The 453,624-nt window shown below is 64.0% G+C and carries 401 protein-coding genes, 3 tRNA genes and 1 other RNA gene (2 of these 405 cut by a window edge); 201 read left to right on the top strand and 204 right to left on the bottom strand.

Annotated features, from left to right (window positions below):
• The 9 genes from ACZ92H_RS03565 to ACZ92H_RS03525 all read right to left on the bottom strand — a co-directional run.
• Positions 1-791: the 5' portion of an efflux transporter outer membrane subunit gene (locus ACZ92H_RS03565; protein WP_465048018.1), read on the bottom strand. Its footprint begins 649 nt before the window's first position; only the first 791 of its 1,440 coding nucleotides appear in the window; it begins with the start codon at positions 789-791; the stop codon falls past the left edge of the window.
• Positions 781-1,518 (bottom strand): CerR family C-terminal domain-containing protein, encoded by a 738-nt coding sequence (locus ACZ92H_RS03560; RefSeq protein WP_465048019.1) that lies wholly within the window; start codon positions 1,516-1,518, stop codon positions 781-783. Before ACZ92H_RS03560 ends, ACZ92H_RS03565 begins: the two co-directional genes overlap by 11 nt.
• 261 nt (positions 1,519-1,779) lie before the next feature.
• Complete coding sequence (locus ACZ92H_RS03555; protein ID WP_131371877.1) at positions 1,780-3,141, bottom strand: hybrid sensor histidine kinase/response regulator; 1,362 nt, start codon at positions 3,139-3,141, stop codon at positions 1,780-1,782.
• Positions 3,142-3,283: 142 nt separating this feature from the next.
• Positions 3,284-4,018 carry a 2OG-Fe dioxygenase family protein gene (locus ACZ92H_RS03550; RefSeq protein WP_465048020.1) on the bottom strand — a complete coding sequence of 245 codons (735 nt, stop codon included), beginning with the start codon at positions 4,016-4,018 and terminating at the stop codon, positions 3,284-3,286.
• Between the two features lie 119 nt (positions 4,019-4,137).
• Entirely contained in the window at positions 4,138-4,626 is a 489-nt protein-coding gene (locus ACZ92H_RS03545) for a DUF6702 family protein (RefSeq protein ID WP_465048021.1), read from the bottom strand.
• Positions 4,623-6,998, bottom strand: a complete 2,376-nt coding sequence (locus tag ACZ92H_RS03540) for a M1 family metallopeptidase (RefSeq protein ID WP_465048022.1) — start codon at positions 6,996-6,998, stop codon at positions 4,623-4,625. The genes ACZ92H_RS03545 and ACZ92H_RS03540 overlap by 4 nt, the downstream gene beginning before the upstream one ends.
• A 165-nt stretch (positions 6,999-7,163) precedes the next feature.
• Positions 7,164-7,625 carry a MarR family winged helix-turn-helix transcriptional regulator gene (locus ACZ92H_RS03535; RefSeq protein ID WP_131371866.1) on the bottom strand — a complete coding sequence of 154 codons (462 nt, stop codon included), beginning with the start codon at positions 7,623-7,625 and terminating at the stop codon, positions 7,164-7,166.
• A gap of 106 nt (positions 7,626-7,731) precedes the next feature.
• A complete protein-coding gene (locus ACZ92H_RS03530) occupies positions 7,732-8,550 on the bottom strand; it encodes a sugar phosphate isomerase/epimerase family protein (RefSeq protein ID WP_465048023.1) in 819 nt (272 codons plus the stop codon).
• The gene (locus tag ACZ92H_RS03525; protein WP_465048024.1) at positions 8,550-9,389 is read right to left on the bottom strand and encodes a phytanoyl-CoA dioxygenase family protein; all 840 of its coding nucleotides are present in this window, start codon (positions 9,387-9,389) and stop codon (positions 8,550-8,552) included. The genes ACZ92H_RS03530 and ACZ92H_RS03525 overlap by 1 nt, the downstream gene beginning before the upstream one ends.
• A gap of 109 nt (positions 9,390-9,498) precedes the next feature.
• On the opposite strand from ACZ92H_RS03525, the gene ACZ92H_RS03520 reads away from it, so the two are divergent.
• Positions 9,499-10,449, top strand: coding sequence for a LysR family transcriptional regulator (locus ACZ92H_RS03520; protein ID WP_465048025.1), 951 nt, complete (start codon positions 9,499-9,501; stop codon positions 10,447-10,449).
• Here ACZ92H_RS03520 and ACZ92H_RS03515 read toward each other — a convergent pair whose 3' ends face one another.
• Positions 10,450-11,520: a M29 family metallopeptidase gene (locus ACZ92H_RS03515; protein WP_465048026.1), complete on the bottom strand. Its 1,071-nt coding sequence runs from the start codon at positions 11,518-11,520 to the stop codon at positions 10,450-10,452.
• Positions 11,521-11,781: 261 nt separating this feature from the next.
• Between ACZ92H_RS03515 and ACZ92H_RS03510 the strand changes: the two genes are divergently transcribed.
• Positions 11,782-12,228 carry a hypothetical protein gene (locus tag ACZ92H_RS03510; RefSeq protein WP_465048027.1) on the top strand — a complete coding sequence of 149 codons (447 nt, stop codon included), beginning with the start codon at positions 11,782-11,784 and terminating at the stop codon, positions 12,226-12,228.
• 205 nt (positions 12,229-12,433) lie between these two features.
• Here the strand turns inward: ACZ92H_RS03510 and ACZ92H_RS03505 are convergent, their stop codons facing one another.
• The gene (locus tag ACZ92H_RS03505; RefSeq protein ID WP_465048028.1) at positions 12,434-13,936 is read right to left on the bottom strand and encodes a choice-of-anchor X domain-containing protein; all 1,503 of its coding nucleotides are present in this window, start codon (positions 13,934-13,936) and stop codon (positions 12,434-12,436) included.
• Positions 13,933-14,826 carry a hypothetical protein gene (locus ACZ92H_RS03500; RefSeq protein WP_465048029.1) on the bottom strand — a complete coding sequence of 298 codons (894 nt, stop codon included), beginning with the start codon at positions 14,824-14,826 and terminating at the stop codon, positions 13,933-13,935. The genes ACZ92H_RS03505 and ACZ92H_RS03500 overlap by 4 nt, the downstream gene beginning before the upstream one ends.
• Before the next feature lie 180 nt (positions 14,827-15,006).
• On the opposite strand from ACZ92H_RS03500, the gene ACZ92H_RS03495 reads away from it, so the two are divergent.
• Positions 15,007-15,945, top strand: coding sequence for a hypothetical protein (locus ACZ92H_RS03495; protein WP_465048030.1), 939 nt, complete (start codon positions 15,007-15,009; stop codon positions 15,943-15,945).
• Between the two features lie 77 nt (positions 15,946-16,022).
• On the opposite strand, the gene acpA is transcribed toward ACZ92H_RS03495, so the two are convergent.
• Positions 16,023-18,155 (bottom strand): acid phosphatase, encoded by a 2,133-nt coding sequence (gene acpA / locus ACZ92H_RS03490; protein ID WP_465048031.1) that lies wholly within the window; start codon positions 18,153-18,155, stop codon positions 16,023-16,025.
• 192 nt (positions 18,156-18,347) lie between these two features.
• Between acpA and ACZ92H_RS03485 the strand changes: the two genes are divergently transcribed.
• A complete protein-coding gene (locus ACZ92H_RS03485) occupies positions 18,348-19,649 on the top strand; it encodes a cytochrome-c peroxidase (RefSeq protein WP_465048444.1) in 1,302 nt (433 codons plus the stop codon).
• A 139-nt stretch (positions 19,650-19,788) separates the two neighbouring features.
• Positions 19,789-20,118: a hypothetical protein gene (locus ACZ92H_RS03480; RefSeq protein WP_131371840.1), complete on the top strand. Its 330-nt coding sequence runs from the start codon at positions 19,789-19,791 to the stop codon at positions 20,116-20,118.
• Between the two features lie 48 nt (positions 20,119-20,166).
• On the opposite strand, the gene ACZ92H_RS03475 is transcribed toward ACZ92H_RS03480, so the two are convergent.
• The 4 genes from ACZ92H_RS03475 to ACZ92H_RS03460 all read right to left on the bottom strand — a co-directional run bounded on the left by ACZ92H_RS03475 (position 20,167) and on the right by ACZ92H_RS03460 (position 27,133).
• Entirely contained in the window at positions 20,167-22,257 is a 2,091-nt protein-coding gene (locus ACZ92H_RS03475) for a tetratricopeptide repeat-containing diguanylate cyclase (RefSeq protein WP_465048032.1), read from the bottom strand.
• A 168-nt stretch (positions 22,258-22,425) separates the two neighbouring features.
• Positions 22,426-24,234, bottom strand: coding sequence for an ABC transporter ATP-binding protein (locus ACZ92H_RS03470; protein WP_465048033.1), 1,809 nt, complete (start codon positions 24,232-24,234; stop codon positions 22,426-22,428).
• Entirely contained in the window at positions 24,224-25,975 is a 1,752-nt protein-coding gene (locus tag ACZ92H_RS03465; RefSeq protein WP_131371834.1) for an ABC transporter ATP-binding protein, read from the bottom strand. The genes ACZ92H_RS03470 and ACZ92H_RS03465 overlap by 11 nt, the downstream gene beginning before the upstream one ends.
• 261 nt (positions 25,976-26,236) lie before the next feature.
• Complete coding sequence (locus tag ACZ92H_RS03460) at positions 26,237-27,133, bottom strand: phasin family protein (RefSeq protein WP_465048034.1); 897 nt, start codon at positions 27,131-27,133, stop codon at positions 26,237-26,239.
• 379 nt (positions 27,134-27,512) lie between these two features.
• Between ACZ92H_RS03460 and ACZ92H_RS03455 the strand changes: the two genes are divergently transcribed.
• From ACZ92H_RS03455 to ACZ92H_RS03400, 12 genes are all read left to right on the top strand, one after another.
• The gene (locus tag ACZ92H_RS03455; protein ID WP_465048035.1) at positions 27,513-28,787 is read left to right on the top strand and encodes an amidohydrolase family protein; all 1,275 of its coding nucleotides are present in this window, start codon (positions 27,513-27,515) and stop codon (positions 28,785-28,787) included.
• Between the two features lie 85 nt (positions 28,788-28,872).
• Positions 28,873-29,391: a GNAT family N-acetyltransferase gene (locus tag ACZ92H_RS03450; protein WP_131371826.1), complete on the top strand. Its 519-nt coding sequence runs from the start codon at positions 28,873-28,875 to the stop codon at positions 29,389-29,391.
• Entirely contained in the window at positions 29,388-29,918 is a 531-nt protein-coding gene (locus tag ACZ92H_RS03445; protein ID WP_465048036.1) for a GNAT family N-acetyltransferase, read from the top strand. Before ACZ92H_RS03450 ends, ACZ92H_RS03445 begins: the two co-directional genes overlap by 4 nt.
• A 136-nt stretch (positions 29,919-30,054) precedes the next feature.
• Positions 30,055-31,326, top strand: a complete 1,272-nt coding sequence (locus ACZ92H_RS03440; RefSeq protein WP_465048037.1) for an ABC transporter substrate-binding protein — start codon at positions 30,055-30,057, stop codon at positions 31,324-31,326.
• Positions 31,327-31,485: 159 nt separating this feature from the next.
• The gene (locus tag ACZ92H_RS03435) at positions 31,486-32,376 is read left to right on the top strand and encodes a carbohydrate ABC transporter permease (RefSeq protein WP_465048038.1); all 891 of its coding nucleotides are present in this window, start codon (positions 31,486-31,488) and stop codon (positions 32,374-32,376) included.
• Positions 32,364-33,191, top strand: coding sequence for a carbohydrate ABC transporter permease (locus tag ACZ92H_RS03430; RefSeq protein ID WP_465048039.1), 828 nt, complete (start codon positions 32,364-32,366; stop codon positions 33,189-33,191). Before ACZ92H_RS03435 ends, ACZ92H_RS03430 begins: the two co-directional genes overlap by 13 nt.
• 11 nt (positions 33,192-33,202) lie before the next feature.
• Entirely contained in the window at positions 33,203-34,243 is a 1,041-nt protein-coding gene (locus ACZ92H_RS03425; protein ID WP_465048040.1) for an NAD(P)-dependent alcohol dehydrogenase, read from the top strand.
• 2 nt (positions 34,244-34,245) lie between these two features.
• On the top strand, positions 34,246-35,370 hold the full coding sequence (locus ACZ92H_RS03420) for an ABC transporter ATP-binding protein (protein WP_131371813.1): 1,125 nt from the start codon (positions 34,246-34,248) through the stop codon (positions 35,368-35,370).
• 34 nt (positions 35,371-35,404) lie between these two features.
• Entirely contained in the window at positions 35,405-36,283 is an 879-nt protein-coding gene (locus ACZ92H_RS03415; RefSeq protein WP_131371811.1) for an AraC family transcriptional regulator, read from the top strand.
• A 32-nt stretch (positions 36,284-36,315) separates the two neighbouring features.
• On the top strand, positions 36,316-37,797 hold the full coding sequence (gene xylB / locus ACZ92H_RS03410) for a xylulokinase (RefSeq protein ID WP_465048041.1): 1,482 nt from the start codon (positions 36,316-36,318) through the stop codon (positions 37,795-37,797).
• Between the two features lie 178 nt (positions 37,798-37,975).
• Positions 37,976-39,613 (top strand): methyl-accepting chemotaxis protein, encoded by a 1,638-nt coding sequence (locus ACZ92H_RS03405; protein ID WP_131371806.1) that lies wholly within the window; start codon positions 37,976-37,978, stop codon positions 39,611-39,613.
• 166 nt (positions 39,614-39,779) lie between these two features.
• Positions 39,780-41,588 (top strand): putative bifunctional diguanylate cyclase/phosphodiesterase, encoded by a 1,809-nt coding sequence (locus tag ACZ92H_RS03400; protein ID WP_465048043.1) that lies wholly within the window; start codon positions 39,780-39,782, stop codon positions 41,586-41,588.
• A gap of 12 nt (positions 41,589-41,600) precedes the next feature.
• Here the strand turns inward: ACZ92H_RS03400 and ACZ92H_RS03395 are convergent, their stop codons facing one another.
• The 11 genes from ACZ92H_RS03395 to ACZ92H_RS03345 all read right to left on the bottom strand — a co-directional run bounded on the left by ACZ92H_RS03395 (position 41,601) and on the right by ACZ92H_RS03345 (position 55,568).
• Complete coding sequence (locus ACZ92H_RS03395) at positions 41,601-44,060, bottom strand: TonB-dependent siderophore receptor (RefSeq protein ID WP_465048044.1); 2,460 nt, start codon at positions 44,058-44,060, stop codon at positions 41,601-41,603.
• A 79-nt stretch (positions 44,061-44,139) separates the two neighbouring features.
• On the bottom strand, positions 44,140-45,093 hold the full coding sequence (locus ACZ92H_RS03390) for a FecR domain-containing protein (RefSeq protein WP_131371801.1): 954 nt from the start codon (positions 45,091-45,093) through the stop codon (positions 44,140-44,142).
• Positions 45,090-45,632, bottom strand: coding sequence for a sigma-70 family RNA polymerase sigma factor (locus ACZ92H_RS03385; RefSeq protein ID WP_465048046.1), 543 nt, complete (start codon positions 45,630-45,632; stop codon positions 45,090-45,092). The genes ACZ92H_RS03390 and ACZ92H_RS03385 overlap by 4 nt, the downstream gene beginning before the upstream one ends.
• A 121-nt stretch (positions 45,633-45,753) precedes the next feature.
• A complete protein-coding gene (locus ACZ92H_RS03380) occupies positions 45,754-46,119 on the bottom strand; it encodes a DUF3325 domain-containing protein (RefSeq protein ID WP_465048446.1) in 366 nt (121 codons plus the stop codon).
• Positions 46,119-47,747 (bottom strand): PepSY-associated TM helix domain-containing protein, encoded by a 1,629-nt coding sequence (locus tag ACZ92H_RS03375; protein ID WP_465048047.1) that lies wholly within the window; start codon positions 47,745-47,747, stop codon positions 46,119-46,121. The genes ACZ92H_RS03380 and ACZ92H_RS03375 overlap by 1 nt, the downstream gene beginning before the upstream one ends.
• Positions 47,744-48,091, bottom strand: a complete 348-nt coding sequence (locus ACZ92H_RS03370) for a DUF3649 domain-containing protein (protein ID WP_465048048.1) — start codon at positions 48,089-48,091, stop codon at positions 47,744-47,746. Before ACZ92H_RS03370 ends, ACZ92H_RS03375 begins: the two co-directional genes overlap by 4 nt.
• 2 nt (positions 48,092-48,093) lie before the next feature.
• Complete coding sequence (locus tag ACZ92H_RS03365; RefSeq protein WP_465048049.1) at positions 48,094-48,840, bottom strand: DUF4198 domain-containing protein; 747 nt, start codon at positions 48,838-48,840, stop codon at positions 48,094-48,096.
• A gap of 75 nt (positions 48,841-48,915) precedes the next feature.
• A complete protein-coding gene (locus ACZ92H_RS03360) occupies positions 48,916-51,177 on the bottom strand; it encodes a TonB-dependent siderophore receptor (protein ID WP_465048050.1) in 2,262 nt (753 codons plus the stop codon).
• Positions 51,178-51,476: 299 nt separating this feature from the next.
• Positions 51,477-53,870, bottom strand: a complete 2,394-nt coding sequence (locus ACZ92H_RS03355; RefSeq protein ID WP_465048051.1) for a TonB-dependent siderophore receptor — start codon at positions 53,868-53,870, stop codon at positions 51,477-51,479.
• A 91-nt stretch (positions 53,871-53,961) separates the two neighbouring features.
• Positions 53,962-55,059, bottom strand: a complete 1,098-nt coding sequence (locus tag ACZ92H_RS03350) for a FecR family protein (protein ID WP_465048052.1) — start codon at positions 55,057-55,059, stop codon at positions 53,962-53,964.
• Entirely contained in the window at positions 55,059-55,568 is a 510-nt protein-coding gene (locus tag ACZ92H_RS03345) for a sigma-70 family RNA polymerase sigma factor (RefSeq protein WP_465048053.1), read from the bottom strand. Before ACZ92H_RS03345 ends, ACZ92H_RS03350 begins: the two co-directional genes overlap by 1 nt.
• Positions 55,569-55,750: 182 nt before the next feature.
• Between ACZ92H_RS03345 and ACZ92H_RS03340 the strand changes: the two genes are divergently transcribed.
• The gene (locus ACZ92H_RS03340; protein ID WP_465048054.1) at positions 55,751-57,382 is read left to right on the top strand and encodes an alpha-D-glucose phosphate-specific phosphoglucomutase; all 1,632 of its coding nucleotides are present in this window, start codon (positions 55,751-55,753) and stop codon (positions 57,380-57,382) included.
• 112 nt (positions 57,383-57,494) lie between these two features.
• On the opposite strand, the gene ACZ92H_RS03335 is transcribed toward ACZ92H_RS03340, so the two are convergent.
• Both ACZ92H_RS03335 and ACZ92H_RS03330 read right to left on the bottom strand, forming a co-directional pair.
• The gene (locus tag ACZ92H_RS03335) at positions 57,495-59,033 is read right to left on the bottom strand and encodes a POT-type proton-dependent oligopeptide transporter (protein WP_465048055.1); all 1,539 of its coding nucleotides are present in this window, start codon (positions 59,031-59,033) and stop codon (positions 57,495-57,497) included.
• 117 nt (positions 59,034-59,150) lie between these two features.
• The gene (locus ACZ92H_RS03330; RefSeq protein WP_131371770.1) at positions 59,151-59,708 is read right to left on the bottom strand and encodes a GNAT family N-acetyltransferase; all 558 of its coding nucleotides are present in this window, start codon (positions 59,706-59,708) and stop codon (positions 59,151-59,153) included.
• Positions 59,709-59,783: 75 nt separating this feature from the next.
• Here ACZ92H_RS03330 and ACZ92H_RS03325 point away from each other — a divergent pair, with 75 nt between their 5' ends.
• Positions 59,784-61,031 carry an MFS transporter gene (locus ACZ92H_RS03325; protein ID WP_465048056.1) on the top strand — a complete coding sequence of 416 codons (1,248 nt, stop codon included), beginning with the start codon at positions 59,784-59,786 and terminating at the stop codon, positions 61,029-61,031.
• Between the two features lie 17 nt (positions 61,032-61,048).
• On the opposite strand, the gene ACZ92H_RS03320 is transcribed toward ACZ92H_RS03325, so the two are convergent.
• The 3 genes from ACZ92H_RS03320 to groES form a co-directional block, all read right to left on the bottom strand.
• A complete protein-coding gene (locus tag ACZ92H_RS03320) occupies positions 61,049-61,519 on the bottom strand; it encodes a hypothetical protein (RefSeq protein WP_465048057.1) in 471 nt (156 codons plus the stop codon).
• Positions 61,520-61,744: 225 nt separating this feature from the next.
• Positions 61,745-63,394 carry a chaperonin GroEL gene (groL, locus tag ACZ92H_RS03315; RefSeq protein ID WP_092795918.1) on the bottom strand — a complete coding sequence of 550 codons (1,650 nt, stop codon included), beginning with the start codon at positions 63,392-63,394 and terminating at the stop codon, positions 61,745-61,747.
• 50 nt (positions 63,395-63,444) lie between these two features.
• Entirely contained in the window at positions 63,445-63,735 is a 291-nt protein-coding gene (gene groES / locus ACZ92H_RS03310; RefSeq protein ID WP_010400979.1) for a co-chaperone GroES, read from the bottom strand.
• 521 nt (positions 63,736-64,256) lie between these two features.
• On the opposite strand from groES, the gene ACZ92H_RS03305 reads away from it, so the two are divergent.
• The 5 genes from ACZ92H_RS03305 to ACZ92H_RS03285 all read left to right on the top strand — a co-directional run bounded on the left by ACZ92H_RS03305 (position 64,257) and on the right by ACZ92H_RS03285 (position 66,684).
• Positions 64,257-65,003: a hypothetical protein gene (locus ACZ92H_RS03305; RefSeq protein WP_465048058.1), complete on the top strand. Its 747-nt coding sequence runs from the start codon at positions 64,257-64,259 to the stop codon at positions 65,001-65,003.
• A 156-nt stretch (positions 65,004-65,159) separates the two neighbouring features.
• Entirely contained in the window at positions 65,160-65,423 is a 264-nt protein-coding gene (locus tag ACZ92H_RS03300; RefSeq protein ID WP_131372368.1) for a DUF904 domain-containing protein, read from the top strand.
• Complete coding sequence (locus ACZ92H_RS03295; protein ID WP_034747344.1) at positions 65,423-65,734, top strand: cell division protein ZapA; 312 nt, start codon at positions 65,423-65,425, stop codon at positions 65,732-65,734. The genes ACZ92H_RS03300 and ACZ92H_RS03295 overlap by 1 nt, the downstream gene beginning before the upstream one ends.
• A 215-nt stretch (positions 65,735-65,949) precedes the next feature.
• A non-coding RNA gene (gene ssrS / locus ACZ92H_RS03290) (6S RNA) lies at positions 65,950-66,127 on the top strand.
• 92 nt (positions 66,128-66,219) lie between these two features.
• Positions 66,220-66,684 (top strand): EVE domain-containing protein, encoded by a 465-nt coding sequence (locus ACZ92H_RS03285; RefSeq protein ID WP_131371758.1) that lies wholly within the window; start codon positions 66,220-66,222, stop codon positions 66,682-66,684.
• A gap of 9 nt (positions 66,685-66,693) precedes the next feature.
• Here the strand turns inward: ACZ92H_RS03285 and lgt are convergent, their stop codons facing one another.
• Both lgt and ACZ92H_RS03275 read right to left on the bottom strand, forming a co-directional pair.
• Positions 66,694-67,524 (bottom strand): prolipoprotein diacylglyceryl transferase, encoded by an 831-nt coding sequence (gene lgt / locus ACZ92H_RS03280; protein ID WP_131371755.1) that lies wholly within the window; start codon positions 67,522-67,524, stop codon positions 66,694-66,696.
• Between the two features lie 79 nt (positions 67,525-67,603).
• Entirely contained in the window at positions 67,604-68,515 is a 912-nt protein-coding gene (locus ACZ92H_RS03275; RefSeq protein WP_465048059.1) for a LysR family transcriptional regulator, read from the bottom strand.
• A 178-nt stretch (positions 68,516-68,693) separates the two neighbouring features.
• Between ACZ92H_RS03275 and ilvD the strand changes: the two genes are divergently transcribed.
• Together ilvD and ACZ92H_RS03265 are read left to right on the top strand one after the other, a co-directional pair.
• Positions 68,694-70,559, top strand: coding sequence for a dihydroxy-acid dehydratase (gene ilvD / locus ACZ92H_RS03270; protein WP_131371749.1), 1,866 nt, complete (start codon positions 68,694-68,696; stop codon positions 70,557-70,559).
• Positions 70,560-70,786: 227 nt separating this feature from the next.
• The gene (locus ACZ92H_RS03265) at positions 70,787-71,086 is read left to right on the top strand and encodes a c-type cytochrome (protein ID WP_102292700.1); all 300 of its coding nucleotides are present in this window, start codon (positions 70,787-70,789) and stop codon (positions 71,084-71,086) included.
• Between the two features lie 90 nt (positions 71,087-71,176).
• On the opposite strand, the gene ACZ92H_RS03260 is transcribed toward ACZ92H_RS03265, so the two are convergent.
• Positions 71,177-72,202, bottom strand: a complete 1,026-nt coding sequence (locus ACZ92H_RS03260; protein WP_465048060.1) for an NAD(P)H-binding protein — start codon at positions 72,200-72,202, stop codon at positions 71,177-71,179.
• Between the two features lie 108 nt (positions 72,203-72,310).
• On the opposite strand from ACZ92H_RS03260, the gene ACZ92H_RS03255 reads away from it, so the two are divergent.
• On the top strand, positions 72,311-73,213 hold the full coding sequence (locus tag ACZ92H_RS03255; RefSeq protein WP_465048061.1) for a LysR family transcriptional regulator: 903 nt from the start codon (positions 72,311-72,313) through the stop codon (positions 73,211-73,213).
• Here the strand turns inward: ACZ92H_RS03255 and ACZ92H_RS03250 are convergent.
• The 5 genes from ACZ92H_RS03250 to folD all read right to left on the bottom strand — a co-directional run bounded on the left by ACZ92H_RS03250 (position 73,206) and on the right by folD (position 78,623).
• Positions 73,206-74,348, bottom strand: coding sequence for a branched-chain amino acid ABC transporter substrate-binding protein (locus tag ACZ92H_RS03250; RefSeq protein ID WP_131371740.1), 1,143 nt, complete (start codon positions 74,346-74,348; stop codon positions 73,206-73,208). The genes ACZ92H_RS03255 and ACZ92H_RS03250 overlap by 8 nt on opposite strands.
• Positions 74,349-74,717: 369 nt before the next feature.
• The gene (locus ACZ92H_RS03245; RefSeq protein WP_465048062.1) at positions 74,718-75,107 is read right to left on the bottom strand and encodes a DUF2486 family protein; all 390 of its coding nucleotides are present in this window, start codon (positions 75,105-75,107) and stop codon (positions 74,718-74,720) included.
• Complete coding sequence (locus ACZ92H_RS03240) at positions 75,104-75,541, bottom strand: DNA polymerase III subunit chi (RefSeq protein ID WP_465048063.1); 438 nt, start codon at positions 75,539-75,541, stop codon at positions 75,104-75,106. Before ACZ92H_RS03240 ends, ACZ92H_RS03245 begins: the two co-directional genes overlap by 4 nt.
• Before the next feature lie 8 nt (positions 75,542-75,549).
• Entirely contained in the window at positions 75,550-77,628 is a 2,079-nt protein-coding gene (locus ACZ92H_RS03235; RefSeq protein WP_465048064.1) for a M3 family metallopeptidase, read from the bottom strand.
• A gap of 149 nt (positions 77,629-77,777) precedes the next feature.
• Positions 77,778-78,623, bottom strand: coding sequence for a bifunctional methylenetetrahydrofolate dehydrogenase/methenyltetrahydrofolate cyclohydrolase FolD (gene folD, locus ACZ92H_RS03230; RefSeq protein WP_131371728.1), 846 nt, complete (start codon positions 78,621-78,623; stop codon positions 77,778-77,780).
• Between the two features lie 794 nt (positions 78,624-79,417).
• On the opposite strand from folD, the gene aceE reads away from it, so the two are divergent.
• From aceE to ACZ92H_RS03210, 4 genes are all read left to right on the top strand, one after another.
• The gene (gene aceE, locus ACZ92H_RS03225; RefSeq protein ID WP_131371725.1) at positions 79,418-82,114 is read left to right on the top strand and encodes a pyruvate dehydrogenase (acetyl-transferring), homodimeric type; all 2,697 of its coding nucleotides are present in this window, start codon (positions 79,418-79,420) and stop codon (positions 82,112-82,114) included.
• A gap of 94 nt (positions 82,115-82,208) precedes the next feature.
• Positions 82,209-83,846, top strand: coding sequence for a dihydrolipoyllysine-residue acetyltransferase (aceF, locus tag ACZ92H_RS03220; protein WP_465048065.1), 1,638 nt, complete (start codon positions 82,209-82,211; stop codon positions 83,844-83,846).
• Between the two features lie 10 nt (positions 83,847-83,856).
• Positions 83,857-85,641, top strand: coding sequence for a dihydrolipoyl dehydrogenase (lpdA, locus tag ACZ92H_RS03215; protein ID WP_465048066.1), 1,785 nt, complete (start codon positions 83,857-83,859; stop codon positions 85,639-85,641).
• A gap of 1,087 nt (positions 85,642-86,728) precedes the next feature.
• Entirely contained in the window at positions 86,729-87,913 is a 1,185-nt protein-coding gene (locus tag ACZ92H_RS03210; RefSeq protein WP_465048067.1) for a hypothetical protein, read from the top strand.
• Between the two features lie 15 nt (positions 87,914-87,928).
• Here the strand turns inward: ACZ92H_RS03210 and ACZ92H_RS03205 are convergent, their stop codons facing one another.
• Entirely contained in the window at positions 87,929-88,657 is a 729-nt protein-coding gene (locus tag ACZ92H_RS03205; RefSeq protein ID WP_465048068.1) for a TetR/AcrR family transcriptional regulator, read from the bottom strand.
• A 145-nt stretch (positions 88,658-88,802) separates the two neighbouring features.
• Between ACZ92H_RS03205 and ACZ92H_RS03200 the strand changes: the two genes are divergently transcribed.
• Genes ACZ92H_RS03200 through ACZ92H_RS03190 form a run of 3 tightly spaced genes read left to right on the top strand, consistent with a single transcriptional unit; the run spans position 88,803 to position 93,081 of the window.
• Entirely contained in the window at positions 88,803-90,005 is a 1,203-nt protein-coding gene (locus ACZ92H_RS03200; protein WP_131371712.1) for an HlyD family secretion protein, read from the top strand.
• Positions 90,006-90,011: 6 nt separating this feature from the next.
• Positions 90,012-91,610, top strand: a complete 1,599-nt coding sequence (locus ACZ92H_RS03195; protein WP_131371709.1) for a DHA2 family efflux MFS transporter permease subunit — start codon at positions 90,012-90,014, stop codon at positions 91,608-91,610.
• 40 nt (positions 91,611-91,650) lie between these two features.
• On the top strand, positions 91,651-93,081 hold the full coding sequence (locus ACZ92H_RS03190) for an efflux transporter outer membrane subunit (protein ID WP_465048069.1): 1,431 nt from the start codon (positions 91,651-91,653) through the stop codon (positions 93,079-93,081).
• A gap of 179 nt (positions 93,082-93,260) precedes the next feature.
• Here the strand turns inward: ACZ92H_RS03190 and ACZ92H_RS03185 are convergent, their stop codons facing one another.
• Positions 93,261-94,178, bottom strand: coding sequence for a LysR family transcriptional regulator (locus tag ACZ92H_RS03185; protein ID WP_131371706.1), 918 nt, complete (start codon positions 94,176-94,178; stop codon positions 93,261-93,263).
• A gap of 113 nt (positions 94,179-94,291) precedes the next feature.
• Between ACZ92H_RS03185 and ACZ92H_RS03180 the strand changes: the two genes are divergently transcribed.
• From ACZ92H_RS03180 to ACZ92H_RS03160, 5 genes are all read left to right on the top strand, one after another.
• Complete coding sequence (locus ACZ92H_RS03180; RefSeq protein ID WP_465048070.1) at positions 94,292-94,891, top strand: short chain dehydrogenase; 600 nt, start codon at positions 94,292-94,294, stop codon at positions 94,889-94,891.
• Positions 94,892-95,009: 118 nt separating this feature from the next.
• Positions 95,010-96,740 (top strand): dipeptidyl-peptidase 3 family protein, encoded by a 1,731-nt coding sequence (locus tag ACZ92H_RS03175; protein WP_465048071.1) that lies wholly within the window; start codon positions 95,010-95,012, stop codon positions 96,738-96,740.
• A gap of 202 nt (positions 96,741-96,942) precedes the next feature.
• Entirely contained in the window at positions 96,943-97,596 is a 654-nt protein-coding gene (locus ACZ92H_RS03170) for a hypothetical protein (RefSeq protein ID WP_465048072.1), read from the top strand.
• A gap of 105 nt (positions 97,597-97,701) precedes the next feature.
• Positions 97,702-98,433, top strand: coding sequence for a BON domain-containing protein (locus ACZ92H_RS03165; RefSeq protein ID WP_131371694.1), 732 nt, complete (start codon positions 97,702-97,704; stop codon positions 98,431-98,433).
• Between the two features lie 222 nt (positions 98,434-98,655).
• Positions 98,656-99,948 (top strand): MFS transporter, encoded by a 1,293-nt coding sequence (locus ACZ92H_RS03160; protein WP_465048073.1) that lies wholly within the window; start codon positions 98,656-98,658, stop codon positions 99,946-99,948.
• A 146-nt stretch (positions 99,949-100,094) separates the two neighbouring features.
• Here ACZ92H_RS03160 and ACZ92H_RS03155 read toward each other — a convergent pair whose 3' ends face one another.
• The gene (locus ACZ92H_RS03155; RefSeq protein ID WP_465048074.1) at positions 100,095-102,263 is read right to left on the bottom strand and encodes a dipeptidyl-peptidase 5; all 2,169 of its coding nucleotides are present in this window, start codon (positions 102,261-102,263) and stop codon (positions 100,095-100,097) included.
• 175 nt (positions 102,264-102,438) lie between these two features.
• Here ACZ92H_RS03155 and ACZ92H_RS03150 point away from each other — a divergent pair, with 175 nt between their 5' ends.
• Together ACZ92H_RS03150 and ACZ92H_RS03145 are read left to right on the top strand one after the other, a co-directional pair.
• Positions 102,439-103,485, top strand: a complete 1,047-nt coding sequence (locus ACZ92H_RS03150) for a lysozyme inhibitor LprI family protein (protein ID WP_465048075.1) — start codon at positions 102,439-102,441, stop codon at positions 103,483-103,485.
• 3 nt (positions 103,486-103,488) lie between these two features.
• Complete coding sequence (locus ACZ92H_RS03145; RefSeq protein ID WP_131371681.1) at positions 103,489-103,992, top strand: hypothetical protein; 504 nt, start codon at positions 103,489-103,491, stop codon at positions 103,990-103,992.
• Between the two features lie 3 nt (positions 103,993-103,995).
• Here the strand turns inward: ACZ92H_RS03145 and ACZ92H_RS03140 are convergent, their stop codons facing one another.
• The 5 genes from ACZ92H_RS03140 to ACZ92H_RS03120 all read right to left on the bottom strand — a co-directional run bounded on the left by ACZ92H_RS03140 (position 103,996) and on the right by ACZ92H_RS03120 (position 107,993).
• Positions 103,996-104,394, bottom strand: coding sequence for a hypothetical protein (locus tag ACZ92H_RS03140; RefSeq protein WP_465048076.1), 399 nt, complete (start codon positions 104,392-104,394; stop codon positions 103,996-103,998).
• Positions 104,395-104,496: 102 nt separating this feature from the next.
• Positions 104,497-104,572 (bottom strand) — tRNA-Lys (locus ACZ92H_RS03135).
• A gap of 116 nt (positions 104,573-104,688) precedes the next feature.
• On the bottom strand, positions 104,689-106,440 hold the full coding sequence (locus ACZ92H_RS03130) for a GspE/PulE family protein (RefSeq protein ID WP_465048077.1): 1,752 nt from the start codon (positions 106,438-106,440) through the stop codon (positions 104,689-104,691).
• Positions 106,441-106,487: 47 nt separating this feature from the next.
• Entirely contained in the window at positions 106,488-107,276 is a 789-nt protein-coding gene (locus tag ACZ92H_RS03125) for a spermine/spermidine synthase domain-containing protein (protein WP_131371664.1), read from the bottom strand.
• A gap of 204 nt (positions 107,277-107,480) precedes the next feature.
• Positions 107,481-107,993, bottom strand: a complete 513-nt coding sequence (locus ACZ92H_RS03120; RefSeq protein WP_131371661.1) for a glycine zipper 2TM domain-containing protein — start codon at positions 107,991-107,993, stop codon at positions 107,481-107,483.
• 561 nt (positions 107,994-108,554) lie between these two features.
• Here ACZ92H_RS03120 and ACZ92H_RS03115 point away from each other — a divergent pair.
• From ACZ92H_RS03115 to ACZ92H_RS03095, 5 genes are all read left to right on the top strand, one after another.
• Positions 108,555-108,953: a barstar family protein gene (locus ACZ92H_RS03115; protein ID WP_131371658.1), complete on the top strand. Its 399-nt coding sequence runs from the start codon at positions 108,555-108,557 to the stop codon at positions 108,951-108,953.
• A 156-nt stretch (positions 108,954-109,109) separates the two neighbouring features.
• Positions 109,110-109,718: a phosphoribosylglycinamide formyltransferase gene (gene purN / locus ACZ92H_RS03110; protein ID WP_465048078.1), complete on the top strand. Its 609-nt coding sequence runs from the start codon at positions 109,110-109,112 to the stop codon at positions 109,716-109,718.
• A 21-nt stretch (positions 109,719-109,739) separates the two neighbouring features.
• The gene (locus ACZ92H_RS03105) at positions 109,740-111,059 is read left to right on the top strand and encodes an RsmB/NOP family class I SAM-dependent RNA methyltransferase (RefSeq protein ID WP_465048079.1); all 1,320 of its coding nucleotides are present in this window, start codon (positions 109,740-109,742) and stop codon (positions 111,057-111,059) included.
• A gap of 131 nt (positions 111,060-111,190) precedes the next feature.
• Complete coding sequence (locus tag ACZ92H_RS03100) at positions 111,191-112,549, top strand: mechanosensitive ion channel family protein (protein ID WP_131371649.1); 1,359 nt, start codon at positions 111,191-111,193, stop codon at positions 112,547-112,549.
• Positions 112,550-112,721: 172 nt separating this feature from the next.
• Positions 112,722-113,891 carry a DesA family fatty acid desaturase gene (locus ACZ92H_RS03095; protein WP_465048080.1) on the top strand — a complete coding sequence of 390 codons (1,170 nt, stop codon included), beginning with the start codon at positions 112,722-112,724 and terminating at the stop codon, positions 113,889-113,891.
• A gap of 212 nt (positions 113,892-114,103) precedes the next feature.
• Here ACZ92H_RS03095 and rpmG read toward each other — a convergent pair whose 3' ends face one another.
• The 3 genes from rpmG to radC all read right to left on the bottom strand — a co-directional run bounded on the left by rpmG (position 114,104) and on the right by radC (position 115,462).
• Positions 114,104-114,271 carry a 50S ribosomal protein L33 gene (gene rpmG, locus ACZ92H_RS03090; protein ID WP_010400929.1) on the bottom strand — a complete coding sequence of 56 codons (168 nt, stop codon included), beginning with the start codon at positions 114,269-114,271 and terminating at the stop codon, positions 114,104-114,106.
• A 22-nt stretch (positions 114,272-114,293) separates the two neighbouring features.
• Positions 114,294-114,530 (bottom strand): 50S ribosomal protein L28, encoded by a 237-nt coding sequence (rpmB, locus tag ACZ92H_RS03085; protein ID WP_010400928.1) that lies wholly within the window; start codon positions 114,528-114,530, stop codon positions 114,294-114,296.
• Positions 114,531-114,787: 257 nt separating this feature from the next.
• Positions 114,788-115,462: a RadC family protein gene (gene radC, locus ACZ92H_RS03080; protein ID WP_092795849.1), complete on the bottom strand. Its 675-nt coding sequence runs from the start codon at positions 115,460-115,462 to the stop codon at positions 114,788-114,790.
• A gap of 246 nt (positions 115,463-115,708) precedes the next feature.
• Here radC and ACZ92H_RS03075 point away from each other — a divergent pair, with 246 nt between their 5' ends.
• From ACZ92H_RS03075 to ACZ92H_RS03045, 7 genes are all read left to right on the top strand, one after another.
• The gene (locus ACZ92H_RS03075; protein ID WP_465048081.1) at positions 115,709-117,559 is read left to right on the top strand and encodes a LamG-like jellyroll fold domain-containing protein; all 1,851 of its coding nucleotides are present in this window, start codon (positions 115,709-115,711) and stop codon (positions 117,557-117,559) included.
• 151 nt (positions 117,560-117,710) lie between these two features.
• Positions 117,711-118,166: an FKBP-type peptidyl-prolyl cis-trans isomerase gene (locus ACZ92H_RS03070; RefSeq protein ID WP_131371640.1), complete on the top strand. Its 456-nt coding sequence runs from the start codon at positions 117,711-117,713 to the stop codon at positions 118,164-118,166.
• A 9-nt stretch (positions 118,167-118,175) separates the two neighbouring features.
• Complete coding sequence (ispH, locus tag ACZ92H_RS03065) at positions 118,176-119,123, top strand: 4-hydroxy-3-methylbut-2-enyl diphosphate reductase (RefSeq protein ID WP_131371637.1); 948 nt, start codon at positions 118,176-118,178, stop codon at positions 119,121-119,123.
• Between the two features lie 301 nt (positions 119,124-119,424).
• Positions 119,425-120,354, top strand: coding sequence for a branched-chain amino acid ABC transporter permease (locus ACZ92H_RS03060; RefSeq protein WP_465048082.1), 930 nt, complete (start codon positions 119,425-119,427; stop codon positions 120,352-120,354).
• A gap of 22 nt (positions 120,355-120,376) precedes the next feature.
• Positions 120,377-121,594 carry an ABC transporter permease subunit gene (locus ACZ92H_RS03055; protein WP_131371632.1) on the top strand — a complete coding sequence of 406 codons (1,218 nt, stop codon included), beginning with the start codon at positions 120,377-120,379 and terminating at the stop codon, positions 121,592-121,594.
• A 12-nt stretch (positions 121,595-121,606) separates the two neighbouring features.
• Complete coding sequence (locus ACZ92H_RS03050) at positions 121,607-122,380, top strand: ABC transporter ATP-binding protein (protein WP_465048083.1); 774 nt, start codon at positions 121,607-121,609, stop codon at positions 122,378-122,380.
• 11 nt (positions 122,381-122,391) lie between these two features.
• A complete protein-coding gene (locus ACZ92H_RS03045; RefSeq protein ID WP_131372364.1) occupies positions 122,392-123,114 on the top strand; it encodes an ABC transporter ATP-binding protein in 723 nt (240 codons plus the stop codon).
• Between the two features lie 268 nt (positions 123,115-123,382).
• Here ACZ92H_RS03045 and ACZ92H_RS03040 read toward each other — a convergent pair whose 3' ends face one another.
• Positions 123,383-123,949 (bottom strand): phasin family protein, encoded by a 567-nt coding sequence (locus tag ACZ92H_RS03040; RefSeq protein WP_131371628.1) that lies wholly within the window; start codon positions 123,947-123,949, stop codon positions 123,383-123,385.
• A 351-nt stretch (positions 123,950-124,300) separates the two neighbouring features.
• On the opposite strand from ACZ92H_RS03040, the gene ACZ92H_RS03035 reads away from it, so the two are divergent.
• The 3 genes from ACZ92H_RS03035 (at position 124,301) to pbpG (ending at position 127,222) form a co-directional block, all read left to right on the top strand.
• Positions 124,301-125,218 carry a DMT family transporter gene (locus tag ACZ92H_RS03035; protein ID WP_465048084.1) on the top strand — a complete coding sequence of 306 codons (918 nt, stop codon included), beginning with the start codon at positions 124,301-124,303 and terminating at the stop codon, positions 125,216-125,218.
• 24 nt (positions 125,219-125,242) lie between these two features.
• Positions 125,243-125,971: a nitroreductase gene (locus ACZ92H_RS03030; protein ID WP_465048085.1), complete on the top strand. Its 729-nt coding sequence runs from the start codon at positions 125,243-125,245 to the stop codon at positions 125,969-125,971.
• 177 nt (positions 125,972-126,148) lie between these two features.
• Positions 126,149-127,222: a D-alanyl-D-alanine endopeptidase gene (pbpG, locus tag ACZ92H_RS03025; RefSeq protein ID WP_131371619.1), complete on the top strand. Its 1,074-nt coding sequence runs from the start codon at positions 126,149-126,151 to the stop codon at positions 127,220-127,222.
• Between the two features lie 153 nt (positions 127,223-127,375).
• On the opposite strand, the gene ACZ92H_RS03020 is transcribed toward pbpG, so the two are convergent.
• On the bottom strand, positions 127,376-128,155 hold the full coding sequence (locus ACZ92H_RS03020) for an IclR family transcriptional regulator (RefSeq protein WP_465048086.1): 780 nt from the start codon (positions 128,153-128,155) through the stop codon (positions 127,376-127,378).
• A 154-nt stretch (positions 128,156-128,309) separates the two neighbouring features.
• Here ACZ92H_RS03020 and ACZ92H_RS03015 point away from each other — a divergent pair, with 154 nt between their 5' ends.
• From ACZ92H_RS03015 to ACZ92H_RS02980, 8 genes are all read left to right on the top strand, one after another.
• Positions 128,310-128,693: a diacylglycerol kinase gene (locus ACZ92H_RS03015; RefSeq protein WP_465048087.1), complete on the top strand. Its 384-nt coding sequence runs from the start codon at positions 128,310-128,312 to the stop codon at positions 128,691-128,693.
• Between the two features lie 264 nt (positions 128,694-128,957).
• Positions 128,958-129,962, top strand: a complete 1,005-nt coding sequence (locus ACZ92H_RS03010) for a sulfate ABC transporter substrate-binding protein (protein WP_131371614.1) — start codon at positions 128,958-128,960, stop codon at positions 129,960-129,962.
• 53 nt (positions 129,963-130,015) lie between these two features.
• Positions 130,016-130,582 (top strand): RBBP9/YdeN family alpha/beta hydrolase, encoded by a 567-nt coding sequence (locus ACZ92H_RS03005; RefSeq protein WP_131371611.1) that lies wholly within the window; start codon positions 130,016-130,018, stop codon positions 130,580-130,582.
• A gap of 171 nt (positions 130,583-130,753) precedes the next feature.
• The gene (locus ACZ92H_RS03000) at positions 130,754-131,392 is read left to right on the top strand and encodes a peroxiredoxin (RefSeq protein ID WP_131371609.1); all 639 of its coding nucleotides are present in this window, start codon (positions 130,754-130,756) and stop codon (positions 131,390-131,392) included.
• Between the two features lie 331 nt (positions 131,393-131,723).
• Positions 131,724-132,533 (top strand): sulfate ABC transporter permease subunit CysT, encoded by an 810-nt coding sequence (gene cysT / locus ACZ92H_RS02995; RefSeq protein ID WP_465048088.1) that lies wholly within the window; start codon positions 131,724-131,726, stop codon positions 132,531-132,533.
• Positions 132,530-133,456, top strand: coding sequence for a sulfate ABC transporter permease subunit CysW (gene cysW / locus ACZ92H_RS02990; protein WP_465048089.1), 927 nt, complete (start codon positions 132,530-132,532; stop codon positions 133,454-133,456). The genes cysT and cysW overlap by 4 nt, the downstream gene beginning before the upstream one ends.
• Positions 133,457-133,458: 2 nt before the next feature.
• Entirely contained in the window at positions 133,459-134,529 is a 1,071-nt protein-coding gene (locus ACZ92H_RS02985) for a sulfate/molybdate ABC transporter ATP-binding protein (protein WP_071075790.1), read from the top strand.
• 15 nt (positions 134,530-134,544) lie between these two features.
• On the top strand, positions 134,545-135,477 hold the full coding sequence (locus tag ACZ92H_RS02980; RefSeq protein ID WP_465048091.1) for a CysB family HTH-type transcriptional regulator: 933 nt from the start codon (positions 134,545-134,547) through the stop codon (positions 135,475-135,477).
• Here the strand turns inward: ACZ92H_RS02980 and ACZ92H_RS02975 are convergent.
• Both ACZ92H_RS02975 and ACZ92H_RS02970 read right to left on the bottom strand, forming a co-directional pair.
• Positions 135,474-135,833 carry an MmcQ/YjbR family DNA-binding protein gene (locus ACZ92H_RS02975; RefSeq protein ID WP_131371603.1) on the bottom strand — a complete coding sequence of 120 codons (360 nt, stop codon included), beginning with the start codon at positions 135,831-135,833 and terminating at the stop codon, positions 135,474-135,476. The genes ACZ92H_RS02980 and ACZ92H_RS02975 overlap by 4 nt on opposite strands.
• Positions 135,830-136,441, bottom strand: a complete 612-nt coding sequence (locus tag ACZ92H_RS02970; protein ID WP_465048092.1) for an immunity protein Imm33 domain-containing protein — start codon at positions 136,439-136,441, stop codon at positions 135,830-135,832. The genes ACZ92H_RS02975 and ACZ92H_RS02970 overlap by 4 nt, the downstream gene beginning before the upstream one ends.
• 112 nt (positions 136,442-136,553) lie before the next feature.
• Between ACZ92H_RS02970 and ACZ92H_RS02965 the strand changes: the two genes are divergently transcribed.
• Positions 136,554-137,390 carry an aldo/keto reductase gene (locus tag ACZ92H_RS02965; RefSeq protein WP_465048093.1) on the top strand — a complete coding sequence of 279 codons (837 nt, stop codon included), beginning with the start codon at positions 136,554-136,556 and terminating at the stop codon, positions 137,388-137,390.
• 49 nt (positions 137,391-137,439) lie between these two features.
• Here ACZ92H_RS02965 and ACZ92H_RS02960 read toward each other — a convergent pair whose 3' ends face one another.
• From ACZ92H_RS02960 to ACZ92H_RS02950, 3 genes are all read right to left on the bottom strand, one after another.
• A complete protein-coding gene (locus ACZ92H_RS02960; protein WP_131371593.1) occupies positions 137,440-139,851 on the bottom strand; it encodes a TonB-dependent receptor plug domain-containing protein in 2,412 nt (803 codons plus the stop codon).
• Between the two features lie 314 nt (positions 139,852-140,165).
• Positions 140,166-141,215, bottom strand: a complete 1,050-nt coding sequence (locus ACZ92H_RS02955; protein WP_465048094.1) for an aldo/keto reductase — start codon at positions 141,213-141,215, stop codon at positions 140,166-140,168.
• The gene (locus ACZ92H_RS02950; protein ID WP_465048095.1) at positions 141,212-142,261 is read right to left on the bottom strand and encodes a quinone-dependent dihydroorotate dehydrogenase; all 1,050 of its coding nucleotides are present in this window, start codon (positions 142,259-142,261) and stop codon (positions 141,212-141,214) included. Before ACZ92H_RS02950 ends, ACZ92H_RS02955 begins: the two co-directional genes overlap by 4 nt.
• Before the next feature lie 207 nt (positions 142,262-142,468).
• Between ACZ92H_RS02950 and ACZ92H_RS02945 the strand changes: the two genes are divergently transcribed.
• Positions 142,469-145,780, top strand: coding sequence for a S41 family peptidase (locus tag ACZ92H_RS02945; RefSeq protein WP_465048096.1), 3,312 nt, complete (start codon positions 142,469-142,471; stop codon positions 145,778-145,780).
• A gap of 126 nt (positions 145,781-145,906) precedes the next feature.
• On the opposite strand, the gene ACZ92H_RS02940 is transcribed toward ACZ92H_RS02945, so the two are convergent.
• From ACZ92H_RS02940 to ACZ92H_RS02930, 3 genes are read right to left on the bottom strand one after another with little or no spacing between them, the layout of a single operon-like run.
• Positions 145,907-146,629 carry an arginyltransferase gene (locus ACZ92H_RS02940; protein WP_131371585.1) on the bottom strand — a complete coding sequence of 241 codons (723 nt, stop codon included), beginning with the start codon at positions 146,627-146,629 and terminating at the stop codon, positions 145,907-145,909.
• A gap of 60 nt (positions 146,630-146,689) precedes the next feature.
• Positions 146,690-147,406: a leucyl/phenylalanyl-tRNA--protein transferase gene (gene aat / locus ACZ92H_RS02935; RefSeq protein ID WP_131371582.1), complete on the bottom strand. Its 717-nt coding sequence runs from the start codon at positions 147,404-147,406 to the stop codon at positions 146,690-146,692.
• Between the two features lie 12 nt (positions 147,407-147,418).
• Positions 147,419-148,018, bottom strand: coding sequence for an NUDIX hydrolase (locus ACZ92H_RS02930; protein ID WP_465048097.1), 600 nt, complete (start codon positions 148,016-148,018; stop codon positions 147,419-147,421).
• Between the two features lie 198 nt (positions 148,019-148,216).
• Between ACZ92H_RS02930 and ACZ92H_RS02925 the strand changes: the two genes are divergently transcribed.
• Positions 148,217-148,293, top strand: a tRNA-Met gene (locus ACZ92H_RS02925).
• 288 nt (positions 148,294-148,581) lie between these two features.
• Positions 148,582-148,658 (top strand) — tRNA-Met (locus ACZ92H_RS02920).
• A 65-nt stretch (positions 148,659-148,723) separates the two neighbouring features.
• Here ACZ92H_RS02920 and ACZ92H_RS02915 read toward each other — a convergent pair.
• A complete protein-coding gene (locus ACZ92H_RS02915) occupies positions 148,724-149,506 on the bottom strand; it encodes a helix-turn-helix transcriptional regulator (RefSeq protein WP_465048098.1) in 783 nt (260 codons plus the stop codon).
• 109 nt (positions 149,507-149,615) lie between these two features.
• On the opposite strand from ACZ92H_RS02915, the gene ACZ92H_RS02910 reads away from it, so the two are divergent.
• Together ACZ92H_RS02910 and mug are read left to right on the top strand one after the other, a co-directional pair.
• On the top strand, positions 149,616-150,812 hold the full coding sequence (locus ACZ92H_RS02910; protein WP_465048099.1) for an MFS transporter: 1,197 nt from the start codon (positions 149,616-149,618) through the stop codon (positions 150,810-150,812).
• 49 nt (positions 150,813-150,861) lie between these two features.
• Positions 150,862-151,383 carry a G/U mismatch-specific DNA glycosylase gene (gene mug, locus ACZ92H_RS02905; RefSeq protein WP_465048100.1) on the top strand — a complete coding sequence of 174 codons (522 nt, stop codon included), beginning with the start codon at positions 150,862-150,864 and terminating at the stop codon, positions 151,381-151,383.
• A gap of 43 nt (positions 151,384-151,426) precedes the next feature.
• Here mug and ACZ92H_RS02900 read toward each other — a convergent pair whose 3' ends face one another.
• From ACZ92H_RS02900 to ACZ92H_RS02880, 5 genes are all read right to left on the bottom strand, one after another.
• The gene (locus tag ACZ92H_RS02900; RefSeq protein WP_465048101.1) at positions 151,427-152,212 is read right to left on the bottom strand and encodes an anti-sigma factor family protein; all 786 of its coding nucleotides are present in this window, start codon (positions 152,210-152,212) and stop codon (positions 151,427-151,429) included.
• Positions 152,209-152,730: an RNA polymerase sigma factor gene (locus ACZ92H_RS02895; protein WP_465048102.1), complete on the bottom strand. Its 522-nt coding sequence runs from the start codon at positions 152,728-152,730 to the stop codon at positions 152,209-152,211. The genes ACZ92H_RS02900 and ACZ92H_RS02895 overlap by 4 nt, the downstream gene beginning before the upstream one ends.
• Positions 152,731-152,745: 15 nt before the next feature.
• Positions 152,746-153,120 carry a COG4315 family predicted lipoprotein gene (locus tag ACZ92H_RS02890; protein WP_131371562.1) on the bottom strand — a complete coding sequence of 125 codons (375 nt, stop codon included), beginning with the start codon at positions 153,118-153,120 and terminating at the stop codon, positions 152,746-152,748.
• Between the two features lie 56 nt (positions 153,121-153,176).
• Positions 153,177-154,100 carry a DNA-3-methyladenine glycosylase family protein gene (locus tag ACZ92H_RS02885; RefSeq protein ID WP_465048103.1) on the bottom strand — a complete coding sequence of 308 codons (924 nt, stop codon included), beginning with the start codon at positions 154,098-154,100 and terminating at the stop codon, positions 153,177-153,179.
• Between the two features lie 69 nt (positions 154,101-154,169).
• Complete coding sequence (locus tag ACZ92H_RS02880; RefSeq protein WP_465048104.1) at positions 154,170-155,177, bottom strand: XdhC family protein; 1,008 nt, start codon at positions 155,175-155,177, stop codon at positions 154,170-154,172.
• Positions 155,178-155,277: 100 nt separating this feature from the next.
• Here ACZ92H_RS02880 and ACZ92H_RS02875 point away from each other — a divergent pair, with 100 nt between their 5' ends.
• Positions 155,278-155,418, top strand: a complete 141-nt coding sequence (locus ACZ92H_RS02875) for a hypothetical protein (protein ID WP_465048105.1) — start codon at positions 155,278-155,280, stop codon at positions 155,416-155,418.
• A 31-nt stretch (positions 155,419-155,449) separates the two neighbouring features.
• On the opposite strand, the gene ACZ92H_RS02870 is transcribed toward ACZ92H_RS02875, so the two are convergent.
• The 15 genes from ACZ92H_RS02870 to ACZ92H_RS02800 form a co-directional block, all read right to left on the bottom strand.
• Entirely contained in the window at positions 155,450-156,505 is a 1,056-nt protein-coding gene (locus ACZ92H_RS02870) for a M48 family metalloprotease (protein ID WP_465048106.1), read from the bottom strand.
• Between the two features lie 199 nt (positions 156,506-156,704).
• Positions 156,705-157,154: a dUTP diphosphatase gene (dut, locus tag ACZ92H_RS02865; RefSeq protein WP_131371551.1), complete on the bottom strand. Its 450-nt coding sequence runs from the start codon at positions 157,152-157,154 to the stop codon at positions 156,705-156,707.
• A 24-nt stretch (positions 157,155-157,178) separates the two neighbouring features.
• Positions 157,179-158,399: a bifunctional phosphopantothenoylcysteine decarboxylase/phosphopantothenate--cysteine ligase CoaBC gene (gene coaBC / locus ACZ92H_RS02860; RefSeq protein ID WP_465048107.1), complete on the bottom strand. Its 1,221-nt coding sequence runs from the start codon at positions 158,397-158,399 to the stop codon at positions 157,179-157,181.
• A 21-nt stretch (positions 158,400-158,420) separates the two neighbouring features.
• The gene (gene lspA / locus ACZ92H_RS02855) at positions 158,421-158,927 is read right to left on the bottom strand and encodes a signal peptidase II (RefSeq protein ID WP_131371545.1); all 507 of its coding nucleotides are present in this window, start codon (positions 158,925-158,927) and stop codon (positions 158,421-158,423) included.
• A gap of 89 nt (positions 158,928-159,016) precedes the next feature.
• Positions 159,017-161,917: an isoleucine--tRNA ligase gene (gene ileS / locus ACZ92H_RS02850; RefSeq protein ID WP_131371541.1), complete on the bottom strand. Its 2,901-nt coding sequence runs from the start codon at positions 161,915-161,917 to the stop codon at positions 159,017-159,019.
• Positions 161,918-161,986: 69 nt separating this feature from the next.
• On the bottom strand, positions 161,987-162,958 hold the full coding sequence (locus ACZ92H_RS02845; RefSeq protein WP_465048108.1) for a bifunctional riboflavin kinase/FAD synthetase: 972 nt from the start codon (positions 162,956-162,958) through the stop codon (positions 161,987-161,989).
• A 181-nt stretch (positions 162,959-163,139) separates the two neighbouring features.
• A complete protein-coding gene (locus ACZ92H_RS02840) occupies positions 163,140-164,351 on the bottom strand; it encodes a tetratricopeptide repeat protein (RefSeq protein ID WP_131371535.1) in 1,212 nt (403 codons plus the stop codon).
• Positions 164,352-164,429: 78 nt separating this feature from the next.
• Positions 164,430-164,861, bottom strand: a complete 432-nt coding sequence (locus ACZ92H_RS02835) for an ExbD/TolR family protein (protein ID WP_436569735.1) — start codon at positions 164,859-164,861, stop codon at positions 164,430-164,432.
• Positions 164,862-164,966: 105 nt separating this feature from the next.
• A complete protein-coding gene (locus ACZ92H_RS02830; protein WP_131371532.1) occupies positions 164,967-165,395 on the bottom strand; it encodes an ExbD/TolR family protein in 429 nt (142 codons plus the stop codon).
• 5 nt (positions 165,396-165,400) lie between these two features.
• Positions 165,401-166,330 (bottom strand): MotA/TolQ/ExbB proton channel family protein, encoded by a 930-nt coding sequence (locus tag ACZ92H_RS02825; protein ID WP_436520394.1) that lies wholly within the window; start codon positions 166,328-166,330, stop codon positions 165,401-165,403.
• 86 nt (positions 166,331-166,416) lie between these two features.
• A complete protein-coding gene (locus ACZ92H_RS02820) occupies positions 166,417-167,073 on the bottom strand; it encodes an energy transducer TonB (RefSeq protein ID WP_131371529.1) in 657 nt (218 codons plus the stop codon).
• 539 nt (positions 167,074-167,612) lie between these two features.
• Positions 167,613-169,217, bottom strand: coding sequence for a SpoVR family protein (locus ACZ92H_RS02815; RefSeq protein WP_465048109.1), 1,605 nt, complete (start codon positions 169,215-169,217; stop codon positions 167,613-167,615).
• Positions 169,214-170,482, bottom strand: coding sequence for a YeaH/YhbH family protein (locus ACZ92H_RS02810; protein ID WP_131371526.1), 1,269 nt, complete (start codon positions 170,480-170,482; stop codon positions 169,214-169,216). Before ACZ92H_RS02810 ends, ACZ92H_RS02815 begins: the two co-directional genes overlap by 4 nt.
• A gap of 70 nt (positions 170,483-170,552) precedes the next feature.
• A complete protein-coding gene (locus ACZ92H_RS02805) occupies positions 170,553-172,475 on the bottom strand; it encodes a PrkA family serine protein kinase (RefSeq protein WP_099402965.1) in 1,923 nt (640 codons plus the stop codon).
• 272 nt (positions 172,476-172,747) lie between these two features.
• Positions 172,748-173,062, bottom strand: coding sequence for a hypothetical protein (locus tag ACZ92H_RS02800; RefSeq protein WP_465048110.1), 315 nt, complete (start codon positions 173,060-173,062; stop codon positions 172,748-172,750).
• Between ACZ92H_RS02800 and ACZ92H_RS02795 the strand changes: the two genes are divergently transcribed.
• Positions 173,061-174,092 (top strand): adenosine deaminase, encoded by a 1,032-nt coding sequence (locus ACZ92H_RS02795; protein WP_465048111.1) that lies wholly within the window; start codon positions 173,061-173,063, stop codon positions 174,090-174,092. The two genes, ACZ92H_RS02800 and ACZ92H_RS02795, sit on opposite strands and share 2 nt — an antisense overlap.
• Positions 174,093-174,116: 24 nt before the next feature.
• Positions 174,117-176,648: an ABC transporter permease gene (locus ACZ92H_RS02790; protein ID WP_465048112.1), complete on the top strand. Its 2,532-nt coding sequence runs from the start codon at positions 174,117-174,119 to the stop codon at positions 176,646-176,648.
• Positions 176,649-176,792: 144 nt separating this feature from the next.
• On the opposite strand, the gene ACZ92H_RS02785 is transcribed toward ACZ92H_RS02790, so the two are convergent.
• Together ACZ92H_RS02785 and ACZ92H_RS02780 are read right to left on the bottom strand one after the other, a co-directional pair.
• On the bottom strand, positions 176,793-177,794 hold the full coding sequence (locus ACZ92H_RS02785; RefSeq protein WP_465048113.1) for a response regulator: 1,002 nt from the start codon (positions 177,792-177,794) through the stop codon (positions 176,793-176,795).
• A gap of 3 nt (positions 177,795-177,797) precedes the next feature.
• Complete coding sequence (locus ACZ92H_RS02780) at positions 177,798-179,099, bottom strand: sensor histidine kinase (RefSeq protein ID WP_465048448.1); 1,302 nt, start codon at positions 179,097-179,099, stop codon at positions 177,798-177,800.
• A gap of 168 nt (positions 179,100-179,267) precedes the next feature.
• Between ACZ92H_RS02780 and cqsA the strand changes: the two genes are divergently transcribed.
• The gene (cqsA, locus tag ACZ92H_RS02775) at positions 179,268-180,512 is read left to right on the top strand and encodes an alpha-hydroxyketone-type quorum-sensing autoinducer synthase (protein ID WP_465048114.1); all 1,245 of its coding nucleotides are present in this window, start codon (positions 179,268-179,270) and stop codon (positions 180,510-180,512) included.
• Positions 180,513-180,527: 15 nt separating this feature from the next.
• On the opposite strand, the gene ACZ92H_RS02770 is transcribed toward cqsA, so the two are convergent.
• From ACZ92H_RS02770 to ACZ92H_RS02760, 3 genes are read right to left on the bottom strand one after another with little or no spacing between them, the layout of a single operon-like run.
• On the bottom strand, positions 180,528-180,995 hold the full coding sequence (locus tag ACZ92H_RS02770) for a MarR family winged helix-turn-helix transcriptional regulator (RefSeq protein ID WP_465048115.1): 468 nt from the start codon (positions 180,993-180,995) through the stop codon (positions 180,528-180,530).
• 58 nt (positions 180,996-181,053) lie between these two features.
• On the bottom strand, positions 181,054-181,401 hold the full coding sequence (locus ACZ92H_RS02765) for a GIY-YIG nuclease family protein (RefSeq protein ID WP_465048116.1): 348 nt from the start codon (positions 181,399-181,401) through the stop codon (positions 181,054-181,056).
• 21 nt (positions 181,402-181,422) lie between these two features.
• Positions 181,423-182,688 (bottom strand): MFS transporter, encoded by a 1,266-nt coding sequence (locus ACZ92H_RS02760; RefSeq protein WP_465048117.1) that lies wholly within the window; start codon positions 182,686-182,688, stop codon positions 181,423-181,425.
• Positions 182,689-182,843: 155 nt separating this feature from the next.
• On the opposite strand from ACZ92H_RS02760, the gene ACZ92H_RS02755 reads away from it, so the two are divergent.
• Entirely contained in the window at positions 182,844-183,239 is a 396-nt protein-coding gene (locus ACZ92H_RS02755; protein ID WP_131371499.1) for a group II truncated hemoglobin, read from the top strand.
• Between the two features lie 4 nt (positions 183,240-183,243).
• On the top strand, positions 183,244-184,617 hold the full coding sequence (locus ACZ92H_RS02750; protein ID WP_465048118.1) for a DNA recombination protein RmuC: 1,374 nt from the start codon (positions 183,244-183,246) through the stop codon (positions 184,615-184,617).
• Positions 184,618-184,638: 21 nt separating this feature from the next.
• Here ACZ92H_RS02750 and ACZ92H_RS02745 read toward each other — a convergent pair whose 3' ends face one another.
• The 7 genes from ACZ92H_RS02745 to ACZ92H_RS02715 form a co-directional block, all read right to left on the bottom strand.
• On the bottom strand, positions 184,639-185,499 hold the full coding sequence (locus ACZ92H_RS02745) for an MHFG family PEP-CTERM protein (RefSeq protein ID WP_465052348.1): 861 nt from the start codon (positions 185,497-185,499) through the stop codon (positions 184,639-184,641).
• Between the two features lie 349 nt (positions 185,500-185,848).
• Entirely contained in the window at positions 185,849-186,310 is a 462-nt protein-coding gene (locus ACZ92H_RS02740; RefSeq protein ID WP_465048120.1) for a hypothetical protein, read from the bottom strand.
• 20 nt (positions 186,311-186,330) lie between these two features.
• A complete protein-coding gene (locus ACZ92H_RS02735) occupies positions 186,331-186,627 on the bottom strand; it encodes a hypothetical protein (protein ID WP_131371488.1) in 297 nt (98 codons plus the stop codon).
• Positions 186,624-188,471 carry a molybdopterin molybdotransferase MoeA gene (gene moeA, locus ACZ92H_RS02730; protein WP_465048121.1) on the bottom strand — a complete coding sequence of 616 codons (1,848 nt, stop codon included), beginning with the start codon at positions 188,469-188,471 and terminating at the stop codon, positions 186,624-186,626. Before moeA ends, ACZ92H_RS02735 begins: the two co-directional genes overlap by 4 nt.
• A 62-nt stretch (positions 188,472-188,533) precedes the next feature.
• On the bottom strand, positions 188,534-189,655 hold the full coding sequence (gene moaA, locus ACZ92H_RS02725; RefSeq protein ID WP_465048122.1) for a GTP 3',8-cyclase MoaA: 1,122 nt from the start codon (positions 189,653-189,655) through the stop codon (positions 188,534-188,536).
• Between the two features lie 42 nt (positions 189,656-189,697).
• Entirely contained in the window at positions 189,698-191,035 is a 1,338-nt protein-coding gene (chrA, locus tag ACZ92H_RS02720) for a chromate efflux transporter (protein WP_465048123.1), read from the bottom strand.
• Positions 191,036-191,128: 93 nt separating this feature from the next.
• Complete coding sequence (locus ACZ92H_RS02715; RefSeq protein WP_465048124.1) at positions 191,129-194,359, bottom strand: Rne/Rng family ribonuclease; 3,231 nt, start codon at positions 194,357-194,359, stop codon at positions 191,129-191,131.
• 686 nt (positions 194,360-195,045) lie between these two features.
• On the opposite strand from ACZ92H_RS02715, the gene ACZ92H_RS02710 reads away from it, so the two are divergent.
• The 4 genes from ACZ92H_RS02710 (at position 195,046) to ACZ92H_RS02695 (ending at position 198,202) form a co-directional block, all read left to right on the top strand.
• Positions 195,046-196,041: an RluA family pseudouridine synthase gene (locus tag ACZ92H_RS02710; RefSeq protein ID WP_077407877.1), complete on the top strand. Its 996-nt coding sequence runs from the start codon at positions 195,046-195,048 to the stop codon at positions 196,039-196,041.
• An 88-nt stretch (positions 196,042-196,129) separates the two neighbouring features.
• Entirely contained in the window at positions 196,130-196,789 is a 660-nt protein-coding gene (locus ACZ92H_RS02705; RefSeq protein ID WP_131371471.1) for an HAD-IIIA family hydrolase, read from the top strand.
• The gene (locus tag ACZ92H_RS02700) at positions 196,786-197,163 is read left to right on the top strand and encodes a Rieske (2Fe-2S) protein (protein WP_131371468.1); all 378 of its coding nucleotides are present in this window, start codon (positions 196,786-196,788) and stop codon (positions 197,161-197,163) included. The genes ACZ92H_RS02705 and ACZ92H_RS02700 overlap by 4 nt, the downstream gene beginning before the upstream one ends.
• A gap of 40 nt (positions 197,164-197,203) precedes the next feature.
• Positions 197,204-198,202 carry a S49 family peptidase gene (locus ACZ92H_RS02695; RefSeq protein WP_131371465.1) on the top strand — a complete coding sequence of 333 codons (999 nt, stop codon included), beginning with the start codon at positions 197,204-197,206 and terminating at the stop codon, positions 198,200-198,202.
• A gap of 408 nt (positions 198,203-198,610) precedes the next feature.
• Here ACZ92H_RS02695 and ACZ92H_RS02690 read toward each other — a convergent pair whose 3' ends face one another.
• Positions 198,611-199,003 (bottom strand): hypothetical protein, encoded by a 393-nt coding sequence (locus ACZ92H_RS02690; protein WP_465048125.1) that lies wholly within the window; start codon positions 199,001-199,003, stop codon positions 198,611-198,613.
• A 256-nt stretch (positions 199,004-199,259) separates the two neighbouring features.
• Here ACZ92H_RS02690 and ACZ92H_RS02685 point away from each other — a divergent pair, with 256 nt between their 5' ends.
• The 11 genes from ACZ92H_RS02685 (at position 199,260) to ACZ92H_RS02635 (ending at position 210,973) form a co-directional block, all read left to right on the top strand.
• Positions 199,260-199,970, top strand: coding sequence for a pseudouridine synthase (locus ACZ92H_RS02685; protein WP_465048126.1), 711 nt, complete (start codon positions 199,260-199,262; stop codon positions 199,968-199,970).
• Between the two features lie 89 nt (positions 199,971-200,059).
• Complete coding sequence (locus tag ACZ92H_RS02680; protein ID WP_465048127.1) at positions 200,060-201,058, top strand: fumarylacetoacetate hydrolase family protein; 999 nt, start codon at positions 200,060-200,062, stop codon at positions 201,056-201,058.
• A 423-nt stretch (positions 201,059-201,481) separates the two neighbouring features.
• The gene (flhB, locus tag ACZ92H_RS02675) at positions 201,482-202,675 is read left to right on the top strand and encodes a flagellar biosynthesis protein FlhB (RefSeq protein ID WP_131371453.1); all 1,194 of its coding nucleotides are present in this window, start codon (positions 201,482-201,484) and stop codon (positions 202,673-202,675) included.
• On the top strand, positions 202,672-204,768 hold the full coding sequence (gene flhA / locus ACZ92H_RS02670) for a flagellar biosynthesis protein FlhA (protein WP_131371450.1): 2,097 nt from the start codon (positions 202,672-202,674) through the stop codon (positions 204,766-204,768). Before flhB ends, flhA begins: the two co-directional genes overlap by 4 nt.
• A 341-nt stretch (positions 204,769-205,109) precedes the next feature.
• On the top strand, positions 205,110-206,438 hold the full coding sequence (flhF, locus tag ACZ92H_RS02665; RefSeq protein WP_131371447.1) for a flagellar biosynthesis GTPase FlhF: 1,329 nt from the start codon (positions 205,110-205,112) through the stop codon (positions 206,436-206,438).
• Positions 206,431-207,294: a MinD/ParA family ATP-binding protein gene (locus ACZ92H_RS02660; RefSeq protein ID WP_465048128.1), complete on the top strand. Its 864-nt coding sequence runs from the start codon at positions 206,431-206,433 to the stop codon at positions 207,292-207,294. Before flhF ends, ACZ92H_RS02660 begins: the two co-directional genes overlap by 8 nt.
• Before the next feature lie 45 nt (positions 207,295-207,339).
• Complete coding sequence (locus tag ACZ92H_RS02655; RefSeq protein WP_071322371.1) at positions 207,340-208,071, top strand: RNA polymerase sigma factor FliA; 732 nt, start codon at positions 207,340-207,342, stop codon at positions 208,069-208,071.
• Positions 208,053-208,799 (top strand): flagellar motor protein, encoded by a 747-nt coding sequence (locus tag ACZ92H_RS02650; protein ID WP_131371441.1) that lies wholly within the window; start codon positions 208,053-208,055, stop codon positions 208,797-208,799. Before ACZ92H_RS02655 ends, ACZ92H_RS02650 begins: the two co-directional genes overlap by 19 nt.
• A gap of 5 nt (positions 208,800-208,804) precedes the next feature.
• Complete coding sequence (gene motD, locus ACZ92H_RS02645; RefSeq protein WP_465048450.1) at positions 208,805-209,590, top strand: flagellar motor protein MotD; 786 nt, start codon at positions 208,805-208,807, stop codon at positions 209,588-209,590.
• A gap of 50 nt (positions 209,591-209,640) precedes the next feature.
• Positions 209,641-210,003 (top strand): translation initiation factor Sui1, encoded by a 363-nt coding sequence (locus tag ACZ92H_RS02640; protein WP_465048129.1) that lies wholly within the window; start codon positions 209,641-209,643, stop codon positions 210,001-210,003.
• A 103-nt stretch (positions 210,004-210,106) separates the two neighbouring features.
• Positions 210,107-210,973 carry a hypothetical protein gene (locus ACZ92H_RS02635; protein WP_465048130.1) on the top strand — a complete coding sequence of 289 codons (867 nt, stop codon included), beginning with the start codon at positions 210,107-210,109 and terminating at the stop codon, positions 210,971-210,973.
• A 62-nt stretch (positions 210,974-211,035) separates the two neighbouring features.
• Here ACZ92H_RS02635 and ACZ92H_RS02630 read toward each other — a convergent pair whose 3' ends face one another.
• Positions 211,036-211,599 (bottom strand): PEP-CTERM sorting domain-containing protein, encoded by a 564-nt coding sequence (locus tag ACZ92H_RS02630; RefSeq protein WP_465048131.1) that lies wholly within the window; start codon positions 211,597-211,599, stop codon positions 211,036-211,038.
• A gap of 314 nt (positions 211,600-211,913) precedes the next feature.
• Here ACZ92H_RS02630 and ACZ92H_RS02625 point away from each other — a divergent pair, with 314 nt between their 5' ends.
• On the top strand, positions 211,914-213,065 hold the full coding sequence (locus tag ACZ92H_RS02625) for an acyltransferase family protein (protein ID WP_465048132.1): 1,152 nt from the start codon (positions 211,914-211,916) through the stop codon (positions 213,063-213,065).
• A 72-nt stretch (positions 213,066-213,137) separates the two neighbouring features.
• Here the strand turns inward: ACZ92H_RS02625 and ACZ92H_RS02620 are convergent, their stop codons facing one another.
• The 3 genes from ACZ92H_RS02620 to flgA form a co-directional block, all read right to left on the bottom strand.
• Positions 213,138-213,605 carry a flagella synthesis protein FlgN gene (locus ACZ92H_RS02620; protein ID WP_131371427.1) on the bottom strand — a complete coding sequence of 156 codons (468 nt, stop codon included), beginning with the start codon at positions 213,603-213,605 and terminating at the stop codon, positions 213,138-213,140.
• Positions 213,606-213,613: 8 nt separating this feature from the next.
• Positions 213,614-213,922, bottom strand: a complete 309-nt coding sequence (gene flgM, locus ACZ92H_RS02615) for a flagellar biosynthesis anti-sigma factor FlgM (protein WP_034754089.1) — start codon at positions 213,920-213,922, stop codon at positions 213,614-213,616.
• 111 nt (positions 213,923-214,033) lie between these two features.
• Positions 214,034-214,729: a flagellar basal body P-ring formation chaperone FlgA gene (gene flgA / locus ACZ92H_RS02610; RefSeq protein WP_465048133.1), complete on the bottom strand. Its 696-nt coding sequence runs from the start codon at positions 214,727-214,729 to the stop codon at positions 214,034-214,036.
• A gap of 191 nt (positions 214,730-214,920) precedes the next feature.
• On the opposite strand from flgA, the gene flgB reads away from it, so the two are divergent.
• The 13 genes from flgB (at position 214,921) to ACZ92H_RS02545 (ending at position 228,013) form a co-directional block, all read left to right on the top strand.
• Positions 214,921-215,361, top strand: coding sequence for a flagellar basal body rod protein FlgB (gene flgB / locus ACZ92H_RS02605; protein WP_131371421.1), 441 nt, complete (start codon positions 214,921-214,923; stop codon positions 215,359-215,361).
• Positions 215,362-215,363: 2 nt separating this feature from the next.
• The gene (gene flgC / locus ACZ92H_RS02600; protein WP_131371419.1) at positions 215,364-215,765 is read left to right on the top strand and encodes a flagellar basal body rod protein FlgC; all 402 of its coding nucleotides are present in this window, start codon (positions 215,364-215,366) and stop codon (positions 215,763-215,765) included.
• 15 nt (positions 215,766-215,780) lie between these two features.
• Positions 215,781-216,476, top strand: a complete 696-nt coding sequence (locus ACZ92H_RS02595) for a flagellar hook assembly protein FlgD (RefSeq protein ID WP_465048134.1) — start codon at positions 215,781-215,783, stop codon at positions 216,474-216,476.
• Between the two features lie 52 nt (positions 216,477-216,528).
• Positions 216,529-218,076, top strand: a complete 1,548-nt coding sequence (locus ACZ92H_RS02590; protein WP_131371413.1) for a flagellar hook protein FlgE — start codon at positions 216,529-216,531, stop codon at positions 218,074-218,076.
• A gap of 59 nt (positions 218,077-218,135) precedes the next feature.
• A complete protein-coding gene (locus tag ACZ92H_RS02585) occupies positions 218,136-218,879 on the top strand; it encodes a flagellar basal body rod protein FlgF (RefSeq protein WP_131371410.1) in 744 nt (247 codons plus the stop codon).
• Positions 218,880-219,077: 198 nt separating this feature from the next.
• Positions 219,078-219,860, top strand: a complete 783-nt coding sequence (gene flgG / locus ACZ92H_RS02580; protein ID WP_092795697.1) for a flagellar basal-body rod protein FlgG — start codon at positions 219,078-219,080, stop codon at positions 219,858-219,860.
• 51 nt (positions 219,861-219,911) lie between these two features.
• The gene (locus tag ACZ92H_RS02575; RefSeq protein WP_131371407.1) at positions 219,912-220,562 is read left to right on the top strand and encodes a flagellar basal body L-ring protein FlgH; all 651 of its coding nucleotides are present in this window, start codon (positions 219,912-219,914) and stop codon (positions 220,560-220,562) included.
• A gap of 2 nt (positions 220,563-220,564) precedes the next feature.
• Positions 220,565-221,680 (top strand): flagellar basal body P-ring protein FlgI, encoded by a 1,116-nt coding sequence (locus ACZ92H_RS02570; RefSeq protein WP_465048135.1) that lies wholly within the window; start codon positions 220,565-220,567, stop codon positions 221,678-221,680.
• 10 nt (positions 221,681-221,690) lie between these two features.
• Positions 221,691-222,608 carry a flagellar assembly peptidoglycan hydrolase FlgJ gene (gene flgJ, locus ACZ92H_RS02565; protein ID WP_465048136.1) on the top strand — a complete coding sequence of 306 codons (918 nt, stop codon included), beginning with the start codon at positions 221,691-221,693 and terminating at the stop codon, positions 222,606-222,608.
• Between the two features lie 226 nt (positions 222,609-222,834).
• Positions 222,835-224,802: a flagellar hook-associated protein FlgK gene (flgK, locus tag ACZ92H_RS02560; protein ID WP_465048137.1), complete on the top strand. Its 1,968-nt coding sequence runs from the start codon at positions 222,835-222,837 to the stop codon at positions 224,800-224,802.
• Between the two features lie 47 nt (positions 224,803-224,849).
• Positions 224,850-226,091 (top strand): flagellar hook-associated protein FlgL, encoded by a 1,242-nt coding sequence (gene flgL, locus ACZ92H_RS02555; RefSeq protein ID WP_465048138.1) that lies wholly within the window; start codon positions 224,850-224,852, stop codon positions 226,089-226,091.
• Positions 226,092-226,249: 158 nt separating this feature from the next.
• The gene (locus ACZ92H_RS02550; RefSeq protein ID WP_131371394.1) at positions 226,250-226,702 is read left to right on the top strand and encodes a MarR family winged helix-turn-helix transcriptional regulator; all 453 of its coding nucleotides are present in this window, start codon (positions 226,250-226,252) and stop codon (positions 226,700-226,702) included.
• Positions 226,703-226,753: 51 nt separating this feature from the next.
• On the top strand, positions 226,754-228,013 hold the full coding sequence (locus ACZ92H_RS02545) for an MFS transporter (protein ID WP_465048139.1): 1,260 nt from the start codon (positions 226,754-226,756) through the stop codon (positions 228,011-228,013).
• A gap of 9 nt (positions 228,014-228,022) precedes the next feature.
• Here the strand turns inward: ACZ92H_RS02545 and fliR are convergent, their stop codons facing one another.
• The 13 genes from fliR to fliF form a co-directional block, all read right to left on the bottom strand.
• Complete coding sequence (fliR, locus tag ACZ92H_RS02540) at positions 228,023-228,883, bottom strand: flagellar biosynthetic protein FliR (protein ID WP_465048140.1); 861 nt, start codon at positions 228,881-228,883, stop codon at positions 228,023-228,025.
• A 22-nt stretch (positions 228,884-228,905) separates the two neighbouring features.
• A complete protein-coding gene (gene fliQ / locus ACZ92H_RS02535; protein WP_092795678.1) occupies positions 228,906-229,175 on the bottom strand; it encodes a flagellar biosynthesis protein FliQ in 270 nt (89 codons plus the stop codon).
• A 12-nt stretch (positions 229,176-229,187) separates the two neighbouring features.
• A complete protein-coding gene (gene fliP / locus ACZ92H_RS02530; RefSeq protein WP_131371385.1) occupies positions 229,188-229,946 on the bottom strand; it encodes a flagellar type III secretion system pore protein FliP in 759 nt (252 codons plus the stop codon).
• A 22-nt stretch (positions 229,947-229,968) separates the two neighbouring features.
• A complete protein-coding gene (fliO, locus tag ACZ92H_RS02525; protein ID WP_131371381.1) occupies positions 229,969-230,580 on the bottom strand; it encodes a flagellar biosynthetic protein FliO in 612 nt (203 codons plus the stop codon).
• The gene (gene fliN, locus ACZ92H_RS02520) at positions 230,577-231,011 is read right to left on the bottom strand and encodes a flagellar motor switch protein FliN (RefSeq protein ID WP_034754038.1); all 435 of its coding nucleotides are present in this window, start codon (positions 231,009-231,011) and stop codon (positions 230,577-230,579) included. The genes fliO and fliN overlap by 4 nt, the downstream gene beginning before the upstream one ends.
• 58 nt (positions 231,012-231,069) lie before the next feature.
• Positions 231,070-232,056, bottom strand: coding sequence for a flagellar motor switch protein FliM (gene fliM, locus ACZ92H_RS02515; RefSeq protein ID WP_034754035.1), 987 nt, complete (start codon positions 232,054-232,056; stop codon positions 231,070-231,072).
• A 6-nt stretch (positions 232,057-232,062) separates the two neighbouring features.
• A complete protein-coding gene (fliL, locus tag ACZ92H_RS02510; RefSeq protein WP_131371378.1) occupies positions 232,063-232,575 on the bottom strand; it encodes a flagellar basal body-associated protein FliL in 513 nt (170 codons plus the stop codon).
• A 186-nt stretch (positions 232,576-232,761) separates the two neighbouring features.
• Entirely contained in the window at positions 232,762-234,054 is a 1,293-nt protein-coding gene (locus ACZ92H_RS02505) for a flagellar hook-length control protein FliK (RefSeq protein ID WP_465048141.1), read from the bottom strand.
• Positions 234,055-234,081: 27 nt separating this feature from the next.
• A complete protein-coding gene (fliJ, locus tag ACZ92H_RS02500) occupies positions 234,082-234,522 on the bottom strand; it encodes a flagellar export protein FliJ (RefSeq protein ID WP_131371375.1) in 441 nt (146 codons plus the stop codon).
• Positions 234,523-234,554: 32 nt separating this feature from the next.
• A complete protein-coding gene (fliI, locus tag ACZ92H_RS02495) occupies positions 234,555-235,871 on the bottom strand; it encodes a flagellar protein export ATPase FliI (RefSeq protein ID WP_465048452.1) in 1,317 nt (438 codons plus the stop codon).
• A gap of 89 nt (positions 235,872-235,960) precedes the next feature.
• Complete coding sequence (locus ACZ92H_RS02490; protein WP_465048454.1) at positions 235,961-236,662, bottom strand: flagellar assembly protein FliH; 702 nt, start codon at positions 236,660-236,662, stop codon at positions 235,961-235,963.
• A 43-nt stretch (positions 236,663-236,705) separates the two neighbouring features.
• Positions 236,706-237,704: a flagellar motor switch protein FliG gene (fliG, locus tag ACZ92H_RS02485; RefSeq protein WP_131371369.1), complete on the bottom strand. Its 999-nt coding sequence runs from the start codon at positions 237,702-237,704 to the stop codon at positions 236,706-236,708.
• Positions 237,697-239,412, bottom strand: a complete 1,716-nt coding sequence (fliF, locus tag ACZ92H_RS02480) for a flagellar basal-body MS-ring/collar protein FliF (RefSeq protein ID WP_465048143.1) — start codon at positions 239,410-239,412, stop codon at positions 237,697-237,699. The genes fliG and fliF overlap by 8 nt, the downstream gene beginning before the upstream one ends.
• Positions 239,413-239,727: 315 nt before the next feature.
• On the opposite strand from fliF, the gene fliE reads away from it, so the two are divergent.
• A complete protein-coding gene (fliE, locus tag ACZ92H_RS02475) occupies positions 239,728-240,030 on the top strand; it encodes a flagellar hook-basal body complex protein FliE (RefSeq protein ID WP_465048144.1) in 303 nt (100 codons plus the stop codon).
• A 143-nt stretch (positions 240,031-240,173) separates the two neighbouring features.
• On the opposite strand, the gene ACZ92H_RS02470 is transcribed toward fliE, so the two are convergent.
• The 8 genes from ACZ92H_RS02470 to ACZ92H_RS02435 all read right to left on the bottom strand — a co-directional run bounded on the left by ACZ92H_RS02470 (position 240,174) and on the right by ACZ92H_RS02435 (position 248,134).
• Complete coding sequence (locus ACZ92H_RS02470) at positions 240,174-240,920, bottom strand: flagellar brake protein (RefSeq protein WP_465048145.1); 747 nt, start codon at positions 240,918-240,920, stop codon at positions 240,174-240,176.
• 25 nt (positions 240,921-240,945) lie between these two features.
• A complete protein-coding gene (locus ACZ92H_RS02465; RefSeq protein ID WP_131371356.1) occupies positions 240,946-241,272 on the bottom strand; it encodes an EscU/YscU/HrcU family type III secretion system export apparatus switch protein in 327 nt (108 codons plus the stop codon).
• Positions 241,265-242,476: a flagellar hook-length control protein FliK gene (fliK, locus tag ACZ92H_RS02460; protein ID WP_465048146.1), complete on the bottom strand. Its 1,212-nt coding sequence runs from the start codon at positions 242,474-242,476 to the stop codon at positions 241,265-241,267. The genes ACZ92H_RS02465 and fliK overlap by 8 nt, the downstream gene beginning before the upstream one ends.
• A gap of 24 nt (positions 242,477-242,500) precedes the next feature.
• The gene (locus tag ACZ92H_RS02455; protein WP_131371351.1) at positions 242,501-242,827 is read right to left on the bottom strand and encodes a flagellar protein FliT; all 327 of its coding nucleotides are present in this window, start codon (positions 242,825-242,827) and stop codon (positions 242,501-242,503) included.
• Positions 242,828-242,830: 3 nt separating this feature from the next.
• On the bottom strand, positions 242,831-243,277 hold the full coding sequence (fliS, locus tag ACZ92H_RS02450) for a flagellar export chaperone FliS (RefSeq protein ID WP_465048148.1): 447 nt from the start codon (positions 243,275-243,277) through the stop codon (positions 242,831-242,833).
• Between the two features lie 22 nt (positions 243,278-243,299).
• Complete coding sequence (gene fliD, locus ACZ92H_RS02445; protein ID WP_465048149.1) at positions 243,300-245,978, bottom strand: flagellar filament capping protein FliD; 2,679 nt, start codon at positions 245,976-245,978, stop codon at positions 243,300-243,302.
• Positions 245,979-246,209: 231 nt separating this feature from the next.
• A complete protein-coding gene (locus ACZ92H_RS02440; protein ID WP_465048150.1) occupies positions 246,210-246,569 on the bottom strand; it encodes a flagellar protein FlaG in 360 nt (119 codons plus the stop codon).
• An 83-nt stretch (positions 246,570-246,652) separates the two neighbouring features.
• Entirely contained in the window at positions 246,653-248,134 is a 1,482-nt protein-coding gene (locus tag ACZ92H_RS02435; RefSeq protein WP_465048151.1) for a flagellin N-terminal helical domain-containing protein, read from the bottom strand.
• Between the two features lie 442 nt (positions 248,135-248,576).
• On the opposite strand from ACZ92H_RS02435, the gene ACZ92H_RS02430 reads away from it, so the two are divergent.
• From ACZ92H_RS02430 to ACZ92H_RS02415, 4 genes are all read left to right on the top strand, one after another.
• Complete coding sequence (locus ACZ92H_RS02430; RefSeq protein ID WP_465048152.1) at positions 248,577-250,607, top strand: tetratricopeptide repeat protein; 2,031 nt, start codon at positions 248,577-248,579, stop codon at positions 250,605-250,607.
• Positions 250,607-251,545 carry a UDP-glucuronic acid decarboxylase family protein gene (locus ACZ92H_RS02425; RefSeq protein WP_071322410.1) on the top strand — a complete coding sequence of 313 codons (939 nt, stop codon included), beginning with the start codon at positions 250,607-250,609 and terminating at the stop codon, positions 251,543-251,545. The genes ACZ92H_RS02430 and ACZ92H_RS02425 overlap by 1 nt, the downstream gene beginning before the upstream one ends.
• Positions 251,542-252,753: a class I SAM-dependent methyltransferase gene (locus ACZ92H_RS02420; protein WP_465048153.1), complete on the top strand. Its 1,212-nt coding sequence runs from the start codon at positions 251,542-251,544 to the stop codon at positions 252,751-252,753. The genes ACZ92H_RS02425 and ACZ92H_RS02420 overlap by 4 nt, the downstream gene beginning before the upstream one ends.
• 336 nt (positions 252,754-253,089) lie before the next feature.
• Positions 253,090-253,761, top strand: a complete 672-nt coding sequence (locus tag ACZ92H_RS02415; RefSeq protein ID WP_465048154.1) for a DNRLRE domain-containing protein — start codon at positions 253,090-253,092, stop codon at positions 253,759-253,761.
• Between the two features lie 80 nt (positions 253,762-253,841).
• Here ACZ92H_RS02415 and ACZ92H_RS02410 read toward each other — a convergent pair whose 3' ends face one another.
• The 4 genes from ACZ92H_RS02410 to ACZ92H_RS02395 form a co-directional block, all read right to left on the bottom strand.
• Positions 253,842-255,425 carry a diguanylate cyclase gene (locus ACZ92H_RS02410; protein WP_465048456.1) on the bottom strand — a complete coding sequence of 528 codons (1,584 nt, stop codon included), beginning with the start codon at positions 255,423-255,425 and terminating at the stop codon, positions 253,842-253,844.
• 202 nt (positions 255,426-255,627) lie between these two features.
• Positions 255,628-256,275 carry a response regulator gene (locus ACZ92H_RS02405; protein WP_131371334.1) on the bottom strand — a complete coding sequence of 216 codons (648 nt, stop codon included), beginning with the start codon at positions 256,273-256,275 and terminating at the stop codon, positions 255,628-255,630.
• A 23-nt stretch (positions 256,276-256,298) separates the two neighbouring features.
• Positions 256,299-257,810, bottom strand: a complete 1,512-nt coding sequence (locus ACZ92H_RS02400; RefSeq protein WP_465048155.1) for a sensor histidine kinase — start codon at positions 257,808-257,810, stop codon at positions 256,299-256,301.
• Positions 257,811-257,827: 17 nt separating this feature from the next.
• Entirely contained in the window at positions 257,828-258,415 is a 588-nt protein-coding gene (locus ACZ92H_RS02395) for a hypothetical protein (RefSeq protein ID WP_131371331.1), read from the bottom strand.
• A 115-nt stretch (positions 258,416-258,530) separates the two neighbouring features.
• Here ACZ92H_RS02395 and greB point away from each other — a divergent pair, with 115 nt between their 5' ends.
• Together greB and ACZ92H_RS02385 are read left to right on the top strand one after the other, a co-directional pair.
• Complete coding sequence (gene greB / locus ACZ92H_RS02390) at positions 258,531-259,097, top strand: transcription elongation factor GreB (protein ID WP_131371328.1); 567 nt, start codon at positions 258,531-258,533, stop codon at positions 259,095-259,097.
• A gap of 73 nt (positions 259,098-259,170) precedes the next feature.
• Complete coding sequence (locus ACZ92H_RS02385; RefSeq protein WP_465048156.1) at positions 259,171-259,815, top strand: transposase; 645 nt, start codon at positions 259,171-259,173, stop codon at positions 259,813-259,815.
• A 100-nt stretch (positions 259,816-259,915) separates the two neighbouring features.
• Here the strand turns inward: ACZ92H_RS02385 and ACZ92H_RS02380 are convergent, their stop codons facing one another.
• The 5 genes from ACZ92H_RS02380 to ACZ92H_RS02360 all read right to left on the bottom strand — a co-directional run bounded on the left by ACZ92H_RS02380 (position 259,916) and on the right by ACZ92H_RS02360 (position 264,541).
• On the bottom strand, positions 259,916-262,198 hold the full coding sequence (locus ACZ92H_RS02380; protein ID WP_131371322.1) for a RelA/SpoT family protein: 2,283 nt from the start codon (positions 262,196-262,198) through the stop codon (positions 259,916-259,918).
• A gap of 82 nt (positions 262,199-262,280) precedes the next feature.
• A complete protein-coding gene (rpoZ, locus tag ACZ92H_RS02375) occupies positions 262,281-262,484 on the bottom strand; it encodes a DNA-directed RNA polymerase subunit omega (protein ID WP_010400723.1) in 204 nt (67 codons plus the stop codon).
• Between the two features lie 60 nt (positions 262,485-262,544).
• Complete coding sequence (gmk, locus tag ACZ92H_RS02370; RefSeq protein WP_099666877.1) at positions 262,545-263,183, bottom strand: guanylate kinase; 639 nt, start codon at positions 263,181-263,183, stop codon at positions 262,545-262,547.
• A 137-nt stretch (positions 263,184-263,320) separates the two neighbouring features.
• Positions 263,321-263,647 carry a hypothetical protein gene (locus ACZ92H_RS02365; protein WP_131371319.1) on the bottom strand — a complete coding sequence of 109 codons (327 nt, stop codon included), beginning with the start codon at positions 263,645-263,647 and terminating at the stop codon, positions 263,321-263,323.
• 3 nt (positions 263,648-263,650) lie between these two features.
• The gene (locus ACZ92H_RS02360; RefSeq protein WP_131371317.1) at positions 263,651-264,541 is read right to left on the bottom strand and encodes a YicC/YloC family endoribonuclease; all 891 of its coding nucleotides are present in this window, start codon (positions 264,539-264,541) and stop codon (positions 263,651-263,653) included.
• Positions 264,542-264,855: 314 nt separating this feature from the next.
• Here ACZ92H_RS02360 and rph point away from each other — a divergent pair, with 314 nt between their 5' ends.
• The 3 genes from rph (at position 264,856) to hemW (ending at position 267,614) form a co-directional block, all read left to right on the top strand.
• Positions 264,856-265,584, top strand: a complete 729-nt coding sequence (gene rph / locus ACZ92H_RS02355) for a ribonuclease PH (protein WP_035821321.1) — start codon at positions 264,856-264,858, stop codon at positions 265,582-265,584.
• 174 nt (positions 265,585-265,758) lie between these two features.
• Positions 265,759-266,343 carry an RdgB/HAM1 family non-canonical purine NTP pyrophosphatase gene (gene rdgB, locus ACZ92H_RS02350; RefSeq protein WP_465048157.1) on the top strand — a complete coding sequence of 195 codons (585 nt, stop codon included), beginning with the start codon at positions 265,759-265,761 and terminating at the stop codon, positions 266,341-266,343.
• A complete protein-coding gene (gene hemW / locus ACZ92H_RS02345; RefSeq protein WP_465048158.1) occupies positions 266,340-267,614 on the top strand; it encodes a radical SAM family heme chaperone HemW in 1,275 nt (424 codons plus the stop codon). The genes rdgB and hemW overlap by 4 nt, the downstream gene beginning before the upstream one ends.
• Before the next feature lie 6 nt (positions 267,615-267,620).
• Here hemW and ACZ92H_RS02340 read toward each other — a convergent pair whose 3' ends face one another.
• The 3 genes from ACZ92H_RS02340 to ACZ92H_RS02330 all read right to left on the bottom strand — a co-directional run bounded on the left by ACZ92H_RS02340 (position 267,621) and on the right by ACZ92H_RS02330 (position 271,851).
• Complete coding sequence (locus tag ACZ92H_RS02340; protein ID WP_131371311.1) at positions 267,621-268,790, bottom strand: tetratricopeptide repeat protein; 1,170 nt, start codon at positions 268,788-268,790, stop codon at positions 267,621-267,623.
• A gap of 122 nt (positions 268,791-268,912) precedes the next feature.
• A complete protein-coding gene (locus ACZ92H_RS02335) occupies positions 268,913-270,658 on the bottom strand; it encodes a methyl-accepting chemotaxis protein (protein WP_465048159.1) in 1,746 nt (581 codons plus the stop codon).
• 119 nt (positions 270,659-270,777) lie between these two features.
• Complete coding sequence (locus ACZ92H_RS02330) at positions 270,778-271,851, bottom strand: patatin-like phospholipase family protein (RefSeq protein WP_465048160.1); 1,074 nt, start codon at positions 271,849-271,851, stop codon at positions 270,778-270,780.
• 205 nt (positions 271,852-272,056) lie between these two features.
• Here ACZ92H_RS02330 and ACZ92H_RS02325 point away from each other — a divergent pair, with 205 nt between their 5' ends.
• Positions 272,057-272,896 (top strand): hypothetical protein, encoded by an 840-nt coding sequence (locus tag ACZ92H_RS02325; RefSeq protein WP_465048161.1) that lies wholly within the window; start codon positions 272,057-272,059, stop codon positions 272,894-272,896.
• Between the two features lie 200 nt (positions 272,897-273,096).
• On the opposite strand, the gene tal is transcribed toward ACZ92H_RS02325, so the two are convergent.
• Positions 273,097-274,032, bottom strand: a complete 936-nt coding sequence (gene tal, locus ACZ92H_RS02320; RefSeq protein WP_131371298.1) for a transaldolase — start codon at positions 274,030-274,032, stop codon at positions 273,097-273,099.
• A gap of 207 nt (positions 274,033-274,239) precedes the next feature.
• Between tal and ACZ92H_RS02315 the strand changes: the two genes are divergently transcribed.
• Genes ACZ92H_RS02315 through ACZ92H_RS02300 form a run of 4 tightly spaced genes read left to right on the top strand, consistent with a single transcriptional unit; the run spans position 274,240 to position 280,764 of the window.
• On the top strand, positions 274,240-277,101 hold the full coding sequence (locus ACZ92H_RS02315) for a type VI secretion system Vgr family protein (protein WP_465048162.1): 2,862 nt from the start codon (positions 274,240-274,242) through the stop codon (positions 277,099-277,101).
• A gap of 41 nt (positions 277,102-277,142) precedes the next feature.
• Positions 277,143-278,048 carry a DUF4123 domain-containing protein gene (locus tag ACZ92H_RS02310; protein WP_465048163.1) on the top strand — a complete coding sequence of 302 codons (906 nt, stop codon included), beginning with the start codon at positions 277,143-277,145 and terminating at the stop codon, positions 278,046-278,048.
• Entirely contained in the window at positions 278,045-278,665 is a 621-nt protein-coding gene (locus ACZ92H_RS02305) for a DUF3304 domain-containing protein (RefSeq protein WP_465048164.1), read from the top strand. Before ACZ92H_RS02310 ends, ACZ92H_RS02305 begins: the two co-directional genes overlap by 4 nt.
• Positions 278,662-280,764, top strand: a complete 2,103-nt coding sequence (locus tag ACZ92H_RS02300; protein WP_465048165.1) for a T6SS phospholipase effector Tle1-like catalytic domain-containing protein — start codon at positions 278,662-278,664, stop codon at positions 280,762-280,764. The genes ACZ92H_RS02305 and ACZ92H_RS02300 overlap by 4 nt, the downstream gene beginning before the upstream one ends.
• Positions 280,765-280,813: 49 nt before the next feature.
• On the opposite strand, the gene ACZ92H_RS02295 is transcribed toward ACZ92H_RS02300, so the two are convergent.
• Both ACZ92H_RS02295 and zwf read right to left on the bottom strand, forming a co-directional pair.
• Complete coding sequence (locus ACZ92H_RS02295) at positions 280,814-281,668, bottom strand: SIS domain-containing protein (RefSeq protein WP_034750862.1); 855 nt, start codon at positions 281,666-281,668, stop codon at positions 280,814-280,816.
• 384 nt (positions 281,669-282,052) lie between these two features.
• Entirely contained in the window at positions 282,053-283,525 is a 1,473-nt protein-coding gene (zwf, locus tag ACZ92H_RS02290; protein WP_131371286.1) for a glucose-6-phosphate dehydrogenase, read from the bottom strand.
• A 565-nt stretch (positions 283,526-284,090) separates the two neighbouring features.
• Between zwf and ACZ92H_RS02285 the strand changes: the two genes are divergently transcribed.
• A complete protein-coding gene (locus tag ACZ92H_RS02285; protein WP_131371283.1) occupies positions 284,091-285,044 on the top strand; it encodes a chemotaxis protein in 954 nt (317 codons plus the stop codon).
• Positions 285,045-285,215: 171 nt separating this feature from the next.
• On the opposite strand, the gene ACZ92H_RS02280 is transcribed toward ACZ92H_RS02285, so the two are convergent.
• Both ACZ92H_RS02280 and pgi read right to left on the bottom strand, forming a co-directional pair.
• Positions 285,216-286,112 (bottom strand): SMP-30/gluconolactonase/LRE family protein, encoded by an 897-nt coding sequence (locus ACZ92H_RS02280; protein WP_465048166.1) that lies wholly within the window; start codon positions 286,110-286,112, stop codon positions 285,216-285,218.
• Positions 286,113-286,120: 8 nt separating this feature from the next.
• On the bottom strand, positions 286,121-287,785 hold the full coding sequence (gene pgi / locus ACZ92H_RS02275; protein ID WP_465048167.1) for a glucose-6-phosphate isomerase: 1,665 nt from the start codon (positions 287,783-287,785) through the stop codon (positions 286,121-286,123).
• Positions 287,786-288,121: 336 nt separating this feature from the next.
• Between pgi and edd the strand changes: the two genes are divergently transcribed.
• The 6 genes from edd (at position 288,122) to ACZ92H_RS02245 (ending at position 294,088) form a co-directional block, all read left to right on the top strand.
• Entirely contained in the window at positions 288,122-290,035 is a 1,914-nt protein-coding gene (edd, locus tag ACZ92H_RS02270; protein ID WP_465048168.1) for a phosphogluconate dehydratase, read from the top strand.
• A gap of 3 nt (positions 290,036-290,038) precedes the next feature.
• The gene (eda, locus tag ACZ92H_RS02265; RefSeq protein ID WP_290607573.1) at positions 290,039-290,668 is read left to right on the top strand and encodes a bifunctional 4-hydroxy-2-oxoglutarate aldolase/2-dehydro-3-deoxy-phosphogluconate aldolase; all 630 of its coding nucleotides are present in this window, start codon (positions 290,039-290,041) and stop codon (positions 290,666-290,668) included.
• 194 nt (positions 290,669-290,862) lie between these two features.
• Positions 290,863-291,384: a type IV secretion protein Rhs gene (locus tag ACZ92H_RS02260; RefSeq protein WP_131371269.1), complete on the top strand. Its 522-nt coding sequence runs from the start codon at positions 290,863-290,865 to the stop codon at positions 291,382-291,384.
• A gap of 193 nt (positions 291,385-291,577) precedes the next feature.
• On the top strand, positions 291,578-292,066 hold the full coding sequence (locus ACZ92H_RS02255) for a TadE/TadG family type IV pilus assembly protein (RefSeq protein WP_465048169.1): 489 nt from the start codon (positions 291,578-291,580) through the stop codon (positions 292,064-292,066).
• A complete protein-coding gene (locus ACZ92H_RS02250) occupies positions 292,066-292,653 on the top strand; it encodes a TadE/TadG family type IV pilus assembly protein (RefSeq protein WP_465048170.1) in 588 nt (195 codons plus the stop codon). Before ACZ92H_RS02255 ends, ACZ92H_RS02250 begins: the two co-directional genes overlap by 1 nt.
• A gap of 52 nt (positions 292,654-292,705) precedes the next feature.
• Entirely contained in the window at positions 292,706-294,088 is a 1,383-nt protein-coding gene (locus ACZ92H_RS02245) for a vWA domain-containing protein (RefSeq protein WP_131371260.1), read from the top strand.
• A gap of 33 nt (positions 294,089-294,121) precedes the next feature.
• Here ACZ92H_RS02245 and ACZ92H_RS02240 read toward each other — a convergent pair whose 3' ends face one another.
• The 21 genes from ACZ92H_RS02240 to ACZ92H_RS02140 form a co-directional block, all read right to left on the bottom strand.
• Positions 294,122-294,403, bottom strand: coding sequence for a hypothetical protein (locus tag ACZ92H_RS02240; RefSeq protein ID WP_465048172.1), 282 nt, complete (start codon positions 294,401-294,403; stop codon positions 294,122-294,124).
• A gap of 18 nt (positions 294,404-294,421) precedes the next feature.
• The gene (locus ACZ92H_RS02235; RefSeq protein WP_465048173.1) at positions 294,422-295,267 is read right to left on the bottom strand and encodes a transposase; all 846 of its coding nucleotides are present in this window, start codon (positions 295,265-295,267) and stop codon (positions 294,422-294,424) included.
• A 300-nt stretch (positions 295,268-295,567) separates the two neighbouring features.
• Positions 295,568-296,500: a type II secretion system F family protein gene (locus ACZ92H_RS02230; RefSeq protein ID WP_465048174.1), complete on the bottom strand. Its 933-nt coding sequence runs from the start codon at positions 296,498-296,500 to the stop codon at positions 295,568-295,570.
• 20 nt (positions 296,501-296,520) lie between these two features.
• Positions 296,521-297,498, bottom strand: a complete 978-nt coding sequence (locus ACZ92H_RS02225; RefSeq protein WP_465048175.1) for a type II secretion system F family protein — start codon at positions 297,496-297,498, stop codon at positions 296,521-296,523.
• A gap of 11 nt (positions 297,499-297,509) precedes the next feature.
• Positions 297,510-298,895 (bottom strand): TadA family conjugal transfer-associated ATPase, encoded by a 1,386-nt coding sequence (locus ACZ92H_RS02220; protein ID WP_465048176.1) that lies wholly within the window; start codon positions 298,893-298,895, stop codon positions 297,510-297,512.
• The gene (locus tag ACZ92H_RS02215) at positions 298,892-300,082 is read right to left on the bottom strand and encodes a CpaE/TadZ family protein (protein ID WP_131371245.1); all 1,191 of its coding nucleotides are present in this window, start codon (positions 300,080-300,082) and stop codon (positions 298,892-298,894) included. The genes ACZ92H_RS02220 and ACZ92H_RS02215 overlap by 4 nt, the downstream gene beginning before the upstream one ends.
• 39 nt (positions 300,083-300,121) lie before the next feature.
• Positions 300,122-300,412, bottom strand: a complete 291-nt coding sequence (locus tag ACZ92H_RS02210) for a pilus assembly protein (RefSeq protein ID WP_131371242.1) — start codon at positions 300,410-300,412, stop codon at positions 300,122-300,124.
• 9 nt (positions 300,413-300,421) lie between these two features.
• On the bottom strand, positions 300,422-302,224 hold the full coding sequence (locus ACZ92H_RS02205; protein ID WP_465048177.1) for a type II and III secretion system protein family protein: 1,803 nt from the start codon (positions 302,222-302,224) through the stop codon (positions 300,422-300,424).
• Between the two features lie 49 nt (positions 302,225-302,273).
• Positions 302,274-303,107, bottom strand: a complete 834-nt coding sequence (cpaB, locus tag ACZ92H_RS02200; RefSeq protein ID WP_131371240.1) for a Flp pilus assembly protein CpaB — start codon at positions 303,105-303,107, stop codon at positions 302,274-302,276.
• The gene (locus ACZ92H_RS02195) at positions 303,104-304,450 is read right to left on the bottom strand and encodes an ATP-binding protein (protein WP_465048178.1); all 1,347 of its coding nucleotides are present in this window, start codon (positions 304,448-304,450) and stop codon (positions 303,104-303,106) included. Before ACZ92H_RS02195 ends, cpaB begins: the two co-directional genes overlap by 4 nt.
• 30 nt (positions 304,451-304,480) lie before the next feature.
• Complete coding sequence (locus ACZ92H_RS02190; RefSeq protein ID WP_131371234.1) at positions 304,481-305,101, bottom strand: isoprenylcysteine carboxylmethyltransferase family protein; 621 nt, start codon at positions 305,099-305,101, stop codon at positions 304,481-304,483.
• 30 nt (positions 305,102-305,131) lie between these two features.
• Positions 305,132-305,719: a prepilin peptidase gene (locus ACZ92H_RS02185; protein WP_465048179.1), complete on the bottom strand. Its 588-nt coding sequence runs from the start codon at positions 305,717-305,719 to the stop codon at positions 305,132-305,134.
• Positions 305,716-306,795, bottom strand: coding sequence for a phosphatase PAP2 family protein (locus ACZ92H_RS02180; RefSeq protein ID WP_465048180.1), 1,080 nt, complete (start codon positions 306,793-306,795; stop codon positions 305,716-305,718). The genes ACZ92H_RS02185 and ACZ92H_RS02180 overlap by 4 nt, the downstream gene beginning before the upstream one ends.
• Positions 306,792-306,965: a Flp family type IVb pilin gene (locus ACZ92H_RS02175; protein WP_465048181.1), complete on the bottom strand. Its 174-nt coding sequence runs from the start codon at positions 306,963-306,965 to the stop codon at positions 306,792-306,794. The genes ACZ92H_RS02180 and ACZ92H_RS02175 overlap by 4 nt, the downstream gene beginning before the upstream one ends.
• A gap of 110 nt (positions 306,966-307,075) precedes the next feature.
• A complete protein-coding gene (locus tag ACZ92H_RS02170) occupies positions 307,076-307,249 on the bottom strand; it encodes a Flp family type IVb pilin (RefSeq protein WP_131371225.1) in 174 nt (57 codons plus the stop codon).
• A 74-nt stretch (positions 307,250-307,323) separates the two neighbouring features.
• Positions 307,324-307,470, bottom strand: a complete 147-nt coding sequence (locus ACZ92H_RS02165; RefSeq protein ID WP_314632888.1) for a hypothetical protein — start codon at positions 307,468-307,470, stop codon at positions 307,324-307,326.
• 253 nt (positions 307,471-307,723) lie between these two features.
• On the bottom strand, positions 307,724-308,416 hold the full coding sequence (locus ACZ92H_RS02160) for a response regulator (protein WP_465048182.1): 693 nt from the start codon (positions 308,414-308,416) through the stop codon (positions 307,724-307,726).
• Positions 308,413-310,080, bottom strand: a complete 1,668-nt coding sequence (locus ACZ92H_RS02155; RefSeq protein WP_465048183.1) for a sensor histidine kinase — start codon at positions 310,078-310,080, stop codon at positions 308,413-308,415. Before ACZ92H_RS02155 ends, ACZ92H_RS02160 begins: the two co-directional genes overlap by 4 nt.
• Before the next feature lie 150 nt (positions 310,081-310,230).
• A complete protein-coding gene (locus ACZ92H_RS02150) occupies positions 310,231-311,196 on the bottom strand; it encodes a diguanylate cyclase (RefSeq protein WP_465048458.1) in 966 nt (321 codons plus the stop codon).
• Between the two features lie 5 nt (positions 311,197-311,201).
• On the bottom strand, positions 311,202-311,828 hold the full coding sequence (locus ACZ92H_RS02145) for a chemotaxis protein CheC (protein ID WP_131371220.1): 627 nt from the start codon (positions 311,826-311,828) through the stop codon (positions 311,202-311,204).
• 2 nt (positions 311,829-311,830) lie between these two features.
• The gene (locus ACZ92H_RS02140; protein WP_131371217.1) at positions 311,831-312,199 is read right to left on the bottom strand and encodes a response regulator; all 369 of its coding nucleotides are present in this window, start codon (positions 312,197-312,199) and stop codon (positions 311,831-311,833) included.
• A gap of 204 nt (positions 312,200-312,403) precedes the next feature.
• Between ACZ92H_RS02140 and rpiA the strand changes: the two genes are divergently transcribed.
• On the top strand, positions 312,404-313,081 hold the full coding sequence (gene rpiA / locus ACZ92H_RS02135) for a ribose-5-phosphate isomerase RpiA (RefSeq protein ID WP_465048184.1): 678 nt from the start codon (positions 312,404-312,406) through the stop codon (positions 313,079-313,081).
• 36 nt (positions 313,082-313,117) lie between these two features.
• On the opposite strand, the gene ACZ92H_RS02130 is transcribed toward rpiA, so the two are convergent.
• Both ACZ92H_RS02130 and ACZ92H_RS02125 read right to left on the bottom strand, forming a co-directional pair.
• Positions 313,118-313,642, bottom strand: coding sequence for a DUF6622 family protein (locus ACZ92H_RS02130; protein WP_465048185.1), 525 nt, complete (start codon positions 313,640-313,642; stop codon positions 313,118-313,120).
• Between the two features lie 186 nt (positions 313,643-313,828).
• Positions 313,829-314,101, bottom strand: coding sequence for an oxidative damage protection protein (locus tag ACZ92H_RS02125; protein ID WP_034750797.1), 273 nt, complete (start codon positions 314,099-314,101; stop codon positions 313,829-313,831).
• A gap of 219 nt (positions 314,102-314,320) precedes the next feature.
• Between ACZ92H_RS02125 and kdsA the strand changes: the two genes are divergently transcribed.
• Positions 314,321-315,166 carry a 3-deoxy-8-phosphooctulonate synthase gene (kdsA, locus tag ACZ92H_RS02120; RefSeq protein WP_131371208.1) on the top strand — a complete coding sequence of 282 codons (846 nt, stop codon included), beginning with the start codon at positions 314,321-314,323 and terminating at the stop codon, positions 315,164-315,166.
• A gap of 105 nt (positions 315,167-315,271) precedes the next feature.
• Here kdsA and argA read toward each other — a convergent pair whose 3' ends face one another.
• Positions 315,272-316,582: an amino-acid N-acetyltransferase gene (argA, locus tag ACZ92H_RS02115; RefSeq protein WP_046685875.1), complete on the bottom strand. Its 1,311-nt coding sequence runs from the start codon at positions 316,580-316,582 to the stop codon at positions 315,272-315,274.
• A gap of 56 nt (positions 316,583-316,638) precedes the next feature.
• On the opposite strand from argA, the gene hrpA reads away from it, so the two are divergent.
• On the top strand, positions 316,639-320,925 hold the full coding sequence (hrpA, locus tag ACZ92H_RS02110; RefSeq protein ID WP_465048186.1) for an ATP-dependent RNA helicase HrpA: 4,287 nt from the start codon (positions 316,639-316,641) through the stop codon (positions 320,923-320,925).
• A 241-nt stretch (positions 320,926-321,166) separates the two neighbouring features.
• Here hrpA and ACZ92H_RS02105 read toward each other — a convergent pair whose 3' ends face one another.
• Positions 321,167-321,754 (bottom strand): PRC-barrel domain-containing protein, encoded by a 588-nt coding sequence (locus ACZ92H_RS02105; RefSeq protein ID WP_131371202.1) that lies wholly within the window; start codon positions 321,752-321,754, stop codon positions 321,167-321,169.
• A 185-nt stretch (positions 321,755-321,939) separates the two neighbouring features.
• Here ACZ92H_RS02105 and ACZ92H_RS02100 point away from each other — a divergent pair, with 185 nt between their 5' ends.
• The 3 genes from ACZ92H_RS02100 to ACZ92H_RS02090 all read left to right on the top strand — a co-directional run bounded on the left by ACZ92H_RS02100 (position 321,940) and on the right by ACZ92H_RS02090 (position 326,915).
• Positions 321,940-323,253 carry an extracellular catalytic domain type 1 short-chain-length polyhydroxyalkanoate depolymerase gene (locus tag ACZ92H_RS02100; RefSeq protein WP_465048187.1) on the top strand — a complete coding sequence of 438 codons (1,314 nt, stop codon included), beginning with the start codon at positions 321,940-321,942 and terminating at the stop codon, positions 323,251-323,253.
• Positions 323,254-323,583: 330 nt separating this feature from the next.
• The gene (locus ACZ92H_RS02095) at positions 323,584-324,798 is read left to right on the top strand and encodes an MFS transporter (RefSeq protein ID WP_465048188.1); all 1,215 of its coding nucleotides are present in this window, start codon (positions 323,584-323,586) and stop codon (positions 324,796-324,798) included.
• Positions 324,799-324,881: 83 nt separating this feature from the next.
• On the top strand, positions 324,882-326,915 hold the full coding sequence (locus ACZ92H_RS02090) for a GNAT family N-acetyltransferase (protein ID WP_465048189.1): 2,034 nt from the start codon (positions 324,882-324,884) through the stop codon (positions 326,913-326,915).
• Between the two features lie 35 nt (positions 326,916-326,950).
• Here the strand turns inward: ACZ92H_RS02090 and ACZ92H_RS02085 are convergent, their stop codons facing one another.
• Positions 326,951-328,216 (bottom strand): putative Na+/H+ antiporter, encoded by a 1,266-nt coding sequence (locus tag ACZ92H_RS02085; RefSeq protein ID WP_131371193.1) that lies wholly within the window; start codon positions 328,214-328,216, stop codon positions 326,951-326,953.
• 217 nt (positions 328,217-328,433) lie between these two features.
• Here ACZ92H_RS02085 and imuA point away from each other — a divergent pair, with 217 nt between their 5' ends.
• The 4 genes from imuA to ACZ92H_RS02065 all read left to right on the top strand — a co-directional run bounded on the left by imuA (position 328,434) and on the right by ACZ92H_RS02065 (position 332,215).
• Positions 328,434-329,144 carry a translesion DNA synthesis-associated protein ImuA gene (gene imuA / locus ACZ92H_RS02080; RefSeq protein WP_131371190.1) on the top strand — a complete coding sequence of 237 codons (711 nt, stop codon included), beginning with the start codon at positions 328,434-328,436 and terminating at the stop codon, positions 329,142-329,144.
• Positions 329,074-330,561 (top strand): Y-family DNA polymerase, encoded by a 1,488-nt coding sequence (locus tag ACZ92H_RS02075; RefSeq protein WP_465048190.1) that lies wholly within the window; start codon positions 329,074-329,076, stop codon positions 330,559-330,561. The genes imuA and ACZ92H_RS02075 overlap by 71 nt, the downstream gene beginning before the upstream one ends.
• Positions 330,562-330,675: 114 nt before the next feature.
• Positions 330,676-331,380, top strand: coding sequence for a glutathione binding-like protein (locus ACZ92H_RS02070; RefSeq protein ID WP_131371184.1), 705 nt, complete (start codon positions 330,676-330,678; stop codon positions 331,378-331,380).
• Positions 331,381-331,450: 70 nt separating this feature from the next.
• Positions 331,451-332,215 carry an alpha/beta hydrolase family protein gene (locus ACZ92H_RS02065; RefSeq protein ID WP_131371182.1) on the top strand — a complete coding sequence of 255 codons (765 nt, stop codon included), beginning with the start codon at positions 331,451-331,453 and terminating at the stop codon, positions 332,213-332,215.
• On the opposite strand, the gene ACZ92H_RS02060 is transcribed toward ACZ92H_RS02065, so the two are convergent.
• From ACZ92H_RS02060 to ACZ92H_RS02050, 3 genes are all read right to left on the bottom strand, one after another.
• Positions 332,216-332,482 (bottom strand): hypothetical protein, encoded by a 267-nt coding sequence (locus ACZ92H_RS02060; protein ID WP_465048191.1) that lies wholly within the window; start codon positions 332,480-332,482, stop codon positions 332,216-332,218.
• Positions 332,483-332,582: 100 nt separating this feature from the next.
• On the bottom strand, positions 332,583-332,933 hold the full coding sequence (locus tag ACZ92H_RS02055; RefSeq protein ID WP_086136420.1) for a hypothetical protein: 351 nt from the start codon (positions 332,931-332,933) through the stop codon (positions 332,583-332,585).
• A gap of 71 nt (positions 332,934-333,004) precedes the next feature.
• On the bottom strand, positions 333,005-334,882 hold the full coding sequence (locus tag ACZ92H_RS02050) for a M61 family metallopeptidase (RefSeq protein WP_465048192.1): 1,878 nt from the start codon (positions 334,880-334,882) through the stop codon (positions 333,005-333,007).
• Between the two features lie 194 nt (positions 334,883-335,076).
• On the opposite strand from ACZ92H_RS02050, the gene ACZ92H_RS02045 reads away from it, so the two are divergent.
• The 5 genes from ACZ92H_RS02045 (at position 335,077) to coaD (ending at position 340,713) form a co-directional block, all read left to right on the top strand.
• A complete protein-coding gene (locus tag ACZ92H_RS02045; protein WP_131371173.1) occupies positions 335,077-335,538 on the top strand; it encodes an Hsp20 family protein in 462 nt (153 codons plus the stop codon).
• 292 nt (positions 335,539-335,830) lie between these two features.
• Entirely contained in the window at positions 335,831-337,342 is a 1,512-nt protein-coding gene (locus ACZ92H_RS02040) for a Do family serine endopeptidase (protein WP_131371171.1), read from the top strand.
• A gap of 131 nt (positions 337,343-337,473) precedes the next feature.
• Complete coding sequence (locus ACZ92H_RS02035) at positions 337,474-338,133, top strand: response regulator (protein ID WP_076568048.1); 660 nt, start codon at positions 337,474-337,476, stop codon at positions 338,131-338,133.
• Positions 338,134-338,135: 2 nt separating this feature from the next.
• Entirely contained in the window at positions 338,136-339,470 is a 1,335-nt protein-coding gene (locus ACZ92H_RS02030; RefSeq protein WP_099379071.1) for an ATP-binding protein, read from the top strand.
• A gap of 94 nt (positions 339,471-339,564) precedes the next feature.
• Positions 339,565-340,713 carry a pantetheine-phosphate adenylyltransferase gene (gene coaD / locus ACZ92H_RS02025; RefSeq protein ID WP_465048193.1) on the top strand — a complete coding sequence of 383 codons (1,149 nt, stop codon included), beginning with the start codon at positions 339,565-339,567 and terminating at the stop codon, positions 340,711-340,713.
• Between the two features lie 2 nt (positions 340,714-340,715).
• Here coaD and ACZ92H_RS02020 read toward each other — a convergent pair whose 3' ends face one another.
• The gene (locus ACZ92H_RS02020; RefSeq protein WP_465048194.1) at positions 340,716-341,315 is read right to left on the bottom strand and encodes a 2-hydroxychromene-2-carboxylate isomerase; all 600 of its coding nucleotides are present in this window, start codon (positions 341,313-341,315) and stop codon (positions 340,716-340,718) included.
• A 133-nt stretch (positions 341,316-341,448) separates the two neighbouring features.
• Here ACZ92H_RS02020 and ACZ92H_RS02015 point away from each other — a divergent pair, with 133 nt between their 5' ends.
• Both ACZ92H_RS02015 and ACZ92H_RS02010 read left to right on the top strand, forming a co-directional pair.
• Positions 341,449-341,880, top strand: a complete 432-nt coding sequence (locus ACZ92H_RS02015; protein ID WP_465048195.1) for a DUF5071 domain-containing protein — start codon at positions 341,449-341,451, stop codon at positions 341,878-341,880.
• 22 nt (positions 341,881-341,902) lie between these two features.
• Positions 341,903-342,403, top strand: coding sequence for a HEAT repeat domain-containing protein (locus ACZ92H_RS02010; protein WP_465048196.1), 501 nt, complete (start codon positions 341,903-341,905; stop codon positions 342,401-342,403).
• 79 nt (positions 342,404-342,482) lie between these two features.
• On the opposite strand, the gene ACZ92H_RS02005 is transcribed toward ACZ92H_RS02010, so the two are convergent.
• Positions 342,483-344,885, bottom strand: coding sequence for a TonB-dependent receptor plug domain-containing protein (locus ACZ92H_RS02005; protein WP_131371158.1), 2,403 nt, complete (start codon positions 344,883-344,885; stop codon positions 342,483-342,485).
• Positions 344,886-345,062: 177 nt separating this feature from the next.
• Complete coding sequence (locus ACZ92H_RS02000; RefSeq protein WP_465048197.1) at positions 345,063-345,848, bottom strand: PhzF family phenazine biosynthesis protein; 786 nt, start codon at positions 345,846-345,848, stop codon at positions 345,063-345,065.
• Between the two features lie 97 nt (positions 345,849-345,945).
• Here ACZ92H_RS02000 and ACZ92H_RS01995 point away from each other — a divergent pair, with 97 nt between their 5' ends.
• Both ACZ92H_RS01995 and ACZ92H_RS01990 read left to right on the top strand, forming a co-directional pair.
• A complete protein-coding gene (locus ACZ92H_RS01995) occupies positions 345,946-349,101 on the top strand; it encodes an error-prone DNA polymerase (RefSeq protein ID WP_465048198.1) in 3,156 nt (1,051 codons plus the stop codon).
• 39 nt (positions 349,102-349,140) lie between these two features.
• On the top strand, positions 349,141-349,620 hold the full coding sequence (locus ACZ92H_RS01990; protein WP_465048199.1) for a GNAT family N-acetyltransferase: 480 nt from the start codon (positions 349,141-349,143) through the stop codon (positions 349,618-349,620).
• An 80-nt stretch (positions 349,621-349,700) separates the two neighbouring features.
• On the opposite strand, the gene ACZ92H_RS01985 is transcribed toward ACZ92H_RS01990, so the two are convergent.
• Positions 349,701-351,110: an FAD-binding oxidoreductase gene (locus tag ACZ92H_RS01985; RefSeq protein ID WP_465048200.1), complete on the bottom strand. Its 1,410-nt coding sequence runs from the start codon at positions 351,108-351,110 to the stop codon at positions 349,701-349,703.
• A 194-nt stretch (positions 351,111-351,304) separates the two neighbouring features.
• Between ACZ92H_RS01985 and ACZ92H_RS01980 the strand changes: the two genes are divergently transcribed.
• From ACZ92H_RS01980 to ACZ92H_RS01960, 5 genes are all read left to right on the top strand, one after another.
• Positions 351,305-352,234, top strand: coding sequence for a ChaN family lipoprotein (locus ACZ92H_RS01980; protein ID WP_465048201.1), 930 nt, complete (start codon positions 351,305-351,307; stop codon positions 352,232-352,234).
• Positions 352,235-352,375: 141 nt separating this feature from the next.
• Positions 352,376-353,143, top strand: a complete 768-nt coding sequence (exbB, locus tag ACZ92H_RS01975; protein WP_465048202.1) for a tonB-system energizer ExbB — start codon at positions 352,376-352,378, stop codon at positions 353,141-353,143.
• Positions 353,144-353,146: 3 nt separating this feature from the next.
• Positions 353,147-353,572: a TonB system transport protein ExbD gene (gene exbD, locus ACZ92H_RS01970; RefSeq protein ID WP_465048203.1), complete on the top strand. Its 426-nt coding sequence runs from the start codon at positions 353,147-353,149 to the stop codon at positions 353,570-353,572.
• The gene (locus ACZ92H_RS01965) at positions 353,569-354,411 is read left to right on the top strand and encodes an energy transducer TonB family protein (RefSeq protein ID WP_465048204.1); all 843 of its coding nucleotides are present in this window, start codon (positions 353,569-353,571) and stop codon (positions 354,409-354,411) included. Before exbD ends, ACZ92H_RS01965 begins: the two co-directional genes overlap by 4 nt.
• A 53-nt stretch (positions 354,412-354,464) precedes the next feature.
• Positions 354,465-356,723, top strand: a complete 2,259-nt coding sequence (locus ACZ92H_RS01960; protein WP_465048205.1) for a TonB-dependent receptor domain-containing protein — start codon at positions 354,465-354,467, stop codon at positions 356,721-356,723.
• 138 nt (positions 356,724-356,861) lie between these two features.
• On the opposite strand, the gene ACZ92H_RS01955 is transcribed toward ACZ92H_RS01960, so the two are convergent.
• The gene (locus tag ACZ92H_RS01955; RefSeq protein ID WP_070260375.1) at positions 356,862-357,263 is read right to left on the bottom strand and encodes a PRC-barrel domain-containing protein; all 402 of its coding nucleotides are present in this window, start codon (positions 357,261-357,263) and stop codon (positions 356,862-356,864) included.
• Positions 357,264-357,510: 247 nt separating this feature from the next.
• Here ACZ92H_RS01955 and ACZ92H_RS01950 point away from each other — a divergent pair, with 247 nt between their 5' ends.
• The 3 genes from ACZ92H_RS01950 (at position 357,511) to ftsB (ending at position 360,974) form a co-directional block, all read left to right on the top strand.
• Positions 357,511-359,163: a CTP synthase gene (locus ACZ92H_RS01950; protein WP_131371135.1), complete on the top strand. Its 1,653-nt coding sequence runs from the start codon at positions 357,511-357,513 to the stop codon at positions 359,161-359,163.
• A 141-nt stretch (positions 359,164-359,304) separates the two neighbouring features.
• On the top strand, positions 359,305-360,588 hold the full coding sequence (gene eno, locus ACZ92H_RS01945) for a phosphopyruvate hydratase (protein ID WP_131371132.1): 1,284 nt from the start codon (positions 359,305-359,307) through the stop codon (positions 360,586-360,588).
• A 62-nt stretch (positions 360,589-360,650) separates the two neighbouring features.
• Entirely contained in the window at positions 360,651-360,974 is a 324-nt protein-coding gene (gene ftsB / locus ACZ92H_RS01940) for a cell division protein FtsB (RefSeq protein ID WP_010400534.1), read from the top strand.
• A 710-nt stretch (positions 360,975-361,684) separates the two neighbouring features.
• Here ftsB and ACZ92H_RS01935 read toward each other — a convergent pair.
• From ACZ92H_RS01935 to ACZ92H_RS01915, 5 genes are all read right to left on the bottom strand, one after another.
• Positions 361,685-361,960 (bottom strand): hypothetical protein, encoded by a 276-nt coding sequence (locus ACZ92H_RS01935; RefSeq protein WP_131371130.1) that lies wholly within the window; start codon positions 361,958-361,960, stop codon positions 361,685-361,687.
• A 152-nt stretch (positions 361,961-362,112) separates the two neighbouring features.
• Positions 362,113-363,231, bottom strand: a complete 1,119-nt coding sequence (locus ACZ92H_RS01930; protein WP_465048460.1) for a glycerophosphodiester phosphodiesterase — start codon at positions 363,229-363,231, stop codon at positions 362,113-362,115.
• 23 nt (positions 363,232-363,254) lie between these two features.
• A complete protein-coding gene (locus ACZ92H_RS01925) occupies positions 363,255-365,660 on the bottom strand; it encodes a TonB-dependent receptor (protein WP_465048206.1) in 2,406 nt (801 codons plus the stop codon).
• A 173-nt stretch (positions 365,661-365,833) separates the two neighbouring features.
• Positions 365,834-366,814 carry an Hsp33 family molecular chaperone HslO gene (gene hslO / locus ACZ92H_RS01920; RefSeq protein WP_131371124.1) on the bottom strand — a complete coding sequence of 327 codons (981 nt, stop codon included), beginning with the start codon at positions 366,812-366,814 and terminating at the stop codon, positions 365,834-365,836.
• Between the two features lie 4 nt (positions 366,815-366,818).
• Positions 366,819-367,343, bottom strand: coding sequence for a gamma carbonic anhydrase family protein (locus ACZ92H_RS01915; protein WP_131371121.1), 525 nt, complete (start codon positions 367,341-367,343; stop codon positions 366,819-366,821).
• A 207-nt stretch (positions 367,344-367,550) separates the two neighbouring features.
• Between ACZ92H_RS01915 and ACZ92H_RS01910 the strand changes: the two genes are divergently transcribed.
• The 8 genes from ACZ92H_RS01910 (at position 367,551) to bamC (ending at position 374,884) form a co-directional block, all read left to right on the top strand.
• Positions 367,551-368,441 (top strand): alpha/beta fold hydrolase, encoded by an 891-nt coding sequence (locus ACZ92H_RS01910; RefSeq protein WP_465048207.1) that lies wholly within the window; start codon positions 367,551-367,553, stop codon positions 368,439-368,441.
• 100 nt (positions 368,442-368,541) lie between these two features.
• Positions 368,542-369,375: a 3',5'-nucleoside bisphosphate phosphatase gene (locus ACZ92H_RS01905; RefSeq protein WP_131371115.1), complete on the top strand. Its 834-nt coding sequence runs from the start codon at positions 368,542-368,544 to the stop codon at positions 369,373-369,375.
• A 228-nt stretch (positions 369,376-369,603) separates the two neighbouring features.
• Positions 369,604-370,488: a protease HtpX gene (gene htpX, locus ACZ92H_RS01900; protein WP_070303511.1), complete on the top strand. Its 885-nt coding sequence runs from the start codon at positions 369,604-369,606 to the stop codon at positions 370,486-370,488.
• A 34-nt stretch (positions 370,489-370,522) separates the two neighbouring features.
• Positions 370,523-371,146, top strand: a complete 624-nt coding sequence (locus tag ACZ92H_RS01895) for an L-threonylcarbamoyladenylate synthase (RefSeq protein WP_046685844.1) — start codon at positions 370,523-370,525, stop codon at positions 371,144-371,146.
• 207 nt (positions 371,147-371,353) lie between these two features.
• Complete coding sequence (locus tag ACZ92H_RS01890) at positions 371,354-372,031, top strand: site-2 protease family protein (RefSeq protein ID WP_131371112.1); 678 nt, start codon at positions 371,354-371,356, stop codon at positions 372,029-372,031.
• A 42-nt stretch (positions 372,032-372,073) separates the two neighbouring features.
• On the top strand, positions 372,074-372,646 hold the full coding sequence (locus tag ACZ92H_RS01885; RefSeq protein ID WP_465048208.1) for a class I SAM-dependent methyltransferase: 573 nt from the start codon (positions 372,074-372,076) through the stop codon (positions 372,644-372,646).
• 84 nt (positions 372,647-372,730) lie between these two features.
• Entirely contained in the window at positions 372,731-373,609 is an 879-nt protein-coding gene (dapA, locus tag ACZ92H_RS01880; RefSeq protein WP_131371106.1) for a 4-hydroxy-tetrahydrodipicolinate synthase, read from the top strand.
• Between the two features lie 81 nt (positions 373,610-373,690).
• Complete coding sequence (gene bamC / locus ACZ92H_RS01875) at positions 373,691-374,884, top strand: NlpB/DapX family lipoprotein (protein WP_131371103.1); 1,194 nt, start codon at positions 373,691-373,693, stop codon at positions 374,882-374,884.
• Between the two features lie 291 nt (positions 374,885-375,175).
• On the opposite strand, the gene ACZ92H_RS01870 is transcribed toward bamC, so the two are convergent.
• Both ACZ92H_RS01870 and ACZ92H_RS01865 read right to left on the bottom strand, forming a co-directional pair.
• Complete coding sequence (locus ACZ92H_RS01870; RefSeq protein WP_034783358.1) at positions 375,176-375,430, bottom strand: hypothetical protein; 255 nt, start codon at positions 375,428-375,430, stop codon at positions 375,176-375,178.
• A gap of 355 nt (positions 375,431-375,785) precedes the next feature.
• Positions 375,786-376,907, bottom strand: a complete 1,122-nt coding sequence (locus ACZ92H_RS01865; protein WP_092795510.1) for a cupin domain-containing protein — start codon at positions 376,905-376,907, stop codon at positions 375,786-375,788.
• A 93-nt stretch (positions 376,908-377,000) separates the two neighbouring features.
• Here ACZ92H_RS01865 and ACZ92H_RS01860 point away from each other — a divergent pair, with 93 nt between their 5' ends.
• On the top strand, positions 377,001-377,546 hold the full coding sequence (locus ACZ92H_RS01860; protein WP_131371097.1) for an FKBP-type peptidyl-prolyl cis-trans isomerase: 546 nt from the start codon (positions 377,001-377,003) through the stop codon (positions 377,544-377,546).
• Positions 377,547-377,728: 182 nt separating this feature from the next.
• Here ACZ92H_RS01860 and ACZ92H_RS01855 read toward each other — a convergent pair whose 3' ends face one another.
• The 8 genes from ACZ92H_RS01855 to ACZ92H_RS01820 form a co-directional block, all read right to left on the bottom strand.
• The gene (locus ACZ92H_RS01855) at positions 377,729-378,757 is read right to left on the bottom strand and encodes a hypothetical protein (RefSeq protein ID WP_465048209.1); all 1,029 of its coding nucleotides are present in this window, start codon (positions 378,755-378,757) and stop codon (positions 377,729-377,731) included.
• Positions 378,754-381,447, bottom strand: coding sequence for a DNA mismatch repair protein MutS (gene mutS / locus ACZ92H_RS01850; protein ID WP_465048210.1), 2,694 nt, complete (start codon positions 381,445-381,447; stop codon positions 378,754-378,756). The genes ACZ92H_RS01855 and mutS overlap by 4 nt, the downstream gene beginning before the upstream one ends.
• 453 nt (positions 381,448-381,900) lie before the next feature.
• Positions 381,901-382,425, bottom strand: a complete 525-nt coding sequence (locus tag ACZ92H_RS01845) for a hypothetical protein (protein WP_131371088.1) — start codon at positions 382,423-382,425, stop codon at positions 381,901-381,903.
• 29 nt (positions 382,426-382,454) lie between these two features.
• On the bottom strand, positions 382,455-384,674 hold the full coding sequence (locus tag ACZ92H_RS01840) for a protein kinase domain-containing protein (protein WP_465048211.1): 2,220 nt from the start codon (positions 384,672-384,674) through the stop codon (positions 382,455-382,457).
• Between the two features lie 330 nt (positions 384,675-385,004).
• On the bottom strand, positions 385,005-386,327 hold the full coding sequence (locus ACZ92H_RS01835; RefSeq protein ID WP_465048212.1) for an aspartate aminotransferase family protein: 1,323 nt from the start codon (positions 386,325-386,327) through the stop codon (positions 385,005-385,007).
• 81 nt (positions 386,328-386,408) lie between these two features.
• Positions 386,409-387,296 carry a MurR/RpiR family transcriptional regulator gene (locus tag ACZ92H_RS01830; protein WP_465048213.1) on the bottom strand — a complete coding sequence of 296 codons (888 nt, stop codon included), beginning with the start codon at positions 387,294-387,296 and terminating at the stop codon, positions 386,409-386,411.
• A gap of 44 nt (positions 387,297-387,340) precedes the next feature.
• The gene (locus ACZ92H_RS01825; protein ID WP_131371075.1) at positions 387,341-387,625 is read right to left on the bottom strand and encodes a hypothetical protein; all 285 of its coding nucleotides are present in this window, start codon (positions 387,623-387,625) and stop codon (positions 387,341-387,343) included.
• 268 nt (positions 387,626-387,893) lie between these two features.
• The gene (locus ACZ92H_RS01820) at positions 387,894-390,578 is read right to left on the bottom strand and encodes a TonB-dependent receptor (RefSeq protein WP_465048215.1); all 2,685 of its coding nucleotides are present in this window, start codon (positions 390,576-390,578) and stop codon (positions 387,894-387,896) included.
• 326 nt (positions 390,579-390,904) lie between these two features.
• Between ACZ92H_RS01820 and ACZ92H_RS01815 the strand changes: the two genes are divergently transcribed.
• Positions 390,905-391,342 (top strand): hypothetical protein, encoded by a 438-nt coding sequence (locus tag ACZ92H_RS01815; RefSeq protein ID WP_465048216.1) that lies wholly within the window; start codon positions 390,905-390,907, stop codon positions 391,340-391,342.
• Positions 391,343-391,346: 4 nt separating this feature from the next.
• On the opposite strand, the gene ACZ92H_RS01810 is transcribed toward ACZ92H_RS01815, so the two are convergent.
• The 3 genes from ACZ92H_RS01810 to ACZ92H_RS01800 all read right to left on the bottom strand — a co-directional run bounded on the left by ACZ92H_RS01810 (position 391,347) and on the right by ACZ92H_RS01800 (position 399,616).
• Positions 391,347-394,481: an EAL domain-containing protein gene (locus tag ACZ92H_RS01810; protein ID WP_465048217.1), complete on the bottom strand. Its 3,135-nt coding sequence runs from the start codon at positions 394,479-394,481 to the stop codon at positions 391,347-391,349.
• A 204-nt stretch (positions 394,482-394,685) separates the two neighbouring features.
• Positions 394,686-397,256, bottom strand: a complete 2,571-nt coding sequence (cphA, locus tag ACZ92H_RS01805) for a cyanophycin synthetase (RefSeq protein WP_465048218.1) — start codon at positions 397,254-397,256, stop codon at positions 394,686-394,688.
• A 182-nt stretch (positions 397,257-397,438) separates the two neighbouring features.
• A complete protein-coding gene (locus ACZ92H_RS01800) occupies positions 397,439-399,616 on the bottom strand; it encodes a cyanophycin synthetase (RefSeq protein WP_465048219.1) in 2,178 nt (725 codons plus the stop codon).
• Between the two features lie 511 nt (positions 399,617-400,127).
• Here ACZ92H_RS01800 and ACZ92H_RS01795 point away from each other — a divergent pair.
• Positions 400,128-402,410 carry a cyanophycin metabolism-associated ABC transporter gene (locus ACZ92H_RS01795; RefSeq protein ID WP_465048220.1) on the top strand — a complete coding sequence of 761 codons (2,283 nt, stop codon included), beginning with the start codon at positions 400,128-400,130 and terminating at the stop codon, positions 402,408-402,410.
• 2 nt (positions 402,411-402,412) lie between these two features.
• Complete coding sequence (locus ACZ92H_RS01790; RefSeq protein WP_465048221.1) at positions 402,413-402,883, top strand: cyanophycin metabolism-associated DUF1854 family protein; 471 nt, start codon at positions 402,413-402,415, stop codon at positions 402,881-402,883.
• 41 nt (positions 402,884-402,924) lie between these two features.
• Here ACZ92H_RS01790 and ACZ92H_RS01785 read toward each other — a convergent pair whose 3' ends face one another.
• Both ACZ92H_RS01785 and ACZ92H_RS01780 read right to left on the bottom strand, forming a co-directional pair.
• Complete coding sequence (locus ACZ92H_RS01785) at positions 402,925-403,536, bottom strand: hypothetical protein (protein WP_465048222.1); 612 nt, start codon at positions 403,534-403,536, stop codon at positions 402,925-402,927.
• Positions 403,537-403,598: 62 nt separating this feature from the next.
• Complete coding sequence (locus tag ACZ92H_RS01780; protein ID WP_465048223.1) at positions 403,599-405,146, bottom strand: AMP nucleosidase; 1,548 nt, start codon at positions 405,144-405,146, stop codon at positions 403,599-403,601.
• An 84-nt stretch (positions 405,147-405,230) separates the two neighbouring features.
• On the opposite strand from ACZ92H_RS01780, the gene ACZ92H_RS01775 reads away from it, so the two are divergent.
• From ACZ92H_RS01775 to ACZ92H_RS01760, 4 genes are all read left to right on the top strand, one after another.
• Positions 405,231-405,830, top strand: a complete 600-nt coding sequence (locus tag ACZ92H_RS01775) for a TetR/AcrR family transcriptional regulator (RefSeq protein ID WP_131371045.1) — start codon at positions 405,231-405,233, stop codon at positions 405,828-405,830.
• Between the two features lie 17 nt (positions 405,831-405,847).
• Positions 405,848-406,651 (top strand): type I methionyl aminopeptidase, encoded by an 804-nt coding sequence (gene map, locus ACZ92H_RS01770; protein ID WP_131371041.1) that lies wholly within the window; start codon positions 405,848-405,850, stop codon positions 406,649-406,651.
• 1 nt (position 406,652) lies between these two features.
• Positions 406,653-407,177: a hypothetical protein gene (locus tag ACZ92H_RS01765; RefSeq protein ID WP_465048224.1), complete on the top strand. Its 525-nt coding sequence runs from the start codon at positions 406,653-406,655 to the stop codon at positions 407,175-407,177.
• Positions 407,178-407,254: 77 nt separating this feature from the next.
• Positions 407,255-407,908, top strand: a complete 654-nt coding sequence (locus tag ACZ92H_RS01760; protein WP_465048225.1) for an FABP family protein — start codon at positions 407,255-407,257, stop codon at positions 407,906-407,908.
• An 86-nt stretch (positions 407,909-407,994) separates the two neighbouring features.
• Here the strand turns inward: ACZ92H_RS01760 and ACZ92H_RS01755 are convergent, their stop codons facing one another.
• Both ACZ92H_RS01755 and ACZ92H_RS01750 read right to left on the bottom strand, forming a co-directional pair.
• The gene (locus ACZ92H_RS01755) at positions 407,995-410,451 is read right to left on the bottom strand and encodes a tetratricopeptide repeat protein (protein ID WP_465048226.1); all 2,457 of its coding nucleotides are present in this window, start codon (positions 410,449-410,451) and stop codon (positions 407,995-407,997) included.
• A gap of 80 nt (positions 410,452-410,531) precedes the next feature.
• Complete coding sequence (locus ACZ92H_RS01750) at positions 410,532-411,311, bottom strand: AraC family transcriptional regulator (RefSeq protein ID WP_465048227.1); 780 nt, start codon at positions 411,309-411,311, stop codon at positions 410,532-410,534.
• Between the two features lie 107 nt (positions 411,312-411,418).
• Here ACZ92H_RS01750 and ACZ92H_RS01745 point away from each other — a divergent pair, with 107 nt between their 5' ends.
• Both ACZ92H_RS01745 and ACZ92H_RS01740 read left to right on the top strand, forming a co-directional pair.
• On the top strand, positions 411,419-412,309 hold the full coding sequence (locus ACZ92H_RS01745; protein WP_465048228.1) for a DMT family transporter: 891 nt from the start codon (positions 411,419-411,421) through the stop codon (positions 412,307-412,309).
• Positions 412,310-412,346: 37 nt separating this feature from the next.
• Complete coding sequence (locus ACZ92H_RS01740) at positions 412,347-412,934, top strand: O-methyltransferase (protein WP_465048229.1); 588 nt, start codon at positions 412,347-412,349, stop codon at positions 412,932-412,934.
• Here the strand turns inward: ACZ92H_RS01740 and ACZ92H_RS01735 are convergent, their stop codons facing one another.
• The gene (locus ACZ92H_RS01735; protein ID WP_131371021.1) at positions 412,935-413,444 is read right to left on the bottom strand and encodes a GAF domain-containing protein; all 510 of its coding nucleotides are present in this window, start codon (positions 413,442-413,444) and stop codon (positions 412,935-412,937) included.
• 77 nt (positions 413,445-413,521) lie between these two features.
• Entirely contained in the window at positions 413,522-414,412 is an 891-nt protein-coding gene (locus tag ACZ92H_RS01730) for a LysR family transcriptional regulator (RefSeq protein ID WP_465048230.1), read from the bottom strand.
• Positions 414,413-414,502: 90 nt separating this feature from the next.
• Between ACZ92H_RS01730 and ACZ92H_RS01725 the strand changes: the two genes are divergently transcribed.
• The 13 genes from ACZ92H_RS01725 to ACZ92H_RS01665 all read left to right on the top strand — a co-directional run bounded on the left by ACZ92H_RS01725 (position 414,503) and on the right by ACZ92H_RS01665 (position 430,932).
• Positions 414,503-415,489, top strand: coding sequence for an aldo/keto reductase (locus tag ACZ92H_RS01725; RefSeq protein WP_465048231.1), 987 nt, complete (start codon positions 414,503-414,505; stop codon positions 415,487-415,489).
• A 125-nt stretch (positions 415,490-415,614) separates the two neighbouring features.
• Entirely contained in the window at positions 415,615-416,439 is an 825-nt protein-coding gene (locus tag ACZ92H_RS01720) for a CheR family methyltransferase (RefSeq protein WP_465048232.1), read from the top strand.
• Positions 416,440-416,443: 4 nt separating this feature from the next.
• A complete protein-coding gene (locus tag ACZ92H_RS01715) occupies positions 416,444-417,085 on the top strand; it encodes a chemotaxis protein CheB (RefSeq protein WP_465048461.1) in 642 nt (213 codons plus the stop codon).
• 106 nt (positions 417,086-417,191) lie between these two features.
• Positions 417,192-418,319, top strand: coding sequence for a hybrid sensor histidine kinase/response regulator (locus ACZ92H_RS01710; RefSeq protein WP_465048233.1), 1,128 nt, complete (start codon positions 417,192-417,194; stop codon positions 418,317-418,319).
• Positions 418,316-421,699, top strand: coding sequence for a hybrid sensor histidine kinase/response regulator (locus ACZ92H_RS01705; protein WP_465048234.1), 3,384 nt, complete (start codon positions 418,316-418,318; stop codon positions 421,697-421,699). The genes ACZ92H_RS01710 and ACZ92H_RS01705 overlap by 4 nt, the downstream gene beginning before the upstream one ends.
• Before the next feature lie 44 nt (positions 421,700-421,743).
• Complete coding sequence (locus ACZ92H_RS01700) at positions 421,744-422,142, top strand: MAPEG family protein (protein WP_131371010.1); 399 nt, start codon at positions 421,744-421,746, stop codon at positions 422,140-422,142.
• A gap of 129 nt (positions 422,143-422,271) precedes the next feature.
• Positions 422,272-423,963, top strand: a complete 1,692-nt coding sequence (locus ACZ92H_RS01695; RefSeq protein ID WP_465048462.1) for a RecQ family ATP-dependent DNA helicase — start codon at positions 422,272-422,274, stop codon at positions 423,961-423,963.
• An 88-nt stretch (positions 423,964-424,051) separates the two neighbouring features.
• Complete coding sequence (locus ACZ92H_RS01690) at positions 424,052-425,089, top strand: ligase-associated DNA damage response exonuclease (protein ID WP_465048235.1); 1,038 nt, start codon at positions 424,052-424,054, stop codon at positions 425,087-425,089.
• The gene (locus ACZ92H_RS01685) at positions 425,082-426,713 is read left to right on the top strand and encodes an ATP-dependent DNA ligase (protein ID WP_465048236.1); all 1,632 of its coding nucleotides are present in this window, start codon (positions 425,082-425,084) and stop codon (positions 426,711-426,713) included. The genes ACZ92H_RS01690 and ACZ92H_RS01685 overlap by 8 nt, the downstream gene beginning before the upstream one ends.
• Before the next feature lie 10 nt (positions 426,714-426,723).
• A complete protein-coding gene (locus ACZ92H_RS01680; RefSeq protein WP_465048237.1) occupies positions 426,724-429,189 on the top strand; it encodes a ligase-associated DNA damage response DEXH box helicase in 2,466 nt (821 codons plus the stop codon).
• A complete protein-coding gene (pdeM, locus tag ACZ92H_RS01675; RefSeq protein ID WP_465048238.1) occupies positions 429,186-429,860 on the top strand; it encodes a ligase-associated DNA damage response endonuclease PdeM in 675 nt (224 codons plus the stop codon). Before ACZ92H_RS01680 ends, pdeM begins: the two co-directional genes overlap by 4 nt.
• Positions 429,861-430,053: 193 nt before the next feature.
• Entirely contained in the window at positions 430,054-430,425 is a 372-nt protein-coding gene (locus ACZ92H_RS01670) for a KGG domain-containing protein (protein ID WP_465048239.1), read from the top strand.
• A gap of 237 nt (positions 430,426-430,662) precedes the next feature.
• Positions 430,663-430,932 (top strand): hypothetical protein, encoded by a 270-nt coding sequence (locus tag ACZ92H_RS01665; RefSeq protein ID WP_465052344.1) that lies wholly within the window; start codon positions 430,663-430,665, stop codon positions 430,930-430,932.
• A gap of 4 nt (positions 430,933-430,936) precedes the next feature.
• Here the strand turns inward: ACZ92H_RS01665 and ACZ92H_RS01660 are convergent, their stop codons facing one another.
• A complete protein-coding gene (locus ACZ92H_RS01660; protein WP_465048241.1) occupies positions 430,937-431,557 on the bottom strand; it encodes a DUF2239 family protein in 621 nt (206 codons plus the stop codon).
• 79 nt (positions 431,558-431,636) lie between these two features.
• Entirely contained in the window at positions 431,637-432,134 is a 498-nt protein-coding gene (locus tag ACZ92H_RS01655; protein WP_465048242.1) for a pyridoxamine 5'-phosphate oxidase family protein, read from the bottom strand.
• A 277-nt stretch (positions 432,135-432,411) separates the two neighbouring features.
• Here ACZ92H_RS01655 and ACZ92H_RS01650 point away from each other — a divergent pair, with 277 nt between their 5' ends.
• The 6 genes from ACZ92H_RS01650 to ACZ92H_RS01625 all read left to right on the top strand — a co-directional run bounded on the left by ACZ92H_RS01650 (position 432,412) and on the right by ACZ92H_RS01625 (position 437,508).
• Positions 432,412-433,065, top strand: coding sequence for a PepSY-associated TM helix domain-containing protein (locus ACZ92H_RS01650; RefSeq protein ID WP_465048243.1), 654 nt, complete (start codon positions 432,412-432,414; stop codon positions 433,063-433,065).
• A 31-nt stretch (positions 433,066-433,096) separates the two neighbouring features.
• Complete coding sequence (locus tag ACZ92H_RS01645) at positions 433,097-433,612, top strand: DUF2271 domain-containing protein (protein WP_465048244.1); 516 nt, start codon at positions 433,097-433,099, stop codon at positions 433,610-433,612.
• A gap of 12 nt (positions 433,613-433,624) precedes the next feature.
• Positions 433,625-434,449: a DUF4198 domain-containing protein gene (locus ACZ92H_RS01640; RefSeq protein ID WP_465048245.1), complete on the top strand. Its 825-nt coding sequence runs from the start codon at positions 433,625-433,627 to the stop codon at positions 434,447-434,449.
• Between the two features lie 30 nt (positions 434,450-434,479).
• On the top strand, positions 434,480-435,508 hold the full coding sequence (locus ACZ92H_RS01635; protein ID WP_465048246.1) for an FAD:protein FMN transferase: 1,029 nt from the start codon (positions 434,480-434,482) through the stop codon (positions 435,506-435,508).
• Between the two features lie 13 nt (positions 435,509-435,521).
• Positions 435,522-436,886: a sulfite reductase subunit alpha gene (locus tag ACZ92H_RS01630; protein ID WP_465048247.1), complete on the top strand. Its 1,365-nt coding sequence runs from the start codon at positions 435,522-435,524 to the stop codon at positions 436,884-436,886.
• A gap of 70 nt (positions 436,887-436,956) precedes the next feature.
• On the top strand, positions 436,957-437,508 hold the full coding sequence (locus ACZ92H_RS01625; RefSeq protein ID WP_131370969.1) for a glutathione peroxidase: 552 nt from the start codon (positions 436,957-436,959) through the stop codon (positions 437,506-437,508).
• A gap of 113 nt (positions 437,509-437,621) precedes the next feature.
• On the opposite strand, the gene ACZ92H_RS01620 is transcribed toward ACZ92H_RS01625, so the two are convergent.
• From ACZ92H_RS01620 to ACZ92H_RS01595, 6 genes are all read right to left on the bottom strand, one after another.
• A complete protein-coding gene (locus ACZ92H_RS01620; protein ID WP_131370966.1) occupies positions 437,622-438,848 on the bottom strand; it encodes a DUF2325 domain-containing protein in 1,227 nt (408 codons plus the stop codon).
• 44 nt (positions 438,849-438,892) lie between these two features.
• The gene (locus tag ACZ92H_RS01615; RefSeq protein ID WP_131370963.1) at positions 438,893-439,219 is read right to left on the bottom strand and encodes a hypothetical protein; all 327 of its coding nucleotides are present in this window, start codon (positions 439,217-439,219) and stop codon (positions 438,893-438,895) included.
• An 88-nt stretch (positions 439,220-439,307) separates the two neighbouring features.
• Positions 439,308-439,505: a hemin uptake protein HemP gene (gene hemP / locus ACZ92H_RS01610; RefSeq protein ID WP_034750559.1), complete on the bottom strand. Its 198-nt coding sequence runs from the start codon at positions 439,503-439,505 to the stop codon at positions 439,308-439,310.
• A 250-nt stretch (positions 439,506-439,755) separates the two neighbouring features.
• Positions 439,756-440,562 (bottom strand): Crp/Fnr family transcriptional regulator, encoded by an 807-nt coding sequence (locus tag ACZ92H_RS01605; protein ID WP_092797003.1) that lies wholly within the window; start codon positions 440,560-440,562, stop codon positions 439,756-439,758.
• A 341-nt stretch (positions 440,563-440,903) separates the two neighbouring features.
• The gene (locus ACZ92H_RS01600; protein WP_034750556.1) at positions 440,904-441,548 is read right to left on the bottom strand and encodes a response regulator; all 645 of its coding nucleotides are present in this window, start codon (positions 441,546-441,548) and stop codon (positions 440,904-440,906) included.
• A gap of 144 nt (positions 441,549-441,692) precedes the next feature.
• Positions 441,693-442,160 carry a universal stress protein gene (locus ACZ92H_RS01595; RefSeq protein WP_131370960.1) on the bottom strand — a complete coding sequence of 156 codons (468 nt, stop codon included), beginning with the start codon at positions 442,158-442,160 and terminating at the stop codon, positions 441,693-441,695.
• Between the two features lie 469 nt (positions 442,161-442,629).
• Here ACZ92H_RS01595 and ACZ92H_RS01590 point away from each other — a divergent pair, with 469 nt between their 5' ends.
• The 10 genes from ACZ92H_RS01590 to truA form a co-directional block, all read left to right on the top strand.
• Entirely contained in the window at positions 442,630-443,481 is an 852-nt protein-coding gene (locus ACZ92H_RS01590) for a protein phosphatase CheZ (protein ID WP_131370957.1), read from the top strand.
• On the top strand, positions 443,481-445,334 hold the full coding sequence (locus ACZ92H_RS01585; protein WP_465048248.1) for a chemotaxis protein CheA: 1,854 nt from the start codon (positions 443,481-443,483) through the stop codon (positions 445,332-445,334). Before ACZ92H_RS01590 ends, ACZ92H_RS01585 begins: the two co-directional genes overlap by 1 nt.
• Positions 445,315-445,614, top strand: a complete 300-nt coding sequence (locus ACZ92H_RS01580; RefSeq protein WP_465048249.1) for a hypothetical protein — start codon at positions 445,315-445,317, stop codon at positions 445,612-445,614. The genes ACZ92H_RS01585 and ACZ92H_RS01580 overlap by 20 nt, the downstream gene beginning before the upstream one ends.
• A complete protein-coding gene (gene leuC, locus ACZ92H_RS01575) occupies positions 445,611-447,014 on the top strand; it encodes a 3-isopropylmalate dehydratase large subunit (protein ID WP_131370948.1) in 1,404 nt (467 codons plus the stop codon). The genes ACZ92H_RS01580 and leuC overlap by 4 nt, the downstream gene beginning before the upstream one ends.
• A 160-nt stretch (positions 447,015-447,174) precedes the next feature.
• Positions 447,175-447,297, top strand: a complete 123-nt coding sequence (locus ACZ92H_RS01570) for an entericidin A/B family lipoprotein (RefSeq protein ID WP_010400408.1) — start codon at positions 447,175-447,177, stop codon at positions 447,295-447,297.
• 51 nt (positions 447,298-447,348) lie between these two features.
• A complete protein-coding gene (gene leuD, locus ACZ92H_RS01565) occupies positions 447,349-447,996 on the top strand; it encodes a 3-isopropylmalate dehydratase small subunit (protein WP_131370945.1) in 648 nt (215 codons plus the stop codon).
• An 11-nt stretch (positions 447,997-448,007) separates the two neighbouring features.
• Entirely contained in the window at positions 448,008-449,078 is a 1,071-nt protein-coding gene (leuB, locus tag ACZ92H_RS01560; RefSeq protein WP_465048250.1) for a 3-isopropylmalate dehydrogenase, read from the top strand.
• A 45-nt stretch (positions 449,079-449,123) separates the two neighbouring features.
• Positions 449,124-450,251, top strand: a complete 1,128-nt coding sequence (gene asd, locus ACZ92H_RS01555) for an aspartate-semialdehyde dehydrogenase (RefSeq protein ID WP_465048251.1) — start codon at positions 449,124-449,126, stop codon at positions 450,249-450,251.
• A 172-nt stretch (positions 450,252-450,423) separates the two neighbouring features.
• The gene (locus ACZ92H_RS01550) at positions 450,424-453,021 is read left to right on the top strand and encodes a motility hub landmark protein FimV (protein WP_465048252.1); all 2,598 of its coding nucleotides are present in this window, start codon (positions 450,424-450,426) and stop codon (positions 453,019-453,021) included.
• Between the two features lie 149 nt (positions 453,022-453,170).
• Positions 453,171-453,624, top strand: the 5' portion of a protein-coding gene (truA, locus tag ACZ92H_RS01545) for a tRNA pseudouridine(38-40) synthase TruA (protein ID WP_465048254.1). It continues 377 nt past the right edge of the window; 454 of the gene's 831 nt are visible here — the first part of the coding sequence; it begins with the start codon at positions 453,171-453,173; the stop codon falls past the right edge of the window.

Here is a 453,624-nt window from a genome sequence, read left to right as displayed (position 1 = left end):
GCGGCCAGCTTCTGGCGCAAGCTGGCTTCCGGCATGGCCGACAGGGCCACCAGGGCTTTTACGCTGACGTCGCAGGCGGCGCGCTGTTCGATGGCGCGGCTGGCGCCTTCGGCGGCGCTGGCGCGGGCCAGGGCCGCATTGGCGGGCGGCTGGAAGCCGGCACCGGCGCTCAGCTCCGTCAGGCGCGCCGAATCGCGGCGCGAGACGGCATCCTGTTCCGCCACGCCCTGCAATTGCCGGCAGGCGCGCAAGGCGTAATACTGGTTCGCCACTTCGGCGGCGACGGAGACGCGCGCGTCGTGCCAGCCGGCGCGGGCGCTGTCGTAGCGCTCCTGCGCCGCGTCGCGCGTGGCGCGGTTGGCGCCGAACACGTCGATTTCCCACGACGCCTGCAGCGCCGCCTGCGAGGTGGTGCCGCTGGGCTGCGCCGACTGCTGGCTGGTGCGCACCACGCTGCCCGTGGCGTCCAGCGCAGGCGCCAGCGCGGCGCCGCTGGCGACGCGGTCGGCGCGCGCCTGCACGATGCGCGTGCCGGCAGCCGCGATGGTGGGACTGACTTGCTGCGCGTCGGTGATCAGTTCCACCAGCAGGCTGTCGCCCTGGCGCTGCCACCAGCTGGCCAGGTCCGTCAGGCTGCCGTTATGCGGCAGCGGCGCCTGCCACTGTGCGGGCGCGCCGGGCGCCACGGCGGCGGGCGGGCCCTGCAGCGCGCAGCCGCCCAGGGCCAGCGCGATACTGGCGACCAGGGCGCGTTGAACGGCGTGTTGACTAATCGTCAGGCTAATCGTCATGCTGGTCCTTGTGCTTGTCGTTGAGCGGGAGGGGTGTCGATGAAGGGGGCGCGAGGCGGCGGCGTTCCACCTCGGCCATGGCCAGCGCATAGTCGGTCATGCGTTCGAGCCAGGTGGCGACGGCGCGCGGCGTGTCCAGCAACTGCGGGCGCAGGGTTTGCAACACTTCGGCGCCGACCATGTGCTGCAGGGCCAGCGAGGCGATGGAAAACGCCAGCCGGTGCATGTCGTCGCTGTCGCCGGCGACGCCAAGGTGGCGCGCCAGCACGCGCGTCAGCGCCTCGTGTTCGGGACGGATGTTCTGGTCGATCTCGCGCGCCCACAGGCCCGTCGGTTCGAGCATCTCGCGGCACCACAGGCGCATGCAGTCGCGCGCGATCTCGCCCTGCTGCATGGGCGCGAGCAGCTGCGCGTAAAAGCCTTCCAGGCTTTGCCGCAAGGTGAAATGGGGCTGGTCGTACAGGGCGATATTGTCTCGCGGGTCAGCCGACTGCTGGGCAAAGGCGGCGCGGTACAGGCCCGCCTTGTCGCCGAAATAATAGCTGATGGCCGCCGCGTTCGTGCCGGCCGCCTGCGCCAGTTCGCGCGTGGATGTCTTGGCGTAGCCCTGTTCGGCAAACAGCCGGATGGCGCTATGCAGCAGGCGCTCGCGCGACTGCTCGCCATCCGAGCGCGGCTTGCGCCCGTCATCGGCATGGGGGATGGAGGAAAGGTTTTTTTCAATCATGCCGAAGATTTAATCACATATCTCAAGCGTTTGATATAACTAAATCGATTGATTTAATTAAGGATGGAGGCGCAGGCGGAAACGCAGGCAAAAAAAAGCCCGCGGTTGTAGTCGCGGGCTGAATCCAATGTTCGGAGAACGAATTGGAGGAGACAGTTCTACTATAGCGCTAAAAATGGTGCAGTGCAATACAGTAAAACTACGGTGTCGATCTGTTCAGAATGGCAAAAAATCAAAATTGCATGTTGCGCCGCACCCACATCAGGGCTTGCTGCGCAGCGCCAGGGTGAAGGTGCTGCCGGAACCGTAGTCGCTGTTGAAGAACAGGGCGCCGCCGATGGCGTTGGCCAGGTTCTGGCACAGGTACAGGCCCAGGCCCGCCCCTTCGACGTGGCGCGTGGAGGTGGAATCGAGCTGCGAGAAGGCCTGGAACAGCTTGGCCTGGTCTTCTTCCTTGATGCCGGCGCCGCTGTCGGCGATGCTCATTTCCGTCACCTGCACGCCGTCTTCCTCGCGCTGGGCCAGGCTGATGCGCACCGTGCCCTGTTCCGTGAACTTGATGGCGTTGTTGAGCAGGTTGATGAGGATTTGCGTCAGCGCGCGGCGGTCCGTGTCGATGATGGCGGGCCGCTGGCCAGGCTCGCCCAGTTCGATTTCCAGCGCCAGGCCCTTTTGCTGGGCCAGCGGACGCAGGGTGTCGGCCACTTCGGCCATCAGTTCCTGGCAGTGCACGGGCTCGATCGACAGGGTCAGCTTGCCCGCCTCGATCTTGGCCACGTCGAGGATATCGTTGATCAGCGACAGCAGGTGGCGCGCGCTGGCGCGGATGGTGTTGAGCTGCTTGTCCTGGTCGGCCGTCAGGGGGCCGGGCAGCTTCATCAGCAGCGCGCCCGTGAAGCCGATGATGGCGTTGAGCGGCGTGCGCAGCTCATGCGACATGTTGGCGATGAAGGCGGACTTCATGCGGCTCGCTTCGGCCAGTTCCAGGTTTTTCAGGGCGATTTCGCGGTTGATGGTTTCCAGTTCGGCCGCGTGGTGCGCCAGGCGCATGTTCAGTTCGATCACCTGGCGTTCGCGCGCCTGCAGTTCGCCATTCACCTGCACCGCCTGTTCATAGGTCGAGATCAGCAGGTCGAGGATTTGCTGGCGTTCCGCGTTGATGAAGTGCTTCTGGTCGCCCAGGTACAGGGCGATGCCGATTTCCACATTCTGGTTCTTGCGCAGCTTCTGGTTCATCAGCATGTGGCTGATGCGGTTGAGCAGGTAGTCTTCCGCGTAGGGCTTGCGGATGAAATTGTCGGCGCCGCACTCGATGCCGCGGATGATGTCCTTCGGGTCGTTGAGCGAGGTGACGAGGATCACGGGAATGTCGCGCAGGGTCGGATCGGACTTGATGGCGCGGCACAGGTCGTAGCCATTCATTTCAGGCATGACGATATCGGACAGCACCAGGTGCGGCTTGCGTTCGCGGATGGCGGCCAGGGCCACCTGGCCATTCGCCGCCACGCGCGCGTTGTAGTGCAGCGACTGGATCAGGCGGCGCAAGCGCTCCGCCTGGGTCGGGCTGTCCTCGACGATCAGGATCTCGATTTCGTCAGGCTTGATTTGGTTGTTGGAGTCCACAGACCTCTCCTAGAATTCAGTATATTGGATGCTGGGCGCAGTGGGCGCGCAATATCGACATCGTGTGACTATATCGGATTTAGGTCTGTAAAAGTAACTTCCAAGTAACTATTTTGGCCCCACGGAATGTCGGGGCCGCCAGTCAGTTCTCGCCTTGGAATTGACCAGCCCGGTACGTCAGCACCAGGGTGTCGCGGTGCCCATGTTCACCGACGGGCTGGATCGGCGTCGACTCGTGGATCACGGCAGCATCGTCGAGCAGCAGCAGCGACCACGGCTCCGTCAGGGTGAAACGCTTGCCATTCGGACCATCGGCTTCGAAGATGCGCGTCTCGCCGCCCTTGATCTGCGCGCGGCCGATCAGCAGCACGGCGACGAAATCGACGCCGTCGCGGTGCGCGCCTTCCGGCGTGGGGCGGCCGATGCCGTCCGTGGTATCGATGCGGAACTGGTGCGCCTCGATGAACCACGGCTGCTGCCCCTTCACCTGCGAGCAGGCGTCGCCCAGCGCGCGGATCAGCTGCTGCCAGGCCGCTTGCGCGACGATGGCCGGCTCCACCGGCTCGAACAGGCGGTGCATGCCGCCGTGCAGGGCGTTGTACTCGACCGGCTGCCAGTGGGGACGGTGCGCCGTCTGCGTCAGGCGCGCGCCATCCTGCACGAAGCACGAGTGGCGGCGGCGGCGATAGCGGCCGCCATCCTTCAGGTAATTGTCCAGCGCCAGGGTGTTCCAGCTGGGCTCGAGCGCGCGCAGCGCATCCAGCGAACAGCCAGCCAGGGCGGCCACGTCCTGCGGGCGCAGCACGGCATAGCCGTCATCGCGCAAGGCGTCCTTGACGTGGGACGGGTCGGTAAAGATCGGTGCGGAAGTGCTCATGGCGGTGCCGGCCGCGGCGCGGCCTGTATCAGTTTATCCAGCCTGGCATTCTACGACTTCGCGGCGCTTCCTGTGCAGTGTCCGATAGGAATTATTCTTGTCTGCGCCAAATCCTTGATCTACCTGACCGGCAGTTCCACATTCCGGCTGTCGAAAAACAAGGTCTGGATCTTGGCGCCGTCCTGCACGTTCAGGGTATTGCGCTGGCTGGGCAGGAAGTCGGTCAGCAAGCGGTTGTGGATGCGCGTGCCGGGCGCCAGGCGCGCATGTTCGATTTCCTGGAAGATCACCACGTTGTCGGCATTGACCTTCATGCCGACCCAGTTGAGGCGCATAGGCTTGCCGTTCGGCGCAAGGATATAGAACTGCTTTTCGACGTAGCGGCGCAGGGCCGCTTCGCTGCCTGCCTGGCCCAGGTCGAACTGGCGCTGGTACAGCTGCGTCAGCAGCGCTTCCACATCGTGGCCCGTGTAGGTGTGCACCACTTCCGTGCTGCCGCTGGCCGCGTTGTAGCTGACGTCGGCGATGCCCATGTGGTAATTGTGCGCGCCGGCCGCCATGCTGGCGCAGGCCAGCAGGCCGGCCGCGAGCGTGCGCCAGGTCTTCACGCTTCCTCGTCCCTTGACGATGCGCCGCCCTTGCCCTTCAGGGGCGTATTGAAGTCGCGCATCAGATTATCCTTGGGCGACTTCTCGCTCTTGAACAGTTCCAGGCGCGATGGCGTGATCTTGCGCGGCCAGCTATTGTTGCTGGTGTCGATGTCTGCCGTTTCCCAGTACGGGTCCTGCACCAGGCCCACCATCGGTTCATCCGTGATGACGACCTTGGTGATCTTCTTCGGCGAGTAGCGCCATACTTCGGCCGGCACGCGCTCGACGTATTTTTTGCCGCCTTTCAGTTCGATCTCGAGGATCAGGGGCATTACCATGCCGCCCACGTTCGACAGGTCGACCAGGTACAGGTGCTTGCCCTGTTTCAGCAAGTCCTTTTCCCACGGTTCCAGGCCGGCCAGCGCTTCGGCATAGCTGTTGCGGTCCTTGTTGGTGACGGTGAAATCGTCGTGCTGGTTATAGAAATCCTTCAGCTCCGGATGCGCATCGACACGGCGCGGCATGCCCTTGTTGGCGCGGCTGGTGACGGACTCCGGCTGGGCGTCCTTCTGCGCCTTCTTCCACGCCTTTTCCGTGTCCGGATTCTTCGAGCTCACGCCATATTCGGTGATGCCGTCGATGCTGATGTCGACCGGGTCGGTGGTATAAAACCAGCCGCGCCAGAACCAGTCCAGGTCCGTGCCGGAGGCGTCTTCCATGGTGCGGAAGAAGTCCGCCGGGGTGGGGCGCTTGAATTTCCAGCGCTGTGCATATTCCTTGAAGGCGTAGTCGAACAGTTCGCGCCCGAGGATGGTCTCGCGCAGGATGTTCAGGCCCGCCGCCGGCTTGGCGTAGGCGTTGTTACCGAACTGCAGCAGCGACTCGGAGTTGGTCATGATGGGCACCTGGTCGCGGCTACGCATGTAGTCGACGATCTCGCGCGGCTCGCCGCGCGAAGCCGGGTAGTTCTCTTCCCACGCCTGCTGCGCCAGGTATTGCACGAAGGTGTTCAAGCCCTCGTCCATCCACGTCCACTGGCGCTCGTCCGAGTTGATGATCATCGGGTAGTAGTTGTGGCCCACTTCGTGGATGATGACGCCGATCAGGCCATACTTGGTGCGCTTGGAATAGGTCAGCTCGCCCGTCTTTGTATCCTTCACGGGACGCGGGCCGTTGAAGGAGATCATCGGATACTCCATGCCGCCCACGGGACCGTTGACGGAAATGGCCGTCGGATAGGGGTAGTCGATGCTGTACTTGTTGTACTGCTCGATCGTGTGCACGATGGCTTGCGTGCTGTATTTCTCCCACAGGGGATTGCCCTCCTTCGGGTAGTAGGACATGGCCATCAGCTTGCTGCCGCCCTTGCTGTAGCCCTGCGCATCCCAGATGAACTTGCGGCTCGAGGCCCAGGCGAAGTCGCGCACGTTGGCCGCCTTGAAGTGCCACGTCTTCTGCGCGCGGCTCACCGATTTCTCGGCCGCTTCCGCTTCCTTCTGCGTGACGATGATGACGGGCTTGTCGCTCGTGCGGGCCTGCTCCAGGCGCTGGCGCTGCGCGGCCGACAGCACGTCCTGCGGGTTTTGCAGCTCGCCCGTGGCGGCGACGACATGGTCGGCGGGGACGGTCAGCTGCACGTCATAGTCGCCGAACTCCAGCGTGAATTCGCCCGAGCCGAGGAACTGCTTGTGCTGCCAGCCGGCCGCGTCGTAGTAGGCCGCCATGCGCGGGAACCACTGCGCCACTTCGAACAGGGCGTTCTTGTCGTCGAAGACTTCATAGCCGGCACGCCCGCCCAGCACCTTTTGTTCGTTGATGCGGTAATCCCAGTCGATGTGGAAGACGAAGTCCTGGCCCGGTTTCAAGGCTTGCGGCAAGTCGATGCGCATCATGGTGCGGTTGATGACGTATTTCAGCGGCTGGCCATCGGCGCCCTTCAAGGCGCGGATATGGAAGCCGCCCTGGAAATCGCCGCGCGCCAGCATGCCGCGCAAGCCTTCGAATTTCATCGTTTCGTCGCCCGCCGTCCTGGCCCAGGCCTGGCGCGAGGGCGCCGTGGCCATGCGGCGCGCGTCGGAATCGGGCTGGTAGATATTCTGGTCCAGCTGGACCCACAGGTAGCCCAGGGTATCGGGCGACTGGTTGTGGTAGGTGACGGTGCCGCTGCCGGTAATTTCGCGTCTGCCTTCGTCCAGGGTGGCGCGGATCGCGTAGTCGGCGCGCTGCTGCCAGTAGGCGTGGCCCGGCGCGCCGGAAGCGGTGCGGTAGGTATTCGGGGTAGGGAGTATTTCTTCGAGCTGGCGGAACTTGTCGTCGAAGGGTTCGGCGGCAAAGGCCGAGACGCTAAAACAGAGAGCCAACGAGGCCACGGAACCGAAAGAAATGCGCATACCCACCCTGATATTGTTGTACGGAAATAGTGGCAACTATTCTATACGCAGGGTGATGCGGGCCTTGTATCGATTTGTAATAAAGAAAGGCGGATTGCGCGCCAGGGTTTGCCCGGCGCAGTCAGGGCAGCCGTTTGCCTGATTTTGCTTGGTGAAGCGACGCTTTTACTCGCTTTTCATCAGGCTGTCGCGCAGCTGGTTCAGTTGTTGTTTCATGTCCACAACCTGTTCCACGCTGCAGTGGCTGGCCGTCAGGATGGCTTCCGGCAGCAGGGCCGCCTCGTGGCGCAACTGGTCGCCTTGCTGCGTGAGGGAAATGATGACTTGCCGCTCGTCGCTGGCGGCGCGCGTGCGCGTGAGCAAGCCCGATTGCTCCATGCGCTTGAGCAAGGGCGTCAGGGTGGCCGAATCGAGGAACAGGCGCTCGCCCACTTCCGACACCGTCAGGCCGTCGCGCTCCCACAGCACCATCATCACCAGATATTGCGAATACGTCAGGCCCAGCTTGCGCAAGAGCTTGCGGTACAGCTTGTTCATGGCGAGCGAGGTCGAGTACAGCGCAAAACACAGCTGGCTGTCCAGGCGCGGCACCTGGTGCAGCGGATTGGGAGGGGTGGTGGTATCCATGGGGACAGTATATATAGCGCGCTACTCAATTGCAACCGAGCGGCAGGTACCTGACCTGCGCGCCGGCGCCCGCCTGCCAGGGCGGGCGCCTGGCGCCGCTGGCCGCTCAGTCCCGGTAGCGGGCGCGCAGCAGCTGCAGCATGGCCACGTTCTGTTCCCACGCATCGGACACGGGCTGCTGCGTCCAGGGCAGGGTCTGCGTGTACGGCGCGGGGCCGAATTCCGGCGTGAACGTCATGCGCTCGGCGCCGGCCGCCCGGCGCAGGGCGACGATGGCGTCCCACCAGGCCAGGTGCGCGTCGAGTGCCGCCTTGGCTTCCGGGGCGCGGAAGTCGGCCACCTGCGGGCCTTGCGCATGGCCGACGCGGGCGTGCACGTGGCGCACCAGCGGCAGCACTTGCGCCAGGGTCTGCGGCTGGTCTTCCAGCAGGGATTCGCAGGCGCAGCACCAGTGCGACAGGTCGGCCGTCAGCGGCAGTTGCGGATACTGCGCCAGGTAGGGCAGCAACAGCATCGGGTGGCCGGAAAAGCGGCTGCGGTGGATTTCATGCACGATGGGCACGCCGTGCCTGGCCGAGATGGCGGCGGCCAGGTCGATCAGCTGGGCGTTTTGCGCCGGCGTATAGTAATCCTTGCCCGTGTGCGTGTTGACCAGCACGGGACGTGCCAGGCAGGCGTTTTCCAGCAGTTCGGCCAGGGCCGCGCGGTGCAGCGCGAAGTCAGCGTGGAAGACGGTTTCCCATTGCGCGGCGATCAGTTCCAGTCCCGCGCTGGCGATGCGGGCCGTCCATTCCTCGCGCAGGGCCGCGTCCAGCGGCAGCGACATCTCGATGCCGTCGAAGCCGGCCGCCGCCACCCTGTCGATGAAGACGTCGGGCGCCAGCTCGTTATTGCCCCAGTGGGCGGCGAACACCTGGATGCGCATCAGACGAAGCCCCGCACGGGGAAGGCCGCGTCGCGCTGGATCCAGTTGTGCGCCGCGTACTCGGTCTGGCCGTCCGTGGCGTGCAGGGTATAGGCATGGCGCGAGACGGGCGAGCGGTTCGGCGCGCTGTAATGGGGCAGCAGGCCGTGGAAGCAGACGAGGGCGCCCGCCTTCACTTCCAGGGGCACGGCCGTGCTGTCATCGGGCCAGGGCATGGCGTCGAGTTTTTCCACGCGCACGGCGTCGCCGTTGCGGATGAAGCGTTCGCGCAGGGGGCCGCGGTGGCCGCCCGGTTCCGCCCACAGGCAGCCGTTGTCCAGGGTCGCGTCTTCCAGCGCGAACCAGAAGGTGGTCACGCTGATCGGCGTGGTTTCAAAGTACGTGGCGTCCTGGTGCCAGCGCACTTCGCCGCCGATGCCGGGCTGCTTGAAGATGTACATCGATTGCCACACCTGCGCGTCCGCCAGGCCCAGGTCGCGCGCCACTTCGGCCAGTTTCGGGTCGGCCGAAAAGGCACGGAAGACGGGGTCCAGGTCATGCATGGCGTGGCCGATCTTGTTGATCGACAGGGACTTGGCCTGTTTCAGCTGGCCGTCCGGGCCGAACGCCTCTTCCTCGAAGAAGCAGCGGATGGTGTTGTCCGACGCCAGAAAATAATCGTTGGTGTTCTTCGCCTGGTCGCGCGTGGTGAAGATGGAGTGGCTGGCGCTGGGATCGAATTCGTTGACAATCTGCTCGGCGCGCGCGCGCAGGGCGGCGATTTCCTCCGCTCCCTTGAAATCGGGCAGGATAAGGTAGCCGTCGCGTTGATATTGTTCTTGTTGAGAAATTGTCAGCATGGCGGCGGCTCCGTAAGTAGGTAGAAGGCGCCATTGTAGGTGGGACGATGGACGCAAACAATCGGCAGGCGGTTGACAGATTGTCGCCAAAACGCAGACAATCTTTGACATGGATCAATTGAAAGCGATGGAAATCTTTGTCGAGGTGGCCCGTTTGCGCAGCTTTACCCTGGCGGGGCAGCGCCTGGGCCTGACGCGGGCCATGGTCAGCAAGACCATCATGCAGCTGGAGGCGCGGCTCGACGCGCGCCTGCTGCACCGCTCCACGCGCGAAGTGAGCTTGACGGATGCGGGCCGCGCCTACCTGGCGCCGTGCATGGCCACCGTCAGCCAGGCGCAGGAGGCGGCGCGCATGGTGGCGCACGTGGCGCAGGCGGGCGCCGGCCTGGCCGGGCCGCTGCGCATCCAGGCGCCGTCCAGCTTTGGCAGCGCCTGGCTGGCGGACGCCGTCGCCCGTTTCAGCCTGCTGCACCCGCAGGTACAGGCCGACCTGTTTGTCGACGATGCCCTGCTCGATCCCATACGCCACGGCTTTGACTTGACCATCCGCGTGGGCGGCATCCCGGACAGCAGCGCGCTGGCCATGCGCCCGCTGGCGCCATGCCGCGCCGTGCTGTGCGCCAGTCCCGCCTACCTGGCGCAATGGGGCATGCCGCAGACGCCGCAGGAATTATTGCGCCACCAGTGCCTGCATTTCAGCCACCTGACCGATGGCACGAACTGGCATTTCCAGCGTGGAGAAGGAGACGGGCGCGAGGAGGTGAGCGTGCGCGTGCAGGCAGGGTTTACGGCAAATAACGGGCTGGTGCTGCACCAGGCGGCGCAGCGGGGACTGGGCATCGTCTACAGCACCACGTTCCTGGCCTGGCGCAGCCTGCTCGATGGCAGCCTGCTGCCCGTGCTGACGGATTGGGAATTGCCGCTCAATCATTTGAGCGCCCTGTACCCGGCCAGCCGCCAGATGTCGCCCAAGGTGCGCGCGCTGATCGATTTTCTGGTGGCCGAATACCAGCCCGTGCCGCCGTGGGACCGCGAGCTGGCGGCGGCCGGCTTTTTTTAGTTAGTTGTACGCTACCGGTGCCACCGTCCACGCGCCATCCGCGTAGACGCGCTCGTCGTCCAGGTAGACGGCTTCGGTGACGGCGAAGATGTCCACGTGGTAGCGCGCATCCTTGCGCTTGAACTGCGGTTTTGCGTACACGCCGTGCTTGGCGCCCAGCGACAGGTGGATGCCGCACATGCGCTCGTAGGTGCCGATATCGTTGACCAGCTGTTCGCGCGAAAAGGCGCGGTTCATGCCGAAGCCCAGTTCGCGCACCCACACCTCGCCTTCGTGCGCGCGGATGATCTCCAGCATGGCGGTAAATTCCGGCGTGGCGTGCTCCGTGCCCGTCACGCGGCCCTTCTCGATGACCAGGGTGATCGGCGTGTCGGGGCGGTTGACCATGAAGTGCGTGTCGCCAAAGACGAAAATGCGCACGCGGCCATTCACGGCTTCCAGGTCCTGCGCTTCCGTAAACACTTCGCCCAGCGGGAACTGGCCGCCGATGTTGTTCATGCCGCGGTAGTCGCCGATATTGAGCTTGGCCGCTTCGAACGGCGAGGCGAAGACCAGCTGCTCGCCGCCGCTGTCGACCATGCCGTGGCGGGCGCCGTCGATGCGCGCCTTCAGCGCATGGCCCACGCCGCGGTAATAGGCGGGGTCGTAGGCCAGCGAGGCGATGTAGTGCAAGCCCTGCACGCCGGGCATGCGCGACAGGTGCACGTGCTCGATGACTTTCAGGCCCCGCTTGAACAGTTCGATGCGGATGCGGAACGCTTCCAGGCGGAAGCTGGTCGACTGGATCAGCACGACGAGGCTGCCGGCCGGCAGTTCGGCAAACGCGGCCAGCACGGCGTCCGGCGTGACGTCGTCGAAATCGATGAAGGCAGCGTCCGGCAAGGCCTGCTGATAGGCTTGCGTCAGCACGACATTGAGCCAGCTGCGCTTGTCGCAGACGACCAGCGCCCGTTCATCGGGCCGGTGGCAGATGGCCATGGCCAGCAGGTCGGCCACGTTTTGCGCGGCCACTTCGGTGGCGGCGGTGCTGATGGCATCAAGCCGGCTGGTGTCATTTTCGGGAAGCGTCATGGTGCGGGAGGGGGGCGTGGTGTAAACACGGCATTATAAGGCGATTGACGCGGGCGCCACCATTCCCCGTCCGGCGGAGGCCGGCGGCGGCGCGCTTGTTATCTTGTGTAGTGCCACACGGCAATGTATTATTTGATAGATAGCTTAACAGCGAGCCTGGACGTGGCCAGGTGCAGCGGTACAGTCCGCCAGCCCCATGCCCCGGTCCAGTGCGCTAATCAATATAACAGGCCAGCAGGCCAGGACAAAGAGCGTGATGCGATGAGCATAATTGGACAAGATATTCCCATGGAGCGGCCCGATACGGATGGGCGTGCCGCTGTGTTCGTTCCCGTCACGGGCGTCAAGGAAGATGTCTTGCTGACCATACGCAAGGGGGCGGCCATCGTCGGCTTTGCCAACCACGACCGTACCATCACCGTGTATTTTGAAAGCAACCGTTTTGACGACCCCGTGCTGGCCAAGTGGGAGCACAAGGCGCGCAAGGCCTATGACCGCCTGGTCGACAATGCGCCCACCGTGTCGAAGCTGACCACCAGCCCCGCCCATTTCGAGCAGATCGGCTACATCAACGGCAAGGGCATCACCATCCGCCGCATGGACAGCCTGCAGCGCTGGCTCGCGTATTCGGACGCCATGGCGTCGTGCCCGGAGACGGAGATTATCGCGCGCACGGTGATCGCCAAACCCGAAAGCGTCAAGGTGTAAGAGCGGCTGATAAAACGCCCAGGGCGTTGTTGCCTGCCCCTCGTCGTACTACAGTACTGCCTTCGGGGCGGCGCCTGGGCCTGGGCATTTTGTCAGCACGCTCCTGGCGCGCGTACGGGAGCCAACAATTTTGTCGGATTACGCGCGGCTTTGCCGCTCTAATCCGACCTACGCGACCTACGCGTGACCTCGCTCACGATCTCCATCACACGACGATAATATTCGCCTGCGCCTTGAGCGGGCAGGGCAGGGTGTCGTCGAAGGTGATTTCGATGGCGCTGGCGACGAACATGCCGCCGATGTGCTGGGCGGCGATTTCCGGCGGCGTGCCGGGCTTGGTCAGGTTGACGTCTTGCGCGAAGACGAAGACTCGCCAGGTACCGTAGACCTTCTGCTCGTATTGCAGAAAGGTCCGGTAGGCGCGTTTCAAGTCCAGGCTGGCAGCGTAGACGCCGTCATTGGCGCCCGGATCGAAGCCCAGGCCGTCATCGGTCAGCGATTCCACAAAATACAGGCCCTGCGGCGCCTGGAACAGCACGAAGGCATACAGCTCCGTGCCGCGGAACACATTGCCATTGTCGCGCTTGAAGCTGGCGCGCAGCCATAGCGGTTCGAATGCCTGCACGACGGCGGGCGTATCCGTTTCCACGGGGCCCGCCACGTGGATGTTGACTTGCGTTTCCGTGACGGCATGCTGATAGGTGGCGCCCGTGGTGAAGCGTTCGTATTCCCAGCTGATGTCGGCCGTGTAAGGCAGGCCCGCATTTGGCGCTTCCGGCAAGACCCATTGCGCCACCACGCGCTCGGCCAGGGTCAGCTCGCCGGCCGCAGGCGGTGTTGCTTCCTGACCACGCCAGAATGGGTCGGCCACGTCGGAACAGGCGACGGCGATGGCGCCCGAGGCGATGGCCGAGGCCACGCCCGCCACCGTGAATTCGGGCTGGCCCGAGCCGGCCCCTTCCAGCGAACAGCAGTGCACGTCGGGTTCCGTTTCTTCGAAGCTGCCGCCCACGCTGAAACTGGCCTTGCCGGAGCCGAGCGCGGCGGCAATGATGGCCACCAGCGCCGCGATGATGGCGATGATAATGGCGAGAATCTTCCACCACGGGTCGGAAAACGGCAGGTCCCCATGCATGCCCGCGTAGGCGGGATTCGGCGTCCAGACGAGCGTCATGCCGGTCGGTACGATCGGTCCCAGGCCGGGCGGGCAGCGGCACTCTTTCCCGCCTGTCCCCGTGCTGCCCCAGCGCTTGCCGGGCAAGTGGCCCTGCGGCTTGGACAGTACCAAAGTGCCTTCCTCGACCGTGCAGGTGTAGGTATTGGTGGCGCTGTCAAAGCGCGTCTGCGAGACGAAGATTTGCTGGATCGAACGGCGCGGCGCGTAGCCGTCAGCCTTGGCCACAAAGCTGACCAGGCGCTTGCCGGGCGCCGCATGCTGGAAGTCGGCATCCCACATCACCAGCATGGCCGCGCCGGCCGGAATGCTGGCAAAGAAAAAAGTGCGCGCCACGGGCACGATGCCGGGGTCGCCCACGCTTTCCAGGTACACCGTGACGTTGCTCAGGGCGCTGCTGGACATGTTGGTGACGTGGGCGGCGATGCGCAGGCCGTAGATGGCATTGTCGAAGATGCCGTCCGGCAGCATGATGTTGGTAACGGGCTCGATCGCGAATGGCCGCGTCAGTACCTGCATGGGGGTGTCGCTCATGATGCCTGCTCCTCGGTGCTGTGCTGATCCTGGCCTTGCTCCTGTTGCTGATCTTTCCCCTGATCCAGGTCGATGACGATGTACGTGATGCCGCCCATGACCTTGCCGTCCTGCGTTTCCAGCACGCGCAGCAGGGCATACTGGCGTGGCGGCAAGGCATCGGCGCGCAGGTTCAGGTAGGCGGCCAGCGCCTGGCCACGGGGCACTTCCAGGGCCAGCTTGTGTTCGCCGGGGCCGTCGCCGTTACAGTGGGGCATGCGCGACAGGCCCGCTTCCAGACGTGCTTCCTTGGCCGGCTGCCACCGCTCCAGGCCCAGGGTTGCCAGCACCTCGCGCGACAATTCGCCGCCGTAATCGAGCTGCAATTCCACTTTCCTCGTCACGCGGGGCAGGGCTGCCACCGAGATGGCCAGCAATTGCGCGCGCCGCGCCGCCAGCACCACGGTGACATTGCGCTGGGCAATCTGTTCATGCAAGGTAGGCTGGAAGGGGAAGCCGTTCGGCAGCGGGTCGGGCAGCGGATTGCTGTCGCCGGGACCGTGGGCCACGGCCAGCAGGCATTCGTGGCCACCATTGACGATCACGGGCACCCAGGGCACCAGGCACAGTACTTCCTGCGTGGCGCCCGCCGGCAGGTCGGCAAAGGCCGAGCCGATCTGCGTGGCGGCGCCGACGGCGATCTGGCCCGAGGGATCGGCCCAGTAAAAATCCACGCGCACGCCATTCGACGCGCTGTTGCCCGTGTTGTGCACGCGCCCCCACAGGTAATTTGTGGTCCCGGCGATGGGCGCACCGGGCGGCCCGTTCGGATCATTGCCCGGCACGACCCAGATGTCGGCGCTGTCCCACCACCAGGGCTGGCCGTCTTCGATGATGAGGTGGGCTGACATGGCATTCTCCTTGTCCGTGGCCTGTCCATTCAGCTTAGGGCGCAGTGGAGCAGGCCTTTTGATCAGTATCAAGTCCATGGATGACTGCGCGGGCGCGCCGTGGCGACGGCGGCGTAAGGTAATATTGCGGCAGAATGCAGCAGAGTAAATCCCGGAAAAGGTTGGAACGTGCTTGAAACAGTGAATGACGTTTGTCTGAATACCGCCTGCGGCCGCTACTTGCCGCTGCGCGTGGCGCATTGCCCGTTTTGCGGCACGCGCCAGGTGGCGCAAGCCGTGCAGGCCGTGGTGCCGCCCGTGCCGGTACCGGTAATGCCGCCGGCACCTGTGCCGCCGCCGCGCATGCCGCCGCCGACACCCGTGCCCCTGGCCAAGCCCGCGCCTGTGCCAGTCCCTGCGCCTGAGCCAGCACCCCAGCCGGCAGTCGCGCCCGCACCGGCCGCGCCGACGCCGTCCAAAACGTTACCGGCCAGGCCGGCAAGCAAGGGTTCGGTGCCGCCGCCGCGTCCGCCCGTGCGGCTGCGCACATGGATCGCGGCGGCCGTGGCGCTGGCGGGTATCTGGTTTATCAATAAACCAGCCGACAAGCCGGCCAGCGTGGCCGAGCAGGTCGACGCGGCCATGGCGCTGGCGGCGCAGTGCGACCTGGACGGGGCGCGCAGCGGCCTGGCCGTGCTGAAAAGCGCCAAGGCGCCGGCGGCGCAACTGAAACGCCTGCAAGCGGGCATCACGGGCGCCGCCGCCGCGTGCGAGAAGACGCAGCGGCGCGAGCAGGCGTGGAGTGCGGCCCAGGCATCTGTCAACCAGGCGCTCGACGGGGGCAAGCCGGAGCTGGCCGCCACGCGCCTGGCCGCCCATGTCAAGCGCTGGGGCGATGATCCCGATACCCTGGAACTCGATGCCAAGGTGAAGGTGGCGCTGGCCAGCGCGCAGCTCGATGCGGCCGACGCCTGCCTGGCGAAAGGCGACCGCGTGTGCCTGGAAAAGAGCCTGCTTGCCGCCGAGCGCTACAAGCGGCCGGAACTGGCGGCACGCACGCAGGCGCTGCGCACGGCGCTGTCGCAATTGCTTGAACATTCGCTGCTGGATACGGCCCCGGGACCGGTCCCGGGCCAGTAGCGCCCGGTAGCGCGCCATGAAAAAACGCCCGCCGCGGCCAAGCCGGGCGGGCGTCGTCCTGCCATCGGAAGCGATGCTTACTCTTGCGGCACCAGCGCCAGCGCGGCGCTGAAGTCGCCCATCGGCTTGCCGCCGTTGGCCACCAGCGCCTTGTCGCGCGTGGTCAAGCCATCGAGCACGGGCAGCGCGAAGCGGTGCGTGATGGCGCGCAGGATCGAGGCCGAATCGTATTGCGTATGATCAACCAATCCCTTTTTCACGTAGGGCGACACGAGGATGGCCGGCACGCGCGTGCCAGGACCCCAGCGGTCGCCTTTTGGCGGCGCGGCGTGGTCGTAGAAGCCGCCGTTTTCATCGTAGGTGACGATGACCAGCATGTTCTTCCACTGCGGGCTCTTTTTCAGCTGGGCGATGACGCTGGCGATATGCGCGTCGCCATCGGCCACGCTGGCGTAGCCGGCGTGCTGGTTCAAGTTACCCTGCGGCTTGTAGAAGGCCACGGGCGGCAGCTTGCCGGCGCTGGCGTCGCTGAGGAACTGGCTGTCGAAGTCGCGCAAGTGGGCGGCGCGGTAGGCGGGCGCCTTCACGGGGTCCATGCTGGCAAAGTAATTGAACGGCTGGTGGTGGAACTGGAAGTTCGGCGGGCTGGGGAAGCTGCTGCCGCGCGCGCTGGCCGTGGCCAGGGCCGTCGTGTCCTTCCAGGCGCCCGCATACCAGGCCCAGTCGATGTTCTTGCCCGACAGCAGGTCGCCGATGTTCGTCTGCGTCTGCTGCGGCAGGGTGGTGGCCTTGCTCGTGTCCGCATACAGCTTGCTGCTGTCGCCCGAGGCGGGGGCGTTGCTGCTGGGCTGGAACGGCGGCTGCATGGTATTGACGGCGTAGAACATGCCCGTGCTGTCGGCCGGCGTCAGCGCGCCGTCGTTGGCATAGCCGGGGGCGCCGTTCAGCACCGTGGCAGGCGCCGTGGCGGACGGCGTCAGGCGCAGGAAGTTGCCCTTGGCATCGACATCGATCTTGGCGATCGAGCCCTTGGCCACCGAGGTGTCGGCATTCGGGTAGGTGGGAGCGCAGGCGCAGATCAGGTACTGGTGCGTGAGGAAGGAGCCGCCGAAGGCGCCGATGAACAGGTTGTCGGCCAGCGCGTATTGCTTGGCGATCTCCCACAGCTGCATCTTGCTGCCGTCGTAATAGCCCATGGTCAGGCCGCCCGCGTCGGAATATGCCGCGAACTTGTCGTTGGCGCCGCCGTTGATCTGCATCTGGTTGTTATAGAAGCGGTGCACCAGGTCGCGCGTGATGACCGATTGCGGCATGTACAGCGGGCTGCTGGCGTCGTCGATCTGGAACGGCTTGTTGGGCAGGTTGGCCGATTGCGCCTGCGTGATGACGGTGCTCTGGCCGGCCGCCGCCATGCCGCCCCAGGTGGGTGGCAGCACGGGCAGGGTGCTGCCGTCGATGTCCTTCTGCGCCACGTAGGCCGAGGTCGATGTCGGGTTCACGCCCGGCACGCCGTTGGCGCCTGGGAACAGGCCGTACAAGTTGTCGAAGCCGCGGTTTTCCGCGTAGATGACGACGATGGTCTGGATGTTGTTCAATGCCAGGGCGCTGTTCAGGGCGGCCAGGGCATCGGCCGGTGCCGCCTGGGCGCTGGCGCTGGCGATCAAGGTCGTGACGCTGGCGTTTTCCGCCTTCAGTTTCGCCAGCTCGTCGCCGCTGGCCTTGTTGAAGTCCGAGGCCAGGCTCGCCTCCGACACGCCGATGCGCGCGGCCAGCTTGCTGCTGGCGGCGGCAAAGTCGCCGCCATTGCCTTCCATGACTTGCACCAGTTCCGTCGACAGGGCGCTGACGAAGCCGGCATGGCCGGCGGGGGCGCGCAGCAGCAGTTTTTGCGCCACCTTGGTGCCGGCGTCGCCGATCGCTTCGTGGCGGATGGCATCCGTGCCGACGGTGACGAGCACGGGGCCCTGGCCTTCCAGGCTGTAGCTGCCGTCGGCGGCCGTGCGCACGGCGGCCGAGCCGCTGTCGCAGGTCAGCTTGGCGGTGCTGCTTTCCACGCAGACCTGGGCGTTTTCATAGTAGCTGCCGATCACCTGGCCGGTGATGTGCGGCGTGACGGCGTAGTCGCTGCCGCAGGCGGCCAGGCCCAGCGACAGCAGCAGCGGCAGGGGGCGCAAGGCGGGGCGTAAAGCAATTTTTGCGTGCAAGTTCATTTTCATGCCTTCTGGGTGGAAAACGTCGCATGCTAGGCAGGCAATATGTCAGCTGCGTGACATGTCAGCCCCTGTTACATGACGTAATGTACGGTTTTGATACATTAGTTTTCGCAGGGTTTTGTCACGCAGCTGTCATCTGCCGCTGCTACGCTGCCCGACCATGTTCCCCAGCTGCGCCACCTTCCCATGATGAAATCGATGCCTTCCCTGCTGCTTGCCGCGTGCGCCTGCCTGCTGGCCGCCTGCCATCCCGCACGGCAGAAAGAGGCCCGGGCTGCCTCCCCGTCCGCGGCGCCCGCCTATCTGTCGGGCGCCTACGCTCCCACCCTGAAACGCCAGCCTGCCGTGGCGCAGATGACGGCCATGGGACGCGCCATGTTCTTCGAGCCCAGCCTGTCCGTCTCGGGCAAGCTCTCGTGCGCCAGCTGCCACAGTCCCGATCACGCATATGGGCCGCCGAACGCTCTGGCCGTGCAGCTGGGGGGGGCCGCCTTGCAGGATGCGGGCACGCGCGCGGCGCCCTCGCTGCGCTACATCCAGAACGCGCCCCCGTTCACCGAGCACTACCACGACGATGACGGCGACGACAGCATCGATGCGGGACCGACGGGCGGGCGCAACTGGGATGGCCGCGCCCAGTCCGGCCACGAACAGGCGCTGGCGCCGTTGCTGTCCCCGCGCGAAATGGGCAACCGCGACGCGGCGGCCGTGGTGGCCAGGCTGAAGGCCGGTCCGCTGGCGGCGCAATTTCGCCAGACGTATGGCGACGACATTTTCGAGCAGCCGGGCCAGGCGCTGCGCTGGGCACTGATGTCGCTGGAGGTGTTCCAGGAAAGCCCCGCCGATTTCTATCCCTACACGAGCAAGTACGACGCCGTGCTGCGCAAGCAGGCCCGGTTGACGCCGCAGGAAGCGCGCGGCCTGGCCCTGTTCAACGATGAGAACAAGGGCAATTGCGCTTCCTGCCATATCAGCCAGATCACGCAAGGCGGCGCCTTCCCGCAATTCACGGACTACGGCTTGATCAATATCGGCGTGCCGCGCAACGGCAAGCTGGCGGCCAACGCGGACCCGGCGTTCTTCGACATGGGACTGTGCGGCCCGGACCGCACGGATTTGCGTGAACACAAGGAATACTGCGGCAGCTTCAAGACGCCGTCCTTGCGCAATGTCGCGCTGCGCAAGGTGTTTTTCCACAACGGCAGTTTCACCAGCCTGGAGCAGGTGCTGCGCTTTTACGTGCAGCGCGATACGGCGCCGCAAAAATGGTATCCGAAGGACAAGCACGGCAAGGTGCGCAAGTATGACGACTTGCCGCCCGGGCTGGAAGCGAACGTGAACGTGGAAGCGCCGTTCGACCGCCAGCCGGGCCAGGCGCCGGCGCTGAATGAACGGGAAATTGCCGATGTGATTGTTTTCCTGCGCACCCTGACGGATGGCTATCAGGTGCCGCACCCGCTGCCGGGCACGCCATCGGGTAAAACTGGCTGAAAAGATATCAAGATACCATTGCTTACAAATACGCTACAAAAGCCCGATTTTATGTGCGTTAGCGAACGCTCGAAAATTTTAACCCGGTGTATATTGCGAACTGATCTGTGTCTTTTGATAACAATGAAAGGGAATAATCATGAAAGTAAGCAAAAATCTGATGACGTTGTGCGCAGCCGGGATGATCGTCGTGGCGCTGGCCGCTTGCCAGAAGAAGGAAGACGTTGCCGCCGGTCCCGCCGAGCACGCAGGCCAGCAAATCGATGCCGCCGCTGCCAAGGCTGAAGCCGACATCAAGGCCGCAGCTGAAAAAGCCGATGCCGCCGTCAGCAGCGCCGCTGCCGATACGGGCGCCAAGATGGATCAGGTCGCTGCTGATGCAGACAAGAAAATGACCGAAGCGGCCGATGCCGTCGGCAAGAAAGTGGAAAAAGCGGGCGAAAAGATGCAGGACGCCGCCCACAAGTAAGTCGCTGACAGGCCGCTTAGCCGGCCTGGCGCCGATAGCGGCCGGCCTTCAGCTGGCGGCCGCTGTCCCGTAATCTCCGCCGCTGCCCGCCGGGCGGCCCGCTGAAGCCGTCGCCGCTGCCGTTGCACCGCCCCCATCCATGCCGTCTTCCGTCCCCACCACCACGCTCAAGTCGACGTAGCCGTCGCGCCACGCCCGTTCCAGGTCCTGCTCCACCGCTTCCAGCGTCGTGCGTTCCACGTGCCGGAAACCGCGCAAGCCATAGGCCCGGTTGCGTCCGTGCGACTTGGCCAGGTACAGCGCCATGTCGATCAGGTTCACGCTGCGCTCCCAGCTGAGGGGCTGGCCCAGCGGCGCCAGCGGGTAGGGCGCAAATCCCACGGAGACGTGCACGCGGATGGCCTGCCCCTGGTACTCGATGGCTTGCGCGGCCACGCCATGCAGGATGCGCCGGGCGATGTCGTCGAGGCCATCGCGCGCCACGGCTGGCAGGAAGGCGAGGAATTCCTCGCCGCCCCAGCGCACGATCATGTCCGTTTCACGCAGTACCTCGTGCAGGGTTTCGGCGATGGTGGTGAGCACCAGGTCGCCCGCCGCATGGCCATGGCGGTCGTTGATGTGCTTGAAATGGTCGACGTCGAGCAGGAACAGGGCGCCGATGACATCGCTCCCCGCCGGCGTGGGCGCCGGCTGCGCGCGGCCCGCATGGCTGCGCATGAATTCCTGGAAATGGCGGCGGTTGTACAGGGCGGTGAGCGGATCGCGCGAACTCTGGCGCTTGAGCTCCTGGTTCTTTACCTTCAGCTGCACGTTTGCATGGCGCACCTTGCGGTACAGCAGGCCGACGATGACGGTGCCCATCGCCAGCACCAGCGCCAGCAGCCACCACACGCGCTGCTGCAGCCGGCGGTTATCGATCTCGGTGCTTTTGAGCTGGTTTTCCCGGCTCAGCAGCTCGATCTGGCGCTGCTTCTTTTCCGCCGCATATTTTTCCTGCAGCTCGTACACGGCTTTTTGCCGCTGCTGTTCGAACAGCTGGTTGGAAATGCGCCGCTCGCGGTGGTATGCCGTCACGGCGCCGTGCATGTCGCCCGCCTTTTCCAGCGCCATGCCGTACTCCAGCAGCACGGCCTGCATGTCCGGCTGGTTGGCCGTGCGCTCGTAGTAGGCCAGGCCCGTGGCCACGCTTTGCTTGCCCTCTGCCAGCCGGCCCTGGCCGATCAGCGCCTGGCCGATGTTCAGGCGCGCCGTCGCCTCCACTTGTTCATTGTTGACCAGGCGCGCCGCCGTGATGGCTTCATTCGCATAGCGCAGGGTGCGCGCGTAGTCGCCTTCCTTCAGGTAGCTGTCCGACAGGTTGACGAGGGTGGTCGCCACCATGCTTTTCGCGCCCAGCTGGCGTTCCAGCGCCAGCGCCGCCAGCAGGGCGCGCTGGCCCCGCTGCGGCTGCTGCGCGTCGAGCGCCAGCCCGTATTCCGTATTTTTCGCCTGCGCCATGCGTCCCGGCGAGGCCAGGGTGGCGGAGACGGCCAGCAGTTCATCGAGCACCTGGAAGCCCTTGTCGTACTCGCGCATCTGCGTGTACAGCAAGGTCAGGGCATTCAGGGCGGCGGCCAGGCTGGAAGGGGAATCGCTCTGGCGCGCCAGGTCGACGGCCGACTGCAGCTTGGCCAGGGCGAACGGGAAGTTGCCTTCCTCGGCCCACGACTGGCCCGCGCTGATGGTCGCCTGCACGCGCACGGGCAGATCGTCCGTGCGGTTGGCGATGCGCTCCGCTTCGAAGGCCAGCAGGTGCGAGGCGCGGCGGTCATTCATGGCGAACGTGATGTAGGCCTTGTTGAGCATGCCCTTGGCCAGCGCCACGTCGTTGTTGTTCCGGCGCGCCTCGGCGATCAGCTCTTCGGCCAGGTGCATGGCGATGTCGTGCTGCCCCAGGCGCATGCGGGCGTTGCTCAGCTGGGTGAGAAATTCGGCGCGCACGGGCAGGGGCGCGCTGCGCGCCTGGGCTTCCACTTCCTGCAGGCGCTGCAGGGCGCGCTCGGGCACGAAACGCCCGTCTTCGCGCACGGCGTCGATCTGCTGCTGCAGCGACGCTTCCTGTGCGCAGGCGGCGGGCGGCAGCCAGCAGGCCAGTAGCAACAGCCAGTGTGCCTTGCGCCATGATGCCCGTTTCTCTCTGCCTGCCAACGTCCCGCCCCCGCAATGCCCCACTTGTCTGCAACGATTATATTCTGTTGCAATCAAGAAATATCATGCGCACTGCAGAAATCTCCGAAAGTGCACACTACGGGCATTGACAGGACGTCATCACTGCGCCAGCTGCTGCAGCAGGTACAAACGCTGGTACAGGCCGCCGTCGATCTGCATCAGCGCGTCGTGCGGGCCCGCTTCCGTGATGCGGCCGTGATTGAGCACGATGATGCGGTCGGCGTCGCGGATGGTCGACAGGCGGTGCGCGATGGCGATGATGGTGACCTTGCCGCGCAATTCATTGAGGGCCGTCTGCACGATCTGCTCCGTCTGGCTATCGATGCGCGACGTGGCTTCGTCGAGCAGCAGGATGCGCGGCTGGCCGGCCAGCGCGCGGGCGATGGCGATCAGCTGCTTCTGCCCTGACGACAGGCGCGAGCCGCCTTCGCCCAGCGGCGTGTCGTAGCCGTGTTCCAGCGCGGCGATGAAGTCGTGCGCATGCGCGGCGCGCGCGGCCGTCTCGATCTGCGCCTGCGTGTAGCCGCGGCCCATGTCGATGTTTTCGCGCGCCGAGGCGGCCAGCAGGAACGGGTCTTGCGGCACCAGGCCCACGTCGGCGCGGAAGTGCTCGTTGTCGATGCTGTCGAGGGCCACGCCATTGATGGCGATGCTGCCCTGCGTGACGGGATAAAAGCGCAGCAGCAGGGACAGCAGGGTCGACTTGCCGCTGCCCGTGTGGCCGACGATGCCGAAGAAGGCGCCCTGGGGAATGGTCAGCGACAGGTCGTGCAGCACGGGCTGGTTTTCCACATAGGCGAAGGTCAGGTGCGAAATGTCCACGGCGGGCAGGTCGCTGCCCGCCTGTGCATGCCGCAGGGCCGGTGCTTCTCTTCCCTGTGCGTGTTCCAGCGCCTGCGCTTCGTCCAGCAGGGCCGAGACGCGCGCCGTCGCCACCACCGACTGCTGCAGCTGGCTGAACTGCATGGTGATCTGGATCAGGGGCTCGATCACGCGCGCGATGTAGCTGATGAACGCATACAGCACGCCCACTTCCACGGCGCCCATCTCGCGCCGGCCGAAGCTGAAGATGACGACGGCCAGCAGCACGATGTTGAGCATGTCGAGCGCGGGGCGCAGCAGCCAGGCGTTGGCGCGCAATTCCTGCATGCGCGCCGTGTAGTGGTCCTGGTTGATGCCCGTGAAACGGGCGCCGAAGCGTTTTTCCGCATTGTTCGCCTGCAGCACGCTCATGCCGCCGATCGATTCGGCGATCTGTCCGTTGATTTCGCTGCGCAGGGCGCGCGCGCGCGTCACGGCGGGCGCGCTCCAGCGCTGGTACAGGAAGACGATGAGCAGCACGGCCGGCAGCAGGGCCAGCACGATCAGCATCAAGCGCCAGTCGAGGAACGCCATGGCGGCCATCGTGCCGACGAGGACGATGGAGCTGTCGAGGATGACGAACAGCACTTGCACGTACAGCGATTTCACCGCCTCCGTGTCGTTGGTGACGCGGCTGACCAGCTGGCCCGTGATGGCGCGGTCGAAGAAGGCCATGGGCAGGCGCAGCACGTGCTGGTACACGGTTTCGCGCAGGCGCTGCACGGAACGCATGGCCAGGCCGGACAGGCGCACCAGCTGCAGGTAGCGCAGGCCGGACGCGACCCAGCCCGTCAGCAGGCAGCCGCCCAGCAGCAGCGACATGCGCGTCCAGTCCAGGTGGCGCGGCAGCAGGTGCTGGTCGATCAGGGCCTTGCCCAAAATGGGTCCCGTCACTTCCAGCGCGGCGGCGAGGATCAGCCAGAACGTGGCCCAGTACAGGTGGCGCAGGTCGGGCGCGGCGGCGCGGCGCAGCAGGCCGATGGCTTGCATGGCCTGGTGGCGCACGGATGGCGTGGCGCTGTCGGCCTGCTTGTGATCAGATGGCATCGAGGCTGGCCTCCAGTTGTTGATAGCGCCACTGGCTGGCATACCAGCCATCGCGCTGCATCAGGGTCTCGTGGTTGCCCGTTTCCGTCACGTGGCCATCGCGCAGCACCAGGATCAGGTCGGCATTCACGACGGCGCTCAGGCGGTGGCTGGCGATGATGGCGCTGCGCTCGGGACGCTTGCGGCGCAGTTCTTCCAGGTGCTGCAGGATGCGCGTTTCCGTGCCCGTGTCGACGGCCGACAGGGCATCGTCGAGCAGCAGCAGGCCGTTGTCGGCCAGGAGAGCCCGGGCGATCGCCACGCGCTGGCGCTGGCCGCCGGACAGGGTGATGCCCTTTTCGCCCACGTGCGTCTGGTAGCCGTCGGGGAACTGCAGGATGTCGGCATGGATGTCGGCCAGCTGCGCCGCCCGCTCCACTTCCTCGCGCGTGGCGCCGGGGCGGGCCAGGGCGATATTGTCGGCGATGGTGGCGGAGAACAGGAACGATTCCTGCGGCACCCAGCTGATGGCCGCGCGCAGCGCGTGCAAGGTGTAGGCGTCGAGCGGCTGGCCGTTCCACGTGGCCGTGCCCGATTGCGGCGTCACCTGGCGCAGCAGCACGCGCAGCAGGGTCGACTTGCCGCTGCCCGTCGGGCCCACCAGGCCCAGGGTCTGGCCCGGCAGCAGGCGCAGCGAAATGCCGGACAGCGCCGGCGCCGTCTGGCCCGCGTAGGCAAAGCCGACGTCCTGCAAGTGCAGGGGGCCGGGCGTCAGCGCATCAATAGTGCCATGGTCGTCGATGGCCAGCGGCGCGTCGAGCATGGGCTGCAGGCGCTGCCAGGCGGCGCGGCCCCGCTCGATCAGCGAGAGCACCCAGCCGGCGGCGAACATGGGCCAGATCAGCTGGCCCAGGTACATGGAAAAGCTCGTCAGCGCGCCGATGGTCAGCTGGTCTTGCCACACGAGGTAGCCGCCCAGGCCCAGCGTCAGGGCCGTGGCGGCCGTCAGGGTCAGGCCGACGGCCGGTTCATACGCCGCTTCCCAGCGCTGCGCCGTCAGGCTGGCGTTGGCCGCGTGGCCGGCCAGGGTGGAGAACTGCTTGCTGCTGCGTTCTTCCAGTCCCAGCGCGCGCAGGGTGCGCACGCCCGACAGCGATTCCTGCACATGGTCGTTCAGCGCGGCAAAGCGTTTCAAGGAATCCGTCGACGCCGTGTGAATATGGCTGGAGATGCGCCAGAAGGCCAGTCCCATCAGCGGGAAGGGCAAGAGGGCGATGCAGGCCAGGCGCCAGTCCACGCCCAGCAGCATGATGCCCAGCACCATCAGCAAGGTCAATGTGCCGTCGAAGCCGGCCAGCATGGCTTCGCCGGCGGCCATTTCGATGGCGTCGATGTCGTTGGTCGCCAGCGCCATCAGGTCGCCCGTGCGCTGGTTCTGGTAGAACGATGCGCCCTGCTGCGACATGCGCGTGTAGAAGCGCGTGCGCAGCATCACGCCCAGCTGGTAGGCCGCCTTGAACAGGGTGATGCGCCAGCCCACGCGCAGGAAATAGATGACGACGCCCACGGCGAGCAGGGTGAGCAGCTCCAGCCACAGCTCGGACGCCGTCATGCGGTGCGCGGCCAGCGCGTCGATGATGGCGCCCACGCGGCGCGGAATCCAGACGGTCAGGGTTGCCACGCCCGTCAGCATGACGGCAGCGGCGGCATACGCCGGCCAATGCTGACGCACGAAGCCGGCGATGAGCCTCGATAAACTCATGATTACCTTTTTTGTTGGGGGTGTCGCGGGGCGGAAGGAAGGGCACGCGGACAGAAAGTACGCGTAGGATACAACAAGGCAGGAAAGCGCGCTGTGGACGGGCACGCAAAAAACGGGCCGTAGCCCGTTCCTTGCCTTGCTGCCTGCCGCTTGCTGCCCGTACGTGCTGCTGCTGCCTGTGACGTGCCGCGCAGGCTGACGCGTCATGCCGGCTTGCCGGGCGTACTTGCCAGACTTATTTGCCAGGCGTATTTGCCAGTCTTACTTGCGGCTGCTGCCTTTGCCGCCGCCCAGCATGTCGAGCTGTTTCGATGGCGCCGCCTTGACGGCTGGCTTGGCGGCCGGTTTCACTGCTGTCTTGGCCACGGTCTTGCCGACGGCGCCGGCCGGTTTGGCGACGGGTTTGCTGGCCGGGAAGGACTTGGCGGCAGGCTTGGCTGCTGGTGCGGGCGCCGGCGCGGCGGCTTTCGCCGGTGCGGCTGCCGGTGCAGGCTTGGCCGTTTCCGCCTTCGCCGCTGGCTTGCTTTCGACTGCCTTGGCGGCGGGCTTGCTTTCCACCGCTTTTGCGACGGGCTTGTCGGCGACCTTGGCTGCGGGTGCCGGCTTGGCTGCCGGTGCCGGTGCCGGTGCCAGGGCCACCCTGGCGACAGGCTGGGGTGTTTCCGCGGCCTTGGCGGCGGCGGGGGCCGAGGCGGCGATCGGCAGGGTGGCGGCCAGCGGCAGCGGCGCCGCCGGCACTGACGCCAGCCGGGCGACCGGCGCTGCCGGGGCAGCCGCCGATGGCGCTGGCGCACGCGCAGCAGCGGGAGCGTCCGCGGGTGCGGCCGCGTCGAGGCGGGCCTTGGCCGAGGCCAGCAATTCCGCCTGGGTGCTCGAGGCGATGCCGAACAGCTGGCGGCTGTAGGCCAGCACGCTCTCGATATTCGGCTGCGCCTGGCTGGTGCTGTAGCTGAAGAAGTCGCGCGGGTCCTGCGTTTCCAGCAGGTGCTGCGCCGTTTCCGCCGTGTGCGACAGGGCGGCCTTGCCCGCGTTCAGGTTCAGGGCGATGATTTTTTCGGCGCTTTCGAAGACTTTATTGGTGAGCGTGCTGAGAATCTGCAGCTGGCTTTCCAGCTGTGATTTCGCGGCATTGGAAAATTGTTCAGGAATTGGAAACATATTTACTCCTTTGTACGGATTAAAATGCTGGCAAAACGCTCTGCAAAATCCCGAAAACCAGAGTTGGCCGCGTTTTGTAAAGTAGGTAGCGTGCTGAATTGCCATTACAGCCTGATTATGATGCAACGCAATATGAATATTCTAGCGGTGATTCGAGTTGGTTGAAAGTTATTTTTCTCAATGGGACCGCCCCTGTGGCTGCTGTATTCATCAGCCTGTCACTGAATGCCGGACATTTGCGCGTGCGCAAGGCGGTCGCCGCGAATCTGTGGCTACGCTTTTGCCAGTCGCCATATTCGTGCAGTGCAACATTTACCGTCCGATGGGCAAGAGCGCCATTGCCGCATTCGCCACATTCGTCAACTGAAGGAGTTTCCGCATGGACCTAGTCATCCGCAATGCCAGCCTGCCCGACGGGCGCCGCGCCATCGATATCGCCATCGAGGACGGCCGCATCGCCGCCGTCGGCCCCGCCTTGCCCATGGCGGGCACGCAGGAAATCGATGCGGCCGGCGACCTCGTCACGCCGCCGTTTGTCGATGCGCACTTCCACATGGATGCCACGCTCAGCTACGGCTTGCCCCGCGTGAACGCTTCCGGCACCCTGCTCGAGGGCATCGCCCTGTGGGGCGAGCTGAAACCGCAGCTGACGCAGGACGCGCTGATCGAACGGGCTTTGCAGTATTGCGACTGGGCCGTGGCGCGCGGCTTGCTGGCCATCCGCTCGCACGTGGATATCTGCGATCCGCGCCTGCTGGCCGTCGAAGCGCTGCTCGACGTGCAACGCCAGGTGGCGCCCTATCTCGACCTGCAACTGGTGGCCTTTCCGCAGGATGGCATCCTGCGCAGCCCCGGCGCCTTCGATAATCTGAAACGCGCGATCGCCATGGGCGTCGACGTGGTGGGCGGCATCCCGCACTTCGAGCGCAGCATGGCCGACGGCGCGGAATCCGTGCGCCTGCTGTGCGAATTCGCCTGCGAGCGGGGCCTGATGGTGGACATGCATTGCGACGAATCGGACGACCCGCTGTCGCGCCACATCGAAACCCTGGCGTATCATAGCCAGCGCCTCGGCATGCAGGGCCGAGTGACGGGCTCGCACCTGACGTCCATGCATTCGATGGATAATTATTATGTCAGCAAGCTCCTGCCGCTGATCCGCGAGGCGGGCGTGGCGGCCATCGCCAATCCGCTCATCAACATCACCCTGCAGGGGCGCCACGATACGTATCCGAAGCGGCGCGGCATGACGCGCGTGCCCGAGATGCTGGCGGCCGGCATCCCCGTCGCCTTTGGCCACGACTGCGTGATGGACCCCTGGTACAGCCTGGGCTCGGGCGACATGCTGGAAGTGGCGCACATGGGACTGCACGTGGCGCAGATGACGGGCCAGCAAGCCATGCACGACTGCTTCCTGGCCGTCACCGAGACGCCGGCGCGCATCCTGGGCCTGGACGGCTATGGCATCGCGCCCGGCTGCCATGCGGACTTGCTGATCCTCGATTGCGCCAGTACCGTGGAAGCGCTGCGCCTGCGGGCGGCGCGGCGCCTGGTGCTGCGGCGCGGGAAAGTCGTCAGCGAGGCGCCGCGCGCCTCCGCGCGCCTGCACCTGCCGGGCCGCCCTGACAGCGTGAATTTTCGCCTTGCGCGCTGACGGCGCTCCGGCATGCGCGTGCGCGGCTGGACGGCCCCGTCCAAATCACTGACAATCAGCGTAACTTGTTTGCCGGAGCTTCACCTTGAAAGAAATTGCCATCCGTCCCGCGCGGGAATCCGACTTCGACGCCATGTGGGCGATCTTCCACACCCTGGTCGCCGGCGGCGACACGTATACCTTCCCTGCCGACGCCACGCGCGAAGACTGCCACGCCTACTGGTTCGGTCCCGGCGTGCAAAGCTTTGTCGCCATGATGGGCACGGAGCGCCTGCTGGGCATGTACAAGCTGGTGGCAAACCAGCCAGGCCACGGATCGCACGTGGCCAATGCCTCGTTCATGGTCGACCCGGCCGCGCAGGGCGTGGGCGTGGGCCGCATGCTGGGCGTGCACTGCATGGAAGAAGCGCGCCGCGCGGGCTTCCTGGCGATGCAGTTCAACTTTGTCGTCAGCACCAACCTGGCCGCCGTCACCCTGTGGAAAAAGCTGGGCTTCACGGTCGTCGCGACACTGCCGCTGGCCTACCGTCACGCGCAGCTGGGCTATGTCGATGCCTACGTGATGTACCAGCTGCTGACCGATCCGATGCAGTGGCCGGCATGAGCGCCGCCATCGCCATCTGCGAGACGCCGCGCCTGCGCCTGCGCACCGTCACGCCGGACGACGCGGCCTTCTACCTGGAGCTGGTCAACGATCCCTCGTGGATCGCCAATATCGGCCAGCGCAATCTGCACACCGTGGAGGCGGCCCGCGCGGCGCTGGAAGCGGGGCCCATGGCGCAGTTCCGCGAACATGGCTATTCCCTGTATATCATCGAGCGCCGCAGCGACGGCGCGCCGGTGGGCATGGCTGGCCTGGTGCGCCGCGACAGCCTGCCCGGCCCCGATATCGGCTATGCCGTGCGGCCCGCCTACTGGGGCCAGGGCTATGCCTGGGAAGCGACGGCCGCCATCGTGCGGCATGCGCAGCACGTTCTGGGCCTGCGCACGCTGTACGGCATCACCTCGCAGCAGAACCAGGCGTCGATCAACCTGCTCAACAAGCTGGGGCTGCGCTACGAGCGTTTCTCGCGCCTGCCGCCCGAGGGCAAGGAAACGAATATCTACCGCAAGGATTTTCGCCTGGATTGAGGCGGCCAATGCGTATTGGAAAAGTGAAAAAAAGTATTTAGAAAGCCGCGTCTTTTGTAGTGGTGGCGCGCAGCCTTTGTTTTTATAGTTGGCATACCGGTGGAAAACCGCCGGACTATAAAAATGGAGACGTGTTATGAAAATCATGACTGCTGTTGCATGGGGCGCCCTCATGTCCGCCGGCTTTGCAGACGCCTCGGCGCAAAGCTGCTCGGTGCCCGTGATCAAGGTGCTGGCGCAAAAAAGCCTGGGCCTGACGGTGATGGAAAAGACCCTCGCCGAGTATGAAAAGAAGAGCGGCACCAAGGTGCAGATCAGCTATTTCGGCGAGAACGACCGCCGCTCGAAAGCCCGCCTCGACGCCTCCACCAAGGCCGGCTCCTACCAGATCTATTACATCGACGAGGCCAACGTGGCCGAATTCGCCACGGCCGGCTGGGTCGTGCCGCTGCTCAAATACCTGCCGAAAGAGGCCGACTACGACGATTTCCTGCCGGGCCGCCGCGCCGTCGCCTCGTACAAGGGCGTGGCGTATTTCGCGCCCCTGATCGGCGGCAGCGATTTCCTCTTCTACCGCCGCGACCTGCTGGAAAAGGCCGGCATCGCCGTGCCGAAGAAGCTCGACGAACTGGTGGCGGCGGTGAAAAAAATGCACAGTCCTCCGAGTGTTTATGGCTGGGCCGCGCGTGGCCAGCGCGGCTCGGGCATGAACGTCTGGCGCTGGTCGCCGTTCATGCTGGCCGCCGGCGGCAAGTGGGAAAAGGACGGCGTGCCGGCCTTCAATTCGCCGCAGGCCGTGAAAGCCACCACGCTGTACCGCGACCTGTTCAAGTATTCGCCGCCGGGCGGCGCCACCTACGACTGGAGCAATGCGCTCGAAGCCTTCAGGTCGGGCAAGGTGGCCTTCATGATCGAATCGACGCCGTTCGCCGACTGGATGGAAGACCCGAAGAAATCCTCGGTGGTCGACAAGGTCGGCTATGCGCGCCCGCCCGCGCCGCTGGCATCGGCCGCCTACGGCCATGGCCTGGCCATCTCCGCCACGGGCGCCAGGGATGAATGCACGCGCCAGGCGGCCGGCAAGTTCATCGCCTTTGCCACGGGCAAGGAGCAGGAACAGGCGCGCCTCAAGGACAACGTCTTCAGCGACTACAACCGCACCAGCACCATCAACAGCGACTACTTCCGCAAGCACGTCAAGCCGCAGATCCAGGCGGGCCTGACGGACACCACGCCCGTCTCGCGCGTCACCATCTGGCCCAGCCCGGAATGGCCGGACATCGGCGACAACCTGGGCGTGGTGCTCGAGGAAGTATTCACGGGCACGCGCGGCGACGTGCAGAGCGCGCTGGACGAGGCGAACGAGTATGCGACGGAAGTGATGCAGCGGGCCAACAGGCGTAAATAATCCCTTATCGCCAACGACTCCACCAGCTAAAACCAGGGGTCAGTCGCTTTGCGATCGGATTGGACCCCACTGGGGCGCAATCCCCCGACGGGTCTGACCCCAGCTCTTGCTTTTGGGGTAACGCCAGCGCTTGTCCGTTCTCGTTTGAAAGCCATCATCATGCCGCACTCCATCCGTCAAAAACGCCATACCTGGCTGCCGGCCGTGTTCCTGACATTGCCGCTGCTGGTCCTGCTGGTGCTGGGCCTGGTGCCCAGCATCGCCGCCATCAACCTGGCCCTGCAAAACCGCGTGCTGCGCTACAGCGACAGCGACTACGTCGGCTTTGCCAACTTCATCCGCCTGTTCGGCGACCGCCGCTTCGTCAATGCCGTGCAGGTGTCGGCCATCTGGGAAGTCGTCACCGTGGCCGGTTCGCTGCTCGTCGGCGTGCTGCTGGCCGTGTTCCTGTTCGAGAAAGTCAAGGGCCGCACGCGGGACGTCATCGCGCTGCTGCTGATCGTGCCCGTGCTGCTGCCGCGCGTGTCGGCCGCCTTCATCTGGAAGTTCATGTATTCGCCGCTGATGGGCATCCTCAACTGGCTGCTCGAATGCGTGGGCCTGGGCGGCACGGCCCTGCTGTCCGATCCCGCCACGGCCCTGTACGCGGTGGCGCTGGTCGACATCTGGCAGTGGGGCCTGTTCTTCGGCGCCGTCATCCTGAAGCTGCTGGAAACGCTGCCCGGCGAACCGCTGGAAGCGGCGCGCCTCGACTACGCCAGCACCTTGCAGGTGTATGCGTATATCGCGCTGCCCATGCTCAAGGTCCCCATCATGAGCCTGGTGTTCATCAAGATGGTCGAGTCGCTGCGCTCCTTTGACCTGATCTACGTGATGACCAAGGGCGGCCCCGGCATCTCCACCGAAACGCTGGACATGTACGCCTATGCGCAAGGCATCGGCCTGATGGGCAAGGTGTCGTACGCGTCCAGCATGGCCGTGCTGATGATGCTGGCCACGACGATTATTTTTACATTGCTCTGGAAGCGGGTCGCCAAATGGGAAAATTAACGATCAGGCGCGGTGCGGGCCACGTCGCCACCACCGCAATCACGACAGCCATCGTCCTGGTGGCGCTGTTCCCCATCCTGTGGGCCGTGCTCAATTCCTTCAAGGAACTGATGGACATCGTCACGCCAGTGCCGCGCTTTTTCTTCAGTCCGACCCTGGCCAACTACCGGCAGGTGCTGGCCAGTCCGGAAGTGCTGACGGGGCTGGGCAACAGCGTGGCCATCGTCGGCGTGGCCGTCCTGCTGGGCGCCGTGCTGGGCGTGCCGGCCGCGTATGCGATCGCCCGCTATCCGGTGCCGGCCAAGAAGGATATCCAGTTCTTCCTGCTGTCCCTGCGCTTTTTGCCGCCCGTCGCCGTTGCCATCCCGCTGATCTCGATCTGGATCGACCTGGGGCTGTACGACTCGCGCCTGTCGATGGTGGTGACGTACCTGCTGGTGACGCTGTCGACCATCATCTGGCTGTCGATTCCCGCCTTTGCCCGCATCCCGAAAGAGATCGAGGAAGCGGCCGCGCTGGACGGCTACGGCCCCTACCAGGTGTTCTGGCACGTGGCCTTGCCGGTGGCGTCAAAAACCCTGATGGGCGGCATCGTCTTCAGTTTCGTGCTGGTCTGGAATGAACTGATGATCGCGCTGGCGCTCACCTCGTCGAAGAGCATGACCTTGCCCGTGGTGGCGTCCGCGTTTACTTCGATGGGCCAGGAAGTGCCGTGGGGCGTGGTGAACGCCTCCACCGTGCTGCTGGCGCTGCCGCCGCTGCTGTTCGTCGGCATCCTGGGACGGCTGCTCAACTCCATGCTCAAACATAAATAAAGGAATGCATCATGCAAGCACTCGTACTGGAACAGGCGGAAAAAATCACCCTGCGCGACATCGACATGCCGCTCGTCGTCGGCCCGCGCGACGTGAAAATCAGGATACACACCGTGGGCATCTGCGGCAGCGACGTGCACTACTTCAAGCACGGCAAGATCGGTCCCTTCGCCGTCGAAGCGCCGATGGTGCTGGGCCACGAAGCGTCCGGCGTGGTGGCCGAAGTGGGCGCGGAAGTGGCGCACCTGAAAGTGGGCGACCGCGTCTGCATGGAACCGGGTGTGCCGCAGTTCGATTCGCCGGCCACCATGCGCGGCCTGTACAACCTCGATCCGGCCGTGCGCTTCTGGGCCACGCCGCCCATCCACGGCTGCCTCACGCCGTATGTCGTGCATCCGGCCTCGTTCACCTTCAGGCTGCCCGACAGCGTCAGCTTCGGCGAAGGCGCCATAGTCGAACCGCTGGCCATCGGCCTGCAGGCGGCGAAAAAGGCGGCCATCAAGCCGGGCGACGTGGCGGTGGTGGTCGGCGCCGGCACCATCGGCGCCATGAACACCCTGGCGGCGCTGGCGGGCGGCTGCTCGCGCGTGATCCTGGCCGACCTGGTGCCGGAAAAACTGGCCCTGTTCGCGGACAATCCCGCCGTCACCACCGTCGACGTGCGCCACGCCAGCCTGGCGGACACGGTGCGCGAGGCCACCGATGGCTGGGGAGCCGATATCGTCTTCGAGGCCAGCGGCAGCATGCGCGCCTATGACAACATCATCGACCTGCTGTGCCCCGGCGGCTGCCTGGTACTGGTCGGCATGCCGCCCGAGAACGTCCCCGTCGATATCGTCGCCATCCAGGCCAAGGAGGTACGCATCGAATCGGTCTTCCGCTACGCGAATATTTTCCCCCGCGCGATCGCCTTGCTCGCCTCGGGCAAGATCGACGTGAAACCCTTCATATCGCGCACCTTCGGTTTTGCCGATGGCGTGCAGGCGTTCGAGGAAGCGGCCAAGGGCCATCCGCGCGACGTCAAGATCCAGATCGCACTGGCAGGAGAATAAGCATGGCCAATATCGCCTGCAGGCAGCTGCACAAGACCTATGACCAGAAGACGGCCGTGCTGCAGCCGTTCGACCTGGAAATCGACGACGGCGAATTCATCGTCCTGCTGGGGCCATCGGGCTGCGGCAAGTCGACCCTGCTGCGCATGATCGCGGGCCTGGAAGACATCAGCGGCGGCGAGCTGCACATCGGCGGCGCCATCGTCAACGACTTGCCGCCGCGCGCGCGCAACGTGGCGATGGTGTTCCAGAACTACGCGCTGTATCCGCACATGACGGTGTATGACAATATCGCCTTCGGCCTGCGCCGCCTGAAGGTGCCGAATGACGAGATCGAGCGCCGCGTGCGCGAGGTGGCCGCCATCCTCAGCCTGGACAGCCTGCTCGATCGCAAGCCGCGCGCCATGTCGGGCGGCCAGCAGCAGCGCACGGCCATCGCGCGCGCCATGATCAAGACGCCGCAGGTGTTCCTGTTCGACGAGCCGCTGTCGAACCTGGACGCCAAGCTGCGCGCGCAGCTGCGCGCCGACATCAAGCGCCTGCACCGCCGCCTGCGCACCACCACCCTGTACGTCACGCACGACCAGCTCGAAGCCATGACCCTGGCCGACCGGGTGGTGCTGATGAAGGGCGGGCATATCGAGCAGATCGGCACGCCGGCGCAGCTGTACAACCATCCGCGCACCCTGTTCGCGGCAGGCTTCATTGGCACCCCTGCCATGAACTTCATCGATGGCGTCATCGAAAAAGAAGGCGGTCAAACGGTGCTCGTGTGCGCCGGCTACCGCTGGCCATTGACGTCGCCCCGCTTTGCCGCGCTGCCGGCGGGCTTGCGCGTGGTCTTTGGCCTGCGGCCCAATCACCTGCGCGCGGCGCAGGCGCAGGAGCGGCCCGCCACGCATGGCCTGGCGTGCGTGATCGACCTGGTGGAACTGCTGGGCGCGGAGGCGCTGATCAGCTTTCAGTGCGGCGCCTTGAGCCTGTCGGCGCTGCTGCCGGCGCATGCGGCCGGCAGCGGGGCGCAAGTGGGCCAGAGCCTGGCGCTGGCCTTCGACGAGGAGCACGTGCATCTGTTCGACGCCGGCAGCGGCCTGGCCCTGGCGGCCGGCGGTGCGGCAAGTGGTTAGAATAGGGTGACCGAGACCGTGCAAGGGAACTGCCGTGACGCCTGACCTGGAACTGATCCACAAACCGATCCACGAATCGTTTCGCGCGTGGGCGCACGGCTATCCGCACGCGGTGGCGAAATGGCATTTTCACCCGGAGTACGAACTGCACATCATCACCACGTCGACGGGCAAATTCTTTGTCGGCGACCATATCGGCAGCTATGCCCCCGGCAACCTGGTGCTGACGGGGCCGAACTTGCCGCACAACTGGGTCAGCGAACTGGCCGAAGGCGTGCAGCTGCCGGCGCGCGACCTGGTGCTGCAGTTTTCCAGCGATTTCGTCGAGCGCTGCGCGCTGCTGTTCCCGGAAATGGCACCCTTGAAAACCCTGCTGGGCGAGGCGGGCAGGGGCTTGCAGTTTCCCGATGCGCTGGGCCTGCGCCTGGCGCCGCTGCTGGCCGAACTGACGACGGCGCAGGGACCGCGCCGCGTGGAACTGTTCGCGCGCCTGTTCGGCGACCTGTGCGACTGCCGCGAGCGGCGTCCGCTGGCCAGCGTCAGCTACCTGGCGCAGGCGGGGCGCTACATGTCCTCGACCATCAACCTGGTGCTGGCCTACATCAAGCAGAACATCACGCTGGACTTTTGCGAGCAGGACGTGGCCGACGTGGCGGAAATGAACACCCTGAAATTCACGCGTTTCTTCCGCAAGCACACGGGCACCTCCTTCATCCATTACGTCAACCAGGAACGCATCGCGCTGGCGTGCGAGCTGCTGATGAACACGGACATGAAAGTCACGGATATCTGCTACCGCACCGGCTTTAACAATCTCTCCAATTTCAACCGCCAGTTCCTGGCCCACAAGCAGATGTCGCCGTCGAAATTCCGCTCCTGCCTGCACATGAACATGCCGGAATCGTTTTCCTGACGGCCCGTTTTCACTTTTTTTATGGATCCATCGTGACATATCTCGGTATCGATATCGGCACTTCCGAAGTCAAGGCCATCCTCACGGATGACGCCCAAGCCATCCTCGCCAGCGCCGGCGTGACCCTGCGCGTCTCCAGCCCCCATCCCGGCTGGTCGGAACAGAATCCCGAAGACTGGTGGCACGCCACCCTGGACGTCATCGCCGCCATCCGCGCCGCCCAGCCCGTGGCGTTTTCCGGCTTGCGCGGCATCGCGCTGTCGGGCCAGATGCATGGCGCCACGCTGCTCGACAAGCAGCAGCACGTGCTGCGCGCGGCCATCCTGTGGAACGACACGCGCGCCTTTGCCGAATGCGTGGAACTGGAAGCATTGGTGCCCGAGTCGCGCGCCATCACGGGCAACCAGGCCATGCCGGGCTTCACGGCGCCCAAGCTGCTGTGGCTGCAAAAATACGAGCCGTCGCTGTTCCGCGCCACGGCCAAGGTCCTGCTGCCCAAGGATTACGTGGCCTTGCGCCTGACGGGCGAGTATGTCTCCGACATGTCCGACGCCTCCGGCACCCTGTGGCTGGACGTGGCCAGGCGCGACTGGTCGGAGCGCATGCTGGCTGCCACGGGCCTGACGCGCGAACACATGCCGCGCCTGGTCGAAGGCAGCGCCGCCGCCGCGCAGGTGCGCCCATCCCTGTGCCAGGAATGGGGCATCGCGCACGCCGTGCTGCTGGCCGGCGGCGCGGGCGACAACGCGGCCGCCGCCGTGGGCCTGGGCGTGGTGGAGCCGGGCGCCGGCCTGCTGTCGCTGGGGACCTCCGGCGTGCTGTTCGCGGGCAGCGACGGCTTCGCGCCCAATCCGGGGCAGGGCGTGCACGCGTTCTGCCACTGCCTGCCCGGGCGCTGGCACCAGATGAGCGTGATCCTCAGCGCCGCGTCCAGCCTGGCCTGGGTGGCGCGGCTGACGCAGTCGCCCGACATCGGCGCGCTGGTGGCGCTGGCCGAAGGCGTCGAGGCGCGCGCGGCGCCCATCTTCCTGCCTTACCTGAGCGGCGAGCGCACGCCGCACAACGACGCCACGGCGCGCGGCGTGTTTTTCGGCCTGTCGACGGAACACGGGCGCGCGGAGCTGGCCTACAGCGTGATGGAAGGCGTGGCCTTTGCCATGGCCGACGGCAATGCGGCCCTGCGCAGCGCCGGCACCCAGCTGCAGGAAGCGTCGTTCGTCGGCGGCGGCTCGCGCAGCCGCTTCTGGGCGCAGCTGTGCGCGAATGCCTCCGGCCTGCAGGTGCTGCGCCACGACCATGGCGTGGCCGGCGGCACGATGGGCGCGGCGCGCCTGGCGCAGATGGCGGTGACGGGCTTGCCGCCCGCGCAGGTGTGCACGCGCCCGGCCGTGCTGGAGACCGTCGCGCCGCTGGCCGGCACCGTGCTGGACGAGCGGCTGGCGCGCTACCGGCGCCTGTATCCGCTGCTGCGCGAGGAATTTGCCGGCGCGGCGCGCGGCGCACTGATTTCCTGATGGTGACTTAGTCAACATTGCACTGTAATTTGTTGTTTCTTTGTTGAAAGTGTTTCTCTTGGATAAGCGCCGCTTGGTTTTTGCCGGGGGGCGCGGCATGATTCCGCTATCTGGTGAGAATTGGATAGTTTTTGGCAGCCTTTTGTTGCCATCCTGTTCTTGCCGCCGGGAGAAACACATGCAACTTGCGAATCTGAAAATCTCCGTCCGCCTGGGTCTGTTGGGCGCCTTTTTCTTTCTTGCCCTCGTCTTCGTCGGCGCGCGCGGCTGGAGCGCGCTCGATGCGGCCAGCGCGCGCAGCAGCGAGGCCATGCAGCGCTCCGTCGCCCTGACGGAGGCGGTCGATGCGGCGCGCAGCGCGCAGGTGGAATTCAAGATCCAGGTGCAGGAATGGAAAAACATCCTGCTGCGCGGCGGCGATGCGGCCGCCTTCCAGCGCTACCGCGAAGCGTTCGTTGCCAGCGGCGCGCAGACGCGCAAGGAGCTCGGCAGCCTGCAAGCCATGATGGCCGCCTTGAAGCTCGATACGGCACCCGTGGCGCAAGCCATGCAGGCGCACGATGCGCTGGGCGTGAGCTACCTGGCGGCGCTGCAAAAATATGATGGCGCGCGCGCCGACAGCGCGCAAGCCGTCGATGCGCTGGTCAAGGGCATGGACCGCGAACCGACGCGCCAGATCGACGCCATCGTCGCCACCATCGGCAAGCAGTCGCACGGCCTGATGGCGCAGATGAAGGAGGAGGACGCGGCCGCGCACCGCAGCGCCAGCATCGCCATGCTGGCCACCGTGCTGGTGACATTGATCATCGGCAGTGTCACCGTCTGGTGGCTGATCCGCAGTATCACCCGTCCCCTGAGCGCGGCCGTCGGCATCGCCCAGCAAGTGGCGGCCGGCGACCTGCGCGCCGTGGTGGCCGACAGCAGCCGCGATGAAATCGGCGACCTGCTGCGCGCCTTGAAAGCGATGAGCGGCAACCTGGCCGCCATCGTGGGACGGGTGCGCAGCGGCACGGACGCCATCGCCACGGCCTCGGCCGAAATCGCCAGCGGCAACATGGACCTGTCCTCGCGCACGGAGGAACAAGCCAGTTCGCTGGAAGAGACGGCCGCCTCGATGATCGAGCTGACCTCCACCGTGCGGCAGAATAACGACAACGCGGACCAGGCGCGCCAGCTGGCCGGCGGCGCGTCCGAGGTGGCGCAGCGCGGCGGCGAGGCGGTGGCGCAGGTAGTGCAGACCATGAGCCATATCAATGCCTCGTCGAAGCGCATCGTCGACATCATCGGCGTCATCGACGGCATCGCGTTCCAGACGAATATCCTCGCGCTGAATGCGGCCGTGGAGGCGGCGCGCGCGGGCGAGCAGGGACGCGGCTTCGCCGTCGTCGCCAGCGAGGTGCGCAACCTGGCGCACCGTTCCAGCGCAGCGGCCATGGAAATCAAGCAGCTGATCGGCGAATCCGTGCGCACGGTGGAAGAGGGCAGCGTGCTGGCCGGCCAGGCGGGGCGCACGATGGACGACGTGGTGGACAGCGTGCAGCGCGTGAACGCCATCATCGGCGAGATCGCCGTGGCCAGCGTGGAGCAGCGCGACGGCATCGAGCAGATCAGCATCGCCATCAGCCAGATGGATGGCGTGACGCAGCAGAACGCGGCCCTGGTGGAGCAGGCCGCGGCGGCCGCCGACGCCTTGCAGCAGCAGGCGGCCAGCCTGGCCGACGCCGTCAGCATCTTCAAGCTGCATGCAACCCCCGCTGATGCTGCGCCGGCCGGTGGCGTCCATGGCGCGTCGCGCCGCGCCCTCTCGCTGGCCTGAAGCCCGCACGCCATGCCGCTTGATGCCAGTCAAGCGGCGCCCGATCAGGCAAATATGTTGCCCGAATTCTTATACTATTTCCTTTCCGCATGTGTTTGCGCCGGGCCGCATGGCGCGCGTTGCAAAGGGAAACCATGTTCCGACCTTTCCGCCTGCCGGGTGACGCATGACGGCGCTGCTGCTGGCGCTGTGCCTGTGCCCGGCCATGGTGCTGAGCGTGCTGCTGGCCTGCCAGTGGCAGGCGGCGCGCAGGTGGCGCCTGCGCCATGCGACCGGCGCGGTGCTGCAGGCGGCGCAGGCGCGCCGCACGGCAGAGGCGCTGGCGCTGCTGCACGCGCTGCCGGCGGCCGTCATCGGTACCGACCACGATGGCGTGGTGCAGTACCTGAACCCGCGCGCCAGCGCCATGGGCGGCTTGCTGGGCGACGATGGGCTGGGCCAGCCCGTGACGCAGCTGCTGCCGCTGTTCCACGACGGCACGCCCATCGACGCGGCGCGCCAGGTGCGCGACTGCGTGGCGCAGCAGGAAGTGCTGGAAGTGGCGCGCGGCGCCGTGCTGCTGCGCCATCTCGACGGCAAGCGCATCGACGTGCAATACAGCTGCGCGCCGCTGGCGCACGGCGGCGCGGTGCTGCTGCTGCACGACGTGTCGGCGCGCCGTCGCGCCGAGCAGCAGCTGGAATTCATCGCCCACCACGATGGCTTGACGGGCTTGCCGAACCGCCTGCACTTCCAGATCCGCTTCGAGCACGGCATCGCCTATGCGCGCCGCCATCAGGGCTTGCTGGCCGTGCTGTTCGTCGACATCGACCGCTTCAAATCCATCAACGACAGCCTGGGGCACGACGTGGGCGACCAGGTGCTGACGGAGTTCGCGCGGCGGGTGCAGCAGTGCGTGCGCAAGGTCGACACGGTGGCGCGCCAGGGCGGCGATGAATTCATCATCCTGCTGACGGAATTGCGCACGGCGCAGGATGCCGAGCGGGTGGCCGAAAAGATCGTCGGCGCCATCGGCGCGCCCTTCGTCATCGGCGAATACAGCTTGACGGTGGCCGCCAGCGTGGGCGTGGCCCTGTATCCGGACGACGATGACGACGTCAATGCCTTGATCGAGAAAGCCGACCTGGCCATGTATGCGGCCAAGCGCCACGCGCCGGGCACCTGCCAGCGCTATGCGGCGCGCATGCAGACGCAGTCGTATTCGCGCACCATCCTCGAGACGGCGCTGCGCCATGCGCTCGAGCGCAACGAATTCGTGCTGTACTACCAGCCACGCATGGACCTCAGGACGCGCAGCATCACGGGCGTGAAGGCGCTGCTGCGCTGGAAGCATCCGGAGCTGGGGCTGATGATGCCGCTCGATTTTCTGCACGTGCTGGAGGAAAGCGCCCTGATCCTGCCGGTGGGCGCCTGGGTGCTGGCCACTGCCGTGGAGCAGGCGCGCAGCTGGATGGCGCAAGGCCAGCCGCTGACGGTGTCCGTCAGCCTGTCGGCGCGCCAGTTCTACCAGCGCGACATCGTGCGCAACTTCGCCGCCGCGCTGGCCGCGGCCGGCGTGCCCGGGCGCTGCATCGAGCTGGAAATCGCCGCCGCCATCCTGATCGACCGCAACCAGAACTGCGAACAGATACTGCGCCAGTTCCGCCAGCTGGGCATCGCCATCGCCATCAGCGATTTCGGCACGGGCGACGCGTCGCTGAACTACCTGAAGCGCTATCCCACGGACGCCGTGAAGATCGAGAAGTGCTTCGTCGACGACCTGGGCACGCCTGGCGGCGACGGCGCCATGGTGCGCGCCATCGTCGCCATGGCGCACACGCTGGGGCTGCGCACCATCGCCGGCGGCGTGGAAAATGGCCAGCAGCTGGAACTGCTGGCCGAGATGGGCTGCGACGAGGCGTTTGGCTATTACCTGGGCCGCGCCATGGCGCCCGACGGCATCGAGGCGCTGCTCAAGAGCGGCGCTGTCGCGTAGCGTGCGGCAGGCCTAGAACTTGTAGCGCAGCGACAGCATGGCGTTGCGCGGATCGCCGTAGTAGCCGCCCATGCCCGTCGAGTAGTACTGCTTGTCGAAGACATTGTTGACGTTCAGGGTTGCCACCAGCTGCGGGCTGACCTGGTATTGCGCCATCAGTCCCGCCACCGCATAGGATTTTTGCGTGAAGCGCTCGCCGTTCGGCCCGCGGTCATCCATGTAGATATCGCTCTGCCAGTTCACGCCGCCGCCAAGCAGCAGTCCCGGCACGCCCTGCGCCAGGCGCCAGGTGGTCCACAGCTTGGCCATGTTCTGTGGCTGGTTGGTCTGGATGCGTTCGCCGGCCGCGTTGCGGATGCGGCTGTAGGCATAGCTGGCCGTCAGTTGCCACTCGGGGCGCAGCTGGCCCGACACTTCCGCCTCGAAGCCGCGCGTGGTGGCGCCCTTCACCGTGTGATAGGCGTAGGAACCGCCGCCCGTGCCGATGATCCAGACATTGCCCGGATCGGCTTCGGCCAGGTTTTCCTGGCGTAGCTTGAACACGGCGGCGCTGGTGGTGAGCTTGCCGCCGAAGAATTCACCCTTGGCGCCCACTTCATAGTTCTTGCCTTCCAGCGGCGCCAGGAAGCGGCTGTTGACGTCGCGCTGGCTTTGCGGCGTGAAGATGCTGGTGTAGCTGGCGTAGGCCGACCAGTGCTGGCCCAGGTCGTAGACCAGGCCCGCGTACGGCGTGATCTTGCCGTTTTCGCGCATGGCGTCGTACAGGTCCGTATCGTTGAAATAATCGCTGCGGATGTCGCGCCTCCAGTACGACAGGCGCGCACCTGCAATCACCGACAGCGCATCCGTCGGACGCAGGCGCAGGGTTGCATACAGGCCGCTTTCCCGTTCCTTGTCATACGAGCTGCCCAGGCGCGTGCCGCTGTAGTCGGGCACCGGCATGGCGCCATCCCAGGCGTGGATGTCCGGCACCGTGTAGTTGTAGCCGTCCAGGCGCCAGCCCGGATAGATGGGGCCATCCGTCTTGAGTTCCGAGGCGCTCACGCCCAGCACCAGCTCGTGCTGGCGGCCGAAGGCCTGGAATGGGCCGCTGACATAGGCGTCGAGCGAAGTCTGCTGCGGCTTGCCGTGCCAGTTGGCCAGCCACAGCTTCATGCCGCCGCCCGTCACGCGGTCCGGGTAGCCGTTGCCGGAAAAGCCCTGCAAGGCGTCGTACTGGTTGCTGCTGCGGCTGACCGCCACCTTGGCGATCCAGTCGTTGTCGAAGTAATGGTCGAGCGTGGCGAACAGCATGCTCTGTTCGCGGTCATACGTGCTCCACGCGGCCGTGCCGTTCATCGAGCGGGGGAAATGCGTCTGCGAGCCGTCGGCGTAGAACGTGGGGAAGTCGCGCCCCGCGCCTTTCAGCTTTTCCTTCTGATAGTTGATGCCGGCGACGAGCACCGTCGACGGCGTCAGGTCCGCCTCGACGATGGCGTACAGCACGTCCTTTTTCTGCTGGTAGCGGTCGATGAATGAGCGCTGGTCTTCATGCGCGGCGACGATGCGCGCGCGCACCTTGCCGTCCGCCGTCAAGGGCGTCGAGACATCGCCTTCGATGCGGTAGCGCTCCCACGAACCGGCTTGCGCGCCGGCGGTGGCGGCAAACGCGCGGCCAGGGCGCTTGCGCACCAGGTTGACGGCCGCCGACGGGCTGCCCGTGCCGCTGATCAGGCCCGTCGCGCCGCGGATGATTTCGACGCGGTCGTAGATGGCCATGTCGAAGGTGCGCGCTTCCAGGTTCTTGCTGGTCGGGATGCCATCGAACATGTAGGAGGTCACTTCGAAGCCGCGGGAAAACACCTGGTCGTATTCGCGCGTGCTCGACGAATGGTCGACGGTGATGCCGGGCGCCTGCACCAGCACGTCCTGCAAGGTGCGCAAGCCCTGGTCTTCGATCTGCTGGCGCGTGATGACGCTGACGGCTTGCGGCGTTTCGCGCAGCGACAGGTTCAGGCGCGTGGCGCTGGTCAGGCCCGCGTAGCCGCGCTTGCCTTCCGTGGTGCCGTCGCGCAGGGCGCTGGAACTGACGGCCACTTCGCCCAGGGTGGCGGCGATCGGCGCGCCGGCGGATGCGCTGCCCGCCTTGCGCAGTACGTAGCTGCGTTCGCCGCTGGGCAGCGCTTCGAGGCCGGTGCCGGCCAGCAGGCGGGCCAGCGCCTGCGGCACCGTGTAGCTGCCGCTCAGGCCCGGCGTGCGCACGCCCTGCAGCAATTCGGCCGCCGCGCCCACGCTGACTTTCGCCTCGATGGCAAAGCTGGCGATGGCGGCCGACAGCTCGCCCGCCGGCACGCTGAACGCCTGCTGTGCGGCGGCTGGCGTGGCGCTGGACGTTGCGGCATCGGCCGCCATGGCCGGCGCTTGCGCCAGCGACAGCAGGAACAGGGCGCCGCCGACGGCGCGCGCGAGGGGAGTCAAACGGGGAGTATGCATGGTCTGGCCTTTCCGGTGGAATGTCGTTGTGATACTCACAGGACAGGCCATGCTGGAAAAAAGGGCCAACTTTTCACGCTTATTTTTGGCGGGCCGCGATGGTGACCCAGTACGGGGTGCGGTACAGCACGTCCACGGGCAGCATGCGCGCGAGGTTTTCCAGCACGGCGTCCGTGTCGTCGAGCTGGAACGCGCCCGACAGGCGCAAGCCCGCCACCTGCGGCTCCACGCGCAGCAGGCCGGGGCGGTAGCGCGACAGCTCGGAGGCGAAGGCGTCCAGGCGCATGTCCTGCGCCGCCAGCATGCCGCGCGCCCAGGCGTCCGCTTGCAGCGGCGCCGGCGCGGGCAGGCTGGCGTGATTGGCGTCAAAGCGGCTTTGCTGGCCCGCCGCGACGGTGCGCACGGTGGCCGAGGGCGCGCGCGGCGTGATCTCCACCGCGTGTTCGAGCACCGTCACGCGGCAGCCATCGTCGTCGACGCGCACGGTGAAGCGCGTGCCCAGCGCGCGTATGCGGCCATGGCAGGTGGCGACGATGAAGGGGCGGCTGCCCGCGTGGTCGGGACGCGTCTGCACCAGCACTTCGCCGCGGCGCAGGGACAGCAGGCGTTCATCGGCGCCGTACGCCAGGTCGACGGCGCTGTCGGTATTGAGCACCAGGGTGCCGCCGTCGGGAAGAGGGATGTCGCGCCGCTGCCCCACGCCGCTGCGGTAATCGGCCAGCAGTTCATGGCGCACCAGCAGCCAGGCGGCCGGTGCCGCCATCAACGCCAGCAGCGCCTGCATGGCGGCGCGGCGCTGCGGCCGGCGCAGCACGGGCGCGGCCAGCGCGGGCGGCAGCAGGCCGGCTGTCTGGCTTACCTGCTGCACCTTGCTCCAGGCGCGCGCGTGTTCCGGATCGAGCGCGCGCCACTGCGCGCTGGCGGCCAGGTCGTCCGGCGTGGCCTGGCCCGACTGCTCCAGCAAGTACCATTCGACGGCCTGGCGGGCCACCTTGCGCGATAGTGGCGGCGATGGCGGAACGGCGGCGCTCATGGCAGCAGGTCCGGCGCCAGCAGCACGCACTGCGTCAGCGCCTCGGCCATGTAGCGCTTCACGGAGCGCTCGCCGATACCCAGCTGCGCGGCGATGTCCGCGTAGGCGTGGCCTTCGATCTGCGCCAGGATGAAGACGGCGCGCACCTTCGGTTTCAGGCCATCGAGCATGGCGTCGACGGCTTGCAGCGCCTGCAAGAGCCCGGCGCGCTGTTCGGCGGACGGCTGGTGCTGCTGCGGCAGGGCGGCCAGGGCCTCGGCCCAGGCGCGTTCCAGCGACTGGCGCCGCAAATGGTTGATCAGCAGGTGCTTGGCGACAGTGGCCAGGTAGGCCTTGGGCGCGTGCAGGGCCGGCGTCTGCGGCTGCGCGGGCGCGCCGGCCAGCAGGCGCGCAAAGGTATCCTGCATCAGGTCGGCTGCCTCGGCAGCATTGCCCAGGCGCCGCTGCAGCCAGTGCGCCAGCCAGCCGTGGTGCGCGCGGTAATGGCTTTCCAGCTGCGTCGGCAGCAAGGGGGAGGGCGCGAACGGACTGCCTGGCATGGTGGTAAGGCCTTAATGCAAATAAGAATTATTCTCATTTTAGCGCGGTGGGCGTGGCGGCGCAATGCGCTGTTGCTGTGCCGCCACGCATGCGCATCGCGTGGCGGCGCAGCCAGTCCGACTACAGCACGGCCAGCGCGATGGCGGCCAGCACGGCCGCGCCGCCGATGATGCGCGCCAGGCGCATGGCCTGGTGCGGCGCATAGGGCAGCAGCCAGATCAGCAGCAAGCCGCAGCCTGTCAGGCTGCCGACCCAGTAGACCAGGCCATAGCCGCCGCCGGCGAGGTGCATGGCCCAGGCCAGGCCGGCCGCCAGCGCCAGCGACCCCGTCCACTGCAGGCGGCGGCGCAGCGGGGCGGGCGGTTCGGCGCCGCGTCCGTGCAGGTCGGCGTAGTGGCGGTCCATGGCCAGGCACAGCGCCGACAGGCCCGCATAGCACAGGGAGAACACGAGAAAATTGGCGAGGAAGTCCGATAGCAGCTCCATCACGCGGCCTCCATCGTCGTCGGTGCCGGCTTGGCGGCGGGTGCGGCCTTGGCCGCCTTCACGGGCAGCGGTTTCAATTTGACGGCCGCATACGCCAGGCCCAGGCCCAGTACCAGCACCACCAGGTCGAAGGCGGCCACCGCCACGGGGCCGCGGCCCAGGAACAGGGTCACGCCCAGGTGCGACTCCGTGGTGAAGACGTTCAGCACGGGCAGCGATGCCAGCAGGAAGGCGCCGACGGCCAGCTGCAGGCGCCACATGGCGCGCGAGGGACGCAGCTGGGCGACGATGGCGGCCAGGGCCCAGGCGCCGAAGAAGCAGGCGATTTCTTCCTTCGGCCGGTCTTCCATCGTCACCGACAGCAGGCGGTTGGCCCAGAAATAGGCGCCGAAGGCGATCGGGATGCCGGCGATGGCGCCGATGTTGAGCGCTTCCACCAGGCGCAGGCCAAAGCTGGGGCGCTTGCCGGCGGCCAGCGCCTTGGCCTGCTTCTGCCGCGTCTTGACGGCCCACAGCAAGGCGCCCGTGGCCACCATGGCGCAGCCGGCCAGGCCGGAGAGGAAAAACAGGGCGCGCAGCAGGGGGCCGCCGAAGCGGGCGATGTGCAGGCCATACATGACGCCGTGCGTGGCGGCGGCGCCAGGCAGCGCTTCGCCCTCGGTGGCCAGCAGCTTGCCCGTGACGCCATCGAATGCCATCGACGGCTGCTTCGACGAGATGTCGCGCCCGACGGCGCGCGACAGCGAGATGGTGGCGTTGGCGTCGCCCGGGTTGTTGACGGAGATGCGCTCGACCTTGCCGCCGCCCCAGTGCTGCTCCGCCTGGCGCACCAGCGGCGCCAGCGGCGTCAGGGGCGCGGCCACGCCGGCCGCCTTGCGCTCGTCCGAGCGGCCCGGGAAGGCTTCGGCGAAGAAGGCATCCTGGTCGCCCTTGTAGGCGGCCGTGGCGCCGGACGGCATGTACAGGAACATCAGGGTGACCAGGCCCGTGTAGGTGATCATCATGTGGTAGGGCAGGGCCAGCACGGCCGTCACGTTGTGCGCATCGAGCCACGAGCGCTGGCCCTTCTTCGGCCGGAAGGTAAACAGGTCCTTGAAGATGCGCTTGTGCGTGACGATGCCGCTGATGATGGAGACGAACATGAACATGGCGCAAAAGCCCACGATCCAGCGGCCCCAGATGGCGGACATGTAGTGCAGGTCGAAGTGCAGGCGGTAGAGGAATTCGCCGCCCCGCGTGTCGCGCGGCTTGGACAGCACTTCGCCCGTGGCCGGGTCGGCCGCCTCGCTATGGAAATTGCCGCGGCGGCCGCGCTTCTTTTCACCGGGCTGCGACGGCTTGCTCCAGCCCAGCTGGGTGGCAGGATTGCGCTCGCCGGGCAGGCTGATGAACCAGCGCGTGGCGCCCTCGGCCCGTTCTTCCATCGCCTTTTGCGCGACCGTGGCCGCAGCCTCCGTCGTCACCTGGCTGGCGGCGGCGCCGTGCAGTTCGGGCTGCATCCACAGGGTGATTTCATTGCGGTAGTAGCTGGCCGTGCCGGCGCAAAACACCAGCAGCAGGATCCAGCAGACGAGCAGGCCGGACCAGGTGTGCAGCCATGCCATCGACTGGCGGAAACCTTCTTTCATGCGAGACTCCAGGATAAGGCGTCCATCCAGTGCAGGATGGCGGCGATGAGGGCGGCCGGGATCAGCAGGCCCAGCCAGGCGCGCAGGGCGCTGCCGGTGGCGAAGACCCACATCACCACGCAGGTGTAGATGGCAAACGACAGCAGGGTGGCCGTCATGACGGCTTCGGAGCGGGCCATGGGCAGGCTCACCGACAGCAGCATGGTGAGCAGCGCCGCCAGCACGTAGCCGCCGACGATGGCGGCCACGCTGCGCGAAGCCACGCCGAGGCGGTACGCGGCGCCGGCGGACAGCCGCAGGCGCGCAGGTTTTTCAGCGGTTTCAGGATGGGCAGGCGCTCGCATGGTCAGTCGTGATCCTTGCTGGGCGGCTGGGCCGGACCGGCCGGCAGCGGCGCCACGCCGCGCGGCTGCACCAGGCTTACGGTGGTCACGTACATGGCCTTGTCGTAGTGCTCTTCACCGCGCTGGCCTGCCGTCTTGTCCGTGTGCTGCACTTCCAGCACATAGGTGCCTTGCCACGGCAGCGGGAAGCTGACCAGGCCTTGCGCATCGCTCCAGGCTTCCTTGCCCCAGCCCGACTGCACCACGGCGTTGACCTTGGTGTCGGCCAGCGGCTTGCCCCGGTAGCTGACCTGGAACTGGCCCGGTTTGCCCGTCGGTACCAGGTCCAGGGTCAGCGCGGGCGCTTGCGCCGTGGCGTCGGCGATCAGGCGCGCGGCGGGTATCCACACGGTGCGCGTGGCCTTGCCATCCGTTTTCTCTTCCCATGACGGGTAGGCGTTTTCCTCGACGATGATGCTTTCGCCGGGCGCCGCCTTGCCGTTCAGGACAAAGGCGCCAGCCGTCTTGCTTGCCTGCAGGGGCTTGCTGCCGGACGGCGCGATCCACGTCGCGTGCTGGATGCGGAACTTGTCCAGCAGGCCGGGCGACGCTTCGCGCAGGTTGTCGCCGAATTCGCCGAAGTACACGCTGGCCGCCTTGCCGTCCTGCTGCAGCCAGATCTGGTGCGCGCCGGCCGTGCCGCAGAAGGTGGCCGCGCCCAGCAGGGCGGTGGCGAGGGCGCCGAGGCGCGCGATGGACGTGATGTGCATGGTGTATCCCTTGTATTTTTTATGTCAAACAGTCAAAGCGGCCGCGCTCCCGACGAAGGCGGCCGGCACGGTGCATCAGTACTGGTAACGCAGGTTCAGCGCCACGTTGCGCGGTTCGCCGTAATAGCCGCCGTTATAGAAACCCACGCGGCGGAAATACGTCTTGTCGAACAGGTTGTTGACGTTCAGCGTGGCCGACAATTGCTGGCTGATCTGGTAGCGCGCCATCAGGTTGGCCAGCACATAGCTGCCCTGGCTGACCCGCGTCTTGCTCTTGTTCGGCAGGGTGGCCGTCGTGTAAATCTCGTTCTGCCAGTTCACGCCGCCGCCGATGGTGAGGTCTTGCAGCGCGCCCGGCAGGCGGTAAGTGGTCGAGGCGCGCAGCATGTTCGTCGGCTGGATGGTGTTGGTCAGCACGCCCTTGCCCGTCTTCGAGGTACCGTGCGTAAAGCCGCCGAACAGCTGCCAGCCTGCCAGCGGACTGCCCGACACTTCCACTTCGTAGCCGCGGCTTTTCGTGCCCTTGCCCGTCGAGACATACGGGCGGCTGCCGTCCGGCAGCAAAAAGGTCAGCGGCACGGAGGGATCTTCCTCGCCCAGGTTGTCCTGTTTGGCTTCATACACGGCGAAGGAGGCATTGACGGCGCCGTCGAAGAACTCGCTCTTCACGCCCGCTTCCACGTTGCTGCCCGTGATCGGGTCGAGGAAGGCGTTGTTCTTGTCCTTCAGGTTTTGCGGCTTGAACAGGTCCGTGTAGCTGGCGTACAGCGAGGTGCTCCTGCTCACGTCGAGCACCACGCCCGCGTACGGCGTGACGACATCGTCCGTCTTGTAGGCCGAGCTGCGCTTCGCAAAACGGCCCTGGGTGTCGTAGCGGTCGTTATACGTTTCCCACTGCGAGATGCGCGCGCCGGCCAGCACTTTCAGATTGTCCATGAGGTTGATGCGCGTGGCGATGAAGGCGCCCGACTGCTTGGTGGTGGCCACGTCGCGCGCGCCCGTGCGCAGCATGGCCGGCTCCGGCACGTCGCCCGTCCAGTGGCGGAAGTCGGGGATGGTGGTGGCGAAGGGCAGCGGGTCCTCGAACTGCGTCTCGTTCGTCGTGCCCACGCGCTTCCAGCCGTTCACGCCCAGCACCAGGTCGTGCTGGCGGCCGAACAGGGGGAAGGTGCCATTGGCCGACAGGTCGAAGTTGTCCTGCTTTTCATCGTAGGGGAAGGCGCTGCTCCATACGGCCAGGCCCGAGCCGTCGCGGTTCGGATAGCCGCTGCCGCCGTAGAACAGCTTGCCGTTCGAGGAGCTGTCCAGGCGGCCGTAGGCGGCCTTGACCTTCCAGTCGTTGGCGAAGCGGTGTTCGAGGTAGACGTATTTGTTTTCGAAGGCGCGCTCCCAGCTGCTCCACTTGGCCGCCATGTTGAACGAACGCGGCATGTTGGCCGGCGTGCCGTCCGAGAAGAACAGGGGCGTGGTGCCCCAGCTCGTGCCTTTCGGCGTGTTTTTCTGGTAGTCGATGCCGGCCGTCAGCAACGTTGCAGGCGTCAGGTCGGCTTCGACGATGACGGCGCCCACCAGCTTGCGTTCTTTGTACAGGTCCATATAGGAATGGCGGTTCTGGCCAGCCACCACCACGCGCCCGCGGATGCTGCCGTCCGCATTGAGCGGCGCGCCGATATCGCCTTCGAGCCGGACCTTGCTCCACGAGCCGACGGTCAGGCCGGCCGAGGCGGCGAATTCCTTGCCCGGACGCTTGTGCAGCATGTTGATGGTGGCCGACGGATCGCCATTGCCGCTGACCAGGCCCGTGGCGCCGCGCACGATTTCGATGCGGTCGTAGATGGCCGTGTCGAACAGCGCATTGGCGCCCGAATTGACGGCCACGCCATCGATCTGGTAATTGCCGATGGAAAAGCCACGCGCCGAAAAGCTCGTGCGTTCGCTGTCGTTTTCCTGCACCGTCACGCCCGTCGACTGCACCAGCACTTCGGCCAGGCTGTTCAGACCCATGTCGTCCATGCGCTGGCGCGTCACCACCGAGATCGATTGCGGCGTTTCGCGCATCGACAGACCCATGCGCGTGGCCGTGGCCATTTCCTTGGTGGTGTAGGAACCCGTGTTCTCCGTCGATGCCTTGTCTTGCTGACCCAGCACCTTGATCTCGCTCAAGGTCGTTTCATCGGCCTTGGCTGGCGCGTCGGCGGCCAGCGCCATGCCGGCGCACAGCGCCGCCGTCAGCAGGGCCGAATGGACGGCAAATGCCAGCGGGCGCAGGCGCAGTGGGGGAATGACGGGAAAAATCGTGGCGGCAACGGTGCCGGCCAGCGAACGTGTTCGTGCCATGAAGCATCCTTCTTCTCGTGTGCCTGCCGCCGTGCGGCACGCTTGCTTGTATGATTGGTATGCGAAGGCTTGCTTGGCGGTGGTGCCTGGCTGGCGCAGCGTGTCATCCAGCTGCGCACCAGCCGGAAGACTGCGTGCAGACTCTGGGTAGAGTCTAAATGTGAATGAGAACTATTCTTATTATAGTGCGGGGTTGCGAGACATGCAAGAGTGCGATGTGGCAAGAATGTCGCCAACGCGCACGGCCGCCGCTGGAATGCGGCGGCCGTGCGCAGATCTGCCCGGCGCTAAAAAAACGCTTACAGCTGGCCGCGCAGGGTCAGCATGGCGTTGCGCGGCTCGCCATAGAAGTTCGAGCCGTAGGCGGCCCACACGCGCGTGTAGTATTTCTTGTCGAACAGATTGTTGACCGTCAGGGACAGCTCCAGCGTGGGGCTGAAGCGGTAGGCCGCCTGCAGGCCCGCCGTGGTGACGGGGCCCTGTTCGAACTTCACGGGGCCGTTCAGGCGGTACATGCTGCTGACGCTGCGCAAGCCGCCGCCCACGCTGATTTTGTCGAGCGCGCCGGCCAGGCGGTAATGCGTCCACAGGTTGAAGTTGTGGCGCGGCGCGATGAAGGTGTACAGCTGGGCCTTCTGGTCGTCGCTGCCTTCCAGGGTGCGCGTGCTGGTATAGGAGTAGCCGCCCGTGATGTTCCAGCCCGGCAGGGGGCTGCCGCTCAACTCGGCTTCCATGCCCTGGCTGCGCATCTTGCCCGCGCCGATGGAAAACAGCGGGTTGGCGGGATCGGGCATGACGCGGTTTTCGTCTTCCATGCGGAACATGGCCGCGTGCGCGTTGACGTTCTTGTCGAACAGCTCCGCCTTCAGGCCCAGTTCGAACTGCTGCCCCGAGCGCGGCTTCAGGGTCTGGCCGGCCGCATCCGTGGTGGACTGGGGCGAGAAGATGCGCGTGTAGCTGCCATAGGCCGACACCTGCTTGTCGAGTTCGTAGACCAGGCCCGCATACGGCGTGAACTTGGCATTAATCCTGTTGCTGACATCGGTGAACTGGTTGAAATACGCGTTGCGGTTGACGGTATGGTTGTCCCAGTGCGTCAGGCGCCCGCCCAGGTTGACGGCCAGCCGGTCCGTCGCCTGCAGGCGGGCGCGCGCGTACAGGCCGAACTGCCTGGTGCGGTTGTCATTGCCGTTGGAGAAAGCATAGCTGGGCTGCGCGATATTGTTATCAGGGTGGAAGATATTGATGGGCGCATCATCGCCGCCGCCATACTGGAAATGTTTGTGCACTTGCCGGTAGTCGGCGCCCACGATCAGGTCGTGGCTGCCGCCGAACGCCTGGAACGGCGTGGCCACCCAGGCATCGAGGCCCTGCGTCTTCCAGTGGCTGCGGTAGCGCCAGCTGATCAGGCAGCTGTCGCCCGTGACGGGATCTGCAGAGCAGTCGGACCAGCCGAAGTTGCGCGACGGTTCATCCTGCTCGCGGTACAGGGCCGTCACCTTGAGCTGGCCGCCGTTCGCCAGCTTGTGGTCGAGCTCGGCAAAATACTCGGTGACCTTTTCCGTGATGTGGTTCCACGCCGGGTCCAGGTAAGTGGAGCGGGGCACGTCGAGCAGGCGTCCGTCTTCATAAGCGGGCAAGCCAAAGGCGGGACGGCCCTGGTATTCCTGCCAGGTGATGCCGCCCGTCAGTACGGTGCCGGGCGCCAGGTCGGCGGCGACGGTGCCGTACAGCAGCGGTTTTTCCGCATACACATGGTCGACGAAGGAGCGCCGGTGCTCGTACGCGGCCACCAGGCGGCCGCGCACCTTGCCATCCGCACTCAACGGGCCCGTCACGTCCGCTTCCGCGTAATAGCGGTCCCAGGAGCCTGCGCTGAGCACGCCGCTGGCGGCAAAGGTGTCGCGCGCCCGCTTGCGCACCAGGTTGATGGTGCCGCCCGGATCGCCCGCGCCCTGGAACAGGCCGGCCGGCCCGCGCAGCACTTCCACCCGGTCATAGATGGCCAGGCCGAAACCGGCCGACAGGTCATTGCCCGTGCTGGCCGGCGTCATCACGCCATCGACCTGCACCGCATCGAGCGCATAGCCGCGCGAATAAAAATTGCCGTGGTTGCCGCCCGTGCTGCTGGCCTCGACGGTGATGCCCGTCACGCCGCGCATGGCGTCGTCCAGGCTCAGCAGGTTCTGGTCGTTCAATTGCTGGCGCGTCAGCACGGAGACGGACTGGGGAATCTCGCGCAGGCTTTGCTGGCCCTTGCCGATGCTCACGGCCTGCGCCGCATACGACTTCGTCCGCTCCGTATCGATAGCTGCATCCTGGCGCGCGCTGACGGTGATTTCCGCCAGGGTCGCCACCTTGCCCGTGGCGGCTGGCGCCGGGCGGATGATGACGCTGCTGCCATCGATGCTGGCCGCCAGGCCGCTGCCGGCCAGCAGGCGCTCCAGGCCGTCGCGCACGCTGAGGCTGCCGCTGACGGCGGGTGCCGTCTTGCCGGCTACCAGTTCGGGCGCGAACAGCAATTGCAGGTTGGCTTGCCGCGCCAGTTCGTTCAGGGCGGCTCCCAGCGGTTGTGACGCGATGGCCAGTTTGACGGCGGGCGTTTGCGCCTGCGCCATGGTGATGCTGCCCAGTGCCAGCATGGCGGCCAGGGCGAGGGGGGCGGGTTGCAAGTTGAAGCGGGGGGACCACATGTTGCGTTTCTCCAGGTTAATGTGTTGTCGATTAACGTGGTAGACGCGGCAGCGGACCAAACCCTCACCTGAGAATGCGACTTATTTTCATTTATTTTTTTGGGAGGTGCATCGCCGGCGCCTGCGCGGCGGCTTGCGGCGCCATGCCGATGACGCTGGTGGCGCCGCTGCGCACGATCTGCACGGGCAAGAGCTGGGGCAGGGCGGCGGCGAAGCGGTCCAGCTGGGTCAGGCTGAAGCTGCCGCCAATGCGCAGCCTGGCGACGGCGGGATCGCGCACGACGAAGCCCGTGTCGCCATAGCGTTCGAACTCGGCCAGCGCCGCGCCCAGGGGCACGTTGTCGAAGGTGACCCGGCCTGCGCGCCATGGCGCCACGCTGTCCGGCGGCAGGCTGGCGACGGCGGACAGGCGGCCGCCGGCGTCGCTGCGGATGCCCTGGCCGGCCCGCAGGTCGACCCGGTCTGGTCCCGCGCCCGCCACGCGCACATGGCCATGCTGCACGGCCACGCGCAGGCTGCCATCGTGTGCGAGGGTGTTACGCACGGAAAACTGCGTGCCCACCACCGTCACGGCCAGGGGACCGCTGAGCACGTCGAAGGGCTGGCCCTGCTTTGCCTGCACCTGGAACAGCGCCTCGCCTTGCGCCAGGCGCACTTCGCGGCGCTGGCGGTACAGCGTGACCTGCAATTGCGTGGCCGTGTCCAGTTGCACCGTGCTGCCGTCGGGCAGCGCGACGGCCAGGCGCTGGCCCCGCTGCGTGGCATAGGCCTGGCTGAACACGGGTTGCTGCCACCACTGGTAGCCGCCCGCGCCCACGCACAGTGCCAGCATGGCCGCCGCCGCATAGGGCAGGGCGCGCAGGGAGCGCAGCAGCGGCCGGCGCGGCGCCGGGGCGGGCGGCGGCACGGTCCAGCGCGCGGCCAGCTGCGGGGGAATGCGGCGCGCCGCGCCGTGCGTCTGCAGCAGCTGGGCGTAGGCGCGCGCATGGGCCGCATCGGCGGCCTGCCACGCGGCGAATTCGGCTTGTTGCAGTGTGGTCAGCTCATGCCGGCGGCTGAACCAGCTCGCCGCCGCCAGCGCCACCTCATCTTGCGTGGCGGCAAAGTCGGCGTACTCGCGCAAGTCCGCCTGCTCCTGGGCGGAGGGGCCGAAATCGTGGCGGGGCGGCTGGGCGGTCATGGACGGCATTATGCGTGTTCCCGCAAAGAACGCAACTGCGCCTGGCAGCTGAGCATGCCGCGCGCGATGTGTTTTTCCACCATGCTCACGGAAATGCCCATGCGCGCGGCGATCTGCGCATGCGGCAATTCCTCGAACACGTGCAGCACGAAGGCGTCGCGGCAGCGGGGCGGCAAGGCATCGATGGCGGCCACGCAGGCTTGCCAGTCCTGGCTGTTTTCCAGCGCCTGTTCCGGCTGCAGGTGGCGCGGCGCGGCCGGATGCGCCGCTTCCGGCACGGCGTCGAGCGCCTCGTGCTGGCGCAGGGCGGCGCGGCGGTGATTGTCGATCATCAGGTTGCGCGCCGTGTGGTACAGCAGCGCGCGCGGTTCGCGCACGGCTTGCTCGCCCAATTCCGAACGGTCCTGCACGTCCAGCACGCGCACATAGCTTTCCTGCACCAGGTCAGCGGCCGCCTGGCGGTTGCGCAAGCCGCGCCAGCAGAAATTGAGCAGTTCTTGGTAATAGCGTGCGACCACGGCGTCCGATGTGTTGGTGAATCTGCAGCCGGGTGTGGCTCATATGAGAATGATTCTCATTATATGGCATGCCATGGCATTTGGCGATGCGGTGCTAAGCGCGTTGCCGCACCGTGGCAAGCGTACAACGCTTTGCCGCCGGCACCGCATGCGCTACCATGGGAAGTTAATATGGAGGCAACATGGCTATTCAAGTCATCAATACGGCGCCGATTGCCGGCCAGCGGCCCGGCACGTCGGGCCTGCGCAAGAAGGTGGGCGTGTTCAGCGAACCGCAGTATCTGGAAAATTTCGTGCAAAGCGTGTTTGACACGCTGGGCGACTGCCGCGGCCAGACGCTGGTGCTGGGCGGCGATGGCCGTTATTACAACCGCGCGGCGATCCAGACGGTGCTGCGCATGGCAGCCGCGCACGGCTATGCGCGCGTGCTGCTGGGGCAGGGCGGCATCCTGTCGACGCCGGCCGTCAGCTGCGTGATCCGCAAGCAGGGCGCCAGCGGCGGCATCATCCTGTCGGCCAGCCATAATCCCGGCGGTCCCGATGGCGATTTCGGCATCAAGTACAACATCGCCAACGGCGGGCCGGCTCCCGAAAAAATCACCGAGGCCATCTACGCGCGCACGCAAGCTATCGCCGAATACCGCATCAGCGACGCGGCCGACATCGACCTCGACGCCCTGGGAGCGGTGCGCATCGAGCAGATGACGGTGGAAGTCATCGACTCCGTGGCCGACTACGCGGAACTGATGCAGCAGCTGTTCGATTTCGACGCCATCGGCGCCCTGTTCGCGGGCGGGCTGCGCCTCTGCTTTGACGGCATGCACGCCGTCTCCGGCCCGTACGCCACGGCCATCCTGGAAGGCATGCTGGGCGCCCCCAAGGGCAGCGTCATCAACGGCGTGCCCCTGGAAGACTTCGGCGGCGGCCACCCCGACCCGAATCCCGTCAATGCGCACGAGCTCATTGCCATCATGGAGGCCGAAGATGCGCCCGACTTCGGCGCCGCCTCGGACGGCGACGGCGACCGCAACATGATCGTCGGGCGCCGCTTCGACGTGACGCCATCGGACAGCCTGGCCATCCTGGCCGCCAACGCCACCGTGGCGCCCGGCTACCGTGGGGGCTTGAAGGGCATCGCCCGTTCCATGCCCACCTCGGGCGCGGCCGACCGGGTCGCTGGCGCGCTGGGCATTCCCTGCTTCGAGACGCCGACGGGCTGGAAGTTCTTCGGCAACCTGCTCGACGCGGACATGGCCACCCTGTGTGGCGAGGAAAGCTACGGCACGGGCTCGAACCACGTGCGCGAAAAAGATGGCGTATGGGCCGTGCTGTTCTGGCTCAACCTGCTGGCGGCAAAGCAGCAATCGGTGGAAGAGATCGTGCGCGCCCACTGGGTCACCTACGGCCGCAACTACTATACGCGCCACGACTATGAAGACATCGACAGCGCCAGTGCGCAGCAGCTGATGGAGGCCGTGCGCGCCCGGCTGGCCGCCTTGCCCGGACAGCAGTTCGATGGCTACACGGTGGCGCTGGCGGACGATTTCAGCTACACGGACCCCGTCGACGGCTCGGTGGCGACGCAGCAGGGCATCCGCATCGTCATGACGGACGGCGCGCGCATCGTGCTGCGCCTGTCCGGCACGGGCACCGCAGGCGCCACCCTGCGCCTGTACCTGGAGCGCTACGAAGCCGACCCGGCCCGGCACGCCATTCCCACGCAGGACGCGCTGGCGGGCCTGATCGGCGTGGCGGAGACCGTGGCGCAGATCCGCGCCCGCACGGGGCGCGATGCGCCGACGGTGACGACGTAAAAAAGAAGGACGCGTAGGTCGGATTAGCGTGGCATCGCCACGCGTAATCCGACGACATTGTCAGCAGCGTTGTCGGATTACGCCCTGCGGGCTAATCCGACCTACCGCATGATTACGCCTTGGCCGGCACGGCGGCCTGGCGGTAATTGTCGACCATCTTGTAGCGCTTCGCATACAGGCCGAAGGCAAGCATGGCGACGGCGGCAAACGCGGCGAAGAAGAACATCTGGAAGGCCGTCACGCTGATGCCGCTTTCGGCGATCTTGCCGATCACGCCTTCATTCATGACGCTGCGGTTGACGATCAGCACCCACAGGTTGCCCACCGTGGTCGACAGGTTCCAGAAGCTCATGATGGCGCCCTTCATGGACACGGGCGCCTGGCTGTAGGCAAACTCCAGGCCCGTGGCCGAGACTAGCACTTCGCCGAACGTCAGCAGCGCGTACGGCAGGATCTGCCACATGATGGAGACGGCGTTGCCGCTATCGAGCGCCAGCTGCAAGAGGCCGATGACGATCCACGCCAGCGAGGAAAAGCCGATGCCGGCCGTCATGCGGCGCAGGGCCGTCGCTTCCAGGCCGAAGCGGTTCAGCATCGGGTACAGCACCAGGTTGTTGAACGGGATCAGCAGCATCACCAGCATCGGGTTCAGCGCCTGCATCTGCGCCGGCAGGAACCAGCTTGGTTTTTCCATGGTGTTGGCCTGCACGATCCACGTCGAGGCCTTCTGGTCGAACAGCGAGAAGAAGGGCGTGACGAGAGCGAAGATGACGAGGATGCGCAGCACGGCGCGCACGCCTTCGACGGCTTCGTCCGGGTGGATGCCGCGCGCGCGTTCCAGCTGCATGGCCGTGCCGATGCTGCCGAAGGCCAGCAGCAGGACCAGCGCCGTACACGCGGCAATCACGAAGCCCCATTCAGGAATGCTGTAGAACGCATACAGGGCGCCGATCACGCCGACATACGCCACGTACAGGCCGGGACGCGAACCGCCGTCGACTCTTGCCAGCAGGGCGGTGCGGGCCACGCGGGTGAACGAATCGGGATTCGGCGGCGCCGGCGGCACGTGCACGTATTTCTTGGCGCCCATCCAGAAGACGATGGTGGCGGCCAGCATCATGACGCCGGGGATGCCGAAGGCGATCGACGGACCGTAGTCGCGCAGGAACATCGGCATCAGCAGCGAGGCGAAGAAGGAGCCGAAGTTGATGATCCAGTAGAACAGGTCGAAGACCAGCTTGGCCTTGTGCTTGTTGGTCTGGTCGAACTGGTCGCCGACGAACGAGGCCACCAGGGGCTTGATGCCGCCCGAGCCGAAGGCGATCAGGAACAGGCCGAAATAGAAGCCGTTGACGCTGTTTTCAAAGATGGCCAGGCAGGCATGGCCGGCGCAATACACAAGGCTGAGCCAGAAGATGGTGTTGTACTTGCCAAAGAAGCGGTCGGCCAGCCAGCCGCCCAGCAGCGGGAAGAAATACACGCCGATGACGAAGGTGTGGAAGACATGCTTGGCTTCGCCCGTGCGCTGGTCGATCGGGATCATCAGCAGCAAGGTGCTGATGAGGAATGGCGTCAGGATATTGCGCATGCCATAAAAGCTGAAGCGTTCGCAGCCTTCGTTGGCGATGATGTACGGTATTTGCCGCGGCATTTTGCCCGTGGCGGTGTGTGTCTCGGCCGATGACATTGGCTCTCCCCAAGTATTTTTTGTAAGCCGCGATGCTAAGGCCTGTTGCGCTTGCTTGCAACAGAAAAAACGGCTCCTTGGCTATTTCACAAGGAATCGTAAGGTATTGCTTTGCATAAAGACACTATTTGACGTAGTTGCGATGGCGGGGCGCGGCAGCATGAATTGCATTTGCAGCATGCCATGCGATGCCGTTTCGTCCGCCAGCACGAAGCCGCAGCCCAGGTACAGGGTGAGGGCCGCGTGGTTGTCCTGCGCCACGGCCAGCCGCACGCGGGCCAGCTCGGGGATGGCGCAGGCGTGGGCGATGGCCGCTTGCACGAGTTGCCGCCCGGCGCCACGGCCGCGCGCGGACGGCGCCACGTACACGCCCCACAGGCTGGCCTTGTCGTGCACCACGGCGATCGGTTCGCGGCGCAGGCCGGCAATGGCGATCAATTGCGCACCATCGAAAGTGCCAAATATTATTTGGTTCGCACTGGCGTGCAGGCGCTGGGCGATCTGTGCCAAGGGCAAGGCGCTCTCCGCCGCCAGGGTGGTGCAGAACGCCGTGGGCAGTTCGGCGATGCCGGCCAGGCGCAGCGCGCGGTAGGCGGCGGCGTCGTCGGGCGCGAGGGGGCGGACGGAAAAAGAGGACATGCTGGCGAGTATCGGGCCAGGACGCGGGAAAGTAAACCTTGCCGTCCACCGCCGCCCTCCTTAAGATCTGCCCGCATGAGACCTGTACCTTACCCTTCCCCTGATATTGCTGCCGGCGCTGCCCTGACGCCCGCGCGCGAGCGCGCGATGCTGTGGCTGCTGGCCCTGACCCAATTTACCGTCATCATGGATTTCATGGTGATGATGCCGCTGGCGCCGCAACTGATGCAGGCGTTTCACATCGGCCCGGCCGCCGTCTCGGGCGCCGTGTCGGCCTACGCCTGGTGCGCTGGCTTGTCCGGCTTGCTGGCGGCCACGTATGTCGACCGCTTCGACCGCAAGACGCTGCTCTTGACCATGTTCTGCCTGTTCACCCTGTCGAACCTGGCGTGCGCGCTGGCGCCGAACTTCCACGTACTGCTGTGGTCGCGCGCTTTTGCCGGGCTGACGGGCGGCGTGCTGGGCGCCATTGTCATGGCCATCATCGGCGACGTGATTCCCGCCGAACGGCGCGGCGCGGCCACCGGCGTCGTCATGACCTCGTTTGCCATGGCGGCCGTGGGCGGCGTGCCCGTCGGCGTGGTGATGGCAGCGCATCTCGGCTGGGCTTCGCCGTTCTACCTGCTGGTGCTGCTGTCGTTCCTGATCTGGTTTGGCGCGGCGCGCGTGCTGCCCCCGCTGACGGCGCACATGGGCGCGGCCGCGCCGCTGCGCCAGGTGCTGCCGAATCTGCTGGCGCTGCTGCGCGAGCGGCGCCACGTGGAGGCATTTGCGCTGTCGGTGGTGAACATGGCGGCGGGCATGCTGCTGATCCCTTTCATTTCACCTGTGCTGGTGGCCAATATGGGGCTGGCGCCGGCCGACGTCACCTGGGTTTACCTGGCGGGCGGCTGCGCCACCCTGTTGACGGCGCGGCGCATCGGACGCTGGGCGGACCGCGCCGGCAAGCAGCGGGTGTACCGGCGGGTGGCCCTGGCGTCCATCGCGCCCATGCTGCTGATCACGCATTTGCCCCAGCTGCCGCTGTGGGCGCTGATGCTGGTGTTTCCCTTGTTTATGGTGCTGGTGTCGGGGCGCACGATTCCCCTGCAGGCGCTGCTGACGACGATTCCCGCGCCACACAAGCGGGGCGCCTTCCTCAGCGCCAACTCGGCCCTGCAAAGCCTGGGCAATGGCCTGGGCGCATGGCTGGGCGGCCTGACCCTGCAGACGGATGCGGCCGGCCACATCAGCGGCTTTGGCATCAATGGCTGGCTGGCGGCGGGCTTGTCCCTGCTGACGGTATGGTGGGTGGCGCGCGTGCGCGGCGCCGCGCCGGCGTAGGGCAGGGACGCGGGGCCTTACTGGGGAACGATGCGCTGCATGGGCGCGCTGTCCTTGCGCCATTGTTCCAGGCTCAGCAACTCGCCGCTGACGATATCGTCGACGAGGATGCGCTTGCCATCGGGCGAGACGACGAAGCTTTCCCAGCGGTGCGCCGCGTCCGGCGTGCTTTCAAAAAAGCTCAGCTGATAGTAGGCGGTGCCATCGACGAGGCGCGTCTCCGGCGTCGTTTCCATCACGGCGCCGTGGGCGCGGCCGCCCGAGGCCTTTTCGATGTGCGCGGACCAGGCCTTGATCTCCGGCAGGGCCAGCAGCGCATCGACGGCGCGCGCATTCTGCTCCGCGGCGGCCGTGCTGGCGGCCGGTGCCTGGCCGCCCTGCGGCGCGGACTGCTGCTGCAGGTAAAAAGCGCCGAGCCCGGCGGCCAGCAAGCCGGCCAGGATGCCGGCGACGATGGCGGTTTTGGAGGAAGAGGCGCGTGGCGGCATGGTGTATGAGAAAGTCAGAAGGGTGGACGATGGCGGCCATGCTAAAGCAAAACACGCAGGCGGGCAATCGTTGGAATTGCTAAAAAGAAGGACGAAAAAAAGCCACCTTCCGTGGAAGGTGGCTTTCGGGGCCGCCGGGATGGGGCTGGCAGCTTTTGGCCTGCCAGCCCTGCTCCGGCGTATGCGGCTGCGCGCGCCGTCGCCTGCGCGCGTGGCCGCGGGACATTACATCATGCCGTCCATGCCGCCCATGCCGCCCATGCCACCCATGCCGCCGCCCATGCCGCCGGCTGCCTTGTCGTCAGCGATTTCGCAGACCATGCAGTCGGTCGTCAGCATCAGCGAAGCGATCGAAGCGGCGTTTTGCAGCGCCGAACGGGTTACTTTGGCCGGGTCCAGGACGCCCATTTCAACCATGTCGCCATACGTGCCGTTGGCAGCGTTGTAGCCGTAGTTGCCCGTGCCAGCCAGGACGGCTGCCACGACGACCGACGCTTCTTCGCCGGCGTTTTGCACGATCATGCGCAGTGGCTCTTCCATTGCGCGCAGGACGATCTTGATGCCTGCGTCCTGGTCAGGATTGTCGCCCTTGACCGTGATGTTGGCGCGTGCGCGCAGCAGGGCTACGCCGCCGCCAGGCACGATGCCTTCTTCCACGGCAGCGCGGGTCGCGTGCAGTGCATCTTCAACGCGGGCTTTCTTTTCTTTCATTTCGACTTCGGTGGCAGCGCCAACCTTGATCACGGCAACGCCGCCAGCCAGTTTGGCTACGCGCTCTTGCAGTTTTTCACGGTCGTAGTCCGAGGTCGCTTCTTCGATCTGGACGCGCACTTGTTTTACGCGTGCTTCGATCGAGGCAGCTTCGCCGGCGCCATCGATGACGATGGTGTTTTCCTTGCCCACTTCGATGCGCTTGGCTTGGCCCAGCTCTTCCAGCGTGACTTTTTCCAGCGTCAGGCCGACTTCTTCAGCGATCACTTGGCCGCCGGTCAGGACAGCGATGTCTTCCAGCATGGCTTTGCGGCGGTCGCCGAAGCCTGGTGCTTTCACTGCGCAGGTTTTCAGGATGCCGCGGATGTTGTTCACTACCAGGGTCGCCAGCGCTTCGCCTTCGATGTCTTCGGCGATGATCAGCAGTGGACGGCCAGCTTTCGCGACTTGTTCCAGTACCGGCAGCAGGTCACGGATGTTGGAGATTTTCTTGTCGCACAGCAGGACGAATGGATTGTCCAGTACGGCAACTTGTTTTTCCGGGTTGTTGATGAAGTAGGGCGACAGGTAGCCGCGGTCGAACTGCATGCCTTCAACGATGTCCAGCTCGTCGTTCAGCGACTTGCCGTCTTCCACCGTGATCACGCCTTCTTTGCCGACTTTTTCCATCGCTTCAGCGATACGCTCGCCGATCGAGTAGTCCGAGTTGGCCGAGATCGCGCCAACCTGGGCGATTTCCTTGGTCGTGGTGCAAGGACGGGCGATTTTCGCCAGTTCTTCGACGGTGGCTGCAACAGCCTTGTCGATACCGCGCTTCAGGTCCATCGGGTTCATGCCGGCGGCAACGAACTTCATGCCTTCGCGCACGATGGCTTGTGCCAGCACGGTCGCGGTGGTGGTGCCGTCGCCGGCGTTGTCGCTGGTGCGGGAAGCAACTTCCTTGACCATTTGCGCGCCCATGTTCATGAGCTTGTCTTTGAGTTCAACTTCTTTCGCTACCGACACACCATCCTTGGTGACGGTAGGGGCGCCGAACGAGCGCTCCAGGACCACGTTGCGGCCTTTCGGGCCCAGGGTCACTTTGACTGCATTGGCGAGGATATTGACGCCTTCGACCATCTTGGCGCGCGCTGCGTCGCCGAATACTACTTCTTTAGCTGCCATGTTCAATTCTCCAGAAATTGCGGAATGAGTTATCTAAAACGTGGAAACAATTACTTGACGACGATCGCCATGATGTCTTCTTCGCGCATGACCAGCAGCTCATCGCCGTCAACCTTGACGGTTTGGCCGGCGTACTTGCCGAACAGGACGCGGTCGCCCACTTTGACATCCAGAGGACGGACTTTGCCGTCGTCGAGAATCTTGCCATTGCCTACGGCAAGGACTTCGCCTTGATCCGGTTTTTCAGCAGCTGCATCAGGAATGATGAGGCCGGACGCAGTTTTGGTTTCCTGGTCGAGGCGTTTGACGATGACGCGATCGTTCAATGGGCGCAGATTCATACAAAACTCCTTAAAGTTCAATGGATAAGTGTTGCTGAATGAAAGCATGCCCGGCACAGCGCCAGACTTGCTTTCACCGGCCACCGTTGAAAGCGGCCGCAACGGTCAAGCAACCCCCCTGTCATCCTGTGCCTGCGGGCTCCAGCAGTGATGCATCGCGGCGTCGCCCGCCGCGTAGCATTGCCTGCTGTTGTCCGACAAGCACCATCATTTCCTGAGGATTGCTACGAAAGAGTTTGTTAGCACTCTCTACTAACGAGTGCTAATTATAGGGACGGTAGGGGGCATATTCAAGGGGAAGATAAGCTTAGACGATCTGTGCAGCCTGCATTTGCACAGGGTTTGCGCTGTGACAAGCCCATTCCCCGGGCGTCAGCAACCAGGCTGACTCTAGCATGCCTGCCGGCAGGGGGCTGTTCCTGTACGCGCGGGAAACAGAGTTTCGCTATGGAATTTGATAAGATGATTGTTATTGCATATCAAACATCGCCTTATCCGCCTTATTCGTGAGAAAGAACGCCATGCCATCCCTGATCCATCGTCCCGCGCGGTACTTGCTGGCCGCCAGCCTCCTCGGTTTCGCCCTGCAGGGCCATGCCGCCGCGCAACCCGCCACCATTCTCGACGAGATTACCGTGGCCACCCTGACGCCGCTGGAAAAGGACATGCTGCTGAACGACCTGTTCAACGACTTGAACAAGGACGACGATGACCAGGAAGCCCATGTGTGGGACAACGGCGGCGACAGCGGCGTGCCGGTCAAGGTGACGTATCGCTTCAGCAACTCCGGCATGACGGAGCACAGCCTGAAGGCGCATGTCTGCCGCGACCTGACATTCGTCGTCACGGCGGTCGATAAAACGCAGGACCTGAGCCGGCGCACCTGCTCGCAGAACAGCGGGCGCTGGGATGTGCAGGGCAAGGACCCGGCGCCCGTCGCGTTTCCGCCCTTCCTGTCCGACGTGTCGGTAGCCAAGCTGAATGCCAAGGAGCAGGCGTCGCTGCTGAAGGCAGCCGTGCGCACCCTGAAGGATGAAGAGGATGGCAAGAGCCGCCAGTGGAACAACCGGGGACTGGGCAATGCGGTGCCGCTGGCAGTGCGCCTGACGCCTTCGGGGACGGACGCCAAGCCTGGCAGCTACCGCCAGACTTGCCGCGACTTGACGATGGTGCTTGACGGCAAGGGCGGACAGCAGACGCTGACGCGCCGTTCTTGCGAAAACCGCTATGGCGGACTGGATATCGAAGCCGATTACGTCGACGAGTAAAACGCTGCCATCGCGGCGCTGGCAGATGCGCGCACTTGGCGAAAAGCGCCGGAAAAAGTGTGTATTGTCCGCCAACTGCCCTGCATTGATGTAAATATGTGTGACAGCGGCGTGATTCGATTGACGCCCATGGAGCGTCCGCCCTATAGTGGCGGGATGATTTCCGAATTCAACGAATTATCCGACAAAATAGGCCTGCTGGCCGAAATGACCCATGCGCTGCGTCGTGAAAACGCGCAACTGCGCAAGGACAATGCCGCCCTGTCCGCCGACAACGCGCAGTATGCGCAGCGCATGCGCGAGGCGCAGGAGCGCGTCGAAGCCTTGCTGGAAAAAATTCCTGAACTGGTGCAAGCTGGCCTGGAACAGGCGGCGTCGGAAGCCGGTGCCTACATTGCCGAGAACGAGAAGGAAGCGTAATGCCGCGTGTCGATGTGAATATCATGGGCCAGTCCTACAGCATGGTGTGCCGCGATGGCGAAGAGCGCGCGCTGCGCGAAGCGGCGATCTATCTGGACAGCAAAATGAAAGCCATCCGCGACGCGGGCAAGGTCAAGGGCAATGACCGCATCGCCGTGCTGGCCGCCCTGGGCGTGGCGGCGGAATTCCTCTCCGTGAAGTCGCCGCAAGGGCCGCTGTCGGAGTTGACCATCCTCGAAGTGAAGCAGAAAATCTCCGCCATGCATACCGTCCTGGACAGCGCACTGACGCCCCAGGAAAATCTTTTTTAAACTCCGAACCAGGCCTGCTGCGCGTCGCGCCTCGCGGCCTGCGCCTCGCGGCCTGCGCTGCGCGCTGCCTCGGCGGCTCCGTGCTGGCGCAGCTGCGCTTCTTGAGCACAATTCATTGCCGCTCGCTACGGTTTTATTCGCTGTTAATAATTGGTTTTTCAGCCGATACGGTACGATTTGTCTTTGCGATGCGCGCTCAAAGGAGTAAACTTCGCCCTACCCTGCGGTGTTCGCGATTGCCATATATTCCTTGAACCATTTATGCGCATCGGTTGCGAATTTTGTTTGATGGGAGTGAGCGTCGCTCGTTCGACGAACCCGAAATTGAACTAACGTGACCACCTTGAACCGTTTGGTTCGGGATGCCGGCATAGCGGCACAGGCGGGGCCCAATTCGCGGTACAACTTGTAATACAACTGAAAACGGTTGCAGCATTGATGCGCAACCGTTTTTTTACGCCTGTTGCTTTGATAGGGGAGTCTGCATGAAACAATACTGGCTGATGAAGTCCGAACCCGATGAAGTGAGCATCGACGACCTGATGGCTGCGCCGCGGCACACCATGCCATGGTTTGGCGTGCGCAACTACCAGGCGCGCAACTTCATGCGCGATGGCATGCAAGTGGGCGATGGCGTGCTGTTCTATCACTCCAGCTGCCCGCAGCCGGGCGTGGCGGGCGTGGCCGAAGTGGCCAGCACGGCCTATCCCGATCACAGCCAGTTTGAAGAGGGCGGGAAGTATTTTGATCCGAAGGCCACGCAGGAACAGCCGCGCTGGGTCAGCGTCGATGTGCGCGGCCTGAAAAAGACGGCGCTGCTGCCCTTGTCGGAGATGCGCCAGATGCCGGAGCTGGAAGACATGCTGCTGCTGAAGAAGGGCAGCCGCTTGTCCATCACGCCGGTGACGCCGGCGCAATGGAAGGTGATTACCAGTAAATTAAAGGCTTGATGCGGCCGCTCAGGCGTCCGCCGGGCGGGCCTTGGTGGGCGGTGTGCCCATCACCTGGCTTTTATGCGCCCACACCAGCAGCACGATGGCGCCCGCGATCATCGGCAGGGACAGCATCTGGCCCGAGGTGATCGGCACGCCCAGCCAGACGACTTCCCAGTCCGGCGTGCGGAAGTATTCCGTGAAGAAGCGCGCGCAGCCGTACAGCAGGGTGAACATGGCGCCCACGGCCATGCGCGGACGCTGCTTGCGGGCGTACAGCCACAGGATGATGAACACGAGGATGCCGTCGACCAGCATCTGATAGAGCGGCGACGGGTGCACGGGATACGGGATGCCCGGCCACTGCATGGCCCATGGCAGGGTGTCCGGCGCGATGCGGCCCGGCAGTTCGGCATTGATGAAATTGCCCAGGCGGCCGGCCGCGTAGCCGAGCGGCACCAGCGGCGCGATGAAGTCGAGCACGTCGAACAGGTTGCGGCCCGCCTTGCGGCTCCACAGGTACATGGCGAGGATGACGCCCAGGAAGCCGCCATGGAAGGACATGCCGCCGTGCCAGACCATGAAGATTTCCAGCGGATTGTGCATGAAATACTCGGGGCGGTAGAACAGCACTTCGCCCAGGCGTCCGCCGATCACCACCCCCAGCATGCCGTAGAACAGCATGTCATCGAGGTCTTCCTTCTTCCAGCCCAGCTTGGCGATATGTGGCTGCTTGATGCGCACCCGGCCCAGGAGTATGAACAGGGCGAAGGCCAGCACGTACATCAGGCCGTACCAGTGCACGGCGAGCGGGCCGATCTGGATGGCTATCGGATTGGGCATCGGGTGTATCAGCATGGGGTTTCTTTCTTTGTTTAAAGCCAAGGTTGCGTAGTATGGGGGCGCCGGCGCTTTTTTGCCTTAGCGGCCACTTAATTTATTCACCGGCATCGGCTATCTGCCTGCGCAACAGCGCCAGAAAGCCTTGCAGCACGGCCGATGGATTGTCACGGCGCCAGGCCAGCCCCGTTTCCACCAGCGGCGTGGCGTCCTGCAGCGGCCTGTATTCTACGCCCGGGCGCATCAGGTTCGATACCGATTGTGGCACAAGCGCGATGCCCATGCCAGCCGAGACGAGGCTGACGATGGTCTGCATCTGGATCGCTTCCTGGCCGATCTGCGGCGTGATGCCGGCTGCGCGGAACACCCCGAGGATGGCATCGTGCAGGGCGGGGGAGATGGCGCGCGGGAAGATGATCAGGGGCAGGGCCGGCACGTCGCGCAGGCGCACGGCGCCCGGCGTATTTAAAATGTCGAGGCCGGACGGCGCCGCCAGCACCAGCGCTTCGGCCAGCACGGGCAGGTAGTCGAGCGCCCCCTTTGCCTTCTCGGGCAGGGGCGGGATCAGCAGGCCCGCGTCCGTGCGCCCGGCCAGCAGTTCGTCCAGCTGCAGGTCGGAGGTGGCTTCCTGCAGCGCGATCTGCACTTGCGGATAGGCCGTCCGGTAGGCGCGCAGCAAGGGCGGCAGCACGCTGTAGTCGGCCGACGAGACAAAGGCCAGGCTCAGGCGTCCGGCGGCGCCCTGGGCGGCGCGCTGCACCAGCGCCGGCAAGTCCAGCGCCTGGGCCAGCAGCCGGCGCGCCTCGGGCAGCAGGGCCGCGCCGGCCGGCGTCAGCCGCACTTCGCGCCGCGTGCGCACGAACAGGGGCGCGCCCAGCAATTCTTCCAGGGCCATGATGGTCTGCGACAGGGGCGGCTGCGTCATGTGCAGGCGCGCGGCGGCGCGGCCGAAGTGCAACTCCTCGGCCACCGTGACGAAATAGCGTAGTTGTCGTAATTCAAGATTCATATGCAATTCCATGCCGATCGAATGCTGTGATATCTAAAACGACTCACAGACGCGTGCATCATATATTTGACAATGGGGCGCGCGCAAGGCAATCTGGCGTACCCCCACTGGACGCAGGGTTTTGCCGAAGGGCCCCTGCCGCAGTCAGGCATCATTCATTTCTTGGAAGGTCTCCATCATGCCGCAATACCGCTCCCGCACCACCACCCACGGCCGCAACATGGCTGGCGCCCGCGCCCTGTGGCGCGCCACCGGCATGAAGGATGGCGACTTCGACAAGCCGATCATCGCCGTCGTCAACTCGTTTACCCAGTTCGTGCCCGGCCACGTGCACCTGAAGGACCTGGGGCAGATGGTGGCGCGCGAGATCGAAAAGGCCGGCGGCGTGGCCAAGGAATTCAACACCATCGCCGTCGACGACGGCATCGCCATGGGCCACGGCGGCATGCTGTATTCGCTGCCCTCGCGCGACCTGATCGCCGACTCCGTGGAATACATGGTCAATGCCCACTGCGCCGACGCCATGGTGTGCATCTCGAACTGCGACAAGATCACGCCGGGCATGCTGATGGCCGCCATGCGCATCAACATCCCCGTCGTCTTCATTTCCGGCGGCCCCATGGAAGCGGGCAAAGTCGTCAAGGTCGTCAACGGCGCGCAGAAGATCATCAAGCTGGACCTGGTCGACGCCATGATCAAGGCGGGCGACAGCACCGTTTCCGACGCCGACGTGGCGGAAATCGAACGCTCGGCCTGTCCGACCTGCGGTTCCTGCTCCGGCATGTTTACCGCCAACTCGATGAATTGCCTGACCGAGGCGCTGGGCCTGGCCCTGCCCGGCAATGGCACCATCCTGGCCACGCACTCGGACCGCCAGCAGCTGTTTCTGCGCGCCGGGCGCCTGATCGTCGAACTGGCCAAGCGCCACTACGAACAGGACGATTATTCCGTGCTGCCCCGTTCCATCGCCACCAAGGCCGCGTTCGAGAACGCCATGGCGCTCGACGTCTCCATGGGCGGCTCGACGAATACCGTGCTGCACTTGCTGGCCGCCGCGCACGAGGCGGAAGTGGCATTCACCATGGCCGACATCGACCGCATCTCGCGCAAGGTGCCCTGCCTGTGCAAGGTGGCGCCGATGACGGACAAATACCATATCGAGGACGTGCACCGCGCCGGCGGCATCGTGGGGATTCTGGGCGAACTGGCGCGCGCCGGCCTGCTCAACACCACCCTGCCGACCATCCACGCGCCCACCCTGGCCGACGCCATCGCGCAAAACGACATCAAGTGCACGGACGATCCGGCCGTGCATGAATTGTTCCGCGCCGCGCCGGGCGGCGTGCCGACGCAGACGGCGTTCTCGCAATCGGAGCGCTTCGCCTTTGTTGACACGGACCGCGCCACGGGCTGCATCCGCGACAAGGCGCACGCGTATTCGCAGGATGGCGGCCTGGCCGTCCTGTACGGCAACCTGGCGGAAAAGGGCTGCATCGTCAAGACGGCCGGCGTGGATGAAAGCATCCTGAAATTCTCGGGCAAGGCGCGCGTGTTCGAAAGCCAGGACGCGGCCGTCGCGGCCATCCTGGAAGACACGGTGCATGAAGGCGACGTCGTCATCATCCGCTATGAAGGCCCGAAAGGCGGCCCCGGCATGCAGGAAATGCTGTACCCGACGTCGTACATCAAATCGAAGGGCCTGGGCAAGGCGTGCGCGCTGTTCACGGACGGCCGCTTCTCGGGCGGTTCCTCGGGCCTGGTGATCGGCCACGCCTCGCCGGAAGCGGCCGAGGGGGGCGCCATCGGCCTGGTGGAAGAGGGCGATTTCATCGACATCGACATCCCCGAGCGCAGCATCAACCTGCGTATTACGGACGCTGAACTGGCCGCGCGCCGCGCCGCCATGGAAGCGAAAGGCGACGCGGCCTGGCTGCCCGTCAACCGCGACCGCTATGTGTCGCAGGCATTGCAGGCGTATGCGGCGCTGACGACGTCGGCCGACCGCGGCGCCGTGCGCGACCTGTCGCAGCTGAAAAAGCGCTGAGCGTTGTAAAAACGCCGCACCGCGGCCTTGCCGCGCGGGGCGGCGGGGCGGGCGTTACATCGCCTTACAAACAACATGGGAATTGGCGCGCGCTTGGGGCAAAATAGCCTTGCCTGGCGTGTTTATGTGTTTGAAACGCTTGATCTGGGCTCGTGGTGAACCTGCCGAAACACGGTAGAATGCCGGCAGGAAGTTACTCTGGAGAAAAGACAATGAAACGTTCCATGATGTTGGTAGGTGTATTGGCTGTGTCGGCATTGACCTCGCAAGTGGCGATGGCCAATCCTGACCTGGCGAAAGCCAAGAATTGCATGGCTTGCCACGCGGTGAGCACGAAACTGGTCGGTCCTGCGTTCAAGGACGTGGCCGCCAAGTATGCCGGTCAAAAAGACGCGGAGAACAAGCTCGTGGCTAAAGTCATGAAGGGCGGTTCCGGCACCTGGGGCGCGATCCCGATGCCAGCCAACCCGCAAGTGAGCGATGCGGAAGCCCACACCCTGATCAAATGGGTACTGGCACAGAAATAATCTGTGCCTTGGCAACCCTCATCGATGCGCCGGCAGTCCCGGCGCATTTTTTTTGCCCATGCCCCCAAGAGCAAGTGCCGGGTTCGATCCTCAGGGGCCGGTCCCGGCCCTGGTGTGCGGGGAAAAGGTCTCACCGTCAGGCGGCAAGTTCCCCATGCCCGCCAGCGTCGTCCGCACCGCCTCGTCGAGCGGCGTGTGCGGTTCCTGCCCCAGCACGGCCAGCAGCCGGGCATTGTCCATGGCCAGCGGGGCTTGCCACAGATAGCGCATCTCGCGCAGCTCGCGCAGGGTGGCGACAAACGGCGAGGCCAGGGTCATCAGCCACCATGGAAAGGACTGCAGCGCAGGCCGCGCGCCCGTCGATTGCTCCACCGCGCGACAGATGGCGCCCGTCATTTGGCGGCCGTCGTGGTCCCAGTGTCCGGCCATGTGGAAGCGCGCAAACGGCGGCAGGGTCGCACGCACGCTCAGCAATTGCAGCATGGTGCGCGCCACGTCGGGCAGATATGACCACTGGTGGCCGATGCCGGGCGCGCCCGGATACAGCACGCTGCGCACGGGCTGGCCCGGTTTCACGAGGCCCTGCGAAAACCAGTTGTTGCCGGCGCGGGGACCGAAGAAGTCGCCCGCGCGCACGATGATGACCTGCGCGCCCTGCGTGCTGGCCCGTTCCAGGCGCGCTTCCAGTTCCACGCGGATGGCGCCCTTGCGCGTCAGCGGGCGCTGCGGCGCATCTTCGGCCAGCAAGGCCCCCGGTGCGGGGATGGCATCGGGGCCGAAGTTGTACACGGTGCCTGGCAGGACGATGGCGGCGTTTTCGGCGACGGCCGCCGCGATGGTGTTGTCGAGCATGGGCAGCACCAGCTGGCCCCAGCGGCGGTAGCCGGGCGGGTTGACGGCGTGCACGATCACCGAGCAGCCCTTGGCGGCCGCCGTCACGTCCGCGCGCGACAGGGCGTCGCCGCGCAGCCATGTGATGTGTTCTCCCCGTGGCGCTGGCGCTTCACCCCGCAGCAGGGCGCGTACCGTCCAGCCCGCTGCCAGTAACTGGCGCACCATCTCGCCGCCGATGCCGCCCGTGGCGCCCAGTACCAATGCCGTTTTCGTCGTGTCCATCCTGCCCTCCCTGTGGTTGATGGTCCCAGTATCTGCCGCGCGAGGCTATTTGGGAATTGACTAACATCGTGTACCGGCTATACATTTATGTATGACCAAGTTGACGCCATGAACCCATCGATCGCCTGGGAATACTACCGCTCCCTGCTGGCCGTGCTGAAGCACGGCTCGCTGTCCGGCGCCGCCCGCGCGCTGGGCATCACGCAGCCGACCGTGGGCCGGCACATCGCCGCGCTGGAGCAGGAGCTGGGCGTGACCCTGTTTACGCGCTCGCAGCTGGGGCTGCTACCGACGGAAGTCGCCCTGACTCTGCGTCCGCATGCGGAAACCATGGAACACACGGCCGCGCTGATGCAGCGCGCCGCCAGCGGCCAGGGACAGGGCGTCGCGGGCGCCGTGCGCGTCGCGGCCAGCGAGGCGGTGGGCGTGGAAGTGCTGCCGCCCATCCTGGCCAGCTTGCGCGAGCGCCATCCGGGCCTGGTCATCGAACTGGTGCTGAGCAACAAGGTGCAGGACTTGCTGCGGCGCGAGGCGGACATCGCCGTGCGCATGCTGCGTCCGCGCCAGGAGCAGCTGGTGGCGCGCAAGGTGGGCAATATCACGCTGGGCCTGCACGCGCACGAAGCTTACCTGGCGCGCCACGGCATGCCGCAGGCATGGGCGGACCTGGCGCGGCATGCCGTCATCGGCTACGACGAAGCGAGTCCGTTCGTGCGCAACGCGGGCGCGGCCTTCCAGGGCTTGACGCGGGAACAGTTTGCCTGGCGCTGCGACAGCGACCTGGCGCACATGGCGCTGATCCGCGCGGGCGCCGGCATCGGCGTGTGCCAGACGGGGCTGGCGGCGCGCAATCCCGCCTTGCGGCGCGTGCTGCCGCAGGCGTTTGCGCTGCCGATGGAAACCTGGGTCACCATGCACGAGGATTTGCGCGGCAGCTTGCGCTGCCGCGCCACCTTCGACGCGCTGGCCGAAGGCTTGCAGGCTTACGTAGGAACGCAGCCGCTTATTTGATGACTTCCATCTTGGTTTTCTTGCCATCCCGGTAGGTGAACAGGGTCAGCGCGCCATCCTTGATGTCGCCGTTGGCATCGAACGAGATCGGCCCCGTTACGCCCTGGTAGTGCACCTTGGCCAGGAAAGGCAGGTACACGGACGGCTTCGACGATTTGGCATCGGCCATGGCGGTGGCCATGGTCATCACGGCGTCGTACACGTACGGCGCGTACAGCTGCACTTCCATATTGTATTTCTGCTTGTAGCGGGCGCGGAAATCGTCCATGCCTTTTTGCTGGGCGCCCGTGACGCCGCCCGCTTCCGCGCAGGTGACGAGGTTTTCGCCGATGGCGTCGCCGGCCAGCTTGCCCAGCGGTTCCGTGCACAGGCCGTCGCCGCCCATGAACTTCGCCTTGATGCCCAGCGCCTTCATCTGGCGCAGCATGGGGCCGCCCACGGAATCCATGCCGCCGAAGAAGATCAGGTCGGGATTTTTTGACTTGATGCTGGTGAGAATGGCATTGAAGTCGGTTGCGTTAGCATTCGTAAATTCCTTGCCGACGATTTGCACGCCGGGCGCGGCCTTCTTGGCGCCCTTGACGAACTGTTCCGCCACGCCCTGTCCGTAGGCCGTGCGGTCATCGATGACGGCGATCTTTTTCGCTTGCAGCTTGTCCACGGCATAGGCGCCCAACGTCCCCCCCAGCTTGTTGTCGTTGGCCACCACGCGGAAGGCCGTGTTGAACTTTTGCTGCGTGTAGGTGGGGTTGGTGGCGGCCGGCGAGATTTGCGGGATGCCGGCATTGAAGTAAATGCGCGAGGCGGGAATCGTCGTGCCCGAATTCAAGTGCCCGACCACGCCGTTAACTTTGGCATCGACGAGTTTTTGCGCCACGGCCGTGCCCTGTTTCGGATCGGCCGCGTCGTCTTCCGGCACCAGCACGAATTTCACGACCTTGCCGTCGATCTTGAAGCCCTTGGCGTTCAAGTCCTCGATGGCCATCTTGGCCGCGTTTTCATTATCCTTGCCCAGGTGGGAGCTGGCGCCAGAGACCGGGGCGACATGGCCTATCTTGATGATTTCCTGCGCGCCCGCATGGCCGGCAAAGGCGAGGGCGAGGGCAAGCGGAAGGACTTTGGTCTTGAGCAGCATAAACATTCTCCAATGGATAAAGATACGGCGGCGTCTCGTGAATCCGCTTCGAGGGGCGGTACGTGTGAAGAAAGGTACAACAAAAAACAGGCCGCGCAAAGCCGCATTTCGGGCTTTTTGCATTTTGTCGCAACAATCACCAAAGTGAGGCGCGATGCACCGATTTCGCAGGCGCGAGCGCACCAAAGAATGGCGCTGGGAGGGATGCCGGTGTAGGGAAGTCGGGCCAAATATGCCCAGTAAACCAACAGCACCTGATAAAACCGACGCGAGCGGAAGGGACTGGTGGCTGAGAAGCGCAACCGTACCAAGGTACGGTGAGCATCGCAGGCCGCCTATACCGACGCGCAGCAGGTTTTGGCAGGTGTCTTAGTGCGCGGGAGGGTGCAGGTGCCCCAGCTCATGGCTCACCGCATGCGCGACGATCTGTTCCAGCGACTGCTGCAAGTCTTCGCGCAGGGCGCCGCGCATGCCGATCAGGGCGTTCTGCAGGGCCGTCTGCAGCACGTGGGCGATGCGCTCTTCCAGCAGATGGTCGATCTTGCCCTGCACCTGGTGCAGGATGCGCTGCGTCAAGCGGTGCTCGATGGCGTCCCAGTCCGGCTGCGCGGCGGCCGGCAAGGCCGTCGGGGCCGGGAGGGGTGCGGCAGGTTCGGCGAGCACGGGGGCGGCGGCCACGGGTACGGGCGCCGGCACATCCGGCCCCAGCAGCACCTCCGTCAGCAGGGGAATGCCCTGGTCGAATGGCGGCTGGTTCATGGTTTGTCCACTGAGTTGCCCGCCACGAAGTGCGTCGGCTGCACGTTTTCCTTGCGGTAGTGCAGGAAACGCTGGCGGCCCGCCTGCGCGTCCTGCTCGTCCATGGAGACGATCTCGAAGACGCGCTGGAATTGCGCATAGTTGGCTGGCGGCAGCTGCGACAGGTTGACGAGGATGTCGTGGTGCGGCACGTCGGCCGCCGCGTCATCGGTGAGGATGATGGGCGTCTGCGCGGCCAGCGCATCGCCGGCCAGCACGTGCGGCAGGAAATCCGTGGCGGAAAACGTCCACATGGCGCGGTTCAATGCATCGAGCTGGGCGCCATCCTGCGCCAGCACGACCACCTTGTTGCCGGCCATGTAGGCCTTGCGCGCCAGGCGGCAGGCGTAGGCCAGCTTGTCCGGCACGTTGCTGTGAAAATCGACGCGGCTCATGGCGGTGCTCAGGCGGCCATGCCGCTGTGGCGCAGCAGGGCGTCGATGGACGGCTCGCGGCCGCGGAAGGCCGTGAACGATTCCAGCGCGGGGCGCGAGCCGCCGACGGACAGGATCTCGTCCAGGTAGCGCTTGCCCGCCGCCGTCGTGGCGGCCGGCCCCAGCGCCCTGGCTTCCTCGAAAGCCGCATAGGCATCGGCGGACAGCACCTCGGCCCATTTGTAGCTGTAGTAGCCAGCCGCGTAGCCGCCGGCAAAAATATGCCCGAAGGCATTCTGGAAGCGGTTGAAGGCGGGTGGGATGAGCAGCGCGAACCTGGCGCGCACGCCGTCGATCAGCTGCTGCACGCTCTGCCCCGTGCCAGCGTCATAATCGTAGTGCAGATGCATGTCGAGCAGGGAAAACTCCACCTGACGCAGGGTTTGCAGGCCGGACTGGAAATTCTTCGCCGCCAGCATCTTGTCGTACAGCGCGCGCGGCAGCGGCGCGCCCGTGACGGCATGCGCCGTCATGTGTTCCAGCACTTCCCATTCCCAGCAGAAGTTTTCCATGAATTGCGACGGCAGTTCCACCGCATCCCATTCCACGCCGGCGATGCCCGACACGCCCAGCTCGTCGACCACCGTCAGCATGTGGTGCAGGCCATGGCCGAACTCGTGGAACAGGGTGATCACTTCATCGTGCGTAAACAGCGCGGGCTGGGCCTGGCCATCGACGACGGCCGGCTGCGTGAAGTTGCAGGTCAGATAAGCGATCGGCGTTTGCACGTGGCTGGCGTCGGCGCGGCGGCCCCGCGCGTCATCCATCCAGGCGCCGCCGCTCTTGCCGGCGCGCGCATACAGGTCCAGGTAGAACTGGCCCACCAGCTGGCCGTCGCGCTCGATGCGGTAGAAACGCACGTCCGGGTGCCAGACGGGCGCCGTATCGGGGCGGATCTCGACGTTGAACAGGTTCTGGATCTGGCGGAACAGGCCGTCGATTACCTTGTGTTCAGGAAAATATTGCTTCACTTCCTGGGCCGAGAAGGCGTAGCGGCGTTCCTGCAGCTTTTCGGAGGCATACGGCACGTCCCACGCCTGCAGCTCGGCGATGCCCAGTTCTTCGCGGGCGAATTGTTTCAGCTCGGCCAGGTCCTTCTCGGCGAACGGACGCGCGCGTTGCGCCAGGTCTTCCAGGAAGGCGATGACTTGCGCGGGCGAGGTGGCCATTTTGGAGACCAGCGAGACTTCGGCGAAATTGCCGTAGCCCAGCAGTTTTGCCTCTTCATCGCGCAGTTTCAACAAGGTGACGATATTTTGCGTATTGTCCCAGTCTGCCTTCTTGCTGAAGACCTCGCCCTGGTCCGATGCCTTGGTGGCGTTGGCGCGGTAGATGGTCTCGCGCAGTGCGCGATTGTCGGCAAATTGCAGGATCGGGTAATAGGACGGGAAGTGCAGCGAGAATTCATAGCCTGGCTTGCCCGCCTTGTCGGCGGCGGCGCGCGCGGCGGCCTTCACGTCGTCGGGCAGGCCGGCCAGTTCGGTTTCATTATCAACCAGCAACTTATAGTCATTCGTGGCGTCGAGCACGTTTTCGGAAAAGCGCGTCGAGACGGCCGCGTGTTCTTCCTGGATGGCACCGAAGCGCTCTTTCTTGTCGTCCGGCAACTCGGCGCCGCCCAGGCGGAAGTCGCGCACGGCATTGTCGACGATGCGCCGGCGCGCGGGCGACAGGCTGGCAAAGCCGGCGCTGGCCTGCAGCTGCTTGTATTTGCCGAACAGGATTTCATTCTGGCCCAGCTCGGTCCAGAATTCCGTCACCTTGGGCTGGTTCGCATTGTAGGCGGCGCGCAGCTCGGGCGTGTCGACGACGCTGTTCAAATGGTTGACGATGCTCCAGGCGCGTCCCAGGGTTTCGGCGATCTGGTCCTGCGGCGCGACGAAATTGTCCCAGCTGACTTCTTCCATGGGCGCTTCCAGCCGCGCCACCGTGGCGCGCGCCTGCTCCAGCAGGGTATCGATGGCGGGCGTGACATGCTCGTGCGTGATCGCGTCGAAGCGTGGCAGGCCGGAAAAATCAAGCAGGGGATTGGTATTCATCGTCAGCATTTCCAGTGTGTTGTTTCTTCAGGCGGCAGCGCCGCCTGCATGCCGGAGCGCCTGAAAAACGTTCAGGGCAGGGCGCGGTGCCGAAGGCTGTACGCATCGTACGGCAAGGCACTGCAACGCAGCCATGGACGTTTTTTCAGGTGCTCCTCTTAAATGCGCTCGGCGGCTTCGACCGTGTTCATTAATAACATCGTGATCGTCATCGGACCCACGCCACCCGGCACCGGGGTAATGTGCGACGCGACTTCTTTCACTCCAGCAAAATCCACGTCACCGCACAGCTTGCCTTCATCGTCGCGGTTCATGCCCACGTCGATGACGATGGCGCCCGGCTTGACCATGTCGGCCGTCAGGGTGTTGCGGCGGCCGACGGCGGCCACGACCACGTCCGCCTGGCGCGTGTACAGGCCCAGGTCCGGGGTCGCACTATGGCAGATGGTGACGGTAGCGTTCGCTTGCAAGAGCAGCAGGGCCATCGGCTTGCCGACGGTGTTGCTGCGGCCGATGACGACGGCGTGCTTGCCGCGCAGGTCCACGCCCGTGCTTTCGATCAGCTTCATGCAGCCGTACGGCGTGCAGGGGCGGAAGCCGGGCAGGCCTGTCATCAGTTCGCCGGCGCTCAGGACGGAGTAGCCGTCCACGTCTTTCGTGGTGGCAATGGCTTCGATGACCTTGTGCGGGTTGATGTGCTTGGGCAAGGGCATTTGCACGAGGATGCCGTGGATGGCGGGATCCGCGTTCAGGCTGGCGATGCGTGCCAGCAAGTCCGCTTCGGACAGGTCCGCTTCATATTTTTCCAGCACGGAGTGGAAACCCACGTCGCCGCAAGCCTTCACCTTGTTGCGGACATACACTTGGCTGGCCGGGTCTTCGCCGACGAGGATCACGGCCAGGCCGGGCTGGATGCCCTTGGCGGTGAGGGCGGCGGCGCGCGTGGCGATCTCGCTGCGCAGTTTTTGGGAGAGGGCGATTCCGTCGATCAGTTGTGCTGGCATGGTAGGGGCTGAGAGCTGTGGGAGGGAAAAGACAGATTATAAAGCCGGGCGGCGCAAAGGGGCGGTTTTGGCGCCAATGCCGTGAGGTTAAAAAGCGGGCCGGAGACGCGAGCCCGAGAAATGCCGATGGCGGCGTTGCAGCTCCTTGCCGTACTGGCGTGCTGTCTGCGTCGCCGCGCCTTGCCCTCGACATTTTTCAGGCCCGCCTGGCCCGAACAACAGCGGGCCGGAGACGCGAGCCTGAGAAAATGCCGATGGCGGCGTTGCAGCTCCTTGCCGCACGGGCGTGCTGTCTGCGTCGCCGCGCCTTGCCCTCGACATTTTTTCAGGCCCGCCTGGCCCGAACAACAGCGGGCCGGAGACGCGAGCCTGAGAAAATGCCGATGGCGGCGTTGCAGCTCCTTGTCGTACTGGCGTACTGTCTGCGTAGCTGCGCCTTGCCCTCGACATTTTTCAGGCCCGCTTGGCCCGGTATGCCTGTGCGGACGACTGGGGTTTTAATTCGGCTTGCTATGTGCTCGTAGAGCAGGGGCGGCCAGGGCATGCAAGTTTTCCGGATTCGGCGCTATTTGCTAGTCTGCTCATCCTAATTTCCGGACAGAATTTGCGGCACTGCAGCATAAATTCCATAGGGTGATTTCATGATGTGAAATGCTATATCGTAATTTGAAAAATACTAAATACGCTGTTAGAATCCCCACACTAATCCATCTTAATAGTAAATAATCAGCGAAATACCGTCCGACAGCGATCCGGAAAATCGGGGTGGGGCGCTCACAAAGGAGACTCAACAGATGTCAGCTCAACTGAACCAGGTAACGACACAGATCGGCACCGACCCGGATATGCAGGAAACCAAGGAGTGGCTGGACGCGCTCGAAGCCGTGCTGGAAAATGAAGGTCCGGAACGCGCGCATTACCTGATGGAGCGCCTGGTGGACCTGGCCCGCCGCCGTGGCGCCCAGATCCCGTTCTCCAGCACCACCGCCTACGTCAATACCATCCCCACCAAACAAGAAGCACACTGCCCCGGCAACCTGGAATACGAAGAGCGCCTGCGCTCGTGGATGCGCTGGAACGCCATGGCCATGGTCGTCAAGGCCAACCGCGCCGACGGCGACCTGGGCGGCCACTTGTCCTCGTTCGCCTCGCTGGCGAACATGCTGGGCATCGGCTTCAACCACTTCTGGCACGCGCCGACGGCCGACCATGGCGGCGACCTGCTGTACATCCAGGGCCACTCCTCGCCTGGCGTCTACGCGCGCGCCTTCCTCGAAGGCCGCCTGACGGAAGAGCAAATGCTGAACTTCCGCAAGGAAGTCGACGGCAAGGGCCTGTCCTCCTACCCGCATCCGAAACTGATGCCTGACTTCTGGCAGTTCCCGACCGTGTCGATGGGCCTGGGCCCGCACATGGCGATCTACCAGGCGCGTTTCCTGAAATACCTGCACGCACGCGGCATCGCCAAGACCGACAACCGCAAGGTCTGGGCCTTCTGCGGCGACGGCGAGATGGACGAGCCGGAATCCCTGGGCGCGATCGGCCTGGCCGCGCGCGACATGCTCGACAACCTGGTCATCGTGGTCAACTGCAACCTGCAGCGCCTGGACGGCCCCGTGCGCGGCAACACCAAGATCATCCAGGAACTGGAAGGCGAATTCCGCGGCGCCGGCTGGAACGTCGTCAAGGTCATCTGGGGTCCGGGCTGGGACGCCCTGCTGGCACAGGACAAGGAAGGCATCCTGCAGCGCGTGATGATGGAAACCGTCGACGGCGAATACCAGAACTACAAGGCGAAAGATGGCGCCTACGTGCGCAAGCACTTCTTCGGCAAGCACCCGAAGCTGCTGGAAATGGTTGCCAACATGACGGACGACGACATCTGGCGCCTGACCCGTGGCGGCCACGATCCGCACAAGATTTACGCGGCCTTCAAGATCGCCCAGGAACACAAGGGCCAGCCGACCGTCCTGCTGGTGAAAACCATCAAGGGCTACGGCATGGGCAAGTCGGGCGAAGCGCGCAACACGGCGCACCAGACGAAAAAACTGGACGACGAAGCCATCCGCGAAATGCGCGACCGCTTCTCGCTGCCGATCCCGGACGACAAGCTGGCCGACATCCCGTTCTTCAAGCCAGCCGACGACGCGCCGGAAATGGTCTACCTGCACGAGCGCCGCAAGGCCCTGGGCGGCTACCTGCCGCAGCGCCGCCAGAAAGCGGAAGAAACCCTGCCCGTGCCTGGCCTGGACGCCTTTAAAAACGTGCTGGAAGCGACGCCGGAAGGCCGTGAAATCTCGACCACGCAAGCCTTCGTGCGCGTCATTTCGACCCTGCTGAAAGACCCGAACCTGGGCCAGCGCGTGGTGCCTATCCTGGTCGATGAATCGCGTACCTTCGGCATGGAAGGCCTGTTCCGCCAGATCGGCATCTACAACCCGAAAGGCCAGTTGTACGAGCCGGTCGACAAGGACCAGGTCATGTACTACCGCGAAGACAAGGCCGGCCAGATCCTGCAAGAGGGCATCAACGAAGCTGGCGGCATGAGCTCGTGGATCGCCGCGGCGACGTCGTATTCGACCAACGACCGCATCATGATCCCGTTCTACACCTTCTACTCGATGTTCGGCTTCCAGCGCATCGGCGACCAGGTATGGGCTTCGGCCGACATGCGCGCCCGCGGCTTCCTGATGGGCGGCACGGCCGGCCGCACGACCCTGAACGGCGAAGGCTTGCAGCACGAAGATGGCCACAGCCATATCTTCGCCGCGACCATCCCGACCTGCATGCCGTACGATCCGACCTTCAGCCATGAAGTCGCCGTCATCATCCAGGACGGCCTGCGCCGCATGATCGCCAACCAGGAAGATGTGTTCTACTACATCACGATCATGAACGAGAACTACGCCCAGCCAGGCATCAAGCCAGGCCAGGAAGAAGGCATCCTGAAAGGCATGTACAAGCTGCAGGAAGGCCCGGCGGATGCCAAGCTGCGCGTACAGCTGATCGGCTGCGGCACCATCCTGCGCGAATCGATCTTCGCCGCCGAATTGCTGCAGAACGACTGGGGCGTGGCTGCGGACGTGTGGTCGGCGCCGTCGCTGACCCTGGTGGCCCGCGATGGCCAGGATGCGGAACGCTGGAACATGGTCAACCCGTCGAAAGAGCAGCGCGTGCCGTACGTCACCTCGCTGATGCAGGACACGGACGGCCCGATCGTCGCCACGACCGACTACATGCGCGCGTTTGCAGAACAGATCCGCGCCTTCATGCCGAAGGGCCGCACTTATAAAGTGCTGGGCACCGATGGCTTTGGCCGCTCGGACAGCCGCGCCAAGCTGCGCGAGTTCTTCGAAGTGAACCGTTATTATGTCACCGTGGCCGCGTTGAAATCGCTGGCTGACGAAGGCAAGATCGACGTGTCGGTGGTGGAGCAGGCGATTGCCAAGTACGGCATCGACGCGAACAAACCGAATCCGGTGACCCAGTAATCGTTGTGCGGACCCGATGATGCCAGGGCGGTGCGAAAGTGCCGCCCTGGCGTGTGTGCGGGTCCATCTGACAAATAAAATAACGGAGCAAGCTATGAGCATTGTGGAAGTCAAAGTCCCGGATATCGGCGATTTCAAGGAAGTCGAGATCATTGAACTGATGGTCAAGGCAGGCGATACGGTCAAGGTCGACCAGTCCCTGATCACGGTCGAATCGGACAAGGCCAGCATGGAAATTCCATCGAGCCACGCCGGTGTCGTCAAGGAATTGAAAGTCAACGTGGGCGACAAGATCGCCGAAGGTTCGCTGGTCCTGCTGCTGGAAGTGGCGGACGACGCCTCGGCCACGGCTGCCCCTGCAGCCGCACCGGCGCCTGCCGCTGAAGCTGCACCAGCCGCCGCTCCTGCGGCCGCGCCAGCGCCTGCCGCCTCCGGCGCGCCTGCGCTGGTGGAAGTGACCGTGCCCGATATCGGCGACTTCAAGGAAGTCGAAGTCATCGAACTGATGGTCAAGGTGGGCGATGCGATCAAGGTCGACCAGTCGCTGCTGACGGTCGAATCGGACAAGGCCAGCATGGAAATTCCATCGAGCCACGCCGGTGTCGTCAAGGAATTGAAAGTCAAGGTTGGCGACAAGGTCGCCAAGGGTTCGCTGGTGCTGGTCGTTGAAACGACCGGTGGCGCCGCCGCTCCTGCCGCTGCACCTGCCGCCGCGCCAGCGGCCGCCGTCGCGTCGGCGCCGGTCGCCGCTGCTGCCCCGGCACCTGCCGCCGCCGCCCCTGCCGTGAATGGCAAGCTGGCGCATGCATCGCCGTCGATCCGCAAGTTCGCGCGCGAACTGGGCGTGGACCTGGCCCGCGTGGGCGGCTCCGGTCCGAAGGGTCGCATCACCCAGGAAGACGTGCAGAACTTCGTCAAGGGCGTGATGTCGGGCGCCGTCGCCGCGCCGAACGCGCCAGCCGCTGCCAAAGGCGGTTCGGGCGTGGGCCTGGACCTGCTGCCATGGCCGTCGCTGGACTTCAGCAAATTCGGCGCGACCGAATTGCTGCCGCTGTCGCGCATCAAGAAAATCTCGGGTCCGAATTTGCACCGCAACTGGGTCATGATCCCGCACGTCACGCAGTTCGACGAAGCGGACGTGACGGACCTGGAAGCGTTCCGCGTCGACACCAACGCGGCCAATGCGAAGAACAAGGACGCGGCCAAGCTGACCATGCTGGCCTTCGTCATCAAGGCGTCCGTCGCCGCGCTGAAGAAATTCCCCGCGTTTAACGCTTCGCTCGATGCCAAGGGCGAGAACCTGATCCTCAAGCAGTACTACAACATCGGCTTCGCGGCCGACACGCCGAACGGCCTGGTGGTCCCCGTGATCAAGGGCGCGGACCAGAAGTCGGTCTCGCAGATCGCCCGCGAAATGACGGAACTGTCGCTGCAGGCGCGCGAAGGCAAGCTGAAACCGGCCGACATGCAGGGCGCCAGCTTCACGATCTCGTCCCTGGGCGGCATCGGCGGCACGCACTTCACGCCGATCGTCAATGCGCCGGAAGTGGCGATTCTGGGCCTGTCGAAAGCCTCGATCAAGCCGGTATGGGATGGCAAGGCCTTCCAGCCGCGTTTGATGATGGGCACCTCGCTGTCCTACGACCACCGCGTGGTCGATGGCGCGATGGGCGCGCGATTCTCCGTGTACCTCGGCGAAGTCCTGGCCGACATGCGCAAAATTCTGCTGTAAGGAGCGATTCATGAGCACAGTAGAGGTAAAAGTACCGAATATCGGCGACTTCAAGGAAGTCGAAGTCATCGAACTGATGGTCAAGGTCGGCGACACCATCAAGGTGGACCAGTCGCTGATCACGGTCGAATCGGACAAGGCCAGCATGGAGATTCCATCGACCCATGCGGGCGTCGTCAAGGAATTGAAAGTCAAGGTCGGCGACAAGATCGCCGAAGGCAGCGCGCTGCTGGTGGTGGAAGCGTCGGAAGGCGCGGCGGCAGCCGCACCGGTGGCCGCGCCTGCGCCTGCAGCAGCTGCTCCGGCGGCTGCCCCAGCGGCGGCACCGGCGGCCGTCGCCGCCATCCCGGCCGGCAATTACAGCGGCCAGGTTGACATCGACGTCGACATGATGGTGCTGGGCGGCGGTCCTGGCGGCTATTCGGCGGCGTTCCGCGCGGCCGACCTGGGCATGTCGACGGTGATCGTCGAGCGCTACGCCACCCTGGGCGGCGTGTGCCTGAACGTGGGCTGCATCCCGTCGAAGGCGCTGCTGCACGTGGCTTCCGTGATCGATGAAACGGCGCACATGTCCAGCACGGGCGTGACGTTTGCCAAGCCGACGATCGATATCGACCAGGTGCGCAAGTACAAGGAAGGCGTCATCTCGAACATGACGGGCGGCCTGGCCGGCATGGCCAAGGCGCGCAAGACGCAAGTGGTGACGGGCGTGGGCCAGTTCCTCTCCGCCAACCACATCGAAGTGACGGCGACCGACGGCTCGAAAAAAGTCGTGCAGTTCAAGCAAGCCATCATCGCCGCCGGTTCCTCCGTGGTGAAGCTGCCCTTCGTGCCGGAAGATCCGCGCATCGTCGATTCGACGGGCGCGCTGGAATTGCGCCAGATCCCGAAACGTATGCTGGTCATCGGCGGCGGCATCATTGGCCTGGAAATGGCGACCGTGTATTCCACGTTCGGCGCGCGCATCGACGTGGTCGAAATGATGGATGGCCTGATGCAGGGCGCGGACCGCGACGCCGTCAAGGTGTGGCAGAAGTTCAATGAAAAACGCTTCGACAACATCATGACCAAGACCAAGACGGTAGCCGTCGAGGCACTGCCGGAAGGCATCAAGGTCACGTTCGAGGCAGCCGAAGCGGGTGCCACGGCACCGGCGCCGCAAGTCTACGACCTGGTGCTGGTCGCCGTGGGCCGCAGCCCGAACGGCAAGAAGCTGGCCGCCGACAAGGCCGGCGTGCAAGTGACGGACCGCGGCTTCATCAACGTCGACAGCCAGATGCGCACCAACGTGCCCAACATCTTCGCCATCGGCGACCTGGTGGGCCAGCCGATGCTGGCGCACAAGGCCGTGCATGAAGCCCACGTGGCCGCCGAAGCGGCCTCCGGCCAGAAGTCGCACTTCGACGTCAAGGTGATTCCGTCGGTCGCCTACACGGACCCGGAAGTGGCATGGGCCGGCATCACGGAAGACGAAGCGAAAGCCAAGGGCATCAAGGTCGAGAAGGGCCACTTCCCCTGGGCCGCTTCCGGCCGCGCCGTGGCCAATGGCCGCGCCGAAGGCTTCACCAAGCTGCTGTTCGACGCGGAAACGCACCGCATCATCGGCGGCACCATCGTCGGCACGCACGCGGGCGACATGATCGGTGAAATCGCCCTGGCCATCGAAATGGGCTGCGACGGCACCGACATCGGCAAGACCATCCACCCGCACCCGACCCTGGGCGAGTCGATCGGCATGGCAGCGGAAGTGTACGAAGGCGTGTGCACGGACTTGCCGCCGCCACGCAAGCGTTGATCGCTTGATGCTGTTGTAAGCGAAAAGCCCCGCAAGCGATTGCGGGGCTTTTTTATTTGGAACTGTTGCCGCCCGCATCCAGGCTCGGGCGAGTCGATCGGCAGCTTGGCAACGGCGCGCCGAAGGGACTGTGTGCACGGACTGGCCGCCGCCGCGCAAGCGTTGATCGCTTGATGCTGTTGTAAGCGAAAAGCCCCGCAAGCGATTGCGGGGCTTTTTTATTTGGAACTGTTGCCGCCCGCATCCAAGCTCGGGCGAGTCGATCGGCAGCTTGGCAACGGCGCGCCGAAGGGACTGTGTGCACGGACTGGCCGCCGCCACGCAAGCGTTGATCGCTTGATGCTGTTGTAAGCGAAAAGCGCCGCAAGCGATTGCGGGGCTTTTTTATTTGAAACTGTTGCCACCCGCATCCAGGCTCGGGCGAGTCGGTCGGCAGCTCGGCAACAGCGCGCCGAAGGGACTGTGTGCACGGACTGGCCGCCGCCACGCAAGCGTTGATCGCTTGATGCTGTTGTAAGCGAAAAGCCCCGCAAGCGATTGCGGGGCTTTTTTATTTGGAACTGTTGCCGCCCGCATCCAGGCTCGGACGAGTCGATCGGCAGCTTGGCAACGGCGCGCCGAAGGGACTGTGTGCACGGACTTGCCGCCGCCACGCAAGCGTTGATCGCTTGATGCTGTTGTAAGCGAAAAGCCCCGCAAGCGATTGCGGGGCTTTTTTATTTGGAACTGCTGCCACCCGCATCCAGGCTCGGGCGAGTCGGTCGGCAGCTCGGCAACAGCGCGCCGAAGGGACTGTGTGCACGGACTTGCCGCCGCCGCGCCAGCGCTGCTCGCTGACAAGAGATTAACTTTCAGTACAAAAAATCGAGACGCGCTCCTGGGTTTTTGTGTTTTCCTTGCCTTGAGGATAGTAAAACGTGGCGCAGCGGCGTCATGTGAAAATTGGTGAGTATTGCCACATGGAAAAAGTGGCAGAATAGGGGTCTGTAACCATGTTTCGCTCGCGCTTGCCCAGGGGCGTGTGATTTTTCCCTGAACGTTGCCAGTGTCCGGTCAAGTTCGGCTGTACTGTGAAAGTTTTGCAACAATGAAAAAATTTACCGCCCTCCATATTTCCGATGTCCGCTTGCGCCGGGCGGATGAACAAGAGCAAGCCGTGGTGCTGCATGCCTTGTACCAGGACGTGGCCGCCATTCTGGCGACGGGCCGGCAGATCGATGCGATTTTCTTCACGGGCCAGCTGGTGGCGCCTGACGCCTGTGACAACACCACCCCCGTGTATGTCTACGAATACTTCCTGCGTCCCCTGTTGCAGGCGGCCAGCTTGCCCGGCGCGCGCTTTTACCTGGTGCCGGGCAGCCGCGTGCAGGGTGTCGCGGGTGCGGCGCTGGGCAATGCCGGCTTCAGCTTCTTTGCCGCCGATGAGTACGCCAGTGCGGAGCAGCGCGCGCGCTACAAGAATATCCACGCCGTCTTCCACGGCCACCAGCATACGGGCGACGCCAGTTCACTGATGAAGTCGCTTGGCATTTTGTTCAAGAGCAATCCCGGCAGCCTGTACGGCGCACAAGGCCAGATGGCGGCGTATGCCGTGCTGGAATTCGGCGCCGAGGCGTCCCGGAGCGATGTGCCGGCCAGGCAGTGGACGGTGGCGTTGCGTGAGTTCGACGAGGTGAGCAAGAATTTCGCCCTGTCCGTGCTCTACACGCCGAATGGCCAGGAAACGGGGCAGATGGATGCGGAATACGTGTTCGCCACCTTGCTGCCGCAATTGGCGGGCGAGTCCGTGTATTTCGATGGCTTGCTGGGCAAGGCGGCCATGCCGCAGCGCCTGCCCGCCGGCGGCGCGGCCGATGCGCGGGAATTCCTGATCGAGCTGGCCTTCGTCATGTTCGAGGCCAAGACCCTGTTCCTGGAGCAGGCCCAGCTGGAGCGTTTTACCAGTGATTATTGCGCCGTGAAAGGCTGGGGCTTGCCCGCCGCGGACTGGCTGGCGCCGCTGTACCGCCATGGCTTACTGCTGCAGGCCGATGGCCAGGTGGCGTTTGCCTTCGATTATTTCCGCACCTATTTCCTGGCGCAGCGCTTTGAGACCTCGTTCGACCTGATGCGCTATGGTCCCGAGCGCTTCGATGGCAGTGAGTCCTCGCTCAGCTTTGATGGCGCGTCGGCGGCGCAGCCGTTCCTGCGCGCGCTGGGCCTGGATGGCGAGCGCGCTGCGCCAGCGCCAGAGCAGGCGGCCTTGCCGCAGGATTGCAGCCGCCCCGGCTGATCTTGCTGGCCAGCCTCAGGCCGGCAGCGGGGCGCGCAGGGTGCCGCGCAGGAACAGGTCGAGGCCGGCCTCCACCTTGACGCGCAGCTGCGCCACGTCCGGTTGCGCCGGCGGCGGGAACAGCAGGCGCGACATCTGGTCGCCGAGCAGGCAATTGAGCAGATGCAAGGCCAGCATGGACGCCGGCAGCTCGGCGCGAAACAGCGGCGCGATATCGGGCCGGCTGAAGAAGCGGGTCAGCAACTCGCGCGTCTGTCCCGGCCCCACCTTATAGAACGTTTCCGCCAGGTCCGGGTGCGTGGCCGCTTCCGCCACCACCATGCGGTTCAGGCGGATGGCCGCCGGCATGGTTACCAGCTGCACGAAGAGCAGGCCGAATTCACCCAGGATGGTGGCCAGCGGGCGCATGTCCGTCTCCAGCGCCGGCATGGTGGAGAAATACGCGGAACGGCGCTGTTCCACCACGGCATTGAACAGTCCTGACTTGCCGCCAAATTTCACATAGATCGTGCGCACGGCCACATGGGCTTCGCGGGCGATCATTTCCAGACTCACTTTTCCATACCCTTTTTCCAGAAACAGGCAGCCCGCCGTGTGCAGCAGGTTTTCCATGCGCGCCTCCATGTCGGCGGCGCGCGGGCGGCCGGCCGGCTTGCCGCAGCAGCTCAGTTCCTGGGTGTCGGCGGCCGGGCTGTCGGCATGGTGGTCGTTAGGCAATGTATCGCTGAGGCCGGGATCGGGCATGGTCGGGGTCTCTTTACAGGTTGGACGGTGAGTGATGGCTCACACTGTAGTGCAAATTAAAATGAAATGCAATCGTTTCATTTCTTGACTTTGCCTTTTCTTTGTCCAATAATGAACAGATATCATTTCATTTTCGGAGCGCAGTATGTCGAACCAGCCTGGCCAAGCAGAACAAAAAGTGCTTAGCGCCGTCCCACCCGCGGCCCCCGCCGCACCGTCCACGCCCGCCGCACCTGCCAGCTCCGCCGCACCGAACAACCGCGTGAAAATCATCGCCGGCCTGATCGTCCTGGTCGCCCTGGGCGCTGGCGCGCGCATGTGGTACCGCAGCCACTATTTCGTGGAAACGGAGAACGCCTATGTGTCGGGCCACGTGCATCCCGTGTCGGCGCGCATTGCCGGCGTCGTCACCAAGGTCTTCATTGACGACAATCAAATCGTGAAAGAGGGCGACGTGATCGCCGAACTCGACCCGTTCGACCAGCGCGTGAAAACCGAGCAGATCGCCGCGCAGATCGCCAGCGCCGAGCAGCAAGTGCTGCAGGCCGATGCGCAGATCGCCCAGGTGCAGGCGCAGGCCAGCGCCGCCCAGGCGCAAGTGGCGCAAGCCGACGCCCAGCTGCTGCGCGCGAAACAGGATGCCGAGCGCTTTGGCCAGCTGTACACGAGCCAGATGAAAGCCGTCTCGAAAGCGGAGCTGGACGCGGCCAATGCCGCCCGCTCCGGCGCCGTGGCCGACCTGGCCGCCCGCCGCGACAGCGCGTCCGCCGCCAAGGCGCAGATCGGCGCGGCGCAAGCCGCGCGCGACGTGGCCAAGGCGCAGGTGGCCGTGCTGCGCGTGCAGCTGAAGGACGCGGAACAGCAGCTGCAGTACAACCGCATCCTGGCTCCCGTCGCCGGCCGCATCGGCAAGCGCAACGTGGAAACGGGCATGCGCGTGCAGCCTGGCCAGCAGCTGACGGCCATCGTGCAGGACAACGTCTGGGTCACCGCCAACTTCAAGGAAACGCAGCTGGCCGACCTGCACCGCGGCCAGAGCGTGCACGTGACCATCGACGCCATGCCGGGCAAGAAGCTGGTCGGTACCGTCGACAGCTTCGCTCCCGCCTCGGGCGCGCAGTTCGCCCTGCTGCCGGCCGATAACGCCACCGGCAACTTCACCAAGATCGTCCAGCGCGTGCCCGTGAAAATCGTCTTCCAGCCGGCGGACATCAAGGCCATGAACGGCCGCCTGGTGCCGGGCATGTCGGTGATCGCGGAAGTGGAAGTCAATCAGCCTGAAACGCAGCCGGCCGCGCAGCACGCCGCCGCGCCAGCTGCTCCTGCCGCACAGACCAGCGCCCGCTAAGTTTCCATGAGCAGCCCTTCCACCACGCCGGCGGCATCGCCGGCGTTCCCCGTGATCAGCGAGAAAGTCTCCGGACGCACCTGGCTGGCCGTCGCCGCCGGCATGCTGGGCGCCTTCATGGCGGTGCTCGACATCCAGATCACCAACTCCTCGCTCAAGGACATCCTTGGCTCGCTGTCGGCCACCCAGGAAGAGGGCTCGTGGATTTCCACGGCCTACCTGGTGGCGGAAATTATCGTCATTCCCCTCACGGCGCTGCTGGCGCGCGTGTTCGGTCTGCGTACCTACATGATCGGCACCACCGCCTTCTTCCTGCTGTTTTCCACCTTGTGCGGCACGGCCTGGAACCTGGAAAGCATGATCGTCTTCCGCATGCTGCAGGGCTTTACGGGCGGCGCGCTGATCCCCATGGCCTTCACCCTGGTGATGCTCAAGCTGCCGCCATCGAAGCGCGCCGTCGGCATGGCCATTTTCGGCCTGACAGCCACCCTGGCGCCGGCCATGGGCCCGACCCTGGGCGGCTATCTGTCGGAGCTGTATGGCTGGCCGTCGATCTTCTACATCAACTGGGTGCCGGGCGTGCTGCTGATCGCCGGCATGATCTATGGCCTGGACAAGGAGCCGATGAAGCTCGAGATGTTCTGGAAAGCCGACTGGCTGGGCATCTTCTTCATGGCCCTGGGCCTGGGCTGCCTGACCATCTTCCTGGAAGAGGGCAATTCGAAGGACTGGTTCGACTCGGGTTTCATCATCACCTTCGCCGCGCTGGCCCTGACGGGCATCCTGGGCTGGGTCGTCACCAGCGCCACGCGCGCCGAGCCCTTCGTCAACCTGGCCTTGTACGGCCAGCGCAACTTTTTGGTTGCCACCGTGCTGTCGGCCGTGACGGGCATGGGCCTGTACGGCTCGGCCTTCCTGCTGCCTTTGTTCCTGGGCCAGATCGCCGGCTATTCGCCGATGCAGATCGGTGAAGTCATCATGTGGGTGGGCTTGCCGCAGCTGTTCATCATGCCGTTTGTCGCCAAGCTGTCGTCCGTGGTGGACAACCGCATCCTGTGCTCGTTCGGCCTGCTGCTGTTCGGCGGCTCGTGCATGATGAATGCCTACATGGACGCGTCCACCGGCTACGACCAGCTGCTGTGGTCACAGGTGGTGCGCGCGCTGGGCCAGCCCTTCGTCATGCTGACCCTGTCGAACTTCGCCATGAAGGGCATCGCGCCGAAGGACATGCCGTCCGCATCGAGCCTGTTCAACATGACGCGCAACCTGGGCGGCTCCATCGGCATCGCCCTGCTGGCCACGGCCCTGAGCACGCGCGAGCATTTTCATTCGCAGCGCCTGGGCGAGGCGATCAACTCGTTTTCCAGCGCCACGCAGCTGCGCATCGACCAGCTGACGTCGTCGTTCATGGCCAAGGGTGTCGATCCGGTCACGGCCGGCAACCAGGCCTTGCAGGCGATCGACGGCATCGTGCGCCGCGAAGCGTATGTGATGGCTTACAACGACGGCTTCTTCCTTATCGGCGCCATCCTGCTGGCCTGCATCGTGCCCCTGTGGCTGGCCGACAAACTCAAAGCTCCCGGTGGCGGTGGCGGCGGTCATTGACCCTCCACGCACGCACCTCAAGAACAAGAAGGTAATCATCATGCAAACAGTATTGACGAAAATCGCGCTGGCCGCCTCCCTTGCCGTGGCGCTGTCCGCCTGCGGCACCGTGGGCCAGGATTTCACGGCACCGGCCAATGTGGCCGGCATCGACAACGCAACGTTCCGCCACGGCGCTGCCGCCGCGGACGCCGCGCAGCTGCCGAAGGAGTGGTGGAGCATCTACGGCGACGCCACCCTGGACCGCCTCGAGCACAGCGCGCTGCAGGACAACCCCGGCGTGAAGGCGGCGGGCGAGCGCCTGCTGCAGGCGCTGGCGCAAAGCGGCACGGCGCGCGCCAACCAGGGGCCGCGCGTCGACGCCAGCACGGGTATCTCGAACTCGCGCACGTCGGCCAACACCTCGCAGGGCCTGGCCCTGGGCAACCGCTCCATCAGCGGCAACAACTTTTCCATCGGCGCGTCGATGTCGTATGAAGTGGACTTGCTGGGCCGCGTGAAGCGCATGGTCGAAGCGGCCGACGCGCAGGCGCTGGCGGCGCAGGCCGACCGCGATGGCGTGCTGCTGATGCTGTCGGCGCAAGTGGCCAGCAATTACTGGCAGCTGCGCGGCCTGGATGCGGAAATGGCGATTTTGAATGGGGCGCTGGACACGCGCCGCGAATCGGCGGAACTGGTCGAGGCGCGCTTCAACGCGGGCTTGACGAATGAGCTGGACCTGGCGCGCGCGAAAGTCGAACTGTCGAACGCGCAGGCCGATCTGCATGAAGTCAAGCGCCAGCGCAACCAGCTGGAAAACAGCCTGGCCACCCTGACGGGCAAGCCGCCGTCGGCGCTGCAATTGCCGGTGGCCGCCGAGCCTTCCAGCCTGCCGCTGCCGCCAAGTATCCCCGTCGGCTTGCCGGCCAGCCTGCTGGCGCACCGTCCCGACCTGGCTTCCAGCGTGGCGGGCCTGCGCGCGGCGAATGCGCAAGTGGGCGTGGCCGAAGGCGCGTTCTATCCTTCGCTGCAATTGACGGGCAATTTCGGCTACGCGTCGGAAAAGCTGCGCGACCTGGCGCAGGGCGGTTCGCGCCAGTTCAGCTTTGGCCCGCTGGCCCTGTCGCTGCCCATCTTTGACGGTGGCCGCAACCAGGCCAACCTGGACTTGAGCAAGGCGCGCTATGCGGAAGCCGTGGCGAACCATGAAACCAAGCTGCTGACGGCCTTGCGCGAAGTGGAAGACGCCTTGTCCGACGTCGAGCAGCGCCAGTTGCAGGGCGATGCGCAAGCCTTGTCGCAGGCGGCGGCCGCGCGTGCCTACCTAGTGGCGCGCACGCGCTACGAGCGCGGCATCTCGACCTACCTGGACGTCACCGATGCGCAGCGCAGTTCGCTGGCAGCGGACCGCGCCGCCGCGCAGATCAAGACCCAGCGCCTGCTGGCGACGGTGGCCGTGGCCCGTTCTCTGGGCGCCGGCTGGCAGCAGTGAAGGACACCGGATAAAACCTACTGCGCGTCGCGCTTTGCGGCCGGCGATGCTCACCGTACTAGCGTATGGTTGCGCTTTTCGGCCACAAGGGGGCGCCGAGCGTCACTGCCGCTCGCTACGGTTTTCTTCGGTGTCGCAAGCTCAACCATGAGCAACAAATGACAAGGCTATCCAACTAGTTACGTGAGCGTGGCCGGTGGCGGTGGCGCCGCCGGCCCGTAGCGTTCCAGCAGAAAATCGATGAAGGTCGTCAGCTTGGGCGTGGGCTGGCGGTCGCGCGGATACAGCAGATGCATCAAGCGCGGCGCCGGCACGTAATCCTGCAGCAGCGGCACCAGGCGTCCCGCCGCGATATCGTCGGCCAGTAAAATCTCCGCCTGCATGACGATGCCGAAGCCGTGCAGGGCCGCCATGCGCAGCGCCTGGCCATTGTTCGAGCGGAAGCGGCTCTCTGCCGCCACGCCGTCGTGGCGTGCCGCCTTGCCGCTCAGGCGCCAGCGCATGTGGCGCGCCCACTGCAGGAAGTCCACGCATTCGTGTTGCGCCAGGTCGTCCGGCGTGCGCGGCGTGCCGTGTTTCGCCAGGTAGCCGGGCGAAGCGCAGATCACCATCGCGTAGGGCCGCAAGGGCCGCGCCACCATGCCGGAATCCTCCAGCGCGCCGATGCGGATGGCCGCATCGAATCCTTCCTCCACCAGGTCCACCATCCTGTCGTTCAGGTTCAGTTCCAGGCTCACGTCCGGGTAGGCCGCCAGGTAGTCGGCCATCAGCGGCGCGATGCGCTCGCTGCCGAACGACACGGGCGCCGTGATTTTCAGCTTGCCGCGCGGCGTGGCCCGCATCGCTTCCGCGCCCGTTTCGGCCGCCGCGATCTGCGCCAGGATCTGGCGGCACTGTTCCGCATATTGTCGCCCGATTTCCGTCAGGCTTTGCCGCCGCGTGGTGCGCGTCAGCAGGCGCGTGCCCAGCCGCTCTTCCAGCTGCCGGATATGCTTGCCCACCATGACGGGCGAGATGCGGAAGGTCTCGGCGGCGGCCGTGAAACTGCCCTGGTCGACAACGGCGACAAAGATTTCCATGCTGCGCAACTTGTCCATGGGAGATCGATTCCAAACTGTGGGTTCGTAATATTGTAAATTCTAGCGTATTTATTCCTTTTTGGAAGCGGCGCATACTGGCTCCATCGTTCAACACCACACAGGAAGACAGTATGAAAATCGTCATCGTCGGCGCCAGCGGCACCATCGGCAAGGCCGTTTCGGCACAACTGGCACAGCGCCATGAGATCATCGAAGTGGGCAGCCGTAGCGGCACGCATCAGGCCGACATGGGTGATATCGCGCAAGTGCGCGCCCTGTTCAAGCGCATCGGCAAGGTCGATGCCGTTGTCGTCACGGCCGGCAAGCTGCATTTCGGCCCCCTGGCCGACTTCACGCCCGAGCAATTCCAGCTGGGCCTGGACAGTAAACTGATGGGCCAGGTTAACGTGGCCCTGGTGGCGCAGGAATACCTGCACGACGGCGGCTCCATCACCCTGACCAGCGGCATCGTGGCCGAGCAGCCGATCCGCTTCGGCGCGGCCGCCAGCATGACCAACGCGGCCGTGGAAGGCTTCGTGCGCGGCGCCGCCATCGAACTGGCGCGCGGCGTGCGCATCAATGTCGTCAGCCCGACGGTGCTGGAAGAGTCGCTGGAAGCGTACGGCCCGTTCTTCTACGGCTTCGAGCCGGCCGCTGCCAGCCGCGTGGCGCTGGCCTACAGCCGCAGCGTGGAAGGGGCGCAGACAGGACAGGTGTACAGGGTCTGGTAAAACCTGCCCTGCAGGCGGGGGCGCGGGTAGATTACAATCTGAGGCTGTTTGAAAAGACGCTGCCTCAATTTGGGGGCAGACCCGCCGGGTCTGACTCCAGCACTATCCAAAGGTCCCCATGAAAAACATCCTGATTCCCCTGCTGATGGCTGCCGCCGTCGGCAGTGCCTGCGCCGCGCCACAAGCGGGCGCGCCGGCTACCGCCGCCCAATTGACGGCCATGAGCGCCCGCTATGCGCCCGTCGCGCTGACGGCCGATACGGCCCACCTGTCCGCGGGCGACCGCCAAGCCATCGCCAAGCTGGTCGAGGCGGCCAAGCTGGTCGACGTGCTGCAATTGCGCCAGCGCTGGTCCGGCAATGAAGCCCTGTGGGCAGCCTTGAAGAAAGACAAGTCGGCGCTGGGCCAGGCCCGCTTGAACTATTTCTGGATCAACAAGGGCCCGTGGTCGGTGCTCGACGCGCACGCCTCCTTCATGCCGGCCAGCTATGCGGGCATCGCCATTCCCGCGCACAAGCCGGAAGCGGGCAATTTCTACCCGCAGGGCGCCACCAAGGCCAGCGTGGAAACGTGGATGAACGGCCTGTCGCCGGACGACAAGCAGCAGGCGCAATGGTTCTTCACGACCATTCGCGCGGGCAAGGATGGCAAGTACCAGACCGTCAAGTATTCGGACGAATACAAGGTGGAGCTGAAGCAGCTGGCGAAATTGCTCGACGAGGCGGCTGCCGCCACGGACAACGCCTCGCTGAAGAAATTCCTCACCCTGCGCGCCAAGGCTTTCCTTGACAACGATTATCTGCCGTCCGACTTCGCCTGGATGGACCTCGATGCGCCCGTCGACATCACCATCGGCCCGTACGAAACGTATAACGACGAACTGTTCGGCTACAAGGCCGCCTTCGAGGCGTACGTGAACATCCGCGACCAGGCGGAAACGCAAAAGCTGAACTTCTTCGCCAGGCACATGCAGGAGCTGGAAGACAACCTGCCGCTCGACGCCCGGTACCGCAACCCGAAAGTGGGCGCGCTGGCGCCCATGGTGGTGGTCAACCAGGTGTATGGCGCCGGCGACGGCAACATGGCCGTGCAGACGGCGGCCTACAACCTGCCGAATGACGAGCGCATCATCAGCGCGCGCGGCTCCAAGCGCGTGATGCTGAAAAACGTGCAGGAAGCCAAGTTCAAGGCCACCCTGACGCCGATCTCGAAACTGGTGCTGACGCCGGAAGCGCAGCAGGACGTGGATTTCAATTCCTTCTTCACGCACATCCTGGCGCATGAAATCATGCATGGCCTGGGCCCGCATGCGACCACCGTGGACGGCAAGGCCTCCACGCCGCGCCAGGACTTGAAGGAAGCCTATTCCACCATCGAGGAAGCCAAGGCCGACATCACTGGCCTGTTCGCGCTGCGCTACATGATGGACAAGGGGCAGCTGAACGACACCCTGGGCCAGGGCGACGCGGCCGAGCGCAAGCTGTACAACACCTTCCTCGCCTCGGGCTTCCGCACCCTGCATTTCGGCCTGACGGATTCGCATGCGCGCGGCATGGCCATCCAGATGAACTACATCCTCGACAAGGGCGGCTTTGTTTCCCTGGGCGACGGCAAGTTCGGCGTCGATTTCACCAAGATCAAGCAGGCCGTGATCGACCTGGACCGCGAATTTTTGACCATCGAGGCGACGGGCGACTATGCGCGCGCGAAAGACCTTATGACCAAGTACGTGGTGATCCGTCCGGAAGTACAAGTGGCGCTCGACAAGATGAAGGCCGTGCCAAACGATATCCGTCCGGAATTCGTCACGGCCCGCGCGCTGGATCAGGCGGCAAAAGCCAAAGAATAAACAGTACCCTTGGCAACAGTTGTCATGTACTGTTGTCATGGTCAAAAGCCGGTGCCATGCACCGGTTTTTTTTCGTCTTTTTTCTGAATAGTTGCCAGTTTTTCCTTGTGGAAATATTTTGACCGCTTACTCTGCAGTGGTAAATCCTTCCTGTCCTCCTGCCTATCCCATGCTGAAACTGCTCTTGCTGATGAGCTTGCTCATGTCTCCTTTGCCTGCCGTAGCTGGCGCCGACCTCACCGCACTGGAAAGCCGCTGGCTGCAGGCGGGCAAGCCTGTCATCGATTACGCGCGCGGGCAGGGCTTGCCCGTCGATATCATCGTGCAGCCGCAGGAGGCGCCTGGCGCGGTGCCGCTGGCGCTGGGCTTTGACAAGGGACGCTGCAAGCTGGTGCTGTCGTTGCGCGGCAATGCGCAGGCGGAGGGCGTCCTGCAAGGCGTCTTGCCCGCGCGCCAGGGGACCATGATCGAAGCGATGACGGCGCATGAGATCGGCCATTGCCAGCGCTATGCGCAAGGCGACTGGCATGCCTTGCCGCGCGGCTTTGTCGAACGCGCGAATGCGCAGCGGGGTCCGCTGCAACAGCAGGCGCAGGAGCTGCGCGAAACGCGCCGCGAAGAGGGCTATGCCGACCTGGTGGCGCTGGCGTGGATGCATGACCGCCATCCGCAGCAGTACCGCGAGGTGCTGGCCTGGATGCGCGGCGTGCGCGCCGGCGGCGCGGCGACGGGCGGCTCGCACGCCACGCAGGCATGGCTGGCGCTGGCAGAGCGAGAGGATGCATTTGATGCGTCCGCTTCGCCATTTGAACAGGCGCAAGTTTTGTGGCGGATGGGCTTGAGCGGCGACAAATGAAAGCGGAATTTTTGCGTGGATGGCTGGTCAGCGTGTGCTGTCGCACGGAGCTTTGAGCGCGGCAGGGGTCTAATCTGGGCATCAACTAACCAGAGAGGAACCATCATGAACAAAATGATCGCACTCGTACTGGCCGCCAGTGCCAGCGCCCTGTTGGCCGCCACGCCCGCGTATGCGCAGGATGCCTCGTACAAGAGTTTGACGGACAAGGCCACCGCCGATTACAAGCAAGCCAAGGCCGCTTGCGACAGCCAGAGCGGCAACGCCAAGAAAGTCTGCGTGGAGGAAGCCAAGGTGGCGCGCGCCAAGGCCGATTCGGACGCCGTGGCCCAGTACCGCAACACGCCGCGCGAACTGTCCAAGGCGCGCAAGGACGTTGCGAATGCCGAGTATGACCTGGCCAAGGCCAAGTGCGGCGACCGCACGGGCGCCGACAAAACATCATGCATGAACGATGCCAAGGCAGCGAAAACGGCAGCCCTGGCCGATGCGAACACGGGTGCCCGCGCCGGCACCAACGTGGCGCAAAATCCGCCTGCCACGATGAAGGAAAACTGCGACGCCATGGATGCGACGGCCAAGGCTGCCTGCGTGACGCGCAATGCGGCCAGCAGCACCAAGGTGGCAGTGGAAGACTCCGTCATCACCACCAAGATCAAGGCGGACCTGGTCAAGGACAATGACTTGAAAGCGCTCGACGTGCACGTGGAAACGGTGAACGGCGTCGTCATGCTCAGCGGTTTCGTGCCTTCCCAGGCGCAAGTGAAGAAAGCCGCCGACCTGGCCCGTGGCGTGGAAGGCGTGACGGACGTGAAGAATGGCTTGAAGGTGAAATAGCGTCTGGATGGGGCCTGGCCTGACGGGGGCATGCGTTCCAGCGGGGCGCATGCCGATCGCGCAGTGACGGGCGCCGCTTCACCAACGATGCAGCCAGGACCGGCGCCGCGCAGCGCGACGTGGGGCCGTTTTTTTTTGATTGCATAAATTACGATCATCATATAACATGGGGAAAGCCTGCCAATTGGCGGTGCCGTGGTTTTCTTTTCTCATGAGGGCAGCATGCTTTCCTATCCTTTTTCGCAATGGCTGGCGCGGCGCGGCATCCATTTCGCCTGGGTCATCGTCGTCATTACCTTCCTCACGGCCCTGACGTCATCGGCCGCGCTGGGCTTGCCCGGGGCGCTGATGCAGCCGCTGAGCCGCGAGTTCGGCTGGGATGCCGAGCAGATTTCCTCGGCCCTGGCCGTGCGTTTCGTGCTGTTTGGCTTGATGGGGCCGTTTGCCGCCATCCTGATGGAGCGCTTTGGCTTGCGCAACGTCATCTGCGTGGCCCTGGGCCTGATCGCCAGCGGCATGCTGCTGGCCACGCGCATGACGCAGTTCTGGCAGCTGGTGGCCCTGTGGGGCATTTTGCTGGGCCTGGGTTCCGGCATGACGGCGCTTGTGCTCAGTGCCGTGGTGGCCAACCGCTGGTTCGAGACGCACCGGGGCCTGGTGGTGGGCGTGCTGACGGCCAGCTCGGCCACGGGCCAGCTGCTGTTCCTGCCCGTGGGCGCCTGGCTGATCGAGCATTTCGGCTGGCGCACGGCCGTCATGCCCGTGTTTGCCAGCTGCGCCATCGTTGCCATGCTGGCCTTTTTCTGCATGCGCAACCGGCCCCAGGATGTGGATTTGCGGCCCTACGGCGCCGACCCGGCCACGCCATCGAGCGCGCCGCCCGCGGCAAGGATGACCTTTGCCACGCCTTTCCTGATCCTGCGCAGCGTGGCGGCAAACCGCACCTTCTGGATTTTGTTCGGCACGTTTTTCATCTGCGGCCTGAGTACCAACGGCTTGATCCAGACGCACTTCATTTCCCTGTGCGGCGATTCGGGCCTGTCCGCCGTGCCGGCCGCATCCGTGCTGGCCATGATGGGCGCCTTCGACCTGTTCGGCACGATATTGTCGGGCTGGCTGTCGGACCGCTATGACAACCGCAAGCTGCTGTTCTGGTATTACGGCTTGCGCGGCCTGTCGCTGTTCTGGCTGCCGTATTCGGAATTCACCCTGTACGGCCTGTCCCTGTTTGCCATGTTCTACGGCCTGGACTGGATTGCCACCGTGCCGCCGACGGTCAAGCTGGTGGGCGCCACCTTCGGCAAGGAACGGGCGGGCATGGTGTTCGGCTGGATCTTCGCCGGCCACCAGCTGGGCGCCGCCGTGGCCGCGTATGGCGCGGGCCGCATCCGCACCCTGATGCTGACCTACAACCCGGCCCTGTTCGCGGCCGGCGCCGCCTGCCTGGTGGCGGCCTTGCTGGTGCTGGCGATCCAGCGCCAGAAAGCCGCCGCGGCTGCTGTCCAGGCGGCATGAAAAAAAGCCAGGCCCGCGTGAGCGGAGCCTGGCTTTTCACTTTTCAGCACGCTGCGGAACACGTTCAGGGCAAGGCGCTTTGCCGGTCGTGCGATTCGTACTGCCGTCGGCAATGCAACGTCGCCATGGACTGTTCCGTGCCGTTCTTATTTCAGGTACTTTGCCAGCCAGCCTTCCACTTCGCTATAGAAGAAGCGGCTGTTCTCGCCCTTCAGGATCCAGTGGTTTTCGTCCGGGAACACCAGCAGTTTGGCCGGCACGTTCAGGCGCTGTTGCACGGCAAAGTTCATCAGCGCATTGTTGGCCGGCACGCGGTAGTCGAGCTCGCCTACGGTGATGAGGATCGGCGTGGTAAAGCCCGTGCCTTTTGCGTGGTTGCCTGCTTGCATGACCGGGCTCTGGTCGCGCCACACGGGCAGGTTCGACCAGACGGGACCGCCCGCATTCGTTTCGCGGCCGAAGCCGCCATCGCTGGTACCCCACTGCATGATCAAGTCCATTTCGCCCGCGTGCGAGACGATGGCCTTGTAGCGCGTGGTGGTCGCTTGCAGCCAGTTGGCCAGGTGGCCGCCATAGCTGGCGCCGCCGGCGGCCAGTTTCGTGCTGTCGATGAACGGGTATTTCTTGATGGCTTCATCGACGCCCTGGTTGATCTCGTCGCCCGGGCCCTTCAACGGGTCGAACTGGATGGCGCGCGCAAATTCCTCGCCATAGCCGGTGGAACCCTTGTAGTCCGTCAGCAGCACGACATAGCCTGGCTTGGCCAGCAGATGGTAATTCCAGCGCAGCACGAACTGGTCGCGCCACATGCTGGCTGCGCCGCCGTGGATGACGGTAAACAGCGGGTATTTCTTGTTCGGGTCGAAGTTGGCCGGCTTGACCAGCATGTTGTGGATCTGGCGGCCGTCAGCCGTCGTGAACCAGAAGTGCTCGGGCGCCTGCCAGTCGATCTTGCTCGCCTTGTCCGTGTTGAAGGCCGTCAGGCGCTTCGGCTGCTTGCCGTTGAAGGCATAAATTTCCGGCGGGTTGATGGACGACTCCCATACGCCCACCAGGGACTTGCCGCCGCTGCTCAGCGAGCCGATGCTACCCGTCGGCAAGGATGGCTCCTCGCGGACTTCGCCACCCCTGGCGTCGATCGAGTACAGTTTTTCCAGGCCCGCATGTTCATAGCTGAAGATGACGCGCTTGCCGCCTTCGGGCAGCACGTAGCGCGAAATCGAGCGGTCCAGCTTGGCCGTCAGGATGGCCGGCTCCGCCTTGACCAGCGGCCAGGCAAAGCTGGCCAGGCGTTTCACGTCGTACACCTTGCCCGGCGTCTGCGCATCGCTGAGGGCGAACAGGGTCTTGCCGTCGGCGGCGAATTTCAGGCTGCCATAGCTGTGCTTGTCCTGCGTCAAACGCTGCGCTTCGCCGCCGGCAATGGGCAGCAAATACAGTTGTGAATAGACGGCTTCGCGCTGGGCCGCATCGCGGTTGGTGGCCGCGTTGAAGACGACGGCCTTGCCATCCGGCGTCCAGACGGCATCCAGCGATTGTCCTTCGTCGCCCTGGCCGCCGCCAAAGCCCGGCAAACTGACCAGTTGCGTGCCCGACAGGATGTCGCGCGCTGTGTTCTCACCCTTGGCTTCAGGCTGCGCATCGATGACGAACAGGCGCACCTGCTTGTCGGTCAGCCATTTGTCGAAATAGCGGGGCGCCGTCGTTTCATACGAGCGGGCGCTGTACTTGCGGTCCTTGCGCTCTTTCGCACTTTGCTTGACGTCGGCTTCCGTCTTGTTGCCAGGGTAAATGTCGCTAATGAACAGCAACTGCTTGCCGTCCGGGCTCCATTTCGGCATGCGCGCGCCCAGGGTCAATGACGTCAGGCGCTGCGCTTCGCCGCCGTTGGCCACGTCGAGGCGGTAGATCTGGCCCGCTTCATCGCCGTCGCGCTTGGCGACGAAGACCAGCTGGCGGCTGTCCGGCGACCAGGCCACGGCGCCTTCGCCGCCCTTGGAGTACGTCAGGCGGCGCGCCGGGCTGTCGTCGGCAAGGGCTTTGATCCACAGGTCCGACCATTGCTCCTTGCTGTCGTAGGCGCTGTCGACCACGGAAAACACGGCCCACTTTCCGTCCGGGCTGGCGACGGGCGCGCCGACCCGTTTCATCAGCCATACGTCTTCATGTGTGATGGCGTGTTTGGCATTCGTTTGCGTGGCGGCAACTGGCGATGCCGGCGTGGCATCGGTGGCGTGGACGGTCGTTGCCATCGAGGCGCAGGCCGCTGCGATCAGCAGGGAGCCGAGGGAACGGCGAAGACGGGGTAAGGTCATGGGCGTGGTCCGGAGAATTGAAAAAAGTACAGCGGGCAATATTATTGCCCATCGATTCCATCACTGCCAAGGCCGTGTACCGTTACTTACCAGGCGAAACGGCCACCTATCGGGCGGGCGCCGTATGGCTGATCAGTTAAACTTGCTCTTTTACTGACGTTACCTGTGGCCGGCCATGAAAAATAGTCTACCTTTATTGAAAACGATATTGCTGGGCGCGAGCTGCCTGCTGGCCGCCCCCGTGCTGGCTGCCGCCCCCGCGCCATACCCGAACACCAGCGCCATGGGCGTGGGCCACGCGGAAAGCACGGCCTGGTATGCGGGCTGCCTGAAGGTCAAGGATGCCGCGCCGCCACCGGCCGACCTGCCGGCGCCGTCCGCCGTCGCGTCCTTGCAGCAATGCCAGGCAACGGACCTGTATTACGATACCAAGAGTATGTCCTCGCCCAAGCCGGCCGATTGGCGTCCCGTGCGCCATTGCGCCATGGCCACGCACAACAGCGCCGTGCTGATGATGCTGTACCAGAATGGCTTGGGCGTGCAGAAAGACCCGCAGCTGGCGCTCAAGTATGCGTGCAGCATCGATGCGGCGCCGGCCGAGATGCAGGGACGCATCGAACATTTGCAGCAGATCAATGCCAGCGGGCGCGGCATGATCGACTTGTGCGATGACATCACCAGTGGCTACATGATGGGCGTGTGCAGCGCCATCGACGCGCGGCAAAAGCAGCGCGTGCGCGCGCAGACGACGGGTAAACTCAGCGAAGGCTGGCCGGCCGCAGCGCAGGCGTCGCTGCAAAAACTGCAGGCGGCGGCAGGCAAATTCGCCGACGCGCGCGCGGCCCATGAAACGGACTTGAGCGGCACGGCGCGCGCCGCGCTGAGCATCGCCGCCCGCACGGCCGAGCTTGATCTGCTGGCGCAGGATCTGCGCGAGTACGAAGCGGGCAAGCTGCCGGCAAGCGTGAGCAAGGAACAGGCAGCGGCGCTGGACAAGGAGCTCAACGCCATCTACGGCAAGCTGATGAAAAAGCCGGCGGAAACGTATGCGGGGGCCGTCAGCAAGGAGGGCATCCGCGCCACGCAGCGCCTGTGGCTGGCGTACCGCGATGCCTGGATGAATTTTGGCGCCGTGCGCTACCCTGCCGTGACGAGTGATACCTGGGCCGGCCGGCTGACGTCGCGGCGCAATGTGCAGCTGCAAGATTTGCTGGGGAATTAAGGCATGCGCGAAGCGTATTATCACGAAGACGATTTTTGCATGATCGAATTGCTGCCGCTGGATAACTTGCAGCACTGCCTGAGCCAAATGGGCGAACAGCAGGCGTTCGCCGACGCGCACCGCAGCGGCGCTGGCTGGACGGACATGTATGTGATCAAGGCGGCGCCGTCGCCGCTGTCCGCCCTGGGCATCACGGCGGAAAGGCTGCGACTGGCGCTGGCCGATGCCTTGCCGCCCTACGACGCCGTGTACACGGGCTACAGCAGTTACCGCGTGGAATGCAAGAACGTGCTGGCCTTTGGCGGCGACCACACGGAAACCCTGTTTGCCGGCCTGGACGACAAGGGCATCGTCTGCGACCTGTGGTGCAGCGATGCGATGCCGGCACTGTTGCTGCTGCCCTTGAAGGAGCAGTTGCTGCTGGCCGACTGGGGCGCGGGGTTGGCGTGCCCGCTGGCCGATGGCGACCTGTACGCGCGTTATCTGCGGGAATACGAACTCGACTAGCGTTTATTCGCAGGCGATGGCGTTCGGCTGCGCCACTTTGATGGCCGATGTCAGGCGCGCCATGTCGTTGCCGTCGCCCTGTTCCTCATACGGTTGATAAGATTCAATGACGATGCGCGCGCGGGCTTGCCAGCCGCAATTGTCGGCCTGGCGCGCGGGCACGCGCAGCAAGCGGCGCGCCTCGGCGTCGTTGCTGAAGCAAAACCACGCATCGTGCGTGGCGGCCGGGCGGGGCAGGCGGCCCCATTGCGCCTTGTCGGGCGCGAAGCAGACGCGCTTGCCGATGATCTGCAGGCTCATCTCGTCCGTGCGCGCGCTGTACTGGCCGTCGAGCACGATGGGCGCTTGCGCCTGGGCGGACAGGCAGGCGGTGGTCAGGAGGAGGGCGGCGGCAAGTTGCATGCGTTTCTTTCAGAGCTGGCAAGGCGAAGGAACAGTATAACCTCAGGCTGGAAACGCAAAAAGCCAATCCCGAAGGATTGGCTTTTTGGTACTGCGCATTCGTGGTAGGCCGTGCGGGATTCGAACCTGCGACCAACGGATTAAAAGTCCGCTGCTCTACCAGCTGAGCTAACGACCCGAAAGAGGCCGCATTATATATCAGTTGAAAAAGAATGCAAAGCCTTCCTGCAGGAAAGTGCATCTGGCTTGGAAGCTGTGCCGGCAGGGGATGTATTCCTCTGCCGGCACAGGCGCTCAGTGCAGGGCCGCCGTGAGCTTCAGTACTTCCTCGATGCTGGTCGTGCCGTCGATGACCTTGCGCGCGCCGGCGATGCGCAGCGGCGTCATGCCGTCGGCGATGCTCTGGCGCCGCAATGCCTGCAGGTCGGCGCCGGACTTGACCAGCTGGCTGAAGGCTGCTGTCGCCACCAGCAGTTCGTAGATGCCGGCGCGGCCCCGGTAGCCGCTGTGCCGGCACAGGGCGCAGCCGGCCGGGCGGTACACGGTGCCTGGACGCGCCAGCTGGCCGCTTGCCAGGCCGTGCCACTGGGCCTCGCCTGGCGCCTCGTCCAGCTGCTTGCAGTCGGGACACAGGCAGCGCAGCAGGCGCTGCGCCAGCACGCCGCCCAGGCAGGCTTCCAGCAGGTAGGCGGGCACGCCCAGCTCCAGCAGGCGCATGACGGCGGACGGCGCGTCGTTGGTGTGCAGGGTCGACAGCACCAGGTGACCCGTCAAGGCCGCCTGGATGGCCATCTCGGCCGTGGCCAGGTCGCGGATTTCCCCCACCATGATGATGTCCGGGTCTTGCCGCATCAGCGCCCGCACGCCGTCGGCAAACGACAGGTCGAGGCCGGCCTGGTTTTGCACCTGCATCTGGTTGAAGGCCGGCTCGACCATTTCGATGGGGTCTTCCACCGTGCACACATTGACGGCGCTGCCGGCCAGCGCCTTCAGGGTGCTGTACAGGGTGGTGGTCTTGCCCGAACCGGTAGGGCCCGTCACCAGCACGATGCCGTGCGTGCGCGCCGTCAATTGTTGCCAGCGCTGCGCATCGGCCGGCGGAAAGCCCAGGTCCGCCAGGCTTTTGACGGCAACCTCGGGATCGAAGATGCGCATGACGAGCTTTTCGCCAAAGGCCGTGGGCAGGGTCGACAGGCGCAGCTCGATTTCCTGGCCCTGCGCATTGCGCGTCTTGATGCGGCCGTCCTGAGGGCGGCGCTTTTCCACCACGTCCATGCGTCCCAGCAGCTTGATGCGTGCCGTCATGGCCAGCAGCACCACGGGCGGTACCTGGTAGGCCTGGTGCAGGCGGCCGTCGATGCGCAGGCGCACGAGGCCCGCGTCGCGCTTCGGTTCCAGGTGGATGTCGGACGCGCGCTGGGCAAACGCGTATTGCCACAGCCAGTCGACGATGCGCACCACGTGCTGGTCGTTGGCGTCGAGGTTGCCCTTGTTGCGCCCCAGTTCCACCAGCTGTTCGACATTCTGGCGCAGCGCCAGGTCTTGCGTGGACGCCAGTGTTGCCACCTTGACGGAACTGGCCAGACTGAAAAATTGCGCGATGGCGTCGGCGATGTGCAGCGGATTGGCGATGACCAGGCTCAGCTTGCGCGGCGCCACGGTGCCCAGTTCCGCCTGCCAAGCCAGCGCGTAGGGCTGGGCCGTGGCGATGACGATGCGCTCCAGCGTGCTTTCCACGGGCAGGATGTTGAAGCGGGCCGCATAGCCGGCCGTCATCACGTCGGCCACCTGGCTGAAATCGATATGCAGGGGATCGATGCGCAGGTACGGCAGGCCGGTGCGCCGCGCCAGCCAGGCGCACAGGGTGTCGAGCGTGAGCGTGGGATTGGCGATGCTGCACAGCGGATGCGGAGGCGGCGTGGGCAGCAGGGTGGCCCGGGCCAGGATGGCTGCCGCTTGCGCAGTGTCGAGCATGCCGTCTTCCTGCAGCCAGGCCAGCAGTTCTGGCAGGGCCAGCGGCGTATTCGATGTATGGGCTAGTGCCATGGCCGGCGCCTTTCACGGGCGGCCGGCATGGCAGGGGCGTGCCGGCGCTACAGGGTGCTGACGATGCCCTTGACCCAGCTCTTTGCGGGCAATTTGGTGTCGGCGACGATTTGCTTGGCGCGCTCGAGCAGGGCGGCTTGCGCTTCGGCATCGAGTATCACCTTGGTCTTGAAAGCGATCGCCACCACGTTCCCATCATGGACTTCGGGCAGGCAGATCACCTGTTCAAACGCAAACTTCATCGCCTTGATGTTTTTCGCGTAGCTGGGGTGGTCGCCAAACAGGTTCACCGTCATGATGCCGTGCGGCGCCAGGCAGGCGCAGCAGGCGGCATAGAATTCTGCGCTGTCGAGCACGGGGCCGCGCGCCGTGGCGTCGTACAGGTCCACCTGCAGGGCGTCCAGGGTGCCGTGCTTGGCCTCGTCGTTGACGTAGTCCAGCGCATCCATCTCGCGCACGTGCAGGCGCTCATCGTTGGGCGGCAGCTTGAACATCGATTCGCAGATGGTGATGACGGACGGATTCAGTTCGACGGCCTCGACCTGTGCCTGCGGGAACTGGCGGTAGCAGAACTTGGTCAGCGCGGCCGTGCCCAGGCCCAGCTGGGCGATGCGCTGCGGTTGTTCGATCCACAGCATCCACGCCATCATCTGTTGCGCGTATTCCAGTTCCGGCCAGTCCGGCTTGCGGATGCGCATGGCGCCCTGCACCCATTCCGTGCCGAAATGCAGATAGCGCACGCCATCCATTTCCGACAGGGTGACAGGGGCGTAGCGGGGCTTGCGCGCCGGGCGCGAGGATTCGACTTGTTCGATGGATTTTCGTTTGATAAGCATAAGGCGGCCTGAAAGAGTGCCGCATTATAGCCCGTGGCAGTGCGCCATAAAAAATGCCGGCCCTATCAGAACGACCGGGACCGGCATTTTACATTGCTGCGTAACGACGCCAGACAGAAGCGCCGCGAGCGCAAGGGCGGGTGGCGCCGGGGCGGTAAGCCTCGCAGGCTGCCCAAGCCGACGCGCAGCGGCTGATGTCAGGCCTTACTGCTGGGCCGGCTCGATCGAGACGCGCAGACGGATGCGTTCGCCCGGATCATAGGACATGATGCTCGTGTAGTTGCGGCCGCGGTAGTCGTACGTAACCTGGTAGCCATTGTTGCGCGTTTCCCAGTGGTCGACCTGGCGGCATTGCTTGACGGCTTGTTCCTGCACGCCGCCCTGGTAGTTGTTCTGGTTGTCGACGCGGTCGCCCACGACGGCACCGGCAATCGCACCGGCCGCCGCCGCGGCCGTGCGGCCATTGCCGCCGCCGACCTGGCTACCGAGCAGGGCACCGGCGATGCCGCCGACGATGGAGCCGCCGGCGCTGCGCTGTTGTGGCGGCGCCTGAACCTGCACGTATTCCGTACGGCATTCCTGGCGTGGACGATTGATCTGTTCCACTTGTGGCACGACGCGCACGACCTTGCCGAAATCTTCAAAGTCGGCGGCCTGGGCGAGTGGCAATGCACCGATACAAAGGGCTGACATCATCAATTTGGCTTGCAAGTTCATTTGTAACCTCGTTATCTAGAGAATCTTTCAGGGTATTTTTCACAACTTGGGGCTATAGTAATCCCGCTGGACTGATGGTTGTGTTTCGCGTGGCAACAAAATGTAACAGCCCAAGCCTCATGCCCCACAGTCTGTAACATGCACTTTCAATCGATACAAGATGTTGAAATCACGTGAAAGGCGCTGTTTGTAACAAATCTTGCGTTTGACATCATATTCGGGTTGATTCATGCAGGACAACACGTTACCCTAATACGCGTATGGCTTATATAAAATCGCACTGAATCGCATAAAAGTTGATACAGATCGAATCACCGCGTGCGCATTGACCCGCGTGCGGGGATGCAATAAGAAGAGCAGCTAAGTAATCGTCAGGAAATTATTGTGAAATGATGACGTACATGGCCGGATGTCATGCACGGCGTCCGCCGCGACGCAGTGCGAGCACTGCGAGCGGCGGGCAATGCCGCAGAGCGCCGGCTGGGGAAGTCAGAAATCATCATGATTTAATAGGGGTTACTTAAGACAGATCCATACATAACAGGTCGATTTGAGGGAAAAATGAGTTTGTTACTAACCGTGCCGCCCAACCTTGTCCAGTCCATCCGTGCCTTTCGCGTGACCGAATTACAAGACGAGGCGATCCGTCTCGGGCAGCACTTTTTATATGCGCATTGCCACGCTGGGCAGACCAAACAACAAGTCATCGGCATTATTGCAGAAGCATTCCTGTTTCCAAAAAATCTGGCCAAGAATTTTGATGCGCTGCGCCTGTGCCTGACCGATACCATGTTCAAGGCCGGTCCGCAAACGGGGTTCCTCGTGGTACTCGAGCAATTGCCAAATACGCAAAAATTCGACAAGGAAGCGCGCGAGATCCTGCTCGACGTGTTTCGCGATGCGGCCGATTACTGGGCCGAGAAAAAAGTCCCGTTCCGCGTCTTCTATTCGTTTGAGTAAATACTTACTCTCGTAACAGTAGCGTAAAATCAGCCCGTCGCCAGCCTGCCGGGCACGAATGCCCGGCGACAGCCGCCAGCGGGAGGTCATGTTGCGCCGCAACAATATCGCCGGCCTTTCTAGATTCGCATCGCCATAGCGGGTACAATGCGCGCTATGAAAAATATCGTTATCCTCATTTCCGGACGCGGCAGCAACATGGAAGCGGTCGTGCGCGCGGCGCAAGCCGAGCAGTGGCCTGCCCGCATTGCCGCCGTCATCAGTAACCGGGCCGATGCCCAGGGACTGGTTTTTGCCGCGGAACACGGGATAGCGACGGCAGTCGTTGCCAACAAGGATTATGCCAGCCGCGAAGAGTTCGATGCGGCGCTGCAAGCCGTGGTTGACGGCTTTGCCCCCGACCTGGTCGTGCTGGCCGGTTTCATGCGTATCCTGACGCCGCCCTTCGTGGAACACTATGCGGGGCGCATGCTCAATATCCACCCGTCGCTGCTGCCGCTGTTCCCGGGCGTGGCGACGCATCGCCAGGCGCTCGAGGCGGGCGTGACGGAGCACGGCGCGACCGTGCATTTCGTGACTGCCGAGCTCGATCATGGCCCGGCCGTGGCGAGCGCGACAGTCCCCGTCTTGCCGGGCGACACAGAAGAAAGCTTATCGGCGCGCGTGCTGGTACAGGAACATCTGCTTTACCCGCGCGCCATCCGCCTGTTCATTGACGATAAACTGTCAGTCGAGCATGGCCAGGTCCGCGTGGACCCTCAATAAAATATTACAGGAAAAATAACAATGAGATTGCCACCAGCGATACTTGCCAATGCTGAAGAAGTATTGCGCGAAATTTTACGTTTCACGGCCCCGGCCGACACCACCCTGTCGCGCTATTTCCGCGACCACCCGCGCCTCGGTTCGCGCGAACGCGGCGCCATCGCCGAAGGCATTTATGCCGTGCTGCGCAACAAATCGTTCTTCACGGATTTCGCCGAAGCGGGCAATGGCCCGACCATGCGCCGCCTGACCATCCTCGGCCTGGCCGAAGCGGTCGGCGCGGACTCGCTGGGCGGCCTGACGGAAGAAGAAGTGGAATGGCTGGAACGCATCAAGCAGATCGACCGCAACCTGATGCCGCCGAACATGCGCGCCAACATGCCGAAATGGCTGTTCGACAAGCTGATCGCCCAGTTCGGCGAAGCGGAAACCATGCTGCTGGCCGATGCGCTGAACGCGCCGGCGCCGCTGGACCTGCGCGTCAATTCGCTCAAGGCCGCGCGCGAAGACGTGATGCTGGCCCTGGCCGAAGCGCCCATCCTCAGCACGCCGACGCCATATGCCCCGCTGGGCCTGCGCGTGATCAAGAAGCCATCGTTGCAAAACCTGCCCCTGTTCCAGAGCGGCGCCATTGAAGTGCAGGATGAAGGCAGCCAGATCCTGTCGCAGATCGTCGGCGCCAAGCGCGGCGAAATGGTCGTCGATTTCTGTGCCGGCGCGGGCGGCAAGACCCTGGCGCTGGGCGCGCTGATGCGCAACACGGGCCGTTTGTACGCGTTCGACGTGTCGGAAAAACGCCTGGCCAAGCTCAAGCCGCGCATGGCCCGCAGCGGCCTGTCGAACGTGCATCCGGTGCAGATCGCGCATGAGCGCGATGCCAAGATCAAGCGCCTGGCCGGCAAGATCGACCGCGTGCTCGTCGATGCCCCGTGCAGCGGCCTGGGCACCCTGCGCCGCAATCCGGACGTGAAATGGCGCCAGCAACCGAATTCCATCGTCGAATTGCAAGCCAAGCAGGCCGCGATCCTGGCCGGCGCGGCGCGCCTGGTCAAGGGCGGCGGGCGCCTGGTGTACGCCACCTGCAGCTTCCTGAATGAAGAAAACGATCAAATCGCCGAGCAATTCCTGGCGGCCAACCCCGACTTCACCCTGGTGCCGATGCACAAGGTGCTGGCCGAGCAGAAGATCGAGCTGGAAATGGGCGACTACCTGAAATTGCTGCCGCACCTGCACCAGACGGACGGCTTCTTTGCCGCCGTGTTCGAACGCAAGGTCATGCCGAAAAAAGTCTACGCCGATGAAAAGCCGGCCGACGAGGTTGACGCTGACGCCGCCGAGTAAAGCTTCACGGGCCGCCGCTGCAACTCGCAGCGGCGGCCATGCCATGCCGCCGGCCCGCCTGGCCGCATGGGATCATTCCCCTGCCGTACCATCTTCGTTCCACCCGTCTTACCTTCCGGACCGCCTCCGCCATGAATGAAACCCCACTGCTGAACCTGATCACTGACTTTGTCGACGATTTCCGTCAACCTGCCATCCTGTGGCAGGCGCTGGTCATCGTCGCTTGCCTGGCCTTGAGCTGGCTGCTGGTGCGGCAGTTGCGCGAATTCCTGCACAAGCGGGCCGAAGCGGCGACCACGCCGGCGAACCCGGAAACCTTGCAGCGCACGGACAGTTTCATCCGCATCCTGACGCCCGTGCTGGCAGCCATGCTGCTGGGCATTGCGCAACATTTCCTGGCCAAGTTTCAGACCGTCAACCTGCTGAGCATTGCCATTCCCCTATGCACGTCGATGGCGCTGGTGCGCTTCGGCTTTTATGTGCTGCGCCGCATCTTTGCCCGTCACGGCGAGATCAGCCCGACCATGCTGCTGCTGGAGAAAATCTTCACGGTGGTGGTGTGGGCCGGCATGGCCCTGTACATCACGGGCCTGTGGCCGGAATTGCACGAATTCCTGGAAGGCATCATCGTGCCGCTGGGACGCAACAAGGTATCCGTCGCCGCCATCCTGCAGGCGGCCATTTCCGTGGCCGTGCTGCTGGTGCTGGCCATGTGGGCCGGCACGTCGCTCGACGAGCGCCTGATGAAAATGCAGGGCTTGCACACCTCCCTGCGCGTGGTGCTGTCGCGCATGGGCCGTGCCGTGCTGATCCTCGTTTCCGTGCTGGTCAGCCTGTCGCTGGTGGGCATCGACTTGACGGTTCTGTCCGTCTTTGGCGGCGCTTTCGGCGTGGCGCTCGGTTTCGGCCTGCAAAAGATCGCCGCGAACTTCGTCTCCGGTTTCATCATCCTGCTCGACCGCAGCCTGACCATCGGCGACATGATCACCGTCGGCCAGTTCACGGGCAAGGTGACGCAGATCAATACGCGCTATACTGTCTTATTGGGTGGCGATGGCATTGAATCGATCGTGCCGAATGAAATGCTGATTTCCGGCGGCGTGCAGAACATGTCGCTGACCAACCGCATGGTGTGGCTGTCCACCGCCGTATCGGTCGGTTATGAAACGGATCTCGACGCCATCTTCCCCTTGCTGGAAGCGGCGACGGCCAGCGTGCCGCGCGTGTCGCAAAGCAAGCCGCCATCGGCCACGCTCGTGCGTTTCGGCGCCGACGGCCTGGATCTGCAGATCGGTTTCTGGATCGCGGACCCGGAAAATGGCACGGGCGGCGTGAAGTCGAATGTGAACCGCGCCATCTGGCGCACCTTGCAGGAACATAAGGTCTCTGTACCTTTCCCGCAACGTGAATTGCGTATTGTAGGAACGCCTGCTGTACCGCTCGTCAGCGCTGCAGATGGTGAATCCGCGCCGCCCGGCACGCAGCCTTGACCTTGCTGCCAGCCTCCGTTTTTGCCTGGCCGCACCCATTAGGGCGTACAATCACGCCTAAAATTAACTCTGCCGGACCTCCAGAGCGACTGGAGCGACCGTGCGCATGCCCTGTCCACTTGGAGTAGTAGTAATGACATTGAGTTCCGTTTTACACGACGTTTTGCAGTTCATGGCAACTGGCATTACCGATCTGTCCGCATGGCAAGTTTTTCTGTACACCATGGTGGTTACGCATATCACCATCGCCAGCGTCACGATTTACCTGCACCGCCACCAGGCCCACCGCGCGCTGGAATTGCATGCGATTCCCAGCCATTTCTTCCGCTTCTGGCTGTGGCTGACGACGGGCCAGGTCACCAAGGAGTGGGCGGCCATCCATCGCAAGCACCACGCCAAGTGCGATACGGAAGAAGATCCGCACAGCCCCGTGACGCGCGGCATCAAGAAAGTGTTCTGGGAAGGCGCCGAGTTGTACCGCGCTGAATCGAAGAACATGGAAACCATGGCCAAATATGGCCACGGCACGCCGACGGACTGGATCGAGCGCAACCTGTACACCAAGTACAGCTGGCTGGGTGTGGTGTCGCTGTTCGTCATCAATTTCATCCTGTTCGGCGTGATCGGCATTTCCGTGTGGGCCGTGCAAATGATGTGGATTCCCATCACAGCGGCCGGCATCATCAACGGCATTGGCCACTACTGGGGCTACCGCAACTATGATTGCGCCGATGCGGCCACCAACATCATTCCTTTCGGCATCCTGATCGGTGGCGAAGAGTTGCACAACAATCACCATACCTATGCGACCTCGGCCAAGCTGTCGTCGAAATGGTACGAAATCGATATCGGCTGGGCGTATATCCGCGCCCTGGAAATGCTGGGCCTGGCCAAGGTGAAAAAGCTGGCGCCGGCACCGAAGTTTTCGCACGGCAAGCTGGAAGCGGACTTCGAGACCTTGCAGTCCGTCATCGCCAACCGCTATGACGTGATGGCCAAGTATGCGAAATCGATCAAGCATGCCTGGAAGGAAGAGCTGGAACACCTGAAGCACAAGGCGGAACTGGAAAAGCGTTTCCTGAAATCGTCGCGCAAGCTGATGCAGCGCGAACCGGGCAAGCTGGCCGATGCGCACCATGAGCAACTGTCGGAATTGTTCCAGCACAGCAAGGCGCTGGAGACCATGCACCATATGCGCGTGGAACTGGGCGCCATCTGGGAGCGTTCGCACTTTACGCGCGAGCAATTGCTGCACAAGCTGCAAGACTGGTGCACGCGCGCCGAAGCGTCGGGCATCAAGTCGCTGCAAGAATTCTCGCTGCGCCTGCGCAGTTATGCCTGATTCATTCACACGCATGGCGAGGCCCTGGATTCCAGGGCCTTTTTTTCGCCCCCTGTAAAGCCCCCTGTAAAGCCCCCTGTAAAGCCCCCTGTAAAGCCCCCTGTAAAGCCCCCTGTACATCCCTGGTAATGCAGGCGAGGGTGCCGGCATGAAAATCAGGACGAAAAAAAACCGCTCATCGGAGCGGCTCTTTTTACAGAACACAGTATCAATTACTTGATCTTGGTTTCTTTGTACGTTACGTGCTTGCGTGCTTTAGGATCAAATTTCATGATCTCCATTTTCGCAGGCGTCGTACGCTTGTTTTTGGTGGTCGTGTAGAAGTGACCCGTACCGGCGGTCGATTCTAACTTGATTTTGTCGCGGCCTGATTTTGCCATGATAGCTCCCTTATTCTGCTAATTAGACTTTTTCGCCACGAGCGCGCATATCGACCAATACGGCGTCGATGCCGACTTTATCGATGACGCGCAGACCGGCGTTGGACAAACGCAGGGAGACCCAGCGGTTTTCAGATTCAACAAAAATACGACGATTCTGCAAGTTAGGCAAAAAACGACGTTTGGTTTTGTTGTTTGCATGGGAAACATTGTTGCCGACCATCGGCTTCTTCCCAGTGACTTGGCAAACACGTGCCATGGCGCACTCCTTAAAGATATTCCAAATTGGAAAAACGAGAGTATATCCAAAATAAGCCGATTTATCAATGACTTGCGAAAAACAATTGTGTCTTGTTGTTGTGAATTAATTTAACAATTTGACTTTTCCCTGTTTTCATAGGGAGCGCGCTTGTAAACCCGTGTGTTTACTGCTAGACAAGACGCCTGGCGTTGTCATGTATGTCCTTGTTTACACATGGTTAACTGGCAATTGAGCGCGGCCGGGCCGTCGCCTTGCTAGATCTGGCCATGTTCCGCGAACGAATGCACTTGCCGCCCGGCCACGACGAAATGGTCGAGGATGCGCACGTCCACCAGCGACAGGGCCTGCACCAGCGCGCGCGTCAGCAACAAGTCCGATTCGCTGGGTTCGGGCGTGCCGGACGGGTGGTTGTGCGCCAGCATCACGCTGGCCGCGTTGTGCAGCAGCGCCTGCTTGACTACTTCGCGCGGGTACACGCTGGTGTGCGTGAGGGTGCCGCGAAACATTTCCTGGGTGGTGATCAAGCGGTTCTTGACGTCCAAAAACAACACGTGGAATGCTTCATGCGCCAGATGGCCCAGGGTCAGGCGCAGGTAGTCTTTCACGGCGTGCGGGGAGTTCAAGGCCTGGCCCGCCTGCAAATCCTCGATGATGGCGCGCCGCGCCAGTTCCAGCACGGCTTGTAGCTGGGCAAACTTGGCGCTGCCCATGCCGTGCACGGCGGAAAAATTCACCAGGCTGGCGCCAAACAGGCCCCGCAGGGAGCCAAAGTGCTCGACCGTGTCGCGCGCCAGCTGCACGGCGCTCTTGCCGCGCACGCCCGTGCGCAGGAAGACGGCCAGCAATTCCGCGTCCGACAGCGATTGCGCGCCATCCTCGATCAGGCGTTCCCGCGGCCGTTCGCCGGCCGGCCAATCCTTGATGCCCATGCTGCCTCCCCGGTCGCGCCCAGCTCGTCGTGGCGCCTGTCGCTGATTGTCGCGCCTTCCCCGGGTGACCATGCTGCGCTAGCTCGTCTTCATGGCCGATCATATTAAAAAAACAAAAACCAAGATGCCTGCCGGGCCATTTGCAGACGCTATCATTTGTCTGTCGTTGCAGTCCATGCAAGTTGCAGCGGCGGGGAGTCAGGGCCCTGAACTCGATGTCTTCCACTTGTTTTCGCAGGAGCAGTCATGCCATATATCAAAGTTATCAACGGCGTCATGCAAGAGTTCAACGCCGCCGGCGTCAATACGGGCAAGGTCAGCGGCCTCGGCCTCAATTCGCACGGCTATCTGGAACGCCGCAAGTGGAGCGACGCCGCCCAGTTCGCGCCGGAGGATGGAAATCCCGACTACACCACCGATTTGCCGTATCTTGCCGCCAATGGCTTCAAGTACATCCAGGTGATGGTGGCGCCTTTCAACGGCAAGGCCGGCTATTGGAACTGGGGCGAAGTCGTTGGCGAGCCAAAGTTTGCAACCGACAACACGCTAACCGATGTGAATATCAAAGATTCGTACTGGACGGCGGTAAAGGCGCTGCTCGATTGCGCGCTGGCCAATGGCATCGGCATCATCGCCTGCCCATTCTGGAATCCCTACGCCGTGCCGCAACTGGTGGGGGAGGCGGGCGCTGCGGGCGCGACGCCACCCGAGCAGCTTGTCGCCGCACGGGCGGCACTGGTCAATCCACAATCGAAAACGCGCCGCTACATGCGTGCCTTTGCCCAGGCTTTTGCGCAGCGCTTCAGCAACCATCCGGGCATCGCCGCGTGGATGGCGGCGCAGGAACTGATGGGCGTGACGGCGATTAGCCTGACCGCGACCCGGGAAATCATCCAGGAAACGGCGCAATTGCTGCGCGACAACGATGCCCTGGCGCGCATGATTTCTTCCGGCAACGCGGGCATTGCCCACACGTCGCCCCGTCAAGGCTCTTTGCAGCAATACATCACGGAAATCCTGCCATTCGTGAATCCGGATCCCGTCGACTGTCTTTGTGAAAACCTGTTCCTGGGTAATGAATATGTCAGCAGCGCCCTCACCAGCGGCGCGGATCTGCCGGCCGACTTCGTCTCGTCCTCGCTGGCCTACCTGCAGGTGATGCAGCGCGCCGCCGACGGCCTGGGCAAACCATATTACATCGGCAGCTTCGGTGTGGCCCAAGGCGAGGAAACGGCTTTGCAGGATACTGTACGGCAAGACAATCTGCACGCCATGCTCAGTGCCATCCGGCGCGCAGGCGTGCAGCTGGCCAGTTTCTGGTGCTGGAATACGGCGGGGGATATGGAAATCAAGGGCTGGAACCTGTTGCAGACGCCGACGCACCAGAATCAACGCGAGGCGGTCTGGAACGCCCTGCTTGGGAAAGATGCCATGCGCCCGGTGCCGCCCACGCCGTGCTTCGGCGTGACGAAGACCTTGCAATTTCAGCCAGGCCTCCAGCTCACCGTGCCGTCGTCCGTGCGCTACGAGAGCGCGGATTTTTCGCTGTCGTATTGCATCCGGCAACAGGCTTTCTCGTCGATGGTCGGTCGGGGCGGGGTTTTTGTCGCGCATCAGGCAGGCGTGAAAGGATGGACGCTGCTGACGCAGGATATCCAGACGTTCCTGTTCCTGCGGAACAGTGCTGGTGCGGGCGTCAATAACAATGGTCACGGCGTGAACGTGGATAGCGCCAACCGCTGGTTTCGCTGCACCTACACCGTCAAGCATGATGGTTCCATCAGCCTGTACGTCGATGATTTCCTGATGTCACAGGGCAGTAAAATGGTGCAGCCATTCGCGCAGGCCACTGGCGCGCCCCTGGTGCTCGGCCGCACCGTGGATGCGCTGGAACAGGGCGCGCCCGCCTGGCAGTTGTCGGACGTCATCCTGTACGACCGCGTGCTGACGCCCAAGGAAGTGTATGACTATGGCCAGTACGGCATCGTCAACCGGCCGGTGGGGCGCTGGAAGCTCGATGGCAGCCTGGAAGACAGTTCCGGTTTCGGCAATCATGCCACCACGCCTGGCCAGCTGGTGTACGCAGACGTCAGATAAGTAGCAGGTAGAAATAGCAGGTAGAGGCGGCAGGTAGTGCGGGCGCGGCCATCTTTTTTGATAAAAGCATGGCCGCGCCGAGATGGCATGGGGCGCGCTGGCTCAGGGTGGCTTACAATATCGTTTTGCATCAGCTACTTGAAAACTCACCATGTCCAACGAGCAACCAGCAGTCGTCACCGAAGCGGCCTACCTTACCCTGCATTATCGTCTTGCCACTGTTGACGGTACTGACATTGTCACGACCTTCAGCGGCAATCCCGCGACCTTGATGCTGGGACAGGGCCAGCTGGCGCCGTTCCTCGAGCAGCGCTTGCTGGGTTTGCCGGAAGGCACGCACCAAACCTTCGAGCTGGCCGCCGGCGAAGGTTTTGGTGAGCGCAATCCCGAGCTGGTGCAATCCGTCACGCGCGCCACCCTGGACGAAAATTCCGTGCCGGGCGCCGATTACAAGATCGGCGACCTGGTCGATTTCGCCGCCCCGGGCGGCGGCCGCTTTGCCGGCGTGCTGCGCGAACTGCGCGACGATTCGGCCCTGTTCGACTTCAACCATCCGCTGGCTGGCCAGCCGCTGCGTTTTGAAGTCAAGCTCATCTCGGTCCTGTAAGGAGTAGCGATGGATAAGGAACTGTTACTGGCCCAGCCGCGCGGCTTTTGCGCCGGCGTCGACCGCGCGATCGAAATCGTCGAGCGCGCCTTGCAGCAATTTGGCGCGCCAATCTACGTGCGCCATGAAATCGTCCACAACGCCTACGTGGTGGCCGACCTGCGCAACAAGGGCGCCATCTTCATCGACGATCTCGATGACGTACCCGCCGGCAATACGCTCGTGTTTTCCGCGCATGGCGTGTCGAAAGCCGTGCGCGCCGAGGCGGAATCGCGCGGCCTGAGCATTTTTGACGCCACTTGCCCCCTGGTCACCAAGGTGCACATGGAAGTGGGCAAGATGCGCCGCGAAGGCCGCGAGATCATCATGATCGGCCACGATGGCCATCCCGAGGTGGAAGGCACGATGGGCCAGGCCGACATGGGCATGCATCTGGTGGAAACGCTCGATGATGTGGCGACATTGCAGGTCGCCAATCCGGACAGCGTGGCCTATGTCTCGCAGACAACGTTGTCAGTTGACGACACTCGCGACATTATCGCGGCCTTGAAAGCGAAATATCCGCATATCGCGGAACCGAAAAAAGGCGATATTTGCTACGCCACCACCAACCGCCAGGAAGCCGTGAAATTCATGGCGCCGCAGGTGGAACTGGTGATCGTTGTCGGCAGTCCAAACAGCTCGAATTCGAACCGCTTGCGCGAAGTGGCCGAGAAAATGGGCACGCCCGCCTACATGGTCGACAATGCGTCGCAAATCGACCCGGCCTGGCTGGAAGGCAAGCTGCGCGTGGGTGTGACGGCGGGCGCCTCGGCGCCTGAAGTGCTGGTGCAGGCCGTCATCGACCGCTTGAAAGAGTGCGGCGTGAAGAGCGTGCGTCCGCTCGACGGCGTGCAGGAAGCCGTCACCTTCCCGATGCCGAAAGGCCTCGATGGCATCAAGCGCGACGTCGCCTGAGTCTGCAAGGTGATTGCGTATCGATGAAATAGTTACCTCAAAACCGAATTTAATTCGTAAATGATCGATTTATTCCAAGCTTAGTTTTTGCAAAAGATCGTTATGATTGCCTCAAGCTTGAATATGTTGTCGTTATGACTAAGCCGGTGTGCGCCCGTTTTTAGTGCGTGCACCATGCTGGTGAGAACGGTCCAGGGATGGCACTGCAGGAATTTTTCCTCCGGTGCCGTTTTTGTATCAGCGGCGCATGTTCTGGCGGAAGTTGTTCCCGACAATGTAGATTTGATAGGGCAATCTGACCATGGATACATTCATCCAGCAAATCATCAACGGCCTGGTGCTGGGCAGCATGTATGCCTTGGTGGCCCTTGGTTACACGATGGTGTACGGCGTCTTGAACCTGATCAACTTCGCCCATGGCGACGTGCTCATGATCGGTGCCATGGTGGGCTTGACCATCCTCAAGCTGCTGGGCATTTATGTGCCGGACTGGCCCGGCTACCTGAAACTGGCCACCGCCATCCTCGGCGCCATTCCCATCTGTATTCTGGTCAACATCATTATCGAGCGGATCGCCTACCGCCGCCTGCGCAACGCCCCCCGCCTCGCCCCCCTGATTACCGCCATCGGCGTCTCCATCCTGCTGCAAACCTTTGCCATGATGATCTGGACGCGCAATCCCTTGCCCTTCCCGCAACTGCTGTCGACCGATCCCATCAACATCGGCGGTGCCGTGATTTCGCAGACGCAGGTATTGCTGCTGGCCCTGGCCGCGCTGTCGATGGGCGGGCTGGTCTTGCTGGTGGAAAAAACCCGCATGGGACGCGCCATGCGGGCCACGGCGGAAAACCCCCGCGTGGCGGGCCTCATGGGCGTCGATTCCGATAAAGTCATCGTCGCCACCTTCGCCATCGGCGCCGCGCTGGCTGCCGTGGCCGGCGTCATGTGGGGCGCCAACTATGCCTCCATCCAGTTTTCCATGGGCGCCATTCCCGGCCTGAAGGCGTTTTGCGCGGCCGTGCTGGGCGGCATCGGCAACATCTATGGCGCCATGCTGGGCGGTATCTTGCTGGGGATTATCGAGAGCCTGGGCGCCGGCTATATCGGCGACTTCACGGGCGGCTTCCTGGGCAGCCACTACCAGGATATCTTCGCCTTCGTCGTGCTGATCATCGTGCTGACCCTGCGCCCGTCCGGCATCATGGGCGAACGCGTAGCCGACCGCGCCTGACGTGACACTGGGAGATTAAATCATGGCACTACTCGATTTCGACGCAAAAAAGAATCCCGCCAAGGCCTACGCCGGCATGCTGGGCCTGGCCGCGCTGCTGGTGGTGTTCCCCTTCTTTGCCGCCCAGTTCGGCAACTCGTGGGTGCGCATCATCGACATGGCCTTGCTGTACATCATGCTGGCCCTGGGGCTGAACATCGTTGTCGGCTTCGCCGGCCTGCTTGACCTGGGCTACATCGCCTTCTATGCCGTGGGCGCCTACCTGACGGCCTTGCTCGCGTCGCCGCAGTTCGCCATCCTGCTCGAATCGGTGGTGAACCAGTACCCGGCGCTGGGGGCGACCCTGGTGCAGCTGCTGGGGCCGGAAATCCGCGAGAACGGCATCCATCTGTCCATCTGGGCCATCGTGCCGCTGGCCGCCTTTGTTGCCGGCTTGTTTGGCGCACTGCTGGGCGCGCCCACCCTGAAGCTGCGCGGCGACTATCTCGCCATCGTGACCCTGGGCTTTGGCGAGATCATCCGCATCTTCATGAACAATCTGAACGACCCGATCAATTTCACGAATGGCCCGCAAGGCATCAATTTGATCGACCCCATCCGCATTTTCGGCGTCAACCTGGCGGGCGAGGCGGGCACCAACAGCACCGTTGTGGTGGGCGGCTTTTCCATGCCGTCCGTGAATGCGTATTACTTTTTGTTCCTCTTCCTGTGCATCGCCGTCGTCTTCGTCACCAAGCGTTTGCAGCATTCGCGCCTGGGCCGTGCCTGGGTCGCCATCCGCGAAGACGAGATCGCCGCGAAAGCCATGGGCATCAACACGCGCAACGTCAAGCTGCTGGCCTTTTCCATGGGCGCCTCGTTTGGCGGCGTGGCCGGCGCCATGTTTGCCTCGTTCCAGGGCTTTGTCTCGCCGGAATCGTTCTCGCTGACGGAATCGATCGCCGTGCTGGCCATGGTGGTGCTGGGCGGCATCGGGCATATTCCCGGCGTGATCCTCGGCGGCGTGATCCTCGCCTCGATACCGGAAGTGCTGCGCCACGTGGTCGAGCCAGCCCAGCAGGCGCTGTTCGGCCACGTGGTGATCGAGGCGGAAGTGCTGCGCCAGCTGCTGTATGGCCTGGCCATGGTCTTGATCATGCTCAACCGTCCGGCTGGCTTGTGGCCGGCGCCGAAGCACGAAGACCGGCCCGACCATGACGTCGACCAGCCGGACAAATCCACCGGCGTCGTGTCCGCTTAAGCGAGGAAGACCATGAGCGAACAGATCATTCTCAATATTGCTGGCGTGAATAAACGTTTCGGCGGGCTGCAGGCGCTGACGGACGTGGGCATTACCATCAAGCAAGGCCAGATCTACGGCTTGATCGGGCCGAACGGCGCCGGCAAGACGACGTTTTTCAATGTCATCACGGGCCTGTACCAGCCCGATACGGGCACCTTCGAGCTGGCTGGCAAGCCGTATTCGCCGTCGGCCCCGCACAAGGTGGCGAAGGCGGGCATCGCCCGCACCTTCCAGAACATCCGCCTGTTTGGCGACATGACGGCGCTGGAAAACGTCATGGTGGGGCGCCACGTGCGCTCGCACCAGGGCGTGTTCGGCGCCATCTTCCGCCACAAGGCAGCGCGCGAGGAAGAGGCGTCCATACGCCGGCGTGCCATGGAGCTGCTCGACTTCGTCGGCATCGCCCAGTTCGCCAGCCGCACGGCGCGCTTCCTGTCGTATGGCGACCAGCGGCGCCTGGAAATCGCCCGCGCGCTGGCCACCGATCCCACCTTGCTGGCCCTCGACGAACCGGCGGCCGGCATGAACGCCACGGAAAAGCTGGCCCTGCGCGAGTTGCTGGTCAAAATCAAGGCGGAAGGCAAGACCGTGCTGTTGATCGAGCACGACGTGAAACTGATGATGGGCCTGTGCGACCGCATCACGGTACTCGAGTATGGCAAGCGCATCGCCGAAGGCTTGCCGGCCGAAATACAACAAAACCCGGCCGTCATCGAGGCTTACCTGGGGGGATCGTACGCATGAGTAACGAGGGCTTGAACAGGAATGTACTGAAAGTCGCGGGCCTGCATGTGGCTTATGGCGGCATCAAGGCCGTCAAGGGCATCGACCTGGAAGTCAATGAGGGCGAGCTGATCGCCCTGATCGGCGCGAACGGCGCCGGCAAGACGACGACCCTGAAAGCCATCACGGGTACCTTGCCCGCATGCAAGGTTGACGGCACGATCAGCTACATGGGCGAATCGCTGAAAGGCACGAAATCGTTTCATCTGGTGGAAAAGAAACTGGCCATGGTGCCGGAAGGGCGGGGCGTGTTTACCCGCATGTCGATCCGCGAGAATCTGATGATGGGCGCCTACACGCGCACGGACAAGGCCGGCGTCGAGGACGATATCGCCAAGTGGTTCGACGTATTCCCGCGCCTGAAGGAGCGGGCCGCGCAGATGGCCGGCACCCTGTCGGGCGGCGAGCAGCAGATGCTGGCCATGGCGCGCGCGCTGATGTGCCACCCGAAGCTGCTGCTGCTCGACGAACCGTCGATGGGCTTGTCGCCCATCATGGTCGAGAAAATTTTCGAGGTCATCCGCAGGGTCTCGTCCGAAGGCATCACCATACTGCTGGTGGAGCAGAATGCCCGCCTGGCTTTGCAGGCCGCGCACCGCGGCTACGTGATGGATTCCGGCCTGGTAACCATGGGCGGCAATGCGGCCGCCATGCTGGACGACCCGCGCGTCAAGGCGGCGTACCTGGGCGAGTAGAACAGATACAAAGAACGCTTAAGAAAACCGAAGCGAGCGGAAGGGAGTTGTGGCTGAGAAGCGGAACCGTGCTTGGCACGGGGCCGCCGAGGCAGTGAGCATCGCAGGCCGCAGATCACGGCGCGCAGCAGCTTGGGTTAGGCGTACCAAACTGGCATAAAAAATGCCCCGGCTGGGCCGGGGCATAATGGCATCCGTGGGGGAACAGCGGGATGGATGCCTGGAGGAGCTGGTAAGACGGGAGCGCGGTGGCGCTCCTTGCGAACAATTACTTGGCGGCAGCGCGCGGCACGACTTTTTCAGCAGCTTGCGTGAACTGGTTCACGGCCGATGCCAGGTTTGCTTCGATGGCTTCGACGGCTTGCTTGCTGGTTTTCGAGAATTGCTCGTAGCCTGCATTGGCGTTGCCGATGGCGCTTTTCAGGATGGCAACAGCGTTTTCCGAGCCGGCTGGCGCGTTCTTGGTGACTTCTTCTACCAGCGAAATGACTTTACGGTTCGTTTCGGCGATTTGCGATTCCGCTGCTTTGCTGAATTCAGCCTGGGTGCCGGACGCGATGGCTGCCAGGTGGCGACCGTAGGCGATGGCTTTCTCGGCGCTCGGCTGGGCTTGGGCAGCGCTCAGCGAGAAAAATTCTTGTGGGTCTTTTGCCGACAGCAATTGCTTGGCGGCGGCGGTCGATTCTTCCAGCGTTGCCTTGGCAGCGGTCAGGTTCAGTTCGACGATCTTTTCGATGCCTTCGAAAGCCTTGCCCGTCAGCGACGAGAACAGGGCGAATTGGGCTTCCAGGTTGGCTTTGGTAGCGGACGAAAACTGCTCAGGGATTGAAAACATATAAATCTCCAAAAATATCGAAATCTGGTTAATTTGATGCTGCGTGTACCGGTTGGGGAAGCAGGTGAATCTAAATTTTTCAAGCTGAACAAGAATTGTGCAACGCAACAAACCCTATTCTACGGTTAAAAAAAACGAAGTCAAGCGAATCTTGTGCGATGCAACAATTGAATAGATTTGCATCAAAAGCCGTTGTTTCTAAAGAGAAATATTTGATTTCTGAGTGCTAATGGTTTAGCTCTAAACTTTCATTTCCCCGCCTTTCGGGACGGGTGCGGCGCAGCATGCTAGACTTTGCCTCCCGCACTGGCGCAGCGCTCCCGTGCCGATCCCGATTCCCGAGTTGATACCATGTCCAATCTTCCCGCCGCGGCTGGCGCCAGCGGCAAAGCCACTTTTCTTGCCATCTTGAGCCCGATGGCCTTGCCCGCTTTCTTTGTGTTGTTATGGAGCACAGGTTTTATCGTGGCCAAATTCGGCCTGCCGTATGCGCCGCCGCTGACGTTCCTGCTGCTGCGCTTCCTGGGCGTGCTGGTCATCCTGCTGCCGCTGGTGCTGCTGTTGCGCGCGCCGTGGCCCGTGGGACAGTTCCGCCAGATTGCCGTGGCCGGCATCCTGATGCAGGCGGGCTACCTGGCCGGCGTCTGGTGCGCCATCAAGCTGGGCATGCCGGCCGGCCTGTCCGCCCTGATCGTCGGCATGCAGCCCGTGCTGACGGCCTGCGCCGCGCCCCTGATCGGCGAATCCGTGCGCCCGCGCCAGTGGCTGGGCCTGTTCTTTGGCCTGCTGGGCGTGGCCCTGGTCGTGTACGCGAAGATCAACCTGGTGGGCCTGACGGTGGAAAGCGTGCTGCTGTGCGTGTTCGCCCTGCTGTCGATGACGGCCGGCACCATGTATCAAAAACGCCACTGCCCGCACTTTGACTTGCGCACCGGCACGGTGGTGCAATTCGCCGCCTCCATCGTCGTGGTATTGCCGTTCGCTTTGTATTACGAAGGCCTGGACATGCATTTCAGCAACGTGCAATGGACAGCCAACTTCATCGGCGCCTTGCTGTGGTCGGTACTCGTGCTGTCCATTGGCGCCATCTTCCTGCTGTTTGCCCTGATCCGCCGCAGCGACGCCACGAAAGTGACGGGCTTGCTGTACCTGACGCCGCCCACGACGGCCGTGATGGCCTGGCTGATGTTCGGCGAAGCGTTTAATATGCTGGGCATCGCCGGCATGCTGGTGGCCGTGGTCGGCGTGGTGTTTGTCGTCAAAAAATAGAGCAACAGGCAGGAGAGCAGGGCAGTGAGCAAACAAGTACCTGGGGCAACCGAAGAATATACGCAGCAGCAAGCCGTCGATGCTGCCATCGTGTCGCGCCGTTCGATCCGCGCCTTCTTGCCCACGCCCGTGGCGCAGGAAGACATCGCACGCATCCTGGAGGTGGCCGCGCGCGCGCCGTCGGGCGCCAACATGCAGCCATGGAAAGTGTATGTGCTGTCGGGCGCGGCGCGCCAGCGCCTGTCGCGGCGCATCCTCGCGGCCTACGCCGCGCCGGCAGCCCCCGATGCGCCCGCCCGCACGGCGTCGTACACCTATTACCCGCGCCAGTGGACGGCGCCTTTCATCGAGCGCCGCCGCAAGATCGGCCTGGACCTGTATCAGCTGCTGGGCCTGCAGCGGGGCGACACGGCCGGCATGGCGGCCCAGCACGGGCGCAATTTCCAGTTTTTCGATGCGCCCGTCGGCCTGATCTTCACCATCGAACGCGTGCTGGAGCAGGGTTCCTGGCTCGACTACGGCATGTTCTTGCAAAACATCATGCTGGCGGCCCGCGCGCGCGGACTCAACACCTGCCCGCAAGCGGCCTTCATCCATTACCACGACATCATCCGCGAGGAACTGGGCGTGCCTGCCAGCGAAATGGTAGTGTGTGGCATGGCGCTCGGCTATGCCGACCCCGACAAGATCGAAAACCGCTTGAGCACGGAACGCGAGCCGCTGGCCGGCTTTGTTAAATTCATAGACACTTAGTAATCTATAGCGATTTGCATAAGTAAACAGTGGATCAAGGATGAGCTTGTTTGCTCATCACCAACGATATGTATTCCATTGCTGCAATAAATACTGTCTTAACTGTTAAATGGGCTTGCGATTACTCTGCATTTCGCTACACTGCAATAAGGCAACAGCTTCACGGGGAATTATCGAATGGCTAAGTTTAAACTTGCGCTGGGTGTCCTGGCTTCCCTGTTGTTTGCACTGGCGCCGGCTGTCGCCGTGCACGCCAAGGAAGCAAACGGCAAATCCTCGGCCGCCAAGAAACACAATACCAAGAAAGTCAAAGTCGTGCTGCGCAAGGGCGCGACGGCCGCGCCGCGCGAAAAGACCGTGCGCCGGGTCGTCATGGTACGCGGCAAGCGCAAGGTCATCTACCAGAAAGTCAGCAGCGTGGCCGTGCCCATGGCCGCCCCGATGCCCACCATGGGCGACCTGGCGGGCCTGAACCTGACCCGCGATCCGCTCGACCTCAAATCGAGCGTGGCGCTGGTGCTGGACCAGAACAACGCGGAAGTGTTGTTTGAAAAGAATTCCAATGTGGCCCTGCCGATCGCCTCCATCACCAAGATGATGACGGGCCTGGTGGTGGTGGAAGCGCGCCAGGACATGGAGGAAGTGCTGACGATCACGGACGACGATGTCGACCGCGCCAAATTCAGCAGTTCGCGCCTGAAGGTGGGTTCGCAACTGACGCGCGGCAATATGCTGCACATCGCCTTGATGAGTTCGGAAAACCGCGCCGCTTCGGCCCTGGGGCGCAACTATCCGGGCGGCTTGCCCGCCTTTGTCGATGCCATGAACAGCAAGGCGCGCCAGCTGGGCATGATGGACACGCATTACGTCGATTCCAGCGGCCTGTCGAAAATGAACGTGGCCAGCGCGCGCGACCTGGGCAAGCTGGCCATGGCCGCCTTCCAGCAGCCGCTGCTGCGCCAGTACTCGACGGATCCGAAAGCCATTGTCGAAGCCAGCGGCCAGCCCATGCAGTTCGGCAATACGAATCACTTGGTGGCGAACCCCGGCTGGGAAATCGGCTTGCAGAAAACGGGATTCATCAACGAGGCGGGACGCTGTTTGATGATGCAGGCCGTCATCGAAGGACGTGCCGTGATCATGGTCTTCCTCGATTCCAAAGGGAAACAGTCGCGCACGGCCGATGCGGGCCGCATGCGCAAGTGGCTGGAAGCCTTGAAACCAGCCAACATGAGCTTGCCTGGTGGTTAATGCAGAAAGTTGTCGTCACGACGCCTGACAAAACCGTCGCGAGCGGCAGTGATTTGTGGCTAAGAAGCGCAACCGTACTCTGTGCGGGGGCGCCGGGCCGGTGAGCATCGCAGGCCGCAAAGCGCCCCGCGCAGCAGGTTTGCTCAGGCGTTCTCAGTCTTGCGGCATATAACCTAATGTAACGGAAATCTGGTTCGCCGTTTCGACCAGGTCCACCAGCCATTCATCCTGCAGGCGGTCGGCGGGTGCCGAGATCGACAGGCCGGCGATCAGCTTGCCCGAGTCGTCGCGGATGCCGGCGGCCATGCAGCGCACGCCCAGTTCCAGCTCTTCATTGTCACGCGCATAGCCGCGTTCGCGCACCAGGCTCAGCTCGCGCTCGAGCTTTTGCAGATCCGTGATGGAATTCTTGTTGTGGCCAGCCAGGCCCGTGCGCGTGGCGTAGGCGCGGATGGCTTTCGGCTCGTCGACGGAAAGAAACAGCTTGCCCGTCGACGTCAGGTGCAGCGGGCCGCGGCCGCCGATGGCGCGCACCACCTGCATGCCCGAGCGCTCGGAAAAGGCGCGGTCGATGTAGACGATCTCGTCGCCCTGGCGCACGGACAGGTTGATGGTTTGCTGGGTTTTCTTGTGCAGCTGGCGCATGAAGTCCAGCGCCGCTTCGCGCACGCTAAGGCGGCTTTTCACCACATTGCCCAGTTCCAGCAGGCGCATGCCCAGCCGGTAGGTGCCCGGCTCGATGCGGTCGACAAAGCGCGTCAGTACCATGTCGTTGAGGATGCGGTGCGCCGTCGATGGATGCAGGCCGGATACCTTGGACAATTCCTTCAGGCTGACGGGGTCAGAATATTTCGCCAGAGCATCGAGCAGGGCGACCATGCGCTCGATCACCTGGATCGTCGTCTTCGGGGCTGCGACCGGTTCAATTTTCATGATGGATTTGGTGCAATGCAGTATTCATCCTTCTTTATACCATGATGTGAAAAAATAGTGAAATGTTCCGAGATATTCAGCGAATAAATTGTCACAATTCCTATGCCGGCCATCATAATGGCTGTATTGCACCCGTGCCTCACCCTGGAAAACCATGCAACCTGTAAATGAATTCAAGAGCAAGAGCGGCCTGAAGCGCATTTTCTCCGCCTTTTTTTACTCGCTCGACGGCTTGAAATCGGCCTGGCGCCATGAACATGCGTTCCGCCAGGAATTGGGCCTGTTCGTCGTCGGCACGGTGATTGCCTTGTTGCTGCGCGTTTCCGCGTTTGAAAAGCTGGTGCTGATCGGCGTGCTGCTGCTGGTGCTGATCGTCGAATTGCTCAACTCCGCGCTGGAAGCCGTGGTCGACCGCATCTCGCTCGAGCGCCATCCCCTGTCGAAAAACGCCAAGGATTTCGGCAGTGCGGCCGTGCTGCTCACCTGCATCCTGGCCTTCGCCACGTGGGCCGTGGTGCTGTTCAACCGCTTTTATTGACCCCTGTCACAACCTGCTGCGCATCGGGACGGGCAGCCGGCGTTGCTCGCCGCCTCGGCGCCCCCTGCTTCGCACAGTCACGCTTCTCGGCCACCTTGCGCTCGCTACGGTTTCGTCAGGTGTCCCTGGTCTTAACTGCTAAATCCCCGTTGCGTGCCGTCCATATGCGAAAAATGTATATCAAACGGTGAAACGCTTCGTTCTCTTTGCGGCCATTGGGCCGTAATCTGGTGGCTCTGCAAGTTCAACCACCGGGGATCTTAGATGCTGTCGAAAAAAATCATCATTGCCGCCGCCATCAGCGCGTTTGCCATTCTGCAAACGGCGCAAGCTGCCGATATCACCCTGCTCAACGTGTCGTATGACCCGACGCGCGAGCTGTACCAGGATGTGAATACGGCGTTTGCCAAGGAATGGAAAGGCAAGACGGGCGACAACGTCAAGATCAAGCAATCGCACGGTGGTTCCGGCAAGCAGGCGCGCGCCGTCATCGACGGCCTGGAAGCGGACGTCGTGACACTGGCTCTGGCCTATGACATCGACGCGCTGGCCGAGCACAAGCTGCTGGCCGGCGACTGGCAAAAGCGCTTGGCGCACAACAGCTCGCCTTACACCTCGACCATCGTGTTCCTGGTGCGCAAGGGCAATCCGAAAGGCATCAAGGATTGGAATGACCTGATCAAGCCGGGCGTGTCCGTCATCACGCCAAACCCGAAAACCTCGGGCGGCGCCCGCTGGAACCACTTGGCAGCCTGGGGTTATGCCTTGCGCCAGCCGGGCGGCAACGAAGCGAAGGCCAAGGATTTCCTCGGCAAACTGTACAAGAACGTGCCCGTGCTCGATTCCGGCGCGCGCGGCGCCACCACCACCTTCGTCGAGCGGGGCATCGGCGACGTGCTGATCGCCTGGGAAAATGAAGCGTATCTGGCCGTCAAGGAACTGGGCCCGACCAAGTTCGACATCATCACCCCGTCCGTCAGCATCCTGGCCGAGCCGCCCGTTGCCGTCGTCGACAAGTTTGCCGACAAGCACGGTACGCGCAAGGTGGCCGAGGCTTACCTGAACTACCTGTACACGGACGAAGCGCAAGACATCATCGCCAAGAACTATTACCGTCCTGCCACGGACAAGGCGGCGAAGAAATACGCATCGCAGTTCGCCAAGGTCAACCTGTTCACCATCGACCAGGTCGCCGGCGGCTGGACGGCGGCACAGAAGGCGCACTTTGCCGATGGCGGCATCTTCGACCAGATCTACCAACCTAAGTAATACCGGATGGCAATCGGGAACGATTGCCAGACCCTTACTGAAAGGGAATCATCATGGCGCTGCGCAGCTTTTCCGATTACCGGGTACTGATCGTGCCGGGCTTGCATAACAGCGGCCCCGAGCATTGGCAGAGCCGCTGGCAGCGCCTGTATCCGCAGTTCGAGCGGGTCGAGCAGGATGACTGGTCGACGCCGGACCTGGCCACCTGGTCGGCGCGCCTGGAGCGGGTGCGGCGGCAGGATGCGCGCCCGACGCTGATCGTTGCCCACAGCTTCGGCTGCCTGACGACGGCGCACAGCCTGGCACGCGACCCGCACGGCGTGGCCGGCGTGCTGCTGGTAGGGCCGGCCGACCCGGACAAGTTTGGCGTGGCGCAAGCCTTGCCGCAAAAGCGGTTGCCTTGCCCCGGCATCCTGATCGCCAGCCAGACGGACCCGTGGATGACGGCCGAGCATGCCACGCAGTGGGCGCGGCGCTGGAATTGCAAATACATCGATGGTGGCGAACTGGGCCACATCAACGCGGAGTCAAACCTGGGCGACTGGATCTACGGCCAGGCCCAGTTGCAGACGCTGTTTGATCTGGCGCAAGGAGAGCGCCGCCACCGCCAGGCCGCTTGAGTATCTGACATAACCTACTGCGCGTCGCGATTTGCGGCCTGCGATGCTCACCGTGCTTATGCACGGCTGCGCTTCTTAACCACAACTCGCTGCCGCTCGCTACGGTTCTGTCAGATACGCATTACTATATTATTATTGAACGCCTACTAACTACTCATTGAGGAGATCACGATGACCTTACGCCTGGGCGATGTCGCCCCCGATTTTGAACAAGACAGCTCCATCGGCCCGCTGAAATTCCACGAGTGGGCTGGCAATTCCTGGGTGGTGCTGTTTTCCCACCCGGCCGACTTCACGCCCGTGTGCACGACGGAACTGGGCCTGACGGCCAAGCTCAAGCCGGAATTTGACAAGCGCAACGTGAAGGCCATCGCCTTGTCCGTGGACGCGGCCGAGTCGCACAAGAGCTGGATCAAGGATATCGAGGAAACGCAAAACACCGTGGTGGGCTTCCCCATCATCGCCGACGTCGACAAGAAGGTATCCGTGCTGTACGACATGATCCACCCGGAACAGTCCGTCACGGCCACCGTGCGTTCCGTCTTCATCATCGACCCGAACAAGAAAATCCGCCTGATCCTCACGTACCCGCTGAGCACTGGCCGTAACTTCAATGAAATCCTGCGCGTCATCGATGCCCTGCAGTTGACGGACGGCTATACCGTGGCCACGCCCGGCAACTGGAAAGACGGCGACGACGTCATCATTCCATTGACCGTGCAAGATCCGGACGTGATCAAGCAGAAATATCCGAAGGGCTTTACGGCAGCGAAGCCGTATCTGCGCCTGACCCCGCAGCCGAACAAGTAAGAGCACCGAAAAAACGTTCATGGCGTCGTTGCATTGCCTCGCCGTACATTCGTACTGTCTTCGGCAACGCGCCTAGCCCTGAACGTTTTATTCGGCACTCTTGTTCCCATAAAAACGCACCTCGCCGGTGCGTTTTTTTTTTCGTCCAGCGTTTCCATCACTAAGTATGCAAAATTCATCTAAGCAAATGAGAAATGGTTAGTTCTTTTTATAACGATTGCATGTGAATATTGCAGCCTATAACTCAAAAATGTAATAAGAAGGGGTTTCTATGTCTGCAGTATCAGCATCAGCAGCGCCGGTCAAGGCGCGCGGCGCGCCGTTTCGGGTCATGCCGGGGTTTAAGTTGTCACTGGGTTTCACGCTCTTTTACCTGGCATTGATCGTCCTCATTCCGCTGTCGTCGGTGTTCCTGAAAACCTTCACCATGACATGGGACGCCTTCTTCCACGCCGTCACGTCCGAGCGCGTGATGGCGTCGTACCGCCTGACGTTTGGCGCCTCGCTGATCGCCGCCCTGCTGAACGTGGTGTTCGGCGGCATCCTGGCCTGGGTGCTGGTGCGCTATAAATTTCCCGGCAAGCGCATCATCGACGCGCTGGTCGACTTGCCGTTCGCCTTGCCGACAGCCGTGGCCGGCATCACCCTGACGGCGCTGTATTCGTCGAATGGCTGGTTCGGCCAGTTCATCGAAGGCGTGCTGGGCATCAAGGTGGCGTTCACGCCGCTGGGCGTGGTGGTGGCGCTGACCTTCATCGGCTTGCCCTTTGTTGTGCGCACGGTGCAGCCGGTGCTGGAAGACGCGGAAAAGGAACTGGAAGAGGCGGCTGCCAGCCTGGGCGCCAATTCCCTGCAAACATTTATCCGCGTGATCTTCCCCACCATCCTGCCATCCTTGCTGACGGGCTTTGCCCTGGCTTTTGCCCGCGCCACGGGCGAGTACGGTTCCGTGATCTTTATCGCCGGCAATATGCCGATGGTGTCGGAAATCACCCCGCTGTTCATTATTACCAAGCTGGAACAATACGATTACGCGGGCGCCACGGCCATTGCCGTGGTGATGCTGGTGGTGTCCTTCCTGCTGCTGTTGACGATTAACCTGCTGCAAGCATGGACGCGCGGAAAGGCGAAGAAATCATGAGTACGAATATTACTGCCGTCGCCAGCGCGGAAGATGCGCTGCCGAAAGCGCGCCGCATCGAGCCGAACGTCGGCCCCGTCGTGCTGGAACCGCTGTGGGTGCGCACGGTCCTGATCACCATCGCCCTGCTGTTCCTGACGGCTTTCCTCATCGTGCCCCTGGTGGCCGTGTTCGCCGAAGCGTTCAAGAAGGGCTGGGAAGCGTATATCGCCGCCATCATCGACCCGGACGCGATTTCCGCCATTAAACTGACCCTGATCACGGCCGCCATCGCCGTGCCGCTGAACCTGGTATTCGGCGTGGCCGCTTCCTGGTGCATCGCCAAGTTCGAGTTCCGCGGCAAGAGCATCCTGCTGACCCTGATCGACTTGCCGTTTTCCGTCTCGCCCGTGATTTCCGGCCTGATCTATGTGCTGATGTTTGGCGCCCAGGGCTGGTTCGGTCCGTGGCTGCAGGCGCACGACATCAAGATCCTGTTTGCCGTGCCTGGCATCGTGCTGGCCACCATCTTCATTACCTTCCCCTTCGTCGCGCGTGAATTGATCCCGCTGATGCAGTCGCAGGGCAGCGAAGAGGAAGAGGCCGCCATCGTGCTGGGCGCCTCGGGCTGGAATACCTTCCGCAGAGTCACCTTGCCGAACATCAAGTGGGGCTTGCTGTATGGCGTGATCCTGTGTAATGCCCGCGCCATGGGCGAGTTTGGCGCTGTCTCGGTCGTGTCAGGACACATCCGCGGCGAAACCAACACCATGCCGCTGCAAGTGGAGATTCTGTACAACGAGTACAACTTCGCCGCCGCGTTTGCCGTCGCCTCCCTGCTGGCCTTGCTGGCCCTGGTGACCCTGGCCCTGAAAGCCTTTATTGAGTGGCGTTTGAACGAGAGCGACGCCGACGATTCCGCCTTACGTTCCACGGAGCACTGATCATGACCATCGCAGTTAAAAACATCCATAAACGTTTCGGCGATTTCGTCGCCCTCGACAATATCTCGCTGGACTTTCCCGCCGGCGAACTGACGGCCTTGCTGGGCCCGTCCGGCTGCGGCAAGACCACCTTGCTGCGCATCATAGCCGGCCTCGAACATCCGGACAGCGGGCAAGTGCTGCTGGATGCGGAAGATGCGTCGAACCGCCACGTGCGCGAGCGGCAAGTGGGTTTCGTCTTCCAGCACTATGCGCTGTTCAAGCACATGACCGTCTTTGAAAACGTCGCCTTCGGCTTGCGCGTGAAGTCGCGCAGCGAGCGCCCGTCGGAAGACCAGATCCGCCGCAAGGTGAAAGATCTGCTGGAGCTGGTGCAGCTGGACTGGCTGGCCGACCGCTATCCGCCGCAATTGTCGGGCGGACAGCGCCAGCGCATCGCCCTGGCGCGCGCCCTGGCCGTCGAGCCCCGCGTGCTGCTGCTCGACGAACCGTTCGGCGCCCTGGATGCCAAGGTGCGCAAGGAATTGCGCCGCTGGCTGCGCCGTCTGCACGACGACTTGCACGTCACCAGCATTTTCGTCACGCATGACCAGGAAGAGGCGCTGGAAGTGGCGGACCAGGTGGTGCTGATGAACAAGGGCACCGTCGAACAGCTGGGTTCCCCGGAGCAAGTCTACAACCACCCGGCCTCGCCCTTCGTCTACGGCTTCCTGGGCAACGTCAACCTGTTCCACGGCCGCGTGCATGACGGCGTGATGGCCACGGGCGACGCCAGTTTCGAGGTGCCTGATTATGCGGGCGTGAGCGACAGCAAGGGCACGGCCTATGTGCGGCCGCACGACCTGGAAATCGACCGCTACACGCAGGGCGCGGAAGGCATCGTGGTCAAGCTGAGCCGCGCGCATGCGATCGGCCCGCTGGCCCAGCTGGACTTGCAGCGCGTCGATAACAGCGAACTGATCGAAGCGGTGATGTCGAACGAGCGCTTCAGCCATCTGCAGCTGAAGGAAGGCGAGACCTTGGTGGTCCGCCCGAAACGATTACATGTGTTCGTCGAACCGACAAGAACCTGAAAGGCTGGAACCAATATGAACTTTCAACAACTGCGCTCGATCCGCGAAGCGGCCCGCCGCGGCTATAACCTGACGGAAGTGGCCAACGCCCTGTTCACGTCGCAGCCGGGCGTGAGCCGGCAGATCCGCGAACTCGAGGACGAGCTGGGCGTGGTCATTTTCGAGCGCAACGGCAAGCGGCTGACGGGCTTGACGGAGCCGGGCAAGGGCATTTTGAAAATCGTCGACCGTTTGCTGATCGAGGCGGAAAACCTGCAGCAGGCCAGCCTGGAGTACAGCGGCCAGACGAGCGGCACCCTGTCGGTGGCGGCCACGCACACGCAGGCGCGCTATGCCTTGCCGAAAGTGGTGCAGAGTTTCCGCGCCGCCTTTCCCGACGTGCGCATCGCGCTGCAGCAGAGCGCACCCGAGCATATTGCCGAATGGGTGTTGTCCGGCAAGACCGATATCGGCATCGCCACGGAAGGCCTGAGCCAGTTCCCCGACCTCGTGTCCTTCCCATGCTACCGCTGGAGTCATTTGATTGTCGTGCCGGACGGCCACCCGCTGCTGGAACACTCGCCCATCCGCCTGGAAGACCTGGCCAGGTATCCCCTGATTACCTACGACAAGGGTTTCACGGGCCGCGGGCATATCGACGACGCGTTCGCCAAGGCGGGCGTGGCCACCGACATCATCCTGACGGCCATGGATTCCGACGTCATCAAGCAATACGTGGCGCTGGGCCTGGGCGTGGGCATCGTTGCCTCGATGGCCTTCGACCATGGCCGCGACAAGGGGCTGCGGGCCGTGGAAGCGTCGCACCTGTTCGCCACCAACACGACGCGCCTGGCCGTGCGCCGCGGCGCCTACCTGCGCGCGTACGGCTACGAGTTCATCCTGCAGCTGGCGCCGGACCTGACGCGCGAAGACATCGACCGCGCCATGGCGGGCGAAGAGTCGCTTTAAGCGGACGCCAGCGCGGCCCGCTGCGCCCGCGTCAGGCTGGCGACGGCGCGCGCGTAGGAGTCCCGCAGCAGTTCGGCCAGATAATCGGGCGGGAAGCGCGCCACGTCGACGATCGTCACCCAGTGGAAACGGCCCATGTAGCGGGCCGGCTTGACGCCGGGCATGTCCGTCAGTTCGATGAAGCGTTCCGCGCTGGCGCGCAGGCTGAAGCGCCATTGCTCGGGCGTGCTGGTCTTGAAATACGCAAACTTTTTGCCCCCCACTTCGTACACGAGGATGTTCGACGGCGGGCCGTGCAACACGGCTTGCGCGCCGGGCAGCGCCGCGCACCGTTCCTGCAGTTCGGCGGCGTTCATTGTTCCACCGGCACAAAGGCTTGCGTGTTCCGGTCGAAGGCAAACGCCGAACCGGCGGGAGCGTCCAGCAGCGCAATAAAACGGTCATCCACGCCGAGCACGGCGCCCAGCGACACGAGGGCCACGTTGGCGCTGTCGTGCATGTAGTCGTCGCTTTCGTCGTTGGCCGTGAAGCGCCAGCCGCTGTCGCTGTCGTTGTCCGGTTCCTCGCGGTACAGAAAGCCGACGGGCGCGCCATCTTCCAGCACTTTTTTCGTCACGAAGCACAGGCCCGCATAGCGGTTGACGAGGTTGTCATCATCGTCGTGCTGGGTATTGATGATGTGGCGCGCCTCGAAGGCGATGGGGTCTTTTGCCCGCAGATCGGCGATGTAGCCGGGCATGTTGTCGAGCTTGCCGGTGAAGTGCCCATGTGGCGCGATCGTATCCACCAGCACCCACATGCGCTCGGCGCCCGGCGCCTGGGGGGCGTCGCTGTGGAAGGCGAAGATCAGCTTGACCACCTCGCCGGGGCGCACCTGGGCGATGGCCTCGGGCGGTGATTTATAGAAGGTGTAGGGGTGGCGCGCCGCCAGTTCGGCGGCGTCGGCCAGGTGCCAGCTGGGCATGGTGGTCTGTCATCAGGAAGAGGAAGCCCCATGGTAGCCGATTGCACGCCTGAAAGCACGCCGCGCGCGTTGCCCTTATCATGGCTGTTCCCTCTCATACACAAGGACCGGCATGACTGACGCAACCATTCCCCACTTGACGCTCAACGATGGCCAGCGCATTGCCCAGATCGGTTTTGGCACGTGGCCGCTGGACGATGCCCAGGCCGAGACGGCCGTGCAGGCGGCGCTCGCCTGCGGCTACCGCCTGATCGACACGGCCGCCCGTTACGGCAATGAAACGGGCGTGGGCCGCGGCATCGCCGCCAGCGGCTTGCCGCGCAGCGCGGTAGCGCTCACCAGCAAGCTGCGTGGCAGCGCGCACGGCTACGACAGCACCTTGCGCGCCTTCGACGCCACCCTGGCCGCGCTGGGCACGGATTACCTCGACCTGTACCTGATCCACTGGCCGCTGCCCATGCGCGATTTGTACGTCGAGACGTGGCGCGCGTTCGTGCGCCTGCGCGGGGAAGGGCGCATCCGTTCGATCGGCGTGTCGAATTTCCAGCCCGCGCATATCGAACGCCTGCGGGCGGAAACGGGCGTGCTGCCGGCCGTCAACCAGATCGAGCTGCATCCGGACTTTACGCAGGCGGCGCTGCGCGCCTGGCATGCACAGCAGGGCATCGTCATCGAGTCGTGGAGCCCGCTGGGGCGCGGCGCGCTGTTGCAGGACGCCACCGTGGCGCGCCTGGCGCAGAAACATGGCCGTTCGGCCGCGCAGATCCTGCTGCGCTGGCACGTGCAGCACGGCCTGGTGGCCATCCCGAAATCGCAGGACCCGGCGCGCATGCGGCAAAACCTGGCCATCTTCGATTTTGCCCTCGATGCCGATGACCTGGCGGCGCTGGCGCTGCTCGATGGCGACCACCGGCAGGGCGGCGATCCCGATACCAACGACGAACGGTAAACGAAAAAAGGAGGCGCGATGCCTCCCTTTTCCTGTGCTGCGGCGCGGCTTACCAGCTGTAGCCCGCCTTGGCGTAGTAGTAGCGGCCGTTGAAGCCGTTCGGCGCGAAGATGCTGTACGGCTGGGTGCCGGCGACGTTCAGGTTGCCCGCGCTGGTCACTTGCGCCGGGTAGCGGTTGGTGACGTTGTCGATGCCGGCCACCAGGCGCCAGTTCTTGCCCAGCTTGACGGAGCCGGAGACGTCCAGCACCCACTGCGGATCATACGTCTGGTCCAGCTTGATATCGTTTTGCGGCACCGTGAAGCTGCCGTAGCGCGTTACCAGGCCATGCACGTTCCAGATGCCGAAGCCATAGTCGGCGGCCAGGCTGAACTTGTCTTTCGGCGACGCCACCGTGGCCCGCGCGATGGTCTGGCGGTCGATCAGTTTCAGGTTGTTGGCCGTCAGGATGGCCGGGTTGTCGGCCACTTTTTCCACGGAACTCTTGTTGTGGTTGTAGGCCACGGTAAAGTCCAGGCGGTCCTTGTCCTGCAGGTCGATGCGGTAGGTGCTGACGATGTCCACGCCTTCCGTGCGCGTGTCGACGGCGTTGGTGAAGTAGCGCGCCGCGCCCACGGGCGTGCCTTGCGCCGCCAGCTGGGCCTTCAGCGCGTCGTTCAGCGCCAGGTTGGCCGAGAACAGGATGCGGTTGTCGATGTCGATGCGGTAAGCGTCGACGCTGGTGGTGAAGTTGCGGCTCGGCTGGAATTGCAGACCCAGGCTGTAGTTGCGGGCTTTTTCCGGCTTCAGGTCCTGGGCGCCGAGGGCGCGCGCCTGCGGCGTGTTGACGGCGAAGGTGCCCGTTTCGATCGGCGTGTTGACGCCGTTGATGACCTGGAAGTTGGTGGTGGTGATGGTGTAGTACTGCTGTGCCAGCGATGGCGCGCGGAAACCGCTCGACATGGTGCCGCGCAAGGACAGCGCATCCGTGAAGGCATAGCGCGCCGAGCCCTTGGCCGACGTGGTGCTGCCGAAATCGCTGTAGCGCTCATGGCGCAGGGCCACGCCGCCCGACAGCTTTTTCGTCGCTTCCGCTTCCAGGTTCACATAGATCGATTCGTTGTGGCGCGAATGACTGCCCGCGTTGGCAGGGCGGAAGCCGGCAAAGCCTTGCGAGCCGCCGCCGATGTACGACGCTTCATCGCCGGCGCCGATGCTGTATTTCTCGCGGCGCGCTTCCGCGCCGACGGCCACCGTCAGGGGGCCGGAGAACGCGGCGACGGGGAATTCGCGCGCCGCATCGAGATTGAACACGGTCTGCTCGTTTTTCAGCGAACCGGCATAGAAATGCGTGGGGCTGTCCGCGCCCAGGGTGCCGATCGACAGGTTGATCGTGTTGTCCAGGTCCAGCTCGAACTTGTTGCTGCCGTAGTTCAGGCTGGCATCCCAGCGCCAGCCGGCCGCTTCGCCGCGCAGGCCCGTGACGATGGACTGGTCCGTCAAGGTGCTGTTTTGCAGCGGCAAAAAGCCTTCCGGGTACACGGGCGTGCGCAGCGCCGTGCCATTGTAGGCCGTGCGCCAGGTGGCGGCGGCCGACGTGTCGCGCTTGCCGTAATTGCCGAAGGCATACCAGTCGATATTGTCGTTGATGCGGTATTCGCTGTTGATGAAAATCGTTGCCGGCTTGCTTTCCGCATCGCCGTAGCGCTGGTTGACCTTGCCGTAGCGCGGTTCGGCCGGATTGCGGAAATCGGCGCCGGCGCGGTTGGTCGGATCGCGTTCGGCCACTTCCGCCGAGACGCGCACCCAGCCATCGTCGCCCAGCTTGAAGCCGGCCGAGCCCTTGATGCTCTTTTGCTTGCCGTCGCGTTCCTGCGTCTGGCCATAGCCCACTTCCACGTCGCCGCCGGCCGCGCCTTTTTTCAGGATGATGTTGATCACGCCGGCGATCGCATCGGAACCGTACTGGGCCGCTGCGCCATCGCGCAGCACTTCCACGTGGTCGATGGCGGCCAGCGGGATGGCGTTCAGGTCGACGGGCGCCGAGCCGCGGCCCAGCGAACCGTTAACGTTGACGACGGCCGAGGTGTAGCGGCGCTTGCCGTTCACCAGCACCAGGGTTTGGTCGGGCGACAGGCCGCGCAGCTGGGCCGGACGCACGGCATCGCTGGCGTCGGCGCCCGTGGCGCGGGCAAAGTTCAGCGAAGGCAGCAGGCGCGCCAGCACGGTGGCCAGTTCAGCGGAACCCGTGCTTTGCAGGTCGCGCGAAGTGAGGATGTCGATCGGCGATTCGGAATCGATGGTGCGGCGGTTCTTGGCGAAGGTGCCGGTGACGACCACCGACTGCAATTCGCCTTCGGCCGGCAATTCCTGCTGCGCTTGCGCCTGCATTGGCAGGCTGAAGCAGGCGACCAGGCTGGCGGCGAGAACGGTTTTGACGGGCAGGGCGGGAATCTGGGAGCGGGCGGTGCTTGAACTCATCGACAATATCTCTTCGGTTAGTGGATGCGCGGACCATGCCGGTCCGGTGATGACATCAGATTAACAGCGGGCCAGTGGCGTGCTTACGAATAGTTGTGTCTATCGATATGCAATAAATGTCTGATATGTGCCCAAATGACGCGGGTAGCGCATATGGCCTCGTGTCCAGCATACGACCGGGCACGGCCAGGCTGCAATGCTGCACGGCAGTAAATTGCGGGCTGTTGTATAAATACGACTATCTGCGCTGAGAGTTGGTAGTCCGGCGGGGCGCGTGGCGTCGCGTGCCGCCGCGACGCCACGCGCCCGGCCGTTTACTGGCCCGGATTGGGCAGGCTGGCGTGGATGGCGTCGACGGCCGCCACCAGTTCCGGCGACAAGCTGAGCTGCCAGGCATCGATGTTCTGCTGCAGCTGCGCCACGCTGGTGGCGCCGATGATGGTCGAGGCGACGAACCAGCGCGAGTAGCACCAGGCCAGCGCCAGCTGCGCCGGCGTCAGGCCATGCGCGCGCGCCAGCGCCGCATACTGGCTGGCTGCCGCGATGGTGGCGGGACGGATGTAGCGGGGACTCCAGCCGGCGGGGAAGATCGTCAGGCGTCCCTTGGCCTGCGGGTCGTCGAGGTACTTCGCCGTCAGCTGGCCGAAGGCGAGCGGGCTGTAGGCCAGCAAGCCCACGTGCTCGCGATGGCAGGTTTCGTCCAGCAGGCTCGTTTCAAAGTGGCGCGCCGTCAGGTTGTACAGGTTCTGGATCGACACGATGCGCGGCAGGCCCTTCATCTCGGCCTGCTTGATGCATTCGGAGACGCCCCACGACGATTCGTTCGACACGCCGATGTGGCCGATCTTGCCTTCGTCGACCAGCTTGCCCAGCACGGCCAGGGTGTCCTCGATGGCCACCGATGCGTGTTCCTTGCGCGGGTTGTAGACGCTGGCGCCGAAGATGGGCAGGTTGCGGCTGGGCCAGTGCAGCTGGTACAGGTCGATGTGCTCCGTCTGCAGACGGCGCAGGCTGCCCTCGACGGCGGCGCGGATGTTCACCGCGTCGTGGTCGGTCTTGCCATTGCGGATCCAGTGCATGCGCGAGTTCGGCCCCGCCACCTTGCTGGCCAGGACGATGTCGCCGCGCTTGCCGCTTTTCTTCAGCCAGCTGCCGATATGACGCTCCGTGCTGCCCTGCGTCTGCGCGCTGGCCATGACCGGATACATCTCCGCCGTATCGATGAAATTGATGCCGCGCTCCAGCGCGTAATCGAGCTGGCTGTGCGCTTCGGCTTCACTGTTCTGCTCGCCGAAGGTCATGGTACCCAGGCAGATTTTGCTCACTTCGAGGCTGCTGGCGCCCAGCTTGATCCTGGCGATCATTTTGCCTGCTTGCCGCGCAGCGCGCGCGCGCAATCCTTGATCAGGGCGGGACCGGCGTAAATCAGGCCGCTGTACAGCTGCACCAGCTGCGCGCCCGCCTCGAACTTGGCCACGGCGTCGCTGCCCTGCATGATGCCGCCCACGCCGATGATGGGCAGCGCGTCGCCCAGTTCCGCCTTCAGCAAGCGGATCACCGTGTTCGACAGTTCGAACACGGGCGCGCCCGACAGGCCGCCCGCTTCGGCGCCATGCGGCATGCCTTCCACGGCGCTGCGCGACAGGGTCGTGTTGGTGGCGATGACGCCGTCGATCTGGTGGCGCGTGAGCGAGTCGGCGATGCTTTTCACCTGTTCGCCATCCATGTCCGGCGCGATTTTGAGAGCCAGCGGCACGTAGCGCTTGTGCTTGTCGGCCAGGCGCGCCTGCGCTTCCTTCAGCTGCGACAGCAGGGCGTCAAGCTCGGACGCGCCTTGCAGCTGGCGCAGGTTCTTCGTGTTCGGCGAGGAGATGTTGACCGTCACATAGCTGGCGTACGGGTAGACTTTTTCCAGGCACAGCAGATAGTCGTCGGCCGCGCGCTCGATGGGCGTGTCGGCGTTCTTGCCGATGTTCAGGCCCAGCACGCCGGCGCGGTTCTGGTAGAACTTCGACGCCTGCACATTGGCGACAAAGGCGTCCACGCCGCCATTGTTAAAGCCCATGCGGTTGATGATGCCCTGCGCCTGCGGCAGGCGGAACATGCGCGGTTGCGGATTGCCCGCCTGTGCGCGCGGCGTGACGGTGCCCACTTCGATGGAGCCGAAGCCCAGGTCGGCCAGCGCGTCGATGTAGGCGCCATCCTTGTCCAGGCCGGCGGCCAGGCCGACCGGGTTCGGGAAGGTGATGCCCATCACCGTGCGCGGGTCCGCCGCCGGCTTGCCGGACAATTTGGTCAGGCCCAGCGCGCTGGCGCGTTTCAGGGCCGGCAGGGTGAAATGGTGGGCCGCTTCGGCATCCATCGAGAACAGCAGCGGGCGGGCGAGGGAGTACAGGAATTTTTCAGACATGGGGGCGCTTTTATGGTGATGCGCAGGCCGCCGGGAAACGCTGGCGGCGCGCTGTGTAATTTGCGGTATTTTACCGTGTTCCGCGCGGCTGCCGGGTGTATAGTTCTTGTTGGTCAAGTGCAATATTATTTCAATGCTAATTCGCATTCCGACCGTGGACCTTCCTGTTTTTTCTCTGTTCTCTTTACCTTACAAGCGAGACATCGATTGAAAAAGACACGCATTTTGACCGCCATCGCGGCCGCCAGCGCACTGCTGCTGAGCCACCCGGCCCTGGCCTTGCCGAATACCCAGGACACCCGCATGCTGAGCGAGCCGGCCGTCTCCAGCCGCCATATCGCCTTCATCTATGCGGGCGACCTGTGGCTGTCGAACCTGGACGGCGGCGGCGCGCGGCGCCTGACGTCGGACCTGGGCGACAAGTCCAATCCCGTGTTCTCGCCCGATGGCAGCCTGATCGCGTATAGCGCGAACATCGATGGCAATGTCGACGTGTATGTGATCGCGGCGGCGGGCGGCGTGCCGCGCCGCCTGACCTTCCATCCGGGCGCCGACCTGGCGCAGGCGTTTACGCCCGATGGCCAGTCCGTGATGTTCACCTCGCCCCGTGCCGCCTTCAACAACCGCTTCCAGAAGCTGTTTACGGTGCCGGTGGCGGGCGGCGTGGAAACGCAGCTGGAAATTCCCAACGCCTCGCGCGCCGCCTATTCGCCCGATGGCAAGCGCATCGCGTACAACCCCCTGATGCCCGCCTTCAAGCAGTGGAAACGCTACCGTGGCGGCACCAATTCCTGGCTGTGGCTGTTCTCGTCCAGCGACAAGTCGATCGAGAAAATCCCCCAGCCCGCCACGCGCTCGAACGACGTGGACCCGATGTGGCTGGGCGACACCGTGTACTTCCGCTCCGACCGCAACGGCGAATTCAACCTGTTTGCCTACGACGTGAAAAGCAAGGCCGTGCGCCAGCTGACGCAGCACGCGGATTTCCCCGTGCTGAACGCCTCGGCGGCGAACGGCAAGATCGTCTACGAGCAGGCCGGCTACCTGCACGCGTTCGACATCGCCAGCGGGCAGGCGCGCAAACTCACCATCGGCGTGGCCAGCGACCTGGGACAGACGCGCCCGCGCTGGGTCAAGAATGCGAAATACATCCGCGACGCCTCCATCTCGCCGTCCGGTGCCAGGGTCGCCTTCGAGTACCGGGGCGAGATCGTCACCATCCCCGCCGACAAGGGCGACGTGCGCAACCTGACGCAGACGGCCGGCGCCAACGAGCGCACGCCGATCTGGTCGCCCGATGGCCGCTCGGTGGCGTATTTCACGGACGAGTCGGGCGAATACGAGCTGCATGTGCGCGCGCAGGACGGCAAGGGCGCGGTGCGCAAGCTCAAGCTCAATGGCAGCGGCTTCTATGACAACGCCGTCTGGTCGCCCGACAGCAGGAAGATCGCATTCGCCGACAATGGCTGGAGCATGTACGTGATCGATGTCGGCACGGGCAAGGTGCAGAAGATCGCCACGGAACCGATGTATGGCGTCGACAAGAGCATGCGCGCCTCGTGGGCGCCCGATTCGCGCTGGCTGGCCTACACGCTCAACTCGCCCACCTACACGCGCAGCGCCTACATCTATTCCGTCGAGCAAAACAAGTCGATGCCGGTGACCGATGGCCTGTCCGACGTGGCCCAGCCCGTGTTCGACAAGAGCGGCAAGTACCTGTATTTCTTCGCCTCGACGAATGCGGGCCCCAGCAACAACTGGTTCTCGCAGCAGAACGAAGACAATCTGGTGACGCGCACCGTCTGGATGGCCGTGCTGCGGCGCGACCTGCCATCGCCGCTGATCAAGGAAAGCGACGAGGAAAAGGCCGCCAGCGTGGATGCCAAAAAAGACACGGCCAAGGCGGAACCGGAGGCGAAGAACGAACCGAAGATCGATCCGAAGACGGGCCGCGACGATCCGAAAGTCGTGGTGGCGCCGGTGGCGCCGATCCGCATCGACTTCGACGGCATCGCCACGCGCATCGTCGACCTGCCGCTGCCGGCCGCACAGTTCTCCAGTCTGACGGCCGGCGCCGCAGGACAGATCTTCCTGCTGCGCGAAAGCGATGGCAAGAAGGCCGTGCAGCGCTTCGACCTGAAGGATCGCAAGGCGGAAACGGTGGTGGCGGAAGCCGATGACTTCGACGTGTCGGCCGATGGCAAGAAGCTGCTGTACCGCCAGAAGGATAACTGGGCCATGGGCTCCGCCACGGGCAAGCTGCTGGCGCCCGGCGAAGGCAAGATCAAGGTCGACGCCATCGAAGTGAAAGCTGATCCGCGCGCCGAATGGACGCAGATTTTCAACGAGGTGTGGCGCATCAACCGCGATTATTTCTATGATCCGGGCATGCACGGCGTGGACTGGAAGGCCATGCGCGACAAATACGCTGTCTTCCTGCCCGAGCTGTCGAGCCGCGCCGACCTGAATCGATTGATACAGTGGATGTGCAGCGAACTGGCCGTGGGCCACCACCGCGGCGGCGGCGGCGATGATTTCATCGAGGCGAAGAAGGTGCCGGGTGGCTTGCTGGGCGCCGACTATGAAGTGAGCAACGGCCACTATCGTTTCAAGAAAGTGTACGGCGGCTTGAACTGGAATCCGGCCCTGCGCGCGCCCCTGACGGAGCCTGGCCTGAACGTGCAGGCGGGCGAATACCTGCTGGCCGTCGACAGCCGCCCATTGGCGCCGCCGACGAATCTCTACAGCGCTTTTGAAAACACGGCCGGCAAGGCCATCGACCTGACGGTCGGGCCGTCTGCCGACGGCAAGGGCGCGCGCACCATCACCGTGGTGCCCGTGCCGAGCGAGGATGCCTTGCGCAACCGCGACTGGATCGAAGGCAATATGCGCAAGGTGAATGCGGCCACGGGCGGCAAGGTGGCGTACGTGTACGTGCCCAATACGGCGGGGCTGGGCCACACCTACTTCAAGCGCTATTTCTTCCCGCAGGCGGACAAGCAGGCCATCATCGTCGACGAGCGTTTCAATGGCGGCGGCAGCGTGGCCGATTACTACATCGAGATCCTGCAGAAGAAGGAAATCGCCTGGTGGACCATGCGCTATGGCGCCGACATGAAGACGCCGTCGGCTTCCATCCAGGGGCCGCGCGCCATGCTGATCGACGAAACGGCCGGCTCGGGCGGCGACCTGCTGCCGTGGATGTTCCGCAAAAATAACATGGGTCCGCTGATCGGCAAGGCGACCTGGGGCGGCCTGGTAGGCATCCTGGGCTTCCCCGTGCTGATGGACGGCGGCACGATCACGGCGCCGAACCTGGCGTTCTGGACACGCGAAAATGGCTGGGGCGTGGAAAACGAAGGCGTGGCGCCCGATATCGAAGTCGAGCAAACACCGGCCGACATCATCGCCGGGCGTGATCCGCAGCTGGAAAAAGCCATCGAAGTGATCCAGGCCGAACTGGCGAAGAACCCGCCCGTGCGGCCCAAGCGTCCGGCGTTCCCGGACAAGAGCAAGTAGGTCGGCTTAGGCGCGCAGCGCCGTAATCCGACACCATTGTTGGCCCAGCAGTGTCGGATTACGCGGCGTACCGCCGCTAATCCGACCTACCTGACGAGGGGGCTGACCCCAGCATTAACCCCGGCATTACATGGTGACCCACTGCCCCTTGACGCGCGCTTCCAGCGGCTTGAAGTTGATTTTGTACGCCATCTTCGGACTCTGTTCGATCCAGTAGCCCAGGTAGATGTAGGGCAGGCCCAGTTCCTGTGCCTGGGCGATCTGCCACAGCACGTTGTAGGTGCCGTACGATGCGCCCGCCACGTCCGGGTCAAAAAACGTGTAGACGGAGGACAGGCCATCGGCCAGCACGTCGATGATGCTGACCATGCGCAGGGTGCCGTCCGGATCGCGGAATTCCACCAGGCGCGTGTTGACCCGGCTTTGCAGCAGGAACTGCGCGTACTGGTCGCGGCTGTCCTGGTCCATGCCGCCGCCCGCGTGGCGCGTGCTCTGGTAGCGCAGGTACAGTTCATAGTGCTCGTCCAGGAAGGAGAGCGTGGCCACGCCCGCCTGCAGGTCGGCATGCCGGCTCCAGGCGCGGCGCTGGTTGCGGTTCGGCGTGAACTCGCCCGTCACGACGCGCACGGGGATGCAGGCCTGGCAGCCGTCGCAATAGGGGCGGTAGGTGAAAATGCCGCTGCGGCGAAAGCCGTTGCGCACCAGTTCCGAATACACGTCGCTGTTGATCAGGTGCGAGGGCGTGGCCACCTGCGAGCGGGCCTGGCGGTCGTCCAGGTAGCTGCACGGGTAGGGCGCCGTCGTGTAGAACTGCAGGGTGGCAAACGGTAGTTCGTTCAGGTGCGTCATGCTGATCCTGTCTGGTCTGTCCGCGGCAATGAAAGCGTGCCTGGAGATATCATAACTTTTTTACGCAGGTGTTGCAGATTGCCAGTCCGTGATTTGCGCTGCTTCAATGGCGACGCGCAGATGGGCGAGGAACCGCGCGCGCGAAATGGGCGCCGCGCCCAGCGACGCCAGGTGTTTGGTTTCTTGCTGGCAGTCGATCATGGCCACGCCGCGCGCTTTCAAAAAACCCACGAGGTGGGCCAGCGCGATCTTCGAGCCATCCGTCACGCGCGCGAACATCGACTCGCCATAGAACATGCGCCCGATCGACACGCCATACGCGCCGCCCACCAGCTCCCCATCGCACCACAGTTCCGACGAGTGCGCGTAGCCCTGCTTGTGCAAGCCCGTGTAGCCGGCGATGATTTCGTCGGAAATCCAGGTGCCGGGGCCATCCTTGCGCGGTGCCGCGCAGGCGCGCATGACGGCTTCGAAATCACCGTCGAAGCGCAGCTGCCAGCGCCCGTCGGTGGCGGCGCTGCGCGCGACCTTGCGCAGCGTCTTGGCCAGGCTGTCGGATACCTTGAAGTGCTCCGTCATCAGCACCATGCGCGGATCGGTGCTCCACCATAAAATGGGCTGGCCTTCGGAAAACCAGGGGAAGATGCCGTGGCGGTAGGCGTCGAGCAGGCGCGCGGGCGACAGGTCGGCGCCGGCCGCCAGCAGGCCGGGCGCTTCGCCGGTCAGCGCGCGCGAGACGTCGGGGAAGGGCGTGTGGATGTCGAGCCAGGGGATCATGCGGCGACGGGATCAGGAAGTACGCTCGGCATCGGCATCGGCATCCGGGCGGGCCATCGGGCGCGTGATGTCGCCCGTATGGAAACCGTAGCTGCCGCCTTCGCGGATTTTGACGCGGTCGGCAAAGAACAGTTCCAGGGTGGCGCGGATGGTGGGGAAGGCCAGGTCATCCCAGGGAATCTGCGCTTCCGTAAACAGCTGCACTTCCAGGCTCTCGACGCCGGGCGCGAAATCGAGGTCGCGCAGGCGCGCCAGGTAGAACAGGTGCACCTGATGCACGCGCTGCACGTTGAGCAAGGAAAACAGGGGGCCCAGTTCGATATTCGCGCCCGCTTCCTCCACCGTTTCGCGCTCGGCCGCATCGGAGGTGGTCTCGTCGTTTTCCATGAAGCCGGCCGGCAGGGTCCAGTAGCCGTAGCGGGGCTCGATGGCGCGCTTGCACAGCAGTATCTGCAGCTGGCCATCCTGCTCCCACACGGGGATCGAGCCGACCACCATTTTCGGGTTCTGGTAATGGATGGCGTCGCAGTTGGCGCAGACATAGCGCGGACGGTTGTCGCCTTCCGGGATGGACAGGCTGACAGGATGGGCGCATTCGGAACAGAATTTCATGGGCAGGCTTGGGATCATGTTGGTGACTAGTGTAACGCTTACTGTACACCGATTGCATGCCGTGTGGCGTGACGGGCGAGCAGAATGCCGGCCCGTGAAGGCAGAACTTTTTAACACCCTGTGTAATTCAATGGCTCTATTGCAGTCGAAGTTGAGATAGCTATTGCCTAAGCCGGCGGTTTGCGCTTATAATTCTTGTGCGGGGTGGAGCAGTCTGGCAGCTCGTCGGGCTCATAACCCGAAGGTCACAGGTTCAAATCCTGTCCCCGCAACCAATTCGAAGCCGCTGATACTCGCAAGAGGGTCAGCGGTTTTTTCGTTGGCGGTGCATTGACCGGCCAGGTAGGTCGGATTGGCGCGCAAGCGCGTAATCCGACGCCGACGCCGACGCCGACCTGGGCCAACCATGCAGTCGCATTCATTGCGCGGCGTTCCGCCGCTAATCCCACCGACGCCGACTTTTTTCATTGCGCCCCGCCGGCAATGTTCCCCAACATGGGGCACGCATGAGATTGTCAATTCTGGCCCTTTACGCCCCGCAACAATCTGGTATATAATTCGCCTGCGGGGTGGAGCAGTCTGGCAGCTCGTCGGGCTCATAACCCGAAGGTCACAGGTTCAAATCCTGTCCCCGCAACCAATTCGAAGCCGCTGATTCCTCGCAAGAGGGTCGGCGGTTTTTTCGTTGTGCGCTGCTGCCTCTTCTTATGCTTGGCGCGCGTACACCACCAGCCGCAAGTGGCGGTCCGCATCGATGGTCAGCGAGGTGTGGTCATGGGCGATCTGCTCGCCGTCGATCTCCAGCTGGCGCACGCCTTCGCACGGCGCATGCACATCATGGCGGCGCCACCACAGCTTGAATTCGGGCGAGACTTTTTCCAGTTCCGCCACCAGCGCGTGGATGTCCGCTTCCTGCGTGGCGCGCGCATAGTCGCGGCGAAAGCTCGACAGCATCAGCGGCGCCTGCTCTTCCCAGCCGGCAAAGCGCTGGCGCAGCAGCGGGTCGGTAAACAGCAGCCACAGCAGGTTGCGCCGCGAGGCGGCATGCGCGCCAAAGCCGAACAGGGCGCCGGCGTGCGCATTGAACGCGAGCACGTCCCAACGCAGGTTGAGGACGTAGGCCGGGTGCGCCAGTTCATGCATCAGGCGGCGCACCAGCGGCGGCACCACGCAAAACGTCTTGCCTTCTTCGGCGGGCGGACGCGCGTGCGCCAGCAGGAACAGGTGGCGGCGCTCGCCCGCATCGAGTCTGAGCACTTCGGCCAGCTTGTCGAGAAAGGCGCTGGAGACGCCGATGTCGCGTCCCTGTTCCAGCCAGGTGTACCAGGTCAGCCCCACGCCCGCCAGCGCCGCCACTTCTTCGCGGCGCAAGCCCGGCGTGCGCCGCCGCCCGCCGCCGGGCAGGCCCACGGCTTCCGGCGAGAGCCGCGCGCGCCCGGCCTGCAGGTAGGCGGCCAATTCGTGGCGGGTGCGTTGCAAGGTGCGCATGGTGCTGTCTTTCAAATGAGCCTGTTGCTGCAAGTAATAGCATAAACAGTTAAATTGTAATTGTTTATATTGTATTCCAGAATGCCAGCTTTCTTCCTGAAAGCGCTCCATGCTTGATGCTTCCTCCTCCGGTACGCGTGTAACCACCGCGCTGCCTGCCACCGTCTACCTGATCGCCATGGGCGCCTTCGCGCTGGGCATGGCGTCGTACGTGACGGCGGGCCTGATGCCGATGATTGCCGGCGCCTTTTCCGTCTCCGTGGCGATGGCCGCGCAGCTGGTGACGGCGTTCACCCTGGCCTACGGGCTTGGTTCGCCGCTGGCCGTGGCCTTGCTGCCGGCGCGCGCGCAGCGCTCCGGCCTGCTGTGGGCGCTGGCCGTGTTCGTGCTGGCAAATGGCGGCAGCGCGCTGGCGCCCGGTTTTGCCAGTTTGCTGGCCTTGCGCGCCATCGCCGGCATCGGCGCGGGGGTGTACCTGGCGCTGGGCATTGCGGCGGCGGCGGGCGTGGCGGCGCCGCAGCAGCGGGGCAAGGCCATCGGCGTGATCATGGGCGGCATGGCCAGCGGCACGGTGCTGGGCGTGCCGCTGAGTTTGCTGCTGGCGCAGCAGCTGGGCTGGGCGGCCGCCCTGTGGCTGGTGGCGGTGCTGGGCGCGCTGGCGCTGGCGGGCTTGCTGTGGAAGCTGCCCGCGCTGCCGGCCGCGCCGCCCATCGCGCTGCGCCGCAAGCTGGCCTTGCTGGCGGACGGGCAGGTGCTGGCCATGCTGCTGGTGTCCCTGCTGGCGGCCATCGCCAGCCTGGGCATGTACACGTTTGTCGCGCCGCTGCTGGCCTGGTCCGCGCAGGGCGAGGCGCTTTCCGTCACGCCTTTCCTGTGGGCCTGGGGCGTGGGCGGCATCGCCGGCAGCATCCTGGTCGGGCCGCTGGCCGACAGGCTGTCCGCACCGGGGCTGACCTTGTACATTCTGCTGTTGCTGGCGCTGGCCCTGGGCACGCTGCCGCTGGCGGCAGGCTGGTCGGCGTGGCTGATGCTGGCGCCGATCATGCTGTGGGGCGCGGCCGGCTGGGCCCTGCAAGTGCCGCAGAACCAGCAGCTGCTGGCCGCGCGCGCCGGGCAGGGCGACGGCAACCTGGCCATCGCCCTCAACGAGTCGGCGCTGTACCTGGGCAGCGCCATCGGCGCCGCGGCCGGCGGCGTGCTGCTCTTGCTGGACTGGTCCGCGTGGTCCCTGGCCTTGGGCGCTGCGGCGGTGGCGGTCATGGCGGTCCTGCTGCAGCTGGCACAGCGGTGCAGGCACGGCAAGTGAGCCCCGCCGCATTCTTCTATACTGCAGCTCCTTGCACAGGAGCGTAGCCATGTCACACAGTACAACGGCGCCGGGTTTGCCCGATATTCTCGGCCCCGGCTTGCAGGTGGTGTTTTGCGGCCTCAATCCCGGCGTGGACGCGGCCGTGGCCGGCCACCATTTCCTCGGCCGCGGCAACCGTTTCTGGACCGTTCTGCACCTGGCCGGTTTCACCCCGCACCAGCTGGCGCCGCAGGATGACCGCAGCGTGCTGGAATTTGGCCTGGGCCTGACGGCGGCCGTCGCGCGTCCGACGCAGCGGGCGGACCAGGTCGGGACAAACGAATTCGCGCAGGCGGCGACGGGCTTGCAGCAAAAACTGGCGCTGGCCCAGCCGCAGTGGATCGCCTTCCTGGGCAAGGCCGCGTATGCGGCGATGACGGGCAAGCGTCGAGTGGACTGGGGCGAGCAGGCGGAACGCTTCGGCGGTGCGCGCGCCTGGATACTGCCCAACCCCAGCGGACTCAATCGCGGCTATTCGACGAAGCGGCTGGCCGAGGCGTATGCGGAACTCCGGCGCGCGCTGGCTTGATATCGGATCGGCGTGCGGCGCACTTGCGCATGGATGGACGGGGTCAGCGCGGCTGTTCCAGCTGTGCGTACACGGCATTGGCGATCCTGCCCAGCTCCTTTTTCGGCAGGTTCGCCGAGAGGGCGTAGCCGAGCTGGCCGTCGATCCAGTAAAACACGCCGAGGTCCTTTTCCTGCGTATAGCGGAAGGCCGTTTCCTGCCGCCCGGCCCGCTCTTTCGCCACATACAGGGTCAGGCGCTGGCCTTTGCCATCTTCATACATGAACTGCGCCACGGGACCGTCGCCGTCGCCGGGCAGCAAACGCCCGCCGATCAACTGGTAGCCGAGCGGCGACAGCGCGGGCGGCTGCAGCTTGCTGCCCAGGCGTTTCGACAGCCACTGCACCAGGTGCGCTTCCTGTTCCGCGCCCACTTCGACGGGGTGGCGCACTTCGGGGGTGTAGACGGCGTGGGCGATGGCGGCGCTGCGCGCCAGGGACAGCGGGCCGGCGCTGGCGGCCGCTCCTTCGCCGCCGCGCAGCAGCCAGCCGCCGGCGCCGCCCGCGACCACCAGCACGACGGCGGCTGCCGCCTGCATGGCGTGGCGGCGCCAGGCGCCGTTGGCCGCCGGCGGCGCGGCCGCCTGCAGCAGCGCTGGCGGCATGGCGGCGTCCAGCACCGGGTCGAACAGGGCGCGCAACTGCCGGTTCTGTTCGCGCCAAGCCTCCACCCGGGTGGCATCGTCCGGATGCGCGCGCAGGTGGGCGTCGACGGCGGCGCGCTGGTCTTCGGGCAGGACGCCGTCGGCCAGGGCGTGCAATTGCGCTTCGCGGATGGCTTGCGTAGTCATTTCACGACTTTCAGGGTGGGCGCGCCGTGGCCGCTGGCGGGGCGGCCATCGAGCAGTGCGCGCAGTTTCTCGCGCCCGCGCGACAGGCGCGACATGACGGTGCCGACGGGGATCCCCAGGGTGGCCGCCACCTGCTCGTACGGCATCTGTTCCAGCGCGACGAGCAGGATCACTTCGCGCTGGCCCAGCGGCAGGCGGGCCAGCGCCGCATCCATCTCGCCGATGGCGATGGCTTGCCCCGGCGCGCGCTCGGGCGCGGGCAGCAGGGCGTCGTCGTCGAGTTCCTGCAGCGCCAGGCCGGGACGGCGCAATCGGTCCATGTGCAGGTTATGCATGATGGAAAACAGCCAGGGCCGCATCTCGCCGCCCCGCTGCCACTGATGCAGCTTGCGCCAGGCCCGCTCCACGGTGTCCTGCACCAGGTCGTCCGCATGCAGGGCGCCCGCCAGCGCGCGCGCATAGCGGCGCAGGCCCGGCAGGCACGCTTGCAGCTGGCGGCTGTCGTCGAATGCGGTCATGGCGGCGCAGGATGGTTATGGCTTGACGACGTGCCACACGTTCTTGACATTGTCGCCCGCCATGTCGCCCGGCTTCTTGTCTTCCTTGTACAGGTACAGCGGCTTGCCCTTGTAGGTCAGCTGCATGGCGCCATTGTCCTCGCGCTTGATGCTGCCGTACGGCGCGGCAGGCGCCGCTTCGGTGGCGATGACGGCGGGCCAGGCGACCAGGCAGCCGCCGCTGCAGGCGCTCTTGCCGCTGTCGGCCACGTCCTTGTCGAACACATACACGGTCATGCCGCTGGCGTTGACGAGCATGCCGTTGGCGGGCATGGCGTCGGCGGCGAAGGCCAGCGGGGCGGACAGCAGGGCGGCAAGAGCGGTCAGGGCAAAAGTGGTGGTAAGGCGCATGATGGTCTCCTTGGTTGTGGTGGGCTTGCAAGGGATAGACGCCTGCCGCCCGCCGTTTATTCCCGCGCCGGCAAACTATTTTTTGCCGGCGCATGCAGGCTGGCCCACAGGTGGGCGGCGGCCATGGTGCGGTGCGGCGCGTACTGGCGCAGCCACTGCTCCGTGCGCGCCATGTCCGGCTTGGCCTCCTCGCCCAGCAGTTTTTGCAGTGCGGCGCGGATGGCCACGTCGCCATGCAGCGAGCAGTCGGCATGGCCGTAACCGCGCAGCAGCGCGTAATTGACGGTCCACGGGCCGATGCCCTTCACGGCCAGCAGCGATTGCGAGATGGCGGCCACGTCGCCGGACTTCGGCAGTTCCAGCGACAGCGTCCCGTCATCGACGAGGCGCGCCAGGCGCAGCACGGTTTCCGCCTTGGCGCGCGAGAATTTGCGGCTCGTCAAATCCTCGATGGCCAGCCGCGCCACGTCGCGCGCCTCCGGATAGCACCACAGGCCGCTGCTGTGCCGGCGCCCCGCCTGCAGGATGAAGGTGCGGCGCAGGGAAATGGCGAACGGCAGGTTGATCTGCTGGCCGATGATGGCCCAGGTCAGCGCCTCGAAGGGGCTGGCCGATTGCACGATGCGCAGGCCCGGGTTGCGGCCGACCAGCGGTGCCAGCAGCGGGTCGCCGGCGGCCAGCTGCGCGAACGGCTGCGGGTCGATGCGCAGGCCGAGAATGTTGAGCAGGGCGCCATGCAGCGGTGTTTGCAACGCGGCGGCGGCATCGGCGTCGCCATCGATCTCGGCGCGGCAGACGGCCGCGGCGTCCGTGAAGGTCACGTCCAGCACCACAGGCACGCCGGCAAGCAGGATGCCCTTGCGCAGGCCCGCAGGCGTGACCTGCTCCGCCACGGCTTCGCCGTCGCGGCTGTGGAAGGCGATGACATCGTCGCGGCGGTAGCCGGGGGGCAGGGGGAGCGTCCAGTGCAGCAGGGTCATGGTGGCTAAAAATGAGGGAAGGTAGCAGGGGTGCGCCGCCGGCGCATCTCGTTTCTTGCTTGTCAGGCGTCAGCGCACGCAGAGGTCAGGATTGGGCGGCGTCAAGGCGGCCGCGTGCTGGATCTGCAGCGCATCCGGCACGCCATTTTTGACGGCCGTCAGTTCGGCCAGGATGGAAATGGCGATTTCGGCCGGCGTCTTGCTGCCGATGTACAGGCCGATGGGGGCGTGCAGGCGCGCCAGCTGTTCCGCGCTGACGTCGAACTGCAGCAGCCGTTCGCGCCGCTTGGCGTTATTCGCGCGCGAGCCGATGGCGCCCACGTAAAAGGCCGGGGATTTGAGGGCTTCCATCAGGGCCAGGTCGTCGAGCTTGGGGTCGTGCGTGAGGGCGACGACGGCGCTGCGGCTGTCGAGCTTTAATTCCAGCACGAGGTCGTCGGGCATGGCGTGCAGCAGGGGCACGCCGGGCACGTTCCAGCCGCCGCGGTATTCCTCGCGCGGGTCGCAGACGATGACGTGGTAATCCATGGCCGTGGCGATTTGCGCCACGAAGCGCGACAGCTGGCTGGCGCCGATGATCAGCAGGCGCCAGCGCGGGCCGTGCTGGGTGGTGAGCACGTCGTTGTCCAGGGCCAGCACGGCGCCTGGGACGGCGCGCTGCAGGGTGACGGCGCCGCCGTGCAGGTCGAGGCGGCGTTCGACCAGTTCATGGGCTTCCAGGCGCGCCAGCAGTTCGGCCACGCCGCTGCCCGCATGCAGCGGTTCGATGGCCAGCTCGATGGTGCCGCCGCAGGGCAGGCCGAAGCGGTGCGCCTCGTCGGCGCTGATGCCGTAGCTGACGATTTCCGGCCGCGTGCGCACGATGCCGTGCAGGCGCACGGTGTCGATCAGGTCATCCTCGATGCAGCCGCCGGACACGGAACCGACCACCGTGCCATCGTCGCAGATGGCCAGGGTGGCGCCCACGGGACGGGGGCTGGAACCCCAGGTCTTGATGACGGTGACGAGTTCGCAGCGCCGCCCGGCGGCGAGCCAGGCGGCGCTGGTTTTCAGAACTTCAAGGTCGATGCTGTCCATGGCGCGCGCAGTTTGCTTGCCGCGCGGGGGCGGCAAAGTATGGAAGTTTCTTCAATATTGTGGCTATACTACGCTCTCCAACAGCCTGCGGAGAGTTTTCATGTCAAACGAGCGCGAGACCCAAGACGACGGCATCCCCAAGTTCGGCAAGCTGCTCATCGCCCTGTTCCTGGCGGTGGTGTTTTGCGGCGCCCTGACCTGGATCATGGGCACCTACTTCCCCAATTTCCCGGGCGCCTGAGCAAACCTGCCGCGTCAGGCGTCCTGGGTGCTCAAGGCTTGATGGGCTTCTTCGCCGCCTGCTTGGCGCGCACGTCGGCCACGGCGCGGTTGATGGCTGCCATGCGCGAGTTGGTGCCAGGGTGCAGGGCCGTGTAGCCGTTGGCCACCGTGGCCGGCACCTGGGTGGCCAGGTTTTGCCAGAAGCGGGCGGCGTTGTCGATATTGTAGCCGGCGCGCGCCAGCAGGTAGATGGCCAGGGCGTCGGCCTGGGCATCGAGTTCCTGCGGCATGGCCTTGATGCCGGCGGCGCCCGTCAGCATCGACACGTCGGGCTGCACGGCGCCCAGGCTGTCGATGATGCTGCCGGAAGTGCCCGCCGTGCGCTGGCTGCGCGCGTGGTCAAGGATGTTGTGCGCCATTTCGCGGGCGATGACAAAGGCGATGCCTTCGTCGTTTTGCGCCGCGCCGATCATGCCGCGCGTGAGCATGATGCGCGCGCCGTCAGAATATGCATTGATATTGTCCGCATTGCCGAGGGCGACGCGGAAGGCGCAGGCGCGCGTGACGGGAATTTTCAGGTCCTGCTGCTGTCCCTCGCGGGCGATAGTCATGTTCAGGCTGGCGCTCTTGGACGCCAGCGGGCCGACGATGGCGCCGAACGGGCCTTCCGCCTTGGGGCCGGCCGGCAGCGGCTTGCCTTCGGCGGCCAGCAAGGCGTCGCCCTTGCGCAGGCCGGCGCGCGCGGCGCCGCTGCCCGGCAGCACGCCGGATACCTGCATCTGCTCGCCGTAGCCCAGCGCCGCCTGCGCCGCGTCGGCGTAGATGCCCGGGTAGGAATATTTGTTCTGCGCCGTGAAGCCCAGCAGGTTGCGCGCATACGTCTTGCACAGGTCCGCATTGTTGATCAGCAGGGGCGCCGAGACTTTCGACAGGCGGTCCTGCAGCGCCACCATCCTGACCAGTTCTTCCTGCGCCGCCTTTTGCTGCGCCGTCAGGGCGGGCGCGTCGGGTGCCGGCACCACGTTGAACGGGCCGCTGACATGCGTGGCCGGGGTGGTGCAGCCGGTGAGGATGGCCGCACTGGCCAGCAGGAGGGGAGTGGCCAATCGGCGCAGCGAAGTTTGGGCTGAGATCAGATGGCGTAAGCCTGGCATAAACTATTCCTTCTTGTCGCTCCTGACAAAACCTGCTGCGCGACGCGATTTGCGGCCTCCGATGCTCGCTGCCTCGGCGGCCCCGTGCATTCGCACAGCTGCGCTTCTCAGGCACAAATCACATCCGCTCGCTACGCTTTGTCAGTCGCTGTTAATGTTTTCCGGTGCTGCCGAAACCGCCAACACCGCGTTCGCTGTCGCCGAATTCCTCGACGACGTTAAAGCCCACTTGCAGCACCGGCACGATAATCAGCTGCGCCAGGCGTTCCATGGGGTTGAGCGTGAAAGCGCTCTGGCCCCGGTTCCAGGTCGATACCATCAGCTGGCCCTGGTAATCGGAGTCGATCAAGCCTACCAGATTCCCCAGCACGATGCCGTTTTTATGGCCCATGCCGCTGCGCGGCAGGATCATGGCCGCATATGACGGGTCGCCGATGTGGATGGCCAGGCCGGTGGGAATGAGCACCGTCTGTCCCGCTTCGATGGTGATGGCTTCGTCGATGCAGGCGCGCAGGTCGAGTCCCGCGCTGCCCGGGGTGGCGTAGGCCGGCAGCATTTCTTGCATGCGGGCGTCGAGGATCTTGATGTCGATATTTTTCATTGAAGCTAAAGCGTATAAAAAGGGTTATTTGAGCAGCGAATTGCGCGCCAGGCGCTTGGAAATTTCCGAAATCAGCTGGCGTGCCAGGTTCAGTTTCGAGGCGCGCGGCAGCACGGTATGGCCTTCCTCATCGAAGAGGATGATGGTGTTGTCGTCCTGGCCGAAGGTGTTCTGGCCGATATTGCCGACCAGCAGGGGGATGCCCTTTTTCTCGCGCTTGGTCGAGCCGAATTCCACCAGGTTTTCCGATTCGGCGGCGAAGCCGACGCAGTACGGATAGCCGGCCAGGTTGGTGCGCGCCGCAACAGTGGCCAGGATGTCGGGATTCTGCGCGAACTGCAGCTCCGGCACGGAGCCGTCGGCCTGCTTCTTCATTTTCTGTTCGCTGGCGTTGACGACCCGCCAGTCGGCCACGGCGGCGACGGCGACGAAGACATGCTGGTCGTCGACGTGGGCCAGCACGGCATCATGCATCTGCTGCGCGCTTTGCACATTGATGCGGCGCACGCCGAACGGCGCGTCCAGCGCCGTGGGGCCGGAAATGAGCAGCACCTCGGCGCCCGCTTCACGCGCCGCGCGCGCCACCGCATAGCCCATCTTGCCCGAGGACAGATTGGTGATGCCGCGCACGGGGTCGATGGCTTCGAAGGTGGGGCCGGCCGTGACCAGCACGCGCTTGCCCGCCAGGACCTTCGGCTGGAAGGCGGCGATCAGTTCCGTCAGCAGCTGTTCCGGTTCCAGCATGCGGCCCAGGCCCGTTTCGCCGCAGGCCTGGTCGCCCGCGGCGGGGCCCAGCAGCTTGATGCCGTCGTCGCGCAGCTGCTGCACGTTGCGCTGCGTGGCGGGGTTCTGCCACATTTCCACGTTCATGGCCGGCGCCACCAGCAGGGGCAGGTGGGCCGGGCGGGCCAGGCACAGGGTCGAGAGCAGGTCGTCGCACACGCCGTGCGCCAGCTTGCGCATGAAGTCGGCCGAACACGGCGCGATCAGGATGGCGTCCGCATGGCGCGTCAGGTCGATATGCGCCATGTTGTTGGCCACGCGCGCATCCCACTGGCTGCTGTGCACGGGGTGGCCGGACAGCGCCTGCATCGTCACGGCCGTGATGAAATGGCTGGCCGCATCCGTCATCACCACTTGCACCGAGGCGCCCGCCTTGGTGAGCGCGCGGCACAGTTCCGCCGCCTTGTAGCAGGCGACGCCGCCCGAGAGTCCCAGGACGATTTTTTTGCCGGACAATTCCATGCCGTTCTCCCGCAGTCGTGATTACTTGTTTACCCGGCGCAGTTCATCGATGATGAACAGGGCCGCGCCGATGCAGATGGCGCTGTCGGCGATATTGAAAGCGGGGAAATGGCCCCAGCTCTTCCAGTGAAAATCGAGGAAATCGACCACGTGGCCGTAGATCAGGCGGTCGATGGCATTGCCCAGCGCACCGCCGAGTATCAGCGCCAGGGCCCAGCAGAACATGCGCTGGCCCGCGTGCTTCTTCAGCAGGTAGACGATGTAGATGGCGGCCGCCAGGGCGATGCCGGTGAAGAAATAGCGCTGCCAGCCGCCCTGGTCGGACAGGAAGCTGAACGCGGCGCCCTTGTTATACGCCAGCACCAGGTTGAAGTACGAAGTGATGACCTTTTCCTGTGCATAGCTGAAGGTCTTCAGGATCGTGATCTTGGTGATCTGGTCAAACAGGATGACGATGGCGGCGATACCCAGCCAGGGTACCAGGGAAGACGATGACGATTTCGATGAAAAACGGTTTTTAGTGGCCATATTTTTCCAGGGAAGATAAAGCCGCCGCTGTCCTTGCAGGCAGCGGCGGTGGGAGCGGTGCAGGAGTCATCCTGCCCCGGCTTGCTGCTTTAAGCGAAACGGCGCGATTCGCCTTTTCCAAACAGGTTGCTGACGCAGCGGCCGCACAGGGTGGCATGCGCGGCGTCCGTGCCCACGTCGGCGCGGTAGTGCCAGCAGCGCTCGCACTTCGGTGCCGTCGACGCGGCGACCAGCACTTCCTCCGAGGCTTCGTCGGCCACTTCGGCCACCGTTGCCTGCGAGGTGATGAAGACGAACTTCAAGTCGTCGCCCAGCGTGGTCAACAGCTTGTACTTCATTGGCGCGGCCTTGATCGTCAGCTCCGCCTGCAGTGAAGAGCCGATGGCGCCCGAGGTGCGCAAGTCTTCCAGCTGTTTCGTCACGTCCGTGCGTACGGCGCGCAGGGCCGTGTACTTTTCCAGCAGCTCGGCGGCGTCCGGCACTTCCGGCAGCTGCCACCAGGTTTGCGTGAAGATGGTTTCATCGCTGGCGGCGTACGCTTCCGGTCCCGCGAAGACGGCCCACGCTTCTTCGGCCGTGAACGACAGGGCAGGGGCCATCAGGCGCAGCAGGCTTTGCGTGATGTGCCACAGGGCCGTTTGCGCCGAGCGGCGCGCGTGCGAGCCCAGGCCGGTGGTGTACAGGCGGTCCTTCAGGATGTCCAGGTAGAAGCCGCCCAGGTCTTCCGAGCAGTACGTCTGCAGTTTCGATACCACCGGGTGGAATTCGTAGCGCGCGTAGTTGTTCTCGATCTGCTGCTGCAAGGAGGCCATGTTGGCCAGCGCATAGCGGTCGATTTCGAACAGGTCCGCCACGGGCACGGCATCGGTCGCCGGATGGAAGTCCGAGGTATTGGCCAGCAGGAAGCGCAGGGTGTTGCGGATGCGGCGGTACGATTCCGTCACGCGCTTCAGGATTTCGTCGGAGATCGACAGCTCGCCCGTGTAGTCGGTCGAGGCGATCCACAGGCGCAGGATGTCGGCGCCCAGGGTGTCGGAGATCTTTTGCGGCGCCAGGGTGTTGCCCAGCGACTTGGACATCTTCTTGCCTTCGCCGTCGACCGTGAAGCCGTGCGTAAGCAAGGCCTTGTATGGCGGCCGGCCGTTCAGCATCGACGACACCAGCAGCGACGAATGGAACCAGCCGCGATGCTGGTCCGAGCCTTCCAGGTACAGGTCGGCCGGGAACTGCAGCTGCGTCGAGTGCGAGCCATGCGCCTGGGGGCCGCCCAGCACCGTCTGGTGCGTGGCGCCGGAATCGAACCACACGTCCAGGGTATCCTTGTTCTTGGCGTAGATGGCCGCTTCGTCGCCGATCAGGTCAGCCAGGTCCAGCGACTGCCATGCCTCGATGCCGTCTTTTTCGATCAGTTTGGCCACTTGCTCCAGCAGTTCCGGCGTGCGCGGATGCAGGTCGCCCGTTTCCTTGTGCACGATGAAGGCCATCGGCACGCCCCACTGGCGCTGGCGCGACAGGGTCCAGTCGGGACGGTTGGCGATCATGCCGTGCAGGCGCGCCTGGCCCCAGTCCGGGAAGAACTCGGTGTCGGCGATGCCTTGCAGGGCCGTTTCGCGCAGGGTCGCGCCGCCGTCCTTCGGCGTCACGTCCATGCCGGCGAACCACTGCGAGGTGGCGCGGTAGATGATCGGCGTTTTATGGCGCCAGCAGTGCATGTAGCTGTGGTCGAACATCTTGACTTCGAACAGCGCGCCCGCTTCGCGCAGGGCGTTGCAGATCGGCTTCGACGCTTCCCAGATGGTCATGCCGCCGAACAGGGGCAGGGTCGAGGCGAACTTGCCGTCGCCCATCACCGGCTTGATGATGTCGTCGTCCTTCATGCCATGCGCCTTGCACGAGATGAAGTCGTCCAGGCCGTAGGCCGGCGCGGAGTGCACCACGCCCGTGCCGCTTTCCGTGGTCACGTATTCGGCCAGGTACAGCGGCGACAAACGGTCGTAGAAGGCGTCTGCCGCGTGCAGCGGATGGCGGAAACTGATGCCGGCCAGGGCCGCGCCATCGCAGGTGGCGATCGTCGTGCCATCGAGCTTGAAGCGCGCCAGGCTGGCCACGACCAGGTCTTGCGCCAGGATCAGCAGCAGGGGCTGGCCATCGCGCTCGGCCTTCACCAGCGAATATTTCACTTCCGGGTGCACGTTCAGCGCCTGGTTCGACGGGATGGTCCACGGCGTGGTGGTCCAGATGACGATGAAACCGTTCTCGGTCGGCAGCGCCGGCAGGCCGAAGGCGGCCGCGAGTTTTTCCGGCTCGGCGAACTTGAACCCGACGTCGATGGCGGGATCGCGCTTTTCCGCGTATTCCACTTCCGCCTCGGCCAGCGCCGACTGGCAGTCGAAGCACCAGTTGACGGGTTTCAGGCCGCGGTACACATAGCCTTTTTCCAGCAGCTTGCCCAGCGCGCGCAGTTCGTCCGCTTCATTGCCGTGCGCCATGGTCAGGTAGGGATTGTCCCACTCGCCCAGCACGCCCAGGCGGATGAAGTCTTTCTTCTGGCGCTCGACCTGCACGTTGGCATAAGCGCGGGCCTTTTCCAGCACTTCGGCCGTCGGCAGGTTCTTGCCATGCAGTTTTTCGATCTGGATTTCGATCGGCATGCCATGGCAATCCCAGCCAGGCACGTACGGCGCGTCAAAGCCGGACAGCGAACGCGATTTGACGACCATGTCCTTCAGGATCTTGTTGACGGCGTGGCCCAGGTGGATGTCGCCATTCGCATACGGCGGGCCGTCGTGCAGGATGAATTTCGGACGGCCGGCGGCGGCCTTGCGCACGCGCTCGTAGATTTTCTTGTCTTGCCATTGCTGTACCCATTGCGGCTCGCGCTTGGCCATGTCGCCGCGCATCGGGAAAGGGGTTTCCGTCATGTTGACCGGATACTTGCTTTCCGGTTTCTTGTTCTGCTTGGGGGCTGCTGGCTTGTTTTGGTCGGACATATTCTTCTTTACTGTATGGAGTGAAATTCTGTGGCGGGGAAACCCGCCGCGCGCAAGAGTTGGCCAGGATCAAATTCGATCGGTGGCGGTAATGGCGCTGCGGCGCTGGGCGAAATAGGCGCGTGCCTGGTTCGAGTCGCGCTCGATGGCGGCCGTCAAGGTGGGCAAGTCGTCGTACTTTTCTTCGTCGCGCAGCTTTTCCAGGAATTCCACGCGGACCAGTTTGCCGTAGCAGGACTGGGAGAAATCAAACAGATGCACTTCCAGCAAGACGCGGCCACTGTCGTCGACGGTGGGGCGCGCGCCCAGGCTGGCCACGGCAGGCAGCGGCTGTGGCGCCAGGCCATGCACTTGCACGATGAAGATGCCGGACAGGGCAGGGCGGTGCGCCACGCGCAGGTTCAGGGTGGGAAAACCCAGGGTGCGGCCCAGCTTCTGGCCGTGGATCACGTGGCCGGAAATGGCATACGGATGGCCCAGCAGCTGCGTCGCCAGCGGGAAATCGCCGGCGGCCAGCGCCAGGCGCACGGCCGACGAGGAAATGCGCGTGCTGCCATTCATCACGGTCGGTAACGTTTCGACATGAAAACCGTACTGGCGGCCCGCTTCCTGCAGCATGGCCACATCGCCGGCGCGCCGGGCGCCATAGCAGAAGTCGTCGCCGACCATCAGCCATTTCACGTGCAAGCCGTCGACGAGGACTTTTTCCGTGAATTCCTGCGGCGTCAAGGCGGCGAACTGGGCGCTGAAGTGCTCGACGACGACGCGGTCGATGCCGGCGTCGTCCAGCGATTGCAGCTTGTCGCGCAGGTTGGCGATGCGTTGCGGGGCTTTCGACAGGTCGCCCGCGCGCTGCGCGAAGAATTCGCGCGGATGCGGTTCGAACGTCATCACGGCCGCCTCGATGCCGAGCTCGGTCGCGGCTACGCGCACGCGCGCCAGCAAGGCTTGATGGCCGATGTGGACACCGTCAAAGTTGCCGATGGTCAGTGCGCAAGGCGCGCGTGCCTGGGCATTGGGAAGTCCGCGAAATACCTTCATGGGAATCTGATGAAAACTATGCCAAAAGGGGGATTATACGGACTGTTTCAGGGATGCACAGCCGCAAGGGCGGCCCGGAGGGTAATTTCACCCCCGAAATGGACAAAAAGCGTTGCCGGCTAGTGAGCTGGCAACGCTTTTGCGGAATGCGCCAAATGGTCAGCGCCATCTCGACGTGAACTTATTTGTTCATCAACGTCCAGTAACGAGCCAGGTCAGCCGTGCCATCCGTACCCTTGACGGTTTTCAGCGTGGTCGTGGCGTTGGCTTTCTTGCCGGCGTGGATGTAGGCGATGCCCAGGTGCAGCTTGGCCTCTTCCGCGTACTTGGCGGTGCCCATTTTCACGGCATCGTTCATCAGCGCCAGGCCCTTGTCAGCCTGGCCATCGTACACCAGCGCAAAGCCCAACTTGCTCAAGCTGTCGGCGTCCTTGTTCTTCACGTATTCCGCTTCCAGCTTGGCGGCGTTGGCTTTCAGGTCCGCCTGGGTTTTCAGGGCCAGGTCTTTCAGGCGCTGGTGGCGGGCTGCATCGGCGCCGGTTCCCAGCACGCCTTTTTTGTAGCCTTGATCGATGATGGCCAATGCTTCACCCGGATTGCCCGCTTGCAGGGCAAGCTGGCTGATTTCCATGTATTCGGATGGCTTGGTGAACAGGCCGTTGGCCAGGCGCAGGCGCTGGACGTCCAGGCCCAGGCGTTGCGAGAAGCCAGGCTTGCCCGATACGCGGTTCAGCAGGTCAGCCCAGTAGCTGGTCTTTGGATAGCTCGCTGCCAGTTTTTCCAGGGTGGCGACGTAGCCGGCCTTGTCATTTTGCTTCAGCTGGATGTTGGCCAGCATTTGCAGGCTGGCTTCCGAGTTGCCGCCGCGTGCTTGCAGTTCTTTTGCCGCTTCGGCGTAGTTGCCGCTGACGTAGTAGGTCTGGATCAGCAGTTCGCGCATCTGTGGATCGTCGCGGTCTTTCAGCGAGCGTTTGATCCAGGTGATGGTGTTTGGCCAGTCCTTGGCGCGGTAGTACATGCCGGCCAGGGCTTGCGTGAATTTGGGGGCTTCGGCGGCGCTCAGGCGGCCGGAATTGATGACGGCTTCGAAAGCCTTGATGGCGGTGCCGTTGTCGCCGGCGGCGGCGGCGGCCGAAGCGCGTACGCGTTCGATCTGGTAGCTTTCAAAGGCGGTCTTGCCGCTCACGCTGTCTGCTTCGCGCAGTTTGGCCAGCGCTTCCTTGTTTTTGCCGCTGCTAGCGAGTTTTTGCGCTTCTTGCAGTGGCTTGCCGACTTCGGCGCGCACGGTATCGGCGGCATATGCCAGCGAGCCCAGGCCGATTACAGGAGTTGCTGCGGTAAAACCGATAGCGGCCATGACGAGGCCGAGATGAGCGAGACGAAACTTGGACATGAGAAAGTCTTTCAGTAAAAAGCGAATAGGCAGGAAGTCCTGCCTATTCGGATGTAAAGAGAACCTGATTGCTACAGCTTACTGGAATTGCTCGTTGCCGACCAGACCGATTTTGGTCACGCCCAGACGCTGTGCCGACGCCATCACGCCGGCGACGACTTTGTATTCCACCAGCTTGTTAGGACGCAGATGCACTTCCGGCTGATCTGCTTGCGCAGCGATGTTGCTCAGCTTGGCTTCCAGCGTATTGCGATCAGGTACGACCTGATTGTCCCACAGGATGGTGCCGTCAAAATCGACATCGATCGTGACGACCACTGGTTCGGTTGTCGGTGGCGGCGGGGTGCCGACCGGCATGTTCAGGTTCACCGAGTGGTTTTGCTTAGGAATCGTGATGATCAACATGATAATCAGCACCAGCATCACGTCGATGAGGGGCGTCATATTCAGTTCCATCATTGGTTCCGGATCCGCGCCTGCTGCGCTTCCCGAACCGACATTCATACTCATAGTGTTTCCTTTAAGAAGTCCAACGAAGCACCGGGCGATACAGCCGCCCGGCAAGCTTCCTTCAGTGACGCCCCTTTGCTGCCGGGGCGTCGCTGTCAGTCGCTATCAGCCCTTGTCAGGTGGTTCGGTGATGAAGCCGACCTTCTGGATCCCGGCACGTTGGGTCGTGTAAATAACCCGGCCGATCGATTCGTAGCGTGTTTCTTGGTCGCCACGAACGTGTACTTCCGGCTGCGGTACTTTCACTGCTTCAACTTTAAGATAATCGAACAGTTCGTTCGTGTCTTTCAGTCTGGTCTGGCCCAGGTAAATCTCGCCATCCTTGTTAACAACGATGTTAACGTTTTCTGGCTTGGTTTGAAGGGCTTGATTGGCCTCAATCGGCAGATCGATTTTCTGCAGCTTAAGGACAACCGGACTCGTGATCAAGAAAATGATCAGCAAAACCAACATGATGTCGACAAGCGGCGTCGTGTTGATTTCTGACATTACCTGATCTTGTTCTCCGCTGTCGGAGCCGACGGACATCGACATGATTCTTATCCGATCTTTTTAGCGCCGGCAGCACGGCCAGCTTCGCTGGTGGACATTACGCCGGAAACCAGGACCGAGTGAACGTCGGCGCTGAACGAGCGGATGTCTTCCATTGCGGTTTTGTTACGACGTACCAGCCAGTTGTAGCCCAGAACAGCAGGAACAGCGACCAGCAGACCGAAAGCGGTCATGATCAGCGCTTCACCAACTGGACCTGCCACTTTGTCGATCGATGCGTTACCGGTCATGCCGATAGCGGTCAGCGCGTTGTAAATACCCCAAACGGTACCGAACAGACCGATAAACGGTGCGGTCGAACCAACGGTTGCCAGGAACGACAGGCCATCTTGCAGACGCGATTGGACTTTGTCCGAAGCGCGCTGGATCGACATCGTCACCCAGGTCGACAGATCGATTTGTTCCAGCAGGGCGCCATCGTGGTGAGCCGTTGCCTTGGTGCCCGATTCAGCGATGAAGCGGAATGGCGAACCTTCTTCCAGGGTTGCCGAACCAGCAGCGATCGAAGGAGCTTTCCAGAATTTGGCAGCGGCTTCTTTAGCTTGCTTGAAGATCTTCATTTGATCGATCAGCTTGGTGATGATGATGTACCAGGTACCGATCGACATGATGACCATGATGATCAGGGTAGCGCGTGGCACGAAGCCGCCGTCCCACACTGCTTGCAGGCCGAACGGGTTGTGTACTTCTTCGGTTTTGGCTGGAGCTGCTGCGTCTGCTGCTGGAGCGGCGGCGTCTGCTGCTGGAGCTGCTGCATCTGCGGCAACTGGTGCTGCTGCAGCGTCTGCCGCAGGAGCCGAAGCGGCTGCCGATGCTGGCGCGTCAGCGAATGCTGGTGCTGCTACCAGAGCGGTAGTAGCGGTGACGGACAACAGAACCGCGGCAAAAAATGCGGACAAACGGGTATTCTTAAACATGCTTCCTCCAAAATTAAAAATAACAGATCGCTGAACGTAATGACAACGAAATCATAGTGTGAGACAGGGGATAACTGCCTCGGGTTTTAATCCAGCGACCAAACGTATTGCATTTGCTGCCAGCCTTGTTCCGGCTTGCCGTCGACTGTTGCCGGCTTAAATGTACAGCGGCTAATACCTTGCTGCGCGGCGCGGTCCAAGTCTCTGAAGCCGCTTGACTTCACGATCTTCGAATCAGCGACCTTGCCGTCCACACCGATCAGGAACGACAGCGTCACGACGCCGGTTTCCTCATTGCGCTGCGACGACTTTGGATAAGCCGGTTTTTCGCAGACACTGAAGTCAACCACGGCCGGTGTGCGCACCGATTTGGCTGGTCCAGGAGTTGGCGCAGGCTGTGCAGGCGGTGCTGGCGGTGCCAATACATTGGTGGCTGGCTTCACAGCAGTCGTATTTGCGATCACGTTCTGTTGTGGTGGCGGCTGCTGCACGTTCACCTCGACTGGCGGAATGAATGGCGGCGGTGGTGCCTTCATTTCTGGCGGCGGTGGTGGCGGTGGAAGATCCTTCGGTGGAGGCGGTTTGACTTCCTCGATAATCTTGGTTTCAACCGGTTCCATCATTTTGGTGACCAACCGCTTGCCCAAGCCCGTCACGATCCCGTAAGCCGCGAGAACGTGCAGCAGGACAACGATAGTGATGCCTGTGTAGTTCTTGGGACTTTTCTCGTTCGAAAAATTCATGCCTGCTTTCTCCAAATACCATCTCTTGTCTTGCAACTGAACCCCAAAATGACGACACAAAGCTCCAGCCGTATCCGGGACGTCGCCGAATTATACATACGAATTCTTTATTTTACACAGATTTTTAACGCCTAAAACCGGTTAAATTTTTGGCGCTTTTGCGCCCTGAAAACGTACTTGCTTATGCCATCTTTGCACGCTTTCGGACAGAAAAAAAGGCGGTCTTATCGGTTTTTTACAGCTGTTTTGGGCTACCACTGCTAAGTTCTTCGATGTGTCGATATGGCGGAATTATATTTCGTGATATTCAATATGGAAACAGCTAAATTTGGAGAAAAATATTTCTCTTTGGAAATATTTTGCCTTGGAACCAGACCACTTAGCCTGGCAGGCGCACCAAACAGGTGCGAAAAGCACTTTGCACAGGTCAAAAAAAGCGGCCCCGGAGTCGCTTCCGAGGCCGCCTGGCCATACTGAATTCCTATGCCGGTATAGGCAGTGCTTATATTCTTGCTAAAATTCTTATCAATAAATCCATGTCAAGGCCGTACGGCGGGATCATCGCGGCGGTTACGCTTTTCACGCCGGCAATTCAAGGTGCCCAGCACGGCGCCCTGGGGATCGACCGTATCGAGATGCACATCGAAACCCCACAGGCGTGCCACGTGCTTGAGCACTTCCGCCGCCTGCTGGTTCAGCGGCCGGCGCTGGAATTGCGTGTGGCGCAGGGTCAGGGCGCGGTCGTCGCGCGTGTTCACGGACCAGACCTGGATGTTCGGCTCGCGGTTGCCCAGGTTGTACTGCTCCGCCAGCTGCTGGCGCACGTAGCGGTAGCCGGCATCGTCGTGGATGGCGGAAATGGCCAGTTTCTCGTTCTTGTCGTCGTCGAGCACGGCAAAGAAGTGGAATTCACGGATCAGGCGTGGCGACAAATACTGGGCAATGAAGCTTTCATCCTTGAAATTGCGCATGGCAAAGTCCAGGCTCTTGCGCCAGTCGCTGCCGGCCATGTCGGGAAACCAGGCGCGGTCTTCGTCCGTCGGGTGCTCGCAGATGCGGCGGATGTCGCTCATCATGGCAAAACCCAGCGCATACGGGTTGATGCCGCTGTAATACGGGCTGTCGATGGGCGGCTGGTAGACCACGTTGGTATGGCTTTTCAGAAATTCCATCATGAAGCCGTCGCCCACCACGCCTTCATCATAGAGCTGGTTCAAGATGGTGTAGTGCCAGAAGGTGGCCCAGCCCTCGTTCATGACCTGGGTTTGCCGCTGCGGATAGAAATACTGGGAAATCTTGCGCACGATGCGCACCATCTCGCGCTGCCACGGTTCCAGCAGCGGCGCATACTTTTCGATGAAGTACAGCAGGTTTTCTTCCGGTTCGGGCGGAAAGCGGGGCACGGCCTTGCGCTGGTCTTCCTCTTCTTCCTCGTCCTCGCGGCGGGGCAGGGTGCGCCACAGCTGGTTGATCTGCGACTGCACGTACTCTTCGCGCTCCTTCTGGCGCGCATATTCCTTCGCCATCGACAGCTTGGCCGGGCGCTTGTAGCGGTCCACGCCATAGTTCTGGATGGCATGGCACGAATCGAGCAGCAATTCCACGGCATCGACGCCATGGCGCTGCTCGCATTCGCTGATGTAGTTCTTGGCAAACACCATGTAGTCGATGATGGCGTCCGCATCCGTCCAGGCGCGGAACAGGTAATTGCCTTTAAAAAAGGAATTGTGGCCGTAGGCCGCATGCGCGATCACCAGCGACTGCATGGTCAGGCTGTTTTCCTCCATTAAATAGGCGATGCAGGGGTTGGAGTTGATGACGATCTCGTAGGCCAGGCCCATCTGGCCCCGCTTGTAGCTTTTCTCGGTGGACAGGAAATGCTTGCCGAACGACCAATGGTTGTACGAGACGGGCATGCCGACGGACGTGTAGGCATCCATCATCTGCTCGGCCGTGATGATTTCCAGCTGGTTCGGATAGGTGTCGAGTCCAAACTGTTTCGCCACGCGGCGGATTTCTTCGTGGATTTGCTCGATCAGCTCGAACGTCCATTCGGACTGCTCGGGCAGGGCGTTGGCATGGCGCAGGCGCACGAACGGCTCGCCCGGGGTGCTGCTGGCGCGGTCAAAGGCTGCACTCATCATTTCACCTGTTTCTTGAACAGTTCGCGGAAGACCGGATAGATATCGGCCGGCGTGACGATCTTTTGCATGGCGAAATGGGCGTGATGGTCGAGCACGCCCGCGTACTGCTCCCACAGGTTTTGCTGCGGGCCATCCGTGATCTCGACATAGGTGTAGTACTGCACCTTGGGCATGATGGTATTGATCAGCAGCTGGCGGCACAGCACGGAATCGTTGTCCCAGTTGTCGCCATCGGAGGCCTGCGCCACGTAGCTGTTCCATTGCCCGGCACCGTAGCGTTCGTCGATGATGGTGTTGAGCAAGTGCAAGGCCGACGACACGACGGTACCGCCCGACTCGCGCGAATTGAAGAATTCGTGCTCGTCCACTTCCGCCGCGGCCGTGTGGTGGCGGATGAACACCACCTCGATCTTGTCGTAAGCGCGCTTGAGGAACAGATATAACAGGATGAAGAAGCGCTTGGCCGTGTCCTTGCGCGACTCGTCCATGGAACCGGAGACATCCATGATGCAGAACATCACGGCCTGCGTCATGGGCTTGGGCACCTTGATGCGGTTACTGTAACGCAAGTCGAACGGGTCGATGAAGGGGATGGCCAGCAAGCGCGTATGCAGGTGGTGGATCAGGCGCCGCAGCTCCACCACGAGGGGATCGCTGTCCGGTACGCCTTCGTGCAGCAGCGTGGCCAGCTCTTCTTCCGCCTGCGCCAGCTGCTTGCGGGCGCCGCCGCCGACGGCGATGCGCCGGCCCAGGGCGCCGCGCAGGGAGCGCAGCACGTGGATGTTCGATGGCGTGCCCGACATATTGTAGCCGGCGCGCTGGTTCTTGAATTCCGTGGTGGCCGTCAGCTGGGTTTTTACCATGTGCGGCAATTCGAGGTCTTCGAAGAAATAATTCATGAATTCTTCGCGCGACAATTCAAAGATGAAATCGTCTTCCGTCGTCTCGTCGCTATTGCCCGCCTTGCCCCGGCCGCCGCCGGCGCCGCCTTTCGGCCGCGCGATCTGGTCGCCTTTCAGGTATTCCTTGTTGCCGGGATTGACCACTTCCCACACGCCGCCATGCGCGTGGCCGAACGCCGGTTCGCCCACGTCCTTGACGGGGATGCTGACCTTCTCGCCATTCTCGACGTCCGTGATCGAGCGCCCCTTGATGGCGCGCCCCACGGCATCCTTGATCTGGCCCTTGTAACGCCGCAGGAAACGCTCGCGGTTGACGGCGGATTTGTTCTTGCTTTGCAAGCGCCTGTCGATGAGGTATGTCAAAGGGTGCCTCCTTGCTTCTCGTCTTGCGCGCCCCGCCGTGCATCGGGCGGGAGCGCGCCCGCTGTCCGCGCTACGATGACTTGCGTACGCGCAAGTACCATTCGCATAACAGGCGTACCTGCTTGGCCGTATAGCCTTTTTCCACCATGCGGGCCACGAAGTCGGCGTGCTTGTTGGCATCGTCTGCGCTGGCCTTGGCATTGAAGGAAATCACCGGCAGCAATTCCTCCGTATTCGAAAACATTTTCTTCTCGATCACGGTGCGGAACTTTTCATAACTGGTCCAGGCGGGATTCTTGCCGCCGTTCGACGCCCGCGCGCGCAAGCCGAAGTTCACGATTTCATTGCGGAAATCCTTCGGATTGGAAATGCCCGCCGGCTTCTCGATCTTTTCCAGTTCATTGTTCAGCGATTCGCGGTCGAAACTCTCGCCCGTGTCCGGATCGCGGTATTCCTGGTCCTGTATCCAGAAGTCGGCGAACGTCACGTAGCGGTCAAAGATGTTCTGCCCGTATTCGGAATAGCTTTCCAGGTAGGCCGTCTGGATCTCCTTGCCGATGAACTCCACGTAGCGCTGCGCCAGGTGCTCTTTAATATAGGAGAAGTAGCGCTGTTCGAGTTCCGGCGCGAACTGCTCGCGCTCGACCTGCTGCTCCAGTACATATAATAGATGCACGGGATTGGCGGCCACTTCGGAATTGTCAAAGTTGAAGACCTTCGACAGGATCTTGAAGGCAAAGCGCGTCGACAGCCCGTTCATGCCTTCGTCCACGCCCGCGTAGTCCACGTATTCGTGCATGGACTTGGCTTTCGGGTCCGTGTCCTTGAGGTTTTCGCCATCATAGACGAGCATCTTGGAAAAGATGCTGGAGTTTTCCGGGTCCTTCAGGCGCGACAGGATGGCGAACTGCGCCATCATGCGCAGGGTGCCGGGCGCGCACGGCGCCTTGACCAGCGAGGAATTGGCCACCAGCTTGTCGTAGATCTTGATTTCGTCGGAGACGCGCAGGCAGTAGGGCACCTTGACTATATAGATACGGTCAAGAAACGCCTCATTGTTGCGGTTGTTCTTGAAGGTCTTCCATTCGGACTCGTTCGAGTGGGCCAGGATGATGCCGTCGAAGGGAATGGCGCCGAAGCCTTCCGTGCCCTTGTAGTTGCCTTCCTGCGTGGCCGTCAGCAGCGGATGCAGGACCTTGATGGGCGCCTTGAACATTTCCACGAATTCCATCAAGCCCTGGTTGGCCAGGCACAGGCCGCCCGAATAGCTGTAGGCGTCCGGATCGTCCTGCGCATAGTCTTCCAGCTTGCGGATGTCGACCTTGCCCACCAGCGAGGAAATGTCCTGGTTGTTTTCATCGCCCGGTTCCGTCTTCGAGATGGCGATCTGTTTCAGCACGGACGGGTAGCGCTTGACGACGCGGAACTGGTTGATGTCGCCATTGAATTCATGCAGGCGCTTCACGGCCCAGGGGCTGGGGATGTTGCGCAGGTAGCGGCGCGGGATGCCGTAATCTTCTTCCAGGATGGTGCCGTCTTCTTCCTCGTTGAACAGGCCCAGCGGCGATTCGTTGACGGGCGAGCCTTTCAGGCAATAGAAGGGCACGTGCTCCATCAGCGACTTGAGTTTTTCCGCGATCGACGACTTGCCGCCGCCGACAGGTCCCAGCAAATACAGGATCTGCTTGCGCTCTTCCAGGCCCTGCGCCGCATGGCGGAAGTAGGACACCACTTGCTCGATGACTTCCTCGGTGCCGTAGAACTCGCGGAAGGCGGGGTAGATCTTGATCACCTTGTTGGCGAAGATGCGCGACAGGCGCGTGTCGTTGCGCGTGTCGACCAGCTGCGGCTCGCCGATGGCGGCCAGCATGCGTTCAGGCGCGCTGGCATACGTCAGCTTGTCCTTCTTGCACAGGGCCAGGTATTCGGTGAGCGACATTTCCTCTTCGCGGGTGCGCTCGTAGCGTGCTGCATAGTTATCAAAAATGGTCATCTCAATGTCCTTTAATGTAAACCTGAACTGCCAGTCACCATGGCTGCCCGCGTGGCACTCGCCTGGGCTTGCCGCTTGAACTTTTCCTGTACCCCGTATCGATTTTTATTGTTGTTTCAAGCCCGGCTGTCTTTGCGAGTCCGGATTGCCCGGACCAAAAAACTGGCGCTTGATGCCGTGTGCTGGCGTGGCCAGCCGGCCTTTTTGTCATGTCTTGCTAGCGCTTGATGCGGCTAACTTTACCCCATGAAATTAATTATTGCTCTAAAGGATCAGGAAGTCAAAAGATATGTCGTAATATCCTTAATACTTGTGTGTAAATTGTTGATTTGATTGGATAATTTCTCAAATTTTTCAGTAGTTTGAGTGAACTTTTTACAGTCTCTGGAATCATCATACGACAATTCGCCAGCGTGTGCCGGTGCCGCTCCGATGGCCGTCGCCAGCACCGTGCCGGCGGCCCCGCGCCGGTGCGGCTGGCCATCTTGCGCTAAGATGCCTGCATGTTTGATGGCCGGCGCCATGGCGCGCAGCGCCTGGCGCGTGCAGGCCAGCATTTTTATCGACACCCTATAAGGAACTCCCATGATGAACCCCCAATTGCGCGCGATCGTCCGCGGCATGCCGAAGGCCGAATTGCATATCCATATCGAGGGCTCGCTGGAACCCGAACTGATTTTCGCACTGGCCGAACGCAATGGCGTGCCACTGGGCTATGAATCGGTGGAACACTTGCGCAGCGCCTATGCCTTCACGGATTTGCAGTCTTTTCTCGACATTTATTACGCTGGCGCAAGCGTGCTCTTGAAAGAGCAGGATTTCTACGACATGACGCGCGCCTATCTGCTGCGCGCGGAAGCGGACAATGTCTTGCACACGGAAATTTTCTTCGACCCGCAAACGCACACGGCGCGCGGCGTGCCGATGGCCGACGTGATCAACGGCATCTACCGCGCCTGCCAGGACAGCCCCGTCAGCGCGGCCCTGATCCTGTGTTTCCTGCGCCATTTGAGCGAAGCGGAAGCCAGCGAGACCCTGGAAGACGCCTTGCCGCACCGCGACAAGTTCATCGGCATCGGCCTCGATTCCTCGGAAGTGGGCAATCCGCCCGAGAAATTCTCGCGCGTGTTTGCCCGTTGCCGCGAGCTGGGCCTGCACCTGGTGGCGCATGCGGGCGAGGAAGGCCCGCCAGCCTACATCCGCACGGCGCTCGACGACTTGCGGGTCGAACGCATCGACCATGGCGTGCGCTGCCTGGAAGACGCGGAGCTGACGGCCCGCCTGGCGCGCGAACAGATCGCCCTGACCGTGTGCCCGCTGTCGAACACCAAGCTGCGCGTGTTCGACCAGATGCATGACCATAACCTGGCGCAACTGCTCGACGCCGGCCTGCTGGTGACGGTGAACTCGGACGATCCCGCGTATTTCGGTGGCTACATGAACGACAACTTCGACGCTATCTTCGATTCCCTGCCACTGGGCCTGGCCCACGCGCAGCGCCTGGCGCGCAACGGCTTCATCGCCGCCTTCCTGCCGCAGGCGCAGAAGGATGCCTTCCTCGCCACCGTCGATGCGTATTTCGCGCAGCACGCCGCCGCCCACGGCGCCGCGCAATAAACTTTGCATAAAGACCCGCCGCCCATGTTCCGCCTCTCCCTGAAAATGACCGGCCGCGACTGGCGCGCCGGGCAACTGCGTTTCCTGCTCGTCGCGCTGATCGTGGCCGTGGCGGCCCTGTCGGCCGTGGGCTTCTTCGTCGACCGCCTGCGCGCGGGCCTGAACCGCGACGCGCACCAGCTGCTGGGCGCCGACCTCGTCATCAGCGCCGACCAGCCCGTCAATCCGGCCTGGCGCGCGGAAGCCGTCAAGCGCGGCTTCATGCTGGCCGATACGGTGACCTTCCCCAGCATGGCGCAGGCGGGCGAGGGCGAGCAGTCGACGTCGCAGCTGGCGTCCATCAAGGCCGTGTCGCCCGGCTACCCGCAGCGGGGCAGGCTGAAAATCACCACCAAAGTCAGCGAGGCGCAGGATGCCGTGGGCCAGCCCACCAGCCAGGTGCCGGCGCCCGGCACGGTATGGGTCGACGCCGCCATCCTGTCCAGCCTGAACGCGAAACTGGGCGATACGCTGACTCTGGGCGACAAGCCGTTTACCGTCACGCAACTGATCGCCAGCGAGCCGGACCGCGGCGCGTCGTTCCTGAATTTTGCCCCGCGCGTGATGCTGCCCTTGAGTGACCTGGCCGCCACGGCGCTGGTGCAGAATGGCTCGCGCGTGTCCTACCGCCTGCTGCTGTCGGCGCCGCCGGCCAGGGCGGGCGAGATTGCGCAATATCAAGCCTGGCTGGAAAGCCAGATCAAGGCGCAGGCCATCAAGGGCGTGCGCATCGAGTCGCTGGAGTCGGGCAGCCCGCAGATGCAATCGACCCTGGACCGCGCCGACCGTTTTCTTTCCCTCGTCGGCCTGCTGTCGGCCATGCTGGCGGCCGTCGCCGTGGCGATGGCGGCGCGCCGCTTCATGCTGCGCCACCTGGATGCCTGCGCCATGCTGCGCTGCCTGGGCCTCACGCAGAACCAGGTCACGGCCATGTACGTGATCGAATTTTTGCTCGTCGGCCTGGCCGGCAGCGTGGTCGGCGTGCTGGTGGGTTTCGGCGGCCACCTGGTGCTGCTGGAATTGCTGGGCAAGCTGGTGCAGAGCGACTTGCCGCCCGTCTCGCTGCTGCCGGCCTTGCAGGGCGTGGCCACGGGCATGCTGCTGTTGCTGGGCTTTGCCCTGCCGCCGATTTTGCAGTTGCGCAATGTTCCCCATAACCGCGTGATCCGCCGCGAACAGGAGCCGCCGCAGGCGCTGGCCCTGGCGACCTACGGCCTGGGCATCGCCGCCTTCGTCGTGCTGCTCTTGTGGCAGGCGGGCGACGTGAAACTGGCGCTGATGACGGCGGCCGGCTTCCTGGGCGGCTTCGCCCTGTTCGGCCTGGCCGGCTGGCTGGGCATCCGCTCGCTGAAAACCCTGCGCGGCGCCTTCAACCACCAGGGCTGGCGCTTCGCCGTCACGTCCCTGCAGCGGCGGCCGGGCGCCACCGTGATCCAGGTGGTGTCGCTGGCCCTGGGTTTGATGGCCTTGCTGCTCTTGACGGTGGTGCGCGGCGACCTGATGGTGGCCTGGCGCAATGCCACGCCGCCCGATGCGCCGAACCGCTTCATGATCAATATCCTGCCCGAGCAGAAAGACCCCATCGCCGCGCGCCTGGCGCAGGCGGGCGTGGCCAACGCGCCCCTGTATCCGATGATACGCGGGCGCCTCGTGGCCGTGAACGGCAACGCCATCACGGAAGACACCTACCAGGACGACCGCGCCAAGGGCCTGGCCGACCGCGAATTCAATTTGTCGACGATGGCCGCGATGCAGGAGGAAAACAAGCTCGTGGCCGGCAAATGGTTCGGCGATGCGCCGGGCGCGCCGGCCGAGGCGTCGGTGGAAGAGGGCATCGCCAAGACCCTGAAGCTGAAGCTGGGCGACAAGCTGCGCTTCGACATCGCCGGCCAGAGCGTGGAAGCGGCCATCACGAGCTTGCGCAAGCTGGAATGGGGTTCGATGCGCGTCAATTTCTTTGTCATCATCAATCCGGCCGCCATGGCGGACACGCCGCAGACGTGGATCACGGCCTTCCACCTGCCGCCCGCGCAGGCGGACCTGGGCAACGCCTTGCTGCGCGAGTATCCGAACCTGACGGTGGTTGACGTGGGCGGCGTGCTGAAACAGATCCAGGGCGTGCTGGACCAGGTGGTGACGGCCGTGGAATTCCTCTTTGCCTTTACCCTGGCCTCGGGCTTGCTGGTGCTGTATGCGGCCCTGATGGGCTCGCAGGACGAGCGCACGCGCGAAGCGGGCCTGCTGCGCGCCCTGGGCGCCACGCGGCGCCAGCTGGCGCAGGCGCAGCTGATCGAGTTTTCACTCGTCGGCGCCCTGGCCGGCTTGCTGGCGGCGACGGGCGCGGCGGCCATGGGCTGGGCGCTGGCCACGTACCAGTTCAAGTTCGCCTGGAGCTTCGCGCCGGGCGTGTGGGCCTTTGGCCTGCTGGCCGGCGCCCTGTGCGCCATCGCCGGCGGCTGGCTGGGACTGCGCAACGTGCTGAAGCATCCCCCCCTGCAAACCCTGCGCGAAGGCTGACACCTGTCCAAACCTGCCGCGCGCGGGCCAGTGCGCTCTCCGATGCCCGCTGGCCGGCGCCCCCCGTAACGTCGTGCCGCTGCGCTTCCCGGGCCAGCGGGGGCGCCGAGCGCGACGCTGTGGTTAGGCGTTGCAAGCCGCAGGCTAGGCGCTGACGCCGTCGCCCGCGCGCAGAAATTGCGCGTAGGACATCACCGGCTGCCCCAGCTGGTGGGGCGGCACGTCGAACAGGGCCCAGAAATACGTCACGCGGCCCAGGCAGATAGTGGGCGCGGCGCAATAACGGAACCAGTTTTCGCCGATGTGCGCCGCATACATGCCATCGCTGTCGGCATCGGAAAAATACGGGATCACGCGCATGTCCAGCAAGGCCAGCAGCAAGGATTCGGGCGCGTCGCTGTCGCGCGCCATCTCGTACTGGGTGTGCAGGCCGCGTTCCGTCTCGATGATCATCAGCCGGGCCTGGCCATCGCGCGTGAAGAACAGGATGCCGCTGGGATTGGGGAAAATGTAAAACTCGACGAAGCCGTGGCGCTGGCACAGCTCCTGCACGACGGCCGCCAGCGCCTCGTCCTGCAGGAAACTGTAGTCATGCAGCATCAGCAAGTCGCGCACGGTGTCCGACTGCTGCAGGAAGAATTCGCGCTGCAAGGCAATGATTTCCTGTTCCAGGATGTCCAGGGCATCGTCGTCGCTCTTCTTGATGTAGCGGTCGATCAAGCCCCGGTTGAAGGCCGTCACGGCCACCTTTTCATCGGCCGCGCCCGTAAATAAGATCTTCTTGCATGGCAAGTCGCGGACGGCGTGGCAAAACTCCAGGCCGTTCATCTGCGGCATCGAATAATCGACCACCAGCACGGAGGGCACGGCAAAGCGCTGCGCCTGGCCGCTGATGCGCCAGATGCGTTCGATGTCGAGCGCCACGTTGCACTGGTCGGGCGGCAGGTTCTGCGTATCGAAATTGACATGCAGCGGCATCTCGCCCAGTTGCGTGCTCTGGCGCAGCCAGTGCAGCGCGCTGCTGGTGTCGTGGAAGGTCTTGCGCGCCAGGCCGGGATCGAGCTGGAATGCGAGGCTTTTCAGGAAGGAATCGCTGTCGTCGATCAATACGGTCAGGGTCGGATGGGTGTAGACGGGCAGTTGCATGCGTCACCTCGCGCGGTGGATGGATGGAAAACGGCTGGGCCTGGCGTTGGCGTGTTGCTGCGGGAATTCCAGCACGAAGATGGCATATGCGCCTTCGCGCGCGACGCAGCGGATGCGCGCATGCCAGGCTTGCATGATTTGCCGGCACAGGGCCAGGCCGATGCCGCTGCCGTTGTGCGCGGGATAGGAATAGAAGCGGTCGAAGATCAGCGGCAGGCGGCTGGCCGCGATGCCGCAGCCCGTGTCGATGAACAGCAGCCGCGGCACGGGACGCGCGCCATCGATGACGATGCGCACGCGGCCCTTGCCGGCGCGCTGGATGCCTTTCAAGGCATTGCGCAGCAGGTTCAGCAGGATGACCACGCACAGTTCCGACTGGCCGTGAAAGCTGAAGTCGGCGCGCACGTCGATCTTGACCATCTCGCGCTGCGCCGTGCTGGTGAACGGATAGCGGCGCAGGACGGCCGCGACGCTGTCGTGCATGGCGACCGTTTCGTTCGCTTCAAGCTTGCGGTCGACGGCGCTGGCGCTGAGCAGGAACAGGTCGATCATGTGGTGCATGTGGCGTACTTCGAAGCGGATGCGCGCCAGCGCCTCCAGGCTGGCCGCGTCCGGCGCCGGGGCGGAACTGCGCTGCAGGCCGCGCACGTTCGCCTCGACGCTGACCAGGGGCGTGCGCAATTCATGCGCCACGCTGCCCAGCCCTGCCGCCAGCCCGGCCAGTTTTTGCTGCGCGCCCACGTTGCGCCCCACCTTGACGACGGACAGCACGGCCATCGTGAACCAGTGCACGGGCAATTGCTGCAAGACTTCGCGGCTGAGCAGGAAGGCGGGATCGCCGGCGATGGCAAATGCCAGGCAGGCCAGCAAGGTGCCGCTCAGGTAAGCCAGGATGGCGATGCGCGTATCGAAGTGGAACAGCACGATCAGCGCCACCAGCAGCGAATGCACCCATAGCGGCGAGGCGTGATTCATCAGGAACATATAGGTGAAGAAGAACGGCAGTTCGAAGGTCAGTCCCAGGAACAGGTAGACGCTGAACCAGGTATTGCTGAAGCGTCCGGGCCACAGGGCGGGCAGGAACAGCAGCGCCGCCACGCCGCGCAGCAGCGGCGACTCATATTCTTGCGGGAAGCAGAACTGCCACAGCGCGTAGTACAAGGGCATGCCCAGCGCACCGATGACGGCCAGGGCGCGCACCTGGGCGCGCCGTATGGGCGTGTGTTCGATGGCATCGTGGAAATGCAGGAAAGGCTGGAGGAACTTGCCTTGCCACCGCTTTCCGGCAGGGGACTGCACATGCATCATGGTAGGGGAACGTGTTCGTTGAGGCGAATCAATACAACATGATCGGCGTGTTCCTCCTGAAAAAGAGATGTATCGGCGTAACTGTTGAGATGGATCAATCACCTGCCGGATGGCTCACGCATGTTGACGCGGTAGTTCCCACTGCAACCATCTCAGGAGCCCCCTATGTCGAACGCCTCTTTCCCCCTGCCATCCGCCACCGCCCACGCCGAACGGCAGCTGCCCGCCTTCGTGCGCCAGCGCATGGATGAACACTATGTCGAGCGCATCGAAAAGCTGCTTGGCGGCGAACATTTGCACGAGTGGCAAGCCATGCCGGCCGGCGCAGTGATGCTGGCCGGGAACGATTATCTGAACATCGCCGGCGAACCCGCGCTGCTGGCGGCGCAGGCGCAAGTCTTGCAGGGCGGCGGCGCCATGCTGATGTCGTCCGTGTTCCTGCAGGAAGGCAGCCGCCAGCACCGCCTGGAAGCAAAGCTGGCGGCATTTCTCGGCAGCGAAGCGTGCGTGCTGGCGCAGTCGGGCTGGGCCGCCAACGTGGGCTTGCTGCAAAGCCTGGCCGGGCCCGGCATCCCCGTGTACCTGGACATGCAGGCGCATGCCTCGCTGTGGGAAGGCGTGCAGTCGGCGCAGGCCATGCCCGTGGCTTTCCTGCACAACGATGGCGCCCACCTGCAGCGCCAGCTCGACAAGCACGGCCCCGGCATCATCGTCATCGATGCGCTGTACAGCACCAACGGCAGCGTGGCGCCGCTGTTGCAGATGGTGGAAATCGCCGAGCGCAGCGGCAGCATGCTGATCGTCGACGAATCGCACTCGCTGGGCACGCACGGGCCGCAGGGCGCGGGCCTGGTGGTGGAGCAGGGCCTGGCCGGGCGCGTGCATTTCCGCACGGCGTCGCTGGCCAAGGCCTTTGCGGGGCGCGCGGGGGTGATCACCTGTTCGGCCCGCTTCAAGGGCTATTTCCTGTCCGCCTCGCGCCCCGCCATTTTCAGTTCATGTTTGCTGGAACACGAGCTGGCCTGGTTTGACGCGGCGCTCGATGCCATCCGCGCCGCCGATGCCCGCCGCGCCGCCTTGCGCCGCCACAGCGTGCACCTGCGCCAGGGACTGGCCGAGCTTGGCTACAACGTCAGCGACGGCACGGAGCAGATCATCGCGCTGGAGGCGGGCAGCGAACCCGATACCCTGGTCCTGCGCAAGGCGCTGGAACGGCACGGCATCTATGGCGCCGTGTTCTGCGCGCCGGCCACGCCGAAGAACCGCGCGCTGGTGCGCCTGACCCTGAACGCGGGCCTGCGCCAGGATGAGTGCGACAGGGTGCTGGCCGCCTGCGCCGCCATCCGCGACGAGACGGGCATGGCGCGCTGGCCGTCGACGCGGCGCCTGCGCAAGCTGGCGCTGGTGTAGGCGGACGCGCGGGGCTCAGGCCTGGCCGGGCAGCTTGCTGGCGATGCCAGCGAGCAGCTCGGCCAGCGGGGCCAGCTGGCTGGCGCTGGCGTGGTCCAGCAACTCCTGGGCCAGCGCCTGCGCCGTCGTGTTCGCATGCGCCAGCAATGCCAGCCCCGCGTCCGTGATGGCGGCGTAGCCGACGCGCGCATCGCGCTGGTCGGCCTGGCGCGCCACCAGGCCGATCTTTTCCAGCGGCATCAGCGACCGCGTGATGCCGGACGCCGTCAGCGCCAGGCGCTCGGCCAGGTCGATGCGGCGCAGGCGCCCGCCGGGGGCGCGCTGCAAGTGGTACAGCAATTGATAATCGCTGAAACTCAGGCCGTGCAGATTGCCCAGCGTGCTGTCGAAGCGGCGCACGATGAGTGCCTGGGCGCGCGCCAGACGCAGGCAGAAGTCCAGCGCGCTGCCGCCGTCCGGCGACAGGGAAGTGTGATCGGTCATGATGTTCCTCGGTATAGCCTGCGTAGTGCTTGAGTGCGCAAGTGTATAGCAATGCTGCTCAATACAGTGCATGTCCCTGTTCCAGCAGCGCGATCCGGTGCAATGCCAGCAGGCCGGCCAGCTCGGCGTCCGCGTCGAAGGCGGGATCGTCGCGCGGCGTGACGCTGTCGATGATATCGCAGGAAAACGCCGCCGCGCCGTCGCGCCGCCAGTCCGCCTGCAGCGCGGCGTTGCGGTGCTGGCCCAGGTTCAGCTCAAAGCGGTGGCGGTTCAGCATGCCGGGGGCGTTGCGGCTGCTGTCGAGCAAGGTGCGCCCGCTGGGCAGGTGCCGCAGCGCGATGATGCCCAGCGGCGGCGGCCGTTGCCGGTAGTGCGCCTTCAATGTTGCCTGTCGTGTCTTGTCCATTCTATATTTCTCCTATCTCGTTTATATCGTTTCCGCTCCGGCGATGCGCGGGATGGCGGTCCACAGTGCCGCCGCCACGGCGGCCGCCAACAGCAGGGCACCGCCGCCGCAAAACATTTCACTCACGCTGACGTGGCGCATCAGCGCGCCCGTGGCCGCCGCCGACAGCGGTGCCAGCCCCAGAAAGATGGCCATGAACAGCGCCATTGCCCGGCCCAGCATGGCAGGCGCCACGCGCCGCTGTATCCATGTAAAGATGGCCACCTGCAAGTAGCCACCCAGTACGCCCGTGATGGCCAGCAGGGCCGCGCCTTGCCAGGCCGTGCCAATTTGCCCCAGCGCCATCATCAGCAGGGCCACGATGGCGTCAACGGCCAGCAGGGTGGCGCCGAAACGCCGGCGCAGCCAGGCGCCGCCCAGGCTGGAGCACAACATGCCCAGCAAGGTGCCGGCGCCGTGCGCGCCCATCAGCAGGCCCAGGGCCGGCGCGCCGTGCAGGCGTTCGCTCGCCAGCACGGGCAAGGCCACCTGCAGCGGTCCCATGACGAAGAAGGCCACCAGCGCCCAGTAGGCATAGCAGCTGCGCAAGGGAAGGTCGCGCCACACCATGGCCAGGCCGGCCCGCATGTCGCGCCACATGCCTTGTGGCGCGGCGGGCGCGGTGGACGGCCGCAAGCTGACTTGCCGCAAGGTCCAGGCCGAGAATAAAAACGTCAGGGCATCGATGGCAAAGGCGGCGGCCAGCAGCGGCATGCCCACCTGGCCGCGATCGTCATGGCCGCCCCAGGACAGCAGCAGCGCCGCCAGCAGGGGGCCGGCCAGCAGGGACAGCTGGCGCGCGCCCATCTGCAAGCCATTGGCTTTTTGCAACGATGGCGCCGGCACGGCTTGCGGCAGGATGGCCGTGCCGGCCGGGATGCCGAAGGCGGCGGCAATGCCCAGCGCCAGCGCGGCCGCATGCGCGAGTGCCAGGCTGGCCATGTCCAGCCACAGCAGTGCCGCCAGCACGAGCAGGATGGCGGCATTCGCATATTTGCTCAACAGCATCACGCGCCGGGGCGAGTAGCGGTCGGCAACCGTGCCGCCCAGTAGTATCAGCACGGCGCGGGGAGCGCCCATCAGGGCCACGGCGATGCCCAGGCTGAGGCTATCGTCCGTCAGGCTCAGCACGAGCCAGGGCAGGGCCAGCATGCTGAACTGGTCGCCCAGCATGGAGACGAGGCCGCCGCCCAGCAGCCAGCGAAAGTTGGCGTTGCGCAGCAAATTGGTGTCGGTGGAAGTGGACATGGCTGTTTTATTCGTGGTTAAGAGATTGCATGGTATTTGATAAAAGCTTGATTAGTCAAGTATACTGCCGTTTAATGCGGCAAAAGAGGGGCCGTAGGCGTGGCAAGGGGGGCGACGCCGCATGGGCTGCCGGCGCTTGCGCTATCATGGCGGCCATGACTGATACCACTGCCCCTACCCTGTACGAGACCATCGGCGGCGCCTCCGTGCTGCGTGAAATGGTCGACCGTTTTTATGACTTGATGGAACTCGAGCCCGAGTTCGCCGGCATCCGCGGCATGCATCCGCCAGCGACGGACGGCTCGCGCGACAAGCTGTATTTCTTCCTGACGGGATGGATGGGCGGCCCGGACCTGTACATCGAAAAGTTCGGCCACCCGCGCCTGCGCGCGCGCCACTTGCCGTACGCTATCGGCACCAGCGAACGCGACCAGTGGCTGCGCGCCATGGCCTGGGCCATGGAAGACACGGGCATCGAAGAGTCCTTGCGCGTGCGCCTGATGGAATCGTTCTATCAGACGGCCGACTGGATGCGCAACAAACCTGACTGATCCCATGAGCCCAATCGAGTTTTACAGCCTGCTGGGCGCCGCCGCCGTCGCCATCGTTTTATTGATATTGCTGCTGCTGCGCCCCCGTGGCGCGGCCGGCGACGGCGCCACCACGCTGGCGCTGGTGCAGCAGCACCAGCAGCAAAGCCTGGAGCGCATCGACCGCGTCGAGCGCGAAGTGCGGCTGCAGCTGCAGGCGTCGGCGCAGGCCACGCGGCAAGACCTGGCCACTGGCCTGGCGCAGTTCCAGGCGGCGACATTGCAGCAGCTCGACAGCCTGCGCACGCAGATGCAGGCGCAGGGCAAGGTCGGGCGCGAAGAGCAGGCGCAAAGCCTGGCGCGCTTTGCCGACAGCACGAACCAGACCCTGGCCCAGCTGACTGAATCGCATGCGCAGCGCATGCTGGAAGTGCGCGCCACCCTGGAAAGCAAGATCCGCGACTTGCAGGCCGACAATGGCGCGCGCCTGGAAGAGATGCGCAAGACGGTCGACGAGAAGCTGCATGCGACCTTGGAAACGCGCTTGACGGCATCGTTCCAGCAGGTGTCCGAGCGGCTGGAAAAAGTCCACCAAGGCCTGGGCGAAATGCAGCAGCTGGCGCTGGGCGTGGGCGATTTGAAGCGGGTGCTCACCAACGTCAAGACGCGGGGGACGTGGGGCGAGGTGCAGCTGGAAATGCTGCTCGAGCAAGTGCTCACTGTCGACCAGTATGCGAAGAACGTGGAAACGGTGGCCGGCAGCGGCGCGCGCGTGGAATTCGCCCTGAAGCTGCCTGGCCTGCTGGATGGCGGGCCGCCCGTGTGGATGCCCATCGATGCGAAATTCCCGAAAGAGCAGTACGAGCGTCTGGTCGAATCGGCCGAACGGGCCGATGCCGAAGGCGTGGCCCTGGCCGGGCGCGAGCTGGAACGGGCCGTGCGGGGCGAGGCAAAGACCATCGCCGACAAATACCTGGCGCCGCCGCACACGACGGATTTCGCCATCCTTTTCCTGCCCACGGAAGGCTTGTACGCGGAAGTGCTGCGCCGCCCCGGCCTGGCCGACGAATTGCAGCGCGTGCACCGGGTCAGCATCGCCGGGCCGTCCACCCTGACGGCCTTGCTCAACAGCTTGCAGATGGGTTTTCGCACCCTGGCGCTGGAAAAGCGCTCGTCGGAAGTGTGGCAGGTGCTGGGCGCCGTGAAGACGGAGTTCGGCAAGTTCGGCGACGTCCTGTCGCAAACCCGGCTCACCCTGGAAAAGGCGGCGAAGAATATCGAAAATGCGGAAGTGCGCAGCCGGCAGATGGCGCGCAAGCTGAAATCCGTGGAAGCCTTGCCGGGCGAGGCGGCTGCCTTGCTGCTTGGCAAGGCGGAAGAGGGCGGCGACGGCGAATAGCGCCCAGCTGCCGTAGCGGCGTCAAGTCGCCCGCGCCGCGCGGCGGCGCAGGGCGCCGCCGCCGACCAGCGCCAGTCCCGCCAGCAGCATGGCCCAGGTTTGCGGTTCCGGCACGGCTGGCAGGATTTTCGTATCGATGGGCGGCAGCGAGGGCAGGATGACGGTCGGCGGCGAGATGACGCTGCTGCCCGTGGGACCCGGCGGCTGGCTGTAGCCGCCCCCACCGCCGCTGCCGCCGCCACCGAAGCCGGCGGGCGCCGGGATGTTGCCGGCAGTACGCACATAATCGAATGGCAGGAATGGCATGCTGGCCACGGCGGGCGGCACGGCATCGCCCGTGAACGAGCCGCCGCGCAAGGCGTCGGGGTTGTCGATGACGGGCACGCCCGCTTCCGCTGGCGCCGCCGGCGCCGCAGCCACGGGTGCGCCTCCGCCTGGCGCCGCGCCGCCGGCGGCCGGCGGCGCGGACGCCGGCCCCTGCGTGATGCGGCTGACATTGCGGCACACGGTGGGCACGAGAATACATTGGCCCTGCACGCAATACACGAGTCCCCGTTCCTGCATCTGCTCGCTCCAGCCCGAGCGCGTCACGTTGCGGCACACGCGGCCCGGTCCGAAATGCATGTCGCTGATGCGCGCATTGTAATTTCCCTTGCCGCGGATGGCGTCGCGGCTGATCACCACGATCTCATCGTACTGGCGCGCACGCATGCGCTCCTTCAACTGTTCGCGCACCTGCGGCGCGATATCCGTGTACCTGTCGACGGCCGCCACCACGTCGCCCATGAACGGGTCGACACCGGGGCGGTTCCAGGTGCAATTGTCCAGCACGTCGGCGCGCGCGCCGGGCTTGGCATGGGCGGGCAGTGGCGCCAGGGACATGACCCCGAACAGGCACAGCGCACCCAGCATGCCGGCCGCTGCGATCCAGGGATGTTGTTCTGCCAGTCTCTTCAAGGAAATCATATCAAAATTGAATTATTTGGTTGAAATTCGATGTTATCACCGAAGAAACTTAGATATCAACAAATAAATAAAATAATTACAATTTATGTTGTGAGTATGGATATGTTCTTTAAAGAAATAATTATTATTTTGATCTTGTTTGTGCATGCGCAGGACGCTGTCGGATAGACGCGTTCGTGCCGCTGCACGCTAGGGCCGGGCATCGGCGGAAGGCTAGGTGTATGGGGGGAGTGGCGCCGCCAAGCGGCAGCGCCGTGCTGCGGTATTACAGGGAAGCGGGGCAGGCGTGGCGCTCGAGGGCCGGGTAGCCTGCCGTTGGCATTTTTTCCAGCTGGCCCGGCATCAGGGCGCGTGCGCCTTGTTCGCCGGGCGCCAGCGCCGCACCTTGCAGTTCGGTGGCGATGGCGGCCAGTTCGCCGCAAATGGGCTGCTTGCCCGCCTGGGCCGCCAGCAGCGACGCCGGCAGTTCCGGCAGCACGGCCGCCGCGGGTGCGGCCTGGCGCGTGGCGCGGTAATGCTGCCAGTAGCGTTCGGCAGTGTGCGCATCAAAGCTGGGGACAAGGCCGAAGGTGGCGGCGTCGCGCCGCAGGCGGCAGACAGTCGGAAAGTAATGCGGGCCTGTCAGTTCGCCGGGGAACAGGTCGCGCCGCAAAACATCGATGGCCGGCGCGCCGTCCCGTTCCACGCGCACGGGGCTGGGCGCGTCGAACTGGTCAGCGCTGACCATGCTCGGCGCATTGCCCTGCATCAGGATGGTCTTTGGCGTGTAGTGGCGACCGCCCAGGTGGCCGCACAGGGGGCGAGCACCGTGGCGGCGGGAATGGCGCCGCAGCCGGGGCGCAGGGGCGTGTCTTCCTGCCACAGCAGCGACTGGTCGCTGGCGCGCGCGATGCGGATGTTGCCCACGGTTGCGCCGTGCAAGTCGCCGGGCGCCGCTTCGGTGCGTTCAGCGTAGCGCACCGTATAGCCATTGCTGCTGACTTCGCCGGCATGCGCCGCCATGCTGCCGAGCAGTGCCAGTGCCACCACGAGGGCATGTGTCATGTCAGTCCATGGAACAGCACGATATCGACCAGGTCGCCGGCGGCCACGTGGCCTTGCCCGGCGTGCAGCACGATCATGCAATTGGCCTGCGTCATCGAGCGCAGGATGCCTGAGCCCTGCGCGCCCGTCACGCGCACGTGCTGGCGGCCGTCCGCGCCCCGCTCGACGATGCCGCGCTGGTATTCCGTGCGGCCCTGTTTCTTGCGGATGGGCGCCTGCGCCGCCACCTGCAGCAGCGGCAGGCTGGCCGTGTCCGCATCGGCGCCCATCAGGCGCAGCAAGGCGGGGCGGGCGAGGAAATAAAACGTCGCCATCACGGCCACGGGGTTGCCGGGCAGGCCCAGCAGCAGGGCCGAATGTCCCTCGCTGGTGATATTGCCAAAAGCCATGGGGCGGCCCGGACGCATGTTGATTTGCCAGAAAGACACTTCACCGAGGCGCGCCAGGATCTCGCGCGTGAAATCGGCCGCGCCGCTGGAGACGCCGCCCGACGTGATGATGACGTCGGCCTTGGCGCAGGCGCCCCGCAGTGCCGCTTCCAGCGCTTCGGGCTGATCCTTGACGATGCCCATGTCCAGCACCTCGCAGCCCAGACGGGTCAGCATGCCCAGCAGGGTGTAACGGTTGCTGTCATAGATGCAGCCCGGGTCCAGCGGCTCGCCGATCGAGCGCAATTCGTCGCCGGTGGAAAAGAAGGCCACGCGCAGGCGCCGCCGGACGGGCACCGTGGCGATGCCCAGCGAGGCCAGCAAGCCCAGCTCGGCCGGACCCAGGCGCTTGCCCTGCAGCAGGGCCGGCTGGCCCTGCATCAAGTCTTCGCCCTTGAAGCGGCGGTTGTCGCCGGGGCGGATGCAGTCCGGCGCCACGGTAATGCTGGCGTCGCTGGCGTGCAGCACGCTTTCCTGCGGCACCACGCTGTCGCAGCCGTGGGGCATCACGGCGCCCGTCATGATGCGCGCGCATTGCCCCCGTTGCACGCTGACCGTGCCGGGGCGGCCGGCCAGGATGGTGTCGACCACGGCCAGGGTCAGGGGCGCATTGCCGCTGAGGTCATCCCCATGCAGCGCGTAGCCATCCATGGCGGAATTGTCGTGCGCGGGCACGCTGATGGGCGAGATGATGTCGGATGCCAGGATGCGCTCGAGCGCCTGCGGCAGGGCCAGTTGTTCCACCTCGGCGACGGGGGCGACGGCATCGGCCAGCATGGCTTGCGCCATCGGCACGGACAGGCCCTGTGCCTGCAGGGCCGCCAGCTCGTCCGGCGTATTCACGTTGCCAAACGCGGCATTGTCCTCGAACAGCACTTCGGCCAGTTTCAAGGAGCCATGCCAGGTGCGCATGCGGCGCTCGCCGGCGGCCAGGTAAGCCTCCAGCTGTGGCAGGGCGGAGGTTTTCACGAGGCAAAAGACGGGATGGGGATGGCGCACGGCCGCTCCCGTTGTCTTGTCAACTTCTTCGGTGACGGCGATGGCCAGGTCGGCATCGCTGTCGATCAGCGCGGCGGCCAGGCGCTTTGCCAGGTCGGGCGGCAGCATGGGTGAATCGCAGGGCACGGTCAGCAGGTAGGGCGTGGCCGCATGCCGCATGCCGCTGTGCAGGCCGGCCAGCGGACCGAGCTGGCCGGGCAGCACGTCGGTCCAGACGGGCAGGCCGAAGCGGGCGTACGCGTCGACATGGGCATTGGCGCTGATGGCCAACTGGCCCACTTGCGGCGCCAGGCGCTGCAGCACGTGGCGCACCAAAGGCTGGCCGTGCAGGGGCAGCATGCCCTTGTCGCCGTGGCCCATGCGCGTGCCGAGGCCGCCAGCCAGGACCAGGCCGGTAATGTCGTGTGTATTGATCATGTCAGATGGGAAAAATGGTGCATGCGCCATGGTAGCAGCGCGGGGCGCGCGCCGCCCCGGATTCAGCCGCCGATATACGACATTTCCACTTTCTTTTTGCCGCGCTCAAGCGTGCCGCCGCTCAAGTCCGTCTGGCTGGTGCGCAATTCAGAATAGCGGTCGCCGCGGCCGCGCCACAGTTGCGCCACCACCGTGGAAATTTCCGCATCGCTATTGCCGCCGCGTAGCAGGCTGCGCAAGTCGTGGCCGCTGGTGGCGAACAGGCAGGTGTACAGCTTGCCTTCCGTCGACAGGCGGGCGCGGCTGCAGTCGGCGCAGAACGCTTGCGTGACGCTGGAAATGAGGCCGATTTCGCCGCCGCCATCCGAATAGCGCCAGCGCGCCGCCGTTTCGCCCGTGTAGTTCGGACTGGCGGGCAGCAGGGGCATGTGCGCGGCGATGCGCCGCACCACCTCGGCCGAAGGGATGACTTCCTGCAAGTTCCAGCCGTTCGAGGCGCCCACGTCCATGTATTCGATGAAGCGCAGGATGTAGGGCGTGCCCTTGAAGTGGCGCGCCATGGGCACGATTTCCTGCTCGTTCATGCCGGCCTTGACGACCATGTTGATCTTGATGGGCCCCAGGCCAGCCGCATGGGCCGCATCGATGCCCTGCAGCACGTCGGCCACGGAAAAATCCACATCGTTCATGCGCTTGAAAGTGGCGTCGTCGAGCGAGTCGAGCGAGACGGTGACCCGGTTCAGGCCCGCCTCCTTGAGCGCCTGCGCTTTTCTCGCGAGCAAGGAGCCATTCGTGGTCAGGGTCAGGTCCAGGGGCTGGCCCGATGGCGTGCGCAGGGCGGCCAGCATGGCGATGAGCTTTTCGATATTCTTGCGCAGCAACGGTTCGCCGCCCGTCAGGCGGATCTTTTCCACGCCGTGGGCGACGAACAGGCGCGCGATGCGCGTGATTTCCTCGAACGACAGCAAATCCGTGTGCGGCAGATACACGTGGTTCTTGTCGAACACGTCTTTCGGCATGCAATACACGCAACGGAAATTGCAGCGGTCGGTAATCGAGATGCGCAGGTCGTGCAGGGGCCGGCCCAGGCGGTCGGCGACGTTGCCGCTGGGGCTTTCCAGCCGTTCGGGTATCGCCAACGGCCCATTGCGGGCCTCGGCGAGGTAGATAATCTTGTCAGCCATAAAAGTGATACCACTTGCCAGTTACTAGTTACGTGAGGTCGTTCAAGGCAGATACGATAGCACGAGGCTGAAGATGGCACAGGCGAGCAGCAATTTGATGGTGCCTGTTTGATATCGGATCAGCGCCACGCCGGCCGCCAGCGCGATGGCCATGGCCAGCCAGTCCCAGTGCGGCAGCGGGCTTTCTGGCCGGAATACATGGCCGCCAAAAAACACGGCCAGGCTGGCAATGACGCCCACCACGGCCGCCGAAATGGCTGACAAGGGTGCGTCCAGGCGCAGATTGCCCCGCGTGGCTTCCACCAGCGGCGCGCCGGCCAGGATGAAGATGAACGAGGGCAGGAAGGTGAACCAGGCCGTGACCAGGGCGCCGCACACGCCCGCCAGCCACAGGTGTTCGCCTGCGATGCCTGCCGCCTGGCTCCAGCCGCCGACAAAACCGATGAAGGCGACGATCATGATCAGGGGGCCGGGCGTCGTTTCGCCCAGGGCCAGGCCATCCATCATCTGTGCGCTGCTGAGCCAGTGGTATTGCTCGACGGCGCCCTGCACCAAGTAGGGCAGCACGGCATATGCGCCGCCAAAGGTCAGCAGGGCCGCCTTGCTGAAAAATACGCCCATCTGCGCCAGCGGCTGCTCGCGTCCGCCGGCCAGCGCCAGGGCCAGCCAGGCGCAGAAGGCCAGGGCCAGGCCCAGTGCGGCCGTGGCCAGCAGGCGCGGCCAGCTGAAGCGCGCGTGGGCCGGCGTGGGCGTGTCGTCATCGATCAGCGCGGGACCGTGGCGGGCGGCGGCGCCATGCGGCATGGCGCCCGTATGGAAGTGCCGTGGCAGCCAGTGGCCGCCGGCCGCTCCCAGCACGGCGGCGCCGAGCACGATCAGCGGAAATGGCAGCCGTAGCGCGGCGATGCCGACAAATGCAGCGCCCGCGATGGCGATCAGGCTGGGGCTGCGCAAGGTGCGCCGGCCCAGACGCCAGGCGGCCGCCAGCACGATGGCGACGACGGCCGGCTTGATGCCGTACAGGATGGCGGCGATGGCACCCACGTGGCCGTAGGCCATGTACAGCCAGGACAGGGCGATCAGCACCAGCAGCGAGGGCAGCAGGAACAGCAGTCCCGCCATGATGCCGCCGCGCGTGCGGTGCATCAGCCAGCCGATGTAGATGGCCAGCTGCGTCGCTTCCGGCCCCGGCAGCAGCATGCAGTAATTCAAGGCATGCAGGAAACGCTGCTCGGAAATCCAGCGGCGCTTTTCCACCAGTTCCGCATGCATCATGGCAATTTGCCCGGCCGGTCCGCCAAAGCTGACGCAGCCCAGCTTGAGCCAGTACCAGAAGGCGCTGCGCAGGCTGACGGGGGCGGGAAGGATGTTCTCGTGCATGGCGGGCGGATGGCGGGTAAAAATGTGGGCATAAAAAAAGGGGAAGCCTGAGCTTCCCCTTTCATCATTGGCGGCTGGGCGAACCCGGCACGCTTATGGACGCTGCGTGTTGACCTGGATCAACGGCTCGTCCGATTGCGGCGGCAATGGCTTGCGTTCGCGCGGCTTGCGTACCGGCGCGACAGCCTTGGCGGCCGCTTCCTGCGCCAGGCGCAGTTTTTCCGGATCGGTGGCAGCCAGGGTCAGGCCGGCCGAACCGAGCACCGCGTTCAAGTCCAGCGGCGCGGCCGCGGGAGCCGGTGCCGGCGCCGTCACCGGCGCAGGTACAGGAGCAGGAGCAGGAGCAGGAGCAGGAGCCACTTCGGCAACCGCTGGGGCGGCTTCGGCCACTACTGGCGCCGTTTCCGCCACGGCCGGCGCTTCGACGGCAGGCGCCGTTTCAGCTGCCGGCGCGGCCACTGGCGCTGCGTCTTCGATCACGGCGATGGCTTCGACCAGCGGCGCCGCTTCCACCACGGGGGCGGCTTCCAGGGCGGCGACAGGCACGGCTTCGACGATGATTTCCGCTGGAGCAGGAGCAGGAGCTGCTGCTTCCGGCGCGGCTTTCTCGGCAAAGCTGTACTCGGCGGCTGGCACAGGCTCGGCAGCGGCTGGTTCAGCTTGCGCTGCAGCAACGACTGCTTCGGCCGGGGCTTGCGGCACGATCACTTCGGCGGCAGGCGCGGCAGCTTCTGCGGCAGGAGCGCTTTCTTCCACCTTGGCGATGTCCACCACCTTGGCCACTTCCACCACTTCGATGACTTCCACGACGGCGGCTGGCGCGGCATCGGCGGCAGCTTGCACTGGCGCGGCGACGGCGACGACGGCCGTCGTGGCAACCACGGCGACCGGAGCGGCAGCGCTGTCGGCTTCCGGCGCCGGAGCCACCGTGAAGCTGATCACGGGTGCGTCCTGGCCGTCGTTTTCACCGTTTGCCGATTCGATCAGCTCGCCCGTTTCGCGGTCGCGGCGGTTGCGGTTGCGGCCACCACGGCGGCGGCGGCGGCGCGGTTCTTCGCCTTCGACGTCGTTTTCCGACTCTTCGCCTTCAGGACCGGCATTCACCGGGGCTTTCAGCAAGCTCGTTGGCGCGGCATCGGCGGCTGGGCCGCTGGATGGCACGACCACGTTGACGGCCGTGGCGGTGGCGCCGACCAGTGCCAGCTCTTCCGCTTTCACTTCAGCAACAACAGCCTTGTCGGCGCGTGGTTCGCGCGCTTCGCGCGGCTGGCGTGGCGGACGCTCGGCACGTTCAGGACGCTCTGCGCGCTCGGGACGTTCGCCCCGTTCGCGCGGCGCTGCCGTGGCGTCGGCTGGCTCGCGCGCTTCACGCGGTTCGCGTGGCAGGCGCGGCGGACGTGGCGGACGGGCCGCTTTTTCCAGTGCTTCCGCTTCTTTCGCGGCATCGTCCTGGGCTGGACGGCCCTGGCCCGGTTCGCGCTCTTCGCGGCCCGGCTTGCCGTTGCGGCCACGGCCACGCGGGCCACGGCTGTTACGGTCGCCACGGTCGGCAGTGCCGGCCGGCTTGACGGGAGCGACGGGCGCGGGTGCCGGTGCCACGGGGGCAGGGGCGCCCGTGAAGAAGCTGATGATCTTGGCGATCAGGCCTTGCGGCGCGGCGGGTGCAGGCGCCGGGGCGGCCTTCACTTCGACGGGCTTGCGCTCGACCAGCGGTGCCGGCTGGTCAGGGGTGATCGTCTTGACGACGGCTTCCTGGCGCGGCTTGGCTTCTTCCTTCTGGCGCTTGCTGTAAGCCATGTCGGTTTCAGCGTGTTCAGCCAGGTTGTAGCTGGCCTGGCTGTCTTCCAGACGCGGATCGTCGTGCTTGATGCGTTCCAGCTTGTAGTGCGGCGTTTCCAGATGCTTGTTCGGGATCAGGATCACGGCGATGCGGTGGCGGTTCTCGATTTTGAGCACTTCGCCGCGCTTTTCGTTGAGCAGGAAGGCGCCCACGTCCACGGGCACCTGCACGTGGATGGTGGCCGAGTTTTCCTTCATCGCCTCTTCCTGGATGATGCGCAGCACCTGCAGGGCGGACGATTCCGTATCGCGGATGTGACCGGTGCCGGAGCAGCGCGGGCACGTCACATGCGAGCCTTCGGACAGCGAAGGGCGCAGGCGCTGGCGCGACAGTTCCATCAGGCCGAAGCGCGAGATCTTGCCCATTTGCACGCGGGCACGGTCATGGTGCAGCGCGTCTTTCAGGCGCTGTTCCACTTCGCGCTGGTTCTTCGCCACTTCCATGTCGATGAAGTCGATGACGATCAGGCCGCCCAGGTCGCGCAGGCGCAGCTGGCGGGCCACTTCTTCGGCCGCTTCGCAGTTGGTGTTGAAGGCGGTCGTTTCGATGTCCGAACCGCGCGTGGCGCGGGCCGAGTTGACGTCGACGGAGACCAGGGCTTCCGTATGGTCGATAACGATGGCGCCGCCCGATGGCAGCGGCACGGTGCGGCTGTACGCCGTTTCGATCTGGTGTTCGATCTGGAAGCGCGAGAACAGCGGCACGTCGTCGCTGTAGCGTTTTACGCGGTGCACCATGTCGGGCATCACGTGGCTCATGAACTGGTGCGCCTGGTCGTAGATCTCGTCGGTGTCGATCAGGATCTCGCCGATGTCGGGCTGGAAATAGTCGCGGATGGCGCGGATGACGAGCGAGGATTCCTGGTAGATCAGGAAAGCGCCGTTGGCCGACTTGCCGGCGCCTTCGATGGCGCGCCACAGTTGCATCAGGTAATTCAAGTCCCACTGCAGTTCATCGACGTTGCGGCCGATGCCGGCGGTGCGGGCAATGACGGACATGCCAGCTGGCAAGTCCAGTTTATCCATGGTTTCGCGCAATTCCTGGCGCTCTTCACCTTCCACGCGGCGCGATACGCCACCGCCACGCGGGTTGTTCGGCATCAGGACCAGGTAGCGGCCGGCCAGCGAGACGAACGAAGTCAGGGCCGCGCCTTTATTGCCGCGCTCTTCCTTTTCCACCTGGACCATGATTTCCTGGCCTTCGCGCAGCGCTTCCTTGACGGAGGCATTGCGCACGTCCACGCCTTCGCGGAAGTACGTGCGGGCAACTTCCTTGAACGGCAGGAAGCCATGGCGGTCTTCGCCATAGCTGACGAAGCACGCTTCGAGCGATGGCTCGATGCGCGTGATCACGCCCTTGTAGATGTTGGATTTGCGCTGTTCGCGCCCGGCTGTCTCGATATCGATGTCGATCAGTTTTTGTCCGTCGACAATCGCTACGCGCAGTTCTTCTTGCTGCGTGGCATTAAACAACATGCGTTTCATTTTTATAACTCCGCGACCCGTAGGCCATCTCAAAGCCGCTTCCGGGGAAGCGGCGAAGTACAGGGATATATGCGAGAACGGGAGTGCTGGCGGGGGAAATGCCTTAGCGTGCGGAGCAACAACGCGTACGAGGTATACGTTACGGCCGCAACAGGCGCGGTGAGGTCGATCGTCATGCCGAGTGCACAGGACACCTGCAACTCATCTGAAGCAGCCCGGATGCCGGGGGCAGAGAATGCAAGTGGTCAGCAAATTCAGAGCCAAATCGTAAGCCGGCTCATTACAGGGATCGCGATGGCGAGGCTTGGCCTCAGCCTATTCATCGACAACCCTCAGTATTGTGGCCGCATACGGGGTTTGGCGAAAACGGCAAGCGTTATCAACTTCATCAACCCGCGAGCCCGACTCGATAAGTCGCGCTAACGGGTACTTATCCTTATAATCCAATACACTCACTTCAGCATCTCCACGCGTTATCCGATTACAACTACGGTGCAACCTTGATTCGCGCAGGGATGGTGCATATACATTTTTTTCCACCGAATTTGCAATTTGGCGAGGCCGGTGGAGACGCCCCTGTGTAAAATGTGCTTTTATTCTTACACTCGCAGCAGCCAGGGCCGCAGCAAAAACAATTATATATTCAAAATGAAGGACTTAGAGAGATTTCTGGGAAGACATAGTAAATGAAGAGTCAAAATGATGTTGTTCCCCCTTCAACACCCCCGGTTCAGCCGCAAGCGCAATTCGTCACGATCGCCGAAGAAGAAGCAGGCCAGCGTATCGACAACTACTTATTAAGAGTGTGCAAGGGAGTGCCTAAAAGCCACATCTACCGGATCTTGCGATCGGGAGAAGTGCGGGTCAATAAAGGCCGTATCGATCAGCTGTACCGTCTCGCCGCTGGCGACGTGGTGCGCATTCCACCCGTGCGCGTGGCTGAAAAGGCCGCCACGGGCGCGCCGGCTGCCGAATTCAAGATCATCTTTGAAGACGCGCAGTTGCTGGTCATCGACAAGCCGGCCGGCGTGGCCGTGCATGGCGGCTCGGGCGTGTCCTTCGGCGTGATCGAGCAATTGCGCGCCTCGCGCCCCGACGCCAAGTTCCTGGAACTGGTGCACCGCCTGGACCGCGACACGTCCGGCTTGCTGTTGCTGGCAAAGAAACGTTCTGCCTTGACGAATCTGCACGAGCAGATGCGCGACGGCGTCACCGACAAGCGCTATCTGGTGCTGGTGGCCGGTGACTGGAAGAATGCGCGCCAGCATATCAAGTTGCCATTGCATAAATATACGACGGCCGAAGGCGAACGCCGGGTGGCCGTGCAGGCCGATGGACTGGCCTCGCACACGGTGTTTTCACTGTTGCATAAATATCACAACTTCGCCTTGCTGGAAGCGGAATTGAAGACGGGACGCACGCACCAGATCCGCGTGCACCTGTCTTCGTCCGGCTTCCCCATCGCCGGCGACGATAAATATGGCGACTTTGCCCTCAATCGTGCCCTGCTGAAAGCGGACAGCACGCGCGGCGCCCTGAAGCGCATGTTCCTGCACGCGCATCAAATCACGTTCACGCATCCGGAAACGGGCAAGACGATGACCTTGAATGCGCCGCTGGCTGCCGAATGCGAGCGTTTCTTGGTAAGCTTGGGCAAACCATTGGCCGTTGCCGCACGATAAATAGTCACCGTGCGCGCGAGACTACTCACAAGGTAGTCAGTCGCCATCATTCATTCTCAAGGAGCCGGCGACTGGGTCGTCGGGAAACATGGCAAGAAAGCAATTTGATCTGATCGTTTTCGATTGGGACGGTACCCTGATAGACAGTACCTCGACCATCGTCAAGTGCATCCAGGCTTCGGCCAAAGACCTGGGCTTGCCTGTTCCCACCGAGTTGCTGGCCTCGCACGTCATCGGCCTGGGCTTGCAGGAAGCCATGCAGCTGGTGATGCCCGACGTGGAGCCGAAATACCACGCGCGCATGGCGGAACGCTACCGTTATCACTATCTGTCGCGCGACCATGAGCTGGCCCTGTTTCCCGGCGTTTACGAGATGCTGCAGGAACTGTCGCAGCAGGCGTACTTCCTGGCAGTGGCCACGGGCAAGAGCCGTGTCGGCCTCAATCGTTCATTGAACGCCGTCAAGCTGCTGTCCCTGTTCGATGCGACGCGTTGCGCTGACGAAACCTTTTCCAAACCCCATCCGGCCATGCTGCAGGAACTGACGCGCGAATTGGGGCAGGATATGCGCCGTACCGTGATGATCGGCGACACCAGTCATGATTTATTGATGGCAAGCAATGCTGGCGCGGCCGGTATTGCCGTAGAGTATGGAGCGCATCCCGTGGAGCAGTTGCAGGCTTGCAAGCCGCTGTATTCGGCGCCGACGGTGGCCGACCTGCATCAGTGGCTGAGCGAGCACGCATGATGGCTGATATCGTGGAAGTGCTGATCTGCGCCGCCGATGCCGTAGCCGATGGCGGCAAGGGCGTGCGCTTTCCCGTCCTGGCCGGCGGAGAAACCACCACGGGCTTTGTCGTGCGCCATGGCGGCAAGGCTTACGGCTACCTGAACCGCTGCGCCCACGTGCCGATCGAGCTGGACTGGGCCGAAGGCGAGTTTTTCGAGTCCAGCGGCCTGTACCTGATGTGTTCCACGCATGGCGCCATCTATGTGCCGGAAAGTGGCTACTGCGCAGGTGGTCCCTGCAAGGGCGGCCGCCTGCGTCCGATATCCGTGGCCGAACGCGATGGCCAGCTGTACTGGCAGCCCGATGACTATGTCAGGCCCGTGCCGGCCTGATCCCCGGCATGGCCTTGTTGCAATTTAAGCAAAGTGAACTATGAGCGATAACACGAATGACAAGGTGGGCGGCGGTGCAGCGGCGGGCAGCGGCGCGCCGGCCGGGAACTGGGAACGCGACGTGCTGGAAAAGCTGGTGTTTGCTACATTGCAAGAACAGCGCGCGCACCGCCGCTGGAGCATCTTCTTCAAGGTCTTCGGCCTGCTGATCGTGCTGTTCGCCCTGTGGGTGTTTTACGACTACAACAGCACGGACGACAGCGAAACCCTGGGCCGCCACACGGCCCTGATCGATATCAGCGGCGCCATCGAATCCGAGGGCAGCGGCTCGGCCGCCGTCGTCATCCCGGCGCTGGACAAGGCGTTTTCCGATAGCGGCTCGGTCGCCGTGGTGCTGCATATTAATAGTCCCGGCGGCAGTCCCGTGCAGGCCGGCATGATCGTCGACGAGATGCAGCGCCTGCGCAAGGGCTATCCGGACAAGCCCCTGTATGTGGTGGTCGATGAAATGTGCGCCTCGGGCGGCTATTACATCGCCGCCGCCGCCGACCGCATCTACGTCAACAAGGCCAGCGTGGTCGGCTCCATCGGCGTGCTGATGGATGGCTTCGGCTTTACGGGCGTCATGGAAAAAGTCGGCGTCGAGCGCCGCCTGCTGACGGCGGGCGAGAACAAGGGGTTCATGGACCCCTTCAGCCCCCTGACGGAAAAGCACAAGGCATATGCGCAAGGCATGCTCAATGAAATCCACCAGCAGTTCATCGAGGTGGTGCGCGCGGGACGCGGCAAGCGCCTGAAGGAAACGCCGGACACCTTCTCGGGCCTGTACTGGACGGGCGCGAAAGCCGTGGAAATGGGCCTGGCCGATGACTTCGGCACGGTCGACAGCGTGGCGCGCGACGTCGTCAAGGCGGAAGACATCGTCGACTATACGCAGCACGAAGGCTTGCCGGAACGGGTGCTGAAGAAGTTCGGCGCGGCCATGGGCGCGGGCGCCATGAAGGCGGCCGTGCAGCAGACGCAGCCGGCGTTGCGCTGATGCCAACAGTCGTGCTTGCCTGGCAAGAGAGGGCGTGAAGGATTTTCAAGAAGGTGGTAAATTGCCTTGAAAATCGACCCCCTTGGGCTATAGTGAAGCGGTAGTTCTTTTCAAGGAGGGGCGATATATCAACTATGTTGTCAGTACTAACTTGATTGGCAGGTCTTGGAACTACTCGCCGCATCGCAGATGTGGTTTTGAGTGAATTTACATTCCTCACTAAAGTCCCGATGGGGCTTGGGAACGGCGGCGCAATGCCGCCGTTTCCTTTTGCTGTCTGCTTTTTGGCGCTTGCGCATCGCGCTCGATGGCGTCGGGGGCGACAGCGTGTTGCCGGGCTGCGGAGGCCGGCCAGCTGCTGTGTGGAACATGCATGCGAGGGCAGGGCATGGCGATCAGATGCCGCTTTCAGGCGATACAGTCGTTGCAGTGCGCAGGCAAGGCCGGGCTGGCGGTTTGCTCAGCCAGCGCCGGCACTCCCTTTGCCGTGGCCTCGTTGTCGCATGGGGCGCCGGCTGCCACGGGCGCCGCCTCGCTGTCGAACTCCGCCTGCGCGTGGGCAAAGCCGCCCAGTTCCAGCCAGCACATGAAATGGCATTGCGCCTCCGCATGCCAGCGCACCTGACTGGCGGGGCTGGTCGCGTCATCCGGCATGCGCTCTTCCTGCGCCGGCGTGGCCAGGGCGCGGCGCCAGCGCGCCACGCCTAGCTGTACTTTATGCATGGCGCCCTGTTCGCTGGCGATACGGCTGCGCATGTCGTCGATGCTGCCTTGTAAGGCAATGGTGTCGATGTGCTTCATACAATGTCCTTGTGAGGCGGTGCCTGGTTATTATTCCTAAAGCTCGTTAGGCGGATTCCTAACGAAGTTTCAGTCTATCAATGCGATATTCCGAGCGCTTGATATATCTCAAAGGAATCAGCCATTTCTCGCCAAATCTCACCTTGTTCTTTTTTGTATTTCTGCCTGCATCATGGTTTTGACCTGCGAACACCCGCACGCAGGCGCCAGGTGCCGCCGCTTCACGCTGCCAGCCGCTTCTGGTAAAGTCACGCCCATGAGTAAATTATCCCTAGACCGCATCCTGCAATCGCAGGGTTTTGGCACCCGTAAATATTGCCGTTCCCTTATCGATGATGGCGATGTCGTCATCGATGGCGTTACCCAGACCAATTACCGCACCACCGTCGAGACCGATGGCCTGGTGCTGCACGTCTTCGAAGAAGAGTGGGTGTACCGCCAGCACCTGTACCTGGCGCTGAACAAGCCTGCCAATTTCGAATGTTCGCGCAAACCCAGCCACCATCCGGGCGTGCTGACCCTGCTGCCGGAACAGTTCACCTGGCGTGAAGTCCAGCCCGTCGGCCGACTCGACCACGACACCACCGGCATGCTGCTGATGTCCGACGATGGGCCGTTTATCCATGCACAATCGTCGCCGAAGCGCCACGTTCCAAAGATCTACCAGGCTACGACGCAAGAGCCCGTGACCGATGAACTGGTGGCCCTGCTGCTGGTCGGCGTGCAATTGCACGACGAACCGGCACCGCTGGCGGCCCTCGTCTGCGTCAAGCGCGGCGAACACCAGCTGGAAATCGTGCTGGAGCAAGGCAAATATCATCAGGTCAAGCGCATGCTGGCCGCCGCCGGCAACCATTGCAGCGCGCTGCACCGTTCCGCCATCGGCAGCCTGACCCTGGAGTCGCTGGGCATCGCCGAAGGCGAGTGGTGCTATCTGACCCCGGAGCAGCTGACGCTGCTGGCCTGACCCTCTCGCTGACCGCCAAAGCCGGGGATATCCCGGCTTTTTGGCGTCTTCAGCTTCCTACTGCCTGCATTTGACGAAGTTTCCCGTACATGAAATTAGCTACACTGAAGGATGGCACGCGCGATGGCCAGCTGGCTGTCGTCTCGCGCGACCTGAAAACGGCGCACCTGGCCGACGGCATCGCCTCCACCCTGCAAAAGGCGCTCGATGACTGGAGTTTCATCGCGCCCCAGCTGGACTTGCTGTACCAGACCATCAATAGCGGTCGCGGCCACCGCGCCTTCGACTTCGACCCCGCCAACTGCATGGCACCCTTGCCGCGCAGCAGCCTGCGCGTGGCCGGCGCCGCGTATCTGCAGCAGATCGAACGGGCCTGCAAGGCAGCCGGGACGGCGGTGCCGGGCAATTTGCGCGAAGCGCCGCGCCTGTACCAGGGCGCCAGCGACGATTTTCTCGGCGCCCAGGATGACATCGTCCTGGCGCACGAGCAGTGGGGCATCGACTACGAGGCGGGCGTCGCCGCCATCACGGACGACGTGGCCATGGGTTCCACGCCGGACCAGGCGCACCTGAACATCAAGCTGTTAATGCTGGTCAACGACGTCACCCTGCGCAACCTGGCGCCGGACGAGCAGGCGGGCGGCTATGGTTTCCTGCAAGCCAAGCCGGCCATGGCCTGTTCTCCCGTGGCCATCACCCCCGACGAGCTGGGCGATGCCTGGCGCGGCGGCAAGGTGCATTACGCCGTGCGTTGCAGCCTGAACGGCAAATTGTCGGGCCAGCCCCACGCCGGCGCCGACATGGCCTTCAATTATCCGCAGCTGCTGGCCCATTTGTGCCAGACGCGCAACGCGCGCGCCGGCAGCGTGGTGAGCGCCGGCGGCATCGCCAACAAGGAAGTCAAGAAGGGTTTTTCCAGCATCGTTGAACGGCGTAATCAGGAGATGACCGCCGATGGCGTCGCCAGCACGCCATATTTGCTGTTTGGCGATGTGGTTCGTCTGGAAATGCTGGGCGATGATGGCAAGTCGCTGTTTGGGGCCATCGAGCAGACGGTGAAACAGGCGGAAGCCAGAAAAAACCGTTAGGCGTCCCGAGAAAATGGCCATGACTGCGTTGCAGTCCCTCGCCGTACTATCCGTACTGTCTTCGGGGCTGCGTCTTGTCCTGACCGAAAAATGTCCCTGACTGCGTTGCAGTCCCTCGCCGTACTATCCGTACTGTGTTCGGGGCTGCGTCTTGTCCTGACCGAAAAATGTCCATGACTGCGTTGCAGTCCCTCGCCGTACTATTCGTACTGTCTTCGGGACTGCGCCTTGTCCTGACCATTTTTCGGACTCCTTTGCTTTGAAGTTGGGCGCCGGCGGCGCCTTGTTTCATTTAGGCAAAGGAAATACAGGGGATTTGTCCCCTTGTTCCGCCGATGGCACGGTCGGGCTTGAGCCGATAATGCTCCATGCCCAGTCCGTATTGCGCCTAGCCAGGCCGCAGGACTTCACCGGAGTTGATTGATGTCGGAAGACAGCGACGCAGAAAAGACCGAAGCCGCGTCACCGAAGCGCCTCGAGCAGGCGCGTGAGGAAGGCGACGTTCCGCGATCGCGTGAAGTGGCAACGTTTACGGTGCTGATGGCGTCCGGCTGCTGCCTGTGGTTTGCCGGCGACGCCATCGTGCGCCGGCTGACGGCCGTCATGGTTTCCGGGCTGACGCTGGACCGGGAACAGATCCTCAATCCCGATGCCATGATGCTGCGCATCGGCTACGACGTGGGCTCGGTCCTGCTCACTTGCCTGCCCTACGCGCTGGCCATCATGCTCGTGGCGCTGGCCTCGCCCGTGCTGGTGGGCGGCTGGCTGTTCAGCTCCAAGGCGTTTACCCCCAATTTCGGCAAGCTCAACCCGATTCGCGGCCTGGGCAACATGTTTTCGAAGAATTCGCTGGTGGAATTGCTCAAGGCCATCGCCAAGACCCTCGTCGTCGGCGTCGTGGCCTGGCTGGTGATGCAGCATCAGAAAGACGCCGTGCTGGGCCTGTCGGTGGAATCCTTACGCGCCGGCTCGGCCCATCTGATCAGCCTGCTGATCACGGCCTTTCTGCTGATCGTCGGCGCGCTGGGCTTTATCGCCGCCATCGACGGCCCCTATCAGATGTGGCATTACGCCAACAAGATGAAAATGACCCTGCAGGAAGTCAAGCAGGAGTCGAAGGAATCGGACGGCAATCCGCAGATCAAGGCGAAGATCCGCCAGATGCAGCATGAAATGTCGCGCCGCCGCATGATGGCCGACGTGCCCACGGCCGACGTGGTGGTGACCAACCCGACGCACTATGCGGTGGCGCTGAAATACGGCGAGAATTCGCGCGGCGCGCCGCAGGTGGTGGCCAAGGGGATCGACGAAGTGGCGGCGAAGATCCGCGAACTGGCGGGCGAGCACAAGGTCGCCATCCTGGAAGCGCCGGCCCTGGCCCGCGCGCTGTACAAGCATACGGACATCGGCGACGAGATTCCCGAGGCGCTGTACGGCGCCGTGGCCGAAGTGCTGGCCTACGTGTTCCAGTTGCGCAATTACGGCAATGGCCATGGCCAGCGCCCGGACAAGCCGAACAGGCTGGCAGTGCCGCCCGAGCTCGACCCGCTCAACCCCGCATCGCAGACACCACCGGCAGCAGACGCCGCAGACAAGAATAAAGGAAGTACACCATGAACGGCCTGAGAATGCCAGCCTGGCTCAGCGGAATGGGCAACAACGCCAGCAAGGGCATCGCCGCGCCGGTCATCATCATCATGCTGCTGGCGATGATGGTGCTGCCGCTGCCGGCCTTCATCCTCGACATCTTCTTCAGTTTCAATATCGCCCTGTCCATCATCGTGCTGCTGACGGCGCTGTACACGGTCAAGCCGCTCGATTTCATGGCCTTTCCAACCATTTTGCTGGTGTCGACCATGCTGCGCCTGTCCTTGAACGTGGCATCCACGCGCGTGGTGCTGACGGAGGGCCATACGGGCGCCGACGCGGCCGGTAAGGTGATTGAAGCCTTCGGTCACTTCTTGATCGGCGGCAACTACACGGTGGGTATCGTGGTCTTCATTATTTTGACGATCATTAACTTTACCGTGGTCACCAAGGGTGCGGGCCGTATCGCCGAGGTGGGCGCCCGCTTCGCGCTGGACGCCATGCCCGGCAAGCAGATGGCCATCGATGCCGACCTGAACGCGGGCCTGATCGGCGAAGACGAAGCGCGCCGCCGCCGCACGGAAGTGGCGCAGGAAGCGGAATTCTATGGCGCCATGGACGGTGCCAGCAAATATGTGCGCGGCGATGCCATCGCCGGCATCATGGTCACCGTCATCAATATCGTCGGCGGCTTGCTGGTGGGCTTGCTGCAGCACGACATGGGCTTTGCCGATGCGCTGAAGAACTACACCCTGCTGGCCATCGGTGACGGCCTGGTGGCGCAGATTCCTTCGCTGATCATTTCCACGGCGGCCGGTATCGTCGTCTCGCGCGTGGCCAGCGAACAGGACATCGGCACCCAGCTGGTGGGCCAGCTGTTTGCGAAACCGCAGGTGCTCTATATTACCGCCGGCATCATCGGCGGCATGGGCCTGATCCCCGGCATGCCGAACATGGTCTTCATCCTGCTGGCATCCCTGCTGGCGGGGGCTGCCTATCTGATCAGCAAGAAACGCGAGCAGGCGAAAGAAGCGGCCGAGAAGCCGGCCGACCTGCCGCAAGCTACCGTGGCGCCGGAGCAGGAAGAAGCCACCTGGCAAGACATCATGCCCGTCGATACCCTGGGCCTGGAAGTGGGCTACCGCTTGATCCCCCTGGTCGACAAGACGCAGGGCGGCGAGTTGCTCAAGCGTATCAAGGGCATCCGCAAGAAATTTGCCCAGGAAGTGGGTTTCCTGGCGCCGCCCGTGCATATCCGCGACAACCTGGAACTGAAGCCGTCCGCCTACCGCATCACCCTGAAGGGCGTGGAAGTGGGCGTGGGCGAAGCGTTCAATGGCCAGTTCCTGGCGATCAACCCCGGCATGGCCAGCGGCACCTTGCCCGGCCTGGCCACCACCGACCCCGCCTTCGGCTTGCCCGCCACCTGGATCGAGGCGAGCCTGCGCGACCAGGCGCAATCGATGGGCTACACGGTGGTCGACGCGGGCACCGTGGTGGCCACGCACCTGAATCACCTGATCACCTCGCATGCCTCCGAACTGCTGGGCCGCGCGGAAGTGCAATCGCTGCTCGACCACCTGGGCAAGGATGCGCCGCGCCTGGTGGAAGACCTGGTGCCGAAGATGCTGTCCCTGTCGACCCTGCAGAAAGTGCTGCAGAACCTGCTGGCCGAGGGCGTGCACATCCGCGACATGCGCACCATCATCGAAACCCTGGCCGAGCACACGGTGCACACGCAGGACCCGAACGACCTGACGGCGCTGGTGCGCGTGGCTCTGGGCCGCGCCATCGTGCAGCAATTGTTCCCCGGCGCGGCGGAATTGTCCGTGATGACCCTGGACAGCCGCCTGGAGCGCCTGCTGATGCAGGCCATGGGCAATGGCGGCGACGGCGCCGGCATCGAGCCGGGCCTGGCCGACACCATCGCGCACCAGGCGGGACTGGCCGCGCAGCAGCAGGAAGCGCTGGGCCTGACACCCGTGCTGCTGGTGCCGGCGCCGCTGCGCGCCTTGCTGTCGCGTTTCCTGCGCCGCGCCTTGCCGCAGTTGAAAGTGCTGTCGCATTCGGAAGTGCCGGAAACCAAGACGATACGGGTGACCAGCCTGGTGGGGGCGCAGTAGTTGGCATCGTCTATGCCGCAAACCCAGGCGAAGGGCCGGGGGCGAAGCCTCAGGGTTCGCCCCCGGTTGTCGCCTTGGGGTTTCGAAGCGGGTATGTCAATCGCCTGACGAATACCCCATCGGCCGCTTCTGCTTATTTTTTCATCAATTTCCTCCCGGCAAACTGAATAACGGGGACTTTCCCGTCCTGTTCCTTCGATCATTTCCCTAGTGCATCGCTAATAATGGAAACTGTCCGGGTGATCTGTGTCCATGTGGAAGACAGCACTCAAGCAACAGGAGTCGATGATGGTCACACAGTTCAGCCAATCTTGCGCCAACCCTGCCCTGGGAGGCCGGCCATGAATGTGAAGAAATTTACGGGCGCCTCGTCGCGCGATGCGCTGCGCAAGGTGCGCGAAGCGCTGGGGCCCGATGCCGTGATCCTGTCGAACCGCCAGGCCGATGGCGTGGTGGAAATCCTCGCGCTGGCCAATGACGACGCCGCTTCGCTGGCTTCGCCGCCGGCCGCCTCCGAAATGGCCCAGCCCCGTCCCCAGTTGCAGACCCAGTTCGCCGCGCCGCAGCGTGCGGCCGCCCCGGCCCAGCGCCCGGCCGCGCCGCGTGCCGCCGCGCCGCGCCAGCCAGCCGCCGAGCCCATGGACATGGCCCGCATGCAGCAGATGATGGCCAGCGCGCTGGCGCACGTGAAAGAGAACGCCGCCGCCGAGATGAGCGGCATGATGAATGAAATCCGCGCCATGCGCGGCATGATGGAAACCCAGCTGGCGGAAATCTCGTGGGGCTCGACGCAGCAGCGCGAGCCGCAAAAAGCCGTGGTGCTGCGCGAAATGCTGGCGGCCGGCTTCTCGGCCAGCCTGGCGCGCTACCTGATCGACAAGCTGCCCGCCGGCCTGGATGGCGCGCAAAGCATGCGCTGGATCAAGACTGTCCTCAGCCGCAACCTGAACACCGTGGCCAATGAAGACGCCATGCTGGAGCAGGGCGGCGTGTTTGCCCTGGTCGGCCCGACCGGTGTGGGCAAGACCACCAGCACGGCCAAGCTGGCGGCCCGCTGCGTGATGCGCCACGGCCCGGAGAAGCTGGCCCTGATTACCACGGATGCCTACCGTATCGGCGCGCACGAGCAGCTGCGCATCTACGGCAAGATCCTCGGCGTGATGGTGCATTCCGTCAAGGACGAGGCGGACTTGCGCATCGCCCTGAAGGAACTCAAGAACAAGCACACGGTGCTGATCGATACGGTGGGCGTGAGCCAGCGCGACCAGATGGTGACGGAGCAGGTGGCCATGCTGTCGGGCGCCGGCGCCGACGTGAAACGCCTGCTGTGCCTGAACTCGACGGCGACGCAGGAAACCCTCAACGAAGTGGTGCGCGCCTACCAGGGCAGCGGCCTGGCCGGCTGCATCATGACCAAGCTCGATGAGGCGGCGTCGATCGGCAACGTGCTCGACGTGGTGATCCGCCAGAAACTCAACCTGTTTTATGTGTCGAACGGCCAGCGCGTGCCGGAAGACCTGTACCTGGCCGACCGCGGCTACCTGATCGACCGCGCCTTCAAGCTCAAGCGCGATGCGGCGGCGACGCAGTTTTCCGACGCCGAACTGCCGCTGCTGATGGCGCAGGCGGCCGCCCGCAACAATGAAGCACGCGGGGTGCATCTTGGCTAATTTCGATTTCGACCAGGCCGAAGGCCTGCGCCGCATGCTGGCCGGCCCGCAGCCGCGCGTCATGACGTTCCTGTCGGCCACGCCGCAGGATGACAAGGGCGCCATGCTGGTCAACCTGGGCGCGTCGCTGGCCTATGGCGGCAATGAAGTGCTGCTGGTCGACGCCAGCGGCGGCAGCGAAGGCGTGGCAGCGCGCCTGGGCCTGGCGCATGGCGCCAGCCTGCTCGACGTGGCGCGCCAGCAGTGCGGCCTGAACCAGGTGATCCACCAGGTGCCGCAGGGCTTCGGCGTGGCCTACATGGGGGCGCGCAACCATCTGATGGATAGCCACGACTATGCGGGCGACGACGACACGCGCCGCCTGGGCAAGACCTTCGAGGTGCTGGCGCGCCAGAGCGGTATCGTGCTGGTCGACGGCGTGGTGGCGGAGCAGGGCGAGTGCTTCCCCGTGCCGCTGATGGCGTCTTCGGATATCGTCGTGCAAGTGTCGAACAGCGCCAATTCGATCAAGGCGGCCTACTGCCTGATCAAGCGCCTGAACCAGGAACTGGGACGCCGCCCGTTCGGCATTCTTGTCACCGGCGCTTCCGAATCCGAGGCAAAAGTGGTATACGATAATATGGCGCAGGCGGCGAGCCGCTATCTGGCCGTGAAACTGACCTCGATGGGCTCGGTGCCAGCCGATGAGTATCTGCACCGCGCGGCGCGCCTGGGCCGCAGCGTGGTCGATGCGTTTCCGCTGGCGGGCGCTTCGGTGGCGTTTCGCGGTCTGGCCGAGCGGCTGGTGCGTTCGGCGGCGCCGGTGCTCGGTTCCACCTTGTGCCAGACGGGGAGCGCCCACCATTTCAGCGCCTGACAGCAACCGTAGCATCAGATAAGACGAGAAAACAATAAGCAGCCTATGTACACGGTCAAAGGGAAATCGAACAAGGACTATTTGCTGACGGAGCATATTCCGCTGGTGAAGCGTCTGGCCCACCATATGAAGGCGAAATTGCCGCCTTCGGTCGAGGTCGATGACCTGATCCAGGCCGGCATGATCGGCCTGCTGGACGCCATCAGCCGCTATGAGGAAACGCATGGCGCGCAGTTCGAGACCTATGCCGTGCTGCGCATCCGCGGGGCCATGCTCGACGAATTGCGCACCAGCGACTGGCTGCCGCGCAGCATGCGCCAGAACATGCGCAAGATCGAAGAGGCGATGAGCATCCTGCAGCAGCGCCTGGGCCACCCGCCGACGGAGTCGGAAGTGGCCAAGCTGCTGAAAATGTCGCTGGCCGACTACCAGGAAATGCTGGGCGACGGCGGCGGCCACCAGCTGGTGTACTACGAAGATTTTCATGATCCGGACGGCAATGACAGCTTCCTCGACCGCCACTGCGTGGACGAGGACAGCGACCCCTTGCGTTCCCTGCTCGATACCGACTTCCGGCAATCCGTGATCGATGCCATCGACGCGCTGCCGCCACGCGAGAAAATACTCATGGGCCTGTACTACGAAGAAGAGCTGAACCTGAAGGAGATCGGCGCGGTGATGGGCGTGTCGGAATCGCGCGTCTCGCAGCTGCATACCCAGGCCGTCGCGCGCCTGCGCGCAACCTTGAGGGAGCAGGCGTGGACTGGTCCAGCGTAATCGGGCTGGCGCTGGCGCTGGCGGGCCTGCTGGTCGGCCAGGCACTGGAAGGCGGCAAGATGGCCTCCCTGCTGCAGCCGGCCGCCTTCGCCATCGTGGTCATCGGCACCTTCGGCGCCGTGCTGCTGCAAACGCGGCTGCGCACCTTCGTGCGCGGCCTGGAAATGCTGCGCTGGGTGTTCTTGCCGCCGGCCGACACGCGAGCCGCGCTGGCGCGCGACATCGGGCAATGGAGCCTGACGGCGCGCCGCGACGGCCCGCTGGCCCTCGAGCGCCTGATGGAAAACACGGCCGACCGCTTCAATGCCAAGGGCTTGCGCATGATCGTCGACGGCATCGCGCCCGACAAGCTGCGCCAGCTGCTCGACGTGGAAATCACCGCCTACGAGCTGGCCGAGCGCCAGGCCGTCAAGGTGTGGGAATCGGCGGCCGGCTATTCGCCCACCATCGGCATCCTGGGCGCCGTGCTGGGCCTGATCCACGTGATGGAAAACCTCACCGATCCCAGCAAGCTGGGCGGCGGCATCGCCGTCGCCTTCGTCTCCACCATCTACGGCGTGGGGCTGGCCAACCTGCTGTTCCTGCCGGTGGCCAATAAACTCAAGGCCATCGTCACGCGCCGCGTGCTGCAGTATGAGATCACGGCCGCCGTCATGTATGACATCGCCACCGGCGACCATACGCGCATCATCGAAGAGCGCGTTTCCAGCCTGCTGCACGAGCACTGACCATGATGCGGCGCGCGCGCAGGAAGTATGACGAGGAACCGGACAATCAGGACCGCTGGCTGATCTCGTACGCCGACTTCATCACCCTGCTGTTCGCCTTTTTCGTCGTCATGTACGCCATTTCGCAAGTCAACGAGGGCAAGTACCGCGTCTTCCAGAATGCCATCGGCCAGGCCTTTAGCCTGGAAAAGGGCGCGCCGCCCATCGTCATGGAAGCGCCGCAAGCCATCCCGCTGCCGAACCCCGCCCTGAAACGCCGCACGGAAGCCATCCGCCGCGAGCGCGAACACATGACGCGCCTGGCGCAGGACCTGACCTCGACCCTGGCGCCGCTGGTGAAGGAAGGCAAGGTGCGCGTCACGCAGACGAGCCGTGGCGTCAGCGTGGAAATCAACGCCAGCGTGCTGTTCGACCCGGGCGCGGCGCGCCTGACGGCCGAGTCGGACCAGGCCCTGCGCGCCGTCGCCGTGCTGCTGAAGGACGATGCGCACGACGTGCAGGTGGAAGGGCATACGGACGTCCAGCCCATCAGCAATTCGAACTTCGCCTCGAACTGGGAATTGTCCGCCGCGCGCGCCAGCGCCGTGGTGCGCCTGTTCATCGCCAGCGGCGTGCAGGCGTCACGCCTGACGGCCGTGGGCCACGCCGACAACATTCCCGTGGCGCCGAACGAGACGCCGGAAGGGCGCGCGCGCAACCGCAGGGTGGCCGTGACGATCCTGTCCGGCATACCCGAGACAGTGACGGAGGTGCCGACGGCGCCCGCTCCGGCGCCAGCGCCGGCCAACTGAAGGCCGCCGCTTGGTACAATCGCGGCCTTCCCATTTTTTATCTCACCATCATGAAAAGCAGTTCCCAGGGCGGCCTTGTGTATTCCACCGAAACGGGACGCATGTGCCCCGCGTGCCGCCAGCCGCTGGCGCAGTGCGTCTGCAAGGCGCAGGCCAAGGCGGCGCCGGCGGGCGACGGCGTGGTGCGCGTATCGCGCCAGACCAAGGGCCGCGGCGGCAAGAGCGTTACCGTGGTCAAGGGCTTGCCGCTGGACGCCATCGCGCTGGCCCTGCTGGGCAAGCAGTTGCGCACGCAGTGCGGCTCGGGCGGCACCGTCAAGGATGGCGTGATCGAGGTCCAGGGCGATCATGTCGAGACCATTCTGGCCGCGCTGGCCAAGCTGGGCCATCAGCCGAAAAAGGCCGGCGGCTAAAAAGAGGCCGGCGGCGGATCTTCTCCGGGCGTGCGCGCCGCGTGCGGCACGCCGGCGCGCGCCTGTGGTAACGTGCGCTTCCAGCCCACGCATAACCCTTATCATGAACGTCAAACTTGGCGGCATCGCCCTCGCGGCGCTCGCGGCAGCGCTGGCGCTGGCATATTGGCCCGCGCCTGACCGCAGCATGCCCGGGGAGGCCGGCGGCGCGACTGGCGCCGGCAGCGCACCGCCTGGCCGCAGCCTGGCCGCGTATTTCAATCCCGGCGCCAGTCCTTCGGCCGCGCCCGCTGCCGCGCCAGAGCCCGTGACCCTGGCGCGGCAGCTCGACCGCCTGGCGGCCAGCGGCAAGCCGGAAGACGCGTACGCCGCCTACAATCTGCTCGACGATTGCATCGCCTTCCAGCAGGAAGGGCGCTTGCCGGCGCTGGAATTCGAGCTGGGCCGCGAGATGACGGCGGAAGAAAAAGCCGCCCAGCGGCAGCTGTGCGCGGGCCTGACGCAGCGCCAGCGCGAAGACCGCCTGGCTTACCTGGCTACCGCCGCCAAGGCGGGCGTGCCGGGCGCGGCCACCCTGTTCCTGTCGGAAGGCCCGTTCGGCGACCGCAGCGCCCTGCGCAACCGCCCCGACGATCCGCTAGTGCAGGCGTGGAAGCAGCAAGCCATCGCCCAGCTGACGGCGCAGGCGGACAATGCCGAGCTGAGCAGCGTTTCCACTCTGATGATGGCGTATCTGCGCGATGGCGACGTGGTGCGCAAGGATGCGCCGCAGGCCTATGGCTACCTGCTGGCCCTACGTCTGGTCTACGACGACATCCTGGCGCCCGGCACCACGAATCCCTACCAGGATGAATACTGGCACTGGCTGCAGGATGAGCTGACCCCGGCACAGCAGGCCGCCGCCGCAGCCAAGGGCCAGGCTATCGCGGCGAAATTCCGCCAGCACACGGGACGCCCTGCGCATGGCTGAACGGTGCCAGCCCATGGCGCACGCGGCCGGCGACGCACGGCTGCGCGGCGGGTCAGGACCCGTCAGGCCAGGGTCTTGCGGCGCCGGATGCCATAGCCGATGAACCCCAGCCCCGCCAGCAGCATGGCATAGCTTGCCGGTTCGGGCACGGCCGTGGTGATGGAAATGTCCAGCACGGAATCGCGCACGCCGACGCCGGTCGCCACCATGGTATAGGTGCCCGCGCCCAGCAGTCCGCTGAAAGTGGAGTGGGCGAAGCCGCCCAGCACGCCGGCGAAGGTATCCGATTGCACCAGGTTGTGGCTCGCGTCGAACAGGTCGATGTTGACTCCCGTCAGGCGGGGCCCGAAGTCATTGGCGCCGGTGACCAGCCAGGCCGCGTTGCCCGTGAATGACTGCACGCCGCTGCCAACCGTAAACGTGGTCGTTTGCAGCAGCGAACCGCGTTCCGTCGTGAAGGTGTCGATGAACAGCGTGTCTTGCGCCAGCAGCGGCGCGGCCACCACGGCGGTCGAGACGAGATGGTTGTAAAAGACGGCTTGCGTGTCGGCTTGCGCGCATGGCGCCAGCAGGGTGCCGCCGAGCAGCAGCGCCGCGCCAGCCTTGGATAGTGAGATAGCGTTCATATCATGCTCCGAATGATTTTGCGATTGAAATGGCAAACGTCGTGGCGCAGCGCAAAAGCGCAGGCGGGACGCGTCGGAATGGATTAGCTATGCCGGCGGGAAGGGCTATTCTTGTCAGTGGGGAAAGTCCCACCTGTTATGGTGCGGCGTGCGCTAAGAATCAGCATATAGATACCGCTTCCCTCGGGTTTGAGCGCGCTCAAACGTACGGGAGTGACCGCGTCGCCAAGGTATTTCTGTTTTTCGGCTTTGCACGCTCTCATTGCACGCATGCCGTGGCATGATGGCGGCTTGCCATCATCGTAACTTATTGCATGCCATTCTATGTTTCTGCCGCCGGCCGCTTGCCCGGCCTCGACCTGCTGCGCGCGCTGGCCATCGGCTGGATCATGCTGTATCACCTGGAAAGCTATGGCCTGCGCTTGCCTGGCCCTGTCGTCGCTTACGGCTGGATGGGCGTGGACCTGTTTTTCGTACTCAGCGGCTACCTGATCGGCTGGCAATTGCTGCGTCCATGGGCCGCTGGCGCGCGGCCCGCCTGGCGCCCGTGGTGGACGCAGTTCATGCTGCGCCGCAGCTTGCGCATCCTGCCCGTGTATCTCGCCGTGCTGGCGCTGTATGTGCTGCTGCCGGCCTCCGGCGAGGCGGACGTCATGCGGCCGCTGTGGCAGTTTCTGACCTTTACCGTCAATCTGTTTCCCGGCGCGCCCGATGCGCGCGCCTTTTCGCATGCCTGGTCGCTGTGCGTGGAAGAACATTTTTACCTGTTGCTGCCGCCAGTGGCGTGGTGGCTGGCGCGCCGGCCATCCGCCGGCAGGGCAGTGGCCGTGGCGCTGGGCGTGCTGCTGGGCGGCATGCTGCTGCGGGCCTGGCTGTGGCAACAGGAGCTGGCGCCGCTGCTGGGGCAGGGGGCTTACGTCGAGCGTTTCATCGCCTTGATCTACATGCCCAGCCCGGCTCGCCTGGATGGTTTGCTGATGGGCGTGCTGCTGGCCGTCACGCGCGGTTTTCGTCCCGCATGGTGGGCAATGCTGATGGCGCGCGGCGTGCTCTTGCTGGTATCGGGGACGGCGGGACTGGCGGGTGCCATGTGGCTGCTACGCGGCGTGCCGGGCTTTGCCGGCATCGTCTTCGGCTTTCCCTTGTTGTCATGCAGCCTGGCATGCCTGGTGGCCGGCTGCATCAGCGGGCACACCTGGCCAGGCCGCTGGCGCGTGCCCGGGGCGTCCACCCTGGCGACTCTGGCATTGAGCCTGTACCTGACGCACAAGCAGGTGTATCACGCGCTCGATGCAGCGCTGGGCGATGCGCTGGGCGCATCGCCCGTCATGGCATTTTGCGTCTACAACGGCGTGGCCTTGCTGGCGGCGGCAGCGCTGTACTGGCTGGTGGAGCGGCCGGCCTTGCTGCTGCGCACGCGCCTGCTGGCGTCCGCGCCCGTGCATGGCTTGCAGCCTTCGGCATAGGAGCGAGGCGCGGGGCATCACGCCAGCCGCTGCTGCTTGTGCCGCAGCGAGGCTGGAATGAGACGGGAGGATTTAGCCGATCACCACGCGCCGGTTCGGCGTGTTGGTCGTCGGCTGGCCGCTGGGGCCGTAGAAGTTGCCGCTCTGGGCCGTGGGGCGCATGGCGTTCAGGGCGCCTTGGGTGTGCAGCATATGCTTGTTGACAAGCAGGCTGTTCAAGCGGTTTTGCTCTTTTGCTTCGCGCGTCGTTTCGAGCAGGGATTTCCACAGGGGCGCCGCTTCGGCCACGCCGGCGCCGACCAGCCAGTCTTCCATGCCCGCTTCGGCAGCCATGAAGCCGGCTGCCGCCAGCGCCTGGTGGCGTTGCGCCGCCAGCTGGCTCAATTGTCCTACCAGTGCCGTCTTGCGCACGGTGAGCTCCGCGATTGCATCGATGTCAGCCGCAACCAGATGCAGCTGTTCTTCTTTCATCAATGCCAGCAATGTGGTCATGAGCTGTTGCTCGTCGCGCAGGCTGGAAAACGGAGTCACTGATTGCATTGGGGAACCTATCTATTTCGTGAGTGCAGCAAGTCCTTGACTGTGTCCAGGAGACCGTCCGCCACTTTTTCAGAGTTGACCTGGAACTGGCCGTCGGCGATCGCCAGCTTGATGCGTTCGACTTTTTTCGTGTCGAACACGGCGCCGCTGCCGGCAGTTGCACTGGCCGCTAAAGCCTGTCCTTGCGGGGACAGGCGTACATTGTCCGACGTCGTCGGTGTTGCCTGGGCTTTCTCGGCATTGCGGGCGCCGGAGGTATTCGCGGGCGCTACCGGCAGGCCGGGATTGCTTTTAATGGTGTTGTCGGTAATTTTCACAGCGTGATCCTCGTCTGGTCGAAGTCAAAAAACTCCGGGATATGTGTCATTATCGGCACCTTGCGCCGAAACTTTAGTGCGCCAGACCACAATATCGCTGTCCATCCGTGTTCAGAAAGCCACTTCGACCATCCCTCCCGCGCGCGCCACGCCGCTGATCTGCTGGCCGCTCTGCGTGCGCACCTGCACCGTCTGCCCGTCGCCGGCGCTGCCGATGGCGCGGCCTTCTGATGCTACCTGGAAACCGTTGCCACTGGAAACGACCCGCACCAGCTGGCCCTGCATCACCACGGGTTTGCGGCGCAGGGTGTCGAGGCGCATCGGCGTACCGGGAGGCAAGGAAATATTCGTGCTGGCGCCTACCACCTGCGCCATGTCGGTGGCGATGCCTGCGGGCAATGCCGCCAGGTCGCCCTGCATCGTCACCAGCTGGCTGGCGTCGATGGCTTGTCCTTGCGCCAGCGGCACGGCACTGGCCACGTAGTCGCCGACGACGGCGACATTGGCTTGCAAATAGATAGTCCAGCTGGCCGGCGCCGTGCAGCGCACGCCCACGGTGGTCTTGCCCCAGGCGCGGGCGCCCGGTGCCATGAAGGCTTGCGGCGCGGGGCAGGCGGCCAGGTTCAAGCGCGGGTCGACGGCGCCGACGGTGACCGTTACCTTGCCCGGCAAGCCATTGCTTTGCACCTGCAGGAACTGTTCCACGCTGGCGCGCAAGGCTTCGGGCGTTTGCCGGCCGGCCGTTTGCGCCTGCGCCAGGGGCGCGGCGGTGGCGAGAACGAGTAGGAATGCGAGCGGTATTTTCATGGTGGTAGGCCTCTGGAATAGTGCCATGATAGTGCGCGCGGCCCCGTTCGAAGCGCCGATTAAGGGGTAAAAGTACGATCTGATCCGGCGATGGCCTTGCGGACTGCCGCCGTACTATGTTTCCTGTCATCACTATACCGCCATCCTTCCGCCATCTCGGGCGCCAGTGGCAGATCTTTCCGGAGCCTGACATGATAGGGAAACTCGACGATTACATGCGCTTCAACGAGACGGCGCTGAGCCTGCGCTCGACGCGCCAGGAATTGCTCGCCTCGAATATCGCCAATGCGGACACGCCCAACTACAAGGCGCGCGACGTCGATTTTGCCGCCGCCCTGAAGGGCGCGCTGGCGAAGGCGGGCGGCAGCACACCCGCGCTGACGGGCACGGCGCCGCAGCACCTGGCAGGCAAGGGCGCGGCAACGGCCGCGGGTGGCAAGGCGGCGACTTTGCCCGACGGCACGCCGCTGCTGTACCGCGCGCCGGCCCAGGGCGCCGTCGACGGCAATACGGTCGACATGGACCTGGAGCGCAATGCCTTCGCCGACAACGCCATCCGCTACGAGGCGGCCGTGACGTTCCTCAACTCGCAGATCAAGGGCATGCTGACGGCCATCCAGGGAGGACAATAATCATGTCGCTATTTAATATCTTCAATGTGTCCGGTTCGGCCATGAGCGCGCAGGCGCAGCGCCTGAACACGGTGGCCAGCAACCTGGCCAATGCCGACAGCGCCACCAGCGCCACGGGCGAAGCCTACCGCGCCAAGCAGGTGGTGTTTGAAGCCGTGCCCATGGGCAACGGCGCCACGGCCGTCAAGGTGCAGAAGGTGATCGAAGACCCGTCGCCGATGAAGCTGGTCTACGACCCGAAAAATCCCCTGGCCGACGACAAGGGCTACGTCACCATGCCCAACGTGAATACGGTCGACGAAATGGTCAACATGCTGTCGGCCTCGCGTTCCTACCAGACCAACGTGGAAACCATGAACGCGGCCAAGTCGCTGCTCCTGAAAACCCTCTCCATCGGCCAATAAGGCTGACTGATCATTATGGCAACCATCGATACCAGCAACACCGTCACCACCGACCTGATGGCGACGATGAATCCGAAGAAGACCACGGCCGAGGCTGGCAGTGTCGAAGCGGAGACGAACAAATTCCTGACCCTGCTGGTGACCCAGCTGAAAAACCAGGACCCGATGAACCCGCTCGACAATGCGCAGCTGACCAGCCAGCTGGCGCAGCTGTCCACGGTGACGGGCGTCAACAAGCTCAACACGACCCTGGAAACCCTGAAGACCAGCTACCAGCAAGCCGAATCCATGCAGGCCGCCAACATCATCGGCCACGGCGTCTTGACGGCGGGCAAGGATATCAACCTGAGCAAGAGCGCCGCCCTGCTGGGCGTGGACCTGGCCACCGCGGCCGACAAGGTCAAGGTCATCATTTACAAGGATGGCAAGGAAGTCCATTCCATCGACCTGGGCGCGCAGCCGGCGGGCACCTTGCCGCTGGGCTGGAACGGTTCCACCGCCGACCTGGACGCCGATGGCAAGAACGTCGTGCTGGCCGATGGCGCTTATACGTTCGCCGTGGAAGCGACGCGTGGCGGTACCAAGCTCACCGATGCAACGGCGCTGATGTTCGGTTCGGTCGCCAGCGTCTCGACGGGCGCGAATGGCGTGAAATTGAATGTGCCGGGCGTGGGCAGCATCACCATGGCCGACGTGAAACAGATTTTGTAAGCCGCTTACCTTAGCGTGACCCTCTACCCCTAATTTCTACCAGGAGAACACAATGTCTTTCCAACAAGGCCTGAGCGGCTTGAATGGCGCCGCCAAATCGCTGGACGCCATCGGCAACAATATCGCCAACTCGGCCACCGTGGGTTTCAAGCAGTCGCAGGCGCAGTTCGCCGACATCTATGCCAATTCGCTGTATGGCGTGGGCGGCAACCAAGTCGGCATCGGCGTGTCGGTTTCGCAAATCGCCCAGCAGTTCAACCAGGGTAACCTGGAAACCTCGTCGAATCCCCTCGACATCGCCATCAATGGCGGCGGTTTCTTCCGTACCAGCGTCAACGGCGCCATCCAGTACTCGCGCAATGGCCAGTTCCAGGTCGACAAGAGCGGTTTCATCGTCAACGCCCAGCTGGCGCAGCTGACGGGCTATGCGGCCGATGCCAACGGCAAGATCGTCGCCGGCGCCGTCGTGCCCCTGCAGATCGACCAGTCGGACATGAAGCCGCAGGCGACGACCAAGGTCGATACGCAAGTCAACCTCAATTCCAACACGACCATGCCGACCACGGTGCCATTCAAGGCCGGCGATGATTCCTCGTACAGCAAGATGTTCCCCGTCGAAGTCTTCGATTCGCTGGGCAATTCCCACATCATGTCGAATTACTACGTCAAGACGGGCACCAACAGCTGGGATGTCTACTCGGCCATGGACGGCTCGGAAGTGACCAGCATGAAGGCCGCGGCCGCCCTGCAGACGGACCCCGCCTCGCTGGCCGCGCGCGCCGCCTACCAGGCGGCCGCCACGGCCGTGCCGCTGGTGGCGGCCAACGTGACGGCCGCCGCCGTCGCCTATGGCCGCGCGGTCGGTGCCGCCGTCACGGCCGCCGCCACAGCGGCTGGCGCCACGCCGGCGCAACTGGCCGCCATCGCCGCCACGTATGGCACGGCCGTGCCGGATGGCATCAATTCCAGCCGCACGCCGGACCAGATCGACGCCGCCATCCTTGCCGTGACGACGGTGCCGGCCGTCAAGACCGGCTCGCTGATCTTTAACACGGTCGGCAGCCTGGACAAGGCCGCCATGCTGGCCCTGACGCCGCCGCAAACCCTGCCCGTCACCGTCAACCTGCCGATCTTCCCCGCCACGGGCGCCAATCCGACCCTGTCGCTCCAGGTCGATTTCACCAATTCGACCCAGCTGGGTACGGCCACCAGCGAAAAGAAAACCGAAGCCGATGGCTACAAGGCGGGCCAGCTGAGCCGCTTCGTGGTGGGCGACGACGGCGTCATCCAGGGCCAGTACAACAATGGCCGCACGCGCAGCCTGGGACAAGTGGTGCTGAGTAACTTTACCAATCCAAATGGCCTGGAGCCGCTGGGCAACAACGCCTGGGTGGAAAGCTCGGCCTCGGGCCGGCCCATCACGGGCGAGCCGAAGACGGGCACCCTGGGCAACCTGCGCGCCTCGGCCGTGGAAGTGTCGAACGTCGACTTGACGGCGGAGCTGGTCAACATGATCACGGCCCAGCGCGCCTACCAGGCGAATGCGCAGACCATCAAGACGCAGGATTCGGTCCTGCAAACCTTAGTCAACCTGCGTTAAGAGTAAGGGGAGCGGTTCTTTCGGACTGCTCCCAGCTTTCGTTTTGCACGGAGAAATACATGGACCGTCTCATCTACACCGCCGGCTCGGGCGCCAAGCACATCCTGGACAAGCAGGCGACCACGGCCAACAATCTGGCGAATGCCGCCAGCACGGGTTTCCGCGCCCAGCTCGACTCGTTCCGCGCCGTGCCCGTGGTGGCCGACGGCATGATGCCGACGCGCGCCTTTGTCGTCGATTCCACGGTCGGTTCCGATTTCACGCAGGGTCCCATGCAGCACACGGGCCGCGCGCTCGACGTGGCCGTGGAAAACGGCGGCTGGATCGCCGTGCAGTCGGCCGACGGCTCCGAAGCCTATACGCGCAACGGCGCCCTGAAGCTCAACGAAAACGGCATGCTGCAGACGCAGGGCGGCCTGATGGTGCAGGGCGACACGGGGCCCATGGCCATCCCGCCCGGCGTGACGGTGGCCATCGCCAGCGACGGCACGGTGGGCACGATTTCCACCGACGTGCCGCCGGGGCCGTCGACGGTACTGGGGCGCATCAAGCTGGTCAACCCGCCGGAGCAGCAGCTGGTGCGCGGCGACGACGGCCTGTTCCGCCTGAAGGATGGCAGCACGGCGCAAGCCGACCAGGCCGTGAAACTGACGACGGGCGCGCTGGAAGGCAGCAATGTCAGCCCCGTCGACTCCATGGTCAGCATGATCGCCCTGGCGCGCCAGTTCGAAACGCAAATGAGTTTATTGAAGAATGCCGAGAATAACGCGGCGAAAGCCACCCAGATCCTCGCTTTGAATTGATGGGGGCCACCGCATAATGGTCACATAGAAATAGTCTACAGGGCTGATTAAGCAACCCCAATAAATTACTGTGATTTCTGACTTCCATAACCTGCGCTCTGCGTCGCAATGAGCGCCTTGCATAGCATCTGGTTCTGTTTGTCATAAATGCCCACTAATTTCCCGAGGCTTACTTAGCGCCGTTATTGGAGAAAAAACATGATTCGTTCCCTTTGGATAGCCAAGACCGGCCTGGAAGCGCAGCAGACGCAGATGGACGTGATCGCCAATAACCTGGCCAACGTCAGCACCACCGGCTTCAAGAAGTCGCGCGCCGTGTTCGAAGACTTGCTCTACCAAAATGTGCGCCAGCCTGGCGCGCAATCCTCGCAGCAGACCCAGCTGCCATCGGGCTTGCAGATCGGTACCGGCGTGCGCACCGTGGCCACCGAACGCATCCATACGCAAGGCAATCCGCAAGCGTCCGGCAATTCGCGCGACGTGATGGTCAACGGCACCGGTTTCTTCCAGGTGCTGATGCCGGACGGCGCCACCGCCTATACGCGCGACGGCTCCTTCCAGACGGATGCCAACGGCCAGCTGGTGACATCCGAAGGCTTCGTCATCCAGCCCGCCATCACCGTGCCGACGAATGCGCTGAGCATCACCGTGGCGCGCGACGGCACCGTCTCCGTCACCTTGCCCGATACGGTGGCGCCATCGCAGATCGGCTCCCTGCAGCTGACCACCTTCGTCAATCCGGCCGGCCTGGAATCGAAGGGCGAAAACCTGTACATGGAAACGGGCGCCTCCGGCGTGGCGCAGACCAACACCCCGGGCACGAATGGCGCCGGCGTGCTGATGCAAGGCTACATCGAGACATCGAACGTCAACGTGGCCGAGGAAATGGTCAACATGATCCAGACGCAGCGCGCCTACGAGATCAACAGCAAGGCCATCACCACGTCCGACCAGATGCTGCAGAAGCTCTCTCAGCTTTAATTTTTTTTCGTCGTCATGCCATCCGCCGCCGGATGGCAGCGGAGGTTCGTCATGCAATACCCCATCATCGCCCTGTTGTCCGCAGTCCTGTTGTCCGGCTGCGCCATCACGCCCACCTCGATCGTGCAATATCCGACCACCACGCGCGCGCCGATGCCGGAACCGGTGGTCGTCAGCAACGGTTCCATCTACCAGGCCTCGACCTACCGTCCCGCCTTCGAAGACCGCCGCGCGCGCCACGTGGGCGACACCTTGACGATTGCCATCACCGAACGCACGAATGCCGTCAAGGCGGGCGCCAGCTCCGGCAACAAGTCCGGCAGCGTGGGCTTTAGCACGCCCGGCATCGCCCAGGGCCGCTTCGGCGGCACCGTGTCGGCGAATGGCGCCACCAAGTTTGCCGACGGCGACAACCAGTCCGCCAGCAATACCTTTAGCGGCACGATCGGCGTGACGGTGATCGAGGAATTACCGAACGGCAATTTGATCGTTGCTGGTGAGAAACAGATCGCCATGAACAAGGGCACGGAATTCATCCGTTTCTCGGGCATGGTCAATCCGGACACCATCGGCATCGGCAACGTCGTGCCGTCGACCCAGGTGGCGGACGCGCGCGTCGAATACCGCACCAACAGCCAGATCGACCGCGCCGAAATGGCCTCGATGGCCTCGCGCTTCTTCCTCAGCCTGCTGCCATTCTGATCATGGCGACCCTGACCTTCCCCCGCTTGCTGGCCGTTTGCGGCCTGGCACTCTCCCTGCTGGCGCCCGTGGCGCAGGCCGAACGCATCAAGGACCTGGCCAGCATCGCCGGCGTGCGCCAGAATCAGCTGATGGGCTATGGCCTCGTCGTCGGCCTCGACGGCAGCGGCGACCAGACCACGCAAACGCCGTTTACCATCCAGAGCGTGGCGGCCATGCTGCAGCAGCAGGGCATCAACTTGCCACAAGGCACAAGCCTGCAATTGAAAAACGTCGCCGCCGTGATGGTGACGACGGCCTTGCCCGCGTTTGCCCAGCCGGGCCAGCTGCTCGACGTGACGGTGTCGTCGATGGGCAATGCGAAAAGCCTGCGCGGCGGCACTTTGCTGATGACGCCGCTGAAGGGCGCCGATGGCCAGGTGTACGGCATGGCGCAGGGCAATGTGCTGGTGGGCGGCGTGGGCGCGCAGGCGGCCGGCAGCTCCGTCGTCATCAATCACCTGAGCGTGGGCCGCATCTCGGGCGGCGCCACGGTCGAGCGCGCCGTTGCCTCGGTGCTGGGCGCCAACAACACCATTCGCCTGGAATTGAACGCCACCGATTTCGCCACCGCCAGCCGCGTGGTCGACGCCATCAACAGCCGCTACGGCCCCGGCACGGCCGCCGCGCTGGACGGCCGCGTGATCCAGGTGCAGTCGCCGGGCGGCAGCGACCAGCGCGTGGCCTTCCTGGGCCAGCTGGAAAGCATCGAGGTCAATCCGGCCCGCCTGGCGGCCAAGGTCATCATGAATGCGCGCACGGGTTCGGTGGTGATGAACCAGTCCGTGACCCTGGACACCTGCGCCATTTCGCACGGCAACCTGTCCGTCACCATCAATGTCGAGCCGCAGGTGAGCCAGCCGCCGCCCCTGTCGGGTGGCCGCACGGTGGTGACGCAGACGGCGCAGATCGATATCAAGAAGGAGCCGGGCAAGGTCATGCTGGTCAAGGGCGGCGCCTCGCTGTCCGACGTGGTGAAGGCCCTGAACGCCATCGGCGCCTCGCCGCAAGATTTGCTGGCCATCCTGCAGGCGATGAAGGCGGCAGGATCGCTGCGCGCCGAACTGGAAATCATTTGATGGGCACGCCATGATCAGCCAAACCGACCTCAGCAATACCGCCGCCTATGACGTCAAGGGCATGGATGGCTTGCGCCAGTCCGCCAAGGCGCGCGACCCGGCCGCGTTGAAGGAAGCCGCCACGCAATTCGAAGCCATGTTCATCAACATGATGATGAAAAGCATGCGCGACGCCACGCCGCAGGACGGCATCATGGATAGCCAGCAAAGCAAGATGTACACCTCGATGCTGGACCAGCAGACGAGCCAGAACCTGGCCAAGCGGGGCACGGGACTGGCGGACGTGCTGATCCGGCAATTGTCATCCTCGAACCAGGCGCTGGCCGCCGATGGCGCCGACGCGCCGTCGCCCCGTTCCTCGAGCATGGCGCAGGCGCTGGCCGCGTTCCGCCAGCAGCAGGGCGCGCTCACGGACGGCGCCAGCGCCACCGGCAAGACCCTCAGCGACAAGGCCAACGCCACGCAGGCGCCGCACGTGCGCGCCTTCCAGGAAAAGCTGGGCGTGCATGCGGAAGAAGCCAGCCGCGCCACCGGCATCCCGGCCAAGTTCATGCTGGGCCAGGCCGCGCTGGAAACGGGCTGGGGCAAGCGCGAAATCATCGCCCGCGACGGCAGCAGCAGCCACAACCTGTTCGGCATCAAGGCTACGGCCGACTGGAAGGGCAAGGTCACGGAAGCCGTCACCACGGAATATGTGAATGGCAAGGCGCAGCGCAAGGTGGAAAAATTCCGCGCCTACGACAGCTATGCCGACAGCTTCAAGGATTATGCGCAGTTAATTACCAACAACAAACGCTATGAAAAAGTGCTGGCCAGCGCGGGCGACGCCAGCAGCTTTGCACACGGTTTGCAGAAGGCCGGTTATGCCACGGACCCGAATTACGCTGCCAAATTGACAAAGATTATCAAGAATTCGCTGGTCGGCTAAGAACGCCTATCACAACCGGGTGCGCGTCGCGGTTTGCGGCCTCCGATGCGCACTGGGCATCCGCACAGTTCCGCTTCTCGGGCCAACGGGGCGCCGGGCCGCACATCCGCTCGCCACGGTTTTGGCAGGTGTTGCAAGAGGCATCCTTCACCCCGTGCAAGCCGCGCGCTTCAAGTTTTCGCCGCGGCTGCCGTAAATACTCTGGACAGGAATAAAAAGAGACACCATGACTTCAAATCTACTCAGCATCGGTAAGAGCGGTTTGCTTGCAGCGCAGGTGGGCCTGTCGACGACCGGGCATAACATTACCAATGCCAACGTGGACGGCTACAACCGCCAGGTGGTGCTGCAGCAGACGGCACAGTTCAATAACGCCGGCTATGGTTTTGTTGGCAATGGTACCGAGGTCTCGCAAGTCAAGCGCCAGTACGACAGCTTCATGTCCGCGCAGGTGAACAACGCGCAGGCGACCACCAGCTCGCTCGACGCGTATTACACGCAGATCAGCCAGATCGACAACTTGCTGGCCGATTCCACGGCCGGCCTGTCGCCGGCGATGGCCGATTTCTTCAAGGGCGTGCAGGATTTCAGCTCGAACCCGTCGTCCGTCTCGTCGCGCCAGGCACTGTTGTCGAGCGCCAACTCGCTGGCCTCGCGCTTCCAGGGCCTCAGCGCGCGCCTGACGGAAATCGGCGATGGCGTCAATTCGCAGATCACTTCGAACGTGAAAGTGATCAACTCCTACGCCAAGCAGATCGCCGAACTGAACAACTCGATCGCCAGCCTGACGGTGAACGAAAGCAACCAGCCCAACGATTTGCTGGACCAGCGCGACCAGCTGATCACGGAGCTGAACAAATACGTCAAGGCAACAGTCCAGCCGGGCTCGAACAATACCATCACCGTGTCGATCGGCTCTGGCCAGCCGCTGGTGGTGGGCAACAATAATTTTGAACTGGCCGCCACGCCATCGCCGACGGACCCGAACCGCCTCGACGTGGGCTATGTCACGGGCACCACCGTCACCAAGCTGTCGGAAAGTTCATTGAGCGGCGGCGCCCTGGGCGGCTTGCTGGAATTCCGTAGCGGCAGCCTGGACCGTATTCAGAATTCGCTGGGCAAGGTTGCCATCGCCCTGGCATCCACTTTCAATGAGCAGCACAAGCTGGGCCAGGACTTGAATGGCGACATGGGCGGCGACTTCTTCAAGGTGCCCGATCCCGTCATCGGCGCCGATTACCGCAACAATTCATCGAGCACCACGGTGCTGTCGGCCAAGGTCAGCGACCCGACCAAGCTGACGGCCAGCGATTATGCCGTCAAGTATGACGGCGCCAATTATGTCGTGACGCGCCAGAGCGACGGCGCGAAAACGACCATCAACCCGTATCCGCAGACGGTGCCGCAAACCATCGACGGCGTGGATTTCTCGATCTCTGGCACGGCTGCCGAAGGCGATAATTTCATGGTCAGGCCGACGGCCAACGGCGCCTCCGGCCTCGGTGTGCTGATTACGGATCGCAACAAGCTGGCCGCCGGCGCGCCGATCGCCACGGGCGCGCCCGTCGCCAACACGGGTAGCGGCAAGCTCAGCGCCGGCAGCGTGGACAGCGCCTATTTAACACCAGGCAATGCCTTGACGGGCACCGTCACCCTGACCTATGACAAGGTCAGCGGTTCGCTGTCGGGCTTTCCCGCCGGCCAGGCCGTGACGGTCAAGGGGCTCGACGGCAATGCCACCACATATCCGGCCGGCACGGCGAATATTCCGTACAAGGAAGGCGACAGTTTCAACTTTGGCGGCATCACCGTCAGCATGACGGGTGCGCCGGCGCAGGGCGACACCTTCACCATCGCGCCGAACTCGGGCGGCGTGGGCGACAACCGCAATGCGGCGGCCCTGGCCAGCCTGCAGACGAAAAATATTCTCGACGGCGGCAAGGCCACGTTCCAGGGTTCGTACGCGGAAACCGTCAGCTTCGTGGGCAACAAGACGCGTGAAGTGCAGGTCAGCGGCCTGGCCAGCCTGGCCTTGCTGCAGCAAACCAGCACGCAGCAGCAAGCCGTATCCGGCGTCAATCTCGATGAAGAGGCGGCCAACCTGTTGCGCTATCAGCAGGCATACCAGGCCTGCGGCAAGGTCATGCAGATCGCCAGTACCCTGTTCGATGTGGTCATCGGTCTCGGACGTTAATAATTCAGGCGGCGGCCGGTAGCGCCGCCATCAGGAAGGGCAGCATCATGCGCATCAGTACCAGAATGATCTATGACGCGGGCAGCACGCAGCTGAACAATTTGCAGGGCGCGCTGAACCGCACGCAAATGCAATTGTCGGCCAACCGCCGCAATCTGACGCCGGCCGACGATCCCATCGCCTCGGCGCGCGCGCTGGAAGTGACGCAGTCGCAGTCGATCAACACGCAATTCGTGACGAACCGCTCGAACGCAAAAAATTTCCTGTCGCAGGAAGAACTGGCCCTGGCCAGCACCACCTCGCTGATCGCCGACGTGAAGGACCTGGTCTTGAAGGCCGGTAATCCGGCGCTCAAGGATATCGACCGCCAGAGCCTGGCCACGGAACTGAAGGGCCGGCTGACCGACCTGATGGGGATCGCGAATACCTCCGACAATGCGGGCGGCTACCTGTTCTCCGGCTACAAATCGACCACCCAGCCTTTCAGCCAGACCCCGGGCGGCGCCACCTACGTGGGCGACCAGGGCCAGCGCGAACTGCAGGTGGGCTCGGCGCGCTACCTGGCCACCAGCGACTCGGGCGCAACCGTGTTCGAGAATAACCTGACGGGCAATGGCAAGTTCACCACGGCGCCCGATGTGGATAATTTCACGCGCGGCGGCGCCGGCATCATTTCCGGCGGCACCGTCACCGATCCCACCAAACTGACGGGCCACAAGTACTCGATCGATTTCCAGGTCACGGGCACGGGCACGGACGCCAAGACCACCTATACGGTGACCGACGTGACCCTGGGCCAGACCATCCCGAACCCGGCCGTGCCGGTGGACTACAAGGCAGGCGACGCCATCAGCTTCGATGGCCAGCAAGTGTCGATTTCCGGCAAGCCGGCCGACCAGGACAAGTTCACCCTGGAACCGAGCAGCAAGGAATCGATCTTTACCACCATCACCAACCTGATCGGCGCGCTGGGCCAGCCGGCCACGGGCGACGCGGGCCAGGCGCGCCTGACCGCCAGCCTGAACGCGGCGCACAATCTGCTCGACACGGCCTATGACAACGTGCTGTCCGTGCGCGCGGAAGTCGGTTCGCGGCTGAAGGAACTCGACACGCTCGACAGCGCCGGCGACGACCTCGACCTGCAATATGCATCCACCTTGTCCGGCTTGCAGGACCTGGACATGGTGAAGGCGATTTCCCTGTTCAGCCAGCAGCAGATCACCTTGCAGGCGGCGCAGAAATCGTTCACCTCCATTTCGGGCTTGTCGCTGTTTAATTACATTAGCTAAGCCACGCGTTGCAAGACCAGGCCGGGCCGGGAGCGCATCTCCCGCCCCGGCTTTTTTGCGCCTGCGCCATGGTAGTTTCGACAAGATATACAGGAAAACTGTGCAGTCTACCTGCATATCTGTTATAGTAGCGTCTGTTGATTCACCACACGGCCACCATGACCACCCCACAAGAAGACCATCAAGACCACGACCAGGTGCTGCAACTGGCCGGCGAATTGCGCATTCTCATCGGCAAATTGCGCCGCCGCCTGCGCGAGGAGTCGCATCTGGGCGATATCTCGATGTCGCAGGCGTCCGTGCTCAGCCGTCTGGAACGCGAGGGGCCGGCCACCGTCAGCAGCCTGGCGCGGGCAGAAGGCATGCGGCCGCAGTCGATGGCCGCCACCGTGCTGGCGTTGAGCGCAGCGCAGATGGTGACGGGCTCGCCCGATCCGCTCGACGGCCGGCAAACCATCCTGACCCTGACGGACAGCTGCCGCGCCTGGATCGCGGCCAGCCGCGCCGCGCGCGAAGACTGGCTGGCGCGCACCATCGAAACCCGGCTCACGCCGGCCGAAGTCACTGAACTCGATAGGGCGGTGGCATTACTCACCCGTTTGACGGAATGACCTTGTCATTGCGTTCCTGAAACCCAAGGCAAGGAGGCCTTTCCCCCACAGATGAAAAACACATTCCGTTCGCTACGCAATTCCAATTACCGTATCTGGGCCGGCGGCGCCCTCGTGTCGAATGTCGGCACCTGGATGCAGCGCACGGCGCAAGACTGGCTGGTGCTCAGTGAGCTGACGCAGCACAAGGCCAGCGCCGTCGGTATCGTCATGGCCTTGCAGTTTGGCCCGCAACTGCTGTTGCTGCCCCTGACGGGCATGGCGGCCGACTTGCTGGACCGGAGAAAACTGCTGCTGTTCACGCAGGCGGCCATGGGCTTGCTGGCGCTGGGCCTGGGCCTGCTGTGCATCAGCGGCCTGGTGCAACTGTGGCACGTGTATGTGTTTGCCTTCCTGCTGGGCTGTGTCACGGCCTTCGATTCGCCCGTGCGCCAGACCTTCGTTTCCGAGATTGTCGAAGAGGAAGACCTGACCAACGCCGTGGCGCTCAATTCCACGTCCTTCAATGCGGCGCGCATGCTGGGCCCCGCCGTGGCGGGATTGCTGATCAGCAGCGTCGGCAGCGGCTGGGTCTTCATCATCAATGCCTTCTCGTTTGCCGCCGTGATCGGTTCGCTGTTGCTGCTGCGCGTGGAATTGCTGCGCCGCGCGCCGCGCCTGAAGGCCACGCGCGCCAGCCTGGGCGAGGGATTCCGCTATGTGCGCCAGCGGCCCGACCTGATGGCCATCCTGCTGATGCTGTTCCTGATCGGCACCTTTGGCTTGAACTTCCCGATTTTCCTGTCGACCATGTCGGTGACGGCCTTCCATGCGGGCGCGGGCCAGTATGGCGTGCTCAGTTCCATCATGGCCTGCGGCTCCGTGGCGGGCGCCTTGCTGGCGGCGGGCCGTGGCCGGCCCACGCTGGCGCTGCTGCTGGGGGCTGCCGCGCTGTTCGGCTTCGGCTGTGCGCTGGCCGCCGTGATGCCCAATTACTGGCTGTTCGGCATCATGCTGGTGGTGATCGGCATCGCCGCGCAAACGTTTACCACCAGCGTCAACAGCAGCGTGCAACTGTCCACGGCGCCCGCCATGCGGGGCCGGGTGATGGCGATACTCCTGGCGATTTCGGCGGGCGGTACGCCGCTGGGCGCGCCCATCGTCGGCTGGGTGGCCGACACTTTCGGCCCGCGCTGGGCGCTGGGCATCGGTGCCGTGTCGGGCCTGGCGGCAGCGCTGGTCGGCGTGCGCTACCTGGTGAAACATCACCAGCTGAAACTGCATCTGGACATGCGCCGCTGGCGCCTGGCGCTGAGCACCGACCAGTCCTGATGCCGGGTTTTAAGGCGCAGGTGCCGGCGCTGCCGGCGGTGCGGGGCGCAGGGGATTCGGCGGCGCGGGCGGCGGCGGGCGGTCGCGCGTGGCAAAGCCGCGCGGCAGCAAGCGCGCCGTTTCTATGCCGCGCAGGAACATGTTCTGGAACGGCGTGGCCAGGTAGGGCAGCACCATGCCGATCACCAGCAAGCCCACGCCCAGCGTGACGGGAAAGCCGATGCCGAAAATGTTCAGCTGTGGCGCGGCCCGCGTCAAGATGCCCAGCGCCACGTTGGTCAGCAGCAGGGCGGCGAGGATGGGCAGGGCGATCTGCAGGCCGGAACGGAAGATTTCGCCGCCCCAGGCGGCCAGTTGCTGGAAACCGCCGCCACTGATGGGGCTGGCCGAAATGGGCAGGCTGACAAAGCTTTCCGCCAGCGCCGCCAGCAAGACCAGGTGGCCATTGACGGTCAGGAACATCAAGGTGGCCAGCATGACGAGGAACTGGCTGATGGCGGACGACCTGCCCTTGGTCTGCGGATCGAAGAACGAGGCGAAGCCCAGGCCCATGGTCAGGCTGCTGATCTCGCCAGCCATTTCGATGGCGGAAAAGACGATGCGGATGGAAAAGCCCATGGCCAGGCCCACCAGCATTTCCTGCGTCAGGATCAGCAGGCCGGGCAGGGACATCGGATTGACGGCCGGCAAGGCCGGCACGGTGGGAGCGATGATCATGGCCAGCAGCGCGCCGAGGGTCACCTTGACGGTGGCGGGCACGGCGGCGTTGCCGAACAGGGGCGCGGCCGCCAGCAGGCCGAGGATGCGGCTAAGCGGCCACAGCAATGCTGCGATCCACGTGTTCAGTTCGATGCTGGACAGCGTCAGCATGGCCTGTGCCCTTGCCGCATGGCTAGCCGACCAGGTTCGGGATGCCCGTGAAGACCTGGCGCATGTAGTCGAGCATGACGGACAGCATCCATGGACCGGCCACGACGATGGCGACGAAAATGCCCACCAGCTTCGGGATGAAGGACAGGGTGGCTTCGTTGATCTGCGTGGCGGCCTGGAAAATACTCACGATCAGGCCGATGATCAGCGCGACCAGCAGCATGGGCGCGGCCACCATCAGGGTGATCTCCATCGCCTGGCGGCCCAGGGTCATGACGCTTTCGGGGGTCATCGCGGTCCTCTTCTAGTAAAAACTCTGCGACAGCGAACCGAGCAGCAACTGCCAGCCATCGACCAGCACGAACAGCATCAGCTTGAACGGCAGCGAAATGGTGGCCGGCGACATCATCATCATGCCCATCGACATCAGCACGCTGGCGACCACCATGTCGATGATCAGGAAGGGGATGAAGATGGCAAAGCCGATCTGGAACGCCGTCTTCAGTTCGCTCGTGACGAAGGCGGGCACGAGGATGCGCAGCGGCACGTCTTCCGGCCCTTGCAGGGCCGGCGTGCGCGACATCTTGGCGAACAGGGCCAGGTCGGCCTGGCGCGTCTGCTTGAGCATGAAGGTCTTCAGCGGCTCGACGCCCTTGTCCATGGCCTGCTGCATGCTAATCTTGTTTTCCTGGTACGGCAGATAGGCATCCGTGTAAATCTTGTCGAACACGGGCCCCATGACGAACAGGGTGAGGAACAGGGCCAGGCCCACCAGCACCTGGTTCGGCGGCGCCGACTGCGTGCCGATGGCCTGGCGCAGCAGGGACAGCACGATGATGATGCGCGTAAAGCAGGTCATCATCAGCAAGGCCGCCGGCAGGAATGTCAGCGACGTCATCAGGATGAGCGTCTGCACGGGCAGCGAATAATTCTGGCCGCCGCCCGGCGCCGGCGTGCTGGTAAACGCGGGAATGCCCGGCTGCGCCAGCGCCCACAGCGGCAAGGCCAGGGCGGCGAGGGCCAGCAGCCAGGTCAGGGGAGTCTTGATCTTGCTCAATGCCATCGTCCGCTGCTTCATCGCCTGCTTATTTCCCATTGCGTTTTTCGATGGTCTGTTTCAGCCACTCGGAAAAATTCGCGGCGGCAGGACCGTTTTGCGCCGCCGCCAGTTGCGGCGGTTCGCCTTCCTGGCGCGGCATGGTGGCCAGCGCATTCACGCGGCCGGGCGAAGCGCCGACGACGATCCACTGGTCGGCCACTTCGATCAGCACGATGCGTTCGCGTCCGCCCAGGTTGAGCGAGCTGACGACGCGCATCTTGCTGTTGCCCCCCAGGGCTTTCGGACCATAGCGCTTCATGACCCAGGCCAGGCCGATCAGCAGGGCCAGCACGAAGACCAGCGCGAAGATGGTTTGCAGCAAGCTGCCGGCGGACGAGGATGGCGCCATGGTCATGGGCGCGCCCGGCGGCATAGCGGGCAGGGCGGCGGCGGGCGAGGGGGCCGCTGCCGTGTCGGCGGCCGCTGCCGGTTTCTCGGCGGCCACATCGGCGCCTGCGCTGGCCGTTGCCGTGTCTGCCGGTGCCGCGGCGGCGACCGGTGCCGCGGCGGGAGCCGAAGCCGCCGCAGGCGCTGCCTGGGCAATGCTGCATGCCGCCAGGAGCGGCAGCAGGGTGGAAATCAACAGGCCAGGCTTCATTTATTCAATTTTCGGATACGTTCGGAAGGCGTGATGATGTCGGTCAGGCGGATACCGAACTTGTCGTTCACCACCACCACTTCGCCCTGGGCGATCAGGCAGCCGTTCACCAGCACGTCCATCGGTTCGCCGGCCAGGCCATCGAGCTCGACCACGGAACCCTGTGCCAGCTGCAGCAGGTTCTTGATGGCGATCTTGGTACGGCCCAGCTCGACCGTCAGCTGCACGGGAATATCGAGGATGAAATCGATATCGTTGTGCGTTTCCGATTTCGACGCCTGCTTGGAAAAGTCCTTGAATACGGCGGCGCTGGCCGCGCTGGCCGTATTTGCGGCCTGGTTCTGCAGCGCTTCCGCTTCCGCCTTGGCCTGCTCGGCAATGGCCGCGCCCCAATCGTCTTCCGCGCTTTGGTCGTCTTGGTTGTCAGACATGTGTTTCTCCTGTTGTACAGATGCGGGCCGCAGCGGCCCGCGTATGTAGGGTATGTATCTAGTGGTTATTCATGTTGTCGGCATTGGCGAGGAGTTTCTCCACCTTCAATGCATATTGTCCGTTCAACACGCCGTAGGTGCAATCCATCACGGGCACGCCATCGACGGTGGCGGCGATCAGCTCGGGGATGTTGAGCGGGATGATGTCGCCCACCTTCATGTTCAAGATTTCGTCGAACGAGACGCGCGCCGTGCCCAGCGACGCCACCAGTTCCACTTCGGCGATCTGGATCTGCTGCGTCATCAGGCGGATCCAGCGCTTGTCCACTTCCAGCGCCTCGCCCTGCAGGCTCGAGGTGAGCGAATCGCGGATCGGTTCGATCATCGAGTACGGCATGCAGAAGTGGATCTGTCCGGAAACGGAGCCTAATTCCACCGTAAACGTGGACGCCACCACCACCTCGTTCGGCGTGGCGATGTTGGCGAACTGCGTGTTCATTTCTGAACGGATATATTCGAACTCGACGGGGAAGACCGGCTCCCACGACTTGGTGTACGCCTCGAAGACGATGTCGAGGATGCGCAGGATGATGCGCTGCTCCGTCTGCGTAAAGTCGCGTCCTTCGACGCGCGTGTGGAAACGGCCGTCGCCGCCGAACAGGTTGTCGACCAGCAGGAACACGAGGCCCGGATCGAAGACCATCAGGGCCGTGCCGCGCAGCGGCTTCATGTGCACCAGGTTCAGATTGGTCGGCACCACCAGGTTGCGGATGAATTCGCTGTATTTCGACACGCGCACGGAGCCGACGGACACTTCGGCGCTGCGGCGCAGGAAGTTGAACAGGCCCACGCGCAGCAGGCGGGCGAAACGCTCGTTGATAATTTCCAACGTTGGCATCCGGCCGCGCACGATGCGCTCCTGGGTCGCCAGGTTGTAAGTACGAACTCCCGTGACATCTTCCGGCGCCTGCGCGTCGTCCTGGTCTCCGTTGACGCCCTTGAGTAGGGCATCGACTTCTTCCTGGGAGAGGAAATTATCGGCCATGGCTGCTTATTGAATGATGAATGCGGTAAATAATACGTCCGTCACGTCCTGCTCCGGCCCCTTGTCCTCGAACGGCTGGTTCACCTGGCCGATGATTTCCGCCGCCAGTTGCTGCTTGCCTTCCACGGTATTGAGTTCCGAGGCTTTCTTGCCCGACAGCAGCAACAGCAAGCGGCTGCGCACCTTCGGCATGTTCAGCTTGATCAAGTCCATTTCTTCCGGGCTGCTCGCTTGCAAGGTGAAAGCGATCTGCAGATACTGCTCGCCATTTTCCGGCTGCAAGTTGACCGTGAAGGAATCGATGGGCACGAAGACGGGCGGACCCGCCTTGGAGGCCGCGTGTTTCTTCTTGCTCGGCGCGCTGTCTTCCTTGTCGGCCTTGCCATGCAGGAAATACCAGGCCGCACCGCCACCCAGGCCGCCGGCGACCAGCACCGACGCCAGCACTATGATCAGAAGCTTCTTTTTTGACGCGCCGGCCGGTGCCAGGGCTGCATCTGCTTTCGGATCTGCTTTCATTTTAGGATTTGCTTTCAATGGTACTCGAGTGCATGGAAGTGGATCACGACGCCATTATGTCATTATCGGCAAATTCTGCGCAGAAGGATGCAGTGAAAAGAGGGCGGAAGCGCCCTCAACTCGATGTTTCTGCACGAAAAGTTCCAGCGTGGCCCGGTGCTGTGGCCTGCGGGCGACGAATTGGCCCTAGGCAAACGTATCCACGGCGCCCAGCGATGGCCGGCCGCGCGCGCCGGCAGCCGGCGCGATGGCGATTTCGCCACCGGCCACGCCGCTGCCGTGGCCATTGCCACGGCGGTCACCCGACGCGCCGCGTTCGCCGCTGTTTTGCTGTTCCGGCGTGCCGGCCGACACCGTGGCGCTGCCGAAGGCGATGCCTGCCTCGCTCATCATTTCACGCAGGCGCGGCATGGCCGCCTCCAGCGCCTGGCGTACTTCCGGCTGCGCCGACATGAAGGCGGCGTCGGCCTGGTCATTGGTGACCGTCAGGACCACCTGCAACGGCCCCAGATCGGGCGGATTCAGGGTCAGGGTGGCGCTCTGGTCGCCGCCCGCCGCCATCCACACGACTTTCTGCCCCAGCTGCTGGTCCCAGGCGGGCGTGCCGACCCTGCCAGCGAGCTTGTCCGCCGGCACGGCGGTCGCCGCAGCCGCCTGCTGCAGCGCGCCGGGCTGCAACTGGGCCGCCAGGCGGCTCAGTTCGGCAGGTGTTTCCTTGATGAGCGGTTCGGCCACGGCGGCGCCGGTCTTGGCGGTCGCTGCCAGCTGCGCATCGATGGCCAGCTTGCCCGGCTCGGCCTTGCCTGTTGGCAAGCCAGCCGCCGGCGTGGCGGCCGTCTTGCCCTGGGCCTGGCCCAGGCCGGCGGCAAAGTCGCCGCTGTCCGCCGGTGCTGCCTGGGTGGCGGCTGCCTTGGCGCCGGCTTGGCCGGCTGCCAGCAATTGGCTTGCGGCCAGGCTTTTCCCGTCGGCCTTGACAGCGCCGGCGCGTGGCGCCAGGTCCGGCGCTTCCTTGGCTGGCGCGGCCGGTTTCTGCATGGCCAGCTGGATGCTGCTCACCAGGGCCAGCATCTCGGCGGCCGGATCGGCGGGCGGCGGCGTGCTCGCCGTGGCGGCGGCGGCCGTGGTCTCGGCCGGCGTGCCATCCGTGCCGTCGGGCGCCGCGGCATCGCTGGCAGGCGTGGCTGGCTTGTCTGGCGTGGCGGCTTGCTCGGCAGGCTTGGCCTCGCTGGCCGGCGCCTTGGCGGCCGGCGCCGGCGTGGCTGGCGCGGGCGCGGCAGGGGCCGGCGCAGGGCGGGCCGCAGGTGCCTGGCTCTGCGCTTGCGCCGCCACGTTGCGGCTGGTCTGGCGCTGCTCCATCTGGCGGTTCAGGGTGCGCTGGAAATCGCCATCGCCGCTGCCTGAAGGCTGGGCCCGGCTGGCCGGACCTGGCGTGGCATTCGGCGAGACAATCTGGGAAATCGGGGTTGGCTGGGTTTGCATGATGCTCTCAATGGCTGTCAGTATTGCTTAGCGTTTGTAATAGGCTTGTCGCGCCGCGTGCTCATCCATTGCCTTCTGGTCGCGCTTGTTTTCCAGCTTCAGTGCCTGTTCCTGCGCCCGGTTGTTCAGGGTGGTGTAGGACATGCGCTTGCGTTCCGCATCCTGCCAGCGCTGCTTTTCATTCTCGCTGCGCGCCTGCGCATGCTCGACCACCTGCTGCTGGCCCAGGATTGCGCTGTCGAGCTTGAGCATGAAGGCCTGGAAGTTGCGGTAGGCCATGGGCGTGATGCCGCTGCTCATGGTCGTTTCGAAGCGCTTGGCATAGTCGTCGCGGTAGCCGGCCAGCATGTCGAGCTTTTGCCGGCAATCGTCGAGCGCTTTCAGGGCCGCGCCCAGGCGCTTCGCGCAGTCGTCCGTTTCGCGCTGGGCAAGGTCGATCAGGGTAGCAAGTTGGGAAGGGGAGGCCATGCTGGATTATATTCCCGGCGCGCAAGCCCTAATCAGTCGAATAGAGCGGTAAGTTGCCCCAAGCTCTCGTCCATGCTGACCCGCTCCGTGATCTGCTGCTGCAGGAAGGCTTCGATCCTTTCATGTAGGGCGATGGCCTGGTCCAGCACGGGGTCGGTGCCGGCGCTGTAGGCGCCCACGCTGATCAGGTCGCGGCTGCGTTCATAGCGTGAATACAATTGTTTCAGCTTGCGGGCCTTTTGCTGGTGCTCGTGCGAGGTGATGGAATGGGCGGCGCGCGAAATGGATTGCTCGATGTCGATGGCCGGATAGTGGCCTGCCTCGGCCAGGCGCCGGTTCAGCACGATGTGCCCGTCCAGGATCGCGCGCGCCGAGTCGGCGATCGGATCCTGCTGGTCGTCGCCTTCCGTCAGCACGGTATAGAAGGCCGTGATCGAGCCGCCGCCTTCCTCGCCATTGCCGGCCCGCTCCACCAGCACGGGCAGCTTGGCGAAGACGGACGGCGGATAGCCCTTGGTGGCGGGCGGTTCGCCGATGGCCAGGGCAATTTCGCGTTGCGCCATGGCGTAGCGGGTCAGTGAATCCATGATCAGCAGCACGTTCTGCCCCTGGTCGCGGAAGTGTTCGGCGATGGCCGTCGCATACGCGGCCCCTTGCAGGCGCATCAGCGGCGGCGTGTCGGCCGGCGCGGCGACGACGACGGAACGCGCCAGGCCTTCGGCACCGAGGATCTGCTCGATGAATTCCTTGACTTCGCGTCCCCGTTCGCCGATCAGGCCGACGACGATCACGTCCGCTTCCGTGTAGCGGGCCATCATGCCCAGCAGCACGCTCTTGCCCACGCCGGAGCCGGCGAACAGGCCCATGCGCTGGCCCCGGCCCACGGTCAGCATGGCGTTGATCGAGCGCACGCCCACGTCGAGCGTGTCGACGATGGGCGCGCGGCCCAGCGGATTGGCGGGGCGCACGTTGATGGGGGCGCTATCGGTCGTGTGCAGCGGCCCCAGCTGGTCGAGCGGGCGGCCCGCGCCATCGAGCACGCGGCCCAGCAATTGCGGCCCCACGGGCAGGTGGCGCGCGCGGTCGCTGGGACGGCGGCGCGGGTGCGCCACGCTGCCTGGGCGGGGAATGGCCGGTTCGACGGAAAAGACGCGCGTGCCGGGCACGATGCCCTCGACGTCGCTTTGCGGCATGAGGAACAGGCGGTCGCCTTCGAAACCGACGACTTCCGCCTCGACCCGGCCGCCGTTCGGCAGCGGCACGGTGCAGGCGGCGCCCACGGCCAGGCGCAGGCCCACCGCTTCCATCACCAGGCCGGCCACGCGCGTGACCCGGCCCGACACTTGCATCGGTTCGACGAAGCCCACCACGGCCGTGCAGTCGTTCAGGTAGGCGCGCCAGCGCGCCGCATGGGCGTTCGGGCCTTTGACGGACTCGCTCACGGCGCCAGCCAGTCCAGGTCCTTGCCCAGCGCATGCGTCAGGCGCTGCCAGCGGGTGGACGCCTGCGCGTCGATCTGGTTGCTGGCCGTGTCGATCTTGCAGCCGCCGCGTTCCACGCTGGGGTCTTCGATGACGCGCCAGCCGCCCTTGTCGAGTTCATCGCCGATGCCGTCGCGCACGACCTGTGCGTCTTCCGGGTTGAGCATCAGCAAGGCTGGCTGTTGCAGCACTGGCAAGTATTCGATGGCTTCGCGCACCATCGGCAGCATCAGTTCGGGGCGCACGGGCAAGGCCGTCTTCAGCATGCCCTTGGCCAGCTGCAGGGCCAGTTCCATGACGTCATTGGCGATCAGTTCATCGGCCTGGTGCACGGCGCTGCCGAAATCGACGGCGATGGTCTGCAGATGCGCCAGTTCCACGCCGGATGCCGCCTTGCCTTCCGCATACGACTGCGCATGGCCGTCGGCATGCCCGGCCGCGTGGCCTTCCGCATAGCCGGCGGCGCGGCCTTCCTCGAAGGCGGCGGCGCGCGCTTCCTCGCGGATGGCGTCCAGCTCTTCCTGCGTCGGGTATTCCAGCGGCGGCGCCAGCTCTTCCTCGTGCAGGCCGGCAAATAGGTCCAGCTCCGGTTCGGGCTCCGGCTCCAGCAGCTTGCGCGCCGCCACCACGCTGGGGCGCTCGTCGCCAAACGAGGTCATTTCCCAGCGCTGGTAGGCGGTTTGCTGCTCTTTGGGAATCAGATTAGACAAACGAATCCTCGCCTTTTCCGCCTAAGACGATCTGCCCTTCGTCCGCCAGGCGGCGCACGATCTGCAGGATCTGCTTCTGCTGCGACTCCACTTCCGACAGGCGCACGGGGCCTTTCGATTCCAGGTCTTCGCGCATCATCTCGCCGGCGCGCTGCGACATGTTCTTGAAGATCTTGTCGCGCAGCTCCTGCGAAGCGCCTTTCAGGGCGATGATCAGCATTTCCGACTGCACTTCGCGCAGCAGCAGCTGGATGCCGCGGTCGTCGATGTCGATCACGTTGTCGAACACGAACATTTCGTCCATGATCTTTTGCGCCATGTCGTTGTCGTAGTTCTTGATATTGTCCATGACGGAGCCTTCCTGCTCGCCGCTCATGAAGTTCAGGATCTCGGCCGCCGCGCGCACGCCGCCCAGCGACGATTTCTTGATATTTTCGTTACCCGACAGCAGTTTCGTCAGCACGTCGTTGAGCTCGCGCAAGGCGGCCGGCTGCACGCCATCCAGGGTGGCGATGCGCAAGACCACGTCGTTGCGCAGGCGGTCCGTGAAGTGGCCGAGGATTTCACACGCCTGGTCGCGCTCCAGGTGAACGAGGATGGTGGCGATGATCTGCGGGTGCTCGTTGCGGATCAGTTCGGACACGGATTGCGAATCCATCCACTTCAGCGATTCGATGCCGGACGCATCCTTGCCGCCCAATATGCGCGACAGCAGCACGGACGCCTTGTCGTCGCCCAGCGCCTTGGTGAGCACCTGGCGGATGTATTCGTCCGAATCGAGGCCGACGGTGGAATTGAGCTCCGTCTGCGAGCGGAAGTCGTCGAGCACTTCCACTACCTGGTCGTGCGCGATGCCCTTCATGGTGGCCATGGCGGCGCCCAGTTTCAGCACTTCGCGCGGGCCGAGGAATTTCATGACCTCGGCCGCTTCGCTCTCGCCCAGTGCCAGCATGAGGATGGATGCTTTTTGCAGTCCCGTTGTCTCAGTCATTATTGCCTATCCATGCTTTGATGACGTTGGCCACCACGCGCGGGTCTTCCTGCGCCAGTTTCTTGGCCATCGCCAGGTTTTCGCGGTAACCACGCGCCGTGTCTTCTTCCAGTTCCTCCAGCTCCGCTTCGCTGAGCAGGACTTCGTTTTCTTCGCCGTCCTTGCTCAGTTCCGGTTCGACGACGGGCGGCGGGGCGCCGAAATCGTCGATCTTGCGCATCACGGGGCGCAGCATCGGGCGCACGATCTTGATGAAGATATACAGCAGGATCAGCGCCGTGATGAGGAATTTCGCCAGTTCCTTGGCCAGCGGCAGGTTGGCCGGGTCGCGCCACCACTCCAGCTTGCTTTCGGGCGCGCGGTCGATGCCGTCGAACGGCGAGTTGGCCACGCTGAAGCTGTCGCCGCGCTCCTTGTTGTAGCCCATGGCTTCCTTGACCAGATTATTGATCTGCACCATTTCAGCGGGGGAAATCGGCTTGACCGTGACCTTGCCATCCTTGTCGAAGCTGCGGCGGTAGTTGACGACCACGGCCACGGACAGGCGGCGCAGGCCACCCATCGACTTCTGTTCATAGCGCACGGTCTTGTCAACTTCATAATTCGTCGTCGATTCCTTCTGCGTCGGCGGCGTGGGCGCGCCAGGGGCGGCGCCAGGCGCGTCAGCCGTCAGGGGGGCCGTGGCCACGCCCGGCGGCTGGTTCGACAGCGCGCCCGGCACGCCGGACGGGTTGGCATTGCCGGCGCCCGTCGATTCGCTCGTTTGCTGGCTGCGGATGGTCGACGCTTCCGGCGGCGAGTTCGGCTTGTAGGTCTCGGCTGCCTGCTCGCTTTGCGAGAAATCCACGTCGGCCGTCGCTTCGGCCCGCACATTGCCTTCGCCGACGATGGGCAGCAGGATCGATTCGACCTGCTTGATCACGCTTTGCTGCAATTGCTGCACGTACTTTAATTGGTTCGGGTCCAGGCTCTTGATGCCGTTGGCGCGGTCCTTGTCCTTTTCCTGGCTCGACAGCAGATTGCCCGCCTGGTCGACCACCGTGACATTGATCGGCAGCAATTCCGGCACGCTGGATGCCACCAGGTGCACGATGGCGCTCACTTGCAGCTGGTCCAGGCCGCGGCCCGGATGCAGGTTCAGCAGCACGGAGGCCGTGGGTTTTTGCTGTTCGCGCACGAAGACGGACGGTTTGGGCAGCGCCAGGTGGACCCTGGCCGTGTCGACGGCGGACACCGATTCGATGGATTTGGCCAGTTCGCCTTCGAGGGCGCGCTGGAAATTGACCTGTTCCAGGAATTGCGACACGCCCAGCTTCTGGTTTTCCATCAGCTCGAAGCCCACGTTGCCGCCTTTCGGCAAGCCTTGCGCGGCCAGTTTCAGGCGCGCGTCGTGGACTTGTTCGGATGGCACGAGAATGGCGCCGCCGCCTTCGGAAAACTTGTGCTTGATGCCCAGCTGGTCCAGCGAGGCCGTGATGGCGCCGCCGTCGCGGTCTGTATAGTTGGAAAACAGCACCTTGTATTCGGGCGGCTGGTTCCACATGTACAGGGCCACGCCGATGGCGATCAGCGCCGCCACGCCCAGGCCGCGCAGGAAATTCTTGCCCATCGGCGTCTTGGCGAATGCTTGCACGGACTCCACGGGCGAACGGGCTGGCGCCGGTTCCGGTGGTATGCGGTTCACATCGATTTCTTCGGCTACAGCCATGATTGCCTTCCGGGGCGCGTGTATTTGGTGATGAGTGGAGGCCGCTTCCTCTGGAGGAGGGGGCGATATGCAGAATTATCCGCCACTGTCACGCGCTTCAATCGTCCAAATAGAAGGCGCTTTTGCCGCTTGCTCGGCCGAGTGGCTGGCCTTGGCGCTGGTATTGTGGAACCCTGGCAACGTGTGACGGAAGTTATTGTACCCGGCGTTGCCGTGCAAGCCAGGGTTTTGTTCTCTGGCAGCAACAGGCCGGAATAGACAACAAAGGGGGGCAAAGTGAAAACAGGCGGTATCGATAGCAGCAGGATCGAGGCGATGATCGCGCAACTGAAGTCGGCGGCCACGCGGCCGGAGGCGAAGCTGCCGGCGATCCAGACCGAGATGCCCGCGGCCAAGGTGAATTTTGCCGATGCCTTCAAGAGCGCGCTCGATTCCGTGAGCAGTTCGCAAAAGGAATCGTCGGCGATGGGCCAGCGCTTTACCATGGGCGACGACAAGGTCAGCCTGTCGGACGTGATGGTCTCGATGCAGAAGTCCAGCATCGAATTCCAGGCCACGGTGCAGGTGCGCAACAAGCTGGTTTCTGCATATCATGAGATCATGAATATGCAAGTTTGATACAGGTAAATGTATTGGTATGTCACGAACGCCTTGCAAACCGTGGCGAGCGCAAGCCAGTTGTGGCCGAGAAGCGGAACTGTACTCTAGTACAGTGAGCATCGCAGGCCGCAAATGGCGACGCGCAGCAGGTTTGTCAGGGGTTATCCCAACCCGGCCATGCGCGCATTGCGCTCGCGTTCGAGACGCGTGATGTAGCGCTGCACGTGCGCCAGCATGCTGCGCGGCAGGTCGACGAACTGGCAGCCCAGGCGGCGGTTCAGCTTGTTATTCAGCAGGGTCATGTCCAGCGAGTTGCGGATTTGCAAGGTGGCCGTGACGATGCCGACGTCCGGCAAGTCGATGCGGCAGCCCGGGTAGTCCTTGCCGATGGTCTCGCCCAGCATCAGTTTATTGTCCAGGATGGCGATGCCGCCGCAGCTGATGTCGGCCAGCGGGAACAGGGTATCTGCGCCGCCCAGCGCCGGCGGCAGCGGGATGGAGACGCGCACGGGATTGCTGACGGGCGTCGTCATGCGGTAATACTCGCGCCGCTGCAAGCGGATCAGGGTTTCCGGCACGGCAATCTTCAAGGCGGGCGTGCCGCCATGGCTGCACTCTTCCACCAGGGCGCTGGCGAACAGGATGCGGATCTTGTCGAGCGAGGTTTCAAACGAGATGCCGGTGGCCGCCACCATGCGGCGGTTCTGGTCGGCATTCACGGAACGGTCGAGGATGACGGTATTGCGCTCGGCATCGACTTCCAGGATCGAGGTGACGCACACATCGGATTCGCCGTGGATCAGCATGCGGATCAGCTGGTTCTTTTCGCCTATGCTGCGCAGCAAGGCGATGATTTCCCGCCGCGATTCCACTTCAAAGTCATGCCAGTTTTCGAGGCCGGAATCCATAATATGTGCTTGCATTGATGCCTGTCTATGTATCGGTGGGAAGTGAGCTGGTGTCGGGCGGCGGCGGGATCGGCCCGCCATTCGCAGATTCAATATGATATAACCAGGCCAGCAGTTCCGCAATCGCCCGATACAGGCCCGGCGGAATCTGCCGGTCCAGGTCCACATCCATCAGCAGGGCCACCAATTCCTTCGATTCATGCACGAAGACGCCGTGCTCGCGCGCCGTGCTGATGATCTGGTCGGCGATCAGGCCGCTGCCCTTGGCCACCACCTTGGGCGCCGGCGTGCCGCTCTGGTAGGCCAGCGCGACGGCCGTCTGCGGCACCTTGCGCTTGGTGTCGTCAAGCATCATCGGCTCCCGCTGCCGCTGGCGGAGCGTCGGCGGCTTGCACGGCGGCTTCCGGCTTGCCGGCGATGCTGAGGGATGTCAGGGGCCAGCCGGCCGCATCGAGCGCCGCTTCCAGGCGCGCCGCGTGCTGGCGCAAGGTGGCGGCGCTCGCTTCGCTGCCGGCCTGCATCTGGATGGCCACGCGGCCGCCCTGCAACACCACGTGGGCGGCCAGGTCGCCCAGCAGGGGAAACTGGAAGCGCACGTTGCTGCGCCAGGCGGTCGCCTCTTCGCCATCGTCCGGCATGTTCTGCTGCTGTCCTTCCGGCGCATCCTTGCTGATATCCCACTGCATCTTCTGCCCGGGCCACGCCTCGCCCTGCCACTGCACGCGGGCCTGCTCGTGCGTGTGCAGCTGCAAATTGATCAGCTGCGCGGAGGCCAGGTCCGTGCCCGGCTTCTGCGCCTCTGCCTGCTGGGCTTTCTGCATCTGCGGTTCCAGCAGCAGCGAGGCCAGCGGGCGCTTGCCTTCGGCCCATTCGGCCACGTGCGATTCATAGAACAGGCCGCTGCTACCGACCGCGTCGCGCAGTTTTTGCGCCAATTGCGCGGGATCGGCTCCCGGCGTCGCCATCAGCGGGGTCTTGCCGACCAGCGCCACCGGCGCGCCGGGCACGCTTTCGGCCTGCACCAGCACGCTGCTGATGGCGCGCGCGGTGGTGCTCAGTTCGGGGGCGGGCGTGTCGCCGGCCAGTGCGGGCAGCAGGTTGGCCGGTGTCAGCGGCGCGCGGCTGAGCAGGGTGGCGGCCGTGCTGCCGGCACGCGTGCCCGCCTGGGCGGCGCCGGCCTGGGCGCCGCGCGCTTCGGCCGCGTCGGGTTCGGCGTCGGCGTCCGCATACGTCAGCAGGGGTTGGGCGGCCTGGTCGCGGGGATTGCCGATTTGAAAAGAGGGGCGGGGATTGATGCCGATCAGGGTCAGCGGAATGTCCGCGCCCAGCTGGGCGCCGGCGGGCAGCTGCATGCGGGCCGGGGTGCCCGCCACGCGCACCAGGAAGCTGCCGTCGCCCATGCGGGCCAGCACTTGTCCCTGCATGGATTTGCCGACCAGTCCCTGCAGCGAACGCTGGAACTCGGCCTGGCGCGGGTCGGCGACCGTGTCGGCCGGACGCGTGCCCTTGACCGGGGTCAGGGGCGTCATGCCGATGGCGTCCATCTTCGGCAACATGATCCTGCCCCGCCCCGCGCGCGCTTACACGCCGTAGGCGTTGGCCAGGCGCCGCTCGGTGCCGGTGCTATTGATCAGCTTGGACAATTGCGCCATCCATGGCATGGTCAGGTCGCGGATCTTGCGGTCGTCTTCGAGGATCTGCTTGATCAGCGCCACCTTGCGCAGGCGGCCGGCGCTTTCCAGCACGACTTTTTCTTCATTCGCCTTGAGCGCGGCCACATGCATGCTGATGCGCTGTTCCAGCGCTTCCAGTTCATCCCAGTCGGCATTGGTGGCGGCGGTCACCATCTGGCCCGTCAGGGTCTGCATGGCTTCGTAGGTGGTCAGGACTTCTTGATTCGTCATCATGGATCAGGCGCTCGCAAGGCTGGGCATACGTTTCAGGTCGGCGCCGGGAGTGGCGGCGGGCGTGGTGCCAATGGCGTTCCAGGTTTCGCGCAGGTCGGTCAGCAGGCGCTGCACTTCTTCCAGCACGGTCACATCGTTGTTCAGGTTGGCCGCCAGCAGGCGCGCGCCCATGTATTCGTACAGCGCATCGAGGTTTTCGGCGATCTCGCCGCCCACTTTCTTGTCCAGGCTGGCGCGCAAGCCATTGTCGATGATCTGGATGGCGCGCGAGATGGCCTTGCCTTTTTCCGGCACGTTGCCCGATTTCATGTGCATCTGCGCGCTGAGCACGGCCACCAGGGCGCCGTCGTACAGCATCACGATCAGCTTGTGCGGCGAGGCCGAGACGATGCCCGTTTCCAGGCCGACCTTGGCATAGGCGTTGACGCCGCGTTGTTGGGTTCCAAACATGTGCTTCTCCTGATGATGGGGCTTAGCGGTTGGCGGCGATGGCGGCCAGCTGCTGGGTCAAATACGATTGCGTCGTGGCCAGGCTGCTCAGCGTCACGTCGAGGCGCGTGTACTGGGCGCGGTAGCGCGCTTCAATGCCCGTCAGCTTGTCGGCAAAGCGCTGGCGCTGGTCGGCCACATCCTTGATGCTGGCGTTGATGCCGGTGGTGCGGCCCGTGATGATGCCGTCCGTGCCAAGGAAGGAGGCGGCCATATTGTTCAGTTGGTAGGCATAGCCTTGCGAAAAGCTCACCGTGCCCCGGTCGCCCACGCCGCCGCCCGTCACTTCGATCTTCAGGCCGTCGGCGGGCGAACCCGGCGCACCGGTCAGTGTCTGGCCCGAACCGATGACGGGCTGGCCGCCGATGGTGCCGGCCACGTCGGTGCCCTTGGTGGGCGTGACGCCGGTGCCGATCAGCGATTCCACGCTGGTGCCCGAGACGCTGGCCACGGCCAGGTTGGAAACGGAGCCGTAGCGGGCCGATGCCACTACCAGGCGGCCGTTGCCGTCGATCGACGCCGTCACCGAGCCGCCATTGTCACTGAAGGTCTTCACGCCATTGATCGAGGACTGGATCAGGCCGGCCATCTGGGCCGGCGTATAGTTGCCGGCAGGAATAGTCACGGTGGCCGTATTTTTGGCCGCCGCAGGTTCCGTGTCGTTCAGGGTGATGCTCCAGGTGGTGTCGCTGGCGATCGTGGTCGAGGCCGGCAGAGTCAGGTTACCGTTCAGGGTGCCCTGGCTGGCCATGTTGGTGATGTTCAGCGCATACGCGCCGGGCTTGGTGGCGGCCGTCGAACTGGTAAAGCTGACATTGCTGTCCGTGGTCTTGCCCAGTGCCGAGAACAGGCCCGCCACGTCGGAGAAATTGGCGTTGATGGCCTTGTCCAGCACGGCCGAGTCCAGCACCAGGCTGCCATCCTTCTGGAAGGTGATGCCGACCTGGTCCAGGGTTTTCAGGTTGCCGGTCAGCCCGCTGATGGAGGTGCTCAGCTGCTTGCGCAGCTGGGTCTGGATCGATTGCGTGGTCGAATCGCCCAGCATGACGCCGGCCTGCTTGGTTTCCGCGTTGTACGAGGTCATCTTGGCAATGGACGAGTTCAGGTCGTTATAGGCCTTGACGAATGCCGTCACGCTGGTCTTCACCGTCGATGTATCCTTGGAAACGGACAGGGAGCTGGTGCCCACCTTCAGGATATTCAGTGTCACGCCCTCGATGGCGCTGTCGATGCTGTTCGAGCTGTTCGTGATGGGAATGCCGTTGACGCTCAGCATGGTGTTCTGCGCAGCGCTGTTCTGCTTCAGGTTTTGCGTGCCCGACGCATCGTAGGACAGCAAGTCGCTCAGCGCGCTGTCGGCCGGCTGTCCGTCGCTGCCGCTCAGCGAGATTTTCATGGATGAGTTTGCGCCCGATTTCGACGAGCTCAGCACCAGATGGTGCGGCTTGTCCGAGCCGTCCGACACGATGCTGGCCGTCACGCCCAGGCCCGCATTGTTGATGGCGTCGCGGATGCCCTGCAGCGAGTTATTCGTCGAATCGATGACCACCGTGCCCGTCGCCTGCGTGGCATCCTGCGTGAAGCCGCTGCCGATATACGCGCCGCCCGCGCCAGCAGTCAATCCGGCCGCGGCTGGATTGCTGCCCGCAACGGTGATGGGGCTGCCGTTGGTCGAGCTGAGCGTGATGGAGCTGGCGACGGTAACGTTGGAGCCCGTGTTCGTTGCTGTGGAGGCATGGCCGATGCCGCCCTTGACGTCGCCCGTGACCACTTCCTCGATCTGGATGTTGGAGCCGTCGGCGCGCGTGAATTGCAGGGTGCCGTCGGCGGCCTTGCCGCTGACGGTGATATTCGCCTCGGCCAGCGCATTCGAAATGGCGTTCGGGCCGGCCAGGGTGGTGTCGAGCGAGGCGCCGGTGATGCCGGCACCCGCCGCCACGCCATTGCCTTGCGTAACAATATTGATGCCGCCCACGGACAGGGAATAGGTGCCGTCCGCGCCGGTGTCGACGTTGCCGTAGCCGGCGAACAGGGTGGGGCTGCTGGCCGCCGGCTGGGCCGTGGCCGTTACGCCCGTGGTGCTGCTCTTGGCGTTGATGGCTTCCGCCAGCGCGCGTGCGCTCTTGATCGTGCTGTCCGTCGGGATGGCGGTGCCATTCAGGGTCAGCGAGCCATTGCTGATACCGTTTTGCAAGGTGGTGCCGCTGAGGGCTGTGCCATTCACGCCGAAGGTGCCACCGGTGACATTGCCTAACTGGAAAGAAATGGTCGTCTTGGCGCCGGAACCGATGGTGGAAATCTTGCTGGCATAGCCGGCCGAGGTCAGGGTTTGCGACTGTGCCAGCTGGCTGACATTGATATTGTAGTTGCCGGCCACGGCCTTGGCGCCGGCCGTGGCCGTGAACACCAGGGGGTCGCCAGGGCTGGCCGAGACGGCGCGGAAGCTGTTGCTGTTGCTCAGGCCTGAGAGCGAAGTCTGGAAGGCGCCCACGGCGCCGCTCAAGGTCCCCAGCGCGCTCAGCTTGGCCTGGTAGGAGGCAGTTTTCTTGTCATACGTGGCCAGAGGCGCGGATTCCGCCGTCATCAGCTTGTCGATGATGGAGTTGACGTCCAGCGTGCTGTTGCCGATGCCCGGGGAGGATAAGGTTGGTGCGATAGCCACTGTCTGCTCCTAGGAAAACACTAATATAAGCTGTTATCGGCAGAATCAATCAGGACTTGAGAGGGGCTTTTACGGTCCTGTTTTCAGTTCACTGAAAAGGCAGGCGGGCAGGGAGGGTGTTTGTTGTCTGAACTGCATTGAAAAACAGGGCCGGTCCAGTTCTCACTGGCCGGCCCATGTCCGCGGTTCCATTGCTTTCTGTATTGATCCTGCGCGTCTTGCCTGCATGGCTTATGCGCTTTGGCTGATCAGCTGGCCTTTTGCCGAGGCAAATGACTTGGCAATCTCCAGTGCTTCCTTGGTAGGAATCTGGCGCAATACTTCCTGCGTTTCCTGGTCGACGACCTTGACCACGGTGCGCTTGCTATCTTCGTCGATTGAGAATTGCAAGCCCTGGGTCTTGACCTGTGGCGACTGGTTCAGTTCCGAAACGGCCTGGTCCAGCTGCGCGCGGCTCGGCTCCTGGCCGCTGGCCGTGGCGTCGGTGCCGGCGTTGCGCGGCGCCTGGGTGCGGGCGATGGCCGGTTCCGCTGGCGCGTAACTTTTCTCGATGCGGGCTGCGGAGGCCGCAGCTATGGTGTCGATAGTCATGGTGTTCCCCTAGTGAAAATTCCCCTGCCGAAGAAATCCGGCAGGGGAATCTGGTCCAGCGATGTCGCTTGGCTAATCGATGATTAGCCGCGCAGCAGGCTCAGCACGCCGTTTGGCAGCGAGTTCGCTTGCGCCAGCATGGCGGTACCAGCTTGTTGCAGGATCTGGCCACGGGTCAGGCTGGCCGTTTCTGCAGCAAAGTCGGTATCGACGATGCGGCTGCGCGAAGCGGACAGGTTTTCCGTTGTCGATTGCAGGTTGCTGATCGCCGAGGAGAAGCGCGATTGCAAGGCGCCGTACTGTGCGCGTTGGCTGTTGACCGTGGACAAGGCTGCATCCGTGATCTTCAGTGCCAGCTGGGCGCCATCGAACGTGGTGACATCCAGTGTCGAGACAGCTTTCAGGCTGGAGCCCTGGTTGGCGCCAACCGCGACGCCACCCGTCAGTTTCAGGCCCGTTGCCGCTGTTTCGCTGACCGAGAAGCTGCTGTCGCCGTCGAAGGTGACGCGGCCGTTGGCCGTTGCCACGCCGCCAGCTGCGGTAGCCGCCGTAAATGGGCCGGTCACTTTCACGCCAGCCGTGTCGTAGGTGGACACGTCCAGCTTGACGTTGGCATTGGTGCCGTTGGTGATCTTGATATCCGCGCCGCTAGCATTGCTCAGCTTGATACCGCCTTGCGATGCATCGTACTGGGCGGTCACGCCGGTTTTTGCCGTTTGCGCATTGATCGCGTTGATACCTGCGGCAAAGTCGGCGGCCGTGTTGGCGGCGCCGGTGACGGCGAACGACACGGTGACGTCGGCGGCATTGTCCGAGGCAATCTTGAACGAGTATGCTTCAGCGCCCAGGTCCAGGTTGACGTCGGTGCGAGCGTCGGCCGTCACGCCCGTATTGGCCGTTTTGGCATTGACTGCGGCGGCGACCGACTTGGCCGACGACGTGGTCGTGGTGTCGATGGTGGTGGCGCCAAACTTGCCCGAGATGGCCAGTTTGCCGGAAGCGACAGCGTTGCTGGCCGTCGATGCTTGCACTGCAGCATTTTCCACACGGTTGTTACCGTAGGTGCTGGTCAGGAAGTTCGCGCCATTGGCCGAAATCAGTTGGTTGGCATCGGCGCCGACCTGGAAGTTGGCCGTACCCATCGTGCCGTCCAGCAAAGCCTGGCCGTTGAACGAGGTGGTTTGGGCGATACGGTTCAATTCCGAATTCAGCTGGCCAACTTCGGTTTGCAGCGCCTGGCGGTCGCTGGCCGAGTTGGTGGCGTTCGACGATTGCACGGCCAGTTGGCGGATGCGTTGCAGGATGTCGCCCGAGCTCGACAGTGCGCCTTCAGCCGTTTGCGCCAGCGACACGCCATCGTTGGCGTTGCGGGTCGCTTGGGTCATGCCGTTGATTTGCGACGTCATGCGGTCCGAAATCGACAGGCCGGCGGCGTCGTCTTTGGCGCTGTTAATACGCAGACCGGAGGACAGGCGTTGCAGCGAGGTGCTCAAGGCCGATTGCGAGGTCGACAGGTTGCGTTGCGAGTTCAGGGAAGCGATGTTGGTGTTAATTACTGCAGCCATTTTAATTCTCCAGACAGGTATTACATTGCGCTATGTGCTAGTCACGTTGGTCTGCTTCTGTGCTTTGAAGCAATCAAACCGTCGTTGTAATGTTTATCGGAGGCCGCCTGAAAAAGTTGATAGGGAAAAACATTCTTTATTTTATTTTTTCACCCTCATTTTTCCCGGGCACGGCACGCTAGACGACAGGATGCGGAAAAACTTGAGGGTGAAAAAACATTTATTTTCATCGTTTTCCGCCCGCTGTCCGCGCCCGGGGCGCCGTGCCACTGGGCGTCATCGTTCCGCAAAGCATCTATTAGCACCCCCTTTCCCCCCATGCTCCACGTCTTGCGCCAGGGCCTAGCTGGTAATATCGTTACCAAATTACACATTCCGCCTGCCGTGGCTGTCATGGCAGCGCGATCCGGCCTAACCTTGAGTTTTTATGATAACGACTGATATGGACGCAAACAGCTCCGCCGCCGCGCCGCTGTCGCAAGAAGTGACCCAGACCATCGATGCCGCCTTGCACATGGCGCAGCAGCACTTGCGTGATGGCGAGTTGGATGTGGCCGCGCAGCTGTTCCTGGCGGTGCTGGAGCTGGCGCCGCGGGAGCCATTTGCGAACCGACAACTTGGCCTGTTATCGATGCGCGTGGGCGACGCCGCCGCCGCCGTGCCGTATTTTGCTGTTGCACTTGGGGCGCAGCCAGATCAGGCCACCAGCTGGCTCGACTATATTGAAGCGCTGATACTGGCTGGCCAGCATGAAATGGCGCAGCAGATGCTGACGCTGGGGCGCCAGCATGGTCTCGACAGCCTGGATACCGACCGTTTGCAGCAGGTATTGACCTTGCGCATGAACGGCGTGCCAGAGGACAGCGTGCCGCGGCAACTGGCGGCAGAAAGTGCGCCGCCCGCGTCGGACAAGCCCCGCGCCGAAGCCATGACCATTTTGTTCGATCAGCAGCGCTATCCGGAACTCGAGCGGGAAGCGCGCGCGTTGACGCGCCGCAAGCCCAATGACGGCGTGGCCTGGAAGATGCTGGGGCTTGCCTTGTTGATGCAGGGGCGCCTCAGGCCTGCCTTGCCATGCATGCAAAAGGCCGTGCGGCTGCTGCCCCGCGATGTGGAAGTACAGAACAATATGGGACTGGTGTTGCAGGAACTGGGACAGCTTGGCCCTGCGGAGCTGAGCTATCGCCGCGCAATCACCATGATGCCGGAGTTTTTCAGTGCGCACAGCAATTTGCTGATGCTGCAAAGCTATAGCGCGAAAAGCGCGTCCGGCCGCCACTTGGCCGAAGCCCGGCGCTTTGGCAAGGCCGTGGCGGCCTATGCCAGCCAGCCTTTCAGTGCCTGGTCGTGCCGCCGCGATGCCGCGCGCTTGCGCATCGGCGTCGTCTCTGGCGACTTGCGCAAGCATCCCGTCGGTTACTTCCTGGAAAGCATGTTGGCATCGCTGAACACGCGCCGCGTCGAACTGATCGCCTATCCCACCGTGATCAAGGTGGATGACTTGACGGACCGTATCGCGCCGCATTTTTCCGCCTGGCGCCCGATTGCCGACAAGACCGACGAGGAAGCCGCGAAAATGATCGAGGCCGATGGCGTGCACGTGCTGCTTGATCTGGCGGGACACACGGCCGATAACCGGCTGCCGCTGTTTGCCTGGCGGCCCGCTCCCGTGCAGGCGACCTGGCTCGGCTACTTTGCCACCACCGGCGTGCAGCAGATGGATTATCTGCTGGGCGACCGCTTTGTCGCTCCGCTGGACGAGAGCGAGGCTTTCACGGAAACGCTGTGGCACCTGCCGGACAGCTATCTGTGCTTCAGCCCGCCAGCCTTTGACCTCCAGGTCAGCCCCTTGCCGGCGCTGGAGAATGGCTTTGTCACCTTCGCCTGCTTCAATAAGCTGAACAAGATGAATGATGGCGTGGTGGCCGTGTGGGCGCGGATCATGCAAGCCGTGCCAGGCTCGCGGCTGTTCCTGAAAACACTGCAATTGAGTGACGCCGGCGTCTGCAGCCGCACCACGGCGCGGTTTGCCGCCCACGGCATCAGCGCCGACCGCCTGCGCCTGGAAGGCTCCGCGCCGCGCGCCGAGCTGTTGGCAGCTTATCAGCAAGCCGACATCGTGCTCGACCCCTTTCCGTACCCGGGCGGCACCACCAGCATGGAGGCACTCTGGATGGGGCTGCCCATCGTGACACGCTGCGGTGAATGTTTCCTGTCGCACCTGGGCGAATCCGTCCTGCACAACGCCGGCTTGCCGGACTGGGTCGCCGCCGAGGATGACGAATACGTCGCCATTGCCGTGCAAAAGGCGGGTGACCTGGCGGCGCTGGCGGCCCTGCGCGCCCGCTTGCGGGGCCAGGTGCTGGCCTCGCCCCTGTACGACGCGCCCCGTTTCGCGCGCCATTTCGAAGACGCCATGTGGGGCATGTGGCACGCCCGGATGGCGGTGATTGATCACGCAGGAGAGCAATAATGTCCCGTACCACCCTGATTACCGGCGGCGCCGGCTTCCTCGGCTCGCACCTGTGCGACCGCATGATCGCCGATGGCCACGATGTGCTGTGCGTGGATAATTTCTATACGGGCAGCAAGGACAACATCCGCCACCTGCTGGGCCACAAGCGCTTCGAGCTGCTGCGCCATGACGTCTGGCTGCCGCTGTACGTGGAAGTGGACCGCATCTACAACCTGGCGTGCCCGGCCAGCCCCGTGCATTACCAGAACGATCCGACCTCGACCACCAAGACTTCCGTGCTGGGCGCCATCAACATGCTGGGCCTGGCCAAGCGCAAGCGCGCGCGCATCCTGCAGGCGTCCACCTCGGAAGTGTATGGCGATCCGCAGGTGCATCCGCAGCGCGAGGATTACTGGGGCCACGTGAATCCGATTGGTCCGCGCGCCTGCTATGACGAAGGCAAGCGCTGCGCGGAAACCCTGTTTTTTGATTACCACCGCCAGTCGGCCGTGGATATCCGCGTGGTGCGCATCTTTAATACCTATGGCCCGCGCATGCATCCGAACGATGGCCGCGTGGTGAGCAACTTCATCGTGCAGGCCTTGCGCGGCGAGCCGATCACGCTGTACGGCGACGGCCAGCAGACGCGCTCGTTCTGCTATGTCGACGACTTGATCGAGGGCATGGTGCGCATGATGAACCAGACGCAGGAAATCGGTCCCATGAACCTGGGCAATCCATCCGAGTTCACCATCCGCGAACTGGCCGAGCTGGTGCTGCGCCTGACGGAGTCGAAAAGCGAACTGGTCTTCCGCCCCCTGCCAGCCGACGACCCCGTGCGCCGCCAGCCCGACATCGCCAAGGCGCGCGCCGCCCTGGAATGGGAACCGACGGTGAGCCTGCATGATGGCTTGAAAGAAACCATCGCCTACTTCAAGAAAGTGATCTTTGCATGAAACAGCAACTAGTCCCGGCAGTCTGTCCCGTCTGCGCGCATAGCGTGGCGGCGGCGTTTTTCGATGGCGGCCAGCACGCGCTGGCGACCCTGGGCTGGCCAGCCAGCGCGGCGCAGGCGCAGGCGATGGCCGTGCAGCCGCATGATTTCGTGCAGTGTCCGCAGTGCACGCACGTGTGGAACCGCGCGTTTTCCTACGACGCCATCCCCTACCAGAACAATCCGAACCGCATGTTCAACAAGGGCGGCATCTGGAAAGGCCACCTGGCCGATACGCGCGACGTGCTGCTGGCCCGGTTGCCGGACTCGCCCACGGTGATCGATATCGGTTGCGGCGAAGGCCATTTCGTGCGCGCGCTGGCCGATGCCCGGGGCGAGCAGGGCCGTTTCATCGGTTTCGACCCGAATGCCACGCCGGAAACGGGACGCGGCGTGGAATTCCACGCGCGCTATTTCCAGCCGCTGCAGGATGTGCCCGAATTCGCGCCCGATGCACTGGTGATCCGCCACGTGCTGGAACACCTGACCGATCCCGCCTCGCTGGTGGAGCAGATGGCGTGGGCCGCGTCGCGCTCCGACAAGCCGTGCTGGCTGTTTGCCGAAGTGCCGTGCATCGACCGCGTCTTTGCCACGGGGCGCCTGGCCGATTTCTTCTACGAACACATGTCGCACTTCACGACGGAATCGTTCCGCACCCTGATGCAGCGCGCGGGCGAAGTGGTGCAGCTGGCGCACGGCTATGATGGCGAAGTGGTGTATGCGCTGGTGCGCCTGCAGATACCCAAGGCCCTGCGCGAGCGGGCGCGCCACAGCAATGCCTTTGCCGCCGCCGCCCAGCGCAGCCGCAAGACCATCGCCGCCCAGCTCGATTCCCTGGCCACCAGCGGCCAGCGCGTGGCCATCTGGGGCGGCACGGGCAAGGCCGCCGCCTTCATGCACCAGTTCGGCGCCGACGCGCTGCGCTTCCCGCTGGTGGTCGATTCCGACCCCGACAAGGCCGGCACCTTCGTGCCGGGCCTGGGCCAGGAAATCGTCTACCGCGACCTGCTCAAGACGCAGCCGGTCGACGTCGTCATCATCCCCACGCAATGGCGCGCCCGCGACATCGCTGCGGAAATGGCGCGCGAAGGCATCGTCGCCAAGTCCATCCTGATCGAGCATGAAGGCGGCTTGATCGATTTCTTTGCTGATGAGCATCCTTACCGTTAAAAACATCTGTTTTTCTGGCAGGCGCTACACATGGCGCCTGTTTATTCTCGGCATCTTTTTCTGAATAGACGCCGCAGCGCTCTTGTGCCATTTCCCCTTCCTCGATCTTCCTCCTCCTGTCTTGCATTTCGTTTGTCGCACCGCATGCCGTTGCTGCCTGATCTTTTTTATGGGTTGAATATTTTTTTGTAATTTCTTAATTTAAATCATTGAAAAATTCCAAATCAACAGTTTTACAGTGTTTTTATTGATTGATCATTAAGTAAATGGAATTTGTGCTATTGTTATAATAAAATATTGTGTTACAAATTTTATTATTTGAAAAAGGTGTTATTCATGCAGGTTGCAAATTTCTCACGCAATGCATTCTTATTTTTAAGCCTCATGAGTGTCTCTGCACTCAGCTACTCTGAAGTTCTGGAAATTAAGCCTAAATATGATTTTTCCACCTACTTCAACTCCAGTAACTATACGAGTGGAGTGATCGATAGCTCTCTGTATGGCGGCAGTGCAGGCGCTGGCCCTGGCAGAACCTATAAACAATACGAGAAATTTCTATTGCCAAATTATGTTGCTGGAACAGATATTTCATCTGCCATATTCGATATAACTTATGTTTCGATGTTCAATTCGAATCGTGACATCAAAATCTATGCAGTGGATGGAAATTGGGAGTCATTGAGCTTGTTTAATAGCTCCGGACCCGAAGCCAAAGGGGAAATAGGAAGCCTTCCCCAGGGAGGATATTCACACGCGGCAATAGATCTGACGACATTCGTGAATGACGCCTACCAGCGTGGCGACAGTGCCGTTGGCTTTGTCATTATGTCCCAATGGGGCTGGACGAATTTCAATGATGCGATCAATATTGGCAGAGAAAAGTATCTGAACCTGACATTGACTTCCGCGGTCCCGGAACCTTCAAGCTATGCCATGGCCTTGCTTGGATTAGGATTGCTTGGCTTCGTCGCGCAACGCCGCGCAAGGCGCCAGTCTGCCACGGCGTAGCCAGCATGCCGATGGTCCGCTGAATGCAAAATGCCGCTCATTGAGCGGCATTTGTATTGGCGGCATCCGTACAAAGCAGCTCAATCCGCCACCACCACCCGGTTCTTGCCCGTCTGCTTGGCCTGGTACATGGCGCGGTCGGCGCGTTTCACCAGTTCGGCCTGGTCTTCGTTGGGGTGGCGCAGGGCCACGCCCGCGGAGAAGGTGATCAGTACTTTTTCGTTGTCGTGCAGGAAGAAGTGGCGGGTCAGCTCGCGCTGCAGGCGGGTCATGGTCGAGGCGGCCGCGTCGACCGTCGTTTCCGGCAGCAGGATGAGGAATTCCTCGCCGCCGAAGCGGGCGATGACGTCCATCGAGCGCAGGGTTTCCTTGACGATCTTGACCAGGTGTTTCAAGGCGGCATCGCCGGCCAAATGACCGTAGGTATCGTTCAGGCGCTTGAAGTCGTCCAGGTCCAGCATGGCGATGCACAGCGGCGTGCCGCGGCGGTCGGAACGGGCCGTTTCTCGCTCGAAGACATCGTCCAGGCCGCGGCGGTTCAGGCTGCCCGTCAGCTGGTCTTCGCGCACCAGTTCGCTCATATGCTGCAGCTTGGCTTCCAGCGTGTGGATGCGCTGTTCCGCATCCTGCACTTCCTGGCGCGCCAGCACCATCTTGTCGCGCGCGCGCAACGCTTCGTTCTGCACCATGCGCGTTTCGCGCAGGACTTCGTCGAGCACGCTGTTCAATTCGCTGATGTTTTCCGCCTGGCTGATCTTTTCCGAATAGCCGCCGATCTTTTCATGGAAGTCGCCCGTGCTGGCCGCCACCTGTCCCAGACGGTCGATGAAGGTCATCATCATGTTCTTGACCGTCAGCTTGACGTCGGACAGGCTGTGCTTGAGCTGGCTTTGCTTGTAGATGACTTCCTTCAGGCTGCGCGTGGCGTCTTCCAGGGCGCGCTGGTCCAGCGGGCCGGCGATCAGGTTTTGCACGGCATCGACCTGGCCGCGCAGCCAGCTGTCGTCGTCCAGCAACTGGCTGACGTTGTCGAGCAGCAGCTTGAACAGGCGCAGCAGCAATTCCTGCTGCTCGGCCGTATCGCCGCTTTTGAGTTCGATCTGGTAGCACAGCTGCTTCAGGCGCAAGGCCGCCTCGTTCAGCGCTTCTTCCGTATGCGCCTGCTTGATGGCGGCGCCCAGCGATTCGGCCTCTTCCACCAGTGCGGGCGTGCCCGTCAGCAAGGTGGCGACGGCAAAGCCCAGGGTGCGGCTGAGCAATTCACGCAGGGTCCGCGTCTGTTCGCCGTCGGGCAGGGGCGGCAATTCGATGCCGCCGCCTTTCTTGACTTGTTTTTCCGCCAGTTGCGCCAGGGTACGCGCATAGCTGTCCCAGTCGCGTGCCTTCAGGGCGCGCTGGAAGCGCCGGCCAAAGTCGCCCAGTTCGCCTGCGGATTCGCTCATCTTGGTGGCGAATTGCGTCAGGACATTTTCCGCGCCGTTTTCCGCACCTTTGTCCACGTTGGCGCTGGCGGCCAGCACGGCCGCAGGCGTGGCTGGCGTATCGGCCGGCTCGGTGATGCCGGCGATTTCATTGTAGATGTCGCGGTAGGCGCTGGGCGTAGGCGCGATGCGCCGCGTCGCCAGGCGGCGAAAGGCTTCGCGGGCGATATCGGCCGGATTCATCGCCGTGGTGCCGGCGTTATTCGTGGCGCCAGCGGGAGCGTTTGCTGGCGGAGATGGCAATTTACTGGACATGTAGGCAAAGCCTTTTTAGATATATTCTAATTATCCTCATGATAGGCGAGTTGGCAAAGAACTTATTGTGCGAGAAGCAAGGAGAAGTCCATCCAATTCGCCGGATGCCAGCGGCCATGCCGCTTTGCCGTCAATCCACGAGCTGGTTGCGGATGGCGTAATGCGTCAACTCGGCACTATTCTTGAGTTTCATCTTGACCAGCAGGCGGGCGCGGTATTCGCTGACGGTTTTCACGGACAGCTTCAGCTCTTCGGCGATGACGCCGACAGCCTTGCCCGAGGCAATCATGACCAGGGTCTGGTATTCGCGGTCCGACAAGGTATCGTGCAGCGCCGTTTCATGGTCTTCGCCCACCGTGTTGGCCAATTCCTGGGCCAGCGAGGCGCTGATGTACTTCAGGCCGCCCGCCACCTGGCGGATGGCCGTGACCAGCTCGCGCGGCGCGCTCTGCTTCGTCAGGTAACCGGCCGCGCCCGCCTTGAGGGCGCGGATGGCGTACTGGTCTTCGCGGTGCATGGACAGCATCAGCACGGCCAGCTCCGGCTTTTCCTTCTTGATCAGCTTGAGCACGTCGATGCCGCTGCGGTCGGGCAGGGAAATGTCGAGCAGCATGACCTGGCATTTCGAGCCACGGAACAATTTGATCGCGTCGTGGCCGTTCTCCGCCTCGCCGGCAACGATGATGTCTTTCGTATCGGCAAGGATTTGCTTCAAGCCTTCGCGCACGATCGCATGATCGTCGGCAATGAATACGCGGATGGTGGCTTTTTCTTTCATGACTACATTGTTTCCTATCTGATTCACTCGCGCCAGGCGGGGTCTTGCGGCGGCCCGCTGTGCGCTGGCGCGCTGGCTGCAGCCGCTATTATCGCCTCTCGCGGCGAGGCCAGCCGGATTTTTATGCTCAGGATCGTGCCGCCATCGGGCCCGTCCATCAGGCTCAGGCTGCCACCGAGGGCGCTGGTGCGCTCGGCCATGCCGCGGATGCCGAACGATTGCGGCTTGGCGCGGTCGGACAGGCGCATGCCGACGCCATTGTCGGCAATGGTCAGGCGCAGGTGCTGGCGCTGGCGGGCCAGGCGCACCGTGACCTTGCTGGCCTGCGCGTGCTTGGCGATATTCGTCAGCGCCTCCTGGGCGATGCGGAACAGGCTGGTTGCCTGGTCCAGCTCCAGTTCGATGTGCTGGCGGTTCGAGATGAACTGGCAGGCGATGCCGGCCTGGCGCGCGAATTCCTTCACTTGCCAGTCGAGCGCGGCGACCAGGCCCAGGTCCAGCATGGACGGGCGCAAGTCGAGCGAAATGCGGTGCACGGCGTCGATGCTGCGATCGACCAGCGCATCGACATACTCGGCCTTTTCCAGCAGGGGGGCGTTATCGGGCGGCAAACGCCGCGTCAGCATCGCCAGGGCCATCTTGATGGCCGTCAAATTGCCGCCCAGGTCATCGTGCAGTTCGCGCGCCAGGCGCGTGCGCTCGTGTTCCTTGACCTTGTCGATATGCGCCGTCAGTTCGGCCAGGCGCGCGCGCGACTGGCGCACCTCGATCTGCTCGAGCCGGCTTTCGGTGATATTCGTCATGATGCCTTCCCACTGCACCGTGCCGTCCGCCAGCGCGCGCGGCGTGGAGCGCAGGTTGATCCATTTCACGTCTTTCCAGGCATCGACCCAGATGCGGCCTTCCCAGTTCCAGCTCCACAGGGCCGCCTTCGACGCCTGCATCGATTCCAGGTACGAGGCGCGGTCATCGGCGAGGATCAGCTGGTAAAACAGTTCCGGGCGCGCGTGCAGCTGGGACGGGTTCAAGCCCAGCAGCGCCTGGCAGCCATCGCTCAGGTAGGGAAAGGCCGTGCGGCCATCCACGTGCAGGCAGAACTGGTACACCAGGCCCGGCGTGTTCGAGACGATGGCGTTGAAGCGCGACTGCACCTGGGCCAGGGCGGCGGCCGTCGCCTGCGGCGTGCGCAAGTCCTCCGCCACGGCCAGCAGCAGGGCGCGGCCCCGGCGGCTGGCGCGCGACAGTTGCAGCGACAGGGAATACAGGCTGCCATCGCGGCGCCGCTGCTGCACGTGCAGGCGGGCTTGCGCGCCGATCGTGTCGTCCAGGCCCGCCAGCATGGCGGCCAGTTGCGGCGCTTCCAGCTGCGGCGCCAGGGTGAAGGCCGTCATCGCCTGCAATTCCTCGCGCGCGTAATGCAGGTTGGCGCAGGCGGCGTCATTGGCATCCAACAATTGCAGGCTGGCCGCGTCGTACAGATAGATTTCCGGCGTTGCCGCGCGCATGGCGGGGGCCAGTTTGGGAAAGTCGGGCATGGCGGTGGCTTTCTGCATCAGCGGCGGGCGCGCCAGAAGGCGGCGAAGCGGCGCAGCACCCGTGCCGGACGCGAATTATGGCGGCCTGGCGTGCCCTTGCGCAAGCGCTGCCACCACGCGCGGCGGGCGCGGCCCAGTGCGGCCGACAGGCGGCTGACCCGGCGCCATGGACGCGTGGCGCGCAGGCGGGCGATCCAGCGGTCCTTGGTTTCCATGAACAAGCCGTGCCAGTGCGCAAACCAAGGCAAGCTGAGCAGGGTGGGGCGGGTCAGGCTGTACAAGCGCGCGACGGCGGCCGCGCCGCCCAGCTTGGCGACGACGATCACGCCGATGCCGGAAAACGCATGGCCGCGCGCGATCGCCAGCAAGGCCAGCAGCTTGACGGGGAACAGCAGCACGGCGGGCAGCACGAAGATGGCCAGCGCCCAGTAGGGCGGCAGGCGCTTGATCCACGCTTCCAATGCATGCAGCGGCGGAAACTGCGCCACCACCTGCATGATGCGCGCACCCGTCGCCCACAGCCATTCCTCGACCAGCAGGAATATGGCGGCCAGGTAGACCAGCGGCGCAAACAGCCAGCGCCTGAATCTGTAGAATTTTTTCATCCGTCTCCGTGCGCGGCCGGTGTTTGCCGCGATTGCCCCGATGATACGTCAAAAAAGCCCGCTTGCCCCTGCTTGCGGTGTGCCCGCCGCCGTCCGGCAGGGCTACAATAGACAGATGAATAAAGCCTTTGTAAAAGAATCCGACCACGACGACGATGAAGAGGCGGCCGCCCTGGCGCTGGCCATCCCTGCCGGCGCCAAGAACTACATCACGCCTGCCGGCTACCAGCGCATCAAGGAAGAGCTGCTGCAGCTGATCGACGTGGACCGTCCGGAAGTGGTGCGCATCGTCCACTGGGCGGCGTCGAATGGCGACCGCTCGGAAAATGGCGACTATATCTACGGCAAGCGGCGCCTGCGCGAAATCGACCGCCGCATCCGCTTCCTGACGAAACGCATGGACCTGGCCGCCATCGTCGACCCCAGCGTGCACCACGGTACAGACCAGGTGTTCTTTGGCGCCACGGTAACCTACCGCACGGAGGATGGCGAGACGCACACGATTACCATCGTCGGCATCGACGAATTCGACCCCTTGAACGGCAAGATCAGCTGGATCTCGCCCATGGCGCGCACCATCACCAAGGCGCGCGAAGGCGACGTGATCACGCTCAACACGCCGCAGGGCGCGCAGGAACTGGAATTGCTGGAAGTGACGTATCCGGCGCCGGGGGAGGGGTAGGCTTGCTTTGGCGCAGTGTGCCGGAGGCGCGCGCAGGCATACTAGACATTCAGAGTCGGTATCAGGATTCGCCATGCCGCGCCGCCTTCGCCTCGTCATCCCCGGTGTGCCCTTGCATGTGGTGCAGCGCGGCGTGAATCGCCAGGCCTGCTTTCTTGATGGGCAGGATAAGCTGCGTTATCTTGATTATCTGCGCGCTTGTCTGGCGCTCGCACCATGCCATCTGCATGCTTATGTGCTGATGAGTAATCATGTGCACCTCTTGCTTTCCACGCAAGGCACGGCCTTCCTGTCGTTGCTGATGAAAATGCTGAACCAACGTTATGGACAGTATTTCAACTGGCGTCATGGCCGCACGGGTAGCTTGTGGGAGGGCCGCTATAAATCCTGCCTGGTGCAGGGCGAGCGGTATTTATTGATTTGCCAGCGCTATATCGAACTGAATCCCGTCAGGGCAGGTATTGTGGTATTGCCTGGACAATATTGCTGGTCCAGTTATCGGAGCAATGCGCAGGGCATGCATGATGATTTGCTGTCTCCGCACTCCTTGTATTTAATGCTTGGAAGTGATGCCTCTGAACGGCAAAAAACATACCAATCGTTGTTTCATGATGAATTAGACGAGCGTAGCGTTGGACAACTGCGAGAAGCAACCAATGCTGAATTTGCGGCAGGAGATCAGGTGTTTCTGCGGTGTGTTGCGGAAATGAGCCGGTAGCCCGCAGCGGAAAACCGGGGTCAGTCGCTTCGCGATCGGAATCCGTCCCGCTGGGACGCATTCCCCCGGCGGGTCTGACCCCGGCTCTTTGCCAACGATTTTAATTGCGTTCGCGCAAGATCCGGTTGACGCCGGCGACGCGGCGTACATTGCGCAGCAGGGCGGCCAGGTGGACCCGGTCCTTGACCTGCACGGTGAAGCGCAGCTGGTCGAGGACGTTGTCCTTGTCTTCGTCCATGCCCACGTAGATGATGTTGGCGTCCGATTCGCCGATTTCGGCGGCCACGCGGGCCAGGATGCCCCGTTCGCTGTTGATCAGGACCTTGATGCGGCAGTCGAAACGGCGGTTCAGTTCAGTTCCCCAGCGCACGGCGATCCAGCGGTCCGGTTCCTTGGCGCGCTGGCGCTTGGCTTGCGAGCAGTCGCTCGTGTGCACCAGCAGGCCTTGGTCGCGGCGCAGCTGGCCGATGATCTGGTCGCCGGGAATCGGCAGGCAGCACGGCGCCAGCTGCACGGAGACGCCTTCGCTGCCGCAGATGGTGACAGGGTCGAGCTCGCTGCCGCTATTGTGTTCCACCGGCATGCTGGCCGCTTCGCCGCCGATCAGGCCGAAGATGTGGCGCGCCACCAGGGTGGCCATGCGCTTGCCGATGCCGATGTCCGCATACAGCTCGTCCATGGAATTGGCGCTCGACTCGTTGAGCAGGCGTTCCACCAAGGGGGCCGGCAGGTCGGCGTCGATGTTCAGGGTGTGCAGCGCCTGCGACAGCAGCTGCTGGCCCAGGGCGATCGACTCGGGCAGATTGATCGTGCGCAGATGGTGGCGGATGGCCGAACGGGCCTTGCCGGTGCGCACGAACGACAGCCATGTCGGGCTGGGCCGCGACGAGGAATCGGTGATGATTTCCACGATGTCGCCATTGTGCAGCTCGGTGCGCAGCGGCGACGTTTCGTTGTTGATTTTGACGGCCACGGTCTGGTCGCCGATGCCCGTATGGATCGAATAGGCGAAGTCGATGGCCGTGGCGCCGCGCGGCAGGGCGATGATCTTCGACTTTGGCGTAAACACGTAGACGGAATCGGGGAACAGGTCGACCTTGACGTGTTCGAGGAATTCGGCCGAGTCGCCCGTCTGCTGCTGGATGTCGAGCAAGGACTGCAGCCAGGCATGGGTGCGCTGCTGCAGGTCGGACGGGTTCGATTCGCCGCTCTTGTACAGCCAGTGCGCCGCCACGCCGGACTCGGCCGTGCGGTGCATTTCCTGCGTGCGGATCTGGAATTCCACCGGCGTGCCATACGGGCCGATGACGGTGGTATGCAGCGACTGGTAGCCGTTCAGCTTGCGGATTGCGATGTAATCCTTGAACTTGCCCGGCATGGGCTTGTACAGGCTGTGCAGGGTGCCCAGGGTCACGTAGCAGTCGGCAAAACTGTTCACCACCACGCGGAAGCCGTAGACGTCCAGCACTTGCGAGAACGATAAATGCTTGCTGCGCATCTTTTTATAGATGTCGAACAGGGTCTTTTCGCGGCCCGTGACTTCCGCGTCGAGTTCCGCCATGGACAGGGTGCTCTTCACCGCTTCCATGATCTTGTTGACCACTTCGCGCCGGTTGCCGCGCGCCGCCTTGACGGCTTTCGCCAGGGTGCGGTAGCGCATCGGGTACAGGTGCGAGAACGACAGGTCCTGCAGTTCGTGATAAATATTGTTCAGGCCGAGGCGGTGCGCGATCGGCACGTACACTTCCATGGTCTCGCTGGCGATGCGGCGCTTTTTCGCCGCCGTCATGAAGTCCAGGGTGCGCATATTGTGCAGGCGGTCGGCCAGCTTGATCAGGATCACGCGCACGTCGGAGGCCATGGCCAGCAGCATCTTGCGGAAGTTTTCCGCCTGCGCTTCGATCTGGCTCTGGAATTCGATCTTTTCCAGCTTCGACAGGCCATCGACCAGGTGTGCCACGGGCGCGCCGAAGCGCTCGATCAATTCTTCCTTCTTGACGTCCTGGTCTTCCATGACGTCATGCAGCAGGGCGGCCATGATGGCTTGCGCGTCGAGTTTCCAGTCGGCGCAGATTTCGGCGACGGCGATCGGATGCGAGATGTACGGCTCGCCCGAGCGGCGCATCTGGCCCAGGTGCATTTCGTCGGAGAAGCGGTAGGCTTCCTTGACTTTTTTCAGGTCGGCGGGGGACAGGTATTCGGCCAGCTTGTCGGCCAGGTGGCTGACGGAGGCCACGCCGAGGGCGGGCGCTGGCGGTGCTGCGGGGGCGTTGCCGCCGGACGTGCCGGTGCCGGGCGCGGAAGCGCCCTGCGATTTTGCCGCCTGGCGCGAGGCCAGGGGCGGCAGTGCTGCGGAAGTCGTGTCGGCTGGGGTCAGACTCATAAAACGTCGCGTTACTTCACAGTGTGAATAAAGGATACGGTAGAACCAGGGGTCAGCACTGTTCCGGCACGCGGGTTCCCAATTACATCGGGACCTTTTTCAGCATTTCGATGCCGACTTTACCGGCAGCGATTTCGCGCAGTGCGACAACGGTAGGCTTGTCCTTGGCTTCCACCTTGGGGGTGTGGCCTTGCAACAACTGACGTGCGCGATAAGTCGCAGCCAGGGTCAGCTGGAAACGGTTAGGGATCTGCTTCAGGCAATCTTCGATTGTGATACGGGCCATGGTAACTCCTAAAATTTTTGCGTGGTGCTGTGTATGAACTGGCGTGCCGTTGCAGCGGTTTTACTCTGCGTGCAGGCCCAGCTGGGCGAATAGCGATGCGTTGCGGGCCGCTTGTTGCGCAAACCGGCAACGGGCCGCTCTCACGATCGCGCTCAGTTCGGACAAAGCGACCGTAAACTCTTCATTGATAATAACATACTCGAACTCGGGCGCGTGTGCGATTTCGCCGCCGGCCGCCAGCAGGCGGCGCGTGATGACGTGCGGCTCGTCCTGGCCACGCTTGTTCAGGCGTTCTTCCAGCGCGTCGATCGATGGCGGCAGGATGAAAATGCCGGCCGCGCGGGGGAATTGCTTGCGCACCTGGCGCGCGCCCTGCCAGTCGATTTCCAGCAGGATATCGGTACCGGCCAGCATTTGCTGTTCCACCATGATGCGCGAGGTGCCGTAGTAATTGCCGTGCACTTCCGCCCATTCCAGGAATTCGCCCTGTTCGGCGCGCGCGACAAAGTCTTCCGCCGTCGTGAAGTAGTATTCGCGGCCATGCTGCTCGCCGGGGCGTGGGGCGCGGGTGGTGGTCGAGATCGACAGCTTGATGCCGGGCTCTTGCGCCAGCAATGCATTGACCAGTGTCGATTTGCCAGCGCCGGAAGGCGCGGCAACCACGAACAGGCTGCCGGAGAAGGCGGTAGGGTGGCTCATGCGGATCTTTCAATAATCGTGTTGTTGGCGCCGATGCCTGCGCAAGCGGCGCCCAATCCGGTATTTTACCAAGAGGCAAGGCGCTGAGCCAGTGCCTGCTGCGGGCATGGCAAAAAAACAAACGTGCCGGGACTGCCTCAGCGTGGCAGCCGGCCCAGTGCGATTTCGCCCGCATTCAGGACGATGGCCCGTCCATTCACATCGGTGCAGTCGCGGCTGTTGAGGCGCACGACCGTGCTGTCGACGGACACTTCCGCGCCCAGGCTGCTGCGCGAGCAGATGCGGTAGGACGCCGCGTCGGCGCCCGTGTAGATGGCGGCGCCCCGTTCCTTGAGCACGAAGCAGCCGGACGCGCAGCCTTCGATCGCGTACGGCGACGGCGCCTGCGCCGTTTGTGCCTGCGCGCCTGCCGCCAATAGCGCGAGGGCGCTGCCGGCCAGTCTCCATGTGCGCGGCGCGGCCATGGCTTACTCCAGGTTCTGCACTTGTTCGCGCATCTGTTCGATCAGCAGCTTCAAATCCATCGAAGCGTCGGCCAGTTCCTTGACGGAGGCCTTGGCGCCCAGGGTGTTGGCTTCGCGGTTGAGCTCCTGCATCATGAAGTCCAGGCGCTTGCCCACTTGCCCGCCCTTGGCGAGGATGTGGCGCGTCTCGCCCAGGTGGGCCGACAGGCGGGCCAGCTCTTCCGAGACGTCGATGCGGATGCCGTACAGGATGACTTCCTGGCGGATGCGCTCCATGGCGTCCTGGCGCGACAGGGCCGAATTCGAGCCCTGGCTGGCCAGGCCCAGCGCGTCCTGCATGCGTTCGATGGCTTTTTGCTGGAAGGCCGCCACTACCTGCGGAATCAGCGGCGTGATGCGCTTGACGATGGCTTCCATCGCTTCGATGCGCGACACCAGCACGGCTTCGAGCGCCGCGCCTTCGCGCTTGCGGCTTTCGACGAAAGCGGCCACGGTGCGGCGGGTCAGTGCGCCCACGTCCGCCTGCAGGGATTCCTGCCCCACTTGTGCTTCTTCGATGACGCCAGGCCAGCGCAGCAGTTCCGCCACCGACATGACGGGCGCGGAGACGAAATGCTGGCCGACTTCGTTTTGCAGGCGCGCCAGCTCGGTCAGCAGGGGCAGGTTCAGCGCCTGCGTGCCGGCGGTCGCGGCCTTGCGGCCAAAGCTCAGGCGTACCTCGACCTTGCCGCGCGTGATGGCGGACATGACGGCGGCGCGCAAGTCAGGCTCCAGCGCCCGCAGATCGTCGTTGATACGGAATTGCAGGTCGAGAAAGCGCGAATTGACGCTCTTGATTTCAATTGTCAGTGTGCCTGCAGCACCTTCGCTGGTGGCAACCGCGTAGCCTGTCATGCTTGAAATGCTCAAAGGATTCCCCGATTTGATCTTGTATACAGTCACTTATACACTTAATCAGCCAGCGCAGGCAATACCCGCCCGCGCCGCAAAACAGTGCCGGATCGTCCGGTGGCCTGAAAATTGCTGAATAGTGTGCGTTTTACGGCATTGTAAAGAAAATTGTGTACGGCGGGGCAGGATTGTATGGATCATGTGTGCAGCGCCGCCCGCGGCGGGCCACGGCGGCGCGGCGTTGTTGCATGGCTGTAAAGATGCGCGAGCGCGGTGGTAAAATCGCTGCCGCAACCCCCAATCACACAGGACATCCCATGACATTTGAATCCCGCCCGAGCGGCCGCGCCGTCGACGCGCTGCGCGCCATCCGCATCACCCGCCAGTACACCAAGCATGCCGAAGGCTCGGTGCTGATCGAGTGCGGCGACACCAAGGTCATCTGCACCGCCAGCATCGAAGACAAGGTGCCGGGCTTCCTGAAGGGCAAGGGACAGGGCTGGTTGACGGCCGAGTACGGCATGCTGCCCCGCTCGACGCACACGCGCATGGACCGTGAAGCGGCGCGCGGCAAGCAGTCCGGCCGCACGCAGGAAATCCAGCGCCTGATCGGCCGCTCGCTGCGCGCCGCCTTTGATTTGCAGGCCTTCGGCGAACGCACCCTGCACCTCGACTGCGACGTCATCCAGGCCGACGGCGGCACGCGCACGGCCTCGATCACGGGCGCCATGGTGGCCGCGTACGACGCGTTTTCCCAGCTGCAGGCGCGCGGCGCGATCACCGCCATTCCCGTGAAAAGCTTCGTTGCCGCCATCTCGGTGGGCGTCTACCAGGGCATGCCGGTACTGGACCTGGACTACGTGGAAGACTCGGGCTGCGACACTGACATGAACGTGGTGATGACGGAAGCGGGCCACTTCATCGAAGTGCAGGGCACGGCCGAAGGCGCCGCGTTCGACCGCGCCGGCATGAACCGTTTGCTGGACCTGGCGCAGGGCGGCATCGCCGATCTGATCGCCCTGCAGAAGCAGGCATTGGGAATCTGATCTTTACATAGATTTACATGCTGTCGCCCGCCCGGCGGGCAAAAATCTCCGTCGCTGCCGCTTTTTGCGGCAACGGCGGGGCGCGGTAAGGGGAGCGCAAAAGGTTTACAATGGCGGCACTTCACACAGCCCCGCAGTTTTCGCGCAGGGCTGGCTCAACCCGGATATTGTCACATGACCCAACGCCTCATCCTCGCCTCCAACAACGCCGGCAAGCTCAAGGAATTCAACGAGCTGCTCTCGACCATCGGTTTTTCCGTGCACGCCCAGGGCGAGTACGACGTGCCCGAAAGCGACGAGCCCTTCCATACCTTCGTCGAAAACGCCCTGCAAAAGGCCCGCCATGCGGCACGCCTGACGGGCTTGCCGGCGCTGGCCGACGATTCCGGCGTGTGCGTCAATGCGCTCGGCGGCGCGCCGGGCGTGTATTCGGCCCGCTATGCGGGCGAGCCGAAATCGGACGCCGCCAACAGCGCCAAGCTGATCGCCGACCTGGAGGCGCATGCCGACAAATCCGCGTATTACTACTGCGTGCTGGTGTACGTGCGCCATGCGGACGACCCGCAGCCGGTGATCGCCGACGGCCGCTGGAACGGCGAGATGATCGCCGCGCCGCGCGGCCAGGGCGGTTTCGGCTACGATCCGCATTTCTTCATTCCCGCGCTGGGCAAGTGCGCGGCCGAACTGACGTCCGATGAAAAGAACGCGCTGTCGCACCGCGGCCAGGCCCTGCGCGCGCTGGTGGAAAAGCTGCGATGATCCCGATCAAACTGGTGGGCGCGGTGGCCAAGTCCGGCGCCAAGGCGGGAGCCGCTCCCGCGCCGCAGGAAGGCATTTCCGGCGCCGCCGGCGCGGCCCTGAAATACCTGCAGCCGGGCGCCCTGAACCTGGCGGCGCTGCCGCCGCTGTCGCTGTACATCCACTTCCCGTGGTGCGTGAAAAAATGCCCGTATTGCGACTTCAATTCGCACGAGGTGCGCGGCAGCTTCCCGGAAGAGCAATACCTGGCGGCCCTGCGCCTGGATCTGGAAATGGCGCTGCCGCTGATCTGGGGCCGCAAGATCCACACCATCTTCATCGGCGGCGGCACGCCCAGCCTGATGTCGGCGGCGGGGCTGGACCGCCTGATGTCCGACGTGCGCACCCTGCTGCCATTGGAGCCCGATTGCGAGATCACCATGGAAGCCAATCCGGGCACGTTTGAAACGGAAAAATTCAAGTCGTACCGGGCCAGCGGCATCAACCGCCTGTCCATCGGCATCCAGAGTTTCAATGGTCGCCACCTGCAGGCGCTGGGCCGCATCCACGACGACAACGAGGCGCGCCGCGCGGTGGACATCGCGCATGCGCATTTCGACAATTTCAACCTCGACCTGATGTATGCGCTGCCCACGCAGACCCTGGCCGAGGCGCAGCAGGACCTCGATACGGCGCTGGCGTTCGCGCCGCCGCACCTGTCGCTGTACCACCTGACGCTGGAGCCGAACACCCTGTTCGCCAAGTATCCGCCCGTGCTGCCGGACGACGACGAGAGCGCCGACATCGCCGACATGGTGGCCGCGCGCGCCGCGCAGGCGGGCTATGGCCGCTATGAAGTGTCGGCGTATGCGCAGCCGGGCCGCCAGGCCAGGCACAACCGCAACTACTGGGAATTCGGCGACTATATCGGCATCGGCGCCGGCGCGCACAGCAAAATATCGTTCCCCCACCGCGTGCTGCGCCAGGCCCGCTACAAGCAGCCGAAGGCGTACATGGACGCGGTCGGCGCCGGCAATCCGGTGCAGGAAGAGCGCGAGCTGGCGCGCGAGGAAATGGGTTTCGAATTCATGCTCAATACCTTGCGCCTGACGCAGGGTTTCTCGCCCAACCTGTTCGCCGAGCGCACGGGCCTGGCCATCAACGCCATCGAGCAGCCGCTCAATGCGGCCGAGGCGAAAGGCTTGCTGTACCGCGACCACCAGATCATCCGGCCGACGGAACGGGGCCTGTGCTTCCTGAACGACCTGCAGCAGATGTTCCTGGAAGACTGAGCCGGTCTAATGGGCCGCGCGCAGGCGCTGCAGCTTGGCCGCATACAAGGTGTGGTCGCTGCGCGTGGTGCTGTTGTCCATCGCCAGTTCCAGCTGCTTGCCCGCCTGCGAGAGTTGCCCCATGCGCGCATACGCCTGCGCCAGCCAGAAGTGGAATTCATGGTAGTAGGGATCGCGCGCCAGTTCGCGCGAGAACAGGCGCACGGCTTGCGCATAGTCGCCTTGCCGCATGGCCGCCTTGCCCAGGTTGAAGTAGTAGAACGGCGGTTGCGGCTGCAGCGCCAGCAGGCGCCGGCGCAGCGGCAGCGCTTCATCGGGCAAGCCCGATGCTTCCAGTGCCTGCGCCAGGTTCGACAGCAGCACGGTATTGTCCGGCGTGCGTCCGAGCGCATGGGCCAGGGTGTGCCGTGCCTGCGCCAGGTTGCCGTGGCGAAACTGAATCACGCCCAGGGTGTTGTAGGCGCTGCTGAACGACGGGTCCTGCGCGATGGCGGCCCTGGCCCACCAGTAGGCCTGGTCCAGCTGTCCCTCGCTCATGGTTTCCGCGGCGCGGTTGTTCATGTACATGGCCAGCACGGTCGCTTCGCCGATTTCGCGCGTGCGGTAGCCCGCCACGTCGCCTGCGGGCAGGAAGTCGATCACCATCATGCCCTTGGCATCGTAGTTGTTCGGATTCTCGCTCAGGCCCCTGCCCAGCACCAGGTTGACGTGGCCGGCGACAAAATACATGTCGCCGCTGCGGCTCCAGCTTTCTTCGCCCAGCACTTCCTGGTAGCGTACCTGCAAGCCCATTTCACGCGCCAGCGCCGCCGTCATGATCACCAGCGACAGGCAATTGCCGCTGCGCGCGGCGAAGGTTTCGCGCGCATTGCGCGTCATGGCCGCATCGTACTCGAGCTTTAGCCTGGATTTGTCGTACAGGGCGTCGTACAGGGCTACGCGGGGATTGCCGTTGCGCGCCTCGTGCCGCACATTATCCTGTATATATTGCCGCATGACATCATTGACGGCGAAGACCTGGCCGGCGTCGATCGCCGCGGCGGGCGCGAAGTCGGCATCGTTGAAGACGGGGGGCAGGCTGGCGGCCGGCGTGGCGGCACAGGCGGCCAAGGCGGCGCAGAGCAGGGCGGCGCCCAGGCGCAGGAGGCACTGGGCGGTAACAAGATAGGGGCGCATGGTCTCTCCCTGGAGGCGCCGGCTGGTGCATCTTGCGGTGGCGCGCCAGTCCCACCTGAAACCAGTATCGGCGCGCCCGGCCCTGCTGTCAAATAGTTTGCGGGCCGGGCCGGGCGCCAGCCTTAAAATTCTTCCCAGTCCTGGTCGCCGGCGATATGCGCCGGCGTCCGGCGCGGCGCGGCGGCTGCCGCTGCAACTGGCGCCGCGCCGCCCCGCTTGGCGGTCCCTGCGGGCGTGCGCTGCGGCGCCAGACGCGGCGTGGCGGCGGCTGCGTGCCTGGCCGGCTGCGCGGCGCGTGCCGGCGCCGCCGCTGCCGCCATGTGCTCGAGCTGGAAGCCGGCCGCCACTTGCGCCAGGCGCGCCGCCTGGTCCTGCATGCTTTCGGCAGCGGCCGCCGCTTCCTCCACCAGGGCCGCGTTTTGCTGCGTCACCTGGTCCATCTGCGCGATGGCCTGGTTGACCTGGTCGATGCCCGCGCTTTGCTCGGCGCTGGCGGCCGTGATCTCGGCCATGATGTCGGTGACGCGGCGCACGCTGTCGACCACTTCGCCCATGGTGTTGCCGGCCTGCTGCACCAGCCGCGTGCCGTTGTTGACCTGTTCCACCGAGTCGCCGATCAGGGCCTTGATTTCCTTCGCTGCGCCGGCGGATCGTTGGGCCAGACTCCGCACTTCCGTGGCGACGACGGCAAAGCCGCGTCCCTGTTCGCCCGCGCGGGCCGCTTCCACGGCCGCGTTCAGGGCCAGGATATTCGTCTGGAAGGCGATGCCGTCGATGACGCCGATGATGTCGACGATCTTCGTCGACGCCGTGTCGATCGCGCCCATGGTGTCGACCACCTGGCTGACGATGCTGCCGCCCCGCTCGGCCACGCCGGAGGCGGCCACGGCCATCTGGTTGGCCTGGCGCGCATTGTCCGCGTTCTGCTTCACGGTCGACGTCAGCTCTTCCATCGACGACGCCGTCTCCTCCAGCGAACTGGCTTGCTGTTCCGTGCGCGCCGACAGGTCGGCGTTGCCGGCGGCGATCTGGCCGGACGCCGTGGCAATGGCGTTGGTGCCCGCCTGTACCTCCGACACCACCTTGCGCAGCGCGTCGTTCATGCCGTGCAGGGCGCGCATCAGGTCGCCGATTTCATCGCTGGCGGCCGGGCCGAAATGCGTGCGCAAGTCGCCGTCGGCCACCGTTTCGGCCACTTTCACGGCCGCCTGCAGCGGCACGGTGATGGAGCGGGTGATCAGCCAGGCACAGACGCTGCCCAGCGCCACCACCAGCGCGCACAGGGTCAGCAGCAGGCTGAAGCTGCGTTCGTTAGCCGCCTCGATGGCTTGCGCCGTGGCGTCGATGGCCTTGCGCTGCTGCGCCAGCAGGGCCTTGACGTTGTTCTGGTAATGCGTCGCGGCCGGGGCAAAGCTGTCGCGGTAGGTGTTTTCCGCCTGCGCCGCGTTGCCCGCCTTGCGCGCATTCATGACCAGCGTCTTGGCATCCTGGTACTTGACGCGTTCGGCGATGGAGGACTTGAAGATGGCTTTTTCTTCATCGCTGTCGAGCAGGGATTCGATTCTTTTCAGCAGTTCGCCGCCCTGCTTGGTGCTGTCGGCGATGGTCTCGGCAAAGACGCTGGACAGGGTTTCATCCGTGCTTTTGGCGATCATCGAGGTGCGCGCGATGGCCGAATAAATCAGCACGTACCAGTCCGACACCAGGCGTTCCTTGGCCAGCGGCTTTTCCATCATTTGCCGGGTCGCTTCGGCATTGACGTGGGCGCTGTACAGCGCGTAGGAGGTGGAAATCACGGACAGCAGCAGCACCAGCGCGAAACCCGCTGCCAGGCGCGTGCCGATACGAAGGTGGGAGAGGGCGTGCATGGTCGGACTCCTGTCGCAAGGGGATTTAATTGCCTGTGCGACATAGTATGCGCCGATAAGTGACCAATAGGCGAGGGAAAAGCGCGCTTGTTGTTGCGCCTGTTGCAGCCACGCCCGTGCTACAGATGGCCCGTCTGGCGCAGGTCCGGCTGCTCGGTCCAGCGGGCGAAGGCGGCGGCCATGCGCTCGCTTTCGGCAATGGCGCGGCGCCAGTCGCGCATGCGTCCCGCATGGTCCTGGCCGTAATGGGGAAAGTCGCGCCGGTCCGGCAGTTTGCCGTTCGGCAGGCTGCTGATGAAGGCGGGCGAGGGCGAGACGAGGATCATGTTGTCGAGCGCGCTGTCGCCGGGACGCGCGCGGCGCCAGGGCATGGCCTTGTCCAGCCAGCCTGGCACGATGTGGTCGGCGAAATGCGGATACAGCACCAGGTCCGGTTCGCGCTGGTAGGGCAGGTGCAGATGGTAGTCGACCAGGCCGCCGTCCCAGTAGCGCCCGGGCGGCGCGCCGGCGATGTCCGTCACGGCATCGAGCACCAGCGGGATGGAGCCGGAAGCGAGCAGCGCGTCGCGCAGGTTGTCCTGCGCCAGCGGCACGAAGTGGGAATGAAAGGCGTCGAAGCGCGAGCGCAGCCAGCTGGCGCCGTCCGCTCCCGCATGGAACACCACGCGTTCGAGCGAGGCGGCCAGGCGGGCGCGCGCCACGGCATTGCTGGCCGCCGCCAGCAGGAAGCCGCGCCGGTCGCGCCAGGTGCCCGGCTGCGCCAGCGCGCCGATGCCGCGCACGGCCAGCACGCCCAGGCTGTGCTGGCCGTGCTGCAGCAGTTGCGCATCCTGGCCGTCGAGCACGGCGTCGAGCAGGGCGCGGCAGGTGCGGCTGACGTGGGCGGCGTCGGGCTTGTTCGGGTAGCGCTGGCCCACGTATTCGCGCACCAGGCGGCGCTGCGCGGCGACGGGATCGGGAAACACGCCGGCGGCCATGCGCCAGGCGCCGATCGAGGCGCCGACGAAATGGCGCGCGCGCGGCGCCTGCGGCAGGAAATCGCCGAACAGCCAGCAGTCGAGCTGGTGCAGGATCAGGCCTTTCGGCCCGCCGGCGGCGGCGGGGACGATGGCGATGTCACTGGCGTGCACGCCATGTTCGGCGATGCGGGCGCGGGCGCGGCGGCCCAGGCGGATGGTGATCGGTGATTGCATGGGCGATGGAATGGTCAGGCGGACTGTAGCTTTGTATTCTACCTTCAGCGTGGCGCCGCGACACAGTTGCGCACGCTATAGTCACCTTGTTGGTATTAGTGATTTTCTTTTGAACAAGCATTCTCCTGAGAAATATTGCATAATGCTCGGCGTTAAGTTTTTGGCATGTGCCAAGGACGCGTCACGTCTCTTTTACTGGAATAGTATGCAATTGAATCACGCTTTTGTTTTGACCCTCATCGCCGGCTCCCTCGTCGCCTGCGGCGGTGGCGGCTCGTCCTCCCCCGCTGACCCGGCAGTTGCCGTGAATCCGCCCGTCACGCCGCCCGTGGTACCCGTCACGCCGGCTGCCACTGGCGAAGACACGGGGAGCGTCAGCGCCCGTTTCGTCAATGGCGACAACAGCCGTTTCGTCTTTACGTCGATCGGCTTGCAGAGCAATGGCAAGGCCGGCACGCTGGTGCAGGATGGCTCCGGCGCCCTGAGCACGATCGGCGGCATCGTCCTGACGGGCAATCCGTCCGTGACGCGTGAAATTAGCGGCGACGCCAGCTTCGCCCAGGGGCGCTGGTTCAAGGGCGCGTTCAGCAGCAGTACTAGCGCCACGACCTTGACCGGCAACAATGCCAGTGCACATTACGTCGCCTATAACGTGCTGGCCGCACTGCCAGCGAGCGGCACCTTCACCTGCGACGCGGGCACGTTCACGGCGCCAAGCTACACGGGCGGCAGCAACGTTTCGTCGAGCGCCTACTTCGGCACGTCCACCGGCAACGCCAGCCTCTCGTTCGACGCCACCGGCGCCAAGGTCGCGCTGACCATCGACGCCAGCGCCGGCGGCAGCACGGGCAAGGTAACGGCCTCCACCACCATCGCTTCGGCGGCCTCCAGCAGCATCACCGGCGGCTATCTGTCGAGTGGCCCGGGCGCGCAGCTGATGCTGGGCGACGGCGGCACCGGCCGCTATCTGCTGCTGGCAGCCTACAAGGCGCAGCTGGCCAATGGCGCCAATTACCAGGGCGTCGCCACCTTCCGCTGTTCCTGATGACGCCTGACGGCACCTGCTGCGCGTCGTGATGTGCGGCCGGCGATGCTCGCCGTGCCTCGGCACGGTTGCGCTTCCCGGCCCCGACTGCCTGCCGCTGGCAATGCCGCGGTCAGTCGCCGCGAGGCCAGCGAGGACGGCCAAAATAAAAAGCGGCGCCGTGGACTGCACGGACGCCGCTTTTTTTACGCAGGCCGGAATTAACGCAGCGCCGCGATCATCTGTTTCAGCTTGCCGGAATCGACGCAGAAGGCGCGGATGCCTTCGGCCAGTTTTTCCGTCGCCATTGCATCTTCGTTCATCATGAAGCGGAAGGCTTCCTCGTTGAGCGACATCTGCACGACGTTGGCGGACGGTGCCGCCTCGGCGCTCAGCTTGCGCTCCACGGGCGCATCGCTGTCGGCCAGCTGCTGCAGCAGGTCGGGGCTGATGGTCAGCAGGTCGCAGCCGGCCAGTTCCAGGATTTGCGAGGTGTTGCGGAAGCTCGCGCCCATCACTTCGGTCTTGTAGCCGAACTTGCGGTAGTAATTGTAGATGCGCTTGACGGACTGCACGCCCGGGTCTTCCGCGCCCACGTAGTCGATGCCCGTCGATTTCTTGTACCAGTCGTAGATGCGGCCGACGAAGGGCGAAATCAGCTGCGCGCCCGCTTCGGCGCAGGCAATCGCCTGGGCCAGCGAGAACAGCAGCGTCATGTTGCAGCGGATGCCTTCCTTTTCCAGGATCTCGGCGGCGCGGATGCCTTCCCAGGTGGAGGCCATCTTGATCAGCACGCGCTCGCGCGCAATGCCCGCGTTCGAATACAGGGCGATCAGGTCGCGGCCCTTGGCCACCGTGCCGGCCACGTCGAAGGACAGGCGCGCATCGACTTCGGTGGAGACGCGGCCAGGGATGGTTTGCAGGATTTCCACGCCAAACGCGATCAGCAGGCGGTCGATGATTTCACCGTTGGAGGCGTTCGGATGGTCGCGCACGGCCTTTTCCAGCAGCGGCTTGTATTCGGCCTTCTGCACGGCTTTCAGGATCAGCGAAGGATTCGTCGTCGCGTCGCGCGGCGTGTACGCCTGGATCGATTGGAAGTCGCCGGTGTCGGCCACCACGGTAGTAAATTGCTTCAGTTGTTCGAGTTGGTTCATGGCTGCACGGGAAAGAGTGAATGGGCTTGCCGGAGTATTGTACCGAATCCACTGCATATGGCACCCACTATTGTCTTTCCTTGCTACTACTTGCTCAATTGAATCTTGCTTTTTTAAGAACTCGCGCATAATTGCCTGGACTTGTATATTTTGCACAGTGTTTTGATCGGCAATGTGCGATGCCACTTTCCAGATGAAGAGCATCCTTTGACACAAGATATCGTTAGCGCGGTAGCGGCCTTCAATGGCGCGACGCGCCTGTATGCATTGTCCATTGGCGACGGTGGCCAGGATGGCGGCTTGCTGGTCGAAGCCTTTGCCGCCGACGAACGGCTGCAGGCGCTTGGCGCGCGCGAGATTATCGCCCTGTCCAGCAGCGCCCATGTCGCGCTGGCGTCCCTGCTGGGCCAGCCGGCCAGCCTGCACATCAGCCTGGCCGATGGCACGCGCACGCAGTTTTCCGGCTATATCAGCGCCGCGTCCATGCTGGGCAGCAATGGCGGCCTGGCCCGTTACCGGCTGCGCATGACGCCATGGTTATGGCTGCTGACGCAGGTGCGTAACAGCCGCGTCTGGCAAGACAAGAGCGTGATGGCCATCGTCGACGAGGTGTTTGCCGCCTACGCGCCGCGCGCGCGCTGGCGCTGGAGCGCTGACGCCGGCCCGTTCATGCAGGGTGCGGGCGAACGCAGCTATTGCTGCCAGTATCGTGAATCGGACTTTGCCTTCGTGCATCGCCTGCTGAGCGAGGAGGGACTTGCCTGGCGCTTCGAGCTGCACGATGGCGAGCAATGCCTGGTGCTGTTCTCCGACAGCAGCCAGATATCGGCCACGCCTGAGGACGCCAGCAGCGCGCAGGCGGGCGGCTTGCGCTTTCATGGCGCCAGGGTCGGCGAGCCGGGCGACACGGTGCAAGCGCTGTGCTCGCGGCGCAGCCTGCATGTCGGCTTGTCCACGGTATTGAGCTACGATTACAAGGCCAAGAAGGCGGTGGCGGCCAGCGTGCCGACCAGGCTGGACTTGGGCGGCAAGAATGCGGCTTTGCTGGAGAGCTACGATAGCCCAGGGCAATACTGGTATGCCAATGCCGCCCAGGCCCGGCGCTACGCCGAGCTGCAGATGCAGTGCCACGAAGCGCGCGCCCACCTGTGGCAGGCGCGCACGACGGTGCGCACCTTGCGCGCCGGCACGCGTTTTACGCTGACACAAGGCCCGTTGCAGCAAGCAGGCGATGCCGCGCCCGCCTATGTCGTGCTGCGCGTGGCGAGCGTCGGCATCAATAATTTGCCCGTGCCGGCGCGCGACGGGCTGGCGGAATTGTTTGGCCCGGTGCCGGAACTGCTGGAGGAAGCCGTGTCGCACTGGGGCGACGGTTTTCCCGACTTTGCCGCTGTCATTGCGCAGGCGCAAGCGAGTGGCTACGCCAACTGCATCGAGGCGATAGCCGCGTCCACGCCATGGCGTCCCGCCAGCGGCGATGGGGACGCGCGCCAGCATGCCCGGCCCACGGCGCCGGGCAGCCAGAGCGCGATCGTCGTCGGCAGCGACGGCAGCGACCGGCCGAACGGCGCCGGCGACATCCATTGCGACAGGCTGGGCCGGGTGCGCATCCGTTTCCACTGGCAGTGCGAACACAATGCCACCTGCTGGGTGCGCGTGGCCCAGCGCGCCGCTGGCGGCGGCATGGGCAGCCAGTTCTTGCCGAGGATAGGCCAGGAAGTGCTGGTGCAATTCCTGGAAAACGATATCGACCGCCCCGTCATTGTCGGCGCGCTGTACAACGGCCTGGGCGAAGGCGGGGCAGTGCCGACGCCGGGCGGCGCCACGCACAGGGACAGCGATCCCACGGTGTTCGATCCGGCGCGCGACCATGCCGTGTCGGGCCAGGGCAATCTGGCCGGCGGCAACAGCCCGGTCTGGCATGGCGCGGCCGGCGGCAGCGCCGGCCACCGCAACGATGCCGCGCAATGGGGCATCCGCAGCAAGGAATTTGGCGCCACCGGCTACAACCAGCTGCTGTTCGACGATACCGACAGCCGGGGCCGCATCCAGCTCAAGAGCAGCCATGCGGCAAGCGAACTGAACCTTGGTCATCTGATCCATGCGGCCGATAATTACCGGGGCAGCCTGCGCGGCACGGGCGCCGAGCTGCGCACCGACGACTATGGCGCCGTGCGGGCCGGTGCCGGGCTGCTGATTTCCAGCTACGTCGCCAGCCATGACGCGCAGGCGCGCGATCCAGCCGGCGACAATGCGCCGGGCATGGCCTTGCTCAAGCAGGCAGCCAAGCTGGGCGAAACGTTCAGCGCCGCCGCCGTCACGCACAAGACGGTCGCGTATGCCAGCCACCTGGGCCCGGCCAAGGCGCATGCCAGCGTGCTCGACGAGAAGGCGGCGCCGCTGCAGGCCTTCCTGACGACGGCGTCTGGCATGCTCAGCCAGGAAGGGCCGGCGGCCGCCCGGAGCGATGCGGCCGCCAAGCCCACCCGTCCCGGCGACGACAAGCTGCCGCACAGCAGCGACGCCATCATCGCCATCGCCGCCCGCGCCGGCCTGGGCGTGCTGGCGGGCCAGGATATCCAGCTGGCGAACGGCGAAACCGTGTCGCTGATGAGCGGACTGGACACGCAATTCGTCGTCGGCGGCCAGCTGCGCGTGCACAGCGGGCAAGCCATCGGCGCCCTGGCCGGCGTGGTCAAGGCCGGTGCGGACGACCTCGGCCTGCAGCTGGTCGCCGCCAAACAGGCCATCGACCTGCAGGCGCAGGCCGACGTGCTCACCGTGCAGGCGCGCGAGGAAGTCAATCTCGTCAGCGCCACCGCGCACATCGACTGGGCGGCGGCGAAACGCATCCGCCTGTCGACGGCGGGCGGGGCGAATATCACCATCGAGGGCGGCAACATCACCATCCAGTGTCCCGGCAAGATCACGGTGCATGCGGGCAAGAAGAGTTTTAGCGGACCGAAACGGATTGCCTATCCCTTTCCCAGATTCGCCCGTTCCATATGCAAACGATGCAGGCTTAGCGCCGCCGCATCAGGTTTGCCATTTTCTATGGTGGAAGAATGAATAGCCCGACACAAGCGCTAGAGGAGCATGGCCAGCTGGGTATGAATATGTTTCCCTCTGACTGGAAAGTGGCATTGCACGCGCGCTTGCAGGCGTTTCGCCGCCAGTTTCCCGAGGCGCACATTTATGCGCTGGTCGATGGTGTTTTTGACGGCGCGTGCTATCCATTGCTTCGGCGCGCGCAGCATCTGCGCTATGAGGCCTTGTTTGCCGGTACGCCAGGCGCAAATGACGAGACTTTGTCCATCTCGCCGCTGCTGGTCGAGTTTTGCGATGCAGGTCGTTTTACTTGGGAAAAGCTTCTCGAAAAAACCAATGGTCATCCGGCGCTTAGTCTGATTGTCACGCCGGAGCCGTTGAAGCAACTGGCGGCCCGCCTGGCGCCATGGTGCATCGTCGATGCCGCGGACTACACGGTGGCTTTGTCGTTCGCCGATACCCGCATTTTGCCGCAGCTTTTCAACACGCTGACGGCGCAGCAGTTGGGCCAGTTTTGCGGGCCGGCACACCATTGGCAATATGTCACGCGCAAAGGCGACTGGGGTGTTTTGCGCTTGCCTGACAGGGCGTTTCCGGTGGCGGCTGGCATCTCGTTAAGCGAACAGCAATGCGCGCAACTGATGCGCGCGGCGGAAGGCGACAGTATCCTGTTCCGGGTGCGCGCGACCAGTCCGCGCCTGTTAACGCCGCATACCGCCGAGCAAGCCCATGCCCTGGTCGAATATTGGCTCGCTTGTGCCGATCATGCACGGATCGAGGCGGCGCCAGATCGATTCGACGTCTGCATATTTGGCCTCGATAACCCGGGTCTGGAGGCACGGCCGCAACTTGCGTCCTGGCTTGCGGAACCTGCGCGGGCGCAGACGCCGGCCGCACTGTTTGCACTATGGATGACGGCGCAATCCTCGGTCGACGTGCCGGCGTTGCCGGTGGCGGCAAGGTCATGACCATCTTCCTCAAGCCATGGCTGCGGCGTGGCCTCTTGCTGGCCGCATGCCTGCCAAGTATCGCCATGGCCGCGAGCATCCAGTCGCTGAATTACTCGTCGCGCGAAGTCAATTACATCGCCGTTGAAAACCCGGGCAATACCAACAGCGGGGGCGGTGGCGATGCGATCGGTCCCTACAATCAGGGCGGCACCATATGCTGTTTCAGCGTGCCGGAAAAGTGGCATGCGGACTTGAAAGTGGTGGTGGCCTATCAGTTTTACCCGGACCCGACCGTGCATCGCGAGACGGTCAGCATTCCGCCGTATCCGAACGGCAAGGCAGGCGATATCTGGCTGATCGTTTATGAAGATGGCAGCGTGGGTGCCGTGGTGTCGCATTACGGTCCTAGCTTGCCGGAGTGGCCGGGGAAAATCAAGGGGTATCCGGTACCGACGAAAGAGTATGGCGACGAACGCCGCAGGCAGAAATTGAAGAGGGAAAAAGCCAGCTTGCTTACGCTGGAAAGGGGGTTGTTGCTTAGGGGGAATTCTTTGTCAGATGAAAAGGTCAATGAAATTCAAGAAGCCATTGAGTTTCAGAAAAAAGTCATCCAAAGTTTGGAAGGAAATCCATGACTGCTTTTTTAGCCGAAAGCTATTCAGTTGATAAAAAGAATCCGTCTGACAGAGATGGATTTTTTGATGAGGTCGATGAGTTGCCAAAGATTTTTAAGTTTATTAAAGATCGAGAGTGCCCACTTCCAGGTTTCCCTCCAGCATGTGACGTCAATCTGTTTTTCGGCTTCTTTTTCGATGGCACCAACAATAATATGAAGCGGGATGTGCCATTTCACTCGCACAGCAACGTGGCGCGCTTGTATCAAGCATTTCCTGGCGGGAAAGATACGCACGGCAGTGAGGCATGGCCGGATCTGGAGACTAAATACCACAAGAGTTACTTTCGCACCTACGTTCCCGGAGTGGGCACGCGGTTCGACGAGGTTGGCGATACGGGGGAGGGATTTAGCGCTCTCACCAGCGACCGGGCGCGCGGCCTGGCCTTCGCCTACAAGGGCGAAAACCGCATCATCTGGGCATTGGTGGAAGCACTCAATAATGTGCACCGCTATTATACCGATGTGCCCCTGGTGGATGAGCAGACGTTTAAGCAGGAATTCAATAGGCTCAATTTGCCCGGCAAGGTACAGCCTTCACCGGCGCTGGTGAAGGCGTTTACGCAAGCCTTGCAACAGTTGCACAGCAATTTACGGCCATTCGTGCCCACCGATGCGCCGGCGAAAAGCGTCAATAAAGGCAAGGTGCTCAATATCTTCGTGTCGATGTTCGGTTTCTCGCGTGGCGCGGCCGAGGCGCGCTCGTTTGCCAACTGGTTTATCTGGTTATGCCAGCTGGATGCGCAACTGACTGCCAGCAAGGGTGTCAAGGCGCGCCAGTTAAGTATTGGCAGCATCGAGGTGACGTTCGACTTCATGGGCCTGTTCGATACCGTCGCTTCGGTTGGCCTGGCGGCTTCCGCCCCCATCCTGAACGTGGTAGTGGACGGACATGGCGGCTGGGCCGACACGGAAGTGTCGCTCAGAATACCCACCTCGCCGGGGCCAAGCAAGTGCCTGCATCTGGTGTCGGCGCATGAAGTGCGCCGGTCTTTCCCCTTGGACTCCGTTGCTCACCTGGGCAATATCCCCCCTAATTGCCAGGAAATTGTCTTTCCTGGAGTGCACTCGGACATCGGTGGCGGCTATTTGCCGCAGGAACAGGGACGCGGCACCGATCCAAGCGGAGGCGACTTGATGTCGCGCATTACCTTGGCCACGATGTACCGGGCTGCGCGCCTGGCCGGGGTGCCGCTGAAGCTGGAAGAGGCCAGTGAAGCGACGCAACGGGCCTTTCGCATCGATCCGCGCACAATAGCCACTTTCAACGCGTATATCGGCTTTTGCCATGCGCAGCAAGGAGCGCAACCATCATTGCGGCTGCACAGGGTCATGGAGTTCCAGCACATGCTGTACATACAGTGGCGCAAGAAAGTGCTAGGCAAGATGGGAGATTTGCCGAATGTCAAGAATTTGGCAAGCAGCTATAAAAGCGGGAAATTCGACTATACCGATCTCACGATGGCGGACAAAGAGCTTGAGGAAGAGGTGGCGAGCTTTGAGAAGTGGCGCGCCGGCCGGCGCACGGCCAGCAGCAGAGGGCAGCCCCGTAATCCCGAATGGGAACCTATCGCCGAATTCTGGGACAAACCGGCGCTGCCTGCCGAAGTAAACAACTTTTTTGAACAGTTCGTGCACGATTCGCGCGCATGGTTCAAGCCGCTGGGGAAAGACATCCCCGATTTGTGGTATGCGCTGGAATTGCTCGTGGCCCAGGAAGAGCGGGCCCGTGACTGGGAAAATGGTCCGGATGCAGACCCTGGCAGGCCCAATCCGTATAGCTTGAGCAAGAAGGAAAAAGAGCAATTGCTGCGATACAAGGCCGTCAAGGGTACGGAAAATGAAATGGATGCGATCGAGCCGGACAAGACCGGGCGCGAGAGCCGGCTCATGGGCGGCGGCTATTTGCGTTTTCGGCGGATTTACATGGGATCGGACAGCTTCAAGCCCCTGGGCGCTCAGTATGCGGGCATGCTGCCTGTCATGCGCCAGGAACAGCGCGGCATGGCAATCGCCCATCGCGGATCAGCCGATGCGGCGGAGCCGGCGAAGACGGTGTAAATCAAGTCAATGAAGGGAGGGGCTCCAGCGAAGCTGGAGCCGATGGGAGTCAGCCGATGAAGGAGTCGAACTGCATGTCGAATTCCTGCAGCGCCTTTTGCGCGTTCTGCATCTTTTTGCGGAATTCCGGTCCCCGTTGCAGGGCCAGGCCCACGGCCAGCACGTCAATCACCACCAGGTAGGCCAGGCGCGCCGAGATCGGCGTGTAGGGGTCGGTGTTGAAGACCAGGTCAATGGGGATCAGCACGGTGGCCAGGTCGGCCAGCGGCGTGCCCGACGGGGCCAGCACGACGACGTCGGCGCCGCCGCGGCGCGCCAGTTTCACGGAGCGCACGAGGGCGGGGCTGTTGCCGCGCTGCGAAATGGCCACCAGGCAGTCGCCGCCGCGCAGCAGGGCCGCCGCGATGCTGTGGATGTTCGGGTCGCTGTAGGCCACCGTCGGCACGCCGGAGCGGAAGAATTTGTGCTGCGCGTCGGCCGCCACGATGCCGGACGTGCCCTGGCCATAGAATTCGATCTTGCTGGCGCGCGACAGGATATCGAGCGCGCGCTGGATGGCTTCCGGGTTCAGGTTGTTGCGCAGGTCGAGCAGGGTATTGATCGAGCGGCTGCAGATTTTATTCACCAGGTCGGCCGCGAGGTCGTCCTGCGCCGGCTGCTCGTTCGCGCCGGGCATGGCCAGGGCCAGGCCCTGCGCCAGCTTGAGCTTGAATTCATGCCAGCCGTCGTAGCCGAGGGTGCGGCAAAAGCGCACCACGGTCGGTTCCGACACCTGCGCGCTCTTCGCCAGCGCCGTGATGTTCTGGCTGACCGTCTGGTTGGGCTGGTCAAGCACGGCCAGCGCGACCTTCTTCTCCGACTTGGAGAGCGAATCGAGCTGGGTGCGGATGGAGTCAAGTAGCATTGATTAATCTTCTATCGGTAACGCTGTTAAGTGCGCGTCCTTTTCACCCCAGCGGCAAACTGCCGGGGGCGGACCCTCAGTCTCCGACCCCGGTATTTTCGCTGTTCGGGGTAAGCGCCAAATGCTCCTGGGGGCTTAGCGCAACGGCCACGCCTTGCAAGGCACGGCTCCTTGCGCTGCCAAACTAGTCTTCAGGCAGGGGTGGAGCAGGGGTTTCGCGGAGCACCGCTCCACGCCTGCGTAACGGTCTGGCCTTGCAAGGCCAGACTCCTTGCGCTTCCAAACTAGTCTTCAGGCAGGGGTGGAGCAGGGGTTTCGTGGAGCACCGCTCCACGCCTGCGTAACGGTCTGGCCTTGCAAGGCCAGACTCCTTGCGCTTCCAAACTAGTCTTCAGGAAGCGCTTCTTCACGCCACTGCAAGCCATCGCGGCCGATCAGGGCGCTGGCCGCGGCCGGGCCCCAGGTGCCGGCCGTGTAGGGAATCGGCGCGCTGTCGTTCTGTTCCCAGTTGTCGAGGATAGGCTCGACCCATTCCCAGGCCGCTTCGAGTTCGTCGCCGCGCATGAACAGGGTCAGCTGGCCGCGCAGGACGTCGAGCAGCAATCGCTCGTAGGCATCCATGCGCGGCGTCTTGAACGATTCGCGGAAATCGAGTTCCAGTTCCGCCGGCTTCAGGCGCATGCCGTCGCCCGGGGTTTTCGCCATCAGGTTCATGCGCAGGCCTTCATCGGGCTGCAAGCGGATCACCAGGCAGTTCGGCTGGAAGCTGGAGGTCGGCTGGTTGAAGATCGAGTGCGGGATCTGCTTGAAGCGCACGACGATCTCGGCCAGGCTGTCGGCCATGCGCTTGCCCGTGCGCAGGTAGAACGGTACGCCGGCCCAGCGCCAGGTGTCGATTTCCGCCTTCAGCGCAACGAAGGTCTCGGTGCGCGAATGTTCGGGCGCGTCCGGCTCGTCGCGGTAGCTCGGCACGGTGACGCCGTCCACGTGGCCGGCGCGGTACTGGCCGCGCACGATGTTTTGCGCCAGGGTGGTGGGCGTGAATTTTTTCAGCGAACGCAGCACTTGCAGCTTTTCATCGCGCACGGCATCGGGCGCGATCGAGGTCGGCGGTTCCATGGCGACGATGCACAGCAGTTGCAGCAAATGGTTTTGCAGCATGTCGCGCAGCGCGCCCGAGGTGTCGTAGTAGCCCATGCGGTTGCCCACGCCCAGTTTCTCGGCGATGGTGATTTGCACGTCGGAAATCCATTCGCGGCGCCACAGCGGTTCGAACAGCACGTTGCCGAAGCGCAGGGCCAGCAAGTTCTGCACGGTTTCCTTGCCCAGGTAGTGGTCGATGCGGTAGATCTGCGATTCCTGGAATACCTTGCCCACCTCGGCATTGATCTGCTTGGCGCTGGCCAGGTCGCGGCCCAGCGGTTTTTCCAGTACCACGCGCGAGTTCGGCGTGACCAGGCCATTTTCTTCCAGGTTGTCGCAGATCAGCGCAAACAGGTGCGGCGGCGTTGCCAGGTAGTACACGCGCGTCAGGTCGGCGCCGTCGCGCAGCGCTTCGACCAGCGGAGCGTAGGTCTTGGCATCGCTGGCATTGAGCGACACATACACGATGCGCGCGCAAAAGCGGCTCCACGTGGCCGCGTTCAGGGTGCTGGCCTTGATGTGCGGGCGGGCATTGCTTTCCACCATTTTCAGGAACGCTTCCTGGCCGCTGTCCTGGCGGCCGACGCAGATGATGCGCGCCGTCGGCGGCAGGTCGTTCGCGACGTCGCGCGCATACATGGCAGGCAGCAATTTGCGCATTGCTAAATCGCCGCTGCCGCCAAACAGGACCAGGTCAAAATCGGTAAGAGCCATAAGTGTGAGTGTCGTCGCAAAAGTAAAAGAGCCGGAGCGGGGAGGAGGCCGACCGGAAGTGCCAGTCTGTCGCTACTTGAAATCGTGGTGTAAATTTACTACGTAGAAGTGGCAATTGCAAGAAATTTTACTACATTCGTGCCGCTTGCGTGGGGCTTTTGCCATGCCTGCCTGTGCGGCGATCCTGTGCCGCCATTATATGCCCATCGCCGCTGCCGGGGCGCGGCCATGATTGTGGCGCGGCTTTGCAAAGCAACCATGGTTGCTGGGGAAAATTCCCCTGCATTGCGGGACGATTTGCGCTGTAGCAACAAGCAAGTCAAGAAATGCAGCCAGGATGGCCTTTGGCGGCGTAAAGTAGCTTTGCGGAAAGTAAAAAACCGTATAATTCAGACTCGAATCAATAGCAACTATTGGTTGTATGAACTCGCACGATCACACTACTGCACCGTTAGCGCCGGCCATGCCCCGAACCCGCCTCCCGACGCCCATGCGGCATGCAGTCAGCCTGGCCCGCATCGCGGCTAGGCAGACTTAACTTTACAAGACGGCTCAAGGGGACACAATGAATTCAATGCAGCAAGATGTCGATGAACGCACCAGCCTGACAGGCAATAACAAATTTGAACTGTTCCTGTTCAAGCTGGGCACCAGCGATCATTCGACCAGCCGCGAACTATTCGGCATCAATGTGTTCAAAGTACGGGAGATCATGGAAATGCCGGCGATTACGGCAGTAGCCGGTTCGCACCCGCACATGCTGGGCGTGGTCAATATCCGCGGCCAGATCGTGCCCGTGATCGACTTGCCGATGGCGGTCGGCTGCAAGAGCAATGGCTTGAAGATCCTGATGGTGACGGAATTTGCCCGCTCGACGCAGGCGTTTGCCGTGGAAGAGGTCGATGAAATCGTGCGCCTGGAATGGAACCAGGTGCTGTCGGCCGAATCGAGCGTCGGTGGCGGTCTCGTTACCAGCATCGCGCGCCTCGATGGCGACACGGACAAGACGCGCCTGGCGCAAGTGCTGGACGTAGAGCAGATCCTGCGCAACGTGCTGCCGTCGGGTGACCCGGACGTGGACGAGAACAGCATCGGCCCGCAGGTACGCCTGCCGGCCGGCGCCGTGATCCTGGCGGCGGACGATTCCTCGCTGGCCCGTTCGCTGATCGAAAAGGGCCTGGAAGCGATGGGCGTGCCCTTCATCATGACCAAGACGGGCAAGGAAGCGTGGGAGCGCCTGCAAGCCATTTCCAGCCAGGCCGCGGCCGAAGGCAAGACGGCCAAGGACAAGGTGGCGCTCGTGCTGACGGACCTGGAAATGCCGGAAATGGATGGCTTTACCCTGACGCGCAACATCAAGAACGATGGCCGCTTCGCCACGATTCCCGTGGTGATCCACTCGTCCCTGACGGGCTCGACCAACGAAGACCACGTCAAGGGCGTGGGCGCCGATGGCTATGTGGCCAAGTTCGTGGCGGCGGAACTGGCGGAAACGATACGCAAGGTGCTGGCGCGGTAAGCTGAAGCAACCGTAGGTCGGATTAGCGGCGTACGCCGCGTAATCCGACGCCACCATGGCCCACACTGTTGTCGGATTACGCGGGGCCTTGCCCCGCCAATCCGACCTACGTGAGCGTAAAAAAAGCGCCGGACCCTCGCGGGTTGCGGCGCTTTTTTATGCTTGCAACGATTACGCCTGGTACGGCGTTTCCGGCTGGCCGGCCACGTCCACGCGCACGGACAGCACGTGGCCGCTCAAAGGGTAGGCGGCAATTTCCGCGTTTGACCTGTTGTGGCTGGCGCTGGTGATGTACAGGGTGCGCAGGTCCGGGCCGCCAAAGGTGACCATGGTGGGGCAGCGCACGGGCACGGCGATTTCGCCCAGCAGATGGCCGTCCGGGGCGAAGCGCAGGATCTTGCCGCCTTCAAACATGGCTGCCCAGTAATTGCCTTCGCTGTCGACGGCCGCGCCATCGGGGCGTCCGCCGTAATCCAACGCCTTCTTGTCCATGGAAAAACGCTGGAACGGTTGCGGTTCAGAAATAGCCCCCGTGGCCGCATCGAAATCGAAGCGGTCGATGCGGTGCGTGGTGGTGTCCGAGTGGTACATGGTGCGCTTGTCCGGGGAAAAGCCCAGGCCGTTCGAGACCGTCATGCCGCCCGACCACACCTTGCGCACTTGCCCCTTTTCCAGCACGAACATTTCCGCCGCGTCAGCGCTGCGCGGCTCGAAGATGGTGCCGACCCAGAAGCGGCCGGCCGGATCGACCTTGCCATCGTTGAAGCGCGTGGTGGCCATGTCGAATGGCGCCGGGGCAATTTCCGCCAGGCTGCCTGTCTTCGTGTCGAGGTGGGCAAAGCCGCTGCGCAAGGCCACGATCAGCCCGCCGCCCGCGTTGATGGCCAGGGCCGACGGTTCCGTCGGCATGTTCCATTGCTCGTGCTTGCCGCTGGCCGGGTGCAGCTTGTGCACGGCGCGGCCATCGATATCGACCCAGTACAGGGCCGCTTCCTTGCCATGCCACAGCGGGCATTCGCCCACTTGCATGGCCTTGTCGCTGACTACCTTGATTTCGTAAATATTCATCTATCTCCTTAGTACGCCGCCTTGGCTGCGCGCGCCAGCGCGATCAAGCCGTTGGTCGAGCTGTCGTGGTGGTCGGGACGGGCTTCGCCCGTCAGTTCGGCCTGGATTTTCTTCGCCAGCACCTTGCCCAGCTCCACGCCCCACTGGTCGAAACTATTGACGTTCCACAAGACGCCCTGCACGAAGGTCTTGTGTTCGTACAGCGCGATCAGGGCGCCCAGGGTGGTCGGGGTCAGCTGGTCCATCAGGATGGTGTTGCTGGGGCGGTTGCCGGGGAAAGTCTTGTGCGGCACCAGGGCCTCGATCTCGCTGTCCGGCAAGCCTTGCGCCTGCAAATCAAGACGCACTTCCTCGCCCGTCTTGCCCGTCATGAACGCTTCCGACTGGGCAAAGCAGTTGGCCAGCAGGGCGTCGTGGTGGCCCGGCAAGTCGTGCGTGGCGCGCAGGGCGGCAATGAAGTCGATGGGCGTGATGTCGGTGCCCTGGTGCAGCAGCTGGAAATATGCATGCTGCGCATTCGTGCCGCAGTCGCCCCAGATGACGGGGCCGGTCGGCACGTCGACGGGCACGCCATCCTTGGTGACGCCCTTGCCGTTGCTCTCCATGTCCAGCTGTTGCAAATAGGCGGCAAAGCGGCTCAGGTCCTGGTGATACGGGGCGATGGAGACGGAGCCGCAGTCGAGGAACTGGCGGTTCCAGAAACCCACCATGGCCAGCACCACGGGCATGTTCTGTTCCAGCGGGGCCTGGCGGAAGTGCTGGTCCATCGCATGCGCGCCGGCGAGGAAATCGCTGAAGTATTCGAAGCCCACGGACAGGGCCACGGCCAGGCCGATCGAGGACCAGACGGAGTAACGGCCGCCGACCCAGTCCCAGAACGGGAACATGTTGTCCGGGGAAATGCCGAAGTCGACGATCGCCTGCGTATTCGTCGAGACGGCCACGAAGTGTTGCGCCAGGTCTTTTTCTTCGCCTTCGAGCAGGAACCAGGCGCGTGCCGTGTTGGCGTTGAGCATGGTTTCCGCGGTCACAAAGGTTTTGGACGCGACGATGAACAGGGTGGTTTCCGGGTCGACTTTCGACAAGGTTGCTTCCATGTCATGGCCGTCAACGTTGGACACGAAGTGCATTTCCAGGCCCGGGTTGGCGTAGGAGCGCAGGGCCAGGCAAGCCATTTTCGGGCCCAGGTCCGAGCCGCCGATGCCGATGTTGACGATGTCGCAGATCGGTTTGCCCGTATAGCCGAGCCAGCTGCCATTGCGCACCTTATCCGTGAAGGCTTTCACGCGCTGCAGCACATCTTGCACATCGGCATCGATATCCTGGCCATCGACCACCAGCGGCGTGCCGCGCGGCGCGCGCAAGGCCGTATGCAGAACGGCGCGATGTTCGGTAAGATTGATTTTCTCGCCAGTGAACATGGCTTCGCGCTGCGCTTCCACGCCGCGTTCTCGGGCCAGGTCCATCAGCAGCGCCAGGGCGGTGGCGTCGATCCGGTTCTTCGAGTAATCGAGCAGCAGGCCGGCCGCGTCCACCGTCATGCTGGTAAAGCGGGCAGGGTCGGCTGCGAACAACTGGCGCAGATGGACTTCGCGCAGGCTGGCGCTGTGCGCTTGCAGGGACTGGAAACTGGCGGTGGCGGTGATGGCAGGAGTAGATGCTGGCTGGCGCATGGCGGTCGGCTTGGGTGCTTGTCTCGGTTGAAAGGAGCGCGGCGCGTTCGGCGTGGCGAACAGCGGTTCCGGCGTTGATACGAGAATAATACATCAGAAAAACGTAATTTCACTACAGTTTGTGATGTGAGACCGCTTTTGTTGTGCTTTTTTTAGCAATTTCGTCGGTGGTATATAAGAGGTGGCCTGGCGGGTGCTGATACGCGATATTGCCGGGGTTTGCTTTGAGAAGCCGCAATCCGTGGCTTATTTGTGTTGTCGGGCCCTGCAAGAGTGCTTCTTCTCCGCCATTTTGTAGTAAAATTTCACGAAATACTCATTTTTAAGGAAATTCATATGGCGCTGCATCCAGTAGTCGAATCCGTAACAGCGCGCATCATCGCGCGCAGCCGGCCATCGCGCGGCGCCTATCTGGCGCATCTGGATGCGGCCCGCATCCAGGGCGTGCAGCGCGGCGCCCTGTCGTGTACCAACCTGGCGCACGGCTTTGCCGCTTTCCCCGCCAACGACAAGCTGTCGCTGAAAGAATACAAGAAGCCATCCGTGGCCATCGTGTCCTCGTACAACGACATGCTGTCGGCGCACCAGCCGTTCGAAGGCTTTCCGCAGATCATCAAGCAAGCCGTGCGCGAAGTGGGCGCCGTGGCCCAGTTCGCCGGCGGCGTGCCGGCCATGTGTGATGGCGTGACGCAAGGCCAGCCGGGCATGGAACTGTCGCTGTTCTCGCGCGACACCATCGCCATGTCGACGGCCGTGGCGCTGTCGCACAATATGTTCGACGCCGCCCTGTACCTGGGCGTGTGCGACAAGATCGTGCCGGGCCTCTTGATCGGCGCGCTGCACTTCGGTCACTTGCCCGCCGTGTTCGTGCCGGCCGGTCCGATGACATCGGGCCTGTCGAACCAGGAAAAAGCCAAGGTGCGCCAGTTGTACGCGCAAGGCAAGGCCACGCGCGAAGACTTGCTCGAAGGCGAATCGAAAGCCTACCACGGCGCCGGCACCTGTACTTTCTACGGTACCGCCAACAGCAACCAGATGCTGATGGAAGTGATGGGCCTGCACCTGCCGGGCGCCGCCTTCATCACGCCGAACACGCCGCTGCGCGATGCGCTCACCAAGGCCGCCGCCCAGCGCGCCGCCGCCATCACGGCGCAAAGCGCCAGCTATTTGCCAGTCGGCCATATCGTCGACGAGAAATGTATCGTCAACGCCGTCGTCGGCTTGCTGGCCACGGGCGGCTCCACCAACCACACCTTGCACCTGGTGGCGATCGCCAAGGCGGCCGGCATCGTCATCGACTGGAACGATTTCAACGAACTGTCGGCCATCGTGCCGATGCTCACGCGCATCTACCCGAACGGCGACGCCGACGTGAACCATTTCCACGCGGCCGGCGGCACGGGCTACCTGATCCGCGAATTGCTGGACGCGGGCCTGCTGCACGAGGACGTCAACACCATCCTCGGCCACGGCTTGCGCGCGCACTGCCTGGAACCGTTCCTCGGCGAAGACGGCAAGGTCTTCTGGAAAGATGCGCCACTCGCCAGCGCCGACGACAACGTCTTGCGTCCCGCCTCGAATCCGTTCGCGCCGGATGGCGGCATGGTGCTGGTGGCGGGCAACCTGGGCCGCGCCGTGATGAAAGTGTCGGCCGTCAAGCCGCAACACCGCACGGTGGAAGCGCCGGCGCTGGTCTTCAATTCGCAGGAAGATTTCATGGCCGCCTACAAGGCGGGATCGCTGGACCGCGACTTCGTTGCCGTGCTGCGCTTCCAGGGTCCGCGCGCCAACGGCATGCCGGAACTGCATGCGCTGACGCCGGCGCTGGCCAACCTGCAGGACGCGGGCCGCCACGTGGCGCTGGTCACGGACGGCCGCATGTCGGGCGCGTCGGGCAAGGTGCCGGCGGCCATCCACGTATCGCCTGAAATCCTCGCCGGCGGCCCGCTGGGCCTGGTGCGCGACGGCGACATCATCCGTCTCGACGCCTTCAGCGGCGTGCTGGAGGCGCTGGTGCCGGCCGACGTCTGGCACGCCCGTTCGCTGGTGCAGGCCGATTTGTCGCCTAACCACATCGGCATGGGCCGCGAGCTGTTTTCCATGTTCCGTTCCACCGTCAGCGCGGCGGAAGAGGGTGCCACCACCTTCGGCCTGCCGTCGCCGATTCCCACCACCGTCGCCTTGCACGATGCCGACAATGTCGGCGATACTGTGCCCGGTTCCGATGAAGACTTTTTGGCTAGGAAATAAGAGATGACCATGACACTACTGGAAATTATGCGCACCTCGAGCGTGATCCCCGTGATCGCGATCGACGACCCTGATCATGCCGTGCCGCTGGCGCGCGCGCTGGTGGCGGGCGGCATCCGCGTGCTGGAAGTAACCTTGCGCACGAAACACGGCCTGGAAGCGATCCGCGCCATGTCGGCAGTGCCGGGCGCCATCGTTGGCGTGGGCACGCTGACGCGTCCCGAGGAATTTGCCCAGGCGCGCGATGCGGGCGCCGTGTTCGGCGTCTCGCCAGGCCTGACGTCGGCCCTGGTGGCGGCGGCGAAAAGCAGCGGCCTGCCGTTGCTGCCGGGCGTGATGACGCCGGGCGAAGTGATGGCGGCGCGTGAAAACGGCTTCCAGCAGCTGAAACTGTTCCCGGCCGTGCCGGCGGGCGGCATCGGCATGCTCAACGCCATCTACGGCCCGCTGCCGGACGTGACGTTCTGCCCGACGGGCGGCATCTCGCAAGAGACGGCGTCGCAGTTCCTGGCGCTGAAGAACGTCGCCTGCGTGGGCGGCTCGTGGCTGACGCCGAAAGACGCGATCGCGGCCGGCAACTGGGACCGCATCACGGAAATCGCCAAGGCCGCCAGCGGCCTGCGCTCGGCGTAAGCGTACCTGACCTAAGCTGCTGCGCGTCGCGCTTTGCGGCCTGCGATGCTCACCGTGCCTTCGCATAATTGTGCTTCTTGGGCACAAGGGGGCGCCGAGCCTCGCTGCCGCTCGCCACGCTTCTGTCAGGTACTTGCAGTTATAGTATTCGGCAAGCTTTCATGCTTGCCGTTTCTTTCTTCCGACGGAGTGCCATGCGCATCTTGCGCCGCCCCCTGACCATCGGCGAAACCGCCATGGCCCGCAGCGTCTTTCGCGACGCCATCGACTACGCGCGCGTGCGCGTGGTGCGCGGCTCCTTTCTGCCGTTTGGCTTGCAGGACCAGAACACGGCGATGACGCCGCGCGGCAATCTGCACTTCATGCCGGCCCAGTACCGCGACGATTTTTCCCGCGAAGGCAATGGCGGCAAGCTGTTCTTCATCCATGAGATGGTGCACGTGTGGCAATACCAGCTCGGCTACGGCGTGCTGCTGCATGGCGCGCTGCTGGCCTTGCGCGGCGGCTACATCAAACAACGCGCCTACCGCTACGATGCGCAGGCCGGCGGCGTCCTGTCCGACTTCAACATGGAGCAGCAGGGCGACATCATCGCCCACTACTTCGGCGCGCGCCAGCTGGGCATTCCTGCCTACGTGGCGAAGCTGCCGCAGCTGCAGGAGATCCTGCAACGCTTCCTGCTCGACCCCGCCGACCGCAACTTGCTGCCGCGCTAATTTCATTTCCTCCGCTCACATTCGGGCGCCTCTCTTTCAGCTGCATTCTGACCTTGACATCCGGCTCTGCATTACCTAAATTAAATTATACAAAGAACAATTTGTTTGTTGTAAATGCAAGCTCGGCGCGAGACCGAGAGCAATCTGTCCAAGCGAGTAAATCATGCAGACTAGAAACAGCTGTAGGGGAAAGTTGCGTCTGAAAAATCCGCCGCGCGGCGCGGCGCTGGTGGAATTTGCCTTGATCGCCCCCATCCTTTTTTTCCTCATCGCCATGATCATGGAGCTGGGGGTGATGTTCTGGGTCAACCTGACGATGCAATACGCCGTGCGCGAGGGGGCCCGCTATTCCATCACGGGACAGAACAATCTCGATCCCGCCAGCGCCAACAAGCAGCGCTATGAGGCGGTGCTGCAAAAGATCAATGACAGTTCCCTGGGCCTGTATGCCATGGTCAGTCCCGTGGTGGTGGTTAACGGCGTCTCGCAAGCGCCTTCCGCATACAACAACAATATGTTCGGCGCGGCCGGCGACATCGTCGTGCTGCAGGTCAATTGCACCTGGCCCGTCATCACGCCCGCATGGCGGCTGATGGCCTTGCTTAATCCCAAAACTTCCACCAGTGCGCCGGGCCAGTATGCCTTCAGCGTCGCCGCCACCATGCGTAACGAGGCCTTCTGATGACTCCACCGACCCTCTCCAAACGCGCACGCCGCCAGCAGGGCGTCGCTGCCGTGGAATTTGCCCTGGTCCTGCCTTTCCTGCTGATGATGGCCGTGCCTGTATTCGACCTGGCGCGCATCGTGCAAGGCGACATGATCCTCACCAACCTGAGCCGCGAAGGCGCCAACCTGGCGTCACGTTCCTCGCAAGACCCGCAAACCATCATGACGGCGCTGGCGATGACGACCCCGCCGCTGGACATGGCCGCCAATGGCAGCATTTATATCAGCAAGATCATGGGCAATGGCCCGGGCAAGCAAAACGTCATCCTCGAGCATTACCGTTGGACCAAGGGTTTGCAGCAGGCCAGCAAGGTGTGGAGCTGCGGCAGCTGGGCCAGCGATGGCACGGGCAAGTGCACCAGCATTCCCAGCGCGGGATCGCCCATCAACGACGCCATGAGCAACCAGCTGGCCAATGGCGAGGTCATTTATGTCGTCGAGAGCCTGTATCACGCCAACATCCTGTTTGCCGGCATGAGCCTGGGCTTTGGCGCGCAAACGCCTCAGCTCAGCGGCGACCTGTACGCCAAGACCATCTTTTAAACACCGAGTCATCAATGGCGCAGGCCAGCGTGCCCGCGCGGGGGAGAACATCATGCAAAGCAAACGCCGGCAAACAGGCAGGCAAAAAGGGCAGGTGCTGATCGTCATCGGCCTGTCGATGGTGGTGCTGATCGGCGCGGTGGGCCTGGCCATCGATTCCGGCCTCGGCTTCATCGTGCGCTCCAAGCTGAACGCGGCAGTCGACGCGGCCAGCATCGCCGCCGCGCGCGCCGTCACGCAGGGCGTGGGCGAGGCGGCGCAGCGGGCCAGCGCCCAGGCGGCGGCGCAGAAATTTTTTGCCGTGAATTTCCCGAACGGTTACCTGGGGGCCACCCCCACCTTCAACAATCCCACGGTGACGTTTGACGCCGGCAAGGTGACGGTCGACGCGGCGGCCACGGCGGCGGTACCCGTGACTTTGATGCGCGTGCTGGGTTTCAATTTGCTGACGGTCAGCGCGGCGGCGCAAACCATCCGCAAGGACCTGGACCTGGCTTTCGTGATGGATACGTCAGGCTCGCTGGCACCCGTCGGTTCCACCGTGATCAGCAGCGCCCAGCTGTTTCTCAACAAGTTCAATCCCGCGCTGGACCGCATGGCCCTGATCCATTTTTCCTATGGCGCCCAGGTCGATACGCCGATCAATACGGTAGCGCGCGGTTTCGACCAGGCTGGGATGAACAAGATCATCGGCAAATACTCGTTCGACGGCTTGACGAATTCGGCCGAAGGCATGTGGAACGGGCGCGACCAGCTCAACAGCATCGCCCTGGCCAACCGTTCCAGCCTGCGCGTCATCGTCTTCTTTTCCGACGGCTCGCCGAATACCATTTCCTCCGTCTTCAAGTTCAAGACGCCGGCCGACTGCACCACCCCCGGCTCGCTGGTGACGGGCGACGGCACGAGCACGGGCACGCCTGCGGGACTGTGGCTGATCGACAAGCAGGGCACGACGGCCGCCGGCAAGTGCAACCAGGGGTCGAACATCGTCAAGAACCTCGATGCGGCCGCCTTGCCGCAGTGGTATAACGCGCACAATCCGACGAACTTGCCGGCCTTGCAGGAATTCCCCATCATCACGGCCACGCCGCGCTCCGTCACCAACGATACCAGCAGCAATTCGGCCACCTGGATCAATGTCAACCGCGCTTCGCGCAACCTGCTCGAAGCGGTGGCCGCCAAGGCCCGCGCCGAAGGCATGTATGTGTTCACCCTGGGACTGGGCAGCGAGCTGACGAACGCGAACGGCCCCGCGCCCAGCGACAAGGGCGAGGATATCCTCAAGTGCATGGCCAACACCCCGGATGCGCTGTCGCGCTGCGTGAAGGCCGGCGCCGGCCAGCCCGTCGGCATCTACTGTCACGCCGCCAATTCCGATGAATTGAAACCGTGCTTCGAGAAACTGGCGTCGGCGATTTTGCGTATCAGTATGTAGGGTCAGGTCTGCCATTCAGACACGAACTCATCCCTAGTTAATGCTGTTCTCAAACGCGCACAGCGCCCGGCTGACCGTTCTGGTCGACACGCCAAAAGCGACGGCTATTTGCGGCATGGTATAGGCTGTTGAGAGATAGGCGCGTGCCATGGCCTCGTCCCTGTTCGCATAGGTGCTGCGATATGTTGCCAGCGGCAGCGCCACCGCTCGTCGCTCGGCCATCACCGTTTCCCTGAGTTCGCTTGAGCGTTGTGACTGCTGCTGCGCTGCAAGGAACTCTTCACTGCCCAGAGTATGTAGGGTCAGGTCTGCCATTCAGACACGAACTCATCCCTAGCTAATGCTGTTCTCAAACGCGCACAGCGCCCGGCTGACCGTTCTGGTCGACACGCCAAAAGCGACGGCTATTTGCGGCATGGTATAGGCTGTTGAGAGATAGGCGCGTGCCATGGCCTCGTCCCTGTTCGCATAGGTGCTGCGATATGTTGCCAGCGGCAGCGCCACCGCTCGTCGCTCGGCCATCACCGTTTCCCTGAGTTCGCTTGAGCGTTGTGACTGCTGCTGTGCTGCAACGAACTCTTCACTGCCCAGCAGAACTTGATGGCGGATATGGGCAAGCGGGCTTGGCGCGCCTATGCCGGCAAGCACGAAACGACAATATGCAGCCACGGCGTCATTGCGCTTGGCGCCGAACTGCCGCAGGAGCCAGTCCGTTTCTAGCCAGCAAGGAGGCGCGGCCTCGCCGATGTAGTAATGATGGCTGCTCCAGTGCCAGGCAGCAGGCGAGGACACCATGCGCGCGCGGATGGGATTGAGGACGATATAGCGGATCAGCGCCAGCAGATAGTTCTCCTTCTGCACTAAAATCGCCTTGTATCGCCCCTGGAAAAGGTGTCCGACCAGGCAGTGCCGGCGGTTGAAGCGTTGGCTGTAAATGCCGTTGAGCTGGCGCATGCCTTGCGAAAGATTCGCCTCGGCCGTCTCCAGCAGCAGATGATAGTGGTTGGTCATCTGGCAAAAACCATGCACGACAAAGCGGTGCCGCTGGCAGACCATGCCGAGCACGTGCAGCCAGGCGGTGCGGTCGGTATCGTCGCGATAAATTTCCTTGCGGCGATCGCCTCGTGCAGTCACGTGATAGAGGGCGCCGGCAAATGCGAGGCGGAGAGGTCGCGTCATGCGGACAACGATAATCCATCAGCACCCGAGCATGCTGCGTTTGCTCAGATGTCGTGCATGGGCGGCCTATTGCACAGCTGAGAGCGTGTCTGAATGGCAGACCTGACCCTCCCCTCCTATAGAGGGCGCCGGCAAATTCGAGGCGGAGAGGTCGCGTCATGCGGACAACGATAATCCATCAGCACCCGAGAATGCTGCGTTTGCTCAGATGTCGTGCATGGGCGACCTATTGCACAGCTGAGAGCGTGTCTGAATGGCAGACCTGACCCTCCCTTATTTCTCCCTTATTTCCTCCCTTACTTAGTTGCCGCCAGCCATCCCCGGCAGCAGCACGCGGTAGATTTGCAGGAAGGCGGGGCCCATGAGCACCACCAGCAGCGATGGGAAGATGAAGAAGATCAGGGGGAACAGCAGCTTCAGGGCAATCTTCGCCGCCTGTTCTTCCGCCAGCTGGCGCCGCTTGGTGCGCAGCTGGTCCGACTGCACGCGCAAGGATGCGGCGATGCTGGTGCCGAAGCGCTCGGCCTGGATCAGCATGGCGACCAGGGCGTCGACATCTTCCACGCCCGTGCGCAGGGCCAGGTTGCGCAAGGCCCGTTCCTTTGAATTGCCGGCGCGCAGCTCCAGGGTCAGCAAGTGCAGTTCCTCGGCCAGCACGGCGCTTTTCAGGGTGATCTCGGCAGCCACGCGCGCCAGCGCCGCATCCATGGCCAGGCCCGCTTCCACGCACACCGTCATCAGGTCCAGCGCGTCGGGAAAGCTTTCAAAGATTTCGCGCTGGCGCAAGCGGATGCGGCGGTTCAGCCAGGCGTTCGGCAAATAGTAACCGATGCCGGCGGCCAGCAGCAGCCACAGCAGCCACAGCGTGCCGTTGTAATGCACGCCGGCCACGCTCAGGCCCAGGAACACCAGTACGGGCAAGCCCACGGCGAGGGCCGTCTTGGCGCCGAAATACAGCAGTGGCGCGGAAGGGTGGCGCAAGCCGGCGTGCATGAAGCGCAAACGGGTTTTCGAGGTTTCCCAGCCTTCCTCGGGCAGCGACAGGCGCGCCAGCGGTCCGCTCAGCTTGACGAAGTGCGTCAGCCACTGGCGCGCGCCACCGGGTGCGGCCGCGCCCACGCTGTCGAGGCGATGGCGCAGCGGATCGGGCAAGGCGACGAGCAGCAGGCACATGGCGCCGGCAAAGACGGCGACAAACAGCAGGCCGAGAAATGCCATTTGCAAGGTAGTCATGATGTGTTCCCCTCAAAAAATCAGACGCGGATATGAATCACCTTGCGCATCACGCAGATGCCGATCAGCATCAGCAGCAGGGCGCCGCCCAGCATCTTCTGGCCGCCGGGATCGCGGTACAGCAATTCCAGGAAAGTGGGATTGGTCAGCTGGATCATGGCGGCCGCGCCAAACGGCAGCAGTGCCAGGATCCATGCCGACAGGCGCGCCTCGGCCGACAGCACGCGTACCTGGCCCAGCAGCTTGATGCGTTCGCGGATGATGTGGCTGATGCTGTCGAGCAGCTCGGACAGGTTGCCGCCCGTCTCGCGCTGTATCAGCACGGCAATGACGAAATAGCGCACGTCCGTGCTGGGCACGCGCGTGGCCAGGTTCATCAGCGCGTCCGGCATGGCGATGCCGAAATTGACTTCGTCGAAGGCGATGCGAAATTCGTCTGCCAGCGGCGCGTTCATTTCGTCGCCGACCATTTTCAGGGCCGTGGGAAAGGCATGGCCGGCGCGCAGGGCGCGGCTCATCAGTTCCAGCGCGTCCGGCAATTGCTGGCCGATGCGCTGCAGGCGGCGCGCCTTGGCGCGCTCGATGTAGTACAGGGGCAGCAGCGCGAAGGCTGCCGCCACCGGCAGGCGCAGCAGCCAGGGCAGGTCGAACAGGCTGGCGCCCACCAGGCCGACGAGGAAGGCCAGCAGCACCAGCATGCCCCACTGCGCCACGCTCCAGGTCAGGCCCGACTGTTCCAGCAGGCGGTCCAGCGCATGCACGCGCGGCACTTCCAGCAGCAGCTTCTGCAGCGCCGGCGTATCGCTGAGCAGGCGCTGCTTGATCATCGACGTATTCTGCTCGCCCGCGTGGGCGCCGGCCGACATCACGCGCAGGCGCCGCGCCACCCGTTCCGATTCCGGCCCCCGCACATTGTTCCAGCTCTGGTACAGGCCCGTGACAAGCAGCACCACCGCGAGGAAGACGAGAGCCCCGAAGACGTAATAACTGATGTCCATGGCGCGGCTCCTCAATGGTATTGGCGGTTGGGATCGAACAGGCTTTCCGGCACGATCACGCCGAACGAGCGCAGCCGGTCGAGGAAGCGGGGCCGCACGCCGCTGGCCTGGAAGTGCCCCGTGACGGCGCCGTCCTGCGCCACGCCCGTCTGGCGAAACGTGAAGATTTCCTGCATGGTGATCATCTCGCCTTCCATGCCCGTGATTTCCTGGATCGACACCACCTTGCGCTTGCCGTCCGTCAGGCGCGCCACCTGCACCACCACGCCGATGGCCGCGCTGATCTGCTGGCGCATGGCCTTGCCCGGCAACATGGAAGCGGCCATGCTGATCATGTTTTCCAGCCGCGTCAGCGCATCGCGCGGCGTGTTGGCGTGGATGGTGGCCATCGAGCCTTCATGGCCCGTGTTCATGGCCTGCAGCATGTCGAGCGCCTCGGCGCCGCGCACCTCGCCCAGGATGATGCGGTCGGGCCGCATGCGCAGGGCATTGCGCACCAGGGCGCGCTGCGTCACCTCGCCCTTGCCCTCGATGTTGGCGGGCCGTGTTTCCAGGCGCACCACGTGCGGCTGCTGCATCTGCAGTTCGGCCGCATCCTCGATGGTGACGATGCGCTCGGTGCCGCTGATGAAGCCGGAAATCGCATTGAGCATGGTGGTCTTGCCGCTGCCCGTGCCGCCCGAGATCAGGATGTTGATCTTGGCCTTGCCCAGGCCTTGCAGGATCTGCGCCATTTCCACCGTCAGGCTGTGGTGCTCGACCAGGTCGGCCAGGCGCAGCGGCTGGGCCGAAAAGCGCCGGATCGACATCACGGGACCGTCGATGGCCAGCGGCGGGATGATGGCGTTGACGCGCGAACCATCGGGCAGGCGCGCGTCGACCATGGGGCTCGATTCATCGATGCGGCGGCCCACGCGCGAGACGATCTTGTCGATGATCTTCATCAGGTGCGCATCGTCGGTGAAGCGGATGTTGCTCAGTTCGAGCTGGCCATGGCGCTCGACATACACCTGGCGGTGCGTGTTGACGAGGATGTCGGACACCGTCGGGTCGTTCAGCAGCGGTTCGAGCGGGCCGAAGCCCAGCACTTCATCCTGGATGTCGCGCACCAGGGTGCGCCGTTCCAGGTCGTTGATGACGACGCTGTCTTCTTCCAGCAGCCGCCCGACGAGGATTTTCAGGTCGTCGCGGATCTGCTCCTGCGACAGGCGCTGCATGCCTTCCAGGTCGATGCGGTCGAGCAGCGACTGGTGCACGTGCTGCTTGAGTTCCTGGTAGGCGGGATTGTCGATGCTGCCGCCGCGCGCGGCGCCGAACCCCGCGCCGGCATTCGCGGCAGGGACGCTGCCCAGGCGTTCGCGCAGGCTGGGGCCGGCGCCATTGATGTCGATGCTCATGCTGTTTCCCCTCGAAGATGGATGGGCCGGCTGCGCTGGAACAGGCGTGACAACAGGCCGGGCGTGCCGGCCGCGCGCGTGCCGCCCAGCTTGTGCGCGCACTCCTGCAAGGACTTGGCCAGCGGGCTGCCGGGCGCCAGCTTCAGCACGGGCACGCCCTGGTTGACGGAGGCCGCCGCCGCCGCGTAATGGTTCGGCATGGCGTGGAAGATGCGCTGGCCGTACGCCGCTTCCAGGTCGCGCCCGCGGATTTCATCGGCGCCCGCATGGCGGTTCAGGATCAGGTGGATCTTGCTGGCCGGGTATTCCAGGGTCTGGAACACTTGCAGCAGCCGCTTGCCGTCGCGGATGTAGGGCAGGGTCGCCTGCACCACGGGGCAGATCATGTCGGCATGGTCGAGCGCGCGCACGCTGACGGCGTCGAGTCCGCGGCCCGTGTCGAGCACGACGAAATCGTATTCGTGGCGCGCCAGGTGCAGCAGCAGGTCGATGTGTTCGGGCTTGATGTCGCCCGCATGGCCAGGATCTTCGGGCGCGGCCAGGACGCTGAAGTGCGGCGTCACCTGCACCATGCTGGCGGCCAGGAACGAGGCGTCGAGACGGTGGATCTGCTGCGCCACGTGCGACAGCGTGGCGGCCGGCTTCTGGTCCGAAAGGAACAGCGCCGCGTCGCCGAACTGCAGGTTCAGGTCGAACAGGGCCACGCGCTGCTTGCCTTGCGCCAGCGCATACGCCAGGTTGGCGGCAAGGAAGGTGGCGCCGCTGCCGCCCTTGCACGAGACGAAGGCGATGACCTTGCCGTCGCGCCGCACGTGGCGCGCGCTCTTGTCTTCCAGGCGCTGCAGCGCCGCGTTCAGGGCCGCGCCGCTGTCGGCCTGCGGCAGCACCTCGCGCACGCCCGCGCGCATCGCCTGCAGCAGGAAGTCGCTGCCCTGGTGCTGGCATTGCAGGATGATGGCCATGGCGGGCTGGCGGCTGGCCAGGCGCTCGATGCGCGCCAGGTCGGCATCGTCGATGACGGCTTGCGCCAGCAGCAGCACGTCGGGCGCGGCCATCTCGGCCGTGCCGGCCAGGCGTTCCAGGCTGCCGACGGCGCTGTCGATGTCGTCGCCCGCTTGGCGCTCGCGCAACAGCGCCGCCATCGCGGCCAGTTGTTTTTCGTTACTCGAGATAATGAAGATTTTCACGGCAGGCTCCGGCAGTGACTGGGATGGGGGCGTGGCGGCTCAGCGTTTGCTGACGCCGATGGTCAGCACATCGGGCAGCGGCTCGGGCGCGCTGTACGATTTCTGGTACAGCTTGTAGCCGCTGACGGCGGCCTTGCCATCGAGGCCGAGCACGGGATTGTTGTTGTAGACGGCGTCCGGATACAGGATCTGCTGCTGCTTGAGCAGGGCTACCGACTCGCCGAAATGGCTGTCGAGTATCGGCGTGGTGGTGGCGGCACAGCCGGCCAGCGCGCCGAACGCCGCGGCGCACAGCAGGCGGCGGGGCAGGGTGGTTGCGGTGGTTTTCATGGGATGCTCCTATTTGAGGTCATCGATGACGCTGGCTGTGGACGGGGCCGTGTCGGCTTTCGGCACGGCGCGGTATTGCGGCACGTCGTTGCTGCTCATCGTCGGCGTGGCGACGGGCATGGCTACCGGCATGGCGGGCGGCACGGGCGCCGCCATGGCGGCAGGCGGCGCGGGCAGGGGGGCGGGCAGCGGCGCCGGCTGCGGCATGGCTTGCGTGGCAGGCGCTGGCGCCGTGCCTTCCATTTTTCCCTGGAAGAACATGTCGCCACGCGTGGGCTGCACGTAGGGATCGGTGGGCAGCTTGTAGTCGGGCGGCAGCGGCTTGACCAGGTGCGGCGTGATGATGAAGACCAGCTCCGAGCGGTCCGTCTGGAAGTCCGTGCTGCGGAACAGCGCGCCCAGCACGGGCACTTCGCCCAGGCCCGGCAAGGCCTTGATGTTGCTGGTCACATTGTTCTTGATCAAGCCGCCGATGGCGAAGCTCTGGCCGTCGAACAGCTGCACCGTGGTGGTGGCGCGCCGCGTGGTGAACGACGGCAGGATGGCCGTGCCGGTAATGCCCGTGGCCGTGATGCCGATGCCTTCCTTGTTCAGGTCCGACACTTCCGGCGCCACCTTCAGGTTGATGCGCCCCCCTTCCAGCACGGTGGGGGTGAACTTCACGGCCACGCCGAATTCCTTCTCTTCCAGCGTGATGGTGGGGATGCCGCCATTGCTGGTCTGGCTGACGGGAATGAAGATCTTGCCGCCGGCGAGGAAACTGGCTTCCTGGCCGCTGATGGCCATGATGTTCGGTTCGGCCAGCACCTTGATCAGGCCATCGCGCTTCTGCGCGTCGAGGCCGAGGAAGTTGCCATTGCGGCTGTTGCTGGCGCCGATGCCGCTGGGGTTGTTGCTGAGCAAATTCGACAGCAGCGAATAGGTCCAGCCGCCGATGGTCTTGCTCAGGCCCAGGTTGGCGCCCAGCTGGTCGACGAGGGTCTTCGACACTTCCGCCACTTTCACTTCCAGCATCACCTGCTGCGGTGCGGCAATCGCCAGCAAATTGATCACGCGCGGCGAGGCGGCCGGTCCGCCGGAGGGATCGGGCGCCGCGCCCGCCGTGGCGGCGGGCGGCGCCACGCCGGCAGCGGCGGCGCCGGCGGCGGGACGCGAACCGCGCTGCGCATACGCATTCGCCAGCGACATGGCCTGGTCGGCCTTGACGGTATCGCTGACCACGCCCGATAGAATCAGCGTGTCGCCTGCCACCGTCACGCGCAAGTCCTTTTCATTCGGCAGCATTTCGGCCAGGCGCGCCTGCAGCAGGCTGGCGTCGATGCTGACGGACAGGTCGATGATGCTGGCCTCGTTGCTGCGGTTCCAGACGATCAGGTTGGTGGTGCCGACCGACTTGCCCAGCAGGTAGACATCGGTGGTATTGAGCAGGATCACGTCGGCGATGCGCGGGTCGCCCACGGACACGCGGGCCACGGGAAACGGCAGGTGCATCAGGGTCGACTTGCCTTCGGCCAGCGCCATGTTGCGCGACAGTTCCGTGCGCCCGCCCGCCGTGTCGAGCATGGCTTGCTGCATCACCGGTTTGGTGCGCGGTGCGCGCCGCACCACCTTCGGTGGCGGCGCGGTGGCGGTGACGGCCGCCGCAGGGGCCGCGGCGGCACCCGGCGGCGTGGCCGACAGGCCCGGTGACGCGGCCGGCGCGCCCGCTTCGCCGTGGGCGGCCGGGACCAGGGCGCCGATGGCGGCGATGGCGAGGGCCATGCGCAGGATGCGGCCTCCGTTTGCTGTGCTCAGTTTGCTCATGGTGCTCATGGCATGCTCCTCGTGGTACGGATGGTGCGGATCGGATGACGTGGCTTGTTCAGAATTGCTGGGAGCTGCGTTCCAGCCCCTTGATGACATCGACTTGCGGCCCGGCCGGCCCTTGCACCACGCGGCGGCGCACGACGGGCTTCGGCGCGGGGGCGGCCACCTGGGCGGCGACCTTGGCGTCGAGCAGGCTGGTCTTGGTGGCGCCGTCCGTGTTGACGGGCTTGTCCTCGATCTGGTTGCGCAGCACCAGCGAGAGGGTGCCCACGCTGCGCGCCAGGTCGAGTTTTTCCGTCTGGTCGGGCGTCAGTTCCAGGGTCACGGCATTGACCACCTTGGGCTTGGTGTCGTCGCGGTTCGATTCCTGGGCGATGGCCAGCACGAGAATGCGCTCGAGCACGATCTTTGAAATGCTGGGGTCGCGCCCGGTGCCCGTCTTGGCCGCGTCATCCTGCGTGTTGACGAGGATGTCGACGTAGTTGCCGGGCAGGGCGAAGCCGGCCACGCCCACCACGTCGTTGACGCGCACCGTCATGGCGCGCTTGCCCTCGCCCACCACGGCCGACAGGCCGCCCTGGGTGCCGGGGGGCGCCAGCTTGCTTTCCATGATAGGTTCGCCGTGCTGGATGCTGGTGCGCGTGACCCGGGCGTCGAGCAGTTTCGGATCGTTGATGGCGCCCGGCGGCAGCGCGCTGCTGGGCCAGTCGACCATGCGCACCATTTCCGGCGCGATGCGCGCGCCCAGGCTGATGTCGACCAGCGCGACAGCGACCTTGTTGGTATTGCCCGAAGCCTGGGCATTGATCCAGCGCGCGGCCACGATGACCGCCACGAACGCCAGGATGACCGCGAAGGCCATCATCGTCAGAGCGCGTGCGTTTCTCATTTTGATACTCCTTTATGCAGGACCGCAGCCGGTCCGTTCTGGATGCCGGCGGAGCCGTCGGCGGCGCCGAAATAATTGTTCCAGGCCCAGTGCAGCGCATCCGATTCGAGACGCGGGGCGCGGCCCTCGTAGCGGGCCACGTCGCACAGCTGGGCCAGGATGTCGCGCGGATAGCAGGCCAGCAGCGGCCGCGCGTACTGGCCATGCAGCTGCAGCAGGTAGTGGTAGGCGGCGTGGTTGAAGGTCAGGCCGAACTGTTCGCAGACGCTGCGGAACACGGCTTCGTAGTGGTAGCCGCTCAATTCGCCGACGTGGATCTTGTAGCCGATGCGGCGCAGGAACGAGTCGTCGGCCAGCTGCTGCGGCGCCAGGTTCGAGGAAAACACCACGATGACGTCGAAGGGCACGGGAAATTTATAGCCCGTGTGCAGCGACAGGTAATCCACGCGGCGCGCCATCGGCACGATCCAGCGGTTCATCAGTTCCACGGGCGAGCAGCGCTGGCGGCCCAGGTCATCGATGATGAAGATGCCGTTGTTGGCCTTCAGATGCGGCGGCGCCTGGTACAGGCGGGCGCCGGGATCGAATTGCAGGTCGAGCATGTCGAGCGTCAGTTCGCCGCCCGTCAGCACGGTGGGACGCCAGGCGCGCACCCAGCGCGGGTCGGGCGGCGGCGCCACGTCAGCGGCCAGCGTGTGCAGCATGGGGTCGAGGAAGGGCAGCACTTCGCCATCGACCATCACTGCGTGCGGCAGCGCGATGGTGCCGCTCAATAAACCATGCAGGCGTTCGGCCAGGTAAGTCTTGCCGCTGCCGGCGGGGCCGTGCAGGAACAGGGCGCGGCCCGAATTCATGGCCGCGCCCAGCTGGTCGAGCACGGCCGTGGTGGCCACCACGTCGTGGAACTGCTGCATCATGCGTTCGCGCGTGACCTGCATGTGCGCCACGCTTTGCGCCAGTACTTGCGCGCTGTAGTGGGCCAGGGTGACGGGCGCCGGGCCGCTGTAGGCGTTGCGCCGCAGGTAATCGGCGGCGCGCACGCGGCCCTGGTCGACCAGGTGGTAGTGCTGGTCGGCATCCGTGCCGCTGTAGCCGTTGCGTTGCACTTCGCACAGCTTTTCGGCGCGCATGAACGTGAGCAGCGGTTCGAGCACGCCGGCGCCCAGTTTAACGTGTGCCGACAGGGCGGGCAGGCTGATCTGGCCGCGCAGGAACATGACTTTCACCAGCAGTTCCACCAAGAACAGGAAGGGCAGGCCCGTCTCGGCCACGTTGCGCGGCGCGCGCTGCATGGCGGGCGTACTGCCGCCGTCGGCGGGCGCTTCTGGATAGGTATCGGGCATGATGGTTGCTCCTTGGCCGGATGGACGAAGTCAGAAAATGAAGGGCAGCAGCCGGTATTTCACTTGCCGCATGTACACGCGATAGCGCACGTCGGTGGACAGGAAGCGCTCTTCGCGCAGCAGGCGCAGCACCAGCAGCAGCATGGCGGCCGCGTACACGGCTGTGTTGCCGGGCGAGGCATTGCCGAGCAAATACGCGGTGGACGACACGACATAGCTGGCATACACGGGATGGCGCACGACACGGTACATGCCATGCGTCTTGATGCTGCGCTGCGCCACCACCAGGCCGAAGCTGCGGTTCAGCGACAGCAGGCCGGCGATCTGCAGCGCGCAGCCGAAGGCCAGCAGGTAGCGCGCATCGGACCAGACGGTCCATTCGGAGGGCGAGAAAAAGAACGGCGCGAAGGTGGCGCCGACGGCCAGCAGCCAGTCGCCCGCATCCGTGGAGACGCTGACGGGTGCCGTGCGCACGATGAACAGCAGGGCCGAGATGGTTTCGGCGCCGCAAAACAGCAGGTAGCTCCAGTCGCCGCTGTGCTGGTAGGCCAGCACGTGCGCCCAGGCGAACGCGCTCCACAGGCAGGCCATGAAAATGCTGCACGCCAGGCTGGCGCGGCGCGAACTGAACAGAGTGGCGATGTTTTCCATGATGGTCGTCCCGGTTGGGTGGCGCGCCGTTCAGCGCAAGCTCCACAGTTGTGTGTAATGGAGGAAAATCTGCAGCCCCGTGCCGCTGGCGATGGCGAAGGCATACGCCAGCCTGCCGCTCGCCTCGGGTGGCGGCGCGATGCTGGCCACGCCGCCGGCCAGGCTGTGCAGCAGGGTGCCCAGCAGCATGTCGCAGGTGTTTTTCAGCACCCGGCGCAGGCGCCGTCCCGCCAGCGCGGCGGCGAGGGCCAGCACGCCGCCGGCCAGGCAGGTCAGCAGTGCCGCTTCGAGCACGCCTTGCGGACCCAGGAAGGCGCCGCACATGGCCATCAGCTTGACGTCGCCGGCGCCCAGCGCGCGCAGCAGGTACATGGGCAGCAGCAGGGCCAGTCCCGCGCCGGCGCCGGCCAGCGCGGTCAGCAGGCCCAGGCCGCCGAAGGCAGGGTCGAACAGGCAGCCGCCGGCGGGGATGAGCGCGTTCAGCAGCAGGCCGGCCAGGCTGCCGCACAGCACCAGGCGGTTCGGAATGCGGCGGCTGCGCAAGTCGTGCCACAGGGCGGCGCCCAGCAGGGCTGTCAGGAGCGCCAGGCACGGCAGCATGGCAAGCGGGGCGTTCATGGCGTCAGTCCTTCCTTGCCGATGCAGGGCGCGAGGTCCATTTTCTGCATGGCGGGCGCGGCGTTCCTGCGCAGGGCCAGGCCCACCACCCGCCAGATAATGATGGCGCCGAGCGCTCCCACATAGCCGTCCAGCGCGTAATGCCAGCCCAGGTGGACGGAGCCGAGCATGATCAGCACGGCAAAGGCGGCCAGCGCGAGACCGGCGGCGCGGCGGATGGGCCAGGCCACGAGGGCCATCAGGACGGAGGTGGCCACGTGCATGCTGGGCAGGGCGGAAATGCCCAGTTCGCCAACGCCGCCGCCGCTCTGGTAGCCCTGCCACAGCATGTCTTGCACTCTCAAGGCCCAGACGGGAACGCTGTGGTTACTTTCGTGCAGGTAGGCCATCAGCGGCGCATACGGATCGCTGGCGTGGAAGTGGCCGTAATAGCAGGGGCCGGCGGAAGCAAACAGCACGGCCACCACGCTGCCCAGGACGATCCAGGCGGTGGTAAAGCTGAGCAGGAATTGCATGCGCAGCAGGGGGCGCCGCATGTCGAGGATGAGCCAGTACAGCAGCGCATAGAACAGCAGGAACCAGAAGTGATACGCCACGTTCAGCAGGCCCGTCAGCAGCGGATGGCCCAGCAGCGGCTGCAGCCAGGTCCACGCTGCCTGGCCGCCGTGCAGCGCGATGTCGATGGCCGACAGGCGGGCATCCCAGTCCAGCGGATGCAAGCGGGGAATGCTGGACTTGAACGCGGTAAAGCTGAGGGCGAATACGGGCACGAGCAGCAGCGCCGGCAGCGCATGCAGCAGGCGCTCGCGGCTCAGGTGGCGGCGCAGTTCGCGGTACAGGTAGTGGCACAGGCGCGCCGGGCGCCGCATGCACATCACGTACACGGTCCAGGCGCACAGCAGGAAAACGGGACCCGTCAGGGCGGCAATGGCAAAGCTGGCCAGCAGTGGCGCGATATCGCGCAAGCTCGGCTTGCTGCCAATCAGCAGCAGGACCACGGCCGTGTAGGCCAGCACCAGCAGCAGCAGCGCGCGGTGGCTGTGCAGCGAGGTGCGCAGGCGGGCGGGGAGGTTCATGACAGCGCCAGGACGACCTGGTCCTTGATGGTGGCAAACAGCAGGGCCAGGCTATCGCCGGCCAGGGTCACGGCGGCCACGATGACCACCGCCAGCAGTCCGGCCAGCAGCGCGTATTCCAGCGCGGTGACGGCAGTTTCCTCGTACAGGCAGGACAGCAGAGAATTCACGATAGGCCTCGCAGTCGGTGGATGGCAATGCAAGTGAACGTCAGGGCGGCGTGCGGCATGTCGCCGGCTGTGCTCCGGGCAAGGCGGTTGCCGTGCCCGGAGCGTCGCGCTTAGGTATTGGCAGTGGTCAGGGCCGTACCGATCTTCGTGAACGTGGTTTTCAATTGCGTGCCCACGATGGTGACGGAGGCGATGATGACGACGGCGATCAGGGCGGCGATCAGGCCATATTCAATCGCGGTCACGCCATCTTCTTCGCGGAGGAAATTTTTAATGAAGTTCATGATGACTCCTAGAGTGAGAAAGAACTGCAGGGAACGACAAGGGTGAAACAGCATGGTTGCCGTGAACGGCGGCATCATGGGCTTTGACCCAATGCCAGCAGTCCGATGATGCAGACCACCACCACCAGCGCCGCCGTCAGCGCATAGCGGTAAAACGCCGCTTTTTCCTTGCCTTGCAAATACGTGGCCAGGCGCGAGGGGAAGTACTTGTCAAAACGCATGCTGTACTCCGTCTCGGTGGATTGCGACTGGTGGCGGAATGGACACTGGTACGTTCACTATAGAAGTCGAGGTATTGATCTACATCAGAAGAACCTCCCGTTTATGGCAGGAGGATGTGCTCGATTTTTACGTGACAATTGTCATGCCCGAGTCCGCTTCGGGCAGCGCGGGACCGGCCGCTGGCGCGCAGTGGCAAAGGGGCAAACGGGAAGAAGGCGCGGCCCCGCCAGGGACCGGCTCAGGCAGGTGAAATCAGGCGGCGGGCGGCAGTTCGCCCAGGCGGTGCTTGGTGGCGTAGGCGTACAGTTCCAGGCGGTTGTAGACGCCCAGCTTGCGGTAGATCGAAGTCAGGTGGTTGCGCAGGGTGTGTTCGGAAATGCACAGCTGGTCGGCCAGCTGCCTGGCCGGCGTGCCGCTGCCATGCACGAGGGCGGCGATGATTTTTCTTTCCTTCGTCGTCAGGCTGGCCACGGCCAGCGCCTGCGCCGAGGCGCCGCCTGGCTGCGTCAGCTGCGTCATCATGCGGCCCAGCATGGCCTGCTCCAGCCACAGCTCGCCGTGGCTGACTTTTTCGATGGCCTTGAGCACCAGTTCCGGTGGCGCGTCCTTGCTGATGATGCCGCGCGCGCCATGCAGCATGGCTTGCTCCATGACGGCCTGGTCATGGCTGCCCGTGAGCACGAGGATGCGCGCATGGCCGCCTTGCACCAGCTGCGGCAGGATGGCCAGGGAGCTGACGCCGCCCAGGTCCAGGTCCAGCACGATCACGTCGGGATGGCTGGCCACCGCCTGGGCCAGGGTGCTGGCGTTGTCGGATGCCGTGGCGACCACCAGCATGCCCGAATGTTCGCCGCCGATCAGCCGTTCCAGGCCCCACAGCATGGTCTTGTGATCGTCCACCAGCATGACGCGGATGGGGAGGGTGGGTGACTGGCGGTCATTCATATGGGAATCTCGATCTGGACGGAGGTATTGCCCAAGCTACTGTGCGTGACCCGGGCGGCGCCGCCGAGGGAGGCGGCCCGTTCGGCCAGCGAGTCGGGCAGGAAATCGGGCAGGTGCGCGGCCGCGCATTCGTTGTCGATGCTGATGTGCAGGGCGTCCTGCGTGCAGGTGAGCTTGACGGCGCCGTGGCGCGCCGACGTGTGCTTGCGGATATTGCTCATGCCCTCGTTGACGATCTGGAATACTTCGGCCGCCAGGCGGTCGTTGATATGCAGCTCGCCCTCGATATGCAGGGCGATGTCGATGCCATAGAATTCGTGGATCTGCGCCGCCTGCCGCCGCAGCGCCACCAGCAGTTCCGGCTCGCTCTGCATCTGGCCATTGCGGAAGGTGCGCGCATAGCTGCGCAGGTCGGCGATCACCTGGCCGGACATGAGGATCAGCTTTTCCAGTTCCGGCAGCAGGGGATTGCCGGGCGCCGCCTCGTTGCGCAGGGCGGCCAGGCCGTGACGCAGGCCGATGTAGGGCTGGATGGCCGTGTCGTGCAGGTCGCGCGCGATCTTTTCCCGCTCGCGCGAGGCCGCCTGCGAGGCGAGCCGGTCGAGCAGGTCGATGTTTTCAATCACGGGAAACGCTTGCGCGCCGATGTGGCTGAGAAAGAGGGCATCGGTCTTGCTCAGGCTGCTCGTCGAGACGATGTAGAGACGTCCCGTGCCGTTGCGCAATGGCAAGGGCGCGCTGATGAACGAGTGCGCCTCAAGGAGCTCGGCCAGGCTGGCGCCGGCCGCATCGTCGTGCCGCAGCCAGCGCCCGCTGTCCCCGTCCAGGATGCGCACGCCGCCCGACCATGGCAGCCAGCCGGCCAGGGGCTGGTTGTAGAGCACGATCTTGTCGTGCGGAAATGCCAGCAGGGGATCGGCCGCTTCATCCGTCAGGATCGAGCTGGTGCGCAGCACTTCCTCCCCCGTGTCGATGGCGCTGCGCAGCGACCAGTGCAGCGCGCCTTTTTCCTGCATGACCAGCAAACAGCTGCGGGCATGGAAATAGCTGCGGGTTTTTTCCAGGACCGAGGTGATGGTCTGGTCGACGCCGAAGCGGGGATTCGACAGCTGGCTGACATCGCGCAGCAGGGCCAAATGGCTGCGCTGCGTGATGGCCGAGCCGCCCCAGTAGGCGATCATGTAGCCCAGCGCCAGTAAAAACGTGGTGCGCAGCAGCAGGCGCGACAGTTCCGCATCCGTTTCGCCGAACAGGGCCGTGGCGGCGAACAGGCCGGCCGACGCCAGGGTGATGCGCGCGCCTTCCTCGAAGCCGCGCTGGAACGAGGAAGTCAGGATGGCGAAGAAGAAAAACAGGAAGAACAGATTGTTGTGGTTACTGCTGGAAAAGACGATCAGCGCATACCAGGCCACGTCCAGCCAGTACAGCAGCATGTCTTGCGGCAAGCTCATGCCCAGCAAGGCCAGCATGTAGAGCAGCAGGCTGTGCAGGGTATAGGCGGAAAAGATCAGCCAGGTGATCTTGCTCAGGTTGCCGGCACTTTCCGGATCGATGAAGAGGGTCAGCAAGGTCGCGCTGGACAGCAGCAGGCGCATGCCATTGACCATGGCCGTATCCATGCCGGCGCCCGGCAAGCGTGAGGTGAGGGGCAGGTCGAGTTTCACAAGCACTCCTGGCCGTATCCGCGCAGGAACGGCGCATGCGCTTGAATGGATACCGCAGATAAATTCTTGTTGTTTTTGCTGCAATCAATAACGAGTCTACGCACCCGCCGTGCGGATGTCCACAGGAATTGCGCGCGCGGCGTTGCTTTCCTACAGCGTTTGCACCATGACGCGGTTGCGGCCGGCCCGCTTGGCCAGGTACAGGGCGCGGTCGGCGGCGCCGATCAGGGCGGAAATGGCCAGCGGCTGGTGCGGATGCTGCGTGGCGATGCCGATGCTGACCGTCACGTGCTTGACGTCATTGCCCGTCTTGGCGTGCGGAATGTGCAGGTCGGATGCGCGCTGGCGGATCGCCTCGGCCATGCGCAGGGCCTGGGCCGCATCCGTGTCGGGCAGGATGGCGGCAAATTCCTCGCCGCCGTAACGCGCCAGCAAGTCGGTGGGCCGCTGCAGCATGGCGGCCAGCTCGGCGGCCACGCGGATCAGGCAGCCGTCGCCCTGCTGGTGGCCGTAATGGTCGTTGTAATCCTTGAAATGGTCGATGTCGATCATCAGCAGCGACAGCGGGCTGCCCGTGCGCATGGCGCGCCGCATTTCCTTTTCGATGGCCACGTCAAAGTGGCGGCGGTTGGCGATGCCCGTCAAGCCGTCGGAAAAGGTTTGCGAGCGCAAGACCATGGTCTGTTCGCGCAGCAGCTTTTCGCGGCCCACGGCGATGGTGACGTCATTGATCTGGATCAGGCAATGGCGCGGCGCACCGGGCAGATTGATGGGCGTGACGGCGATGGCTTGCTGCATGCGCTCTTCGCTGCCGCCCGTGGCCGCGCCATGCGTGTACAGCGCGAACGGCGCCTTGTGCAGGGTTTGCGACAGCAGCGACTGGAAATTGTCGCGCAGGGCCTGGGTGATGGCCGACTCGATGCGCTTGTGGCGCAGGTCCGGGAAGACGGCGAAGAAGTCCTGGCCCAGCACCGTCTCGGCCGCGCGGCCGGCATGGCGCGCCATCCAGCGATTCCACAGCACGATGCGGTGCTGTTCGTCGAGCACGATGGCGCCCAGGTTGACGGCACCGATGATGCTCTCGAGCAGGGCGAGGCGGTGCAAGGCATCCGGCATGATCGTCACGCCTGTCCCAGGACCTTGGCCAGATAGCGGCTGACTTGCTGCTTCAGGTCGTGCAGGGCGGACAGGTCGAGCACGAAGGCGACATAGCCGTGGATCTGGTGCTTGGCCAGCACGAAGTCGATGTGCAGCATCAGCACGACGGCTTCGTCGTCCTGGCCGCCGAACGAGGAGAGGATTTCCGCGCTGGTGCCCACGTGGTACAGCGGCAGCGAGCCGTGCAGTTCGCTGTCGAACAGGTTGGCCAGGGTCCCGACGCAGGAGTTGAGGATGATGTTGCCGATTTCGCTCATCGCCTCCTGCTCCATCTCCGTCAGTTCCTGCAAGGGCATGGCGTCGCCCACCATCAGGCGCACGATTTCCAGGCTCTTGTCTTCCGGGAACATCAGGATGGCTTCCGTGGCGAAGGCGCCATCGTAGTGCTGGCTGACGCCGCAGATGCGTTCGCCATCCTTCTTGCTGCCCAGCAGGGCGGCCGCGTCGGCGCGGTTCAGGAACGTGATGGAAGGCACCGACATGGTGACTTCCTCATTGACGATCTCGCTCATCGCGGCGGCCGCATGGCCCACCCCGATATTGAATATCTCTACCAGCGCATCGTTTTCGAGTTCGGAGAGATTGACCATGCTCACAGCCCCAGCGAGTCGATCAGCTGGTGGATGCGCGTTTCCGTGATGGGTTTTTCCATGAAGCCCACGCCGAGCTCGGTGGCGCGGTTGCGGATGGCGTTTTGCACATTTGCCGTGACGAGAAAGATAGGCGTGTGCGGGCACAGGGCGCGCAATTGCTCTGCCGCCGCGACGCCGCCCATGCCGGGCATGTTGACATCCAGTAATATCAGCACAGGGGTAATGGTCTTGACTTTTTCCAGGGCTTCTTCACCCGTCGCCGCCTCGATGACCTGCCAATCGGCATGTTTGCTGAGGATAAATTGATGCGACATCAAACGTGAAACCCGGCTGTCATCGACAACAAGTACCTGTTTACTGTGATTCATTTGCTATTCCTGAAACGTCATGTGTGTCAATAGTGGCATTTTCGCATATTTTAACGGGCATACGGGGGAATTGGCCAACGAATTGCTTTTGAGCAAAATTGGCGCCGGCCTGGTGGAGCAAATGCGACGCCAGGCGATGAACGCCGGCTGGGCGGGCCGGCGATCCGTTAAAATAGCGGCATTCCCCACTTTAGCCTTTATGCCATGACCCAAGACGAATTGAAGCAAGCCGTAGCCCGCGCCGCCATTGACTACGTGGTGGCAGGTGAGATCATCGGCGTCGGTACCGGTTCCACCGCCAATTTCTTTATCGACGAGCTGGCCAAGATCAAGGACACCATCAAGGGCACCGTGGCGTCGTCGGAAGCGACGGCCGCGCGCCTGGCCGGCCATGGCATTCCCGTCTTCGACCTCAACGACGTCGAATCGATCGCCGTCTACATCGATGGCGCCGATGAAATCACGGCCAGCGGCGCCATGATCAAGGGCGGCGGCGCGGCATTGACGCGTGAAAAGATCGTTGCTTCGGTATCGAAACAGTTCGTCTGCATCGCCGACGGCTCCAAGCTGGTCGAGACCCTGGGCGCCTTCCCGCTGCCCGTGGAAGTGATCCCGATGGCGCGCGCCGCCGTTTCGCGCCAGCTGGCCGCGCTGGGCGGCACGCCCCGCCTGCGCCTGAAGGCGGGCAGCACGGAAGCGTTCATTACCGACAACGGCGGCGAGATCATCGACGTGCTGGGCTTGCAGATCGCCGATCCGGTGGCGCTGGAACAGCAGATCAACCAGATCGTCGGCGTGATCGCCGTCGGCCTGTTTGCCTTGCGCGGCGCCAATGTTTGCCTGCTGGGCATGCCGGAAGGCGTGCGTACGCTGGCGTACTAAGGAGATCGCCGGCGTTCGCCGGCAATCGCTTCTGTGTTAGACGGCGGCCCCTTGCGGGCCGCTCGTCATTTGTGCCTGGCGGTAGACGGCCACGGTGCGCAGCAAGCCACCCAGGAAGAGGCCGCTGAAGCAGCCATAGGCGAGGCAGACGGGCAGCAGGAAGCCGGCTGCATGGGCATAGGCGGGGACGATGGACAAGGTCACGGCGACGGCATATTTCATGCAAAAGATGCTCATCATCAGGATCAATGGCAGCCAGCTGCCTGGGCGCTGCACGCTGCCCCGCTGCGGATAGGCCGTCATCTTGCGCGCATCGGTCAGCGACCAGGCCAGCGCCGCGCCGCCCAGCGCACCTGCCGTCCAGGCCCATGGCGCCATGCCGTCGAAGCCGAAACTGCCATGCACGCCGCTCAGCGACAGGGCCAGCATGACCAGGGGAATGATGCACAGCTTGCGCAAGGCCACTTCACGCGTCCGGCTCGCCAGCACGCCGCGGTACACGAGGAAGCCCAGGATGGCCCAGACATACAGGGGGGTGTGGCTGAAGATTTGCTGCAACATGGTGTCCGCCTTTGGTGTGAGGTTGTCGATGGACGTACTGTGCCTGCCGGCGGCGCGGGCGGCGAGCGGCTTGCGATGAAACAGGGAGGGCGTGCCGTGAAACGGCGGAGGACGGCGTGAAACGGGAAGGGATGAGGCGGGAAACTGCCCGCGGCGCGGCGGCCACGGGCGGGAGTGGTGAAAAACTTACTCGGTTGGGGGCACGTAGCCCATGGCGGCATCGGCGCCATCGCCGAAGAAATGCTTTTCCATCTGCGTGGCCAGGTATTTGCGGGCGCGCGCGTCGGCCAGATTCAGGCGGTTTTCATTGACCAGCATGGTCTGGTGCTTGAGCCAGGCAGCCCACGCTTCTTTCGACACGGATTCGTAAATTTTCTTGCCCAGTTCGCCCGGGTACGGCGGGAAGTCCAGTCCTTCGGCTTCCTTGTTGAGTTTGATGCAGTGGATCGTGCGGGCCATCTGTGCTCCTGAATCAGTGTAGAGATAAAGCGTGATTATAAGGCACTTTGCGCTTGCCCTCGCGGGGCCGTCGCGGCCCGGCCACGCGCCGTTTGCCGCGCCCTTGCGCTGGATCAAATTTGATCTGCGCCGTCCTAGCTAGTAAGATGTCTTATCGCGCCAGCCCGTGGCTGCGCCTCGTCCAACCCCGTAGTAGCAATTAACCAAGATGGAATCCCTATGACCACAGTGAAAGTCCATGGCATCGATGTCAGCAATACAGGCAGCTTCGCGCTGTTTGGCGGCATCAACGTGCTCGAATCGCGCGACCTGGCCATGCGCGCGTGCGAAGAGTACGTGCGCGTCACGCAAAAGCTGGGCATTCCCTATGTGTTCAAGGCCAGCTTCGACAAGGCCAACCGCTCGTCCATCCATTCCTACCGCGGCCCTGGACTGGAAGAAGGCATGCGCATCTTCCAGGACGTGAAAGCGGCGTTCGGCGTGCCCGTCATTACCGACGTGCATGAGCCATGGCAGGCGCAGCAAGTTGCCGAAGTGGTGGACGTGCTGCAATTGCCCGCCTTCCTGGCGCGCCAGACGGACCTCGTCGTGGCCCTGGCGAAAACGGGCAAGGTCATCAACATCAAGAAACCCCAATTCCTCAGCCCTGGCCAGATGGCCAATATCGTCGAAAAGTTCAAGGAAGCGGGCAACGATCAATTGATCCTGTGCGACCGCGGCACCTGCCTTGGCTATGACAACCTGGTGGTCGACATGCTGGGCTTTGGCGTCATGAAGAAAACCTGCGACGACCTGCCGATCATCTTCGACGTCACGCACGCGCTGCAGCAGCGCGACCCCGGCGGCGCCGCTTCCGGCGGCCGCCGCCAGCAAGTGGCGGACCTGGCCCGCGCCGGCCTGGCCGTCGGCATCGCCGGCCTGTTCCTGGAAGCCCATCCGGACCCGGACAATGCCCGCTGCGACGGCCCCAGCGCCCTGCCGCTGGACCAGCTGGAACCGTTCCTGGCGCAATTGAAGGCGCTCGACGACCTGGTCAAGTCGTTTGCGCCGCTGAACATCAAGTAATGATGTTTCAGTAAAGAAAAAGCCCGGCATGCCGGGCTTTTTTTATGGAAGTGAACAAAATGGCCAGGGGCAGGCCGCATCGCCCCGGTCTTTCTGTTGAATGCGCTACAAGGTTTTAATCAGCACCTGGGACTTGCGCTGCCAGTTATACATATGCTGGCGGTCCTTCGGCAAATCATCGACCGTGGCCGGCACGAAGCCGCGCTTCTTGAACCAGTGCGAGGTGCGCGTGGTCAGGACGAACAGTTTGTTCAGGCCGGCGGCGCGCGCGCGGTTTTCCATGTGTTTCAGGATGCGCTCGCCGTCGCCCTGGGCCTGCACTTCCGGGTTGACGGTCAGGCATGCCATTTCCGCCATCTTTTGCGCAGGGAAAGGGTACAGGGCGGCGCAGCCGAAGATGACCCCATCATGCTCGATGACGGAGAAGTAATCGATCTCGCGCTCGATCAGCTCGCGGCCCCGCTTGACCAGAGTGCCGTCCGCTTCCAGCGGTTCGATCAGTTTGATGATGCCGCCCACGTCTTCGATGGTGGCCTGGCGCAGGCTTTCCAGGTTTTCATGGCTGATCATGGTGCCCACGCCATCATGGGTAAACAATTCCAGCAGGGCCGAGCCGTCCATCGAGAAGGGCACGATGTGCGAGCGCTCGACGCCGTTGTGGCATGCCTTGACGCAATGTTTCAAATAAAATGCCGTGGCGTCGGGCAGGAAGCCGGCCATCAGCACGGCTTCGGCCTGGTGCGACGACAGTTCGCGGATTTCCACGCCCGTGGCGTCTTCCATCATCGGCGTTTCGGTGATGAAAATCAGTTTGTCCGCGTGCAGGGCGATGGCGGCGCTGCACGCCACGTCTTCCATCGTCAGGTTGAACGCTTCGCCCGTGGGCGAGAAGCCCAGCGGCGAGAGCAGCACCAGGCCGTCCGAGCCGAGGATGGAATGGATGGTTTCGGCGTCGACCTTGCGCGTGATGCCCGTCAGTTCCAGGTCCACGCCATCGATCACGCCCAGCGGGCGCGCCGTGATGAAGTTGCCGGAAATGATACGGATGGCCGCATGCGACATGGGCGTATTCGGCAAGCCCTGGCTGAAGGCGGCCTCGATATCGAGGCGCAGTTCGCCCGCCGCTTCTTTCGCGCATTCCAGTGCGGCAATGTCCGTGATGCGCACGCCATTGTGGAAACGGCCTTCGACATTACGCAAGGCCAGCTGTTCCGCGACCTGCGGCCGCGAGCCGTAGACCACGGTGACATTGATATCCAGTGCATGCAGCAGGGAAAGATCATGGGCCAGCACCTGCAGCGCCCCGGCGCTGACGAGTTCACCGGGGAAGGCGACCACGAAGGTCTTGCCGCGAAAGGCGTGGATGTAGGGCGCGACGGAGCGCAGCCATTGGACGAATTGGGTAGGGTTTTCCATTAAGCGCATTATAATTCGCTGCGCGATGTGCGCGCTTAAAATACCTGTAAAAAACAATGTCTTCAGCCAGCAATAAGTCTTCCCCTCCTGCCAACGTTGCGAATGTGCCCGTTTCTGCGGCCGTTCCCGCCTCCACGCCTGCCGCCGCGCCCGCGCCGGCGCAGGGCCGCCAGCGTCCGCCCGTCAGCCAGCAAAGGCAGCCAGGTCCGCGCGCGGAGCAGCCGCAACAGCGGCAGCAACAGCAGCAGCGGGCAGGGGAGCGCGGTGAGCGCAACGAGCGCCAGTCGGCGCCGCGTCCGCCGCGCGAGGGGCAGGCGCCGCGCCATGAGGCAGCCAGCCGCGAGAGCAAAGAGAGCCGCGAGGCCCGCGATGCCGCGCGCGCCGCGCGCGAGGCGGAAAAAGCCTTCCGCAATCCGCTGCCGCCAATTACGTATCCGGAAGACTTGCCCGTCTCGGGCCGGCGCGAGGAAATCGCCAGGGCCCTGATGGAAAACCAGGTCATCATCGTTTCCGGCGAGACAGGTTCCGGCAAGACGACGCAGCTGCCGAAGATTTGCCTGGAACTGGGACGCGGCCAGAAGGGCCTGATCGGCCACACGCAGCCGCGGCGTATCGCCGCCTCGTCGACGGCCAAGCGCATCGCGCAGGAACTGGGCACGCCGCTGGGCGAAACGGTGGGGTTCAAGGTGCGCTTTGCCGACACGTTGACGAAGGGGGCGTCCGTCAAGCTGATGACGGACGGTATCTTGCTGGCCGAGACGCAGACCGACCCGCTGTTGAAAAATTACGACACCATCATCATCGATGAGGCGCATGAACGCAGCCTGAACATCGATTTCCTGCTGGGGTACCTGAAGCAGCTGCTGCCGCGCCGGCCGGATTTGAAAATCATCATCACTTCCGCCACCATCGACGCGGAACGCTTCGCGCGCCATTTCGGCACGCCGGAAAAACCCGCGCCCGTGATCGAAGTGTCGGGCCGTTTGTACCAGGTGGAAGTGCGCTACCGTCCCGTGGAACGCGAGCAGGTGGCCATGCCGGGCGCCGGCGCGAATGCCGACAAGCCGGGCCAGCGCACGGCCGCCGCGCGCGAAAAGCGCGACCTGATGGATGCCGTCGTCGATGGCGTGGAAGAGCTGTGCCGCATCGGTTCGGGCGACGTGCTGGTGTTCCTGCCGGGCGAGCGCGAGATCCGCGACTGCGCCGAAGCGCTGCGCAAGCACCATCCGCCGCATGTTGAAATCCTGCCCCTGTTCGCCCGCCTGTCGGCAGAGGAGCAGGAGCGCGTCTTTAAAACCAGCAATGCGCGCCGCATCGTGCTGGCCACCAACGTGGCGGAAACCTCGCTGACCGTGCCCGGCATCCGCTACGTGGTCGACGCGGGCCTGGCCCGGGTAAAGCGCTACAGCTACCGCAACAAGGTGGAGCAGCTGCAGGTCGAACCGATCGCCCAGTCCGCCGCCAACCAGCGCGCCGGGCGTTGCGGCCGCGTCGCCGACGGCGTGTGCATCCGTTTGTACGAAGAGCAGGATTACCTGCTGCGGCCAAAGTTTACCGAGCCGGAAATCCTGCGCTCTTCGCTGGCCGCCGTCATCCTGCGCATGAAGTCATTGCACCTGACGGACGTGGAAACCTTCCCCTTCATCGAGCCGCCGCTGGCGCGCGCGGTGGCCGACGGCTATCAATTGCTGCAGGAACTGGGCGCCGTCGATGACTTCAACAAGCTGACGCCGCTGGGCAACAAGCTGGCCAAGCTGCCGCTGGACCCGCGCGTGGGCCGCATGATCCTGGCCGCGCTGGACAACGCCTGCCTGACGGAAGTGCTGATCGTCGCTTCCGCCTTGTCCGTGCAGGACCCGCGCGACCGCCCGATGGAACACCAGCAGGCGGCCGACGAGGCGCACAAGAAGTTTGCCGATGAAAAGTCGGAATTCCTCAGCTACCTGAAAATCTGGCGCTGGTTCGAGTCCGCCATCGAGCACAAGAAAACCAACCGCCAGCTGCAGGATAATTGCCGCACGAATTTCCTGTCGCAGATGCGCCTGCGCGAATGGCGCGACGTGCATTCGCAGCTGCTGACCATTGTCAAGGAACAGGGCTGGCGCCTGAACGAAGCGCCGGCCACCTACGACAACCTGCACATGGCCTTGCTGACTGGCTTGCTGGGCAATATCGGTTTCAAGGGCGAGGACGAGCCGGGCGCGGGCTACCTGGGCGCGCGCGGCATCAAGTTCCACATCTGGCCCGGTTCTTCGCTGCTGAAAAAGCCGGGCAAGTGGATCATGGCCGCCGAACTGGTCGACACGACGCGCCTGTACGCCCGCTGCGTGGCGCAGATCCAGCCCGAGTGGCTGGAAAAGGTCGGCGAGCATCTGCTGAAGAAATCGTGGGGCGAGCCGCGCTGGGAAAAACGCTCGGCGCAGGTGACGGCGTCCGAACGCGCAACCCTGTACGGCCTGGTGGTGTACAGCCAGCGGCGCATCAACTACGGCAATTTCAACTTGCCGGAAGCGCGCGAAATCTTCATCCGCGATGCGCTCGTCGGCGGCGACTTCGACACGCGCGCGCCCTTCTTTGCGCACAACCACAAGCTGATCAAGGATATCGAGAACCTTGAACATAAATCGCGCCGCCTGGACGTGCTGGTGGACGATGAACTGATCGCCGCCTTTTACGACAAGCTGCTGCCGGCCGACGTATGCAATGGCGCCGGCTTTGAAAAGTGGCACAAGGACGCCACGCGCGACAACCCCAAGCTGCTGTATCTGAACCGCGACGAGCTGATGCGCCACGAAGCGGCGGGCGTGACGACGGACCTGTTCCCCAAGACCATGTCGGTGACGGGCCTGGAAATGGGCCTGACATACCACTTCGAGCCGGGCAGCGTGCGCGATGGCGTCACCTTGAGCGTGCCGCTGTATGCGCTGAACCAGTTGCCGCGCGAGCGCTGCGAATGGCTGGTGCCGGGCATGCTGAAGGAAAAAGTGCATCTGCTGCTCAAGTCCTTGCCGCAAAAGCTGCGCCGCCACTGCGTGCCGCTGCCCGATTACGCGGCCAAGTTCTGCGAGCGCGTGCATGCGGCGGGCGTGTTTGGCCGTGGTGACCTGATCGATGCCATCATTCTTGATATCCGCACGCAGATCACCATCAACGTGCTGACGACGGACTTCAAGCCGGAAACCCTGCCTGCCCATCACTTCATGAATTTCAAGGTGATCGACGAGCATGGCCGCCAGCTGGACATGGGCCGCAACCTGGCCACCCTGCAGGCGGAATTCGGCGGCCAGGCGCGCCAGAGTTTCCAGAAGCTGGCCGAAGTGTCGGGCGTATCCGGCACGGGGACGCCGGGGGCCAAGGTGGCGGGCGCGCAAGTGGCGTCGCGGCTGCAGGCGCAAGCGCAGGGTGCCGCTGCCGCCGCTGGCAAGGGTGGCGCACCGGCCAAGGGCGCAGCGGCCGCTGCCGCGCCGGCGTCAGGCAATGCCACCGTCTCGCAGCACATGGGCTTGACGGGCTGGACCTTCGGCGAATTGCCGGAATTGCTGGAAATCGTGCAGGGCAAGCTGACCTTGATCGGTTTCCCCGCGCTCGTCGACAAGGGCACGCATTGCGACCTGGAGGTGTTCGACGACCCGACGGTGGCCGCGCGCACGCACAAGATCGGTTTGCGCCGCCTGTTCGCGCTGCAAATGAAGGAGCAGATCAAGTACGTCGAGAAAAGCATCCCGGGCTTGCAGCAGATGGGCATGCAATTCATGGCCCTGGGTTCGCAGGAAGAGTTGCGCGAGCAAATCATCAACAAGGCGCTCGATATCGCCTGCCTGCAGGATCCGCTGCCGCTGGACGCCGCCTCGTTCGCCAAGCGCCAGGCGGAGGGCAAGTCGCGCCTGGTGTTGCTGGTGAATGAAATCGCCCGCCTGCTGTCGCAGGTGCTGACGGAATTCCACGGCTTGCCCAAGCGGCTGCAGAATATCCCCCCAGCGGCAGCCAGCGATATCCAGGCGCAGTTGCAGGGACTCGTGCACAAGCGCTTCCTGACGGAAAACGAGTACACGCAGCTGGCGCATTTCCCCCGCTACCTGAAGGCGATTAATGTGCGGCTGGAAAAACTGCGCGCCGACCCCGCCCGCGACACCAAGTTGATGGCCGAATGGCAATCGGCCGCCGCGCCGTATTTGCGTCAGACCAAGGACCGCCAGGCCGGCAAGAACACGGATCCGAAACTGGTCGATTTCCGCTGGATGCTGGAAGAGTTGCGCGTGTCGCTGTTTGCCCAGGAACTGCGCACGCCGATGCCCGTGTCGGCCAAGCGCCTGCAGAAGGTATGGGAGTCGATGCAGCGGTGATGGTACCTCTATAAACCTTCCTTAGCTCACTATTGCGCCGGCGTTGCGCGCCGTACTTAGCGTACGGTTGCGCTACGCAACGCAATATTGAGCTTGCTCGCTACGGTTCCCAGAGGCCCGTGACGCGAACGATGGGCGGCTAAATGCGCTTGTGTGCCAAATGCTGAAGCGTTTTCTGCCGGATGAGCAGCATCGCCGAGGCGAAGCGCCGCGTATTCTGAGCTACTCAAGACCTTATTCGTCAAGTACGCTTGTTCATCTCGTCATCATCGTCCAGCGAGGCGCGCGAGCCCAGGTCGGCCTGGCTGCTGCCCATGCCGGCGCGGCTGCCGCTCATGGAGGTGCCCGACATGCTGCCTTCGCTGCCCGATTGCAGGCTGGCGCCGCCGCGCAAGTCGCTGCCGGATGGCATGCGGCTGGCGGCCATGCTGCCATAGCGCGTGCCGGCGCCATAGAATGCTTCCATCTGCTGGTTCCAGGCCTCGCTGCCCATGTCGGGCCAGTTGTTCTTGTCGAAACCGGGCGCGTCTTTCAGCTGGCCTTTTTCCACGTTGAGTAAAAAGCGCTTGTTGACGGGGTCGAGGGTCAGGCGTTCCCAGGGCACGGCGAACAGCTTGTCGCCCATGCCCAGGATGCCGCCGAAGGACAGCACGGCATAGGCGATCTGGCCGGTGCGCATGTCGAGCATGATTTCCTTGATGTCGCCCAGTTCTTCATCGCTGTGATTGTAGACATCGTCGCCGATCAGGGTGTCTGCACCCATCAGGGCTGGCCCCGGGCCGTCGTTGTTGCGGTACATGCCCAAGATGTCGCGGTCCAGATAACTCATGGTGGTTTCTCCTGTCAAAGTGGTGCGGATCGAGCTCCCAGATTAAGCATGTGCCCGGGGGCGCGTTTGATCTGCCTCAATCGTGTCAGTGGCACTTTCATAAGCGCGCAAACGTACGGTGCCGTACGCCAAGTGCGGTACTCTATGCGTTCAACGGAGGAGCCGCACATGCTGATGACGCAACGATGCAGAGGGATGAACTCGCGGTACGCTCCACGCCGGCCAGTGTGCCCTTGTCCATGGTAAAGCCCGCCACCAAATGGCTGCGCGGGCTATTGCGCGCCGGGAAAGCACAGCAGCGCACGGCCACCCGGCTGGCGAAAGTGCTGTTCGGCCCCGTGCCGGCCAAGCCCAAGCCCAAGCCCAAGCCTAAACCCGGAGCCAAGCCCCGTGGTACGGCTGCCCAGGGCGTCGCCAAGAGCGCGCCCGAGGCCACTGCCCAGCCACGCGCCAGGCCGGCCCGCGAGGCCGTGGCGCGATCTCCTGCGCCCGCCTTGGTGCCCGCGCTGGCGCCGTTCGCCACGCCCCTGTCGCCGCCGCGCGTGCGCAAGCGAACGCCACCGGCGCCGGGCAAGTGGCTCGCTGCCCACTATGCGCCCCTGCCTGAACTGGGGCAGCTGCCGGGCCGGCGCTTGCCGTATTTCCTCTACCTGCCCGACAAGCCGCCGAACGTGGCCATGCGCAGCCGCGGGCGGCCGCTGCTGGTGATGCTGCATGGCTGCGAGCAGAGCGCCACGCAGTTTGCCGAGGGCACGCGCATGAACCGGCTGGCCGAGCGCAAGGGCTATGCGGTGCTGTACCCGCAGCAATCGCTGCGCTCGCATGCGCGCCGCTGCTGGAAGTGGTACGACAAGCAGACGCAGGACGGCGGCGGCGATGCGCGCCTGATTGTCGGCGCCATCGAGCAGGTGGCGGCCCGCCATGCGATCGACCGCGCGCGCATTTATATCTGCGGCATTTCCGCCGGCGCCGGCATGGCGCATATCGTGGCCCTGAACCATCCGCAGCTGTTCGCGGCAGTGGGCCTGCATTCCGGGCCCGTGTTTGGCGCGGGCCACAATCTGATCGGCGCGCTGCACGTGATGCAGCATGGCGCCGGCGCCCGCATGGATGCGGCCATCGATGAAGTGCTGGCGCGCCAGCCCGCGTTCCCGCGCCTGCCCACCATGCTGATCCAGGGACAGTCCGACAAGGTGGTGCGGCCCATTAACCAGACGCAGCTGGTGCGCCAGAGCGTGCGCGTGAACCGCCTGCCGGCCGACACGGTCGTGACGGCGCAGCGCCTGCCGGCCGGAGCGGCGAGCGGGCGCAATCGCGCGCATGCGTATGCGCTGCACGATTACCAGGTGGGCAAGCAGGTGCTGCTGCGCGTGGTGCAAGTGGAGCACCTCGAGCATGCCTGGAGCGGCGGCGACGCCAGCCTGCCCTTCAACGACAAGGCCAAGCCCGACGCCAGCAAGCTGCTGCTCGACTTCTTCGCCGGCCAGCGCCGCAGATAAGCCCCGTGCCGCGGCGGCGTGCTCCTCTGCCGCTGTCACTGGTACGCATGGCTCTCCTTTCTCCCGCCGCGCCGGCCTGGGCGGCGCGCGTCTCCGCAGGCGCGCCGGCACGCCGCCGGCGCTCTTTTCCTGCCTGTCGGCCGGATAGGCCAGAATGGTGCATTTTCCGTAAGTGGTATTGCATAGGTATTTAAAAATAACAAAAATAGATGCCAAAAACGCTAAGTGGTATACAATTGGTACACGTTTTCAGTGTTCCAAAGGCTAGCCGTGCCCTGCGCCGGCAGGGCTCCGGCATTGACGGCGGCCACCCACGTCACGGAATGCATCATGTCCATCAAGTCGAAACAGTTGCTGTGGTTTTTTGCGTTTTTTCTCGTCTTTGAACTGAATATCTATTTGTCGAATGACATGATCATGCCGGCGATGCTGGGCATCGTCGGTGAGTTCCAGGCGGAGAAAAAGTTCATTCCCCTGTCCCTCAGCCTGTATTTGCTGGGCGGCAGTTCGCTGCAGATTTTCCTCGGGCCGCTGGCCGATGTCATCGGCAAGCGCAAGCTCGTCTTGACGGGCAATACCCTGTTCCTGCTGGCCACCCTGACGGTGCCGCTGTGTACGTCCATCGAGCAATTCCTGCTGGCCCGCTTCGTGCAAGGCATGGGCTGCTGCTTTGTCTTTGTCGGCTATGCCATGATCCACGAGCTGTTCGACGACATGGCGGCCGTCAAGCTCAGCAGCATCCTCTCCAGCACCACCATCCTGGCGCCCCTGGCCGGTCCCATTCTTGGCAGCGCCATCATCAGCCGGCTGGACTGGCGCTATGTATTTTTCCTCTCGGGCTTGCTGGCGCTGCTGTCATTGCTGGGTCTGTTCAAGAGCATGCCGCGCGCGCCGGCGACGGTAGCGCGCCTGGACCTTGCCGCCATCGTGCGCAGCTATGCGGCCATTTTCAGCAACGGGCGCTTCATGTTCGGCATGTTGACGGCCGGGCTGGCCACCGTGCCCCTGACGGCCTGGATCGGCTTTTCGCCCATCTTCGTGCTGCAGGAAATGGGCGCATCGTACGCCACGTATATCGCCCTGCAATGCGTGATCCTGTCGGGCTTTGTGCTCAGCAGCATCGCCATCCAGCGCCTGCGGCAGGATTTCCCGCTGGTCTCGCTGCTGCGCCTGGGCGGACTGGTCGCGGCGGCCGGCATGCTCGGCGCGGGCGCGGGCCGCCATCACGTCGATGTCTTTGCGGCCTGCATGTTTATCTATTCCATCGGCTTCGGCCTGTTCAATGGCGCCCTGATCCGCAGCGCCATCACGGCCAGCAAGGAATCCATGACCTTGACGACGGCCGCCATGAGTTTGCTGTACTGCATTTATTTGTCCGCCTGGCTGCAGTTGTACAACGTGCTGTGCCAGCGCTTCGGCTATGCGCTGGAAACGTATGCGCTGTTGAACATTCCCGTCATTCTGGTCATCGCGGCCTGCCTGCTGCTGTTTACGCGCGGCATGGCGGGGCGCGGGGAAAGCGAGGTGCGGCTGGCCCGGCATTGATGGCGCAACGATGCGCGTGTTGTGGATGTGGATGTACCCCAAACAATGTTTACCTACACTCTCCTGTGGAAGATGGTGCGCTCATGAAAATAGATGACCTGGCCTCGAAACACGATCAAGCAACGATTTTCAATCTGGAATACGAATTCCGCATCAATAAGCTGAAGCTCGATTTCATCGCCCTGGCCGACGCCGGACCGGCGCATGCCGCCAGCGCCGCCCTGGCCGACGAGCACCAGGCCGGCATCGCCGCCCTGCGCGCGTTCATCGCCGCCAATTTCACGCATTTCAATGCGGCCAGCTGTTCCTCGCTGAGCGCCATCCCCACGCGCGCGCTGGGCGACGACGAGCGCTACCTGCACCGCATCTGGATGGGCGGCCAGCTGCCGGACATCGCTGCCGAAGCGATCCAGCAATGGGGCGCGGCGCTGGACGAGGTGCTGCACTACGGTGGCGCGCCGTACGTGTCGATCCTGTGGGTGTGGGATGCGGCGCAGCTGCGCAGCGACCCGCGCTTCAGCCCGACGGGCGGCGCGGGGCGCTACACGATAGGCCGCTATGCGATCGGCGGCACGGCCCTGCACATCAACTCGCTGCGCGCGCTGGCGCTGGACTTCGCGCCGCAGCGCTTCGGCATACTCGACACCCTGCATGCGCAGCGCTATTTCGCCACGTTGTCCGATTATTTCCGCATCCTTATCATGTGCGAATACGGCGGCCTGTACATGGATGTCGATACGATCCCGCATAATCCGGCGACGATTTTCCTGATGCAGCCGGAAGTGCCCGACTATTTCCAGCGCCACGGGGACGGCGAGGAAGGGCGCCGCCATGTCAGCTGGATGAATCTGTTTCTCGATGAAACGGGCATGCTGATCGCGCGCAAGAATGACGCGGCGCTGCGCTTGATCCAGCGCAATGTGAACCTCGCCTACGCGGGTATCGATGCCGCGATTCCCCGTTCCTGTCCGCAATTCGAGGCGTTGCTGTTCGGCCAGTTCTATGCCGAGTGGAAGCAGCACCTGGGCCGTACCATGCTCAGCCATGCCGAGTTCTACCAGCGCTATTGCGTGCTGTACGACGGCGCGAAAGAAGCCGTGGTGGGCGGCATCCGCGGCATGCGCTTGCTGGACGATATCATTACCGAGACGCATATCCCGCTCAGCGAGGAAGAGGCGCGCGCGTATGCCCGCTGCGTCACGCGGCTCGACGAGATCGGCTGGCAGCTCGATGATCCCCTGAGCCTGCCCGATATCGTCGATGTGTTCGACATCGAGGAAGCGCCGCGCATGGCGTATGCGGCCCAGCTGCGCTCTGACATCGAACACTTCCATTACTATTCGGTGTTGTCGGATGACCCGCAACTGGACCGCGTGAATGCCGTCTTTTGCCGCTACCTGCTGGCCCACCGCTCGCGGCATATCGCCGCCGGCGCCTTCTGGCGTCCGACGGTGGGCCGCCACGCCAGCCGCCTGCCGACGGCAAGCGATGCGGCCGCGCCCGACGAGGATGGCCAGGCGGGCCTGCTGTCGCATGCGCCGCTCAGGCTGGTACCGGGCGCGCTGCTGGGTGAGGAAGCGAAGAACCGCATGGCCAAGCTGCTGTTTGCCACCAGTTACCTGGAATACTGTTCCTTCGGCAATAAACTGAACCTGCAGTTTGTCGAACTGCAGCGGCGCCAGAATATCGACCCGTATTTGCAGCATATCCACGGCCTGCACGACGAGGATGAGCGTTTCATCGGCTTTTTCACGGCCGCGACGATGGAGGAGTTCCAGGCCTGCGGCGCCATCTCGTATTACCGCGACGACATGAAGGCGCTCGACGATGCGTATGACCAGTTCGTGCTTGAGCATGCGCGCGCCGGCGACTGCTTCGTCAGCAGCCTGGCCATCGACGAGAAATACCGGGGGCAGGGCTTGTTCAAGCAGATGTTCAATGCTATCCGCGAACTGGCCGGCGAAAAGGGCTGTGCGCGCATCAGCCTGACGGTGTGGGAAAAGAGTGAAGCCTTGCAAGTGTACCTGCACAAGGGCTTTCGCAGCGTCGGCACTTTCGACTATGCCTACAGCCTGTTCTATGACCGCCTGCATTTTCTCGTCTACGATGGAGCGTAAGGCGGCGGCCAGGACGGCCGCCGCAGTGGCGCGAACTACAGCGCCAGGAAGGCCAGGGCCGCCACGGCCGTGGGCAGCAGGGCGCCCGCCAGCAGGCCGACGGCGCCGATCGACTCATCCTTGAAGCCGCGGCGCAGCAGGGATACGCCGGCCGGGTTCGGCGCGTTGGCGATGACGGTCAGGCCGCCGCCGGCCACGGCGCCGGCCACCAGCATGTACTTGGCTTCCTCCGTCATGCCGACGATCAGCGAACCGAGATAAGTCAGGGCCGCATTGTCGGTGATGGCCGTCAGGCCCAGGGCGCCAAAGAACAGGGCCAGCGGTTTCAGGCTGGAGACGATGGGCTGCAGCCACCATTGCTGCATGCCGCCCAGCACCACCAGGCCGCCGAGGAAGAAGCCGACCAGCAAGCCTTCCTTCAGGATCAGCGGGCTTTGATAGCGCTCATACGCTTGCACGAAGCCGAGGAAAAACAGGAACAGGCCGAAGAACAGCACGGGATGGTGCGCCAGGGTCACCACGCCGGCCAGCACGATCATGTGCACCAAGCTGACGGCCAGCGGCACTTTCGGCGCTTCCACCTCGCCCGCTTTCGGCTTGATGTCGGACGTATTGCTATGCAGATACTTGCGCAGCAGGATGCTCACGCCCGTGGCGTTGACCACGACGGCGATGGCTGCCTTCCAGCCGAAATGGCTGGCCATGTAGGCGCTGTCCCAGTTCCAGGTGGTGGCCACCATCAGCACGGGCGGCGCCGCGTACGAGGTCAGGGTGCCGCCGATGGAAACGTTGACGAACAGCACGCCCAAGGCGCCGTATTTCAGCCATTCAGGAATACCCGGACGAAAGATTTGCGGGGCCAGCATCAGCGCGGCCAGGGTCATGGCCGCCGGTTCCGTGATCATCGAGCCCGTCAGGGGCACCAGTGCCAGGCCCAGCCAGACGAGGGCCAGTTCCGTGCGCAGCGGCATGACGCGCGCCACGCCTTTCAGCAGGCGCTGCACGGCGTCGAGCACGGGGCGCGACGCGGCCACCACCATGACGACAAAGACGAACAGCGGTTCCGTGTACTGGCGCGACTCGGCGTACTCGATGGCCGCATCGCCGCCCGAGACAAAGGCCATGACGATGATCAAAATAAAGGCCCAGAAGCCGAACACGACTTCCACTTCGCCCAGCAGGTGCAGCAGGCCCGCATGGCGCGGATGGCGGTGCGCCAAAGTGTCAAACGACTTGGCGGCGAAGGTGTGGATGAGCGCAAGGCCGAAGATGATCGCGCTGATGATTTGGATGGTGGTCAAATGAGTTTCCTTATGGACGGAGGAAGCCGCCCGGTGCATTGCCGAGCGGTAAGGAGAGTGCTTATGGTACAGCAATCGATGCCAAAACCGGGGTTTTTCGGACGTGGCGGAGCGGCCCCGGGCTGGCGTCCGGACAGATAAGCCTTGCCAAATGGGGGAACGGATAGTACTGTATATGCATACAGTATTCATCTTGATTTCAGTTAGACAACAACTTATGCAACATTCCCAATTGATGGCGTCGCCGGAAGCCTTGCATCCGTCTTTATGGCGCGCATCGCAACTGGGGCAGGGCGCCACGCGCTGCCTGGACACGGGCTTTGCCGCCTTGTCGGCACAGCTGCCCGGCGGCGGCTGGCCTGGCGGCAGCCTGATCGATCTGCTGGTGCAGCAGCCGGGCAGCGGCGAATTGCGCCTGCTGGCGCCCGCGCTGGCGCAATTGACGGGACTGCCCATCGTGCTGTTGCAGCCGCCCCATCCGCCGCAGGCGCTGGCCCTGGCCGCGCAGGGGCTGGCGCCATCGCAGCTGCTGTGGCTGAAGAGCGCCAGCAGCAAGGATGCCCTGTGGGCGGCGGAAAACATCTTGCGCAGCGGCAGCTGTGGCGCCTTGCTGTTCTGGCAATCGCATGTGCGCGCCGACAGCCTGCGCCGCCTGCACCTGGCGGCACAAAGCGGCAATACCCTGTTCTGCATGCTGCGACCCTTGCATGGCGCGCAGGATGCGTCGCCGGCGCCCTTGCGCCTGTCCGTGCGCCCGGCCGCCGGCGGCATCGAGATCGGCTTCATCAAGCGCCGGGGACCGCAGCGCGATGCGCCGCTGTTCCTGCCCCTGCAACCTCCTTCATTATTGCCACGCCATGCGACTCTGGATCGGCCTGTGCCTGCCCCGGCTCCCGCTCGAAGTATTTTGCCCGCGCTGGTCGGCTGACCACCAGGGCGTGGTGCTGGAGCAGGAGCAAGTGATGTCCCTGTCGCCGCTGGCGCGGGCGGCCGGCATCAAGCCGGGCATGCGGCGTGCCGGTGCCCTGATGCTGGCGCCGCAGGCGCGCCTGCACGAGCGTTCGCCCGAGCTGGAAGCGCAAGCCCTGCAGGCGGTGGCGCTGGCGCTGCTGCAATACTCGCCGCTGGTGGCGCAGGGCGAGGAGGCGACCCTGCTGGTCGATGTGGGTGCCAGCCTGCGCCTGTTTGGCGGCGTGCGCGCCCTGTGCCGGCAGATGGCGGCCAGCCTGCGCGCGCTCGGCTACACGGGCGTGCTGTCGTGCGCCCCCACGGCGCGCGGTGCCTGGCTGCTGGCGCGCACGGATGCGCGCCAGAGCCGTGTGCTCGGCATGGCGAGCCTGGCGCGCCGCCTCGACCGCCTGCCGTGCGCCCTGCTGCCGCCCGCGCGTCCCTACCTGGACTGGTTCGAGGGCATCGGCTGCCGCACCCTGGGACAGCTGCGCCACTTGCCCCGGCCCGGCCTGCAGCGCCGTTGCGGCGCGGCCTTGCTGGACATGCTCGACGATGCGCATGGCCACAGCACGGAACTGTTCCTGTGGCTCGAGGCGCCGCCCACGTTCCGCGCCAGCCTGGAACTGTTCGACCGCGTGGAGCACACCGATGCGCTGCTGTTCGGCGCGCGCCGCCTGCTGCAGCAAATGACGGGCTGGCTGTGCGCGCGGCAATTCGCCGTCGAGCGCATCCAACTGCTGCTGGCGCACGAGCGGGGCAGGGTGGCGCGCCCGCCCACCGTCATCCACCTGGCGCTGGGCGAGGCCGTCTGGCGCGACGAACACCTGGTGCGTTTGCTCAAGGAGCGCCTGGCGCAGCTGGTGCTGGAAGCGCCCGTGATCGGCCTGACCCTGGAAGCGCTGCAGGTACAGCCGATGGCGCCGCCCAGCGAAACGCTGTTTCCCGAGCCGGGCGGCACGCCGCAGGAGCGCCAGCGCCTGATGGAATTGCTGGTGGCGCGCCTGGGCACGGAGAATGTCTTGCAGGCCGCGCCGCGCGCCGACTACCGTCCGGAAGCGGCGAACCAGTGGCTGCCGCTGCCGGCCAGGCCGGGCGGCAAGGGCGCGCCGCCGGACTTGCCGCCCGGCCTGGCCGGCATGCCCCGTCCCGGCTGGCTGCTGGCGCAGCCCATCGCCCTGCTGATGCGCGAGCACCGCCCCTTCTATGGCTCGCCCCTGAAAATGGTCTCCGTGGCCGAGCGCATCGAAGCAGGCTGGTGGGGCCAGTCGCAGGCACGCGATTATTTCATTGCCGAAGGCCTCGACCACGCCCATTACTGGGTGTACCGCGAACGCATCGCCGGCAGCGGCGAAGACGCGGCGCCGCGCTGGTTTTTGCATGGCTTGTTTGGTTGAGTGAGTGGCCGAGGCGCGCCAATCAGGCACCGTTCAGCAGAAGCGGAGAGGCTTGGCTATACTGGCTTCCCGCTGCCGCATATTTAACTCCAGTCAGACAAGCAAAGGATTTCCATGTCACAGCTTTCCGCCTTTCCCATCACCCATAAATGGCCTGCCCAGCATCCCGAGCGCCTGCAGCTGTATTCGTTGCCGACGCCGAATGGCATCAAGGTTTCCATCCTGCTGGAAGAAATCGGCCTGGCGTACGAGCCGCACCTGGTCAGCTTCGAGCGCAACGACCAGCTGTCGCCCGAGTTCCTGTCCCTGAATCCCAACAACAAGATTCCCGCCATCCTCGATCCGGATGGCCCCGGCGGCAAGCCGCTGGCGCTGTTCGAATCGGGTGCCATCCTGCTGTACCTGGCAGAAAAAACCGGCAAGTGCCTCCCGCAGGATGCGGCCCTGCGCTACGAAACCATCCAGTGGCTGATGTTCCAGATGGGCGGCATCGGCCCCATGTTTGGCCAGGTGGGGTTCTTCCACAAATTTGCCGGCAAGGACTATGAGGACAAGCGGCCGCTGGAGCGCTACCTGGGCGAAGCGAAACGCTTGCTGGGCGTGCTGGAGCAGCGCCTGCAGGACCGCGACTGGATCATGGGCGAGCAGTACACGATTGCCGATATCGCCATCTTCCCCTGGGTGCGTTGCCTGGTGGGCTACTATGGCGCCGGCGATCTGGTGGGCTTTCACCATTTCCCCAACGTGCAGCGCGTGCTGGACGCGTTTCTTGCCCGTCCGGCTGTGGTCAAGGGTGTCGACATTCCCTCGCGTGGCTAAAACAGGCGCTGGCCGGACGGCGCTAGAATACGCCTTCGGCCGCCCTGTGCGGCAGCTCTGATCTGAGACCATGAAATCCACCCGGCAAGATTTTCCCGGCGCGCACGGCCATGTGCTGGCGGCGCGGCTCGATGCACCCGACGGCGCCATCCGCGCCTACGCGTTGTTCGCCCACTGTTTTACCTGCGGCAAGGACGTGCTGGCCGCGCGGCGCATCGCGCAAGGTCTCACGGAACACGGCATCGCCGTCTTGCGCTTCGATTTCACGGGGCTGGGCGCCAGCGAGGGCGAGTTTGCCGCCACCAATTTCTCGTCGAACGTGGACGACCTGGTCGCCGCCGCCGATTTCCTGCGAGCAAAACATGCCGCGCCGCAATTGCTGATCGGCCATAGCCTGGGCGGCGCCGCCGTGCTGGCCGCCGCCGCGCACGTGCCGGAAGCCACGGCCATCGCCACCCTGGCGGCCCCCAGCACGCCCGCCTACGTGACGCGCATGTTCAGCGGGCACCTGGAGCAAATCGCCGCCGAGGGCGAAGCGCTGGTGCAGCTGGAAGGGCGGCCTTTCCGCATCCGCCAGCAATTCGTCGACGACGCGGGCAGCCACAGCCTGAAGAACCACATCGCCGGCCTGCGCCGCGCGCTGCTGGTGATGCATGCGCCGAACGACACGACGGTGAGCTTGTCGAACGCGATGGATATCTTTACGGCCGCCAAGCACCCGAAAAGTTTCGTCTCGCTCGACGATGCCGACCATCTGCTGACGGGGCGCGATGATGCGGCCTACGTGGCCAACGTCATCGCCGCCTGGAGCGCGCGCTACCTGCAGCCGCAGTAATCAGGAATCAGGCTGGGCCAGCTTGGCCAGGATGGCGTCGCAATCGGATTCATAGCCGTGCAGGGGCAAGGAGCGCAGCTTCCCTGCGTACCGCGCCATGGCGGCGGGGTCTTGCGTGGCAGCCGCGGCTTGCGCCTGCGTCGCCAGCTTGTCGATGACTGCGGCATAGCACATATTGCTGTTGAACGAGGTCGACAATACGCCCGCATAAAAGGCCAGCGAGGCGATGGCCAGGATGGCGGCGGTGGCAATGGTGAAGCGCAGCATGGCGACTTTTCATGAAAAACGCCGTACCGGCACAGGGCGGGTACGGCGTGGAGCGGAATATGGCTGGATGACTTGAATGCCTGGGCAATCCTGCGTGTATTTAGTCTTCGTCAAACTCTGCCGAAAGATCCTTCCAGCCCTTGCTGGCCGCAAAGGCCGAAAACTCTTCCGGCGCTTCCAGGACGATCAGTTTCTTGTCCTGCAGGCCCAGGTCGCCATGGCCGAAGTCGGGACCCACGTAGCCGAGGCTGCGCAGGCGGGCCAGGATGTGGCCGACCAGGGTCTTGTCCTTGTAGGCGCCCGCTTCGAGCGGGGCGGCGAAATCGACATACACGTCGATGATGCCGTAGCCTTCGTCGAAGATGCGGATGGCCTTGATGTCGTGGGCACGGCCGGAGCCGTCGGTGGCCTTGAAGGGGCCGCTGAGCTGGATGTCGGTATCATTGTTCATGCTGTCAGCATACACCAAAAGCCGGCGCCGCAGAGGGGGCGCGGCGCAAAATCATCCTCGCCGTCGCCGTCTCAGCGCGCCTGCAGGATGGCCGTCAGGCGGTCGCGCGTGCCGGCGATGCGCTCCAGTTGCGGATACCGCAAGCCGCCGTGGTAGTCGAGCGCCACCGTCTGGAACTGCTTGCCCTTGCGCACCAGCAAATTGATCGGCTGCGGGCTGGCCTTGGCCGCCTGGATCGCCGCCTTCAAGAGCTTGGGCGTGTAGGCCGTGCCATTTACGGCCAGCAAGGTGGTGTTGCCGGACAAGCCTGCCTTGAAGCCGGGACCGTCCCACAGTACTTTCTCCAGCTTGCCTTCCTTGCCGATCGTTAAGCCCAGCGAATACGTCAGATCCGTGCCCTTGCTGCGTTCCTCATTGGCTTTCAGGAACGCCGTGGGCGTGTCGCGGTAGACCAGTTTCCAGCCGGCGCGGGCCAGGCCGTCGAGCGGGGCGCCAGGACCGTGGCCGTCGAGGCGCGCGCGCAGGAAGGTGCTCCAGTCGTGCGGCTGCACGGCGTTCAGGGCCGCCACCACATCCTCGAAGGTGTAGGGCAGGGGCGTGGTACTGCCGTCCTGCACGCCGAAGAAGGCGCGCGCGAAGTCGTCGAGCGAGCGGCGCTCGCCGGACAGCGCGCGGATGGTGGTATCGACGTCGAGCCACACCAGCGCGCCTTCCATGTAGTAATCCTCGTCGCGCTGCCAGCTGCTCCAGGCTATGGGGCGCCGGCCGTTGATGATGGGGTCGTTCGTCGTATCCTGCATGGCGCGCCAGCTGCGTCCCGGCATCACGTCGTAATGGGCCGCCGTCGCGGCGAACAGGTCGCGCATGTTCGCCGCTGCCACCAGGCCGGAGCGGGCCGCCAGCACATTGCCCCAGTACTGGGTCTGGCCTTCGTAGACCCACAGCAGGCTGTTTTGCAGCGGCGTATTGAAGTCCGGCGTGTCCTGGCCGGCGGGGCGGCGGAACTTGCCGTTCCACGAATGGGTCAGCTCGTGCGGCAGCAGCACGCGGCCCGCCTCGTTCTTGTCCCACTCGCTGAAATAGCCTGGCTTGACGCCGTTTTCGCTCGATTGCATGTGTTCGCGGCCGATGCCGCCGAACTCGTCGCTCAAGGCCAGCAGGAAGTCATAGTGCCGGTAGTGGCGCGAACCGAACAATTTATATGCTTGCTGCAGCATGGCGCGGTGCTGCTCGATCTGCTGCGGCGTCGCTTCCAGGCTGTCGGCGCTGTCGGCCATCACATTCAGGTGCACGGGAACCTTGGCGCCCGGGTCGAGGTCGATGCGCTCGAAATGGCGCCCGGCAAAGACGGGCGAGTCGACCAGGGTGTCGAGATCGAGCGGTGCGAAGTCGACGCGCTGGCTGGCCGGCGTGGCCGCCCGGGCGCGCACTTCCAGGGCGCTGGCAAATTCCCAGCCGGCCGGCAGGGTCAGGCTGGGCTGCACGAGGATGTCGCGCGCCGCGCGCCCGGCCGGATACAGGGTCATCGCATGCCATTGCACGCCCAGCATGGCGCCCGTCATGGTGATGCGGCCCTGGCTGCTGTCGACGGGCGACAGGAACTGGTACTGCGCTTCGACCGTGCTGGCGCCGGCCGGCACCTGCACATGGAAGGCGAACATGTTGACGGGGTCGCGCTGCCACTCCAGGGGCTGGCCATTGGCCGACAGGCGCATGCCGGCCAGCTGGTTCAGCGGGCCGCTGGGGCCATGGTTGCCGGGCACCCATTGCGGATACAGCAGGGTCAGCTTGCCGGGCGTCGCGGGGATGCTTTCGCGGATGCTGAACAGTTGCTGCGCCACATTGCTGGCATCGACGTGCAGCACGATGGGCGCGGCGTCGGGCGCGGCGGCCTGGGCCATATTGGCAAGGAGCAAGGACAAGGCGAAAGACAGGAACGAACGGGACATGGGAGGGCGGTGGGGAAGGACAAAGGCCGAGTCTAGCATTCTGTAAAAAATTCTTACAAATTTTGCGGCGTCTGGGGCATTTCTCGCCAATTTCAAGGCCTTGAAGGTAGGTGCATCGTCCTTAGATTGGTAGCAAGCGGATGCTCATGGTGAGGTCCGCGATACTTATCGCTTAACTGAAAGGATATTTAATCATGCGTACTTTTGACCTTGCTCCTCTGTATCGTTCCGCCATTGGCTTTGACCGCCTGGCACAACTGCTCAATGAACAGCGCGCCGATGCACAGCCCAGCTACCCACCCTACAACATCGAACTGGTGTCGGAAGATAAATACCGCATCGTGATGGCATTGGCCGGCTTCTCGCGCGAAGAGATCGATATCATCACCGAACGCGACTCGCTGCACATCACCGGCCGCAAGCAGAAAGACGGCGTCGAACGCACCTTCTTGCACCGCGGCATTGCTGCCCGCGATTTCGAACAGCGCTTCCAGCTGGCCAACCACGTGAAAGTGACGGGCGCCACGTTTGAAAACGGCATGCTGACCATCGACCTGGTGCGTGAAGTGCCCGAAGCGCTGAAACCGCGCAAGATCGAGATCGAAGGCAGTAGCGGCACCACCGTCAATGCCCTGGAACAGCGTCAGGCAGCCTAAGCTGATCTGTTGCAGCCCCCTGGCGCCACGTGCTGGCGCCGGCGGAAGGGTTCCCGCCCTTCCCATGCAGTAAAATACTGGCCGGTTTATCCGGCCAGTATTGCGTCTGCACCCACGATAACACTTCCCCTTGCGCCATTTTCCTGGCCATGCCAGCGCTGCGTGGCGCGCAAGGTTAAGCCATGCTTAAAGGCACAAATGCCTGTTTCCAAATGGAAAAATGTTAAGCACCGCCTAAGACTCGTGGCCCAATATTGCATACATCAAAATCTCATTGAATGAGGAGCAATTCATGGAACAGCAAGCGAATAACGCATCTCTGAAAATCAAACGCACCGTAGCCGCGCTGGCCGCGATCGGTGTGCTGGGCGCCGGCGGCGCCATGGTGGTGCATCAAAACAATGCCGGCGCGAATGCCGCCGCCGCGGCCGCCGCCCCCGTGGCCCAGGCCGCTGCGCCCGCCGCCGCATCGCCGCTGGTGGCCTTGCCCGACTTTAGCCAGATCGCCGCGCGCAACAGCCCGGCCGTGGTGAACATCAGCGTCACGGGCAGCACCAAGGTGGCCTACGACCCGTCGGCCCAGGCCGGTAATGATGACTTCGGCAACGACCCCTTCTTTGAATTCTTCCGCCGCTTCCAGGGTCCGCAGGGCGGGCAGCGCGGTGGCCGCGATGTGCCTACGCACGGCCTCGGTTCCGGCTTCATCGTCAGCCCTGACGGCATCATCATGACGAACGCCCACGTGGTGCGCGATGCGCGCGAAGTGACCGTCAAGCTGAACGACCGCCGCGAATTCCGCGCCAAGGTGCTGGGCACCGATCCGAAGACGGATATCGCCGTGCTGAAGATCGATGCCAACAACCTGCCCGTCGTGCCGCTCGGCCATTCGAGCGACCTGAAAGTGGGCGAGTGGGTGCTGGCCATCGGTTCGCCGTACGGCTTCGACAGCACCGTGACGGCAGGCGTGGTCAGCGCCAAGGGCCGTTCCTTGCCGGACGACAGCAACGTGCCCTTCATCCAGACCGACGTGGCGGTGAATCCCGGCAATTCGGGCGGCCCGCTGTTCAATACGCGCGGCGAGGTGGTCGGCATCAACTCGCAGATCTACAGCCAGACGGGCGGCTTCCAGGGCTTGTCGTTCGCCATCCCGATCGACCTGGCCAGCCGCATCAAGGACCAGATCGTGGCCACGGGCAAGGCCAGCCATGCCAAGCTGGGCGTGACGGTGCAGGAAGTCAACCAGGGCTTCGCCGACTCGTTCAAGCTGGCCACGCCGGAAGGCGCGCTGGTGGCCAACGTGGAGCGGGGCAGCCCGGCCGACCAGGCGGGCCTGAAGTCGGGCGACGTGGTGCGCAAGGTGAATGGCCAGCGCATCATCGCCTCGGCCGACTTGCCGGCGCTGGTGGGGACCTCCTTGCCTGGCGATAAAATCAGCATGGATGTCTGGCGTGACGGCAAGATCGTCAGCCTGACGGCGACCCTGGGCAACGCGGCCGACAAGGTGGCCGAAGTGGCCAAGAGCGATGGCGCCGCGGGCAAGGTAAAACTGGGCCTGGCCCTGCGTCCGTTACAATCGGATGAAAAGCGCGAGGCGGGCATCAGCGCCGGCCTGCTGGTGGAAGACGCCGGCGGTGCGGCGGCGAATGCCGGGGTGCAGCCGGGCGACGTGTTATTGTCGGTCAATGGCCGTCCCGTCAACACCGTCGAGCAGGTGCGCGACGTGGTCGACAAGTCCGCCAAGTCGGTGGCTTTGCTGATCCAGCGCGGACCGGACAAGATTTTCATTCCCGTGCGTTTGGGTTAATGGGTACCGGGGGCAGTCAGTATCGGGGTCAGTCACTTCGTGATCGGAATGCGTCCCATTGGGGCACATTCCCCCGCCGGGCCTGACCCCAGCCTTGTGCTGTAGGGTTAATACATAAAAAAGGATCAGCCATGCGGCTATTGCTGGTAGAAGACGATACGATGATCGGCGAAGTGGTGCTCGATCTGCTGCGCGCCGAGCATTACGCGGTGGACTGGGTCAAGGATGGCGACATGGCCGATACGGCCCTGCAGACGCAGACCTACGACCTGGTGCTGCTGGACCTGGGCTTGCCCCGCAAGGATGGCCTCGACGTGCTGCGCTCGATGCGGCTGCGCAAGCTCGATACGCCGGTGCTCGTTGCCACGGCGCGCGACGCCGTCGAACAGCGCATCGCCGGCCTCGACGCGGGCGCCGACGATTACGTGCTGAAACCGTATGACCTCGACGAACTGCTGGCGCGCATCCGCGCCTTGCTGCGGCGCGCCTCGGGGCGGCCGGAACCCGTCTTCGAGCACCAGGGCGTGTCCATCAATCCGCTGACGCGCGAAGTGATCGCCGACGGCCACCCCGTCAACCTGTCGGCGCGCGAGTGGGCCGTGCTGGAAGCGCTGATCGCGCGTCCCGGCATCGTGCTGTCGCGCGCGCAGCTGGAAGAAAAGCTGTACAGCTGGAAGGATGAAGTCAACAGCAATGCGGTGGAAGTGTATATCCATGGCTTGCGCAAGAAGCTGGGCAGCGACTTGATCCAGAACGTGCGCGGCCTGGGCTACATGGTGCCGAAGGCATGAGGATGAAGGTCACGGTGACGCACTCGCTGCGCGGCCGCCTGCTGTGGTTTCTGCTGGCGGCCATCATCATGGCGGCCCTGGCGCAGGCCTCTATCGCCTACCGCAGCGCCCTGTATGACGCCGACCAGATCTTCGACTACCACATGCAGCAGATGGCCCTGTCGCTGCGCTCCGGCGCGCCGCTGGCCAACCATGCGCAAGCCTTGCCCGCCGACCCCGTCAACAACGACATGGTGGTGCAGGTGTGGACGCCGGACGGCGTGCAAGTCTTCCGTTCGATCACGCGCGCGGAATTGCCGCAGCGCGCCGTGCTGGGCTTTTCCAACGTGAAAGCCAATGGCACCACCTACCGCATCTTTTCCGTGCAAACCAGTTCCCAGACCGTGCAGATCGCCCAGGACATGGCCGTGCGCAAGCGCATGGCCGGCAGCCTGGCGCTGCGCACGGTGGGTCCCATTGCCCTGATGGCGCCGATATTGATGCTGGTGGTCTGGTGGGTCGTCAGCGGTTCGCTGGCGCCCGTCTCGCGCGTGCGCAAGCAGGTGGCGGCGCGCCAGGCGGACGACCTGTCGCCCGTCTCGGAGGCGGGCTTGCCCGATGAAGTGCGCCCGCTGGTGCATGAATTGAACCTGCTGTTCGGACGCGTGAAAACCGCGTTCGACGCGCAGCAGCACTTTGTGGCGGATGCCGCGCATGAATTGCGCACGCCGCTGGCGGCCCTGAAATTGCAGGTCTTGAGCCTGGAACGGGCCGAGTCCGAGGAAAAGCGCAGCCTGGCCATTTCCCGCGTCAGCGCCGGCATCGAGCGGGCCACGCGCCTGGTCGAGCAGCTGCTGGTGCTGGCGCGCCAGGAAGCGAGCGCCGCCAGCGGCGACCAGTTGCAGGCGGTGGACTTGAACGATGTCGTCAAGCGCGCGCTGGGCGACATGGCCGGCATCGCGCAGGCGCGCAAGATCGACCTGGGCCTGCATCACATGGACCCGGCCAAGGTGGCCGGCCAGGCCGACGCGCTCAACATCATGCTGCGCAACCTGGTCGACAACGCCATCAAGTACACGCCGCAGGGCGGCACGGTGGATATCGACTTGCGCGCCAGCCCCGTCGGCGTGACCTTGTCCGTGGAAGACAGCGGCCCCGGCATCCCGCCCGAGGAGCGCGAGCGCGTCTTCAGCCGCTTCTACCGCGTGCCCGGCACGGACGCCAATGGCAGCGGCCTGGGCCTGGCCATCATCAAGGCCATCGCCGAACGCCACGGCGCGCGCCTGGTGCTGGACAAATCCGAGCGCCTGGGCGGCTTGTGCGTGCGCGTGGAATTCCCGCAAGCCGTGAAAAAATAATGTTTTGATCATGATCTTTGGCATGTTGCATTGACGTGCGCGCCGCTGGCCTATATTGTCTGCGCAATAAGCATTCAAGCAAACGGAGCGCAGCATGCAGAAGATCGGCTTTTCAGGAACCCTCGACCCCATCACCAACGGCCACATGTGGGTGATCGGCGAAGCGCGTTCGCTCGCCGACGAGGTGATCGTCTTCCTGTCGCAGAACCCCGCCAAGAAACCGCAGTTCCCCGCCGAAGACCGCAAGCGCATCATCGAGCAGAGCGCGCGCGAGTGCGGCTGGGAGAATGTGCAGGTGGTCATCGTCAAGGGCGACTATACGGCGCGCGCGGCGAAAAAGCATGGCTGCGACTACCTGATCCGCGGCATCCGCACGACGGCCGATTTCGACTATGAAAACCTGATCCAGCAAACCAATGTGGACGTGCTGCAGGGCGCGAAAACCATCTTCGTCATGCCGCCGCGCGACCTCGGTTCCGTCAGTTCCAGCTTCGTCAAGGCGCTGGAAGGGCCCGTCGGCTGGAACTGGACCATGAAGAAATTCGTCCCCGGTCCCGCCTACCAGGCGTGGATACTCGACTGCCTGCGCAAGGAGTGGGAAGCGCTGTGGAACTATGCCACCGCGTCCGAGGCCGATATCGCGCTGGCGGATCACTGGTTCGCGCACCTGACGGGGCCGCAGGCGTATGGCGGTGCCGACCGCCACTATCACAACCTCGACCACCTGGTGCATGGCCTGTCCGAGATCCGCGTCTGGGCCGACAACACCTATGCGCCCAGGCGCGACAGCGCGCTGGTGAAAAAAGCGTTCTGGTTCCACGACGCCGTCTACAGCCACGACGAGGACGCGCTGTATTCCAGCGAAGAGGCGAGCGCCCAGCTGTGGCTGGCCAGCGGCCTCGATGCGGGCGACAACGGCGACGTGGCGCAACTGATACGCGCCACCGACCACTTCCAGGGCCCCGGCATCAGCCACGCGCTGAAGGACGCCATGCTCAGCGCCGACCTGGCCATCCTGGGCCAGGACGACGAAGTCTACCAAGCCTACACGCAAGCGATCGGCCGCGAATACGCGCACGTCGATCCCGTGCGCTTCCAGCAGCAGCGGGGCCTGGCCCTGCAGCACCTGTGCGCCAAGGCGCAGGCGGGTCAGCTGTTTGGCGACCCGTATTTTGCCAACCAGTACAACGAGCGGGCCATTGAAAACATGCAGAAGGAGATCGCGGCGCTGGCGGGGCGCTGAGATCAGCGGCGCTTGAGCACCGCATGCGCCAGCGCATCTTCCAGCCTGTCGTTGCCCCAGAATAGTTCGCCCGCGCTGATGAAGCTGGGCGCGCCGAACAGCTGCAAGGCTTGCGCCTGCTGTATCTGGCGGCGCAGGCGCAGCTTGTTTTCATCGCTCAAGGCCAGCGCCAGGATGGCCGGCGCATCGAGGCCCAGTGCCGTCAGTACTGCGCTGACGGCGTCGGCGTTGTCGATCTCGCGGTCTTCGGCAAAATTGAGCGTCATCATGCTGCGCGTAAATGCCGCGATCCAGCCCTGGTCAGCGCCGATCAGGGCCACGCGCATGGGCAGCAGGGCCGTGCGGGGAAAAGTGCCGGGTTGCTGCCACGGCAAGCCGTACTTGGCGCACTGGCGCGCCATGTCGCGCCACGCATAGTCGCCCTTGAGTTTTTGCAGCACGAAGGGCGACGTTTCCCAGCCCAGCGACTTGAAGACGACGCCCAGCAGGAAGGGTTTCCAGGCGACGTGCACCTTGTGCTCGCGCGCCAGCGCTTCGATGCGCATGGCGCTCAGGTAGCTGTAGTTGCTGCCGAAATCAAACCAGAAGTCCAGTGTGGCCATGGCGCGGGAATTTCTTTTACAGTGATGATGGAGATTTCATCTTACCGCGATTGCAAAACGCGTTACAGTGCCGGGGAAACGCCAGCGCGCCAGCGGCGACCTCCTGTGCAGGCCATCACTCAAATCAACGACCATGAACACATATGCCTTGCCGCCACTGCTGCCGCGCGACAAACACGATACGCATGCCGCCGCCGCGCTGGTCGCGCTGGGCTGGGACAGGGTGGAATGCGTCGCGCCACAGATGCTGGAGTGGATGCAAGACAGCAACTGGCCTGTTGCCGCCGTGCTTCGCCCCTTTCTGCTGGCCCAGGGAGCGCGGCTTGCTCCCTACGTCAAGCCGATTTTCGCCACCGCTGACGATGTGTGGAAATACTTTATCCTGGCCGGCATCGTGCGCCCCTCGCCGGAACTGGCATCCGTCCTCGGCGCGGAACTTGCCCGCATGGCCAGTCACCCGACAGCCGGTGAACGGCTGGAAGGCGTGGCGGCGCAAGCACGGGACATCCTGGCAGCCGACAGCGGCCGGCAGCACCACCCCGCCGCCGGCATTGAATTGAATTAAATAAATGACAGGTATTTTTAGTATGGATCAAGCACTGCGCCAGCTTCTGGACGAGAACATGCATGACGTGCCCCGGCTGTACCAGCTGGCAGGCGTCACGCCCGCCACGGTCAAGCGCTATATTCTGGACGGGATGGCGGCCGCGATTGCCGAGCATAACGGGGAAGCCGGCGATACCTTGCTTGCGATGGCCTGCGCCATCGAGCATCCGGAGGCCAAGGCTGACGTGCTCAATAATCTGTTGTGCATGCCAGGGCATGAACTGCACCAGGAAGTCGCGCGGGCGATACAGGACCTGGGAAACCCTGCCAGCGTGGCCGGTATCCGCTGCGTGCTGGAAGGCGGCTTCGAGTTCCTCGAATACACGTGTTCTGACGACGAGGTCATCGCGAAATGGTTCAGCCATGCGCTGGCCAGCATCGGCACGCCGGAAGCCATCGGACTCATCAAGGAGTTCGCGGCCTCGGACAATGCCGGCATCGCCAGCGAAATGCGCTACCGGCTCGGGAAGCTCGGCTGTTGAGAGCCGCATGCGCTGCGCCCGGCAGACATCGCGGCTGCCCGTACTGGCGCAGCCGCTGCCGTTCTGGCGCGAAGCCGATTTAGAACTTCACCCACAGCCGTCCAAAGTACGAAGCGCCATTCAGGCCGAACTGCACGCTGTCGTATTTGAAGCCGTTATCCGTCTCGTCCGCGTTTTGCGTGGTGGGCTTGACGTTGAAGATGTTGTTGCCGCCAAAGGTCAGCTTGGTGTTCTTGCTGATGCTGTAGGTGAAGCTCAGGTCGGCGGATGTCTTGGCCGCATAGCGGGCGTTCGGCACGCCTTCGGCCGTGCCGCTGAAGGTGCCCAGGGTTTGCGGACCAAAATAAATGATGCGCAAATCCGACTCCAGCTTGCCCGTGATGTAGTCGAAGCCCAGGGTGGCCTTGGCGCGCGGGCCGCCCTGTTCGATGAACAGGCGTTCGCGCTCGGACAGCAGCACGTCTTCGTAGCCTTTCAGCGACTCCGGCGTCTTGACCTTGGTCACTTCCGTTTTGCTCAAATTTAAAGCCAGGAAGGTGTTCAGGCGGTTGCCGGCCAGCTCGCCCTTGTGCGATGCCGTCAGGTCGAGGCCGCGCGTGCGCGTGTCGATGGAGTTGACGAAAAATTGCGCCTCGCCCACGCCCAAAAGGGCCAGGCGCGCCGCCAGGTCCGGGTAGTTGTCGGCGTTGAAGCGGCCCGACAGGACGATGCGGTCCTTGATCTTGATGTTGTACAGGTCGGCCGTGACGGAGATGGCTTGCGTCGGCGTCCAGGTGGTGCCTAAGGTAAAACTGGTGGATTTTTCTTCTTTCAACTTGGGAATGCCGGCCGCGTTGGCGACGGCGCCGCCATTCGGCGCCAGCACCACGTCGGTGGGCACGCCGCCGATGAAGTCCGTGAAGGTGGACGAGAAATACACTTGCTGCAGCGACGGCGCGCGGAAGCCCGTGCTGGCCGAGCCGCGCAGCAGCACCTCCGGCGCCACCTTATAGCTGGCGGCCAGCTTGCCCGTCACGGTGGAGCCGAAATCGCTGAATTTTTCATAGCGCAGGGCGGCCTGCGTTTTCAGGCGCTCCGTCCAGTCCAGTTCCACGTCGCCATACGCGGCGATGCTGTGGCGCCTGGCCTTGGTCACGTCGCCGGGCTGGAAGCCGGGGAAGCCCTGGCTGCCCGCGTTGCCGCCCACGCCCACGCCATCCGCGTCGATGTAGGAGCCCGGTTCGCCGGCCATGATCTTGTATTCCTCGCTGCGGTATTCGGCGCCGAAGGCCACGTTCATGCCGCTCATCACCGTGTCGTAATAGCGGCTGAAATCGGCATTGCTGGTCAGCTGCTGGAACGAGAAACCGCCCGCGTCATAGCTGCTGGCGCTGACGCCCTTGCCGCCATTGAGCAAATCGAGGTTGGCGATGGAGGCGTTCAGGGTATGGCTGATGTCGTAGCGCATCTTGTTGTAGCCATAGGTTTGCGAAAAGTCCGCATGCCATTCGCCGATCTGGCTGCGGTGGCCGATGGTGGCGTACTGGTCATCGATCTTGCCGTTGATGAAAGGCACGAAGCCATCCGGGTACATGGCGGCGGAATTGCGCGATGGAATGTCGTCGCTGCCGATGCCGCCGCGGCCGAATGCGGCGCTGGAGGCGTCGCGCGTCTGCGCGCCCGCCGTGAAGTACAGCTTGCCCGTGCCGCTGGTGGCGTAGTCGCCGTTCACGTACAGGGTTTTGTTTTTTGACTGGGTGTCGCCGATGATGCGCATGCTGTCCGCATCGGCCCGGTTCGAACGGCCCCGGTCCAGGTATTCGCCCGTGATGGCCAGGGTGCCCTTGTCGCCCAGGGCGATGCCGCAGTAGGCGGACGTCATGTAGTTCTTGCCGTCGCCGGCCGAATATTGGCTGTAGCCGGCCACCGCTTCGCAGCCCAGGCTTTTCTTCAGTTCGATGTCGATCACGCCGGCAATCGCGTCCGAGCCGTACTGCGCGGCGGCGCCGTCGCGCAGCACTTGCACGTTCTTGATCGCCAGCAAGGGGATGGCATTCATGTCCGTGCCCGTGTTGCCGCGGTTGCGCGCGCCGAACAGGTTGACGAGCGCCGTCGTGTGGCGCCGCTTGCCGTTCACCAGCACGAGGGTCTGGTCCGAGCCGAGACCGCGCAGGGCGGCCGAATCGATCAGGTCGGCCCCGTCCGCGCCCGTCTGGCGCGTGGAGTTGAACGAGGGGGAAATATATTGCAGGGTCTGCGCCAGGTCGAACTGGCCGCCTTGCTCGGCCACCTTGGAAATGGGAATGATATCGACCGGCACCATGGTGTCCGTGGCGGAACTGGCGACGCGGCGCGAGCCGACGACGCTGACCGTTTGCACGGCCCCTTCCGTGGCTGCCGGATCGTTGCTCTGCGCCATGGCGGCGGGGCTGAAGGCGGCCAGGGCGGCGCTGCCGTACAGGCTGGCGAGGATGGCTTGACGCAAGGTGGTGAGGGTCGGCACGCAGTATCTCCAAGTGGCTAATGAGCAAGATTCGTGACTTGATTCTAGTGCCAACATTTCATCATTCACCAGCGATACTTTGTTTTGTTATTACAAATCTGCTGTAACTGTTGTTTCCTGGTTGGCTGTCATTTCCTCTCTTGTTTTCTTGCATTGCACTGGTGCATGATGCCCCGTTCAGGTGCTCGCGTGCACCATGCCGCCCACCCGGATTTCCCCTTGGTGGTATTGCACCTGGATCAGACAAGGCTGCTGCGTGACGTGGCCCTGGTGCAGGCGCAGTGACTGTTGCAAATGCAGTGCCAGCGCGCCCGCCGCCACGCCCGTGGCGCTGTCTTCCAGCACCGGGTCGATGTGGTTGAAGTTGCGGCCTTCATATTCGTTTTCGCCGACGCGGCAATACGCATAGCAGCCGCTGACCCCGTGCAGGGTGCTCCAGTCGGCGATCAATTCCAGGTTTGGCCGCAGCGCGCGCAGGGTAGTGCGGTCGGCTACTTCCAGCAGCAGCTTCGGACTGCCGACGGACGCGATCACGGGCGGCGACAGCAGGTGCATGTGCTGGCCCATCAGTTCGGACGGCACATAGTTTTCCACCATGACGGCCGTCGCCGGCTGCGGCGCCAGGCCGATGAACAGGCCGGCTGTGCTGCGCAGCAGCTGCAAGGCTTGTCCGCGCATGGCCGTGGTCACCGTCAAGGTGGCCGGCGCGCCGGGCGCCGCCAGCAGCACATGCGCGGCCGCCAGGGTGGCGTGCAGGCACAGGGGGCTGCGCGTGTGCGGATAAAAATAGTCGAGCACGATAGTTCCGTCCGCCTGGCGGTCGATGAAGACGCAGGCGCTGACCTGGCGTTCGCGGGCAAAAGCCTGGCGCTGCGCTTCGCTGCCATCGTCATTTTCCACGACCAGCGCCGCATTGCCGCCGCCGGGTTCGGCGCCGAAACATTTCAAGAGATGGACGATCATGGCAGGCAATGTGCAAGGTAAAACATCAGCATAACCGAGAAGGGCATTTCCAGATGAGTATAATATACTGTGTTTATATACAGTATTGAGGTAGATCATGTGGGGCGCAGTCTTACCCGAGTATGCTGAGTTGTACTGTCTGACCAACTTCAGCTTTTTGCAGGGCGCCTCGCATGCGCAGGAACTGGTGGCGCGCGCCGTCCAGCTTGGCTACGGGGCGCTGGCCATCACGGACGAGTGTTCGCTGGCGGGCGTGGTGCGCGCCCACGCGGCGGCCAAGCGGGCGGGTTTTCCGCTGATCATAGGCGCGCATTTCCACCTGGTGCAGGCCGATGGCAGCCCGGCCCTGTCCTTGCTGGCGCTGGTGCGGGACCGCGAAGGCTATGGCAACCTGTCGGAACTGATCACCATGGCGCGCACGCGGGCGGCCAAGGGGCGCTATCTGCTGACGCCCGATGATTTTACCGCGCCGTCGCCCGAGTTTGCCCATTTGCGGGGCTTGCCCGGCTGTCTGATGATCTTGCTGCCCAGCTATCCGGCCCAGCCCGATGCCGTGCGCGCGCAAGGCGCATGGATGGCGGCCACTTTTGGCAGCGAGCGCAGCTGGGTGGGACTGAATTTGCTGCAGCGGGCGCAGGACGACGCACACCGCGGCGCCGTGCAGGCAGCGGCGCAGGCGCAGGGCTTGCCCGTGGTGGCCGTGGGCCACGTGTGCATGCACGTGCGTTCGCGCAAGCCCTTGCTCGATACCCTGTGCGCCATCCGCGTGGGCAAGCCCGTGGGCGAGTGCGGCTATGCGCTGGCGCAAAACGCGGAGCAGCATCTGCGTGCGCGGCTGCGCCTGGCCAATGTGTATCCGCCGCAGGCGCTGGCGGAAACCCTGCGCATTGCCGGCCTGTGCACTTTTTCGCTCGACAGCTTGCGCTATGACTATCCCGATGAACTGGTGCCGGAGAGCCACACGCCGGCGAGCTATTTGCGGCAGGAAACGTATGCGGGCGCGCGCGTGCGTTTTCCGCTGGGCATTCCCGCCAACGTGCAGGAGCAGATCGAGCAGGAGCTGGCGCTGATCGCCGAGCTGTTGTATGAAGCGTATTTTTTGACGGTCTACGACATCGTGCGTTTTGCCCGCTCACAAAATATCCTGTGCCAGGGCAGGGGTTCGGCCGCCAATTCGGCCGTCTGCTATTGCCTGGGCATCACGGAAGTGGACCCGGCGCGCGGCAATTCCCTGGTCGGGCGTTTCATGTCGCGCGAGCGCAATGAACCGCCCGATATCGACGTCGATTTCGAGCACCAGCGGCGCGAGGAAGTGATTCAATACATCTATGCCAAATATGGCCGGCGCCGCGCCGCGCTGGCGGCCGTGGTGATCAGCTACCGGCCGAAAAGCGCCTTGCGCGACAGCGGGCGGGCACTGGGAATCGACCTGGCCATCGTGGAAAAAGTGTCCAAGGCGCACCGCTGGTTCGACGGCAAGCACGACTTGCTGAACCGCCTGGCCGAATGCGGGCTCGATCCGGACGCGGAATTGTCGCAGCAGTGGGCCGGCCTGGCGCAGCAGTTGCTGGGCTTTCCCCGTCACCTGTCGCAGCATCCGGGCGGTTTCGTCATCGCGCAGGGAAAACTGTCGCGCCTGGTGCCCATCGAAAACGCGGCCATGGCCGAGCGCAGCGTCATCGAGTGGGACAAGGATGACCTGGAAGAGCTGGGTCTGATGAAGGTCGACGTGCTGGCGCTGGGCATGCTGTCGGCCCTGCGCCGCGCCCTGGAGCTGGTCAGTGCGCGGCGCGGCGAGGAATTCCGCCTGCAGGATATTCCGGGAGAAGACCCCGCCACCTATGACATGATGTGCCACGCCGACACCATCGGCGTGTTCCAGATCGAGTCGCGCGCACAGATGAGCATGCTGCCCCGCCTGCGTCCGCGCGAGTTCTACGACCTCGTCATCGAAGTGGCGCTGGTGCGCCCCGGCCCCATCCAGGGCGGCATGGTGCATCCGTATCTGCAGCGGCGCCAGCGGAAAGAACCCGTCGTGTATCCGAAGGGGCTGGAAAAGGCGCTGGGGCGCACCCTGGGCATCCCGATTTTCCAGGAGCAAGTGATGCAGGTGGCCATCATCGCCGCCGATTTCACGCCCGGCGAAGCGGATCAATTGCGGCGCGCCATGGCGGCCTGGAAACGCAAGGGCGGCATGAACAATTACCATGACCGTATCGTCAATGCCATGGTGGACAATGGTTACGACAGGGAGTTTGCCGACGCCATCTTCAGCCAGATCGAGGGCTTTGGCGAATACGGTTTTCCCGAATCGCACGCGGCCAGTTTCGCGCTGCTGACGTATGCCAGCTCCTGGCTGAAATGCCACGAGCCGGCCGTCTTTTTATGTGCCTTGCTGAATAGCCAGCCCATGGGTTTTTACAGTCCATCCCAGCTGGTGCAGGATGCGCGCCGGCATGGCGTGCAAGTGCTGCCCGTCGACGTGGCCGTCAGCGGCTGGGAGGCGGCGCTGGAAGAGGCGGCAGCGCAGGACGCGCAGGGCGCCGCGCCGGCCGTGCGCCTGGGCTTGAACAGCCTGTATGGCATGCGGGTGGAAGCGGCCCGGCGCATCGAGGATGCGCGCGCCATCGCCGCCTTTCTTGACGTGGCCGACCTGGCGCGCCGTGGCGGGCTGGACCGGCATGACTTGCAGGTGCTGGCGGCCGGCAATGCCTTGCAGGCGCTGGCAGGCAACCGCCGCGCCGCGCTGTGGCAAGCGGCCGGCGCCGTGCCGGACAAGGATCTGCTGCGCGCCACCACACCAGAGGAAGAGGCACCCGTGCTGGCCGCCCCCACGGAGGGCGAAAGCATCGTCAGCGACTACCGCGCCCAGGGGCTGACCCTGGGACGCCATCCGCTGGCGCTGCTGCGCAAACAGCTGCTGGCGCAGCGTTTCCTGCCCGCTTCCACGCTGAGCTGTTATACCAATGGGCAAGTGGCGCGCGCCTGCGGCATCGTCACCGTGCGCCAGCGCCCGGGCACGGCGAAGGGCGTCGTCTTCATGACCCTGGAGGACGAGACGGGCACCGTGAACGTCATCGTCTGGCCCGACCTGGTGGAAAGCCAGCGGCGCGAGGTGCTGGGCGCGCCGCTGCTGGGCGTGTACGGCGTGTGGCAGCAGGAAGGCATCGTGCGCAATCTGGTGGCCAAGCGCCTGGTCGACATGTCGCATTTGCTGGGACGCTTGCGCACCAGCAGCCGCGATTTCTGTTGAGGCTTGTCTGTGTTGGCCATGGCATGGCATGATTTACGCATGACAACCTTGCCCGAACCGACATTGCGTCCCGCCCTGGTCGCCGACGCGCCCGCCATTGTCGCCCTGATCGACGACTTGATGCCCTTTTTGACCTTGCGCCCCGATGGCGCGGGCGCGGAAAAGTTCATCGAGAACTGCCGCCAGCCCGCCATCGAAAATTACCTGTCGCTGCCCAATTACGCCTACCAGCTGGCGCATATCGACGGCGCACTTGCTGGCGTGGTGGCCATGCGCGACAACACGCACCTGTTCCACATGTTCGTGCCGCGCGCGCTGCACCGGCGCGGCATGGCGCGCCGGCTGTGGCAGGCGGCCCGCGATGCGTCGCTGGCCAGGGGCGGCGTGACGGCATTTACCGTCAATTCCTCGGCGTATGCCTTGCCCCTGTATCAAAGCCTGGGCTTTGTCGCCACGGGGCCGAAGGTGGAAACGGGCGGCATCGCTTTCGTGCCGATGCGCATGGAATTGTCAACATAACCCGACGGCAGGGACGGGGGGGCGTACCCTCAGGGGGCATTTTCCCCAATGGGGGAAATGCCGATCCCGAACGGGCCGACCTACCATTTGACGATCTTCCCGGGATTCATGATGTTCTTCGGGTCCAGCGCGTGCTTGACGGCGCGCATGGTGTCGATGGCCCCTTCGCCATGTTCTTCCACCAGGAAGGCCATCTTGTGCATGCCCACGCCGTGCTCGCCCGTGCACGTGCCGTCCATGCCGATGGCGCGCGTGACCATGGCGCTGTTGACCTTTTCTGCGCGGGCGATGTCGGCCGGGTCGTCGGGATCGACGAGCATCTGCACGTGGAAGTTGCCGTCGCCGACATGGCCGATGATGGCGTAGACGAGGCCGTGCGCTTCGCAATCGGCCTTGGTGGCGAGGATGCATTCGGCCAGGCGCGAAATGGGCACGCAGCAATCGGTGGAAATGGCGCGGCTGCCGGGACGCATCTGCAGCAGGGCGAAATACGCGTTGTGGCGCGCGGCCCACAGGCGCGAGCGGTCTTCCGGACGGCTGGCCCACGCGAAATCGCTGGCGCCGTGTTCCGCCGCGATGGCTTGCACCAGCTGCGCCTGCTCGGCCACGCTGGCCGGCGTGCCGTGGAATTCAAACAGCAGCAGCGGTTTTTCTGGCAGCGCCATCTTGTCGTAGGCATTGATGGCTCGTACGCCGTTTTCGTCGAGAAACTCGACCCGCGCCACGGGAATACCCATCTGGATGGTCTGGATCACGGCATTGACGGCCTCGCCCGTGCCGGGGAACGAGCACACGGCCGCCGAGATGGCTTCCGGCAACGGATACAGTTTCACCGTCACTTCCGTGATGATGCCGAGCGTCCCTTCGCTGCCGACGAACAGGCGTGTCAGGTCGTAGCCGGCCGAGGATTTTTTCGCCCGCGTGCCCGTCCTGATGATGCGGCCATCGGCCGTCACCACCGTCAGGGCCAGCACGTTTTCACGCATGGTGCCGTAGCGCACGGCGTTGGTGCCCGAGGCGCGCGTGGCCGCCATGCCGCCCAGCGAGGCATTGGCGCCCGGGTCGATGGGGAAGAACAGGCCCGTGCCGCGGATTTCCTCGTTCAGCTGCTTGCGCGTCACGCCCGCCTGCACGGTGGCCGTCAAGTCCTCAGCATGCACGGCGACCATGGCGTGCATTTGCGACAGATCAATCGTCACGCCGCCATGCAGGGCCAGCACGTGGCCTTCGAGCGAGGTGCCGCTGCCATAGGCGATGACGGGCACGTCGTGTGCGCTGCACAGCTTGACGGCGGCCGCCACTTCCTCGGTGGAATGGGCGAAGATGACGGCGTCCGGCAGCATGGGGGGATAGCTCGACTCGTCGCGGCCATGGTGTTCGCGCATGGCTTGCGTCATGGAAAAGCGGTCGGCAAAGATCAGGGAAAGTACGGCAGCAAGGGATTCTGGCAGCGGTTTTTTCAGTGCCGCCAACTGGTCAGTATGGTTCACGCATGTCCTCCGTTTTTTTTATTCTACTCCGCGCCCGGCGATTGCACCGATGGCGCCAGCATTGATTTTTTGCCAGTTGTAAAAAAATCTTCTCGCTTTGCCGTGCGCAGGTTGTAAATGAGAATCATTTCCATTAAAATGCCCGGCTGAGTTATTTTGCAACAATCAGTGCTTTGACCCGAAAGGCCGTGCCCATGAAATTCCCCCTGTCCTTCACCGCCGTCCTGCCCGCCTGCGTGCTGGCGCTGAGCGCCTGCAGCAGCGTTGCGCCCGCCACCGGCACTGCCTCCGCTACGGCTGCCGCCACGACGGCCGCGCCTGCCGCTGCGCAAGACGTGCGCCAGCTGGGCGAGATCGTCGACCTGCGCAGCGGCCAGCGCCTGAGCGCCGAGCAATTGCTGGCCCAGCTGGCTGCCGCGCCCCGCGTCATCGTCGGCGAGCAGCATGACCAGCTCAGCCATCATCAGATCGAGCAGTGGCTGCTGCTGCAACTGCAGGGCCAGCGTCCGCAAGGCAGCGTGCTGCTGGAAATGCTGAACCCGGACCAGCAAGCCAAGGTCGACAAGGTCAAGCCATGGCTGCAGACGGACCCCGTGGTGCGTCCCGAGCACGTGGCCGAGCTGCTGGCGTGGCAGCCGAACTGGAAGTGGGAGCAATATGGCGACCTGGTGATGACCGTGATGCGCGCGCCATACCCCGTCTGGTCGGCCAACCTGGACCGCAGCGAGATCAAGCAATTGTTCATCGACAAGCCGGGCGTGCAGGGCAAGCATTCGAACCTGGCCAACGACGGCAAGGTGCATGCCAAGCTGAAAGACATCATCCGCGTCATGCATGACAACCAGATCGACGAACCGCGCCTGGCCGCCATGCTGTCGGTGCAGCAGCAGCGCGACCGCCGCATGGCCGAGCGCCTGCTGGCCGCGCCCGCGCCTGCCGTGCTGATCGCCGGTGCCTATCATGCGCACAAGGACCTCGGCGTGCCGCTGCACGTGCAGGACTTGACGGGCGGCCCCGCGCCGCTGGTGCTGGTCCTGGCGCAGCAGGGCGCCGCCGTGCAGGCGCCGCAGGCGGATTTCGTCTGGTTCACGCCGGCAGCGCCTGCCGTCGCCAGCGCCAAGTAAACCGTCGTGCCTCCGCCGGGCGTTCAGCCCGGCACTCTTCCCCAGCAAGCTCCTCCCGGCAGCCAGGTAGTTCGTCCGATTTTTTTTGCATGCGCGTGCGCGCCGTTGGCGCAGCCATGCCTGTTGATTGTTGAAGCTCCCATGCGTACCCCCTTGTTGTATGTCCATGCCGCCGCTGGCGGCGTGTTTCTTTCCCTCGCCCCTGCCGGTGCGCAAGCGTCCGCGCTGCCGCACGACATGTCGCCATTGGGCATGTTTTTCGCCGCCGACCAGGTCGTCAAAAGCGTACTCATCGGTTTATTGATCGCCGCGCTGGCCACCTGGGTGGTCTTGCTGGTGAAGGGCGCCAGCCTGTTGAAGGCGCGGCGCGCGGCGGCACGCGCCGTCGCCATGCTGAAGCTGGCGACCTCCTTGCCCGACGCGGCCGCCAAGGTGGAAAGCATGGACACGGACAACAGCGTGCTGGCGCGGCAGCTGCTGGACGACGTGCAGCAGGAACTGCGCCTGTCGCACGCCAGTGCGCCGGCGGCGGCCCTGAAGGAGCGGGCCGGCTTTCGCCAGGAACAATTGATCGCGCAGCAGGTGCGCGGCATGACGCAAGGCATAGGCTTGCTGGCCAGCATAGGCGCCGTGGCGCCGTTCGTCGGCCTGTTCGGCACCGTGTGGGGCATCATGAACAGCTTTATCGGCATCGCCGCCAGCCAGAGCACGAACCTGGCCACCGTCGCGCCGGGCATCGCGGAAGCGCTGCTGGCGACGGCGCTGGGCCTGGTGGCGGCGATTCCTGCCGTCGTCATCTATAACTTGCTCAGCCGTGGCATCAACCAGTACAAGGCGCAGCTGCGCGCCGCTTCGGCGCAAGTGCTGCTGATGCTGAGCCGCGACCTCGACATGCGCAGGCAGGCCTGAGCCATGGCCTCCCTTTTTCCTGCGCAGGACGACGACGCGGCCGACATGCCGGAGCTAAGCGAGATCAATGTCACGCCCTTCATCGATGTGATGCTGGTGCTGCTGATCATCTTCATGGTGGTCTCGCCGCTGGCCACCGTCGACTTGAAGATCGACCTGCCGGCCGCCACGGCCAAGCCCGAGCCGCGCCCGGAAAAACCCCTGTTCGTGTCGCTCAAGGCGGACCGCAGCCTGTACCTGGGGGAATCTCCCGTGGCGCGCGAACAGCTGGGCAGCCTGCTTGACGCGCAGACGGGCGGCGACCGCCAGCGCACCCTGTTTTTTCAGGCCGACAAGCAGGCCGCATATGAAGACGTGCTGGACGTGATGGATGCCCTGCGCCAGGCCGGCTACCTGAAAGTGGGCCTGGTGGGCCGGGAGGGCGGGTGAGTTCGCCGCTATTTTCTCCCGTAGCTGTGCCCGCATCTGCGCCGTCGCCGGTGCTGACGCCCCGTCCCGTCCTGAACTGGGGCATCGCCACGGCGCTGGTGGTCTTGACGAGCCTGGTGCTGCTGCTGTGGGCCAGCTGGCAGCCCGTCGCCGTGGCGCCCGCCAACCCGGCCGCCAGCGTGATGGTGGTGTTTGCCGCGCAAGCGATGTCGCCGGAAACACGGCAAGTCGTGGCGGTGGGGGCGCGCCAATCGGCCGCCGCCAGCGCCGCCCGGCCGCCCAAGAGTACGGCACGGCAGGAGGCGCTGCCCGTGCTGGCGCGGGCCGCCGCGCCGGAGATCGTTGCGGCGGAAAAGGAGGACAAGGCGGTGGCCAGTCCATCGGCGGAGCCGGACAAGGATGCCGCCAGGGAGTTGGCAAATGCGGCTTCCGTGCCCGCACAGGCCAGCAGCAGCGCCACGCCGGCGCCGGCCGCCGTGCGCGGCCCGCAGGCGGCGCCGTTCAATAGCGACACGCCGTCGACCAGCGCGGCGCCGGCCAGCTGGCAAAGCCGCGTGCTCAGCCATCTGGCGCACTTCAAGCGCTATCCGGGCGACGCGCGCCAGCGCAAGCGGGCCGGCGCCGCGTGGGTGCGCTTCCAGGTCGACCGCGACGGCAAATTGCTGGCCAGCGAACTGGTCGCGTCGTCGGGCACGGTGCTGCTCGACCGCGAGGCGCTGCAAGTGCTGCAGCGCGCGCAACCGTTGCCGGCGCCGCCCGACAACGTCCTGTACCAGGGCACGGTGACCGTCACCTTGCCCGTCTCGTTCAAGCTGGAAGCGGGACAGGACAAGGCATGAGGATGCCGGGTGCTTTTCATTCAAAAAAATTATCCATAACAAATCGAGGGTGTATGCATATCAAGACAATGGCGCAAGCCGTGGGCGTTTGCATGGCGTTGCTGGCACAGCAGGCTGTGGCGCAACAAGCACAGGAAAGCGGCAAGGTGGAACTGTCGCCGCTGAATGTCTCGGGTGAAACGGTGCCCGTGGAACAGCAGGCGCTGGAAAAACCGGGCGCCTTCAGTGCGCGCGGCGCGGACACGCGCTTGCAGAGCGTGGACCAGGTCCTGCGCGGCATGCCGGGCACGTTTACCCAGATCGATCCGGCGCAGGGGGCCGTCAGCGTCAACATCCGCGGCCTGTCCGGTTTTGGCCGGGTCAATACCATGATCGATGGCGTGACGCAGAATTACTATGGCAGCGCGCCGTCGGAAGTGTCGCATGGCGGCGTGCCCAGCAGCCAGTTCGGCGCCCTGATCGACCCCAACTTCATCATCGGCGTCGATGTGTCGCGCGGCAATGCGGCGGGTGGCGATGGCGTCAACGCGCTGGGCGGCAGCGCCAATTTCCGCACCATCGGCGTCGATGACGTGGTCTTCGCCGGTGAAAAGGTCGGCGCGCGCACGAAGATGTCCGCCGGCAACAATGGCGTGGGCCGCAGCGCCATGCTGGCCGTGGGCATGAAAAATCCCGCCTTCGACGGCGGCAGCGTGGGTTTCATGGCGGCCACGAGCGCCAGCGTGATCGGCAACAACTACAAGAATGGCAATGGCACGGACAGCGAGGAATTCGGCTTCGGCTATAACCGCTACTACAAGCAGAAACCGAAGTCGCAATTGCTCAAGCTGGACTTGAAACTCAGCGACTTCCACGCGCTGGAACTGTCCGCGCGCGATTACCGCAACACCTTTACGCGCCGCGACATCCAGAGCGACGACTACTATGTGAAATACCATTACACGCCGTTCTCGGAATTGATCGACCTCAATGTCACGGCCAGCAGCAGCCGGGGCAACCAGAAATACATGCCGGAAGCGCTGACCAACTTCATCAACACCAACGCAGCCAACCGGGCCGACGCGGTGGATATCAACAACACCAGCAGCTTCAAGCTGGCGGGCGGCGATGCGCTGGTGACCATCGGCGGCAAGCTGATGCGCAACAGATACAGCAAGCACGTGGAAAGCCTCGTCGACGACCCGGACAACCCGGACGCCAACCAGCAATCGATTGAAAACAATACCTTCGGCCCGGAAGGGCGGCAAAAGATCGACAGCCTGTACGCGGGCCTGCAATACAACCGCGGCATCTATCAGCTCAATGCGGGTCTGAACGCCACGCGTTTCGAGCTGACGGGCTACAAGCCGGCCTGCGACGAGCGCGTGAAATGCTTCCCGCAAGGGGCGGCGCATATCGCCCTGAAGGAGCATGGCATCAATCCGTCGCTGCTGCTGTCGGCGCAAGTGACGCCGTGGTTCCAGCCCTTTGCCAGCGCCGAGCGCACCATGCGCGGGCCGAATCCGCAGGAAGTGTTTTTCTCGAACGATGGCGGGGCGTCGATGAACCCGTTTTTGAAGGGCGAGAAAGCCAGCACCTACCAGCTGGGCTTCAATGGCAGCCTGCACGGCTTGCTGAGCGCCAGCGATGCGCTGAACTTCAAGGCCCTGTATTTCAAGAGCAAGATCGACGGCTATATCACCAGCCAATCCTTCCTCGTCTGCGATAACGGGCGCAAGTGCAATATGGCGGAAGTGATCGCCACGGACTGGGAAACCGTCGACGCGTACGTGACGAACATGTACATCTACATTAATTCGGCCACGCCCGTGCGCACGCGCGGCTGGGAACTGGAAGCGCAGTACCAGCTGGGGCCGGCCTATGCGCGCCTGTCGTACACGCGCGAAAAGACCAGCCAGCCCACCTCGATCGCCAGCGCGTGGTTTGGCGCCTCCGACATCAGTGAGCTGCCCAGCACATACTACAACCTCGACGTGGGCACGCGATTACTGGATAACAAGATGGAGATCGGCGCCATCATCAAGCACACGGGAGCGAACCGCCGCTTGTCGCCGGACAATGAAGCCGATGAAGTGACGGGCGAAGTGACGAAGGTGGACAATCCGAAGATCCCGGCCGTGATCGACCTGTATGCCAGCTACCAGGTGACGAAAAACCTGTTCCTGCGCCTGTCGGTGCAGAACGCCATGGACAAGAATTATTCGGAAGCGCTGAACCGCCTGAATTCGATGCCGTCGCAGTCGAACGACAATACCCCGATGAGTACGGCGAGGGGCAGGACGTATGTGGCGGGGCTGGAATACCGCTTCTAGTTTTTTACCAAAGTTGCGACGCCTGACAAAACTGTAGCGAGCGGATGTGATTTGTGGCCGAGAAGCGCAACTGTGCTGTAGCACAGTGAGCATCGCCGGCCGCAAAGCGCACCGCGCAGTAAGTTTTGTCAGGTGTTATCAGCGTGGTGTGGTTCCGTAGTAACTATGGATCGAGTTCACCCACGTGGTATCGGCCATGTTCGGCCAGTTATCCGTGTCGAAGCCGGGCGCGTTTTCGATGCGTTCCTTGTCGACGTTGAGGGTGAAGCGCTTGTTGACGGTGTCGAGCAGCAGCGCTTCCCAAGGCACGGCGAACAGCTTTTCGCCGATGGTAAAGACTCCGCCGTGCGACATGACGGCGTAGGCGATTTTGCCGCTGCGCATGTCGATCATGATTTCCTTGATTTCGCCCAGATGCTCGTCCTTGGCGTTGTGCACATGGTCGCCGATCAGGGTGTCCGCACCCATCAGTTCAGGGCCGGGGCCTTTGTGGCCGCGGTTGACATACATGCCGTAGGCGTCGCGTTCTTCGTAGCTCATGATGGACCTCCTGTTGAAAAATCCCAGTCTGCGGCCAGGATGCGGCAGGGTCTGTTCGCTCGCCCACACAAAGTATGGAATTGGAAATATTTCAATTATTGCCATTGCGCAATTTTGTTGTGCGTAGACCGCAGGAGAGGGATGGATAGTCGGCATTTGGCGCAAATTTCCTCGCGCGGGGGGCGACGCAGGCGGGCTTTAGTGTATAATTTCAATTTCCCGCACGTGCCGTTCGGCACCATCTGCAATGACCAAATTTGTCTTCGTCACTGGTGGCGTTGTGTCTTCCCTTGGAAAAGGGATTGCCGCCGCCTCTCTCGCCGCGATCCTCGAATCGCGCGGCCTTAAAGTCACCATGCTCAAGCTCGACCCGTATATCAACGTCGATCCTGGCACGATGAGCCCTATGCAACACGGTGAAGTATTCGTCACCGACGACGGGGCCGAAACCGACCTCGACCTCGGTCACTACGAGCGCTTCATCTCCACCCGCATGAAAAAGGTGAATAACTTCACCACTGGCCAGATCTATGAATCGGTGATCCGCAAGGAACGCCGGGGCGAATATCTGGGCAAGACCGTGCAGGTGATTCCGCACATCACCAATGAAATCCAGGATTACATCCGCCGTGGCGCCGAAGGCTACGACGTGGCCCTGTGCGAAATCGGCGGCACCGTCGGCGATATCGAATCGCTGCCCTTCCTGGAAGCGGCACGTCAGCTGAGCCTGCGCGCCGGCCGCAAGAACACGGCGTTCGTCCATCTGACCCTGGTGCCCTACATCGCCTCGGCCGGTGAACTGAAAACCAAGCCGACCCAGCACTCGGTGCAAAAGCTGCGCGAAATCGGCATCTTGCCAAACGCGCTGCTGTGCCGCGCCGACCGCGCCATTCCGGAAGACGAGCGCGCGAAAATCTCGCTGTTCTCGAACATCGAGGAAGACGCCGTCATCTCCGTGTGGGACGTCGACACCATCTATAAAGTGCCGCAAATGCTGCATGACCAGGGCCTCGACAAGATCATCTGCGACGCGCTGGACCTCGATCCTGCGCCGGCCGACCTGTCGATCTGGAGCAAGCTGATCTACACGATGGAACATCCGAAGGCGGAAGTGACCGTCGGCATGGTCGGCAAATACGTCGAACTGACGGAATCGTACAAGTCGCTGATCGAAGCGCTGCGCCACGCCGGCATCCACACGGAAAGCCGCGTCAACATCGAGTACATCGATTCGGAAGAAATCGAAACGACGGGCTGCGACGGCCTGGCCAAGTACGATGCCATCCTGGTGCCGGGCGGCTTCGGCAAGCGCGGCGTGGAAGGCAAGATCAAGGCCGCCCAGTTCGCCCGTGAAAACAAGATCCCTTACCTGGGCATCTGCCTGGGCATGCAAGTGGCCCTGATCGAGTACGCGCGCAACAAGGCAGGCATGCCGAACGCGAATTCGACCGAGTTCGACCTTGATACGGATCAACCTGTCGTTGCACTGATCAATGAGTGGCAAAACCACGATGGTAAAGTCGAGTTGCGCGATGAAAACTCGGACCTGGGCGGTACCATGCGCCTGGGCGCGCAGACCTGCGCCGTCAATCCGGGCACCCTCGCCGCCGAGATCTACGGCAGCGTGGTGACCGAGCGTCACCGCCATCGCTACGAAGCCAACAATCACTACCTGGCCCGTGTCGAAGCGGCTGGCCTGATCGTCTCGGCCCGTACGCCTAGCGAAGATTTGTGCGAAATCATGGAATTGCCACGCACGGGTGAAAACGCCCACCCATGGTATATGGGCGTGCAATACCATCCCGAGTTCAAGTCGACGCCACGCACCGGCCACCCGTTGTTTACCTCGTTCATCAAGGCAGCGCTGGCGCACAAGGAAGCCAACGCCGTCGCTGAATAACGCGGGTCGATCGCGACAGTATTACCCGTAAGACAGCTCCCGGCCTGATCGTCTCCGCCGGGAGTTTCTTTGCCCCCTTTGTGCAATTGCGCATCAGAACGCAGTGTGCAGCCCCTGTTACGCTTAACTTTGGAGAATGACATGAGTGCTATTGTTGATATTATCGGTCGCGAGATCCTGGACTCGCGCGGCAACCCTACCGTCGAATGCGACGTGTTGCTGGAATCGGGCGTGATGGGCCGCGCGGCCGTGCCGTCGGGTGCCTCGACCGGTTCGCGCGAAGCCGTGGAATTGCGCGATGGCGATGCCAAGCGTTACTTCGGCAAGGGCGTGCTGCAGGCATGCGAAAACATCAATACCGAAATCTCCGAAGCCATCATGGGCCTGGACGCCAATGAACAGGCTTTCCTGGACCGTACCCTGATCGACCTGGACGGCACGGAAAACAAATCGCGCCTCGGCGCCAACGCCATCCTGGCCGTCTCCATGGCCGTGGCCAAGGCTGCCGCCGAAGAAGCGGGCTTGCCGCTGTACCGTTATTTCGGCGGTTCGGGCGCCATGCAGATGCCCGTGCCGATGATGAACGTCATCAACGGCGGCGCGCACGCCGACAACAACCTGGACATCCAGGAATTCATGATCATTCCCGTGGGCGCCCCGTCGTTCAAGGAAGCCGTCCGCTACGGCGCGGAAGTGTTCCACACGCTGAAAAAGATCCTGCACAAGAAGGGCCTGAACACCAACGTGGGCGACGAAGGCGGTTTCGCGCCATCGCTGGCGAACCACGAAGAAGCCATCAAGCTGATCATCCAGGCCATCGAAGAAGCTGGCTACGAGCCAGGCACGCAGATCGCCATCGGCCTCGATTGCGCCGCGTCCGAGTTCTACAAGAACGGCAAGTATGAAATGGAAGGCGAGGGCCTGAGCCTGACGGCCACCGAGTTCACCAACCTGCTGGCGACCTGGTGCGACAAGTACCCGATCATCTCGATCGAAGACGCCATGCACGAAGGCGACTGGGATGGCTGGGCGATTCTGACGGCGGAACTGGGCAAGAAAGTGCAACTGGTCGGCGACGACCTGTATGTCACCAACACCAAGATCCTGAAAGAAGGCATCGCGAAAGGCATCGCCAACTCGATCCTGATCAAGATCAACCAGATCGGCACCCTGACGGAAACGTTCGCCGCCATCGAAATGGCCAAGCGCGCCGGCTACACCGCCGTCATTTCGCACCGCTCGGGCGAAACGGAAGACTCGACCATCGCCGATATCGCCGTGGCCACCAACGCCCTGCAGATCAAGACGGGCTCGATGTCGCGTTCGGACCGCATGGCCAAATACAACCAGCTGCTGCGCATCGAGGAAGACCTGGGCGACATCGCCAGCTATCCAGGACGCGATGCGTTCTATAATCTGAAGTAAGCTGTTGTAAAACCCACTGGCCGGCCGGAGATGTTCCGGCCGGTTTTTTAACTGAATGCCCCATGCGCCTGATTACGCTCGCCCTGGCAGCCCTGCTGCTGTTGATCCAATTTCCCCTCTGGCTGGGCAAAGGCGGCTGGCTGCGTGTTGCCGACATGGAAGCCCAAGTGGCGGTGGCCAACAAGAAAAACGTGGAATTGAAGGCGCGCAACGCCAAGCTCGAATCCGAAGTGCGCGACCTGAAGGATGGTACGGGCGCCGTCGAGGAGCGTGCCCGCTATGAGCTGGGCATGGTCAAACAGAATGAGATTTTCGTGCAGATCGTGCGCAAGGGCCAGACCCCGCCACTGCTGGAAACGCCGGTGGACGCTGCTGCGCCACACTAAACAACTTCATTTCCCCTTGCCAGCCTGGACCGATTGCCAGGCTGACCTGTCATCCCCGGCCGCGCGCCGCACTGCTGCGCGGCTGGCCAAGTATGTTCCTGCTACTGCTGTACTTCTACTGCTGCACGGCCACTGCCGTGTTTGCTGCGTGACCGCCTTGCCGCTTAGCGTTCGCCCTTGCCCGTCGTGATCAGGTAAAAGCGGATAGCGGTAACGGCGACAGCAACGACCACCAGGCCGGATTCGAGTAACATCATGATATTTCCTTGTATTTAATTTAAGTAGTGTTTTGAGAGCCATTGACGCAAAAAACGTCCAGGGCCAGGTGTTTAGTCGGCCTAAAAAAACGTCCAGGGCCAGGCGCCAAGCCGAAGACAGTACGCACGTACGGCAAGGCGCAGGCAACGCCGCCTTGGCCGGGTGTTCCGTTGGCTTAAAAAAACGTCCAGGGCCAGGCGCCAAGCCGAAGACAGTACGTAGGTACGGCGAGGCGCAGGCAACGCCGCCTTGGCCGGGTGTTCCGTTGGCTTAAAAAAACGTCCAGGGCCAGGCGCCAAGCCGAAGACAGTACGCACGTACGGCAAGGCGCAGGCAACGCCATCCTGGTCGGGGCTTTCAGTTGGCCTAAAAAAACGCCCAGTGCCAGGCGCCAAGCCGAAGACAGTACGCAGGTACGGCGAGGCGCAGGCAACGCCGCCCTGGGCGTTTTTTTAACCGCGCGAGGCCAGGAAGCGCAGCTCGGCGGCCAAGTTCGGCATCAGCTTTTCGTAGCGGTTCGCTTCCGAGTTCAGCAGGGCGAAATCGCGCTGGCTGGGACGCACATGGCGCTCGTCGGTGCTGCCGGTGTCCGTGGCGATGACTTCCTTCTGTGCCAGTTCGCTGTAAGGCTTGGACGCGAGCAGGGCGCCCAGGAAGGCGCGCGTGGCGCGGCCAAGGTTGCTGAAATAATTGTCGTCGTTGTGGTAAGTGTTGGTAAAAGTGGACATATGCCCTCCATGTATGGTCTGTTGTTGCATTGCACAATAATGGAGTCGGCGATATATGTCTAATTCCAAATTCCAATTTCAGTAATTCAAGAAACGAATAATAAGGGCGTAGCCAACGGCCACGCCCTGAAAAAGAATTTGTTACGAAATGTTTATCCTGCGGCCATGCGTCCCAGACCGGGATCGTCGCTGAAAAAGCCGTCCAGTCCCGTCTCGATGTAGCGGCGCATTTCCGCCACGGACCCGGCTTCGTTGCGCGCGTTTTCGCCATTGCCGTCGCGGAAATCGGCCGCCAGGAAGCGGTTTTCCGGGCGGAAGGTCCAGGTGTGCAGCAGCAAGCCCGCCTGGTGCGCATCGTCGACGATGGACGAGGGCGGCGCCAGGCGCTGGTCGGCGCCCAGCGGGATGACGCCCCGCGTGGGCGGCGCCACCACGTCCGCGTAGGCGGCGATGTCGCGCAGGCCGGCCGGCGTCGTCATCTGTCCAAACGTCAGCTTGCCGCCGGCCTTGGCCACGTCCATGGGGCGCACGTCGCCGCCCACCACCAGCTGCATCAGGCGCACGTTGGCGCGCCGTCCCAGCTTCTCGCGCAGGTATTTTAAATTGGCTACTTCGAAGGACTGGATCTCGATGGGCGCGCGGCGCGTGTACTCGTGCGCCAGCATGGTCGAGAGGAAACGGTCTTCCAGCGCCAGGCCCGTATCGCGGAAATACGTGGAGCTTTTCAGCTCCGGCACCAGGCCGATGATGCGGCCGCTGGCGGCTGATTGCGCTGCAACAAAATCGATGATTTCTTCCCAGGTGGGGATCTGGAATTGTCCATCGTATAAGGTGTTGCCCGTGCGTACCTTGGGCAGCCGTTCGACGGCGCGCAGCGTCTTCAGTTCCGCCAGGGTGAAATCGTCGACGAACCAGCCTTCGTGCCATTCGCCGTCGACCATTTTCTTGCCGCGCCGGCCGGCGAACTCGGGACGGCGCGCCACGTCGGTGGTGTCGACCAGGTTGCTTTCATGGCGCGCCACCAGGATGCCGTCGCGCGTGGCGACCAGGTCCGGCTCCACGTAATCGGCGCCGTCGAGGATGGCCTTGGCATACGACGCCAGCGTGTGCTCGGGGCGCAGGGCGCTGGCGCCCCGGTGGGCGAAGACCAGCGGACGCGACGGTGGCGTGGCCAGCAGGCCGGCGGCAAAGCCGGGCGCGGCCGCCAGGGCCAGGCCGCCGACGGCCGCCTGGACGAAGTTGCGGCGAGAAAAATGGCGCTGCGGCAACACCGGGGCGAGATGCGGCGCGCGCATCAGAACTCCGCCGTCAAGGTGAGGAAGCCCTGGCGCGGGGCGATGGGGAAGGTGTTATACGTCTTGTCGGCCGCACCCACCACCACGTTCAATGCTCCCTCGCGGTTGGCCAGGTTGCTGACGTTGACTCTCCAGCGGGGGTTTTTCAGCCAGCTGGCCATGGCCGGCAGCTTGCCCGACACGCCCAGGCCCATCAGGAAATAGCTGGGGACGGACAAATCGTTGGTGTACGTCGCGTAGCGCTTGCCCACATAGTCTCCGATCAGCTGGAATTCCACATCGCCAAAGGTGGCCGAGGCCACGAACTTGTTCAGCCATTCCGGCGAACCCGGCACGTTCTTGCCCGCCGTCAGCACCAGCGCGGCGCCATTGCTGTAATTGTCCGCGTACTGCGAGCGGTTGTACGACAGGGCATTGTAGAACGAGAAATTGTTGCCAAAGTGCACGGTACCGGCGATGTCGATGCCGTCCGTGCGCACGCTGCCCACGTTGGCCAGCACGGGGTTGCCGCCAATGATGGAGGAAATCACCGGCGTCGGGCTGATCTGCAGCAAGCGGTTGCTGAAATCGACGTGGTAGACGTTCACCTGGCCATCGATGGCCGTGATGGCGCCCAGGTTCAAGGGGTGGCTGCCGCGCACGCCCACTTCATAGGTAAGTGCCGTTTCCGGCTTGGCGTCGCGCTTGAACAAATCAAAAGCGGCCTGGCTCGACAAGCTCCACGGCGACGCGCCGCCGCCGCCGTAGGTAACGAACTGGCGCATGTTTTTCTGGATATTGAAGTACAGCTGGTCTTGCGGCGTGACATCCCAGCGCGCGCCCACTTGCGGCAGGAACCATTTTTTCGTGTTGATGGTGCCAACTGGCAAGGCCGTCGAGCCGCCGGAAATGGCGCCCTTGGCCGGCTGCACGGGGAACTGGCCATCGGCGAACTGCAGGCTGGACTTGAAGCCGGCCTGCAGGGCGATATCGGGACGGATGCGCCATTCATCCTGCAAGTGCAGCTGCACCACCTTGTTGTCGATCTCGCTGCCGTACTGGGTGATCAGCGGATTGCTGGGGCGGTCGTAGGGCGACGTCGGCTTGTTCACGTCCAGCGCATACCAGCGGCGGTAGGCCGACGAGCGATTCTGTTCCAGCCACAGGCCCATCTCGAGCTGGTGTTCGCCGATTTCCTTGCGCAAGGTGGAAATCAGGCCGCCGCGCTTGATGTCGTATTCCGTCGTGCGCACGGCATAGCCCGAGTTGCCGAACACCTGTTTCAGGTTCTGGTTGGGGTAGTACACGCTGAACAGGCCCGGCAAGCCGGCCACGCCGATGGGGCCAGCCACCACGCCGGCGCCGTCATCCTTGTGGTAATACACCTGGTTCGACCACGTCGTGCCTTCGGCCAGGTTGGCGTCGAACTTGGCGTAGGCCAGGTAGTCGGTGCGCTGCGCATCGCTGTAGTAATTGCGGTAATTGTTGCCGTCGGCGGCAGGCGTGGCGCCCGTTGGCGACAGGTAATTGAGAGCCGCCTTGAAGTCCGGATACAGGAAGGGGCGCGTATAGGGCGCGCTGGTCTCGCCGGCCACGTGCACGGTGCTGTCCTCGTTCGGCTCGATCTTGTCCGAGTAGTTGAAGAACAGGGTCAGCTTGCCCGCGTCGCTGCGGTTGACGTATTTGGCATTGACCTGGTCGCCGCCCTGGCGCGCATCGAAGTCCCAGGCGCGCGCTTCATGGTGCAGGATGGAAACGTACGCGCTGCTGCCGTCGCCAAAGGCGCCCGTGTCGTAGCGGGCGAAGGTGCGCGAGGTGCGGTGGCTGCCCACGGTCTGCTGCACGCTGGCGCCCTGCGTGGCCAGCGGGTCGCTGGAATAGGTTTCGATGGTGCCGCCCAGGTTGCTGGTCGAGGCCGTGGCCAGGTCGCCCGCGCCCGACGACAGCACCACGCTGCGCACGTTTTCGCTGATGACGGCGCGCTGCGGCGACAGGCCGTTGTAATTGCCGTACTGCTGGTCGCCCAGCGGCACGCCATCCATGGTGTAGCCCAGTTGCTGGCCGGAAAAGCCATGCACGAACAGCGACAGGTTTTGCTCATTGTTGCCCCATGGGTCGGCCGTCTGGAAGCTGACGCCAGGCAAGGTTTGCAGGGCCTTCAAAGGATTCGTGCCGGGCAGGATTTTCTGGATTTCATTCTTGCTCAGGGCGACGGAAGAGCGCGTCTTGCGCGAGGAAATCTCCACGGTGGCCATCGGCGCATTGTCGTCGGCGCCAGGCGCGGCCATGTCGGTGGCGGCGGACGCCACGGCGGCGGCCACGGCCGTTTGCGCCAGTGCCGGCAAGGAGAGGCCAGCGGCGCAAGCGCCCAGCAAGACGTGGAAGGAATGGCGGCGCAGGGCCAGCTTCAAGTGGGAGTTCATCATCAGCCTGTGGAAAGTATTGGAAGTAATACAAGCTGCGCAGCGTAACGGCGGCGCGTGACGGGCTGATGACGAATTGGTGACGGGACGATGACAGCAGATACAAATGCGCCGCCTCAGGGGCGGCGCGGACGATTGATTGCGAAACTGTAATGTTTCGCTATGCAACGTTGGTCTTAGTTGATACTTGCCGCCGGCGGAATCAAGACTTCGGCCGGCGCATCCGTGATGAACAGTTGCGCGCAATCGACCTTGTCGAACTCATAGTGCTGGCCGCAGAAATCGCAGTTCACGCCCACTTGCCCCACTTCTTCCAGGGTGCTGTTGACTTCTTCCTCGCCCAGCATCTTGAGCATATTGCCCACTTTTTCGCGCGTGCAGGTGCAATGGAAGCTCGGGTGCAGCGGGTCGAAGACGCGGATGGTTTCTTCCCAGAACAAACGCTGCATCAGGGTGTCGATGTCGGTGGCGAGGATTTCTTCCTCTTTCAGGGTCGACGCCAGCATCACGGCGCGGTTCCACGTGTCGAGCGCATCTTCTTCCGAGACGGGCGTCGCTTCGGCCTTGCCGCCATGGTGCGGCAGCTTTTGCAGCAGCAGGCCGCGCGAGACGGTGTCGTCCGTGGCCAGCCACAGGCGCGTGTCCAGCTGTTCCGAGCGCAGCATGTAGTTTTCGATCACGGTCGCCATGTCGTCGCCATCCAGCGGCACGATGCCCTGGTATGGCTGCTGGCCCGGCACCTTGTCGGCCGGGTCCAGGGTGATGATGAAGCGGCCCTTGCCCGTGGCATTGAGCAGTTGCGGCACGGTGGCCACGTCGGGGATGGTGGCGTCCGGGTCCAGCTTGGCGGTGGCGCGCAGGCGCAGGTCCGAATCGCATTCGACCACCATCAGGCGCACGGGACCGTCACCGTGGATCTGCATGATGATGGAGCCGTTGAATTTCAGGTTGGCCGACAGCAGGGCGGCGGCGGCCACCATTTCGCCCAGCACTTTTTTCACGGCCAGCGGGTAGGCGTGGCGCGACACCACTTCCTGCCAGGTGTGGGAAACGTCGATGAACTGGCCGCGCACGGCGGCATTGTCGAAAATAAATTTTTGCAGGGTATCCTGGCCGGTGGCGGCAGCGCTGACGGCGCCCGTGGTTTCAGTCGTCATTCTTTTATCCAATCTTCTTGAGTTGCGTATTAAATAGCTGGCCGCGTTGCACATAATTGACGGCGTTGCCTTGTAGCCTGGTGATATCGTCTGCCGTCAGGGTCCGCACGGCTTTCGCCGGTGAGCCGAGAATCAGCATATTGTCGGGAAATTCCTTGCCTTCCGTGACCAGCGCACCCGCGCCGACGAGGCAGTTCCTGCCGATCTTCGCGCCGTTCAGGATCACGGCCTGGATGCCGATCAGGGCGCCGTCGCCAATCGTGCATCCGTGCAACATCGCCTGGTGGCCGATGGTCACGTTCTGGCCGATGTCGAGCGGGTAGCCGGGGTCCGTGTGCAGCACGGCGCCTTCCTGCACATTGCTGTTGGCGCCCACGGTGATGCGTTCGTTGTCGCCGCGAATGGTGGCGCCGAACCACACGGAGCTGTTCGCTGCCAATGTCACCTTGCCGATCACGTTGGCCGTGTCGGCGACAAAAGCGGAAGCATCAATCTGTGGCGCATCGGCGCCCAATTGGTAGAGTGTCATCGTTAGCCTGTGGCGGTGGTGGAGGCGCCGGGCAGGGCCGGACGCGGAAGTTTTGCGCTATTTTACGCTGTTGCAAGGCAAGTCCGAGCGCCGACCGTCAATCCGGTATAATTATCGAACGGTCGTACTTTTATACTCGCACTCTCTACAGACACAGCATGTGGCGCCATCCGCGCCACTTTCAAGGCAGGCAATGAGATGAAACCCATGAAACTTTCCCGTTCCGAATTCATCAGCATCCGCGGCGCCCGCACGCACGTGCGCCACTGGGGCCGCGACGGCGCGCCCATCCTGTTCATGGTACATGGCTGGATGGACGTGGCCGCCTCTTTCCAGTTCGTCGTCGACGAGTTGCAGGGCGACTGGCACGTGATCGCGCCCGACTGGCGCGGCTTTGGCCTGAGCGACTACACGCAGTCCGACACCTACTGGTTCCCCGATTACCTGGCCGACCTGGACGCCATGCTGCTGCACTACTCGCCGGACGCGCCCGTCAACCTGCTGGGCCACAGCATGGGCGCCAACGTGGCGGGCCTGTACGCGGGCGTGCGTCCCGAACGCATCGCCACGTTTATCAACCTGGAAGGCTTCGGCATGATGGCGACCAGGCCGGAGCAGGCGCCCGGCCGCTACGCCAAGTGGCTGGACGAATTGCGCGAGCCGCCCGTCATGCGCAGCTATCCCACGCAGCGCGCCGTGGCCGAGCGCCTGCAAAAGACCAATCCGCGCCTGCCAGACGAGCGCGCCGCCTTCCTGGCCGAACACTGGTCGGCGCAGAACGAGGCGGGCGAGTGGGACATCATGGGCGATCCGCAGCACAAGCGCGTCAATCCCATCCTCTACCAGGTGGAAGAAGTCATGGCCTGCTGGCGCCGCATCACGGCGCCCGTGCTGTGGGTGGAAGCTGTTGAGACGAATATGTGGCAATGGATGGGGCCGATGGAGCAGGCGCGCATCGAGATCGACCGCCGCCTGGCCTGCATCAAGGATGTGCGTTGCGAAATGATGCAGGACGCGGGCCACATGCTGCACCACGACCAGCCGCAGGCACTGGCGCGCCTGGTGGAAGCCTTCCTGCTGCAGCCAGGCGCAGACTAGCGCGAGCGCAACTGTAGCGCTAACGCGACTTCCTCATTTGACAAGCAGCGTACAATGAAAACTTCTTCCATGGTGAACCCTTGCAGGGTATTGTTTTCACATGCTTAAAGTTGACCTGCATTGTCATTCGAATATTTCCGACGGCGTACTGTCGCCCGCCGCCGTGGCCGCGCACGCACGCAAGGCTGGCGTGGACGTATGGGCGCTGACGGACCACGATGAAGTGTCGGGCATCGCCGCCGCGCGTTCGGCCGCGCTGGATCTGGGCATGCGCTTCGTGGCCGGCGTGGAGATTTCCATCACCTGGGCCGGCGAAACCGTGCACATCGTCGGCCTGCAAGTCGATGAAGCCAATCCTGGGCTGGTGCAAGGCTTGCACCGGACGCGCTCCGGGCGCGACGCGCGCGGCCGCGAGATCGCCCGCCAGCTGGACCTGGCCGGCATTCCCGACGCCTATGAAGGGGCGCTGAAATTCGTCGGCAACCCGGACCTGATGTCGCGCACGCACTTCGCGCGCTACATCGTGGAAACGGGGAAATGCGCGAACATCCCCGACGTATTCAAGAAATACCTGTCCGAAGGCAAGCCTGGCTATGTCGAGCACCGCTGGGCCACCCTGGCCGAAGCCGTGGGCTGGATACGCGGCGCCGGCGGCGTGGCCGTCATCGCCCATCCGGGCCGCTACCGCTTCAGCGACATGGCGCAAGGCGTGCTGTTCGATGAATTCAAGCAACTCGGCGGCGTGGCCATCGAAGTCGTCACGGGCAGCCACAGTCCGGACCAGTACCCGGAATACGCGCAGCTGGCCAACGCTTACGGCTTCCTCGCCTCGCGCGGCACGGATTTCCATGCGCCGGGCGAGTCGCGCGTGGATTTTGCCATGCTGCCGCCATTGCCAGCGAACGTCACGCCCATCTGGCACGACTGGTTCTAGCTTGCAGCCAGGAAAATCTGCTGCGCGGCGCGACTTGCGGCCTGCGATGCTCACTGTGCTTTAGCACAGCTGCGCTTCTCGGCCACAATTCACATCCGCTCGCGACGATTTTCCTGGCTGCCGATGCGCCGGAGTGTCGCCATTTCGCCATGGCGGCTTGAAAATGCGCCTGCCTGTACTTATCTTTTCGTTATTCTTGTCATATATAGTCACCTGGAGCCATCGCCCATGAAACGTATCGTTCTCTTTATTGCAACCAACCTGGCCGTGATGCTGGTGCTGTCGCTCGTCCTCAGCTTGCTGGGCGTGGGCAATCCGGCGCGCGGCAGCACCCTGAACCTGGGCAGCCTGCTGGTGTTTTCGCTGGTGGTGGGCTTCACGGGGTCGATCTTTTCGCTGCTGATCAGCAAACCCATGGCCAAGTGGAGCACGGGCGCGCGCGTCATCGACAACCCCACCTCGTCGACCGAATTGTGGCTGGTCAATACCGTGCGCGCCCTGTCCGAGCGGGCCGGCATCGGCATGCCGGAAGTGGCTGTCTACGAGGGCGACGCGAACGCGTTTGCCACGGGCGCCTTTAAAAATTCGGCGCTGGTTGCCGTCTCGACGGGCTTGCTGCAAAGCATGAACCGCGACGAAGTCGAAGCCGTGCTGGGCCATGAAATCGCCCACGTTGCCAATGGCGACATGGTGACCCTGACCCTGATCCAGGGCGTGGTCAACACCTTTGTCGTCTTCATGGCGCGGGTGGTGGGCTTCTTTGTCGACAACGTGCTGCTGAAAAATAACAACCGCGAAGGCGGCGGGCGCGGCATCGGCTACTTCGTGACCGTGATGGTGTGCGAAGTGATCTTCGGCCTGCTCGCGTCCATCATCGTGGCCTGGTTCTCGCGCCAGCGCGAATTCCGCGCCGATGCCGGTTCGGCCAAGCTGCTGGGCAGCCCGACGCCGATGATGCATGCGCTGGCCCGCCTGGGCGGCGTGCCGCCGGGCGAGCTGCCGCAATCGATGCAGGCGCTGGGCATCAGCGGCGGCAATGGCGGCTGGGGCGCGCTGTTCGCCACGCATCCGCCGATCGAGCAGCGCATCGCCGCGCTGCGCGGCGTGCAATAATGACAATCAATGTCCATCATTAAGAACGCATAAAATGAGTCAATTTTTCCAGATTCACCCCGACAATCCGCAATTGCGCCTGATCAAGCAGGCGGCGCAGATCATCCAGTCCGGCGGCGTCGTGGCCTTGCCCACGGATTCCTGCTACGCGCTGGTCTGCCAGCTCGACGACAAGGGCGCCGTCGAGCGCCTGCGCCGCATCCGCGGCGTGGATGAAAAGCATCATCTGACCTTGCTGTGCCGCGACTTGAGCGAACTGGGCGTGTATGCGCGGGTCGACAACCGCCAGTTCCGCCTGCTCAAGGCGGCCACGCCGGGCGCCTACACCTTCATCCTGGAAGCGACGAAGGAAGTGCCGCGCCGCCTCAGCCATCCGTCGCGCAAGACCATCGGCCTGCGCGTGCCGCAGCACCGCATCGTGCAATGCCTGCTGGAAGAGCTGGGCCAGCCGCTGCTGGGCGCGACCTTGACCCTGCCGGGCGACGAAGAGAGCCTGACGGATGCGGACACCATCCGCGAACGCCTGGAAAAGCTCGTCGACCTGATCATCGATGGCGGCGTCTGCGCGCACGGCCCCAGCACGGTGATCGACTTGACGGGACCGGAGCCGGAAGTGGTGCGCGTGGGCCGCGGCGACCCGGCCGTGCTGGGCCTGTAGGCGACGGCATTTACCTGTTTTTACAACGCCTGAAAAAGCCGTGGCGCGCGGATGCGGGTTGTGGCCAGCAAGCGCAAGCGTACTGTGGGGGGGCGCCAGGCCCGCGCGCATCGCAGGGCGCAAATGGCGGCGCGCAGCGGGTTTTCACAGGTGTTCTTAATGGCAACATAAGAAAGAGGCTCCGGTGCCTCTGGTAGAATCGCGGTCATGAGCGATTTCAATACGATAGTCCAGACCGTTGCGGTGTACCTGATACCGGTGCTGTTTGCCATTTCCCTGCATGAGGCGGCGCATGGCTATGCCGCCCGTTATTTCGGCGATCCCACGGCCTCGAACGAGGGCCGGCTGAGCCTGAATCCGATCCGGCACATCGATCCGTTCGGCACGATCTTGCTGCCCTTGATACTGTATTTTACGATCCAGGTGCCGTTCGGCTATGCCAAGCCGGTGCCCGTCGATTTCGGCCGCCTGCGCAATCCGAAGAAGCAGATGGCCTGGGTGGCATTTGCCGGACCGGGCGCCAATTTCGTCATGGGCCTGGGCTGGATGATTGCCTTCGTCGTGCTCAGCGTCATGCCGCCGACGGAAATGGGCATGTTTTTCCGCAAGATGGCCGGCGCCGGCGTCAGCGTTAATGCCGCCATGTTCGTCTTCAACCTGATTCCCGTGCCGCCGCTCGATGGCGGGCGCATCATGACGGGCTTGCTGCCCATGCAACTGGCGCGGCCGTATGCCAGCATCGAGCGCTATGGCCTGTACGTGTTCGGCGCGCTGGTGCTGCTGATGTACACGGGTATCCTGAACCGCGTCCTGCTGGCGGCGATCGAATTTGTCATTGGCATTTTTGTCACGCTGGTCACGCCGCTGACCGCCATATTGACCTGATGCCCGCAACCCGATGCACGCACATAACTGATGGACGTACCGATGCAAGTAACTGAACAAGTAGTAGAGACTGAAACGATTTCCGGCTGGCTGCGCCGCTGGGCGCCCCTGATACCGGGCGGCGAAGTGCTGGATCTGGCCTGCGGCAGCGGCCGCCATGCGCGCCACCTGGTCACGCTGGGCCATCCGGTCATTGCGCTCGACCATGATCCGGAAATGCTGGAAAAGGCGGCCGGTCCCGGCATCGTCACCTCGCTGGTGGACCTGGAGGCGCCGGGCGCCGTGTGGCCGTTCGCGGCCGGGCGCTTTGCCGGCATCGTCGTGACGAATTATCTGCACCGTCCCTTGCTGGAAGCGATGATCGCCAGCCTGGCGCCCGATGGCGTGCTGCTGTATGAAACCTTTGCTGAAGGCAATGAGCAGTTCGGCAAGCCGTCAAATCCGAAATTCCTGCTGAAGGAAGGCGAGATGCTGGCCTGGGCGCTCGAGCACGGCTTGCGCGTGGTGGCGTATGAAGATGGGCGCGTGGAACAGCCAAAAGCTGCTCTGGTGCAACGAATTTGTGCTGTCCGGCCAGATTTTCCACGGTTGGCAGCCCTGCTGCCGACGTTTTGAACGGGCTTTCTAAGTCAGAATGCACCACAGGCGCGGGCTATCCGCTACAATCGTTGTTTTATTTATCGGCGCTATAAACTTACTATGATCAAGGGCAGCATTGTAGCAATCGTCACCCCGATGCACGCGGACGGCAGTCTGGACTTTCCAGGTCTGCGCAAGCTGATCGACTGGCATATCGCCGAGGGGACGGACGGCATCGTCATCGTTGGCACCACGGGCGAATCGGCAACTGTGAGCGTGGAAGAACACTGCGAACTGATCCAGTTGACCGTCGAGCACGCCAAGGGACGCATTCCTATCATCGCCGGCGCCGGTGGCAACTCCACGGCCGAAGCCATCAAGCTGACCCGTTACGCGAAAGACGCGGGCGCGGATGCTGTCTTGCAAGTGGTGCCGTACTACAACCGTCCTACCCAGGAAGGCATGTACCAGCACTTCAAGGCCATCGCCGAAGCCGTCGACATTCCCGTGATCCTGTACAACGTGCCGGGCCGCACGGTTGCCGACATGAGCAACGAAACCATCGTGCGCCTGTCGGCCATTCCGAATATCGTGGGCGTGAAAGATGCGACGGGCAATATCGGCCGCGGCATCGACCTGCTGCGTCTGGTGCCAGCCGACTTCGCCGTGTACTCGGGCGATGATCCGACCGCCATGGCGCTGATGTTCTGTGGTGGCCACGGCAACATTTCCGTGACCGCCAACGTCGCGCCGCGCGCCATGCACGAACTGTGCGTGGCGGCGATGGCCGGCGAGCGTGCCACGGCCATTGCCATCAATAATAAAGTCTTCCCGCTGCACCAGAAATTGTTTGTCGAGCCCAACCCGGTGCCCGTCAAATGGGCGCTGGCCGAGATGGGCCTGATGCCTGCCGGCATACGCCTGCCACTGGTGCCGCTGGCTGAAAATTGCCATGGTACCGTGCGTGACGCCTTGCGCGACGCCGGCGTCCTGTCCTAAGGCCGGACTTTAAGCCCGGACTCACCCAGTCCGGACCTTCCCTGATTTCAGCTGCTACTTAGCTTCTTATCCAGTTACGACATGACTAATTGCAAGAAAACCCAACCGGCGCCTGCCACCATCGCCGTCCGCGGCATCGTCATCGGCGCCGTCGCAGCCAGCCTCGCGGGCTGCGGCATGATCAGTTCGGTGGTCGGTGGCGACAAGGTCGACTACAAGTCGGTCAAGAAAGCCAGCACCCTGGACGTGCCGCCTGACCTGACGCAATTGCAACAGGACAACCGCTACTCGCTGCCGGATGCGAAAAACGGCGTGGCCACGGCTTCCGGCTACAACGCCCAGCGCAACGCCACGGCGGGCACGCCCGTCGTCGTCGGTGCCGATGGCGTGGTGGGCGTGGTGCCGGTCACGGCGGGCGGCGTCAAGGTCGAGCGCGCGGGCAACCAGCGCTGGCTGGTGGTCAAGCAGTCGCCTGAAGTGCTGTGGCCGCAACTGAAGCAGTTCTGGGAAGATTCCGGCTTCACCATCGCCGTGGATCAGCCGACGGCGGGCATCATGGAAACCGAGTGGAACGAGAACCGCGCCAAGCTGCCGCAAGACTTTATCCGCAACACCATCGGCAAGGCCTTCGATTCGATGTACTCGACGGGCGAGAAAGACAAGTTCCGTACCCGCGTGGAGCGCCTGGCGGACGGTTCGACCGAAATCTACATCAGCCACCGTGGCGTGGAAGAGGTGGTCACGGGCCGCGACAAGGAAACCACCACCTGGACGGCGCGTCCCAACGATCCTGGCCTGGAAGCGCAATTCCTGGCCAAGCTGATGACGCGCCTGGGCGCGGCCAGCGACGACGCGCAAGCGAAAACGGCCGTCGATGGCGCCATCGTGCAGCCGCTGCACGCCAAGCTGGTGGGCGATGCCGCCACGCCGGCGCGCGCCATCGAAGTCGACGAAGGTTTCGACCGCGCCTGGCGCCGTGTCGGCCTGGCCCTGGACCGGGTCGGCTTCACCGTGGAAGACCGCGACCGCACGCAGGGCACGTATTTCGTGCGTTACGTCGATCCCGATGTCACCAAAAAAGACGGTTTCTTCTCGAAACTGTTCAGCTGGGGTTCGTCCTCCGACAAGGACAAGGAAGCGCAGCGCTATCGCGTCCTCGTCAAGGCCGGCAATGGTTCGACCAGCCTGGTCAGCATCCTCAGCAACGAAGGCCAGCCGGATGTCTCGCCAGTGGCCGAGAAGATCCTGGGGCTGCTGAACGATCAGTTGAAATAAGCAGGGTGATGGCGGCAGGTCGTCAAACCTGGCGCGCATTAAAAAAGGCTGGCCCGGGAAACCGGGTCAGCCTTTTTTATTGTGCATGCACCTGGACGCAGCAACGTTCAGCAAAACCGTGGCGTGCACCGGCGATGCGTGGCCAAGGGGCGCAACCGTACTTGGGTACAAGGGCGCCGGGCCGGAGAGCATTGCAGGCCGCAAAGCGCAGCGCGCAGCAGGTTTGCTTGGGCGTCTGCCCAATAAAAAAGCCGGCCCGAAGGCCGGCTTTCTCTCGTGCAGGGTGCTAAATTACTTAGCAGCCGATGCAGCAGCCGAAGCAGCCGAAGCAGCGTCGGTAGCGGCCGAAGCGGCAGCCGAAGCAGCAGCAGCAGCGTCGGTAGCGGCCGAAGCAGCAGCGTCAGCAGCAGCAGCTGGAGCAGCTTCAACTGCTGGTGCTGGTGCTGGGGTTTCAACTACTGGTGCTGGTGCAGGAGCTTCTTCTTTTTTGCTGCAAGCAGCCAGAGCAACAACCATCAGGGAGGCGATCAGCAGGGATTTTTTCATTTGTTTTCCTTAATTATTTCAAAAAATAAATCAACATTGTTGCGATGAATAATTACCGGTAATTATCGCTCGTTAGGTCGTCTTCGAAGGCTTTTCGTACCAGGTGGTGCCTGCCAGACAACGGAAACTTCCTAACCGAATATTATAGCGATTTTTGGTGCGTCGCAATAGGAGCAAGAGGCAAAAACGCAACTATTTTGTGATATCGCAATAATTGCCGAGGCAAATTGCAAGCAAGTGTAAGTGTTTTGCGAAAGCGCGACAAAACGATATAAATATAATATGTTTTATTGCGCCAGCGCAGAAGGTTTTATCCTTGCCGCGGTAATACCACTTCCACCTCAGCGACGCTCATTCAGGCCAGTTCGATCCAGCCATCCTGATACCACGTATATAACGCATCCATCACGTCATCGGACGCCTTGGCCACTGCGGCGCCGTCGAGCGCGCGTTCATTGGCCAGGGTTTCCAGGGCCGCTTTGTCGGCCCTGCCAATGGCAAACGACTCGCCATTGATGAAGACATTCTTGCCACGATACAGCATCAAGGTCTTGCGCGACAACACAACACCTTTCTTCTGTGCGGCGTCCGTGAAACGGCCCACCGTCAAGGGCTTCGACAGTGGCGTAAAGAACACATTGTGTTTTGGCTCAGACAGGTGTTCACCCAGGAAAATGGTCACGTCTTCTTCCGTGAAGCGTACCTTGTTCAGTTCTTCCGTGATGGTGCTGAGCATTTCGCGCGGAATCTCGGCTGGCTTGGCAGAGGCTTTCAAGTCAGGATCGCTGTAGATGCCCGGCAAGTCGATCGAATCGGCCATGAATTGCAAAAAGGCTTCGCCCAGTTCCTGGAACGATGGCGAACGGAAACCGATCGAATACGTCTGGCAATCGCCGATGGCCACGCCGTCGTGCGCGTAGTGGGGCGGCAGGTACAGCATGTCGCCCGGTTCCAGCGTGAATTCCTCGTCGGGCGTGAAGTTGCTGAGTATCTTCAGCGGCAAGCCGTCGATCAGGCTCAGATCCTTCTGCGCGCCGATGCGCCAGTGGCGCTTGCCCTGGCCTTGCAGCAGGAACACGTCATAGGAATCGAAATGCGGGCCCACGCCGCCGCCGTCGGTGGCGAAGCTGACCATCAGGTCATCCAGGCGCGCGTCTGGCAGGAAACGGAACTGGCGCAGCAGCTCATCGGCCTTGGCGCTGTGCAGGTTGGCGCCCTGCACCAGCAGGGTCCATTCCTTCTGTTTTGGCGAGGGCAGGCTGGTCAGCGGACCTTGCTGCATGTTCCAGTGGCCATCGGCATGGCTGACCAGGCGCGATTCCACGTGGTCCAGCTTGGCCAGTTCGGCCAGGGCCTTGAAATCGAACAGGGCCTTGAAGCCGGGCACTGCCTGGCGGATCAGCAGGGGTTTTTTATGCCAGTAGTCGCGCAGGAATTGCGCTGGCGTGATATCGCCGAGGAGAGTTAATGTTTTCATGCGCCCATTATAACAACCGGAAATGCAGGAATGCGCCTGCCGTTGGCGGCGTGAAGGTATAATTTGCCAGCTTATACAATGAAAGGAAGCATAATGAAGATTGCCAAGAATACGGTCGTGACTGTCAACTACAAACTGTCAGACGCGCAAGACAATCTGATCGAAGATGGCCGCCAGCCGATGGTTTACCTGCACGGCGATTATGAAAACACCCTGCCGAAGATCGAAGAAGAGCTCGATGGCAAGGAAGTTGGCTATTCCAACACGATCCAGATCGAACCGGACGATGCTTTCGGTGAATACGATCCAGCCCTGGTCAAGGTCGAGCCGCGCAATCGCCTGCCTGAGCCGCTGGAAGTGGGCATGCAGTTTGAAGGCATGCCGGAAAGCGATTCGCCGGACGAAGAAGCGATGATCTTCACGGTGACCGATATCGCCGACGACAAAGTCGTTCTGGATGGCAACCATCCACTGGCCGGCATCGCGCTGCGCTTTTCGCTGACCGTCGCTGACGTGCGCGAAGCCACCGAAGAAGAAATCGCCCATGGCCACGTGCATGGCGCACACGGCCATGATCATGGCGACGATGAAGATGAAGGCGAAGACGGCGATCACTTCCGCACCCATCCTATCCATTAATACCTGAGCAAACCTGCTGCGGGCGGCGGGGCAGGGCCGGCGATGCTCACCGGCCCGGCGCCCCCGCATTCAAGTGCGGTGCGCTTCCCGGCCGCGCCGCGCAGGTGCCTGCGATGGTATTGCCAGGCGTCGTGACGTCTGTTGGATTGAAGCAGGCCGGCATATTGCCGGCCTGTTTGCATTCATCGCCCCGTCGGGGCCCTGGTCCTGGCTTGCGCCGATGGCCGGCTGGCCCGTTGACGCACCTCAAATAGCGGCGTCTTTCCGGGGCGCACGGCGATGGCGGACCAGTCGTTGTCGATGCTGACGTGGCCCAGGTTGCCTTTCCAGCGGATTGTCGGCCCCTCGCTCCTGGCGGCGGTTTTCCTGCCCTTGGCTTCCTCGACCGTGCCGCCCGTATCGACCAATAAGACCTTGCCGCTGAATTTCTTTGCCAGGGTACGGATCTGCTTGCGCGGCCCGGCAAAGCCATCCTGTTTCGAGCTGGAACTGAAGTTGGGCAGCAGAGAATGGTCGTCTTCGTCCAGCACGCCCACGTCGCCATCGGAGAACAGCACGATGCCGTCAAGCTGCTTGCGCTGGGCCATGGCGAACAATCGCTGCAGCCACGAACGGTTGGCCACCAGGCGGTCTTCGAACTCGCTGTTGCGGCCCGCTTCCGGTAGGAAATGGTTGTTATTCGCGGGCAGGTTGACGGTAGCAAACAGCACGCCGCCGTATTCCCAGTGGGAATTTTCCGCATAGCTGCGAAATTTCGCCGTCGACGACAAACGCGACAAGGTCAGCTTGCGCTGGCCCAGGCTCTGGTCGTCGGCAAAATACACGTCGCGCAAGCGGTTCAGGCGTTCGATGGCGTTGACCCTGCCGCGCGAATTACGGCAATACGCCCAGTCGCTGGCCGACAGCGAAACGACCAGCGGCGGCGCGCTGGCATTGAGCAAGTCCTTGCGCTGGCTGTACAGCTTGTCGCTGCACGATTCGCTGGCCGCCTTGATGCCCGTTGCCACGACGAAAGCGGCATTGAAGGCGCTCGTCTCGGCGATGGCTTTTTTCAAGGGCGCATCGTCGGGGCCCGCCTTGAAGGAGTGGCCCAGCACGGCAAACTCGAAGCCGGCCTGGTCGCCTGGCGCGGCCAGCGCCATTTGCCATGGCAGGCTGGCGGCCAGCAGGCCGGCCGCCAGCAGGCGCAGGGTGCTGCGCCGGGCCGTCATGCGGCAGCCAGCCGTTTCAGCTGATACAACTGTTCCAGGGCATCGCGTGGCGTGAGCGCGTCGGGATCGAGGTCGGCGATCGCGTCAAGCAAGGCTTGCTGCGCTTCATTCAGCGCGGCCAGCGGCGCCGCCGGTTCGTCTTCCTCCTCCTGCGCATACGGATCGCTCGATGGTGCGGCGAACAGGTCGCGCTGCGGCGTGGCGTCGAGCGCCTGCGCTTCGAGGCGCGCCAGATGCTTGCGGGCGGCCTTGATCACGGGCTGCGGCACGCCGGCCAGCTGCGCCACCTGCAAGCCGTAGCTTTGCGAGGCGGGACCGGCCTGCACGGCGTGCAGGAAGACGATGCTGTCCTTGTGCTCGACGGCCGACAGGTGCACGTTGGCGGCGCTTGGGTGGCTGTCAGGCAATTGCGTGAGTTCAAAGTAATGCGTGGCGAACAGGGTGAAACTGCGGCTGCTGTCGATCAGGTGGCGCGCGATGGCCCATGCCAGGGCCAGGCCGTCGAAGGTCGAGGTGCCGCGGCCCACTTCATCCATCAGCACCAGCGAGTGCTCGGTGGCGCCGTTCAGGATGGCCGCCGATTCCGTCATTTCCACCATGAAGGTCGAGCGTCCGCCCGCCAGGTCGTCGGTGGCGCCGATGCGCGTGAAGATGCGGTCGATGGGACCGATCGTCGCGGAAGCGGCCGGCACATAGCTGCCCACGTAGGCCAGCAGGGTAATCAGGGCCACTTGGCGCATGAAGGTCGATTTACCGCCCATGTTCGGGCCGGTGATCAGCAGCAAGCGGCGGTCGTTGACGAAGCGGCAGTCGTTGGCGATGAAGCGTTCGATCTGCTTTTCCACCACCGGGTGGCGGCCTTCGACGATGTTGATGCACGGCTCGTCGACCAGCTGCGGCGCGGCCCAGTTGTGCTGCTGCGCGTGTTCCGTCAGCGCATTCAGGGTATCGAGCTGGGCCAGGCCTTGCGAGATCGTCTGCAGGGTGCCGATGTGCGGCGCCAGCTCGGCCAGCAGCAGGTCGTACAGCAGCTTTTCGCGCACCAGCGCCTTGTCCTGCGCGGACAGGGCCTTGTCCTCGAACACCTTCAGTTCCGGCGTGATGTAGCGCTCGGCGTTTTTCAGGGTCTGGCGGCGGCGATAGTCGTCCGGCACCTTGTCCGTCTGGCCATGCGTGACTTCGATGTAGAAGCCATGCACCTTGTTGTATTCGACGCGCAGGTTGGCGATGCCCGTGCGCGCCCGTTCGCGCGTTTCCAGGTCGAGCAGGAACTGGCCCGCGTTTTCCGACAGGGCGCGCAATTCGTCCAGTTCGGCGTCGAAGCCGGTGGCAAACACGCCGCCGTCGCGCACCATGGCGGCCGGTTCCTGAGCCACGGCGCGCACCAGCAAGTCCAGGCAGGCCGTCGGCGTCGCCAGGGCAGTATGGATGGCGGCCAGCAAGCCCGTTTCGCCGCCCTGGCCATGGCCATAACAGCGCACGACGTCGCCGCGCAGGGCCGGCAGTTGCCGCAAGCCGTCGCGCAGGGCGGCCAGGTCGCGCGGCCGGGCCGACAGCAGGGCGATGCGCGTGGTGATGCGTTCGATGTCGGGCACTTGCGCCAGGGTGGCGGCCAATGGTCCCGCCGCGTCGCTTTGCGCCAGCGCGGCGATGGCTTCATGGCGCGCGCGGGCCACCTTCTGGTCGCGCCGCGCATGGTGCAGCCAGTGGCGCAGCATGCGCGAACCCATGGCGGTGCGGCAATGGTCCAGCAGCGAGAACAAGGTAGGCGATTCCTGGCCGCGGATGGTTTCCGTCAGTTCCAGGTTGCGCCGCGTGGCCGCGTCCAGGCCGATGAATTCGCTTTCCGTTTCCGTCGTCAGCGAGCGCACGTGCTGCAAGCCGCGCCCCTGCGTCGATTGCGCATAGCGCAGCAGCGCGCCGGCCGCGCCGAACGCGGCGCCCAGGCCATCGGCGCCAAAGCCCGTCAAGGTCGCCACGCCCAGTTGATCGAGCAGGGCCTTGTGGCCGCCGACGACGTCGAAATGCCAGTCCGGCACGCGGTTGATGTGCGTGCCCGCATAATCGTCGAACAGGCTGCCATTGTCGCCGCTGAGGATTTCGGCCGGCACGATGCGCTCGAGTTCCTGCTGCAATCGCACGGCCACGGTGCCGCTGTCGCCGGAGAACTCCATCAGTTTCAAGGCGCCGCTGGCCAGCGACAGCCAGGCCAGGCCCGTTGTCACCGTCTTGCGCTGCGTGATGCTGCACATGGCCAGCAGTGGGCGCTCGGCTTTTTCCGGCAGCAAGTCCGCATCCGTCAGGGTGCCCGGCGTGACGACGCGCATGACCTTGCGCTCGACCGGGCCCTTGCTGGTGGCGGGGTCGCCGATCTGCTCGCAGATGGCCACCGACTCGCCCAGCTTGACCAGCTTGGCCAGGTAGCCGTCCAGCGAATGGAACGGCACGCCGCACATCTTGATGGGGTTGCCACTGGCCACGCCGCGCGCCGTGAGGGTAATGCCCAGCAGGCGCGAGGCTTTTTCCGCATCCTCGAAAAACAGCTCGTAGAAATCGCCCATGCGGTAGAACACCAGCATCGTGGGATGGTTTTCCTTGATGCCCATATATTGCTGCATCATGGGCGTGAGCTTTTCAGCCGAATTTTTCTTTGCCGCGGCGGCGTTGATTTCTTTTGGGACGGTGGTCATGTGTTCTTTGTCGTTGGTCCGGCGGCAGGAAAACGCATGCCTGCCGGGCTGTATGTGGTGCTGTGTGCGTGCCAGGCCGCGCCAAGGGGCGCCGCTTGGGTTAAGGCCGTCATTTTACCGCTTTCGGCGGGCGGGGCGGCGTATTGCGTGCGGGTGGGAACGCAGGCGGTGGTTTGGTTGACCCGCAAGCGTATGTCATTCAGGTGAGGCTCTTGCTTTCGTGAACAAGTCTTGTCGTATCAACAGCAATTAAGCAAATGGCAGGTCAGCGGCTGAATCGGGGCGACATCTGTGTGTGGTGGCGGTGCCGTGTGATTGGAGCGGTAAATGTGCTGTAACGATGCTGTGTGATCCGCTGAATTGATTTCATTGAATGCGCGCATATCGTACAGCTGCTGTGTAAGCATTCTGGCGTGGTAGGAGCAGCCTGCCACGCCAGGATATGGGCAAAGATTACCAGCTGGTATTGCCGCCGACGGAGCTTTCAGGGTCGAACGAGAAAACGCGCAGTTCCGGCTGAACGTCTTCGCCACGCATGATGCGTACGGTCATGACGAAGGATAATTCCCAACGTCCAGCCGCATAGCCGACGTCCAGGTTGTGTTTCCACTCCTGGCGGATGCGGTGCAAGGGCGCCTGATCCGGTTCGCCCAGCAGTTGTTGAATTTCAAAGTCCAACGGCAAATGATAGGTAGCGCCCACGGCCTGCAAAAATGGCGAAGGCGGCGAATAAATGGTTGGTACTTTCGGGCCGATCTGCGTCAGTTGCGGCACGGTGATGATGCAGCAGTCGACGATCTGGAACGACGTGAAGCCGCTTTCCTTGGAGCCGCAGCATGTCACGTCGAGATAGACGTGCTGGCCCTTCTGGAAGTGTACGCCGCCCATGTAGGGGCCGTGGCGCGGATCGGCCGTCCCGTCGCAGGAGGTGAAATTGTAGTCGAGCTGATTGGTGATCTGATCTGCGTCAAAATGCACGGATAACTTCATCCAAGGGCTTACAGGCGTCATTTTTTACTGTCTCTTTCCAGGTTGATGAGAAGTTGCTGGTAGCGGGCGTCGCGCCGCAGGTTCAACAGATCGGGTGCCGATTCGATCAAATTGAGGGGGTAGCCAAGCTTGCTTGCTTGTAGTAGTGCAGCCAATGCTTCGCTGCGATTGCCAATCAGTTCATGCGTGAGGGCCGCGCGAAATTGCACGTCTGCTACCTTTGGCCCCAGGCTGAGCGCACGCTTCACTCTGGTTAGCGCCTGTTCTTTTTGTTCCGCATAGGCAAGGTAAAGCGCAAGCCGTGAGTTCATGGTTATTTCATCGGGCCTGCTCTGGACCAACGGCTGTAGCAGGGCGATAGCGCGTTGATAGGACTGTTTTGATGCATCCATTTTGGCGGGCACCCATCGTTGCGCGTCAGCCAGGTTAGCCCATAGCAGATAGTTGCCTGGACCACCTTTTTTTTCGGAGACGGCATTCTCAAATGCTTGTACTGCGCCTAGATAATCACCCTTGGCAAATAGCGATGTGCCGAGGTTTGTGTACAGTTCCCAGTGCGGATTGATTTGCAGTCCTTGTTGCAGCACTTGTAGTGCCTCGTCACTGCGATTTTGCCGCAACAGAGTAGCATTTAAGTACGCATAGGTGACTGGTGCTTGCGGATTCATGTGGATGCTGTTACGGAAAGCCTGTTCTGCACTGGCGTACTCATCTTTTTTATAATACAAATAGCCGAGCAAATTGATGAACAAATGTTCTTGCGGATAAACGGCCATGGCCTGATCCAGTATTTGTCTTGCCAATACAAACTGGTGGCTGACGATGAGCATCCGTATCTTGCCATATAGGCTAAGCAAATTATTCGGTTCCAGGTTTTGCGCAATGGAGGTCTCGCGCATTGCTTCCTCGTTTTTACCCTGGAATTCGTATACCCAGCTTTGCGCCACGTGAGCGAGAGCTAACTGGTCATCTCCCTTCAGGGCCAATTTGGCACTGACATCAGCGCGTTGTAGCCAAGTATCGTCGCGGCCGTCGCCTATATAGCGCAGGCTTGATGCCAGTGATAGCCCTGCAGCAGCTGCGGCATTGGCTGGATTATGTTGTAACACGGCGTTAAATTGGTCGATGGCCAGTTTTTGGCTACTGTCTCGGTCGAATGCCCGCAGGGCTTCCATGCCTGCTTTCATTGCCGCCATTTCGGAGAATGGAGCGCTCTCGTGCCGATCGCGCAAGGACGTTATCAAAGCAGGGCCTTGCCAGGCACCAAGGCCAAGCACGACTACGACGCCGGCCGCCAGCACGGCGCGCTTGACGGGTACCTGTAGCCGAATGGCGATCGACGCCGGCGGCTTGGCGGGGGCTGCCTGCACCACCGGTGCAGCGGCAGGCGCCGCCGCTGCGCGCTGCCCGTCAATCGCCTCGCGCACGTCGCGCATGGTGCGCGGCCGTTCGGCCGGGTCGTGCGCCGTCATTGCGCGCACGAGGGCGTTGATGGTGGGCGGCACCGTATCCGGCAGGTCGGGCCACGGCTGCGTTGCCTGCATGTGGGCGGCGGCCAGGGCCAGGCCGTTCAGGTGGGCGAAGTGGCGCTGGCCGGCCAGCATTTCGTACAGCATGGCACCCAAGGCATACACGTCGCCGCGCGTGTCGGGCAGGCGGCCCATCAGGCGCTCGGGCGCCATGTAGGCGATGGTGCCCTGCAAGTCGCACAGGGTGGTCGTTTGCGTCGCTTGCGGGTCCATGTGGCGCGCCAGGCCGAAGTCGAGGATGCGCACCTTGCCGTTCGCCTCCAGCATCAGGTTCGACGGTTTCAGGTCGCCGTGCACGAGGTCCATGGCGTGCGCCTCGTCCATGGCGTCGGCGATCTGGTAGGCAATGTCGAGCGCGTCCTGCAGTTCGGCCTTGCCGCCGTGCATGAACTGCCCCAGGGTCTGGCCTTCGACCAGTTCCATGACGATGGATTGGCCCGTGCCCTGGCCTTCGATGGCAAAGATGCGCACAAAGGCGGCATGCCTGAGCGAGGCGGCCAGGCGCGCTTCATTGATGAGTTTTTCCGGATGCAGCACGTCGGCTTGCGGCTTCAGGCGCTTGAGCGCCACGCTGCGGCACAGCTTGGAATCCCAGGCCTCGAATACATGGCCGAATCCGCCTTCGCCCAGCAAGCGGCGCACCTCGTAGTGCCCGCTGATGGTGCCATCTTGCGGTGGGGGCGGACGCAGGGAATCGAGCAGTTCCATATACCTTGACTTGAGAGGCATCAACGTGGACACCGGGCGTCGCAAAAGGTGAATGCGATGGCCGCGTGCGCAGGATGATTGATTTTGAGTAACTTCCTGATTTAAAACGATTGTTTCGAATAAGTCAATTAGTATTGGCAAGGAATGAACAAAAGTTGCCGCCGGACGTCTTTTCATGAGGGCTGGCAAGCAGGTGACGGTTTGCCGATGGGGATTGTTGTCGCGCGGCGCCACCCGCTTGCGCCGGCAGGATGGTGCCGGCGAGGGCGCAGGCCGGCCGCGCAACCTGGATGATGTTTCTCGGAGGGGGAAAGCGGAAGGCGGGCGTGATCAGCCTACGCTGGCATCGATGGCCGTGCCCAGCTTGTCGACGATCTCATCGACATGGCTGGCATCGATGATGTAGGGCGGCGCCAGCAGGACGTGGTCGCCATGCAGGCCGTCGATGGTGCCGCCCATGGGGTAGCACATCAGCCCTGCTTGCATGGCGCGCGTCTTGATGCGCGCATGCAGGCGGCGGGCTGGGTCGAATGGCTGCTTGCTGGCGCGCTCCTGCACCAGTTCCAGGCCCAGGAACAGGCCGCGGCCGCGAATGTCGCCCACGTGCGGGTGCGCGCCGAAACGCTGCTGCAGCCGCTCTTTCAGCAAGCCGCCCATGGCGCGCACGTTGGCCAGCAGATCGCGCTCCTCGATCTGCCGCTGCACGGCCAGGGCGGCGGCGCAGGCCGTGGCGTGGCCGATATACGTGTGGCCGTGCTGAAAGAAGCCGGTGCCGGCGCGTATCGTGTCGCGGATGTCCTGCGACACCAGCACGGCGCCGATGGGCTGGTAGCCGGCGCCCAGGCCCTTGGCGATGCAGATGAGGTCGGCCGTGATGCCGTCCTGTTCGCAGGCGAACAGGCTGCCCGTGCGGCCCATGCCGCACATGACTTCGTCGAGGATCAAAAGGATGCCGTGGCGCTGGCAAATCTCGCGCATGTGCCGGAAGTAACCGTTTACTGCGGGCAGGGCGCCGGCCGTGGCGCCGACGACGGGTTCGGCGATGAAGGCCATGACGTTGTCCGCGCCCAGTGCGGCCATATTGTCTTCCAGTTCCTGGCCCAGGCGCGCCACGTAGTCGGCGTCCGTTTCCTGCGCCTGCTGCTCGCGCCAGGCGTAGCAGGGCGACACGTGGGTGACGCCGATCAGCAGCGGCTCGAACTGCTGGCGGCGCCAGGCGTTGCCGCCCGTGGCCAGGGCACCGAGGGTGTTGCCGTGATAGCTCTGGCGGCGCGCGATGACGTGGCGGCGCTGCGGCTGGCCCCGTTCGACGAAGTACTGGCGCGCCATTTTCAAGGCGCTTTCCACCGCTTCCGAACCGCCCGAGACGAAATACACGCTGTCGATGCCGGCGGGCGCGCGGGCGACGAGGAAGTCGGCCAGCTGTTCCATCGGCGCGCTGGTGAAAAACGAGCTGTGCGCGTAGGCCATCGCGGCAATCTGCTGCTGCACGGCGGCGATCACGGCCGCATCCGAATGGCCGAGACAGGAGACGGCGGCGCCGCCGCAGGCATCCAGGTAGCGCTTGCCTTCCGCGTCGATCAGGTAAGGGCCGTCGCCGCCTACGGCGGCAGGGTAGTTGGCGGTCAGGCTGCGGTGGAAGACATGGCTCATGGCATCGCTTTCATATCGGCAAGAGGGAAGGCCGATTATAGGATGCGCTGCGCCGCAATGCAACGATCGATGTATTTGTTATTAATTTACATCATTTGATGTTTTGGCATAAGCGCCCAGCGCCCGGAGTTGCTGTTCCGCTGCGCCGAGGGCCTGCACGGCGCCGGGCCCGGCGCGCGCCACCAGCAGCTCCGCCAGGCTTTCCACGGCGGCGATGCCGGCCACGATGGAAGGGAAGAAGGACGGACTGTCGATGGCGATGACGATGCTGGCGTCCGCCTGCAGGGCCAGCGGCGACATGGCGCTGTCGCTGATGGCCACCAGCCGGCAGCCGGCCTGGCGCGCCGCCTGCGCCACCAGCAGTGCTTCGCTGGAATACGGCGCGAAGCTGACGACGACAACGGCTTCGTCCGCTTGCAGGGCGCGCAAGTCCATTTCCAGGGTGCCGCCCTGGCCGCTCAGCAGCTGCACGCTGGGGCGCAGCAGGCGGTACAGGTAGTGCAGGGTGTAGGCGATGGGGTGGGCGGCGCGGAAACCGGCCACGTGCACGCGCGGCGCTCCCTGCAGCAGGCTGGCGGCCGTGTCCAGGGCCGCGTGGTTGGCGCTTTCCGTGGCAGCCAGGTTGCGCTGCTGCACGGTGAAGACGTCGGTGATCAGATTGCCTTGCTTGCCGGCCAGCGCGCCCGCCTTGGCCGCATAGCCTGCCGGTCCCGCGCGCAGGCGCTCGACAAAAATGGCCTTCAGTTCCGGCCAGCCGGCAAAGCCCAGCTGCTGCGCCAGGCGCACGAGGGCGGCCGACTGCACCTGGGCCCGCGTGGCGATGCTGCGCATGGAGGACACGGCCACCTCGTCCGGGTGGTCGACCAGGTAGCGCGCGCCAGCCTGGAATTGCGGACTCAGTTCGCTAAAGCGCGCCTTGATCAGGGCGATCAGGGCCGCATGGGGATCGTGGGGTGTCGCTGCCTGCATCGCCGTGCCTCGTTGAGTTGGTTGCGGCGATGGTACAGGATTCGTCAGCGCGCCGGTAGCGGCAAGCCTTGCGCCAGGGCGCCCGTGCGCGGACGCAGGCGGGCAAACAGGTGCGGCCCTGCCGCCTGGCGGCGCGGTCCCGTGGTCAGCACGCGCAGGGCGATGGCCAGGGGCACGTCGTGGCAGTGCAGGAACAGGGCGGCAGCGCCCGTGCCGGCCATTTCCTGCAAGGCCAGCGCATGCTCGACCAGCGCCGCCGTGCGCATGTCCAGCCGCGCGGGGATGTCGGGTTGGAATAATTGTGCATCGATGGGGCGTGCATCGCGCATAGGAATACCGCCAGGTTCGAGAGTCGAGCTGACAGCATAAAAGCCTGCCGTGGAGCCACCTTGCGTTAAATCAATTCCAATGGCGAATAGATGCCGCAAGGCAAAAAAACGCCAACCGTTGCCGGCTGGCGCTGAAAACCCTCGCAAGGAAAAAAAGTGAGGTTCTGACTGATCTAGTGGTTCAGCCAGCGAAGAGCGGTAATTGTGACCTTGGGCAAGAGACCGGGGGGGCGGAGCCGCCGGGTCCGACCCCGCAGTCAGGTGCGTATCAGAGGCTCCAGCGCAATGACAAGCCCACGACCTTGTCATAGCGGCGCACGTCGCGCACGTATTCCGGCGAGTCGTGATAGTCGTGGTAGGTCGAATCGAGCAGGTTGTTGGCGTCCAGCGTGACCGTCATGCTCGGGTTGATCTTGTACGAGATCGACGCGTCCAGGGTCTTGGTCGGCGCCACGGTCAGGTGGATGCCCTTGCCGCGATAGTTGTAGTCGTCGACGAACTTGTCGCGCCAGCTGTAGGCCAGGCGCGCCGACCAGGGGCCTTGCTCGTACAGGCCGACGACGTTGGCCGACCATTTCGACATGCCCGTGAACGGATGCGAGTTGCCATCCATTTCTTCCAGTTCGCCCTTCATGTAGGTGGCGTTCGCCTGCAGGCCCAGTCCGCCCAGCCAGCCAGGCAGCTTGTCGTAGAACTGCTGGTAGGCCATCTCCATGCCCTGCAGGTAGCCTTTCGACGTGTTGCGCGGACGCGTGACGTCGTACTCGATGCCGTTGTAGGTTTCCTTGGCCGAACCGGACAGGATGTAGTTCTTGAAGTCGTGGCGGAACACGGTGGCCGTGGCGGAACCCGTCTGCGCGAAATACCATTCCAGGGCCAGGTCCAGGTTCTTGCCTTCCACCGGCTTCAGGTCGGGGTTGCCGCCGCCGCCGGTCGGGCGCACCATGTCCAGGCTCTGGCTCAGGGTCACGCCCGGATTGAAGTCGGCGAAGTTGGCGCGCTGGATCGCCTTGCCCGCCGTCATGCGCGCGATCAAGTCCTGGCGCAGCATGGCTTTCAGGGTCATGCTGGGCAAGACATCCGTGTCGGAGGTGTTCACGCGCACGGGCGAGATCACGCCGTTCTGCGAGGAGTTGCCCTGCAAGTCCTGCTTGGTCTGCACCACGCGCACGCCCAGGGTGCCATCGAAAGGCACCTTGCCCAAATCAAAGCCGATGCGCGCCTTGCCGTAGATCGCATTGGTTTTTTCCACATCCTGGAAATGCGTCAGCGGATCTTCCGGGCTGCGTTCGCTGCTGCCCGTAAACAGCTGGCGCAGCATGGCCGTGTTGTTGAGCATGAAGTCGCGGCATGGCGTGATCCAGCTTTGCAGGCCGAAGTTGCCCGTGTTCTGGTGCGAGGTGCACGCCAGGCCGGGAATGCTGTCGGCGGTGATGGGCGAGGACAGGCCGCCTTGCACGTTCTTTTCGCGGATCGATTCGGCCTTGCGCTTGGCCATGCGGATACCCGTGGAAAACTCGCGGAAGAAGCCCGTGCTGTCCATGTCGTAGGTGGCGTCGGCGCGCCAGTCGGTGGAGCTGCCTTCGTCGTGGCTGTGGTTATCGTAGAAGCCGAGCAGGGTGTAGTTCTTCGGATCGGCCATGTTGTAGCCGGGGTAGCTGATCTGCGCGCCGCCGTTCACGTTCGTGCTGCCGATCACGCTGGTCGGATGCGCGAGGAAGTCGAGGATGGGGAATTCGCGCTCGAAGTTGCTCACCGTGCGCGCCAGTTCCGTCGTCACGCGCAATTGCGGCGTGACGTCCCAGCGCGCGCCGATGGCGCCTTGCGAACCGATCGAGCGGTCGCGCCGCGCCTGGGTCGAGCCGAGGGTGAACGGCGACCATGGGCCGTCGATCTTGCCCACCGTGCCCGCCTGGTTGGTGCCCGGAATCAGGGTGATGTCCGGGTCCTGGCCCCATGGCAGCGCGCCGACGAAGAACTGGCTGTCGAACGCATGCTTGATCAGGGTGGACATGCCTTCGGCGTAGATTTCCACCTGCGAGTTCGGGCGCCACTGGAAGGCGGCGTTGGCGGCATAGCGCTTGCGGTCGCCGACGGTCGGAATCATGCCGACGGAATCGGGGCCCGTGATGTTGCCCGCTTCCGGACGCACCACCGGTTCGGCGTTCCAGATCGTCTCGTCGTAGTATTTGCTGCGCTGGTAGGACAGGCCGACCAGGGCGCCGATTTCGCCGTACTGCGTCTTCCAGCGGTTCGAGACCATGCCGCTGACGTTCGGATCGGTCGAGCCGGATTTGTCGCGGTGCTCGACGCGCGTGTTCACCGACGACGTGAAACCCTTGAAGTCGAACGGGCGGTTGGTGCGCACGTCGATCACGCCGGCCGTGCCGCCTTCGACCATGTCGGCACCCTGCGATTTATACACGTCCACGCGCTGCAGCATGGCGGTCGGAATGTCGGCCAGGTACAGGCTGCGGCCCACCGAAGTGAACATCTCGCGGCCATTGAGCAAGGTCACCACGCCGGGCAAGCCGCGGATGATGACGCCGCCCGCCTCGCCGCCTTCCCGGCGCACCTGCACGCCCGTCACGCGGCCGAGGATTTCAGCGACGTTCTTGTCGGGGAACTTGCCGATTTCATCGGCGACGATGGAGTCGACCACCTGGTCGTTGTTCTTCTTGATCGTCTGCGCGCTTTGCGCCGCGCGGCGCACGCCCGTGACGGCCACCACGGCGATGCCCGGCGTGTCAGCCGTCGCTTCGGACGGCGCTTCAGGCGCCTGCGTGGCTTGCGCGCTTTCCACCGTGGCCGGTTCGACGGCGGGCGCCTGCTGCGCCCAGACGGACGCGCTGCTCAGCAGCCCGGCGCCGGCCAATGCGGCCACCGTGGCCTTCAAGGTCAAGCGTGTGTTGTGCCGGGACGTGGGGGTGCCCGTTGCTATCCATTGGTTCATCTTGTCTCCACCTGTATTTTAGTTATGTTGAGAACGCTGCGGCAGCCGCCGCCAGAGCTGAAACTTGCTCAAGAATCATGGTATGGGGAATGACTTTGCCCCACAAATCACTTCTTTTGCGATCTCAATATCAATTCCGGTATCCCTGCTGCATCCATGCGCCCTGGCGGCGCGCGCCTGCCCGGCGTGCCGGCGCCTGCCCGTTGCAGACGCTCCACACGGGCAGAAAAATAGTTTTGTATTTTTGCTGGGACGCTGCGTTGAGGTGGGGATGCAGCGGCGCCAACGACGCGCGCCGCCATCTCACTCACTGGAAGGAATACACCATGACTACACTCGCCACCGCCACTGCTACCACCGCCACCGCCACCGCCACCGCCAGCGAATTCCTGCTGCAGCACCTGCGCGCGGAAGGCTACCAGGCGCACACCGACAGCGATGGCGACATCGTCTTCCGTTTCGAAGGCATGGGCTATGTGCTGTGCCTCGATGCCGACGACATCCAGTTCGGCAAGCTGCTGCTGCCGAACGTGTGGCCGATCGAGTCGCCCGGGGAGCAGCAGCGCGTGCTGGTGGCGCTCGATGAAGTCAACCGCCGCATCAAGCTGGTGAAGGGCCACGTGGTGCGCGGCCAGGTGTGGTTCTGCATCGAGATGCTGCTGCTCGAGCAGCAGCACTGGGCGCATTTCCTGGCGCGCGCCACGCGCTCGATGGCGCATGCGGCGTCGCTGTTCGCCAACGAAATGCGCGCCAGCGCGGCCTAGCTTGTCAAGCCATGCAGTCTTGCGCGAGCCATGCCGCCAGCTGCGATTGCGGCATCGGACGGGCAAAGTAATAGCCCTGCAGTTCGTCGCAGCCGGCGTGGCGCAGCACCTCGGCATCGGCCGCGCTTTCCACGCCTTCGGCCGTCACGCTCAGGCCCAGCGTGTGACCGAGGCCGATGATGGCCTTCGTCACCGCCAGGTTCTGCGGCGAATTGTGGATGTTCTGCACGAAGCTCATGTCGATCTTGAGTTTGTCGAGCGGGAAGCGGCACAGGTAGTTCAGGCTGGAGTAGCCGGTGCCGAAATCGTCGATCGACAGGGCAAAGCCCAGCGCCTTGATCGCCTGCAGGGTGGCGATGGTGTCGTCCACGTTCTCCATCAGGATCGATTCCGTCAGCTCGAATTCGATCAGGCCCGGTGCGATGGAAAATTCGCGCAGCACCTCGCGCAAGGTCGCCACCAGGCCGCCGTGTTTGAGCTGGATGGCCGACAGGTTGATCGACACGCCGATCTCGCCCGCGCCGGCCGCGCGCCAAGCCACGTGCTGGCGGCACGCTTCGCGGATGACCCAGGCGCCGATCGGCACGATCAGTCCCGACTCCTCGGCGGCGGGAATGAAGCTGTCGGGCGCAATCAGTCCCCGCTGCGGATGCTGCCAGCGGATCAGGCTTTCCACGCCATTCAGCTGGCCGCTGTGCGCATCGACGCGCGGCTGGTAGTACAGCACCAGTTCGTGGCGCTCGATGGCGTGGCGCAGATCGGTTTCCAGGTGCAGCCGCTGCAGCTGCTGCTCTTCCATCTGCGGCGTGAACATGCGCGCATGGTCGCGGCCCGCGCTCTTGGCCTGGTACATGGCCGCGTCGGCGTGGCGCATCAGCGTATCCATGTCGGCGCCGTGGTCCGGGTAGATGGCCACGCCCACGCTGCAGGAAACGTACAATTCGCTGCCTTCCACCTGGTGCGGCTGGCGCATGGCGGGGATCAGGCGAGCGTCGAGCAGGTCGCCGATGGCAGCGGCGTCGCCGATGCCGTTCAGGATGACGACGAATTCATCGCCGCCCAGGCGGCTGACGGTATCGCCTTCGCGCACCAGCTGCAGCAGGCGCGCGGATACCGATTGCAGCAGCGCGTCGCCCACATGGTGGCCCAGCGCGTCGTTGACGTGCTTGAAGCGGTCCAAATCGACGAACAGCACGCCCACCTTTTCGCCGCTGCGGCGCGCCTGCGCGATGGCGGCCGCCAGGCGCAGCTTCGACACGTGGCGGTTCGCCAGCCCTGTCAGCGCGTCGTGGTGGGCCATGTGCTCGATCTGCCGTTCGCTGGCCTTGCGCTCACTGATGTCGAGCGAGCTGGCGATGAAGTGCGTGGTGACGCCATCGAGGTCGCGCACGGCGTTCATCACCAGCCACGCGGGATACGCTTCGAGCGACTTGCGCTGTATCCAGATCTCGCCCTGCCAGTAGCCGCGCCGCGCCAGGGTCTGGCGCAGGCTGTCGAGCTGTTCGTGGCTGTTTTGCGGCGACAGCAAGAACGCCGGGCGCTTGCCGATCAGCTCCACCATGTCGTACAGCGCATGGCGGCGGAAGGCCTGGTTGACGGTGATGATGCGCATGTCCGCATCCATCACGATCAGGCTCTCGGCCGACGCCTCGAAGACCTTGGCCCACAGTTCCAGGCGCGACTCCATCAGCTTCATCTTGTTGATCGGCGTGAAGGTGGACAGCACGGCGCGCTGGCCCTGGTAGTCGATCAGGCGCGCGGAAATCAGGGCCCAGGTGGGCGTGCCGCCGCCGCTCCAGGACACCTCGAATTCGTCGACGGCGCCCAGGTCGCTCAATCGCTGGAAAAAGCGCGAACGGGCGTGCGCGCTCATGCCGCCGACCCACGGGTCCAGTTCCTGGCCGCCGCGCCACGCATGCGCGGCGTGGTTCGCGTGCAGCACGCGGTGGTGCGGGATCGAAGTGACCATCAGCGGGATGGGAATGGCGTCGACCAGCTGGCGCTGCGCCTCGGCGGCGCTGGCGCGCGCCACCAGGTCCTGCTGTTCCACGCGCTGGAAATCGAGCTGCTCCAGCATGGTGTTGAAGGCACCCACCAGGCGCCCCGTTTCATCCTCGCTGTCCCAGACGGCGCGCAGGCTGTGGTCGCCCGTTTCGCGCACTTCCTGCGCCACGCGCGCCAGGCGCCGGATGGGCAGGGCGATCTGGCGCGCGACGAAAAACACCAGGCCCAGAATCATCACCAGCAGCAGCACGGCCGTGCCCAGGTGCAGCCACATGCGCGTGAAAAAACCATCCACGCGCAGCTGGATCAGGCGCTGCAATTCGTTTGCCGCATCGCTCCACGCCAGGCGCAGGGCGGCGAGCGCCACTTCATCGTGCCGCCGCAGCGCCTGCACGCCGGCGGGGTTGGCTTGCGCGCCGGCCAGCGCCTGGGTGCTGCCGCGGAACTGCGCCACGGCCTGCTGCAGGGCCGCGCGCGAGGCGTTCAGGTGCTGGCGCAGCAGCGGCGAGCTGGCCTCGAACGCCTCCGTGTAGTCGCTGCGGATGCCGCCCATGGTGGCGTCCATGCGTCCTTCGAGGATCAGGAACTGCGTCTGCATGCGCTGGCGCTGCGCGCCGTCGGCCGTGGCCAGCTGCAGCGCCAGGTCGCGCGTGCTGTTGATCACTTCCAGCAGTTCCGGAAAGCGCAGGATCACCAGCGACATGGTGTAGTAGCTGTCGAGGTCGGGGTCGAGGATCAGGTTCGACTGGTTGCCCACGCGCGTGAGCAGTTCGCGTCCGGCGACAAAGGCGGGCGAGGGCGCGACGCCGTCATGCGCTGTCGGTGGAGTGCCGGCCTGGCGCAGCAGGGCTGAAAATTCCCCGCTCAAGTCGGCGCTGCGCATGCCGGGGCCGAACTGGCGTTCCGCCTGTTCGACGGCCACCGCCGATGCCCCTGCCTCGGCTGGCGCGCGCGTCAGGGGCAGCAGCGCGTCGCGGATCACGGCGATGTAGGCGTTGCCCGCCATCTCCTTGCGCGAGAAATCGATGGCGAGGTATTTTTCGTTGATGAGGATGCCGGAAATGAAGATCACGGCGGACAGGTCGAGCAAATAGATCAGCGCCAGTTTGCGCCCCACCGTCAATTTCCCGATCATGCGCGAAATTCTGCCCACCATGCTTGCCCCGCCTTCTTGTCAGCCCAGTTTGTGTTTTCTTATGAGCAATTTTCATGCCCGAATTTACAAGCTTGCAAGGAGGCTAGCGGGTGCTTTTGCACCATGCGGGTGCGCGACTGGCTCCGGCGCGCGCCAATAAAAAGGGCGGCCCGCGGGCCGCCCTTGTCTTCCGTCAGCGAGCGATCAGGCTTCGGCGACGCGCTTGGCGATGTGCGCCAGCGCTTCTTCCACCTGGTCGATCAGGATCAGGCACAAATCGCCTTCACCGAGGCGCGCCAGGGCCTTGTCGATGGCGACGAATTCGCCATTGATTTCATCGATATGGCTGGTGCGCTTGGCGCCGTCGAGACCCTGGCGCAGCAGTGCCACCACTTCGCCGTCGGCGCGGCCGCGCTGGCACTGGTCCTGGTACAGCAGCACGTCGTCGAAGGCGGCGCCGAGGATTTCCGTCTGCTGGCGGATGTCCTCGTCGCGGCGGTCGCCGGCGCCGCTGATGACCACCGAACGGCGCTTGGCCGGCATGCTTTCCACGGCCTGCACCAGCGCCAGGATGGCGTCCGGATTGTGGCCGTAGTCGGCGATCAGGGTGGCGCCCTTGTAATCGAAGACGTTGAAGCGGCCCGGCGCGTTGTCGGCTTCATTGGCAAAGGTTTTCAGGCCCAGCGCGATGGTCTTCCAGTCCAGGCCCACGGCCCAGGCGGCGGCCAGCGAGGCCATGACGTTGTCGACCTGGAAGCCGATGGCGCCATTGCGCGTGATCGGCACCTGCGACAGGGCGATCTCGTGGCGCTCCTTGCCCTGTGCCGCCACCAGCTTGCCGTCTTCGACGAAGACCACGCGGTTGCCTTGCGCGCGGTGCGTGGCCATCACGGGGTGCGTCTTGTCGGCGGCGAAGAAGGTCACCGTGCCGTTGCAGTTCTTGGCCATGCGGGCGACGGCCGGGTCGGTGGCGTTCAGCACGGCCACGCCGCTGTCGGCCACGTTCTGCACGATCACGCGTTTCAGCACCGCCAGGTCTTCCACGGTGGTGATGTAGTTCAGGCCCAGGTGGTCGCCGGCGCCGATGTTGGTGACGACGGCAACCTGGCAGCGGTCGAAGGCCAGGCCTTCGCGCAGCATGCCGCCGCGCGCCGTCTCGAACACGGCCGCGTCGACGTCGGGGTGCAGCAGCACGTTGCGCGCGCTGCGCGGGCCGCTGCAGTCGCCGCTGTCGATCTGGCGGCCTTCGATGTACACGCCATCCGTGTTCGTCATGCCCGTGCGCAGGCCGGAAGCCGTCAGCAGGTGGGCGATCAGGCGCACGGTGGTGGTCTTGCCGTTGGTGCCGGTGACGGCCACCACCGGGATGCGGCCATCGTCGCCTTCGGCGAACATGGCGGCGATGATGGCTTCGCCCACAGGGCGCGGCTTGCCGAACGACGGCGCCAGGTGCATGCGCAGGCCCGGCGCGGCGTTCACTTCGACGATGCCGCCGTTCTGTTCTTCCAGTGGTTTCAATACGCTGTCGGAGACCACGTCCACGCCGCAGATATCCAGGCCCACCATGTGCGCGGCGGCGACGGCGCGCGCCGCCACTTCCGGATGCACGTCGACGGTGACGTCGGTGGCCGAGCCGCCCGTCGACAGGTTGGCGTTATTGCGCAGGATGACGCGCTGGCCCACGGGCGGCACCGAGTCGGCCACGTAGCCCTGCTTGGCCAGGCTGGCCAGGGCGATGTCGTCGAAGCGGATCTTCGTCAGCGAGGTGGCGTGTCCGCTGCCGCGGCGCGGGTCCAGGTTGACCTGGTCGACCAGTTCGCGCACCGTGTGCTGGCCATCGCCCACCACTTGCGGCGGGTCGCGGCGGGCCGCTGCCACCATCTTGTTGCCGATGACGAGCAGGCGGAAATCGTGGCCCGGCAGGTAGCGCTCGACGAGGATATCGTCGCGGAATTCCTGCGCCGCGATGAAGCCGGCCGTCAGCTGCTCGCGCGTGGTGATGTTGACGGTCACGCCCTTGCCCTGGTTGCCGTCCTTCGGTTTCACGACGACGGGCAGGCCGATATCGCAGGCGGCCGCCCAGGCGTCGTCCGCATCGACGACGACGCGGCCTTGCGGCACGGGCACGCCGGCCGAATCGAGCAGTTTCTTCGTCAGTTCCTTGTCCTGCGCGATGGCTTCGGCAATCGCGCTGGTGCCGTCCATTTCGGCGGCCTGGATCTTGCGCTGCTTGCTGCCCCAGCCGAACGTCACCAGGCTGCCTTCGGTCAGGCGGCGGAACGGGATGTTGCGCGCCACGGCGGCGTTGACGATGGCGCCCGTCGATGGGCCGAGGCGCACGTCTTCGTCGAGTTCCTGCAGCTGGTGCAGGGCGCCGGCCAGGTCGAACGGCGCGTCTGCCAGCGCGGCCTGGCACAGCTGCTGCGCCAGTTCCAGGGCCAGGCGGCCCACGGCTTCTTCCGAGTATTCGACGACGACCTGGAAGATGCCCGTTTCCAGGGTCGGCGTGGTGCGGCTGAAGGTGACGGGGCAGCCGGCTTGCGCCTGCAGGCCCAGCGCCGCCAGTTCCAGCACCTGCGCCATCGGCGCGGCGTTGTAATTGCCCAGCGGTTGCAGCGGGCTCAGTTGCGGAAAGCGCGCGCGCAGGCGGGCTTCAAAGCCGGGCAGCTGGGCGATGTCGAGTTCCTGCGTGGTGCAGGAAACAATGGCTTCCACGGCGGTGTCGTGGCTCCAGAGGTTAGGGCCCCGCAGGGCCCGTACGCGAGATACTTCCATAATTAAACCGTAATCCTGTTGTGTTCTTGTGGGCCCGGCCGAAGCCGGGCTTTTACGTCAAATCAAACCGTCGCGCGCGGATGGGATTGGTGGCCGGGAAGCGCAGCCGTGCGGATGCACGGTGAGGATCGGCGGCCGCACATCGCGACGCGCGGCGGGGTTGGTTCGACGTTTCTGGTTTTTCAATTCCCGATGCAGCCGGGGGCCGCGTCGAAGGTGCGCAGGCCGGCGCAAATCAGGTCGACGGGCAGGTTCAGGGCCCAGGCGGCGGCGGCCACGGCCAGCACGCTGTCGACATTGCCGGCCGTGGCCGGTTTCAGCAGGTCCAGGCACAGCAGGACCGTTTCGATGCCGCCTTCGGCCAGCACGATGTGGTTGCCGCGCACGAAGGCGGCGCGCTGGCCTTTCGCCAGCTGTTCCGCGATGGCAGGCAAGCTGCCATCCTGCGCGTACAGGGTGACCGTGCCGTCGCACAGCCCGGCCAGTTCCAGCACTTGCGGGTGGGCCGCGTTCAGCACGGCCACGCCGCTCGGCACCACCACGTCGACCTGGCTGCGCACGACCTTGTACAGGCCGGCGTCGTCCAGCACGTCGAAATCCTTCACGCTATCGAGGCTGCCCATGTCCGTGACGATGCCGACCTGGCATTTGTCGTAAGCCAGGCCTTCGGCCAGGATCATGCGCGGATTGCTCTCGAACAGGGCCGTCTGCACGGTGCGGTTGAGCAGCAAGCGCTGGCCCGCGTCCCAGTTCACGCAGTCGCTGCTGACGACGCGGCGCTGGTCCAGGTACATGCCTTCGCTGCAGACGGCGCCCGTGTGCAGGCCGGACAGGTTGAGCAGCTTGCACAGCATGCGCACGATCAGGCTGGCGCCGCGCGTGCCCGTCACGCCGATCAGGGGAATGCGGCCCGTTTCCTCGGCTGCGAACAGGTGGTCGACGATGGCCGCACCGACAGGGCGGGGCTGGCCCACGCCCGGCTTGATGTGCGCCAGCAGGCCAGGGCTGGCATTGACTTCGATGATGGCGCCGCGCTGTTCTTCCAGCGGTCGGGTAATATCCTTCGTCACCAGGTCGATGCCGGCGATATCCAGGCCCACCACGCGGGCGGCCAGCAGGGCCGCGTGCACGACGGACGGATGCACGTCGTCCGTGACGTCGATGGCCACGTTGCCGTTCGGCTGGATCAGCACTTTCTGGCCCGCCTGCGGCACGGACAGGGCGGTCATGCCCTGGCGCTGCAGTTCGAGGATGATCTCGCCCGATTCGTGCGGCTTGACGGTACCCAATGGGAAGTCTTCGCCTTCGCCGCGGCGCGGATCGGTATTGATCTGCGTATTGACCAGTTCCAGCACGCTGGAAGTGCCGTCGCCATCGACCCACAGGGATTCACCCTTGGCAGCCGCGATCAGCTTGTTGCCGACGACGAGCAGGCGGTGCTCGTCGCCCGTGATGAAGCTTTCCACCAGCACGGCCGAGCTGTCGCCCTTGCGCGCGGCCAGTTCGTAGGCGGCCTTCACGTCCGCTTCCGTCATCAGGTTCAGCGAGACGCCGCGGCCATGGTTGCCGTCATACGGCTTGACGACGACGGGCACGCCGATGTCCTGCGCTTCTTCCCAGGCCGCTTCGGCGCTGCGCACCAGGCTGCCCTCGGGCACGCGCACGCCGCACGACTTGAGCAGGAATTTGGTCAGATCCTTGTCGCTGGCAATGCCTTCGGCAATGGCGCTGGTGCGGTCCGTTTCCGCCGTCCAGATGCGGCGCTGCGCGGCGCCGTGGCCCAGCTGCACCAGGTTGCCGTCGTTCAGGCGCAGGGACGGGATGCGGCGCTCGGTGGCGGCATCGACGATGCTGGCCGTGCTCGGGCCCAGGCAGCGCGCGTCGACCATGTCGCGCAGCGGCGCCAGGGCCGCTTCCAGGTCGAAGGCTTCATCGTTGATGGCGGCCATCAGCAGCGCGCGCGCGGCGGCCAGGGCGGCGCGGCCGACCTGTTCTTCCCGCGTGCGGAAGGCCATCTTGTAGACGCCGCGCTGGCTGGTCGAACGCGTCTGGCCGAAGCCCGTGCGCATGCCGGCCAGGTTTTGCAGCTCCAGCACCACGTGCTCGAGGATGTGGGCCGACCACGTGCCTTCGCGCAGGCGCTCGAAAAAGCCGCCCCGCTCGCCCACGCCGCAGCGGTGCTCGATCATGCCTGGCAGCCAGGCGACGAGCCGCTCGTACAGGCCGGGCAAGGTGTTCGATGGGTAATCTTCCAGTTCGCCGATGTCGACCCAGGCTTCAATCACCGGGCGGTAAGTCCAGATGTTGGGGCCGCGCAAGTGGGTGACGCGGACGAATTCGATGTTCTTCTTCTTGATCATGTAAGTGGTTTCTTGATAACAAGCCAGGCGTCTGGGCGCCAGATACTTTATGTTGGCTTTACAGAGTCTTTTCAGGCTCGTGCTTGGTTCTTTATCCCGGGTATGCGCAGTGTGCCACTTTTAGCGGTCTCTTGTCGCGTTTGCTTCTCGTATTCTGCTGGTGTTGTCATTCTAATTGTTACTAAATGTTGCCATTCTTACTAAAAAAACACCATCTCCGTGGCTAGGCGGCGACATTTGCGCAGCGGCCAGCTGTTGTATACTCCAGCCCTTGCGCCGCGTTGCAAAAGCGCCGCGCCTGCCTGGCACTTGCTGCGATTATCGGGCGTTTTTTTGCGCCGTTTTGCTATCCGTTCCTTACTGACAAGCATCCATTCGATACAATACAGGAAATTGCCACTGGTGCATCTACCCGCCATCGCGCAGTACACAAACATTGATCGGGCACTTGCCCTATCCCCCAAATCCCGCCCTGTGAAGGGCTTGGCCTCGAGCCGGAGTATGCTTTACGATGACAACTGAACTGAGTGTTCCTGCAACAACTATCCCTCCTGCTTCCCTGCCGGCGACCGTGCCGGAACACTGGCTGGCGGAAGTGGAAAGCAAGCTTTCTCCAGGGGAGAACGTTTTAAGTAGCGTTGAGGTTGACCTCGATGCGCGATTACGTTTCACAAAAGGCATAATAGTTGTCACCGAGAAGCGCCTGCTGGCCCGTTCACCGGGCGAAAGCGCGTGGAAAAGCTGGTCTTTCCGCCCCGGACTGCGCCTTACGCACCACGACCACGCCGGCGTGGGCCACCTGGAACTGTTCGACGACCACGGCCGCCTGGCGTCGTGGCGCTTCACCCTGGGCCAGAACCTGCACGCCATCCGCGTGCTGGAGCAGTTCGTCGAGCGCCTCGACAGCCACCTGACGGGCCAGCCCGTGCTGGAAGCGGAGCAGGAAGTGTGTCCTAGCTGCAAGGCACCGCTCGAGCCCGAGCAGGAAGAGTGCCCGATCTGCGCCAAGGTGCTGCATACGCCGCCATCGACCTGGACCCTGTTCCGCCTGTGGCGCTTCGCCCATCCCTACCGCGGCCAGCTGGCGCTGGGCTTCCTGCTGATGCTGCTCTCCACCGCCGCGCACATGATTCCCCCGTACCTGACGGCGCCGCTGATGGACAATGTGCTGATCCCGTATCAGAACGGCAAACATATCGACCCGTGGCTGGTGGTGTACTACATGAGCGGCTTGCTCGGTTCGGCCCTGCTGGCCTGGCTGCTGGGCTGGGGCAAGACCTATGTGCTGGCCCTGGTGTCCGAGCGCATGGGCGCCGACCTGCGCTCGGCGACGTATGAACACCTGATGAAGCTGTCGCTGGAATTTTTCGGCGGCAAGCGCACGGGCGACCTGATGGCGCGCATCGGCAGCGGCAGCGACCGCATCTGCGTCTTCCTCTCGCTGCATCTGCTCGATTTCGCGTCCGACGTGCTGATGATCATCATGACGGGCGTCATTCTGTGGTCGATGAACCCGTGGCTGGCCGTCATGACGCTGGCGCCATTGCCCTTCATCGCCTGGATGATCCACCTGGTGCGCGACCGCCTGCGCACGGGCTTTGAAAAGATCGACCGCGTGTGGAGCGAAGTGACCAACGTGCTGGCCGATACCATCCCCGGCATCCGCGTGGTGAAAGCGTTTGCGCAGGAAAAACGCGAAGCGGCCCGCTTCCGCGACGCCAACGCGCACAACCTGGCCGTCAACGACAAGTTGAACAAGGTCTGGTCGCTGTTCTCGCCCACCGTCTCGTTCCTGACGGAGATGGGCTTGCTGGTCATCTGGTGCTTCGGCATCTGGCAGCTGTCGCGCGGCGAAATCACCGTCGGCGTGCTGACCGCCTTCATCGCCTACAGCACGCGCTTCTACGGCCGCCTCGATTCCATGAGCCGCATCGTCTCCGTGACGCAGAAATCGGCGTCGGCCGCCAAGCGCATCTTCGACATCCTCGACCACGTGTCGAGCGTGCCGGAGCCGGCGCAGCCCGTGAAACTGGAGAAGGTCGAAGGCCGCATCGATTTGCGCGAAGTCGGTTTCCGCTACGGCAACCGCGCCGTCAACCGCGGCATCACGCTGAACATCAAGGCGGGCGAGATGATCGGCCTGGTAGGCCACAGCGGCTCGGGCAAGAGCACCCTGGTCAACCTGATCTGCCGCTTCTACGACGTCTCGGAAGGCGCGATCCTGCTCGACGGCGTCGACATCCGCTCGTTCGCCGTCTCCGACTACCGCCGCAACATCGGCCTGGTGCTGCAGGAGCCGTTCCTGTTCTTCGGCACCATCGCGGAAAATATCGCCTACGGCAAGCCGCACGCGACGCGCCAGGAAATCATCGCCGCCGCGCGCGCCGCGCATGCGCATGAATTCATCCTGCGCCTGCCGCAAGGCTACGATTCGATGGTGGGCGAACGCGGCCAGGGCCTGTCCGGCGGCGAACGCCAGCGCATCTCCATCGCCCGCGCGCTGCTGATCGACCCGCGCATCCTGATCATGGATGAAGCCACGTCGTCGGTGGATTCGGAAACGGAAAAAGAAATCCAGAAGGCGCTGGACAACCTGGTGCAGGGCCGCACCACGATCGCCATCGCGCACCGGCTGTCGACGCTGCACCGCGCCGATCGCCTGGTGGTGCTGGACCGCGGCCAGGTCGTCGAAGTGGGCAGCCACGATGAACTGATGGCGAAAGAGGGCGCCTATTTCCGCCTCTACGAAGCACAGGCGCGCAACAACGAACTCGCCCTGGATGACAAGGAATAAGCATGGCCAGTACAAACTTTACATTACACCGCGACCCCTTCGGCAAGCTGGTGATGACGGACGCGGACGGCCAGGTGTTTGAAGGCGTGGCGCCCGTGCGCGCCTTTCCCATCCAGTCGCCAGACGAAGGCATTTCGCTGGTGCTGGGCAATGGCAAGGAAGTGGCGTGGATCGACCACGTCGATGCCTTGCCCGAGCCGGCGCGCAGCCTGCTGCAGGAAGAGCTGGAAGGGCGCGAATTCATGCCCGAGATCGCGCGCGTGAAAAGCGTCTCCAGCTTCGCCACGCCGTGCACCTGGTACGTCGACACGGACCGTGGCGAGACGCAGTTCGTGCTGAAGGGAGAGGAAGACATCCGCCGCATCGGCGCCGCGTCGCTCCTGATCGCCGACAACCACGGCATCCACTTTTTGATCCGCGACATGTTTAATATCGACAAGACGACGCGGAAGATTCTGGATCGCTTCCTGTAAGCGACGGGAGCATAAAAACGGCGCCTTGAAGGCGCCGTTTGTTATTGTTGCAGCATATCTTTGTGTTTTTCGCGCATCGTCTCAAGTTGCCCTTGCAAGCATGCCAATAAATCGGTGCGTGCTGGCAGCGGCATTTTTTGTGAAAAACTGATGGCGTACTGGGGCTGGCCGGCAGCATATTCGATGCCGAACTGCATTTTTTTGCCGGCGACAAAGTGCTCCAGCTGGTCGATGGCGGCAGGCAGGGGGACGGCACCGGTCAGGTAGCCAGGTTCATCGGACCGCGTTGGCTGCATGCGCATGGCCTTGCCCTGGTCGGCGGCGGCAAGCCAGAATCCCGTGGGGCCCGGCAGTTTCGGCTGGTGTTGTATCGGCCGCGCATCGAGCTGGCTAACTGGCAGGCTGTTCCTTCCCGCCTTGACACTGCCCCGCAATGTCGACGCTGAAGTGAGCAACAGGACCTCGTGTCTTTCCAGATTTTCCCCGACCATCACCGTCGCAGTCAGCTTGATGCCGCATACGTCAAAGCCCTCTTCGGCGCGCTCGATGATCGGATGCATGGTGACATGCGTGGGTGTGACGAGGGTTGCTGACAGCGCTGGCGCCGACAGGAAAAGTGGCGCGGCAAGCGCGCACCATCGAACAAAATGCATGGATATCCTGATTGTCTTGAGTGCTGGGCAGATGGTCAGATCCGCCCAGCGATCACGTTGGCTTACTGGAACGCCACCTCGGCAAAGCTGCGCAATTTGCGGCTGTGCAGCCGGTCCACGCCCTGGCGGCGCAGCAGTTCTACGGCGCGGATGCCGATGCGCAGGTGCTGGTCGACGCGCTCGCGGTAGAAGTGGTTGGCCATGCCGGGCAGCTTGATTTCGCCGTGCAGCGGCTTGTCGCTGACGCACAGCAAGGTGCCGTACGGGACGCGGAAGCGGAAGCCGTTGGCGGCAATCGTCGCGCTTTCCATGTCCAGGGCGATGGCGCGGCTCTGGCTGAAGCGGCGCTCCGGCGTGCGCTGCGGCAGCAGTTCCCAGTTGCGGTTGTCCGTGCTGGCCACCGTCCCCGTGCGCATGATGTGCTTCAAGTCATGTCCCGTCAGCTGGGTGATTTCCGCCACGGCCGTTTGCAGCGCCTGCTGGATTTCCGCCAGCGGCGGGATCGGCACCCACAGCGGCAAGTCTTCGTCGAGCACATGGTCTTCGCGCACATAGGCATGCGCCAGCACGTAGTCGCCCAGGCTTTGCGTGGTGCGCAGGCCGGCGCAGTGGCCCAGCATCAGCCAGGCGTGCGGGCGCAGCACGGCGATATGGTCGGTGATGGTCTTGGCATTCGCCGGTCCCACGCCGATATTGACCATGGTGATGCCGCTGCCGTCGGCGCGCAGCAGGTGGTAGGCGGGCATCTGCGGCAGGCGCGGCGGCGCGGCGCCCAGCGCATCCTCGCTTTCCACCGTCTGTCCCACGCGGCGCGTGACGACGTTGCCCGGTTCGACGAAGGCGACATAGCCGTCGTCGTCCGATGGCGCGGCGGCGTCGGGCGCGCGGTCCATCATGGCGTGGCCCAGGCGGATGAATTCGTCGATATAGAACTGGTAATTGGTAAACAGGACGAAGTTCTGGAAGTGCTGCGGCGAAGTGCCGCTGTAGTGGCGCAAGCGCTGCAGCGAATAATCCACGCGCGGGCCCGTGAACAGGGCCAGCGGCTGCGCTTCGCCGTGCGCCGGTTCGTGCGTGCCGTTGGCGATGCCGTCGTCCATGGCCGACAGGTCGGGCAGGTCGAACAGGTCGCGCATGGCCAGGCGGCGGCCCGCATCCATATTGCCTTCGATATGGTCATGCTCGGCGAACGAGAAATGCACGGGAATCGGCTGGGCGCTGACGCCCACTTCCAGGTGCACCTTCTGGCCCCGGTTATGGTTTTTCAGCAGCAGGGTGAATTGGTCGAGGTAGTAGTCGCCAAACAGGTCGGGGCGGGTCAGGGTGGTTTCAAACACGCCGGGGCCGGCGACGAAACCGTAGGCCAGCGGCGAATCGGCGCGCGCCACGGTGTCGGTCTGGATGCGCACGAACGGGTAGCAGGCGCGCACGCGCTCGTGCATGTCTTCGCCGGCGACAAAGCGCTGCAGCGCATCGCGCAAGTGTTCGATGCTGCTGCGGTAGATGGCTTGCACCTGTTCCAGTGCCAGGCGTGGATCGTCGAAGCGGGAGGAGGCGATGAAGGGGGGCGTAAGCAAGCGAGTTCTCCTTGTGGCGGTTCGTACAAGCATTGTAAGGCAGCATGGCAACTCTTGTTGACCTGCCTGGCGGACAGGGTGCTTGACGGATTCAAATAGAATCTGTATTCTATTTGAATGGTCAGACTAGCTAAATTCAACGAAAACAACTTCATCGACAGCGCGATCGCCGTCGCCGCCCAGTGCGGCGTGGGCGCCGTGTCGATGGCCGCCATCGCCGTCAAGGCGGGGGCGCCCATCGGTTCCGTGTATCACCGCTTCGATTCGCGCAACGCCATCCTGGCGCGCGCCTGGCTGCGCGTGAAAAGCGACTTCCGCGAGGAAGTGGCCAGCCGCTGGCTCGGCGGCGACACCTGGGCCGGCGTGCATGGCTTGCTGGACTGGTGCCGGCGCAAGCCCGTATACGCGCGCTTCCTGCTGCAATGCGCGGACAGCCCCGATTTCAACGGCGGCATCAGCGAGGAGCTGGCCGCCGCCGTGGAAGAAGAGCAGGCGGCGCTCGACGCCTGCTTCGCCCGCTGCGCCGAAGCCATGCCCGCCACCACGGAACTGGACCTCGATCACATGCTGCTCAAATTCGTGCTGATCGACGCCCCCGTGGCCGTCGTCAAGCCTTACCTGACCCAGGAGCGGCCGATACCGGCCAGCGTCGACGCCATGCTGCGTGCCTCGCACGACGCCGTGCGCGGCTGGGCCGCCCATACCACCACACACTGACAAAGAAAAGAATCCCCATGCGCTACTCCACCCAGCTTGAACACGGCAAGAAAATTCCCCTGCACGATGAAGAAGGTTTCATCGGCATGCGCGCGGCCGGCCGCATCGCCGCCGACACGCTCGACTACATCACGCCTTTCGTGAAACCCGGCGTCTCGACGGCCAAACTCGACGCCCTGTGCGAAGAATTCATGCGCGCCGCCGGCGCCATCCCCGGCACCATCGACTACCACGGCTACAAGCACGCCAGCTGCATTTCCGTCAACCACGTGGTCACGCACGGCATCCCGTCGGACACCAAGATCCTGAAAGTGGGCGACATCCTGAACATCGACGTGACGCCAAAGTTCAACGGCTGGTTCGGCGACACCAGCCGCACCTTCAAGGTGGGCGCCGTCTCCATCCTGGCGAACCGCCTGGTCAACACGGCGTACGACGCCATGATGGCCGGCATCCACACCGTGCGTCCGGGCGCAACCCTGGGCGACGTGGGCGCCGCCATCGAAGCTGTGGCCAAGGCGCAGGGCTTTTCTTCCGTGCGCGACTTTTGCGGCCATGGCGTGGGCCAGGTCTTCCACGACACGCCGCAAGTGCTGCACTATGGCCGCGCCGGCACGGGCATCGTGCTCGAACCAGGCATGATCTTCACCATCGAGCCGATGCTCAACGTGGGCAGTTATCAGGTCAAGGTCTTGCCTGACAAATGGACGACGGTGACGAAAGACCGCTCGCTGTCGGCGCAGTTCGAGCATTCGCTGGCCGTGACGGAAACGGGCTTTGAAATCTTCACCCTGAGCGGCCTGGCCGATCCGCAGGCCTGACATGGATGCGGCGCGCCGGCAGCAGCTCACGGATCTCGTCGCCGCCAAGGCCGGCGTGGACGCGGCCTGCGCGGCACGCCACCTGGCGCTGCATGACTACGAGGTGGCGGCGGCCCTGCGCGGCATCGACGCCGAGCGCTACACGCTGACGCAGCGTCTGCTGAACAGGCACCGGCGCGACCCGGAAGACGCGCTGCAGCACGTGGCGCTGGCCGTGCTGCAGCAGGAAGACATCCGCAGCGACAGCGTGCTGCGCGCGCAGCGCATCGCGGCCATGGCGCCGCCCGTCGCCGGCATGGTGATGCTGGCCGAGTGGCTGGCCTGCGTGGACTGGGAAGGCTTTGACAGTGCCCTGTACGTCAATCTCGAAGCGGTGGCGGCGCTGCTCGCCGCTGATTTGCGACTGCCCGATGTCGCCGGCAACCTGCTGCAGGCGCGCGACGAAGCCGCGTTCGAGGCGCAACGCCCAGTGCTGGCGCTGGCCGCGCTGGCTTACATCGAGCGCCACATTACGCAGTTTCCCTGATCGCTGGCGCTTTGCCGCCGGCGGCGCGCGTCTTACAATGGCGGCAAGCACTGTTGCCCCATTTTGAAGACTTCCGCATGAGCGATTTTCCCGAAGATATCTACACCGAGCCGTCCGCCGACGTGCATACCCTGAACAACCTGGGCCCGCTGTCCGGCATGGCCGGCATCTGGACGGGCACGCGCGGCCTGGACGTCAAGCCGAAGGCCGATGGCCCGCGCAAGCAGGCCTTCGTCGAACGCATCGAACTGCAGCCGATCGACCCCGTCACCAACGGCCCGCAGCTGTTCTACGGCTTGCGCTACTTCATCCACATCACCAAGCCGGACCAGGTGAAAACCTACCATGAACAGGTGGGCTACTGGCTGTGGGAACCGGCCACGGGCGCCGTGATCCAGACCCTGGCCATCCCGCGCGGCCAGATCGCCATGGCGTCCGGCACGGCGACGGCGGACGCCACCAGTTTCGAACTGCTGGCCAGGCGCGATTCGACGGCCTATGGCATCTGCTCGAACCCCTTCCTCGAACACGCGTTCACCACCGTCGAATACCGCATCAAGGTCGATATCCACGCCGACGGCACCTGGGGCTACGACGAGGACACGGTCATGCTCATACGCGGCAAGGACGAACCGTTCCACCACACGGACCGCAACCTGCTGACGAAAATCGGCGAGCCGACGCCGAACCCGATGGCCTTGCAGGCGCTGGCCGCCGCCGCGCAGGCGTGAATGGCGCTTAAAAACGGCGGCCCTTGCCGCCGTTTCGGTGCCAGGGGTAGCGCGCCGCGCCACCTCTGCTGCATCGGGTGTTACCGCTATGGTTTTCCCTGCGCGACCGCCTTGATCGCGCGCTCCTCGCCCATGGCGGCGGCGATCTTCCAGCGCTGCATGGCGCTGGCGCGGTCCGGGCGCTTCAGGCCCGCGCCTTCCCAGTCCATCAGACCCAGGTTATAGATGTCGCCCGCGCTGCCCTTGTCGGCGGCCAGGGTGAACCATTTGCGCGCTTCCCTGTGGTTGACGGGGATCTGGTAGCCGCGCACGTTGTACAGGCCCAGCAGATGCATGGCCTGCGCGTTGCCCTTGTTGGCCGCCTGTTTCAGCAGGTCGAGGCCGCGCGCCATGTGGCGCGGCTCCTGCCAGCCCTCGGCCAGCATCACGCCCTTCGCCGTCAATGCGTAACTGTCGCCCTTCACGAGGCCCTTGCCGATGAGAGGCTTGGCGGCCATCTGGCGCGCTTCGCGCTGCTGCGCCGTCGGCGCCTTGGCGGGGCCGGCCTGGCCTTCGCCCATCAACAGCATCCAGCCATACAGGCCGTACGCGCTGGCGTCGCCCTTGCCGACCAGGCTTTCCAGCATGGCCAGCGCCTGCACCTTGTCGCCGTTTTCATACAGCTTGACGGCCGTCGGCGTGCTGGCGTCAGGCAGGGGCGCGGCCGGCGCGTGGGGCGCGACGGACACCGACGCCATGGCCGCCTGCGCTGGCGGGGCGGGCGGGCGCACGCGGGTGGGCAAGGCATAGCTGGCGGCCAGCACGGCCACGCCGGCCGGGGCGAGGATCAGCACCTGCGCCAGCTGGTTGCGGCGGCCCTTGCCGGCGATCTGCATGGCGCGCAGCGCCTGCTGCTCGCCGCCCAGCGCCTCGCTCAGCACTGCCTTGACCTTGCGGTTGAACAGCCAGTAGCCGGCGCCCGTGACAAGCAGGCCGGCCAGCGCCGCCATGCCGCGCCCGGCGAAGAACCAGGTGGCGATGGCGGCGGCCAGCGCGGCCAGCGCGCTTTTCCACCAGAATTGCTTGGCCAGCCGCGTGTAGACCTGGCGCAGGGCACCGAGCACGCAGGTGCGCACATTCTGCGCATACTCGGCGGAGACGACGTCGACGTGCGCGTGGTCCGCATCGCCGCTGAGCACCGATTCGATCACGTCCGCATTCAGTTCCGAGGCGGCCACGTCGCGCAGCGGCGTCAATAAACCTTGCACGTGGGCCGAGAACAGGCCGTCGTCGGCGCTGCCTGCCAGCGCATCGCTGAGCGCCTTGAGGTCGCCGCGCAGCAGTTTTTCCACGATGTCGTCGAGGGTCAGCCAGCGCAGGTCCGCGCCATACGCCACCAGGTGGTGCTTCTCGCCGTTGCAGGCGGCGTCGAGGCGCACGATGCGCAGCTTACCGCCATACAGGGCGTCGACTTCCTGCGGCTGGTCTTCATTGTAAATGCTCACTTTCGCCAGGGCCACGCTGCTGGCAATGGCGGCCAGTGAGTGCACGCTCTCCTTGTCGCGGATGCGGCGCGCGTCGTCGGGCGCCTGCTTGGGCAGGCTGACGCTGTAGCCGGGCGCCACGTGCACGTCGATCCACGCTGCCTTGCCCATCTTGCCGGAACCGTCGCATGGGCTGCAGAGCAAATCGCCGACGCCGCTGCAGGTGCGGCACGTGACACTGCCGCTGGCGCGGCAGGTGCCGCAATTGATGTTGCCGGAGCCATGGCAGCTGTTGCACGTGACCTTGCCGAAGCTGCAATGGTAGCAATTGCGGTGTTCGGTGCGGTATTGCGTGCGCGTCTCGCTGTGATAGCTGGTGTGCGAGCTGCCGTTGCTGTAGGTGGTAGTGGGCACTTGCACCGTGATGTAGTCGGTGACTTGCTCGGACACCGTGCCGCTGCCGCTGCAATACGAGCACGACACCTTGCCGCTGCCGTAGCAGCCATAGCCGTCGCAGCTGACGGTGCGTCCGCCATGGCAGCTCCAGCAGGTTTCCGTCGTCGCGCCGTGGCAGGTGTGGCAGCCGATGCGGCCCTTGCCGGAACAGTGGCTGCAGGTGTCGAGGTGCCAATACTTGACGGCGTGCGGCAGGTAGGCGCCCGCCTCGACCGCATTGTAAGCCTGGCCCGGCTGGCGCAGGGCGTTGTCCAGCTTGGCCGCCGCGCGGCGCAGGCGTTCCTTTTCCTGCGCGTGAGCGAGCGCTCCCACCTCATGCGAGCCACAGCGGCAGTCATGGCCCGCGGGCGCGAAATAGCCGTTGATGACGCGCTGCTCGAAGCGCGCTTCCAGCGCGTAATTGGCCTGCAGCGCGAATTCCTGCAGCGCGTCTTCCTCGGCCAGCGGCGTGATGTCGTGCGGCTCGAAGCGCGTCTTGTCCTGCACCAGAGTGCGCAGCTTGCCCAGCACCGTCGGCATCGCTTCTTTCTCGAGCTGGATGGGCGCCGTCACGGCCGTCTCCGCCACCGGCGGCGCATCCTCGCTGCCTGGGATTTCACGGGCCGTTTCAGTGCTGGCATTCATGCGCGTCCTTTTGCTCTCTGGAAAGATGTTTGAATTTTAGCATCCTCATATGACAAAGCGGCTACCCCCGTTCCCCTTTTTCAGCCCATGCCGCGGCGGAACTGGTCGGGCGTGCCGCCGCCTTGCCGGCGGAACATGGCGATGAAGGCGGACGCCGTGCTGTAGCCCAGTTCCAGCGCGATCGCCTGGACGGTGTCGCCCCGTTCCAGCAGCGGCAGGGCCGCCAGGAAGCGCTGGCGCTGGCGCCATTCGCCGAACGGCATGCCCAGTTCGCGCTGGCAGCGGCGCGCCAGGGTGCGCTCCGTTACGTGCAATTGCGCAGCCCATTGCGCCAGTGAGCGGTTACTGCCCGGCTCCGCCTGCAGGGCGGCCAGCAGTGCCGCGATGACGGGCTCGTCGCTGCCGGGCAGGTAGGTGCGGCTGCACGGCGCCAGCTGCAATTGATCGACCAGCACCTGCGCCAGGCGCTGGTCCGCTGCGGTGCCGGGCGTGGTGACGCCCCGCCCGGCGAAGTCGCCGAGGATGGCCTTGAGCAGGGGACTCAGGACCAGCGCGCACGGCCGGGCCGGCAAGCGGTCGCACAGGCTGGCGTCGATATACGCCGAGTGGAACACGACATCCTGGCGGATATAACCGTCGTGCAAGGTCTCGGGCGGTATCCACACGGCGTACTGGGGCGGCGCCAGGTAGCGCTGGCCCGCCACCATGATTTCCATCACGCCCGTGGAACAGTAGGTGAGCTGGCCCCACGGATGGCTTTGGTAATCGAATTGCTGGTGCGCGTGATAATCGTCGAGGCGGAAATACACGGGATAGGGCAGGGTGTCGGATACGGCGGGGAAATGCTGGTTGCTGGCCATCGTGCCTCCTGTTTTGTCCGGTTCTTTGCATCGTTTGTCCGATATGCATTATATCCATGGAATCGGACCATGCGAAAATGGCGGTATTGACTAATGGAGTACGCCGCATGCAAGCCAAGCACTATCTGTTACCCGTGATCGCCGTGCTGATCTGGGCCATCAACACCATCGTCAGCAAGCTGGCCGTGGGCGTGATCGATCCGGCCGCCATCTCGTTCTACCGCTGGCTGCTGGCCGGCGTGCTGCTGGCGCTGGCATTTGCCCGCCCCGTGTGGAAGCAGCGGGCCGTGGTGAAACCGTATCTGGGCAAGCTGTTTGTGCTGGGCATGCTGGGCATGGTCATGTACCAGTGCCTGGCCTACATCGCGGCGCAAACGACGACGGCCACCAACATGGGCATCCTGGCCTCCATGATGCCCTTGCTGGCCGTGGGCCTGTCCGTGCTGCTGTTGAACGAGGCGCCCACCGTGGGCGGCGTGTTCGGCGGCCTGGTGTCCTTGCTGGGCCTGGCCTATTTGCTCAGCCACGGCGACCCGGCCGCGCTGCTCGCCCATGGCGCGGCCGCGGGCGATGCCCTGATGCTGCTGGCCTGCCTGTCGTATGCGGGCTACGGCGTGCTGCTCAAGCGCTGGAAGATTCCGCTGAATAACTGGCACTCGCTGCTGATCCAGGTCTGGTGCGCCGTGCCCGTGCTGTTCGTGTATTACCTGAGCCAGTCCGCGCCGCCCGTGACGGGCGCCGGCTTGCCGCTGGTGCTGTTTGCCGGCATCCCCGCGTCCATCATCGCGCCGTTTTTGTGGATGCACGGCCTGGCCAGGCTGGGTCCCAGCCGCGCGACGACATTGATGAATTTATTGCCCGTGTTTACCGTCATTATCGCCATGCTGTTTCTCGGCGAAACCCTGCATGGCTACGACGTGATCGGCGGCGGCGTGACCCTGCTGGGCGTGGTCATGGTGCAGTATTTGAAACGCCCGTTGCGGCGCGCCGCCACGTAATTTTTTGCTATGCTGGTGCTTTCCTCAAGGAGGCGCCATGCACAGCATCGATACCCTGTTGAATGAACTGGAAGCGTTCGGCAACGCCAATGACGCGGCGCACGCGGAACGGGCCAGCCGCATGCTCAATATTACGCGCGACACGGGCGAGCTGCTGGCCGTGCTGGTGCACGCGCGCGGCGCGCGGCGGATATTGGAAATCGGCACCTCGAACGGTTATTCCACCCTGTGGCTGGGGCGGGCGGCGCAGGCGCTGGGGGGCAGCGTGGTAACGGTGGAAATGGCGCAGGACAAGTTCGACATGGCGCATGCGAATTTTGCGCGTGCGCAGCTACAGGGCGTGATCGGCCAGCTGCTGGCCGACGCGGGCGACGTGCTGCGCGATGCGGCCGAGGGCGCCTACGACTTCATCTTTTTCGATTCGGCGCGCCAGCACTACGCGCAGTGGTGGCCGCAGCTGGACCGCGTGCTGGCCGCTGGCGGCGTGCTGGTGGTCGACAATGCCAGTTCGCACTACGCGGACATGGCCGATTTTCTCGACGGCATCCGCGCCGACAGCCGCTACACGACTTGCCTGGCCACCGTGGGCAAGGGCGAATTCATCGCCGTCAAGGCGGGCAACTGATTATTGCGCAACGATGGATGCTTCCAGCACGCGCACCAGCGACTCCACGCCTTGCGCGTCGACATCGTCAAAGCGGCTGACGAGGGGGCTGTCGAGGTCGAATACGCCGATGATCTGGCCATTGGCAAACACGGGCACCACCAGTTCCGAACGCGAATTGACGTCGCAGGCGATGTGGCCGGGAAACGCATGCACATCCTGCACGACGATGGACTTGCCTTCCACCACGGTAGTGCCGCACACGCCACGGCCCTTCTTGATGCGGATGCAGGCCGGCTTGCCCTGGAATGGTCCCAGCACCAGTTCCTCGCCTTTCAGGAAATAAAAGCCGGCCCAGTTCAGGCCCGGCATGGTGTTGAATACCAGCGAACTGAAATTGGCCGTGTTGGCGATGAAATCGCTCTCGCCCGAGAGCAAGCCCTGCAGCTGCGAACGCAGGTCCGCGTACATGGCTTGCTTGGCTTCGGGAGTGTCGGTGGCGTAGGCGGCGTCGCTGAGGGTAAACGTCATGATGGTGGCGCTCAAAAAAATGGGGAAGGCGCTATGGTAGCGCGTCTGGCGCGCGCGCGTGCGCCAGTGCCATCGCTTCAGCTTGTCAATGCCTGCTGCGCCAGCTGGCGCAGCAGGGGCAGGGCCGCATGGCCTTGCTCTTGCCGCCAGGCCAGTCCGATGCCGGCCGCCAGGTCGTCGCCTTCCACCAGTTGCCGGTACACCACGCCATCGAGGCGCAGCGCGCGGAACGAGTCGGCCAGCAGGGCCATGCCCTTGCCGGCCGCCACGTCGCTGAGCAGCACGTGGTGGTCCAGCGGTTCGCGCAGGAAGGTGGGGGCGAAGCCGTGGCGGCGGAACACTTGCCGGCAATGGTCAAAGAAGGCGGGCTGGCGCGCCCGTTCGAACCAGTAGATGGATTCGGTGGCGATATCGGCCAGGCCGAGCCTGCGCTTTTTCGCCAGGCGGTGCGCTGCCGGCAGGGCCAGCATCATGGGCTGGCGCGCCAGCGGCTGCACGGCCAGTTCGAAGATGGCGCTGGGCAAGGCGATCAGGGCCCCGTCGAGCTGCCCCTTGCGCACGGCGGCCACCAGGCGCGGCGATGGCGCGGACGTCAGTTCCAATCGCATGGCGGGCAATTGCCGCTCCAGCGCCGCCAGCAGGGGCCGGAACAGGCCCGCCTCCACCGAGCTGGTCAGGCCCAGGCGCAGGCGGGCGGGGGCGCTGTCCTGCTGCAGCGACGCTTGCGCCGCCGCCAGCAGGTCGAGGATATGCAGGGCTTGTGGCAGCAGGGTGCGTCCTGCCGGGGTCAGGGCCACGCCGTGCGTGTCGCGCTCGAACAGGCGCGTGCCCAGCTTGTCTTCCAGCGTCCTGATGGCGCGCGACAGGGGCGGCTGCGTCATGTGCAGCTGCTCCGCCGCCTGGCGGAAATTCAGGCAGCGGGCAACGGCGCAAAACAGGGTCAAGGCGCGGGTATCGAGGGCTCTCATACCAGAAAGGTATCACGAAATCGCTCATTCCCGTGGCGGCGGGCGCGGCCTAGACTGGCTGCATCGAGATCGACACGGAAGGAGAGCAGCATGCAGCAGCGACGCATCGGCAATAGCGGTTTGAACAGTTCGGCACTGGGCCTGGGCTGTATGGGCATGTCGGAATTCTATGGCGCCACGGACGAGGGGCAATCGCTGGCCACGCTGGCAGCGGCCCTGGCGGCGGGCGTGACCCTGTTCGACACGGCCGACGCCTACGGCTTCGGCCACAACGAGCAATTGCTGGGACGCTTTTTAAGCAAGCACCGGGGCCAGGCACTGGTCGCCACCAAGTGCGGTCTGGCGCGCGAGGCGGGCAGCTATGCGCGCCGCGTCGACAATTCCCCGGCCTACATTCGCCAGGCGTGTGCCGCGTCGCTGGCGCGCCTGGGCGTGGAAACCATCGACCTGTTTTATCTGCACCGCCTGAACCTGGACACGCCGCTGGAGGAATCGATGGGGGCGCTGGCGCAGCTGCGGCAGGAGGGCAAGATACGCGCCGTCGGCCTGTGCGAAGTGAGCGCCGCCACCTTGCGGCGCGCGGCGGCCATCTGCCCGGTGGCGGCCGTGCAGAGCGAATATTCGCTGTGGACGCGCGAGCCGGAGCAGGGCGTGCTGGCCGCCTGCCGCGACGTGGGCGCCAGTTTCTTCGCCTACAGTCCGCTGGGCCGCGGTTTCCTGACGGGCACCATCGCCGACGCGGCCAGCCTCGACGCCGGCGACTTCCGCCAGTTCAATCCCCGCTTCGCGGCCGACAACCTGGCGCGCAACCAGGCGATCGCCGGCCTGCTGCGGCAGCTGGCGCGCGACAAGGGCTGCACGCCGGCGCAGCTGGCGCTGGCCTGGCTGCTGGCGCAGGGCGACGACATCATCCCCATTCCCGGCACCAAGCGCGTCAGCTATCTGCACGACAACCTGGGCGCGCTGCACGTACGCCTGGACGGGGCCGAGCTGGCGGCCATCGCCGCGGCCTTTCCGCTGGGCATGGCAGCAGGCGAACGCTATACGCAAGAGGGCATGAAGGGCGTGGATGCATGAAAGTTCGCCGATGTGTTCGCTGGCGTACGCTACAGACCTGTTTTCCGGAGGATAATTTCTGCTGATCTGCTAGCATTCCGTAGCCCGGTGCGCGGTGCGCGATCGGTCCAGGATAAAAGAGGTGGATGTTGTTAGACGACGATATTTTCGAAATAGAACTGAAGTTACTGCTTGAGGGAATCTTGCTGAGGTATCAGCACGATTTCCGCGATTATTCCGTGGCGTCCCTGCGCCGGCGCATGCGCCAGGCCATGGAGCGCTTCGGCTGCGCCAGCCTGTCGCAATTGCAGGACCGCATCTTGCACGAACCGACCGTGTTCGCGCAGATGCTGCAGTTTTTTACGGTGCAGGTGAGCGAGATGTTCCGCGATCCCGCCTATTTCCGCGCCTTGCGCGAAAAAGTCGTGCCCATCCTGCATACCTACCCCTCGATCAAGATCTGGGTGGCGGGCTGCAGCAGCGGGGAAGAAGTGTGGTCGCTGGCCATCCTGCTGGAAGAGGAGGGTTTGCTCGAACGCAGCATGATTTACGCGACGGACATCAATGTCGAAGCGCTGGCCGCCGCCGAGGCGGGCATTTATTCGATCGAGCGCATCGCCCAGTTCAGCGAAAACTACCAGCTGGCGGGCGGCAAGCGCTCCTTGTCCGACTATTACACGGCGGCCTACAAGGGCGCCATCTTCGACCGGCGCCTGCGGCGCCAGTTTGTTTTCGCCGACCACAGCCTGGCGACCGACAGCGTGTTTTCGGAGGTGCACATGGTGTCCTGCCGTAATGTCATGATTTATTTCAATAAAGACTTGCAGGACCGTGCCCTGGGCCTGTTCCACGAAGCGCTGGTGAACCGGGGTTTCCTGGGACTGGGCATGAAGGAAAGCCTGCATTTCAGCCGTCACGCGGCCGACTTCCGCGAGCTGTGCCCGGCTGAAAAAATCTACCAGCGTGCCTGATCCCATGGATGCCAGCCTGTTGCCCGGCGCTTTGTCCGCCCTGCCGACCAGCGAGGTGGCGCCGCCGCCCGCCGGCTTGCGCCTGATCGCCATCGGCGCCTCGGCCGGCGGCGTGGAAGCGCTGGGCATCCTGCTGCGCGCCTTGCCCGCCACCTGCCGCGCGGCCGTGGTGGTGGTGCTGCACCTGGCGCCGGGCCGCTCCAGCCAGTTGCCGCAGCTGTATGCGGAGCGCTGCCAGCTGCCCTTGCGCGAAGCGCGCGACAAGGAACCCCTGCAAGCCGGCACCGTGTATTTCGCGCCGCCCGACTACCACCTGCAAGTGGAGCCGGAAGGCTGCTTTTCGCTGTCGCAGGAAGAACCCGTGTATTTCTCGCGTCCGTCGATCGATGTCTTGCTGGAAACGGCGGCCCTGGCTTACCGGCGCGCCATGCTGGCCATCATCCTGACGGGGGCCTCGGCCGATGGCGCGGCGGGCCTGGCGCGCGTGCGGCAACTGGGCGGCGGCGCCTGGGTGCAGGATCCGACGGGTGCCAGTTGTGGCATCATGCCGGCCGCCGCCCTGCAACGGGCCGGCGCGGACCGCGTGCTGGACCTGCCGCAAATGGCGGCCAGCCTGGCGCTGCTCGGTAATGGCGGGCACAAGTGAATGGAGACATGACAGTGCGTGTAATATACGCACAGACTGAAACAATAATAATTTCTATACAGAAACACGATGGCATTCTGCCGTTGCAATGCCAGAAAACGACTCCGTGACCGCACCTATCCATATTCTCGTCGTTGACGACATCGCGCAAAACCTGACCGCCGCCGAAGCCGTGCTGGCGCGGCCCGGGATTGTCATCCTCAAGGCCGCTTCGGGCGCCGAAGCGCTGGAACTGCTGCTGACGCATGAAGTGGCCCTGGCCCTGATCGACGTGCAGATGCCGCAGATGGACGGGTTCGAGCTGGCCGAGCTGATACGCGGCAGCGAGCGCACGCGCAGCATCCCGCTGATTTTCCTGACGGCCGCGTCGCGCGAGCCGAGCTACAGCTTCCGTGGCTACGAGGCGGGCGCCGTCGATTTCCTGTACAAGCCCTTCGACGCGAAAGCCTTGCAAAGCAAGGTGGCCGTGCTGGTCCAGCTGTACCAGCAGAAACGCGAATTGTCGGCCCAGCTCGATGAGCTCAAGCATGCGCTGCACCTCAACGAATTATTTACGGCCGTGCTGGGCCACGACTTGCGCACGCCGCTGTCGGTGGTGATGAATGGCGCCATGCTGCTGCCGATGATGAGCGACCACCCGAAAGTGGTGGTCACGGCGCAGCGCATCGAAAGCAGCGCCAAGCGCATGGCGCGCATGGTCGACCAGTTGCTGGACCTGGCCCGCATCCGCTCGGGCACCATGGAACTGCGCGGCAGCGTGCAGGATTACCTGGCGCTGGCGCGCGCCATCGTCGATGAATTCGAGACGCCGGGTCAGGGCGCGCCCGTCGAGGTCAGCAGCGTTGGCGAACTGCACGGACAATGCGATGCGGGCCTGCTGTCGCAGGTGATCTCGAATCTGTTAAACAATGCCATCACGCATGGCGAACCGGGCGCGCCGGTGCAACTGGCGCTCGATGGCCGGGCGGCCGACAGCATCGAATTGCGCATCATTAATCGCGGCGTGATTCCGTCCGCCTTGCTGCCCACCCTGTTCGAACCGTTCCAGCAGGTGGGCGACAAGCGCAAGACGGGCCAGGGCCTGGGATTGGGCTTGTATACCGTCAACATGTTCGTCAAGGCCCATGGCGGCACGGTCGAACTCAGCTCGACGGAGACGCAGGGCACGGTGGTGACGGTGCGCATTCCGCGCCAGTGCCAGGTGTGTGTGCAAGCCGGCGTGGTGGCGAAATGAGCACGCCCGCCTGGCCCCGCGGCGGCGGCATCATGGGCGACTTGGTGCGCCGGCATGACTGGGCCGCCACCAGCCTCGGCGCGCCCGAGAGCTGGCCCGCCAACTTGCGCACCAGCGTCGATATCGTGCTCAATTCGCCCATGGCCATGGTGCTGATGTGGGGCCCGCAGCACGTCATGGTCTACAACGACGACTACATCAACATCGCCGGCGCGCGCCATCCGCAAGCGCTGGGCGGCACGGTGCCCGCCGTCTGGCCCGAGATCTGGGAATGGAATGCGCGCATCCTGGCGGCGGGCATGCGCGGCGAGACGCAGGTGCACCGCGAAAGCTGTTTGCCGCTGCTGCGTGATGGGGTACCGACGGACGTGTGTTTCGACCTGTTCTATACGCCCGTGCATGGCGAGGAGGGCCAGGTCGATGGCGTGCTGTGCACGGCGCTGGAATTGACGGCGCGCATGGAAGAGGGCCGCCAGCTGAAGCTGGCCACGGCGGAACTGGGCGAACTCAACAGCAGCTTGCAGGCGGAAGGCGAAGCCGTGCGCGCCGCCAACCGCCGCCTGGGCGAAGAGCGCGCCCTGCTGCGCGCCCTGTTCCAGCAGGCACCCAGCTTCATGGCCATGCTGCGCGGGCCGCAGCACGTGTTCGAGCTGGCGAATGAACACTATCTGCGCCTCGTGGGACGCCGCGATTTGCTGGGCAGGACGGTCGAGGTGGCCTTGCCGGAAGTCAAGGCGCAAGGCTTCATCGACTTGCTCGACCAGGTCTACCGCACGGGCGTGGCCTTCGAGGGACGCCAGGTGAAGGTGGACCTGCAGACGGCGGAGGGACAGACGGCGCAGCGGCATATCGACTTCGTCTACCAGCCGATCAAGGATGACGACGGCGAGGTCACGGGCATCCTCGTCGAAGGCATCGACGTCACCGAACGCATGGAAGGCGAGGAGCGCCTGCGCCTGGCCCAGCAGGCGGGCGGCATCGGCACCTTCGAATGGTTCCCCGAAACGGGCGCGATGGTGGTCTCGCCCACGTTCCGCCGCCAGTGGGGCATCGCGGACGGGCAGGAAATCACGCAGCAGCTGCTGGTCAGCCTGGTCGATGAACGCGACCAGCGCAAGGTGGGGCCGAGCAAGCTGGCGCTGGCGCAGAATCCCCTCGAGTACGTGGAATACCGCGTGCGCCGCCCCGTCGATGGCGCGGTGCGCTGGATCGCGCGCCAGGGCGAGGTGGTAGCCGGCCGCGTGCCGGGCCAGCGCCGCTATGTGGGCGTATCGTTCGACGTCACGGACCGGCGCCAGATCGAGGAGGAACTGACGGCCAGCCAGGAACGCATGGCCGCCATCTTCGGCCAGGCTTCCGTGGGCTTGTCGGAACTGGGCCTCGATGGCCGCTTCCAGCGCGTCAACGGCGCGCTGTGCCGCATGCTGGGACGCTCCGCCGAAGAGCTGCTGAGCCTGAACATGAACGACATCATGCATCCCGATGATGTGCCGGGCAACACCGTGCTGTTCCGGCGCCTGGTGGAAACGGGCGAGTCGTTCTCGCTGGAAAAACGCTACCTGAAGCCCGATGGCACGCAAGTGTGGGTGTCGAGCAGCGTCAGCCGGCTGGTGGACGAGCAGGGACACACGCGTTCCCTGATCGCCGTCAAGACGGACATCACGGACCGCCGCCGCGTGGAAAAAGCGCTGCACGAATTGAACGAAACCCTGGAGCACCGGGTCGAACAGGAAGTGAGCGAGCGCACCAAGGCGGAAGACGCCTTGCGCCAGGCGCAGAAGATGGAAGCCGTGGGCCAGTTGACGGGCGGTATCGCGCACGATTTCAATAACGTGCTGCAGATTATTTCTGGCAACTTGCATTTGCTGCATCACCTGGCCGGCACGGATGGCTTGATGCGCCAGCGCCTGGATACGGCGATTGCCGCCGTCGAGCGCGGCGCCAAGCTGTCGTCGCATCTGCTGGCCTTTGCCCGGCGCCAACCGCTGAAGCCGGTGGTGGCGGATCTGGCGCGCGTGGTGCGCAACATGGACGCGCTGTTGCGGCGCGCCCTGGGCGAAGCCATCGATATCGTGCTCATCGGTGGGGGCGGGCTGTGGAATACCCTGGTCGACCGCAGCCAGATCGAGAATGTCATCCTCAACCTGGCCATCAATGCGCGCGACGCCATGGATGGCGTGGGCAAGCTGACGATCGAGCTGGGCAATGTTGTGCTGGACGAACAGTATGTGCACAACCTCGTCGACGTGCCGGCCGGCCAGTACGTGATGCTGTCCGTGACGGATACGGGGCATGGCATGAGCGGTCCCGTGCTGCAGCGCGCGTTCGAGCCCTTCTTTACCACCAAGCCGGAAGGGGCGGGCACGGGCCTGGGCCTGTCGATGGCGTATGGTTTTGTCACGCAAAGCCGCGGCCATATCCGCATTTACAGTGAACCTGGCGTGGGCACGGGAGTCAAAATCTATTTGCCCCGCTCCCTGATGGCGGAAGCGGACGAAGAAGTGGAATTGAGCGGCGTCGTCACGGGCGGCACGGAAACCGTGCTGGTAGTGGAAGACGACGTGGGCGTGCGTACCACCGTGGTCGACATGCTGGGCGCGCTTGGCTACACGGTGCTGAAAGCGGAGGATGGGGAAAGCGCGCTGGCCGTGCTGCAGAGCGGCGCGCAGATCGACTTGTTGTTTACGGACGTGATCATGCCCGGCCCCGTCAGCAGTACGGAGATGGCGCGCCAGGCGCGCGAATTGCAGCCCGATATCGCCGTGCTGTTTACCTCGGGCTATGCGCAGGACGTGATCGTGCACGAGGGGCGCCTCGATGCGGGCGTGGAGTTGCTCAGCAAACCGTACCGGCGCGAAGAGCTGGCACGCAAGCTGCGCCATGTGCTGGCGAACCGCCAGCAGCAGATGCGCGCGCGCCAGTTCGAACGCTCCGGCGCGCCCGTGGCGGGCAGCCTGTCGGCCAGCGCACTGCGGGCCGGCACGCCGGGGCTGGACTTGACGGGCCATGCGCCAGAGCCGCAGGGGGACATGCCGACATCCATGAAGATACTCGTGGTGGAAGACAACCTCGATTCGCAGCTGATGGTGTGCGAGCTGGTGGGCATGCTCGGGCATACGGTGAGCGGCGTGTCCGATGGCGAGTCCGCGTGGCAATTGCTAAGTGAGCAAGATTTCGATATCCTGTTTACGGACGTGAGCTTGCCGGGCATGTCCGGCATCGCGCTGGCGCGCATGGTGTTGCGCGACAAACCGGACATGCGCATCATCTTTTCCACTGGCTATGGCAAGGAATCGATGGATGAACTGGGCTTTTCCGCCAGCGTCTTGCGCAAGCCGTACGACTTGCTGGAGCTGCAAGCGGCACTCGACCAATCCTGACGGGCCCGTCTTCCGGCCGGCCTGTCCCACCCAAAGGCGAACTCATGACTCCTGAACTGACGATGCTCGGCTGTACCCTGGTGCTGGCGCTGGTGCAAATCCTGCTGCCCGCGATGTTCCGCACGCGCGAAACGGGCACGGCCTATAACGTGAGCGCGCGCGACGGCGCCGGCCCGCCCGTGGGCAAGATCACGGGCCGCTTGCAGCGGGCCCAGGCCAACCTGTTTGAAACCCTGCCCCTGTTCGCCGCCGCCGTGCTGATCGCCCACGTCACGGCGCAGGAAAGCGCGCTCACGCTGTACGGCGCCGCCCTGTACCTGGCCGCCCGCGTGCTGTACCTGCCCCTGTATGCGTTTGGCGTGCCCGTCGTGCGCACGCTCGTCTGGTGCGTGTCCATCGCCGGCCTGCTGATGCTGTTCTGGGCCATCCTGTTTGCTTCCTGAAGTCCTACATCGGCTGTGGCGCCCGTCCTATGGCGGCGCGCCAGGCCCGGCCGTAAAGTAGCTGCACCCTGGCGCCATGGCGCCGGGAGCGCGGTGTTTTACTTTCGGGACTTTATCGGGACGGCAATGATGAATGGTGCAGCGAAGCAATCCGGCAAACCGGGCAAACCAGGCAAACCAGGCAGGCACATCCAGCGCCTGCTGCGCTCCGTCTTTGGCGTCACCCGCTTGCGCGACGGCCAGCAGGAAGTCATCGACAGCGTGCTGGCCGGACAGGATACGCTGGCCATCATGCCCACCGGCAGCGGCAAGTCGCTGTGCTACCAGTTGCCGGCCGCGCTGCTGCCCGGCGCCACCCTCGTGGTCTCGCCGCTCATTTCGCTGATGAAGGACCAGCTGGAAAAGCTGCATGCGCTGGGCATCACGGCCGTACAGCTCAACAGCAGCCTCACGCGCGCCGAGGAAGACGACGCCCTGGCCTGCATCGCGCGCGGCGGCAAAATCATCATCTTTTGCACGCCGGAACGCCTGGCGATGCCGGCATTTCTCGCCCTGCTGTCGCAGGCGCCGCCCGTGCTGGCCGTCATCGACGAAGCCCATTGCATTTCCCAGTGGGGCCACGATTTCCGTCCCGCCTACCTGGAGATCGCGGCGGCCCTGCGCGCGCTGGGACGCCCGCCCGTGCTGGCGCTGACGGCCACGGCCACCGAGGAAGTCATCGGCGACATCCGCGCGCAGCTCGACGCTTCCCGCTTGCACGTCGTCAATACGGGGATTTACCGCGCCAACTTGCGCTACCGCGTGATCCAGGTCACGAACGCGGGGGAAAAGCAGGATGAGGTGCTGCGCCTGCTGCGCGAGACGCCGGGCGTGGGCATCGTCTATGCTGCCACGGTCAAGGCCGTCACGGCATTGACGGCGCGGCTGGAAGAGCTGGGGGCAAGCGTCACCTGTTATCACGGCAAGCTGGCGGCGCGCGAGCGCCAGCAGAACCAGGAACTGTTCATGGGCGGCGAACGCCGCATCATGGTGGCCACCAATGCGTTCGGCATGGGCATCGACAAGCCCGACACGCGTTTCGTGATCCATTTGCAAGTGCCGGCCAACCTGGAAGCGTACTACCAGGAATCGGGCCGCGCGGGCCGCGATGGCTTGCCTGCCGACTGCACCTTGCTGTTCTTCCAGGAAGACAAGCGGGTGCAGCAGTTTTTTCTCGCCAAGCACTATCCCACGGCCGAGGAACTGGCCGCCATCGTTGCTGTCGCGCAGGAACTGCCCGCCACCTTCCGCGCGGATGCGCTGCAATCGGCCTTGCCGGAGTTGTCCGACGGGCACCTGAAGGTGTGCCTGAAACTGTTAAAAGACGGCAAGCTGCTGCGTCAGGACCGCAAGCTGGGCTACAGCCTCAAGCCGCCCTCGGCCAAGGCCCTCACGTATGCGCAGCTGGCGCAGATTTATGTCGACAAGCAGGAGCGCGACAAGCAGGCGCTGGAGCAAATGGTGGCGTATGCGCAAAGCGGCCTGTGCCGCTGGAAGCTGCTGCTCGAGTACTTTGGCGACGCGGGGGATTTCGAGCGTTGCTGCAGCTGCGACAATTGTTTGTCGCCGCCGGCGCTGGCCATGCCCATGGCCCTCGACGATATGCTTCCGCCGGAAGCGCCCGCCGCGCCGCCTGCCCTGCAGATCGCCGTCGGCAGCCGCGTGCGCGTGCCCCGCTACCAGATCGGCACCGTGCTGTCCGTGGCGGGCGACCAGGTGACGATTGCCTTTCCGGAAAACACCACGCGGACCTTCATGGCGGAATTCGTCGCGCCTGTGTAATTCTAGTGTGCGCTGTCGGACAGATGACTTGGCGCAAGCCTGCCACACTCATGCCATTCCAACGCTTTATTAATGCACGGGGTGGGGCATGGCCGATATGGTGGTGGTGCGCAAGGAAGGGCTGTACTGTGTGCCGGGTCAGTTTTACATCGACCCGTGGCGCCCGGTCGAGCGCGCCATCATCACGCATGCGCATGCGGATCACGCGCGCGTCGGGCACCGGCATTATCTGTGCGCGGCCAGCGGTGCGCAGGTGCTGCGCGCGCGGCTGGGGCCCGTCTCCATCCAGGGCCTGGCGTACGGCGAGAGCATTGACCACCACGGCGTGCGCGTGTCGCTGCATCCGGCCGGCCACGTGCTGGGCTCGGCCCAGGTGCGCATGGCGGCGGGCGGCGAAGTGTGGGTGGCGTCCGGCGACTACAAGCTGCAGCCCGACCCCACCTGCGCGCCGTTCGAACCCGTGCGCTGCGATACCTTCATCACGGAATCGACGTTCGGCCTGCCCATCTACCGCTGGCAGGCGCCGCAGGAAATCAATGACGAGATCAACCAGTGGTGGCGCAGGAATGCGGCAGAAGGGCGCACCAGCGTGCTGTTCTGCTATGCCTTCGGCAAGGCGCAGCGCATCCTGGCGGGCCTCGACGCCGCCATCGGTCCCATTATCTGCCATGGCGCGGCGCAGGCCTTGACGCAGGTCTACCGCGAATCGGGCGTGGTGCTGCCCGCCACCGTCATGGTGGACGAGGTGACGGACAAGGCCGCCCTGAAGACGGCGCTGGTGATCGCGCCGCCGTCGGCGGCCGGTTCGCCATGGATGAAGCGCTTCGGCGACTACAGCGATGCGTTCGCCAGCGGCTGGATGCTGCTGCGCGGCGCGCGCCGCCGGCGCGGCGTGGACCGGGGTTTTGTTCTCTCCGACCACGCCGACTGGCCCGGCCTCATGCAAGCCATCACGGCCACGCAGGCCGGGCGCATCATCGTCACGCACGGCTCGATTGCCGTGATGGTGCGCTGGCTGCAGCAGAATGGCTGGCAGGCGGGCGGCTTCGAGACGGAATATGGCGATGACGAAGCCGACGACCATGCGCCTGGCGCATCCACGCCGGAGGAAGTCCCCCATGCGTGAATTTGCCCAGCTGTACGCGGAACTCGATGAAACCACGTCCACCAGCCGCAAGCTGGCGGCCCTGCAAGCGTATTTTCGCCGCGCCACGCCACAGGACGCGGCCTGGGCCGTGTATTTCCTGGCGGGCGGCAAGCCGCGCCAGGCCGTGCCCACCAAATTGCTGCGCGAATACGCGACCGAGCAGGCAGGCCTCGATGTCTGGCTGTTCGACGAGGCCTATCACGCTGTCGGCGACCTGGCCGAAACCATCGCCCTGATCCTGCCCGCGCCTGGCAAGCGCAGCGACATCGGCCTGGCCGAATGGGTCGAGCAGCGCATCGCGCCCCTGCGCGGCGCGGCGCCCGAGACCATCCGCGCCGCCTTGCTGGCGTACTGGGACGAGCTGGAAACGCGCGAACGCTTTTTACTCATCAAGCTGATCGGCGGCGGCTTTCGCGTGGGCGTGTCGAAATTGCTGGTGACGCGCGCGCTGGCCTCCATCGCCGCCATCGACAGCAAGCTGGTGGCACAGCGGCTGATGGGCTGGACCGATGGCAAGGTCAGCCCCACGGGCGCGGGATTTCTCAAACTGATCGGTGCGGAATCGGACGGCGAACACGCGCTGCGCGGCGGCCAGCCGTATCCGTTCTTCCTGGCCCACCCCTTGCAGGCGGGGCCGGAAACCCTGGGCGACATCGGCGGCTGGCTGGTGGAGTGGAAATACGACGGCATGCGGGCCCAGCTGCTGCGGCGCGAAGGTGCCAGCTGGCTGTGGTCGCGCGGCGAAGAGCTGATCACGGAACGCTTCCCCGAACTGGCGCAATTGCCCCTGCCGGAGGGCACGGTGATCGATGGCGAAATCCTCGTCTGGCAAGCGGGCGACGTGCCCTCCGCCTTTGCCGACCTGCAAAAACGCATGGGCCGCAAGACGGTCTCGCCCAAGCTGCTGGCCGAACTCCCGGCCGTGCTGGTGGCCTACGATGTGCTGGAACTCGATGGCGTGGATATCCGCCACCTGCCGCAGCGGGAGCGGCGCGCGCTGCTGGAAGCCGTGGTGGCGCAAGCGGGATCGCCGGCGCTGCGCCTGTCGCCGCGCATCGAAGCGGCAAGCTGGGACGCGCTGGCGGCCATCCGCGCGCAATCGCGCGCCCGGGGCGTGGAAGGCATGATGCTCAAGGCCGCGTCGGCCGCGTATGGCGTGGGCCGCACCAAGGACGTGGGCACCTGGTGGAAGTGGAAGATCGATCCGTATTCCGTCGATGCCGTGCTGATCTATGCCCAGGCGGGCCACGGCCGGCGCGCCTCGCTGTACACGGACTATACCTTCGCCGTCTGGGATGGCGAGGGGGCGGACGAGCGCAAGCTGGTGCCGTTCGCCAAGGCGTATTCCGGTCTCACGGACGCGGAGATCGGCCAGGTCGATGCCGCCATCCGCAAGACCACCATCGAAAAATTCGGCCCCGTGCGCAGCGTCAAGCCGACCATGGTGTTCGAGATCGGCTTCGAAGGCATTGCCGCGTCCAGCCGCCACAAGGCCGGCATCGCCGTGCGCTTCCCGCGCATCCTGCGCCGGCGCGAAGACAAGGCCATCGGCGACGCCGATACCCTGGCCACCCTGCAAGCCATGCTGGCCGGCGCCGCATGAAAGGCGTCCCATGAGCAAAAGCGCGCTGGCGCAGCGCATCGACGCCTGGTTCCCCGGACGCGGCTGGAAGGTGTTTGCGTTCCAGCGCGGCGTCTGGCGCGCGGCGGCGCAAGGCCAGTCCGGCCTGCTGCATGCGAGCACGGGGTCGGGCAAGACCTACGCCGTGTGGTTCGGCGCCTTGCTGCGGGCCGAGCGCCTGCAACGCAAAGGAAGAAAGCAGGGTTTGCGCGTGCTGTGGATCACGCCCATGCGCGCGCTGGCGGCCGACACGGTACGCGCCCTGCAGGCCTCCGGCGCGGATCTCGCGCCCGGCTGGCGCATCGAAGCGCGCACGGGCGACACCAGCGCGGCGCAGCGGGCGCGGCAGGCGAAGGCCTGGCCCGACGTGCTCGTCACCACGCCGGAAAGCCTGTCCCTGATGCTGAGCCAGGCGGACGCACAGCAACGTTTCAGCTTGCTGGAAACGGTGATCGTCGACGAATGGCACGAATTGATGGGCAGCAAGCGCGGCGTGCAGGTGCAACTGGCGCTGGCCCGCCTGCGCCGCTGGCAGGCTACGCTGATGACGTGGGGCTTGTCGGCCACCCTGGGCAACCTGCGCCAGGCGCAGGACGTACTGCTGGGCGAAGGCAATGACGGCGTGCTGGTGGAAGGCAAGGTAAAAAAACGCATCCTGGTCGACAGCCTGATCCCCGTCAATCCTACGCGCTTTCCCTGGGGCGGCCACCTGGGCATCCAGATGCTGCAACCGCTGATCGCCGAGATCGAGGGCAGCGCCACCACCCTGGTGTTTACCAATACGCGCTCGCAGGCGGAGCTGTGGTACCAGCATTTGCTCGATGCCCGGCCCGACTGGGCGGGCGTGATCGCCCTGCACCACGGTTCGCTGGACCGCGAAGTGCGCGAATGGGTCGAGCAGCACCTGAAGACGGGCAAACTGAAAGCCGTCGTGTGCACGTCGAGCCTGGATCTGGGGGTGGATTTTCTGCCCGTCGAGCGGGTGCTGCAGGTGGGCAGCGCGAAGGGCATCGCGCGCCTGGTGCAGCGGGCCGGACGCAGCGGCCACGCGCCTGGACGCATTTCGCGCGTCACCCTGGTGCCCACCAACAGCCTGGAACTGCTGGAAGCGGCCGGTGCCCGTGCCGCCCTGGCGCAGGGCCACCTGGAAGCGCGGCCCGTGCCCGACAAGCCGCTCGACGTGCTGGTGCAACACCTGGTGACGATCGCGCTGGGCGGCGGTTTTGACTCGCCGGCGCTGTACGCGGAAGTGCGCAAGGCGTGGTCGTACCGCGCCCTGACGCCTGGCGAGTGGCAATGGGCCCTCGATTTCGTCGCGCGGGGCGGACAAAGCCTGACCGTGTATCCGGAATACCGCAGGGTGCTGCCGGACGACGACGGCGTCTACCGCGTGCCGGACGCGGCGCTGGCGCGGCGCCACCGCATGAGCATTGGCACCATCGTCTCGGAAGCGGCGATCCAGGTCAAGTTCATGAGCGGCGGCAGGATCGGCAGCATCGAGGAATCGTTCATTTCGCGCTTGCGCCAGGGCGACCATTTCCTGTTTGGCGGGCGCATCCTGGAATTCGTGCGCGTGCACGAGATGACGGCGTACGTGCGGCGGGCCACGGGCAGCCGCGGCGCCGTGCCGCGCTGGCAGGGCGGCAAGATGCCGCTGTCGTCGGAACTGGCGCATGCCGTGCTGGACCAGCTGCAGCTGGCACAGGAAGGGCGCGCCAACGGCCCCGAGATGCGTGCGCTGGCGCCGCTGCTGGCCATCCAGGCACGCTGGTCCGCCTTGCCCACGCGCACGGCCCTGCTGGTGGAAACCCTGTCCAGCCGGGAAGGGCGGCACCTGTTCGTGTATCCGTTCGCCGGGCGGTCCGTGCACCTGGGACTGGCATCCCTGCTGGCCTACCGCATTGCCCGCGCGCAGCCGGCCACCTTGTCCATCGCCGTCAACGACTACGGCTTTGAATTGCTGGGCGCCAGCGAGCTTGACTACGCGCCCCTGTTCGACGCTGCCACGGGTGCCGGGCTGGACTTGTTCAGCACGGAACACTTGCTGGACGACGTGCTGGCCAGCCTGAACGCGACGGAGCTGTCGCAGCGGCGTTTCCGCGAAATCGCCCGCATCGCCGGCCTCGTGTTCCAGGGCTACCCGGGCCAGCCGAAGAGCGCGCGCCAGCTGCAGGCCTCGTCCTCGCTGTTCTTTGAAGTGTTCCGCAAGCACGATGCGGCCAATTTACTGCTGAGTCAGGCGCAGCGCGAAGTGCTGGAGCAGGAGCTGGAACTGACGCGCTTGCGCGCCACCTTGCGCGAGCTGCATGGACGCGCGATTGCCCTGCAGCCACTGGAGCGCGCCTCGCCGTTCGCCTTCGGCCTGATGGTGGAACGCTTCCGCGAACAGTTGACGACGGAGAAACTGTCGGACCGGGTAGCGCGCCTGGTCAGCGCGCTGGAAAAGGCGGCCGCATGAACGGGCGGCGGCAAGACCACTGCGTGGTGGAGCTGGCGGGCGAGAGCGTCTGGCTGCTGGCGCAGAAGGCCATCTACTGGCCGGCGCGCAAGATGCTCATCATCGCCGACATCCATTTCGGCAAGGCGGCCGCCTTCCGCGCGCTGGGCGTGCCCGTGCCGCGTGGCACCACCACGCAAAACCTGCTGGCGCTCGATGCCCTGCTGGCGGCATACCCTTGCGACGAGATCATCTTTCTCGGCGATTTCCTGCATGCGCGCGCCGCGCATGCGCCCGCCACCGTGGCGGCCATGCTGGCCTGGCGGGCCCGCCATCCGCGCCTGCGCCTGACGGTGGTGCGCGGCAACCATGACTGGCATGCGGGCGATCCGGCGGCGGCGCTGGGCATCCGCATGGCCGACGAGCCGCATACGCTGGACGGCCTGTCGTTCTGCCATCATCCCGACACCGTGGCGCCCGGCCATGTGCTGGCCGGGCATGTGCATCCCGTGTTTCACTTGCGCGCCGGCAGGGGCGGCGTACGCCTGCCGTGTTTCTTGCTGGGAGCATCGCGCAGCATTTTGCCATCGTTCGGCGCATTTACGGGCGGCCATGCGGTGCAGCCGGCCAGTGGCGAACGCGTGTACGTGACGGCCGACGCCGTGATTTTTGTTATTCCCTCAAACGGCTGAGTGCTGGATACTTTTGGTAGTAAATTTAAAGTAACTGCGCCACCGCGGGCGGGACTCATCCTACATCAGGGCTTGCCATCCTCCTATTTGGTGTATCCCATGGGCGCACTAACATGACTGCTCCCTTGCCATGCGAGGGGGAAGGATTGCATGGTTTGTACGGTTTCTGACTCTATCGATTAAGGAGATCATCATGGCCACATCGAGTGACAACAAACAGCAAGGCAGTCAGGGCAGCAAAGGCAGCGGCACGGGCAGCGGCAGCAAGCAGAGCGATACGAGCAAGCGTGGCTTCGCGTCCATGGACCCGGCACAGCAGCGCGAAATTGCCAGCGAAGGGGGGCGCGCCGCGCATGAAAAAGGCACGGCGCATGAGTTCACGTCGGAAGAAGCACGCCGCGCGGGCAGCCAAAGCCACAAGAACGATGCCAATCGGCAAAGCGCCGCCAGTTCCGGCGGCTCGCGCGACAATGCCAGCATGAACCAGGAAGGCAACCGCGACAGCGGCAACAAGCAAAGTGGCGGTAGCGGCTCCGGCTCCGGTGCGGGATCGCGTAACAAGTAAGCGCAGTAAGCGAAGCGAAGTAAGCGATGCTGGCGCGATGGGCAGCACGGTGCGCATGGCTGGCGGGAGATTGACCCGCTGGCCACGCGTAGCGGCAGGGGCCGTGTCGCAAATTTTTGATGCAATGCAGCAGGCATGGACTATGATGAAATGGCTGCGCTGGCGATCGGGGCGCAGTCCGGCCGCGCGCCATTGCAGGCATTCCGTACGCATATTCACTCAACGATCAGGGAGAAGATGATGGGCAACTCCACCACGCCACAGCCAGGCAACAGCCAGGGCGGCGCGCCGTCCACGGCGGGCAGCAAGCAAAGCACGGCCGAGTCAGCCGAGAGCTTTGTGCTGGTCGATAGCGAGCAGGGACTCGATATCGGCGACGATCTGTTTTCCATTGGCGAAGTGCGGCGCGCCGACCGCCTGCCGCATCATCACCAGGGCGGCGCAGCCGGACAGAACCGGCAGAGTGCCGATGATGCGCCCGATACCACCGGCAGCACGGGCGTGTGATCCTTCAACTGTTGCGCAACTCTTCGGACCATCCCCGTTCGGCCAGCTGCAAGACGTGTGTCCGCACGTCGGCTGGCCAATCCTGCACGCACGCCACGAATGCCGCCTGCCGTCCGGCGAACAGGGCGCGGCTGGCTTCCTCGAAGCCGGGCGCATCGCCGGCCAGCGCGCTCATGAATTTATAGGCCCCTTCGCGTGCCTGGCGCTGCTCGTCCTGCGTCTTGCTGCCCCGCTGCGCGTGTTCCACCAGCTTGCGCAAGGCGACGGAAGCGCCGCCCGGCTGCGTGGCCAGCCATTCCCAGTGACGCGGCAACAGGGTGATTTCGCGCGCCACCACGCCCAGTTTCGGCCGGCCCGCCGTGCGCACGGGCACTGGTGCATCGGGCGCCTGCGCTGCCACGGCGCGGGGCCTGGGCAGGCGCTGCAGCACCTCTTCCAGGCTGCCACGCAGATTCAGGTCCACCTGACTGCCGCTGGCGTCATCGAATATCAGGATTTGCGCATCGGGGTCGTGCGTCACCAGGGTCTTCAGTGATTGCGCAACACGGTGCAAGGTGCCTGTCGCCACTTTGCGCTGGCCGGCAAAGGCCGTGAGGTGGGGAGCTGCCGGCGTATCGGTCTGCATGTGTGCCTCCATGGGAATGCATGCAATTATACCCGGGTGAAATGATGGGGCAATCACCCGGGTAAAATGTGCTTCCCCGCTACAGGTCGACCCGGCCGTGTTCGCCCACGTCCTTTGGCGGCTCGCCCGTGATGGCGGCCTTGGCCATTTCATAGAATTGCATCATCTTGCTGGCGCTGCTATCCCAGTATTCGGCGGACTGGATCGTCACCTTGATCAGCGACAGTTTCGGATCGTCGAGTCCGCCAGGGAACCAGGCTTTCACCAGCGGGCTCCACAGCTCTTCCGCCTTGGCGCGGTCTTTCAGCAGCTGCGCATGGCCGCAGACGGAGACGTACAGGCTGTCGCCCGTGTCGACAAAGCTGACATTGACTTGCGGATTGTTCAGCAAATCGCGCGTATAGCTGGCCTCGTCCGAGACGAAGAACCAGATTTGCCCTTCGTTGTCGACTTGCTGCTGCGTCAGCGGCCGGCTGGTGAGGGTGCGCATGCCGTCGCTGGTGGTGAGCATGCCGAATTTCACGCTCTTGATCTTGGCCGCGATGCCGGCCAGTTGTTCGCTGGAATACTGTTGCATGGTGTGCTCCCGGTTGATTGTCCTGAACAACAGCATAGGCGGGCATGGCATGCGGCTCTGTACGCCAGCTTACGTAGTGGGCCGGCTTGCCTGCGCCGCGCCATGTTTCAAAGTTGTTACAAAACGCTGCCTTGGCCTGCCTCTCCACGTATTGACTTAATAAATGATAATCATTATCATTTGTTTGAAACTATAGGCATCGACTCTGATTGAAGGATGGGAATGAAGCACACTGACTTGTCGCGCCGCCTGGCCCGCCCCTCGCCGGGAGCGCTCGATGGCTAACGCGGGCACCGCAGACAAGGCCAAGAACAACGCCAGCCGCGCCGTCTGGCTAAAGAATTTGCACCAATGGCACTGGATCAGCTCAGCGCTGTGCCTGCTGGGCATGTTTTTGTTCGCCATCACCGGCATCACCCTGAATCACGCCAGCCAGATCGAAGCCAAGCCGGCCATCACGCGCCAGCAGGCGACCCTGCCGGCCCCCTTGATCACGCAACTGGCCGCGTACGCTGCCAAGCACGACGGCGCCAACGCGCCCCTGCCGGCCGCCGCGGAAAGCTGGCTCAAGCAACAATGGTCGCTCAATGCGGGCGGCCGTCCCGCCGAGTGGAGCAGGGACGAGGTGTATTTGCCGCTGCCCAAGGCCGGCGGCGACGCCTGGGTGCGCATCGGCCTGGAAGACGGGGCCGCCGAATATGAATTGACGGACCGGGGCTGGGTGTCCTGGCTCAACGATGTCCACAAGGGCCGCAACACGGGCGTGGCCTGGAACTGGTTCATCGATATTTTTGCCGGCGCCTGCATCGTGTTTTGCCTGACCGGCTTGCTGATTTTGAAGTTCCACGCGGCCAACCGGCCATTTACCTGGCCGATGGTTGGCCTCGGTATCTTGATACCCTGCGCGATCGCCTTGCTGTTTATTCACTGATCGCTTTTATTTTCCTTTTTACAGGCACACCATGAAATTACGCTACTCCCTGGCGCTTGGCCTTCCCCTGATCGGCACTTCGGCGATGGCTGCCGACCTGTCCCTCAAGCTTGAAATCCCGCAACTGAACGTGGCGGAATACCACCGTCCCTACGTGGCGGCATGGCTGGAAACGGCGGACCAGAAGGTAGTCGGCAACCTGGCCGTGCTGTATGACGTGAAAAAGAAAGACAAGGCGGGAGAAAAATGGCTGAAGGACATGCGTCAATGGTGGCGCAAGAGCGGCCGCGACCTGGCCATGCCGGTCGACGGCGTCAGCGGCGCCACGCGCGCGCCGGGCGAACATACGCTGACTTTCCCTGGCGCCAAGGCCTTGCTCGACAAGCTGCCGCCCGGTGAATACCAGGTCGTGGTGGAAGCGGCGCGCGAAGCGGGCGGACGCGAACTGGTGCGCGTGCCGTTCCAGTGGCCGCTGAAATCGGCCCAGGCCGTGCCGGCCAAAGGCAAGGAAGAACTCGGTAATGTCGTCGTCCAACTCAAACCATAAAGGCGCACCACTATGTTCAAGCAACTGAATAAACCGCTGATCGCGCTGGCCCTGGCTGGCCTGGCCATGAACGCCCACGCCCACCGCGGCTGGATGGTGCCGTCGAGCACGATGGTGGAGAGCAAGGACGCCTGGGTCACGGTCGATGCCGCCGTCTCCGACGGCCTGTTCGAGATCGATCACCAGCCGCTGCGCCTGGACGCGCTGCAGGTGTTCGGCCCCGATGGCGCGAAAGTCACGCCAGCGAACACCCTGACCGGCCGCCTGCGCAGCGTCTTCGACGTCAAGATGGAAAAGCCGGGCACCTACAAGGCCGCCATCGTGTCGCAAAACGTCATGGGCAGCTACACGCTCAATGGCGAGCAGAAGCGTTTCCGCGGCAATGAGGAAAGCTTCAAGAAGGACGTGCCGGCCGACGCGAAAGACTTGAAGATCACGCGCACGGCAGCGCGCCTGGAAACTTTCTTCAGCAATGGCGAGACCAGCACGGAAGTGTTCAAGCCGACGGGCACGGGCCTGGAATTCGTCCCGGTCACGCATCCGAACGACTTGCGCGCCGGCGAGAAAGCCACGTGGCGTTTCCTGATCGACGGCAAGCCGGCGGCGAACCAGGCCTTCAGCCTGGTGCCAGGTGGCGTGCGCTACCGTGGCGTGCTCGGTGAAATCCGCCAGAGCACGGATGCCAAGGGCGAGATCACGTTCACGCTGCCGGCGGCCGGCATGTATTACCTGAGCAGCACCTGGCCTGCGGCCGCCCCGGCCGTGGCCGGCCAGCCGCCGGTGATGCCGGAACGGCGCGCCACCTACGCGGCCTCCGTGGAAGTGCTGCCGCAGTAAGCGGGAGCGTCTTCGCAAACGACAGTGCCGATGCGCCGGGTCCTGCTGCCCCAGCATATTTCAGACCAGGTCGCGCCGCCCGGCGCCGCGATCCGGGATCTGCGCGGCCTGTCGATGGGCACCAGCTGGTCCGTGCGCTTGCTGGACCCCGCCATGCCGGGGCGTGCCGGCAGCGCCGATTTGCAGCTGGGCTTGCAGCAGCAGCTGGACCTGGTGGTGGCGCAAATGAGCCACTGGAGCGACGAGTCCGACCTCGGCCGCTTCAACCGGGCAGAGGCCGGCAGCTGGCACAGCCTGCCCGCCGCCTTTTGCGAAGTGCTGGGCTTGGCCATGCATGTGGCGCAGGCCTCCGGCGGCGCCTATGACCCCTGTGCCGGCGCGCTCGTCAACCTGTGGGGCTTCGGTCCCCGCAACCGGTACGACCAGCCCGGTTTTCTTCCCCCCAAACATGATACGGTGGCCCTGCTACTGTCGCAGCGCCAGCGCCGCCGCCTGGAGCTGGACTTGCCGGCCCGCCGCGCGCGCCAGCCCGGCGGCTTGCAGCTGGACCTGTCCGCCATCGCCAAGGGCTATGGCGTGGACCGCCTGGCCCGCTACCTGGAAAGCCAGGGCATCGAGCATTACCTGGTCGAAGTGGGCGGCGAGCTGCGCGGCGCCGGCAGCAAGCCCGACGGCCAGCCATGGTGGGTCATGCTGGAGCAGGTCGAAGGCGCCGGCAAAGACAACCATCCGGCGGAAATGCTGCTGGCGCTGCATGGCCTGTCGGTGGCGACCTCGGGCGACTACCGGCGTTTTTTTGACGATGGCACGGCGCGCTTTTCACATACCATCGATCCGCGCAGCGGCATGCCGATCGCCAATCAGCTCGCTTCCGTTACCGTCGTGCATGCGGAATGCATGGCCGCCGATGCCTGGTCCACGGCCTTGACGGTGCTGGGCGCCGATGCCGGCATGGCGCTGGCCGAGGAACAGGGCCTGGCCGCGCGCTTCCTGCAGCGCGACGGCCATGGCTACCGCGAATTTTTGAGCAGCCAGTTGCTGGCCATGCTCGACGAATGAACACTTATTTCCCATGATTTTTACGCACGATACGACGCGGCTGGCCTTGCTGGCCGCCATGTCCCTCAGCTACGCGGGCGTGTGCCTCGCACCGTGGCTGCGCGCACGCGGCAAGCGCCGCGCGGCCGACGCGGCCAGGGCGGCCCTGGCCGACAGCCGTCCCTGGCTGGTGGCATATGCAAGCCAGACGGGCAATGCCGAAGAGCTGGCCACGCAAACGGCGCGCAGTGTGCAACTGGCCGGCATTGCCGTGCATCTGTGCCCGCTGGCGGACGTCACGGCCAGCCACTTGCAGCAAGCGGAACGGGCCTTGTTTTTGGTCAGCACGTATGGCGAAGGCGATGCGCCCGACAATGCGGCCGCCTTCATGGGCAGGTTGATGACGGGCGACCTGGCGCTGCCGCAGCTGCATTACGCCGTGCTGGCCCTGGGCGACCGCAGCTATGGACATTACTGCGGCTTTGGCCGCGCACTCGACGCCTGGCTGGCGGGGCAGGGAGCGTCGCGCCTGTTCGAGCGCATCGAAGTCGACCGCAGCGCCAGTGCCGCCATCGAACAGTGGTTCCAGCACCTGAGCCACCTGGCCGGCACCAGCGACGCGCCGGACTGGAGCGCACCGGCCTTTGACGACTGGCGCCTGACGCAGCGGCGCTTGTTGAATCCCGGCAGCGCCGGCGGCGCCATCTACCACGTGGAACTGGCGCCCGTGGCGGGCAGCCTGCCGGCATGGCAGTCGGGCGACCTGGTGCAGGTGGCCGCGCCCGCCGACCCGGCGCAGCCGCGCGAATATTCGATCGCCTCGATCCCGCAGGATGGCGGCGTGCACTTGCTGGTGCGCCAGCATGCGCATCCCGATGGCAGCCTGGGCCTGGCGTCCGGCTGGCTCACGGCACAGGCGGCCGTCGGCGACGTGGTGCAGCTGCGCTTGCGCCAGCACCGCCGTTTCCGCCTGGAAGACAATGCCCAGCGGCCATTGATTTTGATCGGCAACGGCAGCGGCATCGCCGGCTTGCGCGGGCATTTGAAAAGCCGCGTGCTGGCGGGCCAGCGGCGCAACTGGCTGATCTTTGGCGAACGCAACCTTGCCCACGATTTCCACTATCGCGAAGAGATTGAACGCTGGCATGCCAGCGGCGACTTGCCGCGCCTGGACCTGGCGTTTTCGCGCGACCAGGCGGAGCGCACCTACGTGCAGGACCGCCTGCGCGGCAATGCCGACGAAGTCAAACTGTGGCTGGCGCAGGGCGCGGCCATCTACGTCTGCGGCAGCCTGGCGGGCATGGCGGGCGGCGTCGACCAGGCCCTGCAGGAGATGCTGGGCCGCTCCGCGCTCGACGCGCTGGCGGCCGAAGGACGTTACCGCCGCGACGTGTACTGAATTTTTTGCCGCCGCCAGCGCATTCGCGCGCGGGCGGCTATGATGGCTGTTTCATCCAAGGAGAGCCATCATGAGTGACAGCATTTACGACATTCCCTTGCGCCGCATCAATGGCGACCCCACCAGCCTGGATGCCTATCGTGGCAAGGTCGTGCTGGTGGTGAACGTGGCGTCCGCCTGCGGCTTGACGCCGCAGTACGAGGGACTGGAAAAACTCTACGCCGACAAGCAGGCCGAGGGCCTGGTGGTGGCCGGGTTTCCCGCCAATGAATTCGGCGCGCAGGAGCCGGGCAGCAATGCCGAGATCGCGGACTTTTGCCGTGGCACCTTCGGCGTGCAATTTCCCATGTTTGAAAAGATCGTCGTCAAGGGGCCGGGCCAGCATCCGCTGTACCAGCGCCTGGTCGAGCAGCAGCCGCAGGCGCAGGAAAAGCCGGGCAGCGATTTCCGCGCCAAGCTGGCCGGCTACGGCATCACGCAAGCGCAGCCCAGCGACGTGCTGTGGAATTTCGAGAAGTTCTTGATCAGCAAGGAGGGCAAGGTGGTGGGACGCTTTGCGCCCGACACGACGGTCGACGATGCGATTTTGCGCGACGCCATCGCGCGCGAACTGGCCGCGTAAGCGGGAAGGCGCCGCCTGCTCCGTCCTTGCCTGTTCCAGGCGGCATAGGCGGGCAGCGTAAACGGCGCGGTGGCGCCTGTCGCGCCGCCCGTTTGCCGCGCCGCCGTTGTTGTCTAGTCCGCCGTGTTCAGCGCGGCCGGTTCCATCTCGCCGCTCACTTCCTGCAAGCCGCGCGCCAGGCTCGAGATGCTGGGATTGTCGATGAAGACGCAACGCTTGCCCGTGCGCTTGCAATAATCCTTGACCCGCCAGTAGGCGCTGTGGCTGATGCAGCCCGTCTGGCAAATCACCAGGTCGGCCGCTGCCAGGCTCGAGTCGAGCAAGTTGGCGTTGTCTTCCAGGCCGCCATCGTGGTGGGCGAACTGTGCGCCCACCCGTTCGATCAGGGCGCGGTAGGTGGCGACATTGCCGCTGCGTCCGCCCACGCACAGGACGCTCTGGTCGACGAGACGGATCGGCATTTTCAGCTTGCCGCCCGTGGGCACTTCCAGTTTCGGCGCCGGCGGCGGCACGGCCGTGCCCGAGCGTGGCTGGGTCTGCTTCAATTCCGTGATTTGCTGGCGCAATTCCTTTTCGCGCTCATCCATCTGCGCCAGGCGTTCGACCAGGCGCGTGCGCGATTCCAGCGCCGGGATGGCCGCCTGCAGCTGCGCCAGTTCCGCGCGCAAGCCGTCGATGACGCTGTCCTTGCCGATCGACTCGGCCCGCGTGCGCAGCAGCACGGCTTCCTGGCGTTCCAGGTCGCCCGTCTTTTCCAGCAGCATGGCCTGGCTGCGCTGTTGCAGCTTGGCCAGTTCATGCGTCAGGCGCGTATTTTCTTCCTGCAAGGCCGTGAACTTGCCCATGTCGGCGCGCACGCACGCACCTGCCTGGTGCTGGATCATGTGCAGGTCGCGGCACATCTGCTCTTCCAGTTCCGCGTCGCAGCGCGGGTGCGTCAGGCCGGCCCAGAAGGCGCCCGACACGTCGCCATTGGCGACGGCCGCGCGCCACAGCTGGGCCACTTGTTCCGTCGTCTTGGCGCCGCGAAAGCGCAGGATCACGGGCGCGTAGCGGCGTTCGAGCTCCTTTTGCAGCGCTTCCGACAGGCGGTTGCGCGCGCCGCATTCCGTCACGGCGCCCACGTGCACTTCGTAGTCGTCGGCCAGCACGCGCCCGCCCGTCATCTTGCCCACCAGCTTGCGCAAATACCCCAGCGGCAAGCCCACGCCGACCAGCGGGCAATGGCAGGTATGCGACAGTTCCCACAGGCGCCGGCGGCGCGAGGCAAGCGCGGCCGTGTCGGCCTCGGCACTGGAACAATTGCTGATGACGGGCAGGGACTTGTCTTTGTCACACATGGCGATATCCTGTAGGGCGGTGTAGGGGAGTGAAAGCGGAAGCGTTACTGCGGCAAGGGCATGGCGGCGCGCTTGGCGCCGAGCATGCGGGCCAGGCGTTCGATGACGCTAGTTTTCGGCGGCGCGGGCCGGTGCTGGGCCACCAGCGCGGCCCACTGCTGCGACAGCTGCTGGCAGGTGGCCTGCAGCACGGGGCCCAGGTCGGGCAGGCTGGACAGCGCCTGCAAATGGCGTTCGATGACGCCCGCCAGTTTCGGGCAGGCGCCGTTGGCATGGTAATGCGACATCAGGTGCAGCACGGCCGACAGCATCAACTCAGGCTGTTGCCCGTTCACGGACGAAAACTTCGAAGCAGGTCGGTCGGTCGCCATCAAACGCTCCTGTGCGGTAGTTTGGCTGGCTGGCGCACGCGGAGGGCACGACTGGCTGGCGAGTGGGGTGGCTGGCTGCCGTGCTGCTTCAGGCAGTCAGGATCAGCTTGTTCAATTGCGTGACGCGCAGGCGGTAAATCTTGCCGCTGTGTTCAATCTCCACTTCGCGGCCCTGCTGCAGCAGCGCTTCGCTGGTGATGCGGCGCGCCGGTTGCGCCATGCTGACGGGCGGACGGACGTGGGCAGTGGCGGCATCCTGGATCAAGGCTGGTTTTGAGCTTTGCATGTTGGGCTTTCTTTGTCTCAGTTGAGAATGATTCGTATTTGCATTATTGTTGAATGTGGCCCGAAAAGCAAGGCTTATTTGTGCGCAATCCGCGCTTTTTTGCGCTGGCCTGGCACAGGCGATAGAAGCAGTGGGGAAACGCGGCACGCGCGGGGCACAGACGGGAAATGGGCAGCAAAAAAGGCCCGGCGAGGCGTTTGCGCGCCTCGGCCGGACCAAGCCTGTGCCAAGCTTGAAAAAAGGGAAGGCGTTAAATGGTCGCCAGCAATTGCGCCGACGCGGTGGCGGCTGCGGCCGTATCGGCTTTCAGCTTGGCGGCGGCCAGCTGCTTGGCGCGCGAGCGCGACGGCGGCAGGCGGCGCAGGGTTTTCAGGGCGTCCGGATCCTTGATGCCGATGGTGCGCTGATCTACCGTGATCAGGCCGATTTCATTGAAGGCGGACAGGGTGCGGCTGACCGTTTCCAGGGTCAGGCCCAGATAGCTGCCGATTTCATGGCGCGTCATGCGCAGGTTGAACAGCTTGCTGGAGTAGCCCATCTGCGCGAAGCGGTCGGCCAGCGAGACGAGAAAGCGCGCCACGCGCGCTTCGGCGCTGAGGGCGCCCAGCATGCCGATCATGGCCTGCTCGCGCACGAGTTCGCGGCTCATCACGCCGTACATGACATTTTCCAGTTCCAGGTGCACGCGGCCCAGGGCCGTGAGTTTCTTGAACGGCAGCAGGATCAGGTCGCAGTCGGACAGGGCCACCGCTTCCGAGGAGTAATGGCGCGAGTGGATGCCGTCCACGCCCAGCATGTCGCCCTTCATGGGAAAGCTGAGCACCTGTTCATTGCCGAATTCGTCGATGAGAACGGTTTTCAGGAAGCCCGAGTTGACGATGTACAGGGTATCGAAGGGCTGGCCGATCGTGTGCACGCGCTGGCCTGTCTTGAATTGCACGTGCTGGAACAGCAGCTCGTCGGCGGCGATGGTGCAGGCGCTGGAGATATGCAGCAAGTCGCATACTTCCTTCAGGTTCGACCATAGCCGCCCCTGGCGCTGGCGTCCTGCTTCCATCGGCGACGATGGGGGCAGCGATGCGGAAGCAGGGCGGGTTTCAGGCGTTTGCGTGGACAGCATGTTCATCTCCTGGTGACAGGTAGTTCAGAGTTGAATGACGGAGTGCGCAAGGCGGCGGGCACGGCGCAATGCTCGGCGGCGCGCGTCCTGGCAGGTAATGCTCAATTCGCTGAAGATGTGCTGTGTGATGAAATAAGTTCCCAGCAACTTGATTACTGGTTTCAGTATGCCAACAACCGTATGGAATTAATATCAGCGGTGGCTGAATATGGCAGTAGGAGCTGCGGCAGGCGGCGTAGGATTGTTCCTACGCTCGATACGCCATGCTGCGGAGGGACTCAGGTCTTGAAGGGGGAGAGCAGGCGGTGCGCGACGGCGTACTGGACCATTTCCGAGAGGGAGCTCATGCCCATTTTTTGCATGATGCGCGTCTTGTGCGTGCTGACGGTTTTCACGCTCAGGTGCAGATTGTTGGCGATCTCCGTGATCGACTTGCCGGCCACCAGCAGGGAAAAGACTTCGAATTCGCGGTCCGACAGCTGTTTGTGCAGCAAGCTCTCGTTCGGCATCATGATGTTGAGCACCAGCTGCTCGGCCACTTCCGCGCTGATGTAGGGGCGCCCCGATGCCACCTTGTGGATGGCGCCCACCAGCTGCGTGCCCGCGCTTTCCTTGGTCAGATAGCCTTGCGCGCCGGCGCGGATGGCGCGCACGGCATATTGTTCTTCCTCGTGCATGGTGAGGATCAGGATGGCCAGCTTGGGCGCTTCGCTGCGGATCTGGCGTATCAGGTCGACGCCGCTGCGGCCCGGCATCGACAGGTCCAGCAGCAGCAGGTCGAAACCGCCCTGGCGGACATGGTTGAGCACTTCGAAGCCGTCGATGGCCTCGCCGACGATATCGATGTCCGGCGCGCCGTCGAGTATGCGCTTCAAGCCCTCGCGCATGATGGTGTGGTCGTCGGCAATCACAATGCGTATCATAGGCAGGCAATCTGGCGGGCGGCCTTTGGCGGGCAACCCAATGTTAAGAAACGAGTAAGCTTGTCATATTAACTGAAAACGGCGCTGCATTTGCCTTTTTCTTAACAGTTGCCTGGCGTTGGCACCCTGCTGCCATAAGACCCGCTATTGCGGCGCGGGTTCCTTGATCAGCCTGTGCACCAGCACGGGCAACTTCGAATGCGACAGCACCTTATTCGTCACGCTGCCCAGCAGCAATTGCCCCCAGCCGCTGCGCCCATGCGAACCCATGAAGATCAGGTCGCAGTGCTGCAGTTGCGCCACTTCCACGATCTTCAGGGCGGGGCTGTCGGAAAACGCCGTCAGGCCCGTCGCCTCCAGTCCCCGCTTGGCGGCCGCGTCCAGGATGGGCTGCCAGTGGTCGGCGCCCGCCTTGCGCATGGCGATGCGGTATTCCTCTTCGCTGGGATAGCTGGGGGGAATGATCTCGATGTACACGGGGTACTGGTACTCGGGCGCCACATACACGGCGAGGATGTCGGCGTGCATCTGTTCGGCAAAGGCGACGCCGGCGCAAGCGGTCAGGTTGGAAACGGTGGAACCGTCCGTGGCAATCAGAATTTTCTTATACATGGCAGCTCCTTCGGCAGTGAACCAGCACGCGCAACGTCCTTATTGTAGACGTGGCGGCAGCATTGTATTCATGTAAAGACTTGATAATTATCAACACTACTGCACCTTCAGTATAGACAACATTAACAAAAAAACCGTGTGTTTGCCCACAATGGCGGCGATGCGGCGCTGCCACACCGGCCGCTCGGCGGCAGGGATTTCTTGCGCGGGGCGTGGTCTTGCCTGCAGGCCAATGGTAGTATTTCAAAATACAACAGTAGGAACACTTATTTCCTGGTGGAAAAGCTCTTGTGGAGGCGCTTTGCACCAGGAAGCGCGTTTTGAGATTTACCAACAGGGCGGCGCCCTGCTACACTCGCACCATCGCAGCGGTATTGCCTCAAATCATCTTAATCGAGAAATTGCGGGTATCAGTCTGTAAAACGCACAGTTCAGGCGGAATTTTGACAAATTATGGAGAAGCAGGGATATGACCAACGCCGCTGATGATTTCGATGCATTATTCGATGAAGTATCCGCGCAAAGCGCGGCTGCTGCCAAGCCCGCGCCTGCCGCCGCGCCCGCTCCCGCCGTGATCGCGGAAGACGATTTCGACGCGCTGTTCGATGCCGTGTCGGCCAGCGCCGCCGTGCCGGCGCCAGCCGCCGAGCCAGCCGCCGTGGAAGCGGCGCCAGTGGCTGCCGCCGTGTCCGGCGAAGCGGCCGAGCCCGTCGACCAGTCCGACAAGCCGATGTTCGAGCGCCTGGGCGGCATCGTGCGCCTGCTGCACGATTCCTTGCGCGAGCTGGGCTACGACAAGGCGCTGACGGAAGCCTCGTCGCAGATCGTCGACGCCCAGGACCGCCTGGAATACGTCGCCACCCTGACGGAACAGGCCGCCAACAAGGTCTTGAACACGCTCGACGAAGGCATGCCGGCGCAGGATGTGCTGTCGAAGCAGGCCAAGGACATGGATGGCCGCTGGACGGCGCTGTTCGACGGCAAGCTGAGCCTGGAAGAATTCAAGGCCCTGGCCGGCGACTCGCGCCAGTTCGCGCAAGCTGTTGCCGAGGCAACGGAAGCGGAAAAAGCCCGCTTGCTGGAAATCATGATGGCCCAGGACTTCCAGGACATCACGGGACAACTGATCAAAAAAGTGGTCAACATCACCAAGACGGTGGAAAACGAGCTGGCCCAGCTGCTGCGCGACAACGCGCCGGCCGAAGTGCGCGAAAAGCTGGCGCAGAAGCAGGACGCGCCGCTGATGCAGGGCCCGTCCGTGCCATCGGTGGCGCTGGACCAGGACAATGTGGATGACCTTCTTGCGGATTTGGGATTCTAATGGACGATATGCTCAAGGATTTCGTCGTCGAGGCGATGGATCTTGCGGTTAATGTTGAAGAGCACTTATTGCGTCTCGAGCGCGATCCGGACAACAAGGAAACACTGAATGCCGTGTTTCGTTCTTTTCACACCATCAAGGGCGGCGCCGGCTTCATGGGCTTGCCCGCGCTGGTGGCCGCCTGCCATCTGACGGAAAACCTGTTCGATGCCTTGCGCACGGGCGCCGCGCCCGTGACCCCGATCGCCATCGAGGCGGCGCTGCAGGCGTCCGGCTTCGTGGCCGACCAGCTGACGGAACTGGCCAACGGATCCGCGCCGGAAAGCCTGCCGGCCATGCCGGAAGAGCTGGAACATATCCTGACGAACGCCATCGAAGGCAAGGGCATGGACGCGCCAGCGCCGGTCGCTGCCGCCGTGGTCGCCGAGGTGGCCGAGGTCGTGGTCGCCGCGCCGGCCGCGACCGCCAGCGCCGATGGCCTGGACTGGGAAGGCATGTATAACGCCGTCGTGCCGGCAGGCAATCAGCTGGCCGTCGTGGCCGCGCCAGCCGCATCCGCCGCCCCGGCCGCCGCGCCTGCGGCCGCTGCCGCCGCCAAGCCCGCCGCCAAGGCCTGGGATGGCGCGGAACGCCGCGAAGAGCGTCCCGACGTGCGCCATGCCGCACCCGTCAAGGAAGACAGCATCCGCGTCGACGCCGTCAAGCTCGACGCCTTGCTGGAAGTGGCCGGCGAATCCGTGCAGGCCGCCAACCAGGCCGCCGTGCTGCTCGAGCGCTTGCTGCAATTCAAATTCGAAGGCCAGGCCGCCACCTTGATGGCGACCCTGGCGGAAACCCTGGAACGCGCCTCGCGCTACTCGACGGAACTGCAGCGGGCCACCCTGGCCACGCGCATGCAGCCCGTTGGCCGTCTGTTCCAGAAATTCCCGCGCCTGGTGCGCGAGCTGGCGAAAGACCTGGGCAAGGATGTCGAACTGACCATCGAGGGCGCGGAGACGGAAGTCGACCGCGTGGTGGTCGACAGCCTGTACGATCCGCTCGTGCACATGCTGCGCAACTCGCTCGACCATGGCGTCGAATCGCCGGAGGCGCGCCTGGCCGCCGGCAAGCCCGCCAAGTCGTATATCTCGCTCAAAGCGTGGCAGGAAGCCAACAGCGTCATGATCGTGCTGCAAGACGATGGCAAGGGCATGGACCCGGTCTTCCTGCGCAGCAAGGCGCAGCAAAAGGGCTTGATCAGTGAAAACGCGCAACTGAGCAACGATGAATGCTTCCAGCTGGTGTTCCTGCCGGGCTTCTCGACCAAGGAAGTCGCTTCCAGCGTCTCCGGCCGCGGCGTGGGCATGGACGTGGTGAAGACGGCCGTGGAGAAAAACCGCGGCGCCATCCACATCGAGTCGGCGCTGGGCAAGGGCACGAAGTTCGCCATCCGCCTGCCGATCGAGCTGTCGATCGTGCCCACCATGCTCGTTTCCACCTCGGGCGCCGCGCTGGCGCTGCCGATGGCGGTGGTGCAGCGCGTCGTCGAATTGCCGGAAACCTTCATGGAAGTGGGCGGCGCGCCCGTGCTGAAAGACCAGGGCCGTCCATTGCCCGTGCGCTCGCTGGCCGGCGCCCTGGGCTACGAATCGTGCAGCGAGCGCGTCGGCATTGTTGTCGCTGCGCCACAGCCATACATTCTGGCCGTGGAAGCCGTCGATGGCACGGCCGACTTGGTGATCAAGCCGATGACGGCCATCACCGTGGAAGGCATTACCGGTACCGCCCGCTCCGCCGAAGGCGAGCTGGTGCTAGTCGTGGGCCTATCTTTCCTGATGGATGGTTGCAGGGGAAGTGTGCGCATGGCTGCCTAGAATCAACGGCACCCACACCAAGCCCGCTGCAGACCTCTGCATCGGGCTTTTTTTTCGGCTTTTTTCGATTTTTATTCGCCCCGCCGGCATTTTGGCGGATTTTCGTATCAGCAATTTTTTAACCATATCCGCAAAGTATGCCGAATTTTGTATCGCCCATCCCACGCTGGGGCGGCTTTTGGTTCTGCATTGCACAAAATATGGCATAATCATTGCCGATCCCTTCGATCAGTACGACAGATCACTTAAACAGGCTGTGGCAACGCTGCATAAATCATGATGAAGACGCTTTACGACAAACTTTGGGAATCCCACGTTGTTCGGGCCGAAGATGATGGCACGACAATTCTGTATATCGACCGGCACCTGCTGCACGAAGTCACCAGCCCGCAAGCCTTCGATGGCCTCAGCGTGGCAGGCCGCCAGCCGTGGCGCATTTCCGCCAACCTGGCCGTGGCCGACCATAATGTGCCCACCACCAGCCGCGTCGACGGCATCGCCGATCCCGTCTCGCGCCTGCAGGTGGAAACGCTGGACAAGAACGCCAAGCACTACGGCTTGACCTACTTCAACATGAACGACAAGCGCCAGGGCATCGTGCACGTGATCGGCCCCGAGCAGGGCGCCACCCTGCCCGGCATGACGGTCGTCTGCGGCGATTCGCACACGTCGACGCATGGCGCCTTCGGCGCGCTGGCGCACGGCATCGGCACCTCCGAAGTCGAGCACGTGCTGGCCACGCAAACCCTGCTGCAAAAGAAATCCAAATCCATGCTGGTGCAGGTCGACGGCGCCTTGCCGGCCGGCGTGACGGCGAAAGACATCGTGCTGGCCATCATCGGCAAGATCGGCACGGCCGGCGGCACCGGCTACTGTATCGAGTTCGGCGGTTCGGCCATCCGCGCGCTGTCGATGGAAGGCCGCATGACGGTGTGCAACATGGCCATCGAGGCGGGCGCGCGCGCCGGCATCATCGGCGTCGACGACACCACCATCAATTACGTCAAGGGCCGTCCGTTTTCGCCGGCCGGTCCGCACTGGGAGCGCGCCGTGGCCTACTGGCGCACCCTGCATTCGGACCCGGGCGCCCGCTTCGACCTGGTCGTCACGCTCAATGCGCAAGAGATCGAGCCGCAGGTGACGTGGGGCACGTCGCCCGAGATGGTGATCGGCATCGATGGCCGCGTGCCGGATCCGGACAATGAAAAGGACAGCGTCAAGCGCGACGCCATCGAGAAGGCCCTGGTCTACATGGCCCTGACGCCGAACACGCCGATTACCGACGTGCGCATCGACAAGGTCTTCATCGGTTCCTGCACCAATTCGCGCATCGAGGACTTGCGCGCGGCCGCCGCCGTGGTGCGCGGCAAGTACCGCGCCTCCAACGTGACCCTGGCGCTGGTCGTGCCCGGTTCCGGCCTGGTGAAGGACCAGGCGGAACGGGAAGGCCTGGACCGCATCTTCAAGGATGCCGGTTTCGAGTGGCGCGAGCCGGGCTGCTCCATGTGCCTGGCCATGAACGCCGACCGCCTGGAACCGGGTGAGCGCTGTGCCTCGACCTCGAACCGCAACTTCGAAGGCCGCCAAGGGCAGGGCGGGCGTACCCATCTGGTATCGCCCGCGATGGCGGCCGCGGCCGGCATCGCCGGCCACTTTGTCGACGTGCGGGGATTGCGATGAATTAAGGGAACTGCGTGGTAACGCAGCCAAATTCCGGGGTCAGACCCGACGGGGGAATTTTTTCCAGTGGAAAAAATTCCGATCAGTGAGGTCTGGCCCCAGCTTTCAGCTGCTGGTTTACACTAGCGCCATTCATTTCCCTGAAACAAACGAGACCATCATGAAAAAACTCTTCGCCCTCCTCATCGCCACCGTCATCCTGTCTGGCTGCAATACCGTCTCCGGCATCGGCCGCGATGTGCAGAAAGTCGGCCAGGTTGTCACTGGCGCCGGCGGAAAATAAACCGTGACGGGCCGGTGCAGCGCGCCGCCCGTCCTACCGAGTAGAAACAGCATGGATAAATTTACGATTTACGAAGGCCTGGTCGCCCCGCTGGACCGCGCCAACGTCGACACCGACGCGATTATCCCGAAGCAATTCCTGAAATCGATCCACCGCAGCGGCTTCGGCCCCAACCTGTTCGACGAGTGGCGTTATCTCGACCATGGCGAACCGGGCCAGGACAACAGCCGCCGTCCGCTGAACCCGGATTTCGTGCTCAACGAGCCGCGCTACCAGGGGGCTTCCATTTTGCTGACGCGCAAGAACTTCGGCTGCGGCTCCTCGCGCGAACACGCGCCGTGGGCGCTGGACCAGTACGGCTTCCGCGCCATCATCGCGCCATCGTTTGCCGACATCTTCTTCAATAACTGCTACAAGAACGGCTTGCTGCCCATCGTGCTGTCGGAAGGCCAGGTCGATCACCTGTTCAATGAAGTCAAGGCTTTCCCCGGCTTCAAGCTGGTGGTGGACCTGGAACAGCAGTGCGTGCGCACCAGCAATGGTTCCGTGTCCTACCCGTTCGAGATCGATGCCTTCCGCAAATATTGCCTGATGAATGGCCTGGACGATATCGGCCTGACCCTGCGCCACGCCGACGATATCCGCGCCTTCGAAGAGCGTCATTTGAACAATCAGCCTTGGTTGGCGAACGTTATTTAAAGATGAAATCCATGAAAATTGCAATCTTACCCGGCGACGGCATCGGTCCTGAAATCGTCGCGCAAGCCGTCAAGGTGTTGAACGTGCTGGGCGAATCGTTCGAGCTGGAAAGCGCGCCCGTGGGCGGCGCCGGCTATGCGGCCCATGGCCATCCCTTGCCGGAAGGCACGCTGGCCTTGGCAAAGGCGGCCGATGCCGTGCTGTTCGGCGCCGTCGGCGACTATCAGTACGACAATCTGGAGCGCCAGTTCCGTCCGGAGCAGGCGATTCTGGGCTTGCGCAAGAACCTGGGCCTGTTCGCCAACCTGCGTCCCGCCATTTTGTATCCGGAGCTGGCAGGCGCTTCGACCCTGAAGCCGGAAGTGGTGTCCGGCCTGGATATCCTGATCATCCGTGAATTGACGGGCGACATCTATTTCGGCCAGCCGCGCGGCGTGCGCGAGTGCCCGGACGGTCCGTTCAAGGGCCAGCGCGAAGGTTTCGACACCATGCGCTACGCGGAAGGCGAGATCCGCCGCATCGCCCACGTGGCCTTCCAGGCCGCGCAAAAGCGCGACAAGCGCCTGACCAGCGTGGACAAGGCCAACGTGCTGGAAACCTTCCAGTTCTGGAAAGACATCGTCATCGACGTGCACAAGGAATACCCGGACGTGGCGCTCGACCACATGTATGTCGACAACGCGGCCATGCAGCTGGTGCGGGCGCCGAAGAAATTCGACGTCATGGTCACCGGTAATATGTTCGGCGACATCCTGTCGGATGCGGCCGCCATGCTGACAGGCTCGATCGGCATGCTGCCGTCCGCTTCGCTGGACGCCAACAACAAGGGCCTGTATGAGCCATCGCACGGTTCGGCGCCCGATATCGCGGGCAAGGGCATCGCCAATCCGCTGGCGACAATTTTGTCGGCCGCCATGATGCTGCGCTATTCCCTGAACCGCGCAGAGCAGGCGGACCGGATCGAAGCGGCCGTGAAACAGGTGCTGGCGCAGGGCCTGCGCACGGCCGACATCCATGAAGCGGGCACGACTTTGGTCGGTACCGAGGCCATGGGCGATGCCGTAGTACGTGCATTAGGATAAAATATTTCAATGACGGCAGTCGCCGTCTCATCTTGAGGAATGGTAATGAAATTAGTTGGCTTGGTAGGTTGGCGCGGTATGGTCGGTTCGGTCCTGATGCAGCGCATGCAGGAAGAGGGCGATTTCGCCCACATCGAACCGGTGTTTTTCACGACGTCGAACACGGGCGGCGCGGCGCCGGCCATGGCGAAGAATGAAACCATCCTCAAGGATGCCAACAACATCGCCGAACTGTCCAAGTGCGACATCATCATTTCCTGCCAGGGCGGCGACTACACGAGCGCGGTGTTCCCGCAGCTGCGCGCAGCCGGCTGGAACGGCTACTGGATCGATGCGGCTTCGACCTTGCGCATGGAAAAAGACGCCGTCATCGTGCTCGATCCCGTCAACCTGCACGTCATCAAGGATGCGCTGGGCAAGGGCGTCAAGAACTACATCGGCGGCAACTGCACCGTGTCGTGCATGATGATGGGCCTGGGCGGCCTGTTCCAGCACGACCTGATCGACTGGATGACGTCGATGACCTACCAGGCGGCATCGGGCGGCGGCGCGCAGCACATGCGCGAACTGCTGACGCAGTTTGGCACCATCAACGCTTCCGTCAAGGCGCTGCTGGACAACCCGGCCTCCGCCATCCTGGAAATCGACCGCCAGGTGCTGGCCACCCAGCACGGCTATTCCCCGGACGAGATCAAGCAGTTCGGCGCGCCGCTGGCCGGCAACCTGATTCCGTGGATCGACAAGGACCTGGGCAACGGCCAGTCGAAGGAAGAGTGGAAGGCAGGCGCGGAAACGAACAAGATCCTGGGCCGCGGCATCGATTTCGGCACCAAGGAAATTCCCGTCGACGGCCTGTGCGTGCGCATCGGCGCCATGCGCTGCCATTCGCAGGCGCTGACCATCAAGCTGAAGAAAGACGTGCCGCTCGATGAAATCAACGACATCATCGCCAGCAACAACGAATGGGTGAAATTCGTGCCGAACACGCGCGAAGCGTCCGTGCGCGACCTGTCGCCGGCCGCCGTCACGGGCAGCCTGACGATTCCCGTCGGCCGCGTGCGCAAGATGAGCATGGGCGGCGAATACCTGTCCGCCTTCACCGTGGGCGACCAGCTGCTGTGGGGCGCGGCCGAGCCGCTGCGCCGCATGCTGCGCATCCTGCTGGACGCGTAATGGCAATAAATTGCTGATCAGTAACAAGCCGGGGTGGTTTTCCCGGCTTTTTTTTCGTCCTGAGCCCGTCAAGGCTCAACCATGCGGAGCTTGCATAGCTCTGGGCATGATGATATGTTGATACCTCTGGAAAAGTAACAGTTTTCCCACGTCAACTAAGATGCCGCCAATTATGCCTGTACACACTCGTCCCCGGGTCGCCTCCCTTGCCATCAAAACGCTCAGCAGCGCTGTCGCCTGCGCGGTGTTATTGTCACCGGCGGCATCCGCGGCCGAGCTGGGCAAGATCACGGTGCTGTCCGCCGCCGGCCAGCCGCTGCGCGCCGAGGTCGAATTGTCGGCCATCAAGCCGGACGAAGCGGCCAGCCTGCTGGCCAAGCTGGCGCCGCCAGACGCCTATCGCCAGGCCAACGTGGAATTCAATCCCGCGCTGAACGCCCTGACGTTTGCCGTGGAAAACCGCAATGGCAAGCCGTTCATCCGCATCAGCTCGGCGCAGCCCGTGGCCGAGCCGATGGTCGACCTGCTATTGGAACTGAGCAGCAAGAGCGGGCGCCAGGTGCGCGAATATGCCTTCGTGCTGGACACGCCCGAAGCGCGGCAGACGCGCGGCGCGCAAGTGACGGCGCCGGCAGAACCGGGCCGGGCCGGGCGCAGCGTGGAAGCGACACCGGCACAGGAGTCGCGCAAGAAGCCGGCCGGCGAATACAAGGTCAAGGCGGGCGATACCCTGAGCCGCATCGCCAGCGAGCTCAAACCATCGGGCGTGTCGCTCGACATGATGCTCGTGGCCCTGTACCGCGCCAATCCCGACGCCTTCAAGGGCGACAACATGAACCGCATGCAGGCGGGACGCATCCTGGCCGTGCCGGGCGCGGACGCCGTGCGCGCCACCGACGCGGCCGAGGCCAAGGGCGTGGTGACGGCGCATGCCATCGATTTCGACGCCTACCGCAACAAGCTGGCGGGCCAGGTCGCCCAGAGCAAGCCGGCCAAGGCGGCACAGGCAACGCAAAGCACGGCCGGCAAGATCGGCGCCACGAAGGTCGAGGAAAAGCCGACGGCCGTGAGTGCGGCGCAAGACAAGCTGAAACTGTCGAAAGCGGAGCCGGCAGCCAAGTCCGCCGGCAAGAGCGCCGTGGCCAGCGAGGAAGACAAGATCGCCAAGGCCAAGCAGGTCGATGAAGCGGCCGCGCGCGTCAAGGAGCTGGAAAAGAACGTCAGCGACCTGGAAAAGCTGATGGCCGTGAAAAGCAAGGCCATGGCCGACAAGAGCGCGCCCGCGCCGGCCAAGCCGGCCGAGACCGCTGCCAGCGCTGCGGCCAGTGCCCCTGCCAGTGCCCCTGCCAGTGCCGTGGCCAGCGCGCCCGCCGAAGCGCAGCCGCCCGTGCCGAAGGCCAAGCCCGTGCCGCTGGTGAAGAAGCCGTCGCCGCTGGAACCGACCATTACCGACAAGATCAACGATCACCTGGGTGCCATCGGCATCGGCATCGCCGCGCTGCTGGCCGCCGTGGCCGCGCTGGTGGTCGCGCGCCGCCGCAAGGATGCGCCGCCTCCGCCCGAAGCCGTGGCCCCCGTCTTCGAGCCTGAAGCGCCCGTCGCGCCGCCGGCCGGCCCGGCGCCGGAAGACCAGCAGTCCGAAGCGAGCAATCATTTGTTCGGCGCGGCCGCTGCCGCCGCCGGCATCGGCGCCGTGGCGGGTGCCAGCGTGCTTGAAGGCAATGAGACGGACCCCGTGGCCGAAGCGGACGTGTATATCGCCTACGGCCGCGATGGCCAGGCGGAAGATATTCTCAAGGAAGCCCTGCGCCTGCACCCGGAGCGCCATGCTGCCCGCCTGAAATTGCTGGAAATCTATTCGGCCCGCAATGACGTGCGCGCCTTCGAAGACCAGGCCAGCGAGCTGTACAGCATGACGCGGGGCCAGGGGGATGAGTGGCAGCAGGCCGCCGCGCTGGGCCTGGCACTCGACCCCGCCAATCCGCTGTATGGCGACACGGAAGACGACGCCGTCGTCAGCCTGAGCAAGGGCGCCGGCGACGACTTGCGCGGCCAGAGCATGGATCTGCCCGAGGAATCGCACGCCCCTGCGCCGCTGGCCGACCTGGCGTCAGCAGAGGCGGTCGCAGCGCCCGAAGCGCCAGCCGTGCCCGTCCGCGATAGCCGCGAGCCGCTCGACTTCGACCTCGACAGCCTCGACTTCGAACCGGTTTCCACCAGCGACCCCATCGTCATGCCTGGCCCCGACGTCAAGCCGGAGCCCGCGGTGCCGCCAGCGCACGACGCGCACTACGACGCCAGCATGGATTTCGGCCTCGACCTGGAGCCGCCTGCCGGTCCCGTGAATGGCGTGGGCCCGGGCCTGACGCCGCTGCCCGACCCATTGAAGGATGTCGACCTGGCGCATTTCGACCTCGATGAACCGGTGGCGCCAGCCGCCGCGCCGGTGGCGGCCGCAGCGCCTTCCGTCGACAGCCTGTTCGACGATGCGCAAGCGCCGGCCACGCCGCCCGAACACACTCCGCCTGCGCAGGAATTCGACTTGTCCGGCATCGACCTGGACCTGAATGACGGCAAGACGGCCAGTGCCGGCGTGGAAGACCCGCTGTCGGCCATCCACATGGAAATGGATACCAAGCTGGACCTGGCGATCGCCTACCAGGAAATCGGCGACAAGGAAGGCGCGCGCGAGCTGATCGATGAGGTCATCAAGGGCGGCAGCGAAGAGCAGGTCAAGAAGGCCAATACCATGCGCGCACTGCTGAGCTAATCCAGGCGTCGATACGCCTTCCATGGCGGCGTTGCAAGGTCTCGCCGTACATTCGTACTGCCTTCCAGCGCGCGCCTGGCCATCAACGCCGTCTCAGGCGCTTGCGTTGTCGGGAGGCGGGGCTGCCTGCACGCCGGTATAATGCTCCGATGCAAAATATTACGACAGCAACGCCATTGAAGCGTATCGCCCTGGGTCTGCAGTACGACGGCACGGCCTGGCATGGGTACCAGAAGCAGGAAGATGGGCAGACGGTGCAGGACCAGCTGGAAAACGCGCTGGAGCAGTTTGCCCGCGTGCGCCTGGCCACCACCTGCGCCGGCCGCACGGATACGGGCGTGCATGCGCTCGAACAAGTCGTGCACTTCGACACGGAGCTGAACCGCGACGTGCACTCCTGGGTGCGCGGCGTCAACGCCTTCCTGCCCAAGTCCATCGCCGTGCGCTGGGCCAAGGAATTGCCCGGCGACCCGACGGTCAACGATTTCTTCCATGCCCGCTTCAGCGCCCGCGCGCGCACTTATCATTATGTGTTGTACAACAATGCCACGCGTTCGCCGCTGGTGGAAGGGCGCGCCGGCTTCTTTTTCCGTCCGCTGGACG

The organism is Janthinobacterium foliorum, assembly GCF_978021625.1.
This window is presented reverse-complemented; position numbering and strand designations above follow the sequence as displayed.

Bases quoted from the DNA above. Each gene is read 5' to 3' on its own strand.
- ACZ92H_RS01665 (WP_465052344.1), top strand. From the start codon at position 430,663: ATGATGGGCAACTCCACCACGCCACAGCCAGGCAACAGCCAGGGCGGC.
- ACZ92H_RS02125 (WP_034750797.1), bottom strand. From the start codon at position 314,101: ATGGCCCGCACGATCCACTGCATCAAACTCAACAAGGAAGCCGAAGGA.
- ACZ92H_RS03370 (WP_465048048.1), bottom strand. From the start codon at position 48,091: ATGCGAGCGCCTGCCCATCCTGAAACCGCTGAAAAACCTGCGCGCCTG.
- ACZ92H_RS03350 (WP_465048052.1), bottom strand. From the start codon at position 55,059: ATGCCGTCCATGACCGCCCAGCCGCCCCGCCACGATTTCGGCCCCTCC.
- ACZ92H_RS02365 (WP_131371319.1), bottom strand. From the start codon at position 263,647: ATGGCCGCGCCGCGCACATGGAGACTGGCCGGCAGCGCCCTCGCGCTA.
- ACZ92H_RS03360 (WP_465048050.1), bottom strand. From the start codon at position 51,177: ATGGCACGAACACGTTCGCTGGCCGGCACCGTTGCCGCCACGATTTTT.
- fliQ (WP_092795678.1), bottom strand. From the start codon at position 229,175: ATGACCCCCGAAAGCGTCATGACCCTGGGCCGCCAGGCGATGGAGATC.
- chrA (WP_465048123.1), bottom strand. From the start codon at position 191,035: ATGCACGAGAACATCCTTCCCGCCCCCGTCAGCCTGCGCAGCGCCTTC.
- ACZ92H_RS02145 (WP_131371220.1), bottom strand. From the start codon at position 311,828: ATGGTCAATCTCTCCGAACTCGAAAACGATGCGCTGGTAGAGATATTC.
- ACZ92H_RS03390 (WP_131371801.1), bottom strand. From the start codon at position 45,093: ATGAGCGCCGCCGTTCCGCCATCGCCGCCACTATCGCGCAAGGTGGCC.
- ACZ92H_RS03430 (WP_465048039.1), top strand. From the start codon at position 32,364: ATGGGAAAATTAACGATCAGGCGCGGTGCGGGCCACGTCGCCACCACC.
- kdsA (WP_131371208.1), top strand. From the start codon at position 314,321: ATGACCACAGTGAAAGTCCATGGCATCGATGTCAGCAATACAGGCAGC.
- ACZ92H_RS02040 (WP_131371171.1), top strand. From the start codon at position 335,831: ATGGAACAGCAAGCGAATAACGCATCTCTGAAAATCAAACGCACCGTA.
- ACZ92H_RS03180 (WP_465048070.1), top strand. From the start codon at position 94,292: ATGAAAATCGTCATCGTCGGCGCCAGCGGCACCATCGGCAAGGCCGTT.
- ACZ92H_RS02340 (WP_131371311.1), bottom strand. From the start codon at position 268,790: ATGCGCCCCTATCTTGTTACCGCCCAGTGCCTCCTGCGCCTGGGCGCC.
- rpoZ (WP_010400723.1), bottom strand. From the start codon at position 262,484: ATGGCCCGTATCACAATCGAAGATTGCCTGAAGCAGATCCCTAACCGT.
- ACZ92H_RS01825 (WP_131371075.1), bottom strand. From the start codon at position 387,625: ATGCGCGATGCACGCCCCATCGATGCACAATTATTCCAACCCGACATC.
- ACZ92H_RS01680 (WP_465048237.1), top strand. From the start codon at position 426,724: ATGAGCAAAAGCGCGCTGGCGCAGCGCATCGACGCCTGGTTCCCCGGA.
- motD (WP_465048450.1), top strand. From the start codon at position 208,805: ATGCGGCGCGCGCGCAGGAAGTATGACGAGGAACCGGACAATCAGGAC.
- ACZ92H_RS01705 (WP_465048234.1), top strand. From the start codon at position 418,316: ATGAGCACGCCCGCCTGGCCCCGCGGCGGCGGCATCATGGGCGACTTG.
- ACZ92H_RS03050 (WP_465048083.1), top strand. From the start codon at position 121,607: ATGAGCGAACAGATCATTCTCAATATTGCTGGCGTGAATAAACGTTTC.
- ACZ92H_RS03510 (WP_465048027.1), top strand. From the start codon at position 11,782: ATGAGCATAATTGGACAAGATATTCCCATGGAGCGGCCCGATACGGAT.
- ACZ92H_RS02975 (WP_131371603.1), bottom strand. From the start codon at position 135,833: ATGAACGCCGCCGAACTGCAGGAACGGTGCGCGGCGCTGCCCGGCGCG.
- zwf (WP_131371286.1), bottom strand. From the start codon at position 283,525: ATGGCTCTTACCGATTTTGACCTGGTCCTGTTTGGCGGCAGCGGCGAT.
- ACZ92H_RS02785 (WP_465048113.1), bottom strand. From the start codon at position 177,794: ATGCAACTGCCCGTCTACACCCATCCGACCCTGACCGTATTGATCGAC.
- ACZ92H_RS03100 (WP_131371649.1), top strand. From the start codon at position 111,191: ATGAATGAAACCCCACTGCTGAACCTGATCACTGACTTTGTCGACGAT.
- ACZ92H_RS02380 (WP_131371322.1), bottom strand. From the start codon at position 262,198: ATGAGTCTGACCCCAGCCGACACGACTTCCGCAGCACTGCCGCCCCTG.
- ACZ92H_RS01685 (WP_465048236.1), top strand. From the start codon at position 425,082: ATGCGTGAATTTGCCCAGCTGTACGCGGAACTCGATGAAACCACGTCC.
- ACZ92H_RS03095 (WP_465048080.1), top strand. From the start codon at position 112,722: ATGGCAACTGGCATTACCGATCTGTCCGCATGGCAAGTTTTTCTGTAC.
- ACZ92H_RS02030 (WP_099379071.1), top strand. From the start codon at position 338,136: ATGAAGGTCACGGTGACGCACTCGCTGCGCGGCCGCCTGCTGTGGTTT.
- ACZ92H_RS03530 (WP_465048023.1), bottom strand. From the start codon at position 8,550: ATGCGCATCCAGGTGTTCGCCGCCCACTGGGGCAATAACGAGCTGGCG.
- ACZ92H_RS01755 (WP_465048226.1), bottom strand. From the start codon at position 410,451: ATGAATGCCAGCACTGAAACGGCCCGTGAAATCCCAGGCAGCGAGGAT.
- aceE (WP_131371725.1), top strand. From the start codon at position 79,418: ATGTCAGCTCAACTGAACCAGGTAACGACACAGATCGGCACCGACCCG.
- ACZ92H_RS03445 (WP_465048036.1), top strand. From the start codon at position 29,388: ATGAGCGCCGCCATCGCCATCTGCGAGACGCCGCGCCTGCGCCTGCGC.
- ACZ92H_RS02105 (WP_131371202.1), bottom strand. From the start codon at position 321,754: ATGAGTTATCTGGACCGCGACATCTTGGGCATGTACCGCAACAACGAC.
- ACZ92H_RS02000 (WP_465048197.1), bottom strand. From the start codon at position 345,848: ATGATCGTCCATCTCTTGAAATGTTTCGGCGCCGAACCCGGCGGCGGC.
- ACZ92H_RS01650 (WP_465048243.1), top strand. From the start codon at position 432,412: ATGGCTAACGCGGGCACCGCAGACAAGGCCAAGAACAACGCCAGCCGC.
- ACZ92H_RS03420 (WP_131371813.1), top strand. From the start codon at position 34,246: ATGGCCAATATCGCCTGCAGGCAGCTGCACAAGACCTATGACCAGAAG.
- ACZ92H_RS02335 (WP_465048159.1), bottom strand. From the start codon at position 270,658: ATGCACGCCCTCTCCCACCTTCGTATCGGCACGCGCCTGGCAGCGGGT.
- ACZ92H_RS02280 (WP_465048166.1), bottom strand. From the start codon at position 286,112: ATGAATATTTACGAAATCAAGGTAGTCAGCGACAAGGCCATGCAAGTG.
- tal (WP_131371298.1), bottom strand. From the start codon at position 274,032: ATGAACCAACTCGAACAACTGAAGCAATTTACTACCGTGGTGGCCGAC.
- ACZ92H_RS02095 (WP_465048188.1), top strand. From the start codon at position 323,584: ATGTCCATCAAGTCGAAACAGTTGCTGTGGTTTTTTGCGTTTTTTCTC.
- fliK (WP_465048146.1), bottom strand. From the start codon at position 242,476: ATGTTGCCGAAGATGGACGCCATCGGCATGACGCCCCTGACCCCGGTC.
- hemW (WP_465048158.1), top strand. From the start codon at position 266,340: ATGATCCCGATCAAACTGGTGGGCGCGGTGGCCAAGTCCGGCGCCAAG.
- ACZ92H_RS03140 (WP_465048076.1), bottom strand. From the start codon at position 104,394: ATGCAACTTGCCGCCGCCCTCCTCCTGACCACCGCCTGCCTGTCCGCC.
- ACZ92H_RS02425 (WP_071322410.1), top strand. From the start codon at position 250,607: ATGTCCCGTACCACCCTGATTACCGGCGGCGCCGGCTTCCTCGGCTCG.
- ACZ92H_RS02625 (WP_465048132.1), top strand. From the start codon at position 211,914: ATGCCATTCTATGTTTCTGCCGCCGGCCGCTTGCCCGGCCTCGACCTG.
- ACZ92H_RS01815 (WP_465048216.1), top strand. From the start codon at position 390,905: ATGACTACACTCGCCACCGCCACTGCTACCACCGCCACCGCCACCGCC.
- lspA (WP_131371545.1), bottom strand. From the start codon at position 158,927: ATGGCCACTAAAAACCGTTTTTCATCGAAATCGTCATCGTCTTCCCTG.
- ACZ92H_RS02735 (WP_131371488.1), bottom strand. From the start codon at position 186,627: ATGACACATGCCCTCGTGGTGGCACTGGCACTGCTCGGCAGCATGGCG.
- ACZ92H_RS03035 (WP_465048084.1), top strand. From the start codon at position 124,301: ATGTCCAATCTTCCCGCCGCGGCTGGCGCCAGCGGCAAAGCCACTTTT.
- rph (WP_035821321.1), top strand. From the start codon at position 264,856: ATGACATTTGAATCCCGCCCGAGCGGCCGCGCCGTCGACGCGCTGCGC.
- ACZ92H_RS01950 (WP_131371135.1), top strand. From the start codon at position 357,511: ATGACCAAATTTGTCTTCGTCACTGGTGGCGTTGTGTCTTCCCTTGGA.
- mug (WP_465048100.1), top strand. From the start codon at position 150,862: ATGTCACACAGTACAACGGCGCCGGGTTTGCCCGATATTCTCGGCCCC.
- ACZ92H_RS03175 (WP_465048071.1), top strand. From the start codon at position 95,010: ATGAAAAACATCCTGATTCCCCTGCTGATGGCTGCCGCCGTCGGCAGT.
- ACZ92H_RS03525 (WP_465048024.1), bottom strand. From the start codon at position 9,389: ATGCTGACAATTTCTCAACAAGAACAATATCAACGCGACGGCTACCTT.
- ACZ92H_RS01935 (WP_131371130.1), bottom strand. From the start codon at position 361,960: ATGTCCACTTTTACCAACACTTACCACAACGACGACAATTATTTCAGC.
- ACZ92H_RS02915 (WP_465048098.1), bottom strand. From the start codon at position 149,506: ATGCGCACCTTGCAACGCACCCGCCACGAATTGGCCGCCTACCTGCAG.
- ACZ92H_RS02045 (WP_131371173.1), top strand. From the start codon at position 335,077: ATGCGTACTTTTGACCTTGCTCCTCTGTATCGTTCCGCCATTGGCTTT.
- ACZ92H_RS03275 (WP_465048059.1), bottom strand. From the start codon at position 68,515: ATGAATCTTGAATTACGACAACTACGCTATTTCGTCACGGTGGCCGAG.
- ACZ92H_RS02010 (WP_465048196.1), top strand. From the start codon at position 341,903: ATGGATCAAGCACTGCGCCAGCTTCTGGACGAGAACATGCATGACGTG.
- ACZ92H_RS02060 (WP_465048191.1), bottom strand. From the start codon at position 332,482: ATGCTGCGCTTCACCATTGCCACCGCCGCCATCCTGGCCATCGCCTCG.
- cysW (WP_465048089.1), top strand. From the start codon at position 132,530: ATGAGTACGAATATTACTGCCGTCGCCAGCGCGGAAGATGCGCTGCCG.
- ACZ92H_RS02690 (WP_465048125.1), bottom strand. From the start codon at position 199,003: ATGAAGCACATCGACACCATTGCCTTACAAGGCAGCATCGACGACATG.
- ACZ92H_RS02845 (WP_465048108.1), bottom strand. From the start codon at position 162,958: ATGAAGGTATTTCGCGGACTTCCCAATGCCCAGGCACGCGCGCCTTGC.
- rdgB (WP_465048157.1), top strand. From the start codon at position 265,759: ATGACCCAACGCCTCATCCTCGCCTCCAACAACGCCGGCAAGCTCAAG.
- ACZ92H_RS01760 (WP_465048225.1), top strand. From the start codon at position 407,255: ATGAGCGATTTTCCCGAAGATATCTACACCGAGCCGTCCGCCGACGTG.
- ACZ92H_RS02150 (WP_465048458.1), bottom strand. From the start codon at position 311,196: ATGCCGGATGCCTTGCACCGCCTCGCCCTGCTCGAGAGCATCATCGGT.
- ACZ92H_RS03320 (WP_465048057.1), bottom strand. From the start codon at position 61,519: ATGCCGCCACGCGCCTCTTCCTCCAAAACCGCCATCGTCGCCGGCATC.
- ACZ92H_RS03120 (WP_131371661.1), bottom strand. From the start codon at position 107,993: ATGAACTTGCAAGCCAAATTGATGATGTCAGCCCTTTGTATCGGTGCA.
- ACZ92H_RS03550 (WP_465048020.1), bottom strand. From the start codon at position 4,018: ATGAGCACTTCCGCACCGATCTTTACCGACCCGTCCCACGTCAAGGAC.
- ACZ92H_RS01740 (WP_465048229.1), top strand. From the start codon at position 412,347: ATGCACAGCATCGATACCCTGTTGAATGAACTGGAAGCGTTCGGCAAC.
- hslO (WP_131371124.1), bottom strand. From the start codon at position 366,814: ATGACGACTGAAACCACGGGCGCCGTCAGCGCTGCCGCCACCGGCCAG.
- pbpG (WP_131371619.1), top strand. From the start codon at position 126,149: ATGGCTAAGTTTAAACTTGCGCTGGGTGTCCTGGCTTCCCTGTTGTTT.
- ACZ92H_RS02055 (WP_086136420.1), bottom strand. From the start codon at position 332,933: ATGAACAATGATACCGACATCCAGCTCAGCGGCCCCTTCAAGGCCACC.
- ACZ92H_RS02430 (WP_465048152.1), top strand. From the start codon at position 248,577: ATGGACGCAAACAGCTCCGCCGCCGCGCCGCTGTCGCAAGAAGTGACC.
- ACZ92H_RS01670 (WP_465048239.1), top strand. From the start codon at position 430,054: ATGGCCACATCGAGTGACAACAAACAGCAAGGCAGTCAGGGCAGCAAA.
- ACZ92H_RS02410 (WP_465048456.1), bottom strand. From the start codon at position 255,425: ATGAATCCGGCCGATATCGCCCGCGAAGCCTTTCGCCGCCTGGCGACG.
- ACZ92H_RS02755 (WP_131371499.1), top strand. From the start codon at position 182,844: ATGACTGATACCACTGCCCCTACCCTGTACGAGACCATCGGCGGCGCC.
- ACZ92H_RS02050 (WP_465048192.1), bottom strand. From the start codon at position 334,882: ATGTCCCGTTCGTTCCTGTCTTTCGCCTTGTCCTTGCTCCTTGCCAAT.
- ACZ92H_RS01800 (WP_465048219.1), bottom strand. From the start codon at position 399,616: ATGATCAAGAAGAAGAACATCGAATTCGTCCGCGTCACCCACTTGCGC.
- ACZ92H_RS02075 (WP_465048190.1), top strand. From the start codon at position 329,074: ATGCGACTCTGGATCGGCCTGTGCCTGCCCCGGCTCCCGCTCGAAGTA.
- ACZ92H_RS02940 (WP_131371585.1), bottom strand. From the start codon at position 146,629: ATGACGCACCTGAACGAACTACCGTTTGCCACCCTGCAGTTCTACACG.
- ACZ92H_RS03190 (WP_465048069.1), top strand. From the start codon at position 91,651: ATGCAAACAGTATTGACGAAAATCGCGCTGGCCGCCTCCCTTGCCGTG.
- ACZ92H_RS03245 (WP_465048062.1), bottom strand. From the start codon at position 75,107: ATGAACCAGCCGCCATTCGACCAGGGCATTCCCCTGCTGACGGAGGTG.
- cqsA (WP_465048114.1), top strand. From the start codon at position 179,268: ATGTCGAACGCCTCTTTCCCCCTGCCATCCGCCACCGCCCACGCCGAA.
- ispH (WP_131371637.1), top strand. From the start codon at position 118,176: ATGGATAAGGAACTGTTACTGGCCCAGCCGCGCGGCTTTTGCGCCGGC.
- ACZ92H_RS03020 (WP_465048086.1), bottom strand. From the start codon at position 128,155: ATGAAAATTGAACCGGTCGCAGCCCCGAAGACGACGATCCAGGTGATC.
- ACZ92H_RS02465 (WP_131371356.1), bottom strand. From the start codon at position 241,272: ATGCTTGACGACACCAAGCGCAAGGTGCCGCAGACGGCCGTCGCGCTG.
- ACZ92H_RS01585 (WP_465048248.1), top strand. From the start codon at position 443,481: ATGGACGATATGCTCAAGGATTTCGTCGTCGAGGCGATGGATCTTGCG.
- moeA (WP_465048121.1), bottom strand. From the start codon at position 188,471: ATGATCAATACACACGACATTACCGGCCTGGTCCTGGCTGGCGGCCTC.
- ACZ92H_RS03380 (WP_465048446.1), bottom strand. From the start codon at position 46,119: ATGGAGCTGCTATCGGACTTCCTCGCCAATTTTCTCGTGTTCTCCCTG.
- edd (WP_465048168.1), top strand. From the start codon at position 288,122: ATGGCGCTGCATCCAGTAGTCGAATCCGTAACAGCGCGCATCATCGCG.
- ACZ92H_RS01620 (WP_131370966.1), bottom strand. From the start codon at position 438,848: ATGTGTGACAAAGACAAGTCCCTGCCCGTCATCAGCAATTGTTCCAGT.
- ACZ92H_RS03535 (WP_131371866.1), bottom strand. From the start codon at position 7,625: ATGGATACCACCACCCCTCCCAATCCGCTGCACCAGGTGCCGCGCCTG.
- ACZ92H_RS02955 (WP_465048094.1), bottom strand. From the start codon at position 141,215: ATGATCGCCAGGATCAAGCTGGGCGCCAGCAGCCTCGAAGTGAGCAAA.
- pgi (WP_465048167.1), bottom strand. From the start codon at position 287,785: ATGCGCCAGCCAGCATCTACTCCTGCCATCACCGCCACCGCCAGTTTC.
- ACZ92H_RS02710 (WP_077407877.1), top strand. From the start codon at position 195,046: ATGAAGAGTCAAAATGATGTTGTTCCCCCTTCAACACCCCCGGTTCAG.
- ACZ92H_RS03560 (WP_465048019.1), bottom strand. From the start codon at position 1,518: ATGATTGAAAAAAACCTTTCCTCCATCCCCCATGCCGATGACGGGCGC.
- ACZ92H_RS02715 (WP_465048124.1), bottom strand. From the start codon at position 194,359: ATGAAACGCATGTTGTTTAATGCCACGCAGCAAGAAGAACTGCGCGTA.
- ACZ92H_RS03515 (WP_465048026.1), bottom strand. From the start codon at position 11,520: ATGACGCTTCCCGAAAATGACACCAGCCGGCTTGATGCCATCAGCACC.
- ACZ92H_RS01590 (WP_131370957.1), top strand. From the start codon at position 442,630: ATGACCAACGCCGCTGATGATTTCGATGCATTATTCGATGAAGTATCC.
- ACZ92H_RS01960 (WP_465048205.1), top strand. From the start codon at position 354,465: ATGCATATCAAGACAATGGCGCAAGCCGTGGGCGTTTGCATGGCGTTG.
- ACZ92H_RS02685 (WP_465048126.1), top strand. From the start codon at position 199,260: ATGAGTAAATTATCCCTAGACCGCATCCTGCAATCGCAGGGTTTTGGC.
- fliG (WP_131371369.1), bottom strand. From the start codon at position 237,704: ATGACTGAGACAACGGGACTGCAAAAAGCATCCATCCTCATGCTGGCA.
- ACZ92H_RS02575 (WP_131371407.1), top strand. From the start codon at position 219,912: ATGCAATACCCCATCATCGCCCTGTTGTCCGCAGTCCTGTTGTCCGGC.
- flgB (WP_131371421.1), top strand. From the start codon at position 214,921: ATGATAGGGAAACTCGACGATTACATGCGCTTCAACGAGACGGCGCTG.
- ACZ92H_RS02435 (WP_465048151.1), bottom strand. From the start codon at position 248,134: ATGGCTGCAGTAATTAACACCAACATCGCTTCCCTGAACTCGCAACGC.
- rpmG (WP_010400929.1), bottom strand. From the start codon at position 114,271: ATGGCAAAATCAGGCCGCGACAAAATCAAGTTAGAATCGACCGCCGGT.
- ACZ92H_RS03235 (WP_465048064.1), bottom strand. From the start codon at position 77,628: ATGCTGACGATGAATACCAATCCCCTGCTTGATTTTTCCGGCCTGCCA.
- ACZ92H_RS02185 (WP_465048179.1), bottom strand. From the start codon at position 305,719: ATGAACGCCCCGCTTGCCATGCTGCCGTGCCTGGCGCTCCTGACAGCC.
- ACZ92H_RS03005 (WP_131371611.1), top strand. From the start codon at position 130,016: ATGGCGCTGCGCAGCTTTTCCGATTACCGGGTACTGATCGTGCCGGGC.
- ACZ92H_RS02035 (WP_076568048.1), top strand. From the start codon at position 337,474: ATGCGGCTATTGCTGGTAGAAGACGATACGATGATCGGCGAAGTGGTG.
- ACZ92H_RS02880 (WP_465048104.1), bottom strand. From the start codon at position 155,177: ATGGACAGCATCGACCTTGAAGTTCTGAAAACCAGCGCCGCCTGGCTC.
- lpdA (WP_465048066.1), top strand. From the start codon at position 83,857: ATGAGCACAGTAGAGGTAAAAGTACCGAATATCGGCGACTTCAAGGAA.
- ACZ92H_RS03075 (WP_465048081.1), top strand. From the start codon at position 115,709: ATGCCATATATCAAAGTTATCAACGGCGTCATGCAAGAGTTCAACGCC.
- fliP (WP_131371385.1), bottom strand. From the start codon at position 229,946: ATGGCATTGAGCAAGATCAAGACTCCCCTGACCTGGCTGCTGGCCCTC.
- ACZ92H_RS03485 (WP_465048444.1), top strand. From the start codon at position 18,348: ATGAAATCGATGCCTTCCCTGCTGCTTGCCGCGTGCGCCTGCCTGCTG.
- coaD (WP_465048193.1), top strand. From the start codon at position 339,565: ATGCAGAAGATCGGCTTTTCAGGAACCCTCGACCCCATCACCAACGGC.
- ACZ92H_RS02240 (WP_465048172.1), bottom strand. From the start codon at position 294,403: ATGGCAGACCTGACCCTACATACTCTGGGCAGTGAAGAGTTCCTTGCA.
- ACZ92H_RS03210 (WP_465048067.1), top strand. From the start codon at position 86,729: ATGAAAAAATTTACCGCCCTCCATATTTCCGATGTCCGCTTGCGCCGG.
- aat (WP_131371582.1), bottom strand. From the start codon at position 147,406: ATGATCCCCTGGCTCGACATCCACACGCCCTTCCCCGACGTCTCGCGC.
- ACZ92H_RS02385 (WP_465048156.1), top strand. From the start codon at position 259,171: ATGCCGCGCCGCCTTCGCCTCGTCATCCCCGGTGTGCCCTTGCATGTG.
- ACZ92H_RS01600 (WP_034750556.1), bottom strand. From the start codon at position 441,548: ATGATACGCATTGTGATTGCCGACGACCACACCATCATGCGCGAGGGC.
- ACZ92H_RS01750 (WP_465048227.1), bottom strand. From the start codon at position 411,311: ATGGCCAGCAACCAGCATTTCCCCGCCGTATCCGACACCCTGCCCTAT.
- ACZ92H_RS02305 (WP_465048164.1), top strand. From the start codon at position 278,045: ATGACCATCTTCCTCAAGCCATGGCTGCGGCGTGGCCTCTTGCTGGCC.
- leuB (WP_465048250.1), top strand. From the start codon at position 448,008: ATGAAAATTGCAATCTTACCCGGCGACGGCATCGGTCCTGAAATCGTC.
- ACZ92H_RS03505 (WP_465048028.1), bottom strand. From the start codon at position 13,936: ATGAGCGACACCCCCATGCAGGTACTGACGCGGCCATTCGCGATCGAG.
- ACZ92H_RS03435 (WP_465048038.1), top strand. From the start codon at position 31,486: ATGCCGCACTCCATCCGTCAAAAACGCCATACCTGGCTGCCGGCCGTG.
- ACZ92H_RS03480 (WP_131371840.1), top strand. From the start codon at position 19,789: ATGAAAGTAAGCAAAAATCTGATGACGTTGTGCGCAGCCGGGATGATC.
- ACZ92H_RS01910 (WP_465048207.1), top strand. From the start codon at position 367,551: ATGAAACTTTCCCGTTCCGAATTCATCAGCATCCGCGGCGCCCGCACG.
- ACZ92H_RS02840 (WP_131371535.1), bottom strand. From the start codon at position 164,351: ATGTCCAAGTTTCGTCTCGCTCATCTCGGCCTCGTCATGGCCGCTATC.
- ACZ92H_RS02640 (WP_465048129.1), top strand. From the start codon at position 209,641: ATGAAAAGCAGTTCCCAGGGCGGCCTTGTGTATTCCACCGAAACGGGA.
- ACZ92H_RS01630 (WP_465048247.1), top strand. From the start codon at position 435,522: ATGATTTTTACGCACGATACGACGCGGCTGGCCTTGCTGGCCGCCATG.
- cpaB (WP_131371240.1), bottom strand. From the start codon at position 303,107: ATGAGAAACGCACGCGCTCTGACGATGATGGCCTTCGCGGTCATCCTG.
- ACZ92H_RS02800 (WP_465048110.1), bottom strand. From the start codon at position 173,062: ATGGGAGTTCCTTATAGGGTGTCGATAAAAATGCTGGCCTGCACGCGC.
- ileS (WP_131371541.1), bottom strand. From the start codon at position 161,917: ATGTCCGACCAAAACAAGCCAGCAGCCCCCAAGCAGAACAAGAAACCG.
- ACZ92H_RS01655 (WP_465048242.1), bottom strand. From the start codon at position 432,134: ATGCAACAGTATTCCAGCGAACAACTGGCCGGCATCGCGGCCAAGATC.
- ACZ92H_RS03125 (WP_131371664.1), bottom strand. From the start codon at position 107,276: ATGCTTATCAAACGAAAATCCATCGAACAAGTCGAATCCTCGCGCCCG.
- coaBC (WP_465048107.1), bottom strand. From the start codon at position 158,399: ATGGAATTGTCCGGCAAAAAAATCGTCCTGGGACTCTCGGGCGGCGTC.
- ACZ92H_RS01980 (WP_465048201.1), top strand. From the start codon at position 351,305: ATGAAATTCCCCCTGTCCTTCACCGCCGTCCTGCCCGCCTGCGTGCTG.
- fliR (WP_465048140.1), bottom strand. From the start codon at position 228,883: ATGCTGACGCTGTCCAGCATCGAACTGAACACGTGGATCGCAGCATTG.
- ACZ92H_RS01905 (WP_131371115.1), top strand. From the start codon at position 368,542: ATGCTTAAAGTTGACCTGCATTGTCATTCGAATATTTCCGACGGCGTA.
- ACZ92H_RS02695 (WP_131371465.1), top strand. From the start codon at position 197,204: ATGAGCGATAACACGAATGACAAGGTGGGCGGCGGTGCAGCGGCGGGC.
- ftsB (WP_010400534.1), top strand. From the start codon at position 360,651: ATGCGCCTGATTACGCTCGCCCTGGCAGCCCTGCTGCTGTTGATCCAA.
- ACZ92H_RS01780 (WP_465048223.1), bottom strand. From the start codon at position 405,146: ATGCTTGTACGAACCGCCACAAGGAGAACTCGCTTGCTTACGCCCCCC.
- ACZ92H_RS02835 (WP_436569735.1), bottom strand. From the start codon at position 164,861: ATGAGTATGAATGTCGGTTCGGGAAGCGCAGCAGGCGCGGATCCGGAA.
- ACZ92H_RS02830 (WP_131371532.1), bottom strand. From the start codon at position 165,395: ATGTCGATGTCCGTCGGCTCCGACAGCGGAGAACAAGATCAGGTAATG.
- fliM (WP_034754035.1), bottom strand. From the start codon at position 232,056: ATGGCCGATAATTTCCTCTCCCAGGAAGAAGTCGATGCCCTACTCAAG.
- ACZ92H_RS01775 (WP_131371045.1), top strand. From the start codon at position 405,231: ATGGTCAGACTAGCTAAATTCAACGAAAACAACTTCATCGACAGCGCG.
- dapA (WP_131371106.1), top strand. From the start codon at position 372,731: ATGATCAAGGGCAGCATTGTAGCAATCGTCACCCCGATGCACGCGGAC.
- ACZ92H_RS02620 (WP_131371427.1), bottom strand. From the start codon at position 213,605: ATGCAATCAGTGACTCCGTTTTCCAGCCTGCGCGACGAGCAACAGCTC.
- ACZ92H_RS02490 (WP_465048454.1), bottom strand. From the start codon at position 236,662: ATGACCTCGTTTGGCGACGAGCGCCCCAGCGTGGTGGCGGCGCGCAAG.
- ACZ92H_RS01860 (WP_131371097.1), top strand. From the start codon at position 377,001: ATGAAGATTGCCAAGAATACGGTCGTGACTGTCAACTACAAACTGTCA.
- ACZ92H_RS02415 (WP_465048154.1), top strand. From the start codon at position 253,090: ATGCAGGTTGCAAATTTCTCACGCAATGCATTCTTATTTTTAAGCCTC.
- ACZ92H_RS02195 (WP_465048178.1), bottom strand. From the start codon at position 304,450: ATGCCCGATACCTATCCAGAAGCGCCCGCCGACGGCGGCAGTACGCCC.
- ACZ92H_RS01700 (WP_131371010.1), top strand. From the start codon at position 421,744: ATGACTCCTGAACTGACGATGCTCGGCTGTACCCTGGTGCTGGCGCTG.
- flhF (WP_131371447.1), top strand. From the start codon at position 205,110: ATGAATGTGAAGAAATTTACGGGCGCCTCGTCGCGCGATGCGCTGCGC.
- ACZ92H_RS01885 (WP_465048208.1), top strand. From the start codon at position 372,074: ATGCAAGTAACTGAACAAGTAGTAGAGACTGAAACGATTTCCGGCTGG.
- asd (WP_465048251.1), top strand. From the start codon at position 449,124: ATGAAATTAGTTGGCTTGGTAGGTTGGCGCGGTATGGTCGGTTCGGTC.
- folD (WP_131371728.1), bottom strand. From the start codon at position 78,623: ATGCCAGCACAACTGATCGACGGAATCGCCCTCTCCCAAAAACTGCGC.
- ACZ92H_RS03000 (WP_131371609.1), top strand. From the start codon at position 130,754: ATGACCTTACGCCTGGGCGATGTCGCCCCCGATTTTGAACAAGACAGC.
- ACZ92H_RS02310 (WP_465048163.1), top strand. From the start codon at position 277,143: ATGAATATGTTTCCCTCTGACTGGAAAGTGGCATTGCACGCGCGCTTG.
- ACZ92H_RS01640 (WP_465048245.1), top strand. From the start codon at position 433,625: ATGTTCAAGCAACTGAATAAACCGCTGATCGCGCTGGCCCTGGCTGGC.
- ACZ92H_RS02655 (WP_071322371.1), top strand. From the start codon at position 207,340: ATGTACACGGTCAAAGGGAAATCGAACAAGGACTATTTGCTGACGGAG.
- ACZ92H_RS02190 (WP_131371234.1), bottom strand. From the start codon at position 305,101: ATGGAAAACATCGCCACTCTGTTCAGTTCGCGCCGCGCCAGCCTGGCG.
- ACZ92H_RS03455 (WP_465048035.1), top strand. From the start codon at position 27,513: ATGGACCTAGTCATCCGCAATGCCAGCCTGCCCGACGGGCGCCGCGCC.
- ACZ92H_RS02585 (WP_131371410.1), top strand. From the start codon at position 218,136: ATGGACCGTCTCATCTACACCGCCGGCTCGGGCGCCAAGCACATCCTG.
- ACZ92H_RS02440 (WP_465048150.1), bottom strand. From the start codon at position 246,569: ATGACTATCGACACCATAGCTGCGGCCTCCGCAGCCCGCATCGAGAAA.
- purN (WP_465048078.1), top strand. From the start codon at position 109,110: ATGAAAAATATCGTTATCCTCATTTCCGGACGCGGCAGCAACATGGAA.
- ACZ92H_RS02470 (WP_465048145.1), bottom strand. From the start codon at position 240,920: ATGGATTCCGGCCTCGAAAACTGGCATGACTTTGAAGTGGAATCGCGG.
- ACZ92H_RS01695 (WP_465048462.1), top strand. From the start codon at position 422,272: ATGAATGGTGCAGCGAAGCAATCCGGCAAACCGGGCAAACCAGGCAAA.
- ACZ92H_RS02750 (WP_465048118.1), top strand. From the start codon at position 183,244: ATGAGCCCAATCGAGTTTTACAGCCTGCTGGGCGCCGCCGCCGTCGCC.
- ACZ92H_RS01995 (WP_465048198.1), top strand. From the start codon at position 345,946: ATGTGGGGCGCAGTCTTACCCGAGTATGCTGAGTTGTACTGTCTGACC.
- fliN (WP_034754038.1), bottom strand. From the start codon at position 231,011: ATGTCTGACAACCAAGACGACCAAAGCGCGGAAGACGATTGGGGCGCG.
- ACZ92H_RS03470 (WP_465048033.1), bottom strand. From the start codon at position 24,234: ATGCCATCTGATCACAAGCAGGCCGACAGCGCCACGCCATCCGTGCGC.
- ACZ92H_RS03255 (WP_465048061.1), top strand. From the start codon at position 72,311: ATGAACCCATCGATCGCCTGGGAATACTACCGCTCCCTGCTGGCCGTG.
- ACZ92H_RS03150 (WP_465048075.1), top strand. From the start codon at position 102,439: ATGAAAAATAGTCTACCTTTATTGAAAACGATATTGCTGGGCGCGAGC.
- ACZ92H_RS03165 (WP_131371694.1), top strand. From the start codon at position 97,702: ATGAACAAAATGATCGCACTCGTACTGGCCGCCAGTGCCAGCGCCCTG.
- ACZ92H_RS02825 (WP_436520394.1), bottom strand. From the start codon at position 166,330: ATGTTTAAGAATACCCGTTTGTCCGCATTTTTTGCCGCGGTTCTGTTG.
- ACZ92H_RS02325 (WP_465048161.1), top strand. From the start codon at position 272,057: ATGCAATTGAATCACGCTTTTGTTTTGACCCTCATCGCCGGCTCCCTC.
- exbB (WP_465048202.1), top strand. From the start codon at position 352,376: ATGCGTACCCCCTTGTTGTATGTCCATGCCGCCGCTGGCGGCGTGTTT.
- ACZ92H_RS02705 (WP_131371471.1), top strand. From the start codon at position 196,130: ATGGCAAGAAAGCAATTTGATCTGATCGTTTTCGATTGGGACGGTACC.
- ACZ92H_RS01925 (WP_465048206.1), bottom strand. From the start codon at position 365,660: ATGATGAACTCCCACTTGAAGCTGGCCCTGCGCCGCCATTCCTTCCAC.
- ACZ92H_RS03250 (WP_131371740.1), bottom strand. From the start codon at position 74,348: ATGCTGCTCAAGACCAAAGTCCTTCCGCTTGCCCTCGCCCTCGCCTTT.
- ACZ92H_RS01955 (WP_070260375.1), bottom strand. From the start codon at position 357,263: ATGAGCTACGAAGAACGCGACGCCTACGGCATGTATGTCAACCGCGGC.
- ACZ92H_RS02985 (WP_071075790.1), top strand. From the start codon at position 133,459: ATGACCATCGCAGTTAAAAACATCCATAAACGTTTCGGCGATTTCGTC.
- ACZ92H_RS02220 (WP_465048176.1), bottom strand. From the start codon at position 298,895: ATGAGCATCGACATCAATGGCGCCGGCCCCAGCCTGCGCGAACGCCTG.
- ACZ92H_RS02395 (WP_131371331.1), bottom strand. From the start codon at position 258,415: ATGAAAAAATTCTACAGATTCAGGCGCTGGCTGTTTGCGCCGCTGGTC.
- ACZ92H_RS02505 (WP_465048141.1), bottom strand. From the start codon at position 234,054: ATGCAAACCCAGCCAACCCCGATTTCCCAGATTGTCTCGCCGAATGCC.
- ACZ92H_RS02780 (WP_465048448.1), bottom strand. From the start codon at position 179,099: ATGCATGTGCAGTCCCCTGCCGGAAAGCGGTGGCAAGGCAAGTTCCTC.
- mutS (WP_465048210.1), bottom strand. From the start codon at position 381,447: ATGACCACCGTCCCAAAAGAAATCAACGCCGCCGCGGCAAAGAAAAAT.
- groL (WP_092795918.1), bottom strand. From the start codon at position 63,394: ATGGCAGCTAAAGAAGTAGTATTCGGCGACGCAGCGCGCGCCAAGATG.
- ACZ92H_RS03300 (WP_131372368.1), top strand. From the start codon at position 65,160: ATGATTTCCGAATTCAACGAATTATCCGACAAAATAGGCCTGCTGGCC.
- ACZ92H_RS03365 (WP_465048049.1), bottom strand. From the start codon at position 48,840: ATGCACATCACGTCCATCGCGCGCCTCGGCGCCCTCGCCACCGCCCTG.
- ACZ92H_RS01810 (WP_465048217.1), bottom strand. From the start codon at position 394,481: ATGATCGGGAAATTGACGGTGGGGCGCAAACTGGCGCTGATCTATTTG.
- ACZ92H_RS02910 (WP_465048099.1), top strand. From the start codon at position 149,616: ATGCTTGATGCTTCCTCCTCCGGTACGCGTGTAACCACCGCGCTGCCT.
- ACZ92H_RS01730 (WP_465048230.1), bottom strand. From the start codon at position 414,412: ATGAGAGCCCTCGATACCCGCGCCTTGACCCTGTTTTGCGCCGTTGCC.
- ACZ92H_RS02570 (WP_465048135.1), top strand. From the start codon at position 220,565: ATGGCGACCCTGACCTTCCCCCGCTTGCTGGCCGTTTGCGGCCTGGCA.
- fliI (WP_465048452.1), bottom strand. From the start codon at position 235,871: ATGCAAGTGTCGGGCCGGGTCACGCGCGTGGCCGGCCTGGTGATGGAA.
- ACZ92H_RS02165 (WP_314632888.1), bottom strand. From the start codon at position 307,470: ATGCGTTTTGACAAGTACTTCCCCTCGCGCCTGGCCACGTATTTGCAA.
- ACZ92H_RS03395 (WP_465048044.1), bottom strand. From the start codon at position 44,060: ATGCATACTCCCCGTTTGACTCCCCTCGCGCGCGCCGTCGGCGGCGCC.
- argA (WP_046685875.1), bottom strand. From the start codon at position 316,582: ATGGAAAACCCTACCCAATTCGTCCAATGGCTGCGCTCCGTCGCGCCC.
- gmk (WP_099666877.1), bottom strand. From the start codon at position 263,183: ATGAGCCACCCTACCGCCTTCTCCGGCAGCCTGTTCGTGGTTGCCGCG.
- ACZ92H_RS03205 (WP_465048068.1), bottom strand. From the start codon at position 88,657: ATGCCCGATCCCGGCCTCAGCGATACATTGCCTAACGACCACCATGCC.
- ACZ92H_RS03060 (WP_465048082.1), top strand. From the start codon at position 119,425: ATGGATACATTCATCCAGCAAATCATCAACGGCCTGGTGCTGGGCAGC.
- hemP (WP_034750559.1), bottom strand. From the start codon at position 439,505: ATGCAAAGCTCAAAACCAGCCTTGATCCAGGATGCCGCCACTGCCCAC.
- ACZ92H_RS02230 (WP_465048174.1), bottom strand. From the start codon at position 296,500: ATGACTACCTTGCAAATGGCATTTCTCGGCCTGCTGTTTGTCGCCGTC.
- ACZ92H_RS03540 (WP_465048022.1), bottom strand. From the start codon at position 6,998: ATGCGCATTTCTTTCGGTTCCGTGGCCTCGTTGGCTCTCTGTTTTAGC.
- ACZ92H_RS02130 (WP_465048185.1), bottom strand. From the start codon at position 313,642: ATGTTGCAGCAAATCTTCAGCCACACCCCCCTGTATGTCTGGGCCATC.
- ACZ92H_RS02900 (WP_465048101.1), bottom strand. From the start codon at position 152,212: ATGACTACGCAAGCCATCCGCGAAGCGCAATTGCACGCCCTGGCCGAC.
- ACZ92H_RS01865 (WP_092795510.1), bottom strand. From the start codon at position 376,907: ATGAAAACATTAACTCTCCTCGGCGATATCACGCCAGCGCAATTCCTG.
- map (WP_131371041.1), top strand. From the start codon at position 405,848: ATGCGCTACTCCACCCAGCTTGAACACGGCAAGAAAATTCCCCTGCAC.
- fliL (WP_131371378.1), bottom strand. From the start codon at position 232,575: ATGAAAGCAGATCCGAAAGCAGATGCAGCCCTGGCACCGGCCGGCGCG.
- ACZ92H_RS02405 (WP_131371334.1), bottom strand. From the start codon at position 256,275: ATGAAAGAAAAAGCCACCATCCGCGTATTCATTGCCGACGATCATGCG.
- ACZ92H_RS01550 (WP_465048252.1), top strand. From the start codon at position 450,424: ATGCCTGTACACACTCGTCCCCGGGTCGCCTCCCTTGCCATCAAAACG.
- ACZ92H_RS02680 (WP_465048127.1), top strand. From the start codon at position 200,060: ATGAAATTAGCTACACTGAAGGATGGCACGCGCGATGGCCAGCTGGCT.
- ACZ92H_RS03285 (WP_131371758.1), top strand. From the start codon at position 66,220: ATGAAACAATACTGGCTGATGAAGTCCGAACCCGATGAAGTGAGCATC.
- ACZ92H_RS02795 (WP_465048111.1), top strand. From the start codon at position 173,061: ATGATGAACCCCCAATTGCGCGCGATCGTCCGCGGCATGCCGAAGGCC.
- ACZ92H_RS02245 (WP_131371260.1), top strand. From the start codon at position 292,706: ATGCAAAGCAAACGCCGGCAAACAGGCAGGCAAAAAGGGCAGGTGCTG.
- ACZ92H_RS01795 (WP_465048220.1), top strand. From the start codon at position 400,128: ATGACAACTGAACTGAGTGTTCCTGCAACAACTATCCCTCCTGCTTCC.
- ACZ92H_RS02090 (WP_465048189.1), top strand. From the start codon at position 324,882: ATGAAAATAGATGACCTGGCCTCGAAACACGATCAAGCAACGATTTTC.
- rpiA (WP_465048184.1), top strand. From the start codon at position 312,404: ATGACCCAAGACGAATTGAAGCAAGCCGTAGCCCGCGCCGCCATTGAC.
- aceF (WP_465048065.1), top strand. From the start codon at position 82,209: ATGAGCATTGTGGAAGTCAAAGTCCCGGATATCGGCGATTTCAAGGAA.
- exbD (WP_465048203.1), top strand. From the start codon at position 353,147: ATGGCCTCCCTTTTTCCTGCGCAGGACGACGACGCGGCCGACATGCCG.
- ACZ92H_RS02455 (WP_131371351.1), bottom strand. From the start codon at position 242,827: ATGATGACGAATCAAGAAGTCCTGACCACCTACGAAGCCATGCAGACC.
- ACZ92H_RS03130 (WP_465048077.1), bottom strand. From the start codon at position 106,440: ATGGCACTAGCCCATACATCGAATACGCCGCTGGCCCTGCCAGAACTG.
- ACZ92H_RS03335 (WP_465048055.1), bottom strand. From the start codon at position 59,033: ATGCCGCGGCAAATACCGTACATCATCGCCAACGAAGGCTGCGAACGC.
- ACZ92H_RS03460 (WP_465048034.1), bottom strand. From the start codon at position 27,133: ATGTTTCCAATTCCTGAACAATTTTCCAATGCCGCGAAATCACAGCTG.
- eno (WP_131371132.1), top strand. From the start codon at position 359,305: ATGAGTGCTATTGTTGATATTATCGGTCGCGAGATCCTGGACTCGCGC.
- ACZ92H_RS03385 (WP_465048046.1), bottom strand. From the start codon at position 45,632: ATGCCAGGCAGTCCGTTCGCGCCCTCCCCCTTGCTGCCGACGCAGCTG.
- ACZ92H_RS02550 (WP_131371394.1), top strand. From the start codon at position 226,250: ATGACCACCCCACAAGAAGACCATCAAGACCACGACCAGGTGCTGCAA.
- ACZ92H_RS01635 (WP_465048246.1), top strand. From the start codon at position 434,480: ATGCGCCGGGTCCTGCTGCCCCAGCATATTTCAGACCAGGTCGCGCCG.
- ACZ92H_RS02300 (WP_465048165.1), top strand. From the start codon at position 278,662: ATGACTGCTTTTTTAGCCGAAAGCTATTCAGTTGATAAAAAGAATCCG.
- ACZ92H_RS02420 (WP_465048153.1), top strand. From the start codon at position 251,542: ATGAAACAGCAACTAGTCCCGGCAGTCTGTCCCGTCTGCGCGCATAGC.
- ACZ92H_RS03185 (WP_131371706.1), bottom strand. From the start codon at position 94,178: ATGGACAAGTTGCGCAGCATGGAAATCTTTGTCGCCGTTGTCGACCAG.
- ACZ92H_RS02140 (WP_131371217.1), bottom strand. From the start codon at position 312,199: ATGAATCACAGTAAACAGGTACTTGTTGTCGATGACAGCCGGGTTTCA.
- flgA (WP_465048133.1), bottom strand. From the start codon at position 214,729: ATGAAAATACCGCTCGCATTCCTACTCGTTCTCGCCACCGCCGCGCCC.
- ACZ92H_RS01830 (WP_465048213.1), bottom strand. From the start codon at position 387,296: ATGCAGGCAGCGACACCCCACGATCCCCATGCGGCCCTGATCGCCCTG.
- fliS (WP_465048148.1), bottom strand. From the start codon at position 243,277: ATGTTTGGAACCCAACAACGCGGCGTCAACGCCTATGCCAAGGTCGGC.
- ACZ92H_RS01625 (WP_131370969.1), top strand. From the start codon at position 436,957: ATGAGTGACAGCATTTACGACATTCCCTTGCGCCGCATCAATGGCGAC.
- ACZ92H_RS03425 (WP_465048040.1), top strand. From the start codon at position 33,203: ATGCAAGCACTCGTACTGGAACAGGCGGAAAAAATCACCCTGCGCGAC.
- ACZ92H_RS03305 (WP_465048058.1), top strand. From the start codon at position 64,257: ATGCCATCCCTGATCCATCGTCCCGCGCGGTACTTGCTGGCCGCCAGC.
- ACZ92H_RS03355 (WP_465048051.1), bottom strand. From the start codon at position 53,870: ATGTGGTCCCCCCGCTTCAACTTGCAACCCGCCCCCCTCGCCCTGGCC.
- ACZ92H_RS01660 (WP_465048241.1), bottom strand. From the start codon at position 431,557: ATGCAGACCGATACGCCGGCAGCTCCCCACCTCACGGCCTTTGCCGGC.
- ACZ92H_RS03105 (WP_465048079.1), top strand. From the start codon at position 109,740: ATGAGATTGCCACCAGCGATACTTGCCAATGCTGAAGAAGTATTGCGC.
- ACZ92H_RS03400 (WP_465048043.1), top strand. From the start codon at position 39,780: ATGACGGCGCTGCTGCTGGCGCTGTGCCTGTGCCCGGCCATGGTGCTG.
- ACZ92H_RS02895 (WP_465048102.1), bottom strand. From the start codon at position 152,730: ATGACCGCATTCGACGACAGCCGCCAGCTGCAAGCGTGCCTGCCGGGC.
- ACZ92H_RS02630 (WP_465048131.1), bottom strand. From the start codon at position 211,599: ATGAACGCTATCTCACTATCCAAGGCTGGCGCGGCGCTGCTGCTCGGC.
- ACZ92H_RS02885 (WP_465048103.1), bottom strand. From the start codon at position 154,100: ATGACCCTGCTGCACTGGACGCTCCCCCTGCCCCCCGGCTACCGCCGC.
- ACZ92H_RS02360 (WP_131371317.1), bottom strand. From the start codon at position 264,541: ATGACAGGCTACGCGGTTGCCACCAGCGAAGGTGCTGCAGGCACACTG.
- ACZ92H_RS03010 (WP_131371614.1), top strand. From the start codon at position 128,958: ATGCTGTCGAAAAAAATCATCATTGCCGCCGCCATCAGCGCGTTTGCC.
- hrpA (WP_465048186.1), top strand. From the start codon at position 316,639: ATGTCTTCAGCCAGCAATAAGTCTTCCCCTCCTGCCAACGTTGCGAAT.
- ACZ92H_RS02295 (WP_034750862.1), bottom strand. From the start codon at position 281,668: ATGCTACTTGACTCCATCCGCACCCAGCTCGATTCGCTCTCCAAGTCG.
- ACZ92H_RS02960 (WP_131371593.1), bottom strand. From the start codon at position 139,851: ATGAGTTCAAGCACCGCCCGCTCCCAGATTCCCGCCCTGCCCGTCAAA.
- ACZ92H_RS03040 (WP_131371628.1), bottom strand. From the start codon at position 123,949: ATGTTTTCAATCCCTGAGCAGTTTTCGTCCGCTACCAAAGCCAACCTG.
- ACZ92H_RS02180 (WP_465048180.1), bottom strand. From the start codon at position 306,795: ATGAACCTCCCCGCCCGCCTGCGCACCTCGCTGCACAGCCACCGCGCG.
- fliF (WP_465048143.1), bottom strand. From the start codon at position 239,412: ATGGCTGTAGCCGAAGAAATCGATGTGAACCGCATACCACCGGAACCG.
- ACZ92H_RS03375 (WP_465048047.1), bottom strand. From the start codon at position 47,747: ATGAAAGAAGGTTTCCGCCAGTCGATGGCATGGCTGCACACCTGGTCC.
- ACZ92H_RS02635 (WP_465048130.1), top strand. From the start codon at position 210,107: ATGAACGTCAAACTTGGCGGCATCGCCCTCGCGGCGCTCGCGGCAGCG.
- ACZ92H_RS02760 (WP_465048117.1), bottom strand. From the start codon at position 182,688: ATGTCCACTTCCACCGACACCAATTTGCTGCGCAACGCCAACTTTCGC.
- ACZ92H_RS02205 (WP_465048177.1), bottom strand. From the start codon at position 302,224: ATGAGCACCATGAGCAAACTGAGCACAGCAAACGGAGGCCGCATCCTG.
- ACZ92H_RS01725 (WP_465048231.1), top strand. From the start codon at position 414,503: ATGCAGCAGCGACGCATCGGCAATAGCGGTTTGAACAGTTCGGCACTG.
- lgt (WP_131371755.1), bottom strand. From the start codon at position 67,524: ATGCTGATACACCCGATGCCCAATCCGATAGCCATCCAGATCGGCCCG.
- ACZ92H_RS01595 (WP_131370960.1), bottom strand. From the start codon at position 442,160: ATGTATAAGAAAATTCTGATTGCCACGGACGGTTCCACCGTTTCCAAC.
- ACZ92H_RS01855 (WP_465048209.1), bottom strand. From the start codon at position 378,757: ATGACGGCCCGGCGCAGCACCCTGCGCCTGCTGGCGGCCGGCCTGCTG.
- ACZ92H_RS02770 (WP_465048115.1), bottom strand. From the start codon at position 180,995: ATGACCGATCACACTTCCCTGTCGCCGGACGGCGGCAGCGCGCTGGAC.
- ACZ92H_RS03195 (WP_131371709.1), top strand. From the start codon at position 90,012: ATGAGCAGCCCTTCCACCACGCCGGCGGCATCGCCGGCGTTCCCCGTG.
- ACZ92H_RS02235 (WP_465048173.1), bottom strand. From the start codon at position 295,267: ATGACGCGACCTCTCCGCCTCGCATTTGCCGGCGCCCTCTATCACGTG.
- ACZ92H_RS03340 (WP_465048054.1), top strand. From the start codon at position 55,751: ATGGCTATTCAAGTCATCAATACGGCGCCGATTGCCGGCCAGCGGCCC.
- bamC (WP_131371103.1), top strand. From the start codon at position 373,691: ATGACTAATTGCAAGAAAACCCAACCGGCGCCTGCCACCATCGCCGTC.
- ACZ92H_RS02815 (WP_465048109.1), bottom strand. From the start codon at position 169,217: ATGATGAGTGCAGCCTTTGACCGCGCCAGCAGCACCCCGGGCGAGCCG.
- ACZ92H_RS01990 (WP_465048199.1), top strand. From the start codon at position 349,141: ATGACAACCTTGCCCGAACCGACATTGCGTCCCGCCCTGGTCGCCGAC.
- ACZ92H_RS03260 (WP_465048060.1), bottom strand. From the start codon at position 72,202: ATGGACACGACGAAAACGGCATTGGTACTGGGCGCCACGGGCGGCATC.
- ACZ92H_RS02170 (WP_131371225.1), bottom strand. From the start codon at position 307,249: ATGAACTTCATTAAAAATTTCCTCCGCGAAGAAGATGGCGTGACCGCG.
- ACZ92H_RS01765 (WP_465048224.1), top strand. From the start codon at position 406,653: ATGGATGCGGCGCGCCGGCAGCAGCTCACGGATCTCGTCGCCGCCAAG.
- imuA (WP_131371190.1), top strand. From the start codon at position 328,434: ATGCAACATTCCCAATTGATGGCGTCGCCGGAAGCCTTGCATCCGTCT.
- groES (WP_010400979.1), bottom strand. From the start codon at position 63,735: ATGAATCTGCGCCCATTGAACGATCGCGTCATCGTCAAACGCCTCGAC.
- ACZ92H_RS02805 (WP_099402965.1), bottom strand. From the start codon at position 172,475: ATGACCATTTTTGATAACTATGCAGCACGCTACGAGCGCACCCGCGAA.
- flgG (WP_092795697.1), top strand. From the start codon at position 219,078: ATGATTCGTTCCCTTTGGATAGCCAAGACCGGCCTGGAAGCGCAGCAG.
- ACZ92H_RS03160 (WP_465048073.1), top strand. From the start codon at position 98,656: ATGCTTTCCTATCCTTTTTCGCAATGGCTGGCGCGGCGCGGCATCCAT.
- ACZ92H_RS03240 (WP_465048063.1), bottom strand. From the start codon at position 75,541: ATGAGCCGCGTCGATTTTCACAGCAACGTGCCGGACAAGCTGGCCTAC.
- ACZ92H_RS03265 (WP_102292700.1), top strand. From the start codon at position 70,787: ATGTTGGTAGGTGTATTGGCTGTGTCGGCATTGACCTCGCAAGTGGCG.
- ACZ92H_RS03325 (WP_465048056.1), top strand. From the start codon at position 59,784: ATGAGACCTGTACCTTACCCTTCCCCTGATATTGCTGCCGGCGCTGCC.
- ACZ92H_RS03330 (WP_131371770.1), bottom strand. From the start codon at position 59,708: ATGTCCTCTTTTTCCGTCCGCCCCCTCGCGCCCGACGACGCCGCCGCC.
- ACZ92H_RS02875 (WP_465048105.1), top strand. From the start codon at position 155,278: ATGTCAAACGAGCGCGAGACCCAAGACGACGGCATCCCCAAGTTCGGC.
- fliE (WP_465048144.1), top strand. From the start codon at position 239,728: ATGATCGCGCAACTGAAGTCGGCGGCCACGCGGCCGGAGGCGAAGCTG.
- ACZ92H_RS02980 (WP_465048091.1), top strand. From the start codon at position 134,545: ATGAACTTTCAACAACTGCGCTCGATCCGCGAAGCGGCCCGCCGCGGC.
- ACZ92H_RS02820 (WP_131371529.1), bottom strand. From the start codon at position 167,073: ATGAATTTTTCGAACGAGAAAAGTCCCAAGAACTACACAGGCATCACT.
- ACZ92H_RS01890 (WP_131371112.1), top strand. From the start codon at position 371,354: ATGAGCGATTTCAATACGATAGTCCAGACCGTTGCGGTGTACCTGATA.
- ACZ92H_RS03440 (WP_465048037.1), top strand. From the start codon at position 30,055: ATGAAAATCATGACTGCTGTTGCATGGGGCGCCCTCATGTCCGCCGGC.
- ACZ92H_RS02100 (WP_465048187.1), top strand. From the start codon at position 321,940: ATGCAGAGGGATGAACTCGCGGTACGCTCCACGCCGGCCAGTGTGCCC.
- ACZ92H_RS01790 (WP_465048221.1), top strand. From the start codon at position 402,413: ATGGCCAGTACAAACTTTACATTACACCGCGACCCCTTCGGCAAGCTG.
- ACZ92H_RS02965 (WP_465048093.1), top strand. From the start codon at position 136,554: ATGACTGACGCAACCATTCCCCACTTGACGCTCAACGATGGCCAGCGC.
- ACZ92H_RS02890 (WP_131371562.1), bottom strand. From the start codon at position 153,120: ATGCGCCTTACCACCACTTTTGCCCTGACCGCTCTTGCCGCCCTGCTG.
- ACZ92H_RS01840 (WP_465048211.1), bottom strand. From the start codon at position 384,674: ATGGAACTGCTCGATTCCCTGCGTCCGCCCCCACCGCAAGATGGCACC.
- ACZ92H_RS02595 (WP_465048134.1), top strand. From the start codon at position 215,781: ATGGCAACCATCGATACCAGCAACACCGTCACCACCGACCTGATGGCG.
- ACZ92H_RS03200 (WP_131371712.1), top strand. From the start codon at position 88,803: ATGTCGAACCAGCCTGGCCAAGCAGAACAAAAAGTGCTTAGCGCCGTC.
- ACZ92H_RS02015 (WP_465048195.1), top strand. From the start codon at position 341,449: ATGAACACATATGCCTTGCCGCCACTGCTGCCGCGCGACAAACACGAT.
- flgC (WP_131371419.1), top strand. From the start codon at position 215,364: ATGTCGCTATTTAATATCTTCAATGTGTCCGGTTCGGCCATGAGCGCG.
- ACZ92H_RS03155 (WP_465048074.1), bottom strand. From the start codon at position 102,263: ATGACCTTACCCCGTCTTCGCCGTTCCCTCGGCTCCCTGCTGATCGCA.
- ACZ92H_RS01715 (WP_465048461.1), top strand. From the start codon at position 416,444: ATGGATGCCAGCCTGTTGCCCGGCGCTTTGTCCGCCCTGCCGACCAGC.
- ACZ92H_RS02400 (WP_465048155.1), bottom strand. From the start codon at position 257,810: ATGCCCGACTTTCCCAAACTGGCCCCCGCCATGCGCGCGGCAACGCCG.
- ACZ92H_RS03070 (WP_131371640.1), top strand. From the start codon at position 117,711: ATGTCCAACGAGCAACCAGCAGTCGTCACCGAAGCGGCCTACCTTACC.
- radC (WP_092795849.1), bottom strand. From the start codon at position 115,462: ATGGGCATCAAGGATTGGCCGGCCGGCGAACGGCCGCGGGAACGCCTG.
- ACZ92H_RS03520 (WP_465048025.1), top strand. From the start codon at position 9,499: ATGGATCAATTGAAAGCGATGGAAATCTTTGTCGAGGTGGCCCGTTTG.
- moaA (WP_465048122.1), bottom strand. From the start codon at position 189,655: ATGGCTGACAAGATTATCTACCTCGCCGAGGCCCGCAATGGGCCGTTG.
- ACZ92H_RS02210 (WP_131371242.1), bottom strand. From the start codon at position 300,412: ATGAAAACCACCGCAACCACCCTGCCCCGCCGCCTGCTGTGCGCCGCG.
- ACZ92H_RS01915 (WP_131371121.1), bottom strand. From the start codon at position 367,343: ATGACACTCTACCAATTGGGCGCCGATGCGCCACAGATTGATGCTTCC.
- ACZ92H_RS01605 (WP_092797003.1), bottom strand. From the start codon at position 440,562: ATGGAAGCAGGACGCCAGCGCCAGGGGCGGCTATGGTCGAACCTGAAG.
- ACZ92H_RS01785 (WP_465048222.1), bottom strand. From the start codon at position 403,536: ATGCATTTTGTTCGATGGTGCGCGCTTGCCGCGCCACTTTTCCTGTCG.
- ACZ92H_RS03295 (WP_034747344.1), top strand. From the start codon at position 65,423: ATGCCGCGTGTCGATGTGAATATCATGGGCCAGTCCTACAGCATGGTG.
- ACZ92H_RS01870 (WP_034783358.1), bottom strand. From the start codon at position 375,430: ATGAAAAAATCCCTGCTGATCGCCTCCCTGATGGTTGTTGCTCTGGCT.
- ACZ92H_RS02930 (WP_465048097.1), bottom strand. From the start codon at position 148,018: ATGAAATTCTGTTCCGAATGCGCCCATCCTGTCAGCCTGTCCATCCCG.
- fliO (WP_131371381.1), bottom strand. From the start codon at position 230,580: ATGAAGCCTGGCCTGTTGATTTCCACCCTGCTGCCGCTCCTGGCGGCA.
- ACZ92H_RS02020 (WP_465048194.1), bottom strand. From the start codon at position 341,315: ATGGCCACACTGGACTTCTGGTTTGATTTCGGCAGCAACTACAGCTAC.
- flgJ (WP_465048136.1), top strand. From the start codon at position 221,691: ATGATCAGCCAAACCGACCTCAGCAATACCGCCGCCTATGACGTCAAG.
- ACZ92H_RS03405 (WP_131371806.1), top strand. From the start codon at position 37,976: ATGCAACTTGCGAATCTGAAAATCTCCGTCCGCCTGGGTCTGTTGGGC.
- cphA (WP_465048218.1), bottom strand. From the start codon at position 397,256: ATGGAAGTATCTCGCGTACGGGCCCTGCGGGGCCCTAACCTCTGGAGC.
- ACZ92H_RS02545 (WP_465048139.1), top strand. From the start codon at position 226,754: ATGAAAAACACATTCCGTTCGCTACGCAATTCCAATTACCGTATCTGG.
- ACZ92H_RS03015 (WP_465048087.1), top strand. From the start codon at position 128,310: ATGCAACCTGTAAATGAATTCAAGAGCAAGAGCGGCCTGAAGCGCATT.
- ACZ92H_RS01895 (WP_046685844.1), top strand. From the start codon at position 370,523: ATGAGTCAATTTTTCCAGATTCACCCCGACAATCCGCAATTGCGCCTG.
- ACZ92H_RS02260 (WP_131371269.1), top strand. From the start codon at position 290,863: ATGCGCATCTTGCGCCGCCCCCTGACCATCGGCGAAACCGCCATGGCC.
- ACZ92H_RS01735 (WP_131371021.1), bottom strand. From the start codon at position 413,444: ATGACGTTTACCCTCAGCGACGCCGCCTACGCCACCGACACTCCCGAA.
- eda (WP_290607573.1), top strand. From the start codon at position 290,039: ATGACCATGACACTACTGGAAATTATGCGCACCTCGAGCGTGATCCCC.
- greB (WP_131371328.1), top strand. From the start codon at position 258,531: ATGAATAAAGCCTTTGTAAAAGAATCCGACCACGACGACGATGAAGAG.
- leuC (WP_131370948.1), top strand. From the start codon at position 445,611: ATGATGAAGACGCTTTACGACAAACTTTGGGAATCCCACGTTGTTCGG.
- ACZ92H_RS01570 (WP_010400408.1), top strand. From the start codon at position 447,175: ATGAAAAAACTCTTCGCCCTCCTCATCGCCACCGTCATCCTGTCTGGC.
- ilvD (WP_131371749.1), top strand. From the start codon at position 68,694: ATGCCGCAATACCGCTCCCGCACCACCACCCACGGCCGCAACATGGCT.
- ACZ92H_RS02160 (WP_465048182.1), bottom strand. From the start codon at position 308,416: ATGAATGACCGCCAGTCACCCACCCTCCCCATCCGCGTCATGCTGGTG.
- ACZ92H_RS02250 (WP_465048170.1), top strand. From the start codon at position 292,066: ATGACTCCACCGACCCTCTCCAAACGCGCACGCCGCCAGCAGGGCGTC.
- ACZ92H_RS02070 (WP_131371184.1), top strand. From the start codon at position 330,676: ATGTCACAGCTTTCCGCCTTTCCCATCACCCATAAATGGCCTGCCCAG.
- ACZ92H_RS03465 (WP_131371834.1), bottom strand. From the start codon at position 25,975: ATGAGTTTATCGAGGCTCATCGCCGGCTTCGTGCGTCAGCATTGGCCG.
- ACZ92H_RS03170 (WP_465048072.1), top strand. From the start codon at position 96,943: ATGTCTCCTTTGCCTGCCGTAGCTGGCGCCGACCTCACCGCACTGGAA.
- rpmB (WP_010400928.1), bottom strand. From the start codon at position 114,530: ATGGCACGTGTTTGCCAAGTCACTGGGAAGAAGCCGATGGTCGGCAAC.
- ACZ92H_RS02765 (WP_465048116.1), bottom strand. From the start codon at position 181,401: ATGGACAAGACACGACAGGCAACATTGAAGGCGCACTACCGGCAACGG.
- ACZ92H_RS03115 (WP_131371658.1), top strand. From the start codon at position 108,555: ATGAGTTTGTTACTAACCGTGCCGCCCAACCTTGTCCAGTCCATCCGT.
- ACZ92H_RS02590 (WP_131371413.1), top strand. From the start codon at position 216,529: ATGTCTTTCCAACAAGGCCTGAGCGGCTTGAATGGCGCCGCCAAATCG.
- ACZ92H_RS03055 (WP_131371632.1), top strand. From the start codon at position 120,377: ATGGCACTACTCGATTTCGACGCAAAAAAGAATCCCGCCAAGGCCTAC.
- flgL (WP_465048138.1), top strand. From the start codon at position 224,850: ATGCGCATCAGTACCAGAATGATCTATGACGCGGGCAGCACGCAGCTG.
- ACZ92H_RS01690 (WP_465048235.1), top strand. From the start codon at position 424,052: ATGGCCGATATGGTGGTGGTGCGCAAGGAAGGGCTGTACTGTGTGCCG.
- htpX (WP_070303511.1), top strand. From the start codon at position 369,604: ATGAAACGTATCGTTCTCTTTATTGCAACCAACCTGGCCGTGATGCTG.
- ACZ92H_RS01720 (WP_465048232.1), top strand. From the start codon at position 415,615: ATGTTGTTAGACGACGATATTTTCGAAATAGAACTGAAGTTACTGCTT.
- ACZ92H_RS02225 (WP_465048175.1), bottom strand. From the start codon at position 297,498: ATGGACATCAGTTATTACGTCTTCGGGGCTCTCGTCTTCCTCGCGGTG.
- ACZ92H_RS02970 (WP_465048092.1), bottom strand. From the start codon at position 136,441: ATGCCCAGCTGGCACCTGGCCGACGCCGCCGAACTGGCGGCGCGCCAC.
- leuD (WP_131370945.1), top strand. From the start codon at position 447,349: ATGGATAAATTTACGATTTACGAAGGCCTGGTCGCCCCGCTGGACCGC.
- ACZ92H_RS02950 (WP_465048095.1), bottom strand. From the start codon at position 142,261: ATGTCTGAAAAATTCCTGTACTCCCTCGCCCGCCCGCTGCTGTTCTCG.
- cysT (WP_465048088.1), top strand. From the start codon at position 131,724: ATGCCGGGGTTTAAGTTGTCACTGGGTTTCACGCTCTTTTACCTGGCA.
- ACZ92H_RS02285 (WP_131371283.1), top strand. From the start codon at position 284,091: ATGAATTCAATGCAGCAAGATGTCGATGAACGCACCAGCCTGACAGGC.
- pdeM (WP_465048238.1), top strand. From the start codon at position 429,186: ATGAACGGGCGGCGGCAAGACCACTGCGTGGTGGAGCTGGCGGGCGAG.
- ACZ92H_RS02700 (WP_131371468.1), top strand. From the start codon at position 196,786: ATGATGGCTGATATCGTGGAAGTGCTGATCTGCGCCGCCGATGCCGTA.
- ACZ92H_RS03145 (WP_131371681.1), top strand. From the start codon at position 103,489: ATGCGCGAAGCGTATTATCACGAAGACGATTTTTGCATGATCGAATTG.
- ACZ92H_RS01820 (WP_465048215.1), bottom strand. From the start codon at position 390,578: ATGAACCAATGGATAGCAACGGGCACCCCCACGTCCCGGCACAACACA.
- ACZ92H_RS02745 (WP_465052348.1), bottom strand. From the start codon at position 185,499: ATGTCCCTGGCGCCACTGCCCGCCCATGCCAAGCCCGGCGCGCGCGCC.
- ACZ92H_RS01645 (WP_465048244.1), top strand. From the start codon at position 433,097: ATGAAATTACGCTACTCCCTGGCGCTTGGCCTTCCCCTGATCGGCACT.
- ACZ92H_RS01615 (WP_131370963.1), bottom strand. From the start codon at position 439,219: ATGGCGACCGACCGACCTGCTTCGAAGTTTTCGTCCGTGAACGGGCAA.
- dut (WP_131371551.1), bottom strand. From the start codon at position 157,154: ATGAAAAATATCGACATCAAGATCCTCGACGCCCGCATGCAAGAAATG.
- acpA (WP_465048031.1), bottom strand. From the start codon at position 18,155: ATGAACTTGCACGCAAAAATTGCTTTACGCCCCGCCTTGCGCCCCCTG.
- ACZ92H_RS02065 (WP_131371182.1), top strand. From the start codon at position 331,451: ATGAAATCCACCCGGCAAGATTTTCCCGGCGCGCACGGCCATGTGCTG.
- ACZ92H_RS01745 (WP_465048228.1), top strand. From the start codon at position 411,419: ATGCAAGCCAAGCACTATCTGTTACCCGTGATCGCCGTGCTGATCTGG.
- ACZ92H_RS02740 (WP_465048120.1), bottom strand. From the start codon at position 186,310: ATGGTCAGCGCTGACCAGTTCGACGCGCCCAGCCCCGTGCGCGTGGAA.
- ACZ92H_RS01835 (WP_465048212.1), bottom strand. From the start codon at position 386,327: ATGAGCCATGTCTTCCACCGCAGCCTGACCGCCAACTACCCTGCCGCC.
- fliJ (WP_131371375.1), bottom strand. From the start codon at position 234,522: ATGGCCTCCCCTTCCCAACTTGCTACCCTGATCGACCTTGCCCAGCGC.
- ACZ92H_RS03500 (WP_465048029.1), bottom strand. From the start codon at position 14,826: ATGTCAGCCCACCTCATCATCGAAGACGGCCAGCCCTGGTGGTGGGAC.
- flhA (WP_131371450.1), top strand. From the start codon at position 202,672: ATGAACGGCCTGAGAATGCCAGCCTGGCTCAGCGGAATGGGCAACAAC.
- flhB (WP_131371453.1), top strand. From the start codon at position 201,482: ATGTCGGAAGACAGCGACGCAGAAAAGACCGAAGCCGCGTCACCGAAG.
- flgK (WP_465048137.1), top strand. From the start codon at position 222,835: ATGACTTCAAATCTACTCAGCATCGGTAAGAGCGGTTTGCTTGCAGCG.
- ACZ92H_RS02790 (WP_465048112.1), top strand. From the start codon at position 174,117: ATGTTCCGCCTCTCCCTGAAAATGACCGGCCGCGACTGGCGCGCCGGG.
- ACZ92H_RS02330 (WP_465048160.1), bottom strand. From the start codon at position 271,851: ATGCAATCACCGATCACCATCCGCCTGGGCCGCCGCGCCCGCGCCCGC.